The sequence below is a fragment of the Ohtaekwangia kribbensis genome, from assembly GCF_042676245.1.
Taxonomy (GTDB): domain Bacteria; phylum Bacteroidota; class Bacteroidia; order Cytophagales; family Cyclobacteriaceae; genus Ohtaekwangia; species Ohtaekwangia kribbensis.
Genome location: NZ_JBHTKA010000004.1, coordinates 1 through 461,373, shown reverse-complemented (window position 1 = coordinate 461,373; position 461,373 = coordinate 1). Strand labels below are relative to the sequence as shown.

The 461,373-nt window shown below is 43.0% G+C and carries 404 protein-coding genes, 1 tRNA gene, 1 pseudogene and 1 riboswitch (1 of these 407 only partly in view); of the genes and pseudogenes, 227 read left to right on the top strand and 179 right to left on the bottom strand.

Annotated features, from left to right (window positions below; translation table 11 throughout):
* The 6 genes from ACFQ21_RS15150 to ACFQ21_RS15125 form a co-directional block, all read left to right on the top strand.
* Nucleotides 1–493 carry the final stretch of a replication-associated recombination protein A gene (locus ACFQ21_RS15150; RefSeq protein WP_377580143.1) on the top strand. 740 nt of this gene lie to the left of the window's left edge, so only the last 493 of its 1,233 coding nucleotides appear in the window; its start codon lies beyond the left edge, outside the window; it ends in the stop codon at nt 491–493.
* Between the two features lie 84 nt (nt 494–577).
* Entirely contained in the window at nt 578–2,659 is a 2,082-nt protein-coding gene (locus tag ACFQ21_RS15145) for a VWA domain-containing protein (protein WP_377580111.1), read from the top strand.
* Between the two features lie 115 nt (nt 2,660–2,774).
* Entirely contained in the window at nt 2,775–3,239 is a 465-nt protein-coding gene (locus ACFQ21_RS15140) for a heme-binding domain-containing protein (RefSeq protein WP_377580110.1), read from the top strand.
* Between the two features lie 171 nt (nt 3,240–3,410).
* Entirely contained in the window at nt 3,411–4,271 is an 861-nt protein-coding gene (gene ypfJ / locus ACFQ21_RS15135; RefSeq protein WP_377580109.1) for a KPN_02809 family neutral zinc metallopeptidase, read from the top strand.
* A gap of 343 nt (nt 4,272–4,614) precedes the next feature.
* On the top strand, nt 4,615–5,058 hold the full coding sequence (locus tag ACFQ21_RS15130; RefSeq protein WP_377580108.1) for a hypothetical protein: 444 nt from the start codon (nt 4,615–4,617) through the stop codon (nt 5,056–5,058).
* A gap of 32 nt (nt 5,059–5,090) precedes the next feature.
* Complete coding sequence (locus tag ACFQ21_RS15125) at nt 5,091–6,020, top strand: hypothetical protein (RefSeq protein ID WP_377580107.1); 930 nt, start codon at nt 5,091–5,093, stop codon at nt 6,018–6,020.
* A gap of 81 nt (nt 6,021–6,101) precedes the next feature.
* Here the strand turns inward: ACFQ21_RS15125 and ACFQ21_RS15120 are convergent, their stop codons facing one another.
* The 9 genes from ACFQ21_RS15120 to ACFQ21_RS15080 all read right to left on the bottom strand — a co-directional run bounded on the left by ACFQ21_RS15120 (nt 6,102) and on the right by ACFQ21_RS15080 (nt 17,148).
* Nucleotides 6,102–8,930 (bottom strand): M16 family metallopeptidase, encoded by a 2,829-nt coding sequence (locus ACFQ21_RS15120; RefSeq protein ID WP_377580106.1) that lies wholly within the window; start codon nt 8,928–8,930, stop codon nt 6,102–6,104.
* Nucleotides 8,931–9,047: 117 nt separating this feature from the next.
* Nucleotides 9,048–9,854 carry an inositol monophosphatase family protein gene (locus tag ACFQ21_RS15115; RefSeq protein WP_377580105.1) on the bottom strand — a complete coding sequence of 269 codons (807 nt, stop codon included), beginning with the start codon at nt 9,852–9,854 and terminating at the stop codon, nt 9,048–9,050.
* A gap of 148 nt (nt 9,855–10,002) precedes the next feature.
* Nucleotides 10,003–10,683 carry a 16S rRNA (cytidine(1402)-2'-O)-methyltransferase gene (rsmI, locus tag ACFQ21_RS15110; protein WP_377580104.1) on the bottom strand — a complete coding sequence of 227 codons (681 nt, stop codon included), beginning with the start codon at nt 10,681–10,683 and terminating at the stop codon, nt 10,003–10,005.
* 76 nt (nt 10,684–10,759) lie between these two features.
* Entirely contained in the window at nt 10,760–10,996 is a 237-nt protein-coding gene (locus tag ACFQ21_RS15105; RefSeq protein WP_377580103.1) for a 4a-hydroxytetrahydrobiopterin dehydratase, read from the bottom strand.
* Between the two features lie 45 nt (nt 10,997–11,041).
* Nucleotides 11,042–13,039 (bottom strand): S9 family peptidase, encoded by a 1,998-nt coding sequence (locus ACFQ21_RS15100; protein ID WP_377580102.1) that lies wholly within the window; start codon nt 13,037–13,039, stop codon nt 11,042–11,044.
* Nucleotides 13,040–13,165: 126 nt separating this feature from the next.
* Nucleotides 13,166–13,429, bottom strand: a complete 264-nt coding sequence (locus tag ACFQ21_RS15095; RefSeq protein WP_377580101.1) for a DUF493 family protein — start codon at nt 13,427–13,429, stop codon at nt 13,166–13,168.
* 62 nt (nt 13,430–13,491) lie between these two features.
* Entirely contained in the window at nt 13,492–15,603 is a 2,112-nt protein-coding gene (locus ACFQ21_RS15090; RefSeq protein WP_377580100.1) for a SurA N-terminal domain-containing protein, read from the bottom strand.
* Nucleotides 15,604–15,793: 190 nt separating this feature from the next.
* Nucleotides 15,794–15,955: a hypothetical protein gene (locus ACFQ21_RS15085; RefSeq protein WP_377580099.1), complete on the bottom strand. Its 162-nt coding sequence runs from the start codon at nt 15,953–15,955 to the stop codon at nt 15,794–15,796.
* A gap of 35 nt (nt 15,956–15,990) precedes the next feature.
* Nucleotides 15,991–17,148, bottom strand: coding sequence for a formimidoylglutamase (locus tag ACFQ21_RS15080; RefSeq protein WP_377580098.1), 1,158 nt, complete (start codon nt 17,146–17,148; stop codon nt 15,991–15,993).
* A 267-nt stretch (nt 17,149–17,415) separates the two neighbouring features.
* On the opposite strand from ACFQ21_RS15080, the gene ACFQ21_RS15075 reads away from it, so the two are divergent.
* A complete protein-coding gene (locus ACFQ21_RS15075; protein ID WP_377580097.1) occupies nt 17,416–19,146 on the top strand; it encodes an MASE1 domain-containing protein in 1,731 nt (576 codons plus the stop codon).
* Nucleotides 19,147–19,170: 24 nt separating this feature from the next.
* On the opposite strand, the gene ACFQ21_RS15070 is transcribed toward ACFQ21_RS15075, so the two are convergent.
* The 5 genes from ACFQ21_RS15070 to ACFQ21_RS15050 form a co-directional block, all read right to left on the bottom strand.
* Nucleotides 19,171–20,430, bottom strand: coding sequence for a M16 family metallopeptidase (locus ACFQ21_RS15070; RefSeq protein ID WP_377580096.1), 1,260 nt, complete (start codon nt 20,428–20,430; stop codon nt 19,171–19,173).
* A 6-nt stretch (nt 20,431–20,436) separates the two neighbouring features.
* Nucleotides 20,437–21,627 (bottom strand): type IX secretion system outer membrane channel protein PorV, encoded by a 1,191-nt coding sequence (gene porV, locus ACFQ21_RS15065; RefSeq protein WP_377580095.1) that lies wholly within the window; start codon nt 21,625–21,627, stop codon nt 20,437–20,439.
* A gap of 30 nt (nt 21,628–21,657) precedes the next feature.
* Nucleotides 21,658–25,047, bottom strand: coding sequence for a type IX secretion system sortase PorU (gene porU / locus ACFQ21_RS15060; RefSeq protein ID WP_377580094.1), 3,390 nt, complete (start codon nt 25,045–25,047; stop codon nt 21,658–21,660).
* Nucleotides 25,048–25,062: 15 nt separating this feature from the next.
* Nucleotides 25,063–25,749 carry a CDP-diacylglycerol--serine O-phosphatidyltransferase gene (gene pssA, locus ACFQ21_RS15055; protein ID WP_377580093.1) on the bottom strand — a complete coding sequence of 229 codons (687 nt, stop codon included), beginning with the start codon at nt 25,747–25,749 and terminating at the stop codon, nt 25,063–25,065.
* A gap of 98 nt (nt 25,750–25,847) precedes the next feature.
* Nucleotides 25,848–26,489 (bottom strand): MBL fold metallo-hydrolase, encoded by a 642-nt coding sequence (locus tag ACFQ21_RS15050; protein WP_377580092.1) that lies wholly within the window; start codon nt 26,487–26,489, stop codon nt 25,848–25,850.
* 75 nt (nt 26,490–26,564) lie between these two features.
* Here ACFQ21_RS15050 and ACFQ21_RS15045 point away from each other — a divergent pair, with 75 nt between their 5' ends.
* The 3 genes from ACFQ21_RS15045 to ACFQ21_RS15035 all read left to right on the top strand — a co-directional run bounded on the left by ACFQ21_RS15045 (nt 26,565) and on the right by ACFQ21_RS15035 (nt 31,908).
* Nucleotides 26,565–27,629, top strand: a complete 1,065-nt coding sequence (locus ACFQ21_RS15045; RefSeq protein ID WP_377580091.1) for an NAD(P)/FAD-dependent oxidoreductase — start codon at nt 26,565–26,567, stop codon at nt 27,627–27,629.
* A 3-nt stretch (nt 27,630–27,632) separates the two neighbouring features.
* The gene (locus ACFQ21_RS15040; protein ID WP_377580090.1) at nt 27,633–30,938 is read left to right on the top strand and encodes a translocation protein TolB; all 3,306 of its coding nucleotides are present in this window, start codon (nt 27,633–27,635) and stop codon (nt 30,936–30,938) included.
* Nucleotides 30,939–31,029: 91 nt separating this feature from the next.
* Complete coding sequence (locus tag ACFQ21_RS15035) at nt 31,030–31,908, top strand: YicC/YloC family endoribonuclease (protein ID WP_377580089.1); 879 nt, start codon at nt 31,030–31,032, stop codon at nt 31,906–31,908.
* A gap of 169 nt (nt 31,909–32,077) precedes the next feature.
* Here the strand turns inward: ACFQ21_RS15035 and lptC are convergent, their stop codons facing one another.
* The 3 genes from lptC to ACFQ21_RS15020 form a co-directional block, all read right to left on the bottom strand.
* Complete coding sequence (gene lptC / locus ACFQ21_RS15030; protein WP_377580088.1) at nt 32,078–32,599, bottom strand: LPS export ABC transporter periplasmic protein LptC; 522 nt, start codon at nt 32,597–32,599, stop codon at nt 32,078–32,080.
* A 113-nt stretch (nt 32,600–32,712) separates the two neighbouring features.
* Nucleotides 32,713–33,975 carry a hypothetical protein gene (locus ACFQ21_RS15025; protein ID WP_377580087.1) on the bottom strand — a complete coding sequence of 421 codons (1,263 nt, stop codon included), beginning with the start codon at nt 33,973–33,975 and terminating at the stop codon, nt 32,713–32,715.
* Nucleotides 33,962–34,678 carry a type III pantothenate kinase gene (locus tag ACFQ21_RS15020; protein WP_377580086.1) on the bottom strand — a complete coding sequence of 239 codons (717 nt, stop codon included), beginning with the start codon at nt 34,676–34,678 and terminating at the stop codon, nt 33,962–33,964. Before ACFQ21_RS15020 ends, ACFQ21_RS15025 begins: the two co-directional genes overlap by 14 nt.
* Nucleotides 34,679–34,765: 87 nt before the next feature.
* On the opposite strand from ACFQ21_RS15020, the gene ACFQ21_RS15015 reads away from it, so the two are divergent.
* Both ACFQ21_RS15015 and ACFQ21_RS15010 read left to right on the top strand, forming a co-directional pair.
* The gene (locus ACFQ21_RS15015) at nt 34,766–35,869 is read left to right on the top strand and encodes an anhydro-N-acetylmuramic acid kinase (RefSeq protein ID WP_377580085.1); all 1,104 of its coding nucleotides are present in this window, start codon (nt 34,766–34,768) and stop codon (nt 35,867–35,869) included.
* 57 nt (nt 35,870–35,926) lie between these two features.
* Complete coding sequence (locus tag ACFQ21_RS15010; protein ID WP_377580083.1) at nt 35,927–37,153, top strand: Glu/Leu/Phe/Val dehydrogenase dimerization domain-containing protein; 1,227 nt, start codon at nt 35,927–35,929, stop codon at nt 37,151–37,153.
* A 28-nt stretch (nt 37,154–37,181) separates the two neighbouring features.
* On the opposite strand, the gene ACFQ21_RS15005 is transcribed toward ACFQ21_RS15010, so the two are convergent.
* The 5 genes from ACFQ21_RS15005 to ACFQ21_RS14985 form a co-directional block, all read right to left on the bottom strand.
* Entirely contained in the window at nt 37,182–38,489 is a 1,308-nt protein-coding gene (locus ACFQ21_RS15005; RefSeq protein WP_377580082.1) for a hemolysin family protein, read from the bottom strand.
* A 196-nt stretch (nt 38,490–38,685) separates the two neighbouring features.
* Nucleotides 38,686–40,008: an aspartate kinase gene (locus tag ACFQ21_RS15000; RefSeq protein WP_377580081.1), complete on the bottom strand. Its 1,323-nt coding sequence runs from the start codon at nt 40,006–40,008 to the stop codon at nt 38,686–38,688.
* A 217-nt stretch (nt 40,009–40,225) separates the two neighbouring features.
* Entirely contained in the window at nt 40,226–42,154 is a 1,929-nt protein-coding gene (gene dnaK, locus ACFQ21_RS14995; protein WP_377580079.1) for a molecular chaperone DnaK, read from the bottom strand.
* A gap of 144 nt (nt 42,155–42,298) precedes the next feature.
* Complete coding sequence (locus ACFQ21_RS14990; protein ID WP_377580078.1) at nt 42,299–44,266, bottom strand: tetratricopeptide repeat protein; 1,968 nt, start codon at nt 44,264–44,266, stop codon at nt 42,299–42,301.
* Between the two features lie 22 nt (nt 44,267–44,288).
* The gene (locus ACFQ21_RS14985; protein ID WP_377580077.1) at nt 44,289–45,260 is read right to left on the bottom strand and encodes an aldo/keto reductase; all 972 of its coding nucleotides are present in this window, start codon (nt 45,258–45,260) and stop codon (nt 44,289–44,291) included.
* Between the two features lie 257 nt (nt 45,261–45,517).
* Between ACFQ21_RS14985 and ACFQ21_RS14980 the strand changes: the two genes are divergently transcribed.
* From ACFQ21_RS14980 to ACFQ21_RS14965, 4 genes are all read left to right on the top strand, one after another.
* Nucleotides 45,518–47,095, top strand: coding sequence for a peptide chain release factor 3 (locus ACFQ21_RS14980; RefSeq protein WP_377580076.1), 1,578 nt, complete (start codon nt 45,518–45,520; stop codon nt 47,093–47,095).
* A 421-nt stretch (nt 47,096–47,516) separates the two neighbouring features.
* Nucleotides 47,517–48,209, top strand: coding sequence for an RluA family pseudouridine synthase (locus tag ACFQ21_RS14975; RefSeq protein WP_377580074.1), 693 nt, complete (start codon nt 47,517–47,519; stop codon nt 48,207–48,209).
* A 4-nt stretch (nt 48,210–48,213) separates the two neighbouring features.
* Nucleotides 48,214–48,534, top strand: coding sequence for a DUF6787 family protein (locus ACFQ21_RS14970; protein ID WP_377580073.1), 321 nt, complete (start codon nt 48,214–48,216; stop codon nt 48,532–48,534).
* 6 nt (nt 48,535–48,540) lie between these two features.
* Complete coding sequence (locus tag ACFQ21_RS14965) at nt 48,541–49,161, top strand: hypothetical protein (RefSeq protein ID WP_377580072.1); 621 nt, start codon at nt 48,541–48,543, stop codon at nt 49,159–49,161.
* 85 nt (nt 49,162–49,246) lie between these two features.
* Here ACFQ21_RS14965 and atpC read toward each other — a convergent pair whose 3' ends face one another.
* The 12 genes from atpC to ACFQ21_RS14905 form a co-directional block, all read right to left on the bottom strand.
* A complete protein-coding gene (gene atpC / locus ACFQ21_RS14960) occupies nt 49,247–49,492 on the bottom strand; it encodes an ATP synthase F1 subunit epsilon (RefSeq protein ID WP_377580071.1) in 246 nt (81 codons plus the stop codon).
* Nucleotides 49,493–49,596: 104 nt separating this feature from the next.
* A complete protein-coding gene (atpD, locus tag ACFQ21_RS14955) occupies nt 49,597–51,105 on the bottom strand; it encodes a F0F1 ATP synthase subunit beta (protein WP_377580070.1) in 1,509 nt (502 codons plus the stop codon).
* A 150-nt stretch (nt 51,106–51,255) separates the two neighbouring features.
* On the bottom strand, nt 51,256–52,476 hold the full coding sequence (locus tag ACFQ21_RS14950) for a sensor histidine kinase (RefSeq protein ID WP_377580069.1): 1,221 nt from the start codon (nt 52,474–52,476) through the stop codon (nt 51,256–51,258).
* Between the two features lie 79 nt (nt 52,477–52,555).
* Complete coding sequence (locus tag ACFQ21_RS14945) at nt 52,556–53,866, bottom strand: ABC transporter permease (RefSeq protein ID WP_377580068.1); 1,311 nt, start codon at nt 53,864–53,866, stop codon at nt 52,556–52,558.
* Complete coding sequence (locus ACFQ21_RS14940; protein WP_377580067.1) at nt 53,859–54,770, bottom strand: ABC transporter ATP-binding protein; 912 nt, start codon at nt 54,768–54,770, stop codon at nt 53,859–53,861. The genes ACFQ21_RS14945 and ACFQ21_RS14940 overlap by 8 nt, the downstream gene beginning before the upstream one ends.
* Nucleotides 54,771–54,892: 122 nt before the next feature.
* Nucleotides 54,893–55,792 carry a hypothetical protein gene (locus ACFQ21_RS14935; protein WP_377580066.1) on the bottom strand — a complete coding sequence of 300 codons (900 nt, stop codon included), beginning with the start codon at nt 55,790–55,792 and terminating at the stop codon, nt 54,893–54,895.
* Between the two features lie 124 nt (nt 55,793–55,916).
* The gene (gene dnaJ / locus ACFQ21_RS14930; RefSeq protein ID WP_377580065.1) at nt 55,917–57,038 is read right to left on the bottom strand and encodes a molecular chaperone DnaJ; all 1,122 of its coding nucleotides are present in this window, start codon (nt 57,036–57,038) and stop codon (nt 55,917–55,919) included.
* Between the two features lie 48 nt (nt 57,039–57,086).
* Nucleotides 57,087–57,662, bottom strand: a complete 576-nt coding sequence (locus tag ACFQ21_RS14925; protein ID WP_377580064.1) for a nucleotide exchange factor GrpE — start codon at nt 57,660–57,662, stop codon at nt 57,087–57,089.
* Between the two features lie 159 nt (nt 57,663–57,821).
* Nucleotides 57,822–58,811: a GTPase ObgE gene (gene obgE / locus ACFQ21_RS14920; RefSeq protein WP_377580063.1), complete on the bottom strand. Its 990-nt coding sequence runs from the start codon at nt 58,809–58,811 to the stop codon at nt 57,822–57,824.
* Between the two features lie 15 nt (nt 58,812–58,826).
* Nucleotides 58,827–59,408, bottom strand: coding sequence for an adenylate kinase (locus ACFQ21_RS14915; protein ID WP_377580062.1), 582 nt, complete (start codon nt 59,406–59,408; stop codon nt 58,827–58,829).
* Between the two features lie 104 nt (nt 59,409–59,512).
* Nucleotides 59,513–60,073, bottom strand: a complete 561-nt coding sequence (gene hpt, locus ACFQ21_RS14910) for a hypoxanthine phosphoribosyltransferase (RefSeq protein WP_377580061.1) — start codon at nt 60,071–60,073, stop codon at nt 59,513–59,515.
* 124 nt (nt 60,074–60,197) lie between these two features.
* Nucleotides 60,198–61,556, bottom strand: coding sequence for a Gfo/Idh/MocA family protein (locus ACFQ21_RS14905; protein WP_377580060.1), 1,359 nt, complete (start codon nt 61,554–61,556; stop codon nt 60,198–60,200).
* 259 nt (nt 61,557–61,815) lie between these two features.
* On the opposite strand from ACFQ21_RS14905, the pseudogene ACFQ21_RS14900 reads away from it, so the two are divergent.
* A pseudogene (locus ACFQ21_RS14900) lies at nt 61,816–62,166 on the top strand (Uma2 family endonuclease); the annotation flags it as partial.
* Between the two features lie 6 nt (nt 62,167–62,172).
* Here the strand turns inward: ACFQ21_RS14900 and ACFQ21_RS14895 are convergent.
* Nucleotides 62,173–63,084, bottom strand: coding sequence for a M20/M25/M40 family metallo-hydrolase (locus ACFQ21_RS14895; protein WP_377580059.1), 912 nt, complete (start codon nt 63,082–63,084; stop codon nt 62,173–62,175).
* Between the two features lie 193 nt (nt 63,085–63,277).
* Here ACFQ21_RS14895 and upp point away from each other — a divergent pair, with 193 nt between their 5' ends.
* From upp to ACFQ21_RS14875, 4 genes are all read left to right on the top strand, one after another.
* Nucleotides 63,278–63,922, top strand: coding sequence for a uracil phosphoribosyltransferase (gene upp / locus ACFQ21_RS14890; protein WP_377580058.1), 645 nt, complete (start codon nt 63,278–63,280; stop codon nt 63,920–63,922).
* Between the two features lie 96 nt (nt 63,923–64,018).
* Nucleotides 64,019–64,444, top strand: a complete 426-nt coding sequence (locus ACFQ21_RS14885; protein ID WP_377580057.1) for a hypothetical protein — start codon at nt 64,019–64,021, stop codon at nt 64,442–64,444.
* Nucleotides 64,445–64,526: 82 nt separating this feature from the next.
* Nucleotides 64,527–65,399, top strand: a complete 873-nt coding sequence (locus ACFQ21_RS14880) for a diacylglycerol/lipid kinase family protein (RefSeq protein WP_377580056.1) — start codon at nt 64,527–64,529, stop codon at nt 65,397–65,399.
* A 3-nt stretch (nt 65,400–65,402) separates the two neighbouring features.
* Nucleotides 65,403–66,368 carry a phosphatase domain-containing protein gene (locus ACFQ21_RS14875; protein ID WP_377580055.1) on the top strand — a complete coding sequence of 322 codons (966 nt, stop codon included), beginning with the start codon at nt 65,403–65,405 and terminating at the stop codon, nt 66,366–66,368.
* A gap of 20 nt (nt 66,369–66,388) precedes the next feature.
* Here the strand turns inward: ACFQ21_RS14875 and sdaAA are convergent, their stop codons facing one another.
* Nucleotides 66,389–67,294 carry an L-serine ammonia-lyase, iron-sulfur-dependent, subunit alpha gene (gene sdaAA / locus ACFQ21_RS14870; RefSeq protein ID WP_377580054.1) on the bottom strand — a complete coding sequence of 302 codons (906 nt, stop codon included), beginning with the start codon at nt 67,292–67,294 and terminating at the stop codon, nt 66,389–66,391.
* Nucleotides 67,295–67,442: 148 nt separating this feature from the next.
* Here sdaAA and ACFQ21_RS14865 point away from each other — a divergent pair, with 148 nt between their 5' ends.
* Together ACFQ21_RS14865 and ACFQ21_RS14860 are read left to right on the top strand one after the other, a co-directional pair.
* Nucleotides 67,443–67,868 (top strand): hypothetical protein, encoded by a 426-nt coding sequence (locus ACFQ21_RS14865; protein WP_377580053.1) that lies wholly within the window; start codon nt 67,443–67,445, stop codon nt 67,866–67,868.
* Between the two features lie 7 nt (nt 67,869–67,875).
* On the top strand, nt 67,876–69,246 hold the full coding sequence (locus ACFQ21_RS14860) for a M28 family peptidase (RefSeq protein WP_377580052.1): 1,371 nt from the start codon (nt 67,876–67,878) through the stop codon (nt 69,244–69,246).
* 128 nt (nt 69,247–69,374) lie between these two features.
* On the opposite strand, the gene ACFQ21_RS14855 is transcribed toward ACFQ21_RS14860, so the two are convergent.
* From ACFQ21_RS14855 to gcvP, 3 genes are all read right to left on the bottom strand, one after another.
* On the bottom strand, nt 69,375–70,220 hold the full coding sequence (locus ACFQ21_RS14855; protein WP_377580051.1) for a DUF4440 domain-containing protein: 846 nt from the start codon (nt 70,218–70,220) through the stop codon (nt 69,375–69,377).
* A 23-nt stretch (nt 70,221–70,243) separates the two neighbouring features.
* Nucleotides 70,244–70,729 (bottom strand): DUF3299 domain-containing protein, encoded by a 486-nt coding sequence (locus ACFQ21_RS14850; RefSeq protein ID WP_377580049.1) that lies wholly within the window; start codon nt 70,727–70,729, stop codon nt 70,244–70,246.
* A gap of 168 nt (nt 70,730–70,897) precedes the next feature.
* Nucleotides 70,898–73,789: an aminomethyl-transferring glycine dehydrogenase gene (gene gcvP, locus ACFQ21_RS14845; RefSeq protein WP_377580048.1), complete on the bottom strand. Its 2,892-nt coding sequence runs from the start codon at nt 73,787–73,789 to the stop codon at nt 70,898–70,900.
* A 312-nt stretch (nt 73,790–74,101) separates the two neighbouring features.
* Here gcvP and ACFQ21_RS14840 point away from each other — a divergent pair, with 312 nt between their 5' ends.
* Nucleotides 74,102–75,589, top strand: a complete 1,488-nt coding sequence (locus tag ACFQ21_RS14840; protein WP_377580047.1) for a M28 family peptidase — start codon at nt 74,102–74,104, stop codon at nt 75,587–75,589.
* 85 nt (nt 75,590–75,674) lie between these two features.
* Here ACFQ21_RS14840 and lipA read toward each other — a convergent pair whose 3' ends face one another.
* From lipA to ruvA, 4 genes are all read right to left on the bottom strand, one after another.
* Nucleotides 75,675–76,562, bottom strand: coding sequence for a lipoyl synthase (gene lipA / locus ACFQ21_RS14835; protein ID WP_377580046.1), 888 nt, complete (start codon nt 76,560–76,562; stop codon nt 75,675–75,677).
* A 72-nt stretch (nt 76,563–76,634) separates the two neighbouring features.
* A complete protein-coding gene (gene gcvH / locus ACFQ21_RS14830; RefSeq protein WP_377580045.1) occupies nt 76,635–77,009 on the bottom strand; it encodes a glycine cleavage system protein GcvH in 375 nt (124 codons plus the stop codon).
* 127 nt (nt 77,010–77,136) lie between these two features.
* A complete protein-coding gene (gene sov / locus ACFQ21_RS14825) occupies nt 77,137–84,396 on the bottom strand; it encodes a T9SS outer membrane translocon Sov/SprA (RefSeq protein WP_377580044.1) in 7,260 nt (2,419 codons plus the stop codon).
* 3 nt (nt 84,397–84,399) lie between these two features.
* Nucleotides 84,400–84,993, bottom strand: a complete 594-nt coding sequence (gene ruvA / locus ACFQ21_RS14820) for a Holliday junction branch migration protein RuvA (protein ID WP_377580043.1) — start codon at nt 84,991–84,993, stop codon at nt 84,400–84,402.
* A gap of 441 nt (nt 84,994–85,434) precedes the next feature.
* Here ruvA and ACFQ21_RS14815 point away from each other — a divergent pair, with 441 nt between their 5' ends.
* The 4 genes from ACFQ21_RS14815 to ACFQ21_RS14800 all read left to right on the top strand — a co-directional run bounded on the left by ACFQ21_RS14815 (nt 85,435) and on the right by ACFQ21_RS14800 (nt 92,276).
* Nucleotides 85,435–88,812, top strand: a complete 3,378-nt coding sequence (locus ACFQ21_RS14815; protein WP_377580042.1) for a TonB-dependent receptor — start codon at nt 85,435–85,437, stop codon at nt 88,810–88,812.
* Nucleotides 88,813–88,904: 92 nt separating this feature from the next.
* Nucleotides 88,905–89,726: a glycerophosphodiester phosphodiesterase family protein gene (locus tag ACFQ21_RS14810; RefSeq protein ID WP_377580041.1), complete on the top strand. Its 822-nt coding sequence runs from the start codon at nt 88,905–88,907 to the stop codon at nt 89,724–89,726.
* Between the two features lie 106 nt (nt 89,727–89,832).
* A complete protein-coding gene (locus tag ACFQ21_RS14805) occupies nt 89,833–91,320 on the top strand; it encodes an MltF family protein (RefSeq protein WP_377580040.1) in 1,488 nt (495 codons plus the stop codon).
* Between the two features lie 122 nt (nt 91,321–91,442).
* Entirely contained in the window at nt 91,443–92,276 is an 834-nt protein-coding gene (locus ACFQ21_RS14800; protein WP_377580039.1) for a hypothetical protein, read from the top strand.
* A gap of 23 nt (nt 92,277–92,299) precedes the next feature.
* On the opposite strand, the gene ACFQ21_RS14795 is transcribed toward ACFQ21_RS14800, so the two are convergent.
* From ACFQ21_RS14795 to ACFQ21_RS14780, 4 genes are all read right to left on the bottom strand, one after another.
* Complete coding sequence (locus ACFQ21_RS14795) at nt 92,300–93,643, bottom strand: FAD-dependent oxidoreductase (RefSeq protein ID WP_377580038.1); 1,344 nt, start codon at nt 93,641–93,643, stop codon at nt 92,300–92,302.
* Entirely contained in the window at nt 93,640–94,908 is a 1,269-nt protein-coding gene (gene kynU / locus ACFQ21_RS14790) for a kynureninase (RefSeq protein WP_377580037.1), read from the bottom strand. Before kynU ends, ACFQ21_RS14795 begins: the two co-directional genes overlap by 4 nt.
* 77 nt (nt 94,909–94,985) lie before the next feature.
* Nucleotides 94,986–95,462, bottom strand: a complete 477-nt coding sequence (locus ACFQ21_RS14785; protein ID WP_377580036.1) for a methylated-DNA--[protein]-cysteine S-methyltransferase — start codon at nt 95,460–95,462, stop codon at nt 94,986–94,988.
* Nucleotides 95,463–95,486: 24 nt separating this feature from the next.
* Nucleotides 95,487–96,017 carry a 3-hydroxyanthranilate 3,4-dioxygenase gene (locus ACFQ21_RS14780; protein WP_377580035.1) on the bottom strand — a complete coding sequence of 177 codons (531 nt, stop codon included), beginning with the start codon at nt 96,015–96,017 and terminating at the stop codon, nt 95,487–95,489.
* 87 nt (nt 96,018–96,104) lie between these two features.
* Here ACFQ21_RS14780 and ACFQ21_RS14775 point away from each other — a divergent pair, with 87 nt between their 5' ends.
* The 4 genes from ACFQ21_RS14775 (at nt 96,105) to ACFQ21_RS14760 (ending at nt 100,048) form a co-directional block, all read left to right on the top strand.
* On the top strand, nt 96,105–96,890 hold the full coding sequence (locus tag ACFQ21_RS14775; RefSeq protein ID WP_377580034.1) for an SDR family oxidoreductase: 786 nt from the start codon (nt 96,105–96,107) through the stop codon (nt 96,888–96,890).
* Nucleotides 96,891–96,896: 6 nt separating this feature from the next.
* Nucleotides 96,897–98,339, top strand: coding sequence for an aldehyde dehydrogenase (locus ACFQ21_RS14770; protein WP_377580033.1), 1,443 nt, complete (start codon nt 96,897–96,899; stop codon nt 98,337–98,339).
* A gap of 81 nt (nt 98,340–98,420) precedes the next feature.
* Nucleotides 98,421–99,086: a nicotinamide riboside transporter PnuC gene (pnuC, locus tag ACFQ21_RS14765; protein ID WP_377580032.1), complete on the top strand. Its 666-nt coding sequence runs from the start codon at nt 98,421–98,423 to the stop codon at nt 99,084–99,086.
* Nucleotides 99,083–100,048 (top strand): AAA family ATPase, encoded by a 966-nt coding sequence (locus tag ACFQ21_RS14760; protein ID WP_377580031.1) that lies wholly within the window; start codon nt 99,083–99,085, stop codon nt 100,046–100,048. Before pnuC ends, ACFQ21_RS14760 begins: the two co-directional genes overlap by 4 nt.
* Here ACFQ21_RS14760 and ACFQ21_RS14755 read toward each other — a convergent pair whose 3' ends face one another.
* Nucleotides 100,049–101,311 carry an RNA polymerase sigma factor gene (locus ACFQ21_RS14755; protein ID WP_377580030.1) on the bottom strand — a complete coding sequence of 421 codons (1,263 nt, stop codon included), beginning with the start codon at nt 101,309–101,311 and terminating at the stop codon, nt 100,049–100,051.
* 376 nt (nt 101,312–101,687) lie between these two features.
* On the opposite strand from ACFQ21_RS14755, the gene ACFQ21_RS14750 reads away from it, so the two are divergent.
* Together ACFQ21_RS14750 and ACFQ21_RS14745 are read left to right on the top strand one after the other, a co-directional pair.
* On the top strand, nt 101,688–103,136 hold the full coding sequence (locus ACFQ21_RS14750; RefSeq protein WP_377580029.1) for a hypothetical protein: 1,449 nt from the start codon (nt 101,688–101,690) through the stop codon (nt 103,134–103,136).
* A gap of 22 nt (nt 103,137–103,158) precedes the next feature.
* A complete protein-coding gene (locus ACFQ21_RS14745; RefSeq protein ID WP_377580028.1) occupies nt 103,159–103,782 on the top strand; it encodes a hypothetical protein in 624 nt (207 codons plus the stop codon).
* A gap of 248 nt (nt 103,783–104,030) precedes the next feature.
* Here ACFQ21_RS14745 and ACFQ21_RS14740 read toward each other — a convergent pair whose 3' ends face one another.
* Together ACFQ21_RS14740 and ACFQ21_RS14735 are read right to left on the bottom strand one after the other, a co-directional pair.
* Nucleotides 104,031–104,465 (bottom strand): nuclear transport factor 2 family protein, encoded by a 435-nt coding sequence (locus tag ACFQ21_RS14740; RefSeq protein WP_377580027.1) that lies wholly within the window; start codon nt 104,463–104,465, stop codon nt 104,031–104,033.
* A gap of 94 nt (nt 104,466–104,559) precedes the next feature.
* The gene (locus tag ACFQ21_RS14735) at nt 104,560–104,901 is read right to left on the bottom strand and encodes a YciI family protein (protein ID WP_377580026.1); all 342 of its coding nucleotides are present in this window, start codon (nt 104,899–104,901) and stop codon (nt 104,560–104,562) included.
* 166 nt (nt 104,902–105,067) lie between these two features.
* Between ACFQ21_RS14735 and ACFQ21_RS14730 the strand changes: the two genes are divergently transcribed.
* Together ACFQ21_RS14730 and ACFQ21_RS14725 are read left to right on the top strand one after the other, a co-directional pair.
* A complete protein-coding gene (locus tag ACFQ21_RS14730; RefSeq protein ID WP_377580025.1) occupies nt 105,068–105,340 on the top strand; it encodes an acylphosphatase in 273 nt (90 codons plus the stop codon).
* A 31-nt stretch (nt 105,341–105,371) separates the two neighbouring features.
* Complete coding sequence (locus tag ACFQ21_RS14725) at nt 105,372–106,508, top strand: helix-turn-helix domain-containing protein (protein ID WP_377580024.1); 1,137 nt, start codon at nt 105,372–105,374, stop codon at nt 106,506–106,508.
* A gap of 3 nt (nt 106,509–106,511) precedes the next feature.
* Here ACFQ21_RS14725 and ACFQ21_RS14720 read toward each other — a convergent pair whose 3' ends face one another.
* The 4 genes from ACFQ21_RS14720 to ACFQ21_RS14705 all read right to left on the bottom strand — a co-directional run bounded on the left by ACFQ21_RS14720 (nt 106,512) and on the right by ACFQ21_RS14705 (nt 110,140).
* Nucleotides 106,512–107,744, bottom strand: a complete 1,233-nt coding sequence (locus ACFQ21_RS14720; RefSeq protein ID WP_377580022.1) for a Bcr/CflA family multidrug efflux MFS transporter — start codon at nt 107,742–107,744, stop codon at nt 106,512–106,514.
* 160 nt (nt 107,745–107,904) lie between these two features.
* Nucleotides 107,905–109,383: an aminopeptidase P family protein gene (locus tag ACFQ21_RS14715; RefSeq protein WP_377580020.1), complete on the bottom strand. Its 1,479-nt coding sequence runs from the start codon at nt 109,381–109,383 to the stop codon at nt 107,905–107,907.
* 96 nt (nt 109,384–109,479) lie between these two features.
* Nucleotides 109,480–109,692, bottom strand: coding sequence for a hypothetical protein (locus ACFQ21_RS14710; RefSeq protein ID WP_377580019.1), 213 nt, complete (start codon nt 109,690–109,692; stop codon nt 109,480–109,482).
* Between the two features lie 73 nt (nt 109,693–109,765).
* A complete protein-coding gene (locus ACFQ21_RS14705; protein ID WP_377580018.1) occupies nt 109,766–110,140 on the bottom strand; it encodes a co-chaperone GroES in 375 nt (124 codons plus the stop codon).
* Between the two features lie 104 nt (nt 110,141–110,244).
* Between ACFQ21_RS14705 and ACFQ21_RS14700 the strand changes: the two genes are divergently transcribed.
* The gene (locus ACFQ21_RS14700; RefSeq protein WP_377580017.1) at nt 110,245–113,514 is read left to right on the top strand and encodes a S41 family peptidase; all 3,270 of its coding nucleotides are present in this window, start codon (nt 110,245–110,247) and stop codon (nt 113,512–113,514) included.
* A gap of 90 nt (nt 113,515–113,604) precedes the next feature.
* On the opposite strand, the gene ACFQ21_RS14695 is transcribed toward ACFQ21_RS14700, so the two are convergent.
* The 3 genes from ACFQ21_RS14695 to ACFQ21_RS14685 all read right to left on the bottom strand — a co-directional run bounded on the left by ACFQ21_RS14695 (nt 113,605) and on the right by ACFQ21_RS14685 (nt 118,793).
* Complete coding sequence (locus ACFQ21_RS14695; protein WP_377580016.1) at nt 113,605–114,117, bottom strand: thermonuclease family protein; 513 nt, start codon at nt 114,115–114,117, stop codon at nt 113,605–113,607.
* A 201-nt stretch (nt 114,118–114,318) separates the two neighbouring features.
* The gene (locus ACFQ21_RS14690) at nt 114,319–117,798 is read right to left on the bottom strand and encodes a tetratricopeptide repeat protein (protein WP_377580015.1); all 3,480 of its coding nucleotides are present in this window, start codon (nt 117,796–117,798) and stop codon (nt 114,319–114,321) included.
* Between the two features lie 218 nt (nt 117,799–118,016).
* Nucleotides 118,017–118,793, bottom strand: a complete 777-nt coding sequence (locus ACFQ21_RS14685; protein WP_377580013.1) for a class I SAM-dependent methyltransferase — start codon at nt 118,791–118,793, stop codon at nt 118,017–118,019.
* 115 nt (nt 118,794–118,908) lie between these two features.
* Here ACFQ21_RS14685 and ACFQ21_RS14680 point away from each other — a divergent pair, with 115 nt between their 5' ends.
* A complete protein-coding gene (locus ACFQ21_RS14680) occupies nt 118,909–120,048 on the top strand; it encodes a GWxTD domain-containing protein (RefSeq protein ID WP_377580012.1) in 1,140 nt (379 codons plus the stop codon).
* Nucleotides 120,049–120,137: 89 nt separating this feature from the next.
* Here the strand turns inward: ACFQ21_RS14680 and ACFQ21_RS14675 are convergent, their stop codons facing one another.
* The 9 genes from ACFQ21_RS14675 to ACFQ21_RS14635 form a co-directional block, all read right to left on the bottom strand.
* Nucleotides 120,138–121,589 (bottom strand): lytic transglycosylase domain-containing protein, encoded by a 1,452-nt coding sequence (locus ACFQ21_RS14675; RefSeq protein ID WP_377580011.1) that lies wholly within the window; start codon nt 121,587–121,589, stop codon nt 120,138–120,140.
* 1 nt (nt 121,590) lies between these two features.
* Entirely contained in the window at nt 121,591–123,021 is a 1,431-nt protein-coding gene (gene gatA, locus ACFQ21_RS14670; protein WP_377580010.1) for an Asp-tRNA(Asn)/Glu-tRNA(Gln) amidotransferase subunit GatA, read from the bottom strand.
* Nucleotides 123,022–123,023: 2 nt separating this feature from the next.
* Complete coding sequence (locus tag ACFQ21_RS14665) at nt 123,024–123,236, bottom strand: Sec-independent protein translocase subunit TatA/TatB (protein ID WP_377580009.1); 213 nt, start codon at nt 123,234–123,236, stop codon at nt 123,024–123,026.
* Nucleotides 123,237–123,594: 358 nt separating this feature from the next.
* Nucleotides 123,595–124,782 (bottom strand): murein hydrolase activator EnvC family protein, encoded by a 1,188-nt coding sequence (locus ACFQ21_RS14660; protein ID WP_377580008.1) that lies wholly within the window; start codon nt 124,780–124,782, stop codon nt 123,595–123,597.
* Nucleotides 124,769–125,530 (bottom strand): DUF4292 domain-containing protein, encoded by a 762-nt coding sequence (locus tag ACFQ21_RS14655; protein WP_377580007.1) that lies wholly within the window; start codon nt 125,528–125,530, stop codon nt 124,769–124,771. The genes ACFQ21_RS14660 and ACFQ21_RS14655 overlap by 14 nt, the downstream gene beginning before the upstream one ends.
* Nucleotides 125,523–127,247, bottom strand: coding sequence for a tetratricopeptide repeat protein (locus tag ACFQ21_RS14650; RefSeq protein WP_377580006.1), 1,725 nt, complete (start codon nt 127,245–127,247; stop codon nt 125,523–125,525). The genes ACFQ21_RS14655 and ACFQ21_RS14650 overlap by 8 nt, the downstream gene beginning before the upstream one ends.
* 41 nt (nt 127,248–127,288) lie before the next feature.
* Nucleotides 127,289–128,293: a sugar nucleotidyltransferase gene (locus ACFQ21_RS14645; protein ID WP_377580005.1), complete on the bottom strand. Its 1,005-nt coding sequence runs from the start codon at nt 128,291–128,293 to the stop codon at nt 127,289–127,291.
* A 71-nt stretch (nt 128,294–128,364) separates the two neighbouring features.
* The gene (locus ACFQ21_RS14640; protein ID WP_377580003.1) at nt 128,365–129,807 is read right to left on the bottom strand and encodes a lipopolysaccharide biosynthesis protein; all 1,443 of its coding nucleotides are present in this window, start codon (nt 129,805–129,807) and stop codon (nt 128,365–128,367) included.
* Between the two features lie 73 nt (nt 129,808–129,880).
* Nucleotides 129,881–130,657, bottom strand: a complete 777-nt coding sequence (locus ACFQ21_RS14635) for an enoyl-CoA hydratase/isomerase family protein (RefSeq protein ID WP_377580002.1) — start codon at nt 130,655–130,657, stop codon at nt 129,881–129,883.
* A 61-nt stretch (nt 130,658–130,718) separates the two neighbouring features.
* Here ACFQ21_RS14635 and ACFQ21_RS14630 point away from each other — a divergent pair, with 61 nt between their 5' ends.
* Complete coding sequence (locus ACFQ21_RS14630) at nt 130,719–132,395, top strand: T9SS type A sorting domain-containing protein (RefSeq protein WP_377580000.1); 1,677 nt, start codon at nt 130,719–130,721, stop codon at nt 132,393–132,395.
* 217 nt (nt 132,396–132,612) lie between these two features.
* Nucleotides 132,613–133,665, top strand: coding sequence for a T9SS type A sorting domain-containing protein (locus ACFQ21_RS14625; RefSeq protein ID WP_377579999.1), 1,053 nt, complete (start codon nt 132,613–132,615; stop codon nt 133,663–133,665).
* Between the two features lie 14 nt (nt 133,666–133,679).
* Here ACFQ21_RS14625 and ACFQ21_RS14620 read toward each other — a convergent pair whose 3' ends face one another.
* On the bottom strand, nt 133,680–134,627 hold the full coding sequence (locus tag ACFQ21_RS14620) for an NAD-dependent epimerase/dehydratase family protein (protein WP_377580142.1): 948 nt from the start codon (nt 134,625–134,627) through the stop codon (nt 133,680–133,682).
* Between the two features lie 188 nt (nt 134,628–134,815).
* Between ACFQ21_RS14620 and ACFQ21_RS14615 the strand changes: the two genes are divergently transcribed.
* On the top strand, nt 134,816–135,724 hold the full coding sequence (locus ACFQ21_RS14615) for a hypothetical protein (RefSeq protein ID WP_377579998.1): 909 nt from the start codon (nt 134,816–134,818) through the stop codon (nt 135,722–135,724).
* 2 nt (nt 135,725–135,726) lie between these two features.
* Nucleotides 135,727–136,923, top strand: coding sequence for a glycine C-acetyltransferase (gene kbl, locus ACFQ21_RS14610; protein WP_377579997.1), 1,197 nt, complete (start codon nt 135,727–135,729; stop codon nt 136,921–136,923).
* A gap of 111 nt (nt 136,924–137,034) precedes the next feature.
* Here kbl and ACFQ21_RS14605 read toward each other — a convergent pair whose 3' ends face one another.
* The 4 genes from ACFQ21_RS14605 to folP all read right to left on the bottom strand — a co-directional run bounded on the left by ACFQ21_RS14605 (nt 137,035) and on the right by folP (nt 142,682).
* Entirely contained in the window at nt 137,035–137,487 is a 453-nt protein-coding gene (locus tag ACFQ21_RS14605) for a hypothetical protein (RefSeq protein ID WP_377579996.1), read from the bottom strand.
* Nucleotides 137,488–137,581: 94 nt separating this feature from the next.
* A complete protein-coding gene (locus ACFQ21_RS14600) occupies nt 137,582–140,800 on the bottom strand; it encodes a caspase family protein (RefSeq protein ID WP_377579995.1) in 3,219 nt (1,072 codons plus the stop codon).
* Nucleotides 140,801–140,837: 37 nt separating this feature from the next.
* On the bottom strand, nt 140,838–141,710 hold the full coding sequence (cdaA, locus tag ACFQ21_RS14595; RefSeq protein ID WP_377579994.1) for a diadenylate cyclase CdaA: 873 nt from the start codon (nt 141,708–141,710) through the stop codon (nt 140,838–140,840).
* A gap of 75 nt (nt 141,711–141,785) precedes the next feature.
* A complete protein-coding gene (folP, locus tag ACFQ21_RS14590; protein ID WP_377579992.1) occupies nt 141,786–142,682 on the bottom strand; it encodes a dihydropteroate synthase in 897 nt (298 codons plus the stop codon).
* 37 nt (nt 142,683–142,719) lie between these two features.
* Between folP and ACFQ21_RS14585 the strand changes: the two genes are divergently transcribed.
* From ACFQ21_RS14585 to ACFQ21_RS14575, 3 genes are all read left to right on the top strand, one after another.
* Nucleotides 142,720–143,268 (top strand): DUF1599 domain-containing protein, encoded by a 549-nt coding sequence (locus ACFQ21_RS14585; protein ID WP_377579991.1) that lies wholly within the window; start codon nt 142,720–142,722, stop codon nt 143,266–143,268.
* Nucleotides 143,269–143,346: 78 nt separating this feature from the next.
* Complete coding sequence (locus ACFQ21_RS14580) at nt 143,347–144,459, top strand: BT_3928 family protein (protein ID WP_377579990.1); 1,113 nt, start codon at nt 143,347–143,349, stop codon at nt 144,457–144,459.
* Between the two features lie 126 nt (nt 144,460–144,585).
* Nucleotides 144,586–145,086 (top strand): shikimate kinase, encoded by a 501-nt coding sequence (locus tag ACFQ21_RS14575; RefSeq protein ID WP_377579989.1) that lies wholly within the window; start codon nt 144,586–144,588, stop codon nt 145,084–145,086.
* On the opposite strand, the gene ACFQ21_RS14570 is transcribed toward ACFQ21_RS14575, so the two are convergent.
* Nucleotides 145,076–146,584 (bottom strand): OmpP1/FadL family transporter, encoded by a 1,509-nt coding sequence (locus tag ACFQ21_RS14570; protein ID WP_377579988.1) that lies wholly within the window; start codon nt 146,582–146,584, stop codon nt 145,076–145,078. The two genes, ACFQ21_RS14575 and ACFQ21_RS14570, sit on opposite strands and share 11 nt — an antisense overlap.
* 26 nt (nt 146,585–146,610) lie before the next feature.
* Complete coding sequence (locus ACFQ21_RS14565) at nt 146,611–147,735, bottom strand: coiled-coil domain-containing protein (protein WP_377579987.1); 1,125 nt, start codon at nt 147,733–147,735, stop codon at nt 146,611–146,613.
* A 153-nt stretch (nt 147,736–147,888) separates the two neighbouring features.
* Between ACFQ21_RS14565 and proS the strand changes: the two genes are divergently transcribed.
* The 3 genes from proS (at nt 147,889) to floA (ending at nt 150,943) form a co-directional block, all read left to right on the top strand.
* Nucleotides 147,889–149,367 carry a proline--tRNA ligase gene (gene proS / locus ACFQ21_RS14560; RefSeq protein ID WP_377579986.1) on the top strand — a complete coding sequence of 493 codons (1,479 nt, stop codon included), beginning with the start codon at nt 147,889–147,891 and terminating at the stop codon, nt 149,365–149,367.
* A gap of 84 nt (nt 149,368–149,451) precedes the next feature.
* On the top strand, nt 149,452–149,925 hold the full coding sequence (locus ACFQ21_RS14555) for an NfeD family protein (RefSeq protein WP_377579985.1): 474 nt from the start codon (nt 149,452–149,454) through the stop codon (nt 149,923–149,925).
* Nucleotides 149,926–149,935: 10 nt separating this feature from the next.
* Nucleotides 149,936–150,943 carry a flotillin-like protein FloA gene (floA, locus tag ACFQ21_RS14550; protein ID WP_377579983.1) on the top strand — a complete coding sequence of 336 codons (1,008 nt, stop codon included), beginning with the start codon at nt 149,936–149,938 and terminating at the stop codon, nt 150,941–150,943.
* Nucleotides 150,944–151,036: 93 nt separating this feature from the next.
* Here floA and ACFQ21_RS14545 read toward each other — a convergent pair whose 3' ends face one another.
* Both ACFQ21_RS14545 and ACFQ21_RS14540 read right to left on the bottom strand, forming a co-directional pair.
* The gene (locus ACFQ21_RS14545) at nt 151,037–153,157 is read right to left on the bottom strand and encodes a WG repeat-containing protein (protein ID WP_377579982.1); all 2,121 of its coding nucleotides are present in this window, start codon (nt 153,155–153,157) and stop codon (nt 151,037–151,039) included.
* A 52-nt stretch (nt 153,158–153,209) separates the two neighbouring features.
* On the bottom strand, nt 153,210–154,349 hold the full coding sequence (locus ACFQ21_RS14540; protein ID WP_377579981.1) for an ABC transporter substrate-binding protein: 1,140 nt from the start codon (nt 154,347–154,349) through the stop codon (nt 153,210–153,212).
* A 106-nt stretch (nt 154,350–154,455) separates the two neighbouring features.
* Here ACFQ21_RS14540 and ACFQ21_RS14535 point away from each other — a divergent pair, with 106 nt between their 5' ends.
* Complete coding sequence (locus ACFQ21_RS14535) at nt 154,456–154,647, top strand: DUF5522 domain-containing protein (protein ID WP_377579980.1); 192 nt, start codon at nt 154,456–154,458, stop codon at nt 154,645–154,647.
* Between the two features lie 107 nt (nt 154,648–154,754).
* On the opposite strand, the gene meaB is transcribed toward ACFQ21_RS14535, so the two are convergent.
* Entirely contained in the window at nt 154,755–155,774 is a 1,020-nt protein-coding gene (gene meaB / locus ACFQ21_RS14530) for a methylmalonyl Co-A mutase-associated GTPase MeaB (RefSeq protein ID WP_377579979.1), read from the bottom strand.
* Between the two features lie 60 nt (nt 155,775–155,834).
* Here meaB and ACFQ21_RS14525 point away from each other — a divergent pair, with 60 nt between their 5' ends.
* The 4 genes from ACFQ21_RS14525 to sucD all read left to right on the top strand — a co-directional run bounded on the left by ACFQ21_RS14525 (nt 155,835) and on the right by sucD (nt 160,106).
* Nucleotides 155,835–157,172 (top strand): CHASE2 domain-containing protein, encoded by a 1,338-nt coding sequence (locus tag ACFQ21_RS14525; RefSeq protein WP_377579978.1) that lies wholly within the window; start codon nt 155,835–155,837, stop codon nt 157,170–157,172.
* A gap of 32 nt (nt 157,173–157,204) precedes the next feature.
* Nucleotides 157,205–158,104, top strand: a complete 900-nt coding sequence (locus ACFQ21_RS14520; protein ID WP_377579977.1) for a hypothetical protein — start codon at nt 157,205–157,207, stop codon at nt 158,102–158,104.
* A 120-nt stretch (nt 158,105–158,224) separates the two neighbouring features.
* The gene (locus ACFQ21_RS14515; protein ID WP_377579976.1) at nt 158,225–159,127 is read left to right on the top strand and encodes a hypothetical protein; all 903 of its coding nucleotides are present in this window, start codon (nt 158,225–158,227) and stop codon (nt 159,125–159,127) included.
* Between the two features lie 100 nt (nt 159,128–159,227).
* Nucleotides 159,228–160,106, top strand: coding sequence for a succinate--CoA ligase subunit alpha (gene sucD, locus ACFQ21_RS14510; RefSeq protein WP_377579975.1), 879 nt, complete (start codon nt 159,228–159,230; stop codon nt 160,104–160,106).
* Nucleotides 160,107–160,139: 33 nt separating this feature from the next.
* On the opposite strand, the gene ACFQ21_RS14505 is transcribed toward sucD, so the two are convergent.
* From ACFQ21_RS14505 to ACFQ21_RS14485, 5 genes are all read right to left on the bottom strand, one after another.
* On the bottom strand, nt 160,140–160,538 hold the full coding sequence (locus ACFQ21_RS14505; RefSeq protein WP_377579974.1) for a hypothetical protein: 399 nt from the start codon (nt 160,536–160,538) through the stop codon (nt 160,140–160,142).
* Between the two features lie 9 nt (nt 160,539–160,547).
* Nucleotides 160,548–161,885: a PhoH family protein gene (locus ACFQ21_RS14500; RefSeq protein ID WP_377579973.1), complete on the bottom strand. Its 1,338-nt coding sequence runs from the start codon at nt 161,883–161,885 to the stop codon at nt 160,548–160,550.
* A 359-nt stretch (nt 161,886–162,244) separates the two neighbouring features.
* The gene (locus tag ACFQ21_RS14495; protein ID WP_377579972.1) at nt 162,245–162,910 is read right to left on the bottom strand and encodes an AlbA family DNA-binding domain-containing protein; all 666 of its coding nucleotides are present in this window, start codon (nt 162,908–162,910) and stop codon (nt 162,245–162,247) included.
* Between the two features lie 167 nt (nt 162,911–163,077).
* Entirely contained in the window at nt 163,078–164,592 is a 1,515-nt protein-coding gene (locus ACFQ21_RS14490; protein ID WP_377579971.1) for a magnesium chelatase, read from the bottom strand.
* Nucleotides 164,593–164,644: 52 nt separating this feature from the next.
* Nucleotides 164,645–165,742 carry a vWA domain-containing protein gene (locus ACFQ21_RS14485; protein WP_377579970.1) on the bottom strand — a complete coding sequence of 366 codons (1,098 nt, stop codon included), beginning with the start codon at nt 165,740–165,742 and terminating at the stop codon, nt 164,645–164,647.
* Nucleotides 165,743–165,906: 164 nt separating this feature from the next.
* On the opposite strand from ACFQ21_RS14485, the gene ACFQ21_RS14480 reads away from it, so the two are divergent.
* A complete protein-coding gene (locus ACFQ21_RS14480) occupies nt 165,907–166,041 on the top strand; it encodes a hypothetical protein (RefSeq protein WP_377579968.1) in 135 nt (44 codons plus the stop codon).
* 89 nt (nt 166,042–166,130) lie between these two features.
* On the opposite strand, the gene ACFQ21_RS14475 is transcribed toward ACFQ21_RS14480, so the two are convergent.
* From ACFQ21_RS14475 to ACFQ21_RS14465, 3 genes are all read right to left on the bottom strand, one after another.
* A complete protein-coding gene (locus ACFQ21_RS14475) occupies nt 166,131–166,754 on the bottom strand; it encodes a sterol desaturase family protein (protein ID WP_377579967.1) in 624 nt (207 codons plus the stop codon).
* 64 nt (nt 166,755–166,818) lie between these two features.
* Complete coding sequence (gene bshA / locus ACFQ21_RS14470; RefSeq protein ID WP_377580141.1) at nt 166,819–167,961, bottom strand: N-acetyl-alpha-D-glucosaminyl L-malate synthase BshA; 1,143 nt, start codon at nt 167,959–167,961, stop codon at nt 166,819–166,821.
* A 76-nt stretch (nt 167,962–168,037) separates the two neighbouring features.
* Complete coding sequence (locus tag ACFQ21_RS14465; protein WP_377579966.1) at nt 168,038–170,932, bottom strand: serine hydrolase; 2,895 nt, start codon at nt 170,930–170,932, stop codon at nt 168,038–168,040.
* Nucleotides 170,933–171,108: 176 nt separating this feature from the next.
* Here ACFQ21_RS14465 and mutL point away from each other — a divergent pair, with 176 nt between their 5' ends.
* Genes mutL through ACFQ21_RS14450 form a run of 3 tightly spaced genes read left to right on the top strand, consistent with a single transcriptional unit; the run spans nt 171,109 to nt 174,558 of the window.
* The gene (gene mutL / locus ACFQ21_RS14460) at nt 171,109–172,926 is read left to right on the top strand and encodes a DNA mismatch repair endonuclease MutL (RefSeq protein WP_377579964.1); all 1,818 of its coding nucleotides are present in this window, start codon (nt 171,109–171,111) and stop codon (nt 172,924–172,926) included.
* A 48-nt stretch (nt 172,927–172,974) separates the two neighbouring features.
* Nucleotides 172,975–173,613, top strand: a complete 639-nt coding sequence (locus ACFQ21_RS14455; protein WP_377579963.1) for a rhomboid family intramembrane serine protease — start codon at nt 172,975–172,977, stop codon at nt 173,611–173,613.
* A gap of 48 nt (nt 173,614–173,661) precedes the next feature.
* Nucleotides 173,662–174,558 (top strand): rhomboid family intramembrane serine protease, encoded by an 897-nt coding sequence (locus ACFQ21_RS14450; protein ID WP_377579961.1) that lies wholly within the window; start codon nt 173,662–173,664, stop codon nt 174,556–174,558.
* 3 nt (nt 174,559–174,561) lie between these two features.
* Here the strand turns inward: ACFQ21_RS14450 and ACFQ21_RS14445 are convergent, their stop codons facing one another.
* From ACFQ21_RS14445 to ACFQ21_RS14425, 5 genes are all read right to left on the bottom strand, one after another.
* Nucleotides 174,562–175,806 (bottom strand): tetratricopeptide repeat protein, encoded by a 1,245-nt coding sequence (locus tag ACFQ21_RS14445; protein WP_377579960.1) that lies wholly within the window; start codon nt 175,804–175,806, stop codon nt 174,562–174,564.
* Entirely contained in the window at nt 175,803–177,128 is a 1,326-nt protein-coding gene (locus tag ACFQ21_RS14440; RefSeq protein WP_377579958.1) for an AAA family ATPase, read from the bottom strand. The genes ACFQ21_RS14445 and ACFQ21_RS14440 overlap by 4 nt, the downstream gene beginning before the upstream one ends.
* Nucleotides 177,129–177,208: 80 nt before the next feature.
* Nucleotides 177,209–178,252 (bottom strand): 23S rRNA (adenine(2503)-C(2))-methyltransferase RlmN, encoded by a 1,044-nt coding sequence (gene rlmN / locus ACFQ21_RS14435; RefSeq protein ID WP_377580140.1) that lies wholly within the window; start codon nt 178,250–178,252, stop codon nt 177,209–177,211.
* Nucleotides 178,253–178,622: 370 nt separating this feature from the next.
* Nucleotides 178,623–178,820 (bottom strand): hypothetical protein, encoded by a 198-nt coding sequence (locus ACFQ21_RS14430; protein WP_377579957.1) that lies wholly within the window; start codon nt 178,818–178,820, stop codon nt 178,623–178,625.
* A 13-nt stretch (nt 178,821–178,833) separates the two neighbouring features.
* Nucleotides 178,834–179,274 carry a hypothetical protein gene (locus ACFQ21_RS14425; protein WP_377579955.1) on the bottom strand — a complete coding sequence of 147 codons (441 nt, stop codon included), beginning with the start codon at nt 179,272–179,274 and terminating at the stop codon, nt 178,834–178,836.
* A 122-nt stretch (nt 179,275–179,396) separates the two neighbouring features.
* Here ACFQ21_RS14425 and ACFQ21_RS14420 point away from each other — a divergent pair, with 122 nt between their 5' ends.
* The gene (locus tag ACFQ21_RS14420) at nt 179,397–180,473 is read left to right on the top strand and encodes a DUF1611 domain-containing protein (RefSeq protein WP_377579953.1); all 1,077 of its coding nucleotides are present in this window, start codon (nt 179,397–179,399) and stop codon (nt 180,471–180,473) included.
* 30 nt (nt 180,474–180,503) lie between these two features.
* The gene (locus ACFQ21_RS14415) at nt 180,504–181,577 is read left to right on the top strand and encodes a mandelate racemase/muconate lactonizing enzyme family protein (protein ID WP_377579951.1); all 1,074 of its coding nucleotides are present in this window, start codon (nt 180,504–180,506) and stop codon (nt 181,575–181,577) included.
* A 99-nt stretch (nt 181,578–181,676) separates the two neighbouring features.
* Here the strand turns inward: ACFQ21_RS14415 and ACFQ21_RS14410 are convergent, their stop codons facing one another.
* From ACFQ21_RS14410 to ACFQ21_RS14380, 7 genes are all read right to left on the bottom strand, one after another.
* Nucleotides 181,677–183,566 carry a M56 family metallopeptidase gene (locus ACFQ21_RS14410; RefSeq protein ID WP_377579949.1) on the bottom strand — a complete coding sequence of 630 codons (1,890 nt, stop codon included), beginning with the start codon at nt 183,564–183,566 and terminating at the stop codon, nt 181,677–181,679.
* Nucleotides 183,563–183,949: a BlaI/MecI/CopY family transcriptional regulator gene (locus tag ACFQ21_RS14405; RefSeq protein WP_377579947.1), complete on the bottom strand. Its 387-nt coding sequence runs from the start codon at nt 183,947–183,949 to the stop codon at nt 183,563–183,565. The genes ACFQ21_RS14410 and ACFQ21_RS14405 overlap by 4 nt, the downstream gene beginning before the upstream one ends.
* Nucleotides 183,950–184,087: 138 nt before the next feature.
* Complete coding sequence (locus tag ACFQ21_RS14400; RefSeq protein WP_377579945.1) at nt 184,088–185,299, bottom strand: porin; 1,212 nt, start codon at nt 185,297–185,299, stop codon at nt 184,088–184,090.
* Nucleotides 185,300–185,352: 53 nt separating this feature from the next.
* On the bottom strand, nt 185,353–186,255 hold the full coding sequence (locus tag ACFQ21_RS14395; RefSeq protein ID WP_377579942.1) for a DMT family transporter: 903 nt from the start codon (nt 186,253–186,255) through the stop codon (nt 185,353–185,355).
* Complete coding sequence (locus tag ACFQ21_RS14390) at nt 186,256–187,392, bottom strand: LptF/LptG family permease (protein WP_377579940.1); 1,137 nt, start codon at nt 187,390–187,392, stop codon at nt 186,256–186,258.
* Nucleotides 187,393–187,456: 64 nt separating this feature from the next.
* The gene (tgt, locus tag ACFQ21_RS14385; RefSeq protein ID WP_377579938.1) at nt 187,457–188,587 is read right to left on the bottom strand and encodes a tRNA guanosine(34) transglycosylase Tgt; all 1,131 of its coding nucleotides are present in this window, start codon (nt 188,585–188,587) and stop codon (nt 187,457–187,459) included.
* Between the two features lie 92 nt (nt 188,588–188,679).
* Nucleotides 188,680–189,744: a LacI family DNA-binding transcriptional regulator gene (locus tag ACFQ21_RS14380; RefSeq protein ID WP_377579936.1), complete on the bottom strand. Its 1,065-nt coding sequence runs from the start codon at nt 189,742–189,744 to the stop codon at nt 188,680–188,682.
* Between the two features lie 917 nt (nt 189,745–190,661).
* Here ACFQ21_RS14380 and ACFQ21_RS14375 point away from each other — a divergent pair.
* The 12 genes from ACFQ21_RS14375 to ACFQ21_RS14320 all read left to right on the top strand — a co-directional run bounded on the left by ACFQ21_RS14375 (nt 190,662) and on the right by ACFQ21_RS14320 (nt 206,127).
* The gene (locus tag ACFQ21_RS14375; protein ID WP_377579934.1) at nt 190,662–191,231 is read left to right on the top strand and encodes an RNA polymerase sigma factor; all 570 of its coding nucleotides are present in this window, start codon (nt 190,662–190,664) and stop codon (nt 191,229–191,231) included.
* A gap of 22 nt (nt 191,232–191,253) precedes the next feature.
* Nucleotides 191,254–191,379, top strand: a complete 126-nt coding sequence (locus ACFQ21_RS14370) for a hypothetical protein (protein ID WP_377579932.1) — start codon at nt 191,254–191,256, stop codon at nt 191,377–191,379.
* A gap of 134 nt (nt 191,380–191,513) precedes the next feature.
* A complete protein-coding gene (locus tag ACFQ21_RS14365) occupies nt 191,514–192,608 on the top strand; it encodes a FecR family protein (RefSeq protein WP_377579930.1) in 1,095 nt (364 codons plus the stop codon).
* Between the two features lie 195 nt (nt 192,609–192,803).
* Complete coding sequence (locus tag ACFQ21_RS14360; protein ID WP_377579929.1) at nt 192,804–196,154, top strand: SusC/RagA family TonB-linked outer membrane protein; 3,351 nt, start codon at nt 192,804–192,806, stop codon at nt 196,152–196,154.
* A gap of 29 nt (nt 196,155–196,183) precedes the next feature.
* The gene (locus ACFQ21_RS14355) at nt 196,184–197,740 is read left to right on the top strand and encodes a SusD/RagB family nutrient-binding outer membrane lipoprotein (protein ID WP_377579928.1); all 1,557 of its coding nucleotides are present in this window, start codon (nt 196,184–196,186) and stop codon (nt 197,738–197,740) included.
* A gap of 423 nt (nt 197,741–198,163) precedes the next feature.
* Nucleotides 198,164–199,210, top strand: a complete 1,047-nt coding sequence (locus tag ACFQ21_RS14350) for a glycosyltransferase (protein ID WP_377579927.1) — start codon at nt 198,164–198,166, stop codon at nt 199,208–199,210.
* Nucleotides 199,198–199,815 (top strand): RNA polymerase sigma factor, encoded by a 618-nt coding sequence (locus ACFQ21_RS14345; protein ID WP_377579926.1) that lies wholly within the window; start codon nt 199,198–199,200, stop codon nt 199,813–199,815. Before ACFQ21_RS14350 ends, ACFQ21_RS14345 begins: the two co-directional genes overlap by 13 nt.
* Nucleotides 199,816–199,851: 36 nt before the next feature.
* Nucleotides 199,852–200,481, top strand: a complete 630-nt coding sequence (gene rsmG / locus ACFQ21_RS14340; RefSeq protein ID WP_377579924.1) for a 16S rRNA (guanine(527)-N(7))-methyltransferase RsmG — start codon at nt 199,852–199,854, stop codon at nt 200,479–200,481.
* Nucleotides 200,482–200,587: 106 nt separating this feature from the next.
* Nucleotides 200,588–201,130: a hypothetical protein gene (locus ACFQ21_RS14335; RefSeq protein ID WP_377579923.1), complete on the top strand. Its 543-nt coding sequence runs from the start codon at nt 200,588–200,590 to the stop codon at nt 201,128–201,130.
* A 204-nt stretch (nt 201,131–201,334) separates the two neighbouring features.
* Nucleotides 201,335–202,246, top strand: a complete 912-nt coding sequence (locus ACFQ21_RS14330) for a transporter (protein ID WP_377579921.1) — start codon at nt 201,335–201,337, stop codon at nt 202,244–202,246.
* 13 nt (nt 202,247–202,259) lie between these two features.
* Nucleotides 202,260–203,849 carry a phosphatase PAP2 family protein gene (locus ACFQ21_RS14325; RefSeq protein ID WP_377579920.1) on the top strand — a complete coding sequence of 530 codons (1,590 nt, stop codon included), beginning with the start codon at nt 202,260–202,262 and terminating at the stop codon, nt 203,847–203,849.
* Nucleotides 203,850–203,940: 91 nt separating this feature from the next.
* Entirely contained in the window at nt 203,941–206,127 is a 2,187-nt protein-coding gene (locus ACFQ21_RS14320) for a TonB-dependent receptor family protein (protein WP_377579919.1), read from the top strand.
* Nucleotides 206,128–206,255: 128 nt separating this feature from the next.
* Here the strand turns inward: ACFQ21_RS14320 and ACFQ21_RS14315 are convergent, their stop codons facing one another.
* The 12 genes from ACFQ21_RS14315 to ACFQ21_RS14260 all read right to left on the bottom strand — a co-directional run bounded on the left by ACFQ21_RS14315 (nt 206,256) and on the right by ACFQ21_RS14260 (nt 216,870).
* Entirely contained in the window at nt 206,256–206,762 is a 507-nt protein-coding gene (locus ACFQ21_RS14315; protein WP_377579918.1) for a hypothetical protein, read from the bottom strand.
* Between the two features lie 7 nt (nt 206,763–206,769).
* Nucleotides 206,770–207,513 (bottom strand): lysophospholipid acyltransferase family protein, encoded by a 744-nt coding sequence (locus ACFQ21_RS14310; RefSeq protein WP_377579916.1) that lies wholly within the window; start codon nt 207,511–207,513, stop codon nt 206,770–206,772.
* 117 nt (nt 207,514–207,630) lie between these two features.
* A complete protein-coding gene (locus ACFQ21_RS14305; RefSeq protein WP_377579915.1) occupies nt 207,631–208,968 on the bottom strand; it encodes a Gfo/Idh/MocA family protein in 1,338 nt (445 codons plus the stop codon).
* Nucleotides 208,969–209,060: 92 nt separating this feature from the next.
* Nucleotides 209,061–210,035 carry a formylglycine-generating enzyme family protein gene (locus ACFQ21_RS14300; RefSeq protein ID WP_377579914.1) on the bottom strand — a complete coding sequence of 325 codons (975 nt, stop codon included), beginning with the start codon at nt 210,033–210,035 and terminating at the stop codon, nt 209,061–209,063.
* A gap of 104 nt (nt 210,036–210,139) precedes the next feature.
* Nucleotides 210,140–210,436, bottom strand: coding sequence for a YciI family protein (locus ACFQ21_RS14295; protein WP_377579913.1), 297 nt, complete (start codon nt 210,434–210,436; stop codon nt 210,140–210,142).
* Between the two features lie 12 nt (nt 210,437–210,448).
* Nucleotides 210,449–211,066: a hypothetical protein gene (locus tag ACFQ21_RS14290; RefSeq protein WP_377579912.1), complete on the bottom strand. Its 618-nt coding sequence runs from the start codon at nt 211,064–211,066 to the stop codon at nt 210,449–210,451.
* Between the two features lie 97 nt (nt 211,067–211,163).
* Nucleotides 211,164–211,742 carry an O-methyltransferase gene (locus ACFQ21_RS14285; protein WP_377579911.1) on the bottom strand — a complete coding sequence of 193 codons (579 nt, stop codon included), beginning with the start codon at nt 211,740–211,742 and terminating at the stop codon, nt 211,164–211,166.
* 126 nt (nt 211,743–211,868) lie between these two features.
* Nucleotides 211,869–212,315, bottom strand: coding sequence for a barstar family protein (locus tag ACFQ21_RS14280; RefSeq protein WP_377579910.1), 447 nt, complete (start codon nt 212,313–212,315; stop codon nt 211,869–211,871).
* A gap of 102 nt (nt 212,316–212,417) precedes the next feature.
* On the bottom strand, nt 212,418–213,533 hold the full coding sequence (locus ACFQ21_RS14275; RefSeq protein WP_377579909.1) for an acyltransferase family protein: 1,116 nt from the start codon (nt 213,531–213,533) through the stop codon (nt 212,418–212,420).
* A gap of 194 nt (nt 213,534–213,727) precedes the next feature.
* The gene (locus tag ACFQ21_RS14270; RefSeq protein WP_377579907.1) at nt 213,728–214,114 is read right to left on the bottom strand and encodes a RidA family protein; all 387 of its coding nucleotides are present in this window, start codon (nt 214,112–214,114) and stop codon (nt 213,728–213,730) included.
* Nucleotides 214,115–214,208: 94 nt separating this feature from the next.
* Nucleotides 214,209–214,949, bottom strand: a complete 741-nt coding sequence (locus tag ACFQ21_RS14265) for a LytR/AlgR family response regulator transcription factor (RefSeq protein ID WP_377579905.1) — start codon at nt 214,947–214,949, stop codon at nt 214,209–214,211.
* On the bottom strand, nt 214,930–216,870 hold the full coding sequence (locus ACFQ21_RS14260) for a histidine kinase (RefSeq protein ID WP_377579904.1): 1,941 nt from the start codon (nt 216,868–216,870) through the stop codon (nt 214,930–214,932). Before ACFQ21_RS14260 ends, ACFQ21_RS14265 begins: the two co-directional genes overlap by 20 nt.
* A 179-nt stretch (nt 216,871–217,049) precedes the next feature.
* Here ACFQ21_RS14260 and ACFQ21_RS14255 point away from each other — a divergent pair, with 179 nt between their 5' ends.
* The 3 genes from ACFQ21_RS14255 to ACFQ21_RS14245 all read left to right on the top strand — a co-directional run bounded on the left by ACFQ21_RS14255 (nt 217,050) and on the right by ACFQ21_RS14245 (nt 220,013).
* Nucleotides 217,050–218,201: a vWA domain-containing protein gene (locus ACFQ21_RS14255; protein WP_377579903.1), complete on the top strand. Its 1,152-nt coding sequence runs from the start codon at nt 217,050–217,052 to the stop codon at nt 218,199–218,201.
* A gap of 90 nt (nt 218,202–218,291) precedes the next feature.
* A complete protein-coding gene (locus ACFQ21_RS14250; protein WP_377579902.1) occupies nt 218,292–219,239 on the top strand; it encodes a hypothetical protein in 948 nt (315 codons plus the stop codon).
* A gap of 612 nt (nt 219,240–219,851) precedes the next feature.
* Complete coding sequence (locus ACFQ21_RS14245) at nt 219,852–220,013, top strand: hypothetical protein (protein WP_377579901.1); 162 nt, start codon at nt 219,852–219,854, stop codon at nt 220,011–220,013.
* A gap of 312 nt (nt 220,014–220,325) precedes the next feature.
* Here ACFQ21_RS14245 and ACFQ21_RS14240 read toward each other — a convergent pair whose 3' ends face one another.
* Nucleotides 220,326–220,538 carry a hypothetical protein gene (locus ACFQ21_RS14240; RefSeq protein ID WP_377579900.1) on the bottom strand — a complete coding sequence of 71 codons (213 nt, stop codon included), beginning with the start codon at nt 220,536–220,538 and terminating at the stop codon, nt 220,326–220,328.
* Nucleotides 220,539–220,870: 332 nt separating this feature from the next.
* On the opposite strand from ACFQ21_RS14240, the gene ACFQ21_RS14235 reads away from it, so the two are divergent.
* On the top strand, nt 220,871–221,170 hold the full coding sequence (locus tag ACFQ21_RS14235) for a hypothetical protein (protein WP_377579899.1): 300 nt from the start codon (nt 220,871–220,873) through the stop codon (nt 221,168–221,170).
* 139 nt (nt 221,171–221,309) lie between these two features.
* Here the strand turns inward: ACFQ21_RS14235 and ACFQ21_RS14230 are convergent, their stop codons facing one another.
* Together ACFQ21_RS14230 and ACFQ21_RS14225 are read right to left on the bottom strand one after the other, a co-directional pair.
* Entirely contained in the window at nt 221,310–222,500 is a 1,191-nt protein-coding gene (locus ACFQ21_RS14230; RefSeq protein WP_377579898.1) for an RsmB/NOP family class I SAM-dependent RNA methyltransferase, read from the bottom strand.
* A gap of 200 nt (nt 222,501–222,700) precedes the next feature.
* Nucleotides 222,701–222,946 (bottom strand): hypothetical protein, encoded by a 246-nt coding sequence (locus ACFQ21_RS14225; protein WP_377579896.1) that lies wholly within the window; start codon nt 222,944–222,946, stop codon nt 222,701–222,703.
* A 169-nt stretch (nt 222,947–223,115) separates the two neighbouring features.
* On the opposite strand from ACFQ21_RS14225, the gene ACFQ21_RS14220 reads away from it, so the two are divergent.
* Nucleotides 223,116–223,787, top strand: a complete 672-nt coding sequence (locus ACFQ21_RS14220) for a 2-C-methyl-D-erythritol 4-phosphate cytidylyltransferase (protein ID WP_377579894.1) — start codon at nt 223,116–223,118, stop codon at nt 223,785–223,787.
* A 205-nt stretch (nt 223,788–223,992) separates the two neighbouring features.
* Here the strand turns inward: ACFQ21_RS14220 and ACFQ21_RS14215 are convergent, their stop codons facing one another.
* Together ACFQ21_RS14215 and ACFQ21_RS14210 are read right to left on the bottom strand one after the other, a co-directional pair.
* A complete protein-coding gene (locus ACFQ21_RS14215; RefSeq protein ID WP_377579893.1) occupies nt 223,993–224,592 on the bottom strand; it encodes an OmpA family protein in 600 nt (199 codons plus the stop codon).
* Nucleotides 224,593–224,951: 359 nt separating this feature from the next.
* Nucleotides 224,952–225,173, bottom strand: coding sequence for a DUF2795 domain-containing protein (locus ACFQ21_RS14210; protein ID WP_039751840.1), 222 nt, complete (start codon nt 225,171–225,173; stop codon nt 224,952–224,954).
* Between the two features lie 258 nt (nt 225,174–225,431).
* Here ACFQ21_RS14210 and ettA point away from each other — a divergent pair, with 258 nt between their 5' ends.
* The 5 genes from ettA (at nt 225,432) to ACFQ21_RS14185 (ending at nt 231,477) form a co-directional block, all read left to right on the top strand.
* Nucleotides 225,432–227,114, top strand: coding sequence for an energy-dependent translational throttle protein EttA (gene ettA, locus ACFQ21_RS14205; protein ID WP_377579891.1), 1,683 nt, complete (start codon nt 225,432–225,434; stop codon nt 227,112–227,114).
* 63 nt (nt 227,115–227,177) lie between these two features.
* Entirely contained in the window at nt 227,178–227,546 is a 369-nt protein-coding gene (locus ACFQ21_RS14200; protein ID WP_377579890.1) for a DMT family protein, read from the top strand.
* A gap of 3 nt (nt 227,547–227,549) precedes the next feature.
* Nucleotides 227,550–228,359: an SDR family oxidoreductase gene (locus ACFQ21_RS14195; RefSeq protein ID WP_377579889.1), complete on the top strand. Its 810-nt coding sequence runs from the start codon at nt 227,550–227,552 to the stop codon at nt 228,357–228,359.
* 161 nt (nt 228,360–228,520) lie between these two features.
* Entirely contained in the window at nt 228,521–229,861 is a 1,341-nt protein-coding gene (locus ACFQ21_RS14190; protein WP_377579888.1) for a glycosyltransferase, read from the top strand.
* Between the two features lie 47 nt (nt 229,862–229,908).
* Nucleotides 229,909–231,477, top strand: coding sequence for a glycoside hydrolase family 32 protein (locus tag ACFQ21_RS14185; RefSeq protein WP_377579887.1), 1,569 nt, complete (start codon nt 229,909–229,911; stop codon nt 231,475–231,477).
* Between the two features lie 8 nt (nt 231,478–231,485).
* Here ACFQ21_RS14185 and paaN read toward each other — a convergent pair whose 3' ends face one another.
* From paaN to ACFQ21_RS14155, 6 genes are all read right to left on the bottom strand, one after another.
* On the bottom strand, nt 231,486–233,156 hold the full coding sequence (gene paaN, locus ACFQ21_RS14180; protein WP_377579886.1) for a phenylacetic acid degradation protein PaaN: 1,671 nt from the start codon (nt 233,154–233,156) through the stop codon (nt 231,486–231,488).
* Between the two features lie 25 nt (nt 233,157–233,181).
* Complete coding sequence (locus tag ACFQ21_RS14175) at nt 233,182–233,904, bottom strand: DUF4197 domain-containing protein (RefSeq protein WP_377579885.1); 723 nt, start codon at nt 233,902–233,904, stop codon at nt 233,182–233,184.
* 88 nt (nt 233,905–233,992) lie between these two features.
* Nucleotides 233,993–235,258 (bottom strand): lactate 2-monooxygenase, encoded by a 1,266-nt coding sequence (locus tag ACFQ21_RS14170; protein ID WP_377579884.1) that lies wholly within the window; start codon nt 235,256–235,258, stop codon nt 233,993–233,995.
* Between the two features lie 200 nt (nt 235,259–235,458).
* On the bottom strand, nt 235,459–236,874 hold the full coding sequence (locus ACFQ21_RS14165) for a hypothetical protein (protein WP_377579883.1): 1,416 nt from the start codon (nt 236,872–236,874) through the stop codon (nt 235,459–235,461).
* A complete protein-coding gene (locus ACFQ21_RS14160) occupies nt 236,858–237,412 on the bottom strand; it encodes an RNA polymerase sigma factor (protein WP_377579882.1) in 555 nt (184 codons plus the stop codon). Before ACFQ21_RS14160 ends, ACFQ21_RS14165 begins: the two co-directional genes overlap by 17 nt.
* 66 nt (nt 237,413–237,478) lie before the next feature.
* Nucleotides 237,479–238,465, bottom strand: coding sequence for an Ig-like domain-containing protein (locus tag ACFQ21_RS14155; RefSeq protein ID WP_377579881.1), 987 nt, complete (start codon nt 238,463–238,465; stop codon nt 237,479–237,481).
* A gap of 78 nt (nt 238,466–238,543) precedes the next feature.
* Here ACFQ21_RS14155 and ACFQ21_RS14150 point away from each other — a divergent pair, with 78 nt between their 5' ends.
* The 6 genes from ACFQ21_RS14150 (at nt 238,544) to ACFQ21_RS14125 (ending at nt 249,493) form a co-directional block, all read left to right on the top strand.
* A complete protein-coding gene (locus ACFQ21_RS14150) occupies nt 238,544–239,794 on the top strand; it encodes a competence/damage-inducible protein A (RefSeq protein WP_377579880.1) in 1,251 nt (416 codons plus the stop codon).
* 438 nt (nt 239,795–240,232) lie between these two features.
* Nucleotides 240,233–241,534 (top strand): dihydrolipoamide acetyltransferase family protein, encoded by a 1,302-nt coding sequence (locus ACFQ21_RS14145; RefSeq protein ID WP_377579879.1) that lies wholly within the window; start codon nt 240,233–240,235, stop codon nt 241,532–241,534.
* A gap of 64 nt (nt 241,535–241,598) precedes the next feature.
* Nucleotides 241,599–242,222: an AAA family ATPase gene (locus tag ACFQ21_RS14140; protein WP_377579878.1), complete on the top strand. Its 624-nt coding sequence runs from the start codon at nt 241,599–241,601 to the stop codon at nt 242,220–242,222.
* Nucleotides 242,219–242,626 (top strand): hypothetical protein, encoded by a 408-nt coding sequence (locus tag ACFQ21_RS14135; RefSeq protein WP_377579877.1) that lies wholly within the window; start codon nt 242,219–242,221, stop codon nt 242,624–242,626. Before ACFQ21_RS14140 ends, ACFQ21_RS14135 begins: the two co-directional genes overlap by 4 nt.
* A 452-nt stretch (nt 242,627–243,078) precedes the next feature.
* On the top strand, nt 243,079–248,232 hold the full coding sequence (locus ACFQ21_RS14130) for an InlB B-repeat-containing protein (protein WP_377579876.1): 5,154 nt from the start codon (nt 243,079–243,081) through the stop codon (nt 248,230–248,232).
* A gap of 115 nt (nt 248,233–248,347) precedes the next feature.
* Nucleotides 248,348–249,493 carry a cystathionine gamma-synthase gene (locus tag ACFQ21_RS14125; RefSeq protein WP_377579874.1) on the top strand — a complete coding sequence of 382 codons (1,146 nt, stop codon included), beginning with the start codon at nt 248,348–248,350 and terminating at the stop codon, nt 249,491–249,493.
* A 90-nt stretch (nt 249,494–249,583) separates the two neighbouring features.
* On the opposite strand, the gene ACFQ21_RS14120 is transcribed toward ACFQ21_RS14125, so the two are convergent.
* Entirely contained in the window at nt 249,584–249,907 is a 324-nt protein-coding gene (locus tag ACFQ21_RS14120) for a hypothetical protein (protein ID WP_377579873.1), read from the bottom strand.
* Nucleotides 249,908–250,043: 136 nt separating this feature from the next.
* On the opposite strand from ACFQ21_RS14120, the gene ACFQ21_RS14115 reads away from it, so the two are divergent.
* The 3 genes from ACFQ21_RS14115 to ACFQ21_RS14105 all read left to right on the top strand — a co-directional run bounded on the left by ACFQ21_RS14115 (nt 250,044) and on the right by ACFQ21_RS14105 (nt 253,781).
* Nucleotides 250,044–252,716 (top strand): hypothetical protein, encoded by a 2,673-nt coding sequence (locus tag ACFQ21_RS14115; protein ID WP_377579872.1) that lies wholly within the window; start codon nt 250,044–250,046, stop codon nt 252,714–252,716.
* A gap of 69 nt (nt 252,717–252,785) precedes the next feature.
* A complete protein-coding gene (locus ACFQ21_RS14110) occupies nt 252,786–253,187 on the top strand; it encodes a putative signal transducing protein (RefSeq protein WP_377579871.1) in 402 nt (133 codons plus the stop codon).
* 72 nt (nt 253,188–253,259) lie between these two features.
* A complete protein-coding gene (locus tag ACFQ21_RS14105; RefSeq protein ID WP_377579870.1) occupies nt 253,260–253,781 on the top strand; it encodes a TIGR00725 family protein in 522 nt (173 codons plus the stop codon).
* A 6-nt stretch (nt 253,782–253,787) separates the two neighbouring features.
* On the opposite strand, the gene ACFQ21_RS30545 is transcribed toward ACFQ21_RS14105, so the two are convergent.
* The 4 genes from ACFQ21_RS30545 to ACFQ21_RS14090 all read right to left on the bottom strand — a co-directional run bounded on the left by ACFQ21_RS30545 (nt 253,788) and on the right by ACFQ21_RS14090 (nt 255,591).
* Nucleotides 253,788–254,048 (bottom strand): hypothetical protein, encoded by a 261-nt coding sequence (locus ACFQ21_RS30545; RefSeq protein WP_449290175.1) that lies wholly within the window; start codon nt 254,046–254,048, stop codon nt 253,788–253,790.
* A gap of 169 nt (nt 254,049–254,217) precedes the next feature.
* On the bottom strand, nt 254,218–254,499 hold the full coding sequence (locus tag ACFQ21_RS14100) for a YtxH domain-containing protein (RefSeq protein ID WP_377579869.1): 282 nt from the start codon (nt 254,497–254,499) through the stop codon (nt 254,218–254,220).
* Nucleotides 254,500–254,524: 25 nt separating this feature from the next.
* Nucleotides 254,525–255,088: a DUF4142 domain-containing protein gene (locus ACFQ21_RS14095; protein WP_377579868.1), complete on the bottom strand. Its 564-nt coding sequence runs from the start codon at nt 255,086–255,088 to the stop codon at nt 254,525–254,527.
* A 26-nt stretch (nt 255,089–255,114) separates the two neighbouring features.
* The gene (locus ACFQ21_RS14090; RefSeq protein ID WP_377579866.1) at nt 255,115–255,591 is read right to left on the bottom strand and encodes a ferritin-like domain-containing protein; all 477 of its coding nucleotides are present in this window, start codon (nt 255,589–255,591) and stop codon (nt 255,115–255,117) included.
* A gap of 211 nt (nt 255,592–255,802) precedes the next feature.
* Between ACFQ21_RS14090 and ACFQ21_RS14085 the strand changes: the two genes are divergently transcribed.
* From ACFQ21_RS14085 to ACFQ21_RS14070, 4 genes are all read left to right on the top strand, one after another.
* A complete protein-coding gene (locus tag ACFQ21_RS14085; RefSeq protein ID WP_377579865.1) occupies nt 255,803–255,991 on the top strand; it encodes a hypothetical protein in 189 nt (62 codons plus the stop codon).
* A gap of 26 nt (nt 255,992–256,017) precedes the next feature.
* Nucleotides 256,018–256,497, top strand: a complete 480-nt coding sequence (locus tag ACFQ21_RS14080; RefSeq protein ID WP_377579864.1) for a DUF6232 family protein — start codon at nt 256,018–256,020, stop codon at nt 256,495–256,497.
* 85 nt (nt 256,498–256,582) lie between these two features.
* Nucleotides 256,583–257,575: an alpha/beta fold hydrolase gene (locus tag ACFQ21_RS14075; protein ID WP_377579863.1), complete on the top strand. Its 993-nt coding sequence runs from the start codon at nt 256,583–256,585 to the stop codon at nt 257,573–257,575.
* Between the two features lie 9 nt (nt 257,576–257,584).
* Nucleotides 257,585–258,064 carry a CinA family protein gene (locus ACFQ21_RS14070; protein WP_377579862.1) on the top strand — a complete coding sequence of 160 codons (480 nt, stop codon included), beginning with the start codon at nt 257,585–257,587 and terminating at the stop codon, nt 258,062–258,064.
* Nucleotides 258,065–258,150: 86 nt separating this feature from the next.
* Here the strand turns inward: ACFQ21_RS14070 and ACFQ21_RS14065 are convergent, their stop codons facing one another.
* Nucleotides 258,151–259,167 carry a BON domain-containing protein gene (locus tag ACFQ21_RS14065; RefSeq protein WP_377579861.1) on the bottom strand — a complete coding sequence of 339 codons (1,017 nt, stop codon included), beginning with the start codon at nt 259,165–259,167 and terminating at the stop codon, nt 258,151–258,153.
* Nucleotides 259,168–259,309: 142 nt separating this feature from the next.
* Nucleotides 259,310–259,660 (bottom strand): response regulator, encoded by a 351-nt coding sequence (locus tag ACFQ21_RS14060; protein ID WP_377579860.1) that lies wholly within the window; start codon nt 259,658–259,660, stop codon nt 259,310–259,312.
* Between the two features lie 229 nt (nt 259,661–259,889).
* Here ACFQ21_RS14060 and ACFQ21_RS14055 point away from each other — a divergent pair, with 229 nt between their 5' ends.
* Entirely contained in the window at nt 259,890–260,351 is a 462-nt protein-coding gene (locus tag ACFQ21_RS14055; RefSeq protein WP_377579859.1) for a hypothetical protein, read from the top strand.
* A gap of 91 nt (nt 260,352–260,442) precedes the next feature.
* On the opposite strand, the gene ACFQ21_RS14050 is transcribed toward ACFQ21_RS14055, so the two are convergent.
* Complete coding sequence (locus tag ACFQ21_RS14050; RefSeq protein WP_377579857.1) at nt 260,443–262,206, bottom strand: OmpA family protein; 1,764 nt, start codon at nt 262,204–262,206, stop codon at nt 260,443–260,445.
* Between the two features lie 142 nt (nt 262,207–262,348).
* Nucleotides 262,349–262,792 carry a cytochrome B gene (locus ACFQ21_RS14045; RefSeq protein ID WP_377579855.1) on the bottom strand — a complete coding sequence of 148 codons (444 nt, stop codon included), beginning with the start codon at nt 262,790–262,792 and terminating at the stop codon, nt 262,349–262,351.
* 113 nt (nt 262,793–262,905) lie between these two features.
* On the opposite strand from ACFQ21_RS14045, the gene ACFQ21_RS14040 reads away from it, so the two are divergent.
* From ACFQ21_RS14040 to ACFQ21_RS14025, 4 genes are all read left to right on the top strand, one after another.
* A complete protein-coding gene (locus ACFQ21_RS14040; RefSeq protein WP_377579854.1) occupies nt 262,906–263,853 on the top strand; it encodes a hypothetical protein in 948 nt (315 codons plus the stop codon).
* Nucleotides 263,854–264,066: 213 nt separating this feature from the next.
* On the top strand, nt 264,067–265,356 hold the full coding sequence (locus tag ACFQ21_RS14035; RefSeq protein ID WP_377579852.1) for a DUF2157 domain-containing protein: 1,290 nt from the start codon (nt 264,067–264,069) through the stop codon (nt 265,354–265,356).
* 4 nt (nt 265,357–265,360) lie between these two features.
* A complete protein-coding gene (locus tag ACFQ21_RS14030) occupies nt 265,361–265,939 on the top strand; it encodes a GDYXXLXY domain-containing protein (protein ID WP_377579851.1) in 579 nt (192 codons plus the stop codon).
* Between the two features lie 112 nt (nt 265,940–266,051).
* Nucleotides 266,052–267,203: a PQQ-dependent sugar dehydrogenase gene (locus tag ACFQ21_RS14025; RefSeq protein WP_377579850.1), complete on the top strand. Its 1,152-nt coding sequence runs from the start codon at nt 266,052–266,054 to the stop codon at nt 267,201–267,203.
* 195 nt (nt 267,204–267,398) lie between these two features.
* On the opposite strand, the gene ACFQ21_RS14020 is transcribed toward ACFQ21_RS14025, so the two are convergent.
* The 4 genes from ACFQ21_RS14020 to queA form a co-directional block, all read right to left on the bottom strand.
* The gene (locus ACFQ21_RS14020) at nt 267,399–268,397 is read right to left on the bottom strand and encodes an aldo/keto reductase (RefSeq protein WP_377579849.1); all 999 of its coding nucleotides are present in this window, start codon (nt 268,395–268,397) and stop codon (nt 267,399–267,401) included.
* A gap of 40 nt (nt 268,398–268,437) precedes the next feature.
* Nucleotides 268,438–271,296, bottom strand: a complete 2,859-nt coding sequence (locus tag ACFQ21_RS14015) for a CHAT domain-containing tetratricopeptide repeat protein (RefSeq protein ID WP_377579848.1) — start codon at nt 271,294–271,296, stop codon at nt 268,438–268,440.
* Nucleotides 271,297–271,430: 134 nt separating this feature from the next.
* Nucleotides 271,431–272,354 (bottom strand): hydroxypyruvate isomerase family protein, encoded by a 924-nt coding sequence (locus ACFQ21_RS14010; protein ID WP_377579847.1) that lies wholly within the window; start codon nt 272,352–272,354, stop codon nt 271,431–271,433.
* 281 nt (nt 272,355–272,635) lie between these two features.
* Complete coding sequence (queA, locus tag ACFQ21_RS14005; protein WP_377579846.1) at nt 272,636–273,682, bottom strand: tRNA preQ1(34) S-adenosylmethionine ribosyltransferase-isomerase QueA; 1,047 nt, start codon at nt 273,680–273,682, stop codon at nt 272,636–272,638.
* Between the two features lie 202 nt (nt 273,683–273,884).
* Here queA and ACFQ21_RS14000 point away from each other — a divergent pair, with 202 nt between their 5' ends.
* On the top strand, nt 273,885–275,147 hold the full coding sequence (locus ACFQ21_RS14000) for an ABC transporter permease (protein WP_377579845.1): 1,263 nt from the start codon (nt 273,885–273,887) through the stop codon (nt 275,145–275,147).
* Between the two features lie 111 nt (nt 275,148–275,258).
* On the opposite strand, the gene recA is transcribed toward ACFQ21_RS14000, so the two are convergent.
* Entirely contained in the window at nt 275,259–276,287 is a 1,029-nt protein-coding gene (gene recA / locus ACFQ21_RS13995) for a recombinase RecA (protein ID WP_377579844.1), read from the bottom strand.
* A gap of 323 nt (nt 276,288–276,610) precedes the next feature.
* On the opposite strand from recA, the gene ACFQ21_RS13990 reads away from it, so the two are divergent.
* The 5 genes from ACFQ21_RS13990 (at nt 276,611) to ACFQ21_RS13970 (ending at nt 281,176) form a co-directional block, all read left to right on the top strand.
* Complete coding sequence (locus ACFQ21_RS13990; RefSeq protein ID WP_377579843.1) at nt 276,611–277,660, top strand: aminopeptidase; 1,050 nt, start codon at nt 276,611–276,613, stop codon at nt 277,658–277,660.
* Between the two features lie 117 nt (nt 277,661–277,777).
* Nucleotides 277,778–278,467, top strand: coding sequence for a response regulator (locus tag ACFQ21_RS13985; protein ID WP_377579842.1), 690 nt, complete (start codon nt 277,778–277,780; stop codon nt 278,465–278,467).
* 171 nt (nt 278,468–278,638) lie between these two features.
* Nucleotides 278,639–279,238 (top strand): hypothetical protein, encoded by a 600-nt coding sequence (locus tag ACFQ21_RS13980; protein WP_377579841.1) that lies wholly within the window; start codon nt 278,639–278,641, stop codon nt 279,236–279,238.
* Between the two features lie 139 nt (nt 279,239–279,377).
* The gene (locus ACFQ21_RS13975) at nt 279,378–280,439 is read left to right on the top strand and encodes a sensor histidine kinase (protein ID WP_377579840.1); all 1,062 of its coding nucleotides are present in this window, start codon (nt 279,378–279,380) and stop codon (nt 280,437–280,439) included.
* Nucleotides 280,440–280,456: 17 nt separating this feature from the next.
* Nucleotides 280,457–281,176 (top strand): RluA family pseudouridine synthase, encoded by a 720-nt coding sequence (locus tag ACFQ21_RS13970; protein ID WP_377579839.1) that lies wholly within the window; start codon nt 280,457–280,459, stop codon nt 281,174–281,176.
* Nucleotides 281,177–281,226: 50 nt separating this feature from the next.
* Here the strand turns inward: ACFQ21_RS13970 and ACFQ21_RS13965 are convergent, their stop codons facing one another.
* On the bottom strand, nt 281,227–282,282 hold the full coding sequence (locus ACFQ21_RS13965) for a 2Fe-2S iron-sulfur cluster-binding protein (RefSeq protein ID WP_377579838.1): 1,056 nt from the start codon (nt 282,280–282,282) through the stop codon (nt 281,227–281,229).
* An 89-nt stretch (nt 282,283–282,371) separates the two neighbouring features.
* Here ACFQ21_RS13965 and ACFQ21_RS13960 point away from each other — a divergent pair, with 89 nt between their 5' ends.
* The 7 genes from ACFQ21_RS13960 to ACFQ21_RS13930 all read left to right on the top strand — a co-directional run bounded on the left by ACFQ21_RS13960 (nt 282,372) and on the right by ACFQ21_RS13930 (nt 287,053).
* Nucleotides 282,372–283,151: an AraC family transcriptional regulator gene (locus ACFQ21_RS13960; protein WP_377579836.1), complete on the top strand. Its 780-nt coding sequence runs from the start codon at nt 282,372–282,374 to the stop codon at nt 283,149–283,151.
* A 70-nt stretch (nt 283,152–283,221) separates the two neighbouring features.
* The gene (locus tag ACFQ21_RS13955) at nt 283,222–283,677 is read left to right on the top strand and encodes a VOC family protein (RefSeq protein WP_377579835.1); all 456 of its coding nucleotides are present in this window, start codon (nt 283,222–283,224) and stop codon (nt 283,675–283,677) included.
* A 259-nt stretch (nt 283,678–283,936) separates the two neighbouring features.
* A complete protein-coding gene (gene rplM / locus ACFQ21_RS13950; RefSeq protein ID WP_377579834.1) occupies nt 283,937–284,380 on the top strand; it encodes a 50S ribosomal protein L13 in 444 nt (147 codons plus the stop codon).
* A 4-nt stretch (nt 284,381–284,384) separates the two neighbouring features.
* On the top strand, nt 284,385–284,771 hold the full coding sequence (rpsI, locus tag ACFQ21_RS13945; protein ID WP_377579833.1) for a 30S ribosomal protein S9: 387 nt from the start codon (nt 284,385–284,387) through the stop codon (nt 284,769–284,771).
* 13 nt (nt 284,772–284,784) lie between these two features.
* Complete coding sequence (gene rpsB, locus ACFQ21_RS13940; protein ID WP_377579832.1) at nt 284,785–285,555, top strand: 30S ribosomal protein S2; 771 nt, start codon at nt 284,785–284,787, stop codon at nt 285,553–285,555.
* Nucleotides 285,556–285,710: 155 nt separating this feature from the next.
* On the top strand, nt 285,711–286,544 hold the full coding sequence (gene tsf / locus ACFQ21_RS13935) for a translation elongation factor Ts (protein ID WP_377579831.1): 834 nt from the start codon (nt 285,711–285,713) through the stop codon (nt 286,542–286,544).
* A gap of 68 nt (nt 286,545–286,612) precedes the next feature.
* Entirely contained in the window at nt 286,613–287,053 is a 441-nt protein-coding gene (locus ACFQ21_RS13930; RefSeq protein ID WP_377579830.1) for a hypothetical protein, read from the top strand.
* Nucleotides 287,054–287,073: 20 nt separating this feature from the next.
* On the opposite strand, the gene ACFQ21_RS13925 is transcribed toward ACFQ21_RS13930, so the two are convergent.
* The 4 genes from ACFQ21_RS13925 to aspS all read right to left on the bottom strand — a co-directional run bounded on the left by ACFQ21_RS13925 (nt 287,074) and on the right by aspS (nt 293,786).
* Nucleotides 287,074–289,218, bottom strand: a complete 2,145-nt coding sequence (locus ACFQ21_RS13925; RefSeq protein WP_377579829.1) for an OmpA family protein — start codon at nt 289,216–289,218, stop codon at nt 287,074–287,076.
* Between the two features lie 253 nt (nt 289,219–289,471).
* Complete coding sequence (locus ACFQ21_RS13920; protein ID WP_377579828.1) at nt 289,472–291,124, bottom strand: N-acyl-D-amino-acid deacylase family protein; 1,653 nt, start codon at nt 291,122–291,124, stop codon at nt 289,472–289,474.
* A gap of 77 nt (nt 291,125–291,201) precedes the next feature.
* Entirely contained in the window at nt 291,202–291,936 is a 735-nt protein-coding gene (locus ACFQ21_RS13915) for a class I SAM-dependent methyltransferase (RefSeq protein ID WP_377579826.1), read from the bottom strand.
* Between the two features lie 95 nt (nt 291,937–292,031).
* Nucleotides 292,032–293,786, bottom strand: coding sequence for an aspartate--tRNA ligase (gene aspS, locus ACFQ21_RS13910; RefSeq protein WP_377579825.1), 1,755 nt, complete (start codon nt 293,784–293,786; stop codon nt 292,032–292,034).
* A 56-nt stretch (nt 293,787–293,842) separates the two neighbouring features.
* Between aspS and ACFQ21_RS13905 the strand changes: the two genes are divergently transcribed.
* From ACFQ21_RS13905 to ACFQ21_RS13870, 8 genes are all read left to right on the top strand, one after another.
* Nucleotides 293,843–294,409 carry a hypothetical protein gene (locus ACFQ21_RS13905; protein WP_377579824.1) on the top strand — a complete coding sequence of 189 codons (567 nt, stop codon included), beginning with the start codon at nt 293,843–293,845 and terminating at the stop codon, nt 294,407–294,409.
* 92 nt (nt 294,410–294,501) lie between these two features.
* Nucleotides 294,502–294,945, top strand: coding sequence for a nucleoside deaminase (locus ACFQ21_RS13900; RefSeq protein WP_377579823.1), 444 nt, complete (start codon nt 294,502–294,504; stop codon nt 294,943–294,945).
* Nucleotides 294,946–294,953: 8 nt separating this feature from the next.
* Nucleotides 294,954–295,307, top strand: coding sequence for a DUF3127 domain-containing protein (locus ACFQ21_RS13895; protein WP_377579822.1), 354 nt, complete (start codon nt 294,954–294,956; stop codon nt 295,305–295,307).
* 128 nt (nt 295,308–295,435) lie between these two features.
* Complete coding sequence (locus ACFQ21_RS13890) at nt 295,436–296,044, top strand: superoxide dismutase (protein WP_377579821.1); 609 nt, start codon at nt 295,436–295,438, stop codon at nt 296,042–296,044.
* Between the two features lie 340 nt (nt 296,045–296,384).
* On the top strand, nt 296,385–296,939 hold the full coding sequence (locus ACFQ21_RS13885) for a hypothetical protein (RefSeq protein ID WP_377579820.1): 555 nt from the start codon (nt 296,385–296,387) through the stop codon (nt 296,937–296,939).
* Between the two features lie 132 nt (nt 296,940–297,071).
* Complete coding sequence (locus tag ACFQ21_RS13880; RefSeq protein ID WP_377579819.1) at nt 297,072–297,977, top strand: serine hydrolase; 906 nt, start codon at nt 297,072–297,074, stop codon at nt 297,975–297,977.
* A gap of 60 nt (nt 297,978–298,037) precedes the next feature.
* Nucleotides 298,038–298,625 carry a PASTA domain-containing protein gene (locus ACFQ21_RS13875; protein WP_377579818.1) on the top strand — a complete coding sequence of 196 codons (588 nt, stop codon included), beginning with the start codon at nt 298,038–298,040 and terminating at the stop codon, nt 298,623–298,625.
* 99 nt (nt 298,626–298,724) lie between these two features.
* A complete protein-coding gene (locus tag ACFQ21_RS13870; RefSeq protein ID WP_377579817.1) occupies nt 298,725–298,934 on the top strand; it encodes a zinc ribbon domain-containing protein YjdM in 210 nt (69 codons plus the stop codon).
* Nucleotides 298,935–298,971: 37 nt separating this feature from the next.
* Here the strand turns inward: ACFQ21_RS13870 and ACFQ21_RS13865 are convergent, their stop codons facing one another.
* Nucleotides 298,972–299,397, bottom strand: a complete 426-nt coding sequence (locus tag ACFQ21_RS13865) for a hypothetical protein (RefSeq protein WP_377579816.1) — start codon at nt 299,395–299,397, stop codon at nt 298,972–298,974.
* Nucleotides 299,398–299,495: 98 nt separating this feature from the next.
* A riboswitch (cobalamin riboswitch) is annotated at nt 299,496–299,712 on the top strand.
* A gap of 125 nt (nt 299,713–299,837) precedes the next feature.
* Here ACFQ21_RS13865 and ACFQ21_RS13860 point away from each other — a divergent pair.
* The 12 genes from ACFQ21_RS13860 to ACFQ21_RS13805 all read left to right on the top strand — a co-directional run bounded on the left by ACFQ21_RS13860 (nt 299,838) and on the right by ACFQ21_RS13805 (nt 314,370).
* Nucleotides 299,838–301,772: a TonB-dependent receptor plug domain-containing protein gene (locus tag ACFQ21_RS13860; RefSeq protein WP_377579815.1), complete on the top strand. Its 1,935-nt coding sequence runs from the start codon at nt 299,838–299,840 to the stop codon at nt 301,770–301,772.
* 45 nt (nt 301,773–301,817) lie between these two features.
* Nucleotides 301,818–302,333 (top strand): bifunctional adenosylcobinamide kinase/adenosylcobinamide-phosphate guanylyltransferase, encoded by a 516-nt coding sequence (cobU, locus tag ACFQ21_RS13855; protein WP_377579814.1) that lies wholly within the window; start codon nt 301,818–301,820, stop codon nt 302,331–302,333.
* A 3-nt stretch (nt 302,334–302,336) separates the two neighbouring features.
* Nucleotides 302,337–303,395: a nicotinate-nucleotide--dimethylbenzimidazole phosphoribosyltransferase gene (gene cobT, locus ACFQ21_RS13850; RefSeq protein WP_377579813.1), complete on the top strand. Its 1,059-nt coding sequence runs from the start codon at nt 302,337–302,339 to the stop codon at nt 303,393–303,395.
* Between the two features lie 26 nt (nt 303,396–303,421).
* A complete protein-coding gene (locus ACFQ21_RS13845; RefSeq protein WP_377579812.1) occupies nt 303,422–304,201 on the top strand; it encodes an adenosylcobinamide-GDP ribazoletransferase in 780 nt (259 codons plus the stop codon).
* A complete protein-coding gene (cobC, locus tag ACFQ21_RS13840; RefSeq protein ID WP_377579811.1) occupies nt 304,186–304,719 on the top strand; it encodes an alpha-ribazole phosphatase in 534 nt (177 codons plus the stop codon). The genes ACFQ21_RS13845 and cobC overlap by 16 nt, the downstream gene beginning before the upstream one ends.
* Before the next feature lie 75 nt (nt 304,720–304,794).
* Entirely contained in the window at nt 304,795–305,205 is a 411-nt protein-coding gene (locus tag ACFQ21_RS13835; protein ID WP_377579810.1) for an RrF2 family transcriptional regulator, read from the top strand.
* Between the two features lie 65 nt (nt 305,206–305,270).
* Entirely contained in the window at nt 305,271–305,924 is a 654-nt protein-coding gene (locus tag ACFQ21_RS13830) for an NAD(P)-dependent oxidoreductase (RefSeq protein WP_377579809.1), read from the top strand.
* Between the two features lie 204 nt (nt 305,925–306,128).
* Nucleotides 306,129–306,998, top strand: a complete 870-nt coding sequence (locus ACFQ21_RS13825; protein WP_377579808.1) for an alpha/beta fold hydrolase — start codon at nt 306,129–306,131, stop codon at nt 306,996–306,998.
* 374 nt (nt 306,999–307,372) lie between these two features.
* Nucleotides 307,373–308,245: a helix-turn-helix domain-containing protein gene (locus tag ACFQ21_RS13820; protein ID WP_377579806.1), complete on the top strand. Its 873-nt coding sequence runs from the start codon at nt 307,373–307,375 to the stop codon at nt 308,243–308,245.
* A gap of 257 nt (nt 308,246–308,502) precedes the next feature.
* Nucleotides 308,503–309,684: an efflux RND transporter periplasmic adaptor subunit gene (locus tag ACFQ21_RS13815; protein ID WP_377579805.1), complete on the top strand. Its 1,182-nt coding sequence runs from the start codon at nt 308,503–308,505 to the stop codon at nt 309,682–309,684.
* A gap of 83 nt (nt 309,685–309,767) precedes the next feature.
* On the top strand, nt 309,768–312,917 hold the full coding sequence (locus ACFQ21_RS13810; protein WP_377579804.1) for an efflux RND transporter permease subunit: 3,150 nt from the start codon (nt 309,768–309,770) through the stop codon (nt 312,915–312,917).
* A gap of 28 nt (nt 312,918–312,945) precedes the next feature.
* Entirely contained in the window at nt 312,946–314,370 is a 1,425-nt protein-coding gene (locus ACFQ21_RS13805) for an efflux transporter outer membrane subunit (RefSeq protein WP_377579803.1), read from the top strand.
* 220 nt (nt 314,371–314,590) lie between these two features.
* On the opposite strand, the gene ACFQ21_RS13800 is transcribed toward ACFQ21_RS13805, so the two are convergent.
* A complete protein-coding gene (locus tag ACFQ21_RS13800) occupies nt 314,591–314,731 on the bottom strand; it encodes a hypothetical protein (RefSeq protein ID WP_377579801.1) in 141 nt (46 codons plus the stop codon).
* A gap of 725 nt (nt 314,732–315,456) precedes the next feature.
* On the opposite strand from ACFQ21_RS13800, the gene sov (ACFQ21_RS13795) reads away from it, so the two are divergent.
* Nucleotides 315,457–322,617, top strand: a complete 7,161-nt coding sequence (gene sov, locus ACFQ21_RS13795) for a T9SS outer membrane translocon Sov/SprA (RefSeq protein ID WP_377579800.1) — start codon at nt 315,457–315,459, stop codon at nt 322,615–322,617.
* A gap of 91 nt (nt 322,618–322,708) precedes the next feature.
* On the opposite strand, the gene ACFQ21_RS13790 is transcribed toward sov (ACFQ21_RS13795), so the two are convergent.
* On the bottom strand, nt 322,709–323,419 hold the full coding sequence (locus ACFQ21_RS13790) for a DUF4197 domain-containing protein (RefSeq protein ID WP_377579799.1): 711 nt from the start codon (nt 323,417–323,419) through the stop codon (nt 322,709–322,711).
* Between the two features lie 446 nt (nt 323,420–323,865).
* Here ACFQ21_RS13790 and ACFQ21_RS13785 point away from each other — a divergent pair, with 446 nt between their 5' ends.
* From ACFQ21_RS13785 to ACFQ21_RS13760, 6 genes are all read left to right on the top strand, one after another.
* Entirely contained in the window at nt 323,866–325,191 is a 1,326-nt protein-coding gene (locus ACFQ21_RS13785) for a TolC family protein (protein ID WP_377579798.1), read from the top strand.
* Between the two features lie 5 nt (nt 325,192–325,196).
* Nucleotides 325,197–326,450, top strand: coding sequence for an efflux RND transporter periplasmic adaptor subunit (locus ACFQ21_RS13780; RefSeq protein WP_377579797.1), 1,254 nt, complete (start codon nt 325,197–325,199; stop codon nt 326,448–326,450).
* A gap of 3 nt (nt 326,451–326,453) precedes the next feature.
* Nucleotides 326,454–327,212, top strand: coding sequence for an ABC transporter ATP-binding protein (locus ACFQ21_RS13775; RefSeq protein ID WP_377579796.1), 759 nt, complete (start codon nt 326,454–326,456; stop codon nt 327,210–327,212).
* 14 nt (nt 327,213–327,226) lie between these two features.
* On the top strand, nt 327,227–328,447 hold the full coding sequence (locus ACFQ21_RS13770; protein ID WP_377579795.1) for an ABC transporter permease: 1,221 nt from the start codon (nt 327,227–327,229) through the stop codon (nt 328,445–328,447).
* A 78-nt stretch (nt 328,448–328,525) separates the two neighbouring features.
* Nucleotides 328,526–329,554, top strand: a complete 1,029-nt coding sequence (locus ACFQ21_RS13765) for a sensor histidine kinase (RefSeq protein ID WP_377579794.1) — start codon at nt 328,526–328,528, stop codon at nt 329,552–329,554.
* Complete coding sequence (locus tag ACFQ21_RS13760; protein WP_377579793.1) at nt 329,551–330,267, top strand: LytR/AlgR family response regulator transcription factor; 717 nt, start codon at nt 329,551–329,553, stop codon at nt 330,265–330,267. The genes ACFQ21_RS13765 and ACFQ21_RS13760 overlap by 4 nt, the downstream gene beginning before the upstream one ends.
* Nucleotides 330,268–330,305: 38 nt before the next feature.
* Here the strand turns inward: ACFQ21_RS13760 and ACFQ21_RS13755 are convergent, their stop codons facing one another.
* Nucleotides 330,306–330,704, bottom strand: coding sequence for a T9SS type A sorting domain-containing protein (locus tag ACFQ21_RS13755; protein ID WP_377579792.1), 399 nt, complete (start codon nt 330,702–330,704; stop codon nt 330,306–330,308).
* Nucleotides 330,705–331,179: 475 nt separating this feature from the next.
* Here ACFQ21_RS13755 and ACFQ21_RS13750 point away from each other — a divergent pair, with 475 nt between their 5' ends.
* From ACFQ21_RS13750 to ACFQ21_RS13730, 5 genes are all read left to right on the top strand, one after another.
* Complete coding sequence (locus ACFQ21_RS13750) at nt 331,180–333,996, top strand: T9SS type B sorting domain-containing protein (RefSeq protein WP_377579791.1); 2,817 nt, start codon at nt 331,180–331,182, stop codon at nt 333,994–333,996.
* A gap of 119 nt (nt 333,997–334,115) precedes the next feature.
* Nucleotides 334,116–334,544, top strand: coding sequence for a hypothetical protein (locus ACFQ21_RS13745; protein ID WP_377579790.1), 429 nt, complete (start codon nt 334,116–334,118; stop codon nt 334,542–334,544).
* A gap of 98 nt (nt 334,545–334,642) precedes the next feature.
* Entirely contained in the window at nt 334,643–336,727 is a 2,085-nt protein-coding gene (locus ACFQ21_RS13740; RefSeq protein ID WP_377579789.1) for a M43 family zinc metalloprotease, read from the top strand.
* Between the two features lie 93 nt (nt 336,728–336,820).
* On the top strand, nt 336,821–339,997 hold the full coding sequence (locus tag ACFQ21_RS13735; protein ID WP_377579788.1) for a T9SS type A sorting domain-containing protein: 3,177 nt from the start codon (nt 336,821–336,823) through the stop codon (nt 339,995–339,997).
* A gap of 141 nt (nt 339,998–340,138) precedes the next feature.
* Nucleotides 340,139–340,921, top strand: a complete 783-nt coding sequence (locus ACFQ21_RS13730; protein ID WP_377579787.1) for a phosphatase PAP2 family protein — start codon at nt 340,139–340,141, stop codon at nt 340,919–340,921.
* Nucleotides 340,922–340,932: 11 nt separating this feature from the next.
* On the opposite strand, the gene ACFQ21_RS13725 is transcribed toward ACFQ21_RS13730, so the two are convergent.
* Entirely contained in the window at nt 340,933–342,453 is a 1,521-nt protein-coding gene (locus ACFQ21_RS13725; RefSeq protein ID WP_377579785.1) for a DUF6630 family protein, read from the bottom strand.
* A 505-nt stretch (nt 342,454–342,958) separates the two neighbouring features.
* On the opposite strand from ACFQ21_RS13725, the gene ACFQ21_RS13720 reads away from it, so the two are divergent.
* Complete coding sequence (locus tag ACFQ21_RS13720) at nt 342,959–343,537, top strand: hypothetical protein (RefSeq protein ID WP_377579784.1); 579 nt, start codon at nt 342,959–342,961, stop codon at nt 343,535–343,537.
* Nucleotides 343,538–343,630: 93 nt separating this feature from the next.
* Here ACFQ21_RS13720 and ACFQ21_RS13715 read toward each other — a convergent pair whose 3' ends face one another.
* Entirely contained in the window at nt 343,631–344,152 is a 522-nt protein-coding gene (locus ACFQ21_RS13715) for a hypothetical protein (RefSeq protein ID WP_377579783.1), read from the bottom strand.
* 75 nt (nt 344,153–344,227) lie between these two features.
* Nucleotides 344,228–344,635 carry an inner membrane protein YiaA gene (yiaA, locus tag ACFQ21_RS13710; protein WP_377579782.1) on the bottom strand — a complete coding sequence of 136 codons (408 nt, stop codon included), beginning with the start codon at nt 344,633–344,635 and terminating at the stop codon, nt 344,228–344,230.
* Nucleotides 344,636–344,946: 311 nt separating this feature from the next.
* On the opposite strand from yiaA, the gene ACFQ21_RS13705 reads away from it, so the two are divergent.
* From ACFQ21_RS13705 to ACFQ21_RS13690, 4 genes are read left to right on the top strand one after another with little or no spacing between them, the layout of a single operon-like run.
* Nucleotides 344,947–345,516, top strand: a complete 570-nt coding sequence (locus ACFQ21_RS13705) for an RNA polymerase sigma-70 factor (protein ID WP_377579781.1) — start codon at nt 344,947–344,949, stop codon at nt 345,514–345,516.
* Between the two features lie 12 nt (nt 345,517–345,528).
* The gene (locus tag ACFQ21_RS13700; RefSeq protein WP_377579780.1) at nt 345,529–346,530 is read left to right on the top strand and encodes a FecR family protein; all 1,002 of its coding nucleotides are present in this window, start codon (nt 345,529–345,531) and stop codon (nt 346,528–346,530) included.
* Entirely contained in the window at nt 346,490–347,734 is a 1,245-nt protein-coding gene (locus tag ACFQ21_RS13695; RefSeq protein ID WP_377579779.1) for an STN domain-containing protein, read from the top strand. The genes ACFQ21_RS13700 and ACFQ21_RS13695 overlap by 41 nt, the downstream gene beginning before the upstream one ends.
* A 53-nt stretch (nt 347,735–347,787) precedes the next feature.
* Nucleotides 347,788–348,174 (top strand): hypothetical protein, encoded by a 387-nt coding sequence (locus ACFQ21_RS13690; protein ID WP_377579778.1) that lies wholly within the window; start codon nt 347,788–347,790, stop codon nt 348,172–348,174.
* Nucleotides 348,175–348,365: 191 nt separating this feature from the next.
* Here the strand turns inward: ACFQ21_RS13690 and ACFQ21_RS13685 are convergent, their stop codons facing one another.
* The 3 genes from ACFQ21_RS13685 to ACFQ21_RS13675 all read right to left on the bottom strand — a co-directional run bounded on the left by ACFQ21_RS13685 (nt 348,366) and on the right by ACFQ21_RS13675 (nt 350,398).
* Complete coding sequence (locus ACFQ21_RS13685; protein WP_377579777.1) at nt 348,366–348,932, bottom strand: hypothetical protein; 567 nt, start codon at nt 348,930–348,932, stop codon at nt 348,366–348,368.
* Nucleotides 348,933–348,973: 41 nt separating this feature from the next.
* Complete coding sequence (locus ACFQ21_RS13680; protein ID WP_377579776.1) at nt 348,974–349,573, bottom strand: RNA polymerase sigma factor; 600 nt, start codon at nt 349,571–349,573, stop codon at nt 348,974–348,976.
* 141 nt (nt 349,574–349,714) lie between these two features.
* Nucleotides 349,715–350,398 (bottom strand): response regulator, encoded by a 684-nt coding sequence (locus tag ACFQ21_RS13675; protein WP_377579775.1) that lies wholly within the window; start codon nt 350,396–350,398, stop codon nt 349,715–349,717.
* Between the two features lie 145 nt (nt 350,399–350,543).
* Between ACFQ21_RS13675 and ACFQ21_RS13670 the strand changes: the two genes are divergently transcribed.
* From ACFQ21_RS13670 to ACFQ21_RS13605, 14 genes are all read left to right on the top strand, one after another.
* The gene (locus tag ACFQ21_RS13670; protein WP_377579774.1) at nt 350,544–351,215 is read left to right on the top strand and encodes a hypothetical protein; all 672 of its coding nucleotides are present in this window, start codon (nt 350,544–350,546) and stop codon (nt 351,213–351,215) included.
* 17 nt (nt 351,216–351,232) lie between these two features.
* Entirely contained in the window at nt 351,233–351,772 is a 540-nt protein-coding gene (locus ACFQ21_RS13665; protein WP_377579773.1) for a hypothetical protein, read from the top strand.
* 32 nt (nt 351,773–351,804) lie between these two features.
* Nucleotides 351,805–352,359, top strand: a complete 555-nt coding sequence (locus ACFQ21_RS13660) for a DUF4136 domain-containing protein (RefSeq protein WP_377579772.1) — start codon at nt 351,805–351,807, stop codon at nt 352,357–352,359.
* Nucleotides 352,360–352,540: 181 nt separating this feature from the next.
* Nucleotides 352,541–353,368: a polysaccharide deacetylase family protein gene (locus ACFQ21_RS13655; protein ID WP_377579771.1), complete on the top strand. Its 828-nt coding sequence runs from the start codon at nt 352,541–352,543 to the stop codon at nt 353,366–353,368.
* Between the two features lie 236 nt (nt 353,369–353,604).
* Nucleotides 353,605–354,210: a hypothetical protein gene (locus ACFQ21_RS13650; protein ID WP_377579770.1), complete on the top strand. Its 606-nt coding sequence runs from the start codon at nt 353,605–353,607 to the stop codon at nt 354,208–354,210.
* A gap of 210 nt (nt 354,211–354,420) precedes the next feature.
* Complete coding sequence (locus tag ACFQ21_RS13645; RefSeq protein WP_377579769.1) at nt 354,421–354,927, top strand: hypothetical protein; 507 nt, start codon at nt 354,421–354,423, stop codon at nt 354,925–354,927.
* 374 nt (nt 354,928–355,301) lie between these two features.
* Nucleotides 355,302–356,336, top strand: a complete 1,035-nt coding sequence (locus ACFQ21_RS13640; RefSeq protein WP_377579768.1) for a thermonuclease family protein — start codon at nt 355,302–355,304, stop codon at nt 356,334–356,336.
* A gap of 336 nt (nt 356,337–356,672) precedes the next feature.
* Complete coding sequence (locus ACFQ21_RS13635; RefSeq protein WP_377579767.1) at nt 356,673–357,290, top strand: JAB domain-containing protein; 618 nt, start codon at nt 356,673–356,675, stop codon at nt 357,288–357,290.
* A 37-nt stretch (nt 357,291–357,327) separates the two neighbouring features.
* Complete coding sequence (locus ACFQ21_RS13630) at nt 357,328–357,660, top strand: hypothetical protein (protein WP_377579766.1); 333 nt, start codon at nt 357,328–357,330, stop codon at nt 357,658–357,660.
* A 479-nt stretch (nt 357,661–358,139) separates the two neighbouring features.
* Complete coding sequence (locus tag ACFQ21_RS13625) at nt 358,140–359,393, top strand: SIR2 family protein (RefSeq protein WP_377579765.1); 1,254 nt, start codon at nt 358,140–358,142, stop codon at nt 359,391–359,393.
* Nucleotides 359,383–361,266 carry an ATP-binding protein gene (locus ACFQ21_RS13620; RefSeq protein WP_377579763.1) on the top strand — a complete coding sequence of 628 codons (1,884 nt, stop codon included), beginning with the start codon at nt 359,383–359,385 and terminating at the stop codon, nt 361,264–361,266. Before ACFQ21_RS13625 ends, ACFQ21_RS13620 begins: the two co-directional genes overlap by 11 nt.
* A 4-nt stretch (nt 361,267–361,270) precedes the next feature.
* Nucleotides 361,271–361,480: a KTSC domain-containing protein gene (locus ACFQ21_RS13615; protein ID WP_377579762.1), complete on the top strand. Its 210-nt coding sequence runs from the start codon at nt 361,271–361,273 to the stop codon at nt 361,478–361,480.
* A 636-nt stretch (nt 361,481–362,116) separates the two neighbouring features.
* Nucleotides 362,117–363,805: an AAA family ATPase gene (locus ACFQ21_RS13610; protein ID WP_377579761.1), complete on the top strand. Its 1,689-nt coding sequence runs from the start codon at nt 362,117–362,119 to the stop codon at nt 363,803–363,805.
* Between the two features lie 306 nt (nt 363,806–364,111).
* Nucleotides 364,112–364,813, top strand: coding sequence for a hypothetical protein (locus tag ACFQ21_RS13605; RefSeq protein ID WP_377579760.1), 702 nt, complete (start codon nt 364,112–364,114; stop codon nt 364,811–364,813).
* A 424-nt stretch (nt 364,814–365,237) separates the two neighbouring features.
* Here ACFQ21_RS13605 and ACFQ21_RS13600 read toward each other — a convergent pair whose 3' ends face one another.
* The 5 genes from ACFQ21_RS13600 to ACFQ21_RS13580 all read right to left on the bottom strand — a co-directional run bounded on the left by ACFQ21_RS13600 (nt 365,238) and on the right by ACFQ21_RS13580 (nt 370,499).
* Nucleotides 365,238–365,834 (bottom strand): hypothetical protein, encoded by a 597-nt coding sequence (locus ACFQ21_RS13600; protein ID WP_377579759.1) that lies wholly within the window; start codon nt 365,832–365,834, stop codon nt 365,238–365,240.
* A gap of 9 nt (nt 365,835–365,843) precedes the next feature.
* On the bottom strand, nt 365,844–367,319 hold the full coding sequence (locus ACFQ21_RS13595) for a hypothetical protein (RefSeq protein ID WP_377579758.1): 1,476 nt from the start codon (nt 367,317–367,319) through the stop codon (nt 365,844–365,846).
* A 347-nt stretch (nt 367,320–367,666) separates the two neighbouring features.
* A complete protein-coding gene (locus tag ACFQ21_RS13590) occupies nt 367,667–368,218 on the bottom strand; it encodes a hypothetical protein (RefSeq protein WP_377579756.1) in 552 nt (183 codons plus the stop codon).
* Nucleotides 368,219–368,434: 216 nt separating this feature from the next.
* Nucleotides 368,435–369,019: a hypothetical protein gene (locus ACFQ21_RS13585; protein ID WP_377579755.1), complete on the bottom strand. Its 585-nt coding sequence runs from the start codon at nt 369,017–369,019 to the stop codon at nt 368,435–368,437.
* Nucleotides 369,020–369,050: 31 nt separating this feature from the next.
* Nucleotides 369,051–370,499 carry a hypothetical protein gene (locus ACFQ21_RS13580; RefSeq protein ID WP_377579754.1) on the bottom strand — a complete coding sequence of 483 codons (1,449 nt, stop codon included), beginning with the start codon at nt 370,497–370,499 and terminating at the stop codon, nt 369,051–369,053.
* A gap of 518 nt (nt 370,500–371,017) precedes the next feature.
* Between ACFQ21_RS13580 and ACFQ21_RS13575 the strand changes: the two genes are divergently transcribed.
* From ACFQ21_RS13575 to ACFQ21_RS13480, 20 genes are all read left to right on the top strand, one after another.
* Nucleotides 371,018–371,593, top strand: a complete 576-nt coding sequence (locus ACFQ21_RS13575) for a hypothetical protein (protein ID WP_377579753.1) — start codon at nt 371,018–371,020, stop codon at nt 371,591–371,593.
* Nucleotides 371,594–371,871: 278 nt separating this feature from the next.
* Nucleotides 371,872–372,195, top strand: a complete 324-nt coding sequence (locus ACFQ21_RS13570; protein WP_377579752.1) for a hypothetical protein — start codon at nt 371,872–371,874, stop codon at nt 372,193–372,195.
* Between the two features lie 30 nt (nt 372,196–372,225).
* Entirely contained in the window at nt 372,226–372,747 is a 522-nt protein-coding gene (locus ACFQ21_RS13565; RefSeq protein WP_377579751.1) for a hypothetical protein, read from the top strand.
* A 92-nt stretch (nt 372,748–372,839) separates the two neighbouring features.
* Entirely contained in the window at nt 372,840–373,241 is a 402-nt protein-coding gene (locus tag ACFQ21_RS13560; protein ID WP_377579750.1) for an immunity 22 family protein, read from the top strand.
* Nucleotides 373,242–373,514: 273 nt separating this feature from the next.
* The gene (locus tag ACFQ21_RS13555; RefSeq protein WP_377579749.1) at nt 373,515–373,970 is read left to right on the top strand and encodes a DUF6998 domain-containing protein; all 456 of its coding nucleotides are present in this window, start codon (nt 373,515–373,517) and stop codon (nt 373,968–373,970) included.
* 134 nt (nt 373,971–374,104) lie between these two features.
* Complete coding sequence (locus ACFQ21_RS13550; protein ID WP_377579748.1) at nt 374,105–374,602, top strand: hypothetical protein; 498 nt, start codon at nt 374,105–374,107, stop codon at nt 374,600–374,602.
* Between the two features lie 325 nt (nt 374,603–374,927).
* Nucleotides 374,928–375,296 carry a hypothetical protein gene (locus ACFQ21_RS13545; protein WP_377579747.1) on the top strand — a complete coding sequence of 123 codons (369 nt, stop codon included), beginning with the start codon at nt 374,928–374,930 and terminating at the stop codon, nt 375,294–375,296.
* A 265-nt stretch (nt 375,297–375,561) separates the two neighbouring features.
* A complete protein-coding gene (locus tag ACFQ21_RS13540; RefSeq protein WP_377579746.1) occupies nt 375,562–375,765 on the top strand; it encodes a hypothetical protein in 204 nt (67 codons plus the stop codon).
* Nucleotides 375,766–375,858: 93 nt separating this feature from the next.
* Nucleotides 375,859–376,341, top strand: a complete 483-nt coding sequence (locus ACFQ21_RS13535; protein ID WP_377579745.1) for a hypothetical protein — start codon at nt 375,859–375,861, stop codon at nt 376,339–376,341.
* 1,018 nt (nt 376,342–377,359) lie between these two features.
* Nucleotides 377,360–377,950, top strand: a complete 591-nt coding sequence (locus tag ACFQ21_RS13530; RefSeq protein ID WP_377579743.1) for a hypothetical protein — start codon at nt 377,360–377,362, stop codon at nt 377,948–377,950.
* A 292-nt stretch (nt 377,951–378,242) separates the two neighbouring features.
* Entirely contained in the window at nt 378,243–378,557 is a 315-nt protein-coding gene (locus ACFQ21_RS13525) for a hypothetical protein (protein WP_377579742.1), read from the top strand.
* A 921-nt stretch (nt 378,558–379,478) separates the two neighbouring features.
* Nucleotides 379,479–380,057, top strand: coding sequence for a hypothetical protein (locus tag ACFQ21_RS13520; protein ID WP_377579741.1), 579 nt, complete (start codon nt 379,479–379,481; stop codon nt 380,055–380,057).
* Nucleotides 380,058–380,205: 148 nt separating this feature from the next.
* A complete protein-coding gene (locus ACFQ21_RS13515; protein ID WP_377579740.1) occupies nt 380,206–380,604 on the top strand; it encodes a hypothetical protein in 399 nt (132 codons plus the stop codon).
* A gap of 202 nt (nt 380,605–380,806) precedes the next feature.
* Nucleotides 380,807–381,370 carry a hypothetical protein gene (locus ACFQ21_RS13510; protein WP_377579738.1) on the top strand — a complete coding sequence of 188 codons (564 nt, stop codon included), beginning with the start codon at nt 380,807–380,809 and terminating at the stop codon, nt 381,368–381,370.
* 10 nt (nt 381,371–381,380) lie between these two features.
* A complete protein-coding gene (locus tag ACFQ21_RS13505; RefSeq protein ID WP_377579737.1) occupies nt 381,381–381,818 on the top strand; it encodes a hypothetical protein in 438 nt (145 codons plus the stop codon).
* A 70-nt stretch (nt 381,819–381,888) separates the two neighbouring features.
* Entirely contained in the window at nt 381,889–382,467 is a 579-nt protein-coding gene (locus tag ACFQ21_RS13500) for a Crp/Fnr family transcriptional regulator (RefSeq protein ID WP_377580139.1), read from the top strand.
* A gap of 85 nt (nt 382,468–382,552) precedes the next feature.
* Entirely contained in the window at nt 382,553–383,179 is a 627-nt protein-coding gene (locus ACFQ21_RS13495; RefSeq protein ID WP_377579736.1) for a hypothetical protein, read from the top strand.
* Between the two features lie 10 nt (nt 383,180–383,189).
* Nucleotides 383,190–383,609 (top strand): DUF6326 family protein, encoded by a 420-nt coding sequence (locus tag ACFQ21_RS13490; RefSeq protein ID WP_377579735.1) that lies wholly within the window; start codon nt 383,190–383,192, stop codon nt 383,607–383,609.
* 223 nt (nt 383,610–383,832) lie between these two features.
* Complete coding sequence (locus ACFQ21_RS13485) at nt 383,833–384,888, top strand: hypothetical protein (RefSeq protein ID WP_377579733.1); 1,056 nt, start codon at nt 383,833–383,835, stop codon at nt 384,886–384,888.
* A 98-nt stretch (nt 384,889–384,986) separates the two neighbouring features.
* Nucleotides 384,987–385,715 (top strand): hypothetical protein, encoded by a 729-nt coding sequence (locus ACFQ21_RS13480; RefSeq protein ID WP_377579732.1) that lies wholly within the window; start codon nt 384,987–384,989, stop codon nt 385,713–385,715.
* A gap of 565 nt (nt 385,716–386,280) precedes the next feature.
* Here the strand turns inward: ACFQ21_RS13480 and ACFQ21_RS13475 are convergent.
* Nucleotides 386,281–387,345: a serine hydrolase domain-containing protein gene (locus ACFQ21_RS13475; RefSeq protein WP_377579730.1), complete on the bottom strand. Its 1,065-nt coding sequence runs from the start codon at nt 387,343–387,345 to the stop codon at nt 386,281–386,283.
* A 211-nt stretch (nt 387,346–387,556) separates the two neighbouring features.
* Between ACFQ21_RS13475 and ACFQ21_RS13470 the strand changes: the two genes are divergently transcribed.
* The 3 genes from ACFQ21_RS13470 to ACFQ21_RS13460 all read left to right on the top strand — a co-directional run bounded on the left by ACFQ21_RS13470 (nt 387,557) and on the right by ACFQ21_RS13460 (nt 390,048).
* Nucleotides 387,557–388,372 carry an AraC family transcriptional regulator gene (locus tag ACFQ21_RS13470; RefSeq protein WP_377579729.1) on the top strand — a complete coding sequence of 272 codons (816 nt, stop codon included), beginning with the start codon at nt 387,557–387,559 and terminating at the stop codon, nt 388,370–388,372.
* Between the two features lie 73 nt (nt 388,373–388,445).
* Nucleotides 388,446–388,940 carry a VOC family protein gene (locus ACFQ21_RS13465; RefSeq protein ID WP_377579728.1) on the top strand — a complete coding sequence of 165 codons (495 nt, stop codon included), beginning with the start codon at nt 388,446–388,448 and terminating at the stop codon, nt 388,938–388,940.
* A gap of 241 nt (nt 388,941–389,181) precedes the next feature.
* On the top strand, nt 389,182–390,048 hold the full coding sequence (locus ACFQ21_RS13460) for a DUF2911 domain-containing protein (RefSeq protein WP_377579727.1): 867 nt from the start codon (nt 389,182–389,184) through the stop codon (nt 390,046–390,048).
* Nucleotides 390,049–390,775: 727 nt separating this feature from the next.
* Here the strand turns inward: ACFQ21_RS13460 and ACFQ21_RS13455 are convergent.
* The 3 genes from ACFQ21_RS13455 to ACFQ21_RS13445 form a co-directional block, all read right to left on the bottom strand.
* Nucleotides 390,776–391,453, bottom strand: a complete 678-nt coding sequence (locus ACFQ21_RS13455; protein WP_377579726.1) for a hypothetical protein — start codon at nt 391,451–391,453, stop codon at nt 390,776–390,778.
* A 305-nt stretch (nt 391,454–391,758) separates the two neighbouring features.
* Complete coding sequence (locus ACFQ21_RS13450; RefSeq protein ID WP_377579725.1) at nt 391,759–392,316, bottom strand: hypothetical protein; 558 nt, start codon at nt 392,314–392,316, stop codon at nt 391,759–391,761.
* A 192-nt stretch (nt 392,317–392,508) separates the two neighbouring features.
* Entirely contained in the window at nt 392,509–393,042 is a 534-nt protein-coding gene (locus tag ACFQ21_RS13445) for a hypothetical protein (RefSeq protein WP_377579724.1), read from the bottom strand.
* Between the two features lie 179 nt (nt 393,043–393,221).
* Here ACFQ21_RS13445 and ACFQ21_RS13440 point away from each other — a divergent pair, with 179 nt between their 5' ends.
* The 7 genes from ACFQ21_RS13440 (at nt 393,222) to ACFQ21_RS13410 (ending at nt 403,005) form a co-directional block, all read left to right on the top strand.
* Complete coding sequence (locus ACFQ21_RS13440; protein WP_377579723.1) at nt 393,222–394,553, top strand: hypothetical protein; 1,332 nt, start codon at nt 393,222–393,224, stop codon at nt 394,551–394,553.
* Nucleotides 394,554–394,767: 214 nt separating this feature from the next.
* Nucleotides 394,768–396,015 (top strand): TolC family protein, encoded by a 1,248-nt coding sequence (locus ACFQ21_RS13435; protein WP_377579722.1) that lies wholly within the window; start codon nt 394,768–394,770, stop codon nt 396,013–396,015.
* A gap of 8 nt (nt 396,016–396,023) precedes the next feature.
* Nucleotides 396,024–396,986, top strand: coding sequence for an efflux RND transporter periplasmic adaptor subunit (locus tag ACFQ21_RS13430; RefSeq protein ID WP_377579721.1), 963 nt, complete (start codon nt 396,024–396,026; stop codon nt 396,984–396,986).
* Nucleotides 396,987–396,997: 11 nt separating this feature from the next.
* The gene (locus ACFQ21_RS13425; RefSeq protein ID WP_377579720.1) at nt 396,998–397,297 is read left to right on the top strand and encodes a DUF190 domain-containing protein; all 300 of its coding nucleotides are present in this window, start codon (nt 396,998–397,000) and stop codon (nt 397,295–397,297) included.
* Nucleotides 397,298–397,299: 2 nt separating this feature from the next.
* Nucleotides 397,300–400,422 (top strand): efflux RND transporter permease subunit, encoded by a 3,123-nt coding sequence (locus tag ACFQ21_RS13420; RefSeq protein ID WP_377579719.1) that lies wholly within the window; start codon nt 397,300–397,302, stop codon nt 400,420–400,422.
* Nucleotides 400,423–401,523 (top strand): BamA/TamA family outer membrane protein, encoded by a 1,101-nt coding sequence (locus ACFQ21_RS13415; protein WP_377579718.1) that lies wholly within the window; start codon nt 400,423–400,425, stop codon nt 401,521–401,523.
* A gap of 6 nt (nt 401,524–401,529) precedes the next feature.
* Nucleotides 401,530–403,005, top strand: coding sequence for a sensor histidine kinase (locus tag ACFQ21_RS13410; RefSeq protein ID WP_377579717.1), 1,476 nt, complete (start codon nt 401,530–401,532; stop codon nt 403,003–403,005).
* A gap of 3 nt (nt 403,006–403,008) precedes the next feature.
* On the opposite strand, the gene ACFQ21_RS13405 is transcribed toward ACFQ21_RS13410, so the two are convergent.
* The 5 genes from ACFQ21_RS13405 to ACFQ21_RS13385 form a co-directional block, all read right to left on the bottom strand.
* Nucleotides 403,009–403,710, bottom strand: coding sequence for a DoxX family protein (locus tag ACFQ21_RS13405; RefSeq protein ID WP_377579716.1), 702 nt, complete (start codon nt 403,708–403,710; stop codon nt 403,009–403,011).
* Between the two features lie 192 nt (nt 403,711–403,902).
* Nucleotides 403,903–403,977 (bottom strand) — tRNA-Pro (locus tag ACFQ21_RS13400).
* 108 nt (nt 403,978–404,085) lie between these two features.
* Nucleotides 404,086–405,279, bottom strand: a complete 1,194-nt coding sequence (locus ACFQ21_RS13395; protein ID WP_377579715.1) for a hypothetical protein — start codon at nt 405,277–405,279, stop codon at nt 404,086–404,088.
* Between the two features lie 386 nt (nt 405,280–405,665).
* The gene (locus ACFQ21_RS13390; protein ID WP_377579714.1) at nt 405,666–407,048 is read right to left on the bottom strand and encodes a PorP/SprF family type IX secretion system membrane protein; all 1,383 of its coding nucleotides are present in this window, start codon (nt 407,046–407,048) and stop codon (nt 405,666–405,668) included.
* A complete protein-coding gene (locus ACFQ21_RS13385) occupies nt 407,045–410,128 on the bottom strand; it encodes an InlB B-repeat-containing protein (RefSeq protein ID WP_377579713.1) in 3,084 nt (1,027 codons plus the stop codon). The genes ACFQ21_RS13390 and ACFQ21_RS13385 overlap by 4 nt, the downstream gene beginning before the upstream one ends.
* Before the next feature lie 932 nt (nt 410,129–411,060).
* On the opposite strand from ACFQ21_RS13385, the gene ACFQ21_RS13380 reads away from it, so the two are divergent.
* The 6 genes from ACFQ21_RS13380 to ACFQ21_RS13355 all read left to right on the top strand — a co-directional run bounded on the left by ACFQ21_RS13380 (nt 411,061) and on the right by ACFQ21_RS13355 (nt 420,651).
* Nucleotides 411,061–412,131 carry a DUF3500 domain-containing protein gene (locus ACFQ21_RS13380; RefSeq protein ID WP_377579712.1) on the top strand — a complete coding sequence of 357 codons (1,071 nt, stop codon included), beginning with the start codon at nt 411,061–411,063 and terminating at the stop codon, nt 412,129–412,131.
* Between the two features lie 52 nt (nt 412,132–412,183).
* Nucleotides 412,184–413,905 (top strand): DUF3500 domain-containing protein, encoded by a 1,722-nt coding sequence (locus tag ACFQ21_RS13375; protein WP_377579711.1) that lies wholly within the window; start codon nt 412,184–412,186, stop codon nt 413,903–413,905.
* A 1-nt stretch (nt 413,906) separates the two neighbouring features.
* Nucleotides 413,907–415,196 (top strand): HupE/UreJ family protein, encoded by a 1,290-nt coding sequence (locus ACFQ21_RS13370; protein ID WP_377579710.1) that lies wholly within the window; start codon nt 413,907–413,909, stop codon nt 415,194–415,196.
* Nucleotides 415,197–415,549: 353 nt separating this feature from the next.
* Nucleotides 415,550–416,413 carry a helix-turn-helix domain-containing protein gene (locus tag ACFQ21_RS13365; RefSeq protein WP_377579709.1) on the top strand — a complete coding sequence of 288 codons (864 nt, stop codon included), beginning with the start codon at nt 415,550–415,552 and terminating at the stop codon, nt 416,411–416,413.
* 302 nt (nt 416,414–416,715) lie between these two features.
* Complete coding sequence (locus tag ACFQ21_RS13360; protein WP_377579708.1) at nt 416,716–418,008, top strand: acetyl-CoA hydrolase/transferase family protein; 1,293 nt, start codon at nt 416,716–416,718, stop codon at nt 418,006–418,008.
* Nucleotides 418,009–418,275: 267 nt separating this feature from the next.
* Nucleotides 418,276–420,651 carry an ABC transporter permease gene (locus ACFQ21_RS13355; RefSeq protein WP_377579707.1) on the top strand — a complete coding sequence of 792 codons (2,376 nt, stop codon included), beginning with the start codon at nt 418,276–418,278 and terminating at the stop codon, nt 420,649–420,651.
* Between the two features lie 10 nt (nt 420,652–420,661).
* Here ACFQ21_RS13355 and ACFQ21_RS13350 read toward each other — a convergent pair whose 3' ends face one another.
* The 3 genes from ACFQ21_RS13350 to ACFQ21_RS13340 form a co-directional block, all read right to left on the bottom strand.
* Nucleotides 420,662–423,310, bottom strand: coding sequence for an ABC transporter permease (locus ACFQ21_RS13350; protein ID WP_377579706.1), 2,649 nt, complete (start codon nt 423,308–423,310; stop codon nt 420,662–420,664).
* Nucleotides 423,307–423,651 carry a PadR family transcriptional regulator gene (locus tag ACFQ21_RS13345; protein ID WP_377579705.1) on the bottom strand — a complete coding sequence of 115 codons (345 nt, stop codon included), beginning with the start codon at nt 423,649–423,651 and terminating at the stop codon, nt 423,307–423,309. Before ACFQ21_RS13345 ends, ACFQ21_RS13350 begins: the two co-directional genes overlap by 4 nt.
* A 273-nt stretch (nt 423,652–423,924) precedes the next feature.
* Nucleotides 423,925–424,572, bottom strand: a complete 648-nt coding sequence (locus tag ACFQ21_RS13340; RefSeq protein WP_377579704.1) for a carboxypeptidase-like regulatory domain-containing protein — start codon at nt 424,570–424,572, stop codon at nt 423,925–423,927.
* 88 nt (nt 424,573–424,660) lie between these two features.
* Here ACFQ21_RS13340 and ACFQ21_RS13335 point away from each other — a divergent pair, with 88 nt between their 5' ends.
* The 3 genes from ACFQ21_RS13335 (at nt 424,661) to pruA (ending at nt 427,577) form a co-directional block, all read left to right on the top strand.
* A complete protein-coding gene (locus tag ACFQ21_RS13335) occupies nt 424,661–425,077 on the top strand; it encodes an ArsR/SmtB family transcription factor (RefSeq protein ID WP_377579703.1) in 417 nt (138 codons plus the stop codon).
* 113 nt (nt 425,078–425,190) lie between these two features.
* Complete coding sequence (locus tag ACFQ21_RS13330; protein ID WP_377579702.1) at nt 425,191–425,886, top strand: YjjG family noncanonical pyrimidine nucleotidase; 696 nt, start codon at nt 425,191–425,193, stop codon at nt 425,884–425,886.
* Between the two features lie 59 nt (nt 425,887–425,945).
* Nucleotides 425,946–427,577, top strand: coding sequence for an L-glutamate gamma-semialdehyde dehydrogenase (gene pruA / locus ACFQ21_RS13325; protein WP_377579701.1), 1,632 nt, complete (start codon nt 425,946–425,948; stop codon nt 427,575–427,577).
* 103 nt (nt 427,578–427,680) lie between these two features.
* On the opposite strand, the gene creD is transcribed toward pruA, so the two are convergent.
* The 5 genes from creD to ACFQ21_RS13300 form a co-directional block, all read right to left on the bottom strand.
* A complete protein-coding gene (creD, locus tag ACFQ21_RS13320) occupies nt 427,681–429,141 on the bottom strand; it encodes a cell envelope integrity protein CreD (RefSeq protein ID WP_377579700.1) in 1,461 nt (486 codons plus the stop codon).
* Between the two features lie 37 nt (nt 429,142–429,178).
* The gene (xrtK, locus tag ACFQ21_RS13315) at nt 429,179–429,778 is read right to left on the bottom strand and encodes an exosortase K (RefSeq protein WP_377579699.1); all 600 of its coding nucleotides are present in this window, start codon (nt 429,776–429,778) and stop codon (nt 429,179–429,181) included.
* A gap of 56 nt (nt 429,779–429,834) precedes the next feature.
* Nucleotides 429,835–430,134, bottom strand: coding sequence for a winged helix-turn-helix domain-containing protein (locus ACFQ21_RS13310; RefSeq protein ID WP_377579698.1), 300 nt, complete (start codon nt 430,132–430,134; stop codon nt 429,835–429,837).
* Entirely contained in the window at nt 430,131–430,754 is a 624-nt protein-coding gene (locus tag ACFQ21_RS13305) for a hypothetical protein (RefSeq protein ID WP_377579697.1), read from the bottom strand. Before ACFQ21_RS13305 ends, ACFQ21_RS13310 begins: the two co-directional genes overlap by 4 nt.
* 314 nt (nt 430,755–431,068) lie before the next feature.
* Nucleotides 431,069–431,947, bottom strand: a complete 879-nt coding sequence (locus ACFQ21_RS13300) for an alpha/beta hydrolase (RefSeq protein WP_377579696.1) — start codon at nt 431,945–431,947, stop codon at nt 431,069–431,071.
* 151 nt (nt 431,948–432,098) lie between these two features.
* On the opposite strand from ACFQ21_RS13300, the gene ACFQ21_RS13295 reads away from it, so the two are divergent.
* From ACFQ21_RS13295 to ACFQ21_RS13260, 8 genes are all read left to right on the top strand, one after another.
* On the top strand, nt 432,099–432,719 hold the full coding sequence (locus tag ACFQ21_RS13295) for a JAB domain-containing protein (RefSeq protein WP_377579695.1): 621 nt from the start codon (nt 432,099–432,101) through the stop codon (nt 432,717–432,719).
* 4 nt (nt 432,720–432,723) lie between these two features.
* Nucleotides 432,724–433,038 (top strand): hypothetical protein, encoded by a 315-nt coding sequence (locus ACFQ21_RS13290; protein WP_377579694.1) that lies wholly within the window; start codon nt 432,724–432,726, stop codon nt 433,036–433,038.
* A gap of 986 nt (nt 433,039–434,024) precedes the next feature.
* Nucleotides 434,025–435,053 (top strand): hypothetical protein, encoded by a 1,029-nt coding sequence (locus ACFQ21_RS13285; RefSeq protein ID WP_377579693.1) that lies wholly within the window; start codon nt 434,025–434,027, stop codon nt 435,051–435,053.
* Nucleotides 435,054–435,071: 18 nt separating this feature from the next.
* The gene (locus tag ACFQ21_RS13280; protein ID WP_377579692.1) at nt 435,072–435,959 is read left to right on the top strand and encodes a hypothetical protein; all 888 of its coding nucleotides are present in this window, start codon (nt 435,072–435,074) and stop codon (nt 435,957–435,959) included.
* Between the two features lie 186 nt (nt 435,960–436,145).
* A complete protein-coding gene (locus tag ACFQ21_RS13275) occupies nt 436,146–436,961 on the top strand; it encodes a hypothetical protein (RefSeq protein WP_377579691.1) in 816 nt (271 codons plus the stop codon).
* Nucleotides 436,962–437,187: 226 nt separating this feature from the next.
* Nucleotides 437,188–437,856, top strand: coding sequence for a hypothetical protein (locus ACFQ21_RS13270; RefSeq protein WP_377579690.1), 669 nt, complete (start codon nt 437,188–437,190; stop codon nt 437,854–437,856).
* A 360-nt stretch (nt 437,857–438,216) separates the two neighbouring features.
* The gene (locus tag ACFQ21_RS13265; protein ID WP_377579689.1) at nt 438,217–439,590 is read left to right on the top strand and encodes a hypothetical protein; all 1,374 of its coding nucleotides are present in this window, start codon (nt 438,217–438,219) and stop codon (nt 439,588–439,590) included.
* Between the two features lie 148 nt (nt 439,591–439,738).
* Nucleotides 439,739–439,885, top strand: coding sequence for a hypothetical protein (locus tag ACFQ21_RS13260; RefSeq protein WP_377579688.1), 147 nt, complete (start codon nt 439,739–439,741; stop codon nt 439,883–439,885).
* Between the two features lie 507 nt (nt 439,886–440,392).
* Here ACFQ21_RS13260 and ACFQ21_RS13255 read toward each other — a convergent pair.
* Both ACFQ21_RS13255 and ACFQ21_RS13250 read right to left on the bottom strand, forming a co-directional pair.
* Entirely contained in the window at nt 440,393–440,635 is a 243-nt protein-coding gene (locus ACFQ21_RS13255; protein ID WP_377579687.1) for a hypothetical protein, read from the bottom strand.
* A gap of 167 nt (nt 440,636–440,802) precedes the next feature.
* Nucleotides 440,803–441,168, bottom strand: a complete 366-nt coding sequence (locus ACFQ21_RS13250) for a hypothetical protein (RefSeq protein WP_377579686.1) — start codon at nt 441,166–441,168, stop codon at nt 440,803–440,805.
* Between the two features lie 389 nt (nt 441,169–441,557).
* On the opposite strand from ACFQ21_RS13250, the gene ACFQ21_RS13245 reads away from it, so the two are divergent.
* The 11 genes from ACFQ21_RS13245 (at nt 441,558) to ACFQ21_RS13195 (ending at nt 450,195) form a co-directional block, all read left to right on the top strand.
* Nucleotides 441,558–442,022: a transposase gene (locus ACFQ21_RS13245; protein ID WP_377579685.1), complete on the top strand. Its 465-nt coding sequence runs from the start codon at nt 441,558–441,560 to the stop codon at nt 442,020–442,022.
* Between the two features lie 269 nt (nt 442,023–442,291).
* Nucleotides 442,292–442,972: a hypothetical protein gene (locus tag ACFQ21_RS13240; RefSeq protein ID WP_377579684.1), complete on the top strand. Its 681-nt coding sequence runs from the start codon at nt 442,292–442,294 to the stop codon at nt 442,970–442,972.
* 430 nt (nt 442,973–443,402) lie between these two features.
* The gene (locus tag ACFQ21_RS13235) at nt 443,403–443,888 is read left to right on the top strand and encodes a hypothetical protein (protein ID WP_377579683.1); all 486 of its coding nucleotides are present in this window, start codon (nt 443,403–443,405) and stop codon (nt 443,886–443,888) included.
* A gap of 291 nt (nt 443,889–444,179) precedes the next feature.
* Nucleotides 444,180–444,710 carry a DUF4309 domain-containing protein gene (locus ACFQ21_RS13230; protein WP_377579681.1) on the top strand — a complete coding sequence of 177 codons (531 nt, stop codon included), beginning with the start codon at nt 444,180–444,182 and terminating at the stop codon, nt 444,708–444,710.
* Nucleotides 444,711–444,842: 132 nt separating this feature from the next.
* Nucleotides 444,843–445,343, top strand: a complete 501-nt coding sequence (locus ACFQ21_RS13225; RefSeq protein ID WP_377579680.1) for a hypothetical protein — start codon at nt 444,843–444,845, stop codon at nt 445,341–445,343.
* Nucleotides 445,344–445,553: 210 nt separating this feature from the next.
* Nucleotides 445,554–446,282: a hypothetical protein gene (locus ACFQ21_RS13220; RefSeq protein WP_377579679.1), complete on the top strand. Its 729-nt coding sequence runs from the start codon at nt 445,554–445,556 to the stop codon at nt 446,280–446,282.
* Nucleotides 446,283–446,491: 209 nt separating this feature from the next.
* Complete coding sequence (locus tag ACFQ21_RS13215; protein ID WP_377579678.1) at nt 446,492–446,860, top strand: DUF1801 domain-containing protein; 369 nt, start codon at nt 446,492–446,494, stop codon at nt 446,858–446,860.
* A 909-nt stretch (nt 446,861–447,769) separates the two neighbouring features.
* On the top strand, nt 447,770–448,150 hold the full coding sequence (locus ACFQ21_RS13210) for a hypothetical protein (RefSeq protein WP_377579677.1): 381 nt from the start codon (nt 447,770–447,772) through the stop codon (nt 448,148–448,150).
* Between the two features lie 91 nt (nt 448,151–448,241).
* The gene (locus tag ACFQ21_RS13205) at nt 448,242–448,970 is read left to right on the top strand and encodes a DUF4241 domain-containing protein (protein WP_377579676.1); all 729 of its coding nucleotides are present in this window, start codon (nt 448,242–448,244) and stop codon (nt 448,968–448,970) included.
* A gap of 249 nt (nt 448,971–449,219) precedes the next feature.
* A complete protein-coding gene (locus ACFQ21_RS13200; RefSeq protein WP_377579675.1) occupies nt 449,220–449,723 on the top strand; it encodes a hypothetical protein in 504 nt (167 codons plus the stop codon).
* A 1-nt stretch (nt 449,724) separates the two neighbouring features.
* On the top strand, nt 449,725–450,195 hold the full coding sequence (locus ACFQ21_RS13195) for a hypothetical protein (RefSeq protein ID WP_377579674.1): 471 nt from the start codon (nt 449,725–449,727) through the stop codon (nt 450,193–450,195).
* Between the two features lie 142 nt (nt 450,196–450,337).
* Here ACFQ21_RS13195 and ACFQ21_RS13190 read toward each other — a convergent pair whose 3' ends face one another.
* The gene (locus tag ACFQ21_RS13190) at nt 450,338–451,624 is read right to left on the bottom strand and encodes a T9SS type A sorting domain-containing protein (RefSeq protein WP_377579673.1); all 1,287 of its coding nucleotides are present in this window, start codon (nt 451,622–451,624) and stop codon (nt 450,338–450,340) included.
* Nucleotides 451,625–451,628: 4 nt separating this feature from the next.
* Nucleotides 451,629–452,366, bottom strand: a complete 738-nt coding sequence (locus ACFQ21_RS13185; protein ID WP_377579672.1) for a hypothetical protein — start codon at nt 452,364–452,366, stop codon at nt 451,629–451,631.
* Nucleotides 452,367–452,664: 298 nt separating this feature from the next.
* On the opposite strand from ACFQ21_RS13185, the gene ACFQ21_RS13180 reads away from it, so the two are divergent.
* On the top strand, nt 452,665–453,048 hold the full coding sequence (locus ACFQ21_RS13180; RefSeq protein WP_377579671.1) for a hypothetical protein: 384 nt from the start codon (nt 452,665–452,667) through the stop codon (nt 453,046–453,048).
* Nucleotides 453,049–453,086: 38 nt separating this feature from the next.
* Nucleotides 453,087–453,524: a DUF1801 domain-containing protein gene (locus ACFQ21_RS13175; RefSeq protein ID WP_377579670.1), complete on the top strand. Its 438-nt coding sequence runs from the start codon at nt 453,087–453,089 to the stop codon at nt 453,522–453,524.
* A gap of 29 nt (nt 453,525–453,553) precedes the next feature.
* Here the strand turns inward: ACFQ21_RS13175 and ACFQ21_RS13170 are convergent, their stop codons facing one another.
* Both ACFQ21_RS13170 and ACFQ21_RS13165 read right to left on the bottom strand, forming a co-directional pair.
* Nucleotides 453,554–454,321, bottom strand: coding sequence for a helix-turn-helix domain-containing protein (locus ACFQ21_RS13170; protein ID WP_377579669.1), 768 nt, complete (start codon nt 454,319–454,321; stop codon nt 453,554–453,556).
* Between the two features lie 99 nt (nt 454,322–454,420).
* The gene (locus ACFQ21_RS13165) at nt 454,421–455,392 is read right to left on the bottom strand and encodes an aldo/keto reductase (protein WP_377579668.1); all 972 of its coding nucleotides are present in this window, start codon (nt 455,390–455,392) and stop codon (nt 454,421–454,423) included.
* A gap of 352 nt (nt 455,393–455,744) precedes the next feature.
* Here ACFQ21_RS13165 and ACFQ21_RS13160 point away from each other — a divergent pair, with 352 nt between their 5' ends.
* The 3 genes from ACFQ21_RS13160 (at nt 455,745) to ACFQ21_RS13150 (ending at nt 458,334) form a co-directional block, all read left to right on the top strand.
* A complete protein-coding gene (locus ACFQ21_RS13160) occupies nt 455,745–456,845 on the top strand; it encodes a serine hydrolase domain-containing protein (RefSeq protein WP_377579667.1) in 1,101 nt (366 codons plus the stop codon).
* Between the two features lie 416 nt (nt 456,846–457,261).
* The gene (locus ACFQ21_RS13155; protein WP_377579666.1) at nt 457,262–457,828 is read left to right on the top strand and encodes a Crp/Fnr family transcriptional regulator; all 567 of its coding nucleotides are present in this window, start codon (nt 457,262–457,264) and stop codon (nt 457,826–457,828) included.
* Nucleotides 457,829–457,944: 116 nt separating this feature from the next.
* Nucleotides 457,945–458,334 (top strand): RidA family protein, encoded by a 390-nt coding sequence (locus ACFQ21_RS13150; protein WP_377579665.1) that lies wholly within the window; start codon nt 457,945–457,947, stop codon nt 458,332–458,334.
* A 49-nt stretch (nt 458,335–458,383) separates the two neighbouring features.
* On the opposite strand, the gene ACFQ21_RS13145 is transcribed toward ACFQ21_RS13150, so the two are convergent.
* The 3 genes from ACFQ21_RS13145 to ACFQ21_RS13135 are packed head-to-tail and all read right to left on the bottom strand — an operon-like array spanning nt 458,384 to nt 460,496.
* Nucleotides 458,384–459,244: a hypothetical protein gene (locus ACFQ21_RS13145; RefSeq protein WP_377579663.1), complete on the bottom strand. Its 861-nt coding sequence runs from the start codon at nt 459,242–459,244 to the stop codon at nt 458,384–458,386.
* A gap of 10 nt (nt 459,245–459,254) precedes the next feature.
* Nucleotides 459,255–460,292, bottom strand: a complete 1,038-nt coding sequence (locus ACFQ21_RS13140) for a hypothetical protein (protein WP_377579662.1) — start codon at nt 460,290–460,292, stop codon at nt 459,255–459,257.
* A 3-nt stretch (nt 460,293–460,295) separates the two neighbouring features.
* Nucleotides 460,296–460,496: a hypothetical protein gene (locus ACFQ21_RS13135; protein ID WP_377579661.1), complete on the bottom strand. Its 201-nt coding sequence runs from the start codon at nt 460,494–460,496 to the stop codon at nt 460,296–460,298.
* 198 nt (nt 460,497–460,694) lie between these two features.
* On the opposite strand from ACFQ21_RS13135, the gene ACFQ21_RS13130 reads away from it, so the two are divergent.
* On the top strand, nt 460,695–461,213 hold the full coding sequence (locus ACFQ21_RS13130) for a hypothetical protein (protein WP_377579660.1): 519 nt from the start codon (nt 460,695–460,697) through the stop codon (nt 461,211–461,213).
* Nucleotides 461,214–461,373: the final 160 nt, after the last annotated feature.

Genomic DNA, 461,373 nt, shown 5'->3' with positions numbered 1-461,373 from the left:
CCTGGCCCGTATGATTGAAGGTGGTGAAGATGTAAAATTCATAGCCCGCAGAATGGTTATACTAGCTTCGGAAGATATAGGCAATGCCAATCCTACCGCGCTCATTATGGCTACCAATACGTTTCAGGCCGTAACCATGATCGGTTACCCCGAAGCGAGAATTATACTGGCGCAATGCGTAGTATACATGGCGAGCTCTCCGAAAAGCAATGCAAGCTATATGGCCATTGAAAGTGCACTTCGGGCGGTACATGAAACCGGAGATTTACCGGTGCCGTTGGCAATACGAAATGCACCCACTAAATTGATGAAGAACCTCGACTACGGCAAAGGATATCAATATGCACACAGCTATGAAGGCAACTTTGTTAACATGGAGTTTCTGCCGGATAAAATTAAAGGCTCTAAATTTTATGAGCCGGGCAATAACGCGCGTGAAGAGGAGTTGAGGAAATATCTCCGTTCCTTGTGGAAGGATAAATATGGATATTGATAAAACGGAGAAGGTATACCGGTAAGAAGTTCCGGTAATATGTATTTTTGAACTTCCTGTACGTATAATGTTAAAGGAGAATTGATGCAACAGATCATATTTGAATCGTCACCGGCCTACTTGGTGCTGTGCCTGCTATTGGCGGTCGGACTTGCGTTTCTGCTATACAGAACAAAAAATCATCCGTGGAGCAAAGCGTGGAATCGCGCGCTCCTGGTTTTGCGTGGTGTACTGCTGTTTGCATTGTTCTTTTTACTGCTGGGACCCATCGTACGGCAGATCAACAATATATTTGAAAAACCGCTCTTTGTCGTGTTGCATGACAACTCTGCTTCTGTGAAAGAGGTAACGGATTCTGTGACGTTAAAAAATATGCAGAGCCAGATTGCTGTTACTGCGCAACAACTGGAGGAAAAAGGATATGAGGTTGAGGCAAGTGATCTGGCAGGCGAGCCGGTGGAAGCTATATCGTATACCGCCGGCACAACCGACCTGAACGGAGCGCTTCGTAAAATCGTGAATCGGTATGAAGGAAGAAAGATAGCCGGAGTGGTACTCGCATCAGATGGTATATATAATGCAGGTGTTACACCGTTGTACGCATCGTATAATTTTCCGATATACACCATTGGTATAGGCGACTCGCTGCAACGTACTGATGTAGGCATCAGAAATATATCCTATAACAAAATTGCTTACCAGGGAAATAAGTTTCCGGTTCGGGTAGAAGTGCAAACGCGTAACATCAGCAATCAGCCGATTCGCGTGTCCTTGTTGCAACGTGGTAAAGTGTTGGAGCAGCAAACCAAAACATCGGCTGGTGATCAGTTGCTGGTATATGATTTTCAACCGCAGGCAAACGAACAAGGTATACAAAAGCTTGATATAGCCGTGGAGGTTAAACCCGGTGAATTCAATACCAGGAATAATGCAGCTTCTGTTTTTGTAGAGGTAGTGGAGGGAAAGAAAAAGATACTCGTGGTGTCAGCATCGCCACACCCCGATATAAAAGCACTACGTGAAGTGGTTGACAGAAATTCAAACTATGAGTTTCTGTTGCATATACCTCATCTGAGCGAACAACCTGTTACGGCCTTGCAACCCGATAAAATAGATCTCGCTATATTTCATCAATCGCCTGATGTGCGAGGAGTAACCCGTGCGTTGTTTCAGCAATTTGCCAAAAGTAAAACGTCTGTTCTGCTCATTGTTGGTCAGCAGACAGATCTGCGTTTTCTGGCGCAGCAGGGTATGCCGGTAAAATTTGAAGGTATACCACGCGAGTTCGATGATGTTACACCGGTAGTAAATACGGCATTTTCAAATTTCAGTTTGTCGCAGGACATTAATACAATGCTTGCAGATTATCCTCCTTTGTCGGTACACTTCGGTAAAGTAAATGTAGCCCTGAGCGCTACACCGTTGCTATACCAGCGTGTGGGCAATCTCACAACGGAAAAGCCTTTGCTCGCAGTAGATGTACAGGATAACCGGAAGGCAGGTGTACTGTTGGGAGAAGGTATATGGCGCTGGCGATTGAATGAATTTGATCGCACCGAGAACACGGCTGCTTTTGATGAACTCTTCGGTAAACTTATTCAGTTTCTTTCTACAACAGAAGACAAACGTAAATTCAGAAGTTATCCTGTTCAGCAGGAGTTCTCTGATACCGAACCTGTTGTTTTTGAAAGCCAGGTATATAATGATATATATGAGCCGGTATATGGTAACACCATTGCCATCGATGTAACGGACGATAGCGGTAAGAAAACAAGTTACACATATGTTACAAGTCCGGGGAATAACCGCTATCAAATCGGAGGATTAAAAGAAGGTGTGTACCGGTATAGATCGAGCACAACAATAAATCAGAAACGAGAAGAAGTACGGGGCGAGTTTGCCGTTGTAAAGCGACAGATAGAATTGCAAAACCTTACTGCTGATTTTGATTTGCTGCGTAAACTGTCAGCCAATACGGGCGGTAAATTTTATGCCGTTTCTCAAATAGGTAATCTGCAGAATGAGCTTGCAAAAACGGAAGCCAAAAGCGTGATCCATACCGAAGAAGCTTATAAAGCCCTGATCAATCTGAAATGGGTGTTTTTTGTACTGCTCGTGCTGGTTAGCATCGAATGGTTCTCCAGGCGCTACTGGGGAAGTTATTAGTGTCTGAATCGATACGTACCTTTTATGCAGTTGAGCTGTATAAAAATGCCGTACGTAAAGTCTTTCGCAGGGTGTTTTAAAATATAGTATATTTGATGCATAACGCACGCATACCATGAGCACCACCAAAAAAGTAGCATTCAGTTTATTGGCCGTTCTCGTAATCATTCAGTTTTTCAGACCGGCCAAAAATATATCCGGCGAGATTATAACCGCCAATGATATCTCGAAGGTATATGCTATACCGGATAATGTTCACCAGGTACTCATTAGTAAGTGCTACGATTGCCACAGTAACAATACGCATTATCCGTGGTACTATAATATTCAGCCGGTGGCCTGGTGGATGTCAGCCCATGTGGATGAAGGTAAAGAAGAGCTGAACTTCTCGGAGTTTAAATCATATCCTGAAAAACGGGCCAATCACAAACTGGAAGAACTGTCCGAGGCTGTCAATGAAGGATGGATGCCGCTGGATTCTTACCTGTGGATACACCACGAGGCAAAAATTACCGAAGAAGATCGTACAGCCATCAATGCCTGGATCAAAACGCTTCCTGTTGTTTTTGAAAAGCATTAATTGATCGAACCTCTCTTAAATCTTTACAGGTTCGCTTCGGCACGACTTGCCTTATTTTTTAGTAACTTCCATTCAAGATCAATTCGCACAAGTATAGCATACCGACATGTGTCGGTATGGCATAGTTGTTTAATTCGGATCATTCAACCCTAAATCAATTTATCTAAATCTATGCGCTGGACAGGACGAAGACAAAGTTCAAATGTTGACGATCAACGTGGCCGCAGAATGGGCGGTGGAGGTATGCTTTCAAAAGGTGGATTAGGACTGGGCGGCATTGTTATCATTGTCGTGATAAGCCTGATACTCGGCAAAAATCCATTGACGCTGCTGGAACAAACTGGTGTAACAACGGGTGATTATACAACAACAGAACAAGCGGTTGAGCTATCGCCGCAGCAGGAAGAGCAAAAACAATTTGTATCAACGGTACTGGCTGATACGGAAGATGTATGGCATAAACTCATGTCGAACTATAAAGATCCTACGTTGGTGTTGTTCAGCAACCAGGTAGAATCTGCCTGTGGTATGGCAAGCTCGGCTTCCGGTCCGTTCTATTGTCCTGCGGACGAAAAGGTATATATAGACTTAAGCTTTTACGATGAATTGCAAAACCGCTTTAAAGCTCCCGGTGATTTTGCACAAGCGTATGTTATAGCGCACGAAGTCGGGCATCACATACAAAACCTGATGGGCATAACGGACAAGGTACACGCACAACGCAATACCTTAAGTGAAGAAGAATATAACCAACTATCGGTGCGACTTGAGTTGCAGGCAGATTTTCTTGCCGGTGTATGGGCGCATCATGCCAATAAACTACAGAATATACTTGAGCCCGGTGATCTGGAAGAAGCTCTACAGGCAGCAACTGCGATAGGCGATGATCGTCTGCAGATGCAATCGCAGGGATATGTAGTGCCCGATTCGTTTACACACGGAACTTCCGAGCAGCGGGTGCGCTGGTTCAGAAAAGGGTTTGAGACAGGCGATCTGAATCAGGGCGACACTTTTAATGCGACAAATTTGTAATTACGGGATCTTCATTTTTTTATAGTCTTATTAGAAAGTATTAAAACATAACATTTGCGTGTAACCTATCCGTTGTTTGCTCGTTAGTACCTCGTTTTGTGCTATATATAAAATATATATTTACAGTAAAATATGTTAATTTTTTATTAACGTAGTTTTAATTCTGCGTATAGCCTACCGTTGTGTCCGATTATTCTTTTGAGGTATGCCTTCTTCCTTTTAAAATTTCTCCCTTTTCATTTCTGCTGGAATTTAATTCTGAAACAGGCGCTGTTTATGACCCCTTCGTTTTGGTGAAATCCATTTTCTTCGCGCCACTAAATTTTTTAACAAAACAAAAATTATGAAAAAACTCTTCCTACTCCTCTCTGTCGTGACTGCTTTCGCAATCACAAGTTGTGACAATGATAACTCGGTAAACCCTCAGCCACTGGGTAAAGCTGTGATAACCGGTACAGTATATGCCGACTTTGATTTCACCAACAACAACTCCGGAACTACGTATGATAAAGTGGCTAATAAAAAAATCGTTGCTGCTATCTATGATAACTACAACGAATCAGTACGTTACATCGAGACCACTACAGATAGCAACGGTAATTATACTATCGAAGTGGAGATCGGTAATCGTGAATTGGAAATCTATATTCACCTGGTTGACTTCAAAGCTGATGTACGTTATGCTGACGGTGTGAAGAATCAAACTTTCTACGGAGAAGGCTTCAGCACGAGCTCTGATCTTGAAAAAGGTGGCGAATATATCCGCGATATATACTATAACGACTAATCTCACGATCTGTTAATCCGATAAGAAAAATCATGAAGAAAATATACATGTCAATGCTGTTCAGCGCATTCGCGATAACAGCAATTGCACAGGAGATTACTACCACAACGGCAGCAGAAGCTCCTGTATTAAAATCAAAAAAAGGTGAAGCTTATTTGCCTGTGGCAGGCGAGTGGGGACTTGGTGTGTCAGCCAATCCTTTCCTGGATTACCTCGGTAACTTCCTGAATGGTTACGATAGCTTTAACGATGGTCCTAACTTTGAATTTGCTTCAAACCCTGCAAATAACATTGCCGTGTTTGGTAAGCTTATCAAAGATGCCAACACCGCATACCGGTTTCGTTTCAATGTTGGTATTCGCAGCAATACAAACAAAGCTGTTGTGTCTCAAAACCAATTGAACCCGGATCCTGCTTATCCTGCATTTACAGACGACTGGCAGAAAGTAAATACTACGGCAATTGTTATTGCACCTGGTATTGAAAAGAGACGCGGCAGCACACGCCTGCAAGGGGTATATGGTGCTGAGCTGGTGTTAGGTTTCAACAATACAAAAGTTAGCTATGACTATGGCAACCCGATGTCTGCAGACTTCAACGCTCCTATCACCAACGACTTTGATAACTATGGTTATGGTGATAACATCTTAGGTGGAAACGAAGCTGCAGCTTCTGTACGTGTAGTGGAAGATAAATCAGGTTCTAACTTCCTGGTAGGTGCACGTGGTTTCATCGGTGTTGAATACTTTTTCGCACCGAAGATCTCTATTGGTGGTGAGTTTGGCTACATGTTAGGTTTCCAGACACAACGCAGAGCAACCATCACTGCTGAGACCTGGGATGCTGCCAGCGTAAACACACGCGAAGTAAAGATCGATGAATATAGAGATGGTGGAGTAACTTCTTTGGGTATTGGCCTTGATAACCTAAGCGGTACAATCAACCTGCTGTTCTATTTCTAATAGAAACAACCCTTCTATAAATATTGAAGCCGGCAGAATTTCTGCCGGCTTCTTTTATTATATAGCTAGATATAACCTGTATTATTTTTCAGGATACAGAACAACCTGTATATAATTTTTAGGATCGAGATATTTAACAGCGGCATCCTTAACATCTTTCGGAGTGAGTGCTGCTATCCGTTTTTCGTAGCTCAATACGTTGGTAGCATCGCTTCCGTATTCAACACTTTGAATGAGTTGACGAGCCCAGAAGCTGTTATCCTTGATATTTACTTCGTATTGCTGCTTCCACGTTTCTTTTACTTTGTTCAGATCAGCTTCCGAAGGACCATTGGTTTTTATTTTGTCGATCTCGGCATGCGCTGCTGCAATAAGCTTGTCTACATTTTCAGGTCCACACGGGAAGCTTGCTCCGATCGCGAAATTGTTATAGGGGAATTTATTCAGACTGCCGAACATGCCACCGCCATATACACCGCTCAAATCTTCGCGCAGCGACTCGATCAGTTTGATGTTCAATACTTCGGTCATAGCAGAAAGTTTTAGCTGTTCGCTATCGGAATAAGGAGCTTGTCCGTTCCAGAACATGCGAATAAAACTTTTTGGCTCAGTTCCTTTACGCACCTCTTTCTTTAGCGGTCCTTTTACCGGGCGCAGACCAACATCTTTAAAGGTAGACGCTTTTCCGCTTGCCGGCAGACTACCAATATAGCTTGCTATAAGTGGTTTGATTTTCGCGAGATCAAATGCACCAACAATTACAAACGTGAAGCCTGTTGCATCGCCAAAGCGCTCCTTATATATATCGAGTGCGCGTTGTTCGTTGATGCTGGCAAATATTTCTGCCTTTGGTACGCGGGGTGCCCACGGTTGATTTCTATAGAGTATATGGAATACAGAATCCTGGAATGTATACTGCGGATCAGCCGTCATGTTCTGATACATGGCTTGCTGCTTAGAGATGAATGATTGGAATAGTTCGTCATCCTTGCGTGGCTTGGTAAAGTATAGATGCGCCAGCTGCAGAAGCGTTTCGATATCAGCTGCACTGGATTGTCCATTCAATGTTTCCGATATAGCACCGATGCGTGGCGACAAGCTCGCTGTTTTACCTGCCAGTACTTTACGAAGATCAACCGGTGAAAACTGATCGATACCCATTTGAGACACGACTACCGAGGCAAATTCAGCATTGTTACGTTCATCTGCGCTATATAAATATTGACCACCAAAACGTGAAGCTGAAAATACAACCTGGTCGTTCTTGAAATCGGTAGGTTTCAGAATAACTTTTACATGGTTGCTGAGTGTAAGCTCGGTTGTGCCCAGTATTTTATTTTCTTTCTCCGCTGTAATTTTGCCGGGAGCCGGAGCGCTCTCCATCAACGCAGTGGCTACTGCTTTTTCTTCGTACGCTTTTACTTCCTGCTTGCCGGCAGCTTCGGTTAATGCAAGTAATTCTGCATTGGTAGGTATAGTAAATGCAGCCTTATCAGGACCGGTGAGTACAATGAGTTTGTTGGCACTGGTTGCTGGTATAGTTTTAACCGCATATTGATTTACTTCTTCCAGTGAAATTGAGTTCAGGTAATCCTGGTAGTAGCTGTACTCCACTTCAATGCCCGGTATAGGTTCTTTCTCCAGGAAGTTATTGATATATTCCTGAACAAAATTATCTGATTCAGTTTTGTCACGCTCATTATAGGCGCGCTCCATACCCTTCATCATCGTCTTTTTGGTGCGGTCCAGTTCAGCGGCTGTAAATCCAAACTTGCGGGCACGTTCATTTTCAAGAATGATGGCGTTCAACGCAGGCTCTACACCACCTTTACCCAATACAGCATACGATGCATACGCTTCGTAGCCACGCACAAAACCACTCAGACTGCTGCCACCAAAAATAAACGGAGGGTTTGCAGATTGTGTAAGCTCCTGCATGCGCTGGCTCAGCATACTGGTAAATAAGTTTCTTACCATATAGGCGCGGTAATCACCTACGGTAATTTCCGGTGTAGATTTCTGTGTGGCATAGTATATCTGAACTACGTGGTTGGTAGCTTCTTTATCAGTAGCTACAACGGCTTCCGATTTTTGTCTGGCAGGTACCGGAGGCTCAACGCGTGTGCGTTCCTTCGATGGATTCTTTATTTTCTCAAAATGTGTTTTGATATACTTTTCGGCATCAGCAACTTCTATATCACCAACCACTACTACTGCCATCAGATCAGGACGGTACCAGTCTTTGTAGAAGCGTTTGATAACATCATACTTGAACCCTTTCAGAATATCGTCTTTACCGATTGGTAAACGCTCGGCATATTTAGAACCTTCCAACAGTTTGGGTAAATATACTTTCTGCATGCGCTCCTGCGCACCTTTACCAAGACGCGATTCTTCCAGTACTACACCACGCTCTTTGTCGATCTCGGCATTTTCAAAGGCAACCGTGCTGGCCCAGTCTTCAAGTATCTGGAAACCTTTGTCTATATTCTCTTTCTTTTCAGTAGGGATCGGAAGTATATATACGGTTTCATCGAAGCTTGTGTAAGCGTTGAGATCAGCGCCAAATTCTACACCAATAGATTGAAGAAAGGATACGAGATCGTTCTTCTTGAAATTTTTGGAACCGTTAAAGGCCATGTGCTCAGTAAAGTGCGCGAGACCTTGCTGATCGTCATCTTCCAGAATAGACCCTGCATTCACGACTAAGCGAAGCTCTACTTTTTTCTCAGGCTTCAGGTTCTTTCGTATATAGTAGGTGAGGCCGTTGCTAAGCTTGCCGATCTTTACATTGGGATCTACCGGTATCTTTTGCGCAAGTTTATCCTGTGCATAGAGCACGTTTGCGAGCAGAACCAGCAACAGAAGCAAAAGGGTTTTGTAATGCGGTTTTGGTTTGAAATGCAACATGAGGAATTATTTATAATTGATTAATGAGTGTTTGTAGAAGAGAGCTGGTGTGTCGTGCAAAAGATAGATGACACACCAGCTATATATAGTGTATATTGATCAATGCGATCAACTATATCAATGCCATTTTGATCGGATCAGGTTGAGCATTTCGCCCTGCACAAAATTGTTGCCGGCACAAAGCTCTCCGCCAAAAACAAAATTGTTGCCACCTTTGAAATCGGTTACTTTACCACCGGCTTGCTGTACGATAAATGTACCGGCTGCTACATCCCATGCATTGAGGTTATACTCAAAAAATCCTTCGAGCCTTCCACAGGCAACGTAGGCAAGATCTATTGCAGCACTGCCGAGTCTTCGTATACCGTGCGACTTCTCCAGAAATTCTTTGATGATTTCGAGGTATACATCTTTCTTTTCAGAATGATAGTATGGGAAGCCGGTAGCCAGCAGACTTTCACTTAGTGTTGGCACTGCCGATACTTTAATTACTCTGTCGTTGCAATACGCAGGGCCGCCTTCAATGGCGTGAAAACATTCTTTGCGCATGATGTGGTATACATCTCCGAGAATAGTTTGGTCGTTGCGTGTTAACCCAATGCTGATAGCAAAGATGGGAAGCCCGTGCAGAAAATTAGTGGTGCCGTCCAGCGGATCGATTACCCAGTTATACTCACTGTTTTTAGATTGTTCAACCGTTCCTTCTTCGGTAATAAAACCTGCCTGTGGAAATATTTTGGTAAGCGCTGTTACTAATCTGCGCTCTGCTTCTTTATCTACATAAGACACCAGGTTATTAAAACTTGTCTTTTGTTCAATTCGTGTAAGATCAAAATCAGCTCCTTCTTTTCGAATAAATTCTCCGACTTCTTCACAAATAGAGAACACATCCCGTTGAATGCTTTCGAGGTTTATCGCATGCATGGTTGTTTGAGTTTAAGATGGTGAATATAAGTATGGAACGCGAAATATACTTTCCGGTTATGGATATTAATTTCCGGTAACAGAAGTTATTAGTACTTCATAATGCGTACGGACAGATGATGTCCGGTAGCTAGCACGTATTACGTTACTAGCTTTCTTTGCCAGCTACAACAATTACAATTTCTCCCTTTACTTCCTTGGCCTGAAAGTGTGTCAATATTTCTTCGATTGTTCCGTTCACAGTCTCTTCAAACATCTTGGTGAGCTCGCGCGACACCGATGCTTTCCGGTCAGCTCCGAGATACTCTTTGAATTGCTCCAGTGTTTTTACCAGGCGATAGGGTGACTCATAGAAGATCATGGTGCGTTCTTCCTCGGCCAGTTGTTTTAATAAAGTTTGTCTTCCTTTTTTCTGCGGAAGAAATCCTTCGAACACAAATCGATCCGATGGTAATCCTGATTTTACCAATGCCGGTACAAACGCGGTAGGTCCTGGTAAACATTCAACTTTTAAATTTGCCTGCAGTGCAGCGCGTATAATCAGAAAGCCGGGATCAGAAATACCCGGTGTACCTGCATCAGACACAAGCGCCATTACTTCGCCTTTCTCCATGCGCTCAATGAGACTCGCCAGAATTTTATGCTCGTTGAAATTATGAAAGCTCTGCAACGGTTTACTAATGGTATAGTGCTTTAGCAGAAACCCGGATGTACGTGTATCTTCCGCCAGGATAAGATCAACCGATTTGAGAACTTCCAGTGCGCGCAGTGTAATGTCGGCCAGGTTACCGATAGGAGTGGGTACAATGTATAGTGATGGTAAAGACATGATCATTAATATAGGCCCGGCTATACCGGGCCTGTAGTTCTATGAATCTGTAAATATATAGCGCAGGTTAAAAAATCTAGGGCGTTAATGCATCAATTGACTTTGCCAGTTTATGATCGCGATCTGTTACGGTATCGCCTGCATCATGTGTGGAGAGTTCGATGCTAACTGTATTCCAGGTGTTTGTCCATGTCGGGTGATGGTTCATCTTTTCGGCAGCCAATGCCACCCGAGTCATGAATGCAAATGCCTCTGAGAAATCTTTAAACGTAAAGGTCTTCTTCAGTTTATTGTTTTCAAGTTTCCATTCCATAACACTTCCTGTTTAAGTTTACTCAACCTGGCAAAAAGGTAAGCATTATTTTTTGGGTGGCAAGGTTTGATTCAGCGGATCACCTATATACTTGTCGTACCAGGCTGTCCAGCGGATCAACCGGTCTTTCTGATAGCTTGGTACAGTAATGCCATGAAACTGCCCCGGGTATACAACAAATTGTGTTGGTACGCCTAATGTTTTCAGCGCCTGGTACATTTGCTCGCTGCCTGCAGCCGGTACGTTGAAATCTTTTTCACCCACCATATAGAGCGTTGGTGTCTTAATCTTATCAGCTTTAAAAAACGGATAGGAAACCTTCATCCACTTGTCAGCATTTTTCCAGGGTACACCTAACTCTGTCTCATACTGCAAAGTATACTGATCCGATCCATACATGGATAACTGCAGGGCACTGCCTGCACCACTGGATGCTGCTTTAAAGCGCGGATCGGTTGCTGTAGTGTAGTCGGTTAATATACCACCATAACTCCAGCCTCCTATACCGAGCCGGTTAGGATCGGCAGCACCAATCTTTACCAGGTGATCAACGGCTCCGAGTAAATCCATTACTTCTTTATTGCCCCAATCGGCAAATATAGCTTTACTGAAAGCCATGCCTTTACCACTGCTGCCGCGATAGTTCACATTGGCGACAGCATAACCTTTTGCTGCAAGTATTTGTGACGTGAGATCGAATGCATAGTCATCCTGCGAAGTTGGTCCGCCATGTATCCAGAGTATAAGCGGTAATTTTTCGTTTGTTGGTTTACCGGCAGGCCAGTATAATATGCCGCCTACAACGGTGCCATCTTTACTGGTAGAGTTAAAGCCTTTTACGGTGGCGAGTTTTACCTGCTTTAGAAAATCATCGTGTATATAGGTTAATCTTTTCTTGCTTCCGTTGTCGAGGGTGTAAATTTCATTGGGTGTTTGTGCGTCACTCGCTATAGCAACCCAACGATTTTGTGTGCCTCCCTGTACAGGGAAGAATACCTGCTCACCGGTAGTAACAGCTTTATGATTGCCTGCGAGATCGAATGATATGATGTGACTGGTGCGATCGTCCTGTATAGTGGTATAGATATATTTGCTATCGGCAGACCAGCGCGGTGCTGCTATATCGCGATCAATTTTTTGTGAAAGCAAAACAGGTTGTCCACCTTGCGCAGGTATAAGTGCCAGATAGGGCTGATCGTATATATTGAACGACTCCAGCCGCGACTGTATATAAGCTATATATTTTCCATCCGGACTCCACGATGGATTGGTGTCGGCACCTTTCCAGGTGGTGAGCTGGCGAGGCTTAGCGCCCTTCTTTGCTTCGATAATCCAGATGTCGGTGTTCGCGTTACGATCTGCATCCGCTGAGCGATTACTCGCGAACGCTATATATTTACTGTCGGGCGACCAGACCGGAGTTCCCTCATCAAAATCGCCCGTGGTAAGTGTATCGAGTTTTTTAGTCTCTACATCGAAGAGGTATAAATGATCACGCTTGTGTTCAAGGTAGCCATCGCCATCGCTTTTGAAATGATAGCGATCTATAACAACAGGCGGTGTGGTTTTCTTTTTGTCTTTATCATCGATCGACTCCTGGTCTTTAATGATCACTACGATCTTCTTTGAATCAGGACTCCATACATAGTCGCTGATGCCGTATTTCAATTCGGTAAGTTTTACAGCTTCACCTCCTCTCCGGTCAAGCTTCCATATCTGCGAAGCTTTGGTTTCATACCGTGAAGAGAGAAAGGTTAAATATTTACCATCGGGTGACCAGCGAGGTCTGTTCTCGCCTTCGGCACTTGCTGTTAATCGTATTGATTCAGTGCCCTCCCAGTTAATCATCCAGATGTCGCTGTCATATTTGTCCTTGGCGGAATCAGGTGTGGAGAGTACATAAGCAACCCATTTGCCTTCGGGTGATAGTTGAGGATCGGATACCGATTTTATTTTATATACATCCGATGGGTTGAGTGTGCGCTGTGAAAATGCTGCTATAGTAAAACTCAGCAGGAGAGAGGAGATCAGGATTTTTTTCATGACATATGATTCAAATCCCAGTTTACAAATTTTACCTGATTCGCTGCCGTATGATTTTTATCAACGCTGGTAAATATGACAGGAGTGGATGAAAGCCTGAGGGCTTTGGTATATAGGATGGATTCGCTAAAGCGCTACTATACCTTCTATCTTGGAGGCACGCACGTAAATTTCTATAACGGCTTCTGCGGAGGGCATCATCATCTGAATGGTGATGCTGGTATAGTTACCCTTGTTCGAAAGCTTTTCGGTAATGGTATGGTTCGGGAACAGTTGCTTGACTTCGTTTTCTTTACCGGTAGGCACAATAAATTTGAACATGTATAGCGATGGCCAAACATGATGCTGGTCGAGTTTTTCGCGGAAGTTATTGAGCCAATTCTGATCCATGCGTAAAAAGCAACGCCCTGACGTTGCGGTCAGGGCGTGGCCGTTTAAAAGTTAATTATAGCTTAGAAAAACTTGTAGCGCTTGTCTTCAATCTCTGATTTCTCTTTGATCGCTTCTGCAATGCTGAAGCTGCTTCTGTTCTGACTGTTTTGTTCAAGTTGTGTTTTGTAGTTGCTGTAGTCTGCTATAGCAGGAGCAATTGTCTTGCTCTGAAGTTCTACAATCACAACACCGTTATCACCGGCTACCGGCTTAGAGCGTTTGCCATTCTCTAATGAGAACGCTGTACCTACTGCCTGCGGATCGAAACCTACTGTTGGCAGAGAGTTGCTGCTCAGGCGAAGATCGCTGCTGGTATATACATTAGCATCACTGCCAAAACCGCTTGCTACTTCTTCGAGTGTTGTACCTTTCAAGCCGTTCAGCTTCTCGATAATGGTTCTGCTTTTTACTTCGTTACGAACAGCAGGTGTAATTTCTTCTTTCACCAGTTCAAGTGGCTTGTAACCTTTCTTTACTTCACCTGTCATGATCGCTACTACGTTTTGATCCTGAAGATCATATACCTGTGAAATTTTACCAGTAGATGCATCGCGGAATAACCACATTACAATCTGGCGGGCTTCCCCTAATGTACCGATGCGTCTGTCACCAGCGCTGATGCTCTTTGCTTCCTGCACGATAAGACCAGACTGCTGTGCTTTCGCTTCGAATTCTTTTACATCGGATATACCGGCCGCAAAAGTTTCTGCTTTGCGGAACGCTTCGTTAGTAGTAGCATCGCTTGGAACAATCTGACGTTCTACGATTGCCAGGTTATAGGCTTTGTTGGTTTTTGCATTACTAACTTCAATGATGTGGTATCCGAATTCAGTTTCAACAACATCGTTCAATACACCAGCTTTTGATGCACCGAATACGGCATCCTGGAAAGGCTTCACCATTTGTCCGCTGCTGAACCAGCCGAGGTCACCACCACGCGATGCTGTTCCGTCTGTTCCGAATTCGCGGGCCTTCGCTTCGAAAGAAGCTCCGCCTTTAATGTCTTTCAGAATGTTACGTGCTTTTTCTTTTGCTTCAGCTTTGGCTGCGTCACTGGCATCTGCCCACTTGATCAGTATATGTTTTGCACGGGCGCTATAGATCGTATCGTTAAATACTTTTGAAACTTTTACAACCTTGTATGTTTCTCCATCGAGCACCGGACCGATAACATTTCCTTCTACGAGGTCGCTTTCAGAAATGAAAGAAGGCAACGATGCAGGAGTATATTTCAGAAATGGAGTTTGTCCTTCGGTGTTGTTGCTTGCGTACACTGAATCTTCGCTTGAAGATTTAAATTCTTCAACAGCTCTTTTCAGATCATCATTCACGGCTGCAGAGTCGTCAGCAGAAGGTATAACCGGTACGCTGATATACTTGATGTCGCGTGTAGCGTCTGTCTTGAATTTTTCTTTGTTCTTGTTATAGTATGCTTCGTAGTCAGCATCGGTAATCTGCACCGAAGAATCACTAATGGCGTAGTAAGGAACGTAGAGATATTTTATTTCAGCAACATCAGTAGCTAAATGATATTCGCGTTCAGCTTCTGCTTTGGTTACGTATGCCGATTTGATAAGCAGGTTTTCATACTTGATACGCTCACGGCCCGGCTTCAGGTCGCGCTGAAATAATTCCCAGCGAATGCGTGGTTCAGAAGTTTCAGGCATTGACTGGATCTGTTTCAGGTAAGCCACAACTTTATCTGGCTCGAACTGTCCGGTCTGCTGATTGGTGAAAGCCTGGCGCACACCCTGATCAACATTTTTACCTTGCACCATATCCCACACTTCATCTTCGGTAACTTCTACACCCGCATCTTCAATTTGAGGTTGAATCGCGTGGCGGGCAATGAGAAGATCCCAGGCCTGCTGGCGGATAGAAGGCATATCACGTTCGCCAGGTTCGCGGCCAGTATTTAAAAACCAGTTCGCTTCACGTTCACGGATTACAGCCTGGTATTCATCGTAAGAAATTTCTTTACCTCCGATTTCACCGACTGAGTTCCGTCCCCAGTTCATGATGTTTGATTTACCACTGAAGATATCGCCCAGAATAAATGCAGCAATCGCAACAAATACAAAGATCACCACCCAGGTGCCCATCTTGCTGCGCAATGTTCCAATAAATGCCATAAGTAATTTTTAAAGAGCCGCAAATTTAACCCGTTCTGCGTATTAGAAAAACATCGTTCTTAAAAATCCGAAAAATCGTATGAAGCGCACTGAAAAGCAGAAATTTAAGCGACCTAAAAGCAGCTTTTTTTGGAGCCTGTGAACAATTTCTGCAAACGTTAACTGCGGGGGATTGTTGACGATAAAAAATTCAGTTCTTACCCCGTTTACGTAACGTAAAAACAAAGAAGAGCACAAGCGTTAACATCAGCGCCCAATACGCCTGGCCAAGCCCCAGCACCATGACCTGGTGTATACCAATAATGAGAAAGCCCACTGCGAGCGAGAGTATGACAATATCAAGAAGTTTCATAGGCAAATGTAGCAAAGCGCTACAGCAAAGAAATTTTAAATCAGTTTGGCAAGTGTGCTGATGTAGCGCTCCGGAACTTCACCGCGAATGGCCGCCTGGTAGTCGTTGTAACTGCATGGAACAATGCTGTTGCGTGCATAGCGTTCACGTCCGTTGGGATACGGAACCTCCATCCACCACTTCTCGCTTAATTTACTTTTGTAGAATGTTATTACTTCCGGATCTACCGGCATAGACACCGAGTACTTGAGAAAATCATTGCTTCTGAAATTCTGTTCATTCTTACGATGATAGTATCCTTCAATAAAATACCAGATCATGGTAGCAATAATGGAAGCTGTTTTCTTGTGAACATCATCCTGCTCCGGATTATACTCGTAAAATCCGAGTGAACTCAGTTTCTCATTGAGCCCTGCATACCAGCAGATTTGGCAGGCTTCCTCACCCGTTAAGCCGAAGGGTTGAGCGTTGGCGTTACCCGGAGCATCGGAAGAGCGAATAGCCGTAACATCAAACGACAACATATCTGCATTGCGGATGGTAGGTTCCATCTCCTGCATGTTGGTACGCATCTGCCCGATACGAAATGCTTCAAAGTATAATTTCTCCAGTATAGCCACCGACATCGGGTCGATGAGATAACTCTGATACGCGAGGTGCGTGTAGCTGAAAAGATAATTAGGTTCGTGCAGCAGTATGCGATGTATATGTTGGTTGCTCGGGCCTTGCTCTTTATCTTCCAGGTCGAGGAATGCATCTACGTTCAGCAGACTTACCAGTTTATCGAGCGTTTCGTAACCGCAGTACTGGCCATAGTCGAGGTCGTGAGAACCACCAATGAGGATAGGCAGTACGTTGCTTTCCAGCAGCATGCGACAAACTTCGCTGATGCGCGTATAGGTTTCTTCCAGGTCGTGCCCGGGCTTTAAGTTGCCGAGGTCTACTATACGGTAGGCTCCTGTACCACGCTTGAGTGTATATAATTTTCTGCGCACCACATCAGGTGCAGAGGCAGTGCCTTTGTTTAGCTGTGAGCCTCGCTCTTCTCCTATGCCAATAATAGCAACATGCGCACCTTTATAGTCGGGCATCTTATCGCCATATATAGATATATTTTTGAAAAAACTGGAAGCCGAAGTGATGTCAGCATACAGCGATTCACTTACCGGAGAGAAGAAGATAGTAAGATCCATAGCAGGTCTAAAAAACTTCGTGAAGATAAATATTCATTGGTTAGTGCAAAGCTTGTCAGGCGATCAATGATGCCGGCAAATAACACGGATATACACTAATGCACTGTTTGTTATACGCTTAGCCCGTGTTTGATGGCATAAATTAAGCGGATCAATATCCTTTACTGTCACTTCAACCCTTAAAAGCGTCCTTCTGTCTTTCAGAAAGGTGTTTCCTTCTGCATGAATTGCTTGAAATAGATTTTTACGGTATATATTTGTTTGACTGTGAGAGAATTAATGCCTACCCTTAAACTCCCGCTTAAATACAGCCTGGATTTAAAAATCATAGGTGTCGCGATACTATATTATCTCTTTGCCCGCCTCGGATATTTTCTTGCTTTCGAAAACATGTCTGCTTTGCCGGCATGGCCTCCGTCAGGAATTGCCTTTGCTTTGGTGATACTCATGGGCAGATCGGTCTGGCCCGGCATAACGATTGGTGCTCTTATTGCCAACATCATGGCGTACTGGAATAATCCTGGACTGGGACCTCAGACTATTATTACTGTAAGCAGTGCGATTGCTATTGGTAATACAATTGAAGCGGTGGCAGGCAATTATATGGTTAAACTCTGGATAAAAGATTCCTACCCGTTCAGGCATGCACGAAATACGTTTCGCTTTTTGTTTGTCGCACTTATTATGTGTCTGGCGGGGGCGAGCATTGGTGCAGGCAGCCTATATTTTAATAATGTTATAGCGTCCGATAGTATTACGCGCATACTGTTTTCATGGTGGGTGGGGAACGTAGTAGGTATATTACTCTTTACACCTTTTATTCTTTCCGTAGCACGCAAGATTAAAGTAACGTTGTCGCCAGCGCGGGTTATTGAAGTTGGTATTTACTTTCTGGGTATTGTTGCTATATACCTGTTGCTGCAGGTAGACTATCTTACTATCACCATGCAGCGGGCGCTGCCTTTATTAGCGCTTCCGTTTTTATTATGGCTTGCGTTTCGGTTTGAGTTAATTGTGGCGATAGCCGGTGTACTCATTGTGTCGCTCATCTCGATATACTTTACGGTACACGGTATCGGTCCTTTTATACTTAGCGGTACCGATAACTCGATGCTGTTGCTGCAGATCTTTATAGGGGTTATCAGTATATCTACTATTATTCTTTCGGCAACGGTAAAAGAACGTCTGGATGCACAGCACCAGTTGCAGGAGTTTAATGAGAACCTGGAGCAAATGGTGCAGGAACGTACAAAGGCATTGAACGATGAAATTGGAACGCGCAAGGTTGCTGAAGAAAAATTACAACGCACCAACCACGAGCTGAGTAAACGCAATACCGAGCTGGACAATTTTGTATATAGTGTTTCGCATGATCTGCGTGCTCCTATAGCTTCGGTATTGGGACTAATCAATCTCGCACGCATTGATAAAGATGTAGCGATGAAAGATATGTATCTCGACATGATCAACAAGAGCGCCCTGCAGCAGGATCATTTCATTAAGGAGATACTCGATCAGTCGCGCAACTCGCGCCTTGAAGTGAAACGCGAGCCTATACAATTCGAGCCGCTTATTGAAGAGACGTTCAACCAGTTGAAGTTTGCTACGAGCACCGGTAAATCGGTGGAGCGTGTTGTCAACATTCAGCAGGATGCCCCGTTCTTCTGCGATCGCTGGAGACTGAAAGTTATTCTGAATAATATAATTTCAAATGCCATTCGCTATCGGAACGGAAGAGACCCGGTTATAAAAGTACAGGTAACAATCAATCAGAATCTGGCTAAACTGGCTATTGAAGACAATGGTAAAGGAATCGAGAAAGAACATTTACCCAACATCTATAAAATGTTTTACCGCGCTACCGATGATGGTGCCGGCTCGGGTTTAGGACTATATATTGTAAAGGAAGCTGTTGATAAATTGAACGGGAACATCAACATCGAATCAGAAGTAGGCCGAGGCACCACCGTTCAATTGGAAATACCGGAGATAATCTGATCCTGATACAGAAGCGGCTATATATTAGCCCACAGCCACTTCAATAAACGAATCTTCTGCGAAGTATTTGGCTGCGATGCCGATCAGTTCTTCACCTTGTATACCGTCAATGGTGTTGATCAGTTTCTGGTAGTAATCCTGCGACAGGTTAAACAGGAATATATTTTTGATCTTGTCAGCGTGTGCAAAAGGAGTAGTGATTTCAGCCTGCAGACTCCCGATAAAATGATTGCGGGCTATTTCCAGCTCTTCGGCATCAATCAGTTCTGTGCGCAGGCGTTTCAGTTCTTTACGAATCTCCTCAAAGGTAAGATCAAGGTTTTCGTTGTTTACATCCGCTCCTATAACAGTATAGTTGTCGTGCTGCAGGGTATGCAGGGATGCATATATACCATACGATAATCCTTTGTCTTCACGAATGTTCTTCATCAGGCGCGAGCCGAAGTATCCGCCCAGTATATGACTGAGAAATAATACGGATGCATAGTCGGCATGCGAACGTGCTATAGCCTTGCGGCCCATGCGAATGGAAGACTGTACACTTCCTTTCTTGCTGATGCGCTCGTGTAATGTATTAATGGTATCAGTCGATATCTGTTTTTCAGATACAACCCGATGAGGAAGCGCGCTGAATGCTTCAATTATATTTTGCTTGCCGGCATCATCCACTTTGCCTGAAACAATCAACGTAAAATCTTTTCCGAGCGAAGTATAGTGTTCCTTGAGTTGCTCTGTTGTTAACGCAGTAACATCTTCAGCTTCGAGTTCTTTCCCATACGGATGATTCTCGCCAAACAGTTTCTTGCGGAAAAGTTTGGATGCCTGAAAGCTCGTTTTCTCGTTATTAACTTTCAGGTTCTGAAGGTATATATTTCTGGACTGCGTTAATTCTTTTTCAGGGAACACAGAATCTTCCAGCAGTTCGCGAACCAGCGCCAGTGTTGGTCGTAAATTTTTAGTCAGGGTATAGAGTGCGATAGATACTATATCCAGCCCCGGACTGATTTCAAAATGCGCACCATACTGATCGAAGATCTGTGCAATTTCAAAACTGCTTTTCCGGGAAGTTCCTTTTGACAGAAGCTGTGAAGAAAAATGAGATGCGCCCCACACGCTCTCGAACCAGCGCCCGGCCTTCAGTATAATTTCAACACGAATAACCGATTGGGTACCGCCAGAAACAAAAAAAACTTTCGCGCCATTTGGCAACGTAAGTTCTTCTGGTCTGATCAATTCAAAATCAGTACTCCTGGTGAAGGAGGGAGCTATGCTGCGATCTATCATGCGCGATTAGTCAGTAACGGATTCAGATTTCTCCGTTTGTGTCTCGCTGATGTTCAGCAACAGTGTAAAACGGATTGTTTCTGCCAGCGGATGTTCGCGTTTATTGGTAGGTACCAGGTATGCTACATCAAAACCGAAACGGTCTTTACGGAAGCCTAACCCGATCGTCATATACTTACGATTTCCTTTTGTCTTCGCTTCGTTGAAATAACCGAGGCGTGCAGCAAACAGATCGTTATACCAGTATTCAACACCTACTGATGTCATAATCTCTTTGATCTCTTCGCTGAATCCATCCGGTGCATCCGAGAATGATCCGAATATACCGCTCAGCAGCGATTTATCTTTATCATCTTTTCCGGCAATAATGTTCCCGTCCTGGTCGCGTACAGGCGGGGTGGGTACCAGTAATTTATTGAAGTCTACCGTGAACGTAATTTTGTTATACGGATCGAGTTCAGTTGTATAGGCTGTACCCAGGCGAAGGTTGGTTGGTATAAAATCCTTGTTCTCGCTGTCGGTATAGGTAATTTTTGCACCGATGTTTGATATAGCAGCACCAATAGAGAGTGTAGAGTTTTTAGCGCCCTGAATTGGTTTGGTATAGTATAACCCTAAATCTACAGCAACACTGTTTGCCGGTTTCGCGTCAATCTGCGTGAAGGCACCGGTAAGGTTAGAGTGTATATAGCGGAGGGAACCACCGATACTGAAGTTCTCGGTAAGCATGCGCGAATAGGTAACATCAATCGCGAATTCGCGTGGGTTGAATTCACCGATAATATCGCCCTGACCAGGACCAGTATTGAAGGTGATATCACCCAAATCAAAATACTTAATGGATGCAGCGATAGCCTGTTCGCGGTTGATTTTATAGTAGCCGGAAAAATATCCAACCCACATATCGTTTACAATCTTGCCGAGCCACGGGGTATAGGAAAGTGTTCCACCGTATTTTTTATCAATGAAGGCCAGCTTCCCTGCGTTCCAATAGGCAGAGTTTGCATCAGGTGAGGTAGCTACACCGGCATCACCAAGAGCCGCATGACGTGCATCAGGGGATATAGCAAGAAAAGGAACGGCCGTAGTAATGGCGTTGTCCTGTCCTATAAGTTCATCCGGATTAGTTACCTGAGCAAATCCAAACTGACATGAAAAGGCCACAAGTACAATGGCAGGTGTTACTCTGAAATTCATTAATGTATTTTTCAAGCGCTGTAAAGATAATTAATTAACAACAATAAGCTTTGTAAGCCGTTCATTTTTGGAGTTGTTGGTTAAGGAACGAACCGCCACGCGTGCTAAGTATAAACCGGGCACAAGTTTTTTGCGGAGGTCTTCATTCCCTTCCATTTTCGCCAATTCCACAAGATATGCACTTTCTTCTATAGTGTATGAATAGGTTGCTAATAACTGTCCGGTTAAAGTATAAACTGCCAGTTCTGCTTCCAGATCATCGCCTGCGCGGTTATGGGTAAAATATAGCGTGGTTTCGGTTTGGAACGGATTCGGGTAGTTCGCAAACTTTTCAATGACAAGGTTTTCACCATCGGTTACGGTAAAATCAATACGGGCCTCTGCCGGATTGTTATAGGTGTCCCATACTTTCAACGTAATAGTATGTTTACCGGCAGCCAGGTTACGAAGAGGAAAGTTTAACCATCCTTTCGTAAAATCATTTTCGTCTGCTATATAATAATCACTTACTACATATACTTCATCGTCATCCAGTATAGCAACCATCGTGCTGCCAATGCCATATTCCGAAACATTTATACCACTGGCATCCTGTAATCTTGCCAACAGTGTTGCATCCGGACTAACTATACCGCCATTCATAAACGTTGTATCATTCATGTAAAGCGCTATAGCAGGTGCGGTGTTATCGGTTGCCGGATTTTTTTCGCTTCCGCCAACTTTAAAGTCAGATGTAGCCCCGGCTGCATCCTGCGTTTTTGCAGAGTCTGCTGCATATAAACTTAATTTGCCGGAAGCAATCTCGTACGCCATATTCTTGGTAACGATAAACTGAAATTCGAACTCACCATTCTTTATCGATGCCTTTCCTCTGTATAAAATGTTGTGCCACTCGTTGTAGCGGAAGGCCGGATTGTTTTTACCGATCGTTACAAATTCAGTCTGCTTATCAAACAACGTTGCTTCCAGTGTACCCTGAAAATCCTCTACACGACTTCCATTTTCATGGATGACCTCGCCTTTGATAATCGCAGCAGATAATGCTTTTAAAGTATCAGAACCGGAAGCTGTTTTTATATCGGTAACCCGCACTGAAAGTGAAGGTATAGCAAGGGTAAGTGATGGATCGCCCAGCAATGAAAAGTTACGATTGCCAACACCGCTGATGCTGTTGTTTTTTGTTCTGCGAAAAATTTCTCCGATCGGCAGATACTGTCCGGATTCTTTTTCAAGCAGTGCTTCGTAAAATGCTTTGTTCAATTCAAAATTGGTGAATGAATATACCGGACGCGCAGTTGTTACCAGACCTATAGCGCCTCCGTTAGCATGCAATACACTAAGTTCTGCACTGGATATTTGCGCAGGATCATCCTGCCGGCCAAACTCACACGTAGCTGTTACCAGGAATGGGTAACGCGTATTCTCCAATTCATCAATGTTAAAGTTGGTAAATACCTGCTCATCGGCCCAGACACGTTCATTACCATGACCGGTATAATTAATGATCAAAGCTCCGCGATCGAAATTGTCAATGATGTCGTTCGTTGCTTCCGGTATAGATTCCCCATTAGGTTTTACCGTTTTTGTATAGGTTCCCAGGAAGAATTTCTTTGTATTCAATCCTGCTGTTGCAGCTTCAAGCGAATTAGCCAGTGTGTTGGCTTGCGATTGGTGTGCCGTAGTATAAGAATCGGAGTTGCTGCCGTCATCAGCAACAAACACAATGTTCTTTCTCCACGAGCCATACGATTTCTTATTGGTGTCGTAATCAATGATCTTATTGATAACGTCTTTGGCTTCATCTATAGTTTTCACAGGTAAACGCCCAACACCAATTTCGAGTGTGTGACTTTCCGGAATTATACCTTCGCCCCAATTGCCATCGGCATTCTCCAGAAATCCGAAGTAATCATCAGACGAGTATGTCTCAAGCGGTGTAAGCGAATTACGCGACTCGTATGTAGCTACATAGTTTGTGTTGCTGGTAACACGATCTTTATAGTCATACGATGCTTTACCAACCAACAGCAATGCTTTTAATGCTGACGGATTTTTAGTGTAAAGATGCCTTGCGAAATCACGTATAGCAGATACATCCTGCCGGCCGGATGAAAACTCATTGTAGACCTCATCAGTAGTTACAACTGCAGTTGTCCAGCCGCTATGTCCCTCGCGATGGGCCGCAAGTCTCATAACTTCGTCTTTAAAAGAAGGATGTGTTACAATAACCAGGTTGGGTGTTGATATACCATGAAGATTCTGGTTTGATAGGCTGCCTACTAATTGTGGAGCCGGTATATCATTGTTGAAAACGATAAATTCCTTTAACGATTCCGTAGCAATTGAAAACGAAGCCTGTGATGATTGAAGAGTATATTGTTGTATTGCAGGAGTATACGGATCAGTAACATTCCAGATGGTAACGTTGCTGGCATCTGCTATGGAAAATGTAGAGGTGGCGTTGTTTAAGCTGGCGCGCGAACGAAATATAGTCTGACTGCCATAAAGGGCAAGCTTACGTTCTACATTCAATAAGAAGAAATCCAGATAGCCCGTGCCGCTTCCGCTTTTGGTATAGGTATATTTTATTTCCTGGCTGGAGGTTGATGATGCACTCACCGTGGAGGAATTAATAGAGATAGTATCGCGGTTGTGAATACCTTTTATGCCGTATTGTGAATCGGAAATGGTGCCAATGCTTTGCTGAAGGATCGGTGTATTATTCCAGGTCATCTGGAACGATGAGCTTTTAGTGGATTGTCCCATAACATCCGATACTACTTTGATTGATGAGTTGTCAACAATACCGGCTATGGCAGCGGTATAACTTTGCTGATCAAGTGTTAATCGTTCAAACCATTCTCTGCCTGATTCGAGTTCGTTGTAACTGTCAAGCTCGTGATAAAAATAATCATCGAAAGTTTGTATCGTGGGGAAGCTGCCGGCTGCCGATGCTGTTGACGCTACTCGTTTACCGTTTTCATTACCAACGGTAACAAAGTAAAAATTTTTGGTGCTGTATAAATTGCTTTCGTATCGAAATACACTTCGCTGCACATCGTATTGCACCAGGTCGGGTCCTTCGGCATACCAGAGTATATAGTCTCCGGAGTTAAATATACCGTCCTCTTCTCCGTAAACATAGATGGCATTCTCTGTAAGATCAGTCGGGCGCCATGCTGCATTGGCTTGCGGAAGCATACCGCCTTCATTGCCGAATATCTTTATTTTGCGCGGGTCGATAGAGCCGGCATCGAAACCCATTTTCTTAAAATCGTTGTATGAAATTCTGTATACACCATTTTTTTCGACCGCTACTTTATACCACTTCCCGCTGCTCAACACAGACGACTGTCCTTTTGCTTTTATACTAAAAACAAAAAGAAGCAGGGCATACAGGATGGTAGTACAAAGTCTCAAAGCGTTGAAAAAAAGTTATACCGAATTCTTTTTTGAAAAGGCTTTGACCCCTAACGAAAGTCCGATGTATAAAAGTATAATAAAGGGTATTGCTGTTACCTTAAATAAAGCCAATAATAATACGGCCAGCAGAAGGAAGGTAAACCTGGTCTTGTTATCAGCCCAGGTAAAATTTTTGAATTTCAGCGCGAAGATCTCGATACGTGAAACCAGCAGCAGCGAAAACACCAACGTAATGGCTACCAGCAGCCAGTCTTGGTAAAGCCACGCACCCATAGCAGGCGGCAACAGCGGCAGTGAAGTGATGAAAAGTGTGTTGGCAGGAGTGTTCAATCCTTTAAATGAATCGGTCTGTGTCTCATCAATGTTGAAGATCGCTAAACGCAGTGCTGAAAACGCAGCGATGGTAAAACCGATATAGGGAAGCGCTTCACTCGTGCTATGTTCACCAATCAGTTTGTACATAACCAATGCAGGCAGCACACCAAAGCTTACGACATCGGCAAGTGAATCAAGTTCTTTACCGATAGGCGAACTTACCTTGAGCAGGCGTGCTACAAAGCCATCGAAGTAATCAAACAATCCTGCTGCCCATACAAAGTATGCTGCGGGTACTCCGCGGTTTTCCAGTAAGAACACAATGCCTAGACATCCGCAGATAAGGTTGCAACATGTAAGAAAGTTGGGAAGATGACGGATCATAAATTCAAATCACAGTTTCAAAATATAAATAGCCTGTGCAGGCAAATCAAATGTAGCGATTTTGTTATTGGGGAATTGTTATGAAATGCTTTACCCTGTTACAATGCGCAAAAGGGATTGGTTTTCTTTTCATACCCGATAGTGGTTTCGGGTCCGTGTCCCGGATATACCGTTACATCATCCGGAAGGGTAAATAACTTTTGATGAATGCTATCGATCAGCGTATCATAATTACCACCGGGTAAATCGGTGCGACCAATGCTGTTGTAAAAAAGTACATCACCGCCAATCAGTGTTTTGGATGCGGCATGATAAAACGCGATGTGCCCGGGAGCGTGGCCGGGTACAAACAAAACATCGAGGGATTGATTTCCGAAGGTTACAGCCTCGCCTTCCTTCAGGTATATATCTGGCTCTGCCTCCTGGTATTGAAAGAACCCATAATGCGGAGCGTATACTTTCACTGCCTTCAAGGTTGCTGCATCCTGCTCGTGAATGTAGAGCTTTGTTTTGTACGTTTCTTTTACAAACGCATTGCCCAGTACGTGATCAACATGACCATGTGTATTGAGGAGCTTCACTACCTTGAGTTGATTAGTTTCTATAAAATCGGCCAGGTCATACTGCTCTTCCCGCTCGTAACATCCGGGATCGATGATTACACATTCCTTTGTCTCATCGAACAACACGTACGTATTTTCCTGCAAAGGATTAAAAACAAAACTCTGTAGCTGAAGCATGCGCCAAAAATAGTCGGGAAAATTTCAGTAGGCCAATTATTTTATTTTCATTTTTACCCCTTAGTAAATATTTACGTGCGCATAGTCGATTACATCATCGTTGGTCAAGGGCTGGCAGGTTCTGCAGTAGCCATTCAGTTACTTACACGCGGAAAAAAAATAGTGGTGATTGATGAATCGGAGAATAACAGTTCATCGCGGGTAGCGGCCGGGTTGTTCAATCCGGTTACTGGCAAAAAAATGGTAAAGACATGGATGGCCGATACGGTATTCCCATACCTGCACAATTTTTATACAAACGCTGAGAAAATTACGGGAGAAAAATTTTTCTTCCCGATGCCGTTGTACCGTCCGTTCGTATCGGTCGAGGAACAGAACGAGTGGATGGGACGAAGCGCAGATCCGTTGTTTGCGCCCTATATCGAAAAGATTTTTTCATCACCTGCATTCGCGCAGGTAAAAGATTCCTTCGGAGGATTATTGCTCCGGCAATGCGGCTACCTCAACACAACCCGGTATGTTGATGCGGTGCGGCAATGGATTCTGAAAGAAGCAACGTTATTAACCGAGCCGCTGCGCGATGAAGAACTCATCGTAAAAGATGATCGTGTGATTTACCGCGACATCGAAGCTTCAAAAATTATTTTTTGCAACGGAACAAGAATTAACGCCTGGTTTAACTGGCTACCGATACGACCGCTAAAAGGAGAAACAATTCTGGTGAGAACAGCCTTCGAAGAAAATATTATAGTGAATCGTGGCGTTTACATCGTTCCGGGTTTGCAACGCGGAGAGTGGCGTATAGGCGCTACGTATAATTTTCAGGACAAAGCTCCGGGCATTACACCCGAAGCACGAACTGAGCTCGAAGAAAAATTGAACGAACTTATGAATATTCAATACCAGTGTATCAGTCAGGAGTGGGGCTTTCGCCCGACAACGCCCGATCGAAGGCCGTTGTTGGGAAGTCATCCCGAGCATCCGGCTGTAATAATTTTTAATGGCTTCGGCACAAAAGGAGTAAGCCTGACACCGTATTTTTCGGATGTTTTAATCCGCTGGATGGAAAATGACACCCCCTTAAACAAACTGGTGGATATTGAACGTTATAAATCAGTATATTGGACTTCTCCTAAATAACTTATGATGTTGCGAAGAGTATTACTGGCTGTTCTGCTGCTAACCGTAATCATTACTGCCCCCGTAAAAGCCCAGCAGGCACGGGAAGTATTCGGCAAGAACAGAATTCAATACCGCCAGTTCGATTGGGTATACCTGAGCGGAGAAAATTTTGATGTATATTATTACGATGCCCGTAAAGGTGTTGCGCAGGAAGCACTCGAATACCTCGAAGCTGAGTTCGATCGCATCACGGATATGATCGACTACCCGCCTTACTTCAAAACAAAAGTATTTGTATATAACTCGCTTTCGGATCTGCGCCAGAGCAACATGGGCCTGAACCGTAACACCAACAAGATTGGTGGCGAAACGGAATTTGTAAAGCCCTATATAGAAGTAGCTCATCTGGGTACTGCACAGGAATTTAAAGAAGAACTGCTTTTCAAAATCTCTGAACTGATGGTGAACGAGATGATGTTTGGCGGTAACCTGAAAGATATATTTCAAAGTTCTATACTGATGAGCCTGCCCGAATGGTTCGTAGCGGGTGCATCACAATATGTAGCGAAAGGCTGGACAGCCGAAATGGATGACTATATCCGCCAACTGATGCGTACACGTAAAGCGAAACGTGCAACAAAGCTTTCGGGTAAAGATGCCGCGCTGGTAGGACAGTCCATCTGGAATTTTATTACCGAGAAGTATGGCAAGAGCAGCATGGCCAACATTCTCAACTATACCCGCGTAACGCGTAACGAAGAGAAAAGCATTCAGATAACACTTGGCATCAGCTTCAAGCAGATGTTAACGGAGTGGCAGCGTTACTATTCGGAGATGGAAGCTGTAGTGGCAAAGTCGTACGTGAGCGCAGGCGATTCACTGGTCTTCGAATCTCCAAACAACCGCACAACAGAATATACCACTGTAAAAGTTAGTCCGGATGGAAGACATATAGCATATGCAGAGAACGATCGTGGAAGGTATATTATCAAGATCCGCTCACTCGAAAGCGGAAGAGACAAAACGATTATCTCCGGTGGAAGTAAAGTAATCAACCAACGGGTTGACTACCGGCAGCCGCTCATCGCGTGGTCTGATGCTAACACATTGGGCGTGATCGGTGTAAAGCATGGTGAGTATGTATTCTGGTTATACGACCTGAGCACGAACAGCAAACAGCCACGTGCATTGGAACGCTTCAGCAACATTCGCAGCTTTAGTTTTTCCGGTAACGGCCGCCTGGTAATTCTCAGTGCAGACTTTGAAGGAAAGAGTGATCTGTTCCTGTTAAGTGCACGGAGAGATCGCGTAAGAAGATTAACGAACGATTTGTACGATGATCTTGATCCTACATTTATACCGAACACCAATCGCATCGTATTCTCGTCCAACCGCACAACGGATACCCTGCGCGCCAATGCAAAACCTGAGTTTGGGAAGCTCACCAACAATTATAATCTTTTTGTATTCGATCTTGATAGTTCCAGTCTCTTGCTGAAGCGTGTTACCAATACGCTGAGTAAAGATACAGGCCCTATTGCCAGCGATGAGAATACATTTTATTACCTGAGCGACCAGCGCGGTATCATAAACCTGTTCCGCTATAACAGCACGAACGGTATATATACGCAAGTCACAAACTACGCCAGCAGCGTTAAGAACTATGACCTCAACGTTAACACCGGAACGATGGCCATGGTAATGACGGAGAATCAAAAGCAGCGCATTTATGTAAACCGTTCGTTCAACATTAACCGGCAGGTGTTTACTCCGGCAACCCGCAGAAAAGAATTACAACAGGCGCGTGTGATCCGCGAGAAACGTAAGCAGGAAGAAAATAAAAACATGAGTATAAAAGACCTGCTCAATGCACGTCTCAAAGAATCTCAAAAAGCAAATGATACTACTGCCGCGCCTGCGGACTCTGTAAATATACCTGTGGATACAGTGCGCGCTCAGAGTCAAACAGACTCAATTCCTAACCCAGGAGCAGAGAAAAAGCCGGATGTAGTAAATACCGATAATTATGTTTTTGAAGATGATGTTGTAAAACAGAATCAGCCGAGCGAATCATTCCTGACGCGCTATGCGAAGGCACGCGATAAGAGTAGAATTACAGGTCCTTTCCCCTATGAATCCAAATTCAGTGCCGATAACCTGGTAACATCACTGGTGTGGGACCCGCTGCGGAGTTTAGGACTTCTCATTGAGACACAGATGAACGATATGTTGGAGAACTATCGCTTTATCGGAGGCTTGATGGTGCCGGTTGATTTACAAGGTGGTGATGTATATGGTGAGTTCCAATATTTACCTTCACTCATCGACTTTGGTATACGCTTCGATCGCAAGGCTATACGATGGCAAACCGTTGAGACAGCAGATAACCTCGAGAGCCGTGACTTCAAGTATACACTCAATCGCCTCGAGATAAGCGCTGCGCTTCCTATATCCGATCGTATTCGTTTTACTATAAAACCATTTGGTGCTATAGCACGCTCGCTCGATCTTGGAGAATCTGATTTCCCTTCTGCCCCTCCATCTGCAGAACCGGTTACGAATTACTACGCAGGTGTTCGTTCAGAGTTGGTGTATGATAACTCCGTTACTACCGGGTTGAACCTGATTGAAGGTAGTCGCGGTAAGATCAGCTTCCAACATCACCAGGGATTGAACAATCAGGATCTGAGCTTTACACAGGTATCTGCAGACTTGCGTCACTATCAACAGATCTATAAGGAGATTGTGTTGGCGGTGCGTGGTTATGCCGGTACGTTCTTCGGTAACTCACCGAAAGTATATATGCTCGGTGGTATGGATAACTGGATTGCCAATAAGACACGCTATACCGGAACTACAAGCAAAGGACAACCGAACCCGCTCGGTGTAGCTTCGGCTAACCAGGATATACTCTTCATGGAGTATGCCACCAACCTCCGCGGTTTTAACTATGGAACGTTGTTTGGTAACAGCGTAATGATGTTCAACGCAGAGTTACGGGTGCCGTTAATCCGTGCGCTGGTAAACGGACCGATCTCTTCCAACTTCTTTAGAAATATGCAGTTCACTGCGTTCTATGATATTGGTACAAGCTGGTCTGGCTCACCTCCATTCTCATCCAACAACAGTGTAAGCTATAATGTTATTACACAAGGCCCGTTCCAGGCAGAGATCAAGAACTATCTTAACCCGTGGTTATATAGCTATGGCGTAGGCTTGCGTACCATGCTGCTGGGATACTATATTAAAGGCGATCTGGCGTGGCCGGTTGAAAACTATAAAGTGGGAAGTCCGAAGCTGCACGTTACACTCGGATTTGATTTCTGATTGGTATATACAGATATCACTGGAGTCTGCTATCTTGCAGACGTTTAAGGGAACGGACAGAATCCGTTCCTTTATTTTGTAACTTCATTCTATGATAAAATCCATGACAGGTTTTGGTCAGTCAGCCTACGATGATGGCCGGCTGCAAATTGGTGTTGAGATCAAAAGTCTTAACTCAAAATTTCTTGACCTGAACTTACGACTCCCTAAAATTTTTGCAGAGCGCGAAATAGAAATCAGAAACCTGATAAGCGAAAAACTTGAGCGCGGCAAAGTTTCCATTGTTATCGATTATCAGCGATATGGAGATGAGTCGATGAAACAATCGTACAACGAAGCGTTATTTGTTTCATACTACCAGGAGTTGAAGCGACTTGCTGATCGCGTCATTGCACCACACGATAATTTGTTCCAGTTGGCGCTGAACTCTCCGGATGTAATTCAGAGCAACCTGAAGGAAGAATCGAACGATGATGAGTGGAACAAGATAAAAACACATTTACTCGAAGCTATACAGAAGTGCGACCAGTTCAGAAAAACTGAAGGAAGCGTGCTGGAAAAAATGCTGAAAGAATGTATAGGTGTAATTGGTGAAGAGTTGAAAAAAGTAGAAGTGCTCGACCCGAAACGTGTACAACGCATTCGCGAACGCCTGAAAGGAAATGTAGTTTCGTTCTTTGGTGAAGAAGGTTTTGATACCAACCGCCTGGAGCAGGAGATTATATTCTATATCGAGAAGCTTGATATCAATGAAGAAAAGGTGAGGCTGAAATCACACCTTGATTACTTTATACAGATACTGAACGAGAAACAATCCAACGGAAAGAAACTTGGATTTATATCGCAGGAGATAGGTCGTGAAATAAACACCATCGGTTCAAAAGCCAACGATGCGGAAATTCAGAAGCACGTGGTAACGATGAAAGAAGAACTCGAAAAGATCAAGGAACAACTCAATAACGTTCTTTAGTTTTTTGCCGATATCTATCGGGGCGGATAATCGCAGATATTTTGTAGCACATAAGTTATAGTGAAGCAACTATCACTTATGTGCTCTTACTTTTACAACTATAGTATTAGTGGCAGAGTATATTGCTGTGTTTTTTCTGTCCCGATAGTTATCGGGACGAAACCAAAATCTACTCGTTAACCTCGAGCTCGCCCTCCGGATGAGTGATTACATAATCAGAAAGATCCTGTTTCGCAGTCAATCCTTGTCCATAAATAACATCTCCCTGCTGACGGATAGTAACGAATTGCTCTGTGAAAATGCGCTGATCATCAGGCTTCCAGAAAAGTTCTTCGGTGTTAAGCTGTTCATTCTTGGCAACATTCTTTACTTCTACTTTTCCGCGACCGCGCCACTGATCCTGCTCTTTGAAATAGTAAGCATGATTCGCGCGCAACGTTGATTCCAGTTTTTCAAACTCATCATAAAACTCCATGTATATACCCTTCGGAAATTCGCGATCGCCATTCTGAAATTCGTATACCAGTTCAGCCTGCATTTTTACCTTGATGTTGTTGTTCTCGGTATAAAACATTTCCATGTTCTCAACTTCGCGCAGCGGTCCGGTATATTCTACAGGCTCTTTGATCTCCTGTTTGCCGCAGGCCATCACCAGAACCGGGAGTATTAGAAGCAGTAAATATCGTCTCATAAAAAATCTCATCATTCAAAAACGTATGATCGATACGGTCGTCACGTTTTATATAAAGTTAAAAGGCCACAGCATTAACCATGGCCTTTTACTTCTATCTTTTTTCGCAGCGATCAATCAAACTTGCGTTTAATAAACCACTGGTCGTTAAAGGTTATACCAAAGTATATTTTAAAGTAGTTCTCTTCCAGTATATTCTCATTCCTGTTACCCCGCTTACCTACTTTAGCTGCCAAATTCAAATTTGAGCGACCGGCCGGCAACGAGAGCCCAAAATTAATGCCATAGTCTTTCACGCTATTGCCATTCGCCAGAAAAGGATATTGTTCCATACTTACCCCGAGGCGATAGGTGAGGCGCTTCAGGTAACTGCCGAGTGCGAGTGGATCTGGCGTAATTTCACCTCCCAGTGCAGCACGCCACGATTCCTGTAAGCCTGTGTTGTCATCTGCATTCACACTGCTGAAGTTTGACCAGTTCTGGTACGAAAGCTCAGTTGCTACAGACCATTTCAATCCTCTGCTTAATGAAACTCCCAACGTAAGTGCTCCCGGTATTTTTATTTGTCCGTGGGCGTTGCTGAGTTCGCTTGATTCAATGGTATCGCCGGCAACCGTAGTGCGGTAAAATTTGTCAGTAACTTTTGTTTTCAGGCTGGTCTTCATGTCATACATAGCACCAACACTGAATCGATAATTTTTCCCCCAGAGTGAATCGCGACTGAACGAAAAACCTCCGCTGAAATTAAAATCAGAAACTGATGATTTATTTTCTACTGATACTATATAAGGGATTACATCAGGACCTGTGAGTTGGTTGGAATAAACATTTTCAATCGGACCGAACAGATACGTTGCCTTTAAACCGATGCTGATCTCTTTTGTCAAGCGTATACCGTTAGACCAGTATAATTGTGTTAAACCTCCGGTGCCGCTTTCTCTTAACTCATATGGAGTACCGTCTGAAAGTGTAGTATCTCTTTTTACTTCGTAATCGACATTGGTATAGGGCATCAAGCCGATAGACGTTGTCCACTTGGTAACTTTTACCGGGAACGCCATCGCGAGGTAATTCATATTACCGCCTGAATTTTTTTCGCTGCCCTGGCTGTTGCGAATTGTTCTGCGCTCACCAACTATACCTGCCTCAAAAACAGTAAGTGTGTTGAATACCAGCAATGCCGGGTTTTGATTATTGAGATACCAGTACTGCGGCTGACTTATACCCGTACCCGAGCCTTGGTTATGAACCAACGCATCACCGTAGCGTTCGCCTATCCCAAACGTTGTGAATGGTGAACGTGCTGCCTGGCCCCGAACTTCTGCTGATGCAATGATGACAAGAGACAGTAAAAAAAACTTCTTAACGACTGACATTATGTAATAAAATGCTGTTTAACCCGCTGAGAACCAGTTCAGGGCTCGCAAATATGGACGCTTTAAGTTTGTTTTCAAAAAAACCTGTATCACCCCCGCACAAAATCACCTTTAAACCGTCAAATTTCTCAGAATACCTGCGAATAATCCCTTCAATTTCTTCTATCAAACCAAAAATAGCTCCGCTCTGCATGCACGTTTCGGTACTGTTACCGATTAATGCGGCATCGGCTACTGCATGCACTAACGGTAAACGTGCAGTGAACGTATGCATGGCATCGAAGCGCATCTTCAATCCTGGCGAAATACTGCCGCCATGATAATTACCCTGCGCATCAACAAAGTCGTACGTGATGCACGTGCCCGCATCAATCACCAGGCAATTTGTTGCCGGAAAAATCTGTTGCGCTCCACATACTCCCGCGATCCTGTCTACTCCCAACGTCTGCGGGGTGGCATATAGATTTTTTACCGGCAAGGGTAATGTGTAGTGAAGAATAAATTTCTTCTTCGCGGTTGTCCATGACCCTACTGTATGGGCATCCGTGTTCACTGAGCTTATGATGAAATGATCGGCCGGAAAGTTTTGTAGAAAATCTTTCAGTGCCTCTTCTTCGCGGAAGACACGCTTGTCAGTCAGTGTATGGTGATCAAAAATCCCTACCTTGGCAGACGAGTTTCCGTAATCGACAACTATATTCATACAGTGTATCTGTTAGCCATAATCGGTTAATGTTACAATGTCGGTAAGGAACCTGTAGTATACACACGAATTACCTTTACACGTAACATGGCACGGACAACAGAACCCAAAAATATGGATTCAAAGAACAACTATAAAGTTATCGGACTGATGTCGGGCACTTCGCTTGACGGACTCGATATTGCGTATTGTAAATTCAGCAAAACAGAAAAGGGCTGGCAGTATGTTATCGATAAGGCAACAACGCTGAAATATCCGGCAGCATGGATTACCAAACTTTCTTCAGCACAAAATCTTTCAGCAGAAGAATTGGTTGCGCTCGATGTAACGTATGGAAAATTTTTGGGCAAAGCCTGCGCTGATTTTATAAGCAAGCATAAGCTGAAGGTTGATTTTATTGCGTCACACGGTCACACTATATTTCATCAGCCGGGTCGTGGCTTTACGTTTCAGTTAGGGAATGGTCAGGCACTGCACGCTGCGTGTGGCCTCCCCGTGGTATATGATTTCAGAAGCCTGGATGTGTTGTTAGGAGGAGAAGGTGCACCGCTCGTACCGGCTGGCGATAAATTTCTTTTCAGTGAGTATGATGTTTGCCTCAACCTTGGTGGCATTGCGAATCTCTCGATGGATATTAAAGGAAAGCGCATCGCATACGATGTGTGTTTTATGAATATGGGTTTGAACTACCTGGCTTCCAAAGCCGGTAAAAGTTTTGATGCACATGGCGCAATGGCAAGTGATGGAACAGTACACACTCCGTTGTGGAAGGCTCTTGCGAAAATATATAGTGGTCTTCGCAAGAAAAGACCATCGCTCGGCAGAGAGATGTTTGAAAAACAGATCAAGCCATTGCTGGATGATGAATCAATTCCATTGAATGACAGACTCCGGACGTTCACAGAATCATCTGCGGCTGAAATTGCCAGTGTTATTATGAGTAGTAAAGAAGCCGCAAAAGTGTTGTGTACCGGTGGAGGTGCTTTTAACTCATTTTTTGTTTTACGCTTGCTGGAGTTATGTGGCGATCATGCAACGCTCATCATTCCGGAAGAAGATGTGGTGAAGTTCAAGGAAGCATTGGTGTTCGGGTTTTTAGGCATGCTTCGCCTGCGCAACGAAGTAAATTGTTTGAGTAGTGTTACCCATGCCTCGCGAAATAGTTCTTCCGGTTTAACCGTTGGCTTTTAGTACTTTGATGATTATTCTTGCGGCTGAAATATATACTTCAATCCAACCTGCATTTCAATGAAAGAGCTTCTGCACAAGTTTGAGAACAAGCGCCCCGAGATTGTATTTGAATGGAAAGACAGCGAGACAGAAGCGGAAGGCTGGGTAGTAATTAATTCACTACGCGGAGGTGCAGCCGGTGGCGGTACACGCATGCGCAAAGGTCTTGATAAGCGTGAAGTAGAATCGCTGGCCAAGACAATGGAAGTTAAATTTACCGTATCAGGTCCACCCATAGGAGGAGCGAAGTCCGGTATAAATTTCGATCCGGCCGATCCGCGCAAGCAAGGCGTATTGCAACGCTGGTATGCAGCTGTGATGCCACTGTTGAAATATTATTATGGCACCGGTGGTGATTTGAATGTAGATGAAATTCATGAAGTAATTCCGGTAACAGAAGATGTAGGTATATGGCACCCGCAAGAAGGTGTATTTACCGGACACTATAAACCAACGGAAGCGCAAAAGGTAAATCGTATAGGACAGCTGCGCCAAGGTGTGGTGAAAGTGATAGAAGATGAGCAATACTCACCATCGCTTAAAAAGAAATATACCGTGGCCGATATGTGTACAGGCTACGGTGTAGCGCAGGCTGTAAAACATTACTATGAACTTTGGGGCGGTGCTTTACAAGGCAAGCGTGCTGTAGTGCAGGGATGGGGAAATGTAGGTGCCGCTGCCGGATTTTATTTAGCACAGCTGGGCGTAAAGATCGTTGGTATAATCAGTCATGACGGTGGCGTTATAAACCAGGCTGGTTTTACGCTGGAGGAGATACAGCAGCTGGTTGTAAATCGCCAGGGCAACAAACTCATATCACCGGATATACTTCCGTTTGATATAGTTAACCAGAAAATATGGGATCTCGATTTCGAGATATTTATACCGGCAGCAGCTTCACGCCTTATTACCAAAGAACAGGTTGACAGAATGTCGTCATCGCTGGAAGTAATTTCGTGTGGAGCTAACGTTCCGTTTGCTGACCCCGAGATTTTCTTCGGAGCTACCGGACTCTATGCCGATCAGAAATTTTCAGTGATCCCCGATTTTATAGCGAACTGCGGCATGGCTCGCGTGTTTGCTTTCTTCATGGAAAGCGAAGTGAAGATGGAAGATGCTGCTATATTCAGTGATATAGCGCAGACCATTCGCACTGCACTTGAAAAAACGCATAGCGTTAACAGGCAAAAGACCGGTATAGCACAGGCTTCATTCGAAACAGCACTGCGACAACTCGTAAAATAACACGTAGGAAAGTAAGAGTATTGCGTGGTTAATCCACCGCAGTATTGTCTTCGTCTGGCAGTAATTTCAGATCGACCAGTTCCGGCAGCGTCTGATTCATTTTTACAATACGTATAGCATAACCACCCAGGTTAAACTCGGCACCTTCGCGCATATCTAGTGGGTTGTGCGAAAGTAGTAAACCCGCTAGCGTATCGTAATCTTCCGATTGCGGAAAAGGTTTGTCCAGCATCTTGTTTATATCGTGTATAGAAGATGTAGCGATAACGTGATATGTATCGCCCGCCTCGGTTACGATTTGAGCTTCATGGTCGTGCTCGTCCTGAATTTCACCAACAAGTTCTTCGAGTATATCTTCCAGGGTAACAATACCAATCGTTCCTCCATACTCGCTGATCACAATAGCCATCTGTACTTTCTTCTTCTGGAAATCGCGAAGCAGGTGGTCGATGGGTTTATTCTCGGTTACGAAATACGGCTGCGATACAATTTCGCTCAGCGTTTTGTTTGTCTTATTGATGTAGTGATGAACTATATCTTTCGAGTGAACAACACCCTTGATCTCGTCCAGGTTATTGTCATATACCGGGTAACGCGAGTAGCCTTCTTTCATTACCAGCTGAATGGCATTGTCTAACGAAGTGGAAGCATTTATACCCGAGATTTTTATACGCGGCACCATAACCTGTTTCACGATGCGATCGTCAAAGTCAAATACGTTTTGAATCAGTTCGCGCTCGTTACTTTCTATAGCTCCACCTTCTTCACTTTCGGCAATGATCAGCTTTAATTCTTCTTCCGAGTGAATCTCTTCATGTTCGCCTACCGGTTTTATGCCGAATAACCTCAGAATGAAATTAGCAAAGCCGTTAAGCAATGCTATAAAAGGTTTGAATACAAAATGGAATATCTGTAAAGGAACAGAAACTGCAAGTGTTGTAGGTGTAGGATAGCGTATAGCAATCGACTTGGGTGCGAGTTCACCAAATACGATGTGCAGAATGGTAAGCGTAACAAAGGCTACTGGTATGGCTATACGGTGGGCCATGGCTTCTGTTATGGTAAGGCCAAGACCGCTTATAACGCTAAGTATAATTTTGGAAACAACATCTTCACCAACCCAACCTAAACCGAGACTAGCCAGTGTTATACCAAGCTGTGTTGCGGCCAGAAATCCATCCAGATTATCGATGATAGTTTGTGCCGCTTTCTTGCGGGCGTTGCCTGCCTGAAGGGCAATTTGAGATGATCGGACTTTTACAATAGCAAATTCTGCTGCTACGAAAAAGCCATTCAGAAACACCAAAAACAGAGTTAGAAAAATATCGAAGACCATTTACCGCAATGCTGCTAAAAACTCAAAGTTAACGGATTGCATTGTTCCTATCAGAACTATTTTAAAAATTCTGTTTTTTGGGCGCTAAAGCGGTTTTTTGAGGGTACAACGGAGCCGGGAGCGGCTTAATGGCGATTTTTTAAATAAACCCCGCTCTTTTTCAGGATGCTAAAAAGAGCGGGATTAAAGGAGGTGTTTACTTCAGGCCGAACAATCCTTCATTGAGAAGGTTGAGTGCTTTTTCTTTGTATTGTTTGTCAACCAGCACCGTTACGTTGTTGGGACTTCCGCCACTGCAGATCATGCGCAAGGGTATATCTGCCATGGCTTCGAAGATTTTGTTCAGCATTCCTTTCTGCTCTGTGATTTTGTTACCTACAATACAGATAATGGTTTGATCTTTATCTACCTCTATCGAACCGAATTTCTTCAACTCATTTTCGATGGAAGCAAGATGCGTGTTGTTGTCGATCGTCAATGATACAGCAACTTCAGAAGTTGTTACCATATCGATAGAAGTTTTGTGGTTTTCGAATACTTCAAATACTCTGCGCAAGAAACCATACGCCATCAGCATGCGTGACGATTTGATGTTGATAGCGGTGATACCATCTTTCGCCGCGATCGCTTTGAAAGAACCTTCGGTACCTTTGCTGGTGATGATTGTGCCAAATGCTTTTTCATCCATCGTGTTCTTCAGACGCACCGGTACATTATACTTCTGTGCAGGTACGATGGTTGAAGGGTGGAGGATTTTTGCTCCGAAGTATGCAAGTTCAGAAGCTTCATCGAACGTAAGTTCTGAAATCGGTACAGTCTTCTTAACAATGCGCGGGTCATTGTTGTGCATGCCATCTATATCGGTCCAGATCTGTATTTCTTCAGCACGTATAGCAGAACCTACCAGTGATGCCGTATAGTCGCTGCCACCACGCTTCAGGTTGTCGATCTCGTTACGATGGTTGCGACAAATATAGCCTTGTGTAATGATGATCTCTACATTGCTAAGTGAGCTCAACAGAGGCTTGAGTCGCTCGGAAATTTTTTCGAGTTCAGGCTCTTCGTTTTCATCAATAGACATGAAGTATAACGCAGGAAGTAGACGCGCGCTGATCTTGCGCTCCTGCAGGTGCTGATAGAATAATTCCGTTGAGAGCAGTTCACCTTGTGCCAGTAACTCGCGATAACTTTTGTTATCGAACTGGCCTGCTGCAAGCAGACGGATAAAAATAAAAAAGCGGCTTACAATCTCCTGTCCTATAGCCAGGAAACCTTCACTGCTATATAATTCTTTGATGAACGTGAGGTAGTGCTTTTCAAGATCGCTGATAACTTCTTCCGCCTTTGCCTTTTGTCCTGCCAGTAAATGATCACCGATCGAAACCAACGCGTTGGTTGTACCGGATAATGCAGACAGAACAACAATCTTTTTACCGGGTGTACTCGTTACGAGGTCGGCAATTTTTTTCATGCGTTCAGGCTTCCCTACCGAGGTGCCTCCGAATTTCATTATGAGCATAAGCGTGCGTTTTTATAAAGCGGGCAAATATATAAAGCGATTAAAAATAATTCGCGCACAACTGCAAACAATTGCTTCTTTTTCAATGAATTGCAAACTAATGTTAGTGGAATTGCGAAGGATTTAAAGAAAGTATGCAGATATAGTATATATCAAAAAAAGAAAACCCTCCGGTTGTCGGAGGGTTCTATAATATTCACGAACGATGTTGAACAACTTATTTCTTGTCGTTCACTTCTTCGTACTCTACATCCGATACATTGTTGCCAGATGCGTTGCCTGCATTTGAAGGGCCGCCTTGTGCGCCTGCATCAGCATCAGGACCCGGAGCACCTCCGTTGGTTGCCTGGTACATTTCAGAAGCTGCTGCCTGCCATGCTGCATTCAGCGTGTTCATAGCGGCTTCTATACCGGCAAGGTCTTGCGCCTGGTGAGCTTTCTTCAGATTTTCAAGGGCGCTGCTGATAGCTCCTTTGTTGCTGTCGGAAAGTTTATCACCGTATTCTTTCAGTTGCTTTTCAGTCTGGAAGATGAGTGAATCGGCCTGGTTAACTTTCTCGGCGCGTTCTTTTACTTTTTTATCAGCATCAGCATTTGCCTGAGCTTCTTCTTTCATCTTCTGGATCTCTGCATCGGTAAGTCCGGAAGAAGCTTCGATGCGGATCTTTTGCTCTTTGCCGGTTCCTTTATCTTTAGCCGATACGTGAAGTATACCGTTGGCATCAATATCGAATGTTACTTCGATCTGCGGTACACCGCGAGGTGCCGGAGGTATATCAGACAAGTGGAAACGACCAATGGTTCTGTTGTCTTTCGCCATGGCGCGTTCACCTTGCAACACGTGTATCTCAACAGAAGGCTGGTTGTCTGCAGCGGTCGAGAACACTTCTGATTTCTTAGAAGGAATAGTTGTGTTCGCTTCGATCAGCTTGGTCATTACACCTCCTAATGTTTCAATACCCAATGAAAGCGGAGTTACATCCAACAGAAGTACGTCTTTTACTTCTCCGGTTAACACACCACCTTGTATCGCTGCACCTACTGCAACCACTTCATCCGGGTTTACACCTTTTGAAGGTTTCTTGCCGAAGAATTTCTCTACTTCTTCAACGATGCGTGGTATACGGGTTGAACCACCCACGAGAATTACTTCATCGATCTGCGATACAGAAACACCTGCATCTTCCACAGCCTTGCGGCAAGGCTCTAATGTTCTGCGCACGAGGTCGTCAACCAGTTGCTCGAATTTCGCGCGTGTTAATTTTCTAACAAGGTGTTTTGGTACACCGTCAACAGAAGTTATGTAAGGTAAATTTACTTCTGTTTCCATAGAGCTTGATAATTCGATCTTTGCTTTTTCAGCAGCTTCCTTCAGACGTTGTAACGCCATCGGATCTTTGCGCAGATCTACGCCTTCTTCTTTCTGGAATTCATCTGCCAGCCAGTTCATCACACGCAAGTCGAAGTCATCACCACCCAGGTGTACATCACCATTAGTAGATTTTACTTCGAATACGCCATCACCCAATTCCAGTACTGATATATCGAATGTACCACCTCCTAAGTCGTACACCGCGATTTTCATATCATGATTCTTCTTATCAAGACCATACGCCAACGCAGCAGCAGTAGGTTCGTTGATAATACGTTTTACATCGAGGCCTGCAATCTGTCCCGCTTCTTTGGTAGCCTGACGCTCAGCATCGTTAAAGTAAGCCGGTACTGTAATAACGGCCTCTGTTACCGTGGTGCCGAGGTAGTCTTCTGCAGTGCTCTTCATCTTCTGAAGAATCATTGCAGAGATCTCTTGTGGAGTATATAAACGATCGCCAATGCGAACACGCACGGTGTTGTTGTTGCCGGATTCAACCTGGTATGATACCATTTTCTTTTCTCCGGATACTTCATCAAACTTCTTACCCATGAAGCGTTTGATAGACTGCACTGTATTTTTTGGATTGGTGATAGCCTGACGCTTCGCAGGATCTCCCACTTTGCGTTCACCCTTTCCGTTGTCTAGAAAACCAACGATGGAAGGTGTAGTTCTACGACCTTCGCTATTCGCGATTACCACGGGCTCGTTACCTTCCATTACGGCAACGCACGAGTTGGTGGTACCTAAGTCTATTCCAATAATTTTTCCCATAATATTTTTTCGGTGTTTAGTTTACAGCTTTTCTTCTCCTTGTTGCGTTTCTTCAAGGGTTATGCCAATGGCTTTTTAAGGATAAAAATGTGACACATTGACATAAAATAAGCTGGTGCGGTGCATCTATAGTGTTAACAACGGCTACGGGCGGTCGAGTAGTGACTGAAGTATCGTTTCAGAGTCTGCATATCCTGCAGATTTTAGTCGCTTGAAATCGTTGATGGCTTTCCGCTTGTCGCCCATCGCGATATAGGTTTTGCCGCGAAGGTACAGTGCTTCCATGTTCGATGGATTTACCTCGAGTGCTTTGCTAAACGCTTCAATGGATGCGGTATAATTCTGTAGATGAAAATGAAGTTTGCCGTTGAGAAAGAAGGCACGAGAGTACTGTACCTTATCGTAATATTCGGGATGAAATCCTCTGAGGAGGACACGTTCAAGTATTCGCTTTGCTTCATCCCATTTATGTTGAGCTAAAAACAGTTCTGCCTGGCGCATAAGCGGAGACGTTCGTTCGGGCAAAGCTGCCTGGTATTCAGCAAGCGTTTCGAGAGCGTTCACGGTATCTTTCAAGGTGATATAGCTTTCCACTACATGCTCAAAAAGTTGCCAGTTGAAACGGTCAATCTTCAGTGCTTTTCGAAAATCATCGTTGGCACCTTTCTCATCGCCAACCAGTGATCGGCATAAACCACGTTGATTAAAAATTTCAAAGTCTGTTGTGTCAGACTTCAGGTATTTTGTGAAATCAATGATGGCACCGTAATAGTCTTTCTGTGCTGCCTTGATCAGCCCTCGTAATCTATAGGTAAGCATCAGCTCTGGTTGCAGTCGAGCCATTTCATTGAGATCTGCGTAAGCACCTTTCCAGTCTTTTCGTTCATAGCGATAGATGGCTCTCTTCTTATGCGCATCCAGAATTTCATTGTCAAGCTGCAGTGCTTTGTCGTAGTATACAAATGCAGAATCATGTTTACCGTCATGCTCAAATGCCAATGCTTCCAGAAAATATACCGTGGCAGATGGTTGAATTTTTTCAGCTGCTTTAAAATTTTCCAGCGCTAATTTTTTCTTGTCTGCCAGAAAGAAACAGAATCCTTTTTTGAAAAACTTCAATGCGTTTTCATCTAATCCATAACTGAAGCGCACGGCATACGAGGTTGCATATTGAATATCGATGTGTTTGTCCAATATAGTTTCTCCCCTTCTGAAATGTTCCTCGTTCGCCTGGTTGGCCAGTACAGCCTTACGCAAATCATTAAAAGCCTGATCGAAGTTTCCAAGTTCAATGTTGAGAAACCCGCGTAACATCACGAAGAAAGAATTGTCTGGATTATACTGCACGAGTTTATTCCAGTCGCGAATAGTTTTATCGGGCTGTTCCAAAACGATATACGCAAAGCCGCGCCAGAATAATGCTTCGCGGTAAAGCGAGTCGCATTGAAGTGCCTTTTCAAAATATACTATAGCTTCGGTATTGTTTTTACTTTTGGCCAGCTCGGGGAATTTAATGAGCCCTTGTACCAGGTATGCGTTGGGAAATTTCGGATCAAGTTCGTGGCACTTCTCCAGGTACTTTAATGCTTTGCGCTCGTTGCCACGCATGCGCTCTATATTGCCGAGATTGAAATGTGCACGGACAAGTGCAGGATTTATACCAACCGATTTTTCATAGTATGATTCTGCTTTATTGTACGCCTCTTTCTGGTCGTACACTTCGCCAAGCAACAGAAGTGTTTCACTGCTTTTGGGATTTATAGCGAGTGCCGCAAGAAAATCTTTTTCTGCATTCGCAAAATCTCCCAGCATCTTATGACATATACCACGATAATAAAATGCTGGTGAGAAATTGGGGAGCTGACGGATAACATCGCTGAAGTTGTTAATCGCTACATCCGGATTGTCTTCATCCAGTTCTGCCAATCCATTGTTCATGGAAGCCTGGATTTTGCCAGCCATGTTCCAGGTAAACTTCATTTCAGGATAGGTGCTGTTGTCAATGGATGGAAACAGACTTTCCTTGAAGTACCTGGAAAAACCAGACTGCCCGATCGCAGTTACACTGATCAGTAAACCAAAGATGAATATAGCAAGCTTCGGTTTTCTCATAACCTGAATGCCACTCAGCGATTTATTGTGACCACTCCGTTGGTGTTCTGTCCCAACGATGATCTTTCAGCTTCGCGTGAAGCGATTCAGCCAGCAGCTTGCCATCGCTTGTACCAATGTTCGCATTTACGTTTCGTACTTTGCGCATACCCGGAATAATGGTGTGTACATCATCATTGCAGAGTATAAATCGAAGCGCCATCTCAGCCATCGTCATACCGGCAGGTATCAGTGGGCGCAAGGCTTCAGCATGATCAACACTTGAATTGAGATTCTCAGGAACGAAGTACGTGGAGCGCCAATCATCTTTGGGAAAAACAGTTTCCTTGGTAAGTGTACCGGTTAATGTACCTTCATCAAAGGGTACGCGGGCAATAACACCTATATCTAACTGGCGGCACAGTGGGAAGAGATTGTCTTCAGGTGCCTGATCGAAAATATTATAGATCACTTGTACGGCATCAATCAGGTTGGTTCGTAGTGTATCCAGTACGTTGTCTGGCTCCCAGCGGTTAACGCTTATACCGAAGTGCTTTACTTTTCCTTCACGTTTTAATTTATCAACTGCAGTTTTCCATTCATCCTGGTTGGCCCAGCTGTCTTCCCACACGTGAAATTGTTGCAGATCTATACTGTCGACATTCAGATTCTTCAAACTCTTCTCGGTATACTCAATGATGTGAGAAGCCGGAAAACAATCTGCCAATTTATATTCGGGCCTGGAAGGCCACTTGAAATTTTTGGGTGGAATCTTGGTCGCGATATATAACTTCTTGTCTGGATTCTGCTTCACAACTTTGCCGAGTATCTCTTCACTTTTGCCGTTGCCGTAGCCCCACGCGGTGTCAAAGAAATTACAACCTAATTCAATGGATCGCGCTAAAGCCTGGTCTACTTCCTGGTTGTCGGCACCGGTCCAGCCGGCAAGGCCCCACATGCCGTAGCCAATTTCACTTACGTTCCAGTTTGTTCTTCCAAATCGTCTGTATTGCATTTTGGTGTTTGGGTTTATGATTGAATTGAGGACTCTCTGTAAAGATTTTTCGATTTTCTTTACAAAGCAAAATCACTTTGATAAGAAAAACGCATTTTCTTTACAAAGCGAAATCCTTATGATAAGGAAATGGCATTTTCTTTACTTTTGCGACCGCTTATTCGTGAATCGTTATCCGTTAATAGTTAATCGTTGGCTATGCACTTTGTGGATTCCGGATTACGAATAAGAAATAACGGATAACGACTAACGAGACAATGAATCTAGAACAGGAAATATCGAAACGAAGAACCTTCGGAATTATAAGTCACCCCGATGCCGGAAAAACAACGCTTACGGAGAAACTTCTGCTTTTCGGAGGTGCCATTCAGAAAGCAGGCGCAGTAAAGTCGAGTAAAATTAAAGATCACGCGCGCTCCGACTGGATGGAGATCGAGAAACAAAGAGGTATCTCGGTGGCTACTTCGGTGATGGGCTTTAACTATAAAGATGTAAAGATAAACCTGCTCGATACACCGGGTCACCAGGATTTTGCTGAAGACACCTATCGTACGCTGACCGCTGTAGATAGTGTGATCATGGTGATCGATTGTGTGAAAGGTGTAGAGATACAAACCGAGAAGCTGATGGAAGTTTGCCGGATGCGTAATACTCCGGTGATCTGTTTCATTAACAAACTCGACCGCGAAGGACGTGATCCATTTGAGTTATTGGATGAGGTTGAAGAGAAGTTGAACATCAAAGTTCGTCCGTTGAGCTGGCCGATCAGCATGGGTAAAACTTTTAAAGGAGTATATAGTCTCTATGAGAAGAGCCTGCACCTCTTTACACCCAGTAAAACAACCGTGGAGGAGGGCATCGAAGTAAAAGATATCAACGACACGATTGTAGATGATTATGTTGGTGAGAACAATGCTAAACAACTGCGTGCTGATGTCGAGTTAATTGAAGGAGTATATCCGGAGTTTAATGTTGATGATTACCTTGCGGGTAAGGTTGCTCCGGTATTCTTTGGTAGTGCTGTTAATAACTTTGGGGTTCAGGAGTTGTTGGATACGTTTATTCGCATAGCACCCGATCCTGCTCCGCGCGAGACAACGGCAAGACTTGTGGAGCCTGTTGAAAATAAATTCTCCGGTTTCATTTTCAAGATACATGCTAACATGGATCCGAAACACCGGAACCGTATAGCGTTCTTGCGAATATGCTCCGGTAAATTTGAGCGAGGAAGTAATTACTACCATGTTCGCCAGGAAAAAGGTATACGCTTCTCAAATGCTACGGCTTTTATGGCGCAGGATCGCGAGACCGTTGATGAAGCATGGCCGGGAGATATAGTCGGTTTATATGATACCGGTAACCTGAAGATAGGCGATACGCTTACAGAAGGAGAGAAGATGATGTATACCGGTATACCCAGTTTCTCTCCCGAGATTTTTAAAGAGGTGCTAAACATGGATGCCATGAAGACGAAGCAACTTGAAAAAGGCTTGCTTCAACTAATGGAGGAAGGTGTGGCGCAGTTGTTTACCTACGAGATTGGTAAGAAAAAAGCCGTGGGTGTTGTAGGAGCACTGCAGTTTGAAGTAATTCAGTTCCGCCTCAAGAATGAGTACGGTGCATCGTGTCAGTTTGTGCCACAGAATATTTATAAGGCCTGCTGGATAAGCAGTAAAGATCCGCAGAAGCTTGCTGAGTTTATAGATTCGAAACAGCGGCACATCGCCCGCGATAAAGATGATAAGATTGTGTTTATGGCCGAGTCTCGTGCGTGGTTAAAAATGGTGCAGGATAACTTTCCGGATATTGAGTTTCATTTTACTTCTGAGTTCTAATCAGAAAGTAAAGATATCTTTCAGGTCAAATTTAAGATTGGTAAGAACGGAGGAGGAAACTTCTCCTTCTTTTACAAGGTATAGATGTGGCACGTCAGCATCGGCTTGATGGTGCTTATATACTTCGGGTGTATGATTGGCCGGGATCTGCGATCCAATATACTATATCGCCTATCTTTCTTGCCTCCGCCTTAAAAAAGCTATAAAGGTTATCATTGGTATTTTGGTGAATAGGCGAAGGAGTAGGTGGTATAACCAGTGCTCCATTAATCAACTTACACAAGGTATTAGATTCTTCCAGTTTGAGAAAATCATCAACAGTCCATTCTCTACTGCGATCAATCCTTAATGTTTTCATTCAAGTTGAAAAAAATCTTTTATAAATGTACCAACTTTTCCAGATGTTTGGTTTTTGATTCGCATGGCCAAAGCTCAACCCTTCACCGTACTCTACGAAGACAACCATCTGTTGGTTGTTAACAAAGCCAGTGGCGTACTGGTGCAGGGCGATGCTACCGGAGATATACCTTTGGTAGAGTTGTGTAAAGAATATATTAAAGAAAAATATGATAAACCCGGTGCTGTATTTCTGGGTGTAGTACATAGACTCGACCGCCCGGTAAGTGGTGTTGTGGTGTTAGCTCGCACATCAAAGTCGCTCGAACGGATGAATGCATTGTTCCGCGAGAAGGAGACTACCAAAACATACTGGGCTATTGTTGGGAGTAAGCCTCCTAAAAACGAAGACACGCTCTTGCACTGGCTTCTAAAAGACGAGAAGAAGAATAAGACTACCGCATTCAGGAAAGAAACAACGGGTGCCCTACGCTCTGAACTGAGTTATAAAGTGCTCGCTGCTGCCGCGGGTTGCTGGTTGTTACAAGTAAATCCGGTTACGGGCCGTCCACACCAGATACGCGTACAACTTGCCAGTATAGGTTGTGTTATTAAAGGCGACATAAAATATGGAGATGATACCCCAACCGATAACGGAAGTATTTATCTTCATGCCAAAAGACTTTCGTTTGTTCACCCGGTAAAGAAGGAGAAAGTGTTGTTTGAAGCACCAGTACCTTCTATGGGGTTGTGGAATAATTTCCCTGAAATCGAATAAAAATATGGCGAATACTTCGTGGATGGAGCGGCTCAAGCAACGATGGAAACTGGGAAGTATATCTCAGGTTGTTGTCGTATTGATTGTGTTTGCCTGTACTGGCCTCACTGTTTTAGCTATTAAAAAACCGATTCTTCGGTTCCTTGCCGGAGAAAATGGCGATACAGCGTTCGCTTCCGTATTATACTATATATTTATTCTGCCCCTATATAATGTCATCTTGTTAGGGTATGGTTTCCTCTTAGGTCAGTTCACTTTTTTTTGGGAATTCGAAAAGCGCTCTGTTGGCAGGATTATTTCTGCTTTTCGAAAGACGAAAAAGTAGTGGTTTATGAAACATATTTTATTGCTGGCTGCGGCTATTTTAATAGTCACGGCATGCTCATCTCCAAGGTATACCTATAATTTTGATTACTACGACTATAACAGCGGGCGCAAACATCATCATGCAAAAGCTGCCCAATCCAAAAGTGAAACACAAGAACATCCGCTGATACTGGAAGAACGAACGCTGGTGGCGAGTGCCGCTCCTATAGTTCTGACAGAAGAAGATATACCTGCAGATAAAGCCATCGCGAAGCCTGCTAAAGTATCAAAACCATCAAAGACTACTCTTGCTGAAACTAAGAAAGCGGAAGCAGCGGCAAAAGAAAATGCAGCGCTGCTTGCCAAGCGATATAAAGAACTTTCTAAATCACAACGTAAAGAGTTCAAGGCGGAATTGAAGAAGCAATTCAAACGCTATATGAAAGCCAGGCGTACGGGTGATATAACAGTCGCTAATAATGCTGCGGGTACAATGGACCAGGATTTAAAAATGGCCATTATATTCGGCGCAGTAGGGTTAACATTAACATTGTTTGGAGGTATAAACGAAGCCTTCTGGATATTAGGTGTAATAGCAATTGTAGTTGGCGTTGTGTTTCTTGTGAAATGGTTGGTACGTCAGTAGATCTATAGCGTACAGATATACCATAAAATAAGAAACCCTGAAGTTGTCTCTTCAGGGTTCTTTGTTTTCTAAATGTTCTAAAAGCTTAGGCAGCTATACCATCTGCCAGCAGAATTACTTTGTTCTTCAGTACTTCTACCACGCCTCCGGTAACTGCTATCTGATGAGAGCCATCTTTACCTTTATACTCAACGATACCTTCTTTCAGCAAGCTGATAAGTGGTGCGTGATGATCCATTACCTGAAAGGAACCATCTGCTCCCGGAAAGGTGGCTATGGTAACATCGCCTTCAAATACTTTTTTCTCCGGAGTTAATATTTCAAGATGCATTGTTCTCTAATGATTATAAGATTGGAAGATTATAAAATTGAAAGATTTAAAGACGGATTCGTTAATGTTCCGATCTTTCAATCTTCCAATTTTTCAATTAGCCTCTAGCCTTTTGCTTCAGCCAACATCTTCTCACCTTTTTCAACGGCTTGTTCGATGCTACCAACAAGGTTGAATGCCATTTCTGGCAGGTGATCGTATTGACCATCCATAATGGCGTTGAAGCCTTTGATAGTATCTTTGATATCTACCAGCACACCTTTAAGACCTGTAAACGCTTCAGCCACGTGGAATGGTTGTGAAAGGAAACGTTGTACACGTCTTGCGCGGTGTACTACTTGCTTATCTTCATCAGACAATTCGTCCATACCAAGGATGGCGATGATGTCTTGTAATTCTTTATAGCGCTGCAGAATGTTCTTCACGCGTTGAGCACAATTATAGTGCTCTTCACCAACGATCTCCGGGCGGAGGATACGTGATGTAGAATCCAATGGGTCCACAGCAGGATATATACCAAGCTCGGAAATTTTACGGCTCAATACGGTTGTAGCATCCAAGTGAGCGAAGGTTGTTGCAGGAGCAGGGTCAGTCAAGTCATCGGCAGGTACATATACCGCCTGTACGGATGTGATCGAACCATTTTTAGTTGAAGTGATACGCTCTTGCATCGCACCCATTTCTGTAGCAAGTGTAGGCTGATAACCCACGGCTGAAGGCATACGACCTAAAAGAGCCGATACTTCAGAACCTGCCTGTGTGAAACGGAAGATGTTATCTACGAAGAAGAGAATGTCGCGACCTTTTCCTTTGCCATCACCATCACGGAAATATTCTGCAACGGTAAGGCCAGACAATGCCACACGAGCACGTGCTCCAGGAGGTTCGTTCATCTGTCCGAATACGAAGGTTGCTTTGGAATCAGCAAGTTTCTGTTCGTCTACTTTAGAAAGATCCCAACCACCGGCATGCAGTGACTTGAGGAATTCGTCACCATAGTTAACGATACCTGCTTCAATCATCTCGCGAAGAAGGTCATTACCTTCACGTGTTCTTTCACCAACACCGGCAAACACAGAAAGACCAGAATATGCTTTCGCGATGTTGTTGATCAATTCCTGGATCAATACGGTTTTACCTACACCGGCACCACCGAACAAACCGATCTTACCACCTTTTGCGTATGGTTCGATCAAATCGATAACTTTTATACCTGTAAAAAGAACTTCCGTTGAAGTTGAAAGATCTTCGAAAAGAGGAGCAGGGCGGTGGATAGGAAGTGACTGGTCACCTTTAGGTTGTTTAATACCGTCAATGGCTTCACCCACAACATTGAAAAGACGTCCTTTGATATCGTCACCGATAGGCATTTTAATAGGTGAACCTGTGTCGGTTACTTTCATGCCTCTTACGAGACCTTCCGTTCCTTCCATTGAAATGGTACGAACGCGGTCCTCGCCAAGGTGTTGCTGGCATTCCAGGATAACCTTGGTGCCGTCAGCTTTTGTTACTTCCAAAGAATCGAGGATGTTTGGTAACTTTGCTCCTTCGCCATCAAAGGCTACGTCTACAACAGGGCCGATTACCTGGGTGATCTTTCCAATATTTGCCATTAGTTAGTTATTTATTAAGTCAGGGTTCTGAAATTGACCGCAAAAGTAGGTAGTTACGAACGAAGTGCAAAGGGCTGTGAATTAATTATTCAGCCTATTTATGAAGGCCTTTGCGGTGTGTGTGTTGTGGGGTGGAGCGAATGACTTTTTTCAAGCCGCATTCAGGATGATTCTGAACGTTGTGCCCTGATTTTCTTCCGAAGATTTCACGAAAATTTTGCCGTTGTGGTAGGTTTCAATAATTCGTTTGGCAAGTGTAAGGCCAAGACCCCAGCCACGCTTTTTGGTGGTGAAGCCAGCCCGGAAAACAGAATCTATTTTTGAACGCGGAATTCCCTTGCCCGTATCTGAAACATCGATAAATACTTTGCCCTCGTTGCCCCGCAGGATCTTTATGGCGATGGTGCCTGTGTTGCCCATGGCGTCCACCGAATTTTTGCTAAGATTCTCGATTACCCATTCGAAGAGTGGTGCGTGAACATTTACGAAGATCGTTTCAGACAAGGTAAAGACCTCCATGCGAATTTTAGATGATACCCGCGGACGAAGGTAGTTCACTACATTATTGATCAGCGTTACTACGTTCTCTCTTTTTAATGTAGGTGTTGAACCAATACTGGAGAAACGTTCAGTTACAATGCGCAATTTCTGGATGTCTTTCTCCAATTCTTCGACAACACCTTTCTCCTGCATGTCAGAATCTTCGCGGATCACTTCCATCCACGCCATGAGCGAAGATATCGGTGTCCCCAGTTGATGAGCTGTTTCTTTTGCCAAACCAACCCACACGCGATTCTGCTCGGCCATCTTTGAGTAATTAAAGGCCAGGAATGATATAAAACCGAAGAGTGCTATAACCGACAATTGTATATAGGGATACGCAATAAGCTGCTTGAGTAAAAAAGAATTTTTATAGTATATATACTGGGTGCCGAAGGCCTCGTTTGTTTGTGGGTCGCGCAGTGTTACCGTAATGGGCTCATACGTTTCTTTCATGATGTTCATCTGGTTCGCCAGAAAGTCATCCTTTCGTTTCTGCGACCAGGATTCTTCTACATCGAGGTTCCGGTGTGCCAGCACTTGTCCTTTTTCATCAGCCTGTATAATCGGTATCGAGTTGTTCTGAAATAGAATTTCCTGCGCTATGAAGTTTACATCACCGTAGGTGTCATCTTCATTGGCGGTATACTCGATAGCCTTTGCATAGAGTTGGACTTGCTGTCGCTCACGACCTTTTAGCTGATCGACCAGAATTTTAGTATAGTAAATAGAGCCGGCACTGATGAGGATGGAAACGATCAACACAACCCATTTGAAGGCTGTGTTGCTCTGATAAAAATCAAGTCCCGGGATGGATGATATCTTGCTCATTTCGTGACGTGAAAAATAAATAAAAAACCAGATGTATTTTATACACCTGGTTTTATTATCGTGAATTGTTATGCGAAGACTAGTTCTTCATCATAAACCATTTGGCAAGAACTTTATAATTTACTTTGGTGCCATGCATAAGAATACCCACGCGATAAATTCTTCCGGCTACCCACGTAGTAAGTATAAAACCACCAATCAATAAAACTACGGATAGCGCCAGTTGCCAGAACGGAACACCAAAACCAATGCGTCCCATCATCGCGATGGGAGAGGTAATCGGTATAATGGATAACCAAACACTGATAGGCCCATGTGGATCTTTCAGGATAAACATGAAGAGACTCATGTACGATATCAGCATGGGAATGGTGATCGGGAACATGAACTGCTGTGCTTCTGCCGGACTATCTACCGCAGAACCCACCGCAGCGAATAATGCTCCGTACAATAAATATCCACCGAGGAAATAGAACAGGAAGCTGATGCCGATCTGTATCCACGGAAGTGATGTAAATTCATTTATTGCCTTTAGTGTTTCCGAGGTTGCTGCGGCCTGTTGCGCAGCAGCTTCCGCTGAAATTTGTTGCATAGCCTGTTGTTGTGGAGTATCTACGCCCATCATGTCAACTACCACAAAGGTCAATGTCCCCATCAGTATAATCCAGATCAGAAATTGCAGCAAGCCTACGGAAGCAAGTCCTATAATTTTACCCATCATCAGTTGAAAAGGTTTTACTGATGAGACAATTACTTCTACAACCTTGCTTGTTTTTTCTTCTATAATTCCCTGCATAATCTGTGCACCATAAATAAAGATGAACATATACATCAGTATGCCACCTGCCATGCCTATACCCGAGAGTATAATGGAGTTGTTGGATTTTTCTTGTCCGCTATCGGTAAAGCTTACCGTGCTGATGTTCACATTTGTCTTCAGGCTATCGAGTAATTTCTGATCGATTCGCATGCGCTGCATTTTTAAATCTTTCAGTTGTGCTTCAAAAAGATTTTCAATGCCGGAGATGTCTTCCATACTCGGTGATATCTTCGTGTAGAGTACAATGCCTTTCGGGTCTGATATATTTAGTTTCGGTATATATAGTAATCCGAAATCATCGGTGGCGCGATATGCAGTCTTGGCATCTTCCAGTGATCCTGTGAATTTTTTGAATATAAATTTTGAGGAATCGGGGGTGAACAGTGCAGACTCATCGATATAGTGCACTATTTCTTTTTCAGCATGCTTATCCTGTTCTTTGGCTATATATACCAGTAACCCGATTATAGCTGGGAAGATGAGCGGGATGAGAATGGTAGCAATGAGAAATGATTTTTTCTGAACGCGATTCAAAAACTCACGTTGTGTAATCAGCCATATCTTATTCATCGGAACCTCCTTTAACTAACGTTATAAATATTTCACTCATGGTAGGCACTTTTTCAACAAAGCTGTGTACCTCGGTAACTTCGGTGAGGTCGCGTATAAGTTTATTGGGGCTTGTGTTTTCGTTCACCTTGATTAATGATCGGAAGTAGGTGTCTTCTAAATTTTTTTGTTCCAGCAGTTCATACTTCGCTGGCAATGTAAATGCTCCTATATGTTCAATAGCAAAGGTGCCGGTACGATACGTGGCCTTTACTTGCTTCTTGGAGCCCTCCAGAATCTTTTTCGATTTGTTTATCAATGCAATGTGGTCGCACAGATCTTCTACGGTTTCCATGCGGTGTGTAGAGAAAATTATAGTGCATCCGCGCTCTTTCAGTTCGAGTATCTCCTTCGTGATAAGTTGTGCATTTACCGGGTCGAAACCAGAGAAGGGCTCATCGAGAATGATAAGACGTGGCTCATGCATTACGGTGCTGATGAATTGTATTTTCTGAGCCATACCTTTACTCAGATCTTCTACCTTCTTATTCCACCAATCTGTGATCTCGAATTTTTTTATCCAGGCTTTACTCTTGTCAACAGCCTCTTTTTTGCTGAGGCCCTTTAGCTGCGCAAGGTATGTGAGCTGTTCGCCCACTTTTAATTTTTTGTAGAGCCCTCGTTCTTCAGGCAGGTAGCCAATGGTGCCGATGTGTTTTGCCTGAAGCCTTTCTCCGAAGATTGAGATTTCTCCGCTATCGGCGGTAATGATTTGATTAATGATGCGGATGAGTGTGGTTTTACCGGCTCCGTTCGGTCCCAGCAATCCGAAAATAGTTTGCTGCGGAATGGTAAGACTCACCTCATCAAGCGCTACATGATTGGTGTAGCGCTTCGTTACATTGCTGGCAGTTAATGCTTCCACGTAGGTTGAGTGTTAATACTGGATAAGTTAGTATCAATACTCGCCAAAGAATTACTGAACCGGAAGCTAAAAACTTTAAAAACTTGAAAGCAGCCACAAAAGGCTGCCGTGCGATTATAACGCTATTGCTGACTTTCTTTGAAGATGATGTTGCCCATAGAAACATCGAGATCGAACGTCATGGCGTTCTTGGAGTCTTTGTTATAGGCTGCATTGGCAAACGTGTCATCGCTAATTTTGATGAGACTTGCGGGCACTTTTACACTGCACAACCATGAGTCGTGTATCTTCACCAATACAGGAGTTTCTTTGCTCGGAAGAATGATAATAAGATTACCCGCACCAACACTTCCTTTTACTTTATTTTTCACCAATGGCTTGTGGCTGAAGTCGAGTGTCATGTTGCCAAAGCCTACATCCGCCATTACTACGCGCGTGCGCGAAAGATTTAAATTTTTAACGTTAACAGATCCCAAATCAACTTTAACAAAAAAAGTATCCATATCGATCTGGTTCTCCAGCGATGAAGCGTAACCAACATTCACGTTGGCGCTGCCGGAATTGATCTTGAGTTTTTTAATAGCCAGTCCCGAGAGGTCTACGTTCGCGTTACCAACACCATAATTCAATTCCAGATAATAGGGCTTCATATCCGTGAGGTACATCTTCCAGAGTTTGTCACCGGAAGTTTTTTCAGCGGCACCAAAAAAGTTAGCAGATATAGATTGACCTAAACTCTCCGTCTGGTTTTCTTCCAGGTTGAGTTGTACTTCGCAGGTCTTGCCTTTTACTTCTTTTCTGAAATTATGAGCGTAAGCGGTTTCCGTCTGATTGCTGAAAACATTTAATATTTCCGGATTCTGGCTCGGCTTGATATAGCAATTGCCACTATTGGCTTTGAGACTAAGCCTGATATTTTCGCACGATTGGGTGTCTTCTACAGTAAATTGCTTCTTAATCTGCCCGCATACCGCCACCGTCAGCGCAATTCCGCAACATGTTAACCAAATCTTCTTATGCATGCTGAATAATTACGGCCTCACTGTCCGTAGGTTACATGGTGTAAGGTTAAACGTTAAATTAAAGCAAAAACCCCGCTTTAACTTTTAATTAAAACGGGGTTCGTTGATAAAAGGATTATATTTTTTAATTAAAATACTCTTTCATTCGCTCAAAAAAGCCCTTTTCACTTCCATCCGGGTGAGGTTGGAAATTAATTGACTCACGCAAACTCTCCAATTTTGCCTTTTCTTCGGATGTCAGTTTTTTTGGCGTCCAGACGTTTACGTAAATCAATTGATCGCCTGTTTCATAGCCGTTAATGTCTTTAAGGCCTTTCCCACGCAATCGAAGGATTTTTCCGCTTTGCGTGCCCGGTTCAATCTTGATTTTAACCTTGCCGGTAACAGAAGGAACTTCCACCGAAGTGCCTAACGCAGCATCAATAATACTGATGTAGAGTTCGTAAATCAGGTTGTTGCCATCGCGTTTCAGATGCTTGTCTTCCTGTTCTTCGATCACAATGAGTAAATCACCGGCAACACCGCCCGGGGCTTCGTTACCTTTGCCTGACATGGCGAGTTGCATGCCATCGCCAACACCCGCTGGTATTTTTACATTGAGAATTTCTTCTTTCGAAACAAGACCGGAGCTATCTACACCTGCCGGACGCTTATCAATGATTTGACCTGAGCCATCGCAGTTTGAGCAAGTCGTTGCTGATACCATCTGACCGAGCATGGTATTAACAACTTTTTTAAGTTGACCTGATCCGTGGCAGGTAGGACATGTTTTAAACGTTACACCTTCTGCGCGAACCAGGCGATTTACTTTGATCTTCTTCTCAACACCGTTGGCAATTTCATCTAACGATAATTTTAATTTGATGCGCAGGTTCGTGCCTTTACGCTGGCGTCTTCCGCCAGATGTACCGCCACCTCCAAAGAAACTATCGAAAGGACTTCCTCCTCCGAAGATATCTCCGAACTGACTGAAGATATCCTCCATGTTCATATGGTGACCACCGTAACCACCACCATTGCCGGGCATGGAATGTCCAAAGCGATCGTACTTGGCGCGCTTGTCGGTATCACTCAATATTTCGTAGGCTTCGGCAGCTTCCTTGAATTTCTCTTCTGCTTCCTTATTGCCCGGGTTTTTATCCGGGTGGAATTGGATAGCTACTTTTCGGTAAGCTTTCTTAATCTCCTCTTGTGTGGCTCCCTTGCTTACGCCCAGTATTTCGTAGTAATCTCTTTTGGTAGACATGTCTTGGTATATATATTAAAAGTGTTTGATAACCGCGGGTGCTACAGGCTAGCTGCCTACAACCACCTTCGCGAACCGAATCACTTTTTCGTTCAGTAAATATCCTTTCTCTACTACATCTACGATCTTGCCTTTCAGCTTTTCGTCAGGAGCTGGTATCTGGGTGATGGCTTCGTGCAGATCAGGATTAAACTCTGAACCTGCGCCAGCTTCCATTGTTTTTACTCCGTACTGATCGAGTGTTTTCTTGAATTTATTATAGATCAGGAAGAACCCTTCCAGCTCTTTTGAGTCTTTATCTTTAAATGATTTCTCTGCTCTTTCAAAATCATCCACCACCGGCAACAATGCTTTCAGCAATTGCTCGTTGGCTGACTGAATCATCTCGAGTTTTTCCTTCGCTGTTCTGCGTCTGAAATTTTCAAACTCGGAGTACAGGCGAATGTATTTATCTTTTTGTTCAGCAATTTCACCCTGAAGTTTGGCAGTATCGGTCTGGTCTTCCTTTACATTCTTCGCGTTTTCAGCTGAAGATTCAGGCAGATTGTCAGCGACTTCTGCGGTGTTTTCTGAAGCTATCTCTTCGTTTTGATTCATATCTTTTTCTTCTGCTTGATTTCCCATGATAACGGCCTTTTAAAAATTGATTAAAGCGCAAATGTCAACAATTTTGCCAAAGGTATTTTAATGCCAAACTGACATTTTGAGATATGAGGCGGAGGGAGGCCCCAAAAATGATTTTAGCGCACGGGATTTATTTCGTTCTCACAAACAGCTAATGGACTAATGAAGATGTCTCCAGATCAGATCCTTTAATTCTGTTATGCCTTGCTGTGTGATGGAGGAAATAAAGAGCGTAGGGAGATCGGTTGGGAGTTCGCGTCTTATTTCCGTCTTGAGTTCTTCATCCAGCATGTCTGACTTGGATATAGCCAGCAATCTTTTTTTATCAAGAAGCTCGGGATTATACTTACGCAACTCGTTCAGCAAAATGTCATACTCGGTTTTAATGTCACGAGCATCTGCCGGAACAAGAAAGAGCAACAATGAATTTCGTTCGATGTGACGGAGGAAGCGAATCCCCAATCCTCTTCCTTCTGCTGCGCCTTCAATAATTCCCGGTATATCAGCCATAACAAAGGAACGATCATCACGATAGGGCACAACGCCCAGGTTGGGCGTCAACGTAGTAAAAGGATAGTCAGCTATTTTAGGTTTAGCTGCAGAAACAACCGAGAGCAAAGTAGATTTACCTGCATTGGGGAATCCAACAAGACCAACATCGGCCAGTAATTTTAGTTCGAGTATTACCCACTCTTCAACACCGGCTTCACCGGGCTGCGCATATTGAGGTGCCTGGTGTGTTGGCGTAGCGAAGTACGCATTACCTTTTCCGCCACGTCCACCGGGAGTAAGTATAAATTCCTGTCCGTCTTCCGTGATCTCGCAGCGTATGTGGCCAGTCTCGGCATCGCGTGCTACAGTACCAAGCGGCACCTGTATAATTTCATCTTTACCATCAGCACCGGTACGATCTTGTTCTTCGCCCGGATTACCGTTGCTGGCGATGACGTGCTTCCTATACTTCAAGTGAAGCAGTGTCCAGTGCTGCGAATCACCACGCAGAATTACGTGGCCACCGCGACCACCATTGCCACCATCAGGACCGCCCTTCTGTACAAATTTCTCTCGGTGAAAATGCAAACATCCTGCGCCACCATGCCCCGAGCGTGAACAGAATTTAACGTAATCAATGAAGTTGGGTGAAGACACTTGCTGCTTATCTAATTATACCAGTAAACTTTTATCTATTTCAGCACAGATGTTCTTGAAGATATCTTCGATCTCGCCAACACCAATTACGGAAGCATATTTGTTGTGCTCTTTATAGTACTGGGCAACGGCTACCGTTTCAGCTTTATAAACAGCAATTCTGTTTTCAATTACTTCAGGCTTTGCATCGTCCGGACGATTTTCTTTCGTAGCACGGTCAGCCAATCTTTTTTTAAGTTCTTCTTCCGGAACGACAAGCTCGATCAGAACTTTTATAGGAGCTTGCTTCGAAGCCAATAATTTATCCAGCGCTTCTGCCTGTGGAATAGTGCGTGGGAAACCATCGAAGATTGTTCCACTGGTGGAACCGCTGCTTTTAATCTTGTCATCTACCATGTCAATCACTACCTGATCCGGAACAAGATTACCCTTATCCATATACCCCTTTGCCAGTTGGCCGAGCGGAGTTCCTTCTTTCAAATGTTTTCTGAAAAGATCTCCGGTGGAAATGTGTGTGAGCGAATACTTCTCAATGATCTTGGTGCTCTGGGTACCTTTGCCTGCGCCCGGAGGGCCAAAGAGAATAATGTTAATCATTTCTGCTTACGGTTATTAGTGATTGAGATGGGTTTTAGATTTGTTAAAGCTGACGAAGATAAGGAATGATCTTTCGATTTTTAAATTCACGATATACGAATTTTTTATGCTTTTGCCTCTGTTGCAGCCTCTGCAGCAGGCGAAGCTTTATAAATTTCTTTCAGATTCCGGCCTAGGCCATCGTAATCCAGGCCATAGCCCACTACAAATTCATGATCGATTTCAAAGCCTACATACTTTACAGTAAGCATCTTGTCGCGTGCCGGCTGCTTGCGCAGTAACGACACTACTTCAACCGACTTGGTGCCAAGACCTTTCAACTCTTCAATAATCTTCTGAAGGGTAAGTCCGGTATCGACAATATCTTCAACCAGGATAACATCCTGATTAAATAAACTTGCTTCGAGGCCGATCAATGTTTTTAACTGGCCGGATGAACTTACAGCACCGCCATACGATGACACCTTTACAAAAGATACCTTGCAGGGCACCTCGATATGCTTGATCAGGTCGGCAGCAAAAACAAATGAACCATTCAGTATCGGCAGAAATACAGGTGTTTTTTCTTTATAATCTGTATTGATCTGCGAGGCCAGCGTTCTTACTTTTTCCTGAATTTTTGATTTGTTGATGAACTGCTTGAACTGTAAATCTTTGATCTGCATACACACCCCTTTGGTTAAGGGAGCGCAAAGATAAAAGAAAAATCGGGAGCAGAATTTCAGAATTTTGAGTCATTCGAAATTTCATGCGCACCGTCAAGTATACTTCGGTATACTTCGTTTTGATTTAGTACGTATCATTTAATGCAAAATCATTTTTACGATACATCCATTTGCCCTGTGTGAAGTCCGGTATTTCTACCGTTTCTCCTCCCAAACGGATCGATGTTTCTGATAAAGGTGTGATAGCGCTCCACGTTACAGCATCATACACATCCTGTGGCGTATTTACTTTTCTTTTCACGGCCTCAATAAAGGCGTTGAGCACAAACCAATCCATACCACCATGACCGGCACCGGCAGCATCGTTGCCATATTTTTTCCAAAGCGGATGATCATATTTATCAAGCCACTCTTTGGCGTTCTCCCACTGATGCGGATTTTTACTTTTGCCTTCTATATAGATCGACTGGTTTACGTCCATCCATATACCATTCGTGCCCTGCACGCGAAAACCCAGTGAATAAGGCCGTGGTAAATTAGTATCGTGTTGCAATAATATAGTTTCGCCATTCGCACACTTGATCATGGTAGTAACAATATCGCCCAGCTTGAATTCTACTTTTGTGTTGGGATGATTTTCGCCTCCTACTTTTTTAATATAGTCATGAAGACCGCGTGATTTAGTTGAATACGAGACAAGCTCTGTTAAGCGATTGCCGCGATTTATATCGATCATCATTGCTACAGGCCCTATACCATGTGTAGGGTATAGATCTCCGTTTCTGTTTACAGAGTGCAAGGTGCGCCAGGTCGCTTCTGAAAATCCTTTCTCGCCAAATTCAACACCACCACCGTAAGGCTGTTTGCCATCGTTGAATTTTACTTCGCGCAAATCATGCTGATAGCCGCCTTGTAAATGAACAATCTCTCCGAATATATTTTGACGTACCATGTTCAGTACAGCCATTACATCTCTGCGGTAACATACATTTTCCAGCATCATCAACGGCATGCCTGTACGCTCGGATGTATGCACCAGTTGCCAACATTCTTCAATCGTCAAGCCGGTAATTACTTCGCAGCCTACATATTTTTTAGCATTCATCGCATCAATACACATTACCGTGTGCCACTCCCACGGTGTAGCAATGACCAAGGCATCTATATCTTTATTGTCGAGTAATTTTTTATAGCCGAATGGTCCTTCCAGAATTATCTGAGGCATTGGTTTGCCGCTCTGTTTTACAAGCTCTTTGCTCATATCCATCATGCGTTGCTGAACATCGCATAAGGCGACTACTTCAACATCGTTTCTTCGTAAAGCAAGTTCAAGGTGATTTTGTCCGCGGAGGCCAACGCCTATAAATCCAAGTCTTACTTTCGGCTCTTTATCTTTAGCAAATACAACGGATTCAGGTAGTGCCGATAGTGCAATGCCGGTAAGTGCTGCTGTTTTAATAAAGTCTCTGCGGGTTGATGCCATGGTGGTTGAAGTTTTTGCGTAATAAATTCAGGAAACAAAACAGCGTTTCCAATATGTTTTATATTTAAATTTTACAAAAGATGAAAAAGTTGTTATCCCGTCCTCCCAGAACTATTATGGAAGTATACTAAGATGCTCCCGGAAGGAACGTTGGCTGAATTAATTGACGGAAATATTTATATGTCCCCTTCACCTATTCGAGAGCATCAGCGTATCATCGCTATACTTTCTTCTAAAATGATTTGTTTGCAGAAGAGACAAAGCCGGAGAAGTATATACGGCACCTTTTGACGTATACCTGGATGAGCATTCCAATGCCGTGCAGCCGGGTATAGTGTTTGTATCAGCGGCAAAGCTTTTTATTATTGACCGCTATATTCACGGTGTGCCTGACCTGATCGTTGAAGTACTATCCCATGGTAATGAAGATCATGATCGTATCAGAAAGAAAGCTTTATACGAACGGTTCGGAGTTCGTGAATATTGGATTGTTGATGCAGCCACAAAAGATGTTACCGGTTATTTCCATCAGGATGGTAAGTATACGGAGACTGTAACCTGCGTTGGAAAAATTACATCACGCCTGCTGAATAATACATTTGAGTTTTAATGTAGATCAAAGATCTTTCATCAACCAGGTATATAAATCAATCATGCTTTTGATGTCGCGCTTATGCACCTTCTCATCAGGTGTATGCGGGTTGTGTTGAGGAGCGCCAACAAAACACCAGTCGAATGGATAAGGAGATACCTGTAACTCGCGGCCATCGCTGGAACCCATCCCTTCAACTTCAAGTTGATATTCTACTTTGCGTTTTTTAGCAATATCAATGATGCGATTAACATAACTCCTTCTTGGAATATTCCGGTCGCGCATCGAGATGGCTACGCCTTTACCATGATCAACACCGTCAGAAACCCATGTAATGTCTGATACAAGTGCCTGCTTTACCTTCCATTGTTCGTATATAAATTTGGCAAGGTATGGAACGGAGCCACCACCGTGTTCTTCCCATGTGCTGAACACAATAACACCATCCTTTAATGTCTCGGCTACTTTCAGCGCATTGTAAACACCCAGTCGGTTATCGAGGTAAGCAGATTCTATATAGTCTTTGGTATCGCGGAAATTTACTTTGTATGTAAGCTCGGTGCCGCGATCAATCTGCCTGCCGAATTTATAGAATGCGTGATTCTCCTTGTCAAATTCAAGTTCGCATTCAATCGGTCCGAGACTGTCTTCACCTACAAGCTTCGTTCCCATCTCTGCATCCGGACTTCCAATGGGTAATAGTTGATTATAGTATCGAACAGTGAAACCAATACTGTCGATGTGCGCAAAGATAGCCGTGCGTGGTTTGCCGAACTTTAGAATAATGTTGTCCTGAAATTCGTCACCATAATGTAGGGTTGGCTTCCCTTTCCATTTTCGTTTTTCTTTCTTGATATAGTTCAGTAAAAATTCCGTCATGCGGGTCTCCTTGCCGGAAGGTGCATGTATTTCGCAGAGTTGCTGGAGGAGTTTCATGTAAAAGTCCGAAAGTTTAGAAGTCCGAAAGTTAGTAAAGTCTGAAAGTAAAATGCCGGAGTTAAAAATGAACGTTGTCTTTTTTACTTCCGGACATTCGGACTTCTAAACTTCCCGACTATATTTAATTCGTATTGTTTAATAGTTCTTCTGCAACTTTATCCTAAATTTTGATTAGAAAAAAGTGACATCTATGGTTTTTAACCTCAGCGAGCAAAACTCGGTAGCCAATCAGTTCATTCTGGAATTAAGAGATAAGACTCTTCAGCAAGACCGAATGCGCTTTCGCAAGAATATGGAGCGGTTAGGAGAAATTATGGCGTATGAAGTTTCCAAGAAATTTCAATACACAACACGCATCGTTGAAACACCATTGGGTAAATCTCGTGTCAATATAGTGAAGCAACAGCCGGTGCTGATAACCATACTGCGGGCGGGCTTCCCATATTTTCAAGGCTTCCTTAATTTCTTCGATCAGGCAGAAGCCGGATTTGTAGGTGCGTATCGGAGAGAAAGCCTGCATGAGGTAAGTATAAAACTTGACTACGTTTCAACACCGTACCTGGAAGGACGCGATGTTATTCTGATCGACCCGATGCTTGCTACCGGACAGTCCATTATGGATTCGGTGAAGCAACTGACGAAAAGGGGAACACCCGGCCACATACATATAGTATCGTTAGTGGCTGCACCGGAAGGTATACGATTTTTAACACAACACATGAACACGCCATATTCGCTCTGGACCTGTGCGATCGATGAAAATCTGAACGATCAATTTTATATAGTGCCCGGTCTGGGCGATGCCGGAGACCTGGCCTATGGCACAAAACTTTGATATATACCACCAAGACACATAAACACGTAAACACCTACACACGCAAGAGACATGTTGGAGGAAATCATCAAAGCGATACCCATTTATTTTTCGACTATGCTCAAATTTATTTTGGGGCCATTGGGAGGTTATGCTGCCGGCTTAACGCTGGCGACTACCATCCTTATTACGGTGGCGGGTATGATGACCGTTGTATTTGCTTTTGCATTCTTTGGCGATTTTTTGCGTACAAAAGTTGTGGATCGCTTCTTCGCCAAACGAAAAAAGTTTTCAGATCGTAACCGTAAGTTTGTTGGCATCTGGAAAAAATACGGACTGCCCGGTGTTGCCGCACTTACCCCGGTGTTGTTAACACCAATCGGAGGAACACTGTTGGCGATCAGCTTCGGAGCGCCTCGCAATAAATTGATTTTGTATATGTTCATCAGCGCTTCTATATGGTCTGTTATCTTTAGTGGAGCTATATATTTTTTCGGTAACGAGGTCTTGCCCGATGTTATCAAACCCGATCCTATTCAATAAAAAAGGCGTTAGCATTTCGATTTTATAGCAGGCATAATATTTACAAGCCGATCAGCAGGTTAAGAAAAAAAACAATAACCGAATGAGAACCCTATTTGTAGTGAATCCGGTTTCAGGAGCTTCAAGTAACGACAAAGCTATTTTGTGTATTCACGAAAGAGCAGTTGCTACAGAAACGGATTTTAAATTCTGCTATACATCGGGCAACAACGATGCGGAAAATATACTTGAACAGCTGGAAGATTTTAAACCCGATCGCGTAGTAGCCGGAGGTGGCGATGGAACAGTTCAGTTGGTGGCGCGTGTTCTGATGGGGAAAAATATTCCCATGGCTATATTGCCTTTAGGTTCTGCAAACGGCCTGGCTACGGCTTTACAGATCCCTTCGCGTATAGAAGATGCTGTTGAGTTAAGCATGACCGGTAAAAATATACGGCCGCTTGATGTGCTGCGGTTCGACCGAAAACATTATTGCACACACCTGGCAGATATAGGTATTAACGCGCGCATGGTAAAACGCTACACAGAAGAAGGAGGAAGCGGTATGATCGGCTATATGAAATTTTTGCTGCAGTCAATTAAAGAAAGTCCGTTGCTAAACTATATCATTAAAACTCCGGAGGGTATATATCACAAAGAAGGGTACATGGTTGCCTTTGCCAACGCTCACATGTATGGCACGGGTATACATATATCTCAAGGTTCTGTATCCGATGGTAAATTTGAAATTGTAAATGTTGAACGTGTTGCACTGGATGCCGCGATCAAGGCAGGACTTACCAAGTTCAATGTATTTATAGACAAGGATATGTTTTCGGATGTGATCAGTTGCACGGAAGCAGATATTACAATTGATAAGCATGTGGATTTTCAGATTGATGGCGAGTATATGGGTGAGATCGATCGTTTACATATCGATATACTGTCATCGTATCTGCGTATAGTAACCCCGTAACGCGTGAGTAGAACCGCACCGATATTGTTAAGTTTTTATGCGCTGTCCAATGGCAAGTCGATGATGGCTATCGGGCAGCTTACTTATTCATCGCTACGCGATTTCAGTTTTAAAAATTACGGCCGAAGAAAAACGTTTCGTTCTATACTGGCTTTATACCGTACACGCTTTTTTGACCATGAAGCAATAGAGCTGGTATTTGATAAGGGCACCTATAAAACCATTACGGATGAAGCAGGTTCTTTCTTTCTGGAAGTGAACGATGCATCCAATATTCACGAACTTAAATCGATCAGGCTCATAAACGGACAATCTGTAGAAGTTGTAGAAGGATTATATACACCTGCAGTCCACACCGTACAGTCGGCCGAAATAATTGTATCGGATATTGATGACACACTGCTTCATTCGCACATCTCCAATAAGCTTTTAAAGTTCAGAACACTGCTGTTTACTTCAGTGGAGAAGCGCAAAGCTGTAAAGGAGATGATGAAGGTGATACATGATTTTGCCGATACCGGAATAGAACCTTTTTATCTCTCCAACAGCGAGCAGAATTTATACCCGCTTATCTATCGTTTTTTACGGAATAATAATTTCCCAAGAGGTCCGCTTTTTCTCAAGCAGATGCGGCACCTGCGCGATGTGTTTCGAAGAAAGGATATATTGAAACGTGACATTCACAAACTCACAACGCTCGAAAAATTACTTCGCTTCTTTCCGGATAAGAAGTTTATTCTCATTGGCGATAATACACAGAACGATCTGAAGATATATCTGAGTACAGCACAGAAATTTCCGGAAAGCGTACGGGCTGTCATCATTCGAAAAGTAATATCGCAACCGCTGGATAAAATTCTTTTCAATGAAGCTGCTGACAAATTCAAAACATTAGGCATCAGCTTTTTTTACGACAAATCTTTCCCGCACGGATTTGAATTGCGAAGTGTAGTGCAGTCTCAGCTATAGAGATATATCAATCGCAGACTTTATTTAGCATCCTCGTCTGGCAACATTTCAATGGTGTGGATGAGTACTTTTTTTGCTATAGCTTGTCCGGTTTTTGTAGCGGCCAATCCACCCAGTGCTGTTTCTTTATAGCGAGTCTCCATGCTTGATCCGATTTCACCCATTGCTTCAATCACTTCATCTACCGGTATAACGCTGCTCACATTGGCTAATGCAATTTGTGCTGAACTGTTCGCTATCGCTGCAGCACTCGCGTTGCGCACCACACAAGGCACTTCGACCAGGCCGGCAACCGGGTCGCACACCAGTCCTAACATACACTGTACTGTTATAGCCACCGCATTAAAGATCTGGTTCGTATCACCTCCCAGGCAATATACTATAGCACCAGAACCCATCGCTGCAGCTGTTCCGGTCTCGGCCTGGCATCCGCCTACAGCTCCGGCAATGGATGCACGCTGCTCCATAATCAAAGCTATACCAGCTGCAATAAGCATGGCCTCCAGAATTTTCTTGTCTTCGATCTGGTGAATCTCTTGTAATGTATAGAGTACACCGGGCATTATACCACTGGCCCCGGCCGTAGGGGCGGCAACAATACGGCCCATGCACGAGTTAACTTCTTTGGCAGCCAGCGCTCGCGAAATAAGCTGTTGAAATTCTTTTGATAGTACAGGTGTCGGGTAATTATATACTTTCTTCGCACCGTTGTTAATCATACCCGAACGCGAAGTCATATCTTCTTCAAGTCCCGTGCGCACGGCATCTTTCATTACCTGCCACGCCTGCGCTAAACCATCCAGTGTCTCCTGTTCACTTCTTCCTTTTTGGGTGTGCTCATACTCCAGCACAATTTGATGCAGCGACATGTTATGTTCGTTGCTATAGTTTTTCCAGCTTTCAAAAGATTCAAATAGAAAAGCCATACCAGGTGTAGTTTGTTTTCGAAAGTACGGTGTTTACAAGGGGCTTAGCAAGTTGTATTGTGTATCTAAAACGATTTAGCGGAATAATCGGTTCAAAAATGTAAGCGGTATACGCGCGATCAAAACTTATGATTATACTTGAAGTGAAATGAAAAAGTATTTCCTGATTGGTTTGCTATGGATAAGCCCTGTAGCCTTTGCGCAGGAGCAAAACTTCTGGCAGGTGTTGGCGCAGGTTGGGTTTGAAAATAAAAAAGACAAGAATGGATACGATGTTGAAGTGCCGGTGTTCAGTAAACATCTTAAAACTTTTCATGGAAAGAAGATCCGCTTGAAAGGGTATATCATTCCGTTGGAGGAGATGGGAGGACAGGGTAAATTTATGCTGTCATCTTTACCGTTTAATCTTTGTTATTTCTGCGGTGCTGCCGGGCCTGAAACTGTTGTGGAGGTTGATGCTGTTGATAAAGTAAAATTTACCACGAAACAGATTGTGATGGAGGGAACACTTATTCTTAATGATAAAGACCCGAATCATCACATGTATTTGCTGAAGTCTGCAATTTTGATCTAAACTATATATGCGCTTATTTCTATCCTTCCTTTTAATGATCGGAACTTCCGGTCATGTGTTTTCGCAGTCGTCAGACGAGTCTTCTATCAGACAGATATATAATGAAGAACTTGCGCGCGGCAAAAGTTACCAGATGCTCGAGTATCTCACCACGCACATTGGTGCGCGCCTCAGCGGTTCACCCGGAGCTGCCGCTGCCGTAGAGTGGGGACGACATGAGTTGGATAATTTTGCTGACTCTGTTTTTCTTCAGCCGGTTATGGTACCACACTGGGTTCGCGGACAAAAAGAAGTTGGGCGCGTAATCAATTCTAAAAAGCGTGGCGTTGTTGAAATGAATGTATGTGCTTTAGGTATGTCGGTTGGTACAGGACCTGCCGGTGTAACAGGAAGTATTGTTGAAGTAAAGTCGTTTGATGAACTGAAACAACTCGGCGAAAAAAATGTGAAGGGTAAAATAGTATTCTTCAACCGCCCGATGGATCCAACGAAGTTCAATACGTTCGAAGCGTATGGTGGTGCCGTTGAGCAGCGCGCACTCGGTCCGTCTGAAGCAGCCAAGTATGGTGCGGTAGGTGTAATTGTTCGTTCGATGGGATTGAACCAGGAAGATTATCCGCATACCGGTGGATTGCGCTATACACCAAATATAGCAAAGCTTCCCGCGATAGCGATCAGCACAAAACATGCCGACCTCCTGAGCAAAATATTGAAGGATGAAAAAGATATACAGTTCTACTTTGAGACACATTGCGAAACTTTGCCGGATGCACCGTCATTCAATGTGGTGGCGGAACTTGTAGGCTCTGAATTTCCCAATGAGATTATAGTAGTAGGCGGTCATCTCGATTCGTGGGATCTTGCACAAGGTGCTCACGATGATGGAGCGGGCTGTGTACAGTCGATGGAAGTACTACGACTTTTTAAAATGATCGGCTATAAACCGAAACGCACCATACGCGTGGTGTTGTTTATGAATGAAGAAAATGGTTTACGTGGCGGACTTGAGTACGCACGCCAGGCAGAGCTCAAAAAAGAAAAACATATAGCTGCACTTGAGTCGGATGACGGTGGCTTTACACCGCGCGGTTTTACCATGACTGCGTCAGAAGCAGTGCGTAGTAAAATTAAAGGCTGGAAACCGTTGCTGGAGCCTTATGGCTTATATGATTTTTCGCATGAAGGTGGAGGTGCAGATATAGGTCCGCTGCAAGCGCAAGGTGTACCGATCATCGGATTTTTACCTGACTCACAACGTTATTTTGATTATCACCACACGCAGGAAGATACCATCGACAAAGTAAGCAAACGCGAACTTGAACTGGGTGCCGCTTCCATGGCTTCGCTGATATACCTGATTGATAAATATGGTTTGTAGTTGCTGCGCAGGTATATACGCAGTGCCGATTTAATAGAAAGTAAAAATCCTCACGCTAATCTTATAGGTTCGTGAGGATTTTTTATTTGATGTCGTTTACTGAAATATATGTTGGTTGAGTAGAGTGACTACGTAATCATATCTGCTACAATCTTCCATACACCATTTTCCTTTTTCCAGATGCGAAGGTAGTTCGCATTGCCGGTCTTCTGTCGCCCCGCATCCTGCTTCACTATATTTACCGTGCCATAGGTAAATCCCATGTCTCCGGCCGGAGATACAATTGTTTCTGCAGGCGTAAAGCTGAAAACATCTGAAGTCTTGCATACTTCTTCCACAGATGTTGATGGAAATTTATTCTGTCTGAAGAATCTTATTTCAGCAGAAGCGTGATGTGTATATGCTTTCAATATATCCGTTGGAGATTCTTTTATAAAGCTATCCTCAATGGCTGTCAATTCATCTTTAAAACTTTTGGCAGCAGGCTTTGATGGCTGCGAGGGTATATTTGAAGTTGTTACCGTGTGTCCATCGACAGCATACGTTTCATGACTGATCCCTGCATCGATTAAAATTTTCCATTTGCCGTCAGCTTGTTTTCTCCAAACGGTTATATACTCACCAAAGGCCGTTGGAGTCTCTTTTTTATTCTTGCTATAGCTCCACGGTCCTGTGGTATACCCGAAGTCTCCCGATGTTGAAATGTCGGCATATACCGGTTGCCAGTATAGCCAATCAGTGCCCGGCTGTAATTTTTCCCAGAAGGGTTTCGCTTTGGTTATACCAGGCGAGAAAGATATAGACTCGTCAATGAGGTTGGCGAGAAAAGCATCGCGGGTATTTTTCTCTTTGGCCATCCGGGCGAATGCACGCTCGGCATCTACCAGCGATTGTAAATCCTTGTTCGAAAATTCTTGTGCTTGTGCCAGAAAGAAGGTAAAGATCGTTACTGAAAGTGAGAGGAGTTTTTTCATAACGCTTTGTCTTAAGTTGATTTTTATAATCCTACTTCTCCGAGTATCACGGCATTCTCGAGAATATAGATCATCTGGTCAGGATTGCGATCGTTCAGCATCAGTGTGCCTTGTATCTCAATAGGCTTCTCGGTATAGGTTACAGCTTTTGTTGTGAATACTTCCACAACAGTCTCCGGACCGCCAACACCGCAGAAGAAACATGCATTCAATGGGAGCGATGATAACATGAAGTGGTTGCCTTTAATACCGTTCTCAAACGGAACCATATAGCCTGGCAGTGTAACCTTTTTTCCATTCAGCGCTTTTACAGCATCTGTAAATATAGGTTTATCCACATCGCCCAGTCTGTCTTGTGTTTTTTCGAACTTGATGTTGTATAGCTTGGGCCACACCAGTGAAGGGAAACCTTTATAGGTGCTTGTCTTTTGGCTGAAGGCGGATAACGCGATTCCGCTGAAGACAAGTATTACGAAGAAAGTCTTGTATAATGTTCCTGATAATTTCATAGGTCTGCAATTACATCGCACGAATGTCTTCTAAGTCCAACTGCGATCAATACTCAATAAATATACAACGAGAAAACTGTGCCATGTTTATCGTTACACAGTGCGTTGATTTAAAACGAAAAAGTCCCTTTTGCAGATTTACAAAAGGGACTTTTTATTGGGATTCAATTACGCTGTAACTGACTCTTCTTTTGACGTATATTCTTCTATCGGTAAGCAACTGCAAACCAGGTTGCGGTCACCATACGCATTGTCTACACGACTTACGCTTGGCCAGAATTTAGCTTCGCGCACAAATGGAAGTGGATAAGCAGCTTTACTTCTGCTGTACGGTCTTGTCCACTCATCGGCAGTAATTACAGCGGCTGTGTGAGGAGCAAGTTTCAGTACGTTCTGCTCTTTGTCAGCTTTACCTTCTTCTACTTCGCGAATCTCGTTGCGTATCTCGATGAGCGCATCCACAAAGCGATCGAGTTCTTCCTTCGGCTCGCTTTCCGTTGGCTCGATCATTAATGTACCGGCTACCGGGAATGAAACCGTAGGAGCGTGGAAACCATAGTCCATCAAACGCTTCGCTATATCTTCTACTTCTATACCTGCTTTCTTGAAATCGCGGCAGTCTACGATCATCTCGTGTGCACAACGTCCGTTGGTGCCGGTATATAGAATCTTGAAGTGACCTTCCAGGCGATTCTTTATATAGTTAGCATTGAGTATAGCATACTTCGTAGCGTTGGTCAGACCATCGCCACCCATCATTGCGATATAGGCGTATGATATCGTTAATATACTGGCACTGCCCCAAGGTGCTGCTGATACCGCGTGGATTGCTTTATCGCCACCAGTCTTTACAACGGCATGGCCAGGCAAATATGGTTTCAACTTATCGTTGCAGCAGATAGGACCCATGCCAGGGCCACCACCACCGTGTGGTATACAGAATGTTTTGTGCAGGTTCAGGTGACAAACATCGGCACCGATCGTTGCTGGTGAAGTAAGTCCAACCTGTGCGTTCATGTTGGCACCATCCATATATACCAGACCGCCATTCTTGTGAATGGTTTCGCAGATCTCCATGATCGACTCCTCAAACACACCGTGTGTAGAAGGATATGTTACCATGAGACATGAAAGTTTATCTTTATACTGTTCTGCTTTTGCTTTCAGATCAGCAACATCAATTTTACCTTCTTCGTCAGATTTCACTACAACTACATCCATTCCTGCCATTACAGCACTCGCAGGGTTTGTTCCGTGTGCAGAAGCCGGGATCAATGATATAGTTCTGTGTCCTTCGTTACGATCTTCGTGGTATGCACGAATCACCATCAAGCCTGCATACTCACCTTGAGCACCACTGTTTGGTTGAAGTGATACACCCGTGAAGCCTGTAATTTCTTTTAACCAGTTTTCGAGGTTGGTAGTAAGTTCTGCATAACCCTGTGCCTGATCAGCCGGAGCGAATGGATGTATATTTCCAAACTCAGGCCATGTTACCGGAATCATCTCAGCGGTAGCATTCAGTTTCATAGTACATGATCCCAGGGAGATCATCGAGTGTACCATGGAGAGATCTTTATTCTCGAGGCGCTTGATATAGCGCAGCATCTCGTGCTCAGAGTGGTGCGTATTGAAAACAGGATGCGTGAGGAACGTTGACTTACGGATGAGTGCAGCCGGCCAGCCAATAGCTTGTCCGTTGAAAGTAATGCTGGCTGCTTTTTTATTTTCCGCTGCTGCAAATATTTCGAGAATGTTCTTTACATCTTCGGTTGATGTTGTCTCATCCAGCGATATACCAACGTGGTTATCGGCATAGTAACGGAAGTTGATTTCGCGTTTTACAGCTTCCCGTTCAATAGCCTTCTTGTCGCCTACAGCAATCTTTAAAGTATCAAAGTAATTTTCATTTACTTGTTTAAAGCCAAGTGTCTTCAATCCAGAGTCGAGTGATTTGGCAAGCGCGTGGATACGACCTGCTATTTTTTTCAAACCTTCTGCACCATGATATACAGCGTACATACCGGCCATTACTGAAAGAAGAACCTGTGCGGTACAGATGTTTGAAGTTGCTTTCTCTCTGCGGATGTGTTGCTCGCGTGTCTGCAAGGCCATGCGATATCCCGGATTTCCGGAAGCATCGATGGATGCACCTATAATTCTTCCCGGCATCTGGCGTTTAAAGTCATCCTTCGTAGCGAAGAATGCAGCGTGAGGTCCGCCAAAACCCATCGGTACACCAAAGCGTTGTGATGATCCTACAACAACATCAGCTCCCATTTCTCCAGGCGATTTCATGAGTACCAGGCTCATCAGGTCTGCGGCCATCACCGTATATACATCTTTCTCGTGTGCAGAAGCATTGAATGATGTATAGTCTTTTACTTCACCATTACCGTTCGGGTTCTGAACAAATACAGCAAAGAGATTGGCATCAGAAAGATCAAGAGTATTAATATCACCTACTACGAGTTCTACGCCAATCGGTGTAGCACGTGTTGTTAGTAAATCTATAGTTTGAGGAAACGCGTTCTGATCAACAAAGAATTTATGTGCATTCTTTTTCGAAGCCTTGCGTGAAGCATAGAGCAGGTGCATGGCTTCAGCTGCAGCGGTGCCTTCGTCAAGCAACGATGCATTCGCGATCTGCATGCCGGTAAGATCAATGATCATGGTTTGATAATTGATCAGCGCTTCCAAACGTCCTTGTGCTATTTCTGCCTGGTACGGAGTATAGGCTGTATACCATCCCGGGTTTTCAAGAATGTTACGCAAGATTACGCCCGGTGTTATCGTGTTATAATATCCTGTACCAATAAATGATTTATAAACTTTGTTTTTGGAAGCAAGTTTTTTGAACTCCTGGAGGAACTGATATTCTGACTGAGCCGCAGGAAGATTCAAAGGTTTTTTTAGCCGGATAGCCGAAGGTATGGTTTGTCCGATCAGTTCATCGATCGATTTCGCCTTGATGACTTTCAACATTTCTTCAGTCTGGTGCGCATCCGGGCCAATGTGTCTGCCTTCAAATTTTTCGGTGTACTGGGAGTCAATATTCATTTTACGTGTTGATTTTCAGTTTACTAGGTTAATGAGCTATGAGCCTGAGTTATTGGCGCACAAAGGTAATATTTCGTTATGTAGTCCGGAAGCAGGGAAGTCCGGAAGTCAGGAAGTAAATCCATAAATATTTTAAGCGGCAGTATTTTATTTCCGGAACTTTTCGTTAACGCTTTGACTCTCGGTCTTCCGATTTCCGGTCTTTTGATCTTTCCAACTTTTTACTTTTCAACACCCGGTCTTTCAATGTTCGGTATTTCGTCTTAACAAAATCCTCTTCATATTGCCGGGATAATTCAAACTCATTAGACCATGAAGAAACTTATTTGCATGGCGCTGGTGCTCTTTACTGCCAGTCGTCTGCTTGCTCAGGATCAGGTCGCCAAAAAATATGGTGATCAGATTACTCCTGCTGATCTCAAAGAAAACTTATCCATTCTTGCTTCCGATGCTATGGAAGGTCGCGAGACCGGAAAGCGTGGACAAAAAATGGCTGCTGCTTTTGTTAAGGCAAATCTCGAAGACTTCGGCCTGACAGCTCCTGTAAACGGAGGATACTATCAGCCGGTAGAACTTTATACCAGTGTACCAGGCGACATCTATATCAAAGCCGGACAAAATAAATTTTTAAACTTCCAGGATGTAGCTTTCTACGGCTCGTCTGATTCCGGTGGAGAAATTTCATTGCCGGTTGTATTTGCCGGTAAAGGTCGTAAAGAAGATTTCGACCAGGTAAATGTTGAAGGCAAAGCGGTGATATTACAGTTGGGAGCTGAAGAGAATTTCCGCGGGCCTATCTCGATCGCGCGTGAACGCAAAGCAAAATTGATATTGGTATATCATGATGATGCGAATGCATTCAAAGAATTAGTGGGACAGCTTAAAGACTATATGGGCAACGGCATTATGTCGTTGAAGAAGCCTGAGCCTGTTGCGCAGAATGCAGGTGTGTTCTTTGTATCGCCTGATGTAGCAACCAAAGTGTTGAATACAACCAGTGATAAACTTGCCAAAGCTATTACTGGTAACAGTCTCAAGAAAGTCAAGGCTGGTACTATCGCCTATAAAACTGCTATGGATGTTAGAGTTTTAAAGAGCGACAACGTGATGGGTTATCTGGAAGGAACTGATAAGAAAGATGAACTGCTGGTGATTTCAGCACACTACGATCACATCGGTAAACTTAGCGGAACAGAAGGAGATCTGATAAACAATGGTGCTGACGATGACGGTTCAGGGACTGTATCAGTATTGCAACTCGCAAAAGTTTTTGCTCAGGCAAAGAAAGAAGGTAAAGGACCAAGAAGAAGTATACTCTTCCTGTTGGTGACGGGTGAAGAAAAAGGTTTGCTCGGCTCAGACTATTATACGCAACACCCTGTGTTTCCATTGGAAAAAACTGTAGTCGATCTGAATATTGATATGGTTGGTCGCAGAGATCCTCAGCATAAAGACAGTGCTCCATATGTATATGTTATCGGCTCTGATAAGTTATCAACCGAGTTGCATAACCTGAATGAGAACACAAACAAGACGTATACGAACCTCATATTTGATTACACGTACAATGATCAGAACCATCCTGACAGACTATATTACCGCTCTGACCACTGGAACTTCGCGAAGAATAATATTCCTATCGTATTCTACTTCGATGGTATACATGAAGATTATCACAAGCCGAGCGATGAAGTAAGCAAGATTGAATTTGATCTGCTCGCAAGACGTGCACAATGTGTATTTTATACTGCGTGGGAAATTGCCAATCGCGAAACACGCATTCAGGCGGATAAGAAGTAATGAAATATATACTTTGTATGTAATAGAAAAGCGGGTTATGAACCCGCTTTTCTTATTATTATTAAAATGAAATGATAAAGTATATCTAATCCAGTGGAACGTTTACGTGGCGTTCAGCATGATAGCTTGAACGAACCAACGGACCAGACTCTACATATTTCAATCCGCGCTTCAATCCTTCTTCCTTATACATTTCGAACGTATCGGGGTGTATAAACTCGGCAACTTCCAAATGCATTTTGGTAGGCTGTAAATATTGACCAAGCGTAAGGATCATTAACCCGTTTGCAGCAAGGTCATCCATCGCTTTGAATACTTCTTCCTTGGTTTCACCTAAGCCCAGCATGATACCAGTCTTGGTGCGCATACCTGCTTCGCGAATTCTTTTTATTTGTTCGAGGCTTCGTTCATATTTAGCCTGCGGGCGAACCATGCGATAAAGTCTGCCAACGGTTTCCATATTGTGCGAAACAACTTCCTGCTTGCCTTCGATCATCCGATAGAGTGCATCCCAGTTTCCTTTTGTGTCGGGTATAAGCGTTTCGATGGTTGTTTCAGGACTTACCTTTTTAGTTTCTACAACGGTTTGGTACCAGATCTCGGCACCACGGTCTTTCAATTCATCACGGTTTACAGAAGTAATAACAGCGTGTTTAACGCCCATCAGTTTGATTGCTTCCGCTACTCGCTTGGGCTCTTCCACGTCATATTCAGTAGGTCTTCCGGTTGCTACGGCACAAAATGTACAACTGCGCGTACATACATTTCCGAGAATCATAAACGTAGCTGTACCTGCTCCCCAGCATTCTCCCATGTTCGGGCAATTACCGCTTTCACAAATCGTATGAAGTTTATAATTGTCAACCAGCTTCCGCACTTTAGCATATTCTGGCCCCACCGGTAATTTTACACGCAACCAGTCTGGTTTACGTTTGCGGGTCTCTTCCTGCGATATGACGGGTAATTCGATCATGAGATGAATAGTTAAGCGTTATCGGTTATCCGCAAGTTGTATCTCCAGGTAACCGATAACATTTAACGGATATTACTTTCCAATAAGTTCCTTGTATTGTGCTGCTGAGAGAAGTTCGTCAGTTGAGCCGGTGATCTGTAATTTGATCATCCAGCCATCACCGTACGGATCTTCGTTTACTTTTTCAGGGCTGCCATCCAGTATAGAGTTAACTTCCAATACTTTACCTGCAATCGGCATATATAGGTCTGATACCGTTTTTACAGCTTCTACTGTTCCGAAAATATCATGCGCGGCAACATCCTGACCTACCGTAGTAATATCAACATAAACGATATCGCCCAGTTCGCTTTGAGCAAAATCGGTAATGCCCACGATGGCTGTATTGCCGTCAATTTTAATCCATTCGTGATCTTTCGTGTACTTCAGTCCTTCCGGGATGTTCATGATGCGTTAAAGTTTTTAGGTGCGGGCAAAAATAAGCAAAGTTTATAGGTTCCAAAACGGATTCAGGATGCAAGATTAAGCCAGCCTATTGGCTGACTTGAATATTTCCTGCATCCTGAATAGTTTTTTATTGTGCCAAGCTGAATCGCACCTGGGCACCAAAGCGTGTGGTTGCTCGGCGGAATGAGTTGGATACCATCGGTTCGTTGATGGTGCGCTCAAAGTATAACTGTATGTTCAGCTTCTGGTTTACGACATAGCTGATGTTGGGGCGAAGCTGGAAGTTGATGTTACCGTTCGTAACAATGTTCAGCTCTTCAATCTTCCGTTGAATAGTTTTAGTGTTGGCCACCGTAACGTTCATGCGGAATGTAACATCGTTCTTCAATACAACCGTGCGGCCTTGTGATTTGAACGGAAGCTTCATGTTGTTCTTCGTATAGCCCAATTCAAAGGAAAAATCTTTACTGTTCAATTCGGTGATCTGTGCATTTGAAATGTTCAGTGCTAGATCCCGTTTTGTTTTATACTGAATGTTGGCAGACAATCTTCCCTTCGTGCGCATATTTACTCCGATAAGCGGAGAGAACTGCTCGGAGATCATCACCTGGCTGATGACAAATACCGGTACAAATTCATTGTCAACAGAAGATTTTCTTCCGTAGTAATTGATGTTATAGTCTGTAAACGGACGATCAATAGCAAGCCTGTTTATATCATCCGGATTGCTGTAATCCAGTGAGTTTGAAAAATTCAATACGGAATAAGAAGATTGATATGCATGCGAAAGTGTTACAGATTGGAAAACTTCTTTCAGAGCATTCAATTTATTCAACCCGGTATAATCAACACGCCAGTTTGGAAGCGGTGTTTTCGGGAAAGGAGATAAACTTGTTTTACTTACGTCAGCACCGGTATAGGCTGCTATAAATGCCGGTATAATTACATCCTGTGATGTGCGCGCATATTCATTTCCAGGGTTAGCAGCATCGAACTTTGCTTTCATCTGATCGAGGTTTTGCTCGAACTGTTTAAACACAGCAGACTCTACATCGTTGTTACTGCCATCAAAAGCTGTCTTTATACTAATCGTTGATATACGATAACTGCCGCTTCTGCTTGGACTCAAGTCATAATAGAATACATCATCACCTGGCAGTGTATCCCGATAGATGGACTGGAACGAATTGGTGATCTCCTTCTTGATGTCTAATTGAATTTTGAAATCTGTAGAAGGCTCAACATTGGCGCGAATGTTTATTGTTTCGTTTCTGATCTGGGCGAATGGTACCGATAGTTCTGAGTTTGCTGTCAGCCATCCGTTCTCTGCGGCCTTCTTCCGGATGTCAGGATTCTGACTTCCCAGTACAAAGCCCCATCCTGGAGCTTCCCAATCACTATCCATTCCGAAGAACTTCGGAGTTTTATTGAAGCCCGGAAGTATAGTTCCTTCTGTTATCGAGTATGTTCCATTGATTGATCGAACAGACATCAGCATACGTAACAATCCTTTTACAACGCCTGGTATTTCAGCTGGAGTTTTAGTCTTTGTTGTATCCGCTTTCTGCTGTTGTTGTGGTCGTGCCTGCTGCGCACGTTGTGATGCTGTTAAAGGCTTCTTCGGTGTGTTGAGTTCCTTTAAGAACTTGATCTTGTTATAGAGTCTTACAAGATCAATCTTACCAGAGAAGTTCTGATCACGGCTGTTCTGTATTGTATTTTTGAAATCATAAGCATCATCAATATCGCCTGATATATTTAATGAATCCGGATGGTTTATAGGCCCCGCCTTCCAGTTGTAGTTAACCTGGTAGCGGTAGTCTGCGCCCAGCCAATCCGTTGCAGGTATCTTGTCAAGCGGCAAAGTATAGTTTACCGTGATGCTCTGATCGAAGTTTTTCATCCGGCCAAAGCGCTTCAGGTTATGCCATACACTGTCTTTCTTTTGTTCTGTATCAAGATCTCCTTCTGGCTCATCGATAATGGCGTTGGCACGAGAGTTATACTCTACCGATAAATTCTTCGACAAGTTCCAGCGAACGTTATACTGTCTGTCGAAAGTAAAGTACTTCATATAGTTTGCCGGTGACGAAATGAAGCCTCCTACACCATCCGGGTTCCGGTATACATTTTTTGAGAATGAGCGGTTAAGATCCAGTCGTACACCAATACTACTTGGCATCAGGCTAAAATTGAAATCTTTTATAGGCTTTAACCACGGTGATGATAATCCTTTAGAATTCTTGAAAGGCTCAATACCGGTTGCTTTCGGATTATAGGTATAGGCTATCGATCCTTTTTGTTGTTTTTGGAATGCTTCCTGTGTGTTGAAGTTTTTGCGTATGCGATCGGCATACGAATAACTGAAAGAGAAATTCTCGATGTCCCATATATGCGTAGGAGCATCCGGTTTAACTTTCGTTTTGCGTACGTTTACAAAGTTGAGACTTCGCCCAACCGTTTGGTCTCGTACAATGTTGAGATAGTTGGCGCGCTGTTCCTCATTAAAGGATTGCAGCGCGGCATCCAGTTTTAAGTCGGGGTTGGCAGGATCGTATAGCGGAGTAATGGTTGTCTTCTCATAACTCACGAACATCGGAATTTTTATACCCGTATTGCCGGGTAGAAGTTTATCCACATTTACATTGGCAGATACATCATATCCGGTTGTCTCTTCGCGCGTGCGTTCAAATATTTTTGAGCTTACTCCTCCAAAACCAAAACTGGTGTGTCGTACAGCTCCTGTAATAGTCGCGAAGTCTGCAAGCTTGGCACTGAGTGTTGCATTGGCCGCCCACCCCGGAGTTCGGTTGAAATCCGTAACACGCATTTCGTTGGCCCATATACATACCGGGAAAGATCGTTTATCGTCCGAGCGAGGGTTTCGTACACCAATCATAATGGATTGTACGCTGGTAAGATCCGGTCTGCCGAAGATTCGGATTTTATGTCTTCCAACTTCTCTTCCTGCAATCGGGTAGAATTGGTTCATTGAAATATTCTCGCGATCACGATCGGCTTTCAATCTATAGAGTTCATCCAGGGCAAGATCTATTTCATTTTCTTCCGGCCACACCGCGCGCTCACGATCACCGGATATAGGTGTTGACGTTATCTTCAACGGAATTTCGATCTCATAGAAGTTAGAGTCAAGGTCTTTACCAAGGCGCAGGAACACGCGAAGCTCATCATCAATAGCTATATCACTGTGTCCGTGGAAATACATTTTGATACGGCCGTAGTTGAAGAGGTCAACCGACATGTTTTTATACATCGCGCGGGCATCGCCATCTTTTACATCATCAGCACAAAGCTGCGCAGATTGTTCGTTCAACTGACGTGATACAGAAGATGTAACATCACGATCGCGCACAACGCCCGGAGGTATAACATACGGAGGCTTGTTTTCATTCCCGTAGCCGTTCTCTTCCAGGTTTACTACAGACACCATAAAGTCGTCTTGCGTTTCTTCATAGTCAGGTACTAAACCACCTTCCTGCAGGTTGCTGGTATATCTTCTCCAGCGGCTACCTACCATGCGGAAGTTTGCCATACGTAATACGATAGGATCTTTAAATCCTGTCATTAACATACGTACATACTTGATCGATTTGAAACCTTCTATATTTCCATATTGACGTTCCGGAACTCTTACCGGTATACGGAATAAATACCATGTAACACTTTCTTTGGAGTTGTTATTCGTTGTTGTGATCTCATCAACAATATACTCTCTGCCGATGCGCAATTGTCCCGGCAACAGATTCATATCATACTCATAATATTCTTCCAGTTCGCTCAGAGTATTATCAGCATTCAAATCTTCATTGTCAGGAATAGTTGTAGCGGCCTGTGCAATCAGATCACTTCCGGAAATGATAGGAGAGTTACCATCAAGTCCGTTAAAATCTTTATAGCGCTGAAGTATTTTTGCGTTCAATCCATCATACTCCGTATCGAAATAATAGCGGAAGTTATCGGCAGATGGATCGCTTGAAACACGTTCGCGCTCTGCAGCAGGTATACCCGGACTGTTAACGAAGCTTTGGAATTTAGCAGCTTCCTCGGTGGTAGACAAACCATCCAACCCTACATCCTGGTTGATACGTGAGTTCGGATCATTATCAAATGAACTGGTAAGATATTGTTGTGTTGTAACGTATCCCCATTGATTCTCAGATACTGCACCCGTTACTTTATCTCCATTGGGAGGAAGTCCGTTTTCAAATGCATGTCTTCCATCCAGCATGATATCTTCAGATACACTTCCCAATTGGAATACAAGCTTACCACCGGAGGCACGTTTCGGAATGCCTGTACCATCGTCAATAGCACCGTTGTTCGTTTGAATAAACGGATCGAGCATCCAGAACTCTATATATTCAATGTTTGCTTTATCAAAGTCAACTTCTGTACGAATAGCCGATGTTATACCTGCCCAGTTGTTGGTAGGATTATTAGTGAAGTTGGTGAGATCAGGATTATAGTTATACGGGCCGCGTTCTTTCGGATAGTACGCCAGATCAAAAATCTGTTCATAAAATATACCTTGATTCAGCTGTCTGTTCGGAAAAATTTCCTGCGGACCTACAGGTCGCACATAGTGATTCTTCAAATCATCATCTGTGATGTTGTCAGGTTTGAAGCGTCCGCCCGAGCGATAGAACTGGTTGTCGACTGAATACCACGCAAGCTTGGCGCGTTTATACCCAGACTCAACACTTGTCTTGTCGCGTATACCCACACCGTATATATTGTTAGGAGTTTCAGGTGTTGTGGCCAGCTTCCAGCTTTGTGGATTCATCAACGTATAGGGTGTTGCTGAATTTTCGAAATCGTCAATATAGGCTGTGCCTTCTCCGTCAATAACGTTGGATGTTCCCGGTAGTAGCTGCGCAAATTCACCCGTGATATTTACCGTAGATTGCTCTTTGGTTTGCAGAAACGGAATTGCATCTACAATCTTCGTAAGCATGCGGCTCTTCTTATTTACATTGAAATCAAAACCATACTGCATGTTACGCGCGGGCTCGGTACCAATCTGGTTACGACTGATGATGGGGCGCTCGTTATAGTATAGGAATGTTGAGCCGAGGTTTACATCTTCATTGAGCTTGTAATCTAAACGTGTACCCAATAAACTCCGCGTCTGGAAAGCAAAGGGGTCTGACTGCTCGTATTGTACTTCTATATTTTTACCGGAGCTGAGTATAGCATCATTCAGGATTGTTACTTTACCAAATGTATAGTCTACTACATAGTCTGTGCCTTCATTCAGTGGTATACCGCCCGCAAAAAGTTTTACAGAACCTTGTGATACACCAAAACCCGGAATAAGAATTTCTTTGGATGAGCCTGCACTATACGTTCCCATCAGGTAGAATTTATTCTTGGTAGCGAATAGCTCCGCATCGGCTTTGGTAGTGTGATATAGTGTATCGTACGAGTATTTCTGAATCAGGAATTGTTCGTTGGGTTCATTCCGGAACGATCGGCGAAGCCCTTCACCGAATGGCTCGAGAAATGGAAAGATGATGGCACCGGTTTGTGTATTGACCGTAATGTTATCAACGAAGTCGAAGTTTCCATCGCGCCCGGGGTCGTTCACGGGGTTGAGTCGGTCGAGTCCGAAAATTTCAATCAATTGTTTCTCGCGCAGCGTAGACGATCCATCCTGCAACTGCGGATTGTTTACACCACTGCGTGCATCGCGATAAACGATACGAAGTTGAAATCCTTCGCGCGTGAGCTGACTTACATTCAGGTTATAAATGTTCTTCATCATCAGATCCCACGTAGGAATGATCTTCTTGAACTGATCGCGTATAGCAACCTTGCGTGGGCGCAGAAGTTTCAGGAAGATCACATCTTCATCGCGAAGACTTCCATAGTCTTCGGTCATTTCACCAACTTTATAGGCTCTGCCGTTGTAGGTATATTCATAAGCTACCGCCAATACTTCGTCATTCTGAAGCTTGCGCGTAAGTGTTACATAGCCTAACTGTGGATGGAACGTGAATTCAGTTTGCGCTAATTTTCGCGCACCGGTAATTTTTTCAAAGTCTGTTCCATTAACAAGACCACGTCCTTCCAACGTTGTATTTATTCCGTCCGGGTTACGGGCAGCCGCATCAAAAGCAAGTAGTTCACGAAGTCTGTTCGCTGTGTTTACATTGGGTGTATTGGTGCTGGATGTAGGATTTCCGTTAGCCGCTGTATTGTATATTCTCCGTGCCTCCCCAAGGTCCATCAAACCTACTGCGTTGCGAAGTGTCTGCGTATCGTTGTTTCGGTTCAGCACATATACTTCAACACGAGTGATATTTACGTTCGAGATGATCTGCGGAAGGTTGGCGATGGATCGTTCATAATTTTCGCGGAAGAAATGCCCGAGAAAAAAGTGACGGTTATCATCGTAGTTCGATGCTATGATTTCGAAAGGTCTGCCTTGTCCGCTGGAACCCGCGCCACCCCCTATATCTATAGAGGAAGCTTTACCGCGTTGAGTTGTTGCAATGGTAGTAACATTTAATTTACCGAATTGCATCTGTGCTTTTATACCGAACAGGTTTTGCGCACCCTGTATCAACGTGTTGTTAAGCGGAAGACTTACGTTACCAATCTCCAGCTTCTGCAGAATATCTTCCTTGAAACCGGTATATTCTACTTTCATATTATTCTGAAAGTCGAACGAGTTGTTGTTATCGAAGTTGGCGGTAACGGCAAGCTTCTCACCAATCTTACCGACAACGCTCATGTTTATCTGCTGGTCGAATTCAAAGCCACCGTTGCGTTGCTGGCGTATCGGCAATGTCGGGTTAAACATTCGCTGGAACGAAGCACCGAAGTCGAGCGTAACAAAACCGCGTGGAACAAGTTCTATATAGCTTCCTCCAAAGATGCGGTCTAACACCGGACTCAAAAATATCTTGGGTACAAAGCCGCGGCCACTTACTGGGCTCTCTCCATCCTGTGCTTTGGCACGTCCTTTCCAGTAACTCTTTAATATCTGTCGATCCTGGTATTGCTTGAACTCTTCAAACGACATGCTGGATGTCGGGCGATAGTTCAGATCACCGATCTTCTCATATATAGTATAATTGAGTGCGGTATCAATCTCAACGTCCAGCTTCATCTGGTTGGGATCCTTGAGATATAGTGGAGATTCGGTCTGTCGATTGGAGAATGGATCTCCATAGCGATCCGAAGGTTGATAAGTGGGGTGTTTGTTAGAACGATACGGAACACTGGTGGTGTCAGAGTTTACGCGCGTGGTGTCCTGCCGTTGAGCAAATGCTTCATCGGTCAACGCAGTAAAGCTAAGCCATGCAATGATGAGGCGGCCAAGCTTGAGGGTAACGTGGGGTCGTAGAGTAAAGACTCTCAAACTCTAGGCGTTTTTTAGGGCTTGTTTAACTAAATCTTCTAAGGTAATGGTATTTCCTGATTTTTTCAGGACGGTATCAACACTTTTCTCGGCCGCTGCTTTGGGCAGGCCGAGCGTAAGCAAAGCTGATAACGCCTCCTTACGTAAAGTATTGTGAGGGCCTACAGATATAGAAGGCTGGCTGTCTTCCCAGCTTTCTTTTTTTAATTTATCCTTTAATTCTATAATGACCCGTTGTGCGGTTTTCCCTCCGATGCCTTTTATACTTTGAAGCGCAGCGGCATTCTCATGTACTATAGCTGACTTCAGCTCCTGGCTGTTCATGTAGGAGAGCATCACGATAGCAGTACTTGGTCCAACACCGTTAACAGATATAAGCTGTTGAAAAAGTTTTTTCTCGGTTTCGCTGCTAAACCCGAATAACACATGGGCATCTTCACGGATCGACAGATGCGTGTGAAGCATGATGTTTTCCTGTTCTTTAATATCCGAGAAAGTTTGTAAGGAGATATGTACCAGATAGCCTATACCATTTACATCAATTACAACGTGTGTCGGGTCGCGGTGTGCGAGCCTTCCTTTCAGGAATGCAATCATAAGATTAAAAAATAGAGGTTGTTTTGGGTTCTACAAAGAACGCAAAAGAATCGAAAAAAAAGAGTAGCCACCAAGTTGATTTAGTGTTGTGTCAGATATATAGATAGGGTTCGTTACCGGCCGGTCAGGTGGTACCTGCACTTCGTTGGTGTGAGTCGTAGAAATACTCCATTACCCGCATCTCCGGTATGCAAACGATGTAAGAAAAAATTGATTAAAATAAACCAGCGGCCTGTCTGATCAATAGGAATTATTTCTTTAACATTAGCCTAAATATTTACTGATCAAAAGGTTAACAGTATAGTATCGAACTTGGGGTTAGACACTTGTTAACTTATTGTAAACAATTTGTGGAAAGATTTAAACGTGCTTTAAAGTTTAATTCTCACGCTTCGGGTATTTTTACGCGCTCTAAAAACCATTAATCTAAATCAAATAAAAATGAGGAGAATTCTACCACTAACCTTAGCCTTGATGCTGATGGCCGTAACGGGCCTATGGGCACAGGTTACAACATCTTCCATGGCAGGGGTGATTACTGACGCCAACGGAGAACCGCTGCCAGGAGCTACTATTCAGGCAGTTCACACACCTTCAGGAACAACTTATGGAACAACAACACTGGCAGACGGCCGGTATACTTTACCGGGTATGCGTGTTGGCGGACCTTATTCAGTTAAAGTAACTTTTGTTGGCTACAAGGAGCAGACTTATGATAATATATATCTGAATCTGGGTACAAAGGCTGACTTGAATGTAAAACTTGCAGACGCAAGCACAGAACTGCAGGAAGTAACTGTAGTAGGTACCCGGAATGATATCTTCAGTTCGGATCGTACCGGTGCTGATATCTCTTACGGAAATGCAGCCATTAATAGTTTGCCAACCATCGGAAGAACGGTTAACGACATTGTAAAATATAACCCATATAGCAACGGACGTTCTTTTGCAGGACAGGATAGCCGCTTCAATAACTTTACGATTGATGGCTCTGTATTTAATAATGGTTTTGGTTTAGGAAGCTCTGCGCAAGCAGGTGGTCGTACAGGGACTGCAGCTGTATCGCTGGATGCGCTTGACGAAATTCAGTTGAACATCGCTCCGTTCGATGTTCGTCAATCAGGTTTTACCGGTGCCGGTATAAATGCCGTAACAAGATCTGGTACAAATGATGTAAATGGTTCTGTTTATTATCTCTTCAGAAATAATGACCTGACGGGTACAAAAGCTGATGGCAGAAAACTCAGCAACGTTAATATCGATGAAAAAACTTTCGGTATACGTATCGGTGGTCCGATCATCCCGAACAAACTGTTCTTCTTTATTAACGCAGAGCAATTTGAAAGCAGCACGCCAGCACTTACATGGCAGGCTAACCGCGGAACTTCTGGTGGTAACGTATCACGCGTACTCGCATCAGACCTCGAAGATCTGGGTAACTTCATGAGAACCAATTTCAATTACGACATCGGTGCGATTGATAACTTCAACAATGAACTGACCAGTAAGAAGGCCCTTATCCGCCTGGATTATAACATCAATAATCATCACAAGCTTTCGATTCGTTACTCACATCACAATTCAGAATCAGATCAGCGAATCAGCGATAGTAACAGTAGTAACACCGCTGGTTTCGGAAACCGTACCAACAGTGCACTGGCTATATCTCCACAAAACACAGGTTATATAATCCAGGACAATACACGTTCAATCGCTGCTGAATTGAACTCAACCTTCGGCAGCAAAATTGCCAACAACGTAGTTGTTACCTATAACAAGCAGATTGAAGATCGTAAGTATAAAACAGCCATGTTCCCTACCATTGAAATCTTGGATGGTGACTTAGCTACACCACAGGGAAGCGTTTATACTTCACTTGGGTTCGATCCATTTACGCCTAGTAACAAGTTGAACTACTCTACATTCAACATTACTGATAACCTCACGTACTTCCTCGGTAAACATACTTTTACACTTGGTCTTTCTTACGAGCACTTTACATCCAACAACTTGTTCTTCCCGGTGTCGAACGGTTTGTATGTATATAACTCGATCACCGATTTCAAAGCAGCAGCTTTAGCATATAAGAACGATCCTACCAATCCGGTTTCACCTGTGAACGTAGAGAAATATAACCTGCGTTATTCATTATTACCAGGTGGTGCTGAGCCGTGGCAGAAACTGAATGTAGCTACCTATAGCTTCTACATTCAGGATGAATTCCAGGTTAACGAGCAATTTAAATTAACAGCCGGTGTTCGTGGTGATATATTTGCATACGACAACGGTACGGCTACTGACTTTTACAACCCGATTGTAGGTGCCATGACTTTCAAAGATGAAGATGGTAAAGACTATAAAGTTAATACAGGTGCTTTCCCGAAATCACGCCTGCTGATATCGCCAAGAATTGGTTTTAACTATGACTTGAAAGGCGATAAGAACACACAGTTCCGCGGAGGTAGTGGTTTCTTTGTGTCACGTATACCACAAGTGCTTGTGTCTAACCAGCTTGGTAACAACGGTGTGAATACTGCCGTGATCAACGTGCAGGATGTTAACTATCCATTCAGACTTAGCCCGAGCGAACTGCCTGCAGGTATAGTTCCTACAAGCACTGATATTTCTGCATTGGCTCCGTATGTTGTTAACGCAACGGATTCGGATCTGAAGTATCCAATGATCTGGAAGACAGACATCGCTGTTGACCAGAGATTACCTTGGGGTTTGGTTGCAACCGGAGAATTTATCTACAACAAAACGTTGCAAGGTCTGCGCTATATCGATGCTAACCTCAAGGCTGCTGATCGTGACTTTACGGGGCCTGATACACGCGATCGTTTCCCTGCTTCGGGTGTTGCAAGCTCCGGTACAGGTGCTAACAATACAGTGGCTCAGGCACGTTTCTACAACCCACAGGTTTCTAACGTATTTGTGTTGAAGAACACAACAAAGGGAAGCTCCTATACGGCTACTTTCAAACTGGAGAAAACAGTTTCAAAAGGTTTTGGTGGAATGGTTGCCTATACATACGGCATGGCGAAAGACATTCAGTCTGTAGGAAGTACAGTACAAGCCAATATTCCTACCGTTGCAGGTCAGAATTACTTAGGTACATCTTATGCTGATAACGACATCCGTCACCGTATAAGCGGTTATGCTAGCTATAGATTTGAGTATGGAAACAAGATCGGAGGTTCTACAACAATCTCTCTGGGTATGGTATCAACAAGCGGTTCTAAAATCTCTTATACATACCCTACCAGTGGTGGTGCTAACGATCTGAACGGTGATGGTCAGAACAACGATCTGTTGTATGTGCCTAACCGCGCTTCTGATCTTCTGTTTGCGCCTATCGCTGCTTCAAGCACATTTGCCGGTGCAACAGCTGAAGAACAGCAAGCTGCCTTCGATGCGTACATCGAAGGAAATGATTACCTGAAGACTCGCAGAGGTCAGTATGCAGAAAGAAACGGTGGTTACTTCCCTTGGTTAACAAGATTCGATTTAACTGTTGTTCAGGAATTCACTGTGAAAGTTGGAGCAAAAGAAAAAAGAAACACAATTCAACTTCGTGCAGATATACTTAACGTTGGTAACCTGATCAACGATAAGTGGGGAGTAAGCTATCAGGCTACTACTACTGCTCCGTTGAGCATAGCGAGCATCAATGCACAAGGTCAGCCGGTATATCGTTTGGCTACACAAACACAATCGGATGGTAGTGTAACATTACTGAAAGATTCTTTCATCAAGAGTGCTACGATCGATAACGTATGGCAGATGCAGTTAGGTATCCGCTATATCTTCGGAAACTAATTCTTCGTAAATGTTTCATATGGAAAGAGGCTCTTCGGAGCCTTTTTCTTTTTATAGGAATTAAGTATAAAGTGATTTGCGGAATGAAGTATATGATCAGAGTAATAAGTATAGCATTGCTATGTATAGCTGCGATGCCGGTTTTTAGTCAAAGCGAGCATGATGCATTGCTCATTTGCGGGCATCGTGGAGGATTTTATAATCTGTTGCCGGAGAACTCGCTGACTGCTATTCGATATACCGTTGGTAATTGTGCATTAAAGCCTGTTGTGGTGGAAGTGGATGTGCGTAAAAGCAAGGATGGCACCTTGTATATTTTGCACGATGAGGCAGTTGATAGGACAACGAACGGAAATGGAAATATCACCACGCTGACAGACGCCTATATTAATTCGCTGAAATTAAAAACTTCATCAGGGATGCTCACGGACGAATCGGTACCAGCGTTTCGTGATGTGCTTATGTATGCCAAAAGCAATAACGTTGTGCTAATGCTCGATGTGAAAGATGATATATGGAAGGATGTAATTAGTCTTGTGGATGAATATGACATGGCGAGGAAATGTATTGCACTTACCTTTAACCCGGCAGTTACTGCAAAAGTATATAGCTTGTCGAACGTTATAGCTATATCTTTTCTTGCGAAAGATGTTGAGTCGTGGAATGTCATACAAAAAATAAATATACCACACGATAACCTGGTGGCGTATGTGACTTCAGCCACGGATGTGTCACTTATTAATATTATACATCAGCTTAAAATAAGCATCATAGCCGATGCCAGCGAGTCCATGCGTAATAAAGCAATGCTATATAGCGTTGAATTTTATCGTTCTATGATTCAAAAGATGAAATTGAATATTTTGATAACTGATTTTCCTGTAGAGGTTTCGAAATTACTACAGCAAAAATAGTTTGTGTTGATATACCTATATATGTGATGCTGTGTATTTGCGTCTAGCCATGCCGTTGTAAGTCATTTTTTTAATGTGACCGGAAAGCTGTACCTTTGACTTTACTATGTTGGTTTTAGTACGCTTTTGGCTGGTGATTTGTCTACTCCTGGCCACGGCTTTTTCCTGCAATCCGCCTCAAAAAGAGGCTTTTCCGGCTGATCTGGTTGTTGATTTTGACCTCCAGGCCATTCGCGAAAGAGGGTATATAAATGCACTCGTGGATAATAACTCCATAAGCTATTTTATATACAAGGGCCGCCCTATGGGTTATGAGTATGAACTTCTGCAACATCTTGCGAAACACCTCAAAGTTGGTTTAAAAATAAAAGTTACCAGTGGTGTAGAGTCTGCTATTGATCAGTTAAATAAAGGTGAAGGCGATATTATAGCTTTCCCATTAACGATTAATAAACCGCGCAAAGCATTGGTATCATTTACGCGCCCGCATTTCAATACATACCAGGTACTTGTGCAACGCAAGCCTGCAAACTGGCGCAAACTAAACGAAGATCAGATCAGCGATTCACTTATTCGCACGCCATCAGCATTAGGCGGTAAAGAAGTATATGTTATAAAAGGCACGAGTCACGCTATGCGACTTCATAATTTATCGGAAGAGATAGGCAGTGATATACTTGTTAAAGAAGATACTATAAATACAGAAAGTGAATCGTTGATACGAAAAGTATCAACGGGCGAAATAGAATATACTATAGCAGATCATACCATGGCGCAGGTAAATGCTGCGTATTATCCAAACCTTGATGTAAAAACGGTGATCAGTATACCGCACCAGATTGCGTGGGCCGTGCGTAAGAAATCTCCGGAACTTTTAAAAGCAACAGACGATTGGCTCTTGCGTATCAAGAAAGAACCAACGTTTATGGTGATCTATAATCGTTATTTTAAAAGTCCGCGCACTTCGCTGGTGCGGATGAAAAGTGACTATTTTTCATACGGCAGCAATCGCCTTTCTCCATACGATGACATGATTAAGCAAGGTGCTGCTAAATTGCATTGGGACTGGCGTTTACTCGCGGCAGTTGTTTACCAGGAATCTAAATTCAATCCGCGTGAAGAATCGTGGGCTGGTGCTAAAGGATTGATGCAGCTGATGCCGGAGACCGCGAAACGTTATGGTGCTAAAAATGTGAACGATCCACAGCAGAGTCTTAATGCCGGAGTTAGCTATTTAAAGTATCTCGATAAATACTGGAAGAAGTCCGTGCCGGATTCTGTGCAGCGTCTCAAGTTTGTGCTGGCATCGTACAACGCCGGATTATCGCATATACTGGATGCCAAGAAATTATTGCAGAAACATGGAAAGGATAAAAGCGTTTCGTTGTGGGACGATAATGTTCAAATGTATCTGTTGAAAAAATCTGATCCTAAATTTTATCGCGATCCCGTTGTCTCGGCCGGGTATTGCAAGTGTGAAGAACCTGTTAATTATATACAGGATGTTTTCGATCGATACGAAGAATATAAAATTCACATCAAGGACGATCTGTTCGATGAGCGCGCTATACAAAGCGCAGTAACCGCAAATTAGAATATAGTAGCAGTATATACTGTAAGCGTTGGAACGTATTTAAAAATATACGAAGGTTCGCTGCGGCTACTTACTTTTTTGATAACTTTTCTATCGTATTAAATTTTAACCCTCTCTTAATTATGAAAACCCTCAAAATGCTGATGGGTGCATTGCTATTGCTTTGCCTCATCGTGATCTCCTCGTGCGATGATTCGCATTGCCGCACATGTCGTATCGATAAAGTTTATTTGGAAGATGAATGGCATAAAGCCTACTACAGTAGTTCGGGCCGGCTGGTAAAGCTCGAAGCTGCGGTGAGTAAAATTCTTTTTCACTATAACGGATCGAATCAATTGATCAGCGCGGAAATATATACTGGTAATCCTGCCCCGGAATATAGCTTTGATTTTACGCATGGTTCGTTTGGCATAGTAGAATCAAACGTATATGATTCTTATGGATTCCGAAGACATTTTGATTTTCATTATGCTTCACCAACGGTCATAGACTACCTCGTTGAAAGCGAATATAACGGTGGGCCTGGTGATCCTCCGTCATTTGTAATAAGAAAAGATCTCTCTTATGGCAGCGGAAACGTTACGTTTGTAAGCGGAACGGTAAACGGTAATCCTTTTACAGGGTATACAGGCTCTGTTTACGACAAGAAAACAAATCCTTTCAAGTTACTGGCGCAAGCTGTGGGTAATCCTGCATTCTTCCCGGTGTGTAACATTGTGTCTTACCCGGTTGTGCAGTATGATATTTCATTCCTGAATATCTTCTCAAAGAACAATCCCGGCAAAGGTGTATACGAAGTGCCTGTTGGGGGTGGTCCTGAAGTGCAGCAGCCACAGGATTTTACTTACGTGTATACATCATCATACGTAGAGTCACTGGTATGGACTGATGATTTAGCCGGTACCAACAAATATGCTTTCTCCTATACCTGTGGCTTCTCTTCGGCAGAAGAGTGAAATATAGCTTTGTTGGATGTAGACTATCGCTGAAGTGATTCTGCTATAGTTTTGAAGTCCAGAGATTCCCATTGATCCTGTATTCCGGGGCTGCTCATCACTTCGTTCATGATCTTTGCTTGTGAACGACTGATGGTGTAGGCTTCGGAGTACCGGATATTATCCTGAAATGTTACCATGGAATATAGCGGAATCCATTTGTCAGGATATAGGGCGTGAAGTCGTGCTTCAATTTTTTTGCGCAGAAGAAAATCCGCATCGGCTACTAAATCCCGCATCTCTACAAAATTGTCGAGCGCCAGTTGTGCGATCGCATCAGCATCAGGTTTGCGTTGCTTTTGAAATGCCGGGAGCACATAATCCCAGTTGTTGGTATAGGTATCGAGCAACGAATTTAAGATACGACAATCCTCAAAACCGGCATTCATGCCCTGACCATAGAATGGGACAACAGCATGCGCCGCATCGCCTATCAGGAGTATTTTATTGCGTACCCACGGATAGCACTTCATCGTAACCAGAGACGCTGTAGGATTGCTAACGAAGTCATCGCACAACGAAGGCATTAGTCGTGTAGCATCCGGAAATGTACTCGAGAAGAACTTGCGCACAGCTTCATCCGGCAGTAAAGTTTCGAACGATGGATTTCCCTCAAACGGAAAAAACAATGTGCAGGTAAAACTACCGTCAGTATTCGGCAGCGCGATCATCATATAGCTTTGCCGCGGCCAGATGTGTAAAGCATTTTTTTCCAGTTGAAACTCACCAGCTGCGCTAGCTGGTATATGCAATTCCTTGTAGCCGTGATTGATATAGCTTTGTGAGAAGTCAAACCGATCGTAAGTCTGCAGTGACTGCCGCACCATGGAGAAAGCACCATCGGCTCCAATAATCAGATCGAATGTATACTCTGAAATTTCATTCAGCGGTGACGCGATGGTAATGGATGTTTTCTCGGCATCAACCTGCATAACACGTTGGTTAAAATGGAGGCTGGCACCGGCAGCTTCAGCAGCATCCATCAATACAACGTTCAGGCTACTGCGCGAAACTGAGTTAATGAATTCTCCCTGCTTTCCATACGGCTGAAACGTGAGATTGCCGAGTATATCATGCATAATACGGCCATGCATCGGGATGGTTATTTTTCTGATAGCATCGGCAAGTCCAACTTCTTCAAGCGCGCGTATACCCCGATTGCTTAATGCCAGGTTGATTGACCGACCTGCGAGTAACGTGTTCTTTCGCATATCCGGTCTGCGTTCAAGCACCGTGACTTTATAGCCACGCTTGCGCAAGTATATAGCCAACAGCGACCCTACGAGGCCGGCTCCTGCTATAGCGATGTGTTTTATAGGCTTACTCATTTGAGGAGACTGTTTATGATTTCTCCTACGCGATAGATCTCTTCAAATGTATTGTACAGCGGTACCGGTGCTACGCGAATAACGTTTGGTTCGCGCCAATCAGTTATAACACCGGCTTTATTCAACTGTTGAAATATTTTCTTGCCGTTTTGCTTCGTGAAAATTGAAAGCTGACATCCGCGTTCTTCCGGATTAACGGGTGTTATTATTTTTAGCGTATTCTCCAGCGGATCAATCTCCTTTAAGATATACTCCATATAGGAAGTAAGTGCTATACTTTTTTTGCGCAGTGCTTTTATACCAGCCTCCTGGAATATTTCGAGTGATGCAAGTAAGGCTGCATTTTGAAAAACAGGAACATTGGAAACTTGCCAACCATCGATACCCTTCATCGGTTTAAAACCTTTCTGCATGTTGAAGCGTTCGCCTTCATCGTGTCCCCACCAGCCGGCAAAGCGTGGTAGTTCCGTATTGCTTTCATACTTCTCATGTATATACGCGCCAGCGATAGCACCCGGACCAGCGTTCAAATATTTATAGCTACACCATACAGCGAAGTCAACGTCATCTTTGTGCAAATTCAAAGGTGTATTTCCAACAGCATGCGCCAGGTCAAATCCGGCTATAGCACCAACGCTATGTGCGGCTGCGGTAATTTTTGGGATATCAAATAACTGCCCGGTATAGTATTGCACACCTCCCAATAGCACCATCGCTACTTCGCGACCATGCTCCATAATGGTTCGCACTATATCTTCCGTTCGCAGGGTAAATTCTTCTTCGCGCGGTTTAAGTTCTATGAGTACTTTGTCTGGATTTAAACCATGAAACTTTATCTGTGATTCAAACGCGTATTGATCGGATGAGAATGCCCCGGCTTCGGCTATAATTTTATAGCGTTCTGTAGTAGGTATATAAAACGACACCATCATTAAGTGAAGATTGATGGTGAGTTGATTCATGGCTACCACTTCTGAAGGTTTAGCGCCCACTAAAGCCGCCAGCGTTTTCTTCGCTAACCGATGATGATATAGCCATGGATTGCGGGCATGCATGTGACCTTCACCACCCAGCTTCGCCCAGTCTTCAAGCTCCTGGTTAATAAACTGCTTGGTAGTTTTAGGTTGAAGTCCCAGAGAATTACCGATCAGGTAAATGGATTGTTTATTGTTGATTTTCGGAATCAGAAATTTATTCCGGTAACTGCGAAGCGGATCTTCTCTGTCCAGTTTCTTTGCAAACTGCAAGCTGTTCTTGAATTTCATAGCGGAATGATTACGGAATAATTTACGTAAAATTTAATGCCGCCAACTATATACAAACGGATAACGATTAGCGCCTCTTAGAAGAGCGACAACTGTTTACGGATAGCCCCCTCGTGATAAAGCAGCCATTCCTTATTCTCAAGTCCGCCACCATAGCCAATCAGGTTACCATTTTTACCAATTACGCGGTGACATGGTACAATGATAGCGATCGGATTTTGGCCGTTCGCCAACCCGACAGCGCGAATTGATTTCATATCACCAACACGAATTGCTATATCTTCATACGAAGCAGTTCTTCCATAGGGAATAGTTAATAATGCATTCCATACGTTCAGTTGAAATGCCGAACCTCGCAGATCGAGTTCCACGTCAAAGAATTTACGACCTTTATAAAAATACTCTTCCAGTTCAGTTATACATTGATCTGTGGTTGCAGTAGGCATCTCTTCTTTCTTGCTATCTCTGAGAAAACCTACCGTAATGATCTTGTCGTTCTCGGATTCTATCAACAGGTCTCCAACCGGAGAAGAATAATAAGCTCTTCCTTGCATGCTATAATGACTTCATCTATATACTTATACAAACCGTGGATCGGCTTCCATTACCGTTCCACATTTACGACACGTTCGCAACGATGTCGATCCATAGAACTCACGAAACCGCGGAATAAAATCTTTCTCAATGTTGTCAAGGTGAAAACGATACTCGTGAAGCTTGTTGTTGCAGGCATCGCAAAACCAGATTAGCCCATCTTCAATTTCTTTTTCAACACGCTTGCATTCAATTACAAGTCCGATGGAGTTAGCCGGCCGCTCCGGTCGATGCGGCACGCGTGCGGGTAACAAAAACATTTCACCCTGCCGTATAGGTATATCTACCGGTTTGCCATCTTCCTGTATACGTACATTTATATCGCCTTCCAGTTGGTAAAATAATTCTTCCGTCTCATTGTAGTGATAGTCTTTACGGGCATTCGGTCCGCCTACAATCATAACAATATAATCACCGGCATCAGCATATAAATTCTTGTTTCCCACCGGAGGTTTCAGCAGATCGCGGTTATCACGTATCCACTGGTTAAGGTTAAAAGGTCTGCGAATGGCCATATAATACTTTTTAAGTTTTGATACGGTTGTGTTAAACCATCTATTCCTTCTTAAATTTAAGAACAATTCACATACATAGCTTTATTCATGAATCTTGATTTAACCGGGAAACACGCCATAGTATGCGGCAGTACGCAGGGTATAGGAAAGGCATCAGCGGTGGAACTCGCACTATTAGGTGCACGTGTAACACTGATTGCCCGCAACGAAAACAAACTTAAAGCTGTGCTGAAAGAATTGTCCACAGCGAAAGGTGCAGCGCATGATTATGTCGTGGCGGATTTCAGTGCGCCCGATGATCTTCGAAGTAAAGTAAATGACTATGCACGCACGAACACGGTACATATACTGGTAAACAATACCGGAGGTCCGCCCGCAGGACAAGCCATGGATGCGCGCACAGAAGATTTTGTTCAGGCATTCTCTAATCACTTGCTGTGTAATCATATTCTTGTGCAGGCATTGGTTGAGGGCATGAAGAAAGCAGCGTACGGAAGAATTATCAATGTTATATCGACATCGGTAAAAATTCCGATTCGTGGTCTTGGAGTGTCCAATACGATTCGCGGAGCTGTTGCGAATTGGTCGAAGACACTTTCGCTGGAGCTTGCGCCATTTGGTATAACTGTAAATAATGTATTGCCGGGTTCAACCATGACAGGACGACTTGAATCGCTGATCACTTCAAATGCACAAAAAGCAGGCAAGACGTTTGATGAAGCCAAACAGGATATGATACGAGAGATACCTGCAGGACGGATAGCCGACTCGCACGAAGTTGCAGCCGCTATAGCATTTCTGGCAACACCAGCGGCCGGGTATATAAATGGTGTCAATGTACCGGTGGATGGCGGACGAACCGGATGCCTCTGACAGACTATGGAATATATCGATAACTATATAGAAGGTAAATTACTGGCTCCGCATACCGGGAAGTATATCGATAATTATAATCCTTCGGAAGGAAGAATATATAGCTTTATACCGGATTCCGATGAACGCGATGTGGCGGCTGCTGTTTCGGCAGCACAACATGCTTTTGCAGAATGGAGTGTTATGCCGGTAGAAAAACGTTCGGCTATACTTTTGCGCATTGCTGATCTGATCGATCGTGATCTGGATAAGTTTGCTTTAGCGGAAAGTATAGATAACGGAAAACCGGTTCGTCTGGCGAAGGCTTTGGATATACCGCGTGCTTCTGCCAACATGCGTTTCTTTGCGAGTGGTGCTATTCATTTTGCAAGTGAAGCGCATGTTACCGGTAACGAAGCAGTGAATTATACCTTACGTACACCGGTAGGCGTTGCCGGTTGTATATCGCCCTGGAATTTACCACTGTATCTGTTCACCTGGAAGATAGCGCCTGCGCTGGCGGCTGGCTGCACCGTGGTGGCGAAGCCCTCTGAACTTACACCGATGACAGCCTTTCTGTTCGCTCAACTTTGCATAGAGGCGGGCTTGCCGAAGGGTGTGCTGAATATAGTGCATGGTCTTGGAGCAAAAGCAGGACAGGCCATCATTGAGCATCCGGATGTTACTGCTATATCGTTCACAGGAGGAACGGTTACAGGTAGAAAGATAGCTGCTACGGCTGCACCTATGTTTAAAAAATTGTCGCTGGAGCTGGGCGGTAAAAACCCAAATATAGTTTTTGCAGATTGTGATTTTGAACAAGCGGTAAATACTTCGTTGCAGTCTTCATTTTCAAATCAGGGTGAGATTTGTTTGTGTGGCTCGCGCATTTTTGTAGAGCGTGGCATTTATCAAAAGTTTACCGATGCATTTGTAGCGCGAACAAAAACGCTGGTGGTGGGCGATCCGCTGTTGATAGATACAACTACCGGTGCGTTGGTGTCGGAAGCTCACATGAATAAAATACTGTCCTATATAGAACTCGCAAAGCAGGAGGGAGGAACGATTCTTACCGGTGGTCATCGCGTTACTGTAGCCGGGCGATGCGCACAGGGATATTTTATAGAACCTACTGTTATTATCGGGCTCGATCATTTATGTCGTACCAACCAGGAAGAAATATTTGGCCCTGTAGTAACCATCATGCCGTTTGATACGGAAGAGGAAGTAATACGCTATGCGAACAGCACAACGTACGGACTATCCGCCACGCTCTGGACAGAGAATCTGAAACGTGCACATCGTATCGCTGCGCATTTAAAAAGTGGCATCATCTGGGTAAACTGCTGGCTCTTCCGCGATCTGCGTACTCCCTTTGGAGGAATGAAACAATCCGGTGTTGGTCGTGAAGGCGGCCTGGAAGCGCTGCGCTTTTTTACGGAGGCTAAAAATGTTTGTATTAAGCTGTAGATCAAATATTATATTTTTTTATAAGTGCTTTTTATCTTTTCATCTTCGATCCTATATCTTTCGAATCACTAATCAGCGCGAATGTCTTTCTTCGATATTAATACTATATTTTTTGAGCTGCTCGGCTATAAAATGAGCTACCTCGAATTTTTTGGATTTGTTTCCGGGGCTATTGCCGTGTGGCTGTCTGCGAAGGCTCACTTGTGGAGCTGGCCCATTGGTATCATTAACGTTGTGCTGTCGTTCTTTTTGTATTACCAGATACAGCTATACCCGGATATGTTTCTACAGATATTCTTTTTTGTAACCAACGTGCTCGGCTGGTGGCGGTGGGCAAATCCGCAACCGGGAGAAGAGGATAAACGAAATGAATTGAGGGTGAGCTTTATGGGTATATATACATTTGCCGGTATATGCCTCGGTGGATTAGTTGGAACTGCACTGCTGGGTACGCTGGCAAGTCAGTTGCATCATTGGTTCCCATCGTTCTTTCCTGTGCCTAGTGCCTTTCCGTATGCAGATTCTTTTATTACCGTGATGAGTATTATCACGACATTTTTTATGATTCGTAAAAAGGCAGAGTGCTGGATCATCTGGATCATCGTGGATATTGTCGCCACCTATCTATACTATATCAAGGGTATTATGTTGTATAGTGTTTTGTATTTCATGTTTACGATCATTGCTTCGTTTGGTTTGTGGCACTGGATTCGGGAGTATAAAAGCTACCAAACGCAACGTGTATGAAGCGCGGACTTGTTATCGGTAAATTTCTCCCGATACATGAAGGTCATGTGACATTGATCCGCTTTGCAGCAGAACATTGTGATGAATTGATTGTGTCGATGAGCTATACTCCACACGACCCGATCGATCCTGCTTTACGACTCTCATGGATCAAAACTATATTTGAGGATGATGTATTGATTAGGCCCGCTATGGTGCTGGATGATTTTGATGATGAATCATTGCCGCTACCCGAGCGCACAAAGATCTGGGCTAATTTTATCAGACGAACGTATCCTGCAGTAGATATAGTTTTCAGTTCAGAAGAATATGGTGTGCCGTTCGCTCAACACCTCGGGGCAGAGCATCAAGCTTTCGATCCGCAACGAAAGTTTGTCCCTATATCAGCTACAAAAATAAGACAACATCCTTTTCAATATTGGAATTATATACCTCCCGTAGTCAGGCCATACTTTGTTAAGAAAATATGTTTCTTCGGTGCCGAGAGCACGGGTAAATCTACCCTGGCGGAGCGTATGGCAGCAGTATATAATACGGAATTTGTTCCGGAAGTTGCCCGTGAAATCATTTCGTCCAATGTGTTTACAATGGAAGATATTGTTACGATTGGTTATGCACATGCTGCCCGTATTGAGGATAAAACACGCGTAGCCAACAGAATTCTCTTTTGTGACACCGATGCGATTACAACACAAATATACTCGCAACATTACCTCGGTGCCGTCCCCGAAGAGTTGTATCAATTGGAGAAATCGGTTCGATATGATCTATATTTTCTGTTTGATATTGATGTGCCGTGGGTAGCAGATGATCTTCGTGATCTCGGACATCAGCGTGAAGCCATGTTTAATGTTTTTAAAGATGCGCTCGAAGTTCGAAATATACCTTACGTGTTAGTGCGTGGAAGTTATGAAGAGCGCGAGGCGATTGTTCGAAAAGAGATCGATCGGTTGTTACAATGATTATCGAAGCGTTAATTGTTGTATTTTCTTTTTCAATAACTCTTTTTCTGCTCCGGATGATGTAAGCTGAAGGGCGCGTTCGTACGCCTGCTGCGCTTCTGTGTTCTGGAAAAGTAATGCGTGGAAATCTGCAAGTGCGGCATGGTATAGATAGTGATCGTTAAGCGCTGTAATCTTTTTCAACGCTTCAAGTCCAGCTTCCCGGGATTGCGCGTAGCCTAATACGATAGCTTTATTCAGCTCTACAATGGGGCTTTGTTTTATATCAGCCAGTAGCGTATAAAAGTGATATATTTTCTTCCAATTCGTTTCTTCAAATGTAGCAGCTTCTGCATGGCAGGAAGCAATGATCGCTTCCAGATGATATTCGGAAATCTCATCGCCATCGGCTGATACTTCGAGATAATAGTTGCCGCGATCGATAAGCGCTTTGTTCCATCGACTTCGATCCTGATCTTTTAATAAGATGATAGCACCATCGTTAGCGATTCGCGCATCCTCCCGCGATGCCTGATAGCACATCAGTGCCAGTAATGCGTTTACGGATGGTGTATTGGTAACTATATTTCGTGTAAGGAGTATGCAGAGTCGTATCGCTTCTTCACAAAGATCGTTGCGAATAAGTTTGTCGGGATGCGATGAATTATACCCTTCATTAAAAAGTAGATATAGCGCATGCAATATGGTGTCCAGTCGGTCGGGTAATTCTGTGGCTAAGGGTACTTCCAGGTTTATTTTTTCTTCTTTTATTTTTTCGCGCGCCCGGTAAATTCTTTTGGCAACCGTGTCTTCGCTGGTGAGAAACGCGTTCGCTATTTCAGATGTACTTAATCCGCAGAGTACCTTTAGTGCAAAGGCAAGTTGTGACTCATACGGTATAGCAGGATGACAGCATGCAAACATCATTCGCAGTTGACTGTCTTCAATTTCATTTTCAAGAAACAGTTGACTAACAACAGGCGACAATGTCCATTCAGATTGCAGCGCCTTTGCTATAGCTTCTTCATGATGTTGATGAACGCGTTGCTGACGGATAATATCTACCGCCTTACGTTTCGCAACAGTATATAGCCATGCCGATGGATTTTCAGGAATTCCCTTAAAGCTCCAGGTAGACATCGCCTTGAGCAGCGTATCTTGTACTATATCCTGTGCAACCTCAAATGAACCGAAGCCCAACAACCGCGTAAGCACGGCTGTCATCTTCCCGGCTTCATGCCGGAAGAGGTGACTTACGAGTTGATTGATGTTTTGTTCGGGCATTCATAAAGGTATGGAATTTCTGGATGTCTAAATCTGTGATATTACAAGTGATTGTATCTTCTTTTGCTCTTGTTGTGGCCTTTATATGTTGGATGATTACTGATGGAATGCTGTGTGTTTTTTGGGGTTACTTTAATTTTGAGGTGGGTATAGTTTATGGGATATTCTATTTGGTAAGGTGGCCTTTTGGAGAGCTATAACAAAGCCATGGAAAAGTAATTTCGATGTGATCTGTTAATACTTTAACTATGAAAGTGGTATATCTATACATCGATTACTAGTAGCGAAATGATTAATCTGAATTCAACCTGATTTTTCCGGTATAGCATACTATATCTAAATACTTGTTATTGCACTACAAAGGAAATAGACAAGTATGCAAAAATATCTATCCATTGTTTTGGCCATTCTGCTGGTATGGGGCTCCTCGTGCGATCATGACGAAATCAGGATTCAGCAGGTGGCCACTGAAAAGAAAATAACCATTACCGATCTCGAACACGAGCCTGCTGTAAAAGAGCTGCTATCAAACGTGCAGGGAAGTTTTGCCAACGGAAGAATCAGCAGTCTGGAAATTGCAGACGCATTCTTCAAATATAGCGAACCCGACAGCGGCATCCTGAATTATACCTTTGGCTTACCCGATGATTCTCCCGATTACTTCGAGAACCTTGTATTATCACAATATGAGGATGGTTTCTATGGATTTATATACCGCTATATCCTGGATGGGCCGTATATAGCCGGAGATCCTTTCAAAGGAACGTTTCAGCAATATAACCTTTCCGGAGAACTGATTCGCGAATTTACCTTACCGGTTGCGCAAGACAGTGCAGCTGCCGGAGGAAGAACGCAACTCATGAATCAGTGTGTAAAAAGCATTGAGCAAACCTGCACAACTATCTATGAAGTAGAAACGCGAACCGATTATCCGTGCCATTGCCAGTACGATCACAAAACAGAAGTGAGCACGGTATGTACATTTTCATTTAACCGTGGCTGGTGCGATGACATGACCGGTATACCACCCGCAGGAGGTGGTGGTACATACGTAGGAGCAAGCGATGCGACTCCACGCAGCGAAGGTTCCGGAGGAAGTACAGGTACGATTGCACCTAAGCCGGTTAAGAAAAATCCGGTAGTGGTAGTTCCGGAGCCGGGCTTTGATGATATTACTTTTAATAATGTGAAATCTCCGTGTTTGATAGGCGTGATTAAGAACCTGATGCGGGAGGATTTTAAGAATAAGATTAATCAGAACGCCAAACATTGGTTTGTTGATGCAGGGCAAGCGCAAAACCTAAACTTCAAAGAAATAAATACCATTTTAAACGATGAAAATAATCCTATACATGCACATACATCGTCAGCCTACACCACTCCCGGCAAAATTCAGAATGTAGATATTACGCTAAATTCCTTTACTCTTCCTGGAACAAGCGAGCTTTTTCAGATTGTAGCTATATATCACGAAACCATGCATGCCATTCTAAATATGAGCACTATGTATCAGAAGATGCTTCCAAAGGAAAAACATGAATTTATGTCGTCACCCAGCAGAACACAAGCTATGATTGGTGCATTGGCAGAGGTTTACAATAGAGATTTAACCCCTCAAGAAGTACAAAAAGTGGCCGCTCTTTGGTTATATAGTTTTTCCGATGCAATGGAGACAAGTAACTTTCAGACTTCGATGGATAAATGGAAATTGACCAATGAAAGTATTTCCAAAGTTGGTGAACAAGAAGAAAGAGTAGTAAAAATTGTGGTGAATGGAGAGATAAAGATTACGAGTATCGGTGGTGCTAATTGTAACAATGATTGAAGATATTAAAATCAAGAATTAAATGAAAGTGATAAAAGTATCTTTCTTGTTGTGTGTTTGTCTTGTTGGAGTGGTCAAAGCTCAAAATGATTCAACACTCAATGACGATCTTTTTGAATATCCGATCAAAATTCAAAAAGGTCAAGAGCAACACTACTTAAAATACGCTTTGACCTTAGTTAAACAAGACTCTGCTATAAAAGCATATCAGATTTTGTACCGCTTAGGTAATACAGCACAACATGGAGAAAACTCAAAAGAGATAAATATCGCTAACAAAAAGATAAAGCAAAAAATCACGAAACAAAGCAACGGTTTTCTGCGTGGTAAATGGAAACTAGACTACGAAGGACACTGTAACTACCCTCGGTGTATAGATTCAACCAAGATTGAAGAGGTTATAATTTCTAAAAGGAAAATCAGATTTTACGAAAAAGGTAAACCAGTCAGGATATATAAATATACTTACCGAATACAGGTTGATCCGCATTTCGGATATATTCATTATATCGTAATCTATAAAAATTACTTTGAAGGCTGGATCTATGAAATAATACGTGACTCAAAAGGTAGAAAAAGACTTCACGTCACGAGAGATAACGGAATGAATCATGGATACTTTGCAGAATACGTTAAATCAGAATAACAGGAATAAAATATGAAGCATTACTTTAAATCCAATTGAAGCCAGAGTGCGGAATAATCCAGAAGCCGATGATTACAAGTCCAATCTAGGACCTATAGGAATAGTCATGAAAGGGTTTAGTGTTTTGCTCTTTTTAACGATTACCTATATAGTTCTCTATGCACAAGTGAACGCACTCTCCATCAAAGTCACTGGCCTCCTGTGGACTTCAGGACTCTGATGCTTCAAGGTACAAAGCCTTAGCTATACTATGGCTGTTCCTGATCATAATACGTAGCATCACGTATAATCTTCCCGTCTTTAAACGTAAGCACCGAAACAATTGGAAGTTTGAAAGATATACTATCGTTCATGCTGCCTGTGGCGATAAACTCTATCGTTACTTTATCTCCGGAAGGATAAAGTCCTACAACCTCATCGTGCAGATCAGGAAACATTTTTTGAAGCTCGCTATATTTGGCAGCTGTTTCCTGTTGCGTTTTTGTTACGTAATCTTTTCCGAAAGCCGGATCAAGAAATGATGCGTTCCCCGTGTAGTACGATGCCATCGCTTGCCACTCATGCTTGTTAAATGCCTCGAACATTTTTTGTGTAAGTGCTATATTTTGTTGTTGCTCGTGATCTGACGAACTGCATGCCACACTCACTGCCAGTGTAAGCAGGTATAGGTGTATATTTTTCATAGAATAATGATATGATAGTTACAGGTTGCCAGATAACGTGCTGGAAAATCTGACAACCTGAGAATTTCTTGTTAAGGAGTAGGTAAGGGTGAACCTACATATCAAACTTCATAACCTCGCGTACTTCTACGCTTCCGTTATAATCGTAGTCCGGGCATTCTTTTGCTATCTCGGTTGCTTCGTCCAAACTCTTGGCGAGTACAACAAAGTATCCCCCAGCAATTTCTTTTCCTTCGGCATACGGGCCGTCCGTAACAGTTTTCTTTGCGCCTGATACGGTTTTGCCAACGGGCAGCAACGCTTCACCACCAGCGTAGCGTTCAGCTTTGGTTAATTTTTCTACCCAGGCAAACCACTTTTGCATGTGCGCCTGCTGTGCATCCGGTGATAAATGGCTTACATCTCCACCGCGAAATAAAAACATGTACTTTTCCATGATTGTTAAAGTTTAAGGTTGAACAAAATTTACACGATGACGGGCGAACCTCTTGGTTCCGGACAAAGAATCTTAAAATTTTTTTAAATATTTATCACGACCAAAATCGGGTGGCGATTGCAGGGGTGTAAAAACCGAAGTAATTTGACTTCTCTAGTGGTATAGCATGCAGAAACATATTTCTATAAAGGTATCCGGTCGTGTGCAGGGAGTATTTTATCGCGCATCCACGCACGATGAAGCGCAACGTTTAGGTCTGAAAGGCTTTGTGAGGAATGAGCCGGACGGGTCAGTTTACATTGAAGCGGAAGGTGATGAGGCTGTATTGGATGCTTTGGTTGCATGGTGCAAGCAAGGACCACCTGCGGCCCGGGTAAGCAACGTTGAAATTCACGAAGGAATCTGGAAAGGATTTACTGAATTTGTCGTGAAGCGATAACCATCTGTTCCATCGAATCGTATTCTGCCTGATGCCATATCATATCGATCTCTTTGCTGTTTTTATTTTGCTGGGTGTTGTCCAGGCTATCTTTTTGTCTTTTTTCTTCTTGTCGAGAGAGAACCGGAAGAACGATGTTAACTTCTTTCAGGGGTTGATGTTGCTCTCCATGGCAGCATGCATACTGGAGATATTTCTGATGTATACCGGGTATATAGTAGACTGTTTGTTTCTGGTTGATTTTTCTGAGCCGTTCGCATTGGCTATCGGGCCATCGTTTTACCTCATGATCCGAAGTCTTATTCATGGTTCGGTATCACGAAAAATGCAATTGGTGCACTATATATTCCCGGTGGTTTACTTTTTCTTGCTGATTCCGTTTTTGATACAGTCAAACGATTTTAAGTATAACTCATGGGTATATGCGTATCATCCCAACCTGCCGTTTCGAGATGTTTCGGTTGGCTATGACCCGAGATGGCTGTGGGTAACGGATCATCATACGCTGATGTCGCTGGTTAGTATAGGTATATATTTTTTGTTTGGACTGGTGGAAGTTATACGCGCTTTTAAAGAGAAGCGTGAATCATTTTTTGCGCCTGTACATTCCGTTCTTAAAAAGTTACGATCCGGCATTTTACACATGACGAGTGCTACCGTGATAATATTTGTGGTGAAGTATCTTAATATTGATGATACAGGCGATCACCTGTTTGCGGCCTATATTTCGTTTACTATATATCTTACCAGTTTTAATGTAATAAGTCATTCAGGTTTCTTCAGACAGGTTGCCCTTAGCGAACCGCAGAAGTATAAAAGTTCAGGCGTAACAGCAGATGCTCAAAAAGAGTTACTGGATAAGTTAGCGATGTTGATGACGCGTGATAAGCCTTTTCTTCAGTCAGGCTTTTCATTGCCGGAACTCGCTGGCAAATTAAATACCACGGTGCATGTATTGTCGCAGGTGATTAATGATGGTTTAGGAAAGAGTTTTTTTGAAATGGTAGCGGAGTATCGCGTAGAAGAAGCCAAGCGACTACTGAAAGAACAACCTCATGTTAAAGTAGAAGAGATAGCGGAGCAGGTTGGCTATAATTCCAAGTCGTCATTCAATACAGCGTTTAAAAAGATATCCGGTAAAACTCCTTCTGAATTTCGTTCTGCGTGATCGCTACATCATTACCGATGTTTCTTTTTCTGATGCATTTTTCCGCGCGCGGTATCGCACGGTGCCTTTGCCGACACCTAGTATAATTAGTCCTGCAAAACCACAGGCAACCATCATTCCTACCATGGGTACAGCTGTGTTGTTGTGCAGTGCACTTACGGCAGCAGAGGCAAGTCCGCCAACGCCCATGCGTATACTTCCCTGTATAGCGGCAGCACTTCCGGTTAACTTTGTGAACGGTGCGAGGGCGAGGGCTGTACTGTTCGGGCCGGTTAACCCTTGTCCTATCAAAAACAGAAACATCATGCCTACGAGTTCATATTTACTATACCATCCCAATGCCGTGCCGCCTACCAGTACAATGCCCACGAGGCTTTGTACAATCAACGTTGTCTTGATGATCTGCTGGCTGCTATATTTCTTTAAGAGTATATGATTTAATTGTGTTGACCCGATGATGGCGGATGCAACGATGGTAAAGATCCAGCCGTATTCCTGTTCACTGGTGTGATACAGGTTGATGAATACGTCAGACGATCCGGCTATAAATGCGAAGGGTGCAGCGGTAGCGATACCACCGGCAAAAGCATAGATCAAGAATTGCTGTTGTTTGAGCACCGTCATGAAATTAGTCATAACGGCTTGTGGTTTCAGCGATAGTGATGCATCGGCACTTCTTCCTTCTGGCAGGAAGAAATATATACATACCATGATGAGTGCCATTACGGAAGCGAGTATGATGAATACATAATGCCATCCGAATCCAACGGTAACATATCCTCCGATAGTAGGCGCAATGAGTGGTGATACAGCAACCACCAGTGTGAGCGATGAAAATGCCTGAGCTGTTTTATTGATCGGGAATAAATCGCGCACCAGGGCCTGCGATGCCACCATGCCGGCACATCCGCCAATGGCTTGCAAAAAGCGCATGGTAATTAACGCATGAATGGAATTGGTCATGGCACAACCAAGCGATGCTATAATGTATACCGTCAAACCTGCATATAGTGGTAAGCGCCTTCCAAAGCGATCGAGCAGCGGACCATATAATAACTGGCCGAGCGCAATACCCACCAGGTAACTGGTTAAGGAGAGTTGTACCTGGTCAATAGTAGTATTGAGATCTTTGGCAATAGCCGGAAACCCTGGCAGGTACATATCAATCGAAAACGGACTGATGGTTGAAAGTGCTCCCAGGATCAAGATAACAACGATGTGTTGTTTACGGGTCATAATTGTAATTGGGCGCGCAAGATACAACGCCACGTATAGTGCAAAAGGCTTTTCATCAATAAATGGTTCAGAAGTTTTTTCTCAACCGGTTTCTGAATACATAAAAAAAGCAGCCCGCACTTTCGGATGCGGGCTGCTGTTAATGCTGGGATTATCTTTCCTAATTCTTGGTGTTGAGATCCGGCAGAACAAAGTCGTCCAGCGCACTGGGTTGTTTCATCAACGCTTCAATGTCTTCGACCTTGCGTGGCGCAGCGATTGACAAATGTTCGTAGCCTTCTTTGGTGATGAGGTAATCGTCTTCGATGCGCACAGCAATTCCCCACCAGCGCTTGTCGCAATTGGCATTGTCAGGAATATAGATGCCGGGCTCGATGGTAATTACCATGCCTTCCTGCAGTTTGTCATACGGGCCGCGATCGTGTACATCAAGTCCGATGTGATGGCAGCATCCGTGTGGATAGTAAAGATGTCTTTCGTTCTCATTCTTAATGATTCCCAGATCTTTCAATCCTCTGTTGATGACGACACGTGTAGCTGCTGTCAGATCCTGAAATGTAGCGCCAGGCTTACATACTTTCATACCTTCTTCCTGTGCTTTCAATACCAGTTCGTAGATCTGTTTCTGCTCAGGCGAAAATTTACCGGACACCGGTATAGTACGTGTTATATCAGCAGTATATCCATGGAACTCGGCACCGAGGTCCATCAATATCAATTCCTTATTGGTGATGTTCGGTTTATAGTTGTCGATATAGTGGAGTATACATCCGTTATGACCGGCACCGACTATAGATGGATACCCAAGATCTTCAGCCTGGTATTTTTTGAAAACAAATTCATGTATACCCTGTATCTCGCGTTCAGACATACCGGGCTTTATAGCTTTCATTACTTCGCGTTGTCCCATGCAAGAGATGCTTACCGCTTTCTTAATCATGTCTACTTCTTCTTTGGTTTTGAAACCGCGAAGTCCTTCCATAATGGTTACAAGCTCGGTTGTATTAAGATTGTTTTTCTCCGGCTCGCGTGTAACGCTAAGACCTTTTTCCTGGGAAGGGTACTTTACTTTTACCTTGAAGTCTTCGATCATACTGTATAAATCAGAAGAGTCGCGCGGATCATCGCGTACATCGTTCAGAAAATCGAAGAAGAGTATCTTGTCGAATTTAGAAAAATCAACATTATACTTTTTAAATTCCTTGTTGTTGAAAGCCTGCTCGAAGCCGAGTTGATTTTTTACTCCGGCATCGCCAAGTCTGCGGCCTGTCCACATCTCTGCCTGGGCACTGCGGGGCTGCACAAAAATAATCTCATCGTACTGCGTTTTGTTCGCAGCCGTTTGTTTGTCTTTGAAGATAAACAATACAGCGTCTGGTTCTTTATACCCGGTGAGGTAAAAAAAATCGGGGTCCTGGTGGTAAACATAGTCTACATCGCTAGATCGGTTACGAACCGGGTTCGCGAAAAAAACCGCTACTGAATTGGCTGGCAATTGTTCGCGTAGTTTGGCTCTGCGTTCTTTATGAAATTCCTTGGTAAGGAAATCAGCCGGCATGTCCGGGTTCTGCGCGAATGCCGGTATAGCCATCAGCATAAGAATGAATAAACTGAATCGTTGCATGAGTAGGTTGATCATTGAGTTATATAAGCATTATGAAGGTACAGGAAACATTTTTCTGAAATGTAGCCAGAGTGGATGTCCGGCAATGCAAGAGGGCAAGTGGTATACCGGTTAGCGTTCGTCAATTTCTTCCAGTATAAAATCTTTACCTTGTCCATACCGCACCAGCTCTTTCAGGTGGTATCGTTCCAGCGTAAGCAGGTCCTTTACTTTGAAATCACCATTGCCCAGAATATTTTCAATGATAAATTCATGTCGCTCGCCAAAATTGATGAGGCGGTATTTTTTACCAGCCCGAAGTACATCAAATGAAAGTCCTGCCATAGTTAAAAATGTTAAAATAGTATCATCGGGAAAAAAATATGCCGATGTATAAAATTGCATTTCGTTAGAGAGATTACAAATCCTCTTCACGTTCCAGCATCAGTATAGATGCCTGTGGAACAATAAAATACTTTTCTTCCTCGTATATAACTTCGATTGCGCCCTTTTGCAGAAATATGGCGAGGTCACCTTCCTGGGCCTGCAGCGGTAAGTACTTCACGGTGTCCTCTTTACCTTTCCATACTTCATCTTCATCGGCCGGCAGTGGTAACGGATAACCCGGTCCGACCTTTATCACGTAGCCACTTTGTATCTTCTCCTTCTCCTGTACACCCGGAGGCAAATATAGTCCGCTGGCCGTCTTGTCAGTTTGCTTGGTAGGTTTGATAAGCACGCGGTCGCCAACAACAATCAATTTTTTAAGTTTATTGTCTGGTGTAATCTTCATTGTATTGAATCCTTTATTTTGTTTTCTTTTCCGCAGCAAATATCCTAAACAATACTAATTCCGTAAATGCATTTATTAATTTCAGTATGCTTAATTAAACCCAAATGAAAAAAATCTGCTCATTAACTCTGTTGTTCAGCCTGCTGGTTCATGTGTTGCCGGCGCAGATCGATGCAGCCTTGCTGCGCTATCCGGATGTGTCGCAAACACATATCGTATTTACCTATGCCAATGATCTTTGGATCGTGCCCAAAACCGGTGGCCTTGCCTGGCGCCTCAGTTCACCGGCTGGTGTAGAAGTATTTCCAAAATTTTCACCGGATGGTAAAACCATTGCCTTTACCGGTAATTATGACGGGAATGAAGATGTATATGTTATACCGAGTCTCGGAGGTATTCCCAATCGCCTCACGTATCATGGTTTGAATGATCGGATTGTTGACTGGTACCCGGATGGTAAACAGATACTCTTTGCCTCTGGTCGCGAAAGCGGACGTGAACGTTTCAACCAGTTTTTCAAAACAACAGTAGCCGGTGGGTTGCCTGAAAAACTTCCGCTGCCGTATGCTGAGTTTGGCTCTGTATCGCCCGATGGTAAACAGCTTGCATTGACCTTCCGCACGCAGGTGTTCAGAACTTGGAAGCGTTACCGTGGTGGATGGAATGCAGAGATACATTTGTTCAACCTCGAAACACTGGCCTCTGAAAATATATCGGTAAACAATGATGCGGCCGATGAGCTGCCGATGTGGCACGGCAACAGTATATTTTTCCTCTCCGATCGTGGTGCCGAGAAACGCATGAACCTGTGGGAGTATAATCTAGCTACCAAGGCATTTACACAACTCACTACCTTTAAGGATTATGATGTACACTTCCCTTCGCTCGGGCCTGAAGATATAGTATTTGAGACAGGCGGTAAATTATACCTCTATAATCTTGCGGCACGAAAACACCAGGAAGTAAAAATAGAAGTAGTAACCGATGGTGCCGGACTGAAGCCTACTATTGAAGCTGCGAAAAATATTGAGCATGCGTCTATAGCGCCTGATGGAAACCGCGTGCTGGTGGAAGCGCGTGGTGAAGTATTTAATATACCAGCCGAGAATGGTTTTGTAAAAAACGTAACGCAGTCGTCTGGCGTGGCAGAGCGTAATCCAACGTGGTCGCCTGATGGTAAATATATAGCGTACTGGAGTGATCGTTCCGGTGAATATGAACTTACGGTTCGCGAAACGAAGAACGATGCTGTAGAGCGTAAACTTACGGCATACGGTGCAGGCTTCCGCTATAATTTATACTGGTCGCCCGATGGAAAGAAAGTTGCTTTCATCGACAAGGCAATGCGCATCAAGATATACGATGTGTCAACCAACCAGACTACAGATGTGGACCGTGGCATGCGCCAGATGCATTATAACCTGGAAGGCTTCTCTGCGAGTTGGTCGCCTGATAGCCGCTGGCTGACGTACGACCGCGATCTTGACAACGCACACCAGGCTGTTTTTCTATACGATTATCAATCTAAAAAACTCACACAGGTAACAAGTGGTTACTATACCTGCATGGAGCCTGTGTTTGATGCTGAAGGTAAACATCTCTTTATGTTAACCAATCAGTTCTTCCAGCCAACCTATAGCGATATTGATAACACGTTTATTTATCCGAACAGTACCAAGATTGCTGCTATAGCGTTGAAGAAGAGCACACCTTCTATACTGGCTCCGAAGAATGATGTGGTGAATATGAAGGAAGAAAAGAAAGAAGAAGAGAAATCGGACAAGAAGAAAAAAGAGAATGGTGATAAAGATAAAGCCGATGAGAAGAAAGATGAAAAAGTAAAACCAGTAGATATAGACCTCGATGGTTTGGAAGCACGACTGGTGATGTTGCCCATTGATCCGGGTAATTTTGGAAGCCTACAGACCGTAAAAGGTAAATTGCTATACCATCATTTACCAAACACAGGTTCTGACGGCAAGACCAGACCTCTGAAATATTTTGATTTCGAAAAACGTGAGTCCAAAACAATTGTAGACAATGTTGATGGATATGAAGTATCTGCCGATGGTAAAAAGATTCTGGTGCGCAAGGATCAGGGCTTTTATATCGTAAAGGTTGAGGAGAATCAGAAGACCGATAAGAAACTTCGTACGGATGAAATGCAACTGCTGGTAAATCCGAAAGAAGAGTGGAGACAGATACTGGTTGATGCATGGCGCCTGGAACGTGATTATTTCTATGATCCTACCATGCACGGTGTAAACTGGAATGCCGTGAAAGATCAATACCTGAAGATGCTGGGCGGTGCATTAACACGTGAAGAAGTAAATTTCGTGTTGGGTGAAATGATTGGAGAGCTGAACGCTTCGCATACTTATCGCGGTGGTGGAGATGAAGAAAGCAGCCGTCAATTATCCGTTGGATATTTAGGTATAGATTGGCAGGCCGATGGTCAATACTATAAAGTAAAGAAAATTATACGCGGTGCTCCGTGGGATGCCGAAGTACGCTCTCCACTTGATCAACCGGGTGTTGATATCAAAGAAGGTAATTATATACTTGCCATCAACGGTGTAGCGTTAACAACAGCGCTTGAGCCGTTTGCTGCGTTGCAAGGTCTGGCCGGGAGAACGGTGGAAGTTACCTATAACACTTCGCCTTCCTTCACAGGTGCGAAGACTGCTGTAGTGGAAGCGTTGCGTGACGAGTCTCGCCTGCGCCACCTGGCCTGGATTGAGCAGAATCGTAAGCGGGTTGAAGAAGCTACGGGCGGAAAAGCCGGGTATATATATGTACGCAGTACCGGTATAGACGGACAGAATGAATTGATCCGTCAATTCAATGCACAGCTCGATAAAAAGTCATTGGTAATTGACGAGCGCTTTAACAGCGGTGGACAAATACCGGATCGCTTCATTGAATTGTTGAACAGACCTCCTGTAGTATACTGGGCTATACGCGATGGAGCAACGTGGCCGTGGCCTCCAGCAGGTCACTTTGGTCCGAAGGTTATGTTGATCAACGGCTGGAGTGGTAGTGGCGGTGACGCGTTCCCGGATTACTTCCGCAAAGCTGGTCTTGGTCCGCTGATCGGATCACGCACGTGGGGCGGTTTGATTGGTATCAGTGGTGTGCCTTCACTCATTGATGGCGGTAGTGTAACGGTGCCAACGTTCCGCATGTATAACCTGGATGGAACGTGGTTTAAAGAAGGCCATGGTGTTGATCCGGATATAGATGTACCGGAAGACTTAACACAAAGCGCGAAAGGTGTTGATGCACAATTGGAACGTGCTATCGTTGAAATTCAAAATCAACTGAAGACAAAAACGTTTAATATGCCGAAGCCACCGGCTTATGAAGTACGATAGGTGGTTCTTCGTGATATATATATATACTTGAAAATATAGCCTGCAAAACAGGCTATATTTTTTTGTGTTGATGTGTTGACGTTGCTGGAATTAACTTGACTTTGCTTCGAGCATGCTTTGCTCTCTGCGGTGTGTCCACGGAGGGATTGGGTTGTCTTCTTTCCAGAGGCCTTTGCGTTTTTCCTGGGCGCGCGTGCGGTGGTTTTCTAAATCGGGATCCGGATTTTTTTCGGATGTCCAGGCCAAACCTTCTTTCAGAAGATCGATGCGCAGGTCGGTGTCTCCTTTTACAAGGATGACTGCGAGGTAATTTCCTTTGCGATCTTTACCCTGGAAATTTACCGTTACGGTTTTATTCAGGGCAGCTTTCTCCAGATGTTTTTTAGCAGACTCTCCAAACGACTGTGTCAGTTCAGGGCAATCTATACCGGCCAGTATTACTTTATAGGTTTGGGTATCATCACTCAGTATCTCTACGGTGTTACCGTCTATTACTGTAATTACTTTGCCGGTTATGCTATTGTTGGCCATGGCAGTATATATACCAGCCAAAAGCAGTATCAGCGACAGGTTGATCGTTCTCATTTTCACTATTCTCCTCATGTGTTAAAGTTGAATAATCTTCAGATGTGTTGAAGATGAATTATACCGGAATGCTTCCGTATGTAAGATTTGAAAAAGATAGAAGCAAAAATTTTACCAATAGTGTATAGCTGTATTTCTGCTTTAAAAACGAAGAGCTGCCTCGTCTGAAGCAGCTCTTTATTTTTGTTTTGGGATATACGAAAGCTCAGAATGAGATCGTTATTTACAATACGTGTCGATTTGAAAACGTGCTTTTGCATCGCCAAACTCAACGGCTTTGCGCCAGTCGAAGCAGGCCTTTTCTTTTTCGTTCATCTGGTAGTAAAAATTACCGCGCTGTTTATAGTACGATGCATTCTTGGCATCGATTCGGATCGCTTCATCCATGTCGGATATACCAGCACCGTAATCTTCTAATTCTGATTTACAGGTAGCACGGTTGTAAAATGCTATAGCATCATTGGGGTTGATCTGAATTACTTTATTGTAATCAAGTATAGCACCTTCAAAATCTTCGATCGTTTCCTTTATATACCCTCTGTTGAAAAGTGCATTGGCATTTTTAGGATCAAGTTCTATAGCCTTGTTCAATTCGATGATGGCTGCCTTTGTATTTTCCAGTGCGATGTGAGCGCGCCCTTTATTTACAAATAATATTACCGAGTTCTCTCCGGCTTTCTGTGCATTGTCGAAATCGCTTAATGCTTCCTGGTATTCACCGGCTTCAAGTTGCATGAGGCCGCGTCTTAAGTATGCATCTTTATCTTTTACTCCGGCTGCAATCAGTTTGTCGTAGTAATCGCGGGCCGGTACAAAACGTTCTGTCGCGTAATAACCATCGGCCAGTAATTTATATAGTCCGGGCTCCGGCTTCTCCGACATCTTTTCAATAACCCGGAAGTCGCGTACACCTTCATCATATTTTTTCAATGCATAGTATGCATGCGCGCGATTTTCATACGCTTTTAAATAGTCGCCTTTGCGTTCAATGGCTTCGGTAAAATCAGCAATGGAAGCCTGGTAATTTTCCTGCTTGAAGTATGCTTTACCGCGGTTGTTAAAGAGTACGGCATCTTTCAATCCGAGCGTAACGGCTTGCGTATAGTCTTTAATAGCTTCCGGTAAATTGTTTATGCTGAACTTGGCATCACCCCGGTGGAAGTATGCCGTAGCAAGCTTCGGATCTTTTTCTATCGCAAGATTAAAATCACTGATGGCTGCTTCCAGGTTTTTAGCATCGTAACGACAATGTCCACGCATATCATATACTACAGCGGTATTAACCCCTGATGTGATCGCTTTCTCAAGATCAGGAAGTGCGCCTTTAAAATCGCGTTGATAATATTTTGATGCACCGCGTTTATAGAACAGAGTTGCATCGGTTGATCCGCCTGCTATAGCCTTATCGAAATCAGGTATAGCTTTTTCATAGTCTTTCAGTTCATAGAATGAATTGGCGCGGGCGGTATATAGGTTGGGATCTTTACTGCCGGCATCAATGGCCTTGGTAAGATCAGTTGATGCGCCCTGGTAATCTTTCAGACTATATCTGGAAAGACCGATCATAGTCAACTCATCTGATCCGGCCTCGTTGCGTGCCACAACAATCGCGAGATCAGTAATAACGCTGGCATATTCTTTTAATTGATAGCGTGCTGCAGCACGATTCTTCAACGCCTGTGTATAGTCTTTCTTCAAACCCAGGGCACGATCGAAATCTGAAATAGCAGACTGCGGATTGCCCGCATTTAATTTGGCTTTACCACGGTTGTTGTAAATGATCTCGTCATTCGCACCGGAAGCTATAGCTTTATCGTAGGCTGCAATAGCACCTTGAAAATTACTTTGCTTGAAGCGCGCATTACCGAGCTGATAGTATATTTCTTTGTTCTTGCTGTCGAGCGATGCTGCTTTTTCAAGATGCGGCAGCGCTTCTTTTTCTTTTTGTGATGCCAGGTAGGAGAGTGCCAGGGCTTCGTACGCTGACAGATCGGCTTTACCTTTCTGTACGGTTTTCTCCAAATCTATTATTGCAGTTGTATACTCTTTTTGCTGATAGGAAGATTTACCGCGCTTTAACGGTATATCATCGTCTTTTTCACCGGCCATCTCCGCAGCAGTAAGTGCCTCAACGGTTCCTTTGTAATCGCCAGCGTCAAAGCGCAGGTAGCCGGCATAGAGTGCAACCTTACCATCTTTTACGCCTGCTTGTAAAGCTTTGTCTAGATACGGTTTGGCTGCATCTTTTTTACCCAGTATATAATTGCCAACACCCAGCATCTTGAGCATGTCAGGTGTTTCGCCTTCAGCAGTTTTCGCTTTCTCAAGATCGGCTATAGCGCCTGCATAATCTTTTAAAGTATATTTAGCTGTACCGCGATTTAATTGTGCTTTGGTATAGCTCGGGTTCAATTGTATAGCTTTATCAAAGTCTGCCACGGCACCAGTCAGATCGTTGGTATTCATCTTGGCTTTACCGCGATTGTTAAAGAGTATAGCATCGCTGGAACCTGCCTTCACTGCGTTGTCGTAATGCTTGATGGCACCGGCAAAGTCGCTCTTCATGAATTTGATGTCACCGAGATTCTTGAATGCCTCTGCATCATTTGCGCCTAACGACACGGCCTTCTCCAGATCAGGAAGTGCTTTGTCGTAATCTTTCTGTGCAAACTCGGCATTGCCTTTATACAGATATACTTCTTTGGTTGCGCTGCCCGCGTTGATCGCGCGACTTAATGATTCAATAGCACCTGCATATTCCTTGCTCTTATACTGGCATGTACCCAGGTGGGTAAATACATCTTTATCCGTAAGCCCTAATGATACGGCTGCGGATAATGCTTTAACGGCTTCGCCACAATTGCCGGCAGCGGCCATGCTGAGCCCCAGCATTCTGAATACCTCTTTATCTCTTACACCTTTTTGTACAGCCGTATCAAAAGCTTCGGCTGCACCTTTATAATCTTGTAGTGCATATTTAGCAGAACCTATCTTTTGGTAGAACTCAGCATCGGCTCGGCCGCTGGCAATAATTTTTTCGAAGTCAGCTATAGCACCTTTCCAATCTTGAATCTGATAGCGAGCTTCTGCGCGATTCTCCAGCGCTTTATCATATCCTGCACGAAGCTCCAATGCTTTATCAAAATCAGTGATCGATCCTTTATAGTCTTTAAGAATAAATTTTGCTTTACCGCGATTGTTGTAAAGTATAGCATCGGCTTTGCCGGTAGCAACCGCTTTGTCGTAGCTGGTAATAGCTTCGCGGTAATTCTCCATTCTGAATTTTCCGTTGCCGAGATTCACATACGTTTCGAAGCCCGTGGCGCCCATCGTAATGGCTTTCTCCAGATCCGTAACAGCGCCTTGATAGTCGTTGAGATTATAGCGCGCGTTACCGCGATGCTCGAACAGCTCAACAGTGTTGATACGCGCTTTTACCGCTTCATCAAAATCAGCTTTGGCTTTGTCGTACTCCTTCAGGTTGTAGTACGCAACGCCTCGCTTAACATATACTTCTTTGTTCGGGAAGTTGGAGTTGATAAGCTGCGTGAATTGTACAGAGGCATCGTTGTGGTCGCCCGCTTTTAACTTTTTAAGGGCCGTTTCCCATTGTACCTGCAGCAACGAATCGGTTTTCTGCGCAAAGGAAAAGGTGATAGAAAAAAGCAATGAGGCAACAGCCAAACAGGTTCTTCTCATGGATTCAAAATATTGTCCAGAACAAATTTATTAAATCTGCTCGTGATTCATGGAATTACCTGATCAGCCTTCTTTTTGATCGTTAAATGTGGCTAAACGCGAAATCGCGACTGGATTATTCCAAGGCTGTTGGTCGGAGTTGTCCCTAAGATTTTGTCCGGCATGGTGAATTAAAAATCAGTTTAGTCTTGCATGGTAAACGAAGATCGAAACCAAACTTACTTTCTGACAATAAGCAGAAGATCGAGTGCGTTGGTGGCATCGTCTACTACGATATAGTCTTCGTGATGAATGTCGGTTACAAGCTTGTTGTCGGATGTCTGAAGTTTATTCCTGTTCCAGCGGTTCAATACTTCGTAGGGCAGGCGTAGCACAGAGGCAGGTAGTCTGTACTGAAGATTTAGTATATCAAATCGCGTAATGCGCTCAACGGATTTCTTGTTCTGTTCGTAATACGCCATTACTTTTTCATTGCCGGTAATGCCTTTCATTTCGGCATGGCTGAATATCTTTTGTGCCAGTGCTTTTAATTCTTCAGGCAGGTATTCGCGCACGTGCCACGGGTTCCGTGTAAGCGACATCTTACGGTTAGGTGTTGTAAGCAATGCGATACCGCCCGGCTTTAATACACGGTGTATTTCCTTCAGGAAAAGAAAATCATTTTCAATATGTTCAATCACCTGGAAGCTTACGATGCGATCGTAGGTGTTGTCGGCAAGCCCGCCCAGCGGAGGGATGTTCATGCTGATAAACCTGCCGGAGGGGAACCGTTGCTGAAGTGTATCAATAACCGGCTTGATCTTGTCTACCGCTGTAAAACTTTTGGTGAGCGGCAGCATGGTTTCAATGCCGCGGCCTTCGCCACAACCTACTTCGAGCACATCTCCCTGAATGTATTCTTTTGCTACAACATACGCTTTGAATAAACGTTGATGGATAGGATTATCGGAAGCAATCTGCTCGCTGGTAATTTCGGTCGTATATACTTTAGCCATATCGGCCGCAAAGATAAGGACGATTTGCGAGGTACGAACGATTTAATGGATTTAGCATAGTGCTGAATTCAACCTCTGCACTTCGTTCCTCGTACTTTTATATTATTTTCATCCAATGAAGCGATTAGTCTTACTGTTTGTTGTTGTGAGCTCTGTTGCCTGTGCGCAGCCTCTTCGTGATATCAATTACCGTTACCTGTATGATCCTGATCAGCCGATCTTACTCGATATCAAGCCGGTACGTGTCGGTGCGAGCTGGGAGATATTCTATAAACTTCAGAAGCGTGATACCATCACCACCGGACTTTCGGCCGAGTGGAGTACGCGCAATACCCTGGGCGACAGGGAAGGCACTGCGATCAGTTCGGTGACCGGTAATGCTGAAGCCGGGAAAATTACATTGCCGGTATCAGCTTCGGTGCAGGTATTGGTTGCCAAAATAATAAGTAGTTCTACCAATAAGGCGTGGTACTTCTATAAAGTACTGGATCCTAAATATCCTGTTAACGGCTGGCTTTCGGCAGCGGGTGAACCTGTGCCGGGGCAGTATATAAAAGGAGGGAATGTATATACCGTGCACGGTGCCGGCCAGACTAAAATTATATCGTACTACCGTGATACATTTCCAGCGGCAGTGCCCGCGTTCTCGGAAGCACTGGGCAGGGTATCGCCGGCTTTAAAAGTTGATTCTACTTTTAGTGTCACAGGCGATGAAGGTGTTACATTCACGCAGCAAGGTCTATACCTCGTGCAGGTTGATACAACCTCTTCGGAAGGGTATGCTTTCCGTGTGCAAAATGATTACCCGCGACTAACCAAACTTGAAAGTCTGGCAGATCCTTTCATATATGTCTGTACACGTCAGGAGTTTGACCGGTTAAAAGTTGCCCGTGGCGATAAGAAGGCGTTTGATAAAGTAATTCTGAATGTTACCGGAGATGCTGAGCGCGCAAAGAAATTTATGCGCAGTTACTTCAGACGGGTAGAGCTGGCCAACCAGTTTTTTACTTCGTATAAGGAGGGGTGGAAGACTGATCGCGGGATGATCTATATAGTATTCGGTGTGCCGGATGAAGTATATAAATTTAATGAACGTGAAGTCTGGAACTATAAGAACAGTTCGTTCAAAGCGTCCTTTGATTTCGTGAAATCGCCAACACTTTTCGATCCGGAGAACCTGGTATTGGTGCGTGAACGCAAGTTCCAGGAAACGTGGTATGAAGTGATTGACCTGTGGCGCAATGCGCGTTTCTAAGATATATATACCTATAAAACAAAAGCCGGATGAACTCCGGCTTTTGTTTTATCTATCGCGTTACTCTGTAGCAGAGCGGCTTATTCCATTTATATACCAATGATCAGTTTCTGCCCAGGCTGCAGTTTGTTGTCGCCCAGGTTGTTCATTGATTTGATCTTGTCTACTGTAAGACCTTCAAACTTCCGTGATATGTGCCACAGCGTATCGCCAGGCTGTACCGTATATGTTTTGGAATCAGGTATAGCAGTTGGTGTTGTGTTGGTCTGCTTTGCTGATGCAACCATCGTGGTAGAACGTGGGCTTCCCTTTAACCAGATGTTCAGGCGCTGACCTACACGAATGGTGTTGCTGCGCATGTTGTTCCATTTCTTCAGGTTTGTTACGCTTACTCCGTGGCGTATCGCGATGGAGCCAAGCACATCACCGCTTCTTACTTTGTATACGATGCGATCGCGACCGTACGTACTGCCTTCTGTTTTCTTCGCTAGCGCCAGGAGTTCATTGCGGCCTACTTTAGAGGCAGAGTCCAGTATAGCATAGCGGTTTAGTGCAAGTAAGTCTTTGGATGCTTTCGGAACATACAATACATATGGCTTGTGTGTTTCCGGCAGTGCATTGTGTTGTATCGATGGATTCAAGCGCTGCAAGTCTTCGATACACGCATTGGTAAGATTGGCAAACGTTTCGAAGTGCAGGTATTTGTTTACATGAAGCGTATCCGATGTTACCAGTTTCTCTTCGCCTTCATTATAGAAGTTATGCTCATCGAGATAGTTCATGGTATAGGTGATCGCTACGAACTGCGGAACGTATGAGCGTGTCTCGCGCGGAAGGTTCGGGTATATTTCCCAGAAGGTACGCTTGTAGCCTGATTTGCGTATAGCACGCTTCACGTTACCCGGACCAGTATTGTATGCAGCGAGTGCAAGTTCCCAGTCGTGAAACATGTTGTACAGATCGCGAAGGTAACGACATGCAGACTCTGTTGATTTTTCAGGATCCATACGCTCGTCTATAAACCAGTCGTTGTGCAGGCCGTAGTACTTGCCGGTAGCTGACATGAACTGCCACAGACCAACAGCACGCACACGTGATATAGCACGCGGGTTCAAACCAGACTCGATAATGGATAAATATTTTAATTCATCCGGAAGGTTGTATTTAGCCAGGTATTTTTCGAAGATCGGGAAGTAAAGATTCTTCCTGCGCATGATCATCTTGGTATATTCACGATCGCGTACTGTGAAGTAGTTGATGAACGCGTGAATACGGTCGTTGTACACGAGCGGAATTCTCTTCGAGATACACGCGAGGCGATCCTGGATAACAGCGGGATCATCATCCCCCGGAACATATTCCAGTTCAGTTGGTAAAGCGAAGTATACGAAGTCTACTGTATCTTCTTTATACAGCATTTCTTCTTCTGCTTCCGCTACTTCAAGAGAGTCCACCACTACAGAATCAGGTTGTTGTACAATCTGACCGTACGTTAAAGTTGAAAAAGTGATGAAGGCTGCTAAGAGAATTTTTTTTCTCATGTCAGTTCATGTTTGTTAGTGCGTTTGAAAAATGTAACAGTTTCGATTCTTCAAAATCATCTGCAATTACTTGCAGGCCGATGGGCAATCCTTGTTTGTCATTTCCACAGGGTATAGCAATGGCAGGTACGCCTGCTACATTGGCCTGTACAGAAAATAAATCTGCCAGGTACATCTCCAGTGGATTATCGGTATGCTCCCCTAACTTAAAAGCCGTGGTAGGGGTAATGGGCATCACGATAAAATCGTATTCTTTAAAAATCTCTTTTGTCTTGTCGCGGATAATGCGTCTTACCTTTTGTGCCTTGGTATAGTACGCATCGTAATAACTCGCGCTCAGTACAAAAGTTCCAAGCAAAATTCTTCGTTGTACTTCTTTGCCGAATCCTTCTGACCGGCTCTTCTTATAGAGCGAGTGAAGATCCGATACATTCGAACTTCTATACCCGTACCGAACGCCATCGTATCGCGAAAGGTTCGAGCTCGCTTCAGCAGTTGCCAGTATATAGTACGTAGGTAATACATACTCCTGCAACGGAAAATCTATAACATCAACGGAGTGGCCAGCGGCTTTAATCTGTGCAATCTTGTTTTTAATTGCATCGCGTATTTCCGACTGTAATCCTTCCGATGAATCGATCTCGCGTACATACGCTACTTTGTACGCTTTACCATTGGCGTTTGCAAGCTCCTGCGTGTAGGCAGGCACCGGCTTGTGCGATACGGTACTATCCGTATCATCGCCACCGGCTATAACTTCGAGTACAAGCGCTACATCTTCAACAGACTTTCCGAATATACCAATGCAATCAAATGACGAGCCATACGCTACTAATCCGAAACGGGAGATGCGCGAGTATGTAGGTTTTAATCCTACGAGTCCGCAGAATGCAGCAGGCTGGCGCACCGAACCTCCTGTATCAGAGCCAAGCGAAACCTGGCACATATCTGCCTGAACTGCTACGGCCGAACCTCCGGAAGATCCTCCGGGTACGCGTGTGTTATCAGCATCGTTTAACACCGGACCAAACGCTGAGTTCTCATTGGAAGAACCCATGGCAAATTCGTCACAGTTTTGGCGACCGATAATGATGGCATCTTCATCGATCAAACGCTGAACAGCAGTAGCATTAAATTGAGAAATGAAACCATCCAATACACGGCTGCTACCCTGTAGTGGATGATCTTTATAAGCCAAAACATCTTTTATACCGGCTACAAGTCCGGCTAATTTTCCTGCTTTGCCTTCTTTAATTTTTTTGTCAACTGCAACGGCACGTTCAAGCGCTTCTGTTTCAAACACACTCAGAAATGCGTTAAGATGCGCTTTGTTTTTTATGTTGTTGAGATGGTATTGCACCAGCTCATGACAGGTAATAGTACCGTGCTGCAGATCGTTCTGAAGTGCGCGAAATGTAGCGTACGTTTTCAATACTATTTGCCTTCTTCAATTTTGCCAGTAGTACCAGCGTCCTCAACTTCCTTCTTCACGTCTTTTACAGCGTCCTTGAATTCTTTCACGCCTTTTCCAAGACCTTTCATGAATTCAGGGATTTTCTTGGCTCCGAAGAACACGAGAACGAAAAGACCAATGAGAAGAATTTCCTGGAAACCAACCCCACTGAGAAACAATAATGTAGCGTTCATGGCTTTATGATTTAATCGAATTACAAAAGTAGGGCAAAAAACGGTACGATCAAACGCATACAGGGGGTGGTAAAAAGCGTATGGGGCCCGTGTGTTGAATAACACGGGCGTGTGATGGTTATCAGTTGGCTTTCGGTGTGGTTTCCAGTGAATTTAAGCCTGAACACTACATGGCAACCGTAGGAAGTCGAATAGCCGGTCTGGCCTATCAAAAAATCATTCCATAGGTTGAAAAAGCGACTTTTTTAAATTTTTGCAACGGAATGATGCGCGCGCAACACCCGTTTTCTTGTACGCCTGAAAGTGATGGGTAAATATGTAGGTTGTAAGAAAATATAGATGTGCCGATAATTATCGACTACATATTTTTCAACCATATCTGCGGATCGAGTGCCGTGGTGTTTTTGAAGATCTGAAAGCGAAGTTCAGATACACCGTCTGTGTTTGAAAATACTTTGCCGATCTCTTGGTTGGTGCTCACCTTCTGGCCTGACCGTACAAAAACTTCTTTGAGTCCTGCATACACTGTTAAGTAATCACCGTGCTTGATAATCACGGTGTTACCCATGGTTTGAATAAAGGCTATGCGACTTACTTCTCCTTCGAAGATGCATTTTACTTTTTCATCTTCTCTGGTTTGTATGTTAACACCATTGTTATTGATGATGATACCTTTTAATACCGGGTGATTTTGTCTGCCGAACTTCTGTGATACGAACCCGGATGATACAGGCCATGGAAATTTATTTTTGTTCTGCTCAAACGATGATGACAGTGCTACTACAGCTTCCGTTGTTTTTTTGGAAGAACGCGCTGCACGTTCAGCCTCTTCACGGATGATGTCTTCAATAAGCTTATCAAGTTCGGCTACAGCTTTTTTAGTAGCCGCTAAATCTTTCTTCAGCTTTTTCTCTTCTTTCTCGAGCGAGCGTACAATGGAGTTCTGTTTCTTACGAAGATTGTCGAGGCTTTCATTTTCTTCTTCCTCTTCCGTGAGCAGTTTGTTCTTTTCAGTTCTTCGTACTTCAATCTCGCGTACCTGGCCTCCGAGTGCCTCGGCTACTTTTATAATCTGATCGGCCTGGAGCTTTCGGGTTTCTGAATATTGCTCCATATACCGCAGGCGCATGATGAGCTGATCGAACGACTCGGCCGAGAATAAAAATGTTAAACGTGTAGTACTGTTGTTTGCTTTCTGTGCAGCAAAGAGCATCGCTGCATATTCTTTTTTCAGTCTGCGCAAGTCTTCTTCCAACGCGCGAATGATGTCGTTATTCTCGCCAATCTCAGAATCGAGAATATTCATTTCACCTTTGATGGATGTAATGAGTTGCTCCTGCTGCCGAATGCGTTGCTTCACAGCGTTGAGTTCACCAATCGAGTTTGTTTTTTTAGTAGACGTTTCTGAAAGAATCTTTTCAGTCTCTTTTATCTTTTCAAGGTTCTGTTGCTTTTCTTTCTGAAGCTGACTTTTATTTTTCTGAGCTACCGCCTGAAAACAACATAGAGTGAGAATACCGATTGCTGCAAGTTTACCTGCGCTCATAACGTTTCGGAATGTTGAACGGGAACTTGAGCTCTTTATCACCTACTTCTGCTTTGTTATACTCAAAGATAATGGTTGTATTCAGTAGGCCACTTAAAGCTTTATAAAACAGGTTAATTGTTCCGTTGTAGGGAAATACTTTGTCGCCCACTGGTTGAAAGTTCGAGTAATTCATCACAAGCGAATTGCTGGTGTTCTCTTCTTTCATCTCCACCTTTTCAATTTTCATGCTGGCAGCATTCACAAAATTGGTAACGCTTACCGTGCCTGATTGTTGCTTGAGTAGAAATACCGATGATTCCTGCACGATGCTGTCGTCATCTTTACGTTCCTGGATCAGGTTGCCGAGCAACGCATTTTGAATTACACTATAGTTGATCGGGAAATTATAGCGCTTGGTGAGTTCGCTATACTCAAATACATAGTATTCTTTATCAACGTTGCTTACAATGGTAATCGAATCTTTATTGATCAGTGCTTTGCCGCCCTGCACACCAATCACCGAAAAGGTCATCCAGATAACGCTGTCTTTACGCACGCGAATGTTTGCTTTTACTTCGCGTTCCTTTTTCGAATCGCGCAGTATCATGCGGGCTTTACCCTGAAAATATTCAAAGTCAATTTCTTCTATGGCCAGTGTTGGCCGTGGAGGTGTAATAGTAGTAGAAGTGGTGGTGGTAATTTTTTTGCTGCACGACATCGTTACGATGCACAAACCGATCAGCAAAAATATTATAGGTCTATTCATAGATCTTCCGGTTCGCAATTTTCTTGTTTAAGATTTCACTATTGGCGTTCATGCCGCGGGCTTTCTCCCACTGCTGCACAGCTCCATTCACATCGCCCAGCTTAAAAAGAATATCTCCATAATGCTCAAAGTGAGTTGCTGTTGCTTTACCTGTACTAATGGCCCGCTCTATTACTTTGCGCGCATCTTTATATTTTTCGCGCACGTACAGTACCCATGCATAGGTATCAAGAAACGTTGGATTGTCAGGATTATTTTTAATGAGCAGCGCAGACATTTTTTCGGCCTTCTCCAGGTTTGTTTTACGCAACGCGAGGTAGTAGCTATAGTTGTTCAGTACAGTGCTGTTATCGGGATTGAACGCCAGGGCTTCATCGTATGCCTTGTCTGATTTGTCGTAATCTTTGTTGGCATTGTAAGCATCGCCCAACATGCTGTTGATTTCACTTACAAATGATGTATTAGACGATGATAAACGTTTGGCCTGATCGAGTGATACAATGGCTTCCGCATAATTACGTTTACGCAAATGAGCATAGCCATTGAAATAATGCAGCATGCCCTGGTTCGGGAAAGACTCCAGTGCCTCTTCTGCATGACTGATCACTTTATCCCACTGGCTGTTTTGTGTTTCGAGGTATAGCAGGTTCTTCCATACTTCGAAATTTACTTCGCCAAGTTCTACAGCCTTTTCATATTCCTGCTGTGCTTCACGATTCTTGCCGGTAGAGAGATATAGGTCTCCACCAACAATGTGTACGCGCGGATCATTACCGTGATTCTTTTCAAGCTTCTCAAATAAAGAGAGAACAAAATCTTCTAGACCTGCTTCTATATTATTTTTTGCTTTGCGCTGGGCAAGCTCGGTGTTATAGGTTCCCATCATGATTAGCTTGCTGCTCAATTCCACGGATGGATCGTCAAATAAACTCAGTAATATAGGCCGACTTTTTTCTTCCTGTTGTGTTTCGCGGTATAAACCCGCCAGCAACATTCTGGCGTTTCCGGCTTCCGGATTTTGCTGTATAAATTTTTCGAGATAGCGGATCGCTTCCGTACGAAAACCATTTTGCGAAAGCACTTCGGCAAATCCCATGACATACCTTTCTTCATCCGGAAAAGCATTGATCAGTTTTTCGCCCTCGGCAATGGCTTCTTTTGTTTTTCCCTGCTCCAGGTATAGCCGCTGCTTTTGTATAGACGAAATATCGTTTATACCCAATGCAGCTTCTGCGCGATTGTAAGTTTTTATAGCGTCATCGGGTTTGCCTGCATATTGATATACTGCGGCCAGTTCATATAAATATTCCTCTGTGCCTTTTACTTCGCGGATCATTGTCTCGTATGTCTCAGCAGCCTTGTCAAATTTTGTGAGGCTGTTATAGATATTGGCCGCGAGTAAATAAAAATATTTGTTTTGGCGCTCCAGTTTCAAAGCGTTTTCAATACTCAATGAAGCTTTAAAGAGATCTTCCTGCCGGTTGCTGCGGGCTAATACTTCGGCAATTTTATAATGAACGGTGGCATTCTCAGGTGTGATTTCCAGCGCACGCTGGTAATAAAGAAGTGCTTTGGCGTAGTCTTCCAGGATGAAGAATTTTTCGCCTTCCGTAAAATAAAACTCGGCTTCGCGCTGCTTGATGCTCGAAGCCTGAGGTTCATCCTGCGTTTTCTTTTTTCGCTGGCTGTGTCCTGTTACAGGTACTAACAGTATCAATAACAGGACTGTATAAAGGACAATATTGATTTTGTTCGAAGTCACGCTATGGAATTGAAGTCACCCACACTTAAATCAAGCGATGAGCCTTCAAAAATAGCGAAATTCCCCAACATGCTGTTATCAAGTATAGCACGTGTAACCGTTGCTTCCCGCTGAATGATGGAACTGGTGATCCGGCTGTCGATAATGCGTGTTTTTTCACCGACTGATACATGCGGACCTACGACTGAATTTTCAATCACTGCTCCGGCTCCGATAAAACACGGAGGAATAACAACTGAATTTATAATTTTTGCCTGATCGGATATGAGCTTCTGATCTTTTATGAATTCAAGGTAGCGGCCGTTGGTCTGCACCGTTACATTTTTATTTCCGCAGTCGAGCCATTCTGTTACCTGGCCGGTCATCAGCTTGGCTCCTTTTTTCTGAAGACCTTGAAGTGCCGATGTGAATTGATACTCGCCTTTTTCTTTGATGTCGTTATCGATCAGGTATTGCATTTCTTTGGCAAGTGCTTCGCCATCTTTAAAGAAATAGATACCAATGATGGCAAGGTCTGAAACGAATGAACTTGGTTTTTCCACCAGGTCAATAATCTCATTCTTCTCATTCAGTTTAACAACACCAAATTGTGAAGGATCTTCTACGCGTTGCACCCAGATGATTCCGTCTTTGGAAGTGTCGAGTTTAAATTCTGCTTTGAACAACGTATCCGCAAATGCTACGATGATCTTGCCTGTAAAAAGTTCTTTTGCAAAGAGTAAAGCGTGTGATATACCGAGTGCACTCTCCTGGTAGTAAATCTTGCCGACAGCACCAACCTCTTTTGCAATTTCTTTGAGACTCTCCTCAACTTCTTTACCGAAGCTTGGATGGATGATGAAACCGATGTTATCTATTTTTTCAGGACAAACCTTCGCGATGTCTTCAACAAGTCTGTGTACAATAGGTTTGCCTGCTATAGGAAGTAAAGGTTTAGGAACGGTTAACGTATGAGGGCGTAGACGTTTACCCAGCCCGGCCATCGGTATAATAATATTCATAACAATTATTGGGTTAAAAACTTATCAGCGAGAAAGTTCGGTAGATAATATTGTGGCAAAATAATGAAAAATCAACGTAAGGCTTGTCTGAATGATTTTCTTTCGAGTAAAAAAACTATTATCAAATAAACACCGATAACGAGTGCATGAAAACCGGTAGCGATCCATTGATTCTCTATAGTTATTGATCTGACGATATAGACTATCGCGATCGTAATAAAAATGTATGCCAGCCCCGCAGTAACTCTATATGGTATAGGATAGAATTTTTGGCCGAGCACATAGCACACAGCAGTCATGGAAAAATAACAGACAACGGTAGCCCAGCTACTGCCTACATACCCGGCTATAGGAATAAGTATATAATTAGCAGTAATGGTGATAACGGCACCGCCTATTGTTATAATAGTTCCATAGTGAGTCTTGTCTGTTAATTTGAACCATGCCGATAAGTTATAGTATACGCCCAGAAATAAATATCCAAGTAATAATATAGGTACGATCTCCAGTCCTTCCCAATAGGCCGGACGTTTCAGAAAATACTTCAGAATATCAAGGTTGATACTTACCCCCAGGAATAACAGGCAGCACACAATGATGAAGTAGTGATTAACACGTGCAAAAAGCTGTGGCGAATTTTTATCGGATGCGTTGGAGAAAAAGAACGGCTCTGCTGCATACCGGAATGCCTGTATAGCCAGGTTCATCAAAATGGCGAACTTGTAACAGGCACCGAATATACCGAGTGCATAGTCCGAGCTTTGTCCCGGATAAAAGTTTTTCGGGAGCCACCATTCCAGTGTAACACGCGAAAACATTTCGTTGGTCATACCAGCCAAACCCATCAGCATAATAGGATAGGAGTATTGAGACATGGTTTCGAGCATGCTTCGATCGTATGCCGGTCGCCATTGTAATAATGTGCGAGAAAAGAATACGAGGTAAAAAGCATTGGCGATAAGATTGGCAAGCACTACAAAACCAACGCCTCGTGCCGGGTCAAACGCTATATATAGGAAGTATATATTAAGTCCGACAAGAATGGCAATGTTGATGAGTTTACCAGTAACGAACTTAACGGCATTTCGCTGCAAGCGCAGGCGTGCAAACGGAATGGCTACGATGGCATCAATAAATAAGATAAGCGCAAGCCACGTTACAAAATTTCCTTTACCGGGTATATCAAGCAACTCGGCAATAGGGTTGGCAAAGATCACAAAGATGAGCGAGAGACCTGCACTGATCGCGATGATGATGGTTTGAGCGATGTTGAAGATTCTCTTCTCGTCAGCACCCTCTTTGTTCGCGAAACGGAAATACGCGGTTTCCATTCCAAACATAAAAATGACATTGATAACAGCAGAGTAGGCGAAGAGCTTGGTGATAACTCCATAATCTTCAGGAGCAAATACACCGGTGTGAAGACGAACTAATAGAAAATTAAGAAATCGGGGTACAATGCTGCCAAGTCCGTATAATACAGTATCGCCTGCTAAACGTTTTATTTTGCTCATGTTCTTTCGTTACCTGTTACGGGTATCCGTCATTTTTTCTATACCACCGTGCATGGCGGATTTCCAATAACGATCAGCGGCCGGTAAAGTTTGCTTTTCTTTTTTCAATAAAAGCCGTAGTGCCTTCCTTAAAATCTTCTGTAGTGGTGCATGCCGCAAAAAGTTCTGCTTCAGCGGTATACCCGGCATTTTCAAAACTATACCCCGCATTTACACTTTTGATGGCGTTGGCGATTGCTATCGGCCCTTTGCTCACGATTCGTGTCATGATCTTGAAAGCAAGTTCCATAAGCTCTTCGCGTGTAGCCACTACGTGGTTCACCAAACCGATTGCCTTGGCTTCCTGCGCGGTGATCATATCGCCCGTTAGAATGAGTTCCAACGCTTTACCTCTGCCCACAAGTTGCGGTAATCTTTGGGTTCCGCCATACCCCGGGATTAGTCCCAGGTTGACTTCTGGTTGTCCAAATTTGGAATTTTCCACGGCCAAACGGAAGTGGCATGCCATCGCCAATTCACATCCTCCACCCAGGGCGAAACCGTTTACTGCCGCGATCACCGGTTTTTGTAAATCTTCAATGAACTTGAATAATTGTTGTCCTTTTCGCGATAATTCAAGTGCTTCTTTGGAATTTAAGGAAGAAAGTTGCTTTATATCTGCGCCCGCAACGAATGCCTTATCACCCTCTCCGGTGATAATAATTCCCTTTGTGCTACCGTCATGGTCGGCTTCTTGTATTACCCTCAGCAACGCATCCAGTACATCGGCATTCAAGGCGTTCATTGCATCAGGTCGAGAAATGGTTACGACCAGGATTCCGGAGGTACTTTGAGTTTTGATGGGTGACATAAGTAATACGATAAGTTGACTGCAACTTATCGAGCTTTTATAAAGGCGCAAAGTTTTTTTTATGAATAAGAGATGGGGATTGCTTTTACTTCTGTTCGTTACGCATACAATCTATGCGGCAACGTTCAACACCACAACAACAGGTGGTAACTGGGCCTCAACGGGTACGTGGGTAGGTGGATCAGTTCCGGCGAACTGGGCATCCAACACGGTAAACATTAATGGTAACGTATCGCTTACCAGCTCAACAAATTCACTCAGCGGATTTACACTGATCTCATTGGTGAGCGGTAAATCATTTACCAGTGGTACATCATCATCATCCAATAGTCTTACGCTCACACAAAATACATTTAACTCCGCAGGTACTATTGTTATCTATGGTGATCTTACTTTAAATGATACAGACCTGAACCTTACTGCGGGTAGTCTTGTAGTTACCGGATCGTTAAATATTAACTATAGCAGTACCGTAACGATCTCGTCAGGAGTAAATGTTACGGTGGGTACACTCAATATTAACAACAACAGCGATGCTATATTGAATAATAGTGGTACGTTAACCGTATCCAATGATGTATCGCAGGGTGGTGTTCTTAATAACCTGAGCACCGGTACGATTACGGTTAACGGAAATTTTAGCTCAACAGGTTCCGGCTCATCCGTAACAACCAACAGTGGAATGTTAAATGTTAAGGGTGCTATGGATTTTCCTTCTTCAGGTAAACTATATATTAATCCTGGCGGACAAACTTATGTTGATGGTAGTGTTACAATTAAGAGTAATGAAAACCTTGTTATAGGTACCAGTGTAAACCCTCCCCCTTATGCCGACATGGTAATCAGACAAAACCTGATATCGCAGGCCAGCGGTGATGTGACTATAAACAGAAACGGACGTCTTGCTGTGTTTGGTAATGTTAGTGCCAACGGTGGTGGCGTGCTCTTCACGATAAATGATGGCGGCCAGGTATATGTTAATGGCAACATAGGTTTCAATGGAGGAGGAAGTGTTATTGCTAACAACAATGACGGTGTTCCTTACGGATTCTATGGCGATGGAAGCGTAACACTTAACGGAGGTGGCTCTTCTGTAACTGGTCAGGCTAAACAAAGTGTTGCCATTATGAAAGCGGAAGACAGGCCTTTTTATGATTGGGTTGCAGCTATAGCAGGAAGTCCTTTAACACCACTGCCCGTAACGTTGCTATACTTTAAGATACAGGATGTATCAACCAGTGGTATAGAACTACGCTGGGCAACAGCAACAGAAAAGAATTTCGAGTACTTTCAGGTTGAACGTGCCGGTAGCGATCTTAACTTCGAAGCAATTGGAAAAGTAAACAGCGCGGGTGGAATAAACGTAGTGACATCCTATACATACCTGGATAATACACCACTGAATGATAAAAATTACTATCGCTTAAAGATTGTAGACTTAGATGGATCATTTGAATATACCGGGGTAATTGTAGCTGAAAACACTGGAGCACCACAAGCGGATGTAAGAGTATATCCGACTATCATAGACAATTCATTTACCGTTGAACTTAATGGTGAGTTTGCTATACCAGTAAAGATGACCTTGGTAGACGCTGCTGGCAATACCATATATCAGGCGAATCTTGAAACTTCAACGGCAACAGTTGATGTACCTGCTAACATGAAAACCGGTACATACCTGGTGAGACTTTTCACTTCTGAAGGACAGAAGGCTGTACGGGTTCTGAAACGATAAGCAATTCCCTCTCTAAAACACAAAAGAGAATCTGAAAGGATTCTCTTTTTCTATTTGTCCGCTTTCGATTTCGGTGGTGGAACGTTCAATCTACTTGATATAATTTGTTGACTTTTTACCGCTATTGGTGCTATAGCTAACTTTATTTCCGGTTTATGAGTAATAATTTACCCTATTTGCAGGTATTTCGGTAAATTGCTGTTTTAACATCTTTCGCATGAAAGTTCCTGCGGCAAAATTGGCTTGCTTTATACTCGTAGCGTTCTCTCTTCTATCGGCAAGTGCTTCTTCGGCTCAATGTACCATTGTCTCAACAGATGGTTATTCCGTTACGCTCTCGGTATCACCTGTTGCCATTGTGGTAAGCTCAACGGATTGTCCGTGGGGATATAACTATAATGTTACGCTAGACTATACCATTACATTTTCTGGCTCAAATATACCCGCCAGTTTATATACCTTGCAGGGTACAGTGCGTTGTAACACTTCTTCATCTACGACCACCGACATGTTTTTTGATTTACCCAACAACGGTGGTACGGGTTCGATAACAACAGGAGTAAATCCATTTGTGAATGTTACCGGAAGTATAGCCTATAATTATGTGGATATACCAAGCTGTACGGCAGCAACGCCTGCCTCATTGAATTGCCTTTCCAACAACCTTGCTATACAAATCAACGGTCCGGGTATACCGGATCAGATCGTGAGCTGTGCTCAGACATCACTGCCGGTAAAATTGATTTCATTTACAGGAAAAGAAACGGCAGCCGGCATACAGTTAAACTGGACAACAGCCACCGAAGAGAACTTTGATTACTTTGAAATGGAACGTGCAGATGAGACACTTGCATTCAACACAATTGCCACTGCTATAGCGGGTAAAGGTGATGTTAATGTTTCAGCTTCCTATACCTATACGGATCACACTCCTGTGCAGGGAAAAAACTATTATCGGTTGAAGAATATAGACCTTGACGGTTCGGTTGAATATTCCGATGTTATTATGGTATATACCAGCGCAAGTGACAATACGATTAAACTCTATCCTAATCCGAATGACAGAATATTTACGCTTGAACTGCAAGATGACATGGGGCTGCCGGTAAATCTTTCACTCGTTGACCGACTAGGCCGAGATCTATACCAGGAAGTTATTTCTTCGAACACTACGCAAATACAATTGCCCGCTACGATTGAAACTGGTATATATTTCGTTAAACTCTCGTCTGCCCGCGAGCAAAAAGTGCTTCCAATCGTAGTAAAGTAAAAAAGTAATAGACGTTACAGCAGTGCTGGCAGGTTGGTGATGATATCCTTCGTCATCCTTGTCAGATCAAAATCAGGTTCCCACCCCCAGTCTATACGCGCAGCCGAATCATTGATAGAGCGTGGCCATGAGTCTGCAATAGCCTGGCGGAAATCCGGATTATAGGTGATCTCAAATTCAGGTATATGCTTTTTAATTTCAGCAGCAATTTCTGAAGGGCAGAAACTCATCGCTGATATATTATAGCTCGCACGTTCGTTGATTTTTTCTGCCGGGGCTTCCATCAGATCGAGTGTAGCTTTTACGGCATCGTCCATGTACATCATCGGCAGGTATGTGTCGGGCTTCAGGAAGCATTCGTATTTTTTATCGGTGAGTGCTTTGAAGAAAATATCAACAGCATAATCAGTCGTGCCGCCACCGGGTTTAGTCTTGTAGCCAATCAGTCCCGGGTAGCGTAAGCTTCGTACATCGAGGCCACGATTTTTATAGTACCATTCGCACCAACGCTCACCCGCTTGTTTACTGATACCATAGATGGTGGTTGGATCCATAATCGTATCCTGCGGAGTTTTAATCTTGGGTGTTGTTGGCCCGAATGATGCGATGGAACTGGGCCAGTAAACTTTTTCTATTTTATATTCAACAGCAGCATCCAATACCTGGATGAGACTGTTCATGTTGAGATTCCAGGCGAGCTTCGGATTCTTTTCCCCGGTAGCCGAAAGTACAGCAGCAAGGTGGTAGATCTGGGTGAAATTATTTTTACGGATAAACTCGTTAAACTCTTTCTCCTTGAGCACATCCAGTATTTCAAAATTACCCGTGGCCAGTATGCCCTGGGCTTCTTTAATATCAGTAGCAATTACATTCTCTTTACCGTGCAGGTTCCAAAGTCCTTGCGTTAGTTCAGAGCCTAATTGTCCGCCAGCCCCAATGACCAGAATTCGCTGTTTACTCATTGCTAAAAAATCAATAGATATAGTAGTGATGCGTTTATTATACACTTCTTCCATCTTCCTTAATTGGTGAGCTGGCGTGAAACAGCTACCCGGAGTTTTGGTGAAAGCGCGGGCGAAATTACCAAAATTTAGCAATCGCCTATCTTGTGTTAGGAATGGTTTTACATTAACTTAATTAACTTAGCACCGTGAACTTTGAAGCGTATTTATCTTCCAAAAAAATCGACTCGGCTGCTTTCAAAAAAGCAGAGCCCGTGCTTTGGGATGCGTGGAGAAAAGAATTTGAAGAGCTTCATCCAAACAGTTTTACGGCGCAGAAACTTTACCTGATCAATCCGATCCGGAGAAAATATCACCAGGCTATAGAAGCATTGCCGGAGGTTTTGAAGTCGGTGGAAACAAAATTACCGGCAGCCCCACCGGCTAAGACTATAGAAGCTCCGACACAAGGCACGGACACGGAGCCCTCTAAACCGAAGCCTGTTGTACCGCGACCGATGATGAAGCCTAAACTTCCAACAGCAGCGCCATCAACCCCGGGTGAAACAGCTTCGGCTGAAATGCAACCAGCACCAGCAAAACCTGTTGCAGTAAAACCGGTAATGTCGAAGCCCGTAATAAAACCGAAGCCCGTAGCCGAGCAAGGTATAAATAGCGAGAGCCACTCCGTTACAGATATACCTGCTGCAGAAGCATCGACAGAATCAAAACCAGAACAACAGGCTCCGGTTAGTAAACCGATGGCTAAACCTGTTATACCGCGGCCGGTCATAAAGTCAAAGCCTGCAGAGCAAAGTATAGATAATGAGAGTGCTCCTGTTACAAATGCACCGGCGGCAGAAGCATCAGCAACAGAACCAAAAACCGAACAAGCTCCGGTTAGCAAGCCCATGGCAAAGCCTGTTATACCACGGCCTGTAATAAAACCAAAAATGCCTGCACCCGAAGTTGAAAAACGGCCGGAACAGACAACGGAACCCCTACACGACAACACACCCGCTAACACAACACCAACAGACGAGACATCGCCTGCCAAGACAGCCAAGCCTGCTATACCCAGGCCGGTAATTAAACCCCCAAAACCCAAAACGGATTAAGCATGTATAAAAAAATTCAACCTGTTTTAGAAAAGGAGTTACAGAATATTCGTGAAGCAGGACTTTTCAAAAGAGAACGGATCATTACCACACCACAAGGTGCCGATATCAAGACAAACGATAATAAGGAAGTAGTAAATTTTTGTGCGAACAATTACCTCGGCCTTTCATCACACCCGCGGGTAATTGATGCGGCCAAGCGCGCTATCGATACGCACGGTTTTGGTATGTCGTCTGTTCGGTTTATCTGCGGTACACAAGATATACACAAGGAACTCGAGCAGAAGATCTCAGAATTTTTAGGTACCGAAGATACTATACTATATGCGGCAGCTTTCGATGCCAATGGTGGTGTGTTCGAGCCGTTGTTCGGTGCAGAAGATGCTATCATTTCAGATGAGTTGAACCATGCTTCGATCATCGATGGTGTTCGTCTCTGCAAGTCTATGCGCTATCGTTACAAGCATAACGACATGGCTGATCTTGACAAACAACTGCAGGATGCAAAAGCGGCCGGGGCTAAACAAATTGTTATTGTAACGGATGGCGCTTTCTCTATGGACGGAACGATAGCTCAGCTTGACAAGATCTGCGACCTGGCTGATAGATACGAAGCACTTGTAATGACGGATGAATGTCACTCCTCTGGTTTTATAGGAAAGACCGGAAGAGGTGTACCGGAATATAGAGGTGTTACCGGCCGTGTTGATATCATTACCGGTACACTGGGCAAAGCGTTGGGTGGAGCTTCCGGAGGTTTTACTTCTGGCAGAAAAGAAATTATAGAAATGTTACGCCAGCGTTCACGCCCGTATCTTTTCTCGAATACGCTGGCACCTTCTATCGTTGGTGCATCCATCGAAGTGTTCAACATGCTTTCAGAAACAACAACCTTGCGCGACAAGCTGGAGCAGAATACGAAATACTTCCGTGCAGAAATGACGAAGGCAGGTTTTGATATAAAACCGGGCGAACATCCTATTGTGCCTATCATGCTATATGAAGCTCCGCTGGCGCAGAAGTTTGCAGACCGCTTGCTGGAGAAAGGTATATATGTAATCGGATTTTTTTACCCGGTGGTAGCAAAAGGACAGGCACGCATCCGTGTTCAGATTTCAGCCGGCCACGACAAGCACCATTTGGACAAAGCTATACAGGCGTTTACGGAAGTGGGGAGAGAGCTTGGCGTGCTGAAATAAAATAGCTGTGAGCTTTGAGATTTATAGGCTTCTGGCTACGGGCTGAAGCTCGGTGTATTACCATTCTTCCTATATTCTACTCATAGCTCATGGCTATAAGCTCGTAGCTATTTACTTTATGCCGAATTCTTTTTTGCGTTTCTCTACGATCTCGCCCATTTTGGAAGTGTCTTTACTGAGGAGACCAAAGGCAGGGTCTATATTTTGAGAAGGGAAGAAGTATATACTTCCTTTTTTACCTTTCACTTTCAGCTTATACAAATTGAGGTACGGAACGATCTTCAGCGATTTAACTTCGGGCCACTCGAAGCGTACATTGCGATGACCTTCCAGTATTACGATTTTATTTTTGCCAACGGCTACGCGTCTGATGCGATCGGTGATGAACGAAAAAATAAAAAGAGAAATCAGCCCGATTGTGAAGAAGATCAACGACACGAAGAAGCTCTTCGCGTTGAACTCATAATTAATTACAATTATTCCCCCTACAATCCATTGTATGAGGGCAAGCGCCATGAAGAAATACTTGGCCAGGTAAAATTTAACGGGACTAGCTTCTACCATCGTTATCCTTTATTTAATCAACATCACGTTCAAAATTACGAGAGAATTTAAGTAAAAGTTTCTTAACAAGAAACTTTCCTCTCAGATATACTTTCTAGGGGTCAATCACCACCGGAAAGTCCTGACCTCTGCTAAAGGTATACGGATACTGCGGTTTACCTTTTAACTGGCGCGTCATCTCCGGCACCTGGTCGTCAATGTATGACTTCAATTCATAGATGGTAACCTTGCCATCTTTCGGTGCGCCATCAGCATCACCTTGCAGCGCTTTGAGCAGCACGTATGTAAAAAGTCCGTGCCCGAGTTGCGTAAACTCGGTAGCAAACTGTTCGCTCCCGGCAGACGCCATCACATGTATACCGGCACTGCGCGAGAGCTGTGCAATCGCTTTCTCTTCGCTCGCACCACGTGTAGCCAGCAACTCTACGGACCCTCCTGATTGACACGCATCCATTACAATAAGTTGCTTCAATGCTTTAATGTGTTTCAGTTTCTCTTGTAACACGCTCGCTTCGATCGCTTCTTTTTGTAACGAAGACGGATCGTACAGCCGCAGATTTTCAGTCGGTATAAAATAGAACTTGTCGTCTACCATGCTGCCATGACCTGCATAGTAAAAGATAAACACGTCTTCCGGATGAATATTGTTGCTGAGCTCATCAAGTTTGCTGAGTATCTGCTGGCGTGTAGCGTTGTTGTCGTAAAGTGTATGAAGCTCGATGTTCTTGAAGAGCTGTGCACTTTTCTCGTCCAGTGTTTTACTGAACGACTCCGCATCGGGCTTGGCGTAGTTCAGGTTCAGCTTGCTGTTTTTATACTGGTTTATACCCACTGCCAGAATATGACAGGTACTACTGCGCGAAGGATGTTCAGAAAATATTTCAGCGGTGTGTTGATCGGACTCTACATTGTCTTTGTTACTCGCCACCGCTGAAAATGTATTGGTGCCACCCACCAGTTCGATAACTTGTTTATAAGTAGTTGTTTGTCCTTTTGATGAAGGAAGTTTCAAGTCTTCGCGATTGATGACGATGCTTTTTCCATTGTGGAGCAGTCGTAACTTTTCAACACCGGCACCATTGTCCGTTATCCTTACAAAGAGTTCAGCTTTACCTTGACCGGTTGGCAGCACGGCAACTTTTACAGTAGGAGGAGGCGAGTTGTTTAATTTACCCTGTACGCCTTTTTTCTCTTCGCCTCCGCGGTTATGAAAAATTTTAGGAAGCAGATCAGGACGATAGAAGTCGTGGAAGAACTGATCTACCGAATAACTCTTCAGTCCGTTTACAAAATGTATATACTTTCGAGCTTCGTCCGTTCCATTAAAATAACCATCCGGATTTTTCACCATCCAGTCTTTTTCCCCCAAGTGAATATGTTCAAAGAATTCTTTGCCGGTACTTAAGTCCCAAAACTTCGTTACACCATCTACACTGTGACTGATGAGCATTTTGTTGTCAGGACTAAACAGTAACGCTGTTACTTCGGCTTTGTGTCCATCCAGTGTTCGAACAACTTGTGAGGAGGCAATATCCCACACGCGAATCACACGATCGGCTCCGGCAGAGTATATCTGTTTGCCATCAGCACTATAGATCGCTGTATGTATCGCACCGCGGTGTCCTTTCAGTTTTTTAGTCATCAATCCGGTGCCTATATCCCACAGGCGAATGCTGCCGTCCCAGCTGGCACTCATTAGTGTTTTCTGATCGTTGCTTAACCGGATCGAAGAAATCACATCGGTGTGACCTACAAAATTCCGTACTTCTTTACGGGTATCAATCTCCCACATCTGCAATGTGTTGTTGAGTCGTGCCGAGATGATATATAGGTCTGACGGATGAAACAGAATGTTATAGGCAGAGTAATTATCCAGGTCGAAGTATGTAGTCATTTTGCCATCGGCGAGATCGTGAATTTTCATCGTTCCATCCCAGCTGCTGGAGGCTATCTGTTTTTCATCGCTGCTAAAATGTATATCGAAGATCGGTTCGCGATAACTTTCCATTACCTGGAGCGAATCTCCGGTTTGTAGATCCCACAGCATAATCTTGCCATCGCCACCACCGGTAAGAAGCCTGCGGCCATCACGCGAAAGATCGTAGCACAATACTCCTTTCTTGTGCCCTACATATTCCATCACCGCTTTACCGGTAGCTATATCCCAGCGTTTTACTTTCGTTCCGAATTTACCTTTGATCAGTGTCTTGCCATCATTCGAGATTAACAGTGAGTTTTTAAAGCGTACAAACTTGGCAATGTTAGATTGCCAGTAGAAATTAGGATCGTAGTTCAATCCTCCTTTATCACGCACGTTCAGAAAACCCGTTAACTCTATATCTTTCTTTTTATTCTTCCAGTCCCAGCCGAAGGCCGTGTTGTTATCGCATGAAACCAATACATGTTTACCATCGTGGCTGAATGTAATTTCATGAAACTCCTCTTCTGCTACGAGCGTAGCCACTACGTTGCCTGCGTCATCAAAAACAGTGAGGTCTTTTTCCGTAGCGCGTGCCAGCTTCTTCCCGTCAGGACTTATTGCTATACCGGTTAAGTCCTCTTCGTTTTTCGAATACTCGCGTGTAACCGTAAAGGCAGGTATACTATAGGCTTTACCATTGCCATTGTGTGGAATGGCGTAAAATGTCTTACTGTCGCTACTAAAGGCAATACGTGTTCCGCATCCGCCACAAAAGCCTTCCTCCATCAATTCCTTTGTCAGTGTCCACGTGTTTACATCATATATACTGGCTTTACGATTGTCTTGTCCGAAGGCAATCCATTTACCATCGGCACTGATCGCTATATCTACACCGCTTCCAAGTCCTTTGTCAGGATCAACAGCCAGTTTGGCAATTGGCTTGCGCGATTTAAAATCGTATACCACGGCTGTATCGCCCCGGCCGGAGTCGTTATAGCCGGCATGTACAAAGAAACGCATCAGCGGGTCTATCGCTATATCCGTGATATAGTCTGGCGTAGCGATACTATATAATTCTTTGCCTGTCATCACGTCCCATAGGCGTACTGTTTTATCGTAGCTGCCGGTAACAAGAATTTTTCCATCGCGTGAGAACTCGAGACTGCTCACACTTGCCTCGTGTCCCAGAAAGCTTCGTATTTCCCGGCCTGTAGAAATCTCCCAGAGCTTGGCAGATTTATCTTTACTCGCGGTAGCTACATAATTACTGTCAGGACTCGTTGCTACGGCAATGACTGCGAGCTCATGTCCTTTCTGGACAACCGTTTCGAGTGATTGGGAAAATGAAAAGAATGATGTGAATACGAGGAGGTAGGTTGCTGTCAATCTCATGCCTGTGCACTATTAGAAGGCATGAAGGTAATAAGTTTTATGCTTTTGCTTCTGATGTTTCTGCAGACTCCTGTTCTTCCTCTTCTTTTTCTTTGAACTCTTCCCAGTTCATAGGTTCATCATTCCGAAGGTAGGCGAGTATACGTTGCTCCACTTGCTTGAGCTTGAGTGCGCGTAGGTATTTTCCGTTACGAGCCAGTATAAGTCTTCCGGTTTCTTCAGATATAGCAAGCACCAATGTATCAGTACTTTCAGACATGCCGACTGCGGCACGGTGACGCAAACCAAAATTAGGGGGGAGGTGATCATTCTCACTTACCGGTAACACACAACGTGCAGCCCGTATACGCCCCTTGTGTATAATAACGGCACCATCGTGCAAGGGAGAATTTTTATTGAAGATAGAAATGAGCAGGCGCTTGTTTACCTGTGAGTCGAGCGCATCACCTGTTTGTGCGTAGAACTTTAATTCGGTATCGCGCGAGAAAACAACCAGTGCTCCGGTCTTGGTGGCCTTCAGTGTTTTCACAGCTTCAATCACCTGGAGTATATCAAAGTCATCGTGATACTGATGACGCCAGTTGGAGATTGTCTTGAAAATGTTTTCCCGAAATTCTGTACCGCGACCAATTACAAGTAGAAACTTGCGTATCTCCGGTTGAAAGAGAATGATCATGGCGAGTACACCAACACCCATAAACTGCCCGAGGATGGTGGAGAGTAATTCCATCTGTGCTGCGCGCACAATCAGGTATACCAGGTATAGCGCCAGTATACCCAGAAATATATTCACGGCAATACTGCCCCGAATGAGTTTGTAGATTTGATACAACAGAACACTAACCAGTGCTATATCAATTAGATCAACCCAGCTTACCTCCAGAAAACCTATTTTGAAAAGAAAAATCATGCTATAACAAAAGTAAATAAAACTAAGTGGCCTCCCTACCGGTTCATGACTTTTAGCCGGTGAGCGAACCGTTTATCAGTTATGACCGGTTGAAATTTTTTCAATGAGTTTAATAGCTTCTGCAGCTTGCTTTACATCGTGTACACGCAGCAGTGAAGCACCCTTCAGTAATGCTACGGTGTTAAGTGATGTTGTCCCATTCAGCGCTTCTTCCGGAGTTATATCCAGTGTGCGCCAGATCATTGACTTCCGCGAGAGCCCTGCCAGTACAGGTTTACCCAGTATGTTAAAATGATCGAGCTTACTCAATAACTCAAAATTCTGTTCAACGGTTTTAGCAAAACCAAATCCCGGATCAACAATAATATCTTTCGCGCCCAGCTGCTGCAGGGTAAATATTTTCTCATGAAAGAAGTCCATGATGTCTTTCAGCAGGTTCTCATATACCGTAAGCTTGTTCATGGTCTGTGGTGTGCCGCGCATGTGCATCAATATATAGGGCACTTTTAGTTCGGCAACGGTTTTGAACATGGCGTCATCCAACGAGCCGCCTGAGACATCATTTACAAGGTGTGCGCCTGCATCTACCGCTGCGCGAACAACCTCGCTTCGAAATGTATCTACAGATATAAAAGCGTCAGGAAACTCATGAGAAATATTTTTCACAGCCTTCAGCACTCTTTTCTGTTCTTCTTCTGCTGAGATTTCTTCGGCACCCGGTCGTGTGGAATAGCCGCCCACATCAATAAACATGGCGCCATCCGACAACATTTTTTCAACTTGTTTCAGTATGTCTGCCTCCGAAGTGTAGCGATTCCCATCGTAAAAGCTGTCGGGAGTAACATTTAATATCCCCATAATCCGGGGCGTACGCAGGTCTACAAGCCTTCCGTTGAGGTTCAGTGTTTTGTTTGTTGAAAAAAAATTATTTTCGAAACTGGATTTCATGCCCGTCATTGATGGAATTGTCATTCAAATTAAGAAGTTTGCGGCCTAAAGTATTATACCCTTGATCGAAAAAACATCGCAGGAATACAAAGCAGTAATTGCTACCTGCAAATCACTGTTTGAAAAGAAGACTCGTGACTATGGCACTGCCTGGAGAATTTTACGGCTGCCATCCATTACGGATCAGATCTATATCAAGGCGCAGCGCATCCGCAGCATCCAGGAGAAAGGCGTGCAGAAAGTAAACGACCCGATTAAGGATGAGTTTGTCGGTATCATCAACTACTGCATCATTGCGCTGATACAGATCAGGCTCGAAGGATCTTCGGCTATGGATGTAAAGTTTGAAACGCTGGAGCCGCTATACGATGAAGCTGCCACGGAAACGTTCGACCTGCTTCAGAATAAAAATCATGATTATGGTGAAGCCTGGCGCGAGATGCGTGTTACTTCGATCACGGATATTATCCTGATGAAGTTGTTGCGTGTAAAACAGATCGAAGACAACCAGGGTAAAACACTGGTAAGTGAAGGTGTGAAAGCGAACTACCAGGATATGATTAACTATTCGGTGTTTGCACTGATCAAACTGTCGGAGGCTGCCGCATAGATTTACTATAGTCGCGAATTAAAAAAATATAGAGTCCGTTACTATCAGGTGTAAAGACGGAATAAAAACTATCAGGACATGAGGAAGATCATCGATCAATTTTCAAGATTTTTTGTTGGCGCGCTGTTTATTTTTTCAGGTCTGATCAAACTCAACGATCCGATCGGGACGGAAATAAAGATGGAGGAATACTTCGAGGTATTCGCGGAAGATTTTGGCTCATTCTTTATGTTCTTCAAACCGTATGCACTGGAGATTGGTTTTATACTGATTGTGCTGGAAGTAGTGCTGGGTATAGCATTGCTTATTAACTATAGAGTACGGATTACTTCGATTATACTCCTGGCGTTGATCATCTTCTTTACGTTCCTCACGTTTTACTCTGCATATTTCAATAAAGTAACGGATTGTGGTTGCTTTGGCGATGCTATAAAACTTACTCCGTGGGAGTCGTTTACCAAAGATGTCATTCTTATTGTATTTATTCTGCATATATTCTGGTATCGCGATAAATATCAACCGGTGCTGCGCACGCGCGAAGGGCATGCCGTAATTATAGTCTCAACACTGGTGTGCATAGGCTTGGGTATATATGCTATACAACATCTGCCGTTCATTGATTTTCGTCCGTATAAAATCGGTAACAACATAAAGGAACAGATGCAGCCACAGGAACAGCCTGTGTTTGAATATGTATTTCAGCGTAAAGACAATGGTGAAGAAGTACACTCCGAAAAATACCTGACGGATACATTGGTCTATAAATACATAAGCGTTCGCCAGACGAATGAAGATAAAACCAAAGCAAAGATCACTGATTACTCCGTAAGCAGTGTGGAAGGCGAAGATGTTACCGAGAATACATTTCAGGGAAATAAACTACTCTTTATAGTATACGATGCCACCAAAGCATCCGGAGAAAATATGGACAAGATCCGTAAGCTAACCAAAAACCTGGATGGTAAAGTAGAGATGATGGCCTTTACAGCATCAAGTTCGGAGCAGTTCGAAATATTCAGGCATGAGTATCAACTGGCCATTCCATACTACTTTGTAGATGCAACCGTACTGAAAACAATAGTACGCTCCAACCCTGGCATAACTCTCTGGAAAGACGGCACGGTGAAAGGCATGTGGCACCATAATGATACACCGGAGGCCGCTGAAGTGCTGGAGAGATTGAAAGATTAGAAATTATAAAATTGAAAGATTGGGGCTTTACGTTTTTGCCATCACCAATCTTTGTAATTAGAGAATCCTAATATTTCAATTTTTAAATTTTACAATTTTCCAATCTTCCAATTTTATAATTAAGGAATGAAAATATACCTCATCGGAATGCCAGGCTCTGGTAAATCTACACTCGGTCGGCCGCTGGCTGCTGAATTGGGTATACCGTTTGTTGATCAGGATAAGGAAATTGAAAATCGCGAAGGCAAGGCGGTTAAAGATATATTTGCACAGAACGGTGAGGATTACTTCCGCCGGATAGAAGCAGAAGTATTGCGCGAGTGGGCAGCGTCTGAAAAGAGTTTTGTGATGGCTACCGGTGGCGGTGCTCCCTGTTTTTATGAAGGTATAGATGTTATCAGGCAGTCAGGGCTAAGTATATACATCGATGTATCGGTTGCTGAGTTATTGAAGCGTGTGTCGCTGAATAAAGACAGACCTTTGCTGCACGCCAATGATTTGAAGGAAAAAGAAGATCGGCTCGCGGAGCTATATAAAAAACGCCTGCCGGTTTATCAGCAGGCGCATGTATCATTGCATCAGCCTTCCGTTCGGAAATTATTGGAAGCTATACAGCTTAGAAAGTAAACCCGAACGTAAGCATCGAAGTAAGCGTTTTGTTCTCCATCTTCACAACAGGCTCAGATCCATCGTTTAAAGTATATGGACTATAGAAGTTGTCGAATGAACGATTGATCAGTGCAAAGTCTGCATAGAATTTTTTCAGGCGCACCCCCACACCACCACTTATCGTGGTGATTTTGTTATCAAGGTCTTCGTTCTCAAAACTGCTGCTCTGAATATTATAGCCGGCACGCAGGCGGAAAATTTCATAACGGAACTCAGCTCCTATACGGTAATTATTCGTAGCTCGGTAGAGCGACTTGATCTCATCATTTTCAGATGAAAAAGATATACCACTTATATCCGAGCTATAGCGTGCCTTGGCCGGATTTGTTCTTTCGATATCTGCTGTTATAAAACCATATTTCGATATGAACGCTATACCTGCACTTATCTTTAATGGTGTGGTGAGGTTATATTCAGATGTAACAATGTCGGTTGATGCTGATTCGTCATTCAGGGTTACATTCTGGCTTCCATCCCAGTAATCATAATTGTTCCAGCTTGTGCTCATCGAAGCATCGTAGTTCTCCGTGATCTGGTAATATGTAGGTGACGTAAACGATGCACCAATCTGTATAAAATCTACCGGCCGCACAATAGCACCAAGGGTAACATTAACACCCGATCCACGCACACTCAGGTTTTCATTAAGCTGCATGCTTTCGATGATGTCCGTATCGAGATACGACTCACTGAACGTCTTCTGCGATTTATAGCGAAGTGTAGATATACCCAATCCGCCTCCAAAGAAAAACTTATCTTCAATGTTTGCACCATAGGAGAAATTCCATTGGTACGAAGTTCCTTTGGTGATAATCTCTTCCTGTTGATCCGATTCTACCGGAGCGTCTGTAAAATATTGATCATCCGGATTGTTTGGGTCGGTTATCGACTGCGGGCCGATCAGGTAATTATAGAATGCGAGCCCCGTAGGCGTGTTGTACTGGTAACTATCAAACTGACTTGGTGTATCACCGTTCGCCTGCTCCATGAAATAATCCACGATCGAGTTTGTCGTGTTACGACCCCTATATATAGTAGAGCGGTTAAAGTCGTTGATACGCGAAAAGCTTATACCCAGCGAACCTCCACGAAAGCTGCGCTCGTCATCGTCACGTCCCATGTGCATCACGTAGCTGATTCCCGGTATATTAAACTTGGATGTACTTTCGTCTGTAGACGTACCGTTAAATTCGGACTTTGTATCATAGAACGAAAGTGCAGGAGAGAATGTAAACTCTGAACGGTTATACATACCCAGTCCGGCCGGATTGGACAGTGCCGAGCTATAGTCTCCACCCAATGCTGTTTGCGTTCCGCCCAGTCCTAATATGCGCGCGCTTCCTGCCGGTTGAGTTCTGCTGAAAAGTAAAGCGGATTCCGAGTAGCTCTGTGCCCACAAAAAATTTACGGACAATAGTATAACACTCAGGGTTGCCCCAAAAAAAATTCTCATCACAAAAAATGAATTTCAGTTGTTATAAATCAGTTTCTGGTTCTGCCGCGTGATCCACCGGATGATGAACCTCCTGAGCCAGTACTTCTGCTACCACCATCAAAAGATGAATTGCTTCTTGATGGAGTATAGGAATTGTTGGAACGTCCACCGTTGTCATTGCTTCGGGTTGGATTGCTCCAGCTATTGTTATTATCAGTAGACCATGATCTGGATGGTGTACTTTGTGTATTCCCTGAAGTATTTGTCGTGCTTCTGCTTCTCCACTGTCTGTCGTAGTAAGCATCGTTGCTGTTGTTAGACAAGGTCGGACGTGTTGTTGTTGTCATGCGACCATTGGTACCACCCGTTGTGCTGGTAGAACGTTGTGTTGTTACAGCTGTAGAGCGAGTACGTGAAGTATTATAACGCTCGGTTGTTACTACGCTGCTGCCTCTGGTTCCGCGTTTACCATAACTTACCGGCCGGCCATTAACCTCACCGTTGTTAACTACTACGATGGTTGACGGATATCCATACCAGCCTCCGTAAGACCATGAAGGACCCCATGCAGATGACCAGCCGCCTCCGCAGTATGGTCTGTTCCAGTAGTTATAGCCTCCGCCCCAGCCGTAGTTCCAGGAGTTACCCCAGTAGTAGCTGAAAGAAGTAGACCAACCGTTGTAATTCCAGTATGGATCATACCATGGGCTATAGTATGCACTGTTGTAGCCATAGTAAGGTGTGTTCCAGTTATTGATACCCGAACCGAAGTATGCCGAGTTGTACCAAGGGTTGGAATACCAGGAGTTGAAATTATTATTCCAGTTATTCAGGTTGCTGGAAGTCTGGTATTGATAGTCATTCAGAAAATAATCCTGGTTATCTACCTGAGCAGTTTCAGCGTTGGAGCGTGCAGCATATTCCGGGTTCACATTGCGTGCAGAATAACTGTCAGTAGGGTTGATGTTTGTTTCATCTTCCACCGAAACCTCCTCCATCTTCTTCGTCTTTTTTACGCTGACGGCATAAGCCTGCTGCTCAGCGGCCTTTTGTTCACGAAGCTTCGCGCGGTCCTTGCTGTTAAAGTACATATCGTCACCTTCGCTCTGCGCCAAAGTTGCAGTAACAGAGAAGGCTATGAGTGCTAAACTTAATATTATCCTGGTTTTCATAGTGCCTTATGGGTTGAATCTCTAATCCTAACAATCATTTAACGGCAAACCGTTCGGATTTGTGTTGATAAAGCTACAAAAATTAGCCAGTATTTAACCCGGTAAAATTTATATTTGCCGTTCGATAGAATTTTAAACAATAATTATACCAGCATGGCGAAAGAACTCCCAAGCCGAAACGAAGATTATTCCTTGTGGTACAATGAATTAGTGAAGAAGGCGGATCTGGCCGAGCACTCAGACGTGCGCGGCTGTATGGTGATTAAACCCTATGGCTATTCCATATGGGAAAAGATGCAGCAAGCTCTTGACAAGATGTTCAAGGACACCGGTCACACCAATGCTTACTTCCCGCTGTTCGTGCCCAAGAGTTTGTTTGAAGCAGAGGAGCAAAATGCTGAAGGCTTCGCGAAGGAGTGTGCCATTGTTACGCACTACCGCCTGAAGAGTGATCCGCAGAATAAAGGAAAGTTGATTGTGGATCCGGATGCACAGCTCGAAGAAGAGTTAGTGGTGCGCCCTACCAGCGAGGCGATCATCTGGAGCACCTATAAAAAATGGATTCAATCATATCGCGATCTTCCTATACTTGTTAACCAGTGGGCGAACGTTGTACGCTGGGAGATGCGCACGCGCTTGTTCCTACGCACGGCTGAATTCTTATGGCAGGAAGGTCACACTGCACACGCGACAGCCGACGAAGCTGTAAAAGAAACTGTGCAGATGCTGGATGTATATGCAGACTTCGCTGAAAACTTTTTGGCGTTACCGGTAGTGAAGGGAAGAAAATCAGAAGGTGAAAAATTTCCGGGAGCTGTGGACACCTATTGCATCGAAGCAATGATGCAGGATGGTAAAGCACTGCAGGCAGGTACATCGCACTTCCTCGGACAAAATTTTGCGAAAGCATTTAATGTACAGTTCACAAGCCGCGAAGGTAAACTGGATTATGTATGGGGAACTTCATGGGGTGTGAGTACACGTTTGATGGGTGCACTCATCATGGCACACTCGGATGATGACGGACTTGTACTGCCTCCGAAACTTGCTCCTATACATGTAGTGATTGTGCCGATCTTCAAGACCGAAGACGAACTGAATAAAATATCAGATAAAGTTCAGGAGATCTCAATAGCTCTTCGCAAGCAGGGATATAGTGTGAAATTCGACAACCGTGATACACACAAGCCAGGCTTCAAGTTTGCTGAGTGGGAATTGAAAGGTGTACCGGTGCGCCTGGCGATCGGTCCGCGTGATATGGAAAACGGAACGGTAGAAGTAGCGCGCAGAGATACCAAAGAGAAGCAGGTAATGAAGCTCGACCAGGTTGCTATAGAAATACCAAAGCTGCTGGATGATATTCAAAACAATATTTACCAACGCGCGCTTTCATTCAGAACCAGTGTTACTACGAAAGTAGAAACATACGAAGAGTTCAAGAAAGTGCTTGAAGAAAAAGGCGGTTTCATTTCTGCACATTGGGACGGTACCCAGGAAACCGAAGCAGCGATCAAGGAAGAAACAAAAGCAACGATACGTTGTATTCCCTTAGATGCAAAAGAAGAAGCAGGAACGTGCATGTATTCCGGTAAACCTTCTTCTAAACGCGTATTGTTTGCCCGCGCGTATTGATTTAAAAAATACAGATGCCTGGATGTGCGGATTGTTGCTGAATAATCCGCACATTAGCATATAGATGTCTATACTTTCCCGGTTATGCTCATGTGGATTATTATACTTGCGCTTTTGGTAATAGGGCTTGGCCTTGTTATCGTAGAACTGGTATTTATACCGGGCACAACCGTGGTTGGTTTGTTAGGGCTGATATTTACCGGCACCGCTGTTATCATCAGCTATAATCACTTCGGTAGTGACGTTGGCTTTTATGTACTCATGGGCACGCTTGTGGCAACACTGGTCGCTTTGTTTTATAGCTTTCGAACGGGAGCGTGGACTAAATTCTCGCTCAAATCATCAAACGATGGTAAGGTTAATGAAGGCTTATTAAGCGATCTTCATATTGGAGATGAAGGTGTAACCGTATCTACGCTAAGACCTATTGGCAAAGCAGAGTTCCGTAACCGGATATTTGAAGTAAAAACGTTGGGAAGCTATATCGAGCAGGGACAACCTGTAAAGATCACACAGATATACTCTAATCAAATTGTTGTAGAACCTATTAATCAATAAATATACCCTTATGGAAGCAGCTGCTTTACTCATTATGGTTTTTGGCGGGATCATCCTGTTCTTTATTTTCCTCTACTTCGTTCCGGTAAACCTATGGATCACCGCGCTCTTCTCCGGTGTAAAAGTTGGTTTGTTTGAACTGGTGTTCATGCGCATCAGAAAGGTGCCGCCAAGAGTAATTGTTGAATCACTCATTACTTCTACCAAGGCAGGTCTTCAGCTTACAACATCAGAACTGGAAACTCACTACCTCGCAGGGGGTAATGTACCAAATGTAATTCGTGCATTGATCTCTGCCGATAAAGCAAACATCAGTTTGAGTTTTAAACAGGCTACAGCTATTGATCTTGCAGGTCGTGATGTATTTCAGGCTGTACAGATCTCGGTAAATCCGAAAGTGATTACAACGCCTAAAGTTGCTGCCGTTGCTGCCGATGGTATACAGTTGATTGCTGTTGCACGTGTAACGGTTCGTGCCAGCATAGCGCAGTTGGTGGGTGGTGCCGGTGAGGATACAATCCTTGCGCGTGTTGGTGAAGGTATCGTTTCATCCATCGGTTCGGCTAAATCACACAAAGAAGTATTGGAGAGTCCTGATAAAATTTCGAAACTTGTATTGTCTCGCGGACTGGATGCCGGTACTGCATTTGAAATTCTTTCCATTGATATAGCAGACGTTGATGTTGGAGCTAACATCGGTGCTAAACTTCAAATCGATCAGGCTACTGCCGACTTGAAAGTTGCCGAAGCAAAAGCGGAAGAGCGCAGAGCGATGGCGGTTGCCCTCGAACAGGAAATGAAAGCAAAAGGACAGGAAGCACGTGCAAAAGTAATTGAAGCTGAAGCTGAAATTCCGAAAGCTATGGCGGAAGCTTTTGTAAGGGGTAATCTCGGGGTAATGGATTACTATAAAATGCAAAACGTACAGGCTGATACAGAAATGCGTCAGGCTATATCGGGCACCGGTAAAGGAGGAACCCAGCCATCAACCGGCCCCGGCCCTCAGAAGAAAGACTAAGTATATATTTAAATACAGCTATATATGCAAAATCCCCGGAGTATTCATTCCGGGGATTTTTTTATTGCTTGAGATTATAGTGTTGCTATATACTCAGTTCCTGAAATCAACCCACAACGATTTTTTCTGTGCGATGAAGAACTGGTTGAGTGGATCAAATTGAATATAGTCGTACATGAGCGGAATGGTGCTGATGCCTTGCAGGTTGATCACACCATATTTACCATCGCGTTGTACAATAGCGAAGCCGTTGCCTACATCTTCCAGGCGTTGATACTTGGGAAGAATAAGGATTTTTCCCGATGCATCAGCCAGTCCTTGCTGATCGTTGATCTGGATCAGAAAGTTTTTACTCGGCAATAATTTTATTTGCTGATAGCGAACCGGCAACAGGATTTTTCCGGTCTTGTCAATCAATCCCCAGTTCTGTTGCAGGCGCACAAAGGCAACTCCGTTTTTAAACAGGCTCACTTCTTCGTACACCGGTTGAATGGCTATTTGATCTTGTCGGTTGATAAAACCCCACTTCCCTCTGATTTTTGCCGGGGCAAGATCTTCGCTGAACAGACCAACACCTTCATAACGGTTGGCTATACGCAGACGACCCTGCGCATCGATAAAACCATATTTCCCGTTTTTGAGTATGCCGCGCAGCCCTTCGCTCTCTTCAAATATTTTTTCAATGCCATCGTTCGGGTACACCTGGCGGTCTGCAATGCGTCCGTTCAGGTCTATTTTCCAGATCGTGCCCGAGGGTAAATATTCGAGTATATGATCGGGAGAGATGCTGATCGGGTTATCCGTAAAGTAAATTACACTGCCGTTGGTTTGTTTAAGTGATTTCCGTGGTGAAGCAGTCTCGATATACTTGTCCGGAGTAAGGATGGTGAGTTTGCTGTTGCGCGGTGCCACTACCCACTCTTCTTGGGTATTCACAATTCCATACTGCCGGTGAAATTTTACAACGGCCAGATCGTACGATATCTGAAATATAGAATCATATACACAGGCAATCACTTCCTGTCCTTTTATATTAATAGCGCCTGCAAAACTTTTGTTGCGTACAGAGAAATACTGATCGTTAAAAGGCCAGAGGTATTCGTATGTTTTTGATGTGATACGTGTACCAATACTATCGAGTAGTATCCATTGATGTTTCTGGCCTTGACGCTGACTTGCCAGCATATATTTGTCATACAGGATTAACGAATCGTATTGTGGCTGGATAATAAATTTACCCTTGCGATTAATGACTCCCGCTTTACGGTTTACAGTAACAACGGCCTTGTTATGCGTAAAAGGACTTATTGTAGAGAACAACGTTGAGGCTATTGGTTTTAGCTGCTGATCGGTTAATTCAATCAGATCGCCTTTTGTTACTTTCAGCAGGTCTTTGTCCAGCGGTACAATGGAATCAGCGAGGTGCTTCTGGATTAGTTTATTTTTACCGTCCAGGAATTCCCACGAATGTGGTTCGCGGATTTTTATTTTTCCGTCTTCAAGTATGGCGATGGATTGATATTTAGGGGCGACAATGATTTGTCCTTCGCGATTCACAACGCCCTGCTGTTCGCCCTGGTAAATCACCGCGTAATTTTTTGTGAAGGGTGATATCTTGTCAATTACAAAATCGGTTATCTGTTTACCGGATTCAGAGAACAGCGCAATCTTGTTCTCAAAATTTTCAACGGCAAAACGCAGGTTGCCGATCGGGTATATGTTTTGATATTGCTGCGGAAGAATCGTATGGTTGTCGAAATCGATCAGTCCGTATTTATATTGATTGCCAATCTTTGAAAAGACAATCGCGCGCAGCGAGTATAACTTCATTCCGTCATACTCAAACGGAATTACTTCTTTACCCGAGAGGCTTACGCAACCTGTTACAATCCGAAGTGAATGCGGGGAATTTTTGCGGGCGATAAGAAGGGCTCCATCACCGGGAACGAGGTCGTCATAATCATTTTTAGTGACACGATGATTGTGTGTGTTGATCAAACCCCAGCGGCCATTGAGTTTATAACCGGTTACATTTTCAATAACCGAGAACTTGCCATCACTCCAGCCCAATGCATCGTACTGTGCCGGTATAACAATTTTGCCCTGGCTATCTTTTAAACCTGCCTTACCATTTTCTGTAAATACAATGTAATTACCGAACGCTGAAAAAAAAGTGATCAGCAAAAAACAAAGTGAACAACTCGCTGCCTTCATCGCGTGCAAAGTTAGAAAGCCTGACCGTAAACAGATTGCTTTTTACATGGGATTATTCAAGCTTCTTATGAAAATATAAAGTGTGGCTGGGCAACAGATCAGGATGGGCGATTTTTACCAGGTCTTGCAGAATAATATCGGGGCGCAAATAACCCAGTTCCATAAACTCGCTTCCGCCTTTGGCTCCCTTGCGTGCATCGTAAGTATATACTTGCTTTTGCTGGTAAGGTTTGAAGCGTGTATACCGTTCGTCAGCTTCATTTATTTCGTTGAGCGTTGTGAACGAGCCTGTCCCAATCCAGAGATCAGCCAGGTTGGCTTTTTCGTAAACCGCTTCGAAGCTCAGTTCCAGGTATCCGTTGGAAGTATCTTCACCCCACAGGTACTGGCAGCCCGCATCTTTTAAAATGCGCGATGCATAATTTTGTCCACCCGGAAGAAACCATGCGTCACCATATACCACACCACACAATACGGTGGGCTTGTCTTTTACACGATCAGCAACTTCTTTGGCTGCTATATAATTCTTCTTCACAACCTGGAACACAGAGTCTGCCTGTTTCTCTTTGTTAAAAAACACGGCCATGAATTTAATCCACTCGGCACGTCCCAGCGGATGTTTCTCCAGGTATTCTGCATTAATGATTACAGGTATACCCAACGCTTCAATCTTTTTGAATTGTCCATAATCACTGCTTAGAGTATAGCCCATTACCAGGGCAGGTTTCAGCATGGCCAGCCGTTCCATATTTATACCTTTATCGATACCGAGTTCTGTTACTTTGCCGGCATCAATACGGGCGCGCATTTTTTCGGAGCTGATAAAATCAGTAGTGGTAAAGCCAACGAGCTTATTGGTTTCGTCAATGTAGTCCAGCAAAGGTATATGTGTAGTGGAGGTACATACGATGGAAGATATAGGCGTGCGGATAACTCGTACGTTGGCTTCGTGTTCGGGTACAGTTTCGCCCTGGGGCACCAGTAAATATTTATAGCCCGAAGTAGCTCCCTGAAAAGGATACAGCACCTCTACAATTTTGATGTTGCCATCGTAATGTACTTTAAAGCCTTCGGCATAGTCCAGCGACAAGGAATCCTGTTTGGTTTGAACAGCTTTGTCAGCAGGCTTTTCGGTTTGACAAGCCCAGCAGGTGAGGAGGAGTAAAGCTATACCTGAAATCTTTTTCATCATGCAAGTGTTTCAATAACGAAGCAATTTAATGACTTTCCATTGGCAAGCGACTGCTGATATATTTTATGAGTCATTAAATTTTTAAGTTTGTTTTCATTCAAGGTATATGGCCGATGCAAATCAACCGGGTAAAGAAGATGACTTCAAGAGCTCCATCTATCACTATATGGAAAATGGATTGATTGTTTTCACGGAAGCCTACCATCTTAAACGCGGCTACTGCTGCAAGAGTGGCTGCCGACACTGCCCGTATGGATTTAGGAAGAACAAGGATAGGGAACAGAATGCGAAGCCGTAGCTATATATAGCTATGAGCTGTGAGTTTTTAGAGTTGCTGGCTGCTGGCTTCTGGCTACAGGAAAAAACAGCCGGTACCCTGAAGCTTGTAGCCAGGCAGCGGCCCTCTCATAGCTCACGGCTATTTCGTATCGCTTCGTGGTATGCTTCGAGATATTGCAGTGCGGCTTGTCTGGAAGAGAGTTCGTGGTTGCCTACGGCTTTTGCTAATTTCCGGTTGATGTCGTGGAGTGACGTGTGTTTTTGAAGATCGTCTTTTAATAGTTGCTCGAAGTATTCCTGGAACCAGGCTATATTTTGGTGGCTCCGGTTTTTATCGAAGTATCCGGAAGCGGTGGTGTGTGCCTTGTATTTTGTGATCATGTTCCATACATCACCTATACCTTGCCCGGTATGTGCTGAAGAAGTAAGTACTTGTGGTGTCCAGCCGGATTCTGCTACACTAAAAAGATGAAATGCATGTTTATATTCGGCTTGTGCTTCGGTAGCATGTTTAATGTTGTCGCCATCGGCTTTGGTAATAACCATTCCATCGGCCATCTCCATAATTCCTTTTTTTATACCCTGCAGTTCATCACCGGCTCCGGCCAACATCAACAGTAAAAAGAAATCAACCATGTTCTTTACCGACACTTCGGATTGTCCTACGCCTACTGTCTCGATAATAATAACATCGTAGCCTGCAGCTTCACAGAGTAACATGGCTTCGCGTGTTTTATGCGCAACACCTCCCAGTGTATTACCGGAGGCCGTAGGACGAATAAATGCACCCGGATTTTTAGACAACTCTTCCATCCGCGTTTTGTCACCCAGAATACTTCCCTTTGTGATCTGACTGCTCGGATCGATCGTGAGTACAGCAAGTTTTTTTTGCTGATCAATTACATATTTACCAAACGCTTCGATAAATGTACTCTTGCCAACACCGGGTACTCCGGTTATACCGATACGAATGGCGTGACCTGTTTTTGAAATGATCCGTTCTAGCAGTTGTGCTCCTGCACTTTGATCTGCAGCGCGTGTGCTCTCGATCAATGTTATAGCCTGGCCGAGAATAACGCGGTCGCCACGGAGAATGCCCTCTGCGAATTGATCAACGGTGAGTCTGGGTCTGAGCGAAGCCTTCAAAGTTGTTATAGATATTGAACGTTTAAATTTCTAAATTTACTTGATACTACGACTACCTGTATGAAGAAATTCCTGATAAACAGTTTGTTTGCTACGCTCTTTGTGTTTGGATTCATGTGGTGTATCTCGAAAGTAACAAAGCTCGAACTGTTCAACGCGTTCGATCCTATAGCGCAGGCTCTTTCTGATTTTGAACTTACCGATTATGCGTTCTCTAATTTACGCCAGGATCCGCTTGTTGATGAACGCATCGTACTGGTAAATATAGGAGGCTTGTCACGAGGACAGATCGCTCAGCAACTCTCTATCATTGCTCAGCATAAACCCCGCGTTATTGGTATCGATGGTTTTTTTAATTGTGAAGGCGGACTTCGCGATACAGTAAATTGTCCGCAGTTACTGGATACGTTGGGGAATCTGATGTTGAGCAGCGCAATACAGGAGGCCGGTAATGTGGTGCTTGTATCCAAGTTGTTGCAGTCTGATTCACTTACCAAAGCCGATGCCGTAGAAGTATATGATTCGATCGAATATTCGGATGAATTATTTCAGAGCCAGGCTCAGCATGGATATGCTAATCTTGTTACCGGGGCGCGATACCAGGAAGATGTAAAGATCTGTCGTTCGTTTATCCCGAAGACAACTTCCAATGGAAAAGTTGAGTATGCATTTGCTGTAAGACTTGCGATGAAGTATGACCCGGTAAAGACTGCGAAGTTTCTGAGCCGCGATAAATCCGAAGAGATCATTAACTACCGTGGTAATATTGATATACAGGATGTAAAAATAAAATCACTTCGTGAGCAGGATCTTGGTACAACGCATTATCCCGTTATGTTCTACGCACTGGATGTATACCAACCTTTTCGTGGTGAGTTTCTTCCGGAGATGATCAAAGATAAAATTGTGATCTTCGGTTATCTGGGAGATTATTTAGGAGATCCGTCCTGGAGTGATAAATTTTTTACTCCGCTCAATAACAAAGTGGCTGGTCGTGCAAACCCCGATATGTTCGGGCTGGTGGTGCATGCCAATATTCTCGCCACTATTTTAAATGAAGACTATATTAACGAGCTTCCTGAATGGGTTACGTATTTGATAGCATTTCTATTTTGTTTTTTCAATGTGGCATTGTTCTACGCTTTGAATCATCGGTACCCATTATGGTTTGACAGTGTTTCGCTGGTTATTCAGATCGCACAAATCGTGTTGCTGGTAGGATTTTCCGTATGGTTGTTTTCGGAGTCGAACTTCAAACTCGATCTTACGTTAACACTGGCCACCATTGCTGCGGTAGGTCCATGCTTTGAATTTTACTTTAACGTATTCAGACCGGGAATGGCACGTCTTTGGCTAAATATAATTCGAAGATTACCTAAGCCAAGTCAGGAGTATTAACGCACAAAGATTTATACTGTGAATGCAAGATTATGAAAACTAAAATCCTCACCCTCTTATCCATTACATTCTTCTACGCTGCCTCTGCCGTTGCCCAGGATTACGCTTTTAAAGTGTTGGTTAATAAAGGCTCCAACGAATTGAAAAACGGAGATGTGTGGCAACCTATCAAAACCGGAGCATCCTTAAAATCAGGTGATGAGCTGAAACTTTCTGACAATGCTTATATCGGTCTGGTGCATGCCAATGGTAAGCCCATCGAACTTAAACAGGCTGGTAACTATAAAGTAGCAGACCTTGCTGCGAAAGTAAGCGGCAGTGGTTCAAGCGTTCTGAATAAATATACCGACTTTATATTGAGCAGTAATTCTGCTGAAGCCAAGAAGAACAGACTGAGTGCTACAGGAGCTGTACACCGTGGTGAAGCTACCGCGATACAAATTCTTCTTCCTGAAAATCAACATGCCGATGTATATAATTCTTCCGTTGTAATTGCATGGGATGCCAACAAGATTGAAGGTCCATATATAGTGGTGATCAATAATATGTTTGGTGATGAACTTGCAAAAATAGAAACACCTGAATCGTCTTTACGCGTAGACCTGAGCGATGCAAAATTTGCTTCAGAGAATGCCGTGCTCGTACAGGTTTCAGCGAAAGCAGATCCTAATAAAAAGTCTGCCGAGAAGCTGGTGAAGAAAATGGCACCTGCACAGAAAGACAAAATCAAAGTATCGCTGGGTGAAATTCAAAGCAATGTAGCCGAGCAAACAGCACTCAATAAATTGTTCCTCGCAAGTTTCTATGAAGAAAATCGCTTGTATATAGATGCAGTTACTGCGTATGAAGAAGCGATCCGCCTGGCTCCGGATGTAGCCTATTACAAAGAATCGTACGAAGATTTTCTGATCAGAAACGGTATGAAACGTTAATCTTCCAGTAAAAAATAGTAAAAAGAGGCCGCCATCGTGCGGCTTCTTTCGTTTATGGAAAGAAAATTGCAACGCATGTTCTACTTTTGGAAAGTAAAACCCTTAACCCTATAGAATGTCATGAAAAAGAAGTTGGCGCTGTTCGTGTTTGCCTTGATCGGATTTGTACAGGCAATAGCCCAGGACTATACCTTTAAGGTTCTGGTAAATAAAGGTAAGAATGAAATAAAGGCAGGTTCTGGCTGGCAGGTTATTAAGGTAGGTTCAAGCCTGAAGTCTGACGATGAACTGAAGGTTGCAGAAAATGCATACGTAGGTCTGGTGCACGTAAGTGGTAAACCTATAGAAGTAAAGCAAGCCGGAAAGTATAAAGTTGCTGACCTTGCCAAGAAGGTAGGTAACGGCACAAGTGTTTTAAATAAGTATGCTGATTTTATACTGAGTGCAAACAATCAGAAAGGAAGCAGCATGCAGGCTACCGGAGCGGTTCATCGCGGTTCAGTTATACCGCTGTATTTGCCAATCGCTACACAGAACCCTACTATTTATAATGATGTGATTATCATCAACTGGGATGTTGAAAAAATACCTGGCCCGTATGTAGTGAAGTTCAAGAGCTTGTTTGATGATGAGCTTGCTACCCGCGAAACAGGCGAGAGCAGCATCCAGGTAAATCTGGCGGATGCAGATTTTGCCAACGAAGACAATATATTGGTAACCGTAGAGTCGAAGAACGATCGTAACAAGGTTTCTGAAAAGTATACCTTGAAGCGCTTGTCCAAAGCTGATAAAACCCGGATCAAGACATTACTGAATGAGATCTCCGGTGAAACACAGGAAAACACCGCGATCAATAAACTGATTCTGGCAGGCTTCTACGAACAGAATTCGTTGCTGATAGATGCATCCACGGCTTTCCAGGAAGCGATAAAACTTGCTCCGGACGTGCAGAGCTATAAAGATTTATATAACGAATTTTTAATACGTAACAATTTAAAGGACAGACCTTTGAATACGAAATAACCCAACCAAAAGGCTGCTGAAAGGCAGCCTTTTGTATTCTAGGTTGGTTTGGTTGATAGCTTTATTCTCCTATTTTTGTGCTGCTTAAAAATCAACGTTCATGAGTGTACTGGTTAATAAAAATTCAAGAGTAATTGTTCAAGGATTCACAGGCTCGGAAGGTACTTTCCATGCCGGACAAATGATAGAGTACGGAACCAATGTAGTAGGCGGGGTAACACCGGCGAAAGGTGGATCGGAGCATTTGGGAAGACCAGTATTTAATACCGTTAAAGAGGCTGTTGATAAGACAGGTGCAGATGTAACCATCATTTTCGTTCCGCCAGCGTTCGCTGCTGATGCGATCATGGAAGCTGCTGATGCCGGTATCAAAGTAATTATCACGATCACCGAAGGTATACCTGTAAAGGATATGATGGTGGCGAAGAAATATATCAAGGATAAGAATGTAACGCTGATAGGTCCTAACTGCCCGGGTGTTATTACACCAGGCGAAGCGAAAGTTGGTATCATGCCAGGCTTCGTTTTCAAAAAAGGTAAAGTTGGTATTGTGTCTAAATCAGGAACACTTACTTACGAAGCTGCCGATCAGATTGTAAAAGCAGGGCTGGGTATATCTACTGCAATTGGTATAGGTGGTGACCCGATCATTGGTACACCTACTAAAGATGCTGTAGAGTTATTGATGAACGATCCTGAAACAGACGCGATCGTAATGATCGGTGAGATCGGTGGTAACTACGAACCTGTGGCTGCCCGCTGGATCAAAGAAAACGGAAACAAGAAACCTGTTGTAGGATTTATAGCTGGCCAAACAGCGCCTCCCGGAAGAAGAATGGGGCATGCTGGTGCAATTATCGGTGGTGCAGATGACACTGCAGCAGCAAAGATGGCTGTAATGAAAGAGTGCGGCATTCACGTAGTAGAATCACCAGCAGAGATCGGTGAAACAATGCTGAAGGTGCTTTCGAAGAAATAACAGACAACAAGCAGTAAAAATAAAAGGCCAGTCTTAAAAGCTGGCCTTAAATTCTCTCTCGAGATAATCGTTCAGGTTATTCAATCCACGGAGCATATTCAATTGCTCAGCTTCATCATTAGCATTGTCATTTTTATAGCGTACTTCAATAAAGAGATCGCGCAGCATATAGATGTGAATCTTGCGGCCATTCTTTAAACGTGTTCCAAGCATTATACCCTTTTTCTTCAGATAACGAGCTTGTTTTTGGAGAGACATCTGCCTGAAAATAAAACGAAGTATCATAAAACTTAGTGCGGTTTGCCAAACAATGGCGAATTGCGCGCCAAAACAAAAAATCCCTGAAATCATGTCGATTTCAAGGATCTTGTTCTGTCTAAGTCTTAGAATGGGAACGAAAATTTCTGAATTTGAAAAAATATCAGAAGCCATTCTTTATCCCTACAGGAGTTCGTTGGCCAGGTTTGCCAGTTCGGAACGTTCGCCTTTCTCCAGTGTAATGTGTGCATATAGCTCATGATCCTGAAGACGGTCGATAAGCGTTGAAAGTCCATTACTTTGTGAATCGAGGTACGGTGTATCAATCTGGTATATATCTCCGGTAAAAATGATCTTCGTATTTTCTCCGGCACGGGTAATGATCGTCTTTACTTCGTGTGGTGTCAGGTTCTGTGCTTCATCTACAATGAAACATATATTTGAGAGACTCCTTCCGCGGATATAGGCCAGCGGTGTAATGACGAGTTTCTCCTGGCTTACCATCTCGGTAATTTTGGAGTACTCTTTATCCGTTTCGCTATATTGATTTTGTATAAACTTCAGGTTGTCCCACAGCGGTTCCATATAGGGGTTTACCTTCGATTTGATGTCACCGGGTAAATATCCGATGTCTTTGTTACTGAGCGGAACGATAGGCCGCGCCAGGTAAATCTGTTTATACTCCCGCTTCTGTTCCAGTGCCGCTGCCAGTGCGAGCAAGGTCTTACCCGTACCCGCCACACCTTGAATGGAGACCAGTTTTATTTCAGGTTTTAGTGCAGCATGAATGGCAAAGGTCTGCTCCGCATTACGTGGCTTGATGCCGTATACCGACCGCTTCTCCACATGCTCCAGCATGCCGTTGAACGGATTGTAGTAAGCCAAGGCCGACTTCTTGCCACTCTTCAATATATAGTAGTGATTCCGGAGCGGGTTTAATTTACCCAGCAGATCTGCCGGCTGGCAATAACCTTTTTCGTAAAGTAAATTAATGAGGTTGGCATCGATGTCTTCGATGATCGTGCGGCCGGTATATAGCGAAGATATATTCTGGACTTTACCCGTGGTATAGTCTTCTGCCTGCAACCCGAGCGATTTAGCTTTCAGCCGTAGGTTAACATCTTTCGAAACGAGAATAACGCGCTTGCCTTTATCTTCTTTCTGCAGTTGTAAAGCTGCATTGAGTATACGGTGGTCTGCCTTTACTTCGTTAAATACCTTGTTGGCATCTACGGCACTGTTGGTGTCCATTAACACCTTAAAGTTACCCTTACCTTTTCCGTTGATCGGGTTCCACTCCTGAAGCATGCGGTCTTTGGCCAGCTTATCAATAAGCCGTATAAATTCGCGCGCTTCAAAATTTTTAGTGTCGTTGCCCTTCTTGAAATTATCGAGTTCTTCCAGAACCGTTATTGGGATACCAACGTCATGTTCATCAAAGTTGAGGATAGAGTTGTGTTCATAAATAATGACAGACGTGTCGAGTACGAAGATTTTCTTCTCCTTCTTGGGTTTTGCCATGCTTCACAAAGAACATTAGGTTTAGCGTTGAACAGGACTGCAGTAGAATTTACTCCTTCAGGAAATTTCATGCGATGGTGTTCTCGGCTTCAAATGGATTTCATGTGTGTTACTAAACTATTTCATAAGGGACACATGGAGTTCGCGTATGGCTCGTATCATTTCACTATGAAAAATACACTGCATCACGATTTCAAATGAAATCTAAAGAAAAGGTTATGATTTGAGAACATGCAGGAAAGAAAACTTTTTTCATAACTTTACGACCCCATTCGGGGAATCGTTAACCGTTAGTAGTTATTCGTTAACCGTGAGTTAACATTCTGAAGGAGTAATAATCGAGATGTGTAATAGGAGAATTAAATGCGGGAGTAAATATCTCCGCGCTCATTAGGTGCTACGCGAAGTACATCGGCTAATACAAGCAATACTAATTTCTTTGAAGCATAGAATTTTTTGAGCCCGCTTATTTCTATAAACTTCTTTAGTGTTATAGTATTATTCGCATCCAGGTATTGCATAAGCAGATGTTCGTACTCACCATAGTTAAAGCGTATATCTTTTTTATGCTGCGCACGCTTGGCTATCTCGCGCACTTCACGACTCGCTTTTATACTTTTATCTTCTACCCGTACAAAACATTCTTTGTTGTCTTCGCTGTGAAATATATAGTGTGGCTTCCGGTTGCTCTCGGGTATCTCATATTGAATAACGGTCCGGGCATTGCCAACGGGTATATATTCTTCTTTATATACTAACGCGGGCTTGCATTTCTTTAGCGCTTGTTTGATTACGTGCGATTCGTCTTCGGGATGTTTCAAGCCTGGTATAGTCAGATCATCGCCAATGCCTACTAATAGTATTCCTCCTTTTGTATTGGCGAGGGCGATCATTTCGCGTACGATCTTTTCCGGAAAGGCAGCCTTGCGTTTAAATTCAAGCGTAAGTCCTTCGCCCTGTGCCACCAGCTTTTTAAGCTGCTGCACTTGCTGCGGGTTGAAGGTGACTGACTCCTGAAGTTTCATGGTATATATGGCTGAAACGAGAAACGTTAAAACTAACGTGTTGCTGTGAATATTTTTATGCCTGCACCCCGGAATTATTTTTTCGAAGAATGAGACAACTGTGGTTCTTCCATAAAACAATAACTTCCTGCATGCACAGGAAGTTATTGGTAAGGATGTTTTATTTATTAAAATTTCCCTCGCGCGAATTCATCATCGTCATCTTCTTCTTCGCCTGGTCGCGGCAGGGTAAACATACTGCTGAGCAAATCTTTAAATTGAAGACCTGCTGTTAAATTATGTTTGCTGATGAGACTATATTCTGCCAGTCCGTGCAAAGCAAACTCCATCATGAATAGCTTAGTTGCTGCATCCTGGTTTTTATGAAATTCATTTACCAGCTCCGATAGACCCGGAACAGATTTCAACGCTTTCTCAAATTCATTCTGCTGCATGTTGTGAAGCAGGTCTACGGTGTTGCCTTCACCAAACCAGTCGGCTACCTTTTTGTAGGGACTTTTTTCCTTCTGTTTTCTGAACTTGTCAGGATCCGGGAAGTAATTTAAGAATTGAGTACGCAAGGCTTTACCAATCAGGTTTTGTGCTACGATGCCGGGCCCTTCCTGTTCGCCTTCGTATACCAGTTCTACTTTACCGGTTATAGCGGGTACTACACCAATAAAGTCTGCAACACGAATCGCGGTGTTCTTCTCCTGGTTAATGATGGTTCTGCGCTCGGCAGCCGCCACCAGGTTTTCATACGCAGATATAGTGAGGCGTGCAGATACTCCACTCTTGGCATCTACATATTCACTCTTGCGCGCTTCAAAGGCAATCTGTTCGATTAGGTCTTTTGCGATTTCATTTACCGTTACAGCACTGCGTTGCTCTTCTTTGAGACGCGCTTCCTGTTGAGTAATGCGTTTGCCTATATCCAGAGTTTTTGGATAGTGTGTAATGATCTGGCTGTCGATACGGTCTTTCAACGGAGTGACTATGCTTCCGCGGTTGGTATAGTCTTCCGGGTTGGCCGTGAATACAAATTGTATATCCAGCGGCATGCGCAGTTTAAAACCGCGAATCTGGATGTCGCCTTCCTGTAAAATGTTAAAGAGCGCAACCTGGATGCGCGCCTGCAGGTCGGGCAATTCATTAATAACAAATATACTTCGGTTCGAGCGCGGTATTAATCCGAAGTGTATCACACGCTCATCTGAATAGGGTAGCTTTAATGTCGCTGCTTTTATAGGATCAACATCACCAATCAGGTCAGCAATGGAAACGTCAGGTGTTGCCAGTTTTTCAGTATAACGTTCATCACGATGCAGCCATGCTATGGGGGTAGAATCGCCCAGTTCCTGAACCTTGTCTCTGCCGTAGCGAGATATAGGTTCCAGCGGGTCATCGTTCAGTTCAGAGCCTTCTATATACGGTATATATTCATCCAGCAGTTTTACCATGAGGCGCGCCAATCTCGTTTTGGCCTGTCCGCGTAAACCGAGCAGGTTAACATCGTGGCCGGCCAGTATAGCACGTTCCAGATCGGGGATTACGGTTTCTTCGTAGCCCCATATACCTTCAAATACAGTTTCCTTATTGCGGAGTCTTTTGATCAGATTTTCGCGAAGCTCTTCTTTTGTTGAGCGCGTTCTATAGCCAGTCTTCTTTAGTTCTCCGAGGGTTTTTACAGATGTATGATGCATAGTATATGTAATTCTAAAAAGGGATTAGCCGAAACTATATATCGGCAGTTGATTATAAATTCTTGGTTCTGTTTTTTTTGAAATCTTCAAAGACGAGATTTCCCAGACCTTCCAGGCTGCTATAGTAGGCATTGCCATTGTTGGCCTTCGTAAATTCGCGCACAAATGATTTCAGGTAAGGGTCTGTGGCTATCATAAAAGTAGTAACGGGTATTTTTAATTTTCTGAGTTGCCCGGCCAGGTTTAGTGTCGTGCTCAAAATTTTCTGATCAAGTCCGAAAGCATTCTTGTAATACTTTATACCTTGTTTGATACACGTTGGCTTTCCATCCGTGATCATGAAGATCTGCTTGTTGGCATTCTTGCGTCTGCGCAAAATATCCATCGCCAGTTCAAGGCCTGCCACAGTGTTGGTGTGATACGGCCCAACCTGCAGGTATGGTAAATCTTTGATCTCGATCTGCCAGGCGTCATCACCAAACACCAATATATCAAGCGTATCTTTCGGATACTTCTTGGTGATAAGTTCTGCCAGCGCCATGGCTACTTTTTTGGCAGGCGTGATGCGATCTTCTCCATACAAAATCATGGAGTGCGATATATCGATCATGAGTACGGTGGAAGTTTGCGTTTTATACTCACTCTCCATCACTTCAAGATCTTCCTCCGTCATGAAGAAATTATCGAGACCGTGATTGATCTGCGCATTGCGTAGCGAATCCGTTACGGATATCTGTTCGAGTGTATCACCAAACTCATAATCGCGTCTTTCGGTGGTCTGTTCATCACCGCGGCCGCTGTGGGATGTATTATGTTCTCCCTGTTTTGTCTTTTTTAGTTTACCAAATATCTCTTCCAGTGCCGACTGACGTAAGTTTTGCTCGCTCTTGGCTTTGAGCTTAAACTCACCACGCGGACCTTCATCGGTGATGTAGCCGTTTCGTTTTAAGTCTTCTATAAAATCACCAATGCCGTATTTATCATTGGTTAAACCGTATTGCCTGTCAACTTCCGTGAGCCACTGAAGGGCTTCAGAAACATTTCCTGAGGTGATCAGGATGAGTTGCATGAAAACCTTGAGCAGTTTTTCGAAGTCGCTTTTACCGGAATCCGGTGGGGGCGCGTATTTTGAGAATCTGTATCCGAGCATATCTGACTGAGTATACTTCTCTAAACCATTAATTTCGGGTTTCTGTTTCGGCTTCAAAATTTAATTTTCCAAAAGATTCACCGTATATGTAAGAATTCTGCGGGAATCGAAAAGTGCCGTTAAACCGACTTATATACCTTTGAACAACATTTAATCCTGACTGTATGAAAAAATCTGTAGCAGCATTCACGGTTCTGGCTATCGTTCTTTCTTCCTGTGGTTTCCATACGTGCCCTACGTATGCGAAGAAGACTCAGAAGAAAGAGGTTGTAAAAGTTACAAAAGAAACTCGCATTTAACGCTTATACCTTTACCTGATCATTTACCTAAACAAATAAAGAAGCCATCCTGTAATCCGGGATGGCTATTTATTTTTTTAGCGATTACGTTATGAAGGACGTTTATCGCGCATCGTACCATATATATAGTCCCAGAACGGAGATGATACGCCAAACACAACCTCTCCATCTTTATAGTGATGTACACTGTGGTTTATCCATAACACTTTAAAGAAATTTTTAGGTGGCTGATAAGCATGCACCATATAGTGTACCGATAAGTAAGCTGCATAGCCTACCAAAAATCCGGGTAGGAATGCGAAAACAAAATCGCCAATCACCAGTCTTAAAAGCAATAGCAATACTGTTGCTATAGTAATGCTTAACAGCGGAGGCATTGCCAGCCGGTCTTTGTCTTTCGGAAATTCGTGGTGTACACCATGCAATGTATACTGTAGCTTTTCACGAAGCTTGGTGTAGGTTTGCATGTGAAAAAGGTGGCGGTGTGTTATATACTCCACCCATGTAAACGTTACTACACCCAAGGCAAATAACCCTACCGTTGTAATAGCATTGAGCGATGTGTTGGCAATACTCCAGTATAACAGGACAGATGAGTACAGAAAGAATATAGTAAGCGGAACTGATATATGTGTGCGAGACAACTTCTCGAGTATAGGATTTTTAAAAAGCTGTTTTGTTCCTTTGTTCTTAGGTAGTACCTCTGCTTCCATACCGTTAGTCAACTTTTTGTGCGAAATTATAACCACAGAATTCTCGTACAAATATATTTAACGGTTATACTGTGGATTTTGCTGCGGATTTCACCAGTATTTTTTGATAGTAGTTTTCATATACCGGCAATATTTTGCTGATATCAAATTCTTGTGCCCGCTTCAATGCGTTCTCTTTAAAGCGTGGAAGGTTGGCAGGATCGAGGACAAAAAGAGATTTACGTGTCATATCTTCCACATCTCCCACAGGACTCATAAATCCGGTAACGCCTTGTACGTTCAGTTCCGGCAGACCTCCCGTGTTGGTGGATATAACCGGTACTTCACAAGCCATTGCTTCAAGTGCTGCCAAACCGAAGCTCTCTTTTTCAGAAGGCATCAGGAAGAGATCAGCTACTGATAACACTTCTTCTACGGCTTCAAGTTTTCCGAGGAAACGTATATCGTCACATATACCCAGCTCGCGACACATCTTCTCGGCATGATTACGTTCGGGACCATCGCCTATCATTAACAACTTTGCGGGTATCTCTCTGCGTACATTGGCAAAAATCTGTATAACATCGGGTATACGTTTAACTTTGCGGAAGTTGGAGGTATGTACAATGAGCGATTCACCGTTGGGACAGATTGCTTTTTTGAAATGATCTTTCTTCTGCTTCTTGAATTTTTCAAGATCGATGAAGTTGGGAATAACTTCGATTTCATTTTGAATCTGAAAGTGTTGAAAAGTTTCGAGCTTGAGATCTTCAGATACAGCGGTTACTCCGTCTGACTGATTTATACTAAAGGTAACAACGGGCTCGTACGATGGATCTTTACCCACCAGGGTTATATCCGTACCGTGCAACGTAGTTACTACCGGTATATAGATCCCCTGCGAGCGTAATATCTGCTTGGCCATATAGGCTGCCGATGCGTGTGGTATAGCATAGTGTACGTGGAGCAGGTCCAGCTTTTCATTCTTTACTACACTTACCATTTTACTGGCCAATGCCAGTTCGTAGGGCTGAAACTCAAAGAGCGGGTATGAACGGAAATCGACTTCGTGGTAATAGAGGTTTTCATTCAGAAAATCTAACCGGGTTGGTTGCGAATAGGTTATGAAGTGAACTTTGTGACCTTCCTGTGCGAGCGCTTTTCCTAATTCCGTAGCTACTACGCCGCTTCCCCCGAAGGTAGGGTAACATACAATGCCAATTTTAATTTGTTCCACTGGTGGTTGGTTTTGTTACATGCATTAACCTTTTTCAGATACCGTAAGTTTCTTACATTTTGTTAATTTATTGTGAATGCACGCAATAATTGAAGATTGATTGGTAAATAACATCCTGTATACGCGATCGTATGTTGCTGGAGATTAGTCTCGTGTTACGATCGGGGTATACACGGTTCGACAAAAATATATAGACCAGGTCAAACTCCGGGTCTATCCACATACAGGTGCCGGTAAAGCCGGTGTGCCCGTAGGTTAGCGGAGATGCCGTTAGTGATGTAGGACTGTTCCATTCACTTTGCACGGGTCTGTCCCAACCGATAGCCCTGCGCCCTTTATACATCTTGGTCGCGAAGGTGCGTACGGTCTCCGGTTTATAGTATTGATATCCACCATATTCACCTTCCTGTAAAAGCATTTGGCCGAGCTTGGCAAGATCCAGCGCACTGCTAAAGAGCCCGGCATGGCCGCTTACACCACCCATCATGGCTGCGCGTTCATCATGCACGGTACCGGCTATTAATTTTTTACGGTATATCTTATCGAATTCAGTAGGTGCTATAGCTTGTACAGAAAGCTGATTGTCTGTCGGGTTGAAACGTGTCGTATAGGCACCGAGAGGTTCGTAAAAGTTCTGCGCAAGAAAATCATCCAGCGGTTGATTGAGTACACGTTCAGCTATATGCTGCATGATCATTAAGCCCAGGTCGCTATAGCGATAGGTATAGGGAGTGCGCGGGATTTTGTCTGCCATCTTCGACTGAATGATCCATGACCACACTGAATCCTTCATCGCCTGCGAACCATATAGGCCTGGAGCTACCGGGAAGGGATGCGCTGCATCGCGCTTGCGACTATAAAACTGCGGAAGAAACGTAGTGTCCTTCATTGTCTGCGGCCATAGCGGTATAAAGGGAGCAAGGCCTGCCTGGTGCGTAAGCATGTCAATGATGGTGATATCTTTCTTGTTGCTGTTGCGCAGCTCCGGTAAATAGAACGATGCTTTCTTGTTCAGGTCAATCAAGCCCTTCTCATACATAAACATGGTAGCCTGCAACGTTGCCGATACTTTGGTAAGCGAGGCCAGGTCATATATAGTGTTCTCTGTAACCGGTGTCTTCTTATCGTACGTTAAATACCCGAACGATTTATCATATATAACTTTTCCATGACGGGCTATCAGCACCTGGCATCCTGGTGTTGCCATATTGCGAATGGCTTCCTTGGCAATGCTGTCGATCTTGCTGAGTATACGGCTGTCCATGCCGGCATCTTCCGGAGTAGAATAGATGAGCCTGTTTATAGCAGGAACTATATTTCCGGTGCCACTTTGTAATTGGTCGCTTATCTTCATAGGCAACTGTGCATCGGCCGTGAGCCCTCCGAAAATTACCTGTGGCATAGCCTCCAGCATTTCCAACGTATTCGTATAGGCTGTTATTACAGTAGGATACTGTGCGGCTGTGCGAATAAATTCCTCATTGCCAAAATCGCATAAGATTATATCGTGCTTACGGAACAACTCCAATAATTTTTTTAAGTCAGCCAGCTTCTCCGATGCTGTTTGTGGATATATACCTATAATACACGTAAGCGGTTGTTTGCCGGCTGCCAGCGCTGTCAGTTCACTTTGCTGATGCAGCGCATAACGATCGGCATGTACATAGCGCGATACATAGTGAAACAGTTCATCAGGCTTCTGTGTGGTATCGCTGGTGATGTATATAAATTGTTTATTGTCCAATACCGATACCGGCAAAACGTTGTCACTGTTTTTTAAAACCGTTATAGCGGCCTGCTGTAATTTTTTATTGAGGAGGTATGCTTGTGGCGAGTTAAGCTTCAGTAAAAGATTATCAGTGTTGATGGTGTTTTTCTTCCACAGACCGGCATCGTATTTAGCAGCCAGAATTTTCTTTACACTGTTATTCAGTTGTTCTTCCAGTTGTTTATCTCTGCGTACCTGTCGTCTTATTTTTCGAATAGCAATGTTTATATCCTTTGGGTATAGAATTATATCGTTACCAGCTTGCAGTGCATACAGAGAAGCGAGTCCTTCGCTATTCTTTTCCTGTATAGGTGGTACGTTGCGCAGGTCTGCAAAGGCAAGGCCCTGGTAATTCATATTTTTCTTTACCCAGTTGCCTATAAACAATGACGACAGCATTTGTGATGAGAAATTGTTTTTACGCGCCAGGCTCATGTTGGTATAGAACAACGGCAAGTCAGTGCTGCCGGGAACAAAACCCGTCAACCGGTTTTCAAAAAGTTTACGGAAAGTATATACCTGGGCGGTGTCAACGGTAGGTTGAATAACGGGCCAGGCTTTTTGTACATCCGTTACAGTTATACTCTGCACCGGGAAATTCTTCACACACGCCAGCACCTGTTGATCCGTCATGCCTTTCATAAAAGCGATGGCCTTGCTGGTGATGCGATATTTATTTTCTCCGAAAGACTGATAGCGAAGTGTAGTAGAGGCATTCAATTCTACCGTAGGAGCAAAGCTCAGATTTACACCCACCATCTTTAATTGCTGCGCTATAGCTTTGCCGAGTTCATACAACAGCGAGTCGTTTCGTATTGCACCCAATACGAGGGGCGAAGGGTATGTAACCGTGCTATCTATACTCATGCCGAGGCCACCTTCAGCATCTTGCGAAACAAAGAGTGGTATATCGGTTTGCTCCTGGAATGTGCGCACCTGGTTGGCGAGTTGTAACGGATTACCCCCGGTAAGGATAATTCCGCCTACTTGTTCGTTTTTTACTTTTGAGCGAACTTCGTTCAGTGCGGCAGCATCGCCTTGTATGGGTACGGGCAGCATAAACAACTGGCCGATCTTTCGATTGGTGTTCAGTGCATTGAACACACTATCCACCCATGCTTCGCGACTAAGCTGGGCAAATGTTGAAACGAAACAAAATAAAAGCGTACACAGACTGAGAGTCTTCTTTATCATCCGGTTATAGAAGTTTAAAAAATGGAGGGATAAGCCAACTTTCGTGAGCGAAGTTAATGGTTAAATTTTTAACGGTAAATTCTGTGCAACATTTCACCGGACAGATATAAAAATCTGGCGAATCCTTTTATAAAATTTACCACCTTTGCAATTCCACAATTTGCAAGATTGCGTTCATGCCCGACATCATTCAGCTATTACCCGATTCCATTGCAAACCAGATTGCTGCTGGTGAGGTTGTGCAGCGTCCGGCATCTGCTGTAAAAGAATTGATGGAAAACTCCATTGATGCCGGGGCAAAAAATATCAAGCTCATTATTAAAGAAGCCGGCAAAACTTTGTTACAGGTTATTGATGACGGCATTGGTATGTCGGAAACCGATGCACGTATGAGCCTGGAGCGGCACGCAACTTCCAAGATCCGAAAGGCTGAAGATCTTTTTGAACTGTATACCATGGGCTTTCGTGGTGAAGCACTTGCTTCCATCGCGGCCGTAGCGCAGGTTGAATTAAAGACGCGGCCCGCAGACCAGGAGTTGGGAACATGTATAGTGGTAGAAGGATCGGATATAAAAAAACAGGAGCCCGTTGCCTGCGAGAAGGGAACAAGCATCAGTGTTAAAAATCTTTTCTATAATATACCGGCTCGCAGAAATTTCCTGAAGTCGAACCCGGTCGAGTTAAAGCACATCATTGATGAGTTTCAACGGCTGGCATTGGCGCATCCGGAAATTACATTCTCGTTTATTCAGAACGATGAGCAGGTATATGATCTACCGGCTACCAAGCTGAGTCAGCGGGTAGTGAATCTTTTCGGAAAGTCATACAAGGAGCAACTCGCTACCTGCCAGGAAGAAACCGAAACGGTAAAGGTAACGGGATATGTAGGCAAGCCAGACTTTGCCCGCAAAACCAGGGGCGAACAATTTTTGTTTGTCAATCGCAGGTTCATCCGCAGTAATTATTTGAACCATGCGGTGATGAATGCTTTTGAAGGATTGATTGCCGAGAACAGTTTTCCGTTTTATGTGCTCTTCATCGAAATCGATCCGAAGCATATAGACGTTAACGTTCATCCTACCAAAACCGAAATCAAGTTTGATGACGAACGCGCGGTATATGCTGTAGTGCGCGCTGCCGTGCGACAGGCCATTGGCTCACACAACTTAACACCGGCTATAGATTTTAATGCCGATGTTAACTTTATTTCGAAGCTGAACAATGCCAACAGCCAGTCGAAGCAGGTTTACTTTGAAGAACGTTTCAGCACAGCCTTGCATCGCTCGAATAGTGAGAACTGGGAGAAGCTATACGAAGCTCCGGAAGCAAAGCCTGTGGTGATAAAACAACAGGACGTAATTGAAACACCGGGCGTGCAGACGCTGCGTTTTGAAAGTGCAATAAATCAATCAACCCCTGCGACTGCATCAGAAGAGAAGGCTTTGTTCCAACTTCATGCACGATACATCGTTAAACAGGTGCGGTCTGGCATGATGATTATAGATCAACAGGCTGCTCATGAACGTATACTATTTGAAAAGTTTTTGAACCAGCTTAAGAATAAATCCGGACAAAGTCAGCAAAGTTTATTTCCGCAGGCCATTACATTCAGTGCTGCCGATTTTGCGTTAGCGCTGGAGATGCAGCAGGAGATTGAAGCGCTGGGATTCCGGTTCGATGTGTTTGGCAAAAACACATTGGTAGTAAATGGTGTGCCGGCCAACGTGCAGGCCGGTAATGAAAAAGAATTGTTCGAGGGATTGATCGAGCAGTTTAAAGTAAACCAGTCGGAGCTCGCATTACCGCTGCAGGAAAACCTGGCGCGTGCGTTGGCGAGACGTGCTTCGATTAAAACCGGACAGCCGCTGGTGCGCGAAGAAATGCAGGCGCTGGTAGATAGTTTGTTTGCGTGTTCAACATCGAACTATTCACCGGATGGTAAACCGGCATTTTTTATTTTTGAATTGAATAAAATAGAAAGTTATTTTCGATAACCCTGAAATAGGAAACGGGGTACTACAGGATTAATTAAGATATACTATATGCTCAGACTCACACCGGTTGTTAGAAGTATCATTATTATAAATGTTATTGTATTCATAGGAGAACTGATTGCCCCTAAAATGAATTTTGGCGATTGCTTTGGAGGCGGCATGGGATACGATGTACAGAATGACATCATAACAGGATTCTTGTCGATGTGGAACACTCGCACAGATTGTTTCAAACCTTATCAGCTCTTTACCTATATGTTTGTGCATGGTGGCTTTATGCATATATTTTTTAATATGCTGACACTCGCATTTATGGGACCAATGCTGGAATCGGTTTGGGGAACCAAACGCTTCACCATGTTTTATATGGTTACAGGCATTGGTGCCGGAGTATTTAATATCATCGTAGATCGATACCTGGGTGTAGGTACCTATGGTATAATGTTGGGTGCCTCAGGAGCGATTTATGGTGTACTCATGGGATTTGGTATGATGTTTCCGAATATGGAGATCATGCTGCTGATACCGCCTATACCGATTAAGGCAAAGTATCTGGTTGTACTATTAGGCGGCATGAATTTCTTTATGGATAAAAGTGGAAACGTAGCGCACTTCGCTCACCTGGGAGGCGTGATCTTTGCATTCCTGCTCATAACAGCCTGGCGAAAACGAGGTGACTTGAGTTGATGGAGCAGGGTATAATAATTTCGAGATTTGCGATAACAGCAGCAGTATATGTTTGACGAATTTAAGAACGCGTTTAACCGGTATAACAATGCCCACGTACAGTTGATCATTATCAACGTTGTGGTGTTTTTGGTAATGGCGGTGATTACCGTAGTTGCTACTATAAGTCAGTTTCCTGAAATAGCAGACTGGCTACACCGGCAGGTGGCGATTCCGGCTCCGTTCATGGCATATATCGTAAAGCCCTGGACGATTATTACTTATGCATTTGTGCATGATCTGGGAGATATATTTCATATACTCTTTAATATGCTGTTCCTGTATTGGTTCGGTAAATTGTTTGTAGAATACCTGGGCAGCGACAAGCTTGTGGCTGTATACGTTCTGGGTGCGCTCGCGGGTGGTATAGCGTATCTGCTGGTATATAACTTTATTCCTTTCTTCGTGGAGCGATCTCCATTGCTGGGAATGATCGGCGCATCGGCAGCAGTATATGCCATTGTTGCAGCGACTGCTACCTTGTTGCCTGACTATACTTTCTTCCTGTTGTTTCTCGGACCGGTGCGGATTAAATATATAGCCGCATTCTATATTGTAGCTTCTTTCGTAGGAACCATTTCATCAAACGCTGGCGGAAATATAGCCCACCTCGGTGGAGCGCTTATCGGCTTCGTATATATCAAACAACTGCAAGCGGGCTCGAACTGGGGAAGCTGGATCACAGCAACGATCGATTTTTTTAAAGGACTATTCAAGCCGCGCCTCAAAGTAAAGGTGTCGTACCGTAACGAAAATACAGCTGGTAAATCTTCAGCTCAGCCCAAGGGATCCTCTATTTCACAGGCGGAGATCGATGCTATACTGGATAAAATTTCAGATGGCGGCTATGAGAGTTTAACCAAAGAGGAAAAGGATAAACTCTTCAACGCCAGCAAAAAACAATAGTCATTAGCGCATAATCAGTGCGTTGGCCACCCATTGGTAGATAAGTACACCGAAGATAAATACGTTGGCCAGTGTTCCGGTATTGCCTGTTACGATAAACTCATACATGGCACCAATACCAACCAGGGCTAACCCGATGGTATAAATAACAAGTATAGTTCGCGAGCTCTGCTTCTTGGCGTTGTACATAGACGATAGCGGAATCATCATCGCTATACCATAAATGCCGAGCATAACAAACAGCGCACCACCGGTAAACAATGCAGCAATAAAACCGATTACACTTAATCCGAAGGCTATACCTACAAAATTAGAGGACTCTGTTTCGTCTTTTGTAAGTGCATAGCGACCGTATACATTCAGTCGTAGAAATAGATTGGATAGCGGGGTGATAACCCATGTAGAGATAGCGAATGCTGTATAAAGGTATATGATCGGGTATAGAAAAACTCCGAGCTGCGGATTGTTTTCGGCAGCACCTCGTAATACACGTACGCCTATATATAGGCCTATAATAATCGCCCACTGCGCCTGTCCCTTGAAATTCGAAATCCAGAATGCATACTTCAGGAAGATGCGATAAAACCAGTAGCGCGCTTTCAAGCCTTCTACAAGGCCGGCTTTAGCATAGCTATAGTTAGGATTGATTTTCAGTGCTTCGCGAAAATGTTCGAGTGCTTTTTTATGATCACCCTTTTCAAGCAGGCTCCAGCCGAGGTTGGTGTGCGTTAATTCATTCTCCGGATTTTTATTTAACGCTTCCTGTATCGTTGAATACGCTTCGTCTTTTTTATCGAGTTTGTATAGAGCGGTGGAGCGTGTGTTGAGACACTGCAAATTATCCGGATCACTTTCGAGTCCTTTGTTTGCATACTCGAGCGCTTCGTTCCATTCTTTCTGGTTGATTTTAATGGCTGCGAGTAGCCCGAAGTAATCAGCGTTGTGCGGATCGTATGCTATAGCATTGCGGATAAATTTCTCAGCCTCTTTCATGTTGTCGGCTTTGAAATAAAACAACGACTGCAGGTATAGCAGATAATCATTATCAGGTTCGCGACTGATGGCATTCTGAATTACCTGGAGTGCTTCCTGCTGTTTATCAAGTTCTGATAAACATATAGCGAACAGTGCCAACGCAAGCGTGTTGTTCGGTTCGCTTGCGAGTACAGATCGAAGTTCAGCTTCAGCATCTTTATAGCGTTGCTGGTTAACAAGCTGTTGCGCTCTTTCCAATTGCGGATTAATCATTTCTTGATTTTTAAATACTCCAGAATTTCATCGTACAGACCTGAATCATTTGCATACAACGCATAGTTACGAGCTGTATTAAACCATTCTTTGGTTGATGGCTTAACTTGTTTGAGTGACGCGAGCAGATCTTTGGTGCGTATAGGCTGGGGGATACCTTTTTCAAAAGACTCTCTCAGTTTTTCTTCGATTGCTATATCTATTACTGCGCGCAAATCCGCTCCTGAAAAATCAGCGGTTTGTTTAGCCAACGCAGCGTAGTCAACATTGTCAAGCGGCTTATCTTTCAGTAATATTTTCAGAATGGAATCTCTTCCTTCTACATCAGGTGGCTGTACAAAAATGATCCGATCAAATCTGCCTGGTCTTCTGAACGCACCATCGAGATGCCACGGTGCATTGGTAGCACCGAGTATAAGAACGCCATCGTTAGAGGCATCGAGTCCGTCCATCTCGGTAAGAAACTGGTTGATAAGTGTCTTGCTCGAAGAGTGTCGCATATCCGAGCGACTTGCACCCAGTGCATCAATCTCATCAAAGAATAAAACGCAGGGAGTTCTTCTTCGCGCCAGTTCAAAAATCTGGTGAAGTTTGCTTTCACTCTGTCCCATCCACATATCGAGCACATCGTGTATACCCACCGATATAAAGCTGGCATTGATCTGCCCGGCAGTAGCACGCGCCAGGTGAGTTTTACCACATCCGGGAGGGCCATATAGTAATATACCTCCGCCAACCTTTTTGCCATACGCTTTGTATAGCTCCGGGTGCAGCATGGGTTGTATGATCTTTATCTTGATCTCTTCCTTTACTTTGTTCATGCCGCCCACATCATCAAAATTTATAGTGGGGCGCTCCATGTTACGTACTTCTCGTTCTATAGAATCAAGAAGTTCTTCTACTTCTCCCTGCGGAGCTGTAGAAGGTTTTCGCAGGTGCTGATCGAGTTCTTCATCCAGCAACGAAGGATTTAACTGCAGCGCCTGTTTATAGTAATCCATAGCTTTGTTGCGTTCGTCATTTCGTAGCAGCGAACGACTCAGCAGCATCAGCAGGCTTACATCATTAGGCTTTAACTCAATGAGATCTTCCAGTATAACAATGGCTGTGGAGTATTTCTGCTGGGCAAAGTAAATTTTAGCAAGACCTGATTTGGCCTGTATATTTTGTGGCTCGGCTTCGAGTACAATTTTATACTCGGCTTCTGCCTCTTGCATCAGATTATTGTTTAGCAGGGCTTCTGCCAGGGTTAAACGTAAAGGTATATTTTGTGGAGAGAGTTTAAGGGCTTCCCGTAAATTCTGAATGAGTTCTTCCTGCATATATGAGCACAATTTGACTGAAAGATGCAAAGATTGATCAGCTCGCGCAATACACTATATGGAATATAACATTTGCGTGCTTACGACTTATTCGCTAACTGTCCGCAGGCAGCATCTATATCTTTGCCGCGGCTCTTGCGTATGCGTGTAGTAATACCGTGGCTCTCGAGCAGGTGCATATACATGTCCAATACCTCCGGAGTGGCCTGCTGAAATTCGCCATCATCGATCGGGTTGTATTCGATGAGATTTACTTTGGAAGGAACGATCTTGCAGAACTTCAACAATGCCTTGGCGTGCTCTTCAGTATCATTAATGCCTTTCCACACAACATACTCGTACGTAACTTTTCGTTTGGTTTTATCATACCAGTAACGGAGCGCATCGCCCAATTCATCCAACGGGTTGGTATCGTTAATTGGCATGATGGACGAACGCGTTTTGTCCAGCGCAGCATGTAGTGATACCGCCAGGTTAAACTTTACACCATCGTCAGCCATTTTCATAATCATCTTGGCAATGCCCACAGTAGAAACGGTAATTCGTTTCGAAGCCATGTTCAATCCTTTCTGCGAAGTGATCTTGTCGATAGCCGAGATTACGTTGCTATAGTTCAGCAAAGGTTCGCCCATACCCATGAAAACTATATTGGTAAGGGGACGACCAAAAAATAATTCTGATTGTTCCTTGATGGCCACTACCTGGTCGTAGATCTCGTCTGGTGTCAGGTTGCGCTGACGCTTCAGTCGTGCCGTTGCGCAGAACTTGCATGCAAGACTGCAACCCACCTGTGACGATACACAGGCCGTGATGCGTTTCTCCGTAGGGATAAGTACAGACTCCACCACCATGCCATCAAAAAGTGTTACTGCGTTTTTAATCGTGCCATCAGCACTGCGCTGCATGTGGTCTACCTTGATGTGATTGATGGTGAAATGCTCCTTCAGCATATCGCGCAAGCCTATGGAGAGGTTGGTCATCTGGTCAAAACTCTTGGCCGATTTATTCCAGAGCCATTCGTAAACCTGTTGAGCCCGGAACGCTTTTTCCCCATGCTGCACGAAAAATTCTTTTAATTCGTCCAGTTTAAGCTTTCGTATATCGCGTTTAGAAACTGTCTCCACCATAACGGGTGCAAAGGTACGCAAGAAAAATATTAACCTTTCATCTGTGTAGGATTCTGGCGTGAATCAAAAATATCTGTTATGTAAATCGTGTTGTCAGCTCGTAATAGATGGTTTTGTAAGGATCTTGGGCCTGCGATGGTGTTTGGATTGTGGTCTTAGGTATTCTTCGTGTTGTCCTAAAAATTGTTTTATCTGCCAACGAATCGATCCTGAACAGAAGTTTATCTGCTATTTCTTCGATTTTCTCTTCTGGGATACCTCGGACTCTAAGGAAGTTAATGGATCGTTGTAAATTTTCTTTTGCCTGTAACGTAAAAATAACCTTCACTTTCTAACGCTTCTGTTTTATATAGTCTTTGATAAGGTTTTAAAATTCCTCAGATGAATAAACTCTACCAGCTTTAATATCCTCTTCCGCTTTCAGAGCGCCTTCAATTATCGCTTCTTTGATGCGTGCTTCCTGCTGAGCCTTCTCCAGAATCTCATAAACGTTGTTAAGTATATCAGGATTATTCTCGGTCTCCACCAGCTTCTGAATTTCGTTTTTAATCTCTGCAACTTTCATAGCTGTAACGATATCATTTTATTCTCACAAAAATTTTGGTCTCGCATGCGCGCGATGCGTTGGATATGATCAGTGAATCAGCTTCGAATTTCTCTACCGTAAAACTCTCCAGTATCGTACGCGATTTTTTATCCAGGAAATGCAGCGCATCTCCGCTGAATTTATAGAGCAACGACTTGGAGTTGTAAGATTTACTTTTGCTTACAATGCGCGTACTCTCTTCGGCTACATTTTTTTCTTTGAATTGAAGAACCTGTGGTGTAGCCCCCGACATACTTTTCATATCATCAACCACTTCTTCAATGCCGGTCTCTTCATTGCTATCGAGGTTTTCATCCAGGCAACTGGTTTGTTTAACGAGCTGCCATTTGCCAATAATAGATTGCGCCTGCGATGTAGCATAGCTTAAACATAAGGCCAGGGCCATCAGGAAAAGGGCTATACGAGCATTCATAAAACGTCAGGTTTATTTTCAAATTTACTCAAAATTCAAGCCACTCGCTTTCATCATCGATACAGCTTTTGAAAACTCACTTTATTGCGCGAAATTCCGGCCCTTCAGAAAGCTAAATCAATATGACAAAAAGTAACGCAATTGTACTTACCGGTGGATTCCTCGACACCGGCAGCTCTAAGACTGCGCACGGATTGATCCGCGGCACAGATCGCTTTACGATCGTTGGTGTCATCGACAGTAAACACCCGGGTAAAGATGCCGGTGAAGTGCTGGACGGGCGTAAAAGAAATATTCCGATCTACGCCTCCATCGCTGATTTTGTAAAGAACGCTCCGGTAAAAGCTACCCATTGTGTAGTAGGGGTTGCTACCAAAGGCGGTGTAATTCCGGATTCGCTTCGTGCCCTGCTCAAAGAAGCTCTTGACAGCGGGTATAACCTGGTAAATGGATTACATGAATATGTGTCGGATATACCGGAGCTGGCAGACCTGGCCAAACAAAAAGGCCTTGAAATAATTGATGTTCGTAAACCTAAAAAATTCAGAGACCTTCATTTCTGGACTGGCAAAATTAAGGAAGTGAAGTGCCCGAAGATAGCGGTGTTAGGAACCGACTGCGCTTTAGGTAAACGCACCACAACACGATTTCTCGTAGAGGCTATGCGCAGAGCAGGCTATAAAGCGGAAATGATTTTTACCGGGCAAACCGGTTGGATGCAAGGCGCTAAACATGGTTTTGTTTTCGATTCAACCCTGAATGATTTTATATCAGGAGAGATGGAGCATGCCATTGTAACCTGCTACAATGAAGAGAAGCCCGATATCATTTTTATTGAAGGGCAATCATCGCTGCGCAACCCGAGCGGACCAGCTGGAGCAGAGTGGATTGTTTCTGCGGATGCCGATGCCGTTGTGTTGCAGCATAACCCTGCCCGCAAGCAATATAAAGATATGGAATATTATCCTGCCTACATAGCTGATCCCAAGGATGAGATTGCTTTGATCCGTATATATGGTGCGCCTACCGTGGCATTAACTATAAATACTGCCAAGATGAACGAGCAGGAAGCACGTACGTATGCGCAGCAATATGAAGCGCAGCTGGGTATACCGGTAGTACTTCCGTTGGAAGATGGTGTAGACAGTTTGGTACCTGTATTCGAAACACTGATCAAGAAAAGTCTTGCGCAGGTTTAACCTATAGTTCGATTTTCAAATTAACGATACATGACGAAGATTAAAGAAGTAAAAGTTTGGAGTGTAGACCTCGGCAACACCAAACCCTATACCATTGCTTTTAAAACAGTAGACGAAGTGCGGAATGCTTTTGTCGAAATTACACTCGATAACGGTTTAACCGGTATTGGCTCGGGCAACCCCAGCGAATATGTGGTGGGTGAAACGCTCGATCAATGCCTGGAAGCACTGGAAGAAAAAAATCTCGAGTTCCTCATCGGCCGTGATATACGCGAATTCAATCAGCTGACATTCGATGTATGGAAAAAATTTCCGGAGAACCCCTCTGCACGTGCAGCACTGGATATAGCCCTGCACGATGTGTTTACGAAATACCTGGATATACCGCTGGTTAAATTCCTGGGACAGAAAATCAAGAAGCTCCCTACTTCCAACACGATTGGTATAAAGAACGTGGAGGAAACGCTGAGGGAAGCAAAAGACTATATCCAGCGCGGCTTTAAAGTATTGAAAGTAAAGCTTGGCCACAGCCTGGATGAAGATGTAGAACGCCTGATGAAACTGCGTGAAGAACTGGGCAATGGTGTGGTGATACGCGTGGATGCAAACCAGGGATATACCGTACATCAAACCATTGAACTGTACGGGCGTGCTTACGATCTGAATCTCGAATTGATCGAACAACCCTTACCTGCGCATGATATAGCAGAGATGAAAGGCTTGCCGAAAGAAGTGCGAAAAGTTCTGGCTGCCGATGAATCGCTCATCACTCCGGCGGATGCTATCGAGCTGGTAAAGCCTCCAAAAGCGGCAGCTATATTTAACATCAAGCTGATGAAATGTGGCGGTATCAGTCAGGCGTTGAAAATTGCAGATATAGCGCTGCATGAAAGTATAGATCTCTTCTGGGGATGTAACGATGAAAGTATTGTAAGTATAACTGCTGCATTGCACGCTGCCTACTCGTGTGCCAATACCAAGTATATCGATCTGGATGGAAGTCTTGATCTGGCGCGTGATGTTGTGAAAGGCGGCTTTATTCTGAAAGATGGCTATATGTATTGCTCGGATAAACCAGGACTTGGTGTAGAGCGTATTGGATAGATATAACTATACTTCGCCCGAAGTAACATTTACTTCGGGCGAAGTATGTATGTAACATCTTATGACGTTTTCGCTGCCAACGGATGCGCTTCTTGTATATTAATCCTCGTTTATATAATTGAAATTCCCTTCGCCACCCATATACTTATTGTGTAGTTTTTGATATTTGCTCTTGTCGGAACCCTTGATCTCTTTGCCGTTTATTCTGATAGAACCGTCATCACTCCAGTTTATCTCTCTTATCTTCTCATCTGTTTTGATGTAGCCGTCTTTCACTAATTCTTTGCTCAGCTCAGCTTCAAACTTTTTCATGTTCTCTTCCTGCGTTTTCAACTTCAGTTCGATACGCTGCATTTGCTGTTCGTGTTCCTTTTCCCAACGCTTCATACTTTCTTCCTGAATGGCCATTGCTTTTTCCATCGCGGCCATTGCTTCTTCACGCACTGCCATTTCCTTCTCAACGGCAGCCATCTTGTGAGATAGATCTATTTCATCCACTTTTGCCCGAAGCTCGTCAAGATGTTTATCGTCATATTTACTTTTCAGTTCTTCCATCATTTTTTCAAAGTCAACTTCATGTGTTTTATAGAACTCACTGAATTTTTCTTTGAATGTTCTTTCGAATTCCTGCGCAGCTTCTTCCCACTGATGATCGTTCCAGGCAGGAGCAGCGGGAACTGGCGGTATACTGTCGAGTAGCAAATCTATATTCATCATCGTCGGAAATGCCGGGAAGTCTGGGAATGCAGGAATAGAAGGAACGTCTACGGTAACATCCATGGGCGCCAGCGGAGCCAGTATATCTTCATCGCCTTCGCGGCTCTCGACAACTTCTTCGTGTGTATTACCATTTTCATCTGTTGTGGTAATTACCTTTCGGGAATAACTCGCAGATTTATTTTTGTTTTTGATGATGGTATCAGATTGAAGTTGTTTTTCATCGTCCGCTATATTTTGAATGGTTGCTTTTTCCGAGCGACTCATCGTTAACCACGATGCACACATCAAGCCCACTACCAGAAGTGCAACGGGAATGATCCGATCGCGACCTGAATAATTTTTTGCAGATTTTTCCATAAGTCTTTTGATTCGTTTGAGTAATAGATTTTTATTGTCAGCAAGCGATAATGCTATACCTGCCTGGCTAAGTCTTGTCTCTTCCAATTGTACCAATGCTGTTGCATATAGTTTTGCATTGCCCGTGCAAGTGACGACAGCATCATCACAACAATGTTCGCGCTCGTTGCGAATGATGGTGGATAGTATCCAGACAAATGGATTAAAGAAGAGGAATGCTTCCATGAACATCTGGAACAAATTCACGAGATAATCATGTCGTTTGATGTGAATAAGCTCATGCAGGAAAATTGCTTCGAGTTGGTCAGCAGAAAGCCCGCTGAGCATACCCGTAGGTATAATAATTAGTGGCTTAATATACCCTAATACAACCGGGGCGTGTACGCGTGCCGATTGCGCCAGTGCTATAGGGCGCTGAATCTTAAGTTGTGCAGCCAATGTTTGTACGCGTGCATTCCATTCTTCTGCCATATATAGAGAATCCCTGCGCAGCATGGATACATATATACTGCCTCCGGCTACCCGCAGTAAGAAGAAAATAGCTCCGGCAAACCAGCATACAATAAACCATTGCATGTTGGCGTCCATAAACTGCCTGATTGTTAATAATAAACCACCGTGAGTCTGATTAGCAATATGATAATTGTAGTCCTGCGTTAATGTCAGCGTATGTATCGCAGTCGGTATACTCTCCGTGGTATATAATTTCGTAAAGGTAATGCCGATGGCTATTACCAATATTAAGAGTCCTGCCAGCGCAATAGTATACCGATAGTTCGAAGCGCGCGAAGGTATAATTTTGAGTAACAGCGCAACAATGCCTGTAATAATGAGACCTTGCCAAAGCGAGTGAACAAGTGTCCATCCCAATGCTTCTGCTATCGATGATGAAAGAAAATCAGGTGCGTTCATGATTCACCTCCTTCGAGTTTTTCCAGGTATTTTTTGATCTCGTGAAGTTCTTCTTTGGAAGATTTTTTATTGCCGAGGGCACTCATTACCAACTGCGCTGCTGATCCCTGAAACACCGTATTGATCATCTTGTCAAGAATCTGCTGCTGCGTACTTTCCAATGATGGCACTGCTTTATAGAGATGCAGCTTGCCGTTCTTTTGGCGTGTTACCAATCCTTTTTCGTGCATGATCTGCATAAATTTCAGAATGGTGGTATACCCGTTGGCTCCTTCACCGCCCATCGCTTCGTGAACCTCACGCACCGACACAGCTCCCTTGTCCCACAACACTTGCAGGATCTCCAACTCTTTTTCAGTTGGTTTTATGTTTTTCTTCGTCATAGTACGAACTTTTTCGTAGAACAAGTTTAAGGATGATCAATCACTCCTGCAAGTCTTTTACGAATTATTTCGTAGATGGTTTCGAAAAAATAGAGTGCCGTTCAGGACATCTCTATATATATTAATGACTTGTGCGTATTAAATACCGGCTTCGATCTGGAAGCGAAGCTGCCAGTTGTTATGATTAGCCGCACTGCCTGCCAGCCAGGTGTTTTCTTCGTATGTGAGATCGCTTTGCAGTTTGAGGCGATGGCCACGTATATATTTTGTAACGCCCACGGTATACTGTTGTATTTTCTCTTCGAGCGTTTGAATATCATTGTCAGGCCTTACTTGTGAGTAACGTCCTACTACTTCAAAATTGTTTTTGAAGAGATAGCTTCCCTGGAAATTTTGTCCGTGCCCTACATATACAAAGCGTTGGTCGCCATCTTCGTTGGTGGTGATGGGATTGGCAGCCGTACGTCTCAGGTACTCAGCTGCAAATGACCAGCCGTTATACTTCAATAGAAAATCAGCCATGTTGGTTTGTATATCGCGCGATGCGTACAAAAATTTTCCCAACTGTCCACCCGTGCGTATAGCGTTCTGGTTGTTTGAATATGTAATACCAAACGATACCTTCGGCTTGGGCTCCCGCGCCAGGTCGCCTTCAAAGTAGTCGCCACCATTGGTGAATTTACCGAAGGGTAACAATTCAAGGCGCCCTGTATAGGCAAGCCCGCGATCGGATGAAGTTATATTACGACCATCACCGGAAGATATAGCGGCACGCAATACATAGTTCAATCCCTGCAGCGCATTGTTGTAGTAGAACTGTACTCCAAAGTCGCGATCGATGTTGAAGGTTGAATTTACAATCGAGCGATCCGGAAGTTGTAAGTCACCGGAAGAATTAACACGCTGACGGTTGCCGGGGAGTTTAGTCTGGCCGAGCCCGATCGAAAAATGTTCGTTAACACTATATTGAATCATAGCATCACGAATTACATTGGGGAAACCGGTATCATCGTAATCCATATCCGCTCGTGAAAAAGCAAGTTGAATGAGATACGTAAGCCGGGTGGTATAGATAAAGCCATCGAAGCGTAGGCGTAGTCTGCGGGTTCTTGCTTCAACACTTTTTATATCAAGATTACTTTCACTTTCCGAAACAAAAGCCAGCCGGTTTTGCATTCGGAAGCGAATGTTCAACATAAAAAGACTGTCCGGAGAAATAATGCCGAGCCCTTTTCCATACGTAAAATAGGGAGACGGAGAGATGACGGGTTGTTGCGCCTGTGCAAATCCTGTCAACTCACAAAAAAAAATAAACACGATCGTCCAGACACCCGCCTGCAGTTGTTTCATAGAGGTAAACTTTGGGCGCGAAGATCACGAAAGAATAATGGAAATAAAAGTGATTATTCTTTGGCCGCGTAGAGGTGATCGTACTTGCGCTTCAGCATGGGGTAAGTCGCTACAGCGCCCAGAATGATGAGTGTACCGATGTAAAAATTTACGCCCATTTTTTCCTGGTTGCCGAATACGATCACCGCCATGATAATGCCATAGAGAGGTTCCAGGTTGAGTGTGAGCTGCAACAGAAATACGCTGATCTTCTTCATTAACTCCACGGCAACGGAGTATGCGTATACCGAACATACACCCGCCAGCAAGCCTATATATAGCAGGTCCATCCACGATGGTACCAGATGCAACGTATTATCAGTTGCCCATGTATACTTATATACCGGGAGAAATAATCCGATGGAGAGGAACACTCCGATCATTTCATAAAATGTAATGGTAAAAGCCGGAATGCTGCGCACAAATTTTGCATTGAACACGGAGAACAATGCAGAGGTAAATCCTGCAAGTATACCCAGCGCTAATCCGAGTTTATACTGGAAGTCGAACGAGAAGATGATATATAGTCCGATGATAACAACAAGGCCCAGCAGCAATTCGAATTTCTTAATGCGTGTGCGGTTAAACCACGGTTCGAGTAAAGCGGCCCATAGGGAATTCGTTGCAAAGCCTACTAAACTTACGGATACGTTAGACACACGTGCTGCACCGAAGAACGCCATCCAGTGAATGGCTACAATAGCACCAATGAGCAGAAGTCTCATCAACTGAGTGCCTGTAACTGCGAACGTTCCTTTTGTAGCAACGATCACTATACCCATACCGATTACAGCCATGATGGCGCGGTAAAAAACCATTTCAACAGCCGGTATAGTTACCAGCTTACCTATTATTGCAGAGAAACCCCAAAGAAAAACTATAAAATGCAGTTTCAGATAATCGTTACGCGATGCCATTTAGCGGGGAACGTATTTATACATGATGAGTGATATGATACCAAAGATGATGTTGGGTATCCACACCGAAATCTGAGGAGGCATGGATCCGTTTTCTGCGAAGGTACGGAAGAGTGTAAAGAACAAAATGAAGATGAAAGATAGCAAGAATCCGAGTGCGATCTGCAAACCTGTTCCTCCACGACTTTTACGTGACGATACAATCACCGCCATAAACACCAGTATAAAAATGGTGAAGGGCGCAGTATAGCGGGTATATTTCTCAACCTCGTATACTTCAATGCCGGTGGAGCCACGCGAACGAAGTGTCTTTATATACTTGTTCAGTTCGTTCAGTGTCATACCATCGTATTTGCGATAGTCGCTTTCAAATTCTTTCGGGTGTATAACAAGCGCTGTATCCAATGTAGTGCCGCTTTTGATGGAGTCCGTGGTAACAACACGTTTGGAAGTTTCAAAGCCGGGTTTTGCTTCAGGGCCGGATGTTGTTTCAAATATACTCTGCACATTATGGATGCGCCAGTCGCGCAGCGTCCACTTTTGTTTGGCCGTGTCCCATTCAACACGACTTGCCGTAAGTTTCTCGATCATCTTGTTATCCTGGAAGCGCTCGAGTGTAAACTGGTAGCCGGTGTTGTTGGTATTGTTGTAGCTTTTCATGTAGAGGTATACATCGGGAGCTACCTGTATATGTATATTCTGTTTGTCGTAGTAATATTTATTCTTGAGGTACTGTACTTCAAACGCAAGTTTTGATTTGTTGGAGTTGGGTATTACCCAGCCGTTGAGTATGAAACTGAGTATTGCAATAAAGAACGATCCGATAAAATAGGGCAGCATCATTCTTCTGAAACTGATGCCTGCACTTAATATAGCGATTACTTCGGTGCGACCAGCCATGCGCGAGCATACATATACCGTAGCGATAAAGATGGTAATGGGTGTTACAAGGCTACCGATCCACGGAATGAAGTCGAGGTAGTAACCAAAGATCTGCCCGGAAGTTAACTGTGCTTTCGCAAACTTGTCCATCTTGTCGGTCATATCAATAACGGATATAACTGCCAGCAGAATTACCACCACGAAGAAGAATGTGCTGAGGAACTGTTTGAGAATATATTTATCCAGTAGTTTCATATCTATAGTCTATAGCATACAGCGGAATGAAGTACTATTTTTATACTGCATACTGCGGTGGTCTTTATAATCGTTGCGAAACCGTTTTAACCATCTTATTTTTCCATTCGGCAAACGTTCCTGCCACTATCTGCTTGCGCGCTTCCTTCACCAGCCAAAGGTAAAATGTAAGGTTATGGATCGAAGCAATTTGCGCGCCTAAAATTTCTTTGTTGATGATGAGGTGACGTAAATAAGCTTTTGAATGAAACGTACTCACGTAGCCACCCAGTGTAGCGTCAATCGGTGAAAGATCATCCTTCCACTTTTCATTCCGGATATTTATAATTCCCTGCGTTGTAAAAAGCATGCCATTGCGCGCATTGCGTGTTGGCATTACACAGTCGAACATATCTATACCCAGGGCTATACATTCCAGAATGTTTTCAGGTGTGCCAACGCCCATCAGGTAGCGTGGTTTGTCCTTCGGAAGAATGCCGCATACTAAACTTGTCATGGCATACATATCTTCATGAGGTTCACCTACTGACAACCCACCGATGGCATTGCCAGGTTGATTCTGTGAAGCTATATATTCAGCCGATTGCTCGCGCAGATCTTTATATACACTGCCCTGTACAATGGGGAAGAGCACTTGCTCGTATCCGTATTTAGGTTCTGTAGTTTGAATACGGTTCACACATCGCGTTAACCATTGATGCGTGAGCTCCATGGATTTTTTTGCATAACCATACTCGCATGGATACGGTGTACACTCATCAAATGCCATAATGATATCGGCACCGATGGAGCGTTGTATATCCATTACATTTTCAGGTGTGAAGTGATGACGTGATCCGTCAATATGTGATTTGAAGGTAACGCCTTCTTCAACAATCTTACGGTTGGCTGCGAGCGAATATACCTGGTAGCCACCGCTGTCGGTGAGGATAGGATGATTCCATCCGTTGAATTTATGAAGGCCACCCGCTTGCTCGAGCACGCCCAGTCCCGGACGAAGGTATAAATGATATGTGTTACCCAGAATGATCTGGGCCTGTACATCATTCTCCAGTTCGCGTTGATGAACGGCTTTTACCGATCCTGCTGTGCCCACAGGCATGAAGATCGGTGTTTGTATTTCACCGTGATCGGTTTGTAAAACGCCCGCCCGTGCAGATGACTTCGGATCGTTTGCTGTTAATTCAAATTTCATAGCGCAATTGCGCTGCAAAAATAGAATAATCGGCCCGACTAGCTACTACGTTTCGGGATAAGGAATTTTGATGAAGTACGCTTGTATGTTTTTTAATGAATACCGGAGCCCAGGTATGAATCAACGTTTTGCTGCGTGATCACTTCCAGCGGGAAAAGATCCGTGCCTGGAGTTCCTTTCTTGAACATCAGGTGGTTTACCAGGTGACTGATACCTAAAGATGCTTGTCGCTTGGGATTCTGATTGATCAGAAAATCGATGATGCCGCTCTTCAGGTATCGTAGATTTTCGTCCAGTATATCGTATCCTACCAGGCGAATATCTTTTTTGCCATGCTTCTCCAGCAAGGATGCTGTTACGGAAGTTCCTTTGGATGTACTCACGAAGATGCCGCGCAACGCAGGATCTTCCAGTAATTCTTCGAGTTGTTTTTGGAAAGAAGGATCTTTTGGATTGAGAATAAAGTCGATGATCGAAAAGTTGATCTTGCCTTTATCTTTAAAGTATTCGCGGAAACCTTTTTCTTTTTCCAACAAGTGAACCGAGTCGTGAATGTCTTCGTCAATGTGCAGCACGGCTAATGTGCCGGGTTGATGCTGGCCAAAGTATAGCAACTCAGCACCTACTCTTCCGCTTTGATACAGGTTTTGTCCTATAAAACTCAGTGGAGATGCCTCCGGTATATTGGTGTTGAAGAGAACGTACGGTATATCCGTTTCGCGGAACAGTTCGAAGATTGGTAAAGCTTCGTGATAGAATATAGGGGCGATTAATATACCATCCGGTTTAGCGAGGTATACTTCGTGCGCCATTTTCTGAAATGAGTTTTTATCAAGCAGGTCGAATAAAAACAATTCTACTTGTATACCATATTGAGCCCACTCGGTTTGTGCCTGTGTTATACCCAGATTTGATTGCGCCCAATATGGATCTTGTTTCGGATCGGGGAGTAACGCGGCTATTCTGTAATTTTTATTGGAGCCCAGTGTGCGGGCTATCAGGTTTGGTTTGTAGTCAATCTGCTCCATTACTTCGGTAACCTTCTTCAAGGCTTCCGGTGATACTCTTCCGCGGTTGTGTAATACGCGGTCTACCGTACCTACAGATACACCGGCCAGTTTGGCGATGTCTTTAATGCGAATGTTCTTATCAACCATACTCTAAAATTTCAGAATTGCCTTTTTGTGCGAAAACGTTACCAAAAAGGCGGTTTACAAATGTTTTCGAACACAAATTAAATGTGTGCGCACACATTTTAAAAATTTTCTTGCTTTTATTTCTTTCATATTCTACTTTGGAGTTATGATTTCGCTTCTGGAATATTTTGCCGGACGCGTTTTCATGCAAAAGAAAGTTTTTATATCCAAACCAAAACCAAAATGAAAAATGTTCACCACCACTGCCAAGCTGCCTGTACGGGCAACAAAGCAGGCAACGGCTCTTCGGTAGCCTCAGATTCTCCTTAAGTACTTTATACTCTCTTTTAATCTGACGAATGAAGTTCTGCGGTACTTCATCGAGATAGATGCGGAAGGAGTATAGATGGTTCAGATATTCACAACGACTTGCCAGTGTCACGCCCTGGTACGTCATAAAAAGATACTCAGTGTACTCGTTATAGGTTTAAGAGTACATTTGGTTTGGTTGAGTTAGTAGGGTAGGTCCAGCCTGCCCTACTCTTTAAAAAAATAAAGTATATACTCAGTCAGTATGTGAATCCTGAATTCTCAGAACAGCCTATATATTCTTTTCATTCTATTCCTGTGCAGGGTAAAGCGTGGCAGGCGCCATGCCGATCGATGAAAGGTAACTGAAAGTTATTGCATACACAGACAGTTATTTTATATGTAGCGTACAGTAAAAGTTGTTTTGCTTATGGCTGCATATAGTTTAGGAATAGTGAGGTTGGAGTCTCGGTTTATTCAACAACTTTTCTTTCGGGTTTCTATTTTGTTTTATAAGGTAATTGCAGCTGATGTTATAGATCGGTATATATAGCCGGTATATAGCAAGGGGTAATTGCATGAATCCAAGAACTGTGCTTGCTCATCTTCCACCATATCAAGAAAACGATGTGCTACAGCAGCTAGCCCTCGGAAGCGAAACAGCTTTTAAACAGCTGTATGATCGCTACTGGCATAGCATCTATAAAGTAACAAAGCGGTATACCCGGTCATCTGCGTTGGCGGAAGATATTGTTCAGGAAATATTCTCTACGCTGTGGAATAAACGATCCGAGTTTACAGAAGTACTTCACCTGGAGTATTACCTGATTACCATGGCGCGAAATCTAACCTATAAAACACTTCGCAAGCTGGCGTATGAAGAGCACGCGAAAAGTAAATTTACGTTGGAGCGCACCCTGGTAGATGATAGTCTCGATGATTTTCTACTGGAGAAACAGTACGAGCAGCTCGTGCAGCAGGCCGTAAAATTATTGCCCACGCAGCAGAAGCAGATATTTCAAATGGCGAAAGTTGAAGGACTGAGTCATGAAGTAATTGCGCAACAACTGAATATATCCCGATTCACGGTAAAAACGCACATGGCCAAGGCGCTGCAATTTATTCGTCATTACCTGCAGCCGCATGTAGGCACCTATGTATTGCATTTCATCATGTTTAAAATGATGATGATGCTATAGGACACGATTTTCTTTTTTTTCAATGAAGTATAGCCGTGCCGGATTTCTTCCTGCTGTTATACTTCTCTATACCAAGCTGAATAAAATTTTAAACACCATTACGGTGTTGTGGCATGTTGTTGCCGTTCAGTTTTCTGTTGCCAATTAGTTTCTGATAATCTCGAAAGAAATATTTCACATTTTTTTAACACTGACTACACCTTCCACCTTCCTCAGGTACTCTTTACCTATAGAAGGCAGAAATATGACTACAACTATAGATGCCACTATTTTAAAATGAACATGAACAACCTGGACGACCTGATACAACGATACCTGAATAATACAGCTTCTGATGAAGAGCGCGCCACGTTAATGGCGATGATCCGGTCAGGGCAGTATGAAGATGATATTAAAGACATGATCTCGGAAGAGCTTCGTGCTGAATTGCTGCACAACCAGACGCCCGATCTTGTAGCACAGGCAAAGTCTGAGGTGATCTTTAAAAAGATACTGGACGCTCGTACACCCGAGTCTGAAAAAATGTGGATCGACCGTAACGATCAATCGCCAACAAAATTCAAAAATGCCTGGAGATTTATCGGCTACGCTGCAGCTTCCTTGCTGTTATTGGCAACGGCAGGTATACTGCTATATACACAACGTTCGCAGCCTCAAACTGAAACGGCTTTTGAAAAGCAGCCCGATACCAGTTGGGTAAAGATATTTAACGGGCAGACACACGTTGAGAAAATTACTTTAGAGGACGGCAGTATAATATCGCTCGAACCCGGCAGCGAAATACAGTATCCTGAAAAGTTCGGTGATAAACGCGAGATATGCCTTACCGGTGAAGCGTTTTTTGAAATCAAGAAAGATGCAGCACATCCCTTCCTGGTATATACCAATGAAGTTACAACCAAAGTACTCGGTACAAGTTTTCGTATCAAGGCACATCAACAGTCTAAGGAAATTATAGTTGCTGTAACAACCGGTAAAGTATCTGTATTTGCAAAGCCCGATGCAAGTGCAGAAAAAATACAGGAGGTTACACTTACACCCAATTTGCAGGCCGTGTATGACCGGATGCAGCAGAGTGTGGTGAAGAAAATTGTAGAGCATCCAAGCATCATCAAACCGCCATCATCCAAAAATTATTATACCAATGTAAAAGTGATAAACCTGTTAAGCGCGCTGAGCGAGAGCTATGGTGTTGAAATAAAATATAGCGAAGTGATGCTGGCCAACTGCACGCTTACTACGGATATTATGGATGAAGAAGGTTTGTACGACCAGCTCGAAGTAATCTGTAACGCACTGGGCGCCCGCTATGCCATGGAGGGAGCCACCATCGTAATTGAATCCAATGGCTGTGAAAAAAGTAATGTTAAACCTTAACCTGCTGTGCCTATGAGATAAGCCTACAGAAATACATATAAAAAAAGAGGCCGATGATGTTACGAGCATCACCAGCCCTTTTCCAGGTGGCATGATGGAGATCATGCAGCCCAATAGTTTTTGCCCTTGTTCAAAACAAAAACATTTCAATTTATGAATAAACCTAAACCGGTTCAAGAAACATTATTGTTTCTTATGAGAGTTACATTGATCCATATTCTCCTGACAACCTTCTCCGTAGCGTTCGTGTATGCAGTGGACACTATGGGACAAAAGGTGCTGGATAAAAAAATTACACTGGATGTTGAAAGTGAAGACTTCCAACAAGCGCTCATCAAGATCAGCGAGCAGGCTAAAGTAAAATTTGCTTATAGCCCCGAGCTGGTAGAAGATCAGAAACGTGTTACCCTGCACGTGAAAGATGCAAAACTCGAAGAAGTACTGGCTGCCTTACTGGGGCCGGATGTAAACTATAAAGTTGTTGGCAAACGTATTGTACTTCGCCCGGTAAACCCCGATGGCGAAGATGCGAGTAAAAGCGATGCAAACACTCGTGTCATACCTGATCCCATTACTGTATCGGGTACGGTTAAGGATGGTGCGGGCGCACCGATACCAGGCGTGTCGGTGTTGCTGAAAGGTACATCGACTGGTACGACCACGGATACCGATGGTAAATTTACCATCACGGTTAATTCTGAAAATGATATACTCGTTATTTCCTTCATCGGTTTTGCTACGCAGGAAGTTGCCGTGCAGAACAGAACTACCATTGATGTAGTGTTGGCAGAAGATGTTACCGAACTGAACGAAGTAGTAGTAACAGCATTGGGTATTGAGAAAGAAAGAAAGTCGCTGGGATATTCTGTTACCGAAGTGAAAGGCGAGCAGTTTACACAGGCACGCGAAACCAACGTAGCAAACTCGCTGGTAGGTAAAATTGCCGGTGTTAACGTAAGTTCTGTAGCGGGTGGTCCGGGTGCATCAACCAGTGTTATTATACGCGGTGCATCGACACTTACAGGAAGCAATCAGCCGCTATATGTAATCAACGGTGTGCCGATGAGTAACGAGAGTGCTCAGCTGGTAGGTCGTTGGGTGAATGAGACAGACCGTGGTGATGGTATCGGAAATATAAACCCGGATGATATCGAATCTATATCGGTATTGAAAGGTGCAGCCGCAGCTGCGCTATACGGATCACGCGCAAAAGCCGGTGTTATACTTATTACAACGAAGAGCGGTAAAGGTGCCGGTACAATTGAGCTGAACTCAAACTATGTAGCCGAGTCTGTTATGGATTTGACTGACTGGCAATATCAATATGGTCTCGGTTCCAATGGAACCAAGCCTGCTACACAACAAGCTGCATTGGATGCTGGTAACAGCAGCTGGGGTGCGAAGCTCGATGGGTCGAACGTAATCAACTTCGATGGTGTATCACGCCCCTATACTGCGCATAAAAATAACATGGAAGATTTTTATCGCACCGGCAGCACATTTACCAATACACTTTCTTTCAGCAAAGGATTTGACAACGGAGGTATACGTTTATCAGCAAGCAACCTGAAAAACAATTCTATCATTCCAAATGCAGGTTTGAAAAGAAATTCATTCAACCTCTCGGTTAACTTTTCACCTGTTAAGAGATTTACTGTTGATGCTCGTGCAAACTATGTAGTGGATGATGTAAAGAACCGTCCGTTACTTTCTGACGGTGCCGGTAACGCAAACTTCCAGGCTATGTTCCTGCCAACCAGCATGAACATTAATGATCTGAAGCCAGGTACAAAAGAAGATGGTTCCGAGTTATCATTCTCCAACAACACATACGCAACCAACCCATGGTTTGCTGCCGAGAAGTTTATCAACAACACCAAGCGTGAGCGTTTCATCGGATCGATGACGATGCGCTATACATTTGATAACGGCTTCTTTGTTCAGGGACGTGCCGGTCGCGATTCATATACCGATCGCATGACAAACGTGTTGCCTTCCGGTACAGCCTATTTACCTATAGGACGTGTTACGGAAACAACAACCAAGTTCTACGAATTGAACGCAGATGTACTCATCGGAAAACAATTTAAAGTAGGAACCGATTTTGTTATCACGCCAAATTTAGGAGCGAACCTGCGCAAGCAGGAAGCTGAAATGTCACAGCTTATCGGTAATGATCTGGCAGTACCATTTACCTATAGCATTACCAACGCGAAGAACAAGACTGTTAACTATACCGACTTTAACCAGGAGATTCAATCTGTATACGGAACACTTGAACTTGCGTATAAGAATTACCTGTTCTTGACTGCTACGGGGCGTAACGACTGGTTCTCTACCTTGGCTGTGCCCGGTGTAAATCTGTCGGCATCAGCGATGGATATATTCTATCCTTCTGTAAGTGGTTCATTTGTATTCTCAGAACTATGGAATCTCGGTCAATCATTTACCTTTGGTAAACTGCGTGCCGGTTATGCTAAAGTAGGACAAGCTACAGATCCGTATCAGACTGTATTGAACTATGGTATAGATGCCCGCACTATAAACGGATATCCGATCGGTACAATCATCAACACGGCTATACCCAACAGCGACCTGAAACCTTCAGAAGCAACGGAAGTAGAAATAGGTACTGAATTAGGTTTCCTCGAAAACCGTGTGCGCTTAGATCTTACGTGGTATAACAAAAAATCTACCAACGAAATTGTAAAAGCTCCTGCGTCAATCACGTCCGGATATACTTCGGTGGTGTTGAACATTGGTGAGTTGAAGAACACCGGTTTGGAAATGTTGCTGACTACAACGCCTGTTAAAAAGCAGGACTTCCAGTGGGTGTCATCACTCAACGGTTCTGTTAACAACAACGAAGTAGTTAAACTGGCAGACGGACAGAAGACGCTGGCAGTAGGCGAGTCACGAAGTGGTAACGGCTTTACACAACATATAGTAGGTGAGGCTGCACACCAGATCATGGCGTTCGATTACCTGCGCGATGCGAATGGTGAAATTGTAGTAAACGCAAATGGAGTTCCGCAGCGTGGTGATCTGAAGTCATACGGTTCTGCATATCATAAGTGGACAGCCGGCTGGAACAACGAATTCTCCTTCAAGCAATTCTCCATGTCATTCCTGATCGATGGTAAATTTGGTGGCAAGATATTCTCCGCTACTGATTACTATGGTTACCAGTTTGGTTTGCATAAAGCAACGTTGGTTGGTCGCGAAGAAACGTTTGGAGAGAACAATGCTTCGTCACAACGTTACTATGGCGATTTCTCCAACAACGTGTCATCAACGTTTGTTCATGATGCAAGCTTCATCAAGTTCCGTCAGTTTACATTGGGATATACTATACCGGGCCAGGTGCTGAACAATGTAGTGAAGAGCGCTACTGTTAGTTTTGTAGCACGCAACCTGTTTATACTGATGAAGAAGACGGATAACATCGATCCGGAATCTAACTTCTCGAATTACGCTCCTGGTCTTGAACTGGGCGGTGTACCTCCGGTAAGAACCTATGGTTTTAACGTGAATGTTAAGTTCTAAAGAAGTATCCACTATTACCGATTCAACTTATGAAAAGAAAATTTCTGACCTATATATCATTGGCAGTTGCAGGTGCAATGATTTCAACAAGTTGTACAGATGACTTCGCTGAAACCAATACAGATCCTACCGCCTATAGCCCCGCCAACTATGAGCCTAACTATTTGTTAACCGCTTCGCAACTCATGTATACCGGAAGCTTTGATAACGCGTATGAAACATGGCGCGGTAATCTGATCTATGCTTCTACCATGATGCAACAGCTCTCTACCGTTATCGGGTATTGGGCTGGTGATAAATATATACTGAATCCCGACTATGCTTCTGCTTATTGGGACAAAGCATATCCTGACCAGGTAAAGCCTGTGGTAGAACTTGTGCAGTTTACCAAAGACAAAGAGAAGTATAAGAACCTTCACCAGGTGGGAAGAATTATGCGTGCTCTTATTCTACAGCGTATAACCGATCTGTATGGCGATGTTCCTTACTTCGATGCCGGTATGGGTTATTATAGCAAAAACTATTTCCCGGTATACGACAAGCAGGAAGATATATATACTGACCTGATGAAGGAAATAGAAGAAGCTACCAATGCACTGGATGCAAGTGCTGATAAGCCTATCGGTGACATGATCTATGATGGCGACATCGAGAAGTGGAGACGCTTCGGTAACACGCTGTTGCTGCGTACAGCCATGCGCCTTACCAAGATAGATCCTGAAAGAGCGAAGCAGTATGTAACCAAAGTTGCCGGTAAAACCATGCAGAGCAATGATGATAACGCTATCCTCCAACATGATGCTTCCGGGGCGTGGACAACACAAAACAGAAACAGTATCGTATTGCTGAAAGGTCCGGAAAATCAGAACGTAAAACTGTCGAAGTCTTATGTTGATTTCCTGAAGAACAACAATGATCCTCGTCTTGCTGTTATAGCCGTTACCAATCCTACATTTGATCCATCGGGTAATGCTACCGGAGGAAACGCAGATCCGGCTGTACAGAAAGGTATGCCGAATGGTTATGATCTTGGAGGCGTTCGCCCGATAACCGGTGCCCCCGGATATACTACTGTAGGCGATTACTCAAGTCTTAGTCCAAGTTTGTTAAGTCTTGCAGGTCCTTCCTTTATACTTACCTACGCCGAGTCAGAGTTATTGCTGGCCGATGCAGCACAACGGTGGGGTGTTGGTGGCGATGCAGAGACACACTATAACAATGGCGTGAAGGCAGGCATCACATACTTCAGTCAGTATCCAAATGTAGGCAACCTCGATGCTGCTGCTGATGATTACCTCGCAGATCATCCATACGATGCAGACAACGGTCTTGAAATGATCAATACACAATTCTGGGCAGCAACGTTACTCAATGGTTATGAAGCATGGTTTAACTGGAGAAGATCAGGCTTCCCGAATCTCACGCCTGTAAACTACCCGGGCAACGCAACCGGCGGTGCTATACCCCGCAGATTTCCATACCCGGTATCAGAGGCAAACAACAACCCGACTAACTATAAAACAGCGCACGATGCTGTGCCGGGAGGCGACAATCTCTCCGGTCATGTTTGGTGGGACAAACAATAGTAGCACTCTCGTATAAATTTGGTTTAGAAGAAGAAGAGGCCTTGGTTTTTACCGGGGCCTTCTTTTTAGCTGCGAGCCTTGAGTTATGAGCCATGAGGGTGCTGCTGGCTGCTGGAAACGGCTATGTATTTTTCTCCTGTGGCTATGAGCCAACGGACAAGCTACCGGCCGCCGGCTTACGGGCACTGGAGAAGAAAAACAGACAAACCTCCAGCAGCTAGTAGCCAGCCTTTTTTTCTCGCGGCTCACAGCTCAAGGCTCGCAGCTATTTCAAGTTGTAACTGCGGTCGGCAGGTTAATTTCTCCCGTTCCCTTTTATCCTAAAACAGTCGTTTTATCTTTGTGACTTCCATAAACAGAAGTCGCTTGCAAATCATATTTATTATTTTTTCAGTTCTTGCAGGAATACAGGTTATCTATCTTTTGGTATTTCTAATTGGCCTTTCCAGGAAAAAGGAAGATGCAACGCGAACACAATCTTTGCCGGTATCCATAGTTATTTGTGCGCACGATGAAGAACAGAATCTTCACGAGCTGGTGCCGCAGTTACTGGCGCAAGACTACCCGGAGTTTGAGATCGTAGTCATTGACGATCGCTCCAACGACAGCACCTTCGACTGGCTCCTGGAGGAAACCAAGAAAGATCATCGCCTGCGCATGGTGCACGTTAACCGTACTCCGCCTCATGTTAATGGTAAAAAATATGGTATAACATTAGGCATCAAGGCTGCAAAGTACGAATGGATATTGCTGACCGATGCCGACTGCCGGCCACAAAGTAATCAATGGCTTAACACCGTAAGCTCACAGTTCAGTGAGTCTACAAACTTTGTGTTGGGTACATCTCCTTATTTAAAAGTGCCAGGCCTGCTTAATTTTTTCATTCGCTTTGAGACACTGCTTACGGCTATTCAATATTTTTCTTTTGCGCTTCTGGGTAACCCTTACATGGGTGTTGGCCGTAATATGGCCTATCGGAAATCTATGTTCCTCGACAAGAAAGGATTTAATAATTATCTGAATGTTACCGGCGGTGATGACGACCTGTTCGTGAATCAACATGCTACTGGTAAAAATACACAGGTTATCATGGGGCACGACTCACTGGTATTTTCGATTCCCAAAACCACGTGGTCATCTTTCTTCAGGCAGAAAATCAGACATTTATCCGTTGGCAAGCTCTATAAATTTAAACATCGCTTTTTGTTAGGACTCTTTACATTAACCTGGATGCTTACCTGGTTTGTGGGCATTCCATTGTTGTTTGTGCCAGAACTAACATACCTGATAGCAGGAATATTAGTTTTTCGTATCGTTTTGCTAACTATTCTGGCAAATTATGCATCTAAGAAGTTGGGACATCGGTTTGAGGCATGGATCGTACCGCTTTTAGATTTTATTTATGCCTTTTATTATCTTGTCACCGGCCTCACGGCGTTAGTGTCCAAAAAAGTACGATGGAAGAATTAGAAGAAGAAGAAAGTAGATTCTCGTCAAAAGCACTGGAAGATTTCCGTTTGATTGATATGGCCGTAGGAGGCGATGACAGCTCCTATGCCAAACTCATGCAACGGTATAAGCGCCCGGTATACCACATGATTCTGAAAATGGTTCGTAATGTTGACGATGCAGAAGATCTTACCATCGAATCTTTCGCGAAGGCTTTTCGAAGTCTGCACCGCTTTAAAAAAGATTTTACATTCAGTACATGGCTCTTTCGTATTGCTACTAACAATACCATCGACTTTATACGCAAGAAGAAGCTGAACACCCTCAGCATTGAAAATACGTTTACAGACGATGATGGTCAATCCGTTTCCATCGATGTGGAAGATGAAAATCTCGATCCGCAGGAAGAAACCATCAAGTCACAAAAGGCCGAACTGATCCAGGTGTTTGTTGATAAGCTTCCGGCTAAATATCAGAAGCTGGTGCGCCTGCGCTACTTCCACGAATTATCGTATGAAGAAATAGCAGAAGAGCTGGATGCACCGCTTGGTACCGTAAAAGCCCAATTGCACCGCGCGCGCGAACTCATGTTCGAGATGGTGAAGAACAAGCGCGATCATATATAGTATATTTCTTTTCATTTTTGATTTCCGCATATAGCCTTGCAAGGAGCTGAAATTATATTCCATTATTTTCCTGACCTTTCGCAGAAGCAGAAAGATCAATTCGCGAAACTCTTCGATCTCTATAAAGATTGGAATGATAAGATCAATGTTGTATCCCGTAAGGATATAGAGAATCTGTTTATCAACCACGTACTGCACTCGCTGGGTATAGCCAAAGTTATGGCCTTTAAGCCTGGAGCTTCGGTGCTCGATGTGGGTACTGGAGGAGGTTTTCCCGGTATACCGCTTGCTATACTTTTTCCGGAGACTAATTTTCACCTGGTAGATTCCATCGGTAAAAAAATAACGGTGGTGAAAGGTGTTGCGGAAGGTATAGGACTAAAAAATGTAAGAGGTGAACAGATTCGTGCCGAGCAGATAAGGGGACAATATGATTTCATTGTGAGCCGTGCCGTTACGCGTATAAAGGAATTTTACGGCTGGATCCATAACAAAACCAAGAAGCAGTCCGTGCATTCGTTGGATAATGGTATACTATATTTAAAAGGTGGCGACCTGGACGAAGAGCTCGCGGAGCTCAAAAAACTCCACCAGGTTTATAACCTTTCGGATTATTTCACGGAAGAATTTTTCGAAACCAAAAAAGTGGTTTACGTTCCGCTATAGCCTGTTTTTGGAATGCCAATCGCGGCCAGGTACTATAGAAAACGGTTTCGCCCGTTGTTTAATTAAACTAAAATTCATATCTATGCAGTAGCCCCAAGCTCTGCCCGTGAAAAAGATTGTATCCATAGCCTTCATTTTTCTCCTGCTCTTCAATGTGCTGGGGTACTATGGATTGTTCTTCGGGCTGCATTACCAGAACAGACAGGAACTCATTCAGCGATTCGATGCTGAAAATTACAATGAACTGGAAACCGTTACCATCAAAGTTCCGCTCGCAGTACCATACGCAAACGACTCGCAGGAATATCAACGTGTAGACGGTGAGTTTGAGCACAATGGTGAGTTCTACCACATGGTGAAGCAACGCCTTTCTCAAGATACACTATATATAGTATGTGTTAAAGATCAGCAGAGCAAGCGCATCAACCAGGCCCTCACCGATTATGTCAAGACTTTTGCTGATAAATCGCCCGATGGTAAAAGTCATTCCACCACACTGCCATCGTTTATCAAAGAATATTTAGTTGGCACTTATACAATCAAGTCCTCGTCTGAGGGTTGGTCACAAAACGTAAGTCCGGAAAGCGTAACCGTTGTGTTTATACAGTCTTTCTATGCGTCTATTATACATCCTCCTGAAAGAGCTTGATCAAGCTTCTGTTATTCCTTTTACGTTAGATCTGAATTTATTTTAGCAGAGCATCTCATTTCCACGGGATATATTATATCTCAAGGAGTATTGATATGCTGTCAGCTATAACCGGATGCTGCGTAACGCAAGGAAGAGGAACTGCTCTTTGTGATTCTTTTTAATCACATCCTTACAAGGAAACCTTATTACCCAAATACATATATGAAGAAAATCTACCTGCTAATGCTGGGACTTGTTCCCACTCTCTCTTTCGCTCAGAACCTGACAGATGGGTTGATGATGCAGAAGAAAAGTCTCTGTACCGGATTCATGTATATGCATGACCGCTGGACTGACTATTGGGAAGGAGAGCTGAAACGTGAAAATGGAAACATCGGGCATGTAACGACACAGAGCCTGACGTGGGTCGGTACGTATGGTATAACAAACAAAGTAAATGTTATAGCCATGGTACCGTATGTGAAGACAAAGGCCAGCCAGGGAACCCTGAGTGGCATGGAAGGCTTGCAGGATCTTTCGCTCGGATTAAAGTATAATTTCTTCGGAAAGAAATTTGAGAAAAGCGCTTTCAATACGTTTGCCGTGTTGAACTTCTCAACACCACTGAGTGACTATACGCCCGATTTCTATCCGTTGGCATTGGGCGCACACACTACGAATCTTTCATACCGCCTCACGGCTTATTATAAAATTCAGCAAGGCTGGTTTGTAAATGCGTCAGGGGCTTATACCTGGCGAAGCAACACAACACTTGATCGCCCTTCTTACTACGATGGAAATGAATTCGTGATGAGCGATGAAGTAAAAATGCCAAACGTATTTGATGTGTTTGTAAGCATGGGCTATCAAAAAGGTCCGCTGCAGGCAGAACTGAACTATATACAACTGAATACATTGGGAGGAGGCGACATCCGCAGACAGGATATGCCGTTTGTTTCCAATCGCATGAACATGATAAAAACAGGTGCACTGGTTATGTACTATTTACCAAAGCCGCAGGGCATGGCTGTGAGAGGTTCGGCACACTATACGGTGGCCGGTCGTAACGCAGGGCAGTCTACAACACTGATGGCTGGCGTACTCTACACAATTAAATTTGATAAGAACCAGTAATCTATACCTATATATGAAAAACCGGAATATATACATAACCGCATTTTTTGCTTTTGCATTTGTACTCGGTATAGTAACGAGCTGTGATAAAGAAATTGCACTGAGTGAAACGCTTACGCCACTGCAGCCGGCGAGCCTGGATGAAGATGCTGCCAATTGGACACCCATAGATGCCAATACGATAACTACTGAAAAGATTGTAAATATAGTGGAGAACTCAACTCCTAAAGTTTTCAACCCGCCAGCGGATATAACTTCTGATGCCTATAAAGCAGAACTGGCAACCATAAAAGATACCCAGAGCAAACTTACCAAAGAGCAAAAAGATATCATCGAGTATTGGAGTGGCGGAGGAGTGCTTCGCTGGAACCAGATACTCCGCGGATTAGTAGCACGCTTTAATTTACCTCCCGCTCCGAAAGCGGATGATACATATCCCGTACCGGATGCCGAGAATCCATTTGCTGATCCTAATTTCCCGTTTGCCAATCCTCCGTATGCAGCACGTGCCTATAGCTATGTAAGCGTAGCACAATATGAAGCACTGAAAGCTGCATGGTACTATATGTACCAGTATGACCGACCATCACCGTATAAAAATGATTCGGGTATACAATCGCTTATGCCGGAAACGGATCTTCCGTCATATCCTTCATCCGATGCTGTGTTATCCGGAGTAACGGCAGAGATGTTAAAATTACTTTTCCCTGCTGCCGTAGAAGAAATTACTTTGAAAGCTGCTGAGCAACGTAATGCAGCACTGTGGTCAGGCAAAGCATCAACCAGTGATATAACTGCCGGACTAGCATTGGGTAAATCTGTAGCAGCATTGTTTGTTACACGCGCTCGTGGCGATGGTATGGGAGCTGCCGGTGGTAACAAAGCATTATGGCAATCATTGGCTGATGGTGCTACTGCAAAAGGTGAAATACCATGGATCAGTCTGGAGACACCGAAACGTCCTCCAATGTTACCGGTATTTGGCAAAGTAAAAGCATGGGCTATGACAGCCGATCAAATTGCAGCGGGTCGTCCGGCACCGCCACCGTTAACATCATCTGCCGAGATGAAGAAAGAAGTTGATGAAGTAAAATGGTATGCTGATAACCTGACGCGTGAGCGCCTGGCTATTGTACACAAGTGGGCTGACGGTGCCGGTACCTATACACCTCCCGGACACTGGAATGATATAGCAGCTGAATATATACGCGATGCAAACTATAGCGAAGTACGTGCAGCAAGAGCATTTGCTTTGTTGAACATGGCACTGCACGATGCTGCAGTTTGTTGCTGGGAAACGAAGTTCTATTATTTTAACCCACGCCCGTCACAGATGGATGCATCCATTAAAACGGGAACGGGGGTACCAAACTTCCCGGCCTTTACTTCGGGCCACTCAACATTCTCCGGTTCGGCAGCTACCGTGCTCTCGTATTTGTTCCCCGCGCATACCGACTATTTCCATGGCGAAGCGAGTGAAGCTTCTGCATCAAGGCTATATGCCGGCATACATTACCGTTCGGATATAGAAGTTGGTTTACAACAAGGTAAAAACGTAGGTGGCTTTACGGTAGCCTTTGCGCAAACCGATGGTGCTGATTAAAATTTGATTGTTAGATATAGTGTAGATAAAGATTTTTGATTTGGGCTAGATCCGGGAGGTGTTCGCTCCGCCCCCGGATTTTTTTATCTCTATGAAAATTAAGATTCTCACGATATTGATTGTATTGTTAGGTGTAGCGCCTGATATATGTGCACAGGTTGATTCAACGGCAGCACGCGAACTGAAGGAAGTTACGATACAATCACACCGCCTGGATATGGAACGGATGCCTGCGGCACGCGGTACCTTCCTGAACAGCGGAAGAAAGAATGAAGTGATCAATGTTCAGAATATGAACTTCAGCATTGCCGAAAAAACTCCGAGACAGGTATTCTCCAAAGTGCCCGGAGTGTTTGTGTATGATATGGATGGTTCCGGTAATCAAACCAATATATCAACGCGTGGTTTAGATCCGCATCGCGGCTGGGAGTATAATATTCGAAAGAATGGTATCATTACCAACTCAGATATATATGGCTATCCGGCAAGTCACTATAGCATGCCGATAGAAGCAGTGGAACGTATTGAACTGATACGCGGCACCGGTTCACTTCAGTATGGCGCACAGTTTGGAGGTATGCTGAACTATGTTTCGAAGGTACCTGATACCGTACGGGCTGTAACCTTTGAAAGTATAAATTCGATTGGCTCCTTTGGTATGATGAGTACCTATAATGCTTTGAGTGGAACAGTTGGCAGGTTTCAGTACTATGTTTATTATAACAAGCGTGTGTCAGACGGTTACCGCGATAACAGCGATACAGATTTTGATGCGCAATCGGTAATGCTCGCGTATGCTCCGAATGATAATGTTACTATTAAAGCAGAAGTAGCGCGGTCTAATTATGTATACCATATACCTGGACCGCTAACCGATAGTATGTTTAATGCTGATCCGAAACAATCAACGCGTTCGCGAAATTATTTCAATCCTGAAATATATGTTCCTTCGCTTTCGCTGGATTGGAGACTTGGTGATCGCACACAACTGTCGTGGGTAGTGTCGGCTGTATTGGGCGAACGTAATAGTGTTCAGTTTGATAAGCTGGCTACGGTTAAAGATGTTATCGATCCGACTACACTAAACTATACATCGCGCCAGGTGGATATTGATCATTTTAACAGCTATACCAGCGAGCTACGTCTGCTGCATCGCTATACTCTGGGTAAAACTGAAAATGCATTTGTAGCGGGTGTGCAGATGTTTAATAATGATTTGCATCGTCAGCAATTAGGGAAGGGGACGACTGGTACTGATTTCGACTTGACGTTGATCGATCCGAACTGGGGACGCGATCTTCATTTCAAAACAAAAAATATAGCACTCTTTGTTGAGAATAGTTTTCGTGTGCTCCCTAATTTAACCATTACGCCCGGTGCGCGGTTAGAGGTAGGAAAATCAGATATGAGTGGAAGCATTTCTTACTATGACCCTGGAAATTTGCCCACGTCTATCAATCATAAATTTCCACTGTTCGGAATCAATGCCGAGTATATAACACGGAAAGGTAACGCATTCTACGCAGGTTGGACACAATCGTATCGGCCCGTAATTTTTAAAGATATTATTCCTGCCTCGACATACGAGGTTGTTGATAAAGACTTGAAAGACGCTACCGGCTATAATTTGGAAGCAGGCTATCGCGGCACATGGAACGCCCTGCGTTGGGATATAGGTCTCTTTCAATTAAAGTATGATAACAGACTCGGAAGTCTCGAAGAGAAGAATGAAACAGGTACAGCCTATACATATCGCACCAACATCGGTAACTCGATAACGCGCGGTGCTGAAATATTTCTGGAATATAGTGTTCGTGCCGGTGAGCATGCCGGGCTTACATTGTTTACGTCCACAGCTTTGTTTCGTTCAGAGTATGTTGATGCCTTTGTGAAATCAGGAAGCAACACAGGTGATAATATCGATATATCGGGTAACCGGATAGAATCTGTTCCATCGGTAATTACGCGCAATGGATTTACAGCCCGGTATAAAATAGCCAGTATATCGTTCCTGTATAGCTATACCGGGGAAAGCTATGCTGATGCTTTGAATACAAGAACGCCTTCGAAGAGTGGTGCGGTTGGACTGGTGCCTTCGTACGGATTGCTGGACATCAATACGTCTGTGCGTATATCCAGCCAGTTAATGGTGCGGTTTAATGTGAACAACGTTACCGATAAACAATACTTCACGAAGAGACCTGCGTTCTATCCCGGACCAGGCGTGTGGTCGTCTGACGGACGCTCGGTGAATTGTTCTGTCGGGATAAAAATTTAGATATAGTGTAGAAAGAAAGTATTTACAAAGATTTTTCGCTCCAACGAGGTAATCCGGATAAGGTGAATGTCATACAGCCTTTCCGGATTTACTTTTTTAGTACAGTTCTGAATATATACTATGTCGGATTATTTTTCCGACTCGGCTATAATAGCATCGGGTGTATCCAGTAATCTGCGTTCTTCGGAAGTCAGATTCAGGTCTTCAGAAATGGTAGCAGGTGTGGGGCGTAGTAAGAAAAATACTACAGCTATAAAAATCGGTATCAGTAACAGGTAGAAATTACCTGTCATAAAAAACACAATTGTAGCAAGCAAACCGGGCAACTCCAGACACGCCGAGCGCACCAGTAATACACCAAGATACTTCGGCATCTTCTTTTGTAACGACAGGGAACGGTCGATTCGTGATAATTGAAAGTTATAGAGGAAATGTGCAGCTGAAAAACCTGCTATAACAACGAGTACCAGCGTGTAGGTAAATAATTGCGTAGTCTCGTTCTGGCTTGTGGCCATCTTGCCAAAGTATACCAACGCAAAAACAACTGCCGTAAAAATGAGCATGACGCCTGCCTGCGCAAAGTATATCAGGTTGAGTTGTGTGAAGTATTGTTTGGAGGTAAAGGTTTTGCTCATAGATAAGTTATTGTTGCAAGTTACGAATTATCAGACTTTCCATCTGTTTGAAAGTTTTTTCCTTGAGAGCCGGTATATCTGCACTGGTTAATCCGGCTGTTTCAATTTCATCGCCTACATAGATTCTTATTTTTCCGGGTCGCAGATTTATTGTGCTGGGAGGCATCAGTCGTCCGGCTCCGATTACTACCATCGGAAGTATAGGTTGTTGAGTATCGATTGCTATACGGAAAGCACCATCATGAAAAGGCTGCAGCACTTCTTTGGATCGATTTTGTGTTCCTTCTGCAAAGATCAGAATAGATATGCCTTGTCTTAAAAATTGTTTCAGGCGATCTATACTCTTCTTACGACTCTCCGGACTTGAGCGATCTACAATGATGGTTGCTGCTTTCGCGATCCATCCGAATACCGGAATCTTCAATAACTCTTTTTTGGCAAGCGGTCTGAACTGGCCTGGGATGATCATACGTATCCCCGGAATATCCAGGAACGAAGTATGGTTGCTTACATAGATATATGATTTTCCTTTTATGAATTTTTCACGACCGTAGAACTTGTAGCGAATGAACGTGAGAATGCTGAACGTCCACGACCAGAGCCATAAAAAGAAATAACCAATGTTGCCAAAGCGTTGTCCCAGCATAAACGGAATCAGGATGCCGGGTAAATACAGGATCATAAAAACGGTGAACACCAGGAATACCCACACTTTGAAGAGGGTGAGAAGAATGGTCTGTACGATTTTCAAGATGATGGTATTAAAAACTTTCTGCGAAAATTCTGAAAGTTAAGAGAAGATGCAAGAACAAAAAAGCCAGCGGTTCATGGCTGGCTTTTCGGAATGAATATGAATAAACTTATAACACTACGAGATCGAGAATTTGGTAACGCCCGGTGTTGCTACAGGATAAAATCCGTTGGCATCCGGTTTAATCGGAGGCTGCGCATCCCATGCAAATGTGGATGGCATAATGTTGATGCCCGAGTTGAGAGCCTTGTCCCAATCAATAACTTCTCCGGTATAGGTTGCCAGTCGTCCCATAATAGCCGTCATGGTAGACTTCGCACCATTCTCTGCATCAGCAAATTTATACTCACCTTTGGCAACGGCTGCAAAGAGTTCATCGTGTTCCGTTTGATACGGGTTGTTCTCTCCCTTTTTATCATACTTATATAGCGACTTGCCTTTACTGCTGATTTCGGCTGCACCACATTTAACAGAGCCTTTCGTGCCTACTAAAAGCTCATCCACTTTTGCATACGTGCCTTTGATGTGACGGCACTGACTGTTGAGTATAGAACCATCTGCATACTCGAACTCTACATAGTGGTGATCGAATATCTCACCGTATTCTTTACCCGTGCGCACCTGACGTCCGCCCATACCTTGCGCTCTAACAGGGTATGCACCTTTAAACCAGTTTACCACATCGATGTTATGGATATGTTGCTCGTTGATGTGATCGCCACAAAGCCAGTTAAAATAATACCAGTTACGCATCTGGTATTCCATTTCAGTTTGTCCGGGCTGGCGCATCTTTACCCATACACCATCATTATTCCACCACGCTTGTGCCGAAGTAATCTCTCCGATCATACCATCCTGCACACGTTTATATAGCTCGCGATACGAATTCTGGTAGTGACGCTGCAAGCCTACTACTACATTCAGTTTTTTAGTTTTTGCTTCAGCAGCAGCAGTCAATACTTTTTGTACACCGGCAGGATCAGTTGCTACAGGCTTCTCCATAAATACATGCTTGCCTTGCTTGATCGCCTCAGCAAAATGAATCGGACGGAAGCCCGGAGGAGTTGCCAGAATCACAACATCTGCCAGCGGTATAGCTTTTTTGTATGCATCGAAGCCAACAAATTTTGTTTCTTCGGTTACAGTAATTTTTGCTTTTACATTTCCTTCGTCAGAGTTCTCATCGGTCAGTGCATTGAAGCAATCATCCAGGCGATCGCGAAAAGCATCGGCCATCGCTACCAGCTTTACATTTTGCTTAGTGAGCAATGCCTGCATAGCAGCACCTGTACCACGACCTCCGCAGCCGATCAGCGCTACTTTAATCGTGTTGTCCATGGAAGTAAAGTATCCTGCGTTGGAAAGAAATGGCATCGCCATTAATCCCCCGGTGGCAATAGCAGAGTTCTTTACAAAATCTCTGCGGCTGATCGTTGACTGGTCTGTTGGTTTCATAGAGGTTTATGTTTTTCGTCTGGAAATTATATACACGTTCGCCTATATAAGTAAAGACAGTTTACAAGGGCATTTCCCTGAACCGCTTATCACTATTTTAGATAGGATGCGTAAAATTTTTCAATTTCTTCTTTCGATGGCTGTTGCAACGGGCGTACGATGCGGAATCCCATATACATACCATCGGTTAACCACCAGCGGCTCTTGGGTATTTGCGGATCGCGCTTGTTCCATTCTGCACTTGAAGAAATACGATTCGTGCAACGCAGTACTTCGGGGTCATCCAGGTATGATCCACCCCGTGCCACACGGGGGTATTTACCGGCTGGCGGTGTCGATGGATTTTTAGCTCCGTCCGATAATTTTTCATAGGCAGCAGGATCGTATTGATCAACGGTCCACTCACTTAAATTACCGAGCATATCGTAGAGTCCGAAAGCATTGGGCTTAAGCTGCATTACTTTATGATATTTACTGCCGCTGTTTGCCTTGAAGAATCCATATTCCTGCAAGGCTTTCGGATCGTTGCTAACGGTGTTGCTACTGCCTGCGCGACATGCATATTCCCATTCAGCTTCTGTGGGTAAGCGATAGAAAAATCCGGTTTGATCAAAGAGCCATTTGCAATACATGATACCCGCCTGCTGACTCATGCTGTTGGCAGGTTGTTTCGGATCGCGCCCCATGCCCCACGTCAGGTCTATATATTGTGCTGTAGGACGTGATACAGCATCAACAGCGATAGCTTTTGTCTGCGGTATATCCATATTCTTGAAGAAAGCATCCCACTCGGCAAATGTTACTTCGTGTTCTTCCATCCAGAAAGCGGAGAGTTCTACTTTTTTCTGCGGAGTTTCATCCTGCTCTTTCCGGTTGTCACCTGGTGTACTTCCTATAGTAAACGATCCGGCCGGTATAGCTACCATTTTGAATTTTACTTCCGTGCCGGGAATAGTTTGTTCGTAGGTTTGAAAGGGTTGCGCATATACATTTATGACGCAAGCCGAAAATAAGATGCAGCAAGCTGCAAACTTGTTTTTTAACATGATGGTGATATTTTTCTTCAAGGTTTATTTTAACAAACGCTGAAGATAGAGAATGCAGCGCGTTCAGGCAACACGTATTATACCGCCACCTCTATGCATAATGAAATATAGGTTTGTTGTGATCGCTACTTGGTTGCCACAATAGCATGCATGGGATGATACTCATAACGATTTATCTGAGAGGCAGGATCATTCGCAATGAGTTCTTTTACCTGCGCTTCATCGTCTACAGCAACAATGCCAAGACCATAGGTTTCTTTCGGATCAAACACGGGGCCGAATACAATTGCTACGCCTTTATTCATTTGATCAGTCCAGTAAGCGACATGCTTTAACATGATCTCGCGCTCTTGTTCAGTCATCGTTGCAGCAAAATCGGAACGTGTAGGTAACAGGTACAGGGTATAGTATTTTTTATTCATAATGTTGATAAGCTACCAGAATTGATACCACTTCTTTGGTTCAGCAGGTTTAGGTTTAAGGTTGGTATTCCAATGCGAAAAGGTATATATAGGCTCGAACCATAATCCTTTTATTCTTTCGGTTTGAAGTTTCTCCCGCGTTTCACTTCCGACTATCATTATCGGATTTTTACTGTTGTCGCTTCCAAAGAGCAGATCGGATGCAAAGAAGCCATTGGGTATAGGTTCTTCGTTTTTCAGAAAAGCAGGCGTTGCTCCAATCACTTCCTTATACCGGTGACAGTGTTTACATTTTTTAATGAATTGAATTTTTCGTTTTATAACATCCAGTTCAATCTTGTTGTCGATAAAAAGCTGATAGTTATTCTGTAAAGCACGAAAGTCGCTAAACCGAATGCCGGTATAATCATGACGTATGCAGAACTCTTTAAACCTCAATGAGACAATAATGCCCAGGTCGTAACAATGACTGAGATCAAATGTAGCTCGTCTTAGTTTGAGGTCAGGATTGTGATATTCAAAATTCAGCAACAGCCCGCATGCATGACAAATTCCTGCTTCGGAAAGATTTACACCATCCAACATATAACTGTCATTGTCGGGCCCTGTAACAACGTAACCAAGAATCATAGTCAGGGGGGATAACTCTATAAATATACGCAGCACTTGTTTACATTATCAAGCATCGCGCATATAGAAAACCACTAGACGGCCCGTTGATGTATAGCTATTTCTTTACGGCTACAACAATTCCGGTAGACCATACCTGTTTCGTAAGGTGAAGGTCGCTTCTCATTTCAAGATACTGAATAAGCTTGGTGGCTTTTTCGTGATGACCATCCGGCCAGTTCGGTTGTGGAAGCATGTCATCAATTATATATAGGCCGCCCTGGTTGAGCATGGTCAAAGCTTCAGCCAGCAGTAAATATTTACCATGCCAGGTATCGGCAAATATATAGTCGAAGGTTTGTTGCTTGTTATCGTTGATCCATTTCTCTCCGTCAGAGCAAACGAGATCGAGGCGATTATCCGTGCCCAGAAATTTGTTGGCAACATCCAAAAGTTTTTCATCGTAGTCGACCGAGATCAGTGAAGAAGTGCTGTCCATTCCGTCCAGTATCCATGCCGTTGATAGACCGGTGCCCGTTCCTAATTCCAGAAATTTACCTCCCGGTTTAGACGCAGCCAGTGTTCGAAGCAGTGAACAGGTAAATATATCAGAAGCCATGGTAAAACCCATTGCTTTGGTAGCCTCATCAATTTTTGCATAGGTCTTGGGAATCGGCTGATTAATTTCCGCAGTCATGATTAGTTGTGGGTTGGGGTTGCGATAATTTAATGAACAACTAAATATACGTGATGCGGGTATAGATATACTTCGATATAGAAAAAATATTATAAAAGTATACTTACTAACGTTTTGGAGGTTATGTTATTCAAGTACGAGTTTGAAGCCGTGCTGTTGAAAAATGGCGAGTATTATATCGAAGTAATGATCTTCCAATACTTTAGCTAATTCTTTATGATGTTTAATCGTTACCGTTGCGCCTTGCTCAACAACAATTTTTGAGGGCTCTCTCATTCCAATTTCAATAAAGCAATCCTCAAATGCATCTATGCCTCCTCCAAAGTAGCCTTTATATCCAAAGAACACTTCTCCTATTAAACAATAAAAATCAACATCATGCGTCACTTGATTTCCTTCAATTATATAGTTGAAGGCAGGTATAGTACGATTAGGAATGCCATAATGGCGTATGCAGGCTCTTGTCCATTGATATTTCTCCGGTACTGTTAAAGGACGCCAATCAATTTCTTTGCCCAACTTCCATGCGTTTAATATATCATCAGCAGTCAGTGTTTTTTTAGTTTTTCTCATTTGCAAAGCAGAGAAGTATAAATAGTGAGGTGAGGATGTACTACATCATTGTAGTATTGCGAAGATACCAGCGCACAATAATAAAATCAATAACCCGGATCTTCAGACAAGATCCTTCACAATCGGAATGCGTACGAGCAATTCAGCCGCGACAAAAGATATCGCAATAGCTGATATACCGGAAATAGCAAACTTCAAAAGCGGAGCTATTGATAAGTCCTTCAGAAGGATAGAAATACACACCAACACCAAAGGATGGATGATGTAAACGGCATAGGCACTCCGTGATAGGCTTTTAAAAAATCTACCTTGGTTGTTCAACGTATACTTGCCAATGCCGAGTAATGCTATAATAATTGATATACCCATCAACTGTTCCCACATCGCATTTACAAATGACTGAATTGTGAAACCTCCGAGGAAAGTATTGATCTCACTATGTGTTACTGTTTTCAGAAGATAGATACCCGGGAAACTTGCTACGATCAAAGCAACTGCTGTCCACAGCCAGACTTTGCCTTGTTGATAAGATAGCATTGATAGCCATTGGTTCCGGTAAGCGATAATGCCAATACTAAATAAAGCTATATACTGCGGAAAATGCGCCAACTGAAATCCAAAAGGAGATAACGTCCGGCCAATTGGAAATACTATTCTAACGAGAAATGAAAAGATGCCAAGTATAATGGCGAAGATGAATATGGACCTGTTGCCTGGAAATTTTGAAGTGCTTATAAGTTTTTTGTGGAAGACATACTGAAGCCACGCAAAAGCAGAAGTAAAGATGAGTAAAGCAGCCGTAAACCATAGTACACCCGTTTCAATCCAATGATCACGATTTACGTAATAGTCGATGAAGGTTAGTGCCTCATACTGATGCGCAATAGCTATATAAATAGTAACAGGTGAGAGGACCAGCGAGTAGAAGACAAGTGGTATACCCAGTCGCTTTAGACGATCAAGTAAGAACTGACCTGCGCCTTTTCGTTCGTAAGACGGTGTTATAAAATATGAAGAAAGAAAAAAGAAAAGTCCCATGAAGAACGACTGGTTCACAGAAACAAATACCGTGAGCGATAATTGTGTAGCTAAATCACTGGCCTCTTCTTTATAGTACCACCCGCCCGGAGCTCCATAGGTCACTGCTGCATGGTGCAATACAACAAGCATGGTGAGTAACACCCGGATGTTGTCAATGTAGTTTTCTCTTTCTTTCACTCACTTTTCTTTTATTGACAATAAGAATAACCGAAGGTTGCATTAGCAAAGGAACTGGTGCAAGTCTTTCGACTTGTACCAAAAATTATCCAGTCTTCAGACTGGTGAGTTGGATTTAAGATTGTATCTGAATGCTGTATTTCAAGTCTGAAGACTTGAAATAGGATAGGTACAAGTCGAAAGACTTGCACCAGTTATTCGGCTGCAACTGCTTCAACTTCAAGCTTCCACTTTGTCTCCAGCAACTGACAGCATATTACTGTTAAAGCTGGCTGGTGATCGCCTAAAAACTTTTTTCGGAGTTCTATATTCTCCCGGTCATATTGAGGACTTGACAGATAGGTTCGTACGGATACAAGATTGCTATATGTCATGCCTGCAGACTTTAGTATTTCGCCTAAATGTTTCCAGATCAATACTCCCTGCTCCCAAAATGATTCCGGCATCGAATGTCCATCTAGTTCGTAGCCGTTTAGTCCGCTGATGAATAAATGTCGTGAACCGCTAGTTGTTTCTATGGCATGACTATAATTCTTGTATTGAGGGAATATAGTGGATGGGTTGTGTTTGATGATGGACATGCGTGCTGGTTTTCGATCTGCTTAAATATAGTATATTCGTTTCAAGTCCGAAGATTTGAAACTTTATTGGTACAAGTCGTTGGACCTGTACCTGTTAGCGTTCAAACATCGCCAGAAATTGCTGCTTCTTTTCGGCAGACATTTCCAGTTCTTTATTGTTCTTCATCGTAACCGTTCCTCCTTTCCCTTTGGCATAGCGAATAACATAATCAGGGTTGATGAGGTAGGAGCGGTGGATGCGCAGAAAACGATGATCTTTTAATATCTCTTCGAAGTACTTTAGCGTTTTGCAGATCAGAAGCGATGTGCAGTTGTTGTCCAGGTAGAAACGTGTGAAGTTGTCGGCAGCTTCGCAGTATAAAATGGTGTTGATCGTAACAATCTCAAATCCTTCCATGGTTGGAAGCATGATCTTCTGATTGACCGGAGTGCGTATGTTGTCCAGTAATATGTTTGTGTGTCGGGTATAGTTTACGTCTGCTCTTTCTTTTTTTATTTTTTCTACAGCCTTAATTAATTCGTCAATGTTAATAGGCTTTAGCAGGTAGTAGGCAGCACTTTGGTTTAGTGCCTGTATAGCGTAATTGCCGAAGGCTGTAACAAAAACAGTTTCAAAAGCAATGTCATCGATACTGTCCAACAGATCGAAGCCGTTGCCGTAGGGCATTTCAATATCAAGAAATACTATATCAGGATTATATTTTTGAATAGCATCTTTGCCGGTAGCTACCGATTCACCGAACCCACAAACCTGTACATCCGGACAATATTTAGTCAGGTAGTTCGCCAGTATCTTGCGGCTGTCTTCTTCATCGTCAATAATTACGGCTTTCATCGTATGATTTTATTTTGCTGTTGATAGGCATATATACACTTACGCGTGTTCCGCTGTTGTCGGTACGATCTTCAATCACAACACGATAGCTTACTTTATACACTTTGTTGATAATTGCCAGTCGTTCTTCTATATTTTTTAACCCGGTGGAGTTGTGTTTCTTCTGATTCTCGGTTTTCAATTCAGTGGAGCGTTTTCGCCCTATACCATCGTCTGTAATTTCTGCAACCAGACTTCCATTTTGCTTATAGAAGTGAAGCGAGAGTTTTCCTTTCTCATCTTTATACCGCAGACCATGCCACACCGCATTTTCAATGTAGGGCTGAATCAGCATAGGTGGAATCTGTATTGCTTCGGTGTTAATCGATTCATCCGACTTAATTTCATAATCGAATTTGTCGCGAAAGCGGTAATGTTCCAGTTTGAGATATAGCGATAGTATTTCCTGTTCTTTTTGAAGTGTGATGAAGTCTTCCTGCGAATGCTCAAGTACCAATCGCATAAGTAACGCAAACTCGGATAGGAAACGGTTTGCTGTTCGTTCGTCCTGCTGCGATATAAATTGATTAACCGAGTTGAGTGCGTTGAAAATGAAATGCGGATTCATCTGTCCACGTAATGATTTTAATGCGAGTAATCGGTTGGCTAATTTACTGGCTTGCGCATTTTTGAAGATGAAGAACGAGGTAATGGCAATGATGAGAATGATGGCCAATAAACCATAAATAATAAGTTGCTGTCTGAATACGGTTTCTTCTTCAATGGTTTCTTCGCGCTGGCCTATATATACATTCTTGGTATACTCTTCAATGTCTTTTTGTTTTCGAATGAGTTCAGATTTTTCCGTCAGCATACTTTCGTTCAGCTTTTCATTCTTACTTACGGCTTCACTATATTTCTTAAATGCATTCAGCGCCTTGTCGGGTTGACCATTCTTTTCATACAAGGTAGCCAGTGAAAGAAAGGCATTCGCCTGCTCTTTCGGATTGTTTATGGTGTCGGCTATGGAGGCCGCTTCTTCAGCTTCTTTTATAGCAGCTGATGTTTCTCCTTTTGCATCCAGACTTTTACTGATGGCAACTTTGTCTTTACTTACTTCGGCAAGATTTTTCGTCTCGAGATTATATTCAATAGACTGCTTCCGTAAACCTATTTCTTCATCGTATAGTTTGTTCTCTTGCAATGCATCGGAGATCTCTTCTTTAGTTTCCTGTACCGCTTCCTGTTCTTTAGGACTTACACTTTTTCCACTGCGAATTGTGTTGAGTGAATTGCCATATATATTCTGTGGTTTGTCCACTTCGTTCATCCGCACTTTTACTTTCGTTATTAAATTTTCTACCTGCTGGTCGTATCCTTTCGGATTTCTTAGTGTCTCGAGTATTTTCAGCGCTTCCTGGTAATTTCCCATCTGATAGTATACTTCCGATTTGCCAATCAGAAGTTCTCGTTGCCCGGTTCCAGACAATCGCATCGATAAGCCTTGTTCGTAATATTTCAATGCGGCATCATAATTCTTTAGTTCAAGACTTGTGTTGCCTAGACCTTTTATGGTTTTTATATACTCTTCGGTAACGCTGTAGGCTGATAGTTTTTCCTGTGCACGTAGATAGTTTTCGTAAGCGAGTTTCCATACGAAAATTCCTTCGTTGATTTCGGCTAATAATATATAGGAGCGACCTTCGGTGAAATCGTCATGCTGCGCTATACTCATCGCTAAGGCCTCCTGTACTTTGTCAAGTGCTTCATCCGGATTATTATACTTTAATGTTTCTGCTTCCTGTAGCAACTGTTCAGCTTCAGTTCGGGTCGACCGCTTCTTGAGACTTTTATATGATTCTGCCTTTTTTTGAGCAAAGCAATTCATGCCCATCAAAAGAAAGGTAGTGATGACAGAGTATAACAGAAGTTTCCGGCTCATGTGTGGCTTGACATCGGAAAGTTAACATTATAATTTTTATCTCTTTTGAGACTGGAAGGCAAGTTTTGCCGGTTTACCCAGTGGTTTGTGATCCTCACTAAGCCAATATTGTCCCCTACGGAGTTCAGGTGCCATCTCAACTTTTTTCATGTAAAATTTACTGAAACAAAAACGGAATTATGAAGCCTATAATCTACTTCAGCATTTTGCCGAAAGCATTTGTGTTTTCGGTTGTGGTTTTCCTGATGGCATTTACGTCAGAATCTATAGATGAGCAGGAACCAGCAAAACCTCAAACGATCATGTTAGCACTGCTGCTTGATACCAGCAACAGCATGGACGGTCTTATTGATCAGGCGAAAGCGCAGCTATGGAAAATTGTAAATGAACTGGCAGCCGCTAAATGTGGTGATGGCTCGCAACCAGAGATAAAGATTGCGCTATATGAATATGGCAACGATGGTTTGCCTGAATCAGAGGGATATATCCGGCAGGTGAGTCCGTTGTCTGACGATCTTGATGTTATCTCTGAAAAGTTATTCTCGCTTCGTACCAATGGTGGTAATGAATTTTGTGGGCATGTTATCCGAACATCATTGAACCAGTTAGCCTGGTCGGCCTCGGATGCAGATTTGAAGATGATCTTTATTGCCGGCAACGAGCCCTTCACGCAAGGATCAGTGTCGTATCAACTGGCATGTTCGCAGGCTAAAGAAAAAGGTGTTGTCGTAAATACAATTTTCTGTGGTGACTTTAATGAAGGTATACTCACCAACTGGAAGAGTGGCGCAGATTTAACAGGTGGTACATTTATGAGTATCCAGCAGAATAGTAAAACAGTATATATACCAACACCCTATGATGATAAGATCGCTGCGCTGAATGATCAACTGAATACTACCTATATATACTACGGTAAAACCGGATCGTATAAAAAGTCACAACAGGTTGTGCAGGATAATAATGCCGAAAGCTACGGTAAGGCAAATAAAGCTGAACGAGCTGTCTCCAAGAGTTCACATGCTTATAAAAACTCCAGTTGGGATTTGGTGGATGCTGCCAAAGATAACGATAAGGTAATTACTGAAACAAAAACAGAAGATTTGCCAACGGAAATGAAAAGCATGACTATCGAGCAACGCAAGGTATATGTTCAGCAAAAGTCGCAGGAGCGTAAGAAGATTCAGGATGAAATATTGTCGTTGAATAAACAACGCCAGGAGTATATATCAAAAAATGCATCGCAACAAAGCAAGGATGCCATGCTGGATGCATCGATGATGAAATCGATCAAGCAGAAAGGCACAGCTAAAAATCTGAAGTGGGAGTAGTTGGTTGATGGTTTTTTGCCGGCAACGTACCTGTTGGGTGCGTTGCCGCCTGGCTTTAGAATAAATATTGGATTAATGCGGATGGTTGATATGAAATATACTTTAGTTGTGATTTTAAACTTGATCAATTCAATTTTGGCTTTGGCTCAAAATGATTCGAGTAGGGTGCTGCTGGAGGCTATTAAAAGATCGAGAGTGTATTATGTTGATCTGGGTAAAACAGATGCGCTTGTTTTTGAGATGGGGAGCTACTACGGGGCCGCACCAAGAGGATATAGAATTGCTAGTGTCGATACGCTCGTTTGGCAATCAGATAGTACCTATATCGGTAAAAAAGTTAAGATCATTCAGAAGGATGGCAGTTTGACACTCATTCGAGACTCTAAAAAAATGAAGAGGGAAGTATTGTTGATGCCTGTGGTAAATACTGCTGTGGCAAACGAAGAGTTAAATAATGCTTATTATTTGGATCGGTATAGTGTGGCAAATACAGAAGTGGATCATTTATTTCGCATGTATAGTCATCCTTTTGAAGATAGGTATGATTCGTGGGAGAAGCTCAAAAATAAGAGGATGAATCATAGTGAATTCAGGATATTCACGGATGCAAGGATAAAGTATATCCGCGATAGTACAGTTGAGCGACACAATCGATATCTTGAAATAATGAATTATCTTATTCAAAATATATCCATCGTAGAATATGCCGTATTGAGAGATAGTCTTGCAAAGCTGCCTATGGATGATGTAAATTCATATTATAAAAGAGTAGTATATGAGGTAGCGAATAACAAGCCTGAATTCTTCTTTAGACTTGTGGAAGATCATACCTTCACTAAACAGAACTATTTGTTTTACTCTATTGGTGCGAGAGATAAGGAAGTCTTGAAAAAACTTGAATCGGTAGCGGGTCACGATAAGATTAAAAGAGACTTTTTTAGGGATATAAAGTCCAGAAAGATAATGCCTGTTGCAGGTATGGGTTTAGCGATCATTGAGCTTGCAGGTTTTATAGCACTTATGTCGGTTATATTTTGATGAAGATACTTTTTGCAATGGCGTTAGTTAATTGCTCGCCTCCCCATCAGAGTCACCGGTCTCCGGGACTCTGATGCGTACGAGCCTTCATCGTAATGCTAGCGAAATTTGTATTAGCAGCTTAATGTGCATAAGCCGTATACATGTCTATAGTTAAAATTGTATTAATAGTTTAATACTTTTATTTTTATACTTTGATACCGTTAGCTGAATGTTGCATACACTCCAAGTCGAAACTCACGAAGTTTATTTTTGCACTGTTACATGTTATAATTGGCTCCCTCTATTTGAAGAAGCGAATGCTTACCACAGCGTCTATAGATGGTTTGATCATTTAAAGCATGATGGCTGCCTGTTGCTCGGCTATGTTATTATGCCGAATCACTTTCATGTTTTACTTTTTCCAACACACAGCGGTACATCGTTAAGTAAAATTGTAGGTGACGGTAAACGATTTATGGCATACTCTATAGTGACTGGACTACGGAAACAGAATAGACTGGATACATTAGAGATACTTTCGAAAGGTGTTGAACGTGCAGAAAATTGAAAGGTAAGAACCACCAAGTGTTCAGGTTATCGTTTGATGCACGTAAGTGCTACGATGAAAGGATGATCGAACAGAAGCTGGATTATATTCATCATAATCCGGTGCGCGGTAAATGGAATCTGGTTGATGATTTTACACAGTATAAACATTCCAGAGCTCGGTACTATGAATTGAACGAGATGGGAGATATAGCGATTAGTCATTACAAATCCGTTAACGGTTAGGTGGTTTATTGTAGATTGTGCCTCGAAGCATCAGAGTCCCGGAGGCCGGTGACTCTGATGGGGCGTGAATCGTCTAGCAACCAGCTGCTCAAAGCTCGAAGCTACTTTTGCCTCCCCACCAGAGTCACCTGTCTCCGCGGAGGCCGGTGACCCTGATGGGGTTTTAATGAGTTAGGTGAAGTTGGAGATATAGCGATCAGTCACTATAAGTCCGTTAATGGTTAGTTCCATTATAGATGGTGCCTCGAAGCATCAGAGTCCCGGAGGCCGGTGACTCTAATGGGGAACTAAATGTCCTGATGCGAAAAAAAATCATGAGCCGATATTTTTATCGGTTTCGTTTTTGTTAAGCCTATATGAAAAATCAAATGCATTAGATTTTTCATTAACAGGAACTATTTTTCCTAATTTCCTCAACTTCTGAAATGCTTTCTTTACTTTATTAACATCATCTTCACCACTAAGGTCACGAACCATTTTATTTGTTATAGTTCTATCATCGTGCCCTCCATTCAGGTAATCCATAATTACGTCCTCTTGCCTCCCCATCAGAGTCACCGGCCTCCGGGACTCTGATGCTTACGAGCCTTCATCGTCATGCTATCGAAATTTGTATTAGTAGCTTAATGTGCATAAGCCGTATACATATCCGTAGCTAAAATTGTGTTAATAGTTTAATACTTTTATTTTTAAACTTGCCTCCCCATCAGAGGCACCGGTCTCCGGGACTCTGATGCTTACGAGCCTTCATCGCCGAAGAGATTATTTTGTTTCCAATGTAAAGATGAAGCCGTCAACTTTCTGTATGACACTTTTCTCAAACTGACCAGATAACTTTGTGTTGTAATTTGAATCACATGCAAACAGAACAACTAATCATCTCTTTAATCAAAGACGATCTCATCAATAGTAAACTTGTTAATGGTCTTAGTCAACTTGGGCTTTCTGCGGGTGATTATCACTTACACTTGAGCGAAACCATCTTTACCCTGATGGGCATAGATGGCGTTGAGGATGATGATAAATTACTGGATCACTATATTGGGCTAATCTCCGTTGCGCAAAATGTAGATCTTACGGATATAGCAGGACGCAACTCTGTATTGGAAAAATTGGCACATAGCATTTATATTGAATTGCTTCGGAGGAAAGTATAAATCCAGTCGTTAACAGAAATAATTTCTGTGTCCTGAATTCTGTGATGCTGACGGGGTACTTAGTGCTTCTTTCTCGCAACTCGCGACTAAAAGCTCACAGCTGCATCCCCAGTAGCTAGCAGCCAGAAACCAGCAGCCACTACTTTCTCTTCAGCAGTGCCATATAAAATCCATCAAACCCATCGCTTGGCCATACGTGTTGATCTTCGAGGAGTTCGAAGTCTGATGGATTGTTGTCGAGGAACTTTTTTACCTGTTGTTGATTTTCAGATGGAAGTATACTGCAGGTGGAGTATACCATGAGTCCACCGGGCTTTACCATCTGGCAGTAGTCTTGGAGTATATGTTGTTGCAGTTCTTTTACATTGGTGATAAACTCTTCAGAGAGTTTCCACTTGGCATCGGGGTTGCGTTTTAGTACACCTAAACCCGAGCAAGGTACATCGAGTAATAAACGATCGGCAGAATTTTCGAGTCGCTTGATTACTTTGGAAGAATCAATCACACGTGTTTCGAGGTTTGTAACGCCACCCCTGCGCGCACGCTTTTGCAGTTCATCAAGCTTCCATTTCTCAGTGTCCATGCCAATGATGCGCCCTTTATTTTTCATAAGAGCCGCTATATGTAGTGTCTTGCCACCGGCACCCGCGCAAGCATCGATTACACGCTGACCGGGTTCTATATTTAGAAACGGAGCGATGAGTTGAGAAGCCGCATCCTGTACTTCAAACAACCCGCCTTTGAATGAAGGAGCGATAAAAACATTTTGTCGTTCTTTTAAAAGCAATGCATCCGGAAAACCTTCCACAGTATAGGTTTGTACATTTTCTTCGAGAAGTCGTTCGCGCAGATCTTTCTTGGTAGTTTTTAATGTATTTACCCGCAGAACAACTTGTGCTTCTTCATTGAGCGAGCTGAGTTCTTTATCCCAGAGCTTGCCAATTTCTTTTTCTCCAAGTTCATCCAGCCAGTCGGGTATAGATTCGCGCACCTTGCGAAATTTATCAGCATTGCGTTTTCGCTTGGCAATTTCGTTGGGATTAACACCTTTAAATTCTTCCCATGCAGGCAACGGTATATCTTGCAGTACAAGAATAGCCCCTAGCATCTTCCAGTAATCATGTTCACCAGCCTGCGATATTTCGCGGAGTAACCTATACCAGCGCACAATGTCGTATGTTGTTTCAGCAATAAATCGTCTGTCGCGGGCACCCCACTTGGAATTTTGCTTCAATACTTTTTCAATTACTTTATCAGCATAGCGTTGCTCGCCAAAAATTTGTTCGAGTGCCTGTACTACTGCGTTGGTTGTGTTGTTGTATAGCTTCATTTTTAAGTTAGCTGCGAGCTTTGAGCTGTTAGCTGTGAGTTGTGTGGGAAGAGGGGCTGTGAGTTTGGTGCAAAGGTGCGAAAAAATGTGCAAAAATTAGTTGCTGGGTTCTGGCCGCTGGCTACAAGACAGAGCTACCATAGTCTTAAAACTACAGGTTCATGGCAGTAAACGTGAATCCAGCAAACAAAGTCTGGCAGCTAGTAGCCATTTCTCGTCATGTATATAAACAACCCTATGGCTACCGGGTATATCAGGAAATATAGAGGCGTAGGAGGTATGATGCGCAGTAACATAACAAACGGTGACAACAAAAGGAGAATACCGCTAATGATAATAATTGTTTTCCGGGAACGCTCAATCGGTTGTCGCCCGATTTCAAACAGGTGGTAGAGCAGGTAGGTGATTACTGCTACATTAAAAGCCATCAATAGAAGACGAATCATATTCGAAGATAGCCAAATTAGTTGTGAGCTTTGAGTTGCGAGCTTTGAGAAGTGGCTTCTGGTTACAGGCTACTGGTTGCTGGTCCTGTAGCCAGAAGCCTGTAGCTTTTGATCTCGCAGCTCGTGGCTCGCAGCTAATTCACTATCTTGCTGCGTAAAATAATTTGCATTGAACGCCACAGAGTACGCTATCATCGTTGCCGGAGGAAAGGGCACGCGCATTAAGAGCAAGCTTCCTAAACAATTTCTGGAGTTGAGTGGCTTGCCTATACTCATGCATACGCTCCAGGCTTTTTACCGGTACTCTTCTTCTATCAAAATTATACTGGTGTTGCCACAGGATGACTTTGAGACATGGGAAGCTCTTTGTAAGAAGTATAATTTTACCCAACCGGTTATACTTCAAAAGGGGGGTGAATCCAGATTCCAGTCGGTGAAAAATGGTCTTGATAAAATTGAGGGCGGTGGACTTGTCGCTATACACGATGGTGTTCGCCCGTTGGTGAGTGAAGATATTATAGGGGCATCGTTCAGACTGGCAGCAGTACACCAATGTGCCGTGGCTTCTGTGCGATTGAAAGATTCCATCCGCATGACGGATCAGGATACAACCAAAGCGATGGACCGTTCTAAATTCAGACTTATTCAAACCCCCCAAACATTTCAGGTTGATCTTATCAAAAAGGCATACGAGGTAAAAGAAGATCCCAATTTTACCGATGATGCCAGCGTAGCAGAATTCTCCGGCCACCGCATATCGCTCTTTGAAGGCAGCTATGAGAATATAAAGATCACCACTCCGGAAGACTTGGTTGTAGCGGAGGCACTCATGGCGAAATAGCTGCGAGCTTTGAGTCATGAGTTGTGAGGCGTGTATGAGAAGCTACTGGCTTCCGGCTACTGGTCGTTTTTCCTGAGGCTATATATTTACCCGGAAAAAAAACGATGAGTTTACAACGCCCGTCCTGAAGCCAGCGGCCAGCACCATTAGCCTTAATAAAAAAGGTGGCCCGAAAACCACCTTTCTTAAATCTAAGATATATATACTATATCTCGCCTTTCTCGGCTTTCTTCTTTAGTTTTTCGTTCGCGAAGATCGCTACTTCTACACGTCTGTTTTGTTTGCGACCGGCTTCAGTTCCGTTATCTGCTACGGGTTGATCCGGCCCATAGCCTACCGTTGTAATACGTGTACCCGTAACACCTAACGTTTTTAAATAGGTTGATACAGAAGCCGCACGCTTGTCGGATAACGTCATGTTATAGTCATACTTGCCGGTTGAGTCTGTGTGTCCTTCGATCAGGATGTTGGTGTCGTCATACTTGTTGAGTACACGCGCCAGGTCTTGCAGGTTGGTTTTTGATGTTGCCGTTACTTCTGAAGAGTTGGTAGCAAACTGTATACCCTGGTGGAAAGTAATTTTTATCCCTTCGCCTACACGCTCCACTTCTGCGCCTTCCAGGTCTTTCTTTAGTTCAGCAGCCTGCTTATCCATATACCGGCCGATCAAATACCCGGCTGTTCCACCAATGGCAGCACCAGCGATAGCACCAACGGCCGTGTTACCTGCAGCTTTACCGATGAGCGCACCGGCCGCGGCACCGCCTGCTGTACCAATAATAGCCCCTTTGGTTGCTTTGTTCATGTTCTTACATGAGCTGAACAGAATACAAATTGTTAACAGGAAGCTGAACAGATGCTTGCCCTTTAAAACATTTACCATACGTCTTTGATTGTGATTGTTAGAGATAGAGTGTTAAAAAAAAGTTTTGGCTTTGTATTTATAGATGTATAGAAAGGGTTTTCAGATTTTTTGAATGGCGAAAGAAAGGCAGAATTGGAGATTAATGGATAAATGATTCGTTTGACGACATAAATCGGCAGAAATAAATACACCTATACCGATAAACGATCAGGCACTTTTCCTTCACAAAAAAGCAAGAAGCCGACTTTGAAGGTCGGCTTCAGCAAGAATACATGATAATGTAAAAATGTTTGTCGGTGTCAGTACTCGTCTTCGTTGAAGAAAAAGTCTTCTTTGGTTGGGTAGTCTGGCCAGATTTCTTCTATACTTTCGTAAGGTTGTCCGTCATCTTCCAGTTCCTGGAGGTTCTCCACTACTTCCAGGGGAGCGCCTGAACGGATAGAATAATCGATCAACTCGTCTTTAGTTGCCGGCCAGGGAGCATCCTCTAAGTAAGAGGCAAGTTCAAGAGTCCAATACATAGTTTACGTCCTCCTTTTAATTTTTCGCAAAAATAAAATTAATTAGGGCATAGTCAATAGTTAGTACTCGATAGTATTAAAAACCAAAAAGTAACCCCATGCCGCGTGCAGTCAGCGGCTCCCCACTATGCACTATGGACTAAAAAAGCCATATTTGCGGCCATAAACTCAACGGCTAATTTTCTGAATTATTGAAATGAAGTAGCACTTCAGGTCATAATTTTATCAGAGACCAACCATTTTTACCAATACATACTCATGGCTGACGAAAAAATTATTTTCTCGATGGCGGGCGTAAATAAGATTTACCCGCCCAACAAACAGGTTCTCAAAAATATTTACCTCTCCTTTTTCTATGGAGCCAAGATTGGCGTACTCGGTCTTAACGGGTCGGGTAAGTCATCGTTGTTACGCATTATTGCCGGTATAGATAAAGAATACCAGGGAGAAGTTGTGTCTGATTTAAGTTTCTCCGTTGGGCTGCTGGAGCAGGAGCCGCAGCTTGACAAGACCAAGACGGTAAAAGAAGTGGTGGAAGAAGGTGCACATGAAATTGTGTCGCTGCTGAAAGAGTTTGAAGCCATCAACGAAAAATTTGCTGATCCGGCCGTAATGGAAGATCCGGATGCCATGGATAAGCTGATCACCAAGCAAGGCGAGATACAGGAAAAACTGGATGCCGTTAATGCGTGGGAACTTGATAGTAAACTTGAGCGTGCTATGGACGCATTACGTTGTCCTCCACCCGATGCTAAAATTGAACATCTTTCAGGTGGTGAAAAAAGACGCGTGGCACTTTGCCGTCTTCTGCTGAAAGAGCCGGATGTACTGTTGCTCGATGAACCTACCAACCACCTGGATGCCGAGTCAGTATATTGGCTTGAACAACACTTGAAACAATATAAAGGAACGGTAATCGCAGTAACCCACGACCGTTACTTCCTTGATAACGTAGCAGGATGGATTCTTGAACTTGATCGTGGTGAAGGTATACCTTGGAAAGGAAATTACTCTTCATGGCTCGATCAGAAACAAAAACGTCTGGCGCAGGAAGAAAAATCTGAATCCAAGAGACAAAAAGCATTGGAGCGCGAGTTGGAGTGGGTACGCATGAATCCGAAAGGACGCCAGGCGAAAGGTAAAGCTCGTTTGAGCGCGTACGAGAAATTGTTAAGTCAGGAAGCAAAAGAGCGAGAAGAGAAACTCGAACTCTTTATACCACCCGGACCACGCCTCGGTAATAAAGTAATCGAAGCAACAGGTGTAGCGAAGGGCTATGGCGATAAATTACTCTATGAGAACCTGACATTCGCGTTGCCACCTGCTGGTATCGTTGGTATTATCGGACCGAACGGTGCAGGTAAAACAACGTTGTTTAAACTGATCATCGGTAAAGAGAAACCAGACGCTGGTAATTTTGAAGTCGGTGAAACAGTAAAGATCGCGTACGTTGATCAGGAGCACGATGATCTTAATCCGGAAGACAGCGTATGGCAGGCTATTACCGGTGGTAATGAGTTGATCGAGATCGGAGGTAAAACGCAGAACTCGCGCGCCTATGTTGGTAAGTTTAACTTCAACGGAACCGATCAACAGAAGAAAGTAAAAGAACTCTCCGGTGGTATGCGTAACCGCGTACACCTTGCTATAGCTTTGAAACAAGGTGGTAACTTATTGCTGCTCGATGAGCCTACCAACGATTTGGACGTAAACACACTGCGTGCACTCGAAGAAGCACTTGATAACTTTGCCGGCTGTGCGGTAATTATATCTCACGACCGCTGGTTCCTCGATCGTGTATGCACACATATCCTTGCCTTTGAAGGCGATTCGCAGGTGTTCTGGTTTGAAGGAGGCTTCAGCGAATACGAAGAGAATAAACGTAAGCGCCTGGGCGATGATCAGCCACATCGCATCAGGTACAAAAAACTGGTGAAGTAAAAGAATATATATAGTCCGGCTGATGAAAATAAAACGCTCATCAGCCGGTAATTTTTTATAGCCATGCGAACTATCTATACTATTGTTTTACTGGTACTATCCAACACCTTCATGACGCTGGCCTGGTATGGTCACCTGAAGTTTAAGGATATGAAGTGGAGTCAGAATTTACCGCTGATCGGTATCATTCTAATCAGTTGGGGAATAGCGTTGTTTGAATATATACTGCAAGTCCCGGCTAACCGGCTCGGATTTAAAGAATATGGCGGACCATTTTCACTGGTGCAGCTCAAGGTAATCCAGGAAGTGATCACGCTCGTAGTCTTTATGATCTTCTCGTTTCTGTTCTTCAAAACCGAGACGTTTAAACTTAATCATCTGATCGGTTTTGTGTTCCTGGTGTTGGCGGTATATTTTATTTTCAAAAAGTAGATTATGGCAAAATTGAAAAACAGAGTTGTCTGGATTACCGGTGCGTCATCCGGGATAGGAGAAGCGCTTGCGTATGAGATGGCCAAGCAGGGCGCGCGATTGATTCTGTCGGCCCGAAGAAAAGAAGAACTTGAGCGTGTAAAAGGTAATTGTATATCTTCTGCACAAGCCAACATACATGTGCTGCCGTTCGATCTTACTAAAACAGAAACCCTGAAACTTACCACTGAAGCCGCCATCCAGGTTTTCGGACATATCGATATACTGGTAAACAACGGAGGTATCAGCCAGCGGAGTTTTGCAAAAGATACTTTGCTTGATGTAGACAAGCGGATCATGGATGTAAATTACTTTGGCGCTGTAGCACTTACTAAAAATATACTGCCACATTTTCTGAAACGTAAGAGCGGACACCTGGTAACGGTATCGAGCGTCACCGGAATTTTTGGAACACCGTATAGGTCAGGCTATGCGGCATCTAAACATGCGCTTCATGGTTTCTTCGATTCTCTTCGTGCAGAACTCTGGAAGGATGTAAGAGATGCTATTACCGTTACCATGATTTGTCCCGGATTTATTCATACACCCATCACACTCTCTGCTGTTACCGGTGATGGAAGTCCGTTAGGTAAAATGGACGATGCACAATACAAAGGTAAACCTGCCGATTGGTGTGCCCGAAAAATTATACACGCCATCGAAAAGAAAAAGAACGAAGTATATATAGGCGGAATTGAAACGTTGGGAGTTCGCTTTAAGCGGTTGTTTCCGAATTGGTTTGCCAGGTATATCCGGAGTGCGAAGGTTCGGTGATCGAGAAGACCGAAAGTCGAGAAGACGGAAAGGCAGGAAGTCGGGAAGTTGGATGGATACGACTCGTCTTCATAATATTGATATTGCTCGCGGGATAAACACTTAAAAACTTTTTCCGGCTTTCGGACTTTTTCTATCTTCCGGACTTTCGGACTTTTTCCATGCCTCGCTATCTATTTCTATGCTATCACGGTAAAGGACATTTTAATCCGTGCTTTCAGTTGGCGCGTACGTTGCAGCAGTCGCATGAGGTGCTCTTTGCTGGTGTGCAGTTCTTTTTTAAGTATATAACTTCCCAGGGATTTTCGTATTACCCGTTAAAGACCGTTCCGTTTGGATTAGGACTTGAAGAATGGATGTGCGAGCAGCAAAAACGCAAGCCGGTATATTTCCATGCATTGAAAGATCGCTGGAATGATGAACTATATAATAAGCGCGAACAAGAGCTAACAAAGTTGCTGGATACATTTGAGCCCGATGTAATTCTACTCGATACACACCAGACTACAGATTTCATCGTGCTATATCCGCTGCTGAAATCACGAAAGATACGATTGGCGCTGGTGCATGCTATGTTAACGTCTGTGCTTACGGATAATTTTCCTCCGGTGAATAGTCTTGTTTTTCCGGATGATCAGGCAGGTATAACGCGCGAGATAAATTTACTGAAACAGAAAAAACGAAATCGCTTGTGGAAACAGAAGCTGCGCTTTCTGGGCATGGACGATGATACGATTATTCACCGGAGGGTTCGTAAAAATAAAATACCGGGTCGCTATATAGCAGCACAGCAACGGTTCTATGGATTGGTGCTGGATAATTTGCAGGAGTTTATTTTTCTGCCGCGTGAATTTGATTTTAAAGAAGCCAGGATGTACCCGAACCAGCACTATGTAGGCTTCCAGGTAGACTACGGACGGAGCGAAGCTAGTAACGATGCCTATACTTCTGTCAGAACTAAGATCCTGCAAAGAAAAGCTCTCCATAAAAAACTTGTATACTGTGCCTTTGGTACGGTGCCCATTGATGATGCTCAAATATTTCTTTCATTTATAGATAATTTGATTGTCGCGCTGAACGATCTTAATGTAATTCTGCTGTTAGCCACAAGCCTCGATACAAATAATATACAGTATAGTGACGATATATATATACTTCCATACGTTCCCCAATTGGACGTGCTGCAGTATTCGGATGTTTTTATAACGCATGGCGGATTGAATTCAATTAAAGAAGCAATCGATCAGGCAGTGCCGATGCTGGTATATCCGGGTGAATCGGTGATGGACCCTCCCGGAAATTCAACGCGCGTAGTATACCATCAGCTTGGTTTGCGTGGCGATATGAAGACAGACTCCCCGGAAGATATTCATGGTAAACTCCATCAATTGCTGACAGATGGAAGATTTAAGAAGAACGTTGAAGCGTTGAAACAGGTGAATCGGTCGTATTCCATTGATAAAGCGATAACACTTTTGTCAAGTCTTCCACCCATTGAATAATCAGTTATACTGTTGTATCTTTCTTCATGCACCCAAACGAAAGATTTATGCAGAAGTATATTGTTTATGCCGTTGTCTTGATTTTGACAGCATCCTGCACTATAAAACCTCCCGTTGAATCGCAGGGGACCGTTGTGGACGATACAGTCAAAGCGAGGAAGTATACCGAACAATACCGACCTGCTTTTCACTTTTCGCCCGATCATAATTGGACGAACGATCCGAATGGATTGTTATACTTTGATGGTGAGTATCACTTGTTTTATCAGTATAATCCCTTTGGTAACAAATGGGGACACATGAGTTGGGGGCACGCGGTAAGCAGCGATTTGCTTCGCTGGGAGCATTTGCCAGTAGCGATCACAGAATATACAGATAAAGCATCAGGCGATAGTACGATGATCTTTTCCGGTAGTGCCGTAGCGGATGTGAATAATACCAGTGGCTTTTTTTCGAAAGGCGGAGGTGGTATGGTGGCTATATATACCTCACACGTACATCGTAACAACCAACAGTTAACGCAGCATCAGAGTGTAGCTTATAGTGAAGATCGTGGCAGGACGTTTACGCGGTATACTGACAATCCGGTGCTTGATAAAAAACTGAAAGATTTTCGTGATCCAAAGGTTTTCTGGTATGAACCGGAAAAGAAATGGGTGATGACAGTGGTTGTTCCCGATAAATTCAAAGCGCAGTTTTACGAATCAAAGAATTTAAAAGATTGGAAACTGCTAAGTGAATTCGGTCCGCTCGGAGACACTGCAAAAATATGGGAATGTCCGGATCTGATAGAGGTACCGTTGCTTGATAATCCTGCGAAGAAAAAATGGGTGCTGCTCATTTCGAACTCACATCCGCAAGGACCAACCTTTGTCGGTATGCAATACTTCGTTGGTAATTTTGATGGAAGAAAATTTACGCCTGAGTATCCGAAACAGTACCCGCTATACCTAGAATATGGTAAAGACTTTTACGCAGCTGTTACTTTTAACAATGTACCGAAGAGCGATGGTCGGACTATCTTGCTTGGCTGGGCTAACAATTGGGCTTACGGACAGGATATACCAACCGAGCCATGGCGAAGTGCTATGACGCTGCCGCGTGAGCTATATCTGAAAAATACAGCGTATGGTTATCGTGTGATTCAGAAGCCTGTTCGGGAACTGGCTGCAATCCGGGATGATAGCGTAAAATATACTCCGCCTGGTAAAGTGTTTCCCGGAAAAAGTTTTGAAGTCAATTATAGCTATACCGCGGGCAATGCCGCGAAGTTTGGATTTAAAATCATAACCGGTGAAAACGAGGAAACGATTATTGGCTACGACAAGAGTTTACAGGAGGTATACATCGATCGGACGAAGTCTGGTAATGTGTCGTTTCATAGTAATTTTCCCAGCGTAGATCGCGCACCGGTCAAGTTGCAGAATGGTAAACTGAAGTTGCAGGTATTTGTAGATAACTCCATCGTTGAAGTTTATATCAACGATGGAGAACAGGTTATTACCGATCAGATCTTTCCGACATCATCTGAATATAGCTTACAGCAATTTGCCGAGGGTGGTACTGCCGAAGCTGATATGCGCGTTTGGAAAATCAAATCGGTGTGGCTGGATTAAAATGTTGATTAGCTAATCTTTACCGGCTCACGCATACCCACCCACGTAAAACGTTTGGTAACATATTCAGGATTGGTGAACGATGCATTACCTGCAGGATTACCTCCGGTTACATGGAAGTCAGAGAATGCAGCATGCTGGTTCATATATATACCACCAATAAGGTTAAATGATACAGGTGTAGCGGCCAGTGACATTTCATCGGCAATCTTTTCTTTTACTTTGTTGTCCGTTGTATAGGCTCCGCAAGATATAGCACCGTACTTCAGTGCCATCTCCTGTGCCAGTGCTATACTTTGATCTGTATTTTTTGTTTTGATCAGTAAAGCAATCGGGCCGAATAATTCTTTGCTGAATACCTCTTTCTTGGATGCATCCACCTCAATAAGAACGGGTGTAGCTACGCGTGCATTTTTAAACATCGGGTTCTCGAACGTGCGTGACTTTAACCATACTTTACCCGGAAGTTTTTCGGCATCGGTAACACGCTCGCATGTCTTCTTGTTTTGTACAGCGCCCAATACAAACGGTCCGGCTTTTGGGTTGTCGGCTATAGCATTTACCTGGTCGGCCAGTTTCTGTGCAAATTCATCAAACGACACTACACCGGCAGCAGTCTTGATGCCTGCTTCCGGTATATAAAAATTCTGTGGAGCTGTACACATCTGTCCGCTATATAAAGCGACTGAGAAAGCGAGGTTTGCTGCAACCTTGTCAACGTCTTCCACCGAATCAAGTATAACAGAGTTGACTCCGGTCTTTTCCGTAAATACAGTTTTACCCGGTAATGTCTCCAGGTAACTTCCAAAGGCTGAGTTTCCCGTAAAATCAATTAGCTTTACTTCCGGATGTTCCGCCAGTTCTTTTGTTATAGTTTTACTAACGGTATCTACCGCCAACTGACAAACTGATGGATCTATATTGTTTTCCGATAGCACCTTTTGGATTTCGGCAACCACAATAGCAATGGGTAAAATTGCACCGGGATGCGGCTTTACAATAACAGCGTTACCGGTAATAAGACTTCCATATATGCCGGTAACGGAATTCCATGTAGGAAATGTTGAGCATCCTATAACAACCGATATACCTTTCGGTACAGCACGCCACTCTTTGTTCAGCTGTATATTAAATTTACCCATGGGCTTGTCCCAAACTGTTTTGGATGGGAAGCGCTGTAATTCTTCATAGCCTGCCGCTATAGCTTCAAGTGCGCGATCAGCAGCATGTGGGCCTGAGGCCTGAAACGCCATCATATACCCTTGCCCCGTAGTATGCATGGTGGCATACGCAATCTCGAAGAAACGTTGTTTAACACGCTCCAATGATTCCGTTAATATACCGGCACGATCGTCAACCGAAACTTTTCGCCATACATGAAACGCTTTCTTCGCGTTATCAACCAACGCCTGAACGCTATAGGAAGGATACTGTATCTTCAACGCTTCCTGCAGGTAAGGCGATTCTTCTTCGCCAATCCATGCTTCAGCTGCCGGTTGCTTCAGCTCTTCAAACTTTTTTCCAAGGGTCGCCTTGAATTTAGCTTGTGCATCGGCATCAGCAGTTTCGCCATATATAGCAGGTGCGGGATGTTCAGGATAGTATGCAAAAAAAGTTCTGTCGTGTAATGCTTTTACGGCATTGGTGATCGTTGCTTTATGTTTTTCAAAGAGGGTCATATATCTGGTTGTTTAGTAGTTTATTTTATTGCTTGCTGCCAAAAACTCTTTTTAACAATTCAGTTGTACGGGCCACCGGATCTTCGCGTATCTTCTTCTCTTCATCGGCTATCAGTAAAAATAATCCGTCCATCGCTTTCGTGGTAGCATAGTCATTCAGATCCGGATTTACCTTTTCAACAAACGGAATTCGATTATACTGTGTTACCAGGTCGCTATAGTATTTCGTTGCATTTACTTTGCTGAGCGAGCTCGCAATAACCGGCTGAAATTTTTCGCGCAGTTGTGCAGATGTTGTGCGCTTTAAATATTCCGTTGCTGCATTGTCTGACCCGCGTAAAATACTCCATGCATCCTGAATAGTCATTTGCCTGATGGCATTAACAAATATAGGTTTAGCTTCCTTGGCGGCATCTTCAGCACCCCGATTCAAGGTAAGTATAAATTTATCTACTTCACTGCCCAGACCAATCTGTCGTAATTTATCTTCTACTTTTTTAACATCCGGGGGAAACGGAATTTTGATCTTCGGATTTTTGAAGTAGCCATCCAGTTGCGAAGCCATGTCTGATCCGTTGGATATACCTTTTACCAACGCTTCCTTCAATCCTTCGCCTACCTCGGCAGTGGTTAATGGTTTTTCGGTGTTAAGAGCTTTGTTCACTTCGCTCATGGTCTGGTTAAGTTGAGCGGTGGTACAGGCCGTGAATACCAGCGCTGTCAGCATTGCAAATGTCGATCGTTTCATAAACTGTTTAATTCGCGTGAAAGGTAAATAAAAGTCTACGACCCTTGTAAACGTCCTGTAGTTTAAAGAAGCATTTTGGCGCGGAGATTTAGGTTCGCTGTAAACGATCCGCAGTAATCTCCTGAATATTTTTACAGCCCGAAAGAGCCATCGTTAATTCGAAGTCGGCCATGAAATTGCGGAGTACGGTATATACACCTTGTTCACCGGCAAGCGCCAGTCCATATACATAAGGCCGGCCGATGCAAACAGCTTTCGCGCCCAGAGCAAGTGCTTTAAAAGCATCGGCACCTCCGCGAATACCGCTGTCAAGCAACACGGGTATTGTGCCCCGCGTGATATCATATATTTTTGGTAGCGCATCGAGTGTGGCAACAGCACCATCTACTTGCCGGCCTCCGTGATTGGAAATGATAATTCCATCCATACCGTAGTCTAATGCTTTGCGTGCATCATCAGCATGCAGGATACCTTTTAACAGTATGGGTAATTTTGTTTGTTGTCTCAAAAAAGTCAGATCATTCCATGTGGTGCATGGATTAGAGTAGGTAGCTGTAAATTTTCTCACGGCTTTTATCGGTCGGCCTGATCGAAGTTTACGCAGAAAGTTATTGCCGGGATAATTATTCACCATCTTCACCAGTCCGGCTATACTCCTGAGCGTTATTTTTCTTTTTACATCGGCACCTTCGTCAGGTTCGTCCAGCATTTTTTGAAAAACAGGATCTGAAGTATATTGCGCTATTCCTTTACCTTCCAGGAAAGGCAGGTAGGCAAGTTCAAGATCGCGGGTTCGCCACCCGAGCAATGTAGTATCCACCGTTACAACGATGGCCTTGCAGCCGCAACGTTCAGCGCGCTGCACAAAGCTTGCTACCAGTTCATTCGATTTACTCCAATATAGCTGAAACCACCGCGGACTATTTCTCATAACTGCGGCACACGCTTCCATGGGGCAGCTTGCCTGGTTGGAAAATATATAGGGTATACCAAGTTGTGCCGCAGCACGCGCTACGGCAATATCAGCATCGCGGTGAACCATCTCCAGTACACCGACTGGAGAAAGTAAAAATGGTGATGGAAGTTTTTCTCCGAAGAGTTCAACAGAGGTGTCGCGTTCGCCAACGTTGCATAGCATGCGTGGCACAATACTATATTTCGTAAAGGCATTGCGATTGCTCTTGATGGTGTCTTCACAACCCGCACCTCCGGCTATATAAGCATAAGCGTTACGACTCATGTGTCGTTTCGCAGAGGCTTCGAGATTTGCCAGATCAATATTGACGCGCGGTAAAATGCCTGCAAAACCACTAAGGTATATTTCCTTCTGCCAGTCGGGAGCTGTGAATTTCATGCGATCGGTGATAAGGTATTCTCTAAAATAACCTTTACCAGCGAATTACACTATTCATCTTGTTTGTAGGTGTTTTGCGTTGCCAGCTGTACCAGAAAATGAATTACTTTCAACAGTAAGCGATTATGTTTCTTCTGGTGAGGCAATGCAATTCCCGGCCGCAATTTGTGGCGTTTATACGGAACCATATACTACATCTCTCAGAAACGATAGATCATACCAATGCCAATGGCAGCCCGATACGGTTTTAAAGTAAAGGGTTCCTGGAGGGATTCGCTGGCCCGTATAGCATGTGTAAAGCTAGGTTGTATATAAAAATTCGTTCGAGTATTTACAGCAAGTTCCAGCCGGTATAGCAACTGATAATTAAAGTAGTTTGAAGAACGGTTGCTATAGGTGTCGCCTCCGCCTGCACGGAGAAAGCCTTTTTGATATTGCAGTCCGGCCCCGATCTTGTGCATCAGCTTATCTGTTTTTAGCCGATAGAAGAAGCCTGCTGATATACCTGCGTTGCGCATGGCATACGAAAACTCTTTTTGTTTGATGCCCGGTTTGATGATGTAATCTTCATCCGGATTTCCTTCGATCTCTTCTACGGCACCGGCGCTATATTTATACGTTATGGTTTGATTTTGTTGATAGTAGGAGAGACCCGCGTATACTTCTATAGCTTGGGTGACGGGTATCTGGAAACCACCATCAATCGAAAGTCCTAACCGGTTGGAAGAAAATATACCATCTGATTTTAACTCGGTGATGTTTATGGCGTCATTCTTCGCCGGAACTATTTTTTGGTAGGCAAGCGAAGGTGAAACGGTAAAGTATATCGCAGGGTGGAATTTTTTCGCGCGTTTTTTCTGCTGCTGTTCCTCTTTCTTCACTGTTTCCTTGTCTTCGATACTGTCGGTTTTAGTTATATTCTTTGCCGAATCCTCCTTCGCGATTTCTGAAGAATGGTTACGTGTTGCCGATTGATTGTTCGTTGTTCCATTAGCGTTGATGCTGTCAGCATTCTTTATGCTATCTGACTCAGCAGAGGTTGAAATACGATCGTTATTCTCTTGTGTATCTATAGTCAGATCTGTTGGTTTTTCGCTGGTAGTTTGTTTAGCGGTATATAGGTTGTTATTGCTATATTTCTTTTTGTGAACGTTGGATATGGATGTATTTTGAGCTGTAGATGTGTTTATACTTTCACTGTTTCCTGAATCTTGAACGGGAATGCCAGTCTTCCCGGAAGAAGTTTCTGATTTGATCTTCTGATTCTCAGCATCAGTGCGTGCGTCATGATGTTTCTTCTGCTCGTTAACAGATGCAGGCTCCCTCCCTCGGGTTAACTCTTCAGCAGATTTATGTGTATCAGTAGCGGAATTTATACCTGCAATTTCGTCCCTGGCGGGTATGGTATCCGTTGTGTTAACGGTAAACAATAGCAAGAGTACCAACACCACGGCAGAAGCTATATCCTGCGAGAGCTCAATCCACTTGCGGGCATCATAACGCGAAGGAGAAATGATAGCGGCAATATCATCCCAGTCATCTTCCGGTTCTTCGGTATAGTTACTTAACCGTGTTTTGATGTTATTCCAGAAATCTTTTTCAGGCAAGCTTTTCATAGCGCTTAATTCCGATACGTGTTAATTTTTCCTTGAGCAAATACTTCGCATGGTGAAGCTGCGACCGAGATGTGCCCTCCGTTACATTCAGCAACGTGGCAATCTCGGCATGACTATATCCTTCCACTTCAAACAGGTTAAAGATGATGCGGCAGCCTTCCGGCAGTTCATTGATAACAGAGATGAGGAATTCATCCGACAAGTTTCCTACTATACCTTCTGTGTCAATGCCTGCTATATCATAATCCGAAGAGGTATAGAGCTGCAGGCTCGTTTTCTTCGATTTGTGATAGTGATCAATGGCTGTATGTACCGCTATAGATTTCATCCACGATTCAAGCTTATTCGCGGTCTCAACCTGGTGTATTTTTGTAAAGATCTTGATGAAAGTTTCCTGTAGCATGTCCTGTGCATCTTCGCGGTTTTTTGCGTACCGCCTGCATAAGCCCATGAGTCTGGCCTTGAACAGGTCGTACAGGATCCGTTGTGCGGAAGCGTCCTTTTTTTTGCATCGTTCCAGCAAGTGTTGATATTGCATAAACAGGGGAGGTCTTCACCGCGAAGTGAAGACCTGTATTGGGTCGTTTTTTAGTTTTGTTTCAGGTCAGTGAATCGTTATCCCCACGCTTGCTTCCTTGCATTGTGAACCGTGGCAGACTTTATAGTAAAGACTGTCCGTAATGGTTGCTGTTGTATCCGGCACGATATAGTCTATCGCGTATGTTTTATAGAGCGATGCAGTGCCGTATCGCGGAGCTTTCGAGATTGAGAATGTACACTGTGAGCTGTCCAGGCAAAGCGTATCATTGGCGAAAACCAGCAGGCGCAGCAGGTTGGTAGTTAATGAGTCGGTGTTTACCGTATAGTGATCGTTGCGCAGCTGCCAGTTGCAGGCCTGCTCTTTCTCAATATATACTACACCAAATCCAACCTTCGAGGTGTCGGTCGGAGAGTATACTTTGTAAATGATCTTGTCTGTGCCGGTAAATGATCCGCCCGGAGTATATTGTATACGGTTACCGCTTACAACTGTAGCAGTACCTGCATACGGAGGGAAACTTGAAGAAGGTTTATATACTTCTACAATAAGATCGGAAGAATCGCAGAGCACATCGTTCTGCAATACGTTTATAGTGACCGGGCCGGTAACATTATAAACAGAATCGTTGCGCGGATATATACCACATGGAAGTTGCGTAGTGTCATCTTCTACGATAATGATCACACTGTCGAACTTGATAAATTCGTTGCTCTCTGAATATATAGAGAAGGCTATGGCATCCTGTCCTCTTTTAAAAGAGTTGTCCGGTGAATATTGCAGGAAGCCGCTGCTTAATTCCGTAATGTTTCCATGTCGCGGCTGGCCGGAAATGTTCAGTCTGACGGTGCCTGACGTTTTTACTTTGGAGTACAGATCGATATAGGCAGAACCGTTGGGCAAAACATATACCTTGTCATTACTGATTTCTACCTGCGAGCCATTGGACGGATCATCGTCTTGCAATACATCGCAGGAGTAGTGGAGCATGGCGATTGCCGCTATCATAATTACCTGCAGCCAGTTTTTAATTTTAATCGGTGTCGGATTCATAGAGATGTTTGTTTATTAGGTAAGACTGGTTTCCTTTGCAGAACGTTGGAAGATGATTTGAAAATTTTAAAGTGATCTATGAAGACTATTCTGGCAGAACTGCTGACCATCGGTGATGAGATACTATATGGACAAATTGTTGATACGAACTCGCAATGGATGAGTGTTGAACTCAGTAATGCCGGTATAAAGGTAATTCGAAAGACAACGGTTGGCGACCAGGAAGGAGAGATCCTTACTGCATTTGCAGAGGCAGAGAAGCGCGCGGACATTGTGTTGATCACAGGTGGGTTGGGTCCTACGAACGATGATCTAACGAAGCCTTGCCTGGCAAAGTATTTTAACTGCGAAGTAAAGATTCATGAAGAAGCACTGGCAGAAGTAACGGAATTCTTCAAAAGCAGAGGTCGTGAACTAACAGAGATCAACCGCCAGCAGGCAGCCCTGCCGGTATGCTGCGAGAAAGTTACCAACGTGCTGGGTACTGCTCCGGGCATGTGGTTTGAACGCAACGGTAAAGTATTTGTGTCCATGCCAGGTGTGCCACACGAAATGAAACGGATGATGACCGACCTGGTTATTCCGAAGTTGAAGAAGACATTCAGTACTCCGGCTATATATCATAAAGTAATCCGTACCGTAGGTATAGGGGAGTCATTTCTGGCCGAGAAAATAGTGGAGTGGGAAAATGCATTGCCTCCACACATCAAGCTCGCATACCTGCCCAGCCTGGGGGAAGTAAAGCTGAGGCTTACCGGTATTGGTAATACAACGGAGGCACTGGTGAACGAAACCGAAGTACTCACCGAAAAACTGCGTGAGCGTATAGGACAATTTATATATGGCTATGGCGAAGAACCGCTGGAAGTAGCAGTAGGCAAAAGACTGCTCGATAAAAAACTGACTATAGCAGTAGCGGAAAGTTGTACCGGTGGCTACCTCTCGCACATGATCACCAGTGTACCGGGAAGCTCTTCATATTTTTTAGGAAGTATTATACCGTACGACTATGCTATTAAAATGAGACAGCTGGGAGTAAAACCCGAAACGTTAGAGCAATATGGAGCGGTAAGCGAAGAGACCATTCGCGAAATGGCGAACCTGGTGCGCGCTAAATTCAACACAGATATAGGTGTAGCAACAAGCGGTATAGCAGGCCCTGGCGGTGCTACGCCTGAGAAACCCGTGGGTACGGTTTGGATTGCATACTCCGATAAACATCAAACTGTAACACGAAAACTACAATTGTCGAAAGAACGATTATTGAATATCAAGATGGCGTCTATTGCGGTGCTGAACCTGGTGCGATTGAGTTTGCCGAAAGGCTGAGCGTGTTTAAGTGTTTACGTGTTTAGGTTATGGTGATGCACCATTGTTGTTAAATTAAACGATACGTTCAACCCTAACGAACCTCAACACATTAACACAAACAAGTATAGATCGCTTACTCCGATAAACTATTGCGGTATGGTGCGATTGAGTTTGCAGAAATAATTTTATACTTTAGCCTCATGAGGTCGGTGAAGGAAGAAACCACGTTGCTATATAAAGTCACAAGTGATGCAATCATTCTTCTCGGCTTTATCGATACTCGAAGTGAAAGTGCGGTATACTAATGTTTGTTTTTCTTTGGCATGTATACCTGTTTTCAGAATTCCGTTAGCTGAAAATATCTTCTTTGAACGTTTTCTTTCAAAGAGTTGGTCAGGCATGTGAAAAATCCAAAACCTGATTAACTTGCCACATCAAAAAACAACCGATTGAATCATGGCAGAGGTAGAACTGATCATGCCGAAAATGGGCGAAAGTATATTCGAGGCTACGATATTAACCTGGCTCAAAAAGCCTGGCGATAAAATCGAGCAGGATGAATCTGTACTCGAAGTAGCTACTGATAAAGTAGATACTGAAGTTCCATCCACTTATGCAGGTATACTGAAAGAAATTTTAGCGAAGGAAGGCGATGTTGTAAAAGTGGGTGCTCCCATTGCCATCATTACATCCGATGTTGCTGAAGGTAAAAACGCAGCAGCAACGGCACCGGCCGAAGGAAAGAAAACTTCTGAGCCTGCTGTAAAGGAAGTTGCTGTAGCACATGCCAACGGAGCTTCACACGATGCTGCTGATTTTAAATCGAGCTCACGTTTTTACTCACCACTTGTAAAGAATATTGCGCGTGAAGAAAATATTCCGGTAGCCGAGCTTGAAACTATATCCGGCAGTGGTGCAGAAGGTCGTGTTACCAAGAAAGATATTCTGGACTATGTACAGTCACGTAAGGTAGGAGCAACTCCTCAACCTGCCGTGAAGCATGCCGTTGCTACTACATCAGCACCAAAAGTTCAGGCTTCGATCAACGCAGGTGATGAGATCATCGAAATGGATCGCATGCGCAAGATGATTGCCGAGCGCATGGTAGACTCCAAGCGTATAGCCCCGCACGTTACTTCATTTGTAGAAGCCGATGTTACCAACATCGTGCAGTGGCGTAACAAAGTGAAGGGTGAATTTCAGAAGCGCGATGGTGATGTGTTGACATTTACTCCGCTGTTCATCGAAGCTGTTGTGTTGGCTATAAAAGATTACCCGATGATCAACGTGCAGGTGGATGGTGACAGGATTATCAAGAAGAAAGATATTAATATAGGTATGGCAGTAGCGCTGCCTTCCGGAAATCTTATTGTACCGGTCATTAAAAATGCTGATCAGTATAATCTTGCCGGTCTTGCTAAAATTGTAAACGACCTGGCCAGACGTGCCCGTGATAACAAATTGAAACCGGATGAACTCTCCGGGGGAACGTTCACCATTTCGAATGTTGGTTCGTTTGGTAATGTAATGGGTACCCCGATCATCATGCAGCCACAGGTGGGCATCATAGCCCTCGGGGCCATACAGAAAAAGCCGGCTGTTATGGAGATGCCGTATGGCGATGTGATCGCGATCCGACACAAAATGTTCCTCTCACATTCGTACGACCACCGGGTGGTAGACGGAGCTTTGGGCGGAAGTGTAGTGCGCAGAGTGGCCGATTACCTTGAGAAATTCGACATAAACAGAAGTATTTAGTACACGTGACACGTGAAATGACCCGGACGATTTCTTAAACCGTTCGGGTTTACTATTTTTAGGCATGTCCAAAATTATCTCTTTCATCAGCCGGAAAGGCGGTACGGGCAAAACCACCAACGCTATAAACCTGGCTACTACTCTCTCCAAACTTGGCAAGCGCGTGCTGCTGGTGGAGACGGATACCAACTATACCCTGAACACACTTCGTAAAATGGAATTGTTCAAGGCGAAAGATGGCCTCGCGAATTTCGAGATACTCGGTTCGCACGATCACCAGGTAGCCGATGAACTCATCAAACTGAAAGAGAATAAAAAGAACGACATCATCATTGTAGACAGTGCCGGTAAAACTACCGATGAAGGAATTAAAAAACTTTGTCTGGTGAGCGATGCTGTTATCGTACCAACCAGTCTTACACAAAACGATTTACTGGTAACCTATCAAACTGTAACCGATCTTTCGCCAGCACGGGAGCTTAATCAGAAACTTAAGATCATAATTCTTCCGAACCGTATTCACAGTTCAACCAACCTATATTCTGTACGGGAGAATCTGAAAAATCTCGATGCTATTATTTTACCGGTAATCGTACCGCAGAAAAATCTTTTCGTTAATTTCAGTACACTTGAAGCTGAAAAAGAATATCAGCCGGTAGCACAAGCCATTCTCAATCACCTCGCATGAGCAAGAAAAAAAATACACTGAAGGACCTTGATGATTTTTTAAAGCAGCAGGCCGCTACATTGGTGTCGCCTGCCAAACTCAGTGAGCAGATTGAAACACCTCCGCCACCTGCCGCGGAAGCTGCACCGGTTGTTAGTCCGCAAGTCACTACACCACCGGTCGTTGAGCCTGCACCTGCTGTTGTTGAAGAAGTAACAACCGCTAAAATTCTGGAGGCTATAAAAACGCTGGCACAAAAGGAAGGTACTACGGTTCAGTATAAATTGTATGATGTTATACTGCAAGCTGCTGAGACTAAAGTTATTTCATCAGCAGAAGATAAAATGCTGATCAATACCGTGCTTTTTCTGAAGAGTGGTGATAACTGGAAAGACGTTATTCGCGATTACTGGAGAAACAGATAGGGTATTACACGCGTAAGCCTGAAGTATACTATGATATATATATCTTGCCTGTAACCAGGTGTAGTTAATGTATGTAATGATTTTTTTGAACCGGTACACTTTTGTGATGCCGTTTTTTTTTTATTTTTATCTGGTGCCGGATTCTTCGGTAAGTAAATATTTTGTGTTTTCTATTGATAATGATCTATAATATATATCTGTTTTGTTAAGATTATCGGTATATATTGTTGCTGCCTCATTAGTTTACAATGCCGCGTCATTTTTTGATGACCTATATTTGTCGGCGAATAATTGTCTTCTAACACTGCTATAGGCAAGTCAAAGAGAGTTCACTTTTTTGTTCCCGGTTAATGTGCGCTTTGAAGTAAAAGAAAACTTGTTTTGCGCGCGGTTATGTTATCCTTCGTAAAAGGAGCCGTGCAATTTTTTATATACTTTAAACTGTAGTGTGCATGCAAAGATTTGAGGAGAGAGGAGCACTTGTGGCGCAGCCTTTCTATTGGTTGAAATTTGTTTATTTCTGTTTTTTTATTTTTTTGATGTTGATATCGTTAGCTACACAAGCGCAGTCAACATGCTATGAAACCATTACACTTCCCAGTGATAGTAAATTTGGGGGAGGAGATGTACCCGGATCAAAACTGATTGGCAATACATACGGAGCCGGAGAAGGCCCTGGCATATATATAGTGGCTGATGGTGGTTATCGTCTGTATCTGAATGACGAATTGTTGGCCTACGATAATGCAGCCGGTCGTGTTCGTTTTATACCTATGACGTTCCTCCCGGGTAAAAATGCCATTTCAATTGTGGGTGTAAATGGTCAGGGAGCTCCCGGAGTATTGATGCACCTGGAGGAACTCGAGAAACCTTATGTTACGGACGCTGGCTGGAAAGTACTCAATAACCCGGCTGACAATAGCTGGAAGAGCCGATCGTATAATGATAGTGCATGGCCTGCCGCTACTGTAACTACAAACGGTACGCTGACAACATTACCCAGTGGAGGTTCTCTCTCTGCACCTGCTTTTCCTATAAAGTCAAAGGCAAAATGGATTTGGTCAGGCAACGCGAAAGATAAGAATGTTGTTCTTCGCTACACCTTCAATATCAAGGCTATCGGGTTTGGCGCTGCCACTACGGGTGGTGACAATAGCAATATTGTTATTGTAAAAAGCGAAGCGGATTTTCTGAAGTATATCAAAGACCCAGCCAGTATGGTTCTATTGATACCGGAAGGCACACTTGATTTTCGTAAGAAGCGAATTGAAACGAACATGCAGGTGTGCGAGTCAAGCTGTGAAAAAATGGGTACTTATTGTGGTACTACTCCTGCACTTCCTGGTCTTACCTATAAACGATCTATGATGAGTGAGAGCGATTGCAGCAAAGCGAATGGTAAATATGTATACCCGTATTGGTGGGAGCAGCTTATCTGGGTAGGATCAAACAAATCAATTATAGGTATGGGGCGTGGAGCTTCGCTGCGAGGTGCTTCTTTCTATAGCAACCAAACTGTGCTCGTACAAAATCTTATTTTCCGGAATCTGAAGATATGGGATGTTAACCCGCATATCATTGAAGCGCAGGGCGGCATTACGTTAGATTATGTAACTAAGCTTTGGGTAGATCATTGTTCTTTTAAATGGATCAGCGATGGCAATGATGTTTCCCATGCCAAAGAAGTTACGTACTCCTGGAATCATTGGAACGGGTATAATGAATTTCAGTGTAACGGTCGTGATTTCTATGCAGCATTGGTGAGTGATTCAGACGTTACGTTTGATCATGTATTTTGGAATGGAGGAAGTGGTCGAAATCCAAAAGCCAATATCAATGCGCGGGTACACGTTATTAATAACTATCACAAGGACAATGTTTACTATGCAATAGCATCCAATTCTCCAACGGCAGAGGTACTCGTGGATGCTAACTATTTTGACAATGTATGTTTCCCTACTTATAAATTTGCTGCGACCGGACGCATTTATTGTAATAAGAATATATATGTAAAGGCAGGTGGTTTTCTTGTTCATAATGATCTTGAAAAGACCGAACCGAAGGATGCTGTTTTTACACCACCGTATAAATATAGCCTGGATCTGGCCGATAGTGTGCCTTCGTTGGTGGCAGCGAGAGCGGGTGCCGGTGGTTCATGGGGAACTATGCCGCTTTATACAGATGCCGCCGGTTGGAAGAATACAGCACCCGATGTTTCTATTTCCTCACCCTCTTCAACAGAAGTATCGGTGTCCGCTACTGATGGTAATGGCATTGGTAAAGTTGAGTTCTATAGCGGCATAACAAAAATAGGTGAAGTTCTGAAAGCTCCTTATAATCTAAATGTAGGAGCTGATACCTGTACACGTTCCATTGTAGCAATAGTATATGATACAAAAGGACTGGCCACAACATCTTTGCCCATTACGCTGTGCAAGTCGCTGGTAGCGCATAAGTATCAGGTTAATAAGGGATCATGGCTCACGGGAACAAGCGCAACAGTACATGAAGGCGATACTATTAAATTTAGCCCACAACCATCCACTATATCTTCCGGATGGTCGTGGCAAGGACCTGGCAATTATACCGCTTCAACCCGTGCCATCCAGCTTTTTAATGTCTCGTCAGCACAAGCCGGGGTATACATTGCGACATTGTCGGATGGTTCGGGCTGTTCTGCTAACGCAAACTTTACACTAACAGTAACGAGCACCAAGAAGTATACACTTACCACTACGGCCACACCAACTGCCGGGGGGACTATAACCGGCGCAGGAAATTATAAAGACGGCACCGTGGTAACGGTTAACGCTACACCAGCCACAGGTTATATCTTTACAGGGTGGAGTGGTGATGCTACGGGTAAATCTACTTCTGTATCAGTAACGATGGATGGTAATAAATCTGTTACTGCTACTTTCAAAGCTGTCTATACGCTTAGTACTTCAGCTAGTCCCGCTGCCGGGGGAACAGTGAGTGGTGCCGGGAGCTATAATTCCGGAGATGTGGTAACGGTTAAAGCTACACCAGCTGCGGGCTATATCTTTACGGGTTGGAGTGGTGATGCTACGGGTACATCTACTTCAATAGGTATAACAATGGATGGTAATAAATCTGTTACTGCTACTTTCAAAGCTGTCTATACGCTTAGTACTTCAGCCAGTCCTGCAGCCGGGGGAACAGTGAGTGGTGCCGGGAGCTATAATTCCGGAGATGTGGTAACGGTTAAAGCTACACCAGCCACAGGTTATATCTTTACGGGTTGGAGTGGTGATGCTACGGGTACATCTACTTCAATAGCTATAACAATGGATGGTAATAAATCTGTTACTGCTACTTTCAAAGCTGTCTATACGCTTAGTACTTCAGCCAGTCCTGCAGCCGGGGGAACAGTGAGTGGTGCCGGGAGCTATAATTCCGGAGATGTGGTAACGGTTAAAGCTACACCAGCTGCGGGCTATATCTTTACGGGTTGGAGTGGTGATGCATCTGGTACATCTACTTCAATAGCTATAACGATGGATGGTAATAAATCAGTTACTGCGAATTTCCAGGTAAAAGCTCCGGATAAATATACGCTTGCTACTACTACTTTGCCTGCAGCTGGCGGTACTGTGATTGGTGCAGGAAGCTATAATTCCGGCGATGTTGTTACTGTGAAGGCCACACCAGCTACGGGCTATATCTTTACGGGTTGGAGCGGTGATGTTACAGGCACATCTTCGTCTGTATCAATAACGATGGATGGTAATAAATCTGTTACCGCGAACTTCCAATTAATCAAGTACACGCTTGCTGCTGTCGCTACGCCAACTGCTGGCGGTACAGCGAGTGGTGCCGGGAGCTATAATTCTGGAGATGTAGTAACGGTAAAGGCCACACCTGCAGCGGGCTATGTCTTTATAGGTTGGAGTGGTGATGCTACGGGTACATCTACTTCAATAGCTATAACAATGGATGGTAATAAATCCGTTACTGCGAATTTCCAGGTAAAAGCTCCGGATAAATATACGCTTGCTACTACTACTTTGCCTGCAGCTGGCGGTACTGTGATTGGTGCAGGAAGCTATAATTCCGGCGATGTTGTTACTGTGAAGGCCACACCAGCTACGGGCTATATCTTTACGGGGTGGAGCGGTGATGTTACAGGCACATCTTCGTCTGTATCAATAACGATGGATGGTAATAAATCAGTTACCGCGAACTTCCAATTAATCAAGTACACGCTTGCTGCTGTCGCTACACCAACTGCTGGCGGTACCGTTAGTGGTGCAGGAAGCTATAATTCAGGCGATGTTGTTACTGTAAAGGCTACACCAGCTACAGGTTATATCTTTACGGGTTGGAGTGGTGATGTTACTGGCACATCTACTTCTATAGCCATAACGATGGATGGTAATAAATCAGTTACTGCGAATTTCCGGGTAAAAGCTCCTGATAAATATACTCTTACTACTGCGGCTTTGCCTTCTGCTGGTGGAGCAGTGAGTGGTGCCGGGAGCTATAATTCTGGAGATGTAGTAATGGTTAAAGCTACACCAGCTACAGGTTATATCTTTACGGGTTGGAGTGGTGATGCCACGGGTACATCTACTTCTGTAACAATAACGATGGATGGTAGCAAATCCGTTACAGCTAACTTTCAATTAAAAGCTCCTGATAAATATACTCTTACTACTGCGGCTTCGCCCGCTGCCGGGGGAACAGTGAGTGGTGCCGGGAGCTATAATTCCGGAGATGTAGTAATGGTTAAAGCTACACCAGCTACAGGTTATATCTTTACGGGTTGGAGTGGTGATGCCACGGGTACATCTACTTCGGTAACAATAACGATGGATGGTAGCAAATCCGTTACAGCTAACTTTCAATTAAAAGCTCCTGATAAATATACTCTTACTACTGCGGCTTCGCCTTCTGCTGGTGGAACAGTGAGTGGTGCCGGGAGCTATAATTCCGGAGATGTAGTAATGGTTAAAGCTACACCAGCTACAGGTTATATCTTTACGGGTTGGAGTGGTGATGCCACGGGTACATCTACTTCTGTATCAATAATGATGGATGATGGCAAATCCGTTATTGCTAATTTTCAATTGAAAGCTCCTGATAAATATACTCTTACTGCCACAGCTTCGCCTGTTGAAGGTGGTGCTGTGAACGGAGCCGAAAATTATGATGCCGGAGCAACGGTAACTATTACTGTTACACCTGCAACGGGATACATCTTTACCGGCTGGAGCGGGGATATAGTGGATACTTCCCCTGAGGTAACCCTAGTCATGAGCAGTGATAAAACTGTTACTGCCAACTTTGAGGTGCAAACGAAAGAGAGCGTTACAGTGAAACCACGAAAATTATTTTCGCCTGATAACCGCGGTGATGCGAGCACAGAAACCTGGGAAATTGAAAACGCTTATCTGCTTGACGGTGCTGAAATTGTTATCTACAACCGACAAGGTCAAAAGGTATACGCTTCCATCGGGTATAACACTCCATGGGATGGAACATCCGGAGGAAGACCGCTTCCTGACGGTGCGTACTTTTATACCATTGTATATCCTGATCATAGAAAACAAACAGGAAGCGTTACTATTGCGAGATTGAAGTAAGAGAAGCAAGACGTAAGGAGCAAGAATGTTCTTCTTGCTCCTTACTACTCGCGGTTCAGGGTTCGTGGCTCGAAGCTGTTTTGTATATTAGCGCCTCAACTACAAACAACGGATCATGAAATTCGGAACGAAAGCAGTACACGCAGGCGTGGAGCCTGATCCATCAACCGGGGCCATCATGACCCCTATCTATCAAACATCAACCTATGTGCAGGAATCTCCTGCCAAACATAAAGGATACGCTTACGCGCGCGGAGCAAACCCCACGCGTAATTCTCTGCAGAAAAGTCTGGCGGCATTGGAGAATGGGAAGTATGGCATCTGCTTTTCATCCGGCATGGGCGCTACAGATGCAGTGATAAAATTATTGAACCCGGGCGATGAAGTGATCACCAGCAACGACTTGTATGGTGGTTCATACCGGATGTTCAAGCGTGTGTTTGAAAAGTATGGTATCAAATTTCATTTCATTGATCTTACCAACGCGGCTAATATCAACACGGTAATCAATGCTAAAACAAAACTGCTATGGATTGAGACACCTACCAATCCGCTGATGAACATTGTTGACATCGAAGCATGTGTAGCCATCGCGAAGAAGAACGATGTTATTGTAGCGGTAGATAATACGTTTGCTTCTCCTTATCTGCAGAATCCATTGGATCTGGGCGCAGATATAGTGATGCATTCTGTTACCAAATACCTGGGGGGCCACTCCGATGTGGTGATGGGAGCTTTGGTATTGAACGATGAAAAGTTATACCAGGAACTTCACTTTATCATGAACTCGTGTGGTGCCGTACCCGGACCGCAGGATTCTTTTCTTGTGCTGCGCGGTATAAAAACACTGCACCTTCGTATGGAGCGCCATTGTATCAACGGAAGAAAGATAGCTGAGTATCTTAAGAGCCATCCTAAAATTGGTAAAGTATACTGGCCGGGCTTTACAGATCATCCGAATCATGCCATTGCTAAAAAGCAGATGAGAGATTTTGGTGGCATGCTTTCGTTTACCCTGAAAGATGATAGCATTGAAAAAGCAACTCAATTGATGGAAAGTGTTGAACTGTTTGCACTGGCAGAATCATTGGGCGGGGTAGAGTCCCTGATCAATCACCCGGCTTCGATGACGCACGCGAGTATACCGAAAGAAGAACGTTTGAAAAGCGGTCTTGTGGATTCACTTATTCGCCTGAGCATTGGTGTGGAGGATGCCGAAGATTTACTGGCCGACCTGGAGCAGGCACTGAATAAAGTATAACGATATTTACTATAGATCGAATAATAAAAGAAGCTGCCTTTCCGGCAGCTTCTTTATTTTATAACCAACCTCAAACCTATACCTACATCTTTACCAGGCGCGTGGTCTTGCCTGTGCATCATGTTTGTTATGGCGTAATGATCGGTTAGCACGGTTCTGTTCACGATGAATGCGGGTGCGCTCGCGGCAGGTTACGGTACCATCGGCCTTGGCTCTGCGTTCCATGCGATGAATATGGCGCTGGTCGTGTACGGCATGTGCCGTTTCTCTGCGGGTAAGCTCACCACTGGCAACTCCCTGACGAATGCGATGGCGTTGATTTTCCTGGCGTTGATCGATATGTGGTGTAGAAGTCTGCGCCTGTGCTATACCTGCAAAAGTCATCAGCAGTAATGCTATAATTGTGTGTTTCATATCCCTTGTTTGTTAAATCTGATGCTTAGACAGACACCAATCGTAAAGGTTTAATGGTTCAACTAAAAAATATAGGGTTGTCAATTACGCAGGAGCCCCTTATCTTGAGCCTTAATTTTATATACAAGCAGTAAGCGTGAAGAGACTTCCACTGTTAATTACCATCGGAATAGTGCTCGTAACGGTCGGGGGCTATTTTATCTACGAGCGATTACTCGTTTCCAAAAATACATCGCCCTGGGAACTGGTACCTGAGTCTACCATTTTTGTTTACGAAGCCAACAACTGCCAGGCCTGTGTGCAGCAAATGCAACAGACCTCGTTATGGTCGGTTTTTCGTAAGGCTGCATTTTACCAGAAGTCTGCTGATTCGCTCAAGATGCTTTTTGATTTCATCGAGTCGCAGCCACGCAACTTACTCGTGTCGGCACATCAGACGCGTAAAGATGATTTTGATTTTGTATTCTATGTTCCGCTATATCAATCCAAGATCAAGAACCTGTTACTCGAGCAATGGGGTAAATTAAAAACCGATGAACGCGAGTTTAACGGTGTGCAGATCCATGAGCTGAGTTCAAAAGGACAAATGTTTTCGTGGGCGGAGGTAGATGATATATGGGTTGGAAGTTTTACTCCGTTCCTGCTGGAAGACGTGATCCGTACCTATACCGGTGATGGTTCTACTTTTAAAAACCAGATATCATCGGTATACCAGATGCCGCATGTTAAAGAAGATGCTGGCAATCTATATGTCAATATCAAGAACTTCGGTAACTGGATCGGTTCATTTGCCGATGTACCTACCGATTTTGTTCAGCAGGTTGGACACTCGTCTCTGCTCGATATCAAGGCCGATGCAAAGGCCTTAACGTTTAACGGTTTCAGTATGGACAGTGCCAGCCAGGGATATATACTCTCGGTTTTTAATAACCAGGTGCCGGTTCCGTTTAACATGAAGAACTATATTTCATCGCGATCTATTATGGTAACGAGTTATGGTATCAGCGATGGTGCAAAGCTGGGCGAGTCACTCAAGGTCTATACGGATAAAAAGAAACCATCGCTTCAGGATTCGATCGCTCAATTGGAAACGTTAACCGGTGTGCAGGTGCAAAGCCTGTACAAAACTTTGGGTAAAGAAGTTAGCGTTTGTTACCTCGAAGGACGAGAAGGTAATCTTTCCAAAATCATGCTGGTGGAAACCACGAAAGCCGATGAATGGGTAAATGCATTTAATACCATTGCGCAGAAGACCAGTGTTGATACTGTTTTCTATGAGCGCTTCTCAGACTATGACTTGCGTGAGATACCGCTGCGTGCTTTCCCTGAAAAATTATTCTGGCCATTACTCTCCGGTTTTTCTTCAAGCTATTATACTACACTCGGCAATACGGTAATTATAGGTGAAGATGTAGACGAACTAAAGAATTTCCTGGATGATATCGATAAGGAAGAAACATGGGGAAAATCGGTGGCGCAGAATCAGTTTCTTGAGACAACGCTGCTGGAGGCAAACCTCAGTATCTATATCAATACGCCTCTTGCATGGAATATGGTGGCAGCATCGCTATACCCGAAGTGGAAACAATTTGTAGAGGAGAATCAGGGATTACTACAGTCGCTGGAGATGGGCGCTATACAGATGAGTCACCTCAACAACAGTTACTATACCAACATTACATGGGCAGCCGGCGAGGCTGGTACTGGTGGCGTGCTGGCAGAAGGTAAACAGGACGAGAAACGCGATAAACTCATCACTACATTCAGTGAGGGTATATATAAATTCTTTGTAATCCGGAATCATTTCACCAAACAGGAGGATGTACTGGTGCAGGATTCAACCCGTGCGATCAGCCTCGTGTCAGCGGATGGAAAAGTACAATGGAAGGTCGATCTCGATAATTATATAGCAGGTGATGTGGCCCAGATCGATTACCTGAAGAATGGTAAGCTTCAGTTTTTCTTTGCTACACCGGGCAAGCTCCACGTGATAGACCGCCTCGGTAATTATGTAAAACCCTTCCCGGTAAATATAGCGGAGAAGGATATCGAGTTTATCAGCGTAGTAGATTACGATCATAGTAAAAATTACCGTTTCCTGGTGTCTGGTAAATCCGGTAAACTTTGGATGTATGATAAAGGCGGAGAGAACCTGGATGGCTGGAAACCGAAGTCAGTAGAGGGCAGTTTGTTTGCCCCGGCACAACATCATCGCCTGCGTGGTAAAGACTATATTGTTGCCATTCGCGAAGATGGCGTGGTAAACCTGATGAACCGCAGAGGCGAAAGTCTGAAGAACTTCCCGTTGAATCTCGATGCGCGTCCTGTGGGTGGCTATGCAATTGAAAGCGGTAATGATGCTGCATCAACGAATATTGTCATTGTCTCACGCGATGGTTTCCGGATTAAATTCAATGTAGAAGGTAAAGTGGTGAGTCGTGAGTCGCTGATCAAGACAGTGCCTGAAGCACGCTTTAGTCTGGTGGAAGAAGAGAAAGGTAAAACATACCTCGTAATCCGACAGGAGCCACGACAGCTAACCGTAATGAACAGCGATCTGAAAGAAATTTTCGGAAGCGATTTTATCGGTAACAATCCGGCAGAACTGCGCTACTATGATTTTGGAAGCGGCAAGGTATATATTACAGTTACCGACAGAAGTCAGGATCTCACTTTTATATATGACGGACAAGGTAAATTAATTACCGCTATTCCGCTGGAGAGCAGCGCTGTATTGGTGCGCCCGTCCGGGCAGAGCCTGAAAGTATATAGCGGTCTTGGGCGTTCGCTTACGCTGCAGCCATTATAGGCCTGTAGTGCGGGGATGCTTTGTAGCATTTGTATTTTTGTTTGTACCTTCATAGCATAAACACCTTCCATGGAAGCGCAGAATCGGATCGTGGTCTTTCAGCAATTCAATAATGCTATCGAAGCGAATATAGTAAAGACCAAGCTGGATGCTTACGGTATACCGTGTTTCCTGACGGAGGAAAATCTTGCGAATCTATACCCAGGCCAGCAGCACGCATTTTTCCAGGTACGTCTTCATCTGTTTGAAACAGATGTTTCCGAAGCACATCAAATCGTTGGTGAAGCAAACTTTGTGATCGAAGACGGATCAACCCTGGTATGCCCGCAATGCCAGTCGCGCAGTATAGAGCGCGACTTTCCGCGAAAACTTAACGATCAATTTTTAGCGGGTCTGAATATACTGTTCTTCGGAATATTCTTTCCTGACCGCAAAGTGAACCGATGTGCGGATTGTCAGCATGAATTTTAGGTTGAGTGTCATCGCTACGCTTGTAAATCGTTCGATCCATCATTACTTTAGTAGCTAGAATTTACTGAAACTATGTCTGTTAAAACGATTGTAGGAATTATGGGGCCCGGTGAAAATGCCACTCCGGAAGATAACGAAATGGCATTTGAGCTTGGCCGCGCCATCGCTAAAAATGGCTGGGTGGTTTTAACAGGCGGCCGCAGCTTTGGTGTGATGGATGCAGCCATGAAAGGTGCACGTGATGCCGGTGGGCTCACTATTGGTGTGCTGCCGGACAGCAACGATCGTAACTCTTCCGAGAATGCCCAGATCAGAATTGTTACCGGTATGGGTAGTGCACGCAACCTGATCAACGTGTTGTCAAGCAACATCATTGTGGTGTTGGGTATGGCAGCGGGCACAGCATCAGAAGTAGCGCTGGCGGTGAAGTCTAACAAAAAAGTTATACTCCTGAATCAGGACGAGATCACCATCCGATTCTTTAAAAATATAGGCACATATCGTGTCATGGTTGCCAAAACTGTTGACGAGGTTGTCTTCCAGATTAAAGATTACCTGGCGGTACACAAAGCCGGGTTAACTACACACGAATAATTCCTTTTACAAGGCTATAAAAAAAAGAAGGAGGCTCTCCAGGGAGCCTCCCAAGATTCTTTCTTCTTTACCTTCGCCAGTATTACCTGGAATCAGGCTGTAAGAGTATATTCTCAGCTTTTTATCCAAGATTCGCATCTCAGTTAAAGGAAGCACCCCTAAAGACGAAAGAAATCTGTTGTCTGTAATCATTAAAATATAGTACCAGTCCACAGTCTGTTTTTCTATTGCATGCTGTTGTAGCATCGCGAGAAATGAATTTCTCATAGTGTGTAACGGGTTTCATACTTTGAGTATACGGTCCTGTATCTATATAAACAAAGAAAGGGCTCGTGGGAGCCCTTCTTGATCTTCTCCTGCTTTTTATTCAAATTCCAGTGTCAGTGAAAAATGAAAAAGGCTGATGGAGATAATCGGTATACTTTAGTTTTATAGGCTATATTTTTCTTCTGCCTACATTTTCTTTCAATCCATTTATACCTTGCGAAGCTTCTGCGGCAGCGTCTTCAGCTTCTTCTGTTACGCGGTCTTTTATCTCCGCGAGGTAACTCTTCCCTTTGCCCATCCATTGCGAAATTTCGTCCAGCCAATCGTCAGTGGTCTTCTTGATATTCTTGCGAAGGTCTTCTCCCTTTTCAGGTGCAATGAGCATGCCGACAATGACGCCTGCGGCTGCAGCGCCCAAAATGCCGATAACTACTTTTGATGTTGAATTCATGGTCGTTAAAAATTTAAAGTGGTAATTATATACTTTGTTTACACGCTTTCACTTTGTTAAGGTGGGCGCGTAAGTCTGGTAATTTCTGATCAATTAATATTTTCAGATCAGCGTCTTTTGTTTTCTCAAGCCGCGATTCAAATTCACGGATGTTCTCTTCATGTTGATCAACCATCGCCTTGCACCACTCGCGATTGAATTCCTTAACATCGTCTTCTTTGGTAAGGTCTTCAATCTTTCGCTTCGCATCATCTTCTTCTTCACTGGGCACTGTAATGGCTTTCAGGCTGGCAAAAGTTTGCAGCTCTTCCAGCATTTTACTGTGTTCTTTCTCCAGTAGTTGGGCTACTTCTTTGATCTGTGTATTGTCTGATTTTTGCGCGGCCAGTTTTGCCAAAGTTATTTCAGCATAATTGGCGGCTACAGTCTCCGCTACAAAGTCAGCATCGTTCTCTTCTTTCTGATCGCTGAATTTTTCTTCGTTAGCTTCTGAGGCAATTTCATTTGTATCGGTAGATTCTTTTTTGCCACACGAAACGGCCATCATCCCGGCAAACACAAATGGTATAATTCTATGAACAACTTTCATCGCTTGCTGAATTAAATAGATATAGATCAATGTGTGTGCGCGTACTGATCGCGATAATTCTTGATCTTGTCGTGCGATTGCTTGATGGAACTGCGCTGACTCTCTACAAGAGTTCTTACGCCAACCGGCCACTCAAAGTTTTCGCTTAGTGCATCTTTGTAAGATTCAAGTGCGCGATCTTCGCCAAATTCACATAGCTGCAGGGCAGCCAGTACATCGTCTGTTGAAAATGTACTCTTTACATCCATCCACGCGCGGTATACATCGCCTGCTGCAGTTGTATCTTTCGCGGGAGTTCCTCCAAGACGCACTACAGCATCTGCTAAACTGCTTTTATACGATCGGCTGTCTTCAGCCATTTTTGAAAAGAGTGATTTAACTTCAAAGTCTGTAGTATCCTTGATCTCATCAGCCGCCTTTTGATATCCCTTTATACGATCAAGATTCGTGCGGATCAGGTCATTCAGTATACTGGTGACCCTTTCATTTTCATTCGTTTTCATAATTACAATTTTTTTAAGTACGATAACGGCCAGCACTTGCCGGCTTGCGATGAACGGTTCAAAAAAACATGCCATTACTATGCTAAATGAATACCCGAATATACTTTGGTTTTTGAGTAGGGTATGCCACAGCAAACTATATGCACGTTTAAACACTGTGAATAAATCCCACAAGTAGTAGAATGATTTTGAGGTGAAATGGGGAACGAGCATGTGTGAGGCAGCTGCGAATGCTATACTATATTTTATGTCGCATCCAGGTTCCTGCATGCGCTTCGCGACACAGTTTGTGGTACAATATACTCCGGTGCGTGAGGAATATTTTTCTCATCTGTGGCTCCAGGCATACGCGTACTATACCGAGAAACTAAAAGGCATAAATATTTTTACGCCTTCCTGAGAATTGAAATACTAAACTAAAATGTTATGATACCGGATAAGATTTTGTATACAGATGGACACGATGTAACGGTAACGGACTCTACGTTCCAGGTTAAAAATACATCGTATAGTTTGCGAGGAATTATCAAGCACGGGCTTCTTATTGTGAGGCCTCAGCGACTGCCCGGCATTTTGTTAATGCTCGCAGGTATAATTCTGACGTTCTGCGGATTCATGAATTTGTTTCCGATAAACGCATTCGGTGATATACGCTCCAATGGCGAGTATATTGACGCGAATGTTATTATGATGTGGGCTGGCGGCGCACTGTTCCTTATCGGTTTACTTATTATTGCACTGATCCGCGAACGCTATGCCGTACGTATTGCTACAGCAGAAGGTGAGAAAAATGCAGTGGTGAGCTATCGTAAAGAATATATAGCGCAGATTGTAAATGCATTGAACGAAGCGTTGCGATTTGCACGGCCCGGCTCCGGGCATTCATTTGTTGCTGTTAAAGATTAGCAAGCGAAGTATATTAGGTCTGTCCCGCACGTTATAGCGGGACAGATTTTTTTTGACTATAGTTTAATGCCGATCTGTTGAGTATATGGTAAGATTCATTACAGCTTCACTCATTATTCTTTTTGCGTATACCGCGTGGTGTCAGCCGGAGCCGAAGGAGCCACTGGGTTTGGCATTGGAGAATTTCAAATATCCGTTTCCGGTTCAATACTTGAAACTTCGTGTTCAGGGACAGGATGTAATAATGGCTTATATGGATGTAAAGCCGGTAGCCAACGCTAACGACAAAACTGTTTTATTACTGCACGGAAAGAATTTTTTCGGTGCCTATTGGGAACGCACCATTCGGTTTTTAGCGGGACAAGGATATCGTGTTATCGTTCCGGATCAGATCGGTTTCGGTAAATCTTCCAAAGCATCTATAATATATTCGTTTCAGCTTCTGGCAGAACAAACCAAGCATTTGCTCGACTCGCTTTCCATTTCAACCGTAGCGGTTGTAGGACACTCGATGGGCGGTATGCTGGCAACGCGGTTTACCTTAATGTACCCGGGAATGGTAAGTCATTTGATACTGGAGAACCCCATCGGACTTGAAGACTATAAAGTAAAGGTGCCGTATAGTTCTATCGAGAAAGAATATGAGAAGGAACTTAAAAAGACAGAAGCAGGCATACATAAATATCACGAAGCTTATTATGTAGTATGGAAACTTGAATACGAACCTTACGTACAAGTTCAATACCGCTGGACATTAAGTGCTGAGTATAATCGGCTGGCCTGGGTAAATGCACTCACCAGTCACATGATTTATACGCAACCCGTTGTATATGAATTTCAGAATATAAAGAGACCAACGTTGCTGATTATTGGCCAGGCTGATCGTACTTCACCGGGTAAAGAAGCACTGTCGGAAGAAGAACGAAAAACCGTAGGACAGTATCCGGCTCTGGGCAGAAAAGTAGCTGAGTCGATTACCGGTGCACATCTTATCGAGTTTGAAAATGTTGGTCATATACCACACTTGGAGAGTGCCGAACGATTCCAGCAGGCATTAAAAGATTTTATAGCGCAATAACCAAATGACATGTACGATCTGAAAGAAATTGCCGTCATCAAAGACTATATGTTGAAGAGCAACCAGACGGTAGCCGTAGCAGAAAGTGTTACGGCAGGTCATATACAGGCTGCCTTGTCGCAGGCAGAGTTTGCGCTTCAGTTTTTTCAGGGTGGTATTACAGCCTATAATTTAGCACAGAAGTATAAACATTTGCAGGTAGAGCCAATCCATGCACAACAATGTAATTGTGTGTCGGAGAAAGTAGTGATGGAGATGGCGGATAATGTATGCACACTTTTTAAAAGCGATTGGGGTATAGCTATAACGGGCTACGCAACACCAACGCCTGAGTTTTCGGTGGAGGAACCTTTTGCATTCTTTTCCTTTTCATTTCGCGGTAAAAACCTGGAAGTAAAACGCATCCACACATCCATAAATAATTCGTGGGAAGTTCAGCGTTTCTTTACAGAAGAAGTTATCAAAGAGTTTGCGTCATTGATCGTGTGAGCATACGTTTCAGGCAAAGTATATAATAAAAAGCATCCCGGTTATTTCAGCCGGGATGCTTTTTGCTTTTCAACGCGCTATATATACTAGCGCATCTCCGCTGTACTTGTTTTTCGGGAAGTGCCCGAAGTTGTTGTGCTTACGGAAGAAGAAGCATTGCCTTTATTCGAATTTTCAAAAATGCCTTCTGAAGATTTTACCCGAATTCGGTTCTCAACATTCTGAACACCGGAAACTCGTTCCGCTAAATCTTCAGCCCTGCGTTTGTCCATGCGGTCGTTTACAGAACCAATCAATGTGACTTCTCCATTGGCAACAACGATCTCAACCTCCGTAGCATCTATATAGGGATCGTCACCGAGGCGATCGCTGATGTCTTCTTTGATGCGTTCATCAGAACGTTTATAGCCTTTCGGTCCTTTGCCGCGATGCTGGCCGCTTCTCAGGCGATCCTGTTCGCGTCTGCGTTCAGCATCATCATCACCAAACCATGATGAAACCTCATCGCGACTTTTGTCCCACCAGCTGCGATCTTCATCCTGGTCGTCATCCTCAGATCGATAGCGATTATAGTTTCTATTATACGCACCGTAGTTACCGGAATTATAGCTTGTTCCGCCATAGCCACCATCTTCACGATTTCGCCTGTTGCGGTATATATCACTGTCGTAACTCATGTCATCATCCCAGTTACCGCGATGCTCACGGAAACGATCAGCGTCATAACCACTATTGCCATAACCACCTTCATAGCTTCCCCCACGATAGGTGTTGCGATTGCCATAGTAGTTTGAATCGAAATCTCGATCATATGGTATACGCGAATTTCTGCTTCCTGAATTACCCTGGCGATAGTCGCTGTCTACACGATTATAGCCGTACTGACTATATTGATTTTCCTTGCCGTAGGAAGGGCGCTGATAGCGTGCATTGTCAGGATAATATGATTCATTTCCATAGCGTCTTTCATTCTCATTCCATTCTGAATTTTCAGAGTAGCGACCTGTATGATAGCGATCTCCATAGTTGGAACCACGTGAACTACTTTCTTTGCCTGGCCAGTAGGTACGAGATCCTCTTTGCGCGCGATTGTAGTTTGCCATAAGTTAAAGTATTTTAAAAGTTGATAAATAAATTTCAAATGAAGAAGCGACAAAATCGTGCCTTTAGCGCATGAAGAAGTATGAGCATCGTGTTACTCACACCGTGCGCAGATGTCACAGGAATTACACACCTGAAAGTTTTTCAGACGAAAGAAGTAGACTCAAATATTTTATTGAGTTCTTCCATTACCAGTGGCTTTTCTAAAATGCGAAATGACGAAGCAGTTGTTTTAGGAACATGATATGCACTGATGAGATTAAGTTGTGCTCGCGGATAATTTAATCGTATATACTCTGATTTTCCCCAACCCAGGCCGTCTGGCAGATTGTTGTCGAGAAATATATAGTCCGGATCAACTTCATCAAGGATCTTCATTCCCTCTGCTAACGTAAGCGCATGATATACTTCACAATTTTTTCGCGTGAAAAAACTTTTCATGATAAAACCAAAATCCTGTTCATCATCAATCAGCAAAATTTTCTTGGTCTCCATGTTCTTGCATCCTATAAAACCCTACCAACATCAAATTCGGAACCATTGCAACTTAGGAAAGCAATGTAGAAGTGTATAAATGTGTATTTAACTACTCATCCGCACTTGTTTCTTTCAGTACAGGTAAAAAATGGAATGCTGTAGCACGAGAAGTATTTGTTTGAAATATATACCGGCGGATATGGTATAATAATAGACATGAAAACATAAATACAGCAGGAGGTATACCATGAGCGATGTGAAACAAAAAGTAAAACAATTTTTTCAGGCATACGAAGCCCGCTTTATGCGCGCGCTGCAAGGCGATAATAAAATAGAAGGTGCCGTAGATGATGTTGAAGGAACTGTAAATGCATTTGCAGAACATTTTATTGAAGCGAGTCCTGCCGGAGTGGTGGCCGGTAAGAATGATGATTCGTTTCGGAAAATGATTCCACAGGGAAATGAATTTTACCGAAGCATCGGTACACAACTGATGAAGATACGCGACATTGATGTTGCCGAGTTGAATGAACACCACGTAATGGCTACCGTTGAATGGGACTCGCGCTACAAACGAAAAGACGGAACAGAAATAGCCATCAGTTTTGAAGTAGTTTATTTGTTGCAACACATCGAAGGCGAGCTGAAAATATTTGCCTATATAACAGGAGATGAACAGCAGGCATTGCGCGAAGCGGAGTTGATCTGATGTTTTGAAAAAGAAATGTATATATACTTGCAGGAAGAAAAAAGAGCCGGTCGCTGACCGGCTCTTTGCGTATATATACTTTTGATGAAGCTTACTTCTTCACCACCGTAAACTCCACGCGTCTGTTGTTGGCGCGGCCTGCATCGCTATCATTGGTGTCGATTGGTTTACTTTCGCCATAGCCATGTGCGGTGAGGCGGTAACTTTCAATTCCCTGACTGATGAGATAATCTACCACAGCCTGCGAACGACCTTGTGAAAGATTGGCGTTATAGTCATCCGAACCTTTGTTATCCGTGTGCCCCGCAATTTCAATTTCAACTGTGCTGTTCTGTTTCAGGAAATCAACCACTTTATTAAGTTCTGTAAAAGACTCTTTCTTCAGCGTAGTCTTGTCGAAATCGAAGTATATATTTTTAAGACGCACTGTTACACCAATCTCGATCGGCAACAAGTATAAATCTCGAATGGCGGGAGAGAGTTCTTCACTTTCCAGTTGAACACTATCCGTTGAATTAAGATAACCTTCTGCAGAAGCAGTTATCATATACCAGCCGAGTTTCGGTACTTCTTTTTCATAGCTTCCGCGTGAAGCATCTACTTTGAAGTTTGTCTTGCGATCGTTGCGCAGTGTTATATCCAGTTTAGCCGCAATCTGCTTATCGGTTTTTTTATCGTATACATTACCGCTTACCAGTAATTTTTTAGCTACCGGTTTCAAGAGTATCTCGATAAATATGGTAGTATCTTTTTTGAGTACCGGTAATTTGAATGACTGCTCTTTCGGTATAAAACCTTCCGTACGCGCAGCGATGGTAAACGCCTGCATCTCCGGTGCCTTGGTGTCAAATTTACCTTGTGGGTTTGAACGCAGTGCGATTGGTTCGCGATCGGTAACTTTTATCTCAACGTTAGCCTGTAATGGTTCCTGTGTTTTTTCATTCAACACAACACCGGTTAACTGTACTTTGAATGTCTTCGGTACCAGTTGGTATAGATCGAGCTGTGCACCGTCCATAGCTTTGTTCGCGCGGCTGGTAAATACGTTGCCTGCGTTATCAATAGTAAAGTAGTAGTCTAGTGCACTGGTGTTGATAGGCTTGCCCATGTTAATAGGTTCAGACCAATTCATCCACGTATCATCCAGGCGTGTTGTTCTATATATATCAACACCACCTTGTCTGCCGGGCGATTGTCTTGCACTTGCGAAGTATAGTGTTTTTTGATCCGGTCCTATAAATGGTCCTACATCATCCAGTGTTGTGCTTAGTTTTAATTTCTCGGGTTTAGACCATGATCCGTTAGGCTGAACATGACTTGCGTAGAGATCGCTGTTCGGACTGTTTTCTTTTTCACTAAAATATATGATCATGTGCTTCATGTCGGCCGACATGCTTGCGCCATAAAAGCGACCCTGATTCATCGACTTGAAATCTTTTACATCCAGTTCGCGCAGGGAAGATCCGGTAACAATCGAGAAACCTTTTTCACCTTTGGTTCTTCCGCCTTTAATAAAAAGACTTCCATCCGGAAATACTGTGAACACCTGGTTGGAACGGTGAATGTTGAACGGATTGCGCAAGTGTTCGGCTTTACCCCAAACGCCATTGGCATCTTTCTTCGATACCCAGATGTCCTGTGTATCATCTTTACCCTGTGTGTTCTCCGGGTGGTCCTGAACAAAGAAGTAAAGCGTGTTGCCGTCCGGAGAAATTACCGGAGCAGCTTCGTGGTGAAACGTGTTTACATTCTTGTCCATTTTAACAAGCTCATAACGTTCCATCGGCTGTTGAGCCGTCTGGCCGAACACGCAAAAAGTGAGCAAAGTAAAAACGAGTAAAAGTGGGGTTTTCATGAAGGTTATTAATTAACGTTATTCAGAGTAAAGTTAAGACAATAAGAGCATTCGTAATACACAAAAAAACCGGGCAATTGCCCGGTTTGTCGATAGCCATACCGTTATTTTATAGCTTTATATGTAATTACTTACATTGATTTTACATCCGTATGCTGCCGATGATTTTGAGACCACCCTGCAGCACCACAGCGATAATGATAACCAGTGCGATCGTGTTGAAGATGAACAGACGTTTATGCTTGGCAACCGGATCACTCATACGTTTTGAAGTTGAACGTGCAATGGTTATGAGTACCACAGCGATGAGCATACCGGTGATATGTTCCACTGTCCAATAGCGTGTCATTTTATCACTCATGGTCTGACCGCCGAATTGTACAAACGGACTTACAAAATATAGCGCTAAGCCTGCGAGGAATTGAATGTGCGTAAAGATCAATAAGAAAAGGCTGAGCATGTTGTCTGCTTTTTCAAATGGCTTTTTGTTCATCAAGCCGATCAATGATTTGATGATCACTGCGATCAGTAACAACAATACGAGATAGCGAATGGATGAATGGGTATGTAATAATCCGGTATACATAAGCAGTTTAAATTTGCGTCCAAATTAACACGGCATTTCCAAAGTTCCGAACCTTTGATAACTTCTTTAAAACGGGCAAAACGTTTACCTTTGAGCTTCCTGATCTGCTTTACATGTTAAAATATTTTTTTGCTGTGTGTCTGGCGCTGATGCTGGCCACTGCGTATGCACAACAAGAACGCGTACCCGATACCGTAAAGGTGGGAGCGTATGTAATCAGTGTACACGATATCAACTTTCACGATAAAGAATATACCATTCGGTTCTGGCTGTGGTTTGTGTACGATAATGCTGACTTCGATTTTTCCAAACAACTCGACATTCCCAATGCGAAAGAAATAGAGCCACCCGATATCATTGTTGATAGTGTGGAAGGTAAATCGTGGGCGATCATGAAAATGAAATGTACCATGAAAGAGAAGTGGGATGTACAGGATTTTCCCTTCGACCAGCAACACCTGAAAGTACAGATCGAGAACGCATTGTTTGATAACCGGAGTCTTGTATTTGTGCCCGACCTGAAAGGAAGCCGATTTGATGAAAAGGAAGCGATCGATGGCTGGACGATCAAAAACTTTCAGGTACTAAGCAAGAGTAACGATTATGAGACAGGCTTTGGTGATTCAACGGTGACCGGCCAAGTGTTCTCCACGTTTAACATCGAAATGGATATTGAACGCAATGCCTGGGGATTGTTCATGAAGATCTTCATTGGTATGTATATAGCGTTTCTCATTGCTATAGTAAGTTTTACGCCACATCCTTCCGAGCTGGAACCTCGGTTCGGTTTGCCTGTGGGTGGTTTGTTTGCAGCCGTTGGTAACAAGTATATTATTGATTCCGTATTGCCGGAGTCGTCTACGTTTACCCTGGTAGACACACTGCATGCGTTTACCTTCTTTGCTATTTTTATGACACTGGTAGTTTCTGCCATTGCGCTGAAGTATCATGACAGCGGGCGTACAGAGGCTGCGTTGCGTGTGAACAGAATTGGTTCCAGAATAGTAGTAGTGTCCTATATTTTCGCGAACTTGATCGCAGTTGTATTAGCCTTACGTTGAATAAAACATACGCTATAAAAAATGTATCAGCTGAAGTTGCGCCGATGTTAGTTGTGATGCTAAGAATAAAATTTTTTACGTTCCAAACTTTCTATGGCAACAGTGTAACGGCTTATACGTTTCAGAAGTAAATATTAACTCGTAACTTATACCCTGTCAAACCGCAATATATCCGGTATATGCTACGTTTTGCAAATACCGATACCCTGCTATATGAGTAAACCTGTCCTGAAAGATCTGCCCGAGCTTGTTGCAGCCAATGTTATAACCGAAGAGACTGCACAGCGGATACGAGCCTTCTATCAACAAAAGGAAGAGCATGCACCAAATCGTTTGGTTATAGTCTTCGGTATCCTGGGAGCATTGCTCGTGGGGTTGGGTATTATTCTGATCATCGCTCACAACTGGGATATACTCAGTAAAGTACCCAAGCTTGGTATAGCGTTATTGCCTTTGCTTATCGGGCAGGCGGTTTGTGGTTTTGTGCTGCTTCGTAAATCGGACAGCACGGCATGGCGGGAGGGAGCTGCTACATTTCTTTTCCTGGCGATTGCGGCCAGTATTTCCATCGTAAGCCAGGTATATAATATCGAAGGTACCCTGTACGGCTTTTTGTTTTTGTGGATGATCGTGGCCTTGCCGGTAATCTATGTCATGCGCTCATCGCTGGCTTCGTTACTCTATATGGTGGGTATAACCTGGTATGTATGCGACTTGAGTTATTTTCAATATTCGGATACTATAGCGTGGTGGTATTGGTTATTACTTGCGTTAGTGCTTCCGCGTTACTATATCTTATACAAAGAGCGTATTCAAAGTAATTTCTTCGCGTTTCATTCCTGGTTTATTGCATTATCGGTTACGGTGGTGCTGGGTATGTTCAGTGGTATGCTCCGGGAATTAATCTTGGCGGTATATATCAATGTGTTCTGTGTTTTTATTCTCATCGGGCAGATTGAAAAGATTCGCGAACGCAGGCTTATCAGCAACGGGTTCCTGGTAACAGGAAGCCTCGGGCTAATATCGTTACTACTCTTTATGAGCTTTGAATGGTTCTGGACGGAAGTGTTTAACGATAGTGTATACCGCGTTGCCCTGCAACACGCATATCCGTACTGGGTCACATTTGCTATGGCTGTTATGTTGCTGATCGTGTTAGGAGTGAGACAATCTTTTACATCGATCAATGCCAAGAGTTATGCTTTTGCGGTAGTACTGATATTGATGCTTGTAAGTTATCAACTGCCATTGCTGGCCAGGGTATTGGACAATATACTCTTGTTTGCCTTTGGAGTGTTTACCATTCGCGATGGTGCGAGACAAAATAAACTTAGCCTGCTGAATTACGGTTTGTTAATACTTACGGCATTAATTATCTGTCGCTTCTTCGATCTCGATATGAGTTTTGTAGCACGTGGTTTACTTTTTGTGCTGGTAGGAGCAGGCTTCTTCATTGCCAACATCTGGATGGTTAAAAGACGTAAGCAGGAATTGAACGCATAGCATCATGAAAAAGATTATACTTCCGTTATTTATAGTGATGTGTCTGGTGCAGTGGTATGTGCCTGCCAAAATGATTGTTGATCAGGAAGCCGTTCTCAGTGAAGGCAAGGTATATAAATTCAAGACAGCGCCTGTTGATCCGGCTGATCCGTTTAGGGGTAAATATATAGTGCTCAGTTTTGCCGAGAATCATTTTAAGGTGAAGGACTACAATGAGTGGTTAAATGTTCATGATATATATGTATCACTCACCGACTCGGCAGGCTTTGCGAGAATTCGTAACGTTTCTGTAACCGAGCCGCAGGATGAAGACTATGTAAAGGCACGCGTTGATTTTGTGTCAACGTACGAGCCCTATGCCGTGTGGATCGAATACCCGTTCGATCGTTTTTACCTGGAAGAATCGAAAGCCAGTGAAGCGGAAAAGATATACTGGGAATCGCAACGGAATGATTCAACACAGATTGCCTATGCCGTGGTGAGTGTACGCAATGGCGAGGCAGCGCTGACGGATGTCAGGATCAACGATAGAAGCATTGTGGACATCGTAGCCGAGATTAATCAGGAGCAATCGTCCGATTGACAGGTAAACTCTTCCTTTCGTCAAAAAGGTTGTAAGACAGCATTGGTGCCTTACTGACTTCTGCTATCTTCACTCCCTTAATCCAACTATATACTTGTACAAATACACATCTATGACCCTAAAAAAAGGAATTGTATATGCGTTACTGATCGCATCGGTGGTGGCGTGCTCAGAGAAAAACGGAACTGAACACCCGGACACAGCAACACCAGTCGCTACTGTAATTGAATCTGAAAAATTAAAATTCACGATTGACACATTGACGGATAAATTGGACAACCCGTGGGGAATGGCCTTTTTACCCGATGGAAGAATTCTGGTAACGGAAAAGAAAGGTGAGATCCGAATTATAAAGGATGGTAAATTACTCGATGAGAAAATTGAAAATGTACCGGCCGTATACGATCATGGTCAGGGCGGTTTGTTAGATATAGCCTTGCACCCTGATTATACAACCAATGGCTGGATATATTTAAGTTATGCAAAACCCGGTGAAGGTGGTGGCGGTACAACCATTGCCAGAACTAAACTGAATGGTAATGCCTTTATCGAATTTAAAGAATTATTCTCAGCGCAACCTTTCGTTGACTCTGAAGTACACTTTGGTTCGCGCATTGTGTTTGATGGAAAAGGACATATATTCTTTTCGTCAGGGGAGCGTGGTACTAAAGAGAACGCACAGAACCTTGGCAATCACCTCGGAAAAGTGCTACGCTTAAATGAAGATGGTACTGTCCCAACTGACAATCCATTTGTAAATAAAGCCGGAGCTAAACCTGAAATATGGAGCTACGGACATCGCAATCCTCAGGGGTTGGTATATAACATTACAACGGGTGAGCTATGGGACGTAGAGCACGGTCCGAAAGGTGGTGACGAACTAAATAAAGTTGAAGCTGGTAAAAATTATGGGTGGCCTGTTATTACCTACGGTATAAATTACGATGGCACTCCGATAACCGACATCACCAAGAAAGATGGTATGGAACAACCGGTATGGTATTGGGTTCCCTCCATCGCTACTTGCGGCATGGCCCAAGTTATCAGCGATATATACCCGAACTGGAAAAACAACTTCCTGGTAGGCGCACTGGCACAAACCCATATATCACGTGTAGAAGTTGACAACGGTAAATATGTAAAACACGAAAGACTTCTTGAGAAAGTAGGCCGCGTACGCATGGTAAAGCAAGGACCTGATGGGTACATATATATTGCCACGCAGAGCCCGGGGATGATAGTGAAGATCGTACCTGCGAATTAAACTAGCTGCTAGCTGCCAGATTTGAGCTTCGAGTTTTAAAAAGAGGAGTTACTGAATGAAAAGTAGCTCCTCTTTTTTTGGGCTGCAGGCTTCAGGCTGGTAGCCTCTGGTTGTTACAACTATATTCAATGTAACTGCTACTAACGAATATATATATGTATTTTTTCTTGTCGTAACTCAAAGCTCGCAGCTATTTCAAAGGTCTGCAAGTACGAACTCACTCGCAGCCTTGTCGATTATTTTCAGCTCTTCATCTGTGAGTCTGAATTCAAGTGCTTTTACGTTTTCTTTTACCTGGTTCTCGTCTCGTGCACCCACCAGTACGCAGTCCATGGCAGGTTGGCGCGTTGTCCAGTTGATGACGAGTTGAGATAGCGTTGCTTCGTGTGCATCTGCTATAGGTTTTATTTTCTGTAGCAATGCGTTGGCGCGATTTATATTTTCGGCAGTATAGAATTTGTTGTTCTCGCGTGTATCGCCTTCACCAAATTTATAGCCAGGTTTTATTTTGCCGGAGAGTAAGCCGCGCTGCAGCGGGCTGTAGGGAACTATACTCAATCCTTTTTGCAAGGCTTGGGGTACTACATCTTTTTCGATGCCGCGGTTTATCATGCTATAGGGAACCTGGTTCGAAGCTAGCTTTACAGTCTTAAGAGCTTCATCAACCTGCTCGGTGTTATAGTTACAAACACCGGCTGCGCGTACTTTACCTTGCTCTATCAATTTAGCAACGGCACCCATCGTTTCTCCTATAGGCGTTGTTGCATCCGACCAGTGTATTTGTAACAAGTCGATATAGTCGGTCTTTAATCTTCGTAAACTGTCCTCACATTCTTTAATTACCTTGGCAGCTCCCGAGTAACGGTATACTTTCAGTGGTTTACCTTGATTGTCGGTTGTGTCGAAGAAGAATTCGCCCTGGTCGGTTTCCCAGTTCAAACCATATTTAGTCAGTATCTGGTATTTATCGCGCGGTATACCCTGCAACGCTTTGCCTACGAGTTCTTCACTGCGACCGAAGCCATATACCGGTGCTGTATCAATGGTAGTCATGCCGAGATCATACGAAGCACGTATCGCGCGTAATGCAGCACTCTCTTCGGCTCCTCCCCACATCCATCCGCCAACAGCCCATGCACCAAATGCCATCGGGGTAACTTTTACTGACGAGCTTCCTAGTTTTTTAAATTCCATCTTTTACGTGTTTATGTGTGTATGTTGTTACGTGTTTACGTTACATGCCCATCATGACGAAGGCGCCCCAGTAGTAGGGATCTTTATATTTAGTCATGAGTTGCAGTTGGGCTTGCTTGAAGGCTTTTTGTTTGTTGCCGAGTTTTAGCCAACTGGTATAAAAATTACTCATCAGTTGTTGGGTGGCGGCATCGTCTACTTTCCAGAGACTCATGATCAGTGCATCGGCACCGGCTACCAGAAATGCGCGCTGCAGTCCGTATACTCCTTCACCTGCTTTTACATCACCAAGTCCGGTTTCGCATGCACTTAATACAATCAGGTCGGTTCCTTCTAAATTTAGGTTCATCGCTTCATAAGCAGTAAGTATACCGTTGTCGTTACTGTCCAGGTCTGGCGTTCGTTTACCGCTCACTGTTCCGGATGCTCCTGTTAATAACAAGCCCGAACGAAGTAAAGGATTGTCGTTGGCATTTTCAAGATGTATACCAAAGGCAGCACCACTGCTTTCTATATCTTTCAGAAAATATCCATGCGTGGCAATGTGTACAAGGGTAGGGGCTTTGATTGCTTTCAGGTTCTTCTCAGTGGCAGTCTTTTGTGTATACTGTGTTACCTGGTAGCCTGATGTTTTTAATACTTTGGCTATATTATCAATCTCTACTTTGGTCCCCGGTAATGCTGCTATATCTCCGGCTCCGTAATCCGGAAACCCTAACAATGTAGCATTCTTTTTGGGCGCTTTTGCTTTCTTGCTCTTCAGTGCAATGAGATCTTTAGAGTTACCCAGAATGACGAGGTCATAACGATTGATGATATAATCGGCACCTGGTTTTTTTAGTGTATTGAGGTTGATCTGGTTATAGGCGCCATCAGGAGATATATAGATTAGTCTCTTTCCTTTCAACTCGGGCTCGATACGCGCCCAGTATTGATCGTACGAGTATTCATCGGCTATACGTTGCTGTACTGCGTTACGATAAAATTTAGCATAGCGTGTATCGAGTTGTGTGCCATTGTCTAGCACAATCAGTTTGGGTACTTCCGTTGCTTTCGTTACGACAAGCGCAAGGTAGCGGGCGTCATTCTCAAACTTCTGGTCGTACCTGGCAACGCGTATAATTTCTACGACAGCTTCCGTATCTGTGAGCAGAGCTTTGATCTGATCCACACTTATTTTTTTAGCAGAGTACCCTGAAGAGAAATCGCCTGAGCGTTCGGATAACTTTCTTTCCATCGCATTGGCTGCACGTTCAAGCGAATCGAGATTTATACTCTGTTGTTTTAATTCCTGCTTGGAGTAAGCATATAAACGTGCGAGTGTCTCCTTCTGGTCAAGCCACGTACGGTAATCTTTAATAAGCTGCGCATCTTTACTGGAAAGAATCGCCTGCTTTACTTTATTGGTTGAGTTAAGGAGTAATGCTTTGGTGGCGATCTGGTAATCGTAAAGTGCTTCAATAATGTGTATATTATCCTCACTGCCTTCTATAGCAAAATTATAGAATCGCTGAAACCGTGGCGAGAGTATATCCCAGTACTTGGTTTTCTCTGCTTCGCTCATCGGCGGGAAATACGTGTTGATGAAGTTCAGCGATTTGTCCATTACATCGCGGTACATCATGAACGCACTTTCCCAGGTTTTACGTTTCCAGTAAAGTATAGCCAGGTCTTCCTGCGACTGTACGTATAGCGGGTGATTCTTGCCCAACGTTGTCTCACGAATGGCCAGAGCTTTCTGTAACAACGGATCAGCATCGGTATATTTGGTTTTATAGCGATAAAAGTTACCGAGGTCGCTGATGGCTTTGGCGTATGCCGGGTTTTCTTCGTTGAAGTTGGATTTATAGATAGCGGCCGAACGTTTCAGAAGATCTTCTACTTTATCTTCTTTATTCATGACCATATATAGCGCGGCCTGGTTGTTGAGCATGGCAGCATAGTCAGGACTGTTTTTGCCGAGCCTTTTCTCCATGCCCAGGTATATAGTTTCTGCTTCCGGATATTTACCCATCTGCTGATATAGCAGGGCGAGGTTTGCCAGGAACTTTAAATGATTTCTGGATTTACTGCTTTGAAGTCTTTCAGCAATCGCAATTGCTTCCTTTAGAATTTTCTCAGCTTCTTCAAATCTACCAATAGCCTGAAAGAGCATAGCCTGGTTGTTCAATGCTATAGCATAAGGCATCGCTGCCTGCAGGTTGTTTGCCTTCATAATGCCGAGCGATGCCTCAAAATCGTTCTCTGCTTCGTTGTAGCGTGCGAGATTATACTTTAGCACTCCGTAATTGTTGAGTGATGCCGCCACACTGGTATTGTTGTCGCCATATTTAGTCTTGCGCATGGTGAGCGCTTCCACCGTAAACTCTTCAGCCTGGGTAAAGCGACCCATGGTGGCATATAGTAATCCCTGGTTGGAGATAGTTTTGAGATAACCTATATCTTCTTTCAGACTTGCTTTTTCGTACGCAAGCTTGGCGGCTATAAATTTTTTCTCGGCAAGCGTAAATTTTCCATTGGCATACCATACCTCGCCGGCTTCGCGATGAAAGCGGGCAAGTTCGGCATCCGATAGTTCTTCATTTTTTAAGTATGATGATGTGAGCGATACGGCCGATGTAAAGCGAGCGGCTGTCTCACCTTTTTCTTTTACATCGAACAAGGCAGCATTATCGCTTAACAGAATGGCGTAGTCAAAATCAGAAGAGTCGAACTCGGCACGGGCCCGCTCCATGTCTTTCATGGCGAGGTTAAACAGCTTATCGCGGTTCTCTTTGGTGTTAAGACTTTTACCAACATCGGTAGCCGCTTTCTTCAGGTCTTTCAGAATTTGTGCGTATAGCGGAGTGGTCCAGGAGAGTATAATAAAAATAGCTGCGACAGTAGAGGTTCGCTTCATGGGTATGGGTGTTAATCACTCGAATTTAACTAAAATGAAGTGGCAGGGTTTCAGGAGCCGAAAAGAAAAGTTTGCCCCCATAAGCGTGTAGCCCTATAGATGCAAGGTGCAGCATCTATAGGGCAGAATATATCTTAAAAAGTATCTACTTCACGATAGGCTTTGATGAGTGCGAGTTCACCCTCTTTGCCTGACTTCGCTATACCGTGTTCCATGCCCCACACGCCCCGGTAGCCTTTATCGTAAACATGCTTGAATATGTTCTTATAGTTGATCTCTCCGGTGGTAGGTTCTTTGCGTCCCGGGTTATCACCGATCTGAAAGTATGCGATCTCATCCCAGCAACGATCTATATTGTTAATGATGTTGCCTTCGTTACGCTGCATGTGATAAACATCATATAATATTTTACATGCCGGACTGTTCACCGCTTTGCATAACTCGTAGGTCTGGTCGGAGTAACGCATGAATAACTCCGGAGTATCACTTAGTGGTTCAAGTACCATCACGAGACCATGCGGTTCAAAAATTTCAGCGCCTCTGCGAAGGGCATCTACTACATTGGCCGTTTGTATACCTATAGGAATGTTGCGCTCAAAAAATCCCGGAACAACGGTCATCCATTTGCCATTTACACGCTTGGCTAATTCCACACAAGCCTTGCAGGTCTTTATAAAATTATCTTTGAATTCCTGCTTGCCTGTTGTTAAAGATACTTTCCAGTTGTCGCCACCATCTACAACGAACACGCCCATTACCATGTTAAGCTTGGCTAATGTAGCACCAATCTTATCCTGCTCTTCCTTGGAGCGCTTCAGCATACCGTTGTCTTCAATACTGCGGAAGCCCTGGTCGTACATGAATTTTATCTGATCGACAAAATCTTTACCGGCATGGTTGGCAAACATTCCATCGTGGGGTGCATAGTTACACTTGAATGTTCTTTCAGCTGGTGATAACGATGCGCGATCAGTTGCTGCTCCGGCAAAAGCACTTCCTAATGCTGTGGATGCTACTGCGGTTGTAAGACCATTCTTCAGAAAGTTTCTCCTTTTCATAGGGTGTTGGTTGATGGATTGGAAAATTAGAAAATTGGAAAATTGAAAGATTGTTTTGTCTATAGGTGTTGAGTTTGTTCAATATAAACAATCTCTCCATTTGAAGATTGGAAAATTATAGGATTGGAAGATTGGAAGATTGGAAGATTGGAAGATTGGAAGATTGGAAGATTTATCTTCCCAATAGCCTGTATTTAAATTTTATAATTTTTCAATCTTCCAATAAAAAGAAAAGCCAACCCTATACGAGCTGGCTTCGAAAATATAGTGCAGATCTTCAACTAGATGATCAACATTGCGTCACCGTAGGTGAGGAATTTATACTTTTCTTTTTTGGCAACTCTGTACGCTTCCATGATGAGATCGTATCCACCAAAGGCAGAGGCCATCATTAATAATGTTGACTCTGGCATGTGGAAGTTTGTTACCATCGCATTGCAGATCTTGAAATCGTACGGAGGAAAGATAAATTTATCAGTCCATCCTTCACGTGCTTTCAGGCGGTTCGTTGCTGATACCGCAGACTCCAATGCGCGCATGGTAGTAGTACCAATAGCACATACTCTCTTTTTGTTATCGAGAGCTTTGTTTACCATATCGACAGCTTCATTGCCAACAATGAAGTTTTCGGAATCCATTTTATGCTTGGTGAGATCTTCAACATCTACCGGCCGGAATGTACCCAAGCCGATGTGAAGCGTAACGTAAGTCATGTCGACACCTTTCAACTGAAGACGTTTCAATAACTGACGTGTAAAGTGAAGGCCAGCGGTAGGAGCTGATACAGCACCTTTATTTTTAGCGAAGATTGTCTGGAAGCGATCTTTGTCTTCAGGCTTTACTTTGCGCTTGATATATTTAGGAAGCGGAGTTTCTCCCAATGTTTCTACTACTTTATCGAAAGCAGCAGAGTCACCATCGAAAAGAAAACGAATGGTACGACCGCGAGAAGTTGTGTTGTCTATAACTTCAGCAACCAGGTCGCCATTACCAAAATATAGTTTATTACCCACGCGGATCTTGCGGGCCGGGTCAACCAGTACATCCCACAAGTGCATATCTGCATTGAGTTCGCGCAGCAGGAATACTTCAATCTTTGCACCGGTCTTTTCCTTTCGTCCGTAAAGACGGGCAGGGAACACCATGGTATCATTACCAACCATTACATCGCCATCGTCAAAATAATCAACGATGTCTTTGAATATTTTATGCTCTATTTTACCAGAGTCCTTATGCACAACCATCAAACGTGCTTCGTCACGGTTCTCGGCTGGGTCCAGGGCAATAGAGTTGTTGGGGAGTTCGAATTTAAATTCGGATAACTTCATATTCGTTAATGCAAAGTATGCCCAATAAAGGGTAAATTTTATTTTGGGTTGCAAAAATAAGGCAACAATTGGCTTTTGCGACAAAAGGTGCCGTTTTTTTCAGACTTGTAACAAAAAAGCAAGTTTTTTAGTCTTAAAAAAGTAATTTGTTTGGTATAAAACCGACAAACCCAATCAATCTAACACTGCGTTAATTACCAGTATGTATACTTTACGCCAGATTTTCGAAAGTTTCCGGTTTGCCTGGAGGGCACTGAAGTCCAATATTCTGCGCACAGTGCTGTCGCTGCTGGGCGTAACGATAGGGATTTTTGCCATTATCGCAGTGCTCACGCTGGTGGATTCACTTGAGAAAAATATCAAGGACAGTCTCAATTTTATAGGCACGAACGTAATCTACGTTGATAAATGGCCTTGGCTTGCTGATAATGATGGCGAATATCGCTGGTGGGACTTCTGGAGAAGGCCTAACTCTTCTTATAATGAGTATAAATTTTTACAGGAGAACCTGAAATATAGCAGCTCGATCGCGATTTATGCCGACCGCGGACGCATGACTGTAAAGCGTGACAACAATAGTATAAGCGATGTGCGCCTGGTAGGAGGTAGCGAAGGGTACGACAATATATTTACCGTGAACATTGAACGCGGCCGTTACCTGACCACCGATGAAATTGCCGGAGGCAGAGATGTAGTGATCATCGGGTTTGAAGTCGCGAAAACGCTTTTCCCGAATGATGACCCTATCGGTAAAGTTGTTAAGATAAAGAACCGGAAATTTACTGTGATCGGTACGGTAAAGAAGGAAGGACAGAGTTTTATGGGCACACCGAGTAACGACTATGTTTCCATTGTACCGTATGCTACGTTCCGAAAATTATACCAGACAGGTTCCGGCCGCTGGGATGAGATGGAATCAAGTATAGGTATCCGCGGATTGGAATCAGATATAGGTTTGGTTGAACTCGAAAACGAAGTGCGCGGTATCATGCGTACCCGAAGAGGATTGCGCCCGGCAGATAAAGATAACTTTGCCGTTAACCGGCCCGAAGCACTTGCAAACATCATTGGTAATTTATTTGATGTAGTAGGTATTGCCGGCTGGATTATCGGAGGTTTTTCAATACTTGTAGGAGGATTCGGTATTGCCAACATCATGTTTGTATCGGTAAAAGAGCGAACGAGTGTGATTGGTCTACAGAAATCGCTCGGAGCTAAAAATTACTTTATACTATTCCAGTTCCTGTTTGAAGCGATCTTCCTCAGTCTTATCGGGGGGCTCGCGGGACTTTTCCTGGTATATCTGATAACGTTTATCCCGATGGGGTCACTGATCGTTACGCTCACGTTTAAAAATATAGTATTAGGCTTAACAGTTTCTACCGTGATCGGACTTGTTTCCGGAATTGTACCCGCTGCATTGGCAGCACGCCTTGACCCGGTAATTGCCATTCGTGCCACCTGATATATACGTATATGTAGACGATGGCGGAAGCTGTCGGTATATAAATATAAAAGCCCGTGAGATGCTCGCGGGCTTTTGCTTTAATGTCTCTTATGACTAAGTGTATATTCACTACTCTTTTTCTTCCAGAACTTTAGCGCCTTCTACGCCAGCCAGGTGTTCCTTGATTTTCTTTTCGAGCTCATCCATCAGTTCAGGATTATCTTCGATAAGTTGTTTAACGGCATCACGACCCTGGCCAAGTTTGTTACCGTTGTATGAGAACCAGGAACCGGATTTCTGAACAACGTTAAGTTCTACACCCAGATCGATAATCTCTCCTGACTTAGATATACCGCGACCGTACATGATATCGAACTCCACCACTTTGAACGGAGGTGCTACTTTGTTCTTTACCACTTTTACTTTTACGCGGTTACCGGTAATATCATCAGCAGCTTCTTTGATCTGACCAATTCTGCGAATATCCAGACGAACTGATGCATAGAATTTCAAAGCGTTACCACCCGTAGTTGTTTCAGGGTTACCGAACATTACACCGATCTTCTCGCGTAACTGGTTAATGAAGATACAGGAGCAACCTGTTTTGCTGATGGTACCGGTAAGTTTACGAAGCGCCTGCGACATGAGGCGGGCCTGTAAGCCCATTTTACTTTCACCCATCTCGCCTTCCAATTCACCTTTTGGTACAAGGGCGGCAACCGAGTCAATGACAATGATATCGATAGCCCCTGAGCGGATCAGGTGATCGGCAATTTCAAGAGCCTGCTCACCGTTGTCGGGCTGGGAGATCAAAAGATTCTCGGTGTCAATGCCAAGCTTTTCAGCGTATGATTTATCGAACGCGTGTTCCGCATCAATGAACGCTGCAAGACCACCGCGCTTCTGTGCTTCCGCGATGCAATGCATGGTAAGCGTAGTTTTACCAGACGATTCAGGTCCGTAGATCTCGATAATTCTTCCGCGCGGTATACCACCTATACCCAGCGCAATGTCAAGTCCCAGAGAACCGGTTGAGATAGCAGGGATATCCACCACTTTCTCATCACTCAGTTTCATCACGGTACCTTTACCATACGTTTTTTCCAGTTTGTCAATCGTTAACTGAAGTGCCTTCAGTTTTTCTTTTGCATCGCTCATATTCAGTTGTTTTATTTCTCGTCTGTCAATTAGGCTGGTCTCGTTTTCAGTTTTGAAAGTACAAAGGATCAATCAGAAGTACACTTCAGTAATCAATCATCAACCTAAAAAAGTATTAACTATTTTTATTAGTTTAATTGGGTTTAAAATTACTAATTAAAATAGAGAATCAAAATGAATCTGCTGATATGGAGCAGTTTTTTAGCTTTTTCGGGTTGCCGCCCTGTCCGTTGAATTCCCGTTAACCGCTGTCGGAGCCGCATACAAAGTTGAGGTATACTTTTATCTTGCAGGCTATAGATCGAAGAAATATTTTTTGTTGCATGAAGAGTCGTTTCGGTAAAATCATCAAGCGCGTTTTGTTGGCACTTCTCCTGGTGGTTGCTATTCTCTTGGTCGTATTTTGGGATCTGGTGAGTTATGGTGTGCGGCAGGGATACGGGCAACTGAACATCGTATGGAATGCGCGACCAGTGGAAGAGTTCATGGCCGATCCTTCGTTTCCGGATTCACTCAAAGCAAGACTGAGGCTGATCGATGAAGTAAGAAAGTATGCGATCGATTCACTTGGCCTCAAAGACACCGAGAACTATAAAACACTATACGATCAAAAAGGTAAAGAAGTAATGTGGGTGGTATTGGCGGCTGAACCTTTCAAGCTGAAACCAAAAGAGTGGAAGTTCCCGGTGATTGGTTCTGTTCCCTACAAAGGTTTCTTCAACCAGAAGCTCGCGTTCAATCTGAAAAAAGAGTTGGAAGGGGAAGGTTATGATGTGATCGTTCGTAATCCGGGGGGCTGGTCAACACTCGGTTGGTTTACCGACCCTATACTTAGCAAAATGCTTAGTCGTAGTGAAGGCGATCTCGCGAATCTAATTATACATGAAATGTCGCACGCTACCATCTTTGTAAAAGATAGTGTAGACTTTAATGAGAACCTGGCTACGTTCATTGGCGATCGAGGTGCCGAGAAGTTTCTGATCTATAAATATGGTCGTGATTCGAAAGAGTACACAACCTATATTGATGAAGATAAGGATTACCTGAAGTATGTAGACCACATGCTGCGTGGGGCGCACCTGCTCGATAGTTTATATAGTGGCATGCACGAGAGCGATCCGCTGGAAAAGAAAAAAGAAATAAAGCAGGCTGCGATTCAGAAGATCATTGATAACCTCGATACGCTTTCGCTGGCCCTTACCAAAAATCCTTCGCAGCGATTTAAGGATAAGCTACCCAACAACGCTTACTTCATGAACTTCCGGCAGTATCAATCGAAACAGAATATTTTCGGAGAAGAATGGAGCACCGTTTTTCATGGCGACCTGCGTGCTTACATCCTTCACCTGAGCGAGAAGTATCCTTTTCTCTAACGCCCGAAACCTTTTGCTATTACCGAATTGTTATCCGGGCTTAAGGAATTGTTAAGAAACACTTCCCGGTTTTTAATGGGCTTTTTTATGTATATTTTTGAAGCAAATAGTTGAACCATGGGAAACAAGCAAATGCACAAAGTGCTTGTCGTTGACGATGAAGAACCGATTTTGGAACTTCTGAAGTACAACCTCGAAAAAGGCGGATACGATGTGAAAACTGCGTCTGATGGCTCAAAAGCTGTGGACATTGCTAAAAAGTTTGTACCGGATCTGGTATTGCTTGATATCATGATGCCCAAGATGGATGGCGTAGAAACCTGCCGGTTGCTGCGCGACATCCCTGAACTGCAAAAAACATTTGTTGTATTCCTCACGGCACGCTCCGAAGAATATTCAGAGGTAGCTGCGTTTGATGTGGGTGCAGATGACTATATCACCAAGCCAATCAAGCCGCGTGCACTCATGAGCCGCATCAGTGCGTTGTTCAGAAGAGATTCTAAAAAGTCATCGCCTTCCAGTCTCATTACGATTGGTGAACTTACGATTGACCGCACCAGCTATACTATAAAAGTAAACGAGAAGGAGATCAACCTCCCGAAGAAAGAATTCGAGCTGCTATATTTCCTGGCGCAGAATCCCAATAAAGTATTTAGTCGCGAAGATCTGTTGCAGAACATCTGGGGTTCCGATGTATATGTACTCGCCCGCACGGTAGACGTTCACATTCGTAAAGTGCGCGAAAAGATTGGTGATGACTTTATTACTACAGTGAAAGGTGTAGGGTATAAATTCAGTCTCAACTAGTAGTCGTTATCCGTTAATTGTTATCCGTTATCCGGGAGTTATTCAGAGGTGTTGGTATATCTATGATATACCTGTTATTATTAACTTGATCGGATTTTTGTTGAGTTTTATTCATTCATGCTAATTCTATTAAGGCAGATCGTGTAATTTGGCTTTCGGAATCGACATCGTATGAATATTGAACGCCTGAAGAAAATTCACCGATACTCCGGTATAATACTGGCCACTTTCTTTCTCTTTCATATTGTCAATCATCTTTTCGCATGGGGCGGTCCTGATACGCACATACGCGTTATGAATTTATTCCGCCATGTTTACCGCTTTCCTCCGGTAGAAGTAATTTTGTTGTTGAGCGCGCTTATACAGGTAACTGTTGGTTTAATGCTGGTGTGGCAAAAAGGATTCAGAAAAAATCTATATGATCTTTTGCAGGTTATCAGCGGGCTATACCTTTCGTTTTTCCTACTCTTTCATATTCGTGCCGTATTGCTTGGACGCTATTCCTGGAATGTAGAGACTGATTTTCATTTCGCTGCATGGGGCGTAAAGAACCATCCGGCCGATCTGTTTTTTATACCCTATTACTCGCTTTCCGTACTCTGCGTATTTATACACCTGGCTTGTGTACACCGCCAGAAGATGCTCGCATTAGCTGTAACAAATGCAGGCTTTGCAACCTCACCACTACAGGTAACACGTCAGGCGATTGTAATTATAGCCACCGGCATTGTGGTAACGGCATTAATCCTGGCTGCTTTTATAACAGCATAATGATATATACTAACGATTATAAAATCTCTTGCACAGAGATAACGAAGAAGACACAGACAACAAAAAGGCTTTGCTTACCTTGCGTCTGCATTTATCTACGGATAACGATTAACTAATAACGATTAACGGCTAAACGAACATGGTTTACAGTTCCCGCGGTCTTGCTCTGCTTCTTGCGTTCTGCATTGCCCTGATCACGTCTTTATTTCTTTCGTTGTTCAAAAGTATTGCTGCCAGTGCGTTGCTGGTTGCTTTTGCCATCAGCTTCTCGGTTTCGTACCTGCTTATTTTTACAGTGCTGGAGTTTCTCATCTTTCGTGAGATCAATAAAATATACAAGCTGATGGGTAAGTTGAAAAAGAAAGAACTTGCCAAGATCGACAGACAAAAAACAGCTCCGCTGAACCCGCTCAAAACAATAAATGAAGATATATACTCTTTTGCCGAGTTGAAGCAAAAGGAAATTGATGAACTTAAAAAACTCGAAGCATTCCGCAGAGAGTTTATTGCCGATGTATCGCACGAGCTGAAGACACCGATTTTTGCCGCACAGGGATTTGTGCATACACTCCTTGATGGCGCTGTGAATGATAAAACAGTGCGTACAAAATTTCTGAAGAAAGCCGCGAAGAGTCTGGATGGTCTGGATATGCTCGTTCAAGACTTGCTAACACTCTCGCATATTGAAACCGGTCAGATAAAAATGCATTTTGAGACAATCGATATGCACAAGCTTACCGAAGAAGTGTTTGAACAGTTTGAAGAAAAAGGCGAGAAGCGGAATATAAAATTACGCGTAGAAGGCGCCCATCATAAAGCATTGGTATATGCTGATTGGCAGCGCATCAGCCAGGTGATGACAAACCTGATCAGCAATGCCATCAAACATTCGAACGATGGCTCCGATGTGGTGGTGAGTTTCGACATCAGCAAAAAAAATGTTGTTACCAAGGTGCGCGACTTTGGCGAAGGTATACCGGCTGAACATCAAACCCGCATCTTTGAACGTTTCTACCGTGTCGATAAAAGCCGAAGTCGCGAGAAGGGCGGTACCGGTTTGGGGCTCGCCATCGTGAAACATATCCTTGACGGGCACAATACAAAAGCCGAAGTAGAGAGCGAACCCGGTAAAGGTTCTACTTTTAGTTTTAAATTGCCGCGTGTTAAGCCGGATGCTGCCGAGCATCACCAGGCTGACTAAAACTAAAAGGAATTATCTTGAAGGCTGCCAAAATCAATTTAGAAGAACTTATTCTCTTCGAAGACGAAGATTTTATTCTCATCAATAAACCTCCGTTTGTTGCTACACTTGAAGACCGGAACTCGAAAGTTAACCTGCTCGGATTAGCCCGCGAGTATGTTGATACAGCACAGGTATGTCATCGTCTCGATAAAGATACATCCGGTGTACTGGCGATAGCTAAAAATCCGGAAGCATACCGCCACATGAGTTTGCAGTTTGAAAAACGTGAAGTCACCAAAATATACCATGCCGTTGCGGATGGCATTCATAACTTTAAAGATGAACTGGTTGATCTTCCGATCCTGAAACAGGATGATGGTATAGTAAAAATCAGCAGGCGTGAAGGTAAACAGGCACAAACGTATTTTACTTCTATCAAGTCATACAAGCTGCATACGCTGGTGGAGTGCCGACCGATAACCGGACGAATGCACCAGATCAGAATTCATCTTTCAACGTTGAAGGCTTCTATTACTGGTGATGAACTTTATGGCGGTAAACCATTTTTTCTATCGAGTGTAAAGCGCGGTTTCAATTTAAAGAAGCAAACGGAAGAGCAGCCCATCATGAAACGTATGGCGCTGCATGCGTACTCGCTCACCTTTGCCGATATGAAAGGCAACACGCAAAAAATAGAAGCGCCTTATCCCAAAGATTTGCAGGCACTGGTGAAACAGTTAGAGATTAACAGCTAATATCCGTCATACGTGGTAGCAGGTATAGAGCTATAGCTGCTACCGTAATTCTATTTTATTTCCAGAATAACATCGCCACCAACCGGGTATGCCGTGCAGGTAAGTGTTCTGCCTTTTTCCACTTCGCTATCCACCAGCACTTCGTTGTTCCACATCCATACTTTTCCTTTTATGCATGATGCTGCGCACGTACCACATTGTCCTGATTCGCAGCTGTAGGGTATAGGTATATTCAGCTTTTTAGCATGCTGCAGAATGGTTTCCGGAAACTGCGTTTCAAACGTATATACATTGCCATTCAGTCGTAGCTCTACGGCATGTTTGTCTTGATCAGAAGGTTCATTTTTTTGTATAGGCTTTCGCGTTGCAAAATTTTCTTTACGGATGTTATCGGCAGGTACACCTTCAGTTTGAAGAACGATCGTAGCCATACGCATATACTCATACGGACCGCACAGGTAAAAAAGTGTGTCACGATGATCGGTGCCTGAATATTGCTTCAATAAATCTTCCAATAAGAATTTGCCGAGCCGTGCCCGTGAAAGATTGCGTGACGTACTGAACAGGTACTCGATGGTGAGTTGATCGCTATATTTCTTTTGAAGTTCATTCAGCTCCTTGTAAAATATAGTGTCGTCAGGTTGGCGATTGCTATAAATTAATACCACCTGCAGCGCAGGATACGTTGTTAATACATGCTTGAGTAATGAGTATATCGGAGTGATGCCGCTACCGGCCGCCAGGAAGATCAGTTTCTTATAATTCGCCAGATTTTCCGGTAACGTAAAATGCCCGGACGAACCAATGGTGAGCAAAGTGTCGCCAGGCTTTACCCGATCGATAAACCACCGCGAGTATTCTCCATTCTCAATTCGTTTCAACGTTATGGTGGGAATGGCGTCTATCCCGGGCGTTGTAGAGAACGAGTAACTTCTCCGATCACCGTCATTAGTACCATTCTTGGGAAAGATAAACGTAATGAATTGTCCCGGTGTATAGTGCAAAGGCGAACCATCAGCATACTCCAATTGAAAAGACTTTACATTTTTAGTTTCCTCAACAACATCACGAACAACAATTCTTTTATAAGCTGACGATGTATTCACTACGTTATTATTATTTAAATTCAAGTATAAATTAAGCCACGAATCCTAAAATCTTTCAATCTTAAAATTTTTCCAATCTTCCAATTCCCATGCATTACCAGGAAATCAAGCCGCCCGCAGCACTCCAGCACCTGGTAAGATTTTTCTGGGTGCTCGAATATAACGGAGGTTCTCAATTTCCGGTTCAATATAAATTACTGGCGGAAGGTTTTCCGAGCCTGGTGTTCTTCTTCAAAAATCAATACGGTGCAATTAACGGACAGACTACTGAACATCGCTCGTTTTCAATGACCGGTAATTTTAAAATGATAGGGGTATACCTGTATCCGTATGCGCTGCCGCTGCTGTATAAAATTCCTTCTCACGAATTTACACATCAGCATATACCTTTGGATGAATGGTGTAAAGCAGAGTTCTCTGAACTGCAGGAGCGAATACTGGAAACCGAAACAGATGCTGAAGGAGTTAATATACTATCAGACTACTTGTACCAGAAGAGTATACGGGCTGTAGCAGCAAGCGATAAGTTTCATCAATGTATACTGCACGTGATAGACCAGTTCGGCAATGTGGCGGTTGACCGGCTCGCTCAACACGCAGGTATATCGAATCGTCAGTTGGAAAGAAAGTTCAACGCCTCCGTTGGGGTGTCTCCCAAAGTATATTCGCGGTTAATGCGGTTTCACGCGTCACTACGATTTATAAAGTCCGGCTCGATGAAAACATTGACAGATATAGCCTATGCCGCAGGATATTTCGACCAGTCCCATTTCATTCGTGAGTTCAAAGAATTTTCCGGTCTTTCTCCGGGTGAGTATGTTAGTCTTCCTGTTTACAATCGTGCGGATAATTTTATTCAGCTTTCGTAGCATGTCGTGTTCATACAATCCCCAGCGTTTGTCATGTTATAGCTTCGTGCAGTTAAAACTGTAAAAGCTTATGAAAACAACATCCAACCAAAATCCTGCACCGGCAGGTTACTCACGGGTATGTCCATACCTGATGGTAGCTGACATCGAAGCGCTGCTGATCTTTTTAAAAGACGTGCTTGATGTGGAGATAACTGAAAAACTAACTTCGGCTGATGGAACGGTTCGTCATGCCGAAGTATGTCTCGGTGATTCTGTTATTATGATGGGGAAGGAACAGCCTGGTTATCCTGCCGAAAGTATGATCTACGTTTTTGTTCCCGATGCTGATGCCACATTTAAGAAGGCATTGCAGCACGGTGCAACATCGATTATGGAACCAGGCGATCGGTTCTACGGGTATCGTGAAGGCGGCTTTAGAGATCCTTCCGGAAATCAGTGGTGGGTTGCGCAGGTAATTGAAAACGTGTCGAAAGAAGAGATGGAAAGACGTGCAGCTTCGTACGACTTCAAGCCAGCAAAATAGGGGACATAATGAGCGGATAAATGCTAAAATGTTACCCAATTATGACTTGTGAACAAAAAAAATCCGAAATTGCCGCCTGATAAAGTTTTTGGGAGTTTCTCCAAAGGTCTAATTTTCAATGCTTTACTTTCGATTTTAAATTGTTTTGATTGATTTTAAAGCAATTTCAGAATCATGCTTGCATTTACCAGACAGGCAGTTTACCTTTGTGTCCCTTTTTGAAAGGGGTAGTGTTTTTAATTGAATCTCTAATAATAAAATGGATCATAATAGCTATAAAACACTGAATGCCAATAAGGCTACAGTTGAAAAAGGCTGGGTAATAGTGGACGCAAACGCACAGGTGCTGGGTCGTGTGGCTAGCCAGGTTGCCCACATTATTCGTGGAAAGCATAAGCCAAGCTATACTCCCAATGTGGATTGTGGCGATAACGTAATTGTTATCAACGCGGAAAAAGTAAGAATGACTGGCAAGAAGTGGACTGATCGCGTGATCTTCACACACTCAGGTTACCCAGGCGGTCAGCGCGAGCACACTCCTACTATGATCCGTTCAAAGCATCCTGAGCGCCTCATCGAGCACGCTGTACGCGGCATGCTTCCGAAGAACAGACTCGGACGCGAACTTTTCAGAAGCCTGCATGTTTATGCCGGTAACGAACACCCTCATACTGCTCAACAACCTAAAGAAATAAAGTTCTGATATCATGCAGATCATCAACACCATCGGTAGAAGAAAAACCTCCATTGCCAGAGTTTATGTAAAGCCTGGAAAAGGAGACATTAAAGTGAATGACCGTGATCTGAAGGAGTACTTCCTTTCTGAAATTCACCAGACTACAGTAAAACAACCTCTTTCTACCATTAAGGCAGAAGGCCAGTATGATGTTACTGTAAATGTTGAAGGTGGTGGCGTAAAAGGCCAGGCAGAAGCAGTTCGCCTTGGTATTGCCCGCGCACTGGTTGAGTTCAGTACTGAAAACAAGCCTGCTCTGAAGAAAGAAGGTTTGTTAACCCGCGACTCAAGAATGGTTGAGCGTAAGAAGCCGGGTAGAAGAAAGGCAAGAAGAAGATTCCAGTTTAGCAAGCGTTAATCATAACAAGAGAATGGCTGAAAAATTAACATATCAGGATCTGTTGGATGCAGGTGCACACTTTGGTCACCTCACCCGCAAGTGGAACCCGAAGATGGCTGAGTACATCTTCATGGAAAATAATGGTATCCACCTTATCGACCTGAATAAAACATTAGCATGCTTAGACGAAGCTACTTACGCACTGAAGAACATTGTTCGTTCAGGTCGCAAGATCATGTTCGTAGCAACGAAGAAGCAAGCTAAAGATATCGTATCGGAAGAAGCAAAACGTCTTAACATGCCGTTCGTAACAGAGCGCTGGTTAGGTGGTATGCTTACAAACTTCGCTACGATCCGTAAGTCTTTGAAGAAACTCGCGCAGATCGAGAAGTTGATGAAAGACGAAGCTTTCACCAACCTTGCGAAACGCGAACGCCTCATGGTAACTCGTGAGAAAGCTAAACTTGAAAAATTGTTAGGTGGTATCGCTGATCTGAACAGACTCCCTGCAGCATTGTTCGTGATTGACGTAAAACGTGAGCACATCGCTGTAACAGAAGCTCAAAAACTCAACATCCCGGTTTTTGCGCTGGTAGATACAAACTCAGATCCTTCAGGTGTTGATTTCCCGATTCCTGCCAACGATGATGCTTTCAAATCAATTTCTATCCTGACCAAACATATTGGTAAAGTGATCGAAGAAGGTTTGATGGAGCGTAAGAAAGATAAAGATGACGCTGCGCAGAAGAAGGAAGAAGACGAGAAGAGAAAAGTTGATTCTGCAGTAGAAGAAAGCAAATAATTAAAAGCTGATGTGCCAAGGTGCAAAAAATGCACGCGGTAGTCATAATTAATGCAATGATAATGCACTAAACATCGGCCCAAAGCCGGTGTTTAGTTTTTTTTTAGGGAGTTCAAAAAAATAGATAATCGTAAATACTAAAAATCGTAAATACTATGTCAGCTATTTCAGCACAAGATGTAAACAAGCTCCGCCAGATGACGGGTGCAGGTATGATGGATTGTAAAAAAGCCCTTGCCGAAGCCGAAGGAGATTTTGATAAAGCTATCGAGATATTAAGAAAGAAAGGACAGAAAGTTTCTGCTTCACGTTCTGACAGAGAAGCTAAAGAAGGTTCTGTATTTATCAAAGTTAGCGATGACAAGAAGGAAGCTGTATTGATCGCGCTGAACTGTGAAACGGATTTCGTAGGCAAGAACGAGGAATTTCAGGCACTTGGTAAACTGATCGTAGATACTGCTTTCGCCAGCAAACCTGCTACTAAAGAAGCATTGCTTGCACTGACAGCTGGTGGCCTGACTCTGAATGATAAAATTGTTGAACTCGTAGGTAAGATCGGTGAGAAGATCGAAGTGAGCGAATACATTCACATGAAAGGTGAAGCTATTGTGTCTTACATCCACGCTGGTTCTAAACTTGGTGTACTTGTATCACTGAAAGGTGTTAATGGTGTAGATGTTACTGAAGCTGGTAAAGATGTAGGTATGCAGATTGCAGCCATGAACCCGGTAGCAGTTGATGAAAAATCTGTAGATCAGTCGATCATTGATAAAGAACTTGAAATTGCTAAAGCTCAGATTTTGGCAGAAGGTAAACCTGAGAATATGGTTGATAAAATCGCTCAGGGTAAACTTCAGAAGTTCTTCAAGGAAACTACATTGTTGCACCAGCTTTTCGTAAAAGATAACTCGAAGACTGTAGCTCAGTACCTGGATAGCGTTACAAAAGGTTTGACAGTGGTTGAATTCAAGCGCGTAACAATCGCTTAAGATCATAACTAACTTTTTTCAGAAAGAGCCATTCGGATATACCGGATGGCTCTTTTTTTTTCATGTTTATGACTCGTATGTATTCATTCTTTTTATGTCTGGTGTGTCTGATGCTTACAGGTTGTGGGTATTTTTATTCAGGTACCTGGGAAGACGATGATGATAACTGGGAGCGAGCGTACGGGTATGAAAAACCTGATGACATCGATGTTGTGCATTCGTGGTATTGGCGATCGCCTCACTTTACAGTGGAGTACGAGCTATATATGGAGACTACATTGAATAAAAATATACTTCAATCTTTTTTGTCGAAAGGTGATTTGGTTCAGCGGCCCGGTGATGCGAGTGAGAGTATAAAGGATTTAGTCGGTTATGATACGCGACCCGACTGGTTCGTTCCGAAGACACTTGATAAATATGAAACATGGGTGGGTCGTGTGCCGGTAGAATTTGAGCTTTTTATAGATCGCGAAACCGGGCATCTATACTGGCATGAGATTCAATTATAGGAGTATAGTATATATATAGCTTAGCTCTTTCCTTCGATAATTTCTATCTCCGTTCTGCGGTTGATAGCGCGGCCTTCTGCTTCATCGTCATTACTTACGATAGGGCGTTCAGAACCAAATCCTTTGGCACTTAATCGAGTCGCACTGATGCCGTGCTGCACCAGGTAATCAACCACTGCACTGGCGCGCCTCAGGGAAAGTGATTTGTTGGTTTCTGCGTTACCGGTATTATCCGTATGTCCGTTGATCTGAACGTTAAGCTGCGGGTTTGTGATCAATAACTCCTTAATATTTTCAACCTCAGCTATAGATTCAGCTTTCAGATCAGATTTACCGATATCAAAGAATATGTTTTTCAATACAACCTTCGAGCCAACCTCAGCCTTTACCATGATGATGTGCGTATCGATCTCCTGATATTCGGCAAATTGCGGCAGGTTAAAGTTAATAGAGTTAAACAGGTAACCTGGGCGTTCCGTAGCCACCCCGTAGTTACCACCGTGCGGAATAGTCAATTCAAAATCTCCGGTTTGTGGGTTAGAGTATATTTTGGTGATGACCTTGTTTGTGGCGTTATCTACCAGCGAGATGGTAGCAGACAAAGGTTGGGCTGTAGTTTCATCAATTACTTTTCCTTTCAATACGGTAACAACTTTGTTGTCTTTATGCACCTGTATCATCGGGTCAATATAGTCTGTACGATCTGGCTCCGGTGCAGGAGTTTGTGCTACTACCGGTGGAGGCGCGACAACAACAGGCTCTTCCGTCACCGTAACTTTAGGTTCTTCTTTTTTAGGTTCTTCAACTTTTGGCTCTTCCTTTTTAGGTTCCTCTATCACAGCCGGAGTTGTTTCAACCGGAGGCTGTTGTACCGCAGGCTCGGTGCTGGCAAGCAGTACAGGTTCCTGAACCTCTTCTTTGGCAGGAGGTAAAAACTTTATAGTATATATATCAGCACTGCCCATACCATCGGCACGTAGCGTTGAATAATACCCTGTGGTTTTGTCAGCAGATATACTGAAGAATCCATCGTACTCAATGGAGTTTATCGGGTAGCCCATGTTTACAGGCTTCTGCCACTTGCCGTCTTTAAATTCACTTCTGTAAATGTCATTACTTCCCATACTCGGGTGCCCGTCTGATGAAAAATATAGCGTAACGCCATCCGGGTGTATATAGGGAGAGTCTTCGTTGCCCGGAGTATTTATAGCACCACCCAGGTTTACCGGCTTCGCCCAGTTTCCTTTTGGATCAAGTGTACTCATCCAGATGTCAAGCTCACCTTTGCCACCCGGGCGATTGCTGGCGAAAAATAATTTCTGACCGTCTGCTGATATACAGGCTGAGGTTTCCCAGAATAATGGCGTGTTGATGTTCTTGTTTAGCGCTTCAGGCTTGGTCCAGTCCGACCCTTCAAGATGCGAAGTATATATATCACCGGAGCCATCTTCATAGTACAGGAACAGCGTTTTTCCATCCGGAGAAAGTGATGCTGCGGCATCGTTGAATTTGATGTTGATGTTCGGACTGATCTTTTCCGGCACACCCCACGATGCTCCGCTTTTACGTGCTATATATATATCTTCAAAGTTGGTTCCGCTTTTAATCTTGTAATCATCCGAAGAACGGTTGGAGGTAAAGATCATCGTGTTACCATCGGCTGACACCAGCGGTGAATATTCGTTGAACTGTGAATTTATACCAGCTCCTACATTTTCGATGACCGCGCGAACCGGTTTACGCGTAAGAGAGTCACCAATCTCGCATTCAAAAATCTTTTCGGTAACGAGCTCGTAGAGTTTTTTGTTCTTGCCTCTGAATTCTTCGTAATGATCGCGTGCACGGGCATACTGGTGGTTGTTCTGGTAAGCCATGCCCAGGTAGTAATGTATATCCGGATCTACATTTGATTTTGCATTGAATGCTTTTTCCAGATAGGGGAGCGACTTCGATTTTGTCTCAAGGTACAGATAGCACATTCCGATCTTGAAATTCAAGTCAGCGTCATCACTGCTGGCACCACCTTCGAGGTAAGCCTTGAGCGCATTTTCATAATCCTTTTTCTCGAACAGGCGATTACCCTTATCAATAGAATTCTGTGATTGACCCGAAACCGGTATCAGCAGGCATAAAATGAGCAGCGTCAGGTAAACTAGCTTATCCATCGGGTGGATAGAAAAATTGATTATAAATGATTTAAAAAATCACAGTAAATATATTGAAAAATACCCCTCAAAAATATTCTCTCTCAAGGACTTGGCGATACAGGCGGGCACTGGTCGATTGTTGCCGGTATGCTGTATATAAGGCAGCTTACCGTACGTTGATGTATTAAAAACAATGCGATGTAATGCGATCATAGTCAACCTCCCTCTTATCCTTCCTCGTGGTCCTGTTTCCCCTTTGAGAAAATATTTTTTACAGCACCTTTTTCTTCTCTTTGTAGCCCGGTCCGCGTATCGTTCTTCCGGGTTTTGCTCCCGTATGTTCACCATTCTGCAAAACCTGAACTCCGTTTACAAATACATGTACCATGCCGGTAGAGTATTGCTTCGGTTTTTCGAATGTGGCGTAGTCCTGCACTTTGGCCGGATCAAAAATCGCGAGGTCGGCAAAGTATCCAGTCTTTATGCTGCCACGCTTTTTTATTTTCAGATTTGCTGCCGGTAATGAAGTAAGCCTTCTTACAGCTTCCTGCAACGTAATAAGTTTCTCATCGCGCACATATTTAGCCAGCACGCGCGCAAATGTACCGTAGCTTCGCGGATGCGCTCCCTCTTCTACATTTTTGTCATCGATCGTTTCAGAACCTCCGTCAGAGCCAAAGCTCACATACGGTAATTTTACAATGCGTTTTACGTTTTCTTCTGACTGCTGATAATACAACGCTTCAATTCTTGATCTATCACGAACGATCAGATCGATCACCGTTTCATCTGCATTTTTACCATGAAGCTTCGCTACCTCACTCAGGCGCTTGCCTTTATATAGTTTGTTAAGCGAATCCAGACGAAAGCCCATCAACGCTACATATTGCGGCTCGGAGTTTTTGTACGGTATACCCATCTCCATTTCGTATAAGACCTTTTTACGAATGGTGGGTGTCTTTAATTTCTTGCGCATCTCTTTCGCACCGCCTTCCTGCACCCACGTTGGTAGACGTGATGTTAGCCCCGTAGCACTCGCGGTATAGGGATACATATTGGCGGTAACTTTCAACCCTGCTTTTTGTGCACTGTCTATCTTGTTGAGCAGTGTGTCGATCTTCGGCCAGTTACGTGCTATATTTATTTTCATGTGGTATATCTCCGCATGTATACTTGCTTCTTTTGCAATGCGAATCGTTTCATCAACCGCATCCAGTATAAAGTCTCCTTCACTGCGCATGTGGGTAGTATACATGCCGCTATATTTCGATGCTACTTTGGCAAGCTCGATTAACTCATCTGTTGATGCGTATGTAGCGGGTGCATAGATGAGCGATGTGCCCAAACCCATTGCGCCTTCTTCCATCGCCTGTTGTACAAGCTGTTTCATTTGTGCGAGTTCGGCATCGGTAGGTTTACGATTGTCGTAACCCATTACATAATTTCGAACGGAAGTCTGACCAACGAAAGAAGCTACATTCGTAGAAGTGCCCTTCTTCATCAGCCAGTTAAAATATCCTCCGAGGGTTGTCCAGAGACTATCGACAGCGACTTTGCTTTTTCGCTTCATCGGTCCGGGTGACCAGCCTTCTCCAAAAACTTCAAGCGTTACACCTTGCTTGATGTCGCTCATGGAGCGTCCGTCTTTTAGTAAGTTCTGGTCGGCCCAGCTCAGCATGTTTATAAACCCGGGAGCAACCGCCAAACCCGTTGCGTTAATTTCTTTTTTTCCGGTGGCATCACTCAGCTTGCCAATGGCTGCAATGGTATCGGCCTGAATGGCTATATCACCGACAAAGGGAGCACTGCCGGAACCATCGTAGATTGTTCCGTTCCGAATAATGATGTCGTACTGTTGCCTGGGCTTCTGCATACAAGCCAGTGTTACAAAAAGACCTGCTGCGAAAAAAATGAAGTAGCGCATGTAAGGGAAAAAGTATACGATGATAGTGAGGTTTCCTGAGAAAAGAAACGCAATGTAAGAAACAAAGTATAGTTACTTTAAATGACTCCGAGCCTCGCAAAAATGGGAAATGATACTTTTTTACTTTCCCCTTCTGCCCAATGTTTTCGTAGAGTTTCCGCTACAGCGTCAACAGGATTTATACCTTTTTGCCGGATAAACTTTTGTGTAGACGACCAGCTTTCCAGGTATCCCGTAAGGTGCTCCAATGTCCATTGCACATCAATGGAAAACGGTGGTGCAGGTATTTCTTCAAATGGAAACGCAATGGTTTTATATTCCTGTTCAACCAGTCTGCGTGCATCATCCCAGAACGGCCCAACCGTATTGTTATAAAAATCCATGATGATCGTATCAATAACAGGTTCTATATATAGCAGTGCGTAACCCCATACGGCCAGCAGACCTCCGGGCTTGCCAATGCGTTTTACTTCCCGGTAAAAACGATCGCGATCAAACCAATGCAACGCCTGGGCGACTGTAATGAGATCGAATTGAGCATCGTGAAAAGATGTTTGCTCTGCAGGACTTACGCTATACCGTATGTTGTGTGCCCGAAAAGCATGATCCAGTTGTTGCTGACTGATGTCGGTAGCATATACTTCTTTAAAATGTGCTGAAAGAATTTTTGCTACCTGCCCGTTGCCGGTGGCACAGTCCCATGCTGTGCTTTTATTTTTAAGATGCCGGAAGATGAAATGATACAACGCATCGGGATATACCGGGCGAAACGATGCATAAATTTTTGAGTGTCCTGAGAAGAAATCTTTCATACAACTATATACGGAAGGAAGAACGGAAAGTATAACTGTTCTAACAAGGTAGCGGAAGAAAAAAAGGCCGGTATAGATATACCGGCCTCGCATTTTTATTTTTTAATGTTGATGTTCAACGCCAGCTCGTTCAGTTGTTCCTGCGAGATGGTAGAAGGCGAATCGATCATCACATCTTTGCCCGCATTGTTTTTCGGGAAGGCGATGAAATCGCGAATTGAATCCACTCCTCCAAAGATTGAACACAGGCGGTCGAACCCGAATGCTATACCACCGTGTGGAGGTGCACCGTATTCGAAAGCTTCCATAAGGAAGCCGAACTGTTTCTTTGCTTCTTCTTCGCTGAAGCCGAGGTGTGTAAACATCAGTTGTTGTGTAGCGCGGTCGTGAATACGAATAGAACCACCGCCAACTTCTGTTCCGTTTATAACCATGTCGTAAGCATTGGCGCGTACTTTACCCGGATCAGTATCCAGCAGGTGTATATCTTCATGCTTCGGTGATGTGAACGGATGGTGCATAGCATGGTAACGCTTTGTCTCTTCGTTCCACTCCAGCAGCGGGAAGTCGATCACCCACAGTGCCGAGAATTTATTCTTATCGCGAAGTCCCAGCTTTTCGCCCATTACTAAACGAAGCTCATTGAGTTGCTTGCGTGTTGCGTATGCTTCGCCGGCTAATACAAGTATAAGATCACCTGGTTGTGCGTCAAATTTGGCAGCCCATGCTTTCAGATCTTCCGGAGTATAGAATTTATCTACGGATGATTTTATAGTTCCGTCCGTGCGATACTGTATATATACCAGTCCTTTCGCTCCAACCTGCGGGCGCTTCACAAATTCTGTAAGTTCATCAATCTGCTTGCGGGTATATTCTGAGCAGCCTTTTGCATTTATACCTACTACAAGCTCAGCACTTTCAAATACCGGGAAGTTCTTTCCTTTGGTAAGCTCTGTGAGCTCTACAAACTTCATATCGAAGCGTGTATCTGGTTTATCAGAGCCATATAGTTTCATAGCATCATCGTAGAACATGCGTGGTACGGAAGGAAGATCTATACCTTTTACATTCTTAAAAAGATGACGCACCAGTCCTTCAAACGTATTCAGAATATCTTCCTGCGTAATGAAAGCCATCTCGCAGTCTATCTGTGTAAACTCCGGCTGGCGATCGGCACGCAAATCTTCATCGCGGAAACATTTTACAATTTGATAATAGCGGTCGAAGCCCGACACCATCAGCAATTGTTTAAAAGTCTGAGGCGATTGGGGCAACGCATAAAACTCACCGTGATGAATGCGTGACGGCACAACAAAGTCACGGGCACCTTCCGGAGTTGATTTGATTAGTACCGGTGTCTCTACTTCAATAAATTCCTGGCTGTCGAGATACGCGCGTGTCTGCTGCGCCATTTTATGACGGAGCTGAAGTTTTTCGCGTACCGGGTTTCTGCGCAGGTCGAGGTAACGATACTTCATTCGAATATCATCGCCACCATCGGTGTCATCCTCAATAGTAAAGGGAGGAAGCTTGGCTGCATTGAGAATGGTAAGCTTGGAAACTTTTATTTCAATCTCGCCCGTGGCGATCTTGTCGTTTTTGGAAAGACGTTCAACAACGGTTCCTTCCACCTGGAGTACATACTCGCGGCCGGTGCTGCGGGCCTCTGCCAACAAAGCAGCATCTGTCTTACCTTCTTCAAAAATCAATTGGGTTATACCATAACGATCGCGAAGGTCAATCCAGAGAACACTACCCTTATCGCGGAGGCGTTGTACCCATCCCGTCAGGGTTACTGGTTTGTTAACATCTGCTAATCTCAATTCACCGCAGGTGTGCGTTCTTAACATGTTAGTTTTAATTAATTTAGCCGCGAATTTAACAATACTTTGTCTCCTTGCGCGATATGCTAAAAATTAAAAGTGTAGTTCCTAACGTGTTGGTTGTGTTGGTTTTGACCTGCCTGGCTGCCGATAAACCAAAGCTTGTGAAAGTAAAGGTTAATGAAAACATAACCGTATCTATTCCACAAGGGTGGCGTCCTATGGATGCGATGGACTTTACACAACGCTACCCATCTGTTCGTGCTCCGCTCGCGGCCTATACAAATGAAGAACGTGTCGTTGATTTCAGTGTAAATATTTCGGCTACGCAATGGCCTGATACCAACGCAGAACTGGCAGCGCAATTTTTCAAGGCTTCACTTCTGAATACATTCGATCGGGTCGAGATGATCCAGGAAGGTGTACAGGAGATCAACAAAAAGAAATTTATATACTTCGAATTCGAGTCGCGTGTTAATGGTAACCGGCAGCAGGAGGGGTTTCAGGATGCCGTTGTGCGCTATACCTATATCCAGTATTTACTGCAGCCCGGCAAAACACTGGTGTTCTCTTTCAATTGTCCGAAGCGCATGAAGGAACAATGGCAGGCAACCGCGCGCGATATGATGAAGGCTGTGAAAGTCAAGTAAGCTGCCTCATATACATTTTTAAAGTATAAAAGATTTATTGAAAGCCCCGCTTTCGGCTTTAGCATGAAGCGTTTAGTTTTGCCCTTTCGATTATGGAATTATATACCGATGAGTATTTCATGCGCGAAGCATTGAAAGAAGCAGTCAAGGCTTTTGATACAGGTGAAGTACCGGTAGGTGCCGTAGTGGTTAGTAATAACAGAATTATAGCACGTGCGCACAACCAGACTGAAAAGCTTACGGATGCTACCGCGCATGCCGAGATGCTGGCCATAACGGCTGCCGCCAATTACCTGGGATCGAAATACCTGAGCGAGTGTACGCTATATGTTACGCTGGAACCTTGTGTAATGTGTGCCGGTGCACTGCATTGGACACAACTTGAGAAACTGGTGTTTGGTGCTTCCGATATACAGCGTGGCTATAGTATAGTAAGTACACCGTTACTTCACCCACGTACCGAAGTAGTAAAGGGTATAAAAGCGGAAGAGAGTAAAAAGTTGATAAACGATTTTTTTAAGAAGATCAGAAATTAATTAGTCAAATGGAAATAAAAGGAAAAGTAGTTCAACTGCTACAGATGCAGACCGGACAAGGCAAGAAAGGCCCGTGGAAGAAACAGGAATTTATTATTGAAACGCAAGGTCAATATCCTAAAAAAATATGCCTGTCTGCATGGGGAGATAAAGTAGATCAGTATAATTTATCGATAGGTGATGAAGTATCTGTGTCCGTTGATCTGGAGAGCCGAGAGTATAACGGCCGTTGGTATACCGAGGCACGTGCCTGGAAACTGGAGAAAAGCGGAGGCAGCAGCCGAGCAAACAACAATACACCGCCTGTGGGAGATGAGCCTTTTTACGCGGATAACAGTCCTTCAGACGACCTGCCATTCTAACGAAGCACGGTATATTTCGGTGTGACCCATAAAAATATTCGTATAATCATAATACAGGTGAAATTTTCTCGGTAAGGTTATGGTTGTATATTTGATTTTACACATGTTCAACCTATAAATTCAGTACTATGGCTTTTACATTGCCCGCGCTGCCGTATGCAGCTAATGCTCTTGAACCTCATATCGATGCAAAGACGATGGAGATACACCATGGCAAGCATCATAACACGTATGTAACCAATCTCAACAATGCTATTGCTGGTACAGATGCTGAGAAGCTTAGCCTTGAAGAGATCAATAAGAATATCTCCAAGTATCCTGTGGCAGTTCGTAACAACGGTGGTGGTCACTATAACCACAGCCTGTTCTGGACTATACTGGGGCCGAATGCTGGTGGTGCTCCAACCGGTGGGTTGGCTGATGCTATCAATGCTACCTTCGGTAACTTCGATGAGTTCAAAACTAAATTTGCAGCTGCTGCTACCGGACGTTTCGGTTCAGGCTGGGCTTGGTTGATTGTTGATGGAAGCAAAAAGCTTCAGATCACTTCAACGCCTAACCAGGACAATCCATTGATGGATGTTGCTGAAGTAAAAGGAACTCCGATTCTCGGACTCGATGTTTGGGAACACGCTTACTACTTGCACTACCAGAATCGCAGACCTGACTATATCGCTGCTTTCTGGAATGTGGTTAACTGGAATGAAGTGACCAAACGTTTTGACGCTGCGAAATAACGCTTGGTGTTGAGACTTATAATACAAAGGCTTCCGTTTGGAGGCCTTTGTTATTTAGGATGGCTGTGATTTACCTTCAAGTTATATCAGATATATCTGATTTTTTAAGACTATTCTGAGGCCTTCGGAGCCGCATATCTGATGATATATATCAGCATGGACAACATCCATGGCATAACACCTCTGAAAAGCCCTGTAAAACCTTCAAATTCTTTTAATTACAATGATTGAAATGATTTTGTAAAATCAGGGAATTGCTGATTTCTATTGATTGGTGTTTTGTCATATTAGTATCAGTTTATAGGACAGGTTAGAAGTTGTACCACCAAAATAAAGATCTATGAATCTGATCATGGCATTTATCACAGCAACGTTTTTATTTTTCAACGATGGCTCCGCTGTTAAGACGAACGTTGACAAAACAATGAATCGTACCATCACTACTTCGGTAAGCGATAAAAGTAGATTCGTTATTGAAGCAGGTAAATCTGTTGTGGTGAAGGAGAACTGTAACATTGGTCCGAATACAATTCTGGAAGTACGTGGTAGTCTGCTCATCGAAGGTGATCTCGTTATTCGTCAAGATCTTGAATTGATCGTAGCCGGTGAAGGTAAACTTATTGTGAAGGGCGATGTAATGAGCCAGTCACTTGCATTGAAAAGCATACAGGTACTCGATCGCGGTGAGTTTACAATAGAAGGCACATTCAATGCCAACGACAATACAAAGATTACCACATTAGGCAATGGCTTTATCACAGCCAACCGTGTTGTGGCCAGCAGTAAAGCAGAGCTTGCCGGCACGGGTCAATTTACAACCTCGGCATGTGCGTGTGACGATGGTATCAATTGTGATTTTTGCAAAACGTCTGCTATATCCAGACGCTCTAAATAAAGCATCAGACTTTTTCATTGGGCTATAGCGGGTAACTATTACCTTGCCGTTATTCAGGTAAATAATTTTTTATAAAGGCTTCCGGAAAGGAAGCCTTTTGTTTTTATCTTGAAAGCAATTCAGATCACGTACATGAGCCTTTTTAAAATAGGTATACCGCTATCTATACTTGTGGTCGGTATACTTTCATCCTGCCAGTCTAAAATGACGAAAGATAAACTCCGTGAAAATATAGCATCTGTGCTGCAAGAGCAACCGGGCCTATATGCCGTTGCTTTTAAAGATCTCAGTACGGGCGAAGAGGTCCTGATCAACGAACGCGAGAGTTTCCATGCCGCCAGCACCATGAAAACTCCTGTACTCATAGAAATATGCAGGCAGGTGGTAGCGGGTAAATTCTCGCTTACTGATTCCATTGTTGTTCACAATGAATTTAAAAGTATAGTCGATAGCAGTTTATATACACTGGATAAGAAGGAAGATAGTGAGCAGGAACTATACAATCACATAGGAGAGAAGCGCTCTGTGTCATCACTTGCATACGATATGATTATCGCGAGCAGCAACCTGGCCACCAATATGATGATTGAATTGGTGGGTGCGCGCAACGTAACGCAAACCATGCGTAACCTCGGAGCAAAAAATATACAGGTATTGCGTGGCGTGGAGGATTCAAAAGCTTTTCAGCAAGGACTCAATAATACAACGACTGCATACGACCTGATGGTGATTTTCGAGAAAATTGCCAAGGGTGAAGCGGTAAATGCAGAAGCTTCGCAGATCATGATTGATATACTCCTTGATCAGAAGTTCAATGAAATTATACCAGCTAAATTACCGAAGGATGTAAAAGTGGCACATAAGACGGGCAACATCACCGGTGTAAACCACGACTCCGGAATTATATTTCTGCCGGATGGAAGGAAATATATACTGGTACTTTTATCCAAAGAAGCAACGGATGAGAACGCTGCTATTGAGGCGATGGCTTCGGTGTCGGGGATGGTTTATGATTTTGTTGTAAGAAGTAAGAAGTAAGAAGTAAGAAGTAAGAAGTAAGAAGTAAGAAGTGTTTTACAGATACATTGTTTTAATAGAATGAGTTTTAAAATAGGTTCGAATTCGGTTCGTGGTCTCGTGCTGAATATAGGCTTAGTGCTTGTGTTGCTGGGATTGATGTCATTTGTGTTTTTCTATAAGGTTATGCCGTATGTCACCAATCAAAATAAGGTAGTGACTGTTCCTGATCTGAGAGGGATGACAAATAAGGAAGCAGTTCGGTTTTTAGCGGCAAGGCAATTACAATATGAGTTTGGTGATTCTTTGTTTCGTGCAGACGTTGATCCTTTGCTTGTTCTGGATCAGTATCCAAAAGCAAATTCAAAAGTAAAGATATATAGGAAGATAAAGCTCAATCTTAATGCAGCGACACCACCACTTGTCGTTTATCCTGATTTGAGTGGCTTTACCTATCAATTTGCAAGGCAACAATTAGAGTCATTAGGGTTGAGCATTGGAAATATTTATTACAAATCTGATATAGCAGTTAATGCTGTTTTGGAATCACAGTTGGCAGGTAAAACGTTATTGCCGGGGCAGCAAATATCAAAAGGAACTGTTGTGGACTTAATAATAGGAATGCCTGGTGATAAATCTGATTTCATGGATTCCATAAACATTCGATGATCTTTTCCAATGATCGTTGTCACTTCTGAGAAAGAAATTTTACAGACTATATCTCCTTGGAGAAATGATTACCTTGCGGCTATATAAATATCTACCTGTATGGAAGTAAAAGACAGCAACGGCAATGTACTGAACGATGGTGATTCAGTCACGCTTATCAAAGATCTGAAAGTAAAGGGTTCTTCGCTTACCTTAAAGAGGGGTACTGTAGTAAAGAAGATTCGTTTGACCGATAGCGAGGATGAAGTAGATTGCCGCGTCAACGGCAGCAGCATAGTGTTGCGTACGGAATTTTTAAAGAAAGTATAGTTCAAGTGTATATATAGCCGGAGGGAGTATCAGTCCGTTACTGCCTCCGGATAATATATACTATACCGGCACGGATAGAGAACTCTCCTTTAAAATAGAAATCTCCTATCGCTTCAAATTTCAGCGATGCATTGATAGGGCTGGTCCAGCCACCTCCAATCGAAAAATCATTTTCACCAACCAGTCCGCGGGCACGTACAAACGCTTCTTCCACCGGGTACCAGCGTATACCGGATACAAGGCTTACACCATCTGAGGTCCATACCTCCATACCACCGGTTACCGTAAAGCTTCGTGTAAAAAAGTAATTTCCTTCGAGTCCGATCTGTGCCTTGTTAAAGATCGTGTTGTTATCGGTTTTCATCAGGTCGGCACTGAGTCCGATAATGATATCTTTGGGAAGCTGCGAAAAAGAGGACGTAGCAATAAACAGGAGCGGAACGGTCAGGAGCTTTCGAATCATAATAATCTACGCTGCAAATATAGCAGTTCGCTATTCACAATAAGAGTTCAATCGCCCAATGGTTTGCAAGTCCTGTTGAACCATACTAAAAATACAACTATACTTGCACCCGTATTGGTTTTTATCATGTGCAAAGCGTGATAGAATTAAAAGGGAATTCCGGTGTAAATCCGGAGCAGTTCCCGCTACTGTAATCCCGACTTCACGATTGAAGTCTGTGTTTTTGCAAAACGAAAGTCATTGTTCACACGGTTGAATGAGAAGGCAAGCAAAAACAGGGAAAGCCAGGAGACCTGCCAATGCATAACATACTATTCAATGCTTCGGGTAAAAAGCAGTGAATGTGACCTCGGACTATGATTGCTTTCGGCAGTCAGCATGCCTCTGATCTCATTCTGCATTTTTACTCTTTTTTCACGAAACCCTTTAAAACCTTTGTAATGAAAAAGGAGAGTAAACTATGGGCAGTTACGTTGATTGCCCTTTACATGGCGGCACCTGCGCACACAAACGCACAACAAGATTCCTCACGCGTATCCAGCCTGGATGAAGTCGTTATAACGGCTACAAAATTTCCCAAGAGTCAAAGTGAAACCGGTAAGGTATTAACGGTTATAGATGCTGAGCAATTAAGCCGCAGTGCCGGAAAAGATCTGGCGCAGGTACTTAACGAACAGGTTGGTATTGTTATAACGGGTGCCAACAGCAATCCCGGTAAAGATAAATCGGTATACCTGCGCGGAGCCAAGAGCGAGTATACATTGGTGTTATTGGACGGTATACCGTTGAATGATCCGAGCAGTATCGGTGGAGGTGCTTTTGATTTGCGTATGCTTCCGATTGATCAGATCGAACGCATCGAAATTCTGAAAGGTAGTCAGTCAACACTATATGGAAGCGATGCTATAGCCGGTGTCATCAACATCATTACCAAAAAGAAAGGCGATAAGCCTGTTGGTGTTTCCGGTGTGCTAAGTTATGGAACCTATAACACGAAGAAGGCAAATGTAGTTGTAGCGGGTACCACCGATGTTATCGACTATAATGTTGGCTATACTTATCTGAAGACTGATGGTATAAGTGAAGCTAAAGATACAACGAACAATGCCGGATTTGATAAAGATGGATTTGATCAGAATTCCGTTCAGGCAAATATAGGTTTCAAACCCACGGATAACATTTCAATCCGTCCGTTTGTGCGCTATAGTAAGTTTGATGGTAAATATGATGCCGGAGCGTTTCAGGATGAAAAAAACTCAGGCTATAAATCAGAATTTTTCAATGCCGGTCTTAATAGTCAGATAGGTTTTTCAAAAGGAGCTCTGAACATTCAGTATGGATATAACAAGATTGGTCGCGATTATACACAGCCCGATTTTTTTGAGCCTGCTATAATTGCTACAACTTCGTATACCGGTACGTTCCATAATGCAGAAGCTTTTGTGAACTACGATCTGGCAGAACATTTTCAGTTGCTGGGCGGAGTAAATTACCAGAATCAGAAAATGAACCTGGAAGGATCAGACGCGCTGAAAAAATCGTCACTCAATATGTTGAGTCCTTATGCATCATTCTTTGTAAAAAATATTCAGGGGTTTTCAGCAGAGCTCGGTGGACGCTTTGTACATCACTCGCAGTTTGGTGATACATTCATTTATAGTATCAATCCTTCGTATCTGATAAATCATCAGGTAAAACTGTTTGCTAACTACTCCACGGGTTTCAAAACTCCGGTAATCGATCAATTATATAATAAAAGTTACGGTAATGAAAACCTGAATCCGGAGAAAAGTAAAAACCTGGAAGCTGGTGTTGACTTTGCCGTACTGGATAATAAGCTGAACCTGCGTGCCACAGCCTTCTCAAGAAAAATTGAAGATGCTATCATCTATACTTACCCTGCCGGCTATGTTAACATGGATAAGCAGAACGATAAAGGCGTAGAGGTAGAAGCCGAATTTGCTGTTAACGACAAGATAAGAGTAAAAGCATTCTATGCGTATGTTGATGGAGAGCTTACTACTAAAGTTACTGACACGCGTGATACAACCTATAACAACCTCATCCGAAGACCGAAGCATTCGGTAGGTATAAATATAGGCTATGCTGTAACGGATAACCTGTTTGTAAGTGCGAATCTGAAAACCTTCAGTAAGCGCAATGATCTTTTCTTCAACCCGGTAACGTTTAACAACGACCTGGTACCCATGGATAGCTATAAACTGCTGGATGTATATGCCGAGTATAAATTGCTGGATGGCAAGTTAAAGGTGTTTGCAGACGCACGCAACCTGCTGGATGAAGACTACTACGAAACTTATGGGTATACCACCATGAGCTTCAATATTAATGCAGGTGTGTCCTTTGGTTTTTAGTACCTGCTGAATAGCTTAGCGTGCTGTAACTATTATTATGGAAGTATGATCGTTCTTGTTACCGGGGGAGCCCGCAGTGGAAAGAGCAGATATGCCCAGCAGCGCGCTAAGCATTTAACCGATAGTCCGGTGTATGTTGCAACGGCTCGGGTATGGGACGATGACTTTAAGCAACGCATTGCCCGCCACCAACAGGAACGCGGACCGGAATGGCGTAACTTCGAAACGGAGAAGTATATAAGCACGCTGTCTCTCACCGGTAAAGTTGTAGTGATCGATTGTGTAACACTGTGGCTTACCAATTTCTTTGTCGATCATCAACAGAATATAGAGACCGCGTTACACGAATTTCAGCAAGAGATCGATACGCTTGGAACACAACAAGCCACGTTTATAATTATTACCAACGAAATAGGCATGGGGCTTCATGCTGATACGGAAGTAGGACGCAAGTTTGTTGATTTGCAGGGATGGGCTAATCAATATATAGCATCCAAGGCGGAAGAAGTAATTTTTATGGTATCAGGTATACCGTTACAAGTAAAACCGGCAAAAGTTTAACGTATGAAGAAGTTCAAAATTAATCCGATAGGTACAGCATTGCAGAAAGAGCTGCAGCATAAAATAGATCAGAAGACAAAACCGTTGGGTGCGCTCGGCAGACTGGAAGAGCTTGCATTGCAGATCGGTTCTATTCAACAAACGCTCACCCCGGCATTGTCCAATCCGCATATACTTGTTTTCGCGGGCGATCATGGTATAGCAACAGAAGGCGTAAGCGCTTATCCGCAGGAAGTAACGTGGCAGATGGTGATGAACTTTATACAAGGCGGTGCTGCTATAAATGTTTTCTGCCGACAGCATAACATCACGTTGCACGTAGTGGATGCCGGTGTGAACTATGATTTTCCGGATAATCTCGAAGGACTGATTCATAACAAAGTAGCGAAGGGAACTGCTAATTTTGCTAAAGGTCCTGCCATGACAATTGCACAGGCACAGCAGTGTATAGATTCTGCCGCACGTATTGTAGAAGCTATGCATACCAAAGGTTGTAATGTAATTGGCTTTGGCGAGATGGGGATAGCCAATACAACAGCCGCCAGTGCGTTGATGAGTTTGTTTTGCGATATACCCGTAGCGCAATGTGTAGGGCGTGGCACCGGACTAAGCGATACTGCTCTGCAACATAAGGTCCATGTAATAACCGAAGCGCTTAAACGACACAACAAGTACGACACACCTCTTGCACAGCTTGCAGGCTTTGGTGGTTTTGAAATTGCGCAGATAACCGGTGCCATGTTGCAGGCGGCTGAACTGGGAATGGTTGTACTGGTAGATGGTTTTATTGCTACATCAGCATACCTGGTGGCGCAGGCAATTGAACCGGCTGTAAAAGATTATTGTATATTTTGTCATCAGTCGCAGGAGCGGGGGCACACGCTGATGTTGCAGGCGCTGGATGTAAAACCATTTCTCGATCTGAACATGCGCCTGGGCGAAGGCACGGGGGCAGCGGTGGCCTACCCGTTGTTACAATCAGCGGTAGCGTTCCTTAACCAGATGGCCAGCTTTGAGTCTGCGCAGGTGAGTGAAGGAACGCAGCAGGGTGTCAAGGCCTGATATATCCGTATATATAATAGACGTAATTGAAACGCGAACTGCATTTACTCTTTACTGCCATAATGTTCTACACGCGCATACCCGTGCCGCGGTGGGTAGATCATGACGCTAATAATCTGAATGCTGCCACGCGTTATTTCCCGTTGGTAGGGTATATTGTAGCGATTGTGTCGTGGCTGACATATATAGTGTGCAGGCATCTTTTCTCTGTAGAAATCAGCGTGATTATGTCTGTACTCGCAGGTGTGTTGTTAACGGGAGCCTTTCACGAAGATGGATTGGCAGACGTGTGTGATGGTTTCGGAGGCGGCTGGACAAAAGAAAAGATATTGTCCATTATGAAAGATAGCCGCGTGGGGACCTACGGTGTTATCGGACTGATATTTATTCTCTCGCTGAAATTCTTTTCATTGGTGCAGCTGGGTTCCTCTATCTATAGCTTGTATTTCGGTCTGGTATTGCTTGTGGCGCATTCGCTTAGCCGGGTAGCTGCTGTGTTTATCATCTATACCTCTATATATGCGCGAGAAGACGCCGACAGTAAAGCCAAGCCGGTAGCACAACAACTGAGCATCGGGAATTTATTACTGGCAAGTATTTGGGCTATACTTCCAATAGCTGCACTGGTATATTTAAATGCTATTTTTTTACTGATCGTTGTGCCGGTAATGTGCATCACGCTATACCTGCGCTGGTACTTCCGTAAATGGATTGGTGGCTATACGGGCGATTGTCTTGGTGCCACACAACAGCTCAACGAAGTTATAATATATCTGAGTCTGCTGGCGATATGGAGATTCATGTAATCCGCCATACCGCTCCGGATATTGCCAAAGGTGTTTGCTACGGCTATACCGATATACCACTGCTGTCATCATTCGAGGAGGAGACACAAGCTATATTTCACTCTATTCCCAACAGCATTGAAGTAATCTATACTAGTCCGTTAAGCCGTTGTAAAAGACTGGCATATAAACTTTCGGAAACGAAAAATGTATCTGTGCTGGAGGATGTACGTCTCAAAGAATTGAATTTTGGCACCTGGGAAATGCAGCGTTGGGACGACATAGATTCAACATTGCTCCTGAAATGGATGAGTAATTATGAAGACGAATGTTGCCCAAACGGAGAGTCATACCGGCAACTTGTAAACCGGGTAGATGATTTTCTGGTTACCCTCTCACAAACAGACTATAAAAGAATAGCAATTGTTACGCATGGTGGCGTTATCAAGGCCATGCATACACTGATCAACAAGCTCACCTTAAAAGACGCCATGGCACGTCACGCGGTCTATGGTGAGATCACGATTTTCAATCTCTGAAAATTTTCCTGAAAAAATCATCCCGTTTGAACCAATTACTGCGTAGGTTTGTACTGTAATAAATAATATTACAGAATGAACAACGGACGATTTTCCATTTCACTCCACATCCTGACGCTGCTAGACAGCTTTCCGAATGAGTTGGTGTCGTCTGAGTTCCTGGCGGGAAGTATCAATATTAACCCGGTGCTGGTTCGTAAAGAGATCAGCAATCTGAAGAAACATGGCCTGGTGGCGAGCAAAGAAGGAAAGACCGGTGGTTTTATGTTGGGGAGGCCATCGAAGCAGATACGTCTCTCTGATATATATAAGGCGGTGCGCCAGGCTCCTATACTTGGGCAAACTCGGAATAGTCCGAATCCGAAATGTCTGATCGGAAAACAGATCAATAAACACCTGGAAAATCTTTTTGACGAAGCCGAAGAAGCGTTGATCAAAAAACTGGACAAGACGACTTTGTCTGAATTTACGAATCGCTTCTCTTGAAATTTTTTTGACGTTAACTGTAATAAAAAATATTACAATATAATAACCATTTAAATTTATAAACTATGAAAATTGCAGTAATCGGAGCTTCCGGATTTGTAGGCTCGCACATCGTAACCGAAGCATTAGAGCGTGGCCACCAGGTAACAGCCATTGCCCGTAACACGGATAATATAAAGACGCAGCATGTCAACCTCACGGTAAAGAAAGGAGATGCTTTTAACCCAGACGAGATCGCGAAGCTGGTAAGCGGCCATGATGCTGTGATCAGTGCCTATAACTCGGGTTGGCAAAATCCGAATATATACGAAGACTTTATCAAAGGATCTCAGTCTATACAACAAGGCGTAAAGCAATCCGGAGTTAAGCGTCTTATTGTAGTGGGGGGTGCGGGTAGCCTGGAGGTTGCGCCTGGCGTTCAACTGGTAGACTCTCCTCAATTCCCGGCTGAGTGGAAACCCGGAGCATTGGCAGCACGCGAATACCTCAACATCATTCGTAAAGAGGAAGAACTCGATTGGACATTCTTTAGTCCGGCAATCGAAATGCACCACGGTATAAAAGATGGTCGCCTGGGTAAATATAGACTTGGCACCGATCAACCTGTTTTCGATGACAAAGGTGTATGCCGACTATCTCCCGAAGACCTTGCTGTCGTGTTAGTGGATGAACTCACAAACAAGAAATTCATACGCAAACGCTTTACGGCTGCATATTAGAAATAGCTGCGCGCTTTGAGCTGCGAGAGGAATGCAAGAGTTACTGGCTTCTGGCTGCGGGTTTGAATAAGGTAAATAAGAGAGTGTAGATAATGGTGGCGAAGCAAAATTTTACTTTATGAACAGGCAGCAGTAACAGTTATGTTACCGCTCCACAAACTTGCAGCTCGCAGCTTCTTTCAACAAACTACAAATCCAATCCCCATGGCGTCTATCAGATATAATTCTCTTTCCATAGATGGAGTAAAAATTTTCTATCGTGAGGCGGGTTCGCGTTCTAATCCTGCTATTCTTTTGTTGCATGGATTTCCGTCTTCGTCACACATGTATCGTGATCTGATTAATGATCTGGCAGACCGGTACTATCTCATTGCTCCGGACTATCCGGGTTTTGGTAATAGTGATATGCCGGATCGAGATAAGTATACCTATACATTCGATAATCTTTCTGTGACCATTGAGAAATTTATCGATGCATTAAAGCTTACCAAGTTTGCCCTGTATATGCAGGATTATGGATCTCCGGTAGGATATAGAATTGCTGTACGCAGACCGGAACTTATAAAAGCCCTTATCATTCAGAACGCTAACGCATACGAAGAAGGTATTGGCCCTGCTATAGAGGATGGCAAGCGCTTCTGGGCAAACCGTAATACGGAAACTGAAAATGCCATGCGAAATATACTTACAGCCGAAGGAACGAAGTTTCAGTATATAGATGGCGTTGAAGATGTGCAGAGGATAAGTCCGGATGCATATAGATATGATCAGTTGTTTTTAGATCGCCCGGGTAACAATGAAATTCAGTTGGATTTACTCTATGATTATCGTAACAATCTCACACTATATCCGGTGTGGCAGCAATACCTGCGCGATCATCAACCACCAACATTAATTACCTGGGGAAAGAACGATGCCATGTTTACAGAGAAAGGTGCACTTGCTTATAGGAAAGATCTTCCGAAAGCAGAGGTACATTTGCTGAACACGGGGCACTTTGCGTTGGAAGAATTTCATGCGGAGATTGCTGTTTATATTGACAGATTTTTATCAGCTGCTAGCTTGTTTGTTTAACTTTTGCGTTTACGACTAACAGGTAGTGATGAATTATTTTTCAACGACTTGACGTAGTGTCGTGTATACCGTGCGTTGTATTTGCAAGACAGAGTAAATGAGGTTCTGCTGTGAATGCTGCCTGTATTTTTTCAAAGAGCATAAAATTAAAAATTAACCCACTGCGTCTATAATTAGACGGACTTTTAAAATTACCAGGACTGTCTGAACCATTGAGCTTGTATTTCGGGCGATGGAACGGGCAGTCCAGGTTGTTTTTGAGGTGCTTCAGTATTATTTTTTTATGATGCGTGAACTTTTTCCAGACAATTTCGAATTATGAGTATTCAGGCGATTGAATTGAGGGGAAGTTGTAATTAATTGTCTAGATCACTATGCAGAACTTTACCGATACGATCATCCCAGTATATAACCTTCGTGCTTGTACGGGAGCAACAGACTTTGCTATCATGCGTATGGAGCCCTTTGAAGTGTTAGGTAAGCTACAGGTACCTCACCGCCAGGAAGGCTATAATATTACCTTACTACTAGAAGGTAAAGTTACTCGCTATATCGATTTCGAACGATATGTCATTGAAGCACCAGCGCTTATATCCGTAGGCCCGGAACAAGTGCATCAATACGAATGTGCTGAAGATGCGCAGATGATTTGTATTTCTTTCAGCAGTGATTTTCTGATACATGAAATGCGTGGATGGGTAATGTGCTGGGAGTGCATGTTTGGCCACGTAGTGATGAACATGGACGATGATTCCTTGCGCGAGTTACTGGTATATTCTGATCTGATGATGGAGGAGTTTCACAGTAACAAGCCGAAGAAGGAAGTGGTGATCCGTAATCTTCTTAACGCCTTTATCGTTTGCAGTGCGCGTATGCGCAATACAACGCTACCGGTACTGAACATGGATGCCATGCAGAACAGGCTCGTGCAGCAATTCAAAGTATTGGTAGATACACATTTCCGTGATAAGTCGCAGGTAGCACAATACGCAGATATGCTATATATAACACCCGGACATTTGAATGATGTTATTAAGGAAACGGTGAATAAAACTGCCAAGCAGGTAATTGATGAGAAACGTGTGACGGAAGCAAAACGATTATTGTTCTGGGGTAACTATAGCTTAAAGGAGATTGCAAGTCATCTTAACTTTGAAGACGATGCATACTTCAATCGCTTCTTCAAAAAGCATACAGGCCATACACCATCACTCTTTCAACGGACAATCCGGGAAAAGTACAATTAATCCCGGGATATGGTAAGTTAATAAATCTGTGCTGAGGCTAACTTTGTTTCACCGTTCACGTTCAGAATGAACATATATAGTGAGAAAAGTAAAACCTTTTTCACACTTCTTCGTGAAAGACTTCCTTCTGGTGCTGCAGGGGGAAACTTAATAAATAGATATAATAATGATTGATTTTTGAAATGGCGAACGAGGGTTAGCTAAACCTTCATTCTCCCAACCCAAATTTTTTTACTGTGTATATAAATTAGATGTATATGAAAAGGTCAAGTCACAATCCTGTAACCAAAATGATGACGGTGCTCAGTGGCATCGGTCTCGTAGTCATATTAAATAGTTGTACAACTTCATCCGGTAACTCAGGCGGCATGCAGATGCCTACGCCATCGTTACCGGTAATTTCTGTGAGCAATCAGGCGGCAACAACATTTCTGGAATTCCCATCAACGGTAGAAGGTAAAGTAAATGTTGAGATCAGACCGCAGGTAAGCGGATACCTCGAGCGTATTTATGTAGACGAAGGTGCCTATGTGCGCGTAGGCCAACCGTTGTTTGGTATCAACGATCAGCCGTACCGCGAACAGAACGCCAATGCACACGCAGCGATGCTGGCAGCACAGGCAAACGTGGAGAAAGCTCAGCTTGAAGTTGATCGCCTTACACCACTCGTGAAAAACAACGTAGTGTCTGAGATACAGCTAAAGTCTGCAGAAGCAAGTCTTCAAACAGCAAAAGCAAATCTCGCACAGGCCAAAGCTCAAGCCGGTAACACACAGATCAGTCTCGGCTACACCGTAGTAAAAGCTCCGGTAAGCGGATATATAGGACACATACACCATCGCCTCGGAAGTCTGGTCGGCAGAGGTGAAGATCTTCCTCTCACAGTATTATCTGATGTGAACGAAGTATATGCATACTTCTCCATGAGTGAGATTGACTTCCTTCAATTCAAAGCCCGCACACAAGGCAACACACTGGAAGAGAAGATCAAGAATCTTCCTGCAGTAGAATTGATGCTGGCAGACGGAAGTGCCTACAGCGAGAAAGGTAAAGTTGAAACCGTAGAAGGCCAGTTCGATAAAACAACTGGTGCTATCAGTTTCCGTGCAACCTTCCCAAATGCAAAGGGATTGTTACGCTCTGGTAACACAGGTCGCGTGCGTATACCAAGTGTACATGACAACGCCTTGGTAATTCCGCAGGAGGCAACGTTCGAGCTACAGGACAAAGTACTTGTATTTGTACTGGCGGATAGTAACAAAGTAGTAAGCCGCCCGATACAGGTAGAAGGCCAAACCACTAACTACTACTTTGTGAAAGACGGATTGAAGACTGGCGATAAGATTGTTTACTCTGGTCTGAGCCGCTTGCGCGATGGTGCTGTGATCAACCCACAGCCATTGTCACTCGACAGTTTGCTGAAGTCAAAGCCCCTTTAATTCCATCATTTAAAGAAGGCGCGAAGTAAATTTTAATACAAAGCCGGGTGGTATAAATCACCCGGTCACTAAAACTCTGTCTTATGTTAAAAGTATTTATAGAGCGGCCGGTGCTGGCCACCGTTGTGTCAATCATCCTCGTGTTACTCGGAGGTCTTTCGCTGATGACTCTGCCGGTAACGCAATTTCCGGATATAGCTCCGCCCAGTATACAGGTAGCGGCAGTATATCCTGGTGCTAACGCTGAAGTTGTAGCACGTTCCGTAGCCACGCCGATAGAAGAGGCTGTGAACGGTGTGGAGAACATGACCTATATGACGTCTACCTCAAACAATGATGGTTCCATGATCCTTACAGTATATTTTAAACTGGGGACTGATCCTGACCTTGCTGCGGTAAACGTACAGAACCGTGTGTCAAAAGCTACCAGCTTGTTACCTGCTGAAGTTGTGCAGGCAGGTATATCTACGCAGAAGCAGCAGAACAGTATGATTATGGTGACGAACTTGGTGAGTGATGAAAAAATGTACGATGAGACATTTCTTCAGAACTATGCCAAGATCAATATTATACCGGAGATACAACGTGTACCCGGTGTAGGTCAAGCCATGGTGTTTGGTTCCAAAGATTATTCAATGCGTATCTGGCTGAAGCCGGATCGTCTTACTTCGTATGGATTATCGGTACAGGAAGTACTCAGTGCAATACGCGAACAGAACGTAGAAGCTGCTCCCGGGCGTTTCGGTGAGAACAGCCGCGAATCATTTGAGTATGTTATCAAGTATAAAGGTAAACTCAACGAAGGCAAGCAATACGAAGATATTATTCTGCGTGCTGATGCCGATGGTTCCGTTCTGCGTTTGAAAGATGTAGCCAAGGTTGAACTTGGTTCCTATACCTATAACCAGAACACTACAGTAAATGGTAAGTTTGGTATCGGTATAGCGATCTTCCAGACAGCCGGATCAAACGCAAATGATATTCAGACTTCCATCAACGACCTGATGGAAAAAGCAAAAGTAAATTTCCCGCAAGGCGTATCATACTTCAATATATACAGTACAAAAGAGTATCTCGATGAATCAATCGAGCAAGTAATTGAAACGCTGGTAGAAGCATTTATACTTGTATTTATAGTTGTATTTATATTTCTGCAGGATTTCCGTTCAACACTGATCCCGGCTATAGCCGTGCCGGTGGCGATTATCGGTACATTCTTCTTTATGCAGTTGTTTGGTTTTACCATCAACCTGTTAACCTTGTTCGCCTTGGTACTCGCCATTGGTATTGTGGTGGATGATGCGATTGTGGTGGTGGAAGCTGTACACTCGAAAATGCAACTGACGAAGTTGAGTGCAAAGAAAGCAACGGTTCAATCCATGAGTGAAATCTCCGGAGCGATCGTGTCTATTACCCTGGTGATGTCGGCCGTGTTTATACCAGTGGGTTTCATGCAAGGACCAGCCGGTGTATTCTACAGACAGTTTGCATTTACGCTGGCAATCGCGATCGTGATCTCCGCAGTAAACGCGTTAACATTGAGTCCTGCACTTTGCGCGCTCTTCTTAAAATCAGAACATCATGATGATGAACATGCGCATGCTAACGATAAGTGGAGCACACGTTTCTTCCGCTCATTCAATGTTGGCTTCAATGCCATGACGGAGAAATACCTGCGCAGTGTAAACTTCCTGGTAAAACATAAATGGCTTACCGTAGGTGGCCTTGCTATTGTAACGGCTGCAACCGTATGGATGCTACGTACAACGCCAACCGGATTTATACCAAATGAAGATCAAAGCTTCTTTGTATACTCCATTACATTACCTCCGGGTTCATCACTGCAGCGTACGCGTGAAGTGGTGAATAAAGTTGAGAATATGATGGCCGAGCTGGAAGCAACCAATCATTACCTCAGCGTCTCCGGTTTGAATATCATCACATCATCCATCAGCTCGAACTATGCGGTGGGATTTGTGAAGATGAAACCGCACGATGAACGCGGACAGGTAAAAGATATAAATGCCATTATGGGTATGGTGCAAGGCAAGCTGTCAACGATCAGCGAAGCCGATATATTTACCTTTACCATGCCAACCGTACCTGGTTTCAGTAACATGGCCGGTTTTGAATTTATCCTTCAGGACCGTACCGGTGGTTCACTCAATAAACTGAATGAGACAACGCAAGGACTGATTGGAGCTTTGATGCAACGTCCGGAGATTGCGTATGCGTTCACTACGTTCAATACCGCGAACCCGCAGTATATGTTGAATGTAGATGAGAAGAAAGCAAAACAACTGGGTGTATCGGTGAGCGATGTATTAACAACGTTACAGGTATACTACGGAAGTACATTTGCTTCTGACTTCAACCGCTTCGGTAAATTCTATCGCGTAATTATGCAGGCTGAAGCACCGTTCCGCGATGATCCGAATTCATTGAAGGGTATGTTTGTGAAGAACTCATACGGAGAGATGGTGCCGCTGAGTACACTGGTGCAACTCGAAAGAGTATACGGCCCGGAGACTGTAACGCGTAACAACTTGTTTACAGCGGTTACTATTAACGGTGTGCCAAAGCCGGGCTATAGCTCGGGTGATGCCATCAAAGCTGTAGAAGAAGTAACGGCACAATATTTACCTCGCGGTTATAGCTACGAATGGACTGGTATGACCAAAGAAGAAATTGCTTCCGGTGGTCAGGCAGGTTTTATCTTCGCCTTGTGTCTGATCTTTGTATACTTCCTGCTTGCAGCACAGTATGAAAGCTATATATTACCGCTGTCGGTTATACTTTCTATACCGCTGGGTATATTCGGTGTGTTCCTCTTCATCAACCTGTTTGGTATTGATAACAATATATATGTACAGGTAGGGTTGATCATGCTCATAGGCTTACTCGCGAAGAACGCCATTCTGATCGTAGAGTATGCCGTACAAAGGCGAAGAAGCGGAATGGACTTGCTGACCTCTGCTATAGATGCTGCCAAGTTGCGTCTTCGTCCAATCCTTATGACATCGTTCGCCTTTATCGTTGGGTTGTTACCACTGATGCGTGCCAATGGTGCATCCGCATTGGGTAACCGTTCGATCAGTACAGGTGCAGCCGGTGGTATGTTAACCGGTGTATTGCTGGGTATATTTGTTATCCCTGTGCTCTACATCATCTTCCAGTACCTGCAGGAAAAGGTGAGCGGTCCGAAAACAGAAGAAGATGCCATCACCGAATAATCGTAACAGTCTTAATTTTAAAAAAATCATGCATAGTAACCGATTTATATATAGTGGTATAGGTGTTGTGCTGTTCGCCATTATTCTGGCCGGATGTTCTGTAGGGAAAAATTATAAACGTCCGGACCTGAACGCGCCACAACAGTTTGGTACAGCGGTACCGGCAGGCGACAGCAGTATAGCAACTAAGTCATGGAAAGAATTTTTTACCGATACTACACTCGTTCGACTCATTGATAAGGCTATTGCCGGTAATTATGATCTGCAACTGGCAATTCAGCGTATATCAATATCGCAGTCATACGCAAAGCAGGCAAGAGCAGCGTGGCTCCCGGCATGGAATGCACAAGCTTCTGCTTCTACCAGTAATCCTTCTGAAAACAGTTTGAATGGTATAAGTCTCAGTAACTTTCTCGGAACAAATCACATCGAGGATTTTACACTGAGTACCAGTATCTCCTGGGAGATTGATGTGTGGGGTAAAATACGCAGACAGAAGCAGGCAGCACTCGCAGACTACCTGCAATCATTCGAAGCGGGACGTGCTGTACAAACGCAGCTCGTAGCACAAGTTGCCAATGCCTACTATAACTTGCTGATGATGGATGCACAGTTAGCCATCGCGAAACGAAATGTACTGTTAAGCGATAGTATTGTGCAGATGATACAGTTGCAGAAAACAGCGGGCGAAGTAACCGAGCTTGCCGTGCAACAAGCAAAAGCACAACAACAGAATGCAGCGTTGCTGGTGCCTCAGTTTGAGCAAGCTATCACACTTCAGGAAAACGGACTTCGCCTGTTGTTAGGCGATTGGCCCGGCGGTGTAAGCCGCACGGTTGAATTGAACCATGTAGTTGTGACTGATACAATACTGGCTGCCGGTGTACCGATCGACCTGCTGAGTCATCGTCCGGATGTACGGGCCAGTGAGAAAGCACTGGTTGCTGCGAATGCACGTGTAGGAGTAGCACAAGGTAATATGTATCCTTCTCTGAACCTTACTGCAACGGGCGGGCTAAACGCATACGAAGCCAGCAATTGGTTCTCCATGCCTGCATCATTGTTCAGTACAGTAGCAGGAAGTTTAACACAACCTATATTTCAGAGACGTGCACTGCGCACGCAACTGGAAGTTGCAAAGGCAGAACGCGAGCAACGCGTTATCGAATTCAGACAGTCAGTAACCGGGGCGGTGCATGAAGTTACCAATGCCCTTGTAAAACTTGACAAACTGAAAACGCAGCAGGATGTAGCCACAACTCGTGCAGAAACGCTGCAGCAGGCGGTGCAAAACGCCCGCCTCTTATTCAGAAGCGGCATGGCGAATTACCTCGAGGTAATTACAGCTCAAACCAATGCCCTGCAGGCCGAACTTACAAAGGCAGATGTAACCCGTCAGCAACTTAGCGCCAGGGTAGAACTATACCAGTCGCTCGGTGGAGGCTGGAAGTAAACTATATATTGATTTACAACAGAAAAGAAGAGGCGGTCAGTAATGATCGCCTCTCTTTTTTTATCCGCTTATATATAGTTCGCAGCGAGATGAAAACGTGTTATTGATTTCTAAAAGATGTAAAATATACTGGCCTGGATAACGCTGCTTCGGAAGTCAGTTTTTACGTTCGAGAGTTGAAAATCATCCACACTTGACAAGCCTGCAATATAGCGGGCACCTATTCCCAACCCTTCGATGATTGAAAACCAATACCTGCGACAGCACCGAGATCAAGTTTCTTGGCAAATTTATCTACCGGTAAATTATCAGTATCCTCTTTGGCCAAACCACTAAACTGAGGCCCTGCTTCCAGGTACAAACCAAAATTAGTTCGGTACTTTAAGAGGATGGGAACAGCAACGTAATAGTTTTTGATATCCTGTCCGGCAAAAACACCGTCTTTGATTTTAGCGCCCTGATAAGAGCGTAAAAATTTCTTCCTGTATAAAAAAGTTGTTGGTTATACGAAACGTTACAATCCCACCGGCATGGAATCCCGTCATCATATCCGATTTAAAATCTGCATTGGTGAAGTTGCTATAGTTGGCACCGGTTTTAAGCCGAAATCAAGTCGGCTAAAAATACTCTTCATAGTGCTTTGACTAAAACAATTGGCAGATACGAGCACGAGACCGAGAACAATTAATTTTTTCACGATGTGTTTATGTTTTTGTTTGCAATGAGTTGAGAACTCTGAATGTTTTTGTTGTCTCAAAATTGCAGTTGATCAAGGCTCCGGAAAGAGGAAGCTTTATGAGACGGAGACTGGCTTGAAAATTCTATTGCTGTTTTTTTTCAAGTCAGAGGACTTGAAATTGTTTAGGCACAAGTCTTCAGACTTACGCCAGTTTCATCGCGGAAATTATCGGGGTGGTCTACACATATACTGCGCTATAGATGATTATATCTTTTGAGGTCGTTACTTTCCTTGCCGCGCATTTTTACCAACGCGGTACTAAGAATCTCTTGGTATAACACGGTATAAATATATTGATATCCTTAAGCCGTTTACGACTAAACCTTCTCGTTGCAGCAGAGTATGGCATGCTCCTGCTGTCGCTACTTTTTTGTACAACGGTAACCCTATTCGCCCAGCAACGATCTGCTGTAAAAGACTCTACACACTATCAATCCGATACGAAACCAACATACCAGGCTACCGACCGGTATGGGGATCCGTTCGCCAACCCGGAAAGCCAAACACCGCTGCAGCTCAAAGATCCCGTAAAGGTAGATATAGCCATGGACACCTCCGGAACATATACCATTCAGGAGAAGATAGGCCACCTGCCTTACCGCCCGGCTTCGTCCATGACACTCGAAGAATACAAACAATACCAGGAGCGCGAGTTATTGAAAAGTTACTGGAAGAATCGCTCGCGGGCTACTGATGGTGATAGCGAAGTGAGTGGTCGGAGTCTCAATCCGAGGATATATATCAGTCCTGTGCTCGATCGAATTTTTGGAGGAAGCTATATTGAATTGGTGCCCCGCGGATTTGTGACGCTTGATTTTGGTGCATCGTTCCAGCGACTGAATAATCCATCCATTCCGATTCGTCAGCAACGCTCGGGTGGTTTTGTGTTTGATCAACAGATCAACATGAGTGTAGTAGGAAAAATAGGAGAGAAGCTGCAGGTATCCGCCAACTTTGATAATAACAATTCATTCGACTTTCAGAATAACATGAAGGTAGAGTACACCGGCTTTAAGGAAGATATACTTCAGAAGCTGGAGATTGGTAACGTAAGTCTGCCGTTAAATAATACCTTGATACAGGGCGCGCAAAATCTTTTTGGTGTAAAGGCGCAGATGCAGTTCGGAAAATTAAAAGCAACCATAATTGCTTCTACGCAGCGCGGTAAAGCATCTTCGGTTAATGTGGATGGAAACAGCAACGGACAAAATCGGCCGTTTGAAATTATAGCCTCCAACTACGATGAGAATCGTCACTTTTTCCTGGGACATTTCTTTCGCGAGAATTATGCAAAGTGGATCTCTAATACACCGCAGGTAATTTCAGGAGTAAATATCACTCGTGTGGAAGTGTATGTTCTAAACAGGAAGAGCGATACGCAAACTCTTCGCAACGTAGTAGGACTGATGGATCTTGGTGAAGGCAGAACGATCTACAACGCAGCGGTAACATCCAACGGTACGGCTATGCCTTCATCCAACGGTGCTAATAATTTATTCGCTTTTGCTACGGCACAGAATCGGGAGGCGGATGGCATCAATACCACACTTGAGAATTTTTTTGCTGATGATAACAACAACGGAACCGACTTCGAGAAGATAACGGGGGGCCGCAAATTGGCTTCTACAGAATATACTTATCATTCGCAGCTAGGGTACCTGACACTCAGTACAAAATTGCAAAACGATGAAGCACTCGCAGTCGCGTATGAATATACCTATAACGGGAAGTCTTATAAAGTCGGTGAGCTATCGGAAGACTACTCAAGTCTTGCCGATGAAGATGTGATCTTCCTGAAGTTACTGCGCCCGCGTAAAATTGCCATTCACGATTCCGAAGGCAATACCATACCAACCTGGGAGCTCATGATGAAAAATATATATAGTCTTGGGGCAACGCAGTTGTCTCAGAGCGGTTTCCAATTACGGATAATTTATCGTGATGATGCTACCGGTATTGATAATCCACAGCTGCAGGCCGGTACAACGGTGCGTACGCGGCAACTGGTAGAAATTTTTGGTCTTGATAAATTGAACACACTCAACGATCGCCAGCGTGATGGTAACTTTGATTTTGTCGAGGGTGTGACTATAAATTCAGCTTCGGGTCTGATTATATTCCCTTACCTGAAACCATTTAGCGAAGCACTGCGCGATGCTTTTGAAGACGAGCCCTCCGAGAATGCACTTATCTCCAAATATGTATATGATACCCTCTATGGTACAACACGCTCGGATGCGGCTCTCTTTGCCTCCAAGAATAAATTTTATTTAACAGGAGAATATACGGCAAGTTCTTCCAACGAAATAGTTATACCGGGTTTTGGTGTGGCGCAGGGCTCTGTGAAGGTATATGCCGGTGGAATTCTGTTAACCGAAGGAACAGACTACGTAGTCGATTATACATTTGGTAAAGTAACAATCCTAAATGAGTCTATCATGAATTCAGGAAAGGACATTGAAGTACAATATGAACAGTCGGATGCGTTCTCGTTTCAGAATAAAAGTTTACTCGGTACACGCCTGGACTATAAACTTAACGATGATGTAAATTTTGGTTCAACGCTTTTGTACTATAATGAACGTCCTGTGGTAAGTCGTAATACTGTAGGCACGGAGCCGGCGCGAAATGTTCAGTATGGTCTTGATTTTAACATCAACAAGGAGAGTCGCATGCTTACAAAACTGGTGGATGCATTGCCGTTGATCCAGACCAAAGAAAAATCATCGGTGAGTTTTACAGGAGAATTTGCGCAGCTCATTCCGGGTACATCGAATGTGATTGATGGTGAAGGCACGGGCTATATAGATGATTTTGAAAATACAACAACACCCTATTCATTGATGAGTCCGGCAGGATGGAAACTCTCCAGTGTACCGAAGACAGATGATCATCGTTTTGATCCCAGCGCTGGTGCTACCGATGATGTAACGGCTGGCTATAAACGCGCCAAGATGGCCTGGTATACCATCGATAATCAATTGCAACGTGATGGTGGGTCTCTGAAACCCGATAACATTACAGATACTGATCTCAACAATCACTACGTGCGCATGGTTGGGCCAACCGAGATCTTCCCATACAAGCAATTAACACAAGGTATCAACTACGAACAGATATTGGATATAGCGTATTTTCCGAATGAACGTGGTCCTTATAACTATAATCCTTCGCTGGATAACAATGGTCTGCTTACCAATCCGCAAAACAGTTGGGGTGCTATAACCAAGGCTGTTAGTTCTGAAACGGATTTTGATAAAGCCAATATTGAATATATAGAGTTCTGGATGATGGACCCGTTCATCAACCTCACCAGCGGTAATGGCAAAATTCTGGATGGTATATATAATAAATCCAACACGACCGGTGGACGACTCGTGTTTCAGCTTGGTAATATTTCGGAAGATGTAATGCGCGACTCACGACACGCGTTTGAGAACGGCTTACCTGCCGATGGAAATCTTGCCGGAGAGGTAGCGGCCAACAACTGGGGGTATGTTACGACCGAGCAATACCTTACCAGCAGTTTTGATAATACATCGACTACCGCGCGCGACAATCAGGATGTTGGTTTTGACGGATTGCCAGATACAAAAGAAGTTGATTACTTCAGTACCTATATTAATACGGTAAATGTAGCTGCGCGTGATAAAGTACAAAGCGACCCTTCGGCCGATAACTTTACTTACTTCCTAGATAGTAAATATGATGCTGCCAACGCGAAAATATTGCAGCGCTATAAAGACTATAACGGACAGGATGGAAACTCTCCGATTGCTTCCGGTTCAGAGATCGCATACTCCAGTTACCTGACACCGGATAATGAAGATATCAATGCTGATAATACTTTGAATGAGACAGAAGAATACTATCAGTACGATATAAGCCTGAAGCCCGGGCAACTCGTTGTTGATAATGAATATATAGTGGACAAGATCACCACGAGTAATACCAACGATCTGAAAGAATCCGTTACCTGGTATTTATTCCGTATACCCATTCGTGAATACGAAGCGAAGTTCGGCAACATTGAAGACTTCAAGTCAATCAAGTATATGCGTATGCTGCTCACGGAATTTACAGAGCCGGTAGTGCTGCGTCTGGCAAATTTCCGAATGGTAGGAAGCCACTGGCGCAGATATACTACAGACGATCTGAATGATGCCGGGTTCAGTGAAACCACCGAACCTACCTTTGATAATTTTACTGTATCGGTAGTAAACCTCGAAGAGAATGCCGTGAAAGATGTAGCGGCCAACAAGTCGGGCTATGTTATTCCCCCGGGCGTTGTGCGCGATCGTGATCAGACTTCTACTGTTTCGCGCTTGTTGAATGAGCAGTCGGTGCAGGTTTGTGTAGATGACCTGGAGGATGGAACTTCACGTGCGATCTATAAAAATCTGTCAGTCGATCTGTTCAACTATGGGCGTATCAAAATGTTTTTCCATGCAAACAGCGAGGCCGGTAATGATCAGTTATATGCTTTTATGCGCATCGGTACTGACTTCACTGAGAATTACTACGAGATACAGATACCACTAAAGATATCAGACCCGAATGATGGATCGGAGCGCGGTGTATGGCCGGAAGAAAACGAAATTAACCTGGCACTGAATGAACTATATACTTTAAAGACAGAGCGTGACAAAGCAAATTATTCGCTGACACAACTATATCCACTGGCCGGTCCGAAGGAATCCGGAAGACACTTGCTGCGTATACTCGGAAGACCTGATCTGAGCAGTGTCCTTGCTGTGATGATTGGTGTACGCAATCCGCGCTCGAGTGACAAGCGTGCCTATTCAGGTTGTGTTTGGGCGAACGAACTTCGTGTTACTGACTTTGATCGAACCGCAGGCTGGGCTGTAACTTCATCGGCTGCGATCAAGTTAGCAGACTTTGCTACTATAAACGGAGCCATAAAACATACCACATACGGATTCGGAAGCATAAGCTCCAAAATATCAGAACGTACCCGCGATGAGACAACCTCGTATGATGTATCGGCATCGGCCAATCTCGATAAACTGTTACCGGGCAATACAGGCATAAAGATACCGGTGTTTGCAAGCTATGAGAATAGTGTAGCCACTCCGAATTACGATCCGGCAAACCCGGATGTAAAATTAGCCGCAGCATTAGAGGCCTATAATTCAGAAGATGAAAAGCGGGAATATTTAAGCATCATTCGCGATCGAACCGTAAGGCGAAGTATAAATTTTACCAACGTGCGTAAAGTGAAAGTAAATCCCAATGCCCGCATCAACCTGTGGGATGTGGAGAATCTTTCGTTTAGCTACTCCTATAGTGATGCGGTGCATAAAGATTTTACCACGGCACAGAATTTACAGAAGCAGTATCGCGGATCGGTCGCCTATAATTTTAGTCCGAAGGCTACTGGCATAGAACCATTTAAAGATGTAGCCGGGCTTTCATCTCCGTGGTTGAAGTTTATCAAAGATTTTAATATAGGGCTGATGCCATCGAATATAAATGTGCGCATGGACCTCAATCGTTCGTTCACCAAGACTATATATCGAAACTCCGGTACCAGCGATGATTTTGTAGAGTCAGATCCCTCGTATGTAAAGTACTTTTTGTTTAACCGGCAGTATAACCTGCAATGGAAATTGTCCAAAAACTTGTCGTTTGATTATACTTCGCTCGCGAATGCCGTAATCGATGAGCCTGAAGGAGACATCGATACAAAAGAGAAAAAGGACAGTGTGATCCATAACCTGAAGAAGTTTGGACGAATGAAGAACTTCAATCAGGGCATAACGATAAACTATACCGTGCCATTGGATAAGTTTCCGCTGACAGACTGGCTCTCGGCCGATTATCGTTTTCATGCGGACTATACCTGGAAGGCTGGAACCTATAATAAAGTTGACTCACTGGTAAAGAATGGTGAAGATGATTTGGTGGATTCACTTGACTTTAAAAATACAATTCAGAATAGTCGCACGCAGAATGTTGCCGGGAAGGTTGATCTGGTTAAACTATATAACAAGATAAAATTCCTGAAAGCATTAAATGCACCTGCTAAACCCAGTGCGCGGACGGTTAATAACAGAACTCCTTCGCGCATGGATACTGTTAAGACAGTACCCGCACCGGTGCCCGGGTTACTCAAAGGTATACTTAAGCTTGTTATGTCGGTGCGATCGGTTAACGCAACGTATACCCTGTCCGAAGGAACAGTGTTGCCCGGATTTACCGGTACACCAAAATACTTCGGAATGGACGAAGACTGGAATGCACCCGGCTGGAGTTTTCTGTTGGGGAGTCAGAATCCGGAAGTGCGTTTCAATGCTGCACGCAATAATCTTCTTACCACCAATAAGAGCCTTACTACGATGTTCACACAGTCTCGTAACGAGAGTATTACAATCAACGCGAATCTTGAACCTACATCATCTCTCAAAATAACATTGAGTGCACGCAAGGAAAATATAGCCTCATACGAAGAGATATTCCGATATGATCCTGATCAATCAACAGATGGAACCGGTTTTGCATCGCTAAGTCCGAACCGGAGCGGTAGTTATGCTATATCTACCATCAGTATAAAAACAGCATTCAATAGCTCTAATGGCGAAGTGGAATCGGAAGTGTTTCAGAAATTTGAAGAGAACCTGTTGGTGATGAAAGACCGACTTCGCGCCATCAATGGAAATGAGTATGACACGGCCTCGCAGGATGTATTGATACCGGCCTTCATTGCTGCCTATACCGGTGGCAACGCAAGTACTACTTCTTTAACACCATTTCCTAAAATGCCAAAGCCTAACTGGCGATTAGACTATACGGGACTTAACAATCTTAAACCCTTGAAAGATATATTTCAGTCGTTCACGGTATCACACGCATATCAGGCAAGTTATGCTGTAACCGGTTATTCCAATTCGCTGGAGTATACCAATGTGGATGAACTTCGCATTGATCGATCGGTTGAAGACTACAATACGAGCTACTATGGCAAAATGGTGGATGGTACAGCTGTGCCAATATATGTGATCAGCCAGGTAGTAATGACGGAACAGTTCTCTCCCCTCATTGGCATCAATGCACGCACCAAGAGTAAAGTTACTGCGAGCCTTCAGTATAAAAAGAGACGTGATATGACGCTTACCGTTTCCAACGCACAGATTACAGAAGTGTCCACAAAAGATATATCGCTTGAAGTAGGCTTTACAAAGAACAACGTGAAGCTTCCGTTCAAATCGCAGGGACGCACTGTTGTATTGAAGAATGATGTTACTTTCCGTTTGAATGCTTCCTTCAGCGATACCCGCACCATCCAACGAAAGATTGATGATACGAATACACTCACCAGTGGAGCTATCAGTATACAACTGAGACCTACCATCAGCTATGTGGTAAATAAAAAATTGAATCTACAATTTTACTTTACCCGCACCATCAACGAACCGCTCGTTTCAAGTTCATATCGAAGAGCAACAACGAATACGGGGTTGCAGGTTCGGTATAGTTTAGCGGAGTGATTTTTAATAAGTATATAGTTCTTAATGCTATCAATAAAAAAGGGATGCAACGTGCGCTGCATCCCTCGCTTTGTAAAGTATATCGCTGTAATTACTGAGCCGAGAAAACTTTCTTCAATAGTTCTGTTGTGCGGGCAGTCGGGTTGTCGCGAATGCTTTTCTCTTCTTTCGCAACCATAACAAATAAACCGCTGATCGCTTTTTCAGTAGCATAGTCATCCAGGTTCGGATTTACTTTCTGTACCATGGGGATTTTGTTATACGTTGTTACCAGGTCTTTGTAATACTTGGTAGCATTTGTTTTCTCCAGCGATTTCTGAATTACCGGTTTGAATTTCTCGGTAAGTTGTGAAGTGGTGGTGCGTTTCAGGTATTGTGTAGCAGAATCATCTTCACCTTTTAATATAGACCATGCATCCTGTATCGTCATTTGTTTGATAGCCGTTACGAAGATTGGTTTGGCTTCTTTCGCTGCATCTTCAGCTCCCCGGTTAAGAGCGAGTACAAATTTATCCACCTGGTCGCCCATACCCATCTGGCGGAGTTTTGTTTCTACTTTTTGTACTTCCGGAGGAAACGGAATTTTTATTTCTGTATTCTTGAAATATCCATCTACCTGCGAAACGAGGTCAGAACCTTTAGACGCTCCGTTGGTGAGTGCTTCTTTTAACCCGGCTGCTACTTCTTCGGTGCTCAGCGATTCTCCTTTAACAGCTTTCTTCAGTTTGTCCAGTGAGATTTGCGCTGTAGCCATCCCGCTGAATAATGCGAAGCTTAGTAAAAGAATAAATTGTTTTTTCATGTGTGATTGAATTTAATAAATCGGTTAGTGCGCTGCTATAGTTTTAACAGTGCGTAAATATAAAAGCGTTCCTGAATATCACCTTCCGCGGGAAGCGTTTCGGAAAGTGGATGTAATAAAAAATGATAAACTGAATTTTCTCATCGTTGTCTTCCGTTGTTCATGATTCCATAATAACGTCCGCGTGCAGTATGTAATCATAGTGGAGACTGGTTCATAGATTGTGCCAGTTTTTTTGTAGACGTGTGGATGAATTATAGCGACTAGTTCCACACCAGGCCTCAGTCGCACGCACGGAGCATCGTAATATTTGATTTTTCCCTTGGATTTGCCTCCGGAAAGTCGTCCGTAAAATCAGCCCAAACTTCCAGACAACTGCTGCAAACATCGAGTCATCAAAAATAGGACTTCTGCATTTCCGTATTTCACATCAGGAATCAGGAAATATGAAGAAGAAAGTAATATATAGTTTAATCGTTGCCACGCTGTTGAGTGCTGGTGCCTTCGGGCAAACCCCGGAAGGCGGATGGGACCTGGAGCGCTGCATCGAGTATGCTGTTGCTAACAATATTACGGTAAAGCAATCGGTATTGGATCAGCAGACAGCGGAGAATAATCTCACCCGATCGAAAGCATCGCGCCTTCCTTCGTTGAGTGCGAGCGGTTCGCAGTCACTTACAAAAGGTACGAGTACTGATCCGATCACGTATGATTTCGTTTCGCAAACCATTCACTCTACCAGCGTAGGGCTTAATGCACAAGTTACACTCTATAATGGAAGCAAGATCAATAACACGATTAGACAAAATGGTTTACTCGTTTCGCAGAACTCATACTATGTAGAGGCTTCGAAGAACGATATTTCATTGCAGGTAACGGAAGCATATTTACAGGCACTGTCTTATAAAGAAGGTATAACCATTGCGGAGAATAATCTCAAATCATCCGAAGCACAGGCAACACGTTCGCAGGCATTGTTTGATGCTGGAAGTATAGCTATGAAAGATCTGGCCGATGTGAAGTCACAACTCGCCAGCGATCGCTATACTTTAGTGACAGCGAAAAACGCTTACGATCAGCAGGTGCTTACGTTGAAACAATTACTCGAGCTGGAACCCGAACAGTCTTTTGAACTGGCGTTTCCTTCGAAACAAGAAGAAGGTATATTGGTGATACCAGATAAATATACTGTATATAAGGAAGCTCTTGCCATTATGCCGGAGATAAAATCCGGAAAGCTGCAAACCGATGTTGCTACGCTCGATCTGAAAATTGCCAAGGCGGGTTATCAACCTACACTATCTATGACGGGTGGATTATCTACCGGGTATACCAACACGCAACGGTATACTTTTTCAGAGCAATTTAACAATAACTTCAATCAGCGCCTCGGGCTCACACTGAGTATACCTATATTCAATAACTTGCAGGCACGCACCAATGTTCAGAACTCGCGCATCGAAATTCAATCTGCTGAATTGAGTCTTACCTCTGCACGCAAAACACTGTATCAGAAAATTGAGAATGCACATCAGCAGGCAACGGCCGCTCAAAGTGAAATGGAAGCTGCCGCTGCGCAGAGCGATGCATCGAAGGTGGCTTACGATCTCGCACAACAACAGTATGCTGTAGGCGCTGTTAACACCGTAGACCTGCTGGTGAGCCAGAATACATACCTGCAGGCACAACAGAAATATACCCAGGCAAAATATACGGCTATACTATATTATCAGCTTCTTCAATTCTACGAAGGGAATCCTATAAAAATGTAATGACTATGAACACAACCATAAAAAAGATAGCACTTTATACCGGAGCCGTTGTTATAGCAGCATTTGCTGCTTATAAAATCTGGGTACGGGCTGAAGATAAACCGGTGCAGGTTGAGACAACCGCGGTGAAGGTAGGAACGATCAGCAATATAATTACGGCTACCGGTACCGTTGAGCCTATAACACAGGTTGAAGTAGGTACGCAGGTATCCGGTGTGATCGATCATATTTATGTTGACTATAACACCACGGTAAAGGCAGGACAGTTAATCGCAGAGCTCGACAAAACGGCATTGAAAGCTACTGCCGCTGAAGCAGCAGCAGCCTTGAACACAGCCGTAAACGAGCAGGACTATCAACAGAAGAACTTCGATAGAATCAATAAACTGCATCAAACCCGGGTAGTGAGTGATTCCGATTATGAGGAAGCACTCTATAAACTTAACAATGCAAAAGGTATAGTAGACCAGAAACGGTCTGATCTGAGCAGAGCCAAAACCAATTTGAGCTATGCCAATATATACTCTCCGATCGATGGTGTTGTTATATCCCGTTCGGTAGATGTAGGCCAGACCGTAGCAGCAAGTTATAGCACGCCAACCCTCTTTACCATCGCCCAGGATTTGAAGCAGATGCAGGTAGAGGCGAATGTCGATGAAGCCGACATTGGGCAGGTAAAGACGGGGCAGCGTGTAGTCTTTACAGTAGATGCATACCCGGACGATGAGTTCTCCGGAACGATTACACAAGTGCGTCTCGAACCCATTGAAGAGTCGAACGTGATTACCTATACCGTGATCATCAAAGCCGACAACCAGGAAGGTAAACTGATGCCGGGGCTTACTGCAAATATATCCATCTATACCTTGGAACTGAAAGATGTATTGACGCTGGAAGCAAAGGCACTGAGTTTTCAGCCGGACCCGCAGATGTTGAATACCTATCAGCAACAGCATCCGGGCGAAGTGACGCAGCCGGTAGCCGTATTAACGCGCCATGTATATACCGCGCAAGCTGTATCTACGCATGCACCGGCTGGTCAGGCAAAAAAAGTATGGGTTAAGAAAGGAACAAACATTCAGGAGCATACCATTCAGATTGGTACAACGGACGGGGTACTGGTACAAGTGTTGCAAGGTTTGAAAGCGGGTGATGAGGTGGTATACTCCATGAGTGTTGTTTCAGAGAAGGCACAGACAAGCGAAAGTACATCAGCAGGAAGTCCGTTTATGCCAAAACCTCCCGGGTCAAAGAAATAAGGTATGAAAAAGAACATCATCAAAATCGAAAACCTGAAGCGTGAATTTGTAATGGGTAACGAAACGGTTCGCGCATTGAAAGGTATATCCTTCTCGGTGGAAGAGGGCGAGTTTGTAACCATCATGGGTACGAGTGGTTCAGGTAAATCTACCCTGCTGAATATACTTGGGTGCCTGGATAAACCAACAGTGGGTTCGTATGAGATTGACAACGTTCCGGTGAGCAACCTTTCTAAAAATGAACTGGCTCATTTACGCAATGAAAAGATCGGATTTATATTCCAGTCCTATAATTTACTGCCACGCACAACGGCACTTGAAAACGTAGAGCTTCCGCTGATGTATAATGCCAGCGTATCCTCACGTGAAAGAAGAGAGCGTGCATTGGAAGCATTGCGACTGGTAGGATTGTCCAAACGAATACATCATACCCCCAACCAGCTTTCCGGTGGACAGCAGCAACGTGTTGCTATAGCCCGGGCGTTGGTTAACAACCCGGTGTTGATATTAGCGGATGAAGCTACCGGTAACCTGGATACGCGAACATCCTACGAAATTATGGCGCTCTTCCAGGAATTGAACGCCAAAGGGAAGACCATTGCTTTTGTAACACACGAGCCGGATATAGCGCTGTTCAGCAGACGCACCATCGTGTTGCGTGACGGACACATTACAAAAGATTACCCCGTAGAAAATATAGCGGATGCTGCGTTGGCCCTGGCGCAGTTGCCGAAAGAAGAAGAGTTAGAAGCGAATTCGTAAGTATATACCTATATATGAAAGCTATCAATCTTTTAAAAATAGCGTGGAAGGCTTTGCAGCGTAACAGGTTGCGTGCATTCCTTACCATGCTCGGTATTATAATCGGTGTGGCTTCGGTAATTGCCATGCTGGCGATTGGTGAAGGTTCCAAACAAAGCATCCGTAACCAGATATCAAGCATGGGATCGAACATGTTGTTTGTGCAGCCGGGCAGTGACAATCGTGGTGGTGTGCGACAGGATTTCAGTCAGTCGCAAACGCTGACGTTAGCAGACTATAAAGCGCTGAAGGAAAAGAACACTACGCTTACCGATATATCTCCGCAGGTAAATGGAAGTGGTCAGGTAATTTTCGCGAATAACAACTGGCCTACATCGATACACGGTGTTAATCCTGAGTATCTGAATATTCGTAAGCTGTCGGTGAAAGACGGAAGTATGTTTACTGATCACGATGTATTGGCTGCAACCAAAGTGGTGGTGATTGGACAGACCGTAGTGGAAAATATATTCAAGAATGGAGAAGATCCCATTGGTAAAACGATTCGCTTTAATAAAATACCATTCAAGGTAATTGGTGTGCTTGCTGAAAAAGGACAGAATACATTTGGACAGGATCAGGATGATATTATGCTGGCACCCTATACCACAGTGCAAAAACGAATACAAGCTGCTACGTATCTGCAGTCTATCTCTGCTTCTGCTAAAAGTGAAAATATAGCAGCGCAGGCTTCAGAAGAGATGTCTTCTATTCTGCGGGCATCACACAAACTGAAATCCGGAGATGAAAATGATTTTCATGTGCGTTCGCAGGAAGAACTTATCTCGACCTTTAGTGCCACCAGCGAAATCCTTACGGTGCTGCTGGTGGCTATAGCGAGTATATCGCTGGTGATAGGCGGTATAGGAATCATGAACATCATGTATGTATCTGTTACGGAACGCACGCGTGAAATTGGTTTGCGTATGGCGGTTGGCGGCCGCGGCCGGGATATACTCTTGCAGTTCCTGGTGGAAGCGATATTGATCAGCGTAACCGGTGGTATTATCGGTGTTGCGTTGGGTATTGGAAGTACGTTACTGGTGGCAAGTGTTATGAGTTGGCCTACTATTATAACCATGCAATCGCTGGTGATATCATTTACCGTATGCGCAATAACCGGTATCTTTTTCGGATGGTATCCCGCCCGTAAAGCAGCATCGCTCGACCCGATTGTAGCCTTGCGTTACGAATAAGATTGGATTTTTGGTGAGGCCAACTTTAGTTTGCAATTTAGTCTTTCAGAAAGGCGTGTACCTGATCATTGTATATATATGTTCCAGATAAGAAATTACAGGCATCAGCGTTACCTCACGGTAGTGTTACACCTGCTGGTGTGGGCTATTATTTTTAACCTGCCCATGTTGTCAACCGGGAATGCGCCCCACACCATGAAGGATTATTTCAGAAGTTGGGTGCCACCAGTAGCCTTCGCGTTGGTGTTCTATGCAAACTACTTTTACCTGATACCACGACTGTTATTCAACAAACGAACGTGGCAGTTCTTTGTCTCCAACGCCATCCTGTATGCTATAACGATTGCTTTGCTGGAAGAAGTTAAAACAATTATGATCCCTATACCGGGTCCGCATGCACCGCATGTTTTAGAGGTTGTTGTTCGTTTTATTATAGCATTCTCCATGGCTACCGGAGTAAGCGTTGCTATACGCATTACAGGCGAGTGGTTCCGATCAGAAGATATACGCAAGGACCTGGAAAAAGAGCACTTGAAATCAGAACTGGTAAATTTAAAAAATCAGTTGAATCCGCATTTCTTCTTCAACACACTCAATACAATCTACGGTCTCATAGTACAGAACCAGGAAGTGGCGCAGGATGCCGTACATCGTCTTAGTAAATTGATGCGGTATCATTTATACGATAGCAACGAACGCTACGTGCCCCTGCGAAAAGAAATCGAGTTCATGGTTCACTATATAGACCTGATGAAACTGCGCATTACCTCGAATGTTTCGGTGCAGTATAAATTTCCGGATGTTACGCACGATATTATGGTGGCCCCCCTGTTATTTATACCGCTTATTGAAAATAGTTTCAAACATGGTGTACACCTGAATAAACCTTCGGAGATTGTTATGACGCTGGAGGTGATTCACCAGAAGCAGATCGTGTTCTATATTCGCAATACATCTTTTCCGAAAAAAGAAAATGATCAGAGTGGGTCGGGTATAGGGCTCGAGAATCTGAAGAAACGTTTAAGCCTGCTATACCCGGAGCGGTATACTTTTGTAGCGGAAGAGAATGGTGCCTATTTTGACTGCACGTTAACCATTCATGTATGATCAACTGCCTGATTGTAGACGATGAACCCATTGCACTGGATATACTTGAGAGCTATGTGCGCAAAACTCCCTTCCTGGAATTGAAAGGAAGGTGCAATGGTGTTGTGGAAGCTTTGCAGCAAATGCAGCATCAGTCCATCGATCTGCTGTTTCTCGATATACAAATGCCGGATGTTAACGGTATAGAATTTTCAAGAACACTCAGCGATAAGGTGAAAGTAATTTTTACAACCGCCTTTGAACAGTATGCACTCGAAGGATTTAAAGTAAACGCACTTGATTACCTGCTAAAACCTTTTAACTACCAGGAGTTTCTGAAAGCTGCCATGAAAGCAAAAATGTGGTTCGACCTGGTAGAGAGTAAAGCGGCATCGCCTGCCGTAACCAAAGATAGTCTGCTGGTAAACTCCGATTACAAGCTGGTGAAGATCACCCTGAAAGACGTGCTATACTTTGAGGGCTTGAAAGACTATGTAAAGATATACCTGGAAGGCGCAACCAGGCCGGTTATGACGCTAATGACGTTGAAGAGTCTGGAAGAGCAACTGCCGACAGAGCAATTTATGCGCGTGCATCGTTCCTTTATTGTAAACCTGGACAGGATCAACGCGATCGAACGAAGCGCTATACTGATTGATAAAGCCTCTATACCGATTGCCGACAAGTATAAAGATCAGTTCAATGATTTTTTATCAAAGCGATTTCTGAGATAATTTTTTTAGGCCCGTAAACGAGAGAGGCGGAAAAAGGATCAGTCAACAACAACCATTTTACGCTTCTCCACCATTCTCCCATTCACAAGCAGGGCATATATATAAGTGCCTTTCTGCAATTGATTTCCGTTGATCTTTACTTGTCCTATATTCTGATCGAGGTTGCTGAGTGTTAATACCCGTTCCTTCGTCTCATTATCATATATAGCGATGCATACATCGTAAACATCCGTTGCCTGATAGCGTATGGTGGTAGATTCGGAGCGTACCAACGGATTCGGATAATTCTGTTCCAGTCGCAGTTTGCCTACGTATGGAAATTTCTGCGTGCTGGCCACCAGCAGCATGTTGTCAAACTTTTCTTTGCCAGCTGAGTCCTGAGCATAAAGGCCTGCTGATATAGAGGTAAGTAACAGGGCCAGGGTAATGCGCTTCATATTCTATGTCTTTATTCAGGAGCAAGATTAAAGCGGGTAGTAGGGATCTGAAATTAATGTAGATGAAACCGTCTAATCACCCGACATCATGGAACAGATCATCGAGAAGAATTTTTTATTCGGTAGGATGCTTGATTTTAATCGTGGCGTGTGACTCGCTATAGGCCATTTGCTATAGAATACATATATCAAACCGATGAATATAGCGCTGATGAAGATGAATTGTGCGACATGATTTGTGAGTAGATTTTGTGCAATAAAATCTCATTTTTTATTTACCTATACTTTGCTTCGCTTCATCGCAATTTTTTTATCGTTATACTTCTTTCGCGGATATTGGCTGAATCTATACCCTTGCAGATAATCCTCTCTGTCGTCTGTTGCCGGTATTCATAAATCATTAAGCCCACTGTTATTGAAGACACTGTACGCATTTTGATACTGCAACCGAATCTTACAACCTATATATACCCCTATGAGAGTAAGTCTTGCATGGACCTGTGTAATTGTGCTCAGTGCCGTAGTGCACCCGGTACACGCCACCCACTTGCGCGCAGCCGATATCCAGGTAGAGCGGCTTTGTGAGAACGGATATACCTTCCGCATAACCATTGTGGCGTATCTGAACTCACAGTCCAATACAAATTTCGGTACACATGCCACGCTATATTTTGGCGATGGATCATATATAGATCTGCCGCAGGTTACTGAAACAGCTCGGCCTGATCTGGGAACTAACATCAGCGTTGCTACCTATACCACTACACACACCTATAGCTCGGCCGGTTCTTATAAAATTGTATACGATGAAGAGCATCGCAATGCCGGTATATTGAATATCACCAATTCGAAAGATGTATCGTACGTATCGTTCATCACGATCAATATTGATAATACACAAGGTTGTAATCATTACCCGGTGCTGTCGGTTATACCATTGGACAGAGCGTGTTCAGGCGTAGCATTCTTGCACAATCCCGGAGCGTATGATGTTGACGGTGACAGCTTGTCGTACGAAATGTCGATACCTTCCAGCAGTTCGACTTCCTTTGCCGATTATGAAGATCCAAACAACTCCGTGTTCTATACCAGTTACGCAACGGGTAATGAAGCAGGAACAGGTACACCTACATTTTCGATTGATCCTTATACCGGTCTCATAACCTGGGACGCTCCTGGTATGATCGGAGAGTATAATATAGCCTTTAAAGTAATTGAGTGGCGCAAGAATGAAACCACCGGACAGTATACTATACTCAGCTCCACAACACGTGATATGCAAATTGTGGTGGAAGAGTGTGATAATACGCGCCCCGATCTGATTATACCGGATGACACCTGTGTAGTGGCCGGAACTATACTGGACAAGATCATTAAAGGAACGGATGCAGATGGCGACCCGGTAAAGATTGAAGTGTTCTCGGAGATAACCAGTCTCGATGAATATGCGGCTACGTACTCGCCCAATCCCGCAGCATTTGTTTCGTCTGATCCTGCGGCAGAGTTATCGTTTCACTGGAATACGGATTGTATGCATGTGCGGCAGCAACCATACCCGGTAGTTTTTAAGATCACCGATAATCCTCCGGATGGACCGAAGCTTGTTACCTATAAAACGTGGAATATAAAAGTTGTAGCACCGGCTCCAACGTGGAAAGCTATAGCGCTCGATGTCACGAATTATTCGGCTATACTCTCGTGGCAAAAATATACCTGTGCCAATGCGAGTAAAATACAGATATGGCGCAAGGTTGGTTCGATCGAATATACTCCGGGCCATTGTGAAACCGGTATACCGCGATACCTGGGTTATAACCTGGTTGGCGAAGTATCGGCATTGGATACAACATTCACGGATACAAATTATACCTTGGGGCTTGCGCCTGGCGCGCAATATTGTTATCGGCTGGTGGCATACTTTAATTCACCGGCTGCAACATCCAGTTATGTATCAACCGAACAGTGTGTTGGTCCTATACAAGCTGATGCTCCGATCATAACACACGTAAGCGTTGAGGAGACAGCAACAGAAGGTGCTATACGGATAAGTTGGCGCAGTCCTGCGGATATAAATGAAGAACAATTTCCGAAGCCTTATCAATATGAAATATACCGGGCCGAGGGTTTTGTTGGCGATACAAGTATACAGCTGGTGTCAGCACGCATCAGCGACACAACGTTTGTCGATGGTAATGTTAATTCCGAAGAGAAAGTCTTTAACTACAGAATTGTACTCTACTCCAGACCTATATTGTCAAATGAATATATAGCAGTGGATACTTCTGCTGTAGCTTCTTCGGTATGGCTAACAGCAAGCGCGACAGCAAACCAGATTGAATTGAACTGGCGCGATAGTATACCCTGGTCGAATGTAGTGCCCGAGCGGCCTTATCATCTTATATACCGGGCAACCGGCATGGCGACCGATGATGACTTGCAACTATACGACAGTGTACAGGTAACAACGGATGGTTTTAGCTACATCGATACGAACGTATCGGAAGATGAAATATACTCTTATAAAATTCTTACCCGGGGCACATACGGTAATACCGCTATACCGTTGCAGGAGAATTTTTCGCAGATGGTAATGGCACTCCCTGCCAACGATCTGTTTCCCTGCGCCCCGGTTGCTTCTATAAAAGGTATAGATTGTATTGCTTATGTAGCATCACCGGAAACGTGTCATCAACAATCGTTCAGCAATACAATTTACTGGAGTCCTGCGTTGTCATCGGGGTGCAGAAAAGATATTGTCGGGTATAACATTTACGCAGCATCGGCTGATGGTAATTATCAGTTGCAGGTATCGCTGTTTGCCGATACTACATTTACCGAAACAGCGTTGTCTTCGTACGCGCGCTGCTATCGCGTGTCGGCTGTTGATTCGGAAGGAAAGGAGGGGCCGCTGAGCGAAGTTGTTTGCCAGGACAACTGTCCGTATTACGAATTGCCAAATATTTTTACTCCCAATGCAGACGGTTGCAATGATGTTTTCAGCGCCCAATACGAGTTTGATGCCACCGGCTCCTGCCAGCGAACCTCTACTATTGGTTGCCCGAGGTTTGTAAAATCAGTTATCTTTCGGGTTTATAACCGCTGGGGACGCGCGGTATACGAATATTCATCGGGTACTGACGGCTCGATCTATATCAACTGGAATGGAAAAGACAGCAGCGGAAATGATCTGAGCACCGGAGTCTACTATTACACTGCGGATGTTGAATTTGACGTTATAACGCCATCGCTGCGGAAAAGGAAAATAAAAGGATGGGTACATTTACTGCGATAGCAGCGATTGTCCTGAATTTTTTTTCGTTTTGGTCGACAGGAAAAGCCTGATGGGCTACACATTTTCGCCTGTATAAAGTTTTAGGTTGAAGTTTAAATTATTTTAGTACCAATATTATTATGAAAACAAAATCAAACAATAAGACCGGTATATATCTAGGCTGTCTGTTGGTGTGTTTTGTTATGAGTTTCGCTACCCATGCACAGCAGGCTCAGGATCTTAAGAATATCGTAATGTTCGATCCACTGTTCTGGAAAGAGCAACTGAAATTGAAGGATGCGCAATGCAGATCAATTCAGGATATCAATGCGGAGTATTACGAAAATCTGAAAAAAGTATTTTACGATTATCCTCAGGATAGATCAGCAATGCAAACGAGAGCCGCGCAATATTTAGTGCAGCGGAGCCAGAAGATTTGGGATATATTTCATCCGAATCAGCGAAGAAAATGGAAGCGTATGTGGGATCACAACTATGCCGGTCGCGGCAAGCATACAGAAGAACTCACATCATCGCTGGTAAAGCCTCCTCTCTTATATCAATTCTAGATACTATGCAGGAATGTTGTACCCCGGGCCGCATAATCATGGCTGTGTGTTTGGTAATGTGTTGTTGGGTGAATGGTTGGGCTCAGGACCGTTGCGGTATGATTGAGATACAACAGAACCTGCAAAACAAAAGATCTGTTCGCGAGAGCAACGAGCAATTCGAAAAATGGCTGAAGCAGCGTCAGGTAAATGCAGCTGCCCGAACCACTTCTGAAGATAAACTATATATACCGGTTGTTGTACACGTTATACACCGCGGTGAAGCAGTAGGTGTAGGGACCAACATTTCGGATGAACAGATCGTCTCACAGATCAAAGTTCTCAATGATGATTTTAACCGTCTCAATGCTGATGCATCCAATACACCTGCGGAATTTCAGTCAGTAGCAGGGAGTATGACTATCGAGTTTGTGTTGGCAAAACAGGATCCTGATGGTGAAGAAACCAACGGTATTGTTCGTGTACGCGGATCGCGAACTTCATGGTCAACATCCAATGACGGAGCCTTGAAAGCAACGAGTTACTGGCCCGCGGAAGATTATCTCAATATATGGGTAACAAATCTTTCGTCAACATTATTAGGTTATGCGCAATTTCCAGTGTCTGATCTTGCCGGACTTGAGGATGCGGATGACAACAGGCTTACGGATGGTGTTGTGATAGACTACCTGGTATTCGGTAGTATTGATGACGGCTCGTTTGATCTCGAAGATGATTTTAATAAAGGACGAACGACCACACATGAAGTAGGGCACTATTTGGGGTTGCGTCATATATGGGGAGATGATGATGGTGCCTGTGGTGGCGATGGTGATTATGTATCGGATACGCCTGATCAGAGTGAAGAGTCTTCCGGTTGTCTTACACATCCACAAACAACCTGTGGTGTTCATAAGATGTTTCAAAACTATATGGACTATACTGATGATGCGTGTATGAATATGTTTACGCAAGAGCAGGTGAACAGAATGATTACGGTGATGGAGAATAGTCCGCGCAGAAAAACATTACCGGAGTCGAAAGGCTTGGAAGTACCAGATGGTACCAGCGTCAGAGATGTAGCGCTTGTAAGTATTACAGAACTTTCACCCGTTCGTTGTGAAGAATCAGCAACACCTTCTCTGGTTATTCGAAACAACGGTAACGTAGATGTAACGAGTCTGATCGTTTCCTATAGTATAAATGAGGGCACAGCTACCACAGCAACATCAAGTAACATAACAGGCTTTGCGCCCGGTACGGAAATGACCTTTACACTTCCGTCATTGAATTTTTCGGCTGGTGAAAATACACTTGCTGTTACAGTCTCCAAGCCCAATGGGTATAACGATAAAAATACTTCAGACAACGCATTGTCTAAAATTGTTGTTGTCAATACAGCTTCGGATGTTATACCGCTGCGTCAGAATTTTGATGCTTCATTTAAAGATCAATGGACATTGGTAAATCCTTCGGGCGGAATGAACTGGGAGACGATCTCGACAAATTATAGTCAATCACTTTACTTCAATGCAGCCGTGAATCAGACAGAAGGTGATGCTGCCTGGCTGGTGAGTCCGGTGCTTGATTTTTCGGCAGCCACTACCGCGAGCGTGTTCTTCGATCTTTCGTATCGCTACCTCAGCACTGATGGCAACAGAAACGATCTCGATAATTTACAGGTGCTTGCTTCCGCGGATTGTGGTATAACGTATGACAAAGTGCTGTTTGATGAAAGCGGAACTTCGCTTTCGGTGAGCAATGATGCGGTGAACTCGACCCCGACCAAAGCCGAAGACTGGAAACGTAACTATGTGAATCTGACGACTTTTGCAGGACAAAGCAACGTGCGCCTGGCTTTTGTTTTCACGAACGACAACGGCAATAATATCTATATTGATAATATTGAATTCTTTGTTTCAGACGATCCGACTCCGAATTCAGTAACAAATCCGTTCGTTGTTTACGACAGCGATCCGATTACGCCAAGCGATTTTTACATCACTTTTAATCTTGCCGAGCGTCAGTCCGTGCAATATGAATTGATGGATACCATGGGACGTCAGATTGTTGCCCAGGAATTAACCGATGTTCTTAACCAGACGTACGAGGTGAACGCAGAACACACCAGCACCGGAGTGTACTTTTTACGATTACAAATAGGCCAGAATTATTACACAACCAAAGTCTATATGGGGAAGTAAATTCCCATCCATACCCCAATAATAACCTCTTGTGTAAGTAGTTACCTTACATATTTTCCGTGTATGAACGCTTAATATGTATATTTGCGGACTATGGTAAGGATTGCAGTTATAACAGCGACCCTTTTTTTGGGGGTAGTGAAGGGGTTTTCGCAAACAGCGGGGGATTATAGGACTACGGGGGCAGCCTCCAGCGCATGGACATCATTAGCCACATGGCAATTTTATAATGGTTCCACATGGGTCTCGGCCACATCAATACCTGATGGAACAGCTGGAAGAATCACAATTCTAAGTGGTAAAACAGTTACATCCGCTCCTAACTTAACAATTCAGGGAATCCTTGAAATAAATTCAACTGCTGTACTCACAATTGCAAATTCTGTAAACAATGCAACAGCAGCCGACTTTACAATTGCGGGAACGCTTACCAATAACGGATCTTTATCTTTTATAGCAGGAACCAGCGCTGCGAACCCAACAAGGTTACAAATTGATGGTTCTATGACGAACGCAGGTACCATTAACATGATAGCGAATCATACGCGAGTTGTTGTAAATGGAACCTTAACTAACTCAGGTTTCGTAGCAATCACTTCCAGCAGCGCTATTGTTACTGTAAACGGTAGGTTCTTAAACAGCTCAACCAATATTACATCGAGTTCTGCGAAGTTGACGTTTGAAAGCGGATCAACTTATGAGCACCTCTTTACAACCACGGATGGAAGGATACCTGCGGCATCGTGGAATTTGAATTCTACCTGTTTAATATCTGGATACACGACCAACACCACGTATCCCGGAGGTCTTATTGGAACTAATTTTGGCAATTTTACTTGGAACACTCCATCATCGACAGCCACGAGTGTAAATCTTAGTGGACAGCTTACTAGTGTACTGGGGACATTATCCATTTTATCGACTGGATCGTCTGCGCTTTATTTGGGGCAAAGCGATTCAGAGCCGGTAACTTTAGCAATTGGTGGAGATTTGATTATCTCTGGAACATCCAATGTTCATATAGCTCAAGATGCTTTAGGTAATTCTGTTACGGTAGGCGGAAGTATTCAACATTCAAGTTCGTCTCCTTTCTATGCTTCTTCTGGCTCTGGATCAACAGACATAACATTGAGTGGAGATCTTTCTACCTCAAGTACATTTAATGCTGGAATCGGCACTTTAACATTTCAAGGAGCAGGAGCAGCTCAGTCGATTAGTGGTGCAGTTAACGCAGGAAACATTATGGTGATTAATGACGCTGGTGTTAATGTAGAAGGTATAGTCAATCTTACAGGTTCAATTACACTCAGTGGTTCTACCGATGTCTTTGACGCAGATGGTACTAATAACAGCGGTACGTTAACGCTTTTATCTACTGCAGATAATCCAGCTGTAGATGCTACCATTGCTGCAATACCTTCAGGTGCAACATTCCAAGGTAATGTTACAGTGCAACGCTATATGAGTGGTGAAGGCTATCGCATGTACCGCTATATATCTTCACCAGTTACAAGTGCAACAGTAGCAAGTTGGCAGGATGATTTCTCTATTACAGGTGCTTTCGCGGGCTACTCTACACGTGACCCTTCCAATAACTCCACAATTGTTTGTGGCTATAGATTAGGTACATCCGCTTCTATGTTTACCTACAATGAGGCGACCCAGGCTTACGCAGCTTATCCGACAACAAGTTCTTCTGCTGCGCTTGTGCCAGGAGTAGGTTATTCAGCACTTGTAAGAAACTGCTCAAGCCCCACTATAATTGACGTAAGAGGACCGATAAATCAAGGTGAGATTACTCCAACAATAACGTATACTACTTCGGGTAGCAACTCGGCAATGTATGGCTATAACCTCATTGGTAATCCATATCCTTCTGCCCTCGACTGGGAAACGGCACCATGGACAATGAGTAACATCAGTTCCGTAATGGCAATTTCAGATAACAGCACGGGTAGTCTGGTATATCAATACTTTGATAATACAGATGGCAGCGCTGATGATTTTATCGCCGTTGGTCAGGCTTTCTGGGTGCGTGCTACGGCAGCTTCTCCTTCATTAACTTTTACGGAAGATATTAAGGCTGCACCAGGTTCTTCGTATAGCTTCTTCAGAAAGGCGAGCCCTGTGCTGGATAGACTTACGATCACGGTAACGAATGGCTCTATTACAGATAAGGCTTTTGTGAAAGTAAATCCTGCGGCAAAATCATCGCTGGATAATTTCGATGGGCCGAAGATGGATAACTCGTTATTCGATATATCCACACTTTCCTCTGAAAATATACCGATGGCGATCAACGCGGTTGAAGAAATTACCTGTGGTTCTGCCGTTAAGATCAATTTGAAAGACTTCACAGCAGGCAGCTACAAACTGAATTTCCAGGGAGCCGGACTCGTACAAGAATACGAAATGGTACTTACGGATAAATATACCGGCAGCGTTACAAACGTTACAGTATCACCAGACTATATTTTCGTTGTTGATAACAATGCCGCATCAAAAGCAGCAGACCGCTTTGAGTTGACCTTTAAAGAAAAAGCAATGTCACTCAGTCTTTCCGTAGATAGCAACGTTGCGTTGTGTGCTACAGAATCAGGAAAGGTTAAATTATATAACCCGCAGGCAAATGTATCTTACTTTGCTACGCTACGTGGTGAAACCGTAAGTGATACACTGGCAGGTGGTGCATCTTTCATCGAATTTAACATTCCTGCTGAGTCACTCGCAGAAGGAGAGAATACGGTATATATCAATGCTGTTGGCAACTGCGATAACATCGAGCAATTGGAGCAATCAGCGTTGGTTCAGAAATATAGTACAGCTACCATCACGCAAGTGAACGGCAGAACTTTACAATCAAACTATAGCACCGGTAATCAGTGGTACCTCAACGGCCAGTTGCTTTCGGATACATCAGCTGTGCTGCGTGTTGGCGAGGAAGGCGAGTACCAGTTAAGCGTAACCACCGGAAGCTGTACACTTTCTGCAACGTACGCGCTGGGCGCAGAAACCTTTATGGATAAGATCGCAGGATATCCAAATCCGGTTGAATCTATATTCTCCATCGAACTGCCAATCGAGCAATGCTCCGCAGCAGAGTTACCAATCATGAATGATGTAGGTCGCCAGGTAGGTATTTTAAAACTGAAAGATTATGGTACCTATCGCACCGGTCAGTATGATTTCAGTTCTACGCCAAGCGGTTTATATCTTATCCGCATTGAGTCGGGTACAGGCGTTCGCCACATGAAAGTTTTGAAGAAATAGGAATATAGCCTCCTCTATATAAACATCTCCCGCAGGTTTTGAATCTGCGGGAGATTTTATTTTATACCTGTTCCGTTGTTGTTCTCATTGCCGCCTGAGATGCATACCGGGCATTTTACAATAAATACATTAATTTTAGCCATGACCCAAAGTAGTATAAAACCAATACTCCGAGCAGCGTTACCATTTTACGGTTGCCTGCTGGTTATTGTATGGTTTCTCAATCCGGAGTTTACGGCTTGCTCGAAGAATAGCACATGGTGTACAATCGCGTATTGGACAACCGAATCAGCCGGCCGCTTTGGTACTGCCATTATGATATTGATATCAAGTGTTGCGTTCGCGTTTCGAGCATCAACCGTGAAAGAAGCCGTTGTTAATTTTTTCGGAACGTTTGTGATGCTATCGGTTATGCTGTCGGTGTTTGCGCTTATTAACGAACACGGTGTAAAGCCGGTCTTGCAAGTTCCGCGACCAAGCCATCAGTATATCATGACGCAGTCGAAATCAGAGGTACGACTTGATTCATTATACACTTTGTCAGCAGCAGACCGGAGAGCCTTCTTCAAAAAGTTAATTGATGCAGACACCGTATCATATAAAAATTCGGATGAACGTATTTTAAACCACTGGCTGGAGGAAGCCGGTTACTCATTCCCGTCCGGACATTCATTCAATGCCTTTCTGATGGCCGGTATACTGTCATTTTTTATATACCATCTCGTGAATAGAAAGATTCGTTGGCTATATGCAGTTCCTTTTGCATGGGCTGTTCTGGTTGCGGTATCACGCGTGGCTGTCGGAGCGCACACTGCTCTGGACGTAAGCATTGGCAGCGCTATAGGTCTTTCAATTTCTCAGACGCTGTTTTACTTTCCGGGTACCCGAAGGTTGCTCATCCCTGATAAGTATATCTGTAATTAATTCAATATTCATTAACGACCGGTGGTCCACTCGAACGTATACTTTTCTTTGCCGGCGAGTATCGTATTTATGTCTGTAAGCAGATCAAGTCGACAACTGTGATTGGCTACATATCGCTGCAGTGAAGATATGTAGTGAATGGAGGGCTCTTCTCTCGGAAAATCACGCGGGGTAATTTTGATGTATTCATCTGTTTCTGCGTTCCACATCCAGCAGATATCGGTCTTGCCATGCGCGTTGGTTAAATGGTTTAGTATCCACCACGAATCATGCCCCGGATATACCTGCAGGTTGCCATCAAAACTTCGATAGGTTATATAATCATCCGGCTGACTTTTCAGAAACTTCAGATTCAGTTTTTGCTCTGATACAAAATCAGAGAGCAATGTGTATTTATAGGTTCCGTTGGTTAGATCATAAATATTGAGTTGCAGAATGCGCTGCACATATTCCGGACGCTGCTCATGCGGTATCTGCACTTCAGAAAAATAAAAGAACTTGTTGGTGCTTAACAACTGAAGCGAAGTATATCCATATACTTCAAATGGCAACGCGTGAAAATCCTGTTGTGCTAGAGCTCCTCCCAGAATTCGTATTTCTTTGTTGTTCCGCACTACCAGGCAAGATTCTTCATTCAATGCCAGTAACTGGCATGATTCACCTTTGTCGTAACTATAGAGTAATTCTGTTTTGTGTTTCTTGAGCCGGTATATATTCCCTCCGTCCTGTTTTTTCTCATTCAGAAAAACAGTATCTCCAAAAACAGCAGCCGGTTCGTATATATCTTCAAAGCGGTGTCCCGGTTCGCTCCAGTCATCCCGTTGCAGGGTTTCAGCAGAGCGCATGTCAGCAATCTTGTAGTAGGAGATGTTTTTCTTTTTATCGTAAGTCGTTTCCTCTTTCCAAAGGTTGAATGTGTTGGATTGATAGAATGGTATCAGCTTTCCGCGGGCAGCCGCTATTTCCTGCTCCGATATATTCACCTGCTGTGGAGGCCAGGCAGATACATCCAGTAATATATCCTGATCCTCAGCATCGCGAACCCAGCAAAACGGTGTGTGTTCAGAAAGCATGCATCCCCCATAGTCAAGATGGTGAAATGAATCTTCAATGAAGACGATCTTCTTACTTTTGCTGCTCTTTGGTTTTGTTTTAAAGGGCTTCGGTTCAACCTTTTCCGGTTCAATGCTAAAGCTCTCGTGTTCATCTTCTGCATGGCCCGCATTTAACCAATGCGAAACGAATTCGTCCGTTTGGGAGAGAGGAACAATGGCAAGCCTGTAGCTGTCGCTGCCATCGTCAAGATTCCACAGTGCCAGGCCATAACTCTCCAGATGGGCAGCCATTGCGCCCATGCAGATCTCAGCTCCGTCACGCGCAAGCTCTTCGAATAAAGTATTTGCTTTTTTGTTGTGTATGCACGCCAGGTTCGGGTATTCGAGCTGCAACAATCCGAAGATGTCATTGCCGGTACATTTCCAGTCAACATGAATATGGGTATCGAACTGAAATTCTGTAGAATTTTTTGCCATCGGGTTTTAATACTCTGTATATATAGTAGGGTAAAGATATAGCACTTTGTACGGTTTTGTAAAAAAGATGTCCGCCAATGGGATTTTTATATCGGTCAGCTTTAAAGTTCAGTTTTATATTTTGAAACTCCTGCCGTACGCTATTTTACTATGAACGATTTGCCGGCATAGCGTATATTATTTTGTGTTCTGTAAATATTGGAATAGTATATCTGTTCTTGTGGGGGGCCGTGTAGCTATACCGTTATGTTGCGTATAATTTTTTTTTCAGTGTTCTGTTAATTTTTTATTACGGAACAAATTTCTGTAAAAATCGTACGGAGATATTTTTTTATAAATCCGAATCCAATTCAGAATACTTTCGTTTGACGCGGTCTTCTTTTGCAAAATCACATCGCAGCAAAAAATATTGATGTTAAGAAAAATTAACGTTTGCGCTGCAACATAAACGCAGTTTCGTCCGTCTTAGGGTCATATATCTCAAACGAACTTAATTGTAAAACATATGAAAAAAACATTGTCTATCCTTGCTGCTATAACAATCTTCAGCACCACATTATTCGCTAACAACATCGATAACCCGAATGCCGCTACCGGTATGGCTATCATGAAAAATGGTACTACTGTAAAGCTGTTCTATAAGGGAACCAAGCAGACTGATGTAAAAGTATCTATATATAATGCGGCTAATACATTGGTATACTCTGAAACAATCAAGAATGTAGATGGCTTTGTAAGACCTTATAACTTTACTAACCTGGAAGAAGGTGAATACTCAATCGAGTTACTTGGTGAGAACGGTCGCCAGGTTGAACGCGTAATCTATAAATTAGGTAAAGTAGAGAAACTGGCTAACGTAATGCACGTAACCGGTGAAACCAATAAATATATACTTACGGTTGCTAACAAAGGACAGGATGTACTTACCATCAAAATCTATGGTGATAAAGGTGTGTTGCTGTATAGCAAAACCGAAGAAGTAAACGGTGACTTTGCTCAAGTATATAACCTGGATAAATACAACGGTGGCCTTACGTTTGAAGTTTCTGACTCAAAAGGTGTAACAAAATCGTTGAGCCTGTAATAAGAAATCAAAAGACACGCTTAAAAAAGTCCCTGAAAAGCTGCCATGAAAAATGGCAGCTTTTTCTTTTTTATGTAGTTGATGAATATATACCTAAATACTCTCTTTCCTTAATAAGACTTTTTTGTCGAGTAGCCAGAGTGCTGTGCGGCGAAACGGAGCGCAGGTATAGTTGTGATAACTGGAATCACTTTTCAGTAGCTCTTCCGTTACACCGGCAGGTAGCCAATTGAAAACAAAATCTCCTTTTGAAACACGGTTGACGGTTGGCGATTCCTGTGGCGGATCGCTGCAGACTTTTAAAAGCTGGCTGTAGGTTGCCGAATCAAAATACAATACAGCCTCCAGGTAACTATCGGAGGGGCCGGGCACTGATAGAAAATTATCTCCTCCGGAATTGTCTATATAAGTATAGTGGAACTCAACCGCATGGGGTTTATATAGCCTCAGGTTTACCAGTTTTGATAGTCGTGCCGTATCACGCGAATGCGTAGTATAAATGTTTCCTTGTCTGGTTGTATCCGGTGGTAATTTTGGTTGTTCCTGTTTTCGCTGGCAACACGTAAACGCTACAGCAATAAATGCCAGTACGATATAGCGGGAAGCGTAGGTCATGAGTACATATAGTCTTTAATGAAAAAGAGAGTCCCCGAAAGGACTCTCCTGAAATTATAGCGCAATAAATCAAATTTAATTTAGTGGTTGTTTAACGTCTTCGGTTTTGCTGTCGCGTGTGTTCTTTTGTACTGCAATGGCAGCAAAGAGACTCAACAGGAACGACATTGCATAAAATCCTTTTTCACTTAATGACAGTGTAGCATTCCACAAACCTACGGTTAGCAACACAATTGCCAGAATGGTAGAAAACCAGCTTAATCCATAATAGATGTTGGTTACTGGTATGCCTTCGAGCTGATCGCGAACGGATTTCTGTAGCGATATAGCTGAAAACAGCCCGTACATTAAAACCGTAAAGTAATAACCTTTCTCGTTCAGCATCATTTCAGCATTCCATAGACCGATGTTGAAAGCTAAGATCCCCGCAAATAACGCTACCCAGGAAGCTGCGATAAATGCACTGGATGGTTTCTGATTCATTGATTTGTTGTTAGATTTTCCTATTCGTATGGCTTTTCGGTTTCGCCCCGTTTTTTTGCAAGTGGTTTCTGGCCTCCACTTAAATTATTTCAAGTATACGTAAATGTTGAAAAAAGTATGTGTCGCCATGCGTTTGCAGGCCTCGCAAAAAAGCTGTCGTTAGTCTATTGATAGGGCGGGATGGTATTTATAACTGCACAGGTCGTTTTAAAACTGCCTAAGTTGCTTAAAAATACAGCAGCTCCTGCGTAGTGGTGGCCCTGCTTTTACCTGTCTCTTGCCTGAGTAGAGATGAAGAAAAATAAATAGATTTGGTAAATATCTACAAGGGAGAGAAGGTGCAATTGCCTGATCAGGAAATAATCAAGGCTATCCGACAGGGGAATAAAGATGTCTTCGAACAGGTATTCCATGCCTGTTACGAGAATCTTTGTCAGTATGCTTTTACCATCCTCAGGGATATGGACGAAGCCGAGGATATTGTGCAGTCTATGTTTATGAAGGTGTGGGAGAGGCGCGAAGAATTGAATATCCAGCAGTCTATGCGATCATATTTGTTCAGAGCCGTATATCACCAGTGCATCAATCACCTGGAACATCGTACTATAAAATTGAAACATCGCGAATACGGTGTATACGAAGGGCAGCATAAAGTACAACAGCCCGAAGTATTTCCGGAAGAACTCTCTGAAAATATACGCATCGCGGTAAATGACCTGCCGCAGCAATGCCGCACCATTTTTATGATGAGCCGGTACGATGAACTGCGTTATGCAGAGATTGCTCAAAAGCTGAATATATCGGTCAATACAATCGAGAACCAGATCAGTAAGGCCTTACGAATACTACGACTTAAATTGAAAGATCATTTTATACTATAAATCAGAGCCAGCGTGAAACGTGAACATGATATCGAGATAAAGGACGAACTGATGGTTCGGTACCTGGCAGGCGAAGCAGGCCCTGAAGAAGCGATGGCTTTGCAAGACTGGCTTACGCTTGCTGAGAATAAAGCATATTTTGAAAATATACAGCGAACATGGGAGCAAACACATCCTTCGAAAACACCACGCGCCATTGATGCGCAGCATGCCTGGAAAAAAGTAGACCTTCAGACAGAGCCTGCGGTGATGTGGAAGAACGGCACTGCAGCAGGCAGACGCAATAAGATTATACTTCGTATAGCCGCCTCGTTGCTCATTACGATTCTGGCTACGTTGCTGATCTATATCCGCCTCTACAAGCCATCGGTGAATATGGTGGCGGTAACAACAGCCGATTCGTTAAAGAATGTTAGCCTGCCCGACAACTCTACGGCTACACTACATCGCAACAGCAAGCTTATGTATCCTGCCACATTTGGCGCAGGGCAGCGCAACGTTGAACTGGCGCAGGGTGAGGCATTTTTTACGGTAACATCCAGCCCAGAAAAACCTTTTATTATTCATACTTCGGTGGCGGATATTCGGGTGGTGGGTACGGCTTTTAATGTTGCGTTAAAGGCCAATCAATTGGAAGTAAGTGTGAAAGAAGGAAAAGTGCTGATATATACTTCGCAAGACAGCAGTTATCTGACAGCAGGGTTTACCGGCATTGTGCAGCCGGCCATGGGTACGATACGCGTAAAAGATTCGGTTCACATGAATGCCTGGGGATATGCCACGCACAGGCTGATTTTTAAAGACACTCCGCTGGAAGAGGTTATTGCCGATATTGAAAAAGCATATCCATATTCCATCACTTTAGGCAATGCGAATATTAATAATTGCCGCCTGACTGCTACCTTTGACAACGATTCTGCAGAAAATCTCTTAAATTTAATCGCGGAGACCTTAAATCTGTCGGTAGTAAAAAATGGCACAGTGTTTACCCTGGAAGGCGAAGGCTGCCCGTAGGCTTATACCTGCGGTGCTTTTTCTTTTTCTATGCCAGGTTGCACAGGCACAGTATATCCGTACATCGTACGCCAGTAAAATTACACTTACCAGTTCCGGTGTTCAGTTTAAAGTACTGATCGATAAATTATCCGGTATCACCGGACTTCACTTTATCTATAGCTCCAATAAAATTGAAACCACGCGACTGGTTTCCGTATCAGTAAAAGATAAGTCGCTGGAGGATGCATTGGTGCTGTTGGGCCGCCAGCTTAACGTTGCCTTTGTGAAGCGCGACAATAAATATGTTATTATAAAAACAGTTGATGTGGCTCCTGCTACACAACCAACCACACAGACCCTTACAAGACGCCCTGAGTTTGATAGAATTTACAGCGCTCCAAAATATACTCCGCTCATTGCTTCTACAGAAGAAATATATACTGCCAGTGTTGATGCTCCGGAGCCGGTAGCCGGTAAACCGATGGCAGCGTCAGGAGAATATTTTCGGAAGAACCTGCCGGAGCTACGGGTATATTTCGATACCACAAGACTAAAACGACTGCCGGAGTACGAACTTAAAAAGATCAACCTGAAGAACCGGCACTCAGGCTGGTTTGTTTCCGGTGGACTTATGCTGAATGATTTTGCCGCGGGGTTGGAACTGCAGGCTGGTGTACGTTCGCTCTATGCAGTATATAATCCGGCATGGCTTCGCAGTGGTAAATATTATGGTGCCTTTGGTTTTGGTACCTCTCTGCTGATTACAAGAAATATAGCCTTCACACCTGTATATACCTACGGAACGGTAAAGCAGAACGAGATCTTTAAAGTAAATATGCCGCGTAGAACTATTGAAGGCGAGGCTGAACTTGTAGCTAAACTTCACCAGGTACGGTTTACATTTCAATATGCCCTTACTCGTAATCTGAATGTTCGGGTAGGACCAACGTTGAGCTATATGAAGGCCAAATACTCGGTAGAGAAAAACAATGTAATGGTCTTTCGCAGAGCCAATGCCGGTGGTGTGCCTGTAGCATTTCCTGTTCTTGCATTTAAGAATCCGGGAGCACACACTACCGGTGCTTACCCTGCCGTGCCGGTGCAATTCGTTACCGAGATTAACCGCGCAGAGCCTGCCGCTGCTGTGGTGGAACACAAAAAATATATGTTGGGCTGGGAAGCCAGCGTTTCATATCGCTTAAATTTTTTCAAAAGAAGATAGTGGCAAACTGATCCACACCTGTCTCTTGGTTGAAATCCAAATGCAACAAGCGTATGGCATTAACCAAGAGTTTTCAGTTTAATCCCCCTACTAATCTCAAGCAAGCTTTGGGAGCTTTTATCGTGCTGCTCATCATCGGTGCCATTAACCTGGGACAGCAATGGGAAGAACGCAGATTTTCGGTTCAGCATTTTACGGCTGAAATACGATGCATGTTAAAACTCAACGAGTCGCAGGCGCAGCAATTGGAGAAGATCAACTACGACTTCTACGACAAAGCCACCAAAGCTTATGCAGCCAGCCTGTTTGATGATTCGCGCTACTGCACCGAAATGCAAGTGCTATGTGCAAAGCGCGATGCCTCGATGATGAAAGTATTAAATGACAAACAACGAAACGAATGGAAGTCGCTGGTGGTATATGCGGAGTGTAAGCGTTAACCGTTATAAGTTTAATCGAAGAAATTATAAATCCAATGGCACGAAGAAATCACAAAGTCCTTCGTGATTTCTCTGTGCCTTCTTTGTGCAATTGGATTTGAAAAAAAACTATAAACGGAAATATACTCTCTTCGCAGCAAGACAATCTATACATCACCCAGGAATAACGGATAACTATTCACCGATAACGATCATCGTCTCCCAAAAAAAGAAGTCAGGTGATTAAACAAAGAAGTATCCCGGCTCAGATCGTGAATGAACGTATCCGGCACTCTGAAATGACGGCTTCTTAAAAAGATATCGAAGAATTTCCTGGCCGGTATATCTTCCGGTGTCTGCTCGATGGCTTCCGGAAGTATAATGGCGCTGGGCGATGACTGAATGATGTGTTGTTGCTCATCGTTCGAGAACAACTCCGGCTGCAGTACCACCAACACACCCGGTTGATGTTCCACTTGCTTTACCAATTGTTCTGCCAATGTAAAATAAGGCGTGGTGGCTTCTGTCGGTATACATACCTGGCTCAGTTTTACCTGCGGAACGTGCTGGTGCTTTGCTATATAGTGTTGCGCATAGTCGCTTTGCGCTTTCAGGTAAGCATAATAACATGCTTCTTTTTCATTGTCTTCATGCTGCTGCGAGATTACTGAGAATAACTTGATGGAGCGGTTTGTTCTCCGGGCCAGTTCAAGTGTCCACGCGTACCCCATGCTGAAGACGGCATTATACAGAAACGGATATACTATACAATTTTTCACGCTCCCTCACATTAATCAGTATATCTCAAAAGAAACAATTGTTACATAAGTGCCAGTGCTGTAGACAAACCGGATGCCAATGCTACCCAGTATAATTCGTTGATGCGGTCTTTCGATCTTTTCAAACGCATCTTGATAGCGCTGGAAGTTAAATGATACGAAGCCTGCAGGTCTTCAATCGATTTGCCTTGCTGATATTTCAGCAGTAATAAACTTTTTTCTTCAGCAGGTAAATGATCGATGAGTGCGAACATGATTTTTTCCTGTTCTGCTTCTTCGTGTTCGTGTGGTATAGCGAAGCTGCCTGATTTCTCTTCATCATCTTCGTAAACATTTTCTTCAAGACTAAGCACACTGGTCTTGTTCTTTTTACGAAGGTATGCAAGACAATCGCGGTGGATGATGATATATAGCCAGGTAGAAAACTGGGCGTTGCCTTTAAATGAATCCAGTTTATCAAAGGCTTTCATGATTGAATCCTGGGCAACATCAAAAGCTATATCTTCTTCTTTCAAAACCGAGAGACACTTCTGATATACTTTTTTGAAGTAACGGTTATACAATTCACCTAAAGCATTCTTATCGTCCTGGAGGATAGCGGTGATCAGTTGTTCATCGGAAAGTTGACTGAAAGTTTTCATAGCGTTTACGAGTTGGTTTCAACGCTGTAAAATTGCAACGGTCCGCGCTCCCGGGTTAGAGCTAAAAAACGTATTTTGAAAAATGGCAGGAAACGCCTAGAGCGTCTACGCTAAAAAGCGTAGATGTGTCCGTAGAAATACTTAGGCTAACCCCTTCTCAACCGCATACTTTACCAATCCTGCGGTATTTTTCACTTGTAACTTCTCCAGCAGGTTTCTGCGGTGGGTGTCTACCGTGCGCACGCTGATGAAGAGTTTTTCGGCTATTTCTGCGTTGGAGAACTCCTGGGCGATCAAACCCAGCACTTCTTTTTCGCGATCAGTCAGCGTAATGCTGTCTTTGGAAGCAGCCTTCGGCTTCTGCTGCAATTCGGTAATGGCCTTGAGTAACGTTGCTGATACCGTTTGACTGAAATAACTATTGCCATTTACAACGGCATGGATAGCCGCCACCAGTTCATCGCGTCCGCAGTTCTTGAGTAAATATCCATTGGCTCCGGCTTCCAGCATTTTCAGAATATAGTCGCGTTCTTCGTGCAGGGTAAGTGCCAGCACTTTTATATCCGGAAATTTAGACTTGATGGTATAGGTTGTGTCAATGCCGTTGGGTATACCCATATCAATGTCCATGAGTATTACATCGGTAACTTGTTTCTCTACAAGCGCAATAACATCATTACCACTTTCTGCCTCAGCGAGTATTTCAATATCCGGTTCAAGCTGAAGAATAGCATTCAGTCCTACACGAATAAGCTTGTGATCATCGGCAATAATTACGCGTATCTTGTCCATTTCCAGAATTTCAAACGATTCAAAAGTATACATTCCCCGGCATATTCCCAGTGACTTTTCTATACCGGTGCATCCAAAAGACGAAGACAAATATATACCAAAGATAGTTTCAACATCATTTTGATGTGCCAGCTATAGGAATAACGGTCATACAACATCAACCATAAAATTGAAAAACATGAAACGGTATTTCATTCCCCAATGGCTGCTGATGGGAGCAGTGATTCTTTCGGCCTGCCAATCCAGACACGAAAAAGTATCGCACGAAGCTGTACCCGTAAGCAGCAAGAGCGAGATTACACTTTCGGAGACACAACCCGATGAACAATTCTGGCTTGCACTCGAATCGTACGCAAAAGGTGATAATAAAGAGAGTGCAGCATTCATTGAAGATGGAATTGTTGCCATGGAAAAAATAGCCGACAGTCACGATGCTGATCGCACGGCTATTGATCACTCCATACAGGAGCTTAAAACTCTTTCGGGTAAAGTTGCCAACGACCAGGTTAAGTCTACTGCTGAGTTGAATAAAGCTTTCGCAGATGCAGCACAGTCGCTGGCGCACCTGCGATTGAAAGTAACGGAAATAGAATTTTTCAAAAAGTCGGAGGAGGTAGCCGGTACACATTTGCAATCGGCAGTAGATCATGCCAACCGGTATATACGCTTCCATAAATATACTCCTTCGGAAGAAGAGCATGCCTTGCTGACTGATACACAGGATCTATCCAAACGCCTGGAGCGTGGCGACAATGTGTCGGAGGAGGAACTCAAAGTAAATATTAAAAATATCGACAGTCTGTTGGTGAACTGGGAGACACGATTTAACTCCGCACAGAGTCATCGATAACTATATACATACATCGCATGAAGAAAATATTGATCATCGTTTTTACACTGCTTGCCAGTTATAGTTATAGTCAGCAGCTTTTTACCGGGGGTAACGAATGTCGCATCCGTATACTCACCGATAAAAAGGAATATGAATTTGTAACGCGCAGGCTGGAAGCAAGAGTAAACAACGCACTGGAACGATTTGAATTTATGATACCCGTGGAAACCATTCGCTCGCTGCGCGATTCTGCGGATATAGATTTTATACGCGCGCTTACACAGGGGAGTGTCGCGATAGAATTAACAGCAGCATTGCCCGGCAACCAGGTTGATTATTCATTTCTGAAAACAAGCAATACGATTGATCTGCCCGGAGAGTTGAAGATAGGTTCACTTCGCTTTCATGATGATGTAGAATTTGGTGGCTCCATGCCGGTAGATAAACTATATTTCAACCTGCAGCTATACCTGCGCGAAGGCAACCGCTACCTGGCACAGGTAAATAATGAAAATATACTTGAAATAGAATTGGGCGCCCGTGGTGACAGAATGGTAGGCCTTTCATCCAATTAATATACTAGAATAACTTTTAAATCATCATGGCTATGAAAACCAGGATTCTTCTGATGATGCTGATGCTTGTGGGATTAACAGCAACAGCACAAGTACACGTTGACTTTGATAAAAAAGTTGATTTCAAAAATTACAAGACCTTCAAGTTCGAATCCGGAAAAGTAATCCGAAAGCTCGGTGTTACGGATACGGATAATACGTTTATGGATGCCAACGTAAAGGCTGCTATTACGCAAGACCTGCAGTCGAAAGGACTTACGGTTTCTGAGACCAATCCTGATCTGATTGTAACGTACCTGGCCGGTGCGCGCGAAAAGCAGGAAGTTCAAAACTATATATCCAACCCCGGCTTCTTTTATCCTTACTATAGATTTTATAGTCTGGGTGGCTGGTGGGGACCACAATGGAATAACTTCTGGGTAACACACTACGAAGAAGGAACGATCATAATCGATGTGCTCGATGCCAAAACCGATCAGCTCGTATGGCGCGCGTATGCCGTGTCGCCCATCAACAACTACAACGAAGCGAAGTTTGTGCAGAAAGAAGTGTCCAAATCCTTCAGACATTTTCCTCCCAAATCATAGCGCGTACTATATATGTTCAGAAAAGCCAGTGTCACTACTGGCTTTTTTTGTTGCTATACCGTGACGCTTTTTAGTTCCGTCAATCTAATGTATACAATGCCGATGCACACATCCTATTATAGACTATAGCGTTTGTGTTTTTTGCACGATGTGGCATGTTAACTAAACACACTTTACACCTATGCGCACCTGGATCATATCAACCCTGTTGCTGATGCTTGCCGTAACGCAGCTTCATGCACAATTTTTTAATGAACGTACATTGAAAGAAGACAGCGCCTACGCCAAACTGAAAGCCGGTATAGTGGAGCGATTCAAACATGCTTCCCCGGGACCATTCGGTGCATTCGTAAAAGGTGTTGACGAAGATATAGTTACCGATAAAAAGGTAATGGCCCTTACATTCGATGCCTGCGGAGGCCCACACGGCAGTGGCTACGATGAAGAACTTATTAATTTTCTCCGCGCCAATAAAATTCCTGCTACACTTTTCCTGAGTGGCTTGTGGATCGATGCACATCCCGACAAAGTAAAAGAACTGGCAGCCGATCCGCTATTCGAAATCGAGAACCACGGCCTCACCCATCACCCTTGCGCAGTTGCCGGTGAAACCATGTACGGTATACACGGCACCGGTAATGTAGGCCAGGCCGTAGATGAAATAGAAATGAACGCCCGCAAGATCGAAGCCATCACTTCACGTAAACCTATATTCTATCGATCAGCAACAGCTACCACCGATGAAGCCTGCGCAGCTATAGCCAACAGCCTATACGAAACCATTATCAGTTACGATCTCCTATCAGGCGATGCCGTAGCTGGCACACCTGCGTCCGTAATCAAAGCCAACTTACTAAACGGAGCGCGCCACGGAGCCATCGTAATTATGCACATGAACCACCCCGAGTGGAACGGAGCCGAAGCACTAAAGCAAGCTTTACCTATATGGCAGCAGCAGGGATTTACGTTTGTGAAACTCGAACTGCACCCGCTGAAAGGAAAAAAATAGCCGTGAGCTGCGAGAGGGAGACTGGCTGCTGGCTTCTGGCTGCTGAAGGAAAAAAGTGTTATTCGTTAGTCGTTATATAACCAGCCGAAAAATGTATTTGAAAAGAAGAGAAGGTAATTTAATATGGAGACGGTAAGAAAATGCCAGCAGCAAAAGTGGCAAGTAGCGTATTATTTCTTTCTTGGATTTGACTACATTACGACACTATACTCTAAATAATAAACCAGTCAGACTAAATGAAACAACGTCTACTAGCAAAACTGTTTTTTGTTTTATCCATATCATTCACTGCCTGCCATGACGATGACAATGCCCCTAGTTTCCAATTCACAACAAGTAGTAGTAAATATTCGCTTGATCAGGCTAAACTATATTTAACGAAGGAGAGCGATTACGTTACAGCTTCGGGCACTTCCTATACTTACCACGATTACTTTATTACCGATGGGACACTTATCGAGGGTGAGGATGGCAATACTATGTCTGACTATAATTCTTCAACCTATCTCATAGGTGTTTCGATTTCTACTCCAAAGTCAAAAACACTGGGAAGTGGAGAATACCCGCAATATGGTAAGTGGTTTTTTGTACCTGAGGGTTCCAATATGAGTATTGTATATAGTGAGGCCAGTGACGGGACAATGTTCTCCACGCAGGATAAGAATGAAGATACCTCGCCTGTTGTTATCTCCGGGGGTATAAATGACGGAGATGAAATGACTTTAAAGTTCAATGGCAAACTAACAAAGTTTCAATACGATGCTGCTGGAACCCTCGTAGAGGGCAGTGCCGACACGGCCGAATTATTTTATACAGGAAAAGTAGTCGATAAACGTCCTTGACCGCCCTGGTAGCTTCCGGAACCATAGTGTTAATTAATATCTTCATAACCCAACCTTAAAAATCAAGATTTTAGCTTTGTCCAGGTTCCGTGAATCGTTATCCGTTAATGGTATACTATATCTATTCAGACAATAATCACCGTATCAAAAATTTCCTACTGGCAGCTGGAAGCTAGTAGCGCTCGGCTTTTTTCCATGTATCTTTAGTCCATGAGAAAGATGCTGCTAACATGGGTTGGCATTGTAGCCTGGACAAGCGCACAGACTTGTGACTGCGATTACGCGGGAAACTTTCTGACAATCAGTAAAAACGCTGATGCCATTTTTATTGTCAGGGTTGACGGCTATAACGATTTTTTCTCATGGTTATGGACAAATGGAAATCCGGAATCTGCGACTTTTGAAGTTATTAAAACATTGAAAGGATTTGCTGATGAAAAAGAAATCAAAGTTTTCGGAGACAATGGAATGCTATGCCGACCCTATATAGATACTTTTAAAAAGGATCGATACTATGTAGTTGCCCTTTACCAGTGTAGCGAAAATAGAGAAGGTGAAACGACAGCGGATTTTCTTATTTCTGCGTGTGGAGAATACTGGCTCGACTACAACCCCACATCTAAAATAGTAACCGGCCTGATAACACCAGGAACCAGTAAGCCATCAACTCTGAAACTCGAAGCCTTCGAAAAACTTTTAAAAGCAAGTTTACGGTAAACGGGAACGTCCGGCGGCTGAAGAGGAAAGGGTTATCCGTTAGAGGTATACTATATCTATTCTCAAAGTATAATCAGTGCCTCAAAATTCCTCTACTAGCAGCTGGTAACTCGCAGCTCGCAGCCAACAATAGATATATACTACAATAGCTCAGGACTACGCGTAAAAAAAAGTGTCTCTCATCTTATGACTTCCAGCTAAAAAGATATATTTTTATTTCACGGGGCCCATCCACGCTATTGAAGAAGAATAGTTGGATGGGCTTTTAATTTTTATCAAACCTCGCACGATATAGTATGAATGTTATGAGTTAACCTTATTTCTGAAAAAAAAGATTTTCTTAGTTATTTGTTAAACCAACCTACAAAAAAACGATGGGAGTATTACGTATTGAAGGGCGAGTCAAAATCGCCCAGTTTTGGCCACACGGCAGCGCAGATGCAGACACCACACAGATTGAAGTGGATGTAACGAAAGATTCATTTTCATTTGCTGCAGATGATAAGACTTTTAGAAAGACAAAAGTCTATCACGACTCTTATGTTATTGGAAGAGGCGGCAGGAAAGATGTTATCAAGTATTCAAAGCGCCAGGACGTACATAAAATAAGTGTACGCCTGCAGGGTGTTGATGCCCCGGAGCTTCACTATAAAGCACCGCCACTGCCGCGGGAGGAAAGTATATCTGACAAAGAAAGGGAACGTTACAATGGTATTAATGACGACTTCTGCCAGGCGTTTGCCGAGAATGCGGCCTTTGCTTTAGGTACATTTCTGCAGCGTAAAACAAACGGAAGCAAAGACGAAATTAAAGTCATCTTTTATTCCAAGAACATCGAAAGACCATCAGACGCATTAGACACCTACGGACGATTTGTAGGGAACATAATGGTTGGTAAAGTAGATATAAACCTATGGCTCGCCAAAGAAGGATGGGTGGTACCAACCTTTTATACATCAATGACAGAGGAAGAGATCAACGATGTTAAAGCTGCCACGGTTAAAGGTAAATCCAAGAAACGCGTGTGGGGTGTAAACGTTACCTATGATTGTTCGATTGAGAAAAAGCGCCTGTACCGCGATCCGCCCTGTGAATATATAGCCGGTTCCGATTTAGGCAAGGTGTTAGTTCCCAAGTTATTCCGGAGAACCGTTAACTATCATATTGAAAAAGGCGCTAAAGTTTTTACGGGAAGTATATCAGACTATATGATTAAAAAAGGACAAAGCGATGTCTTCTACGACTTAGACGAGTTCTTTGAGCAAGGTGTCACCGCTTCCACGCCGTATAGGATAAGCGATTTCATTAGCAAAAAGACCTTCGGAAAGAAGATCGACCAGATCGTTTTTGGCGAAGGGCCATCGACACTCAAGTCGAACAAATCGAACAAGAAGATTGTCGAATTTTAAATAGCTGCGAGCTTTGAGCTGCGAGTTGCGAGAAGGAGGTTGGGAAGTCAGAAAAGTCGGGAAGACCGGAAGACGGGAAGTCCGGAAGTTAGAAATGGCTCTTAAATTTTTCTCGTAGCTCGCGGCTATCAGCTCACAGCTAAAGCAACGAACACCACAAAATATAGTATACATCGCAACAAGTCATACTTCCGCACCTCCATTCTTCTAAACGCTCCGGATTACGATCTTCCAACTTCCCGTCTCCCAGACTTCCCGTCTTCCGGACTTCCCGACTTCCCGACTCTTCTTACTCCTTCCTTCTGGCTTCTTAAAACCGAATTTTTATCTTGCACCATGAACGTTCGCCTATCATCCACACAAAAGATCGCAGTACTTAACTCGGCCGATATATTTACCATTATGCGCGATATACTGTTGCGCGAAAATAAAATCCGCAGAAACCAGGAACACTTCTGGGTTATAGGCCTCAACAGTGCAAGTAAAATACTGTTTATAGAACTGGTAAGTTTAGGCGCCACCAACCGCGTGGAGGTAAAGCCCGCCGAAGTGTTTCGTATAGCCATATATAAATCGGCTATACGCATGATACTCGTACACAACCACCCGAGCGGAAGTATAAAAATATCAGAAGCCGACCGCGACTTTACCGACCGCATGATAAAATCCGGCAACATGCTGGCCGTAGAAGTGCTAGACCACCTGGTGATAACCGAAGACACCTATACCAGCTTTGTAGATAAAGGTATAATGGACGAACTACGACAAAGCGGCCGTTACGAGTTAATCGATAAAGAGAAGGGTTGGCTGCAGGAGATGAAGATCGAAGCCGAAGTTGCTAAAAAGATGAATAAGGTTGCTGCTAATTTCAAGAAGCTTGGTGTAGATATAGAAACCATCAGGAAAGCAACCGGCCTTACCAAAACTGAGATTAAGAAGTTAAATGTTGATTAGGTTGTGTGAGTTTATCGTTTATATCTTTCTTCCCTCCATGCCGTATAAACTTATACCGATTTCTGTTTTATTAATGTTGGCATTATCATGCACTCCAAAGCGCACCCCTGAAGAAACAAAGGCGTTATTGATTGGTCGATGGGATACAGTAACAGATAACGATTTTGAAGTCTCCTACATCTTTACCGATTCAGCCATTGAATGCGAAGAGTTTGTTGCCTGCGGAAAATATACTATTTCCGATCGCGATACTCTAACTATATACGGTGTCGATACAACCGCAGCCAAGATTACTTTTCCGGAGAACGGGAACACTTTAATGCTCACCACCAATAACTGGAGCCTGCGTCTTCATAAGATTACTAATTAACTAGCTGCTCAGTATATATGTACATGAAGGGCGTGCCCCTACGGGTCGGGCTATCCGCTACAAGTCCTCGCGCCAGCCGCAAACCCATGCCCACGCTCCGGGCTTTCCGCTTCTATCCCTCACGCGAGGGTGTGGTGATGTTACTTTGTTGCTACTAAGTATATACCGCTATTTGCAAAGTAATATATAGTTGTATATATTCACATCGAGCCCATCTTTTGGCTGCTGAGAAGTAGCTGGAGGATGGGCTCTTATTATACATGAATTGATTGAGTGTTTAGAGAACTCCCTTTCGAGTAACTTAACTATCCGGAAGCTAAATAGCATTATTGGGAAGGAAAATTACCGTATTCGGAAACTTTTATCGGAGGAGTGAAAAAACAATGTTAATATTAATTATCGAGAGCATGTTATTGAGAGGTATATTTTATATCAATTAAGTCAGATTAATTTGAACACACAAGAAACGAAGACAACCCATGGGGAATTATCACGATCCTATAAGACAGCTTAAGTATCTCAGACAAATATTATCTCACGATAAAAAGCCGCTTGGTTTTTTTCTTTCGGCAGGCTGCCCATTGGCGGTTCAAATGCCAGAGGGCAAATGGCCACTAATACCAGATGTTGCGGGGTTAACTAAATATGTCTCAGCTCAATTAAAATCATCGGATGACAAAATAAATAAGTATAACACTTTAATTCAGGAGATAGAGAAAACAGAGAAAGTACAATATAACATTGAAGATATTTTAAGTTTTGTCAGAGGACTAAAGAGTATTGCCAAAGGAGCTGAACAAGTCCGAGGTCTTTCGGAGGAAGATTTAGCAAACTTGGAAAGAGATATTTGTAAAAAGATTGTAGAGAAGCTCTATGTAAACCTTCCTGATAAAAAGACGCCCTATCATGAATTTGCAAAGTGGATTCATAATATCGAGCGAGATTCTCCGGTTGAAATCTTTACAACGAATTATGATCTTCTTCTGGAGCAGGCGTTTGAAGAAATTGGAGTCCCTTATTTTGATGGTTTTGTAGGATCTCGCGAACCTTTTTTTGACTTAAGAGCAGTTGAGGATACTTTAATTCCAAAGCATTGGACGAGGCTGTGGAAAATTCACGGCTCAATTAATTGGTTTCAGAAGGAAAGTAGTGATGTCTTCAGGTCTACTCATATAAATCTAAAAGAAGGAAATCAAGAATCGTATATAATATATCCATCTCATTTAAAATACGATCAAAGTAGGAAAATGCCATATCTTGCCTTAATCGATAGGTTGAATAAGTTCTTGAGACAGAGTTCATCGGTTCTAATAATGACGGGCTATTCATTTAGCGATGAGCATCTAAATGACGCAATCGTCAATGCGCTCAAAGCAAATCCAACGGCAATGGCAATAGTTCTTTTATTTAATACATTGGAGTTTAGTGATAAAGACAATGCTATTCAGATAAGATATGAAAAAGCGTTAAGGCTTTCTGAAAGTAGATCTAACCTTAGTATTTGGACGTTCGATGAAGCCGTGATCGGTGGATTAAGAGGCAAATGGCGGATCGGTAAGGAGGAACTAGATCGGGAAGAAAATATTGCTAACGTTATTGAACAGCTTTCGAAGCCAGAAGAGTCAAAAGAACGACCAGATTGCTTATTAAAGTTAGGTGACTTTAAACTATTTGGGAATTTTCTTCAGGAGTTAATTGGGCGTGAGCAATTTAAGGTTCAAGATGACAAGTAAATCTACCTTTCTTGGAACAATTCAAGATGTTCAGGGAACTACAATAAGTGTTTCTTTAGCGAATGAATCGCTCTCAGGATTAACTTATGTTGATGGACAGGGATATCGCATTGGTCAAATCGGAAGTTTCGTAAAGATTCCAATTGGTTATACCGATTTGTTCGGCATTGTTACGCAGGTTGGTGCAAGTGCTGTGCCTGAAAAACAAATCCAAAGCCAACCATATGGGAATAGGTGGATCACCATTCAATTGATAGGTGAGGGACAACGTAATGGGAAGTTTGAAAGAGGTATCGCTCATCATCCAACGATAGGTGATAGAGTTCATCTGGTTTCGGAGAATGATTTGAAAAGGATATATGGCCAACCAGATAGACCATTCTTTGTCAAAGTTGGTCATGTCGCTGGTGCCGAATCCATACCAGCTTTAGTCGATGTAAATAAACTAGTAACGAGACATTGTGCAGTCGTTGGAACAACTGGCTCGGGTAAGTCTACTACAGTAACCAGTATCTTATCGGCTCTCTCAGATACGTCGAAGTATAAATCCGCGCGAATAATTATTTTGGATATTCATGGAGAATATTCAAGCGCATTTAGAGATAAAGCCAATATTTTTAAAATAAACCCTGATAAGAACTCAAGACTTCAAGAGAAGGAACTTTACCTTCCATTTTGGGCTCTCAGTTTTGATGAGTTGGTAAAAGTTTCATTTGGAGATTTTAGTAATGAAAAAGATAGAGCAAGTGTACTCGAAAAAATGCTTCTATATAAAGAAAAATCTCTTCAAAAATTTCCTCGAAAAGGTATAGCAAAAGATACATTGAGTGTCGATAGTCCGGTGCCGTTTAGTCTTAATCAGTTGTGGTATGACTTATGGTGTGAAAGCTTTCTTACATATTACTCGGATAACGGGAAAAAACCTATTAAAGAAAACTGGGCTTTTGAAAAAGACGGCGAACAAAAGGATGTGATCGGAGATGTTGAAAAAGGCATACCTCCTAGATTTAAACCTGTAAAAAATGTCGCCAACGATTCTGAGAAAATACAATATGGTCCGAGTACTTTAAATATAAGAAGCCAATTGGAAGCGCTCGGGGCTAAACTACGAATCCCGAGATATAACTTTCTGCTTAAACCAGGGGAATTTACTCCTGATGCCGAGGGCAATACAACAAAAGATTTAGATTCCCTTTTGAAAGATTGGATAGGCTCTGATAAACCAATAACAATTTTAGATCTCTCAGGCGTGCCTATAGATATACTAAATACAGTTATCGGAGTCCTATTGAGAATACTTTACGAGGGGTTGTTTTGGGCTAGGCGACTTTCTCAGGGAGGCAGGGAACGACCTCTATTAATAGTTATGGAAGAAGCACATAGTTATTTAAACGACAATTTCAAGGGGCTCGCTTCGACTATTGTTCAGAAGATAGTAAAAGAGGGACGCAAGTATGGGATTGGGGCAATGATTGTCAGTCAACGTCCATCTGAAATCAATTCAACTATATTGTCGCAGTGCGGCACTTTTTTCGCTTTAAGATTGGCCAATGCAACAGACCGCGGATATATTACTGAAACTATGAGTGAAAATCTTGAAGCCCTCACAAGTATGTTGCCAATACTTAGAATTGGCGAAGCTGTAATTGTTGGTGAGGCTGTGAAAATTCCAATGAGATGTTTTATCGAACCTCCACCTAAAGACCGAAGACCTGATAGCCAAGATCCGATTGTATATGATGAAAAATCTGATGAAGATTCTTATTATCCTGGTGGATGGAGAACACCAATGGAAGTGACACCTAATTATGAAGAGTTCATGGAGGTATGGCGAAGTCAAAATCCCATCCCTTCAAAAGTTAGAAAAGATTGAAAATATGGAGAGGATAAATGTTCAGTCAACAAACATTGCATCAATAGGATATGATGCTTCCACAATGACGCTTGAGATTGAATTTTTGAATGGAAATGTATATCAATACTTAGATGTGCCTCAAAGTGTAAGTGATGCATTAATGGCTACACAGTCTTATGGTCAATACCTTGCAGAACATATTAAAGGGAAATATAGATATGTAAGAGTATAGTGTCTTTATGCCTTTGTTGGATTTTTCTCCAACAAAAGCATTCTATACCCACACCGAATTGAATAGCGTAAGTATATATATGAACTATACGTTTGCTTGCAAGCTCATTATGCCCAAATATTTCAAGAATGATTAGCTTAAAAGACATTCAATATAAAGGACTTTCGTGCTGTCTAATAAAATATATACTAACGAAGCAAAATATATGTAAGATTTTTTTTATAGTTCCCATGCCTTTGTTGGAGTTCTTTCTCCAAAAAAAAACGCCCTTTACCCACGCTGTTTTATCGATTGTTTTTTTTGTCGTGAATAATCAAATATACCTTTGAGCATCCTTTTATTCGCATGAGATATATTAGCCCCATGCCTTTGTTGGAGTTCTTCTCCAGCGAAGGCCCTTAGCTAACATGAAATTTAGTATTGTAAGTATATATCTTTATATTGAATAATCGATGATAATCGTTTGTAAACGGTTATATAAGTAAGCATGTTCTTATATTGGTATGTTATGCACAATGCCGCAGGACAGATGTGGTGCTTCGAACATTGGCACTTTTGCTTGCCGCACATTCCCACGCGACACCAAAGCAAGCAAAAGAGCCAATTCAGGTATTAACCTAAATATTTCGGTTTGAAATGAAAATTAGAAAAGTTGAACTTCAAGGCCATCCAATACTTGGGAACCTCAAACTAGATTTTACTGACGAACAAGGAAGGACAATCGACACAATAATTTTTGCTGGTGAAAACGGAACGGGTAAGACGGCAATACTGGACTTACTTTATCAATTCTCTATGTTTGAATTGAATCAACAGAGAAGGAATGAAAAAAGGATTTTTGAAGTTGAATTTTCCCCCGATGAATTAGGCGTGTTTCACCAAAACACGAATTTTAAAGCAAACTTCACTCAAGGATTTGCGGACGGAATCTTCACCATCATTTTTGATTTTGACATAGCAGGCAACTGGAATCATATCCAGGTTAATTTTCGAAGCGCAGACAAAGCACCAAAGAGTGTACCGGCAACCCTTTTCCACCAGCCAGAAATCAAATCACAGTCACGCGTTGTTTATTCTGACGTAGAGATAAATTATACACCTAATCAAATTCAATCGGTCACTGCTAGAGATTTAGACCAGCTTCAACAGAGCAGTTATAAGTCAACCAATAATTTGGCTACTGAGATAACTCAATTACTCATAGATATTCAATCTTTGGACTCACAAGAGTTTGCTCAGTGGGGAAGATTAAATATTGGAAAGGAAGTAGATGAAACTAAACTTGATACAAGGATTAGAAGGTTTACAAGGGCATTTGACACTATTTTTCCATCAAAAAAATTTATCGGTATTGAAAACCGCTCTGGTTACAAAGAAGTACTATTTGAGGAGAACGGCAAGAGGATGTCAATTGAAAGACTAAGCTCTGGTGAGAAACAGATAGTTTTCCGAGGCGGGTTCTTACTGAAAGACAAGGGAGTTAACAAAGGCGCAATCATTTTGATTGACGAACCCGAAATCAGTCTACATCCAAAATGGCAACTTGACATCCTAGACTTCTATAAGAGCGTGATTAACTCGGAAGTAGAAACGAAATCTCAAATTTTTATCTCAACGCACTCGCCATTTATTATTCATAATCCTAATCGTAGAAATGACAAAGTGATAATTCTCAGTAAAAATGGAAGTGGCGATGTAATTACTCTTGACAATCCAGAGTTCTATTCATGGACAAACAGCAGAATTGTAAAGGAGGCATTTCGTATAGACTACAACTTTTCAAATGCTAAAAATAAACTCTTCGTTGAAGGAGAAACCGATGAGAAATACTTTAATACGGCCAAAACGATATTCGGCCTTAGTGACTCGCTTTCATTTGATATCTCCTGGATTGGACGAATCAATGAAACCGGCTCTCCAGAATTTACCGGTGACACAGCTCTCAATCAGGCCAGGTCACTTTTCCTAGCAAATGCCGATTTGCTTCAAGCAAAAATTGTACTGTACTATGACAGCGACACCAACAAGCCAGAAGAAAATCACAAACATTTGCTGGTTAGAAAAATGCCGAAGAACACTACCAACGAAACTTTCAAGATTGGTATTGAGAACTTATTAGACCTTCCAAAAGAACTTGACAAGGGACAATTTTACTCAGAAAAAGTAAAAATTGACGACTACGGTGGAAAAAGTACAATACAAACACTTGATAAGACTAAACTATGCGACTGGGTTTGCGGACATAAAGACTTAGAAATTCAAAAGCAAGTATTGGAGAAGTTAAGACCACTTCTGGAGACTATAAACAACGACTTAAAAAATTAATGAAGTTTGAGTTGCAATTTTCATCGAATCGCAACACCAATACCAAAGCCGCGCGACTTCAACCCACATCCAAAGCTTTGGCATCCGTGCTGCTTGGTGTGGACAATTGCGGCACATGTGCATAACACTGTACATATTTCATTGCGGGGCTTCGGTGTTGCGTTGTAATTTTTGTTTCTTTATTTGGTTTTATCACGTGGGACAGTTTTGCAACAGGTCGCGCTTGTCATGGCCGATGGCCATTTAACAAGCGCTCCTAACCCCGCACGCAATATGCACTCATGTTAGCGGCATCCTCATTGGACAATGACCGACAAACAAAAATCAAATACACAGGAATTAATTACAACTCTGTACCTGAGACTGAATGGTTATTTGACCAGTGGATTTATATTTCAATCAAGTGAGGACAAAATTGGAGGAGAAGTGGATTTAGTCGCCATTAGATTTCCTCTTCATCGACATGATGAAACTGAACACAATTCGTCTGACTACTTAGAAATTACAAGCGACATTGACATTATTATTGCGGAAGTTAAAAGTAAGGGACAACAACTTCAGTTCAATAGCTCGTTGAGGAATGAACAAAATCTTTCAAAGCTTCTAAAATGGATCGGACTTTTTGACGACAACATTATTTCCTCGGTGACAAAAGTGTTGCAAGATTTAGTTACCCCTAAACAAAACAGCAAGAGACAAGGACTTCTGACAACCGACTCAATAGCAACAAAATTTGGCAATGTAAGAGTGAGACCGGTAATATTTAGTCCTGAGAGAATTGAATTAAATAATGCGGACAAATTTATTAACTGGACGGAGATAAACGATTTTGTTTGGAGTTGTCTATGCCCGACAGAGAAAAGAGAAGAATGTGGGACACGTTATGACTTTACTGCATGGGGACAAGGACTTAACGAAATTGTAAAAGTTTACAAAGACGGACAGAAAAATTCTAAAAAGCCTGAGACGATTGAAGAAATATATTCTTTATTGAGTGCGGAGAAATGAGGCAGCCGCTAACAAAATGCATAATCAATGGCGGGGTTCAGTGTAAATTTGTAGTTTAGTTTTTCAAAATACGTTTGGTGTCGTGGGACAGTGACGCGCTTCGAATTCCCGCCACTGCTTATGCACAAACGTTGGTGGGAATTTTTCAAACTAGACTTGTTTTCAAATAAGATATGCTAGCTGATATAAGGAAATCCATCAATTCAATTTTGTATGAAAGAATCACGGGTTTTTGAAAAAAACAGCATCAACTTACAATAACTCTGATAGTATATAGTTTTGAAACGAATTTTGATTTCCAATAAATTATGGAAGCTGATTTTTTGGCTTAATGAGTAAGAATAGGTTATTAGAATCAGCCCAAGGGTACTAGCTAATTTCATAGTATGGTATATATTTATGATTGGAGAACCAGGGGCGACAGTTAGTACTTATCAATAGTAGGATTCAGAGGCACAATAACTTCTATAGGGTTGAGTGCTATACCCTCAAATTTCTCTCCGTTTCTTCGAAACATTTCAAAGTTTTCATCTCGATTTTTACTAAAATGGAATAACCGTTCTCCCTGTCCAACAACATCCATAGGGCCATGATTGCTGAAGACATCATCTTTAGTTGGTCCTGTTTTTTTTAGTTCTGATTTAAAGAAGAATATAATAGGTAAAAGTATAGTTACCTCTTCTTTCACAGCCTTCCCTTTTCGGGTGATTATCCACTTTTGATTTGTACTCATAAGCACATTATAGATATGTGGCATTACTAAGGAGTCCGTATAAGTTGAAAATGAGATGTTACTAATAATCCCCCTTTTGTCAATAAGAAATTTTACAGAAGCGTAGTTTGAAAAGTTGAAGCCTTGATTCGCGCTAAGTATAGTGTCATGCAAATGTTTCCAAAAATATACTTCTGGGTATTTTATTCTATCCTTTAGCTCTACGTTCACTTGTGCATAAAGTGATGATGTCACTAATATGAGAAAAATCACTGTCGAATAGATTTTGTGAGGTTTTGTAAAAGTCATATCATTAAATTATTCATTGTTACATTCTTTGCCACCCATTCGTATAAGATTGTTGTTAGCATCATATACGACTCTTTCATTTTTCTCACCGATGGTTGCTATTTTTGCCATGTTAAGATTCCATTTTGACAATGAAGTCTTGAAATTCGTGGTTTGCTCTACACCTGAAATTCCATAGAGTACCATGGCGGCAACCTCAGCTTCTTCTGTTTGTGAAAGCTTTTGTCCATAGATGTCACTGACAGCATCAACTATATGTCCAACAACATCTGTTGATGCTATAACCTCATGCTGTTCAGCTGTGTTCATCTCTCTGTAATACTTAAATTTGGACTCACCTTTGTCAGTGACATAGGCACCCGTGTTAAGTACTTTGAAGATACCGTGCACTGATTCATGGTATATAGTTATGATTTGAAACAGTTCACTCGTTCCAGGAAGGGTAGATGAATTTAAATTAATAGTTACGTGAGTGTTTCCTTCAGAGTCGATAGAGAATACTGGAGATGTAGCAGCGTGCGAAGTTTGCCCTTTTTCATTTTTGATATTTATTGCTTCATTAAAATCTAGATTTACAGCCATACCCATCTCAACAAATTTAGTCATCGCAAGGCGATTAATCTTGTTCTTGAAGTCCTTACGCATCAAGTTTTTAATTACCCTCACCAAACAAGGAGATTTTACATTATTGAAAGTAATATCATCAAAGCCCGGTTCCGGAACCACCACCACTGGATTCTTCACTGGTTTAGGTGCACTTGTATTTCCTCCCAAACCTCCGCTGCGTGGTGCAGCATCGCTTGAACCTACATACGTGCCGCCACCACCGGCTGGTGGTGCTGCGATCATATCATCGCACCAGCCTCGGTTAAATGAAAATGTACACACGCTGCTCACTTCAGTTTTATGATCGTACTGGCAATGGCATGGATAATCGGTTCGGGTTTCTACTTCATAGATAGTCGTGCAGGTTTGCTCAATGCTTCGTACACATTGATTCATGAGTTGCACTCGTCCTCCGGCCGCTGCGCTGTCTTGTGCAGTCGGTATAGTAATTTCACGAATCAGTTCTCCGGCAAGGTTATATTGCTGAAATGTACCCTTGAACGAATCACCGGCTTTATACGGTCCATCCGGGATATAGCGGTATATAAATCCGTAGAAACCATCCTCGTATTGTGATAGCACAAGGTTCTCAAAGTAATCCGGAGCATCATCGGGTAAGCGAAAGGTATAATTCAGGATGCCGCTGTCGGGTTCGCTATATTTGAAGAATGCATCAGCGATTTCCAGACTGCTTATTCTTCCGTTGGCTGAACTGCCCTGAACTTTTGAAAGCAGCTCTTTCACTGAAGGCTCGTGTTCGAGATCGGTAATTGTTATTTTCTTTTCGGTGGCTGCTTGCTGAAGCTTGGTTTCATCGTGATCGCAAGAGGAGATCCACAACAAGACAATGCTTAAAGCAATAGATAGATATTTCTGCATACTTGTTCCTTTGCGATGCAATAACAAGTATTTGGATATAGTATACTATACCTGAAAAATAAGGTTTAACCTGGAATAATTATTTTGTTATTAGCAAACGATGGGTAGATATACCGCCTTCAAGGTTAAAGGATTGATAAATAATATAAAAATATTTTTTGTCGTGCCCTTGTTCCTTGTCGTTGTTCGTGTTCTGCTCCTCGTGCCTTTGGTGTTCTTCTCCAACGAAACACCCTAGCCAACATGATGGTTGGTTGACATCAGAACATCTGTAATATAGGGGCGTATCAAACAAGGAAGTTTATATAGCATTCAAAAATATGCGTTATACTTTAATAGACTACCTGCTATTTCTTTTCAAGACCTATATCCGGAGGTATATAATCCCAGACAAAAGTTAATGGTGGCAAGACAAAACCGTGTATAATACTGTCATCGCTCGAGTTTTCACCTATCAGCATCTTACTGAAATCACTTTTAATAGCCTTTAACGTCATCTCACGACTACTGCTACACCCTTCTCCTAGATGCAGGGACATTAGCAGCACAATGGGATAACTGTCTACTTTCTTCCCATTTATCTCCATTGGAGTCCACAAACCTTTTGATGAGAAAGTAATTTCTTTTAAGGTCTGACGAAGTGAATCAGACATTTCTCCTGAGATAAAAACGGACTTTATATCGCTTTTTTTATCAAGGATGATCTGAATAGAACCTGTAACTCGTTCACACAAAGTCGATATCAAATCCTTATGTTTAACTAATTCAGCGTAGACATATTCTCGATAAGATGAACTTTCTTTGCCCTTGAATTGAGGGTTCAGAATTGTTTGAGCCACTCCCTGAAACATTTGACAGGAAAACAGCGCTATAAAAAGTATTTTGTTTATAAAAGACATTTTGCTCCAGCTAAGTTATCACGGTACTTATTATCTATAGATATAAGGATATTTAAATCAAGGTCATATCTTGCGATAAGCTCTTTAAAATATCGAGGATCAGATTCTAGGATACTACCAAATCCTCTTAAGGACACGCATTTGCTACTTGACTAAATAAGAGCAGGAGCAATTTTATATTTATATTTCATATACTTAGACGGCTTATACCTACGTCTAGTAGTTGTTTTCATCTGGATTATTCGGTACTCTTACTTCGATGGGGTTTAGGACTACTCCGTTATATTTTTCAACATTCCTATAAAACATATATAGGCTGTAATCCTTCTTATTGAACTGAAATAAGTGTGTAGCTTCGAGTTCGATATCTTCAAAAGTATCACCAAAATGCTCTTCCACTCTCGTAGTGGTTTTCTTGGTAACACGAGGTGTTAGAGTAAATATCATGGGTAGGATGACTGTTATTTTTTTCTTTATACTCTTTCCCTTTTGTTTTATAATCCAATGATGATTGGTTGACATTAAAACATCCATGATATAGGGGTGAAGTAATGAATCTGTAGATATAGAGAAATGAACATTATCAATAACGCCATTTTTGTCAATATCGAATTTTACTGAAGCAAAATTTTTAAGCTGAAGTCCTTCATGTTTGGCAAAAATGGTGTCCTGAAGTTTGTATTTGAAATATAGTTCTGGTGGCCCTGGATTATTGTATGTGTTTAATAGTTCAATGCTTATCTGCCCTTCTGTTACCTGACTTATTAGGAGTAGTAAGAGTATTTTTATAAAATTGTTCATATATAGTATTGTATTCAGATGTCAGTACTTTTCAATCATTATTGCAGTCGGGACCTCCGAGACTCTTAATTTTTGGTTCACCGTTTACTATTACCTTCACTACCTTTTCCTCTCGCTCGCCAATCCTAAAAATATCGTCAATAGTCAGCTTCCATTTGTTCATGGATTCGTGATAATTAGTTGTTGTGCTTGCTTCGGAAAAATTAAATAGCCAAACGGCAGCCACCTTTTGTGTTTCTTCTGGAGTTAGTTTCCTGTTATAAATCTCAGAAACCGCATCGATCATAAATTGAGTTCTATTCAATGATGCCATATACTCATGCTTTTTCTTTGGCTTAAATGTGCGATAAGCAGTATTCATATTAAAAATAGCATGCAGCGTTTCGTGATAAATAGCTATAATTTGAAAAAGCTCACTTGTTCCTGGAAGTGTGGAAGAATTTAGCTTAATATCTACGTCTTGCGCATTATTTATTGTAGGATATGCTGGCGATGTCTGAGCCTGAAGAGGCCTATTGGCACTATCAAAAAGAGTGCTTACCTCCGTGAATTTTAAATTCTGTGCCTGTTGCGCATCAATGAACAACTTCTTGGCATCTTGATTTATTCTATTCTTAAAATTCTCCTGCATCAAGTTTTTAATCACCTTCACCAAACAAGGAGACTTCACATTATTAAAAGTAATATCATCAAAGCCCGGCTCCGGAACTACCACTACCGGATTTGTCTTAACCGGCTTTGGTGTAATCGTACCTGTACTTCCTCCAGGACCTCCGCTGTGCGGAGTCGCATCGCTTGCTCCTACGTATGTACCACCACCGCCAGGGGATGGTGTAGCAAGCATATCATCGCACCAGCCACGGTTAAATGAAAATGTACATACTGTGCTCACTTCTGTTTTGTGATCGTACTGGCAATGGCACGGATAATCGGTTCGGGTTTCTACTTCATAGATCGTTGTGCAGGTTTGCTCAATGCTTCGTACACATTGATTCATGAGTTGAGCTCGTCCTCCGGCTGCTGCGCTGTCTTGTGCAGTCGGTATAGTAATTTCACGAAGCAGTTCTCCGGCAAGGTTATATTGCTGAAATGTACCCTTGAACGAATTACCTGCTATATACGGTCCATCCGGGATATAGCGGTATATAAATCCGTAGAAACCATCCTCGTATTGTGATAGTACAAGGTTCTCAAAGTAATCCGGAGAGTCATCGGGTAAGCGAAAGGTATAATTCAGAATGCCGCTGTCGGGTTCGCTATATTTGAAGAATGCATCAGCGATTTCCAGACTGCTTATTCTTCCGTTGGCTGAACTGCCCTGAACTTTTGAAAGCAGCTCTTTCACTGAAGGCTCGTGTTCGAGATCGGTAATTGTTATTTTCTTTTCGGTGGCAGCTTGCTGAAGCTTGGTTTCATCGTGATCGCACGAGGAGATCCACAACAAGACAATGCTTAAAGCAATAGGTAGATATTTCTGCATACTTGTTCCTTTGCGATGCAATAACAAGTATTTGGATATAGTATACTATACCTGAAAAATAAGGTTTAACCTGGAATAATTATTTTGTTATTAGCAAACGATGGGTAGATATACCGCCTTCATGGTTAAAGGATTGATAAATAATATAAAAATATTTTTTATCGTGTCCTTTTTCCTTGTCGTTGTTCGCGTTCTGCTCCGCATGCCTTTGTTGGTGTTCTTTCACCAACAAAACACCCTTTACCCACGCTGTTTTATCGATTGTTTTTTTTGTCGTGAATAATCAAATATACCTTTGAGCATCCTTTTATTCGCATGAGATATATTAGCCCCATGCCTTTGTTGGAGTTCTTCTCCAGCGAAGGCCCCTAGCTAACATGAAATTTAGTATTGTAAGTATATATCTTTATATTGAATAATCGATGATAATCTTTTGTAGACGGTTGTATAAGTTAAGTATATTCTTATATTGGTATGTTGTGGGCAACTGGCCGCTGGACAGTTTAATCTTCGAACAAATGACAAACGGAAAGTATATTGACTACTATGACTTTGACTCGGACCGAGTTAATCAACTTTTGAACTCACCAAATGTAAAGGACAAACTGGATGCTCTTTTGACGACAGTACTTGGTAGCAGCGACTATGAGACAAGTGACAAGTTAGTTTTTCAATTTGCCAACAGTGACGAGCTTGACTTAAGGCGAAACGCAATTTTATGCATCGGACATCTTGTTAGGATACATAAGAAAATAGATTTGGGAAAATACATTCCAATCCTCGATGGCATACTATCAAGTCAAGATGATGAATTGGTCGACAACGCAGAAGACGCGCTTAACGATATATGGATATTTTTCGACAAGGAAAAAATAAAAGGCTCTTCCAACAATGACTGTGTTGGACGATATTTTAATATTCTTGCGATTAGTGACTCGGCAGAAAGGGACGAGACGTATGACAAGGGAATAAATGCCCTGGAAGAATTGACGAAGACTGAATCCAATCCATCAGTCAAGAGAGCACAAAAGACAAGTCTAGAATATCTAAATAATTTGCGTAACGCGGCCAGCAGCCCACAACAAAGTGCATAATCAATGGCGGGGTTCAGTGTAAATTGGTAGTTTAGTTTTTCAAAATACGTTTGGCTTCGTGGGACAGTGACGTGCTTCGAACACCCGCCACTGCTTATGCACAAACGTTGTGCGCAATGTCGAAAAGAAGAAAATTATCATGACAAAGTACTTTGTTGTTTTCGTAATACTCCTCCTCCATGCCTTTGTTGGTGTTCTTCACCAACGAAACACCCTATACTCACACTTGAATTTTGCCGGTATATATGAATGAACCCCGTTACTAAAAAGATTGGCCCATGACAAAAACATTTAAGAAACTTCTCATTGCAATAGCTGTTGTACTAATATTCTATTTCTCATTTGGTCTTTTTGTAATTCAACCCATTGGCGCAATACCAGATGGAGCTACAGTGTTGTATTTTAGACTCGGGCTAAATGTACCCTTTGTATCATCTGCGGATGGAATTTTGCTTGACAACGATCAAGACGTTTCGCTATTAGGAAGAATGGTTGTTCTAGGTAAATTCGGCATGGAGGTAAAAGAAAGAAAAATAGTGTCACTTCCTTATTCTAAAACAATGTATCTTATTTCGACTGGTGGAAAAGAATTTGAAAAATAAAAAAAAACTTGCAACCTAGGTGAAATGAGTATGACAGCTAAGACCATTGGAAGAAAGATACTTTTGAAGTACGCGATATTTTCTGTCGTGACAATCTCGTTACTCTTGACAGTTAATTTATTGATCTTCGGACAAGATAATGTGCAAATAACTTTGGGACGTGTGTTAAGTACCTTTGGAGAAGCATTCGTTGAGGATTTAGACTTCGTAGCAATTCAAACAATTTTGACTCTTGTGACGATTTGGTATGCAGGAGGACTATGTGGACAACTGATAATTGAAAAGAGAAAAAACAAATTCATAATTGGGGGACTAGCCACTTTGACTCTTTGGATTAGTTTGTTTATTGGGTCAACCTTTACAGCAGTCGTGATTCATTCAGTTAAATACGCAGGACATGGAACTGAATCTGTAATTCTTAATTGGATAATTTATGGGTTAGTCCCGTTATTGATTCTTGGATTAATTCACGGACTCCTAATAGGTTTTCCGGTAGGACATGAAATTAAGAAGAGCGGTGACAAACTAAACGCCCTACAACAAAATGTATAATCCATGGCGTTGAAAGGAGGATATTTTTTGTCTTTGCTCAGCGTCACGGCTTATGCATAAACGTTGTGTGCAAGCGCTAAATGAGAAACGATATGACAAGAAGGGAGATTTGTGATTTCTGGATAGGTAAATTTGATAACAGCACTGACTACTTCGACTTTGTCGGAGAGAATCCAGAATTTTACCAAGACGAAGCGGATATTGACGAGAAATACATTTCAAAGTTTGCAAAATCTCAGCGAGAGAATTGGATTGACCATGATTTCATGGAGAGTGGATTGGAAAATGGAGAAGAGTCTTTTTTTGAAAGGTTCAAGAAATATTCATACTCCGATCAATGGATTAAAACGTTATCTGAAAGGATAAGCGAAACAGACTTGTCGGAGATTAACACCGTTATATTTATTACTAAAGGAAGAATCAAAAATCCAATTTCTATTTCTGAGTCAAATTTTACATTGCGATACATTGGACAGATTGAGTATACCATTTGACGAACCGCGCCAAGCACACAACAATGCATATAAATCATACCGGCAGAATTTGATGATTATTATTAATTTGGTCTGCGGGTATGATTTATATGCGAACGTTATGCACAATGCCGCGCGGACAGAATAGTGGCCACCGCGCATTGGCCCATTTGCCCCATGCCCCTTGCCTTTGTTGGAGTTCTTCTCCAACAAAACACCCTATACCCGCACCGAAATTTAGCCGTACACCTTTTTGTATAATTTATATATATGTATATGGAAAGCCTTAGCCGGATGACCGAGAAGGAACTGTTGATCTTTAATTCCGAAATAATGAGGGAATTAAAGAGTCGCGATGTGATTCGAACAAAAAATAGTCCTATAGCCGATTACTGTGAATGGCTTGTAGCAAAGAAATTTAAGTGGAAGCTTGAGAATAGTTCAAATGGCGGCTATGATGCAAAAGATTCTGATGGTTTTCGAGTACAAATTAAATGTAGAATGATTGAAGGAGGTAAAGGAACAAACCAGTTGGGTGTGATTAGAAATCTTGATAAAGATCCTTTTGACTACCTGGTAGCTGTATTATTCAATGAAAGAATTGAAGTGGTAAAGGGATATAAAATATCAAAAGAACTGATACGGAAATACTCACGATTTAGCGTGCATCAAAATGGTCATATACTAATTTTAAAAGGAGAAGTGCTTGCAAGTAATGAGCTGATTGATATCACTAGGAGCCTTCAATAAGTCACATGAAAATATCACCCATGCCTTTGTTGGTGTTCTTCTCCGACAAAACACCCTATACCCACACTGTTTTATCCAATGTGATTTTTCATCAGTGAATAATCTATTATACCTTTGAGCATCCTTTTATTCGTATGAGATATATTGGCCTAATAATATTTATTCTGGTTTCAATTTCAGTTCACGGGCAACAAGTTCGCACAGTTGCAAGAATATATGCTAATGGACGCGAACTTGAAATAATTGCTCATGGACCACCTTACTTTGAGTTTAACGAGAATGACACCACATTAACAGCTACAGCAAAACTATATATTGATGATTTTGCGAAGTATTACAGAGATAGTCTTTATATAAAGCAACAATTTCTGATTGAGCTAACCCCAGGACTAACGGATAAAGAAAGGGAGAAGGATAAAGATTTAGGAGTAAAAAGGCTTACTGCAATAATAAACTACTTAGAACGTAAGTACGGAATTGACAAAAATGATTTCCGAGCAAGATATCGGGAGACAATTACAACAGACGGATGCGTTGGATTTGTTGTAAAGGAGAAAAGATCAAAACGACTGACTAGAAAGGAAAGAAAAAAAATAAAATTGGGAGATGATGAGTATTTTAGAGACGAGTAAGTTTGAGGGACATCACATTTCAAAAGGAGAAACTTTCTGATACATTTAGCGACTTCTTTTCTTCCATCCTTAAGTCATGAAAACCATTGAAAATAATTACTTTGTCCTAGCTCCTTTGATATCTGTGCTGATGTTTTGTGCCGGACTTCTTATCAAACGGTATTTAAATAAAGCAGGACTTAATAACGCGAGGCAGTTAGGAGCATTTTGGGTAAAATTTATTGCTAATGCTTTGGTCGGTTTTGGAGTTTTCTGTTTCCTGGTATTCGGTATTTCAGTTTACTTTTATTTACGGTCTAAAGGGTATATATGAAATAAAAACTATATGAAAGCATTTCTATTATCAGGCTTTATAGTCACAATTAGTTTAGCTGCTTTTTCGCAAGATGCTCAGCAAACAGGAGTAAGTGATCAAACTCAAGATCGATCATACTCTTATGCTTATATTTCAGTTGAGGGTAAGTTGTTTTCTAGAAAACTCAAAGTCCAGGTTGACTTTGGAGATACACCGGAACAAATAAGTGCAGGCAAAGAATTCTCAGAGATTCTAACAAACAAAAAGTCTTATGCAGCAGTATTAAACTATATGGTGGAAAGTCAGTTTGAACTTGTTGAGACGCTGGACCATTTGGGTATATATCAAGGCACGGGTGAAACAGATCGTGTTGTTTTTATTATGAGGAAACGGAAGTAGGACTTAAATGCCGTTTTATATGAGGTGTAGAATTTTTATACTATTCGCCACTCTTTCTATTTTGTTTTTCGGGTTTGCACGAAAGACAGATGTGACTCAAAGGCAATCGGACATTTCTAAAGCAGTGGAATTGATAAAAAGACATCTTGACAATAGAGGACTGTTTACTATTACAATAACGAATAGTCATAATGGTCGGTATATAGTTGCGTCATCTATTTCGACTGGAGCTGATAGCGTGACATTGCAAACTCATATAGCGGATATGACAGGAGGAAAGAGAGATACTACTATCATTCTTGACAAGAAGGATTTTCTGTCGAAGCTGGATAGGGCCAGAGATCCAATAAATTCAATTAAACTGGCCGGACACCATCAGCGGATATCCGTAAAGAGAAACGAGCTTGAAGAGACTTTTGATACGGTTGACGGACGAACGCTGATGAATATATTGGAGTATGGTGAATGAAAAAGATGTCGAAGATATTCGCTTGTAATCGGCTGTTGTATAAATGAAGATATTTATATATTGAAAATATCGGGAACAATTTATTCTGACACGATGAGACTTCTTATAATATTACTTCTGACAATAATTTCAGTATCGAGTTCAGGACAACGTTTGATAGGAAAATACCATACTTATTTCGGACATAGCCTGGAGTTAAGAGAAGATTCAACATTTCGACACGAATGGCGATTTGACTTAGCAGGTTCATGGGCGACAGGACAATGGGAAGTGTCGAATGGAATAGTTTACTTGAAAGTAAAAAACGTTTACGACACATTGATAAGGGAAGGTAAAGCTGACTCATTGGTGTTGTCTGCTGACGAGCAATCAAGTAGAATTAAATTTGAAGAATTTGCAGGCACACAATTAAGTAGTGGTGGACAAAGTATAGAACTAGACAAGGTAACGGATCGACTTGCAATAAGAGGAAAGAGACTTTATCAGGTAAGTAAAACTGGGCAAGTTTTACGAACGAAGCAACCAGGAATTTGGAACAGAAAGAAACGACCTACTTACTATTTTAAAGTGGAGTGATGCAAGTAATGCACAACAAAGTTTCGCGCCTACGGTGTTCTTCTTCAACAAACACTCTACGCCACATTGTTTTATCCATTCTCCTTTCATCAGTGAACGGTCAAATATACCTTTTGAGCATCTTTTTAATCCCATGAGATATATTGGCCTGACAATATTAATTCTGATTTTTTCAATTTCAGTTCACGGGCAAGTTCGTACTGTCTTAGGAGAAAATATATACTAATGAGGCAAAATATATATAAGATTTCTTTTATCATTCTATGCAGTCTATTGTTGACAAGTTGTGCCAGCTTCAAGAATGATCCTGGTCGAAAACTAAGTCTCCTCGACAAAAATGACTTTACAAAGATAGAAGGCCACTATGAAAATTATCCGTCCTCGATTAAAACACGAATTGATCGGGAATTATATGAACTGCGTCATCGGCAGTTGACCCTTTGGTCTGAGCTAACGGGTGAATCTCAATTCAACGACAGCATAGGAACAATTAAGGATCAAACAGTAATTATCAAATTTGTTTCAAATAGAAAAGCTNAAGCATGGATATTTCTGCTATCGTGGTTCTTTCGTATTAATACCATTCTTTCCTGTGCTCTATAAACGCAGCCACCAGAAGTATAGAGTGGGGCTCACCTCAGATAATCATCTCGTAATAGATAATGCATGGAATTATTGGATGTTCGCTATTTTAGCGGGTGACTATAACAAAGGCCAAAGAAGTTTGGAATTCTCAAGAGAATGACCGGTGCATAGCAAATATATAGGTATGCCAGACAAAGAATCCCACTCAGAGGCGTTGCGCTTGCGATAGACGAACAAACAAAAACTTGAAAGAATTCATGTGCGTGATAACTTGCGTTAAGTAAAACCGCTAGCGAAAATAAGTGACTGACCATCTCTACACTATATCCAGTAGGAGACGGCTCTGAATATACATGCTGAAAGAGAGCAATACATTGCCTTTATTTTCTGAACTTACCTGGAGTGTTAAATATTAACAACCAAAAAAAGTTTTATGAAAAAAAGACAACTCTTGTGCGCGATTCTCCTGGCATTTGGATTATCCGCATGCAATGAAAATGAAGCCGAAAGTCCTGCGACTCTCTCCAGCCAAGACAAAGCGGCAGCCGGAATTGAATCGGGAAATATAGAAGCCGAAGATTTACAAAAAGTCGGAGTTTCTTCTTCCACTAAAACACTCATCACGCAAGCTGAGTTTGACCAGATTATAGCAAACACACCGGAAGGCCAGCCTGTCGTAATTCAGAATCGGTTCGGAAGCGTTTCAATAGGAGACCTATATGTTCCAGGATATCATCCTGATCTTTTAACGTTTAACTTTATCGACTGTGATTTTGAAGACATTGTTGTTCAAAATACAATGCAAGCGGTGATGACGCTGAATAGATGTACTGTTGACGTTGTGGTGCTGACAACTGGAGCCGTAGTGTATGACATGGCGGTAACCCGGTCGATAATCGGAGAGCTACGCACGATTGATGGCTCACATTGTGCCGGGCTTGCCGTTGCAAAAAGTAAAATCTCACAAATCATAAACGACAGCGGTGGAGATTCTCAATGTTTTCGGGTTATTAATTTTCAGTAACCTCAGCGTAAATTACAGGGTGACTATACGTACACAGTAGATACGTAAAACAACTATATGCACAGTAAAAGGGTCGGGTTAAATTTCCCGGCCTTTTGTGTTTGCTGGAGTTCTTCTCCAATAAAATACCTATGTTCGCACTGAGTTCTGCTATAGTAATATTGCTGTTAATTAATTTTAGACAGTGGGATATAACCTACATATAACAAGAAAAGAGGATTGGTCTGACGAGGACGAGTCGAACGAAATAAAGTTAACCGAGTGGATAGACTATATTAGATCCGATAACGAGATGCAACTCGATAATCAGGCAAATGCAACTACCGATAACGGAGATGAAGTTACTTACCATAACAACGGACTTGCTGTTTGGACCTCGTATTCAAAAAACGGGCATGACGAAAATTATGCATGGTTTGATTTAGGAAGTGGTAACGTGACGGTTAAGAATCCGGACAATGAGATAATAAATAAAATGATTGACATCGCTGGCCGACTTAACGCCAAGGTTCAAGGGGACGATGGGGAGATCTACGACACAAAAATATTTACAACTGACAAGCAGGTGACGAAAGAGAAAAGCCCCTGGTGGAAAATTTGGAGTTAAATTGCCGCTGCAATTGTTTTTTTTATTGGGTATAGGTGGGTGTTGGTGAAGAAGAACAACAAATACCGAGCGAAATATATCCAAAGAAACAATTTCGTTCTTTTCCTCTTTAGTCAAAACTAAACATACCTTTGGTGGTATTCTTTCGCAAATACGTACGTGTTTTTAAAGGCAATGAGTTGGGATGTTATTTTGGAAGAGCGTTTCTTCACTATATATAATGTTGTCACATAGTTACGATGAGCCTGGAATGTATTGATTCAAAATTATTATTGATTCTACTTTGTGAACCGATCCACAAGCTTGTCATATCTTTTATAAAGCTTACCAATCAAATAGCTCAAGCAGGGTAACACCGCCACAATAATCATCAATTGCAGTCGGTCGTAGTTTTTAGTTAATATAGCATTCATCACTATAAAAAGCTGTAGCGAAAAGAAAGTGCAATAAAATGTAATGGTCAGAATATGCCTGGTTACCCGCGCAGTTTCCGGACGAAGAAATGATATTAACTTATTGCCAATAACAAAAATGAGAATTATAATTCCGAACGCTATCAGTAGATCCAAAAAGTCAAGACTGAATACGGAAAAATCAAAATTCTTAATAAATTCAATTATGTTTTTCATTTGTTAAAATGATTACCAACAACATTATCAATATAAGAATATTTACATTCTGTGTTTTGTAAATTCCTTCTCTGCCCAAGTCATACACCCGCACGGGGAGAACAATTTGTGCTTAAGACAGCCGATATATTCGTTTGTAAAATGCATATATTGTATGCTGGCCCATAAGTATGCGAATAACAGTGAGCATAGAGTATATATAGGGATGCTTTGAAAGCTCTCATTGACAGATGTGCCGGATGGTTCATTCATATACGAAAGACATAGGGACAGCCTATATAACACAGCATTAATGAAGCCACATATATTAAATATTTCTTTTGTTGTTCTATCGGGGTTAATGGTGATAAGTTGTGCCAGTTTTAAGAATGAACCTGATCGACAATTGAGTGTCCTCGACAGAGTTGATTTTAAAAAGATAGAAGGCCACTATGAAAATTATCCATCCTCGATTAAAACACGAATTGATCGTGAATTATACGAACTGCGCCATCGCCAGTTGACCCTTTGGTCTGAGCTAACGGGTGAATCTCAATTCAACGACAGCATCGGAACAATTAAGGATCAAACAGTAATTATCAAGTTTGTTTCAAATAGAAAAGCAGTTGCCGAACTTTTCTATAAAGGAGAACAGATCAGTAGTAAAAGTCTTAATGGAAAGATTAAGCATGGATATTTCTGCTATCGTGGTTCTTTCGTATTAATACCATTCTTTCCTGTGCTCTATAAACGCAGCCACCAGAAGTATAGAGTGGGGCTCACCTCAGATAATCATCTCGTAATAGATAATGCATGGAATTATTGGATGTTCGCCATTTTAGCGGGTGACTATAACAAAGGCCAAAGAAGTTTGGAATTCGCCAGAGAATGATCGGTGCACAAAAAATAATACAGGTGACATAACAGGAGGTCTAATTTCACGTTGTTGTCGTTCTCCAACAAAATACCCTAAACCCGCACTTAGTTTGAAATGCTTATATATGTATGTGATGTTCTTATATTCGAGCGCTTAATTTTCTATGGAGAGACGACTGCTGATTTTACTTCTATTTAGCTTTAACGGTATCGGCAATCAGTTACTGGCATGTCAATGCCCGACTATATCAATTGACAAGGAGGCTGACAAAGCTTACGACATTGTTATTGGGCGAGTAGTTTCGGCGAAGCCAGGAGAGTTGTTGTGTAGTCAGTATGGTCCGGATGTCTCATTCGAGTTTGAGGTCGAGTACTCATACAAGGGAAAGCTTAACGGCAGAGTACAACTATTCGGAGGACAGGGTGGTGGTAGCTGTGGTGGTATTCTTTGGGAAAACTATGACTATTTAGTAGTTGTGCATAATGCGATGACGGACTATATACCACTATGTGCAGCGACAATGCCTATCTGGAACGAGCTTCAAATCAGATCAAGTTTTTAAACGAACACTTCGGTAAGAATTACAGAATTTCCAATTTTAATTTTCTGACCGGGATAATATTGATTTCTCTACTAGCACTCGCTGCTGCTGGATTGATTTCGTTCAATTACTACAAGAAAGTACGGACCAGGAAAAACAGAGTATAACAATGCGTATTGGTCTTAGTGAAGGTAAGTGTGTGTATGCTATGATCTATATCTATATGCGAAGATTAATATTTTTAATATCGATCTGCACAGGCCTATTTGGCTGTTCAAAAAATGCACCTAGAACGGAGGCTTCAAAAGGTGACAGCTTGCCCTTGACGGCTGATAGTTCAATAACTGAAAAAGTATATACGGCTGCAACGTTAGACGAGTACAAAGCGTTATACGATTTGCAAAGATATTTGACAGACGCAGACAGTGCGAATACAGAAACGATAGACTTTGACTGTGCAATTTTGATCTTCCCAACGGAGGAACAAATTGAACGAATGAAGAAAGACTATAACGAAGAAGATTTTTATGTTGTTGCTGATGATAATAACTGGTATCAAGCTAAAGCAATAGATATCATTGATTCGCTGGGTATAAAAACAATAACAGCAAAAGAGCGATATATAAAGCTAAAGGGTGAAAATAAAAACTGGACGCTGGATATTCGGAAGGACCATTTACCTTGCTGGAACCTGGTGTTCTTTAATAGGACGAAGGCGCCACAGATAATACCCACCGTGAATTTGACGCCAGAAAAGGTTAGAGAATTCTTTGAGATAAGCAAATAGAAAGGCATCGATGGAAAAGGAGTATCATACCAGTATTTTTGAGATAGTTTATTTTTGGTCATGGCTATTATCGATCGGTCCATTTCTATATTTAACTATTAGTAGTGCTGATGGACGGTATGTAGTATTAGGTGTGTGGGTTTTATGGAATATATACTTTCTCATGGCTACTTATAAGTCGTTGTATTTTGTTGTGGTTAAACATGATGTAATATGTATAAGACATGACTTAAATGCTGGCTATGAAGAGTGTATTTCTTCTAAGGATATATCTTCGATAGAGGTGAAGTATAATTACAATGAAGGGCATCTAATTGTTATTATAACAAAACTACATGGGAAGCGTTGGTGGAATATTAACGGTCTGTCGGGTGAAGATTTGTGGAGTTTAAAGAACTATGTGGAGAAGATTAATGAAGGCTCTGTTACTGCTCGTAGGGAAGCGTGATGGTAACTTTTTTTATGCCCACACTAACTTTCCAGGTATAGGTATATGCCAAATTTCAACAACAAAAACAATGGAAAATATACTACTCGGCTTTATATCAAAATATATTTCTTTGACTGAAGAGGAGAAGAACGCAATTGTTTCTTTGGATATATTCCGCTCGGTAAAAAAAGGGACGACTTTACTCAAGGAAGGACAAAAATCGAAGGACAGCTACTTTGTTCTGAAAGGCTGTATTCGCACATACTATATTTTAGATAGCGAAGAAAAAACTACTGCTTTTTACACAGAAATGGAAGCGCTAACACCCCCTTGTGTAATAAGCAAAACTCCATCCGAATATTATATAAGCTGTGTGGAAGATAGTATACTTACCGTTTCAAACGCAGATATGGAACTGGAAATAAATAGTAAATTTCCAAAGTTTGAAATCATGTGCAGAGTATTGTCGGAAGAGTTGTTAGCCAAACAACGAATAGACTTTGACGAGTTTAAAACTTCTTCACCTGAACAACGATACCTGAACTTGTTGCAAAAAAGACCTGATCTTATTCAACGTGTGCCACAGTACCAGTTAGCAAGTTATTTAGGTATCAAACCCCAATCATTAAGCAGACTAAGAGCAAGAATTCATGAAAAAAAGAGCTAATGCGAATTTCTTCACTTAAGTGAACGATGTTTAACCTATTGCTAATCTTTCTTTGCAGCAACGGTTAACATTAATAAAAGAAGAAATGTACAAGCAGATTTTATTCATGGGGCTGGCGTTCATATTGGCAAGTACGCGTGAACTCAAAGCACAATATAGTGAAACAGACAGCACCTACAGACGGTGGTTCGCGGGTAGCACTTTGTTCTTATTGGGTAATTTGGCTCCTACAAATCCCCCTGACTTTGTTCAACTCAATATAGGCTATCGGATTACCGGAAAAGATGTAATTACGTTGGAACCCAAAACCTGGAAATATGCCTGGCCGAATGGCATTCACCCATTTTTCAACAAAGCATACGGAGATCCGGAAGAGGAATTTCCCGGGTATATTCGTGAGTATGGTATATCAGTGGCTTACCAGCGATTTTTGTGGAAAGGTTTATATGCTGAACTTAATGTAATGCCTGCCTGGCAAAAAATCGTAGATGTTGACGGTAAAAAAATTGATAATGGGTTTCAGATTTTCAACACTTATCGTGTCGGTTATCACGTCAGACTTTTTAAAGACCGATTTTTTATTCAACCATCCATAGCCATTACTCACCGTGCTTATCACACAACACTCCCTGACGGATTTAAACGGTTAGACGATAAGTGGTCGAAATTTGTCTTCGGAGAACCGGGGTTTCATTTTGGGTATAATTTTTAGTTTGTCATTCATGAAAACACAAAATGCACTCGAAGACATTCAAGTCAGTTTGAAACTGAAATTAGCAATACTGTGGGCGAGCTTTATGTTTCTCTATATCTATGTTGACTATTTTCACTTATTTATGCCGGGTGCGCTGAAAGATCTGTTAGCCAGTAAAGTATTTGTATTTGAAATTACGCAGGGATTTCTTTTGGCAGCACTCGCCTCCGTGACAATTCCTGCACTGATGATTTTTCTTTCCGTAGCGCTGCCAGCTAAAGCAAATCGCTTTATAAACATAATCGTGGCTACGGTTTATATTCCTTTTACATTGTTTAATTTAGTAGGTGAGGCTTGGATGCACATGGTGTTTGGCGCTGTTGTAGAAGTCGTTCTTCTTTTCCTAATTATCCAGTATGCATGGAAATGGCCTCGTATTGAAGTGTGAACAACTGAAAAAACTCTTTTTTTTTATTTTTTCCGAGATAGATACGGACGACAGCGTGAGACGCACTTGGTGACAGCGTATATTCTAAGAGGCCAAGGGAAGTATAAGCAAGCGATTGAAGAAATGGATAAGGCAATCGCGACTGGTAACGAGGACTATATAATCTTTAAAGAATTGATACGGAGAAAAACGGCAGCACAAACCATAATTTGAGAAGACCGACATGAGATATTTTATCATAATTGGGATCTTAATTTTAGCAACAACGACAATCAGTTCGTCTCAAACAATAAGTGACTCCCACACATTAAAGGAGGTCACCATTTCAGGATTTACACTTTGCCGGACGACTCTGACCGACATCCTGAAACTTGCTAACGACTTTAAACTAGTAAGTCTTGAAGAAATGGATTTGCAGAAAAATTGTTATGGACAGGATCGCAGATTTACAAATGGAGAAGGATACGCTTCTGAACAATATCCTGGACTGATTTTTCAAAAAGGGAACCACTCGGATTACGTGGGTAAAATTAGATTGACCAAGGATTTTCAAGGTAAACTACCCAATGGTTCAACCATTGATATGAAGACATTAAAATTGAGAGATGTCTTTGCTATATATCCTGAATTCAAAGAGACATGGAATTCTAGAGGTTGTTCGGACTATTGGAAATTTTCAAATGATACGATATCCTTTTATGTTAAAATAGACAAAACCATTCAGCCTCAATTTCCAATAAATGAAAAGTACTATTATGACAAGCCAATTGAGGGTATAGACTTGGTGTTGTCTTGTTATCTACTTTATAACAAGCCTGCTATTGCTTTTAGTAAAGAGCCTGAAAATGAACCTGTTTTTTTTCTCGACAGCATAAGGGTAAATAGAGGCGTTGCGACTTCGTATCAACCAGCCGAAATAGCCTCTATAACAGTTTTAAAAGGCGCCACTGGAATTAAAATTCTGGGACCTGAAGGAAAAAATGGAGTCATTTATATCTATACAAAGAACTATGTAAAAAGTAAGTACTGGGACTATTTAAAATCTAAATCGAAAGATTACTTAAAGGCTGTTCCTTCTGCTGACAAAGACAAGGATGTTGTTTACATACTAGACAATGAAGTATTGTGGAAAGATTTCGAAGGAAAACTTTTTAAACTGAACGACAGTATCTTTCGTGATATGAAAGTGATTGGTAAAAGGGCTCTAAAGAGAGATTTTAAGATTAAAGACAAGGACTGGGGAATACTAATAGGGACGCTTTCAGGTAAGGGGGAATAAGGATTATGCTTACTTACTGTTTAGGGAACCTCATTACGATGTCAGTATTCCAAAGATATTATATATTGAAATCATAGCACCCATTAGAAACCCCAACAATGAAACATTTAATCACTACCCTCTTCGTTCTTACAACAGGACTTTTATTCGGACAATCATTTGAAGGAACAGTAGTCTATAAGACTGACTTTAAATTTCAGATTTCTAAGAAAATGGCTCAAATGGGACTGACGGAAGAAATGATGAAAGAGAAAATGAAAAAAGACGGTTCCTGGACAGATAGCGTTAAGACAAGTTACAAGCAAGGTGATTACATTACTTATACGAATTTTAATCCTAGATCGTGGTCAGTATATAAACAAAAAGACAATAAGCTATATTCATTTGAAAGCGGAGAAGCTTCTGACCTGTGCACAGTAACCGATGTTTCCATAGACCTGGAATTTCAAATGACCGGTAATAAACCAACCGTGGTAAAACTCGATACTATCGCCGAAATAAACGGAATGAAATGTGAAGCCGTAAGAGTTAAATGGAAAACCGGAACATACGACTATTACTATAACAGTTCTTTTCTAAAAGTCGACAGCAAACTATATGCAAACCATATTTATGACGGTTGGGCCGACTTTCTAAAAATTTCAAATGCATTGCCAGTTAAAATAGTGAAATCAACAAAGGGCATGTCAACAGTGACGTATACATTAACCAGACATTCCGAAGAAAAAATTGATCCGAAACTATTTGTAATACCTAAACTCGTTGCAGATAAGGAACTTAATGTTATTAAAATCGCGAACAGAGAAGTAATGCGAATAAGTAAATAACTCTAGCGAGCAAAGAGGTAAATGGTTTTAAATATATACCTGAATTTGCAATTTAATTTATCGCATCTGGATATGAATTTCTCAACTTGACTAAATTTTACTTTAACGAAGAGCCAAGAGGTATATTATGTTCAGTGGGAGGGAACGGGATTTATTAGCGTTCGTTTTGCATACAACTATAGGACCGAACAAACTGTATTGGAAAATGAAAGAGATGAAGTTTATGTAGACGAACGCGAGAAACAGCGAATGGCCCATCGCTTAAGAACGGAAATTCTAGATAGGATAGACTCTATAATTGAAAAATCAGCGGACAGAGACTCCGCTATTTTTGTTTCGCCCCTTTGAATGTTGGTTCAGGATAGTAATGAGAAGGTCTACCGCTAACAATGGCTATAAGACATATGCTATATCTCGAAGGTTCTTAACTTTATGTGCTATTAAATTTCGTAAGCAGCATGGGACAATGCTGTAGGTATAAATACGCATACTTCTTATAGCTAAGCATTGTACGCAAGCGGCAAAAAAATAACGGTGAACAATGGACCGTCAATTGAAAACCTTGTTAATTTATTACAGCATTTATTTTTTGCCAGAGAGCATCGTCAAATCCGGAAAGTGCAAAATTGGGGTTTGCAGGATCTGAAGCATCGCCCATTCTTATCACTACCATATTTTTGCTGGGAATGACATAGATGCGTTGATCTTCCGCCCCCATTGCTGCATACATATCAGCCGGGGCACTGGGCACCAAAAGTCCCTCGTAAACAGTTTGGCCACCCGGTACCATATAACTTGCTTTACCATTTAGCCACCACAAATAGCCATAAGCAGGATTTATGCTTTGTGATGTACGGATGCTTTCGTTAAAAAAACTTTCGTTCACAATTTGTTCATCACGCCACTTCCCTTTGTTTAGTGCCAGTAGTCCAAACCTGGCCATACTACGGGTAGTGCTATGGTATATTTTATAAATAACGCCATAGTTCCAGCTGCCATCCATTCCTATTTTGTTTTTTAGTTTAGTATTGAAATACGCTTCGAAATCCTGGCCACTGGCCTGAGCAACAACATCCATTAATTTTTGAAAAACATTATGGTAAGACCACCGCGCACCGGCATCTTCCAGGTATGTTAAATTCGCTTTTACTACCAGATCACTTTCATCATTAATTCCCGAAGTCATGGTCAGTAAATGTTTTGATGTAATTAAGTTCTCCTTTTCTATTGGTTCACTCGTCCAGCCTGTGCCCAGGTACTGCGATACTTTATTGGTAATATCGAGTAGTGCCTCCTGCTGGGCTATTCCGGTTGTAGTGGTTACCAGTGTTTTACCTGCACTGTTCCATGGCCACGAAGTAGTTGATGCATGTCCATCAAAATACTCCTCCATAACTATTCTTCCATTTACGAGAATCATAAATGATTTGGAGTTCTTTTCAAGAAGATAATCTTTTAATGGCTGTACCGCACTTTGATTCCAGCCCAAACTGGAAATGGATTTTGTTTCCCAATCAGTACCGGTGTTTGAAGGAAAGTACATGGGGGCATCCGTGCCGGGTTCATCATCATTCGAACAACCGGAAAATACAAATGCAGCTATTACAAGGAATTTTAGATACTTCATCATAAGTTTGTTAGACTTCCAAGTTCTTAAAAAGTTTAATCATTACATTTTTTTTCTTTTTGAAAAAAAAGTCCGAATAACAGATATAAAATCTCATGTCTTTGATATGTTTCTTTCCAACGAAACGTCCTGTAATTAAGCGCGCTTTCTTGGAAGCATCTGAGGCAGCAGTGAAGGAAAATCGCATTATTATATATTAGAAAAAGTGTGAGCTGTGAACTATCAAACATTTCAACCACATACAGATTTAAAATCAGTTGTTAGTTGCTATTGGACTTTAGAAGTTTCCACAGGTAATGATGTACAAAAGCAACGGATTGTACCGGATGGTTGTATTGAAATGGCTTTTATACTGGGCGATGATATAAAGCGATATACTTCCGAAACCGGATTTATCCATCAGCCCCGGGCAATGATTCTCGGGCAAACCCTTGAGCCTTTCTATATTGAACCAACTGGATACGTAAACACATTTGCCGTTCGCTTTTATCCGTATGGCTTTGCCAACTTTGTTTCGGTGCCTATTAATAGCCTTGCCAATAAAGAGACACCAATAGAATTACTGTTTGGTAGAAATATAGCTGAAGAGTTGGAGCGTGCAATTATTCAGGCAGCAAATACACCACACCGGATAACCATTGTTGAGACTTTTCTTTTAGGCAGACTAAATAACGAGGCAACCATAGACAACATCGTCAAGATGACCATAGACGCCCTTTTATCAACGAACGGAAGTGCTTCGATAAAAACAATCCTCAAAGAAGATTTGTCTAAAAGAAGACAGCTCGAAAGAAATTTCATCAAACAAATTGGTGTCAGTCCAAAACAGTTAGCGAAGGTGATCAGATTACAAGCCGCCTTAAAAATGATGCTCAACGGAAATCCTGAAAACCTGACAGCTATAGCGTATGAAAGCGAATACTTTGATCAGGCTCATTTTACGAAAGACTTCAAAGAGTTTACCGGTATCAGTCCAAAAGAATTTTTAGGTAACGAGACGTTAACGCTTTCCACTCTTTTTTACAAATAGACCGCGTGTCGCATTTTTACAATTTTTAGCTACCCTCGAAATTTAGCTTTGTACTGTCAACTAAATTATATAGATGAAAAGTACAATTGCAGGCGTCATATTGATTTTTGTCTTTGGCATTTTGGCGTGTGATAATAGGAGTAAGTCAGTTTCTGAAACACAAAACACTGATTCGATCGTAACTAAAAACACAAAAGATATGAATAGCTATATTTCCATTTTTGAAATCCCGGCAACAGATATAGTGAGGGCATCCACTTTCTACCAGGAAATTTTGGGAGTAAAAATTGAGCGAATGGATTTTCCGGGACTGCAAATGGGATTGTTCCCCTATGAAGAGCAACTGGTGGCGGGTGTAATAATGAAAGGAGAAGATTACAGGCCTTCTGCTGGCGGAGTAACTATATATTTAAATGGTGGAGATAACCTTCAAATTATTCTTGATAAAGTAGAGAAAAATGGAGGGAAGGTGATTGTTCCGAAAACACCTCACGCAGATGAAGTTGGGTACTTTGCAATATTTCACGATTCGGAAGGAAATAGAATTGGACTGCATTCTTCCAATTAAAAGAAGAAGAAAGCGCTCCCGACAAAATGTAAAAACTTGTAGTGGTTCGGGTACAACCCCGAACCGTTTTTTGTTATCCTTGTGCCTTCGTTACGTTCTTCATCAACGTACAGCCTGCTCGCGCAGCGTTAAATATTGTAGGTATATTTTTAGAAAATTATAACTTCGTTGCTTGAGAGATGAAATTGTATCTATACTCCTGAAAATCCGTTATATAGTTGTGTTATAAAAACGACAGGAAATGAAGATACTTTTTACATTTTGTTTACAAATCGTGACAACTGTTTGCTTATCGCAGGGAATTTTTCCGAGCCTAAGTCCGAAGGGAAATATTGAACAAACTGTTGGATTTACGAACATTTCAATAGACTACGAGCGACCAGCAGCGCGGGGACGCAAGGTATTTGGTGAATTAGTGCAGTACGATAAATTGTGGAGAACAGGCGCGGGGAGTTGTACAAAGATTCGATTCAGCAAGGCTGTTGTTATTAACAATAAAAAAATAGGCAAAGGGAGTTACTCGATCTTTAGTATCCCGGGCGCGAATGAGTGGACTGTTATATTCAATAGAGACACGACTCTCTACGGAGTGAACTCGTATGACGCCACAAAAGATATAATACGATTCAACGTAAAGTCGCGCCCTACAGGTCGATACTACGAGTCGTTGACAATAGACATTGATGTAGTGCCAAACGATGCGGTGGTATATATTTCGTGGGAGAATACTCAAATATCATTCCCGGTAAAAACAGAATCAGATAAAGCAGTCAGTGATTTTGTCCAACAACAATTGTTGACAGATAAGTCAGGAGACCCGGATGCGTATGCAACGGCAGCGGAGTATTATTACTTTCTTAACAAAGACCTGGACCGTGCCCTGGTACTTATTGACAAGGCCATTGCTATAAAAAATGAATCGTGGTACTACAGGCAAAAAGTCGACATCCTGGAACTACAAAAGAAATACAAGGAAGCGATTGACGTTGCTACGCTTGCTATCTCCATGGATCAAAAGCGAGCCGATTGGGACTCCAGATCTAAGCAGGAAAGCGAAGCGGAGTATAAGAAGCGAATTGAGGGTTTTAGAAGTCAGTTGAAAAAATAGTACAACGTTAACATCAAGATACCTTTGTTAGCCTTCTTCGTCAAACAAAAACACCCACCTCTAATGTAATATATACCTATGGTATAATTTACGATATTAATAAATATCAGCACGGAACTTAGCTATATCATTCATGAAGTTGAGCGGTATTTCAATGTTATTTTGGATCAAAAAATAATTGACAAGATTTTTGTCGATGTAGAGCACGATCAAGTCAGTAAAAAGGATTACGTGATTTTTGAAGGTGAAAAGAAAATGTTTGCCAGTCAAATGATAATCCGCGGAACTATTGATGAATACGAGCCGGAGACAATTTGGATCGAGATAAGGAATATTAAAGAAAAGGATCGAGTGTATTTAAGTGAATTATTCTCTCGGCATTAAAAGTACCGGAATGATACTACGTATAGGGATATATTAAGAAGCTATTTCCCGGAGATATTCGTTGTGGACATTTATAGTGTAAATGTCCTTATGTTGGAATATTAACGAGCATGTATGGAAATGACTTCGGAATATATTAATCTTGATTTAGAGGTAATTTCAAAACTTAAGTTTGAGAGGATTGAGTTTGTGCTATCGCATAGGAGTCTGCCCTTTATCGATGAGTTAAGAGAACAATTTAATAAACAGGTTTTCATCATTAAACTAAAAGTGGATAGCAGTCAGCCTTTTTTTTTGGGGTAAGCCTTGGAACACAACATTTTTTGAACACGCAGATGAAATTTTATTTACCTGGCGCCAAGTCTTCAAAATCGAGCCTCAGTAATTTTGTGATTTTTTTTAGCTCGTGACTAATGACTCTAGTTCGTTTTAGATATGTATTGTAATCTTTGTTGATGCACTTCAGATCTGCCAATGATAGATAGTCAGGATGATAAACTTCTGAAATGGTGGCATAAGGGAATACCTTGTCATCTTTCCGGATATAGAACACATATATCCATATCGATAGCCTGGAAGGCGGAATTCCCATCAGCGTATATAGTCTACTCCAATCGGTATCAGTAGATAGTTCTCCGAGGAAGATATTCTTTTTTTCAATCTTCCATCCTTGTGCTTTGAAAGTACTTCCTATAGATCCTCCCCGCAGAATCACTTGATGCTCTTTTGAAAAGGCACTATCAATAACGGTCGGGTAATCCACAATGGCCAGTGTGCGAGTTATATGTTTACCATCATACAGACTGGATACCCTCAACCGGGCACTGCTATAAAGTACATCAATTCCATAGCCGCCAAACTTACTGGCAATCCTTTCACTGTTTAGCAAGTTGGACGATAGAATTGAATCGCAGGGTATAGTAGCTGATGGCTGATGGTCGCTGCGTTGTGCATAACCTATCTTACCAGATAATAACGATGTGGCCAATGCCAGCGTAAATAGGTATACCTTTATTCTCATCCCCGTCACATTCCTGTATTTTTGCTGCACGAATATATCATTGAAATGCAGAGCATAAAGCTTATAACAAAAGATAATTAACTCTCATGTGTTTAGGGTGATTTGTTTAATAATGAGATACACTATATAGATATAGTGTCGGATGCGTTTTTATAGCATGCTATATTTTCGGAAATATATTAACGTTGTATAAGTATACTCCTGCCGCAGCCTGAAGCCAGCAACCAGCCGCCATCAAGTGTGGGGAAAAAAAGAGTCCCGCATACGCAGGACTCTTGTGCAGCTTGCAGTGAATATCAGCTGCGTTACATTTTACGAGGATGAACTTCGCGGATAACTTTGCCGGTAGGATCTATAAACATACCGCGCAATATTCCGTGTTCTTTTTTCTGTATAGTAACGTGGTACACAATATTTAGTTTTCCATCGGCATCAGAAGTTATCTTTTCCCGGTCGTTTACAATTTTGTAATCAGGATGAGCCACGGCAACGGCATCTATTACCGCTTGTGGTAGCTCGGCATGTTTAATAATTCGTTTGGAGTAGTGCAGGTTGCCGGCTTTGTCGTATAATGCTTTGTAGCTGTCCTGGCCTTCGCGGATATTAACCAGGTAGTATTGCGTGTCGGCATTCTTGGCTACTGCGCCATCGGTACGCACGTTCCATTGTTCACCATAAAGTACAGTGGGCAGAAAGCCCAGCTCGGTAACGATAGCCTGCGGAAAGTCATTACGAATAGCATTCATTACGGCTTGAGGTTCTTCACCTTTTTTTACAGGTGTAATGGTAACGGTCTCAGTGGATTGTGCCCATGCGCCTACGGTCAGGCAGACGCCGAGCATACATGCAAATGTTGTTTTCATACGAATTTTAAATTTTAAAGTGTGATACAGGGTTGTCTCTCATCTTGACTTTTTTGAAAGACTAAAATGGAGTAGTATATATTTTCGTATGGATGTTTTTTTAGAAATGTATATATAACGATGGCGGTGTAATTGAAAGAAAAGTCGCACCGCCTGCGCGACTTTTCTTAACCTAAACCCCCTATGAAAAAACTAGACTATCTTTTTCTCTTTCAGATGTGTTCCGTGTGGATCTGTGGTAATCAGTTTCTTTTGATTTCCCTTTCGGATGATCACGCGGTAGAACGTTACGTTGGATTTACCCTCTTTGATGATCTCGTTATCTTTAACGATAGCATACCCGGGATTGTCTCGTATTATAGCCTTCCGTACTTCCGGCGGAAGCGCTGTATCTTTGATTACTTCCTTCATGCGCAGCAGCTTGCCGTTGGTATCGTAAAGTGCTTCGCGGTGAACGTTCGAGCCCTTGATCTTTACACTATAGTAACTCGGCTTTTCTCCATTCAGATCGTTATACCCGGTAACGATATATTCTTCGCCAACCAGTTTAGCGGGTAATATAGCCCACTCTTCGCCTTCACTTCCTTTGAAATCCCGTTTGAAAGATTCAATTACATTTACCGGAATTTCAGCTTCTGCTGCTTTGATCCTGACGGCAGCACTCTGTGCCGAAGCACCCGCTATGACTGCCATCGACAGCACTACCGTTGGGATTATCTTTCTCATGCTGTATCGCTTTGTTTGACCTTTTGATTATGGCGTAGAGAGAAAGTCACGAACGTTTACAAGTTTTTTTTCGCGTGACATTTTGCCGATCGGGCATCTCAAGTGTACAAGGCTAAAGATGCCGGCGAAGTATACTTCCCATAGGCATCAATAGCCGGTGGCTCTAAATATATACATCTATGAAAGCGTTGAAATTTTTTATTCTGTCACTGATGGCATTGACACTCAGTTGTATTGCCAGAGGTCAGGCGTATGTAGACAGCCTGGCACACGAAGACCATGAGATTGCTGCAGCTATAGCGCCCTACCCGGCCGATGTACGCACCGCTATATTGGAAGCATCGCAGTATCCGCAGGCATTGGTGAAACTGGAACGTCTGCAGGGACGCACAAGTCAGTCGTTTCAGGACCTGGTGTCAGGATATCCGCGTGAAGATCAGCAGGCGCTATACCAGGCCGGACGTTACCCCGAGTTGCTCAGTAAGCTGACAGCGCTAGGCCCCGGTTCTCCGCAGGCGGATGCGTTGACGAAATCATATCCGGAAGCTGAACAAAAAGATATCATGACAGCCTATCGTACGCACTATGCAGATATAGTAAAGATGAATGATCTCTATCAGTCATCGCAAAAGTCGATGCAGAAAGTTATCGCGAAGTATCCGGCTAATGTTCAGGATGATTTTCAGAAGATCGTTGCCATGCCGGATATTATGACATTGCTTACAGACAACATTGATGTAACCGTAGGACTGGGTGAAGCCTACCAGACTGACCCGACCGGAGTAAAACAGCATCTTGATTCATTGCACAGTCAGTTGCAACAGCAGAACGATAAAGATCTGGCGGCCTATAAGAACCAGGTGGAGAACGATCCGAAGTTGCAGGAAGAAATGAAGAAAGCGGCTGATGAATTTGCCGCCCAGTATAACCAGCCCGATAACCCTACCTACGTAGTTAATAATTACTATGATAATACACCCTATCCATACTGGTTCGGTTATCCATACTGGTATGCGTCACCGATCTGGTATCCGCAGCCGCTATATTTCCATACCGGTTTTTACTACGGGCCTTCCGGTAATTTGATTGTGTGTGGTTTGCCTTCGCATCTGTATGCAAACTGGTTCTTTGGTATAGGCTATACGCATTACCCAGCGCTATACCACAACTATCATAATTACTATGCTATACATAACACCCGTGTAACAAACGTGAATGTATACCGCGGCTTTAATCATGTTGCCAACCGGCATTTTACCAACATAGTGCATAACCCGCCTATGCGCAGTACAGAGTTTGTTAACCCCGGCAACCGGATTACGGCAGGCCGAAGCATTGCCCCGGTAACACGCTCGCGCGAAACTATAAATCCTGGTGTAACGCATACGGCACCACACTATAACACGATGCCCGTGCAACATTTTAACAGTGCCGGGTTCAATCACTTTCATGCAGAGTCATTTCATAGTATGGGATGGTCGCATGCCGGTGGCGGACATTTTCATCGCTAACGTTTTAAAGAGTATATACTACATCGATTCCGGTGAGCATTGTTCACCGGATCGATTTTTCTCTACGTTTTTCTTTTATCAAAACTTTCTAACCAGCTTGTGACCTGTTTCAGAAACTGCATCTAACAACCGGAATTGTAAACCAACAACATAAGCCCTGCATGTTTTTCCTCTGCTGAACAGGACAAAAGCCGCAGCCTCTAAAAACACAACTATGAAACGCATTTTTATCATACTGCTTTGCATGTTATCACTGGAGCAGTTGTATGCACAGAAACTTCTCACACTCCGTGAATCGCTGCAACTCGCCAGAGAAAATAATCCTGATCTCAAAGTAGCAGCCTATAACATCAATGCAGCCGAAGCGGATATCAAGACAGCACAGATTCGTCCGGATCCGATCTTTAACATGCAGATACTGCAGTTAACCAATAAAAAATATTTTGCGGAAGGTACACGCTGGACAAACACTGCGAACAACCAGTGGTGGTGGCAGGTAACTAAACCGCTGCAGGTTGCAGGACAGCGCGGTAATAAAATTGACCTCGCGAATAAAATACATACGCAGTCGAAGCTCGACTATCGTGAAAATGCCCGAGGTATATATTATACCGTAGCCAGCACGTGGCTCGATGCCTGGTCTGCCAAAATAGAACTGGATATACTGGAGAAAGGTAAAGCCAATATCGACAGCCTGGTGCAGATCAATGCATACCGGTTAAAGAACAAAGTAATTACCAACACCGATCTGCAGCGTACGCAATTACTGCAGCAACAATATCAACGCGATATAGTAGCTGCACGCCAGCACTATATAAATGAATTGCAGAACCTGCGATACATGATAGGAGCAGCCGACAGTGTAAATGTTGATTTCTCGGATAATACATTCAATACAATTCTTACAGCCGGAGACAGCCTGGTGGAATTAGGAACGCACGAACGCAGTGATGTGCTGTTAGCCAAGAGTGCTATCGATGTTAGTAATTCAAATATAAAATTACAGCGATCAATGGCATACCCGCAGCCCGAAGTAGGCGGTATGTATAACCCGCAGAACAAAGTGCCTTACGTTGGCTTTTATGGTACCGTATCTATACCTCTCTTTAATCGTAATCAGGGGCAGCGTGAAAAGGCGCAGGTATTAAAATATCAATCAGAACAAAACCTGTGGGCTTCCGAGCGCCAGGCCGAAACAGAAATTACTACGGCCTATAGAAGTTATGTAACGCAGCGCCAGAATCTGGAAGACTACCAGCGGAATTTAGCGGAAGCTGATAACATTTTAAGCAGCGTACGATACTCGTATGTAAAAGGCGGTACTTCTATAATCGACTTGCTGGAAGCACAACGCTCATGGCTTGATACACAACAACGTTACTATCACACCATGGAAGAATTCAGACGAAGCTATATCCAGCTTCTTTTTGCAACAGGTATTATTAATCAAATGGCTGAATAATTTTTATCATGAACAAATATATTGTTATCGTGTTTTGTCTGACCGCCTGGGCATGTCAGAAACAAACAGCATCCGAAGCACCTAAAGCCGTACAACCTCCGAGGGTTGAAGAACAAGGCCGCAAGATCGTTTTCACCAGTGATCATAAAACGCTCTCGTTCTTTACAACCGATGTTGTGAAAAAAGAAAATATATCTGCACAGTATGCAGCGCCTGCATCAATCGCAGTTTCCATCGTTCAATCTTCCGAACGTGGTGGACGCAACACCGTGTTGTTCGACAACGCTGATCTGAACGCTACCTATTCACAGTTTTTGCAGCACATCATCAACATCCATACCCTGGAGGTAAATCTCAATCGTGTAAAGGATCTTGAACAGCATGGTGCTGCTACGGGTAAAGAAGTGCTGGATGCAGAAACACAACTTGCCAATGAAGAAGCCGCTATTACCGAGCAGGAAGCGAAACTGAAATTAGCAGGTCTTGACCCGGCACGTTTGAAAGAACCGCGCAACAAGGAAGTGTGGTTGATTTGTGAAGTTCCCGAAAATCAGATCGCACAGGTAAAGCCCGGTACGCCATGCGTGGTTACGTTCACGGCTTTTGGCGATAAGCAATATAGCGCAGTCGTAAATGGCATTGGTGCAGAAGTAGATAACATTACCCGCATGGTAAAGGTACGCGTGGTAATGCCGAATACATCCAGCCAGTTTGAGGTAGGCATGTTTGCCAATGTAATCTTTGATCTGCAAAAGAGTAATACACTCTCAGTTCCGGTAAGTGCGCTGGTAAATGTGCAGGGCAAAGACTATATGTTCGTGGAGACAGCACCCAACCAGTTTGAGCGCAGAGAAGTATTGATCGGCCAGCAACTTGATGATAAAGTTGTTGTGTTGCACGGTTTGCACGAACAGGATAAAATAGTGGTAAAAGGTGCTATGCAGTTAAAAGGTTTGTCGTTCGGATATTAACCAGACTATATATGGTAAAAGCAGAAATATATATCGATCTCGAGCGCATACACGGAGATCAGTCACTGCACGACTTTGTAATGAAGTTCTTATTGGAACACGACATTGCCGGGGCTACATCGTTCAGTGCGTATGCCGGCTTTGGTAAACATCATCGCATCAAACGGCCGAATGAGCTCTTCTCTTTTGATGAACCTCCAGTACTCATTTCCTTCATTGACGAAGAACAGAAAGTTCGCAGTGTAATCAAGAAACTGCGCGAATACCTGAAGGGAGGATTAATAATTATTCAGAAAATCGAAATGCTATAAACATGATCCGCAGGTTACTGATCATATCGCTTACCAATCGTGTTGCCATTATCATTGCATCGCTGGTGCTGATGGTGGTGGGATTGGTATGTTTCAAGTTATTAAAAATAGAAGCGTATCCGGATATAGCGGATACCAACGTTATCATCATTGCCAAATATCCGGGGCGTGCTGCTGAAGAAGTAGAGCAACAGGTAACCATACCGATAGAACGCTCACTCAACAATGTGCCGAAAGTAATTGCGCGCAGATCGCGTACCGTATTCGGACTGGCACAGATACAACTTTCATTTCAGGATGGTACGGACGATTACTTTGCACGTCAGCAGGTAATTGAACGCCTGGCTAGTGCGGATTTACCCGATGGTGTAACTCCGGAGATAGGTCCGTTAACAACGGCCGTAGGTGAAATATACCGCTATGTATTGGAAGCACCTGCCGATATCACGCCAACACAACTTCGCGACCTGCAAGACTGGGTTATTGTACCATCGTTGCTGCAAGTGCCTGGTATAGCAGACGTAGTAACATTCGGTGGACCGGTAAAAGAGTTTCACGTATTTACTGCCCCTGAGAAATTGCGCAAATATGATCTTACGCTGCCGCAGGTGCTGAATGCTATACAGGAGAACAACCGGAATACAGGCGGAAATATTATTGAGCGCGGAGGACAAGGTTTGGCGATTCGTGGTATAGGTGCTATTCGCAATGAAGAAGATATACGCAACATTGTAATTACAAGCATTAACGGTGTGCCTGTCTTTGTTAAAGATATAGCTTCGGTAGAAGTAGGGCCGCCACCACCATCCGGTATTTTGGGATATGCTATACTTCACGATGGTAAAAATGTGAACTCCGGCATAGAAGGTATAGTTTCCATGCGCAGAGGCGAGAACCCATCGGAAGTACTCAAGGCTTTGAAAGAAAAGATGGTTGACCTGCAGGTGAATGAATTTCCTGAAGGTGTAAAGATGGTTCCTATATATGACCGCACTTCGCTGGTAAACAATACGCTGGAGACCGTATCGCACACGTTGTTTGAAGGTGTGTCCATCGTAATTATCGTACTCGTACTCTTCCTCGGAAATATACGCTCGGCACTGGTAGTGGCATTTACCATTCCGTTTGCATTACTGTTCGCATTTATACTGATGAAGCTCAACGGCATACCCGCGAACTTGTTATCACTTGGTGCTATCGACTTCGGTATCATCGTGGATGGAGCCTGCGTGATGGCGGCACACCTGGTACATAAATTCAAAACAGCTACAGAAGAAGAACGCAAAGAGGGTATCATTAAACTTACACTCAATGCATCGCAGGAAGTTGGTCGCGAAATATTCTTCGCAGTAACCATCATCATCCTCGCCTATATGCCTATACTCACCATGCAGCGTGTAGAGGGTAAGTTGTTTTCACCGATGGCTATTACACTCGCGTTTGCCGTGATAGGCGCCATGGTTTGCGCGTTGACTGTTATACCTGTATTGATCTCGCTGGTATATAATAAATCATTGCAACAGGATCATGCTGAAGTTGTACCTGCATGGCGCAAGAAGATTGACCTGATCGGATGGCTCGAACGAAAATATGAAAGCAGTCTCGTAAAGGTTCTTAAATATCACAAACAGGTTGTTACCATAGGTTTTGTTATTGTGCTGGTGTTGTGTGGGTTTATTGTAAAATTAGGTACAGAGTTTCTGCCGCCACTCGATGAAGGCTCTATATGGATGCGTGCATTTTTACCTGCGGGTACTTCGGTGACTGAGACACAGAAGATATCACCGGTGATCAGAAGAGTAGTGTCGCGTCATAATCAGATTGCCACCGTTGTAACGCAGTCAGGACGAAACGATGATGGTACCGATCCGTTCCCTTCTAATCGTACGGAAGTAATCATGATCCTGAAGGACTATAAAACCTGGTCGCAGGACACAACCAAGCAAGAGTTAATTGCCGAGTTACGAAGGGAGTTGAAAGAAGAATTGCCGTCTACATTCATCTCATTTGGACAGCCTATTATTGATAACGTAATGGAATCGGTAACCGGTTCTGCTGCTGACCTCGCGGTAAATATACAGGGCTATGATATAAACCGTATGCGTGGTATAGCCGATACGGTGAAGACGATCATTAAAGGCATGCAAGGTGCTACCGATGTAGGTATGGAACAGGAAGGTCCGCAGGCACAATTGAATATACAGATCAATCGCAGGGAAGCCGCACGCTACGGTATTAATGTAGCGGATATCCAAAACATGATTGAAGCTGCTATCGGTGGTAAAGTAGTTGGCCCTATATATGATCGCGACAGACGATATGATATCGTGTTACGCTACGTGCCGGAGAACCGAAATAGTCTCGACATGATCCGCTCGATACAAATTCCGTCTGCATCCGGTGAACTTATACCGATGGGACAACTTGCCGTAGTAAAATTACTGGACGGTGAAACCAATTTATACCGTGCCGATGGCAAACGTCTGCTGATTGTAAAGACAAACGTACAAGGCCGCGACCAGGGAGGTTTTGTGGCGGAAGCAAGGGAGAAAATTACCAAGGCTATAAAATTACCACAAGGCTATACCATTGACTATGGCGGACAGTTTGAGAACCTGGAACGTGCCGGTAAACAGTTAATGATCGCTATACCGCTTACGGTAATTATGGTGCTGGTAGTATTGTTCATGCTCTTCAAAAATCTGAAGTATGCACTCATGACGCTGGTATGTGTGTTGTTCGCGCTCGCGGGTGGTATACTATCGTTGCTGATGCGCGGGTATAACTTTAACGTATCGGCTGGTGTAGGCTTTGTGTCGCTGTTTGGTCTATCGGCCATGGCCGGTGTCTTACTCATCTCAGCCATCAATCGCGAGCGTACATTAGACAACAGTAATCTTGAATTTACCCTGAGCAAAGCAGCCTCCGGACAGCTTCGTTCGATCATGATGATGCTCGTGGTAGCGATCATCGGTCTTGTTCCTGCCGCGCGCTCATCGGGAATAGGTTCTGATATTCAAAGACCACTCGCTACTGTAATTATAGGCGGGCTTACATCAACACTGATCTTTACACCTTTTCTGCTCACAGCATTGTATTACTGGATCGAGAAAAAGAAAGTCTGAATGAAAGTAACGGTCGCAGTCTCGCTCTGCTGGATATGGGCAGGTAGTTACGCGCAGGAGATAAGTAAAAGTATCCCGCTTACATGGAGCAAGACCGACCGTTACATTATTTTTCCGATGCTGGTAAAATCGCCCGAGTATAAATGGGGTGCTGGTGCTGCCGGTATATATTACTTCAAACTGAAACAGGATTCGCTTACGCGCACTTCGAATGTAAAACTGGTATCGTTCGTTACGGTGCGTAAACAGATTGTACTGGCTTCTGAAAGTAATATTTACTTTCCCAACGAAGACTTCATCTTTCACCTTACGTTAAGTGCAAGCCATTTTCCGGATAAGTTCTGGGGATTGGGTAATGCAACGCCATCGTCTGCCGAAGAAGATTATTCCATCAGTCAGTTTGATATATATCCGCAGTTGATCCGCAAGATTCGACCGAATCTTTTTGCCGGTATTAATTATGAGTTTCAAAATGTATTTCAATTCCATTACGATAGTAAACAAGGCGAAAGTCTTTTCGATCGTGAAAATATACCGGGGCGTTACGGCAGTGTCATTTCGGGGACGGGCATTGTGTTGTGTTGGGACTCGCGTAATAACGCCTTCGGTTCCAGTAAAGGTTTTTATATACAGTATTTCTACAATGCCTATCGCGACTTCTTAGGCAGTAACTATAATTTTAATATCCAGAGCCTGGATATTCGCAAATATTTTGACATCCGGCATAATCGTGTGCTGGCCTTTCAGTTGAATATGATCGCAGCACGAGGCGAAGTACCGGTCCGCGATTTTTCTGCGATGGGCACCAACATGTATATGCGCGGTTATTATGAAGGTCGCTACCAGGATAAGAACCTCATTGCTTTCCAGACCGAACTGCGCACACCGGTATATAAACGTTGGGGAGCTGTAATTTTTACCGGTGTAGGCAAGGTAAGCCCGCGTTTACCTGAATTGTTTGATTTTCAGCAGTTGAAACCTTCGCTCGGTGTCGGGCTCCGGTTTGCCCTTAATAAAAAAGAAAACCTGAATCTTCGGGTTGATGCCGGTTTTGGTAAACATTCTCAGGGAACGTATATTAATTTAGCGGAAGCATTTTAATACGGTATGAAGTTCTCACTCAACATTGTCTTTATTCTCCTCATCGTTTCCACCGTACTGTTCGTGGGCAGTTCGTACGTGCAGCATGAAAACAGTATACATCGAAAGGAATCCATCAGCCGGGTTACGCACACCTACCGCGTGATCCAGACATCAACCTATCTCATCTCATTGATGAAAGATATGGAGAACGGTCAGCATGGATTTATCATTACCGGTGACTCTTCTTTTCTCGAACCATACTACGATTCCAAAGCCGACATGACGCGCACGCTGGATACACTTGCCGTACTGGTAAGTAATAACAAGCGACAGACGTTGTTGATGCGCAATCACATTGAGCCGATTATCCGTAAAAAACTGGAAGTGCTCGATCATGCATTGGGTACGTTTACCCGTCATGGGCAGGATAGTTCCATGAACCTGATTTCGGCAAAAACCGGCAAGACCTATATGGATACGTTGCGTGTGTTGATGGATGATCTTTCGCAGCACGAGCGTTACCTGCTCAACCAACACAACATCGAGTATGAAAAAGTAAATGAGCGTGAAGATCTGATCCGCCTCATCAGTGTTATACTTATCGTGATTGCATCGGCATCTGCATTCCTTGCGCTATACAACAAACAAAAACAAAATCGAAAGTTACTGGACGACCTGGAGCATGCCAATGTTGTGCTGGAACAAAAGGTAAAAGACCGAACGGCAGAGCTGGAAAATAAAAAAGAAGAAACGCTACACCTGAATGAAGAGCTTACGCAAAATATAGAGGAACTCAAAACCATTCACGAACGACTCATTGAGTTGAATCGTGAGAAGGACCATTTCCTCGGTATAGCATCGCATGATCTGAAATCACCTGTGTCCGGATTGTTGCGCCTCATTGAAGTGATGAAGGTTGATAATGCGAAACGCTCGGCAACGGATGTACAATATCTCGACTATATGGAAGATGCCTGCACCAATATGCAGCGTCTCATTGATAACCTGCTCGATGTAAACCGGATCGAACATGGATTAACAGAGATAAACCTGCAACGCGTATCCCTTTATAAAGTATTCGAGCGGTTAAGAAACGAATTCGCACCTATTGCTTCCCGAAAAAATATACTGCTCAACGTAGCGAACTCTACAGATGAGGTATTTACCGATGAAGATGCCCTGGTGCGTATACTGGAAAACCTGTTGTCTAATGCTATCAAGTTTTCATATCCGCAGCGCAAGGTAAATTTACAGATGCACCGGTTTGATGGTAAAGTAATTTTTGAAGTGATCGATCAGGGCCCTGGTATACGCAACGAAGAGCTGCCGCGCATCTTCACGAAATTCCAGCGACTCAGTAATCGTCCGACCGGAGGAGAAGGGTCAACCGGTTTAGGGCTTGCTATCGTAAAGGAGTTGGTTCAACTCATCAACGGAGAAATTTCTGTATCGAGCAAAGTGGCGGAAGGCACTACATTTCGCGTAGTTATTCCGGATTGATGCTTATTGCTTTGCCCTCTCGTAATCATCGAGACATTTATCAAGTGAGTTACCCTGGTTGTAAATACAATCACAAAACTTTTGGCAAACCTCGGGTTTACTATTGCCGGGACATGAATTCGTACACTCCAGCATCGAGTTTCCCGGTCGGATGGTATATAAATATTGGTTTATTACAACTACGGAGATCATGATTGCGAGTACGCTTCCAAAAAATAACCACGGAAACTTGTTACTCCTCGTTTGTGTAGATGTATCGCTATGTCTTTCGGATTGCTTGATAGGTAAGATATATTTTATCCGATCATAATTCCAGCAGAGTAAATAGAAACTGGCCAGTAGCATAAACGTTGTGATGCGCGTGCCTTCGAATCGCGTAGCATACGCTAGGATACAAATGTTGAGAATGACAGGAAAGTACATGAGGGCACCGAGCAGTGCTGTTCGCGGAATGAGTAAGAGCACAGCAATTGTTAACTGTGTAAAACCAATAAAAGTATAGTAATATCCTGTAAGGTGTAATGCATCAAAGTATTGTCCCAGCGGATGATGAGCCGGCAACGCAGTGAATCGCTCGCCCATAATTTTTATAATACCGGAAGGAATAAATCCCAGCGCCAAAACAATGCGACAGAAAACAGTGAAGTAGCGCATCCATTTATTGGCTTTTGCTTCGTAGTAATATTCTTCAAGTCTGGTAAGCATGTTCATATCACAAATCGAAATCGTGATTCTATATTATTAAAAGTACTTTGTTATTCAAAGTTAATAATTGAAAATTAAAAAATATTTGAAGTACCGCCTTGAAAAGTTGATATAAGATGTTGTAATCCGGTACTGTTAAGAAACATAAAACCCTTTACATCATAAGACATAAAGGGTTTTTGTTTTATCCAGTCGGGGTGAGATGATTCGAACATCCGACCCCCACGTCCCTAACGTGGTGCGCTAACCGGGCTGCGCTACACCCCGAACTACCCAAAAATTGGGGCTGCAATATTAATAAAGAACAACAAACAAGCAAAGCTGTTCGTAAATTCCAATGGCAGCAACGTGGGTAATCGAGGTATACAGAGCATGTTACTCCCTGGGAAAGTGAACTCCGTCCACATCATCCAGTCTTGCAATAATTCCCCAGCCATAAAAGTAATTCGTCAGTCCGATCAGAATCTCATTATTGCCTTGTTGCAGCGGTAATTTTATAGTTGTGTTCTCGATCGTGCACCGGCCTCCTGGAAATTTTTGAGCGGGTGTTCCGAAATGATTCTTGTCAATGTATAACAGTTGTCCGTTTACGAATAGCCAGATCTCATCACTGAATCCTAAATTCAAGGTGCGCTCCTGTATGCGATCCGACACGATCGTTGTCTTCAGCCACGCGAGTCTTCGTTCCGTTTTTTCTACATGACCAAAGTTTCGTGTTAAGTTCACCATGCCGCGATTCTCTGCATGTATAGTTGTCCACCGCGTGGTGCTGTCGGGCAACTCTGGTTTTGCCGGTGTTCCTCCCATATAGGGCAACGCCAGTACGATGTCCTTTCCTTGCGGAAGCGTTCGTGCTGCACTCACTTTCCAATGACGCAAGTACCGCGTGTCGTTACAAGTTGAAATATAGCCTGGTGCCGCTGGTAAATCCTCAACTACATCTGGTCGAAGCACGAGGTTCGCGATGGTTACTTGTCCACCAAAGAAAAAAATATGGCCATTCGAAAGTCCGCCTTCCAGTTCAGGAACAATCAGCGCAGGGCGGTTCATGTCGTTAACGTACGCTTTCATTTGCTTGCCGGATATAACAAGCTTTACATGATTCCAACCCGAAAGATTTAGTGTAGCACCGGATTGATATTCATCCGTGAGATCCCATATACTCATGTCATCGATAATCGCTGCGTACTGTAGTGTTGTACGATTTTCCGCAGATGAAGCACCGCCAAAATACCGGAGATAAAAGTTATCACCGTTCTTTCGGTCATCCGACAATCGAAATACAATGCCGGGGAATCCGCGGCCTAACTCGACATCATATTCAATCGTGCCATTCGAAAATTTATGATTCTTTAAAAACAGCCGGTCGCCATTCGATACATAAGCTGCCTTTACATTTCGATGCGTAATGAATTTGATACTTGCCGTGTCGTATTCCCAGTTGCCGGGTTCCATGGCGATTTTAATCTCTGCATTCTTTTTTGTTTTTGCTTTTTGCGCCCATGCGGGATGCACGAGTATAACGAGGAGCAGAAAAATGATGGAGGTTGTTTGGATTGTTGTTTTCATAAAATCATGGTGTTTGGATTTCTCATCACAAACACGATAATTTTTGATGCAACGACCGACCGGACCGTGTGCAAGTTCAATCCAAACCTGTGCAAAACAAATGTGGCTGCTAGTTGCGTGTATACACAACTTTAGCGGCCACTCGCAAGACGTACATCTTTATGGCTGGATGCCCAACCATTTGCGTTCCTGTTCAATGTTGTATTCTTCTTCCGCGAAAGGTGAACACCTTAGCCAGTTTGCGAAGGTTGGTGCGCCTGAGTATACGTTCCACCACACTGCTATCGGCAAGGTGGCCCTCAATATATAGGGCTGTCCATTACGGAACTTCCGGCAATTGATAGAACGGCTCCGGGATAACCTTAATTCTCGCAGCTCTCTCTTCGCTACGGTATGCTCAAGATCCATGTATCACGAAACGTATAGCGCGACATTTGTCTGTATTTGTCGCGAAGCACTCGCGCTTCGTCTACCGTAGGGGCGTTGTTAAGATGTACTATATAATATTGTTTCTCCGGGTGAAAGGCTATATCTGCCGGATAGCCTGCCCGCTTCAATGTGCGTGCATAGCTTTTTGCATTTACTACTGAACGGAATGCGCCTACTACTACATAATGTCCTGCAGGCAATTCATTACCGGAAAGTGATTTTACTTCTTCCTTTACCGGATCATTAACCGGGGCATTTGCTACAGAAGTTGGTTCGGATTGTTTTGCAATTTGTTGTTTTACAGACGGCTCATGTGATGACTCCCGTGGTGATGTTGTTTTATTGTCCGCTATATCTTCATTCGGATAGCTGTTATCCGTTACGCCAGGTTCGACAGGTTCCGGTTGTGTCGATACTTTACCTTTTAATTTTGATGTCGCTTTACGAAGTTTCTTTTTGCCAAGTTGCACGATCAATTGCAGTTCGTGTGTACCATCACCTAAAGCGTTTGCCTGTTGAGGAGCGAATTCATACGCATATCCTAATTTCAGTTTCTCTTTTACATTGAACCCGACAAAGCCGGTCGCGCCATACTTTTGTCGATAAGAGCCACCGACCCAGGCTATACTATTGATGTGCAACACACCCAGGCCTTCTACCTGACTACTTGTATTTTCATAGGTGCGGTAGGTAATCATAGGCTCGAATATAATCCGACTACTGAATGGAATTTTATAGCTAACCGATGATATTGTAGTTCGTATCTGTTCAATACCCACTTTGTTCAAGTCCTGCTCGGAAGCAACGTAAGTTCTGAACAGTCGTGGTATAGCAAAAGCAATTTTGAAATTCTTTCGTTGATAGTGCATACCAAATTGTCCTTCGAATGACGAAGTGGTTCCGGTAACCGGATCATTGGAATACAGGTCATCTGCATTGACCGATATACTTGTCATACCTGCTGATAATCCGAAGGCAAGTTTGTGATCATCACCAATCTTGTTGCCGAGATATACCTGGTATGCGAATGTGAGCAGGCCCGTGGATGTTTTCAGTACACCGGCTTTATCCTGGTATCCTGTAAAGGCTATACCTGCCCGATAATTTAGTGGTAAATGAATACTTACTGTGCCGGTAACAGGTGCCCCTTCAATACCGGCCCATTGATTGCGATAATTCAGGTATAGCTCTGTATATCCGTTTGGTGCAACAAACGAGGGGTTGTATAGGAAAGGATTTAGAAAGTAATGACTATATACCAGATCCTGTTGCGCCTGTGCGCGACAACTATAGAATACTGAGACAATGAAGACTAAAGAAATTCGAAGTAGAGGTTTCATTTCAATCGGGCAATGGTTACGCTACCGGTTTTTTTAGTGTTATCAGGAAAGTGGATGACGTAGAAGTATGCGCCATCGGGAAGTGGTTTCCCGTTTGATGTTCCGTCCCAGGGTGTTGTATACCCGATGGAAGTATATACTTTCTGTCCCTGACGATTGTAAATGACAATTTCACATCCGTTTAGCAGGTATGCATTTTCAATTTTCCATGTTTCGGTGCTCATGTCTCCTCGGTTATCAGGAGAAAAAAGTTTTGCGGGTTTTGCTTCCGTGGTTGTAACGATTTGTGCCTGAAAGTTTGCTGTAACCGATTTGTTGCTATTCATGGTTACGGCTACAGAAGCGGAAGCGTCAGATATATCACCGCTCCAACCGGTAAATATATACCCGGAAGCAGGCGTGGCGATCAGTGTTACAGTAGTGCCGGCATCATACGTTCCTTTTCCCGTTACAACACCACCTTCAGACGGCACAACGGTAGCGCTAAGCGTATAGGTTATTGTAGTGGTTTGCGCTTGAAAATTAGCTGTAGCCGATTTGTTTCCGGTCATGGTTATTGTTGTAGAGACTGAAGTTCCGGAAGCATCTCCGCTCCATCCTGTAAAAGTATATCCGGCTGCGGGTGTTGCTGTTAGTGTAACTTCGGTTCCCGCATCGTACGATCCTGCTCCGGAGACTGCGCCTCCTGCAGCAGGTGTCGCTGTTGTACTGAGCGTAAATTTGATTGTTGTAGCCTGTGCCTGGAATTTTGCCGTAACCGACTTGTTGCCATTCATGGTTACGGTTGTGGAGGAGGAGGTTCCGGAAGCATCATCACTCCATCCGGTAAATATATAGCCGGCCGCGGGTGTAGCTTTTAATGTTACGGTTGTTCCATAGGTATAGGTTCCCGCTCCCGTCACGGTACCTCCTGCGGTTGGTGAGGAGGTTGTACTCAATGTGTAGTTCTGCAATTGGAAGTTTGCCGTAACTGATTTGTTGCCGCTCATCGTTACAGTTGCAGACGTAGAAGTTCCGGAAGCATCACCGCCCCATCCTGTAAAGGTATATCCGGCTGCTGCAGTTGCTGTTAGAGTAACTACTGCTCCTGCATCATACGATCCTGCCCCGGTTACAGTGCCTCCGGCTGAAGGTGATGCTGCTGCTCCAAGTGTATATTTGGTTGTGCTGCTCTGAGCCTGGAAGTTTGCTGTAACAGATTTGTCGCCATTCATCGTTACAGTTGTGGTTGCGGAAGTCCCGGAAGCATCACCACTCCATCCGGTAAATATATAGCCTGCTGCAGGTGTAGCTTTTAAAGTTGCCGTTGTTCCGTATGTATAGCTTCCTGCTCCGGTTACCGTACCGCCCGCTGCAGGTGAAGCAACGGTACTCAATGTATAGCTCTGCAGTTGAAATTTAGCGGTGACGGATTTGTTGCTATTGATTGTTACGGTTGTGGTTGCGGAAGTCCCGGAAGCATCACCACTCCATCCGGTAAATATATAGCCTGCTGCAGGTGTAGCTTTTAAAGTTGCCGTTGTTCCGTATGTATAGCTTCCTGCTCCGGTTACCGTACCGCCTGCGGCTGGAGAAGCTGTAGTGCTTAATGTATAGCTCTGAAGTTGAAAATTAGCGGTAACGGATTTGTTGCTATTGATTGTTACGGTTGTGGTTGCGGAAGTTCCGGAAGCATCACCACTCCATCCGGTAAATACATAGCCTGCTGCAGGTGTAGCTTTTAAAGTTGCCGTTGTTCCGTATGTATAGCTTCCTGCTCCGGTTACTGTACCGCCTGCGGCTGGAGAAGCTGTAGTACTTAATGTATAGCTCTGAAGTTGAAAATTGGCGGTAACGGATTTGTTGCTGGTCATTGCCACGGTCGTGGATGTTGAGCTTCCGGAAGCATCACCGCTCCATCCGGTAAATGTATAGCCTGTAGCAGGTGTCGCGGTTATTATAGCTGCCGATCCTTCCATATAGGAGCCAGCCCCGCTTACTGTACCTCCCGCTGCTGGTGAAGCCGTTGTATTAAGTGTATAGCTCGTTGTATTATCGCAGGTTGGACTTGTTAAGGTTGCTCCTGCACCTGCCATTACCAGGCTTTTTACATCGGAAGTCGGTGTTATCTTCAATGTATAGGGAGGTGTGAACGCTGTGCCGCTGCCGGCTGTGTTACCGGTGGTGTTGTTAAAAACATTGTCGCTCTTAACCGTGATGGCTGTAAAATTGTTGTCCATCAGGTCGATCGGCTTTTTAACATTTTCAAATACGTTACTCTCCACGAGTATATTTGCTTCGAAGCCCGCCATTACGCATTGAGCTGCTACAGTACTGTTGAAAAGATTATTCACTACATGCACTTTGCCAAATCGTACACGTGGCATGCGTGCTACACAACCTTGTGCCCACCAGCAATGCTGTAATGTAATGCGTAATTTTCCGCGATCTCCGGTGGCACCATCTCCCGAACCAAACAAGTCGGAGAACCGGTGGTCATCGGCCCCACCCGGTCCGTCAGGTATGGGAGCTTTCTTGTATATGAACTTGCACCACGTAATGGAGATATAGTCGGATGCATTTTTTACATCAAGGTTGCCGTCAATTCCATCCTGGTATTCGCAATGATCAACCCAAACGTTTTTACAATTGTCTAATGTCATGTTGTCCCAGCCGTCAACATCGTATGCACCGGGGCCTTCAAACGTGAGGTTTTTGAAAATGAAATTCGAGCAGTTTTTAATATAGAGTATACCGGAGCCATCCTTTGTCTGGTCGTGGGACTCTATTTTGGACCCTGGCAGTCCATATATAGTTTTACCGGATTGATTTTGAAAACTAATTCGTCCTCCTGATGGAATAGTTATTGTCCCGGATACATGCACCACTTTTACGGATGCTGATGTGAGTGCTGCTTTGAGTTCGTTGTACGTTGTTACAACGGTAGGGGTAGCGGTTCCTCCGCCCGTTACACCTCCGTTTTCAGAGGCCCAGCCAACAACCGTACATTGGTCTTGAGCCCGGACTTGCACGGTGCATAGCGTGATAAAACTGAATACAAATAATAAGAATGAGACAGAATAGGCAGGTATCTTCTTCATTGGCTCTTTATGGTTTTGCCCGTTAAGGTGAATTCGATACGCAAATGTATAGGACGGTAACCCATATAGGTTAATGCTAATCTTGCAAGCGATCGGACTGATATTTATTTTCGATATAATACCTTATATATAGGTATGTATATATTTTTCTTATTGACGTTATATTGGATATTATTGGATAAGAAAGATGTGGCGATGTGCCGTAGTAAGACAGAAGAACGAAGGCTGTGTCATTTCATTCCCGGTTTTTGTTATTCTGTTTCGTTTTTTGCAGAAAGCATTTAAACTCATAGGCATATAGGACTTTTTATATTCTATGGCGTTCTGTGCATTCGGGGAACGGTATGCGTTAGGTTATTGCCGGTTTTATGTTTTTATGAAAGATTTTGCCTATAGATATACCGGTATATGGGGAGTAGCTATATCTCTAAATTGTGTATGTTATCACGAGGTAAGTAAATACGATCCGTTGTTCGTGTTCTATCTGTGCATAAGAATGAGTGAAACGTATCGAAGAAAAATCTATCTCTGCCCGTTCTTTGCAAAGCTATAGGAGGATATGCTCGTAAAAAATACATAGTGAATACACTCCTATACATGTTCAGACGTGTAACCCCGCTCATTTATGAAAGAACCCGTTCAATATTCTAATAGTCTTGATGTCCGATCATTCTTATTGGAAAATTGGAGGATTGAAAAATTGCAGGGCTGGAAATCTTCTAAGTAGATCAGATGAAGCACCTCGTTGGCAGCATGTTCTATTTGTGCATAAGAATGTGTAAAAAAGCCTGATAGTACCGGGGTGCCTGATCGTTTTACTGCAAATGCACGGCTGTGATGGTAATTGAGAGAAAAATTATTTTCCTAGAAGACATCTCAGAGGTTCATTTCTATAAGGCACCAAAGCAAAACCTAATATATACTACATGAAAATGAAGAAGAAAAATGTGTGGAGTATAATGATCCCCCTGATCATTGTAGCGGTATTTACGCAGTGTCATAATGATGACGATGATGGAACATCAACAACCTATTCAAGCACAAGTTGTGATTCTGAAACAGGCGTTGCTAGAGTTGTTTGTCTGGCAGAAGCTTTCAAGGCTACATTATCATCTTCACAAGTAGCAACCTTGCAATTAGACTATACATTTTCCAATGCGAAGACATGGTCTAATTTACCGGCTGCAATGTCGGCCCGTAACGGTATTAAACTTGGAAGTTTAAATTCAACACAGTTAACGGCTGCCAAAGCATTGATCGAGGAGATGACGGGTACTACTGCCAACGAAGGTTGGGATGAAGTGCAGCAAGTGTGGCTTGCCGATGACTATCTATATGCTAACGGTGGTGGCAGTGATTATGGCTCCGGTAATTATTACCTGGCTTTTCTCGGTACACCTTCAACGTCAGGTACATTTGAAATTTTGGAGACGGGTCATCATAAGACTGTTGCCAACACCTATGTAGATGGTGTGCTCGTCGGTGCTACACCTCATTTCGAAGCGGTTGAACCGGTATCATTTACATCGGGCTCCACAACCTATGCTCCGATCAGCCAGGAGCGCGATGCGTTCGTTGCATTACTCGCGAGCTTCAGCAGTTCAGAACTCAGCAGTGCAAAGTCAAGCTCAACCTTTACCGATCTCGTATTGGTGCCGGGTAAAGAATGGCAGTTCCCTTCTACATCTTCCGGACTGCAATGCAATGGCTTAACCTCCGAGCAAAAGGAGTTGGTGTTAAATGTGATCAAGACCTATACCAATGATATTGATGATAATGATGCCGCGGCCTTCCTTGAAACCTATACATCGGAATTGGACAATACCTATATACTTTATAGTGGAACAACATCCATGAATACAAAGAATGATTATTTCCGCATTGATGGCCCGCATGTGTGGATTGAGTTTGTTGTAGCCGGTGGTGTTGTATTCCCTTCCGGTATACATTTTCATTCTATCTGGAGAGATCGGTCTACCGACTATGCCGGGACCAAAAGCTAATTACCTGAAAAAAATGCCCCGCTGGTAATAATTATAGTTTCATTTTTTATTTATGAGTAACGAAGTAGAATTTAAAAGAAGTAATGCAGGCAGAACAATCGCGCTGTTTGTTTTCATGTGCGTAATGTTGATGACGGTCTTTATAGCCTGCCAGGATGATGACGATGCTGCAACTACCTCAACAACAGTAACAGCCTTAACGTGTAGCTCCGCTACATTTTCAGCAGAAGCAACCAGTGGTGCTTCTTATTCCGCTACAGCAACGGTGCCTTATAGTGGCGGTAATGGCGTTACTTTTTCAGCAGGCACTGGTATATCTTCTACGGGCGTAACCGGACTAACGGCTACGTTACAGGCCGGTACACTCAACAGCGGAACCGGAAGTATAACGTATAGTATAGCAGGTACACCGGCTTCATCGGGTACGGCTTCTTTTGCTATAGCATTCGGTGGTCAGTCGTGTACATTGTCGTTAACCGTAGCGAGCTCGTCCATTTCGGTCAGTGCCTTGAATTGCAGCGCTGCTACATTTTCAGCGGAAGCTACGAGTGGAAGTTCTTACTCGGGCACGGCATCGGTTTCCTATACCGGAGGCAATGGTGCGTCTTACTCAGCAGGGTCTGCAATCTCATCAACCGGAGTAACAGGACTTACAGCAACACTGGTTGCCGGTACATTAGCAAGTGGATCAGGCAGTGTAACGTATACTATATCCGGTACACCGACTTCATCCGGCACGGCATCCTTTGCTATATCATTCGGTGGACAGTCTTGTACACTGTCATTAACAGTAAGTGCATCCGCGGCAACAGCAGACTGTGATTCTCAAACAGGCGTTGCTAAAATTGTTTGCCTCGCGGAAGCATTCAAAGCTACACTTTCATCTTCACAGATATCAACCCTGCAATTGGACTATACATTTTCGAATGCTAAAACGTGGTCTAATTTACCGGCAGCTTTGTCGCCTCGTATCGGTATCAAGCTGGGTAGTTTAAGTTCTACGCAGTTGGCTGCAGCTAAAGCATTGATACAGGAGATGACCGGTACCACAACCAACGAAGGCTGGGATGAAGTACAACAGGTATGGCTTGCTGATGATTACCTGAACGCGAACGGTGGCGGTAATGATTATGGTTCCGGTAATTATTACCTGGCCTTTCTCGGTACACCTTCAACATCGGGTACATTCGAAATTCTGGAGACAGGTCACCATAAGACAGTTGCCAACACCTATATAGATGGTAAACTGGTTGGCGCTACACCACATTTCGCTGCCGTTGAACCGGTATCCTTTACATCGGGCTCTACTACGTATGCACCGATCAGCCAGGAACGCGATGCATTTGTAGCGTTGCTCGCAAGCCTCAGCAGCTCGGAATTGAGTTCGGCAAAATCGAGCTCAACATTTACTGACCTTGTGCTGGTGCCGGGTAAAGAATGGCAGTTCCCTTCTACATCATCTGGCCTGGTGTGCAGCAGCTTAAGCTCTGGACAAAAAGAGCTGGTGTTAAATGTGATCAAGACCTATACCAATGATATTGACGATGATGATGCCGCTGCCTTCCTGACAACCTATACATCGGAATTGGACAATACCTATATACTGTATAGTGGAACAACATCCATGAATACAAAGTATGATTACTTCCGCATTGACGGACCGCATGTGTGGATCGAGTTTATCGTAGCGGGTGGTGTTGTATTTCCTTCGGGGGTACACTTCCATTCTATCTGGAGAGACCGTTCAACGGATTATGGTGGAACGAAAAACTGATATGTATATAACGAAAATAAAATGGTGGCTTCTGCTGATCTGTATCTTCGGGTATAGATGGGCAGGAGCTCATTCTTTACCAGACAGCAAGGCTCGCCTGAGTGTTCAGTCCGAGCAGGTGGTGATTCAGTTCAGAACTCCATTGGAAGTTTTGGAGATCGGATCGAAAATGCATATCAACTTACAGTTGCAGCAGTCTGTTGATAGTCTCAAACAATACTTACTGCTGCACATGGCTGTTGACGATTCGTTGAACAGTAAATGGCAGATAGTGATCGGTAAAATGTTTACGCAGGAATCTACCGATATAACCATTGGTAAATTCCAGGAGTTTGTCTGTGAAATATACCTTGTGCCAGGTAATGTAAATAGCCTGCGCAATTTTACACTTCATTGTGATATTGTACTGCATCAGATACCGAATCAGTCTATACTCTTTTCAGTGGAGCAGGATTGGCGCAACGGCGTTACGAAAGATAATGCTCAGCAGATTGGTGTGATTGCGTGGGATATACCTTCCGGAAAAATATTCCCGCTTCAGGTTCGTCTCGATGAAGGCAGTTGGATCAAAGGTTTTAAAACGATGTTCACGTTGGGCATGCAACATATTAAGGAAGGCACAGATCATTTACTCTTCATCATTACCTTGTTGCTGCCGGCTTGTCTTTTGGTTGAAAATAAAAAGTGGTCGGGTTTTGCTGGCTTAAAGGTTAGCATATATAAGCTCTTGAAAATTGTAACAGCGTTCACTGCAGGGCACTCCGTTACGCTCTTGGTTGGCGCTTGGGGATGGATATATATACCGTCTCAGGTGGTTGAGATCATCATTGCTGCCTCCATATTGATTTCAGCCATACATGCTGTAAAGCCTTTGTTCTATAGCAAGGAGATTTTTATTGCATTTGGTTTTGGGTTCATTCACGGGCTGGCATTTTCGCAAACACTTACGGAATTGGACATTGATGGCGTTAACCTGTTGTTGAGCGTACTGGGTTTTAACCTGGGTATTGAAGTCATGCAGCTATATATTATTGCACTTACCATACCGTGGTTTATCCTGATGAGTCAGGTACAACAGTTTAAATATTTTAGAAATCTTTTTGCTTGCCTGGTTGCCTTGGCTTCTGTTGGCTGGATTTTACAGCGAGTAACCGGCAACGATAATTTTATCAGTATAGGAGTTGAAAAGATATTCCTGTTGTTTCCGTGGTTGATTGCCATGCTGGGTGCTTTGGCGCTTGTGCTATACGGTTATCAGAAAATATGCAGCAAAAGCATACGGGAAGCGTAGCCGCATTTGTTGTTCTATGTTGTTTCAGGTAATAAATAGTTTTATTCATGAAAATATGTAGCGATTTCCATGCAAGAAGTCGCTATATATTATTTAAAAATCAGCCCGCAGTTTCAAATGCCGGTAACGCAGGTACCAGGAGAATTTCAATGCCATGTATGATTTGATGTTGAAAATCAGCCTGCCTGCAATTTGCCATCAATCTCCGAAGTAATCGCACGTGTAGACAGATTAAGCCCGTACATCTACAGCCTTTATCGTGACTATTGGAACGGTATATTTTTCTATATTTATTTGCATTCTTGAGCTGATACTGTTTTCAAAATTTTGTACCGGGCTCGTGATGTGAAAATATGAAGCTAAAAAATTATAATGGTTTGTATAAAGAGCATGTTGCGTGTACATCGCCATTCTATATTTATTCTGAATCGATTCGCGACCGCAGTGCGTTATTCAACTGGAAGGTAGAGCCTCATCTGCATACCAATTTATACCAGATCTTTCTTATCGAAAGTACATCCGTAAAGGTTGATACAACCTCGGGCGTTCATGAGTTGTCTGCCCCTGCTGCTATATTTATACCTCCCGGCATTGTGCATGGTTTTGAATTTGATACCCATGTTACCGGAAGGATTATTACAATAGCCGATACATTTGTAGATAGTATATTAAAGTCTGCTTCGAATATACAGGTGAAACTGAAAAACCTGAGCGTGATAACGGAGTTTCAGCAAGTGTCTGATTTCAGAGAACTGGTAACACTTGCCTTTGCTGTACACAACGAAGTAGCCGATGAACAGATAGGAAAAGACTTTGCCGTAAAGACATTGGTAAGTTTGTTACTCGTAAAATTGTTCAGACTTATATCGGCATCGTATTGTAATGAAGCATCGGTTAGTTTGTTTGAAGATTACTATCGCGATTTTCAAAACAGTGTAAAGAAGAGTGGGCCGTTTACCAAAAGTGTAGCGCAATACGCGAGTGAACTCAATATTACTACCGTACATCTGAACAGGATATGCCAGGCGGTGGCAGGCAAACCGGCTTCGTGGTTGATACAGGAACATGCCGTACGCGAGGCTCAAAAATTACTGCGCTATACTTCGCAATCTGTTTCTGAAATTGCTTATCAGTTAAATTTCTCGGCTCCGGAATATTTCGCACGTCTTTTCAAGAAACATACCGGCATGACTCCGGTATCGTTCCGGAAACAATAAAGTTCATAGCCCGATTTTTCGGTAACGTTTGGCGTGCAACGGACAGCTACTGTTCACGCCTTGATTGACGAAATTATTCTGTTATTTCTAATTATTTCTGAGCTCATCGCAGTTCTGATAAAAATCAGTTTGCCGACTGATGCGGATCAAAATTTTTAATGTGCACGCCCTATAGTTTTGGTTAGTGAACGATGCGTCTGCGGGTAAATACCGGGTATCATTTTATGCTGCTAACGGCATAGGAGCGAAGCGGTGTTCCAGTCGAAGCACGTAGAAACCATTAACCATTAACGCATAGCAAAATGAAATATATATCAGGCGAAGAAGCGGTAAGCATTATTAAACCTGGCGACCGGGTTTATGTTCACGGTGGGGCAGCAACACCTCATTACTTGTTGAATAAACTGGCAGCACGATCCAACGAGCTGTGGAATGTAGAGATTGTGAGCATCAGCATGCAAGGGGATGTAGTTATTGCCGATAGAAAGTATAAAGACAGTTTCCGCATAAATTCATTGTTCGTTTCACCAAACATTCGCGAAGCCGTGAATGACGGAAGGGGCGATTATGTGCCGATCTTTTTAAGTGAGATTCCCATTCTGTTCAAGCGGGGTATATTACCGATTGATGTTGCGTTGGTGCAAGTATCACCTCCGGACAAGCATGGTTATTGCTCACTGGGTGTATCGGTAGATATAGCAGCAACTGCTGTAAAAACTGCGAAGAAAGTTATAGCGCAGATCAATCCGCGTATGCCGCGTACGTTGGGCGATGGTATCGTAAAGATCGATGCATTCGATGCGGTGGTATATCACGAACAGGAATTGCCGCAGATACTGTGTGCTGACAGTAGTGAGATCTCCATGCGCATTGGCGCTTATTGTGCCGAGCTCGTAGAAGACGGTGCAACGTTGCAGATGGGTATAGGTTCTATTCCGGATGCTGCATTAGCGAGCCTTACTAATCACAAGGAGTTAGGCGTACACACCGAAATGTTTTCCGATGGTATAATTCCGCTTATTGAAAATGGTGTGATCACCAATCAGCATAAGAAAAAATACAGAGGCAAAACCGTAACATCGTTTTTGCTGGGCACACGCAGACTGTATGATTTTGTAGATGATAACCCTGCGGTGGTGGCGCTCAACATCGACTATGTAAATGATACCGCGGTGATTCGTACGAATCCCAAAGTAACGGCTATTAACAGCGCTATAGAAGTTGATATTACCGGGCAGGTATGTTCTGACTCCATCGGCACCTATCACTACTCGGGCGTTGGCGGACAGATGGACTTCGTGCGCGGTGCGTCACTATCAGAAGGAGGGAAGCCGATTATTGCACTGCCATCCATTACCGGTAAAGGTGTTTCGCGCATTGCTGCTTTTCTCAAACAAGGTGCAGGTGTTGTTACTACGCGGGCACATGCTCACTATATAGTTACCGAGTATGGCATAGCATATTTGTATGGTAAGAACATGCGTCAGCGGGCTAAGGCGTTGATTGAGATAGCGCACCCGAACCATCGTGAAGCGTTGGAGCGTGCTGCCTTTGAACGCTTCCGTACCTATGAATTTGAAAGAACGTTGTATTGATATATACCTGCAAGGGCAGGAGGGGCAGAGGGCGTAAACCTGGTATTGCTCCTCTGGTACTCGCAAGATGTAATGATTCGGTCTCTGAGTTTCCCGATATGTCCATTGCCCGATAGCGAACAAATTTCGTACGGTCGTGAATCGGACGGTGTTAAAAAGCGGGCATTTTAAAATGAAAAAGCCACAGACACGCGTGGCATATTCTTGGTATGCAGTAGGGGCAGTCAGTTGGGTACTGGCTGCTTTTTATTTTTTATCTTACTGCTTATGCTGCAAAACTACCTCAAGATTGCTTTCCGGAACCTGCTCCGTCACAAAGCATTTTCATTCATTAATGTTTTTGGTCTCTCCATCGGTATGGCCTGTAGTATACTAATACTGCTTTGGGTACACGATGAACTGAGCTACGATAAATTCCACGAAGGCTCAGACTATATTTACCGTCTTACAGCAGAGCTTCCAAAAGAGAATATAAAGGCTGCAGTATCCTCTGCGCCCATCGCTCCGGCCATACAAAATGCTATCCCTGAAATTGAAAGTACGGTGCGACTTTCCATGGGCGGTGGATTGGACTTGCTGCAAGTGGAAGACCGAAACTTTGAAGAGACTCGGATGTGTTTTGCAGATTCAAACTTGCTTCAGTTCTTTTCATTCAGGCTGGTAAAAGGCGATCCTGCAACAGCCATGTTACTGCCGGAAGGCGTGTTGATCACCGAATCGATGGCGAAGAAATATTTTGGCAATGAAGATCCACTGGGGAAGATCATCCGGAAGAATCGCGCAGAAGATCTTACCATAACAGGCGTGTTGGCAGATATACCCCGGAACTCACACCTGCAGTTTGATTTCATTCAGCCGATGGTTTACCTCGCGCGCACCAACCGCGATCTGAAAGAAAATATTTGGGACAATTTCAACTACTATACCTATGTTCGTCTCGATAAGAATTTTGCCGCGACACCAGCTGCCCTTGCTGCTATCGGGAATAAAGTACAGGACATATATAAGGCAAATGAACCACACCTGAAAGTTGCGTTTAAACTGCAGCCCCTCGCAGATATACATTTGCATTCCAAATTCATGGCCGATGTAGCCGGGCATGGAAATATACAGTATGTATATATCTTTATTGTGGTAGGTATATTTGTGTTGGCGGTAGCGTGTATTAACTTTATGAACCTGGCCACAGCGCGCTCGGCCCGCAGAGCGAAAGAAGTTGGTTTGCGTAAAGTTGCCGGTGCCGTTCGTTTTCAACTGATTCGGCAGTTTCTCGCAGAGTCTTCACTCATTGCCTGCCTCGCGCTGGTAATTGCACTCGCGGTAGTATATGCTGTGCTGCCCGCCTTTAATGATCTTGCCGGCAAATCACTCAGTATAAATTTGCTGAATGTAAAGATGGTTGCCGGTGTGCTGAGCATAACATTGATCACCGGTTTGCTGGCAGGTAGTTATCCCGCTCTTTTCCTCTCTGGATTTGTACCGGTAAAAGTACTGAAAGGTAATCTGAAAGCCGGTGCCGGAAACAGTTTGTTTCGAAACACGATGGTGATCGTTCAGTTTTCGGTTTCGATTATGTTGCTGGTGGGTACGGCTGTGATATACGATCAACTGAAATATATACGTACGCGCAACCTTGGGTTTGATAAAGAGAACCTGATCTATATGCGCATGACCGGTGAGCTGTGGGGTAAATATCAGACGCTGCGCACATCGCTCGAACAAAATCCGCTAACCAGTAATTTTACGTTTGTATCTGATCTGCCAACCAACCTGGTAAGTGGTACTGTGAATGTTGAGTGGGAAGGTAAAGATCCGGAGTCTCAACCCTTGTTCGCAAACATGGCAGTCGATGAGAACTTTATGGAAGTCTTTAATGCGACTTTGCTAAGCGGTCGTGGTTTCTCAAAAGATTTCAAAGCAGATACCGCCAGCTATATCGTTAATGAAAAGGCATTGAAGATCATGAACATCGATCCTGCCAATGCTGTAGGACAAAGCTTAACGCAGTGGGGTAATAAAGGTACGATTATCGGTGTGGTAAAAGACTTTAATTTCAAGCCGATTCAACAACCGATCGAACCGTTGATTCTGCGACTGAATACCTGGGGCGCGTGGGGTGTAATACGGACCAAACCGATGGAAACCGATAGAACTATTGCCGCACTGGAAGGTATATGCAAGACGCTGAACCCTGCTTATCCGTTTACCTATAATTTTATCGACAAAGACCTGGATAATATGTACCAGGCCGAGCAACGCCTCAGCAGTTTGTTTATGGTGTTTGCAGGACTGGCTATATTTATCTCCTGTCTCGGTTTATATGGTTTATCGGCATTCCTGGCCGAGAGACGTACCAAGGAAATTGGTGTGCGTAAAGTTTTAGGAGCATCGGTACCACATATAGTATATCTGCTTTCTACCACGTTTACACGCCCGGTGTTTGTGGCCATGATTATAGCAGGTCCGTTATCGTGGTATGCTATGAACCGTTGGCTTGAAATATTTGCGTATCATGTAGAGATACATTGGAGTATATTTGTGATCGCCTTTTCTGTTGCGATACTGATTGCGTGGTTAACGGTGAGTTATGAATCCATCAAAGCAGCGATCGCCAATCCGGCTAAATCGCTGCGTGATGAATAGTATATCTTCTTTATTCCGATCGTAAACTCTTTACCGGGTTTGCCAGTGCTGCCCGTATCGATTGATAACTTACCGTGAGCAGGGTAATGGCCAGTGCGCCTAACCCTGCCGTTGTAAGAATCCAGGCGCTGATGGCTGTACGATACGCGTACTCCTTCAGCCACTCATCCAATATATAGTAAGCTATAGGAATGGCGATCAGACAAGCCAATACCACCAGCCATACGAACTCTTTGGACAGCATGCCCCACAGGTTGGCAACTGATGCACCCAGCACCTTGCGGATGCCGATCTCTTTGGTGCGTTGCTCAGCAACAAATGACGCGAGTCCAAATAACCCCAGACAGCTAATAAATATAGCAAGGCATGCAAACACCGCAGCCAGTTTGCCAATTCGTTCTTCTGCTCTGAACTTGGCTGCGTACGACTGATCTACAAAATTATACTCGAACGGTAAATCCGGAATTACCTTTGTAAACACAGGCTCTATTTTAGCAATCGCTTCGCTGGTGCTCATAGCCGGATTAAGACGCAGCAACAATACACCTTTATAACCGAAGGTGAAATATACCGAGGGACGAGTAGGCTCGAAGGGCGATTCCATAACCATGTCTTTGATAACACCTATTATGGTAAAGTCTTTGTCTACACCCCACGGACGGTTAGCCCAATGAATAACTTCGCCTACGGGATTTTCAAGTCCCATTTCTTTTGCAGCCGATTCATTAATTACCATCGCAGAAGAATCACCGGCCATGGTAAGAAGGAAATCACGTCCGTCAATAAATTGCCATCCAACGGTCTTGCCGAATTCGGCCGTTACGTTCAAAGTAGCAAAGCCATCTTCTTGCTTGTTCGGATCTTTACCTTTCCAGGTAAATCCTCCGTTGTTAGACCATATACCGGTAACTTCTCCGCCAGCCTCCGCCACTTCAATCACAGCTCCCGTAGCTTTTAATTCCGTACGAATTACATTGGCTTGCTTGTTATATTCATCTGATTTTTTCCACATCGATATCAGTCCCTCGCGGCTATAACCAACCGGTCTGTCTTTAACAAACATGATCTGGTGATAGATTACACCGGTACAGATCATCAGAATTACCGATACTGTAAATTGTAGTGTAACCAGTACTTTGCGTGGTATAGATGCCGTGTTGCGTAACCGGAAAGTTCCTTTGAGTATATGTACCGGGTTGAACGATGACAAATATAGGGCAGGGTAACTTCCGGCAAGCAGTCCGGTGAGGAGTATAAAACCAAGTGCAGTCAGCCAGAAGCCAGCCAGGTGCCATGGCATGGTCATTGCTTTACCGGCCAGTTGATTAAACCAAGGCAATGACGCACCTACGATAACCAATGCCACTATAAATGAAAGTATAACTACTAAAAACGATTCGCTGAAGAATTGTCCAATCAGTTGTCTGCGTACCGAGCCTATTGTTTTACGAATGCCAACTTCCTTCGCACGCTTTTCAGAACGCGCAGTGCTCAGGTTCATAAAGTTTATACAGGCGAGTAATAAAACAAATATACCGATGGCACCCATAAACCATACAATCTGCACCGGGCCGTTTTGCAGAACACCTTCTTTAAAGTTTGAGTACAAATGCCATTTATCCATGGGCAACAGATGTACCTCAGGTTTGTATTGCATTTCCTCTTTCAGGTAGTCGATGTTCTTGATCGCATTCATTTCTGCGTTAAAGATGTTGGCACCGGCACGTTCCATGGAGATGTTGGGTTGTATCTCTACATATACCATCAGGAAGTGATTCTCCCATCCTTGTTTAGCGATCCAGTCTTCCCGTTTCAGACGGAATTTCCAGGGTTCAAAGAAATTTATACCGTGGAACGCTGAGTTCTTCGGAAAGTCTTCATATACACCTGTAACAACCACATCGATAGTACCATTTACCTTTAGCGCTTTCCCCAGCGGATCATCATTACTAAAGAAGGCTTTGGCAGTAGATTCCGAAATCATCACGGAGTGCAGATCATTCAGTCCCGACCACGTACCATATTTCATTTTCCAGGTAAACATTTCAGGCGCACCTTCACCTATATACATACCGGTTCGTGACAGCTTTTTGTCACCTGCAGATAATACGGCACCAAAGCCGGATGTAGGCACTACATGTTTGAAGTTAGCGCCATAGGTGCTTTGAAGTTCTTCTATTAACGGATAGGGTAAATAATCTTGTCCTATAAAATGTTTACCTTGAAAAACACCTCCCTTTATTACCTGCGCGATACGCGGGTAATTGGTGTGATAATGATTGAAGGATAGTTCATCGTATACCCATAAACCTATAATTATAGCGACCGCCATACCTGTAGCAAGTCCGCCTATATTTATAAAGGAATAGCCTTTATACTTCAGCAAATTTCGTATGCCGATTTTGAGATAGCTTTTGATCATTGCATAATGATTTAAGTTGTGATAGGAAGAGGATGGTTTAATGATGCCCGGCCTGAAAAGCAGGAGTACATCAACTATGAATTTTATATCAGCTTTTCGTTTACCATTTGCCGAATTGCGTTCGTGGTATAATTCCATCAGGTCGCCTTCTATATGGTATAGCAGATCAGGATGGCAGTACCATCGGAAGAACCGAAGGAACAGATTGGGGGGATTGGGTTTTATATTGCGCTTCATGACGATGCAATCTTTACCTGTAAAGCAACCTTTGGTATAGAGCGCCACAGATCTTCGCGTGTGTTTCGCGTATATTCCATTGCTTTCTTACCGAGGGCGGTGATCTCGAAATACTTCTTCGGCCGGCCGGCACGTTCTTCTGTTATTTCGCCATCATGCGAGCGTATATACCCTTTGTCTTCGAGTCGCTTTAACGCAGTATGCAGCGCACCCATACTAACATTGCGCGAGAGTCTGTTCTCAATTTCCTTTTTGATGGATACTCCGTAAGCGTCATTGTAGAGCACACCAATGGTGAGAATAACTACTTCTTCGAATTCACCCAGTTGATACTTCTTCATGCTGAATAATTAATTCCTAAATGTAGGAATAATAATGATGCCAGTTTTAAAACCGTGTAATCAGAGTGGAAACCGCTATGCTTGTTAAGAGGAGTGTTCGGTTGTGAACGGAATCCGAACACCGGTGCAGGAGTGCGTAATTTGAAAAAGGATATATACCGGCAATGCTTCGAAGTATACACGTGCAGATAATAATTACGAAGTCTATATAAAATGAAAGAGGGTGTCTTTTTACAGGCACCCTCTTTGGTATTCTTTAAGTATATCGATATACTATTTTTTCTTCTTATTTTTCTTGAGCGAGTTAAAGAACTTCACCCAGTTGAACGGGTTGAGAAACGGGTTGGTAACAGGTTGAAATTTAGCGCTTGTTGAACTTGCCCATTGGTTAAGATAGTATCGCTGGTTCTGATAGCCATCCATGGGTGTAGTCTTAATCATGAGTGCGAGCAGTTCTTCATTCATATTTCGCTTATCGATGCGTTCATCTTCCAGCGGCATGTTCAAAGCAAGTACAGCCTGTTTGAAAACTTCTTCTGTAGGAAATGGCATGATCACGACTTCCGGCAGCAATGTAGTGTCCTGTAACATCGTGATGATGATGGTTTGATACTCAGGAGAATCCTCAGGCACAACAAAAGTCTGGTGCTGATAACCAACCGAGCTGATCAGGATTTCATCGCCTGTCAATACGGGCATTGAGAAAAAACCTACTGAGTTTGTTGTTGTACCACGACCTGCTTTGGGTACATATACGTGTACGCCTGGCACGGGTCTGCCCTTTACAGTGTCTTCTTCAATAACAACACCGGAAAGCTGGATAACACGCTTTTTTTGCTGCGCCTGCGCGACCTGGGCCGTGCAAATAATTGCCAGCAACAATGTTATAAGTGTAGTGGATTTGAGTATGTACGATTTCACGATATGCTTTCTCACTTTTTCAAATATAGGGATAAGGCTTGCAACTGCCTAATTTCCCATACCTTTGGCTGTAAAGCAAGGATGTACCATGCGGCTTAAAAGTTTTAATCTAACGCTGGGATCGCAGATTTTTAAGGCTTGTGCTGACGAATCGCGGTTGCGGATTCTCCACCTCATTTTTATGAATGGCGAAATGTGTATCACGGATGTCGAAAAAATTCTTGATTTTACGCAGGCCAAGACCTCGCGCCATCTCATTTATTTAAAAAATGCCGGCATTGTGGGGCACAGGCGTTATAACCATTGGGTGTTTTACCAGATTAAAGACGAAGTGTTCGAGATCATTAACCAGATCTTCCAGTTTTTGCGCAGAGACTCGCAGCTTCAGCACGATCAGCACATTTACCAAACTTTATTTACCAATCGCGAGTTAGCAGTAAATAACCGCCAGATACAACAATGGCGCAGCGGACGCATGGAAAAAGAGAAATTAAAAAGCGATTAGTTTACGCCCGTTGGTAGCGGCTATACAACCAAATGACCAGAAATCTTTGTTAAAAAGTCTCGCGATCATTTGATTTGAACTTTACAAAATTACGACAAGCATAAGACCGAACCGTGAAAGAGTATACGTGCATTTTTTTTGACCTGGATCATACCTTGTGGGATTTCGAAACCAATTCGCGCGAAACACTTTATGAATTATATCATCAGTATGATCTGCAATCCAAAGGCGTAACATCCATCGAAGAATTTCAAGCTAAATTCAAAGAGGTCAATACAATTCTGTGGGAACTGTATGACACTGGCAAACTCGATAGTGACACGATACGCAAGGAACGCTTCAAGCAGATATTAGGATACTTTGGAGCTTACGAAGAAAAACTCAGCAAAGATATATCGGCCGATTATTTGCAGGCGTGCCCCAAGAAAGGAAACCTGATGCCCTACACCATTGACGTACTCGATTACCTGTACGGAAAATATAAACTCTCCATTATTACCAACGGCTTTGATGAGATCCAACACGTGAAGATGAGCTCGGGTAACATTCACAAATACTTCGATCACATAGTAACATCACAAAAAGCCGGGCATAAAAAACCTTCGCGCGAAATTTTTGACTACGCGTTGAAGAGCTATGCCGCACAATGCCACGAAGCCATTATGATTGGCGACAACCTGCTGACCGATATCGGAGGCTCTCGTAGTGCCTCTATCGATAATGTTTTCTTCAATCCTGAAAAGAACAAGCATGAGAGTGTTGTTACTTATGAGATCAGCTGTCTCTCTGAACTGCGACAGATTCTTTGATTTCGATTACCTTTGCCGCACCATTACAAAATTCATTAACCTATAACTGAGAATAATTTATGCCGAAAGGATTTTTTCAAGTTCCTGATCCGAAGAACGAACCCGTTTTAAGTTATGCTCCCGGAAGTAAAGAACGCGCTGCCCTGAAGAAAGCTATTGAAGAAGCACGCGCACACGAAACAGACATTCCCATGTATATCGGTGCCGAAGAAGTGCGCACCGGAAATAAAAAGAGACTCTCGCCACCACACGACCATAAACATACGCTGGGTCATTTTCACGAAGGCGATGCCAAGCATGTAGAGCAAGCCGTTAACGCTGCGCTGGCTGCAAAACAACAGTGGGCTGATTTAGGTTGGGAACACCGCGCCTCTATATTTCTGAAGGCTGCCGATCTGCTGGCAGGGCCGTATCGCTACAAGATCAATGCGGCCACCATGTTAGGACAATCGAAGAGTCCGTTTCAGGCAGAGATCGATTCAGCGTGTGAGTTGATCGACTTTCTGCGCTTCAATGTATACTTCATGCAACAGATATACCAGGAGCAACCGGCATCATCTCCCGGAGTATGGAATAGAATGGAATATCGTCCGCTGGAAGGATTTACGTTTGCTGTCACGCCTTTCAACTTTACGGCTATAGCCGGTAACTTACCTGCCAGCATGGCGCTGATGGGGAACACCGTAGTATGGAAGCCTGCCTATACGCAGGTATATGCTGCGAACGTAATTATGCAGGTGTTTAAAGAAGCTGGTTTACCGGATGGTGTTATTAACCTGATTTATGTTGATGGACCTGTTGCCGGTGATATTATCTTCAACCATAAAGATTTTGCCGGACTACATTTCACCGGAAGCACCGCTGTGTTCCAGAATATGTGGAAGACTATCGGACAAAATATACATAAGTATAAATCATACCCACGCATCGTAGGAGAGACCGGTGGTAAGGATTTTGTAATGGTACACAAGACTGCGAATGCGAAAGAAGTATCAACAGCGCTTTCGCGCGGTGCATTCGAGTATCAGGGACAAAAATGTTCAGCAGCTTCACGCGCCTATATACCTTCTAACCTGTGGGATGATGTGAAGAAGTTTTTGATCGATGATCTGAAGTCGTTCAAGATGGGAGGCACCGAAGATTTCGGAAACTTCATTAATGCAGTGATCGATGAAAGATCGTTCGATAAAATAGCAGGCTATATTGAGCAGGCCCGCAAGAACCCGATGAACGAAATTATAGCCGGTGGTAAATACGATAAATCAAAAGGATACTTTGTTGAGCCGACTGTGATCGTAACCAAAGATCCATCTTCCGTTACCATGTGCGAAGAGATCTTCGGTCCGGTGCTGACTATATATGTATACCCTGAAAACCAATTTGAAGAAACACTGGAGCTGGTAGATAAAACATCTCCGTATGCATTAACAGGATCTATACTGGCGAAAGATCGTTATGCGATCGAGCTTGCTACGAAGAAACTGTCCAACGCAGCGGGTAACTTCTACATCAATGATAAACCAACCGGTGCTGTAGTAGGGCAACAACCTTTTGGTGGTGCACGCGGTTCCGGAACCAACGACAAGGCCGGAGCAAAAGTAAACCTGCTCCGCTGGGCATCGATGCGCACGATTAAGGAGACATTTGTTACTCCGGTGGATTACCGTTATCCTTTCCTTGATAAGGAATAGGCGTTAATCGTTAACCGTTAATGGTTAATCGTTAATAGATATATACATATAAAAAGCCCGGGGATTTTCCCGGGCTTTTTGTTTTTGAAGAATGATAGCTTTGTTAAGCCTCTACAGCTGTAGGCTCATCCTGCTTATACCATTTAATATTTCTGGAGAAATACATGATCAGCGCAAGCACTATAAACAAGCCGATGCTGCCGAGCAGTAATGAGTAATCTTCCAGTTGGATAATTACGAATATAAATCCGTATACAAATACCAGCACGGCACTAAAGAATATCACCAATGCAGAATTCTTCAGGAACGAAACAGAATATAAACTCACCAGCAACACCGTAGCGGTTGACGCTGCGAGGTATGCTATATTATAATGTATATGCTCGGAGAGCGACAGCAGCAACGTATAGTATATTACCAACGCTACACCTACCAGTAAATATTGAAACGCATGGATACGGATCTTCTTCACAATCTCTACCAGGAATAATGATACGAAGGTGAGTAGAATAATCAGCACGCCATATTTAGCCGTGCGCATACTCTTCTGGTATTGATCTACCGGTATCAGTAATTCTGTTCCGAATGCAGAGCCGGAGAGTTCTTGCTCCGTGCCGGTCCACTCTTGCGCGAAAGGTCTGTTGTAGTGCAGTACTTTCCACTCGGCCATAAAACCATCGTTGTTTACTGTACGATTTATAGGAAGAAACTCTCCGTTAAAACTCGGACTCGCCCACGGCCCTTTTAATTTTACATCCGTTGTTTTACCAGTAGGTATAAAATTGAGCGATGTACTTCCTTTCAAACTTAGTTGTGCAGCTATATCGCCAGTAAAGTCTTCAGCTTTCGTCCACGGCAGTGCAGCAATTATACCAGTCTTGGTGATGACAGATGATGTAGATGTTGCATCGGCATAATATTGGCCATCTACATACCCACTGGTGCTAGAAGGATTTGCCGGAGGACGTATACCAAAACCGATCTGGTTAGAAGGTTCGCTGCTTAAAGCTTGATTGCCCATCTTGAACGAAGGGTTATCGCTGATGCCGCGCAGATCGCTGATGCAGAGTACAAGGCGTGCTTCATTCCAGTGTACATCTTTTTCATCAATGTTTAACTTCTTGAAGTTAGGGCGTTGAAAGGTAGTCTTGATGTCGATGGTTGATTCATATACCGCAGCATCATATATACCGCGGTGTAGTATCTGCGGCTTCACTGTTCCATCGGCTGTTAATGTTTCAGGGAGGAAGTATGCATCCTGAGTCCACTCGCGAATCTCGATGCCATCTTTACCTTTATCAATCTTCTCGCGGTTGGTAAAAGGTATCACGAGCACAGGTCCTGCCAGCGTCTGGTCGCCCGACCATTTCGAAGTAATTTCACTTACCACTTCATGCGCCCGGTATTGCCGTTCGTGAATAATGCTTTCAATCCAGAACTGCGGTATCAGCAGGATCAACGTTAAAAAACCAATCGCGATTAATTTGATAACAATCGATTCGCGAAACCACGCACCAATCTTCTCGAAGATGGTACTTACCGGTGTGCCAGGTTGTGTTTCCATAAGGTATAGATGTATTTAGAAGGTATAGATGTTAAAATTATAGTTGATGTGAATTCCGTCTGTATACCACCACCATTCGTGCTACAGCTACAGCCTGTTGCAGACGAGCTTTATAGTGCTGTGCAATGCGAACAAATACATTCTTGAAGAGCAGGTATACCAGCAGCAACGCGCTGAAGTAAATAATGCCGCCTTCCACACGCTGCATCCAGAACGAATTTAACCACGGCATCGAATCCTGTATACGCAACACCGGCAATGCACTGATAATGCGCAGAGCGCTGATAATCAGCGTTAACATAAACGAAGTAACCAGTATACCTATATATACCAGCACACTCTGCCACGGTTTAAAAACATGATACGGAGCCGTAAGCGATAAAATGCAGAAAACAAGAATGAGGTAATTCTCGCCCGAGAAAGTATGATTGAGGGTAATGTTCAGATCAGGAAAATAAAAACCGCTATGCGTGTGAACAGACCTGGTATCAAATATATACTCCAGCATCGCATTAGCCGGATTCAGCATAAGTGTAAACTCACTTGAGCTGATGGCTGTGAACAAAATCTTTAAAACAATGGCCGTTACAACAGTAACACCAAACCATAACGCTGTTTTGTTAAGCAGATTTTTCATAATCAGTCCTAATTCATTAAAAGTACTTTCAATTTCAAAGTTTATACGTAAAAAAATTACTTCTGTTGCTTTACCACCGCCTCCAATGCATCTAAATGTTTTTTAAAGGCATTGCGGCCGCGTTCCGTGATCTTATACTTGGTATTCGGTTTTCGGTCTACAAACGATTTGGACACGGATATATACTTTTCACGCTCCAGCGCCTTTATATGCGAAGCCAGGTTGCCATCCGTTACACCCAGAATTTCTTTTAACGAACTAAACTCATAGCCATCGTTCGTTACCAGAACAGACATGATCTGTAACCGCACCCGGTGCTCCAGCACTTTATCCAGATTATCGAACGGATTCTTCACTTGTCGTATTTGTTATACATGATGACTCCATAAATAATATGAAGAACACCAAACCCGATAGCCCAGAAGATCAACCCATACCCCGGCACCGAAGCCGAGATAAGTCCGAGTATAATTTCAGAAAAACCTAAATATCTAATTTCATCAAATGTATTGGCGCTGCCCTGTATAAGCGCAAGTCCGTAGAACACGAGACAAGCCGGAGCGGCCAACCCAAAATGACCGGTATATAACATGATGAGTATAAATATACCACCCGACACCAGCGGTATAGCCATATTAATAACGAGGTTTTTGCTGGCCGTTGTCCAAAGTTGCAAGCCGTGCTTTTGCGCTTTCTTGTTGCTCAGCCAAAGTCCCGTCCCGATCGATGCCACCATCACAGCCGTAGCAATCAGAATAAGTTTCAGCATCGCCTCCGGACTCTGCAACGAGTACGTTCTATAATTTATAGGCGACACCGGGTAATGCAGCGAGAAGTACGCCACAGCAGCACCAGCCAATGCATATAGTCCTGCCAACACCCCCGACAAACCGCTGAGCGATATAAACTTGGCAGATCGCTCCATCATATTACGGATCGAAGCAATATCTTTTTCGTACTCCTGGATTTCTTTCATTAAAAAGAACTTTGGGATGCAAAGTTAAGCAACGATTCGAATTTTACAAGACGATCCGTTGAATCAGCTGCTAGCTGCCAGCTTCCAGCTGCTAGTAGATTTTCGGGAGGTGTCGATGGCTCTTTGAATAAGGGAGAGGTGTTTCATTATACGTGTTTTGAAAATCCAGAACCACAAAGCTCTCAAAGAAGACACAGCGCTACACAAAGAAATCCCTTTGAGTAACTCTGTGTCTTTCTTTGTGTTCTCCGTGCAATTGGATTTTATCCTGTAGCCAGCACCCAGCATTTTGTCTTTCTTCTCGCAGCTCGCAGCTATTTCCTATATCCCAGCCTCTCCAGCCACTTCACACTCAGCCACGGCCACGTATTCAGCACAGCATCCTTCGGAGCCATGCCAAACCCATGTCCGCCATGGTCGTAGATGAGGAGGCTCGTAGGTATATTATGTTTACGCAGCGCCTGGTAGAAAAGTATACCATTCTCCGGAGGAACCGCGCCATCATCATTTGCATATACCAGGAAGGTGGGCGGAGTATGTTTGTCAACACGGTTTTGCGTTGAGAGAGAATCCACCAACGCGTTATCCGGATTTTTCCCGAGCAACATCTCGCGACTACCTCTGTGCGCAGGCGCACCCGCCAACGTAATCACCGGATATATAAGTATAGAAAACGCAGGCCGCGTACTCCACTGCTCCAACACATTCTTCGATTTCTTGTTGGCGGGTAGGTGCATCGTTGTAGCCATAGATGCTAAATGTCCACCAGCCGAAAAGCCGAGAATACCCACACGCTCCGGATCAAACTTCCACTCCTTCGCCCGCGACTTGATAATGCGCAGGGCCGTAGTAACATCGCGATACTGATCCGGATGACGATGCCCCGACTGATCGCCCGTATTTAAACGATAGTGCAACACAAAAGCATCAAACCCATACTGATTATAAAATTGCGCTACATCTTTACCCTCGTGGCCCAGCGCCAGGTGAGCATACCCTCCACCGGGGCAAATAAGTATAGCCGAACCGTTGGCCGAATCAGCATTAGCCTTATAGTATTCGAAATACGGTGCCTCCTTATCTTTTTCATAACCATCGATGGTAACTTTTTCGCTGGCAGGGTAAAGAAAAATTTTTTCTTGCGCGTGCAAAGTCATGGTGCTTATCAGGTATATAATAAACAGAGCTCTCATAAAATTAGCGGAATAATACGAGCCGAATATAATACCATTCGCGGGAATAAGAATGCTGCCTGCACAATATCAAGACAATCTTTGTCACAAGCTGTAACATCCCCCGGCTTCTTTCTAACTTTGTTTCGTCTTAATATTTATATTGCAAAGTATGAACGTTCGTCTATCAGCAGCACATAAAATAAAGGTGCTTAACTCCACCGATATATTTACCGTTATGCAAACCATTTTGCTGCGCGAAAATAAAATTCGCAGAAGTCAGGAACACTTCTGGGTAATCGGTTTGAACAGCGGCAACAAAATACTGTTTATAGAACTCGTAAGTTTAGGCGCCACCAACCGCGTAGAGATAGCCCCGGCCGAAGTATTTCGCATGGCCATCTATAAATCGGCCATCAAAATGATACTCGTACACAACCACCCGAGCGGAAGTGTAAAGATATCGGAAGCCGACCGCGACTTTACCGACCGCATGATAAAATCCGGCAACATGCTGGCCGTTGAAGTACTCGACCACCTCGTAATTACCGAAGAAAGCTATACCAGCTTCGTAGACCTCGGTATAATGGATGAACTAAGACAAAGCGGCCGCTATGAGTTGATCGATAAAAAAGAGTATAGTTGGGCGCAGGAAATGAAGATGGAAGCAGAGCGTGAAAAAGAACGTTACAGCATAGCAGCTAACTTCAAAAAGTTAGGCGTAGATATAGACACCATAAAGAAAGCGACCGGCCTTACCAAATCTGAAATTAACAGGTTGAAAATTGATTAAGACAATGATCGAGCGACAAGAAGTTCTGGGAAGAATGAAAAGTATAGAAGAGTATTTTTCAAATGCTACTCATCAACTCCTTCAACCCGAGTTTGAATGCGCCCACGCTATAAATGAGTTGTTGGAACAAAACGAAGAACTCACGACTACAGTTGTGGAGGACATTTTAAGTATATATAATAAAGCCAACGCAGGCGAGCATCACGGAGGCTGCGGCTGGTCCGATTATCAATTTCACCTGGTTCATATACTTGAACTTCATGAGATCAAAACCGAAGTAAACGACCATACCAAACGAATAACCCTAAAATCTGTATAGTATATTTATATGCTGGGCGTGCCCCTACGGGTCGGGCTATCCGCTACAAGTCCTCGCGATCCCACCGCACAACGCCAGACGCACGCTCCGGGCTTTCCGCTACTATCCCTCACGCGAAGAACGATTTATACTATATTAACGCTGCTCGTATATAAATGAAACGACTTTCAGAATTCACAACAACCCTCGACCGAAAAACAATTATAAAAATACTCCAAGAAAATACATTTGCCACCGAGAACGATTTTCAGACGTTACTACTCGGCAAACACTACTTCTCCGGACAAGTCAATAACAAAAAGATAAGACTAAAGAACGCAACCCGAAAGCGGAGACCTTCACCAGTATTAGACATCCAGGTTTTCGAAAAGAACAACCTAACCCAAATCCTAATCCTGGATGACACAGACGATGAAATAAAACTCAACAGCCAAATACAACTCACCATCACAATTCCAATCGCTATAGTTATACTCATAGTAGGAGGGGTTTCATCATTGTTTTATTCAGATATCTATATATTCCTTGGGGCCTTAATACCAAGTTTAGCCGCCCTGAGTATAGGACTCTTACGTATTCGCAGCTACAAAAGGTCAGTTAGAATAAATACGCCTCGTGATATAAATTTCTTAGTGAGGTTGTTGAAAAGATAGGTTGCGGAGTTTGCAATCTAAAATATAGTTATATATATTCACATCGAGCCCATCTTTTGGCTACTTGAAGAAGTAGGCAGAGGATGGGCTTTTGTTATATTCTTACTGTTGAATGTTTAAGCTAGCTTATTCATTCGGAAACTAAAATGCGCTATTGGGAAGAGAAAATGTGGAGTTGGGAAATTAGTAGCGTGGTATTGTGTTTGTTACTGTAATTTACAGGGAAGGGGCTATACTCAAATTTGATTATGGTTTCTAAATATTCACATAGAGTATAACCATTACACTGATTAAACCACTGGTCGCCATTTCTTAATGAAACTTAGTTTACCTATGAGACAAACACTGTTATTGCTACTTCTGACTGTCACAGCCTTTTCGTGTGATACAACGAAGAATCAAATTATAACGAAGGATAATGTTGAGTCCTCTGTTACCAAGATAAAGAAAGATAAGGATCTGGATAGTACTAAAATTGACTTACTTGACAACTTAGTTGCCCTTACGAAGGGCCGCGAGGAGTATATTAACATGAGGTTGAAAGACGAAAGCAAAAAAGCTATTGAAAAGTATATTGTAAGCAAAGAGAAATTTGACGAGAATGTAGATGCGTTATTTAGTTATTTCTTGGCCAACAAGGTGTCCTATAAAATGTTGTTAACAGAAATAGATACTTTAAATTTATTGAAAGACAAGGAGGACAAAGAACTTGAAAGTGTTTATAATGAAATCGATCGATTTTGTAAGGGAAGGCAAAAGGAAATTGAGGAAAAAGAACTGAAAGCAAGAGTAATTAAAGATTCACTGAACAAAATGGTTGATTTAAAAATACTATCAATTAAAGAAACCGAGATTGATTACCATGATGTAATTCAAGTTGCAATTCAGATGATCAATAAGACGGATAAAAAGATTGAAGCCATAGGTTTTAATATGGAGCTTACAGATAAATTAGGTACAAATCTGGGAACGCTAAGATGTAAATCAAATAATGGATTTCTTAAATCTGATATTGGCCATTGGGTTTACGATAGATGGGAGAATGACGAAATATATAAAAGTTTAAGAAACACCGATGTGTCCCATGTTACAACAAAGCAAGAAGTAACAAGGTTAAATATTGCGGGCGAACTAATTTCTGCATATGGCGATCTCGAAGACTTAGCGATTGATTTAAAGTATAAGACTCCTAAAAAGTTAAAAGGGTATTGTTCTTATCTTGACGATGAGGATGAATTAAGTAAGAAAGTTGATGCCGTGAGAGACAAAACATTAAAAGAGATCAAAGTGAAATTGGTAAGCTTTACAAAGTATAATGAGTTTAATAGTAAACTGCTTGATTTTTCACAACTGTTGAATTGATTATGAAAATTGATATTTATGTCAGAAAGTAAGATTAATATTTGGACAGTACTTGGGAAAATAACTGCAGTTCTGTCTGTTATTTGGGTGTCTACTCAATTGTATAATAATTATGTAAAAAAGGAATACGTAGTTACAGCAATTGGAAATCATTCGCCTTTTTATCTGCCAGGTGACCTCGATGTTGTCATAAAAAACTCACTAGAGAGTGTTGCGCTAAGAAAATACTTAGACATAGGAAGTGAAAAACTTGATAGAAAAATATCTAACAAAATTCAAAGTAAGATAAAGAAAATGCAGACTGATATTTTTTCATCTGAAGAGCAGAATTTTGAATTTGAAATATCTCGTATTTCAGAAACCGTTGGAGAAACTAAGACCAAATATGGAATGTATTGGTGGTTTACTGTTACAAATACGGGACAGAAGGAATTAGAGGAGCTGGTACTAGAGCTTCCATTTGAGGGATACTTTGTTGCTAGTGGTACAAATTTCAATAAAACTGGAAATTTCAAAAACCGAATTGAAATTGGGGATTTTGCAGTGAAACAACAAATACTTGTACAGGTATGGCAGTTGAATGATTATTCAATCAATTTTGCCGTTGATCAAAATATAGAACAAAGTAGATTAACTCATAAAAGTGGTTGGCAGAAAATTGACTATCCTGTTCAAATGACCGGTATAGTGGCATGGAATGAAAATAATGACAACTTTCCTTTGTATCTGACTGTATTGATCATGATGATATCCTACGTATTTGTGTTTTCTCTCGGGGAGAAGTATGGGCCGCAAATAAAGCAATGGGATAGAAAAATGAAGTTGGAGGAATTGAAAAAGCTAAAGGAGCTTGAACAGGAAGAGATTGAACTCCAAAAGGCAGATTCCAATACGGAAAAAAAGTAACATAGCCATACCCCTGTCATGCCTTTGGTGTTCCTTCACCAACAAAACACACTCAAATTTAACGTTACTTTAAAATATACCCGATAGAGAAAAGAACACCAGTACTCGTAGTCAAGACAATAAAAAACTATATCAGATACTGCCCTCACTCAAGAGTATAGCGATTGATTAATTTGTAAGCAATTTATGACGACACCAGAAGAATATAAATTGGAACAACAAAAGAGGGCCTCAGCTTTTAAGGTCGGTTCTAAAGATCAAAGTGGATATACAATTAAAAAAATTTATGCCCGAGGAGATGAGTACGTTATCTATGAAATTGAAACCTCAGATGTTGTTGATTCTCTAAAAGTCTGGATCGATACAATTATAGAGAACAACAATGTTCCCATAGACTACTTCGTTGGAATTAGAGAGAATTTTACAAAAGCAAAGAATTTGCTTTATAAGTGTGTAGATAAGTCAGCTACAAAAGCAATATTAGCTGACATCGTAGCTACCGCCATAGAATCAGGTCCGGCATCCGCCAATACCCAAATAGCAGGCCTAATTCAAGAGATAAATTCAGAGTATGAGGAACAATTCAAAAACAGGATGCGTCTACTAATGAGTTCCTTATTCATTGCAGCAATTTTCTTTTGTATTTCATTATATACATATCTTAACAAGATACTGGTAGATTATGACCACCTCAGGAATTTGATATTTGTAGCAGCAGGAGGTAGTGTAGGAGGTTTTTTTTCTATTTCAATAGGTATTAATAAAATCGTAAGCGAAAAAGATGTTACCAAATGGCTGTATTTCCTTTATGGCGCAGAACGGATAACTATTTCAATACTTGCTGCAGGCATTTCATATTTTGCAATTCAAGCCGATCTCATCTTTGGGTTGACAAAGAATCTTTCAAATCCGATAATTGGATTTATTTTCTTCTCAATCCTTGCAGGTTTTAGTGAAACACTAGTTCCTAATATTCTAACAAAGATTGAAAAAGAAACATAAAACCCGTGCCTTTGGTATTCTTCACCAACAAACCATCTCCACACCAGTTTATCGCTACGTTAAAATATACCGTTGAAATGAGTTGATCGAAATATATCCTGATGGTATAAATTGCCACTCAGAACTACATCGGGATATTTAGGAATGAATGCTAGCTTCGGGGGTATATACTATAGGAGTGATTGATTACCGATAGTTGTAAAATTTCAAAATTTACATAATTGTTATGGAGCAAATCCCGAGTATTTTTGAGGAATTCTATAAACGACATGACCTTGTTTCATATCGAATGTCATGGCATGAACAGCATGTTATAGAAAGAGCATTGGATCTTCAGGGGTTTATTCATTCAATATCCGGACAACTTGAGGAAGAGAGAATTGATTATAAAAAAGGAATATTTCCTCTTGGCTTTTTTGATATTGAACAGCCGACAAGAATCAGGTACATTAAGATCATTTTTACATTCACCATACTGGAGAGGCGCTCAAGAGCACTTTGTAAATTGATTCATGAACTTAAGCGTACGGATAAAACAATTGAGGATTATAAAGGTGGATTGATGGACAGGTTAAAATTTTTTATAAGGGAATATTTAGACCTTGATTTTGAGAAATTGACTGACTGGTCTGAAATTGCCACATTTCAAAAAATCAGAGATTGTATTATTCACTGTGGCGGACAAGTTTCCGAGTCCCGTGATAAACTGTTTATCGAAGCGTTATGTGTAGGCAAAGGGGATTTTGAAATCTCTGAAAACGGTTACCTATTTGTCAATGAAGAGTATGTTGGTAAAATTGAGGGCTATACAATAGGATTTATTTGCTCAGTATTAGATGAATTGTTTTTTGCCCTCAATGGGGTTCGAAAATATCCAGAACAATTTCCAGAATAAAATTTTGAAAGCACTTCCCATGCCTTTGGTGTTCTTCACCAACAAACCACACCCGCTCCCCACACTGAATTTAACATTACCTTAAAATATACCCGTTGTCGAAAGGAACACCAGTACTTGCAGAGCTGTAACACCAAAGAAAACTATATCAGCTATGTCCTCACGTAGGAGTATAGCGACCGATTAGTTTCTTTATATAGCATTGCAGGTGTTGTAAACGAATTTATAGTTATATATATTCACATAGTGTGCATTTTGATCTACAGGTTTAATCGACTATATTCGTTTACAAACGCTTATATAGGCTAAGATGTTGTTATATCGTAACGTTGTGTGTCATTGCTAAAACAAGATTAGACCATGGAAATAATAAAAAAACTCCTTGAGATACTAAACACGATAACGGACGACTCACAGAGTGGTGTGTTAAAAAAGTGTGAGGAATTTAGTTTTGACCCAAATAGAGGTGATGTAACCCTTAGTGAATCCTTCATCAATCTAAATCAATGCAGGGACATAATTAAGGACGCTATTGAGAAGAATAAACTGACACAATTTCCCTTGACGGTTCAAAAGACAATCCTTCAAGATTTAGAAAGTATCGTAGGTTTTCAGAGCAATCTTGTTTCAGGGGCAGACCATGTCGTGAATTTGGTTAATGCCATTGAACTCTTGTACACCGACATTTGGAGATTTGGCATTCACAATCTTTCAGGAGAAGTTCTTGGCTACACGACCAAGATGAATCAATTAAAAGAACAGGAAGTTAAAATTAAAGAGTTAAGCAAGGAATTAGACAATGGACTTCAACTAAAAAGCGACCTTGAAAAACTGTTGACAGAAATTCAGAAGGCATCAACGGACCTTCAAGCCTTATTGACCGCTTCGCAGACAGATAATGAGTCAATCAAAGAAAATTTAGAGAAAAGTTTAGATGCTTCACAAAAAGCTGCAGCCCACCTATCAACTATTCAACAAAATGACATTACAGCAACTCAGCTCTTATCAAACTCTGTTTCAAATAACTCAGAAATTGTAACGCTTGAAGGGAAGATTAGAGAATTCTTTACCGCTATTGAAAGTTATAAAACAAATATTGACTCGACCTCCAAGCAGGCTAAAACAAATATTGACGGAAACAAAAAAGAGACAGACGATTTAGTTAAGAACCTAAAAGGACTTCAAGACCAAATAAAAGACCAATTACAAAAAGCAACAGGTTTTTCATTGTTTCATTCCTTTCAAACAAGACAAGATAATTTGAAGACCTCAAAGAACTTTTGGCTAATGGCCTTAGCGCTCGTAATAGGACTAAGTTTAGGACTAACGGGGTTAATTGCATTTACGACATTAAACATTGATTTGGCATTTTATCTTAAGCTTTCAATATCGATTCCGCTTATTTACGCAATTGCATTTTGTTCAGCACAATACACGAGGGAACGGAAGCTAGAGGAAGAGTATGCATTTAAATCTAACATCTCTATTTCTTTGATTCCTTACAAAGAACTTGTTGAAAAACTTGTAATTAACGGAACACCTCAAGAGCGAGAACAGTTTACCACATTCTTGATTGACTCTATAAGTAAGGTGTTTACTTCTCCGACAAGTAAGGTCTTTGGACAAAATCAATCAGATGTAAGGCCAGACATTGCTCTCAAACAACTTAGTAAACAGCTTGAGACAGTTGTAAAACCATTTGAATCAATTATCAGAATAATTAGACCGAGTTGACGCAACGAGACACAACAAAATGTTTGCGCAATGGTGGGATTTAGTGTAAGCTATAAGTTTATATCTCATGCTTTGTTGGTGTTCTTCGCCAACAAACCACACCCGCTCCCCACACTAAAATTTAACGTTACCTCAAAATATACCCGTTGTGGAAAATAACAGTGCGCAGTCATCATTGAACATTGCGCAATACGACAGAAGTGAAGTATATACTCACGCCTTTATTGGTGAAGACGAAGACACCAACAAAGTGTGGGCGTGGTGTTATCCGAGTAATTGCATATATTCGATGTAGGACCAACTATACTTTATGAGGCAGCTCCCATGCCTTTGTTGGTGTTCTTCACCAACAAACCACACCCGCCACCTACACTAAATTTTAACGTTACTTAAATATACCCATTGTGGAAAAGAACAACACGCAACCAGCATTGGACACCACGCAATACAGCTAAAGATCATCCCGATTTTATAACCGTTACATGTCTCGGATGGAAACGAGTTTTGTAAAGTAATCACTATTGCGGTATCCGGTATATTTATACCGAATACTTTTTATATATAGCGCAATAGCATTTCACTACAATGGGCTTAAGCCTTTTTTAAAAGTTTTTTGCTAAGCCAGATTGTAAGAAACAGGATGCCCGCTAATCCGAGCGAACTAAAAATTATTCTCCATGTTTCCTTTTCGCCAATAACTCCTGTTAATGTAAAAAGCCATACTAAGAGCGAAGCAACGAGGCAAATGTAGAGTAGAACAAGAGCTTTGGATTTTTGTTTCATAGTTTTAAATCAGTTTTTATTAGCACGCGCTTGCTGCACCTGCAAGTCCTCCGAAAATTGCTCCACCAACTCCACCAACCACAGCACCTGATACCGTGCCAACAACGGGCAAAGTTACAGTGCCTACTGCTGCGCCACCTAAGAATCCACCAAGTCCTACGGAGCCGGCACCACCAACTATTCCTGCCGCACATTTTCCCCAGGAATTCCACCAGCTCTCTTTCTTCTCAGTTCTGCCACCGGCTTGACTTGATAAAATCAAATCAGAATTATTCTCAAGGAAAGTTAAAGTTGTCTTGTAGTTGATTATATAGGTTAAGAGAAAATCTTTATCTGTATTGTCAATACTGCTTTTAAATATTTTCTCAAATTGATTGTCAAGATAGGATTTGAATTCTGCTGAGCTAGTATAGATGTTAGCAGAGGCTACTATTTCTTTGATCTTTGTTTCTTGTATTGTTCTGCGTATGAAGATGTTCTTGCCGTGGACACATTGCTTGCCCTTTCATAGTTTACTATAAATGCCCTATATGAATCTGATGATTCGCGATATTGCTCAAATGCGATTGTAGTAACAGATTGTTTATTACTGAAATCGGTTTTTTTATTTCGCAATCCTGCGGCCAACGCATTGTAATCGGATGTTAGCAATTTTTCTAAGGCTACATACCTGTCTTCAACCCTGCTCTCTGAAATTTCTGAGTCACTACAAGATATAATAAGAAGAAGCGATATACTATAAAATAATTTTATGACTAATGATGCACAATGATCCTGGTAAGTTAATTTCTTCATTTGGTTTTGGTTTAGATAATTATACTCAAAAGATAATTGAATGAGTTGATATTTTACATTGAGTATATCTAAGAGTGTATATTTGATGTTGTTACATATATAGTGTTATCACCAGATGGTTGGGGTAAATATTTTGATATATACTACTATGTTGGTGGTATGTTTTTAGATTTTTCGTTTGAAAAATAAATCTGATATTTTTTTAGAACTCATGGATTCCATGCCTCGATCCATACCTTTGTTGGTGTTCCTCACCAACAAGCCACACCACTCCCCACACTGAATTTAACGTTACCTTAAAATATACCCGTTGTGGGAAATAACAGTGCGCAGTCATCATTGAACATTGCGCAATACGCTAAAGATCATCCCGATTTTATAACCGTAACATGCCTCGAGTGAAGCCTGTGTTACAAGATGATCGTTTTAAAGAAATAGTTATTTCCAGTTTGTCCTTTTTAAGTAAAGCGAATCGCGTTACAGTATACGCCTTTGTTATAATGGATAATCATTTTCATCTCATTTGGCTGATTATGAATGAGCATACTCGTGAAGCAGTCCAGCGAGATTTTTTAAGATATACCAGCCAGCAGATATTAAAAGTTTTACGCAACGAGCAATCACCTATACAACACGATTTAGTTGTAAATTCGCGAGACCGAAAGCATCAGGCGTGGGAGCGCAACTCATTGAGTATATCGTTATGGTCCAGTAAAGTTCTATGGCAGAAGATAGACTATATACATCAAAACCCGGTTAAAGCCGGCCTTTGTATATACGCTGAAGGTTATTACTATTCCAGTGCTCCTTCTATTACAGCGGGGCAGGCGCTGGGATTTTCTGGTGCATGCTGATGAGTAGTGGTGTGGGTGCGGGTGTTTTGTTGTTGAAGAACACCAAAGGCTGATAAAACTATATTAGCTACTGCCTCACGCAGGAGTATAGCGACCGATTAGTTTCCTGATATAGTATTGCAGGTGTTGTGAGTGATTAATAGTTGTTATAAATATTCACATTGAGCGCGTTTGAGCTACAGGTTTAATCTGCTATATTCGTTTGTAAACGCTTATATAGGCAACGATGTTCTTATATTGGAACGTTGTGCACAAGCCATTTTAAGAAAATGACGGACTACGAATTAGAAAAATGGATTTGGACTGAGAAGGACTTCGGGAAAATGGGTTGGCATGATGCGACCATTTATGGACTTCGACTGACTGAGAATCTTGAATTGGACATCGACTATATTTTACAGTGGAATCAGCCGGACATTGAAGGATTTCAATTTACATTTTGGGTTGCACCAGCGACTTTAGTTTTTGAAAGACCGACTGACTTGACAATTGAGTTAACCCAATCTTTTGGCGACAAGTGGTTAGAGATTGATGACATTGAGATGGAGGTAGTCGAGAGCAAAAACATCTGGACAATTATTACTCAACAAGGCGACATATCCTTCAAGGCCGACACATTTAAACAAATAATTCGAAGACGACCTAGCTTCCAGCTTGGACAAAGTATTCCTTATGACGAAAGAGGTGGATTTAGTTTTGACTTAACGCCAGGGGACAAACTCAATGGAGAATTAAGACCCGACATCGTTGAGAGAAGGAAAAAACAATTAGAGGACTACGAATTGGCCAAAAAGAAATTCGAACTCAAAAAAGAATTGGAGAATCTTAATGAGAGACATGACTCTGGACAAATACAAACCAAAGACTTCTTGGTTGAAAAGAAAGAACTGAAGGAGAAGATTGACTCAGTGACTTTTTATCTACGAGGGACAGGATATGAAGAGCAGTGAAAAAATGGCCAGCGCACAACAAAGTGCATAATCAATGGCGGGGTTTGGTTTAAATTTGTAGTTTAGTTTTTCAAATAACGTTTGGTTTCGTGGGACAGTGAAGCGCTTCGAGTTCCGCCACTGCTTATGCACAAACGTTGTATGCAATTGCTAACTCTTAATACTTTCAATCACAGTTTCGTGTAACCCCGACAAGAAGACTTGTGAGTTTACCTCTGACAACGAAGAACTGTTGATTTATAACAACATCCTGACAGATCTAGTTGTGAATCGAATGCATGGCAGATATCTTGGGGGACAGGAGGAAAAAATAAGAGCGAAGTATTACTACCACAAAGAAGAGGTTGATACAGCGCAAATTGACAAGGAATTCACCAAGTTCACTGAGCCGGAAAGAAATAAATTGATGGTATATATTTAATTTTAATTGATGAGTAAAGGATTAAGTGAGTTGATAGTTGATGGAAAGCTGAATGGAATAGCAATTGGAGATAATTTTAATGCCTTCAAGAAAGAGGCAGGTGTCATCCTTTTACAAGACCAGATAGGTGATATACCAGCTTTGTATGAGTTCGAGCATGAAGGTCTTAAATATGAGATTAGCTGTATTAAAGAAGTAGTTGTAGGTATAAGTCTTAAACTTGATTTATACCTTGATATGTTGTTTCAAATACCATTGAAAAGTGGGCACCTTATTGATTTCGGATTTAAAGTAGACTTTGTCGATTTCATTAAATCATTAAACTATAACGGAATTGATTGGGAAATAGATAAACTAGACACTGGAGAAAAGGCTGTTGGTCTCCTCATGCAGTCAAATACTAAATTAATGTATTCTTTCCATAAAGATTTTTTTGGATTCTATCAGGCGGTTAATTTTAGTTTGGAGTTGTATCATACGCTGCGTGACAAATGAAGCAGTTTATCTTCCCATACCTGTTGGGCGCTTTTCACCAACAAATCACACCTGCTTTACCAACACTAAATTTAAAGTTACCTTAAAATATCCCCGTTGTGGAAAAGAGGAGTGCGCAGCGATCATCGCATATTGCGCAGTACGCTAAAGATCATCCGGATTTTATAACATAGTTGTTATAAATATTCACATCGAGCGCGTGTGAGCTACAGGTTTAATCTGCTATATTCGTTTGTAAACGCTTATATAGGCAACGATGTTCTTATATCTGAACGTTGTGGCCAATACATTATGAAAACAAGATTTATTCTGACAATAGTTTCACTGACACTCTTTTCCTACTGTGGACAAAAGGTTAGTTCCGAAGAGGTAAAAGTTGACAATTCAATTACCGAAGGACAAGGCGTTGGACAATTTCGTGTGAATGAGACAACGCTTGACGACATTACTAAGACACTTGGAAATACATACGAAACGGTTTTGTATGAAGATGGACGACTTGAATTCAATTATAAAGACTTGGGACTTGCATTCTATTATGACAGCAAAAAAACGATTACTGTAATATTACTTAGACAACCGTTTAGTGGGCAATCAAACAAAGGGATTGGACTAAACTCGACATTGGACGAAGTGATAAAAGCTTATGGACCACCAGAATGGTCAACCCCATGTAAGACTTGTGACACTTGGACTGCTCGATACAAAGGAATTGAATTTGTAATCGATAGAGACAAAGCTTTACCAAAATTTCCGTTTGATGAACAAACACACTTAAAGAAAAGGATTTCTGAGATTTTCGTTTACAAAACAGGTGCATAATGTACTGGCCACAACAAAATGTATAATCCATGGCGCTGATAAGGAGGACATTTTTTTATTTTTGCTCAGCGCCACGGCTTATACATAAACGTTTAGCGGTAATCATTTTTTTGGACAGTTCAATTTTCATTTATGGCAATCACTGAAAAACAAAAGGAGGACGCAATACTGGCAAGGGGACAGATTCTTAGTGTCTCTTCGGACTTAGAATTTGTAACGAATGAGATAATTGTCGCTCTAATTATCCCGAAAAGTGCCTCAGATGATATAACAAGTGAAGGTCTATTAGAGGCATTCATTTTAAGACATTTGACATTGAGGAAGAAAATGGAATTGGTAAAGGACGGTTTAACATCTATTGGACTATTCGATGAAGTACGTGAAATCTTCAACGAGATAAATGGGACATTTATACCCGTAAGAAATAAGGCAGCACATTCATTACCATGGTACGGTCAAGAGGAAATAGGATTTGGAGGTTTAGAATTTGAAAAAAGTAATGGCGAAATTGTTTTAAAGCAGGCCAAATTATCAATGGACGATTGGGGAAAGTTTTGTGATGATTTCAAAAATAAGATTAAGAAATTACGAGAGATTAAAAATAAAGTAGCAAGTGTCGTTATTAAAAAATGACCCATGCCTTTGTTGGTGTTCTTCACCAACAAAACACAGCCCACACCAATTTACTGTTAATTAAAATATACCTGGTATATAGTTATATATATTCACATCGAGAGCTTTTTGATCTACAGGCTTAATCTACTATATTTCGTCTGCGATCGCTTATATAGGATGGGTTTTCTTATATCCGAACGTTAGCAGCATTTTTTTAGACAAACTACAATGGTAAATATTCAGGAAATACAAGAGAAAGAGTTATCAGACAGAATTATCGACCACGAAAAGAAAGGTGGAGCGTTAAGAATTTGCGTGTTTAAAATTTCAGAGAACTACCTTGGGGAATTGCCAGATGAGTATTTAGCGCATCTAGTCACGGCTAGACAAACATTGGAAAAACAAAACTACGAGTGGAATTTTCATCTTAATAAAGTTGCAGGCAAAGGACAATATAGGAATTTCAAATTTGCTACTATTGATTATGAAAAATTAGATTCAAGCGGACAGAAAATTGATTTAATACATTTTCTTGGGCCACATTTTGACATTGAAAAATATAAACCAATTGTTCGCGGACAATTAGGCAATGAAACTTTAAACTCATATTTCTACTATGATACAGAAGAAAGTCCGGTTAATAAAGTTGACATGAACAAACTTGACGCAGATTTCAGGAAATTGTATACAGAGAACAAAGGTTGGTTTATTTGCACGTTGATGGAGCCACCCTACAACATGAGGCTTGGAAAAGAAATTCTTAAACGAGGGGAGTATGTTCTTGATTTTTTGGAATATTTTTTTGGCGATTTAAGCAAGCTTATAATTTATTCTTGGAATACGGATTGTTCAGTTGTTTTTGACGCAGGAAAGGAATGGTGGGGAAGTTACTTTTGGACAGTTTATAACCCAACAAAGCAGTGGTATATTGGAATAATAGCATCGGAGACGGATTAAAAAAAACAGCGGCCAAACCTCACCGACTCCCACATCAGTTTATCCATCGCATAATGCGATCATATCGTTTAGCGCGCTCAATCAACTATATCTAGTTAGTGACTAACATTTTAATATTGCGTACGTTAAGCCGCCTATAGTTTTATGTGAACGTATAAGCATAAATCCAAGAGTATATTTCGGATCAACCTGAACCAAAGCGCAACGACATGCAAGAATTGCATCGCATCATTCAGGAAATAATGCCGGCATGTAAATTATGGTTTTTGGATGGTAAAAACGGTACAGATAAAACTTTCTCTAATCCGAATATAGGCTATGGACTTTATACTATAAAATATGTTGATGGAAAGACCAGAGATTTTTATCAAATTGGTATGAGTGCCAACAAAACCGGAATCTCTATCTATATACTTGGTCTCAATGATAAGACATACTTAGCCAAAACGTACGGTGAAAAAATAGGCAAGGCCAGCGTAACCGGGTATTGCATTAAGTTCAAAGCTCTAAAAGATATCAATATAAAAATACTTGAAGCAGCAATACGATATGGGTTTGAAGAGGCTCAGTCTCAATAGAACGTTGAAATATACCCATTGCGGGAAAAGCATACAGTACTTGTTGTGCCGTAACACTCAATAAACTATATCAATGCTTAAGTCGGCAAAATAATGGTCTCATACTCGAGGGTTTGCAGATAATGAAATTAATCATGGATGAAAAGACTGGGATTATTCTTTTTGTTATTATTTACATTGTTACATTTTTACTTCTTAAACGAAGAGGATCAAACAAACTTTATTTAAAGAGCTTAATTATTTCAATCAGCATGACGATAATAGTTATGTTGACTTGGATCTTTTTTTGTTTGCAATTCATATTTGAAAATTAGCTCAAGCTTTTGTGCGATGCTTTTTGTTTGTGCTCTTCCTCTAACAGAGAACACTTAAAACCAATACCGGTTTTACTTTGAAAAAAACAATGCGCAAAAAGATTATCCGGATTTTTCGACTGTTACTTCTCTCGAACGCAAGCATATTAAATCGTAGTTGTAAATTTACCTCATGGAACCATTAGATAACGAGAAAATTTACTATGTGTTTACATACTTTGGGTATCTCATGACAGACAATGAGAATATGGCATGGCAGCATTATACTTCCGTTTTTTAAGATGGAGGGGTCAACTGAGGAGCAAAAAGCAGCACGGACAAGGTTGCTTCTCAAGAAGGGGTGGATGACAGACAAACTGGAAGTATTACAACTGCTGGACAATGGCATTGATGTCTTCAAGGAAAAAGTAGTTCGAAGGATTTTGGGTGAGAGTGGAAGAGAGGTATTTCTTAACCTCTGTCCTAAATGTGGACGGCTGGCAAGAACACCATTTGCTAAACAGTGTAGATGCGGACATAGTTGGAGGGAGTAAATTGTCTTTAAGAAGCTGCATCAAAGTATAAGCATTCGGCACGCACTATTAATAAATTGGCGATGACTAAGGAAGAAGCATTAGAACAATTAAGTTTTCACAGTGGACGACATCCAGACGTAGACTCTGATAAATGGACCAATGGATTTCTTCCATCTTTAAGACCGTTTAAGGGGTTGAACGAACCAGCGTTCAACAATCTGATGGAGTGCTTAAATGTCCTTAAAGATGAGATCAAACAAAGTAAAACTTTGGACAAGGAACTAATGTTAGACTTATGGACAATTTGCCATTACACCAAAGCCTGGGGTACTGATCCAATAGGAATGCTTAGAAGCAATAATCTCATCTCAGACGAGGAACTGGAAGAACTTACAAACTGGATAAACAAAATCTCCTATAAAGTTTCATTCTGGCTAGAGGGATTAGAGGAGGAAGACTGAACTAATCACATGTAACACAAATAATACAATAGGATTAACTTTATGGTATATATGTTCACAGCACACTATGCTATGAGCTAATCAAATTATTATGAGAGTAACTTTAATTGCAATGGGATTCCTGGCTCTACTATTTGGTTGTAAACCCAAGACTGGTGTATCTGACAAACTAGCGTTTGACTTAAAATCTGTTTTAGACACTGTGGACTTAGAGGAAGTTTCGATTGGAGAAATACATCTTCCAACTGGAAAAATCATTGCCGGTGATCCCTTTTTCATCTATGATAATAAACCTTTCAAGACAAAAGTGAATCCGGGAAATTACCCTGTGAAGCTATTGATATACAAAGTCGAAGAAGATCATTATCGAATTGCATTTGCCAAAATCCAATTTTCAGGCAATCAAGCAATACATTGGACTCTTGCTTTAACAGAAGACATAACAGACGAACAAATTAAAAGCCTTCAACCAGGAGAGTTCTTCGGATATGGAGTAGATGCTGGCCTTGGATGTTTTATTGATCAGGAGACCAATACCATATTCAACTCCGTCATGGACAAGTTCTCTAAAGACAATCCTGATAAGAACTACTACGATGATGTATTAGCTGAAGAATTTAGAACCACGTCTGGACAACATCCGCTTTCACGTGATCTTGGAGATTGGGACAATCATTTTCCAAAGCAAGGTGACAACCATAACGTGATTATGTTCGCTTCAGGCTGGGGTGACGGTTCTTATCCGACTTACTGGGGAACAGACTTAAATGGAAAGATTGTTGAACTGATAACAGATTTCATTGTAGTTGGTGGTGAATGATTTACTGTGCTACCTATATTGAGTTTTTATAGGGAAAGGTTAAGCCAATTTTAGCAATGAGAATGACGAGTTTCACTTTTAGAGATACTCTAAAAGTAAATGCTGACTATGGGACAATTGTTGCATCGTTTAATCTAGATTGAATGAGAATTTTTTTAAAGGTTATATTGACAAGGATGATATACAGGTTATATAAATTCACATCGTGTTACTGCTCCAAGCGTCAATACACTTTTGATAACCCAAGCGATGAATGAAATTCAATTGACTAAAGCAGATAGGGAAACAATAAAAACCGACATTAAACTAACATCAATTTTGGGTTTGCTTTTTAGTGTCGTGCTGATTGTATTGGTTTTTATAATTCCTTTAATACTCTATTTTATAGGTAAAACTGCAGGCGGATTTGCAAAGAGGAGTATGCAGATAATATGCTTGCTGCTACTTCCTTTTATTGCGGTTTCATGGAATAATATTTTAAAAGGTCTTGATTTAATTGTTGGACGAAAAATAAATTTCCAGACAACGGACTATCAAGTTAAAGAAACGAAGGACGGATTTATGCTAAAGATAATATCGCCCTATAAAATAGATTTTGACTTGTTCATCATCCCGTCTACACTAAAGAATAATGATCCCATAACCGTTGAGATAGGGAAGTTAAGTAAAACGCTTTTGCACCTTTCTCAGGGCAACGAAAATCTTCTGGAGAGAATAGAGGAGGAAGTGGAGCAACGATATAAAAATGTATAGTATGGGAAAAGGAATACGAACGGAATTACTTTGGTTACTGGGGGTAGTCATCTTGGCACAGTTGGTTTGGTATTCTATTCTGGGGCAGCTTCTATTTAATGGCAGACTTTTAGAAATTCAAGACCATGATGCGTTTATAATTGTCCCAAAGTTGTTTTTGGTTGGGCTGACCTCCCTTGTTCTACTGTTATTTATGTACGTTTTACGATGGATACACTCCAAGGCAATTAATAGAACTGTGATAATTTTTGCAGTAGTGGTGCTAACGATAGTATGGATTTTTCTATTTCTTGACTGGTTAATTGGTTTGCAAAACATTCGCGATTTGGGGAAGTCTTGGCATACGGAAATAAACGGAGCAGACAGAGTTCCAATGACTTTACTTTCGCATGCAAGCCTGACCTTCGCGGTTGGAATAGTTGCTCTCTTTGATATGATAATCGGATATAAATTGATTGCAAAGAAAAAGTGAAGACAATCAGACTGCGGTATATATCTTTGTTGGGAAGAACATAAGAAAGACAAAGTATAGCCAGTCACTAAAAACAAAGTTCCGATAGCATAGCTATCGGAACTTCACACTTCTTTCGTAGCATCGATTCGATATATATACTTTAATGCTTAATAATTATTCGTTTCGTAAACAGTTCTTTGCCTTGCGCTACATGAATATAGTATTCGCCTTCTGGCAAATTAGCCGTGCTCAACTGAACAGCACCTTCTTTTAGACTCGCTGACCTTCGAAGCTGCCCCTGATTATCATAGAGTGAAACGTCATAGTTTAAAGATATTGATGTCTCTGTTGGTGAACTGATTTGTTTTTCTGTTCCTGTATTTTCGATACTTATGACAATGTAATCATTTGCAGTATTTGGATATATGCCTACATTATACAGACCGCTACAGTTAACGTAGAAGTACGCGTAGCTCATGTCTGTCCAGCCACAGCTGGCGGTATAGGCTCGCACGCCTACATAATGACTTCCACAGCCGTAGAAAGTGAATTCGTGGTTGTAAGCGCTCATCTGTTGAAACGATCCGTCCAGATACCACTCGTAGTCGTAATAGCCAGCACCTGCGACTTGTGGCACTTCTGCATATACATTTGCATAGCCTCCATAAAAAGTATTCTGCGGTATGTTCACTGCTCCAATGGTAGGACCAACCGATACATTCAGTCGCGTAGTAACGGAGGTGCTGGAGCACGGAGATGTGATCACCACTTCAACCCATCCCGGACCATTCCAGTTTGCAGTTGCCACAACTGAATTGCCAGAAGTAGTGTTTAGTGAAATGTTACTGCTCTTCGTCCAGGTATAGGTGCCGCCGGCAAAATAGGGAACAGAGTATGTGGTGTTGCCGCAGATAAAAGAATTACTCGCTGATATTTTTGTGGCCACATAGTATTTCAGGTTTGTTGTGCCATACGGAGTATCGTTCCACGCGTGTTCCATTAAAGGGTACTTGTTCCATTTCGATTTGTATCTTCCTGCTGTTGGTGTTGTGATAGCGGTGTGGTCGCCCGAACCCCACGAGACTTTTCCCGGATAAGTTTCCGAACAAACCTGGATATAGCTCCCGTCTGTCATGTATATATCTTCGTCTGTTGTAACGTAATAGCCGATCCATCGGGTTGGTCCACCTTCAGCGATGCTCCATGCATACCCATGACAATTAAAAGTTTGAGACGAACTATAGCCGTTGGAGGTAATGAATTGAGTTCGGTTTGGACTGGCAAAGTAAGAATCCCAGTAAGCGCGATCTGCGTTAGACATTTCCGGAACAATATAGGCTGTTACGGCACTTCCTTTTGGGGTTCCGATATAGCTCAGTGTTTGTGCATTGATGTTTATACTCAACACGAGCAGATAGAAAAATAGTATACGTGATATATTTTCCATAGTCTTAATTTTTTGAGAGGTATAGTTTTGTCTGACTTACAACATTGTCGAGCACGGCATAGTCTGCTACTACACCCTGATCCGTAAAGAATTTATACTTTTCGTCACGGAGGGAATTCAACGCCGGAGTGTAGTTTGACTGCTTCAGTACGCGCGCCATAATCCATCCGGTAGTGCTATACGACAGCGATCCGTATACCTCGGGGTCTTTTTTCTTGGCGTTAAGTTTCTCTTGGGTAAGGGTTAGTAATGCTTTCGTGTTTCGGGCGTCCAATGCAGCGAGTACACTTTCCTGGGCAAGTAAAATTTCTATCGCCATAATCTTGAACGAGTATTCTCCCTTTTTTTCTAATGACGTCTGAGCGGCTGCGCCAGCGGGGTTCATGGAAGTATATTTCTCCAGCAGCAACGGTGCAACATCTTTTCGTTTTAGTAATTCACGGGCTCCGTTAAAATTTTCCTGCAACTTTTGTATACCTTCCTGAGGCGTACTGAAAACCATTAAGTCGCCCAGTAGCGGATAGTTGAGAAATGTCTCAATCAGGCCTTTTGTTGACATGGTTGAAAGGAGAGACTCGGGCACAGTGCAAGCATCACGCTTATCCTGGTAGCTTTTCAAAGCGTTCCATTGTTCAGTTCCCCGCTTTACAGGGAAGTCGTACACATCACTTACTTTCTGTGCAAATCCGCCGGTAAGATCTACCAGCATTGCCAGCGCGATAATGAAATAGAATTTTTTCATAGTGTAGTTGTTAGAGGGTAACTAATGAGTAACGTTAAAGAAGTGCGACAATAAATTTAAAAATCCGGGTGAGATATACCTTTGAGACACAATAAAAAAAATATTACGGTTGCAACTGTTATGCAGGGGTGTCCACGCTCAAATTGCAGTAATTGTTATTGCTATAAATATGCATTGTCGCATGAATAGTGTGCACGGTATGACATGCTGCGACATATATGTTTAATCTCTAAAGGGCAAAAAAAGAAATAATAATATTCTTATATTGAATGGTAGATCCTAACTCCCTTTGAACAGTATGAAACTAACTGGTTACTTAGCGATACTTCTGCTCCTGGCAAGCTGTGACTACACAACAACCGGTGAGATTTGCAATCATAAAGGCGCGGACATCGAAGTTGTAATTTCACCCTTCGACAACTCGGACTATTCAATTTTGAAAAACGATCAGTTAACGTTGACCAGATGGGATACATTAGAACAGAAAGGATATTTTCAATTGAAGAGCGATGTTTGCGCACCGGTGGCGATGGGTATAAATAGCTTTGCTCCACAAGAACTCATGTTCAACTATATTGAAATAAGAAGTCTCACCGACACGCTGATAATTAGCAATCAGAAAGAGATCCATCAGCGATTCAAAGAAACAAAAAGATACCATTACAAGTGGATTATAGAATGATGCTACATTGCCTACGATAATTTAAATGATGTTCTTATATGAACGTACAAAAACAAATAGAAGACTATATATCTGGTCATCCAGAGCCAAAGCGTAGCGACATGCAAGAGTTGCATCGCGTCATTCAGCAAATAAAACCAGCATGTAAATTGTGGTTCCTGGATGGTAAGAACAGTGAGAATAAAACTGTCTCCAATCCTAATATAGGCTATGGACATTACACCATGAAGTATGCAGATGAAAAGATCAGGGAGTTTTATCAGGTTGGAATCAGTGCAAACAAAACAGGAATCTCTGTCTATATACTGGGTATCGATGATAAGACCTACCTGGCTAAAACGTATGGAGAAAAAATAGGTAAGGCCAGTGTGACGGGGTATTGCATAAAATTCAAAACGTTAAAAGATATAAACATTAAAATACTTGAAGCGGCAATACGGCATGGTTTTGAGATGTATAATGAAAAGGTGAGCTAATGTTTGTGCCTTTGCATGCATTAACTTAATTAATTCGCCCTGTTTGCCCACTCCGTAGGAGCCTTGCCAAATTTTTTCTTGAAAGAGTGTGAAAAATGAGAGAGACTTTCAAAGCCTAAGTCAAGATATATAGCCGATGGTTTTTTGTTTTTATTCTCGATGAGATTTCGCGCTTCTGTTAGTCTTTTTTCAAGCAGCCAGTGGCGAGGAGCCATTCCAAATGTTTTTTGAAAGTCGCGCTTGAAGCCTGCGAGACTTCTGCCGGTGAGTCCTGCAAATTTTTCGATTGGAAGGTTGTAATGAAAATTGTCGAGCATAAACTCTTCGAGGTCGATCTTGTGAGGCTCCGAAAAATCAAATAATAAATTACTGAGCTGCGGCATAGCATGAAGCAATAATTTTACGCCTTCTTTTACTTTTAATATACCTATATCTGTCGTTATAGCTTCTGCCGGATTACGGATGTACGGTATTACCGATTGAAAGTAACCTTTAAGAAAATCATTGCTTGGAATCAGAATATTGAGAGGTCCGGTATATTTTTGCCGGACCTCTATTTGTTCTTCCAATGCAATCTTTCTAAGCAAATCTTCCTGCAGTGAAATAACCACCGTTTCATAATGCTCTTCATTGGACAGCGGCCTTTTGGTAAGCGTACCTAATTGATTTTTGCCAATCAATAACATCTCACCTTTGCCCATCGAAATTTTCTGAGTAGATGTCTCCAACGTAAAGTGTCCTGAAACTTGCAAAACCAGTGTGTGGTGCCTGAGAAAGCCTACCTTCTCCTTGCGCATGGTCGCGTAATACGAGTAAAAAATGACTCCAGGAATTATTTCAGTCGGGTTTGTCATGCTTAAAGTTATAAAACGGAACGAGCTTATTTGTGTTTATCATTACCGCTGCAAGTAAGTACTACCCAATATCGCCCCAGGTGCGAAGTGCTTGTTGAGTATATCCAGATCTTCCGGAGTAAATTTTATTTCCATGGCATGTATATTCTCATGTAGACGTGATCTCCGGTTCATGCTTACCAAGGGCATGATGTGATCGCCCTGTGTATTCACCCACGCTATCGCTAATTGTGTTGGAGAGAATCCTTTCTCCTTCGCCATTTGCTTTAGTACTTCTACTTTCTCAAGATTCTTTACCAGGTTATCTCCTTGAAAACGCGAGAAGTGATTCTGATAGCTGTCCGCAGCAAGAGGAGCTTTCATTTCTCCGGTGAGCAGCCCTTCGGCTGTATTGGCAAAAGCAACTACGCCTATACCCAACTCTTTAGCCGTAGGAAGAAGATCACTTTCTATCTGGCGATCAGCCAGTGAATAGCCTATCTCCAATGCCGTGACAGAGTGAATGCTGTTTGCCTTGCGCAGTTGATCAGCCGTTATCTCGGAAACACCCAGATAGCGTACTTTTCCTTCTGTGATGAGGTCGGCGATGGTTCCGATGACATCTTCCATCGGAACACTATTATCAAGGCGGCAGGGTTGGTATAGGTCAATCGTATCCACACCCAAACGCACTAATGAATAATTGATAAAGTTCTTGATGGCTATAGGACGCAAGTCTAATCCAATAAACTGTCCGCCATACACGATACCGCCAAACTTAACGCTGATAAATGCATCGTCCCGTCTTCCTTTTATAGCTTTCCCGACGAGCAACTCGTTGTGACCACTACCATAAAAGTCTCCCGTGTTCAAAAAGTTAATGCCATCGTCCAATGCTTTCTGAATAGTTAAAACACTTTCATTTTCATCTTTCATAGGGCCACCCCACACGGATGACATGCGCATACATCCCAAGCCAAGTTTGGACACAGACGGTCCATTTTTTCCTAACGCTATTTTTCTAATTGTTGTCATTACTGTAGTTATTTTACTTAATTAACGGCAGCAAAGTTCTGCCTTTTGGTATATCGCTACTTTCTCAGATGGCTCAATTTACTTGCCTGGATGGCTCAACTTCTTTTCTTCTGTTTGCAGCGGACTAAAGCCCGGTTTATACAACTCGTAGGGCAGATTTACTGTGTACTATGATTTTGTCTGTTAAAGTTTTGGTATATACTATGCGTGATAAACCAGGTTAGCAGAGATGTGAATCACATCATAGAACGTATCTGAGTAGATATTTTTTAGCGTTACTGCAACATTCAGTTTTTGGCGCGTGTCTCATTGTAGCAAGAATAAATTATACGAAACAGTTCTTGAAACAATAATGACCAAGTTATATCGAATCTACGCGCTGCTATTCCTGGTAACCAGTATTGGTTCCTTCTTCAATATAGTTTCTGCGCAAAGTCTTGAAGCGAAGATAGACAGTTTAATATTGACAGATTTTAATGAAAGAAATGGTCCTGGTGGAGTATTTATGGTAGCTCAACAAGGGAAAGTTGTTTACCACAAAGCATTTGGTAAAGCTAATCTGGAGCTGGATGTTGATTTGACTCCGGACAATGTTTTTCAATTGGGATCGATGACAAAGCAGTTCACCGCCATTGCCGTACTAATGTTGGAAGAGCAGGGCAAATTAAAAGTGAATGATCCTGTCTTCAAATATATACCTGATTATCCATCACGGGAGATTACTCTTCATCAATTGTTGACACATACGTCAGGGATCAAAGATTTCACGAAGATGAAATCGCTTTCAAGTATATCCCAACAGGAAATGACACCCAAAATGATGGTAGATTTCTTTAAAAATGAACCGGCTGATTTTGTGGCCGGGACGAAGTTTGAATATAACAATTCCGGTTATGTACTTCTGGGTTATATCATCGAATTGGTTTCCGGAGATACATACGAAAATTTTATTAAGAAGAGTATATTTGAGAAAATCGGAATGACGCAATCATATTATGCCAGCGATAGAAAGGTGATCAATAGAAGGGCGTACGGGTATCATAAAAAAGAATATGGCTATGTAAATAAGACTATCATTAGTTTTAGTGTTCCTTTTTCATCAGGCTCGTTGATGTCGACCGCGGGCGATATGCTGAAATGGCAGAATGCGTTAAACAAGAATCAATTGCTTGGCATTAAAGGAACAAAAAAAGCGTTTTCTAAGTATAAATTAAGTAATGGAGAAGAGTTCTCGTATGGGTATGGTTGGCATATCAGAGAAATGAATGGAGTACCTGTGAGAGAACACGGGGGAAGTATCTTCGGTTTTAAAACTATGGGAGTATATATCCCTGATGAAGATATTTATGTGATTGGGTTGAGTAATTGTGATTGTCATTCCCCAACACAATTAACAAGAGATGTTGCAGCTATGACTTTGAAGATGTTTAGAATGCAATTGAAGGATCGGTAATTGTATAAATCAAGAACCATAAAATCAGAGTTTTTTTTCAAGTCAGGGGGATTTTTTCAAATAGATGCTGCAATTAAAAAACATATCCGCTTGCTGTCGCGCAACGCTGATTGGAATTTTAATCATTGATCCGCTTAATATTATCTTTGCCTCGTGTGCCTGGCAAACGCAGACAGTGCTCTGCCAAAACGGACATTTGGAAAAGTAAAAAGTCGAATACCAATTGCAAGATACCGGTGCTTTAGGTTATAATAAGCGAATGGTGGAAGTAACCTATCTAACACACTTGCTTATGATCGTAGATACCGTTGAGATGGATATCTATAAAAAGGTTGAGTGTGTGAAAGCAGATTGACTTTGGCGGGCACTAATGTAGCGTAAGTGAATAAACTGGAAAGATGCGATTGTGATAGGGAATGATGCACGGACAACTTAAGCACCATATTGAAAAATTAATACCGCTTGCAGATGATGAGTTTGCCTTCATTCGTTCACATTTTATTTCACAAAATTTTAAAAAGGGAGACTTCCTGATCCAGCAAGGTGAGAACGTTTTGTATCTATACTACGTTGTGTCAGGGCTTTTAAAATTGGTATATAATGACGAATCAGGAAAGGAGTATATCGTGTCGTTTTCTATGGAAGACTGGTGGGAGAGCGATATTCATGCATACTACAGGCAGACAAAAGCAACGATGTCACTACAATGCATAGAAGATACTGATGTGCTGTGTATTACACTGGAAGGCTACAAGGAACTATGTGCCGGTCTTCAGAAAATGGAACATTTCTTTCTGGAAAAATCAATTGGAGGTCATATAGCATCACAGCAACGTATACTGTCATTTATTACCTCGAATGCAACCGAGCGTTACGAGCAATTGCTGAAGCGTTACCCTCAATTGATTCAGCGTGTACCCAAGTCGTTGTTGGCTTCCTATCTGGGTGTCTCACGCGAAACCCTTAGCAGACTCTCTTCTTAGTTGTTTTACTCATTGAGCTTCTGATTGTGATGTTTGTCACACGACATAAATGGCAGGTGTGCTCAGCTTTGCAGTACATATTTTAAATAGGAACTGTAGCGAAAAAACAAACACGAATGGAAAAGCAAATTATTAATCCCTGGAAATGGCAGGATGGGCGCAGCTATGTGCAGGCCGTGGAAGTAAAGCAATCGCAAAGTATACTCTATTGCTCCGGACAGGCTGCCGTACACGCTGATGGACAATCCAGCACTGCTGATATGCGAGCGCAATTGATTGAGTCCATACAAAACCTGGAGAAAGTTATTACGGAAGCTGGCTACACGTGCAACGACATCGTACGACTAAATGTATACACGACATCGACAGCCGAACTCTTCACATGCTTCGATGTGTTTCAGGCGTGGATCGCGAAGCATAACATCAAACAAGCCACTACGCTACTCGAAGTAAAAAGTCTTTTTGAGACATTAACAGTTGAATTAGAAGCTACAGTTGTGAAGTGAGAATGGTTGATATAGGGAAGGCCCGGAGATGGATATTCCGGGCCTTGTTCTAGTTGTCCTCTGTCATTAAATACTTACGGAGTTTGCCGTCTACATTATATCCATAGGAAGCCAGTTCGGCATTTGATTGTTTGAAATACGCTGTCCAGAAGGATTGAATATTGTCAATCTGCGATGAATTCCTTCCGGTGGCGCCTATAGCAAATACTTTACATCCCGATAGATCAGGAATACCATTGGTCTTCTTTAAGCCGTCCAGAAACGCAGTGGTCTGCTCAGGAGAAATTCCGTGCTTTTTATTGAAGTTATACTCACGAGAATCCTGAATCATATCGCTGAGAAGTATAATTACGTTTTCACTCTTGAGTCTTATTTTTCCTAATACAAAGTCTTCCATGTCTTTTACCGTGCCTCCTTCGGCATTAAATTCGATAAGGTTGGTTGTCTGGTGAATGGCACCCAGTATATCTGTATACTCAGTATATTCTTTACGAATTAGCTTTTGTGTTTTCAATGTCTCTGAAATCTTGGGAGCAGTTTCTTTAACATAGCTTATGAATCTTTTTCTCAGACTATCACCTGCATGTGCAAAGCCATCGGTTCGCCTGCTAAATTGTTTTTCAACCAGGTCCTCGTAGATAAGCTTCACTGGTCTCATTTTCGATCCTTCGTCTATAGGCACAACAACGAGGCAGTCGTATTGCCGCATGTTGGGAAAAATGGTTTCTGTTATTATACTGATATAACTTTCAAGCACCAGGTCTGTGTTGCTTGCTGAATAATCAATCAATACAATCAATACTTTTCGCTTCTTCTCCACTAAAGAAGTACAGCTTTCAAGAAATGGAGCGATGCTCAAAAAAAGCAGGAGTATATTGATTCGCGTGATTGAGTAAATCTTCCTTTGCATAATGTGAAGTTTAGCGGCCTGCAGCGGCTGGTTCATGAACATTTTTTGAGACAGGCTCAAGTTCATACAGGATATCTTTTACCTCGGAACCAAAATGGTTAAATGCATTTTCCTTAAAGGAGTCTAAGTCCGTTGCATAGTGTCCGGATATATCTTCACGAGGGATGTTTTTCCGGGCATTGTAATTTTCTTTGTAGAGCTTAAACCTGCTGAATTTCTCCCAGGCTTTGCGAATGCTGTTCTCCACTACTTCTTTTACATCTTTCATGTTGGCAATTATGATGAGGTCAAGAATGTGTAGCATCTTTTCAGCTCTATAATAGTTTAGTGTGTTTTGAAATAACTTGCCATGCTGTTCTGAGTCCCATTTGAAGTATCCGGCAATAACCGGCAGAGCCATTGATAGCAGGATGAACCCATAGAAGAGTATATTTCCGGAACGACCTCCTTCTATGTCGATTGCTCGTTCTCTTGATACACCAATGATGGCAACTTCAACCGCGATTAATAGTATCGGTAAAATAACCAGGCCTATATATCGTTTCGTTTTCGCATTTCTAATGTAGCTTTCGTCATCTTCGTGGTTGGAAGAATTTCCTTTTATCCGGACAGATTCTTCCGGTAACAACTTAGTTAAAATACCATCCGTTACCAGCATGGCAGCCAGTGCCAGAATAATTGCCAGTCCCCAGCGAACGAGAATGTATAGTAAGCCGTCACCTTGAATGAATATCAGTGTGGATATATAGTTTAGAAATATCTCAAAAAGAATCGTTACATATACCACAAGTTTCATTCTTGCAGATTTTCGTCTCCGTAAGGCAAAACTTCCATCATCCATTCGGTCAGAATCTTCACACTCCAGGAATTGTTGTCTCCGTTTTTCCCGTTCCTGATTCAAAACCTTTATATAGGTAGTAAGTATATTAGTTTGCTTTACGGCACCAATGCCGATATACTTGTTGGTGCATCGATCAGCAAAGTATTTGATGCCCTCCGTGTTGAGGAAATGCTGTCGATATAATAGTCGGTATAGTAAGTGTTGCATATATTATAGTTTAGAGCGGATGCGAATACGGATATATAGTTTCCCCATGGAGAAGAACTGCGCGAGTCCGGCTGTCCAATATCGCCAGCGTAAAATCCAATAGGTGCCAAACGGTGTCCTGTAGATTTTCAGACTATGGTTTCCTCCTGATTCAAAGACATAAGTCCATAACAGGCGATTTATTTTCCTGGCGAATAGCGGCATGTCAGAAAGGGTTTAGAGTTTGGTTTTTGTTAGCGTCCTTGAATATGTAGGACGTTTTGCCATCTCCCAAAAAATCTTTCCCGATGGCTATAATTCGTTTCCGAAGGAGGTGGTTTTGTTTCCGGTTGAAATTGCTAAGACGCAGGTGGATGAAACGATTTAAAAGAAAAACAGTCTATTTTTGTGAGCTTGATATTTATGAAGAAATTTTATGCTTTGATAATACTTTTAGTTTGTGCGACAGAATGTTTCGCATGTGTATGTTGGTTTCCTACAGATAAGAAAGCATTAAAAAAGAGGATCAAAGAGGCAGACGTAATATTGTACGTATTGGCTATGCCTGCTGACAGTTTAAGTAAAGACTTACAGCGAGGCGACTATTTGGATATAGAAGAAATAATTTTTAAAGTGGAGCATGTTTGGAAAGGTGACAGAAGACCCACAATGAGATTTAAGGGCAAGAAATCTCCATGTAAAGATGCTGTTTATAGAATAGGCGAACGATATATAATATTTGGCTACACCAATAAAGAGACCGGTGAGTTGGAAGCCAATAACTGTACTGGTCTTTCTGAACACACAATGTCGAGTGTTCAGGATAAAATAGTGATGGAGTCAGAGGATTTTAACTATGAAAGTTATAGCGAGGCTAGATTGCAAGAAAAAGAAGAATTTGAATCAGTTAAGAGGCTGATAAGTAAGCAAACCAGGCGGTAACTTGTAACTGTTTCTACGTTGGCTCTCTCTTTTGCTCCTCCTCTTGGACTTGAATCATCCCGATAGTTATCGGGACTGATTACAGTCAGATGCTCGTTTGTGTTTTTATTTTCTCAACAAGCTCAGGGTATCTTTTTAAGTTTTCAATAAACACACGACT

What these genes read in the sequence shown, in the direction of transcription:
- ACFQ21_RS14735 (WP_377580026.1), bottom strand. Translation starts at nt 104,901, where the DNA reads ATGGAAAAGTACATGTTTTTATTTCGCGGTGGAGATGTAAGCCATTTA.
- creD (WP_377579700.1), bottom strand. Translation starts at nt 429,141, where the DNA reads ATGGAAACACAACCTGGCACACCGGTAAGTACCATCTTCGAGAAGATT.
- ACFQ21_RS14555 (WP_377579985.1), top strand. Translation starts at nt 149,452, where the DNA reads ATGCTCATGTGGATTATTATACTTGCGCTTTTGGTAATAGGGCTTGGC.
- ACFQ21_RS13575 (WP_377579753.1), top strand. Translation starts at nt 371,018, where the DNA reads ATGACAAACGGAAAGTATATTGACTACTATGACTTTGACTCGGACCGA.
- sov (WP_377579800.1), top strand. Translation starts at nt 315,457, where the DNA reads ATGCTCCTGCTGTCGCTACTTTTTTGTACAACGGTAACCCTATTCGCC.
- ACFQ21_RS13760 (WP_377579793.1), top strand. Translation starts at nt 329,551, where the DNA reads ATGATCAACTGCCTGATTGTAGACGATGAACCCATTGCACTGGATATA.
- ACFQ21_RS14250 (WP_377579902.1), top strand. Translation starts at nt 218,292, where the DNA reads ATGAAATATACTTTAGTTGTGATTTTAAACTTGATCAATTCAATTTTG.
- recA (WP_377579844.1), bottom strand. Translation starts at nt 276,287, where the DNA reads ATGAGCGATGCAAAAGAAAAACTGAAGGCACTTCAGTTAACGATTGAC.
- ACFQ21_RS14880 (WP_377580056.1), top strand. Translation starts at nt 64,527, where the DNA reads ATGAGAACCCTATTTGTAGTGAATCCGGTTTCAGGAGCTTCAAGTAAC.
- ACFQ21_RS14395 (WP_377579942.1), bottom strand. Translation starts at nt 186,255, where the DNA reads ATGGCATCGCGTAACGATTATCTGAAACTGCATTTTATAGTTTTTCTT.
- ACFQ21_RS15000 (WP_377580081.1), bottom strand. Translation starts at nt 40,008, where the DNA reads ATGCTCATAATGAAATTCGGAGGCACCTCGGTAGGGAAGCCTGAACGC.
- ACFQ21_RS14485 (WP_377579970.1), bottom strand. Translation starts at nt 165,742, where the DNA reads ATGCTCGGATACAGATTCTCAAAATACGCGCCCCCACCGGATTCCGGT.
- ACFQ21_RS13690 (WP_377579778.1), top strand. Translation starts at nt 347,788, where the DNA reads ATGGCATTAACCAAGAGTTTTCAGTTTAATCCCCCTACTAATCTCAAG.
- ACFQ21_RS13270 (WP_377579690.1), top strand. Translation starts at nt 437,188, where the DNA reads ATGGAGCAAATCCCGAGTATTTTTGAGGAATTCTATAAACGACATGAC.
- ACFQ21_RS13485 (WP_377579733.1), top strand. Translation starts at nt 383,833, where the DNA reads ATGAGATATTTTATCATAATTGGGATCTTAATTTTAGCAACAACGACA.
- ACFQ21_RS14980 (WP_377580076.1), top strand. Translation starts at nt 45,518, where the DNA reads ATGAATCTAGAACAGGAAATATCGAAACGAAGAACCTTCGGAATTATA.
- ACFQ21_RS13205 (WP_377579676.1), top strand. Translation starts at nt 448,242, where the DNA reads ATGAGAGTAACTTTAATTGCAATGGGATTCCTGGCTCTACTATTTGGT.
- ACFQ21_RS13510 (WP_377579738.1), top strand. Translation starts at nt 380,807, where the DNA reads ATGCGAAGATTAATATTTTTAATATCGATCTGCACAGGCCTATTTGGC.
- yiaA (WP_377579782.1), bottom strand. Translation starts at nt 344,635, where the DNA reads ATGAATCAGAAACCATCCAGTGCATTTATCGCAGCTTCCTGGGTAGCG.
- ACFQ21_RS14265 (WP_377579905.1), bottom strand. Translation starts at nt 214,949, where the DNA reads ATGAAAGCCGTAATTATTGACGATGAAGAAGACAGCCGCAAGATACTG.
- ACFQ21_RS14410 (WP_377579949.1), bottom strand. Translation starts at nt 183,566, where the DNA reads ATGAACGCACCTGATTTTCTTTCATCATCGATAGCAGAAGCATTGGGA.
- ACFQ21_RS15095 (WP_377580101.1), bottom strand. Translation starts at nt 13,429, where the DNA reads ATGGATCAGAATTGGCTCAATAACTTCCGCGAAAAACTCGACCAGCAT.
- ACFQ21_RS13155 (WP_377579666.1), top strand. Translation starts at nt 457,262, where the DNA reads ATGATGCACGGACAACTTAAGCACCATATTGAAAAATTAATACCGCTT.
- kbl (WP_377579997.1), top strand. Translation starts at nt 135,727, where the DNA reads ATGTATAAAAAAATTCAACCTGTTTTAGAAAAGGAGTTACAGAATATT.
- ACFQ21_RS14540 (WP_377579981.1), bottom strand. Translation starts at nt 154,349, where the DNA reads ATGATGAAAAAGATTTCAGGTATAGCTTTACTCCTCCTCACCTGCTGG.
- ACFQ21_RS13160 (WP_377579667.1), top strand. Translation starts at nt 455,745, where the DNA reads ATGACCAAGTTATATCGAATCTACGCGCTGCTATTCCTGGTAACCAGT.
- ACFQ21_RS14905 (WP_377580060.1), bottom strand. Translation starts at nt 61,556, where the DNA reads ATGGCATCAACCCGCAGAGACTTTATTAAAACAGCAGCACTTACCGGC.
- ACFQ21_RS14150 (WP_377579880.1), top strand. Translation starts at nt 238,544, where the DNA reads ATGAAGACTATTCTGGCAGAACTGCTGACCATCGGTGATGAGATACTA.
- pnuC (WP_377580032.1), top strand. Translation starts at nt 98,421, where the DNA reads ATGTCTTTCTTCGATATTAATACTATATTTTTTGAGCTGCTCGGCTAT.
- ACFQ21_RS13450 (WP_377579725.1), bottom strand. Translation starts at nt 392,316, where the DNA reads ATGAAAACAACATTTGCATGTATGCTCGGCGTCTGCCTGACCGTAGGC.
- ACFQ21_RS14090 (WP_377579866.1), bottom strand. Translation starts at nt 255,591, where the DNA reads ATGAAAACGAATGAAAATGAAAGGGTCACCAGTATACTGAATGACCTG.
- ACFQ21_RS13925 (WP_377579829.1), bottom strand. Translation starts at nt 289,218, where the DNA reads ATGGATAAGCTAGTTTACCTGACGCTGCTCATTTTATGCCTGCTGATA.
- ACFQ21_RS14630 (WP_377580000.1), top strand. Translation starts at nt 130,719, where the DNA reads ATGAATAAGAGATGGGGATTGCTTTTACTTCTGTTCGTTACGCATACA.
- ACFQ21_RS14800 (WP_377580039.1), top strand. Translation starts at nt 91,443, where the DNA reads ATGAAAACCCTCAAAATGCTGATGGGTGCATTGCTATTGCTTTGCCTC.
- ACFQ21_RS15035 (WP_377580089.1), top strand. Translation starts at nt 31,030, where the DNA reads ATGATAAAATCCATGACAGGTTTTGGTCAGTCAGCCTACGATGATGGC.
- ACFQ21_RS14885 (WP_377580057.1), top strand. Translation starts at nt 64,019, where the DNA reads ATGCTCAAATTTATTTTGGGGCCATTGGGAGGTTATGCTGCCGGCTTA.
- ACFQ21_RS13975 (WP_377579840.1), top strand. Translation starts at nt 279,378, where the DNA reads ATGGTTTACAGTTCCCGCGGTCTTGCTCTGCTTCTTGCGTTCTGCATT.
- ACFQ21_RS15090 (WP_377580100.1), bottom strand. Translation starts at nt 15,603, where the DNA reads ATGGCATTTATTGGAACATTGCGCAGCAAGATGGGCACCTGGGTGGTG.
- ACFQ21_RS13465 (WP_377579728.1), top strand. Translation starts at nt 388,446, where the DNA reads ATGAAAAGTACAATTGCAGGCGTCATATTGATTTTTGTCTTTGGCATT.
- queA (WP_377579846.1), bottom strand. Translation starts at nt 273,682, where the DNA reads ATGAAGTTATCCGAATTTAAATTCGAACTCCCCAACAACTCTATTGCC.
- ACFQ21_RS13140 (WP_377579662.1), bottom strand. Translation starts at nt 460,292, where the DNA reads ATGCAACACTTACTATACCGACTATTATATCGACAGCATTTCCTCAAC.
- gcvH (WP_377580045.1), bottom strand. Translation starts at nt 77,009, where the DNA reads ATGAACATCCCGGAAGGACTGAAGTACACGAAAGATCACGAATGGATT.
- ACFQ21_RS13130 (WP_377579660.1), top strand. Translation starts at nt 460,695, where the DNA reads ATGAAGAAATTTTATGCTTTGATAATACTTTTAGTTTGTGCGACAGAA.
- ACFQ21_RS13490 (WP_377579735.1), top strand. Translation starts at nt 383,190, where the DNA reads ATGAAAACACAAAATGCACTCGAAGACATTCAAGTCAGTTTGAAACTG.
- ACFQ21_RS14085 (WP_377579865.1), top strand. Translation starts at nt 255,803, where the DNA reads ATGTGTGAGGCAGCTGCGAATGCTATACTATATTTTATGTCGCATCCA.
- ACFQ21_RS14925 (WP_377580064.1), bottom strand. Translation starts at nt 57,662, where the DNA reads ATGGGAAATCAAGCAGAAGAAAAAGATATGAATCAAAACGAAGAGATA.
- kynU (WP_377580037.1), bottom strand. Translation starts at nt 94,908, where the DNA reads ATGAAATTCAAGAACAGCTTGCAGTTTGCAAAGAAACTGGACAGAGAA.
- ACFQ21_RS14185 (WP_377579887.1), top strand. Translation starts at nt 229,909, where the DNA reads ATGCAGAAGTATATTGTTTATGCCGTTGTCTTGATTTTGACAGCATCC.
- ACFQ21_RS13695 (WP_377579779.1), top strand. Translation starts at nt 346,490, where the DNA reads ATGGCACAGTGTTTACCCTGGAAGGCGAAGGCTGCCCGTAGGCTTATA.
- ACFQ21_RS13680 (WP_377579776.1), bottom strand. Translation starts at nt 349,573, where the DNA reads ATGAAAACTTTCAGTCAACTTTCCGATGAACAACTGATCACCGCTATC.
- ACFQ21_RS14780 (WP_377580035.1), bottom strand. Translation starts at nt 96,017, where the DNA reads ATGGCCATTCGCAGACCTTTTAACCTTAACCAGTGGATACGTGATAAC.
- ACFQ21_RS14680 (WP_377580012.1), top strand. Translation starts at nt 118,909, where the DNA reads ATGAAGCGATTAGTCTTACTGTTTGTTGTTGTGAGCTCTGTTGCCTGT.
- ACFQ21_RS14705 (WP_377580018.1), bottom strand. Translation starts at nt 110,140, where the DNA reads ATGAAGATTACACCAGACAATAAACTTAAAAAATTGATTGTTGTTGGC.
- ACFQ21_RS13245 (WP_377579685.1), top strand. Translation starts at nt 441,558, where the DNA reads ATGCCTCGAGTGAAGCCTGTGTTACAAGATGATCGTTTTAAAGAAATA.
- ACFQ21_RS15115 (WP_377580105.1), bottom strand. Translation starts at nt 9,854, where the DNA reads ATGCATGCGATAAACCTCGAAAGCATTCAACGGGATGTGTTCTCTATT.
- ACFQ21_RS13870 (WP_377579817.1), top strand. Translation starts at nt 298,725, where the DNA reads ATGGAAGTAAAAGACAGCAACGGCAATGTACTGAACGATGGTGATTCA.
- ACFQ21_RS14235 (WP_377579899.1), top strand. Translation starts at nt 220,871, where the DNA reads ATGCAAACAGAACAACTAATCATCTCTTTAATCAAAGACGATCTCATC.
- ACFQ21_RS13430 (WP_377579721.1), top strand. Translation starts at nt 396,024, where the DNA reads ATGAACAAATATATTGTTATCGTGTTTTGTCTGACCGCCTGGGCATGT.
- ACFQ21_RS14575 (WP_377579989.1), top strand. Translation starts at nt 144,586, where the DNA reads ATGAAAATATACCTCATCGGAATGCCAGGCTCTGGTAAATCTACACTC.
- ACFQ21_RS14480 (WP_377579968.1), top strand. Translation starts at nt 165,907, where the DNA reads ATGAAAAAATCTGTAGCAGCATTCACGGTTCTGGCTATCGTTCTTTCT.
- ACFQ21_RS14215 (WP_377579893.1), bottom strand. Translation starts at nt 224,592, where the DNA reads ATGAACAAAGCAACCAAAGGGGCTATTATTGGTACAGCAGGCGGTGCC.
- ACFQ21_RS13250 (WP_377579686.1), bottom strand. Translation starts at nt 441,168, where the DNA reads ATGAAGAAATTAACTTACCAGGATCATTGTGCATCATTAGTCATAAAA.
- lptC (WP_377580088.1), bottom strand. Translation starts at nt 32,599, where the DNA reads ATGAGACGATATTTACTGCTTCTAATACTCCCGGTTCTGGTGATGGCC.
- ACFQ21_RS14290 (WP_377579912.1), bottom strand. Translation starts at nt 211,066, where the DNA reads ATGATTCTTGGTTACGTTGTTACAGGGCCCGACAATGACAGTTATATG.
- ACFQ21_RS14285 (WP_377579911.1), bottom strand. Translation starts at nt 211,742, where the DNA reads ATGACTGCGGAAATTAATCAGCCGATTCCCAAGACCTATGCAAAAATT.
- ACFQ21_RS13820 (WP_377579806.1), top strand. Translation starts at nt 307,373, where the DNA reads ATGCAGAACTTTACCGATACGATCATCCCAGTATATAACCTTCGTGCT.
- ettA (WP_377579891.1), top strand. Translation starts at nt 225,432, where the DNA reads ATGGCTGACGAAAAAATTATTTTCTCGATGGCGGGCGTAAATAAGATT.
- ACFQ21_RS15040 (WP_377580090.1), top strand. Translation starts at nt 27,633, where the DNA reads ATGATGTTGCGAAGAGTATTACTGGCTGTTCTGCTGCTAACCGTAATC.
- ACFQ21_RS13520 (WP_377579741.1), top strand. Translation starts at nt 379,479, where the DNA reads ATGAAGCCACATATATTAAATATTTCTTTTGTTGTTCTATCGGGGTTA.
- ACFQ21_RS14635 (WP_377580002.1), bottom strand. Translation starts at nt 130,657, where the DNA reads ATGTCACCCATCAAAACTCAAAGTACCTCCGGAATCCTGGTCGTAACC.
- ACFQ21_RS14810 (WP_377580041.1), top strand. Translation starts at nt 88,905, where the DNA reads ATGATCAGAGTAATAAGTATAGCATTGCTATGTATAGCTGCGATGCCG.
- ACFQ21_RS13630 (WP_377579766.1), top strand. Translation starts at nt 357,328, where the DNA reads ATGCCGTATAAACTTATACCGATTTCTGTTTTATTAATGTTGGCATTA.
- ACFQ21_RS13215 (WP_377579678.1), top strand. Translation starts at nt 446,492, where the DNA reads ATGCAAGAATTGCATCGCATCATTCAGGAAATAATGCCGGCATGTAAA.
- ACFQ21_RS13675 (WP_377579775.1), bottom strand. Translation starts at nt 350,398, where the DNA reads ATGTATACTTTTGAATCGTTTGAAATTCTGGAAATGGACAAGATACGC.
- ACFQ21_RS13600 (WP_377579759.1), bottom strand. Translation starts at nt 365,834, where the DNA reads ATGACTTTTACAAAACCTCACAAAATCTATTCGACAGTGATTTTTCTC.
- ACFQ21_RS14465 (WP_377579966.1), bottom strand. Translation starts at nt 170,932, where the DNA reads ATGATAAAGAAGACTCTCAGTCTGTGTACGCTTTTATTTTGTTTCGTT.
- ACFQ21_RS14770 (WP_377580033.1), top strand. Translation starts at nt 96,897, where the DNA reads ATGGAATATATCGATAACTATATAGAAGGTAAATTACTGGCTCCGCAT.
- rsmI (WP_377580104.1), bottom strand. Translation starts at nt 10,683, where the DNA reads ATGTCTTTACCATCACTATACATTGTACCCACTCCTATCGGTAACCTG.
- ACFQ21_RS13885 (WP_377579820.1), top strand. Translation starts at nt 296,385, where the DNA reads ATGAATCTGATCATGGCATTTATCACAGCAACGTTTTTATTTTTCAAC.
- ACFQ21_RS14390 (WP_377579940.1), bottom strand. Translation starts at nt 187,392, where the DNA reads ATGAAACTACTGGATAAATATATTCTCAAACAGTTCCTCAGCACATTC.
- ACFQ21_RS14155 (WP_377579881.1), bottom strand. Translation starts at nt 238,465, where the DNA reads ATGAATCCGACACCGATTAAAATTAAAAACTGGCTGCAGGTAATTATG.
- atpC (WP_377580071.1), bottom strand. Translation starts at nt 49,492, where the DNA reads ATGCATCTTGAAATATTAACTCCGGAGAAAAAAGTATTTGAAGGCGAT.
- ACFQ21_RS14100 (WP_377579869.1), bottom strand. Translation starts at nt 254,499, where the DNA reads ATGAATTCAACATCAAAAGTAGTTATCGGCATTTTGGGCGCTGCAGCC.
- ACFQ21_RS13475 (WP_377579730.1), bottom strand. Translation starts at nt 387,345, where the DNA reads ATGATGAAGTATCTAAAATTCCTTGTAATAGCTGCATTTGTATTTTCC.
- ACFQ21_RS14405 (WP_377579947.1), bottom strand. Translation starts at nt 183,949, where the DNA reads ATGACGAAGAAAAACATAAAACCAACTGAAAAAGAGTTGGAGATCCTG.
- ACFQ21_RS13530 (WP_377579743.1), top strand. Translation starts at nt 377,360, where the DNA reads ATGAAAAAAAGACAACTCTTGTGCGCGATTCTCCTGGCATTTGGATTA.
- ACFQ21_RS13515 (WP_377579740.1), top strand. Translation starts at nt 380,206, where the DNA reads ATGGAGAGACGACTGCTGATTTTACTTCTATTTAGCTTTAACGGTATC.
- floA (WP_377579983.1), top strand. Translation starts at nt 149,936, where the DNA reads ATGGAAGCAGCTGCTTTACTCATTATGGTTTTTGGCGGGATCATCCTG.
- ACFQ21_RS13745 (WP_377579790.1), top strand. Translation starts at nt 334,116, where the DNA reads ATGAAAACAAAATCAAACAATAAGACCGGTATATATCTAGGCTGTCTG.
- ACFQ21_RS13750 (WP_377579791.1), top strand. Translation starts at nt 331,180, where the DNA reads ATGAGAGTAAGTCTTGCATGGACCTGTGTAATTGTGCTCAGTGCCGTA.
- ACFQ21_RS13615 (WP_377579762.1), top strand. Translation starts at nt 361,271, where the DNA reads ATGGAGAGGATAAATGTTCAGTCAACAAACATTGCATCAATAGGATAT.
- ACFQ21_RS14455 (WP_377579963.1), top strand. Translation starts at nt 172,975, where the DNA reads ATGCTCAGACTCACACCGGTTGTTAGAAGTATCATTATTATAAATGTT.
- ACFQ21_RS13190 (WP_377579673.1), bottom strand. Translation starts at nt 451,624, where the DNA reads ATGGAAAATATATCACGTATACTATTTTTCTATCTGCTCGTGTTGAGT.
- ACFQ21_RS13560 (WP_377579750.1), top strand. Translation starts at nt 372,840, where the DNA reads ATGACAAGAAGGGAGATTTGTGATTTCTGGATAGGTAAATTTGATAAC.
- ACFQ21_RS13185 (WP_377579672.1), bottom strand. Translation starts at nt 452,366, where the DNA reads ATGAAAAAATTCTATTTCATTATCGCGCTGGCAATGCTGGTAGATCTT.
- ACFQ21_RS14515 (WP_377579976.1), top strand. Translation starts at nt 158,225, where the DNA reads ATGAAAAAGAAGTTGGCGCTGTTCGTGTTTGCCTTGATCGGATTTGTA.
- ACFQ21_RS14295 (WP_377579913.1), bottom strand. Translation starts at nt 210,436, where the DNA reads ATGAATAAAAAATACTATACCCTGTACCTGTTACCTACACGTTCCGAT.
- ACFQ21_RS14505 (WP_377579974.1), bottom strand. Translation starts at nt 160,538, where the DNA reads ATGGCTTCTGATATTTTTTCAAATTCAGAAATTTTCGTTCCCATTCTA.
- ACFQ21_RS14130 (WP_377579876.1), top strand. Translation starts at nt 243,079, where the DNA reads ATGCAAAGATTTGAGGAGAGAGGAGCACTTGTGGCGCAGCCTTTCTAT.
- ACFQ21_RS14500 (WP_377579973.1), bottom strand. Translation starts at nt 161,885, where the DNA reads ATGGCAAAACCCAAGAAGGAGAAGAAAATCTTCGTACTCGACACGTCT.
- ACFQ21_RS14795 (WP_377580038.1), bottom strand. Translation starts at nt 93,643, where the DNA reads ATGAGTAAGCCTATAAAACACATCGCTATAGCAGGAGCCGGCCTCGTA.
- ACFQ21_RS14715 (WP_377580020.1), bottom strand. Translation starts at nt 109,383, where the DNA reads ATGATCAACCTACTCATGCAACGATTCAGTTTATTCATTCTTATGCTG.
- ACFQ21_RS13730 (WP_377579787.1), top strand. Translation starts at nt 340,139, where the DNA reads ATGACCCAAAGTAGTATAAAACCAATACTCCGAGCAGCGTTACCATTT.
- ACFQ21_RS13390 (WP_377579714.1), bottom strand. Translation starts at nt 407,048, where the DNA reads ATGAAACCTCTACTTCGAATTTCTTTAGTCTTCATTGTCTCAGTATTC.
- ACFQ21_RS13740 (WP_377579789.1), top strand. Translation starts at nt 334,643, where the DNA reads ATGATTGAGATACAACAGAACCTGCAAAACAAAAGATCTGTTCGCGAG.
- ACFQ21_RS14665 (WP_377580009.1), bottom strand. Translation starts at nt 123,236, where the DNA reads ATGAACGCTACATTATTGTTTCTCAGTGGGGTTGGTTTCCAGGAAATT.
- ACFQ21_RS13380 (WP_377579712.1), top strand. Translation starts at nt 411,061, where the DNA reads ATGAAGAAGAAAAATGTGTGGAGTATAATGATCCCCCTGATCATTGTA.
- ACFQ21_RS13365 (WP_377579709.1), top strand. Translation starts at nt 415,550, where the DNA reads ATGAAGCTAAAAAATTATAATGGTTTGTATAAAGAGCATGTTGCGTGT.
- ACFQ21_RS13725 (WP_377579785.1), bottom strand. Translation starts at nt 342,453, where the DNA reads ATGGCAAAAAATTCTACAGAATTTCAGTTCGATACCCATATTCATGTT.
- pssA (WP_377580093.1), bottom strand. Translation starts at nt 25,749, where the DNA reads ATGATCCGTCATCTTCCCAACTTTCTTACATGTTGCAACCTTATCTGC.
- ACFQ21_RS14225 (WP_377579896.1), bottom strand. Translation starts at nt 222,946, where the DNA reads ATGATTCGTCTTCTATTGATGGCTTTTAATGTAGCAGTAATCACCTAC.
- ACFQ21_RS13175 (WP_377579670.1), top strand. Translation starts at nt 453,087, where the DNA reads ATGAACGTACAAAAACAAATAGAAGACTATATATCTGGTCATCCAGAG.
- ACFQ21_RS14165 (WP_377579883.1), bottom strand. Translation starts at nt 236,874, where the DNA reads ATGAAAAGCTTGCCTGAAAAAGATTTCTGGAATAACATCAAAACACGG.
- ACFQ21_RS14850 (WP_377580049.1), bottom strand. Translation starts at nt 70,729, where the DNA reads ATGAAATTATCAGGAACATTATACAAGACTTTCTTCGTAATACTTGTC.
- ACFQ21_RS14325 (WP_377579920.1), top strand. Translation starts at nt 202,260, where the DNA reads ATGAAAAACCGGAATATATACATAACCGCATTTTTTGCTTTTGCATTT.
- ACFQ21_RS13200 (WP_377579675.1), top strand. Translation starts at nt 449,220, where the DNA reads ATGAATGAAATTCAATTGACTAAAGCAGATAGGGAAACAATAAAAACC.
- ACFQ21_RS13775 (WP_377579796.1), top strand. Translation starts at nt 326,454, where the DNA reads ATGAAAAAGAACATCATCAAAATCGAAAACCTGAAGCGTGAATTTGTA.
- cdaA (WP_377579994.1), bottom strand. Translation starts at nt 141,710, where the DNA reads ATGATTTTTCTTTTCAAAATAGGTTTTCTGGAGGTAAGCTGGGTTGAT.
- ACFQ21_RS14095 (WP_377579868.1), bottom strand. Translation starts at nt 255,088, where the DNA reads ATGAAAGTTGTTCATAGAATTATACCATTTGTGTTTGCCGGGATGATG.
- rplM (WP_377579834.1), top strand. Translation starts at nt 283,937, where the DNA reads ATGGATCATAATAGCTATAAAACACTGAATGCCAATAAGGCTACAGTT.
- ACFQ21_RS14345 (WP_377579926.1), top strand. Translation starts at nt 199,198, where the DNA reads ATGGAAGAATTAGAAGAAGAAGAAAGTAGATTCTCGTCAAAAGCACTG.
- ACFQ21_RS13635 (WP_377579767.1), top strand. Translation starts at nt 356,673, where the DNA reads ATGAACGTTCGCCTATCATCCACACAAAAGATCGCAGTACTTAACTCG.
- ACFQ21_RS14190 (WP_377579888.1), top strand. Translation starts at nt 228,521, where the DNA reads ATGCCTCGCTATCTATTTCTATGCTATCACGGTAAAGGACATTTTAAT.
- ACFQ21_RS15025 (WP_377580087.1), bottom strand. Translation starts at nt 33,975, where the DNA reads ATGTCAGTCGTTAAGAAGTTTTTTTTACTGTCTCTTGTCATCATTGCA.
- ACFQ21_RS14315 (WP_377579918.1), bottom strand. Translation starts at nt 206,762, where the DNA reads ATGAGCAAAACCTTTACCTCCAAACAATACTTCACACAACTCAACCTG.
- ACFQ21_RS14985 (WP_377580077.1), bottom strand. Translation starts at nt 45,260, where the DNA reads ATGCAATACAGACGATTTGGAAGAACAAACTGGAACGTAAGTGAAATT.
- ACFQ21_RS13670 (WP_377579774.1), top strand. Translation starts at nt 350,544, where the DNA reads ATGAAACGGTATTTCATTCCCCAATGGCTGCTGATGGGAGCAGTGATT.
- ACFQ21_RS13415 (WP_377579718.1), top strand. Translation starts at nt 400,423, where the DNA reads ATGAAAGTAACGGTCGCAGTCTCGCTCTGCTGGATATGGGCAGGTAGT.
- ACFQ21_RS14330 (WP_377579921.1), top strand. Translation starts at nt 201,335, where the DNA reads ATGAAGAAAATCTACCTGCTAATGCTGGGACTTGTTCCCACTCTCTCT.
- ACFQ21_RS14120 (WP_377579873.1), bottom strand. Translation starts at nt 249,907, where the DNA reads ATGAAACACACAATTATAGCATTACTGCTGATGACTTTTGCAGGTATA.
- ACFQ21_RS14230 (WP_377579898.1), bottom strand. Translation starts at nt 222,500, where the DNA reads ATGAAGCTATACAACAACACAACCAACGCAGTAGTACAGGCACTCGAA.
- ACFQ21_RS15015 (WP_377580085.1), top strand. Translation starts at nt 34,766, where the DNA reads ATGGCACGGACAACAGAACCCAAAAATATGGATTCAAAGAACAACTAT.
- ACFQ21_RS13480 (WP_377579732.1), top strand. Translation starts at nt 384,987, where the DNA reads ATGAAACATTTAATCACTACCCTCTTCGTTCTTACAACAGGACTTTTA.
- ACFQ21_RS13955 (WP_377579835.1), top strand. Translation starts at nt 283,222, where the DNA reads ATGAAAACAACATCCAACCAAAATCCTGCACCGGCAGGTTACTCACGG.
- ACFQ21_RS13665 (WP_377579773.1), top strand. Translation starts at nt 351,233, where the DNA reads ATGAAGAAAATATTGATCATCGTTTTTACACTGCTTGCCAGTTATAGT.
- ACFQ21_RS14865 (WP_377580053.1), top strand. Translation starts at nt 67,443, where the DNA reads ATGAAAAAGTATTTCCTGATTGGTTTGCTATGGATAAGCCCTGTAGCC.
- porV (WP_377580095.1), bottom strand. Translation starts at nt 21,627, where the DNA reads ATGAATTTCAGAGTAACACCTGCCATTGTACTTGTGGCCTTTTCATGT.
- ACFQ21_RS13540 (WP_377579746.1), top strand. Translation starts at nt 375,562, where the DNA reads ATGACAGGAGGAAAGAGAGATACTACTATCATTCTTGACAAGAAGGAT.
- ACFQ21_RS13780 (WP_377579797.1), top strand. Translation starts at nt 325,197, where the DNA reads ATGAACACAACCATAAAAAAGATAGCACTTTATACCGGAGCCGTTGTT.
- ACFQ21_RS14075 (WP_377579863.1), top strand. Translation starts at nt 256,583, where the DNA reads ATGGTAAGATTCATTACAGCTTCACTCATTATTCTTTTTGCGTATACC.
- ACFQ21_RS13895 (WP_377579822.1), top strand. Translation starts at nt 294,954, where the DNA reads ATGGAAATAAAAGGAAAAGTAGTTCAACTGCTACAGATGCAGACCGGA.
- ACFQ21_RS14055 (WP_377579859.1), top strand. Translation starts at nt 259,890, where the DNA reads ATGAGCGATGTGAAACAAAAAGTAAAACAATTTTTTCAGGCATACGAA.
- ACFQ21_RS13900 (WP_377579823.1), top strand. Translation starts at nt 294,502, where the DNA reads ATGGAATTATATACCGATGAGTATTTCATGCGCGAAGCATTGAAAGAA.
- ACFQ21_RS14110 (WP_377579871.1), top strand. Translation starts at nt 252,786, where the DNA reads ATGGAAGCGCAGAATCGGATCGTGGTCTTTCAGCAATTCAATAATGCT.
- ACFQ21_RS15140 (WP_377580110.1), top strand. Translation starts at nt 2,775, where the DNA reads ATGAGCACCACCAAAAAAGTAGCATTCAGTTTATTGGCCGTTCTCGTA.
- ACFQ21_RS14760 (WP_377580031.1), top strand. Translation starts at nt 99,083, where the DNA reads ATGAAGCGCGGACTTGTTATCGGTAAATTTCTCCCGATACATGAAGGT.
- lipA (WP_377580046.1), bottom strand. Translation starts at nt 76,562, where the DNA reads ATGATCGAATTACCCGTCATATCGCAGGAAGAGACCCGCAAACGTAAA.
- ACFQ21_RS14060 (WP_377579860.1), bottom strand. Translation starts at nt 259,660, where the DNA reads ATGGAGACCAAGAAAATTTTGCTGATTGATGATGAACAGGATTTTGGT.
- ACFQ21_RS13755 (WP_377579792.1), bottom strand. Translation starts at nt 330,704, where the DNA reads ATGAAGCGCATTACCCTGGCCCTGTTACTTACCTCTATATCAGCAGGC.
- ACFQ21_RS14565 (WP_377579987.1), bottom strand. Translation starts at nt 147,735, where the DNA reads ATGAAAACCAGGATAATATTAAGTTTAGCACTCATAGCCTTCTCTGTT.
- ACFQ21_RS15020 (WP_377580086.1), bottom strand. Translation starts at nt 34,678, where the DNA reads ATGAATATAGTTGTCGATTACGGAAACTCGTCTGCCAAGGTAGGGATT.
- sucD (WP_377579975.1), top strand. Translation starts at nt 159,228, where the DNA reads ATGAGTGTACTGGTTAATAAAAATTCAAGAGTAATTGTTCAAGGATTC.
- ACFQ21_RS30545 (WP_449290175.1), bottom strand. Translation starts at nt 254,048, where the DNA reads ATGAGAAATTCATTTCTCGCGATGCTACAACAGCATGCAATAGAAAAA.
- ACFQ21_RS14195 (WP_377579889.1), top strand. Translation starts at nt 227,550, where the DNA reads ATGGCAAAATTGAAAAACAGAGTTGTCTGGATTACCGGTGCGTCATCC.
- ACFQ21_RS14525 (WP_377579978.1), top strand. Translation starts at nt 155,835, where the DNA reads ATGAAGAAATTCCTGATAAACAGTTTGTTTGCTACGCTCTTTGTGTTT.
- ACFQ21_RS14990 (WP_377580078.1), bottom strand. Translation starts at nt 44,266, where the DNA reads ATGAGAAAACCGAAGCTTGCTATATTCATCTTTGGTTTACTGATCAGT.
- cobU (WP_377579814.1), top strand. Translation starts at nt 301,818, where the DNA reads ATGATCGTTCTTGTTACCGGGGGAGCCCGCAGTGGAAAGAGCAGATAT.
- ACFQ21_RS14640 (WP_377580003.1), bottom strand. Translation starts at nt 129,807, where the DNA reads ATGAGCAAAATAAAACGTTTAGCAGGCGATACTGTATTATACGGACTT.
- ypfJ (WP_377580109.1), top strand. Translation starts at nt 3,411, where the DNA reads ATGCGCTGGACAGGACGAAGACAAAGTTCAAATGTTGACGATCAACGT.
- ACFQ21_RS13825 (WP_377579808.1), top strand. Translation starts at nt 306,129, where the DNA reads ATGGCGTCTATCAGATATAATTCTCTTTCCATAGATGGAGTAAAAATT.
- ACFQ21_RS14135 (WP_377579877.1), top strand. Translation starts at nt 242,219, where the DNA reads ATGAGCAAGAAAAAAAATACACTGAAGGACCTTGATGATTTTTTAAAG.
- ACFQ21_RS13555 (WP_377579749.1), top strand. Translation starts at nt 373,515, where the DNA reads ATGACCGAGAAGGAACTGTTGATCTTTAATTCCGAAATAATGAGGGAA.
- ACFQ21_RS14970 (WP_377580073.1), top strand. Translation starts at nt 48,214, where the DNA reads ATGGCGAATACTTCGTGGATGGAGCGGCTCAAGCAACGATGGAAACTG.
- ACFQ21_RS13580 (WP_377579754.1), bottom strand. Translation starts at nt 370,499, where the DNA reads ATGCAGAAATATCTACCTATTGCTTTAAGCATTGTCTTGTTGTGGATC.
- ACFQ21_RS13435 (WP_377579722.1), top strand. Translation starts at nt 394,768, where the DNA reads ATGAAACGCATTTTTATCATACTGCTTTGCATGTTATCACTGGAGCAG.
- ACFQ21_RS14935 (WP_377580066.1), bottom strand. Translation starts at nt 55,792, where the DNA reads ATGCATAAGAAGATTTGGTTAACATGTTGCGGAATTGCGCTGACGGTG.
- cobT (WP_377579813.1), top strand. Translation starts at nt 302,337, where the DNA reads ATGAAGAAGTTCAAAATTAATCCGATAGGTACAGCATTGCAGAAAGAG.
- ACFQ21_RS14535 (WP_377579980.1), top strand. Translation starts at nt 154,456, where the DNA reads ATGGCCGATGCAAATCAACCGGGTAAAGAAGATGACTTCAAGAGCTCC.
- ACFQ21_RS14020 (WP_377579849.1), bottom strand. Translation starts at nt 268,397, where the DNA reads ATGGAATTTAAAAAACTAGGAAGCTCGTCAGTAAAAGTTACCCCGATG.
- ACFQ21_RS14430 (WP_377579957.1), bottom strand. Translation starts at nt 178,820, where the DNA reads ATGAAAGTTGCAGAGATTAAAAACGAAATTCAGAAGCTGGTGGAGACC.
- ACFQ21_RS13545 (WP_377579747.1), top strand. Translation starts at nt 374,928, where the DNA reads ATGAAAGCATTTCTATTATCAGGCTTTATAGTCACAATTAGTTTAGCT.
- atpD (WP_377580070.1), bottom strand. Translation starts at nt 51,105, where the DNA reads ATGGCAAATATTGGAAAGATCACCCAGGTAATCGGCCCTGTTGTAGAC.
- ACFQ21_RS13960 (WP_377579836.1), top strand. Translation starts at nt 282,372, where the DNA reads ATGCATTACCAGGAAATCAAGCCGCCCGCAGCACTCCAGCACCTGGTA.
- ACFQ21_RS14660 (WP_377580008.1), bottom strand. Translation starts at nt 124,782, where the DNA reads ATGAGCGCAGGTAAACTTGCAGCAATCGGTATTCTCACTCTATGTTGT.
- pruA (WP_377579701.1), top strand. Translation starts at nt 425,946, where the DNA reads ATGCCGAAAGGATTTTTTCAAGTTCCTGATCCGAAGAACGAACCCGTT.
- ACFQ21_RS15125 (WP_377580107.1), top strand. Translation starts at nt 5,091, where the DNA reads ATGAAGAAAATATACATGTCAATGCTGTTCAGCGCATTCGCGATAACA.
- ACFQ21_RS14695 (WP_377580016.1), bottom strand. Translation starts at nt 114,117, where the DNA reads ATGAGGAGAATAGTGAAAATGAGAACGATCAACCTGTCGCTGATACTG.
- ACFQ21_RS13445 (WP_377579724.1), bottom strand. Translation starts at nt 393,042, where the DNA reads ATGAGAAAGATAATCCCAACGGTAGTGCTGTCGATGGCAGTCATAGCG.
- ACFQ21_RS13290 (WP_377579694.1), top strand. Translation starts at nt 432,724, where the DNA reads ATGATCGAGCGACAAGAAGTTCTGGGAAGAATGAAAAGTATAGAAGAG.
- ACFQ21_RS13985 (WP_377579842.1), top strand. Translation starts at nt 277,778, where the DNA reads ATGGGAAACAAGCAAATGCACAAAGTGCTTGTCGTTGACGATGAAGAA.
- ACFQ21_RS14655 (WP_377580007.1), bottom strand. Translation starts at nt 125,530, where the DNA reads ATGAATAGACCTATAATATTTTTGCTGATCGGTTTGTGCATCGTAACG.
- ACFQ21_RS14270 (WP_377579907.1), bottom strand. Translation starts at nt 214,114, where the DNA reads ATGTCCATCATCAAACACAACCCATCCACTATATTCCCTCAATACAAG.
- ACFQ21_RS14645 (WP_377580005.1), bottom strand. Translation starts at nt 128,293, where the DNA reads ATGAATATTATTATACCGATGGCCGGGCTGGGTAAACGTCTACGCCCT.
- ACFQ21_RS13375 (WP_377579711.1), top strand. Translation starts at nt 412,184, where the DNA reads ATGAGTAACGAAGTAGAATTTAAAAGAAGTAATGCAGGCAGAACAATC.
- ACFQ21_RS13785 (WP_377579798.1), top strand. Translation starts at nt 323,866, where the DNA reads ATGAAGAAGAAAGTAATATATAGTTTAATCGTTGCCACGCTGTTGAGT.
- ACFQ21_RS13765 (WP_377579794.1), top strand. Translation starts at nt 328,526, where the DNA reads ATGTTCCAGATAAGAAATTACAGGCATCAGCGTTACCTCACGGTAGTG.
- ACFQ21_RS14785 (WP_377580036.1), bottom strand. Translation starts at nt 95,462, where the DNA reads ATGCAAGGAAGAGCTTATTATTCTTCTCCGGTTGGAGACCTGTTGATA.
- cobC (WP_377579811.1), top strand. Translation starts at nt 304,186, where the DNA reads ATGGAGATTCATGTAATCCGCCATACCGCTCCGGATATTGCCAAAGGT.
- ACFQ21_RS13990 (WP_377579843.1), top strand. Translation starts at nt 276,611, where the DNA reads ATGAAGAGTCGTTTCGGTAAAATCATCAAGCGCGTTTTGTTGGCACTT.
- ACFQ21_RS13360 (WP_377579708.1), top strand. Translation starts at nt 416,716, where the DNA reads ATGAAATATATATCAGGCGAAGAAGCGGTAAGCATTATTAAACCTGGC.
- upp (WP_377580058.1), top strand. Translation starts at nt 63,278, where the DNA reads ATGGTTTTTAACCTCAGCGAGCAAAACTCGGTAGCCAATCAGTTCATT.
- ACFQ21_RS14975 (WP_377580074.1), top strand. Translation starts at nt 47,517, where the DNA reads ATGGCCAAAGCTCAACCCTTCACCGTACTCTACGAAGACAACCATCTG.
- ACFQ21_RS13455 (WP_377579726.1), bottom strand. Translation starts at nt 391,453, where the DNA reads ATGAGAATAAAGGTATACCTATTTACGCTGGCATTGGCCACATCGTTA.
- ACFQ21_RS13650 (WP_377579770.1), top strand. Translation starts at nt 353,605, where the DNA reads ATGAAACAACGTCTACTAGCAAAACTGTTTTTTGTTTTATCCATATCA.
- ACFQ21_RS14945 (WP_377580068.1), bottom strand. Translation starts at nt 53,866, where the DNA reads ATGAATAAGATATGGCTGATTACACAACGTGAGTTTTTGAATCGCGTT.
- ACFQ21_RS15145 (WP_377580111.1), top strand. Translation starts at nt 578, where the DNA reads ATGCAACAGATCATATTTGAATCGTCACCGGCCTACTTGGTGCTGTGC.
- ACFQ21_RS14675 (WP_377580011.1), bottom strand. Translation starts at nt 121,589, where the DNA reads ATGAGAAAAAAAATTCTCTTAGCAGCCTTCATCACTTTTTCAACTTTA.
- ACFQ21_RS14175 (WP_377579885.1), bottom strand. Translation starts at nt 233,904, where the DNA reads ATGAAACGATCGACATTTGCAATGCTGACAGCGCTGGTATTCACGGCC.
- ACFQ21_RS14160 (WP_377579882.1), bottom strand. Translation starts at nt 237,412, where the DNA reads ATGCAATATCAACACTTGCTGGAACGATGCAAAAAAAAGGACGCTTCC.
- ACFQ21_RS13720 (WP_377579784.1), top strand. Translation starts at nt 342,959, where the DNA reads ATGAAAAAAACATTGTCTATCCTTGCTGCTATAACAATCTTCAGCACC.
- ACFQ21_RS14030 (WP_377579851.1), top strand. Translation starts at nt 265,361, where the DNA reads ATGAAAAAGATTATACTTCCGTTATTTATAGTGATGTGTCTGGTGCAG.
- aspS (WP_377579825.1), bottom strand. Translation starts at nt 293,786, where the DNA reads ATGTTAAGAACGCACACCTGCGGTGAATTGAGATTAGCAGATGTTAAC.
- ACFQ21_RS13570 (WP_377579752.1), top strand. Translation starts at nt 371,872, where the DNA reads ATGACAAAAACATTTAAGAAACTTCTCATTGCAATAGCTGTTGTACTA.
- ACFQ21_RS14710 (WP_377580019.1), bottom strand. Translation starts at nt 109,692, where the DNA reads ATGGCAGGACTTTCATTTGATGTACTTCGGGCTGGTAAAAAATACCGC.
- ACFQ21_RS13565 (WP_377579751.1), top strand. Translation starts at nt 372,226, where the DNA reads ATGACAGCTAAGACCATTGGAAGAAAGATACTTTTGAAGTACGCGATA.
- ACFQ21_RS14600 (WP_377579995.1), bottom strand. Translation starts at nt 140,800, where the DNA reads ATGAGATTGACAGCAACCTACCTCCTCGTATTCACATCATTCTTTTCA.
- ACFQ21_RS15100 (WP_377580102.1), bottom strand. Translation starts at nt 13,039, where the DNA reads ATGAAAAAAATCCTGATCTCCTCTCTCCTGCTGAGTTTTACTATAGCA.
- tsf (WP_377579831.1), top strand. Translation starts at nt 285,711, where the DNA reads ATGTCAGCTATTTCAGCACAAGATGTAAACAAGCTCCGCCAGATGACG.
- ACFQ21_RS13385 (WP_377579713.1), bottom strand. Translation starts at nt 410,128, where the DNA reads ATGAAGAAGATACCTGCCTATTCTGTCTCATTCTTATTATTTGTATTC.
- sdaAA (WP_377580054.1), bottom strand. Translation starts at nt 67,294, where the DNA reads ATGGCTTTTCTATTTGAATCTTTTGAAAGCTGGAAAAACTATAGCAAC.
- ACFQ21_RS15120 (WP_377580106.1), bottom strand. Translation starts at nt 8,930, where the DNA reads ATGTTGCATTTCAAACCAAAACCGCATTACAAAACCCTTTTGCTTCTG.
- ACFQ21_RS13835 (WP_377579810.1), top strand. Translation starts at nt 304,795, where the DNA reads ATGAACAACGGACGATTTTCCATTTCACTCCACATCCTGACGCTGCTA.
- ACFQ21_RS14170 (WP_377579884.1), bottom strand. Translation starts at nt 235,258, where the DNA reads ATGAAATTCACAGCTCCCGACTGGCAGAAGGAAATATACCTTAGTGGT.
- ACFQ21_RS13505 (WP_377579737.1), top strand. Translation starts at nt 381,381, where the DNA reads ATGGAAAAGGAGTATCATACCAGTATTTTTGAGATAGTTTATTTTTGG.
- ACFQ21_RS15050 (WP_377580092.1), bottom strand. Translation starts at nt 26,489, where the DNA reads ATGCTTCAGCTACAGAGTTTTGTTTTTAATCCTTTGCAGGAAAATACG.
- gcvP (WP_377580048.1), bottom strand. Translation starts at nt 73,789, where the DNA reads ATGAATATTGACTCCCAGTACACCGAAAAATTTGAAGGCAGACACATT.
- ACFQ21_RS13350 (WP_377579706.1), bottom strand. Translation starts at nt 423,310, where the DNA reads ATGAAGCGCAATATAAAACCCAATCCCCCCAATCTGTTCCTTCGGTTC.
- ACFQ21_RS14045 (WP_377579855.1), bottom strand. Translation starts at nt 262,792, where the DNA reads ATGTATACCGGATTATTACATACCCATTCATCCATTCGCTATCTCGTA.
- ACFQ21_RS14380 (WP_377579936.1), bottom strand. Translation starts at nt 189,744, where the DNA reads ATGGTTGATAAGAACATTCGCATTAAAGACATCGCCAAACTGGCCGGT.
- tgt (WP_377579938.1), bottom strand. Translation starts at nt 188,587, where the DNA reads ATGAAATTTGAATTAACAGCAAACGATCCGAAGTCATCTGCACGGGCG.
- ACFQ21_RS13890 (WP_377579821.1), top strand. Translation starts at nt 295,436, where the DNA reads ATGGCTTTTACATTGCCCGCGCTGCCGTATGCAGCTAATGCTCTTGAA.
- rpsI (WP_377579833.1), top strand. Translation starts at nt 284,385, where the DNA reads ATGCAGATCATCAACACCATCGGTAGAAGAAAAACCTCCATTGCCAGA.
- ACFQ21_RS13405 (WP_377579716.1), bottom strand. Translation starts at nt 403,710, where the DNA reads ATGCTTACCAGACTTGAAGAATATTACTACGAAGCAAAAGCCAATAAA.
- ACFQ21_RS13585 (WP_377579755.1), bottom strand. Translation starts at nt 369,019, where the DNA reads ATGAACAATTTTATAAAAATACTCTTACTACTCCTAATAAGTCAGGTA.
- paaN (WP_377579886.1), bottom strand. Translation starts at nt 233,156, where the DNA reads ATGACCCTCTTTGAAAAACATAAAGCAACGATCACCAATGCCGTAAAA.
- folP (WP_377579992.1), bottom strand. Translation starts at nt 142,682, where the DNA reads ATGACAATTCCATCAATGACGGGCATGAAATCCAGTTTCGAAAATAAT.
- ACFQ21_RS13525 (WP_377579742.1), top strand. Translation starts at nt 378,243, where the DNA reads ATGCAACTCGATAATCAGGCAAATGCAACTACCGATAACGGAGATGAA.
- ACFQ21_RS14520 (WP_377579977.1), top strand. Translation starts at nt 157,205, where the DNA reads ATGAAAACTAAAATCCTCACCCTCTTATCCATTACATTCTTCTACGCT.
- ACFQ21_RS13230 (WP_377579681.1), top strand. Translation starts at nt 444,180, where the DNA reads ATGAAAACAAGATTTATTCTGACAATAGTTTCACTGACACTCTTTTCC.
- ACFQ21_RS13150 (WP_377579665.1), top strand. Translation starts at nt 457,945, where the DNA reads ATGGAAAAGCAAATTATTAATCCCTGGAAATGGCAGGATGGGCGCAGC.
- ACFQ21_RS14915 (WP_377580062.1), bottom strand. Translation starts at nt 59,408, where the DNA reads ATGATTAACATTATTCTCTTTGGCCCTCCGGGCGCAGGCAAAGGTACC.
- ACFQ21_RS14355 (WP_377579928.1), top strand. Translation starts at nt 196,184, where the DNA reads ATGAAAAGAAAATTTCTGACCTATATATCATTGGCAGTTGCAGGTGCA.
- ACFQ21_RS14370 (WP_377579932.1), top strand. Translation starts at nt 191,254, where the DNA reads ATGAAGTATAGCCGTGCCGGATTTCTTCCTGCTGTTATACTTCTCTAT.
- ACFQ21_RS13440 (WP_377579723.1), top strand. Translation starts at nt 393,222, where the DNA reads ATGAAAGCGTTGAAATTTTTTATTCTGTCACTGATGGCATTGACACTC.
- ACFQ21_RS14445 (WP_377579960.1), bottom strand. Translation starts at nt 175,806, where the DNA reads ATGATTAATCCGCAATTGGAAAGAGCGCAACAGCTTGTTAACCAGCAA.
- ACFQ21_RS13805 (WP_377579803.1), top strand. Translation starts at nt 312,946, where the DNA reads ATGCATAGTAACCGATTTATATATAGTGGTATAGGTGTTGTGCTGTTC.
- ACFQ21_RS13830 (WP_377579809.1), top strand. Translation starts at nt 305,271, where the DNA reads ATGAAAATTGCAGTAATCGGAGCTTCCGGATTTGTAGGCTCGCACATC.
- ACFQ21_RS14700 (WP_377580017.1), top strand. Translation starts at nt 110,245, where the DNA reads ATGAAAAAAATCTGCTCATTAACTCTGTTGTTCAGCCTGCTGGTTCAT.
- ACFQ21_RS13905 (WP_377579824.1), top strand. Translation starts at nt 293,843, where the DNA reads ATGCTAAAAATTAAAAGTGTAGTTCCTAACGTGTTGGTTGTGTTGGTT.
- ACFQ21_RS14320 (WP_377579919.1), top strand. Translation starts at nt 203,941, where the DNA reads ATGAAAATTAAGATTCTCACGATATTGATTGTATTGTTAGGTGTAGCG.
- ACFQ21_RS13295 (WP_377579695.1), top strand. Translation starts at nt 432,099, where the DNA reads ATGAACGTTCGTCTATCAGCAGCACATAAAATAAAGGTGCTTAACTCC.
- ACFQ21_RS13195 (WP_377579674.1), top strand. Translation starts at nt 449,725, where the DNA reads ATGGGAAAAGGAATACGAACGGAATTACTTTGGTTACTGGGGGTAGTC.
- ACFQ21_RS14080 (WP_377579864.1), top strand. Translation starts at nt 256,018, where the DNA reads ATGATACCGGATAAGATTTTGTATACAGATGGACACGATGTAACGGTA.
- ACFQ21_RS14260 (WP_377579904.1), bottom strand. Translation starts at nt 216,870, where the DNA reads ATGAGCCGGAAACTTCTGTTATACTCTGTCATCACTACCTTTCTTTTG.
- ACFQ21_RS13920 (WP_377579828.1), bottom strand. Translation starts at nt 291,124, where the DNA reads ATGCGCTACTTCATTTTTTTCGCAGCAGGTCTTTTTGTAACACTGGCT.
- ACFQ21_RS14475 (WP_377579967.1), bottom strand. Translation starts at nt 166,754, where the DNA reads ATGGAAGCAGAGGTACTACCTAAGAACAAAGGAACAAAACAGCTTTTT.
- ACFQ21_RS14965 (WP_377580072.1), top strand. Translation starts at nt 48,541, where the DNA reads ATGAAACATATTTTATTGCTGGCTGCGGCTATTTTAATAGTCACGGCA.
- ACFQ21_RS14145 (WP_377579879.1), top strand. Translation starts at nt 240,233, where the DNA reads ATGGCAGAGGTAGAACTGATCATGCCGAAAATGGGCGAAAGTATATTC.
- ACFQ21_RS14450 (WP_377579961.1), top strand. Translation starts at nt 173,662, where the DNA reads ATGTTTGACGAATTTAAGAACGCGTTTAACCGGTATAACAATGCCCAC.
- ACFQ21_RS13135 (WP_377579661.1), bottom strand. Translation starts at nt 460,496, where the DNA reads ATGCCGCTATTCGCCAGGAAAATAAATCGCCTGTTATGGACTTATGTC.
- ACFQ21_RS13500 (WP_377580139.1), top strand. Translation starts at nt 381,889, where the DNA reads ATGGAAAATATACTACTCGGCTTTATATCAAAATATATTTCTTTGACT.
- ACFQ21_RS13625 (WP_377579765.1), top strand. Translation starts at nt 358,140, where the DNA reads ATGGGGAATTATCACGATCCTATAAGACAGCTTAAGTATCTCAGACAA.
- ACFQ21_RS14580 (WP_377579990.1), top strand. Translation starts at nt 143,347, where the DNA reads ATGAGGAAGATCATCGATCAATTTTCAAGATTTTTTGTTGGCGCGCTG.
- ACFQ21_RS14415 (WP_377579951.1), top strand. Translation starts at nt 180,504, where the DNA reads ATGACGAAGATTAAAGAAGTAAAAGTTTGGAGTGTAGACCTCGGCAAC.
- ACFQ21_RS13395 (WP_377579715.1), bottom strand. Translation starts at nt 405,279, where the DNA reads ATGAAAACAACAATCCAAACAACCTCCATCATTTTTCTGCTCCTCGTT.
- proS (WP_377579986.1), top strand. Translation starts at nt 147,889, where the DNA reads ATGGCGAAAGAACTCCCAAGCCGAAACGAAGATTATTCCTTGTGGTAC.
- ACFQ21_RS14895 (WP_377580059.1), bottom strand. Translation starts at nt 63,084, where the DNA reads ATGAAACTCCTCCAGCAACTCTGCGAAATACATGCACCTTCCGGCAAG.
- ACFQ21_RS14605 (WP_377579996.1), bottom strand. Translation starts at nt 137,487, where the DNA reads ATGGTAGAAGCTAGTCCCGTTAAATTTTACCTGGCCAAGTATTTCTTC.
- ACFQ21_RS14740 (WP_377580027.1), bottom strand. Translation starts at nt 104,465, where the DNA reads ATGAAAAATATACACCTATACCTGCTTACACTGGCAGTGAGTGTGGCA.
- ACFQ21_RS13865 (WP_377579816.1), bottom strand. Translation starts at nt 299,397, where the DNA reads ATGATTCGAAAGCTCCTGACCGTTCCGCTCCTGTTTATTGCTACGTCC.
- ACFQ21_RS13815 (WP_377579805.1), top strand. Translation starts at nt 308,503, where the DNA reads ATGAAAAGGTCAAGTCACAATCCTGTAACCAAAATGATGACGGTGCTC.
- ACFQ21_RS13225 (WP_377579680.1), top strand. Translation starts at nt 444,843, where the DNA reads ATGGCAATCACTGAAAAACAAAAGGAGGACGCAATACTGGCAAGGGGA.
- ACFQ21_RS13410 (WP_377579717.1), top strand. Translation starts at nt 401,530, where the DNA reads ATGAAGTTCTCACTCAACATTGTCTTTATTCTCCTCATCGTTTCCACC.
- ACFQ21_RS14125 (WP_377579874.1), top strand. Translation starts at nt 248,348, where the DNA reads ATGAAATTCGGAACGAAAGCAGTACACGCAGGCGTGGAGCCTGATCCA.
- xrtK (WP_377579699.1), bottom strand. Translation starts at nt 429,778, where the DNA reads ATGAAAAATCTGCTTAACAAAACAGCGTTATGGTTTGGTGTTACTGTT.
- ACFQ21_RS15085 (WP_377580099.1), bottom strand. Translation starts at nt 15,955, where the DNA reads ATGAAACTTCTTGATATTGTCATACTCTCGCTCGCAGTGGGCTTTCTC.
- ACFQ21_RS13145 (WP_377579663.1), bottom strand. Translation starts at nt 459,244, where the DNA reads ATGCAAAGGAAGATTTACTCAATCACGCGAATCAATATACTCCTGCTT.
- ACFQ21_RS14025 (WP_377579850.1), top strand. Translation starts at nt 266,052, where the DNA reads ATGACCCTAAAAAAAGGAATTGTATATGCGTTACTGATCGCATCGGTG.
- ACFQ21_RS13640 (WP_377579768.1), top strand. Translation starts at nt 355,302, where the DNA reads ATGGGAGTATTACGTATTGAAGGGCGAGTCAAAATCGCCCAGTTTTGG.
- ACFQ21_RS14720 (WP_377580022.1), bottom strand. Translation starts at nt 107,744, where the DNA reads ATGACCCGTAAACAACACATCGTTGTTATCTTGATCCTGGGAGCACTT.
- ACFQ21_RS14240 (WP_377579900.1), bottom strand. Translation starts at nt 220,538, where the DNA reads ATGGATTACCTGAATGGAGGGCACGATGATAGAACTATAACAAATAAA.
- ACFQ21_RS13355 (WP_377579707.1), top strand. Translation starts at nt 418,276, where the DNA reads ATGCTGCAAAACTACCTCAAGATTGCTTTCCGGAACCTGCTCCGTCAC.
- ACFQ21_RS13620 (WP_377579763.1), top strand. Translation starts at nt 359,383, where the DNA reads ATGACAAGTAAATCTACCTTTCTTGGAACAATTCAAGATGTTCAGGGA.
- ACFQ21_RS14420 (WP_377579953.1), top strand. Translation starts at nt 179,397, where the DNA reads ATGACAAAAAGTAACGCAATTGTACTTACCGGTGGATTCCTCGACACC.
- ACFQ21_RS14815 (WP_377580042.1), top strand. Translation starts at nt 85,435, where the DNA reads ATGAGGAGAATTCTACCACTAACCTTAGCCTTGATGCTGATGGCCGTA.
- ACFQ21_RS14360 (WP_377579929.1), top strand. Translation starts at nt 192,804, where the DNA reads ATGAGAGTTACATTGATCCATATTCTCCTGACAACCTTCTCCGTAGCG.
- ACFQ21_RS13810 (WP_377579804.1), top strand. Translation starts at nt 309,768, where the DNA reads ATGTTAAAAGTATTTATAGAGCGGCCGGTGCTGGCCACCGTTGTGTCA.
- ACFQ21_RS13170 (WP_377579669.1), bottom strand. Translation starts at nt 454,321, where the DNA reads ATGCGCAAGGAGAAGGTAGGCTTTCTCAGGCACCACACACTGGTTTTG.
- ACFQ21_RS13285 (WP_377579693.1), top strand. Translation starts at nt 434,025, where the DNA reads ATGAGACAAACACTGTTATTGCTACTTCTGACTGTCACAGCCTTTTCG.
- ACFQ21_RS13595 (WP_377579758.1), bottom strand. Translation starts at nt 367,319, where the DNA reads ATGCAGAAATATCTATCTATTGCTTTAAGCATTGTCTTGTTGTGGATC.
- ACFQ21_RS14035 (WP_377579852.1), top strand. Translation starts at nt 264,067, where the DNA reads ATGAGTAAACCTGTCCTGAAAGATCTGCCCGAGCTTGTTGCAGCCAAT.
- ACFQ21_RS13275 (WP_377579691.1), top strand. Translation starts at nt 436,146, where the DNA reads ATGACGACACCAGAAGAATATAAATTGGAACAACAAAAGAGGGCCTCA.
- ACFQ21_RS13605 (WP_377579760.1), top strand. Translation starts at nt 364,112, where the DNA reads ATGACCGACAAACAAAAATCAAATACACAGGAATTAATTACAACTCTG.
- ACFQ21_RS14305 (WP_377579915.1), bottom strand. Translation starts at nt 208,968, where the DNA reads ATGAAACCAACAGACCAGTCAACGATCAGCCGCAGAGATTTTGTAAAG.
- ACFQ21_RS13590 (WP_377579756.1), bottom strand. Translation starts at nt 368,218, where the DNA reads ATGTCTTTTATAAACAAAATACTTTTTATAGCGCTGTTTTCCTGTCAA.
- ACFQ21_RS14490 (WP_377579971.1), bottom strand. Translation starts at nt 164,592, where the DNA reads ATGCATCATACATCTGTAAAAACCCTCGGAGAACTAAAGAAGACTGGC.
- ACFQ21_RS13210 (WP_377579677.1), top strand. Translation starts at nt 447,770, where the DNA reads ATGACTAAGGAAGAAGCATTAGAACAATTAAGTTTTCACAGTGGACGA.
- ACFQ21_RS13265 (WP_377579689.1), top strand. Translation starts at nt 438,217, where the DNA reads ATGGAAATAATAAAAAAACTCCTTGAGATACTAAACACGATAACGGAC.
- ACFQ21_RS15070 (WP_377580096.1), bottom strand. Translation starts at nt 20,430, where the DNA reads ATGATAGATCGCAGCATAGCTCCCTCCTTCACCAGGAGTACTGATTTT.
- ACFQ21_RS13305 (WP_377579697.1), bottom strand. Translation starts at nt 430,754, where the DNA reads ATGAAAGAAATCCAGGAGTACGAAAAAGATATTGCTTCGATCCGTAAT.
- ACFQ21_RS14625 (WP_377579999.1), top strand. Translation starts at nt 132,613, where the DNA reads ATGAAAGTTCCTGCGGCAAAATTGGCTTGCTTTATACTCGTAGCGTTC.
- ACFQ21_RS13735 (WP_377579788.1), top strand. Translation starts at nt 336,821, where the DNA reads ATGGTAAGGATTGCAGTTATAACAGCGACCCTTTTTTTGGGGGTAGTG.
- ACFQ21_RS13300 (WP_377579696.1), bottom strand. Translation starts at nt 431,947, where the DNA reads ATGAGAGCTCTGTTTATTATATACCTGATAAGCACCATGACTTTGCAC.
- ACFQ21_RS14745 (WP_377580028.1), top strand. Translation starts at nt 103,159, where the DNA reads ATGAAAGTGATAAAAGTATCTTTCTTGTTGTGTGTTTGTCTTGTTGGA.
- ACFQ21_RS13715 (WP_377579783.1), bottom strand. Translation starts at nt 344,152, where the DNA reads ATGACCTACGCTTCCCGCTATATCGTACTGGCATTTATTGCTGTAGCG.
- ACFQ21_RS14070 (WP_377579862.1), top strand. Translation starts at nt 257,585, where the DNA reads ATGTACGATCTGAAAGAAATTGCCGTCATCAAAGACTATATGTTGAAG.
- ACFQ21_RS13610 (WP_377579761.1), top strand. Translation starts at nt 362,117, where the DNA reads ATGAAAATTAGAAAAGTTGAACTTCAAGGCCATCCAATACTTGGGAAC.
- ACFQ21_RS14200 (WP_377579890.1), top strand. Translation starts at nt 227,178, where the DNA reads ATGCGAACTATCTATACTATTGTTTTACTGGTACTATCCAACACCTTC.
- ACFQ21_RS14425 (WP_377579955.1), bottom strand. Translation starts at nt 179,274, where the DNA reads ATGAATGCTCGTATAGCCCTTTTCCTGATGGCCCTGGCCTTATGTTTA.
- ACFQ21_RS14050 (WP_377579857.1), bottom strand. Translation starts at nt 262,206, where the DNA reads ATGAAAACCCCACTTTTACTCGTTTTTACTTTGCTCACTTTTTGCGTG.
- ACFQ21_RS13345 (WP_377579705.1), bottom strand. Translation starts at nt 423,651, where the DNA reads ATGAAGAAGTATCAACTGGGTGAATTCGAAGAAGTAGTTATTCTCACC.
- ACFQ21_RS14440 (WP_377579958.1), bottom strand. Translation starts at nt 177,128, where the DNA reads ATGCAGGAAGAACTCATTCAGAATTTACGGGAAGCCCTTAAACTCTCT.
- ACFQ21_RS14010 (WP_377579847.1), bottom strand. Translation starts at nt 272,354, where the DNA reads ATGAAAAGGAGAAACTTTCTGAAGAATGGTCTTACAACCGCAGTAGCA.
- ACFQ21_RS14065 (WP_377579861.1), bottom strand. Translation starts at nt 259,167, where the DNA reads ATGGCAAACTACAATCGCGCGCAAAGAGGATCTCGTACCTACTGGCCA.
- ACFQ21_RS13860 (WP_377579815.1), top strand. Translation starts at nt 299,838, where the DNA reads ATGAAAAAGGAGAGTAAACTATGGGCAGTTACGTTGATTGCCCTTTAC.
- ACFQ21_RS13460 (WP_377579727.1), top strand. Translation starts at nt 389,182, where the DNA reads ATGAAGATACTTTTTACATTTTGTTTACAAATCGTGACAACTGTTTGC.
- ACFQ21_RS14950 (WP_377580069.1), bottom strand. Translation starts at nt 52,476, where the DNA reads ATGAGCAAGATATCATCCATCCCGGGACTTGATTTTTATCAGAGCAAC.
- ACFQ21_RS14855 (WP_377580051.1), bottom strand. Translation starts at nt 70,220, where the DNA reads ATGAAAAAACTCCTCTCACTTTCAGTAACGATCTTTACCTTCTTTCTG.
- mutL (WP_377579964.1), top strand. Translation starts at nt 171,109, where the DNA reads ATGCCCGACATCATTCAGCTATTACCCGATTCCATTGCAAACCAGATT.
- ACFQ21_RS15005 (WP_377580082.1), bottom strand. Translation starts at nt 38,489, where the DNA reads ATGGTCTTCGATATTTTTCTAACTCTGTTTTTGGTGTTTCTGAATGGC.
- ACFQ21_RS13280 (WP_377579692.1), top strand. Translation starts at nt 435,072, where the DNA reads ATGTCAGAAAGTAAGATTAATATTTGGACAGTACTTGGGAAAATAACT.
- ACFQ21_RS13645 (WP_377579769.1), top strand. Translation starts at nt 354,421, where the DNA reads ATGAGAAAGATGCTGCTAACATGGGTTGGCATTGTAGCCTGGACAAGC.
- ACFQ21_RS14245 (WP_377579901.1), top strand. Translation starts at nt 219,852, where the DNA reads ATGATCGAACAGAAGCTGGATTATATTCATCATAATCCGGTGCGCGGT.
- ACFQ21_RS14040 (WP_377579854.1), top strand. Translation starts at nt 262,906, where the DNA reads ATGTTAAAATATTTTTTTGCTGTGTGTCTGGCGCTGATGCTGGCCACT.
- rpsB (WP_377579832.1), top strand. Translation starts at nt 284,785, where the DNA reads ATGGCTGAAAAATTAACATATCAGGATCTGTTGGATGCAGGTGCACAC.
- ACFQ21_RS13220 (WP_377579679.1), top strand. Translation starts at nt 445,554, where the DNA reads ATGGTAAATATTCAGGAAATACAAGAGAAAGAGTTATCAGACAGAATT.
- ACFQ21_RS14690 (WP_377580015.1), bottom strand. Translation starts at nt 117,798, where the DNA reads ATGAGAAGAACCTGTTTGGCTGTTGCCTCATTGCTTTTTTCTATCACC.
- dnaK (WP_377580079.1), bottom strand. Translation starts at nt 42,154, where the DNA reads ATGGGAAAAATTATTGGAATAGACTTAGGTACCACCAACTCGTGCGTT.
- ACFQ21_RS14495 (WP_377579972.1), bottom strand. Translation starts at nt 162,910, where the DNA reads ATGAAACTTCAGGAGTCAGTCACCTTCAACCCGCAGCAAGTGCAGCAG.
- ACFQ21_RS13335 (WP_377579703.1), top strand. Translation starts at nt 424,661, where the DNA reads ATGCGGCTTAAAAGTTTTAATCTAACGCTGGGATCGCAGATTTTTAAG.
- ruvA (WP_377580043.1), bottom strand. Translation starts at nt 84,993, where the DNA reads ATGATTGCATTCCTGAAAGGAAGGCTCGCACACCGCGACCCGACACAC.
- ACFQ21_RS14545 (WP_377579982.1), bottom strand. Translation starts at nt 153,157, where the DNA reads ATGAAGGCAGCGAGTTGTTCACTTTGTTTTTTGCTGATCACTTTTTTT.
- ACFQ21_RS14140 (WP_377579878.1), top strand. Translation starts at nt 241,599, where the DNA reads ATGTCCAAAATTATCTCTTTCATCAGCCGGAAAGGCGGTACGGGCAAA.
- ACFQ21_RS13660 (WP_377579772.1), top strand. Translation starts at nt 351,805, where the DNA reads ATGAAAACCAGGATTCTTCTGATGATGCTGATGCTTGTGGGATTAACA.
- ACFQ21_RS14620 (WP_377580142.1), bottom strand. Translation starts at nt 134,627, where the DNA reads ATGAGTAAACAGCGAATTCTGGTCATTGGGGCTGGCGGACAATTAGGC.
- dnaJ (WP_377580065.1), bottom strand. Translation starts at nt 57,038, where the DNA reads ATGTCTACCAAAAGAGATTACTACGAAATACTGGGCGTAAGCAAGGGA.
- ACFQ21_RS13235 (WP_377579683.1), top strand. Translation starts at nt 443,403, where the DNA reads ATGAGTAAAGGATTAAGTGAGTTGATAGTTGATGGAAAGCTGAATGGA.
- ACFQ21_RS13240 (WP_377579684.1), top strand. Translation starts at nt 442,292, where the DNA reads ATGACGGACTACGAATTAGAAAAATGGATTTGGACTGAGAAGGACTTC.
- ACFQ21_RS13370 (WP_377579710.1), top strand. Translation starts at nt 413,907, where the DNA reads ATGTATATAACGAAAATAAAATGGTGGCTTCTGCTGATCTGTATCTTC.
- ACFQ21_RS14840 (WP_377580047.1), top strand. Translation starts at nt 74,102, where the DNA reads ATGAAGAAACTTATTTGCATGGCGCTGGTGCTCTTTACTGCCAGTCGT.
- ACFQ21_RS15105 (WP_377580103.1), bottom strand. Translation starts at nt 10,996, where the DNA reads ATGGAATGGAAACTTGAAAACAATAAACTGAAGAAGACCTTTACGTTT.
- ACFQ21_RS13550 (WP_377579748.1), top strand. Translation starts at nt 374,105, where the DNA reads ATGAGATATATTGGCCTAATAATATTTATTCTGGTTTCAATTTCAGTT.
- ACFQ21_RS13980 (WP_377579841.1), top strand. Translation starts at nt 278,639, where the DNA reads ATGAATATTGAACGCCTGAAGAAAATTCACCGATACTCCGGTATAATA.
- ACFQ21_RS13165 (WP_377579668.1), bottom strand. Translation starts at nt 455,392, where the DNA reads ATGACAACAATTAGAAAAATAGCGTTAGGAAAAAATGGACCGTCTGTG.
- ACFQ21_RS13875 (WP_377579818.1), top strand. Translation starts at nt 298,038, where the DNA reads ATGAGTTTTAAAATAGGTTCGAATTCGGTTCGTGGTCTCGTGCTGAAT.
- ACFQ21_RS15080 (WP_377580098.1), bottom strand. Translation starts at nt 17,148, where the DNA reads ATGGATCTTACTATCTTCTTCTCTCCGGTAAGTGAATCGCTGTATGCT.
- ACFQ21_RS14365 (WP_377579930.1), top strand. Translation starts at nt 191,514, where the DNA reads ATGAACAACCTGGACGACCTGATACAACGATACCTGAATAATACAGCT.
- ACFQ21_RS14805 (WP_377580040.1), top strand. Translation starts at nt 89,833, where the DNA reads ATGTTGGTTTTAGTACGCTTTTGGCTGGTGATTTGTCTACTCCTGGCC.
- ACFQ21_RS14280 (WP_377579910.1), bottom strand. Translation starts at nt 212,315, where the DNA reads ATGAGAAAAACTAAAAAAACACTGACTGCTGATGATATATTAAACGCA.
- ACFQ21_RS14000 (WP_377579845.1), top strand. Translation starts at nt 273,885, where the DNA reads ATGTATACTTTACGCCAGATTTTCGAAAGTTTCCGGTTTGCCTGGAGG.
- ACFQ21_RS15010 (WP_377580083.1), top strand. Translation starts at nt 35,927, where the DNA reads ATGAAAGAGCTTCTGCACAAGTTTGAGAACAAGCGCCCCGAGATTGTA.
- ACFQ21_RS13420 (WP_377579719.1), top strand. Translation starts at nt 397,300, where the DNA reads ATGATCCGCAGGTTACTGATCATATCGCTTACCAATCGTGTTGCCATT.
- ACFQ21_RS14860 (WP_377580052.1), top strand. Translation starts at nt 67,876, where the DNA reads ATGCGCTTATTTCTATCCTTCCTTTTAATGATCGGAACTTCCGGTCAT.
- ACFQ21_RS14730 (WP_377580025.1), top strand. Translation starts at nt 105,068, where the DNA reads ATGCAGAAACATATTTCTATAAAGGTATCCGGTCGTGTGCAGGGAGTA.
- ACFQ21_RS13425 (WP_377579720.1), top strand. Translation starts at nt 396,998, where the DNA reads ATGGTAAAAGCAGAAATATATATCGATCTCGAGCGCATACACGGAGAT.
- ACFQ21_RS13930 (WP_377579830.1), top strand. Translation starts at nt 286,613, where the DNA reads ATGACTCGTATGTATTCATTCTTTTTATGTCTGGTGTGTCTGATGCTT.
- ACFQ21_RS13495 (WP_377579736.1), top strand. Translation starts at nt 382,553, where the DNA reads ATGTACAAGCAGATTTTATTCATGGGGCTGGCGTTCATATTGGCAAGT.
- ACFQ21_RS14750 (WP_377580029.1), top strand. Translation starts at nt 101,688, where the DNA reads ATGCAAAAATATCTATCCATTGTTTTGGCCATTCTGCTGGTATGGGGC.
- ACFQ21_RS14105 (WP_377579870.1), top strand. Translation starts at nt 253,260, where the DNA reads ATGTCTGTTAAAACGATTGTAGGAATTATGGGGCCCGGTGAAAATGCC.
- ACFQ21_RS13770 (WP_377579795.1), top strand. Translation starts at nt 327,227, where the DNA reads ATGAAAGCTATCAATCTTTTAAAAATAGCGTGGAAGGCTTTGCAGCGT.
- ACFQ21_RS13880 (WP_377579819.1), top strand. Translation starts at nt 297,072, where the DNA reads ATGAGCCTTTTTAAAATAGGTATACCGCTATCTATACTTGTGGTCGGT.
- ACFQ21_RS14400 (WP_377579945.1), bottom strand. Translation starts at nt 185,299, where the DNA reads ATGAAACAACTGCAGGCGGGTGTCTGGACGATCGTGTTTATTTTTTTT.
- ACFQ21_RS14210 (WP_039751840.1), bottom strand. Translation starts at nt 225,173, where the DNA reads ATGTATTGGACTCTTGAACTTGCCTCTTACTTAGAGGATGCTCCCTGG.
- hpt (WP_377580061.1), bottom strand. Translation starts at nt 60,073, where the DNA reads ATGCAGATCAAAGATTTACAGTTCAAGCAGTTCATCAACAAATCAAAA.
- ACFQ21_RS14255 (WP_377579903.1), top strand. Translation starts at nt 217,050, where the DNA reads ATGAAGCCTATAATCTACTTCAGCATTTTGCCGAAAGCATTTGTGTTT.
- ACFQ21_RS14685 (WP_377580013.1), bottom strand. Translation starts at nt 118,793, where the DNA reads ATGGCTAAAGTATATACGACCGAAATTACCAGCGAGCAGATTGCTTCC.
- ACFQ21_RS14015 (WP_377579848.1), bottom strand. Translation starts at nt 271,296, where the DNA reads ATGAAGCGAACCTCTACTGTCGCAGCTATTTTTATTATACTCTCCTGG.
- ACFQ21_RS13535 (WP_377579745.1), top strand. Translation starts at nt 375,859, where the DNA reads ATGAGACTTCTTATAATATTACTTCTGACAATAATTTCAGTATCGAGT.
- ACFQ21_RS15130 (WP_377580108.1), top strand. Translation starts at nt 4,615, where the DNA reads ATGAAAAAACTCTTCCTACTCCTCTCTGTCGTGACTGCTTTCGCAATC.
- ACFQ21_RS13655 (WP_377579771.1), top strand. Translation starts at nt 352,541, where the DNA reads ATGCGCACCTGGATCATATCAACCCTGTTGCTGATGCTTGCCGTAACG.
- ACFQ21_RS13180 (WP_377579671.1), top strand. Translation starts at nt 452,665, where the DNA reads ATGAAACTAACTGGTTACTTAGCGATACTTCTGCTCCTGGCAAGCTGT.
- ACFQ21_RS13915 (WP_377579826.1), bottom strand. Translation starts at nt 291,936, where the DNA reads ATGAAAGATTTCTTCTCAGGACACTCAAAAATTTATGCATCGTTTCGC.
- ACFQ21_RS14725 (WP_377580024.1), top strand. Translation starts at nt 105,372, where the DNA reads ATGCCATATCATATCGATCTCTTTGCTGTTTTTATTTTGCTGGGTGTT.
- ACFQ21_RS14775 (WP_377580034.1), top strand. Translation starts at nt 96,105, where the DNA reads ATGAATCTTGATTTAACCGGGAAACACGCCATAGTATGCGGCAGTACG.
- ACFQ21_RS13790 (WP_377579799.1), bottom strand. Translation starts at nt 323,419, where the DNA reads ATGAAAAAACAATTTATTCTTTTACTAAGCTTCGCATTATTCAGCGGG.
- ACFQ21_RS14755 (WP_377580030.1), bottom strand. Translation starts at nt 101,311, where the DNA reads ATGCCCGAACAAAACATCAATCAACTCGTAAGTCACCTCTTCCGGCAT.